We start from the raw sequence: 461,373 nt of genomic DNA on the forward strand, positions 1-461,373 counted from the left end.
AACCGGCCTCAGATTCATCTGGTGAATTCTCTGACCAGCGATGACGAGGGGGCGCCGTGAGGCAGAGTTTCAAGGCAGCCGTATTCCAGGCGGTACGTTGGTCCGGACTGACGCCAGCTCTCCGCAAGGTTTTTGCAGGCAGGGCCGCTATTCTGATGTTCCACGAGGTTCAGCGGGATTTCCGCTCAGAACTGATGACCGGAACGTCAGAGGACTTCTTTGAGTATTCGCTCAAGTGGCTGCGCCACGAGGGGTGGGAGATCGTCAGCCTCGAAACATGTCTTGAGCGGTTGGCAAATGATTCGCAGCCGCGCCGCTATGCTGTGGTTACCTTCGATGACGGTTATCGAGACAACGTTTCGACGGCGCTTCCGATCCTCGAGCGCAACAACGCCCCGTTCACGGTCTACGTTCCTACGGGCGCTCCGACGCGGACGCTGCAGTCATGGTGGCTCGGCTTGCGCGAAATTCTTCGCTCGCGAGACACCGTTACCATTGACGCGATGGACATTCGGTTTTCCTGTCCCGATCTGAATAGCAAGGCGTCGGCCATGAGCAAGGTAGCGAAGTGGGTTCACGAAGATTATAACCGGGCCGAATTGCTCGCCCCGACGTTCCGCAATGCGGGTGTATCTCTATCGGCCTTGAACGACGTTTATTTCCTGGATGAACGCGAGCTTCAAGGCTTGGCGCAGCATCCTCTCGCTTCAATTGGCGGCCACACGGATTCCCACCCGGCACTGGCGTGTCTGGATGCAGCCTCAGCGCGCGCCGAAATGGCGGGCAACCGCAGCTATCTGGAGAATTTGCTTCAGAATCCCGTCCGGCATTTCGCCTATCCTTACGGCACCCCCGGAGCGTGTGACACTCGGGAGGAACGTCTTGCGGAGGAAGTCGGTTTTTCGACCGCGGTGACCACGCGGCATGGGCAGGTGTCCGATCGCAAGCCAAATCCACTTGCACTGCCTCGTATCGGCGTGGGTGGACAATTCGACACAAAGCTTGCGTTCGAGGCCCGAATGAACGGTATCCAGTCGGCGATGCACGGACTGCTGGGTCTTAGCTAGTAATCTTACACTCTGGTGATGGCGGTGAGCCGCTCGTGCGTGAGGCACGAAATCAGATCGCTCGGGCTCTCAATCTATGAGGCGCTCCGCCAAGATCATCCGTAGCGGCGCCCGGCGTGTTTATGCGCGACCGGCAGCCCGTTCCATCCACTGGTGGAATCCGCTCCCTGGTGGGCAGGTTACGAAATTGTAGCCGATTCTCGGGTTCGTCTTGACCCTGTCCAGAAAGCCGAGTTCCTCGACCTTCGTAATTGCCCCGTTCATAGCGATGGAGAAGACCGGAAATCCTTCGGTCTCGAGCATGTACTTCGTGGTCGTGTGGCTCCGGTCGTTGCCGTGATCCTCGTAGATGATCAGCGTATCGCGCTTTAGCACTTCGCGCGCCCCTTTGAAGGCCGAGATTTCCGCACCCTCGACGTCAAGCTTGACGACGAGCCGATCACGGTCGGTCATCTGCAGTTGCCGTGCCAGCGAATCAAGCGTGATCGATACGACCGGTTCGACGTGCTTTGAGCGCATACCTTGCGACGTAACGATGTGTCGGGCGTCATGAGATCCGTCGTCGGAGAAGGACAATATCTGTCCGTCAGTCTCGAATAAGGCCTTGCGGCAGATCTCGAAGCGCCGATCGTTGGCGCTACGGTTCTGCTCGAGAATCGCGAGCGTTTGCCGCGAGGCCTCGACAGCTATTGCGCGCTTGCGACCCAGCATTTCCGACGTGACGAGAACGGACCAGTACCCGATGTTGGCGCCGCAATCGAAGAACGTGTAGTCGACATCCTTCAGTCGCAACAGAAGCATCGCTATGTCCGATTCGTAGGTACGATGGGGCTGACCGACAAAAAACGCATTCCAGTAGGCGTCGTCCAGCTCAAAGTACAAGCGGCTACCGTCCGCGAAATGGACGCAAGGCGTCTGGGAATGGATGAGCGGACGGACCGCTCGCATTGCGAGTCCGATTCCACGCCCCGTACTCCGCGCAACAATCGTGTGCAGAAGCTTCACCAGCCCGATCGAAATCGGGTTTCCCGACACTTCGTAATCGAATGTATCCTGGTCCATGAGGTACCGTCTCTCGCGCCCAATTCCGATTACAGCAGTCGCGTCCTCGTATGGCAACGAACGCATTCAACTATCTCCCCGAATCACGCACGTCGTGTCCCGACCGCCGCACGCGCGGCCGCAAGTCGAGAATGGTCGCGCCGGTTTCCGGCCGCACCGCGTCCATGAGCGGTTCGGATGGGCCTCGCCGCATTGTGCGCCTTGCTAGCGCAATGAGCGTCGTGGTGGCCGTGATATCGATCCCCTCCGCGGCGTACATGTAGGCCGCTGTCCATACCCTGGTTGCCACGCCTGCGCAGGAGCCAGCAACTGCCGCTCCTAGAGCCCCAAAGGCCCAGGTCGCGCTGATCATGGCCAGGAGTCCCACGGCCCAGGTTGTTACCACGATTTGCATCGCGGCCCGCTGGTGTCCGGTCATATTCAGTGCGATAGGGCCGATGCCGAAGTATGTCGAGATTAACAGGCCGATTGCCAAGACCATCAGGACGCTGTAGGCGCGGCTGAAGTCGGCTCCGAACGTCATCAGCGCGAGGTCGCCGGCGACCGCCAATGTTGCAACGCAGCCGAGGACAGCGACGAACGCAGCCAGTGATGCTCCTGATGTGATGCGTGTGATTTCCGCATGACGATTTTCATCGAACAAGCGTGCCATGAGGGGCGCTGCGGGTACGCAGAATGTTGCCAGAAAGAAATCAAGCAGGAACGCGATCCTCGTGGCAGCGTAGTAATATCCGCCGGCTTCCGGGCCGACCATGACCGAGACGATGATGACATCTATCGTGCCGCCCATCACGCTGGTGATGCTGGTTACCCAGAACGGTCCCGAAGTGGAAAGGATGTCGCCAATCCGGTCATTCGATCGCTTCACCGCCACGGTGAATACGTTATAGCCCTCTGCGAGACGTCGTAGGTAACCGTTCTGAGCGGGGATCAGCACGACCAGGATGCCGGTCGCAATCATCAGAACGTCTCCCGCCTGCAGCGGACGGCCAAACGTCGAGAAGAGAACGCCGCCCAACAGGATGATGAGCAACCGCCACAAAACATCCTTGGTCATAAGCGCGAGGTTGACGGAACCGAGCGCGCGCCCCAACGAGCCCTGCATTTCGATCAAAGCCAACGGCAAGATCAGCAGCACGCTCGTGCAGTATTGCCACCGTCCGAATATTCCATCGCGGCCGTGCGCAACGACGAACAGGAGGAGAGAGACCAGAGTCACGGCAATGCTGCCGAGACACGCCACCCGAACCTGCTTTGCAACAATCGAACCGATCTCTGGGAAACATTTCCGGACAGCGATGCTTGGTATTTCCCGCAGCACGCGAAACTGCTGGCCGAAGAGGCCGACCGTGGAGGCGACGACCGCGAATGTCATCAGCGACATGAGCGCCCCGTATTCCTCTATGGTCATCATCCGCGCAAAACTCACGCCGAAGAGGAAGGACACGGCGGCGCCCGAGCAGCGATAGACCATAGCCAGCCATGACTGCCGGAGGATATTGCTGAGCACGGTCACCGATCCGCCGGACGCCTGAAAAAAGCTCGTCATTGCGCATTCCAACGTTGGCTAACGCCACGCGACGCCCAGCGATTGTAATCGAGTTCTTCGCGGGCGGATGGTGGGTTGCGCACTGACTGAAGGTTCAAGAGCCAACTTTCCATCGTGTGGCGGATTGTCGCATGATAGAGGCCGAATGTAACTTCGTGGATGCGGAGGGCATTCGGCCCTTCCGGACTACCTAATCCGGTGGCCGTAACGAGAAACATGCTGCCTTCGTCGCGATGAAGGCGGTTCGCCGACGAGCATTGTTCGACGGGTGATGTCCGGGGCGTTTCAATCGAGCTTGCGGTATCGCGATCGGGAGCCAATTCATGCGACTATAAGTCAGGATTGGCCTCCTTGTAGGTGTGTTGTTTCTCGACCTTGAACGAACCATCGAAATGGGGCTTCACGCCATTCGCCTTGAGCCCCTGGACGACTCCAGTTCCTCCGGATGCGGTGGCTGCAGACCTGCGCGCGGGCGCGCGTTCCCGGTCCGACCTGTCGCGCAGCAATCCTATTCCAATCCCCAGAAGCATGCCGCCGAGGATCGCTGATCCAAGTATCAAACGGGCGTTCGGCGAACTGGCCGTGTAGGGATGAGACACTCCGGTGAGCAGACGAGCCTCGAACACCGGCGCGGATTGCTGTTGCATGGCGTCCATGTAACGCAGCATCCGGAGGAAATTGTCATAAGTTCTGGTGGCGGCGTCCGCCGTGGCTTCCAGTTCGCGGAGTTCGTCTTGCGTCGCTCCGGTCGATTGCGACGAGGGTGGACCTGCCCCGGCGGCGTTCGCGGGAGCCGCGACGCCATTCCTGGCCCTGTTGTAATCCGCTACTGCCTTTTTGGCAGTCGACGCCTGGTTGCTCAATTCGTTGACACGTTCCTTGACCCATTTCTCGTTTTGCAGACCCCATTTGTATTTCGCGTCCATTTGCGTCGTGATGTAGGTCTCTACGACGGTGTCCAGGACCTGCGCTGCCCGATCGGGATCGGCGGAGTTGAAGGCGAGATCGACTATGTAGGTGAGGCCGGCGCGCTTCACCGAGAGCTTGCGCGCGAATGCTTCCATCGCATCACGTGTGACGACGTCCGTGTCCGGCCTGCTCCATCCGAGCAGCCGGGACGTCGACCGACCGAGTCGGTGCAGGACGCCACCTGAGAATTCCGGATCCCCCGCCAAACCGAGCTTCGCGATCGCCGCGCGAGCGACGCTCTCGGACCTCAGGATTGCGACCTGACTCTCGACGGCCGTCGTTGCCGACGCCGTGTCGTTGGAAGAAGTCGTCTTGGCGTCGACGATGAGTTGCGCGGTTGCCGTAAACGTCGGAACTGCGACAACGAGATAGAGCAAGCCGACGCCAATCATCACGAAACACGTCAGCAGTATGAGCGAGAGGCGGCGGCGCAAAAAGGCGAGGCCCTCCGCCACGAATTCGGCCGGCGAACCAAATTCAGGCGGCATCGTGTCCTGAGGTGCCGAATTGTCAGTTCTGTGAGTTTGCAGCATTGTCTCGAACCTGCAGTTACTGGTGGCCTACCGAGGCCTCCGCCGATCAAACGGGAACGGGATCGACTGCAATGCCCTTGCGATCTTGCTGTACGGACTGCATGCAGCAATCGTCATCGCGCTAGAAGGCATTCCAATAGACCTTTCTGGAGAAGAAGGTCATGACGATGATCTTGAGATCGAGCAGGAACGACCAATTGTCGATATAATATAGGTCGTGCTCGATACGACGTTGCATCTTCTCCAAGGTGTCGGTTTCGCCACGATAGCCGTTGACCTGTGCCCAGCCGGTAATGCCGGGCTTGACGTTGTGACGGCGGGAGAATGACGAAATCAGCCGGGCGAAGCTCTCGTTCTGCGAGGTCGCGTGCGGACGAGGCCCGACGAGTGACATGTCGCCAACCAGCACGTTGAAGAGCTGTGGAAGCTCATCGATATTGGTGTGGCGCATGAAGCGTCCCAACCGGGTCACGCGTGGATCGTGTCTGGTCACCTGCTTGAAATTGTCGCCGTCCTCCGTCACGGTCATCGATCTGAATTTCAACACGCGAATAGTCTCGTTGTTGTAGCCGTGCCGGGTCTGACGAAATAGCACCGGCCCGGGGGAATCGAGCTTGATTGCGAGTGGAAGGATGACGAAGAGGGGACTGATGATGACAAGTCCGGCAATTGCGGCCGCGATGTCGAAGGCTCGTTTGATCGCCCGGTGGAACGGCGTCAGGGGAGACTGGAAGATGCGCATCGTCACCATGTTGCCGAACTGCGTGATGCGCGACACGGCCATGAGGTCGATTGCACCGACCGGGACGACGTGAACGTCGACCGGGAGCTCTGACAGGGCGCCGGCGAGCGCGAGGGCCGCCCGAACATCCGACTCCGAAGTCAGAATGACAATGTCATCCGCTCGCAGGGGCCGGCACTCTGCGATCAGTTCGCGGACATGGGATAGCACTTCGACCGCCCCGAAGTGCTCCGATGCCGAAGAGCCCTTGCGAAAGGTCGGCAACTCGAACGAGCGAATGGTCCGGATTCCGGTGGCGCTTACTCGTGCGGAAAAATCCAGGCAGTGGCTCGGTTCACCTATGAGGATGACGCGCCTGGCGTCGATCAGTCCGGATGCGATGGCAGGCTGCAGCAACGAGAAGCATATTGCCCGCGCGAAGAGCACCATGACGATAACGCTTGCCGCCTGGGCCATCACGGTCGCGCGCGAGTAGCCGTCCGAGATCTTGAGAAGAAATATCGTTGAGATGAAGAAGGAGAATACGAAGAAGACGGCGCTGACGCCGCTCCATAGGAAGATGTGGCGGGGCTGCGTCTGGATCCGCGAATACTGCCGGAGCCCAACGGATACGAGCAGTTGCAACGTGGCAATCAGAAGAGATTCCAGGATGTATTTGGGAGTGTCCGGATAGTCGAGGGCAAGGACCAGCCGATAATAGAGGACGGCAGCGGCAAAAGCCCCGACGGCTACGAGGAGGAACTCGGCGCCTGCCGCCAGCACCAGCAACGCGGCCAATCTATTCTTGCCAAGGTCAGCCGCAATTGTCTTGCGGCCAGCCACCGAATGCGCCGAACGCTCGGTAGGGGCCGGCGAATTGGTGAAAAACGCATAACTCACCGGTTACTCCCAAGCAGTCCGTCAAGCAGTCCGTCCCCCTGACAAAAACATAGCATTCGAGTCAGGAGGCGGATTGGCAATAAATGGGTAGCCGGGAGTAACTACGATGGTCAGTTGAGCCGAGGCGCTGCGGGATTAGATTGTCGATCAATCCGTGAGACCGAGCCATCGAGCACGCCATGCCGCACGCCAAGCTGCGTAATTTCCTCCGTCTTGACAACCGTCGCGGTCAACCAGGCCGTTGCGTCAGGTGGGGCCTGGTGGCTGTTGGCCTGACGATTTCCGCGCAGGCGAAAGCCGAATATCGAGTGAGCGTCGGAGATGTTCTGGAGGTCGCGGTGGCAGGCGTGCCGGAGCTGCGGCAGCGCGCGCCCGTCCAGGTCGATGGCAATATCTCGTTGCCACTGGTCGGGATGGTCCCGGTCGCCGGCCTGCCGTTGCAGGAGATTCGGGCCAAGGTCGGGGCCGCAATGACGAGCAAGGTCTTTCGACAGAGGACTGTGGACGGCCGCGAGGTCGTGGTCGTGATAGATGCAGATCAGGTCACGGCGATCGTTGCGGAGTACAGGCCTGTTTACGTCAACGGGGACGTGTCGAAGCCGGGAGAGTACCCTTATCGTCCGGCGAGCACCGCGCGCCAGCTCATCGCCATGGCGGGTGGCTACGACATCATGCATATCAGGATGAACAACCCGTATCTCGAGTCAGCCGACCTGAGAAGCGAGTATGGTTCGCTTTGGACAGAACTCGCCAAGGAACAGGCGCGTATGTGGCGCATCAAGAGCGAGCTCGGGGAGGGGACGCAGATCAATCCAAGCGCTTCTCTTGCCGACCTGCCCATAGCCCGGTCGGCGGTTTCGGAAATCGTCAATGCGGAAGCCGAATATCTGAAGACGAAGCAGAGCGACTATCAGCAGGAAAAGGCGTACTTGCAGCGCAGCGTTCGGCAGGGAGACGACGAGGTCCGCGTGCTGTCGGAGCAGCAAAAGAAAGATGAAGAAGGACTTCAGTCCGACGTCGAGGACCTTCAGAAGGCGACCGACCTGTTCGGCAAGGGATCGTTGATCAGCCCTCGCGTGACGGATGCGCGTCGCGCGGTTCTGCTGTCGGCAACCCGGAGGCTGCAGACCTCTGCGCAATTGCTCCAGGTCAAGAAACTGCAGGACGAGTACGCCAGACGGTTGGTCAAGCTCGACGATCAGCGGAAGCTTGATCTGTTCCGTGAGTTGCAAGAGACCAGCTTAAAGCTCAATCAGATTCGCGAGAAACTGCAGAGCGTCGGTGAGAAGCTTCAATACACTTCGATGGTTCGATCGCAGCTCGCACGGGGAGCCGGCAGTAAGCCGGATATTGCTATTATTAGAAAGAGCGAGAAAGGACCGGAACGGATTGTCGTGAACGAGGATGCCGAGTTGCAGCCGGGTGACACCATCGAGGTCTCGCTGCGATATCAGGATGGTCCCGAGGCGGCACCCCGAAAGCTGAGCAGTTCAAACGTTCCGGTCGTGATGGGCCGGACCGACGTGACCGCGGCAGACTCGCGGCGTGACAGCAGGTGACAAAGCCGGAAGCGGCAGAGTGATCGGGATTGGCACGTCGGGAAGACACGAGCAGCCACGGAGTTTGATGCCGCTTGTCCGTATATTTTTAGCCTATGCGACGGTGTCGCCGCTTAGGCATAGGCATAAGGTAATTCCGCTTGATCTGAACCTTGAATATTTTGTGACTTTTGCCGTTCTCGATCCGCTGTTCCGCTTCGCTGCGATCTGAACTTACAGAAGGGGCAACCTCCTTGTGCGGCTTCGTTGGCATCTTTGGATTTAAAGAATCGCTCGAGTCGGTGCGCGGCCGGGCGCTCGAGATGGCCAAGACGGTCAGGCACCGCGGGCCAGACTGGAGCGGCATTTATTCCAGCGACGGCGCAGTGCTCGCGCACGAGCGCCTTTCCATCGTCGACGTGGAGCACGGCGCTCAACCCCTTCTCGACGTGACCGCGGGTCGCGCTTTGGCCGTGAACGGAGAGATCTACAATCATGTCGGCCTGCGCGAGGCGCTGAAGCTGCCGCACGCATGGAAAACGAAGTCCGACTGCGAAATCATCCTGTATCTCTACGACGAGTACGGTCCTGCCGTGTGCAATATGCTGAGTGGCATTTTTGCATTTGCCCTCTTCGATGAGCGCAGTGGTGAGTTTTTCGTCGCCCGAGACCACATCGGCATTGTTCCGCTTTACGTCGGATGGGGCAGCGACGGCACGACTTACGTCGCGAGCGAAATGAAAGCTCTCGATGGCGTATGCGAGACGATCCGGGAGTTTCCTCCGGGACATCATTACAGCGCCAAGGCCGGAAAGTTCGTCAAATGGTATGATCCACAGTGGGCACATACTCTTCCAAGCAGGAAGGTGTCCCTGCAGGAGCTCCGAACGTCGCTCGAAGCTGCGGTCAAGCAGCAAATGATGTGCGATGTGCCTTACGGGGTGCTTATTTCCGGCGGGCTCGACTCTTCGCTTATCGCGGCGCTCGCGGCGCGCCACCGCTTCAAGCGGATCGAGTCGGGAGAAACCGAAGAGGCATGGTGGCCGAGGCTGCACTCGTTCTCCGTCGGCCTCGAAAACTCACCCGACATGAAGTATGCGCGAGACGTTGCGGCTCACATCGGAACGGTCCATCATGAGATTGTTTTTACCGTGCAGGAAGGGTTGGATGCACTGCCGGACGTGATCCGGCACCTGGAGACCTTTGACGTCACCACCATTCGTGCCGGCACGCCGATGTATCTCATGGCGCGCAAAATCAAATCAATGGGCATCAAAATGGTGTTGTCCGGAGAAGGCGCTGACGAGGTGTTCGGCGGCTATCTCTACTTCCACATGGCGCCGTCAGCAGAAGAATTCCACGACGAGACTGTCCGAAAGATCTTTGCGCTCAGCAAGTATGATTGCTGTCGCGCGAACAAGGCAATGGCGGCTTGGGGGGTCGAAGCCCGTGTGCCCTTCCTGGACAAGGAATTCCTGGACTACGCAATGTCGATAAACCCCGCCGAGAAAATGTGCCCTGGCGAGAAAATCGAGAAGGGCATATTGCGGGAAGCATTTACCGATCTGTTGCCGCCAGCGATCTTGTGGCGTCAAAAGGAGCAGTTTTCCGACGGGGTAGGGTACAGCTGGATTGAAAGCTTGAAGCATCAAGCCGAGAATAAAGTCTCGGATCAGATGCTCACAGAGGCGAGCAAGCGCTTTCCGCGACAAACGCCGACGTCCAAGGAAGGCTATTTCTACCGGACCATCTTTGACAGCATTTTCAACAACCCGACAGCCTGCCTGACTGTGCCCGTCGGTCCTTCGATCGCATGCTCCACGCCGACGGCGTTTCTCTGGTCTCAGCAATTTGCGAGCATGAATGACCCATCTGGAAGGGCCGTGAAAGGGATCCACGTTCAGGCCATTGATCATGTTCAAGCAGTTGGAAACCTCAGCAGTTCGAAGGCCCCATCGAGCGAACGGGTTGCAGCGGCGGAGTGAAATCCTCCTTCAAGCGAATCTCGGATTCCACACAGCGTCGCCCGGTGTTCGGCGGCAATGACGCCTGCCGGATTTCGTGGGTGAATCCGGCGCGCCGTATGCTGCGTCGGTCGCCGCGACCCGGCCCGGATGCCGAGACCATTCAAAGCCCGGCCCGCCGCGCGAAGCGCTGGCACTTGGCCTTTCTGCAAGCAACGCCAGAGCGACGTCCTCAACGCCGCGTCAGGATCATGACATCGACGCGACCACCTCAAGCATCACTTCGGTCGCGCCGCCGGCGATGGAGAGGACGCGCGCGTCGCGCGCGACGCGCTCGATCGCGCTCTCGCGCATGACGCCCATGGCGCCGTGGAACTGCACGCAATCATACGCAACCTCGTTGACGAGTTCGCCGCAGATGGCCTTCAACATCGAGATCTCGCGCAGGCAATCGTCATCGGCCGCCATGCGCCAAGCGGTGGCATAGAGAAACCCGCGGCTTGCCTCCACTTTCGCAGAAAGCATCGCGAGCCGCTGACGGATCGCCTGCATGTCCCAAAGGACGCCCCCGAATGCCCGGCGGGTTTTCACGTAGGTGAGGGTCATGTCGATCGCTGCCTCGGCCATCCCTGTCGCCATGGCGGCGAGGACAAGGCGCTCGTTCTGCAAGTTGCGCATGATTGAGTAGAAGCCTTGTCCCTCCGCGCCGAGCACGTTCTCGGCGGGGATGCGGCAGTCGTCGAAGACAAGTTCCGCCGTGTCGGAGGAGCGCAAGCCGAGCTTGTCCAGCTCGCGCGCGACGCTGAAGCCTGGCGTTCCCTTCTCGACGAGGAACATCGTGATCCCGTTGCTTCCGGCCGAGGGATCAGTCTTGGCCGCGACGCAGTAGAGATCCGCGTGGACACCGTTTGTGATGTAGAGCTTCGTGCCGTCGAGCACGTAGGAGCCGCCATCTCGCACCGCGCGCGTGCGGATGGCTTTCACGTCCGAGCCCGCATCCGGCTCCGTAATGGCGATCGCGGTGATCACCTCGCCGCTGATAATGCCCGGCATCCAGCGGGCCCGCTGGGCTTTGGTCCCGTCGTGAAAGACGTACGAGGAAGCCATGTCGGCATGGACGAGCATCGCGTCGGCGGCGCCGCCATAGGTCGAGCGCCCGAGCTCCTCGGCGAAGACCGTTGACGCGACAGCGTCCATTTCGGCGCCACCATACTCAGCCGGGTAGCGGATGCCGAAGAAACCGAGTTCGCCCATGCGGCGCAGGATCGAACGGGGAATGAACCCGTTCTCTTCCCAGTGATCCGCGCAGGGCTTGATTTCCTCCTTGACGAACCGGCGGACCTGGTCCCGCAAGAGCTCATACTCCGCCGCCATCCAGGGCAGCTCCGGCTCTCGTGCCGCCTTCCAAGCTTTGTCCATCATCTTCATCCGATCTGCTGTGAGCCTGACTCAAAGGCTCCTGTCCCACCCAAGACCAGGCGGAGACCTTCCGGCTAGAGTTCAACCTCCTCTCTCGGTCCCTCCGAGAGGGAAGGGGCATTGGAATCGGCCACCCAGCGCATTCCGTCGATAACTTCCGCCAGTTCGGCCAGTGTCGGGCGCTCAAAGAGGTTGCGAAGCTGCACGTCGACGCCGAAGATCTTTCGCATGCGCGACACCGCCCGCACCACCAGGAGCGACTCCCCGCCCAGCTCGAAGAAGTTGTCGTGGCGTCCGATCGACTCGAGCTTCAGGAGTTGACACCATAGCGCGGCCAGCGCCTTCTCGGTCTCTGTCGAGGGGGCGGCGAAGACCTGCGCCGGCTGGATGTTTTCCGCCGTCGGCTCGGGAAGCGATGAGCGGTCGATCTTGCCGTTGGGCGTGAGCGGCATCCGCTCGAGGCGAACGTAGTGCGTCGGAATCATGGACTCCAGGAGTTCTTCGGCGAGGTGCGCGCGCAGATCCGCCACGGTCAGAGGTTTTGACGCGACATAGTAGGCCACAAGTCGTGCGATGCCGTCTTCGGTCGTCGACGGTTCGCCACGGCCGATCTGGGCCGTTTCTTGTTTCGCTGCTTTCGTCATCGAGGTGACGACGGCGCATTCGTGAACGTCCGGGTGCTTGAGAAGCCGTGCTTCGATCTCGCCGAGCTCGATACGGGTGCCGCCGACCTTCACCTGATGATCGGCGCGGCCGAGAAATTCCAGGCGTCCGTCCGAGTTCCAGCGGGCGAGATCGCCCGTCTTGTAGAGCCGCAGCTTCGAGCGCCCATCTCGGGGATCGGCGACCGTGCGGAAGCGCTCGTCGGTCAGATCGGGGCGATTGAAATAACCTCTCGCGAGACCGTCGCCGGCAATGAACATCTCACCGATGATCCCGGGGCCGGTGGGCTGATATTCTTTGCTGAGGACGTAGATTCCCGCATTCGCGGCCGGAACGCCGATCGGCACCGATGCGGATTGATCCCGGTCGGTATCGAAGCGGTGAATCATGCAGCCCACCGTGGCTTCGGTTGGTCCATACTCGTTGTAGATCTCGATAGGATGGGGAATAGCGTTGGTGATATCGCGCGCCAGCGCGGCCTTGAAGTCCTCACCGCCCACGATGAATTTGCGCAGTCTTGTGGTCTCTAGATTGCGGTCGCGGATCATCGCGAGATGCGCCGGCGTCAGCTTGATGATGTCCACCGCATTGTCGTCGATCACCTTGAGCACGACCATGCTCTGCACTCCGGGATCACCAAGATAGACCACGATGCGGCCGCCGGTGATGAGTGGCGTAAAGAGCGTTGTGACGGTCAGGTCAAATGCGAGGGATGAGAAAAGCGGCCATGTGAGGCTTTCGCCGGAACTGTACACCCGGGCCGCCCACCAGATGTAGTTCATCAGGCTCCGGTGCTCGATCTCGACGCCCTTGGGAGTGCCGGTCGAGCCGGAGGTGAAGATGATATAGGCGGCGCCGTCCGGCGTGGCAGCGGACGGTCGGGCCGAGGCCGGCTGATTCGAGATCGACTCGAGATCGGCGTCGAGCACGAAAATGTCGGCAAGGTTCGCGGCAATGCCCGAACGCAGGCGCGACTGGGTGATCGCCACGGGCGCCCGCCCGTCGGTCCCGTTGGAAATGTCCTGCAGGATTGTTGTGATACGCCCCTTCGGCGTTGCCGCATCCACCGGCACATAGGCTGCGCCGGACTTCAGCACGCCCAGGATCGCAACGACGACTTCAATGGAGTGCTCCATGAAGACAACGGCGATCCGGCCCGGGCCGACGCCGGTCGAGCTCAAATACGCGGCCATCTGGTTGGAGCGTTCGTCGAGCTGCCGGTAGGTCAGCGTTGCATCGCCAAAGCGGATCGCTTCAGCGTCAGGACTACGCGTCGCCTGGTCGCGGAAGAGATCGATGATCGTCCTGTCCGACGGATAGCGTGCTGCCGTGGCGTTGTAATCGACAACCAGCGCCTGATGATCGGAATCTTTCAGCAGGGGAAGCGCTACGCCTTCCGGCGCGATAGGTAGGACTTCGTTCATGAAATACGCTCCCGTCGGGAAAACTTAAAAAGAGAATCACGTCAATCGTTCTGCTTCTGGGTTGCCTGGCGATAGAGGTTCGCAATGGCAGGTGCGTCAGGTTCCATCAGCATCGAGGCTTCGTTGCAGTCATCGGGCCCGAAGTAAAATTCGGCATGCGGCACTACCCGCAGCCATCGGTGTGGCGCGGCACCCGATCGCAGCCAGGCTTTGTTGGGAAGGATTATGCAAACCCGACCCGAATACGGAGTGGGAGTGTACCGCTGAAAGGCCGCGATCGCCGTGGATTTGAGCAGAGCCCTGCTCGCCAACACCGGGTCTGTCGCGACAGGCTCATTGCTCTTGCCAACGAGGGGTACGAGGGCGCGGACGTGCTCGCGCAGGCGACTGCCGAAATATCGGAGACGGGCGCCGAATGTCGGCAGCTTCGCTGTCTCATGCAGGAACGATTCCGCCTTGCCCCTGGCAATAAAATACAGCCGGCGCGGCCATTCCCCATAGGTGGTGGGGTGAAGCGGGCCAAACAGCGCAACGCATGAGACCTCGGACTCGCGTTGTCCCAGGATTTTCGCCAGTTCAAAAGCTGTTGGAGCGCCCGAGCAATAGCCGACGATGATGTACGGACCGGTCGGCTGATATTCGACGATCTGGCGGGCGAAGTACTCGGCGATATCTTCGACGCGGTCCATCGGCTCGCTCTGCCCATCGAAGCCAGGCGGTTGGAGGGCGTAGAACGGTTGATCGCCGCCCAGGTGCTTCGAGAGGTCCAGGAATGAGGACGGTGCCCCGACATGACCGGGTACGGCGTAAATGGGCGTGCGTGTGCCGCGAGACTGCAAGGGAACGATTGCAGACGGTTGCTTGGCCGCGGCCGTGGCCATGTTCAGAAACGCGATGATCTCGCCCTTCCGCCCCTGCAACTGATCGCGAAGCTCCGCCGTCAGCGCGCCGGCCGGGGCGTTGCAGCGCAGCCGGTCGCCATCCACCCAGACCTTGATGTCCTTGACCGCGAGGTCTGCGAGCAGCTCCGAAAACTGCATCACATGCGCTGACATCGGGCTTTTCATCGATGAAACTGACATTTCCTGTTCCGTGCGCCATCGCGGCAACTTCGACTCCGGATGACAGTTCATTTCCGGACGACCACGCTCCCAACATATCCAGGTTGCGGTACGAAGCTTCGGACAGCCCAATCCCGTTCATCCCAGGAAATCGGCTGTCCCAAGCCACACCCCAGCGCCTTGGAGACAGCCTCCAGCCGGGTCCAGCGCTGGAGGAAGCCTTCCAGCCGGTCTTCCGGATCAAGGGCGGCGTAGGACTCGTATTCGGAGGTGGAAAGGCAGAGCGCTGCGATCTCGTCCGCTTCGGGCACAGGGAGGATTGCCTCGATGTCCACGCCGACCTCTTGCCTGATCGAGAGGGCGATGACCGCTACTTCTCCAGATCGCGAGACGCTGAAGCGCAAGTCGCGGGCGGGCATGCGGCGGGAGAGGTGGGGTTTGCCCAGCCGTCCATATTCCAGCTCGATCTCCGAGGGTGAAATTTCCAATCTGGAAGCGAGGACCCGGCGCAGTTGCCCGCGGTTAACAATGAAGCGGCGGTGATCGCGCTCCAATCTCAATCCCGCGGCGCGCCGATGTTCTTCCTCGTTGAGGCAAGCGCTTAGCTCCCGGATGACGTCCTGCTCCACATGGAGCATGAATGCCAGGACCTCCAGACCATCATGCTCGAGAACCGGCATGATGATCCCGGGTCTCAGCTCAACTGCTTTGTCCAGAAAGCTCAAAGGGGCGGTGCCGGCTCCGCGAGCCCCGCGTTCAAGTCTGCGATAGCCTGGCCCGTCAAAGGAACGACTATTTTCCCACTCGCTCTGTTCACAGGCACCTGTGCGAAAAGCCATCACAACTTGCTTTCTATTAGCCTCGATCCGGAGTGCCGCCGGTAGGTTGCGAACGGTATTGCGATGGGCATTCGAGCGGACTGCTGATTGAAATTTTAATCGCGCACCGCCATGGCTCAATCGACCATCGTAATTACCCATTTTTTGCCAGTTCCCATCCGGTGCCCCGGATTGGACGGCTTGAGTTGAGTGACTCGGTGGCAAAGCGCCGGGTCCTTCCGCCCAAGCGCAAAGCGGGGAAAATTCCTAGGGGAATTGGACCGCTAGACCGTCAATGGATGCAGTCCAGGCGTCAGCGCCTGCCCCGGCCGGCAGTCAGAAGGTGGGGGGGGGGAGCACCGACATGGCCACCTCGCTGACCTGGACATTGGTTCTCGCCAAAGAGCCCAAACCGATCGGCTAGGAACCAGCGCCGAATACGGAATACAGAGCCGCGGTCTTTTTTGGAAGATTCGTGGCAATGGTCCGTAGTATCCGCTTGGCACTGCGGAGCTTGGCCTCGATGTGGCGCTCGGGACTGTCTCTGCCGACAGCGATCCACGTCATGGCCTGCTCCCGATTGGCCAGATGGGACTTGTGCCCGCCGCCACCGGCCAGGAAGTCGTAGCCGCTTTCCCCGCGTGCAATGCTGTCCTCGATAGCCAGCACATGGCTGACGAGCCCGGGCTTGAGCCGGCTATCGCTCTCATAGAGAAAGCCGCTCTGGTAGTTCAGGACACGGCCGTCGTGCACGAAATTGTACACGACCCCAATAGTCTCGTTCCCAACCAGCGTCCGTGAGATGCGAACGGCTCCCGTGGGGACTCCGCGCGCAATCAGCTCCTCGTGAAACGGACGGAAGCCGGGATTGGCGAAGGCTCCCCTGCGTCCCCATCGCGACCGATGAAAGTCGCCCAGCAATTCGAACGCGGCGAGGGCCTCCGTCGTCGTTTCCATGATCCGGAGTTCAACGGGGCCGCGTTCGGCATACAGCCGCATGGCGCGGTTCACGGCCTGGCGCGTGCTGCGGCCCAATGTGGCGCGATAATCCCCCCCGCGCTGGCGGACCGGGGCAAAATCAACCCACAATGCCGCATCAGCCTTCTTCACCTCGGTCACGAGCCCGGCCCGGCCTGCGGCGCGACTGGCGGTCGCCTCAAGGTCCGGATCAATTCCGGAGAGCACCAACTGGTCCGAGCGGCGCAAACGCGACGTCAACGCATTGAGACCTGCCGATATGATGGCATCGGATTGCTCTGCAAGAATACCGTTGTACTCGATGAACAATCGGTCGAAACGAGTATCTCCCGTTTCGTTGAGCAGCCAGCGTGTCCGCGCATGCGGCCCGAGACTCCACGCCCTCCGCCGGCAAATAATCGCCAGGCCAACGATCTTGCCTGATGACCGGGCCACGAGGACGTGTGGTCGCGCGCCATCCGGGATATGCCGTAGCCAAGTGCCGATCCAGAGCCAGGACAGGAAGAACGAGTGAGTCACTCGCGCTTCGAGCTCCTTCCATGAGGATTCAAGCCACGCAATGCTCTCCAGGGCATCCAGGCTGACATCGGTAACCGTCTCAGGCATGCTTTCCCGTTCCAACGCCAGAGGGCTGAATGCGCGACGTGACGGGAATACCGAAGGATCGAGTTGCAATGTTCGCGCAAGATCCGATGATGGATGGCTCGTCACGCGCGGATTTCCCTCTGGCAGGCACGTCCTGGTTGGGCGTCTCTGACCGTTGTCTCGGCGGAGGCCGATCACGGAAACTATATCCGGAATTCGATCGAGGTGCGGACCCTTTCTGATTACCCACGGTAGCTGCTTGTGCCAGTGCAGCAACTGTGCCGAGGTGAAGCTGTGATCGACCGGGTTCGAGGCGGGTGCAGCGCGGTCCGGCCTTCGGCGTCCGACGGCCTCGATCCTCGGCCCGCTCATCGGGGCGTGTCATGGCTGACGTCCGATTTCTCACGTGGCGCTCGATCCCGAGGCGAGTTTTTCAAATCTCCGCCGTAGGTGATCCACGAGCAGTTCCGCACCGATCAACAGGCAGCCCGGATGTCCGCCAGGCACCTGTATCAATTCCAGGTGAGAGGTGAGATGCCGCCACGCTCGGCCATCGTGGTCGGCGGCGTAAAAGGCCACCGGGATCTCGAGCGGCGCCGGACAATACCGCGCCATTGCGATTGAATGAGCGTCCCACAACGCCGTTGGAATTGCGACCTTGGCGATCGCAGGCTGTTTGTTCGCCGGGAGCTTCAGGTGTCGCTCCAGTCTCACCATTTGCTCGAAGGTCCAACGCAAGAGATAAGGCGAAACCAGCGGCTTCAGCAGCCCCAGGATCGCCCGTGGCATTGGACGGGCACTGACGGTCGGCGGGTCCACCATCGTAACCAAATCAACCGTGTGGCCGGCTGCCGTCAGCTGGCGGGCCACTTCGAATGCCACCATGGCGCCATTGCACTTGCCGCCCAGAAGAAAAGGACCGCGCGCTTGCCTTGCCAAGATGAACGGCAGGCGGTCGGCGGCCATCGCCTCGATCGAGCCCGGAATCGGCTCGCCATGAAGACCGTGGGGATTGATCGAGATGATCGGATAATCCGGCCCCAGAAGCTCTACCACCCGCCGAAGACTCGCGTGGCCGCTGACAAGGTCGCCGTTGAAGAAGTACAGCGGTGACCGCGTGCCAGGCCCATGGGGCTGGAAGAACGGCGTCGTCCACGTGTCCGTTGGTGCGGAAACCCTTGCGGCAAATTGCCGGACGGTTTCTGCCCCGAACATGATGGTTTCCGGCACGGGATAGCCGACGAGCCGCTCGACCTCGATCAGCATCTCCATCGCGAGAAGGGAGTCTCCGCCGCTGGCAAAAAAATCATCGTCAACGGTCACGGCCTCGTTCTTGAGCAGCCTGCGCCAGAGGGTCAGCAACTCGGCTTCCAAATTCAACGGCCCGTTCGCGACGGGCGCCGGCGTCGTCGCCTGGTGCCCCCGTGGCCGGTCGACCAGCTCGCGCAGACGTCGCCGCTGAACCTTTCCCGTCACCCCCTTCGGCAGATGGTCGAGCGTCAGAATGCGTCTCGGAATCTTGAACGAGGCCAGCTCGCGTTGCAGGAACAGGCGAAGCTCCGCAGCGCTCGCTTGCGCGCCGCGATGGGGGACGATGGCGACTGCGACGTCCTCGCCCAGGCGCGGATGCGAGATCGCGAAGGCCGCAGCTTCGGCGATTGCCGAATGTCGCAACAGCGCGGCTTCGATCTCGGCGGGAGAGATCTTCTCACCGCCGCGATTGATCAGCTCGCTGAGGCGGCCGTGCAGCGAAAGGAAGCCGTCCTCGTCGAGGCTGCCGATATCGCCGGTGCGAAACCAACCCTTCGTGAAAGCGGCTTGATTGAGTTCCGGCGCATCGAGATAGCCCGACGTCACGGTCGGTCCACGAATCCAGATCTCTCCGTGCTCGCCGGCTGCCAAGGGATGCCCATCCTCGTCAACGACAGTCACGATATCGGGCCAGGGTCTCCCGCATGTGCCCGGCCTGTTCGGACCGGGTGGAAGCTGGTTGGCGGCGATCTGCGCCGCCTCGCTGGAGCCGTAATGCTCCAGCACCGGCACCCCGAGAGCTTGTTGCAGGCCGTCCTGCACGGCCCTCGGGAGCGGCGCGCCGCCCGACATCGCGAACCGCAGAGTGTGTGCCGCCCGTGCATTCTCGAGGCTCTGCGCCTTGTCCAGCACCGTGGTGTGAAGCGTCGGGCCTGCCGAGTACCAGGTCGGCCGCAGGACATCGAACCACTCATCGAGTGCGACGACGGCACTGTTCGCCGGGATGGCGATGCTGCCTCCGGTCAGCAACGGCGTGAAGACCGTCACTTTGAGCCCATGGGAATAGTAGGGGGGCGACACGCTCAGGCATCGGTCCCGGGACGTGAGGCCGAACCAGGCCCGAAGGCGTTCGGCCGCCGCCAGCATATTGTCATGACTGAACGGAATGAGCTTCGGCTGCGCGGTCGTGCCCGACGTCTGCATAATGAAGGCGGGGGAGCGCGAATCCGGCTCAGCGTCGATGGCAGGGAAGCCGCCAACTTGCACGGCGATCTCGAGTCCAAGCTGGCCCTGTCCGACCGGAGCGGCTTCTATGACGGCAAGCGTTCTGCAGGCTGCGGCCTGGCGAGCTTCAGGGGCACTGCCCTGCAGCACAACGAGGGCGCTCAAGTTGAGCATGTCGAGACGCTGCTCGATTTCAGGCAGGGAGAGGCGTGGGTCGAGGGGCACCGCGACGCTACAGCAGGCGACTGCCACGATGGCGAGAATCGCCTCCGGGCCGTTCGGCATCAGGATCCCGATCCGGGTGTTGCAATCGAAGCCGGCCAGGCGCAGCCGCCGGCGGATTGCGTTCAACTGGCGTTCAAGACCGTTGTATGTCAGAGGCTCGAAAGCGCTCGAGACGATCGCCGGCTGGTTCGGAAACCGACTGGCAGTTCGAGCGACGACCTGGCCTATTGTGAGTCGGGGTTCCGACTCCCCATGGTCGCGAGCGTGGAAGCTCTCGGAACACATGGTGGCGCCAGGCGTCTCGTTGTCCAGAAGCATTCCGTCCTACCTTGAACAACGTAAGTCGGTTGGCAGGACCATAGCCCGGCGCTCCCGAAGATGCCTTGCTGTACAGCAAGTGAAGGCAGCAATTAAGGATTAGCCAATAGTCGGTGCGTCATCCTGCCATCCTGCCGATCGCGACCATTGCTGAGTGGTGGCGTAACCAGGCGGCGGCGCGACTTGAGCTTGCCGATGAGAGCAGTCGTCTGGCTTGCGCGGGATTGAGCAGGCCTCGAACAAGCCAGAAATTCTCGAAGACGCAGATGGCTCTCGCCGACTACGCGCCGCGATAGCCATTCGGGTTCTTCATCTGAAAATGCCAATGGTCGGCACACATCTGCGTCAGTGATCGCGTTGATGTCCAGCCCAACAGGTTCCTCGCGAGAGTTGGATCGGCATAGCAGATTGCGACGTCACCGATCCTGCGTTGGTCGATCACATACGGAACTGGCCGGCCACTCACTTCCTTGAATGTCCGGATCACGTCCATGACGCTACTGCCGCTTCCTGTCCCGAGATTGATCGTCAGAAGGCCGGGTTGTCTCAGTTGGCGCAGGGCGCTCAGATGTCCGGATGCAAGATCGACAACGTGAATGAAGTCACGGATCCCGGTGCCGTCCGGAGTATCATAGTCGTTTCCCCAAACATGCACCGTCGGACGTCGTCCGATCGCCACTTGTGCCACAATCGGCAACAGATTGTTCGGCACATCCAGGGGATCTTCTCCGATCAGTCCGCTTTCGTGGGCGCCAACCGGATTGAAGTAGCGCAAGATGGCGATCCGCCAATCCTTGTCGGACTCATGAAGATCCTTCAGTATTTCTTCGATGAAGTATTTTGTGCGGCCGTACGGATTGATCGGTGCGACAGGATGCTTCTCGTCCAGCGGCAGGTACGCGGGTGTCCCGTAAACGGTTGCGGATGAACTGAAGACCAGCGTCTTGACGGATGCTCGCGTCATGGCCGACACGAGCCGCATCGTTCCCACGACGTTGTTGTCGTAATAGGTGATGGGTTGAGCGCTGGACTCGCCCACCGCCTTGAGGCCGGCGAGATGAATGACCGCAGTCACGTCGTGGGCGCGCAGGATCTGGTAGATCGCCTCTTCATTGCGAATATCGGCATGCCGGAAAATGACCGATCGCCCGCAGATGGCTCGTATCCGTTCGAGAGAGGCGCTGTTGCTGTTGGAAAGATTGTCGACCGCGACGACATCGAGCCCGGCGTCGAGTAGGGCGACAGCGATGTGGGATCCGATATAGCCGGCACCGCCGGTCAACAAGATCATTTCCGCTTCCGTTTCGCGTCTGCGTGGTCAATGCTCGCCGCGCGCGGGAAATCATCCCGCGCGGTGATGCCGATGCGCCAGACCGGACGAGTCTCAGCTATTTCCGCAGTCGGATCGCCCCGTCGGCTTTTGAGCTCATGTCCTTGCGGGTATGGCCGTTGGTGAGGGAGACCTCGAAGTAGTTCTCCGCATGGTCGATCGCGCCAAGTGGCGCCGGCCGGCCCGCTCTCGCGATCTTGGGAATTTCCCGGCCAGGTGGGATGAGCCGCTCGGTCACGTCAACGATCTGATGCGCCGAACTGCTGTTTCTCGACCAAGCCGCAGATCGATGGTTCAATCCCCAGATTGCTGCCTGCGTTCTGTTTTGAACCCGAATCTTGCGAAGGATCGCCTTGATGTGAACCTTCACCGTGGCTTCGGCAATCTTGATCTTGCGCGCAATGCACTTGTTGGAATCGCCTTCAATCAGGCACTGCACAATTGAAACTTCCCGCGGCGAAAGTTGCTGAGCCAGCGTGTCATCTGCCGTTGCGACGGCATGATCGTCATCGTTGGGCACAGGGGTATCGTCCGCCTCGCGCTTCTCGGTATCGAGAGCGGACTCCAAAAATGCCGGCGGGAATACCGTCCCACCCATCATGACGAGTTCGATGGACTTGATGAACGCATCGCAGTTCATCACGTCGATGAAATATCCGGTGGCGCCGGCTCGGAATGCGGCAACCAGATCATTCAGATGAAAGTGATCCGCGACAACAGCGACACGTGCATCCGCGTGACGGCGCTTGAACGAGTCGATTTGCTCGACTGTCGGGCGAAAATCATCGCCACTATGAACGATGAGGAACAATGCCGGACTGGCAGCGGCTTTCTGAAGCGCCTCGTCGCTGGGCCAATCATCGGCGTCGTATATTGAGGTTAGGACGAAATTCTCCGAATTTAGAATTCTTGCAAGGCCTTCTTTGCGAAGACTATTTTCACCAACCAGCGCAATGGCAAAAGGATATCGTCGTCTCATGGAAACTCTCCCGGACGCTACAATGATACAAGCGGTTGAAGGGTTGAACCCGGTTCATTTTTGGTGGCCCGCCCAGCTGAAAAGAACGACGTAAAAACAAGCTTCCTCAGATTCGGTCGATAGAACAAACCTGGGACGAAAAGCGCTTAACCCACTCTCAAAATATTTAAGAATGTTAGATGCTAATCCCCAATATCCCTATATACCGTTGGTTATAGGCATTTGGGGCCGCCAAACTGACGAGGGTGGTCTCTCGGTCCTGGTCGACAGGCACTCGCTGAGGGTGCGTCGGATCGTCGCTGCGATTACGCGTTGTGAAATCATGTTTGTCGGCGCGCTCCAGGCGGTAGATTCACGGGACCAAGCGACAACAAAACCTTACTGAAATGTCTCATATTGGAGTAACTTATTAATGACATGGGCGCCGATCTGAACTGAGGGGGACTGAGGGTTGATCGGAAATGCATTTCAGTCGTGTAGTCATTGCCAGTAGATATCCAGTCGTTTTATTGGGTCTGAACTGCCTGCTCGAAGCAGAGCGTGATTTCAAAGTTGTTGCTCGCTGCAATGATATCGCGAACTGCTTCAAGGCAATACAGAGCCTCGCGCCCGACATCGCCATTTTGGACATGTCGATGCCTGACATTTCTGGGCAGGCCATGCTCGAGGTCGCAAACTCCGGGGCGCTTGGTGTGCGGCTCGTGTTTCTTGCCGCCTCGGTTGAGGATCGCGATCTCGCCATGCTCGCAGCAGCGGGAGCTTGCGGTGTTCTTCTGAGCGAGGAGGAGCCCGAAACGCTCTTGCAGACGTTGCGGCAAGTCGCCGACGGCCAGAAGACGTTGCCTCCGCCCTCGTACGAAGAAGCCATCCCTTATACGCAAACGACGATCCCGGAGAAATATCTTGCGGTGCTGACGGACCGCGAGCGTCAGATCATGCGTTTGGTGTCGGAGGGCCTTTCGAACAAGGAGATTGGCCGCCGTCTGAAGGTGGCCGACGGTACCATCAAGGTCCATCTGCACCACATCTTCCGCAAGCTCGAGATCAGCAACAGGACCGTCCTTGCTACGCTCGCCGTCTCATATTCCGGGCCGACCGGGTCTCCATCCGTCGAATAGCGGCGACGGACCGGCGTTTTTCATCGAGCTTCGTGCGCGATGATCATCCCCGCTAGGCCAACGGGCTGTCTGTCCGCCTGGAGATTGCGGAAAACGAGCGTCGCAAGGCAGTTGCGATGAAAACGCCTGCACAGCAGCCGGCGCCTTTGACGAGCATGTCCTTTACGTATCCATGTCTGTCGGGGAGCAGTCTTTGGATGAGCTCGAAGCCGACGACTATAGCGAGAAGGACGAGCAGGATTGGCAGCACGTGCTTCGGATAGGCGAGCGAAAAGGCGACCCCGATAATGAACAGAGCTGCAAAACGATCGATGTTCGCCGATATCAACGTGTGCGGACGGAATGCCAGCGGTGTATCGGTGACGATGAAGAGGCCTAGGATCAAACCCCAGGCCAAGCATCGGAATACGGTTTGCGTCATCCCTTGTGGTTCAGCAAGAGCGCAGTAACCTGGTTTCATCATTCGCATTCGCAACTACTCTTCAGGCGTGTCAGGCGTGGTCGTCTTAAAAAGATGGATCGTCGTTGCACGATGGGGGTCAAGCTCAATTGCCGATCACCATGGCGGGCTAGGTTTTGCCAAGCCACTGGCCAATGTCTCTGGATCCGATGACTCGTTTGGGCCGGTACGGGTTGATCGTTCCAGCTGAAAGTCTCTCGATGCGCTGGTCCTCCGCCAGTTTCCTTGTGAACTGCTTCGCATCCTGTTCGGATACGAATGTCGCAGTCCTTCGTGCGTGCCTGTCGGGCGGAGCATCGCGTTGATCAATGAAGGAGACGTACCAGATGTGCCTTGCTGTCATGCGGGACCTCCGAGGTCAGGTCTAGGCGCGAATACAAATTCGAGACACCAGGCGGTGATATCTGAAAGCTGATCGGCAGAAAGCTTCTTCTCCATTGTGGAGTCGTGATTGGTTTCTGCGAGCCAAAGCAGGCCGGCGATTGGTCCGTCCACAATGGACGGGAATTGCAGCTTTCGCGCAGCGTGTCGCCGGGGCTTTCAGAGTACTCCTCCAGGACATCAAGCTTGCACGCTTCGCTCCATCGCGAAGTTTTAAGATGGCCACGAGGCGCCGCAAGCGAGCGCTGCGTTCGCTGCTATTCATGCCGCAATGGAAAACTGAAGGACGAACAGTGACTGGCCGCCCGGCTCGGGGCTGTCGCTGATTTCGACATGCCAGCGAAGATGACGCAAGAATGGCTCCGTCACGTCGTGCTTGAGTATCTCGCCGCTCAGTTCAATCGCCGTCGTCCGTGCGGCGAAAATGTCGGGAAGATCCAGGCCGACATCATCGAGCACTGAATGGCCGCCGTGGATATGAAAAAAATACCGCGGCATTGATGTCTCCGGATGAGGCGAACATTCCGACGACTGCGACGAGCTCGACGCATCAAAGTGGTGTCATCGCACCACGGTGAGGCGGACGGCAAGCCGCTATTCTAGGAGGGCGGATCATCATTGTTGGGTACCCCGACGTGGACCTGCACGATGATCAGTTCGGAAGGTCGAGCGACGCATCGGGTCGAGAGAGGAGACCAGCCGAATTCGTGCCGGCTTGTCGGCACTGAGCCAGCGATTCGGCCGTCGTGATTTTGAGACAATGGCAAGCGGCCGGCAGGATGCCGAGAACGCCGCTCGTCACCGCGAATACAATCACGCCGTTGCAGAAGCAGAGGCAGGCGGACCAGCGGGAAACGGCTACGGACCACCGGACGCGCCGAGATCTCTCGGATGGTCAGGGAAGCATGCGGCAATACCTAACAGCCGAAGGTAACGAGCAGCATTTTCGCGACGGCCCCCGGTACTCGCCAAGCGCGCCGGCGATCAATTATTTGTGCGGTGCGGCAATATTGATATTGCATTGCAATAATAGCTGACTAACTCTGCTTCTCACGTGCCACTGAGGAGCCTTCCGTGATCAAGATTTCCCTCTCCACCCTTGCCGCCGCTCTCGCGATCGCAACCGCCGCGTCCGCTGCGGAGCTTCCGACCTATGAGGCCGCGGGCCTGCCGATCTCGGCGGTGCAGGCCGGCGTGATCGGCGCCGCCAATGCCCGCGAGCAAGCGCCGGTGGCGACGACGTCGGCGACGCCGCATCAGCTCAGCGTTCTGACGCCCCGCAACAAGATGACGACCGCGCGGGCCGCTGCCCGCACCGACCGCTCGGTCCACTGATCGGCATAGCCGTTCCCGGAAGGCCCGCGACGACGTCGCGGGTCTTCGGCGGGCCAATCCTCCTAGGCCAAAATAGATCGCGCCGCCGCCAGGTCGCGCTTGCCGGCGGGCGATACGCCTCACGCCGTTGGCGCGAACTCCCGCAGGTGGAGTTTGATTGCGACGTCGACCTCGTCCGGGTGATCGACCTGAGGCAGTCGCCGAGGTCGAGAAATGGTGGCCGATCGTCAAGTCGGCGAATATCAAGGCGGAATAGCTACAACGATGATTTTCGGCGTGATCGGCAGATGCGCGCCAAGGCATCCGCTGTCATGGCAGGGCGGGCAGCTTGCAGGCCCGGCACTGGAAATCGTCGCCGCGCTCGTCGGCGCGAACTTCGAATTCCTCCGAGACCCGAACAATTCGGTTGCGAAGCGGGGCGACCTCGGACAGCTCAGCGTGGCCCGTGCGTCGGCATTTCGGGCACCGCAGGATCTCAATCCAGCTGGAGTGGGTCATGGCGTGGTCTGCAATCGCTCGCGCAATGATAACCCCGTCTGGCGCGAAGAAAATTGATCCAGCTCAAAAACGCTGCCGCATCTCCTCCAATTCCGCACCTGTTCAAACGCCAAAGCGTTTCGAGGTTCCCGGGCGAGCGCTGTCCAAATCGGTGAAAACCCTGATCGCGTTAACCTTTGATTAACCATGCGGTCCGATTGTTAACCATTCGACAAGACAACCGAGTCAGGGGCGATGGACGCAACTCAACAGGTCGCACGTCAGCAGGTCCGCATGCGCGGCCGTTCCTACGTTGCGTTCGTTTTCTCGCCGGTCGTGCCGGTCGTGTCCTGGCTGGCCGAGATCGACGCGACGCTGGCCAAGTCGCCGGGCTTCTTCACCGGCAAGCCCATCGTGCTCGACCTCTCGGCGGTCGATCTCAGCCAGACCGCGATCGCGCATCTGATCGGCAGCCTCGGTGAGCGCAACATCCGCATCCTCGGCATCGAGGGCGTCGACGAATCGAAGCTCGGCGCCAACATGCCGCCGCTTCTGACCGGCGGCCGGGCCTGCGCGATCACCCATGTCGAGCCGCAGAAGCCGCAGGTGCAGGAAAAAAACAAGGACAAGGACAAGACCAAGTTGCCGTCGCTGCTGCTGGAGAGCCCGGTCCGTTCCGGCCAGTCGATCGTGTTCGCCGAGGGCGACGTCACCGTGCTCGGCTCGGTCGGCTCCGGCGCCGAGATCGTCGCCGGCGGCTCGATCCATGTCTACGGCACGCTGCGCGGCCGCGCGATGGCCGGCATCAACGGCAATTCGGCGGCCCGCATCTTCTGCCAGAGGATCGAGGCCGAGCTGCTCGCGATCGACGGCTACTACCAGACTGCGGAAGAAATCGCCGACAGCTTGCGCAACCGGCCCGCCCAGGCGTGGCTCGAGGGCGAGATGCTGCGCATCACACCATTGAACTGACCGACCACAAGGAGAGAGAGAATGGCCAAGGTATTGGTCGTGACGTCTGGAAAGGGCGGGGTCGGCAAAACGACCTCAACCGCCGCGCTCGGCGCGGCGCTCGCGCAAATGGGTCAGAACGTCGTCGTCATCGATTTCGACGTCGGCCTGCGCAACCTCGACCTCGTGATGGGCGCGGAGCGGCGGGTGGTGTTCGACCTCATCAATGTGGTGCAGGGCGTCGCCAAGCTGCCGCAGGCGCTGATCCGCGACAAGCGGCTGGAGAATCTCTGGCTGCTGCCGGCGTCGCAGACCCGCGACAAGGACGCGCTGAGCGAAGAGGGCGTCAAGCACGTGATCGCCGACCTCAAGACCAAGTTCGACTGGATCCTGTGCGACAGCCCGGCCGGCATCGAGCGCGGCGCGACGCTCGCGATGCGCTACGCCGACGAGGCCGTCATCGTCACCAATCCGGAAGTGTCGTCGGTCCGCGACTCCGACCGCATCATCGGCATGCTCGATTCCAAGACGGTCCGCGCCGAGCGCGGCGAGCGCGTCGAGAAGCATCTTCTGGTCACCCGCTATGATGCCGGCCGCGCGGCGCGCGGCGAGATGCTCTCGATCGACGATATCCTGGAGATCCTTGCGACTCCCTTGCTCGGCATCGTCCCGGAAAGCCAGGACGTGCTGCGCGCTTCCAATGTCGGCTGTCCGGTCACGCTGAACGCAGCAAGCAGCGCGCCGGCGCGGGCCTATACCGACGCGGTACGCCGCCTGATGGGCGAGGCGGTGGAGATGACCGTGCCGGTTCAACGCAAGGGGTTGATGGATCGGCTACTGCGACGGAGGGCGGCATGATGAACGTAATGCGGCTGTTCGGCGGCCGCGCCGCATCGGCGCCCGTCGCGCGGGAGCGGTTGCAGATCCTGCTTTCGCATGAGCGCGGCCGGACCGGCGCGCCAGATCTCCTGGAGACACTTCGCTCGGAAATCCTGAGCGTGGTTTCCAAGCATATCGACGTCGACCCCGACAAGGTCGTGGTCCGGATGGACCGTGGCAAGTTCGTCTCGATGCTCGAGGTCGACATCGAGGTTCCCAATGGCGTGCAACGATCAAAGATGGTGGCGGCCACATGACGGCAGACAGCGATAGTCACATTGCCTGGCAGCGCGCGCAGCTCAAGAAGCTGCGGGCGGCGTTGAGGGCGATCGAGGCCGATCAGCTCGGCAAGGCCAATTGCGGCCGCGCGACGCAGATGACGATCGACGAATTGCAGCGCAAGATCGGCGAGTCGGGCCGCTGCATCGCGGAGTACGAGCGCCGCACCCGTCGCCCGCTGGCGACGGATCTCGGCAGCCTCGCCAGCGTCAGCTGGACGCACTGGAACGCCAACATGCCGATGGCCAAGGCGCCGCGCCACCGCGCGTAGTGCGATAATTCTCCCGTCGTCATTGCGAGCCACCCGGTCGGCGCGAAGCGCCGCCGGATGACAGGCTCCGCGAAGCAATCCATTTTTCCGCATAGGCGGCTCGATGGATTGCTTCGTCGCTATCGCTCCTCGCAATGACGGGAAGAGACAGGCGACCTACAGCAAGAACGCCAGCGCGCTCTCGCAACTATCCTCGACTTTGAGGGTGAGCAGCTCGTCGGCGCGGGTGCGGCCGAGATTGACGGCGGCGATCGGCAGGCCGCGCTGCTCCGCCATCCGGACGAAGCGAAAGCCGGAATAGACCATCAGCGAGGAGCCGACCACCAGCACGGCGTCGGCCTGCTCGAGATGCGCCTGCGCCGACGCGACCGTATCGCGCGGCACGTTCTCGCCGAAGAACACCACATCGGGTTTCAGCACGCCGCCGCAGGCCTCGCAGGCCGGCACCACGAACGACGAAAAATCCTGCTCGAGATCGGCGTCGCCGTCGGGAGCGTCGGCGGCATCGAGCGTGAGCCAGGCGGGGTTTCGTCGCGCGAGCTCGTGCTGGAATTGTTCGCGCGGCATCGTCGCGCCGCAGCCGAGGCAGCGCACCACATCCAATCGGCCGTGCAGGTCGATCACCCGCTGGCTGCCGGCGGCCTGGTGCAGGCGGTCGACATTCTGGGTCAGCAGCAGCTCGCAGCGCCCTTGCTGTTCGAGCTTGGCCAGCGCGCGATGCGCGCCGTTCGGCGCGGCGCGGCCGAACCGCCGCCAGCCCACCATGCTGCGCGCCCAATAGCGCTGCCGCGTCGCCGCCTCGCCCAAGAACGCCTGGATGGTCACCGGGCGCGTCCGCTTCCAGTTGCCGTCGCTGTCGCGATAATCAGGAATGCCGGAATTGGTGCTGCAGCCCGCCCCGGTCAGGACAAACAGGCGCTGGTGGCCGGCGACGAAATCCTCGAGGGCGGGGTGTGGCATGGCAGCACATCTAGTGCGGCGCACGCATCTGCGCCAGATGTGGGGCCTGCCGCGAGCGGACCTTTCACGCCGCCTCTGCGTTGACGGCATGGCACCCGAGACGTGGTGCTGCGCGCGCCCGTTTGCCTGGCGCAATTGCCGACGGAGTGATCGATGCGGCCGGGATTCATTGTCGTCGTTTGCGGGCTGATGTCGCTGGCGCTGTCGCCGTCCCATGGTCAGGATGCGGGCGTGTCCGGCGAGCAAGCGTTCAACAATTCCTGCCGCACCTGCCACACGGTCAAGGACGGCGACAACCGCGTTGGCCCGAACCTGCACAATGTCGTCGGCCGCAAAGCCGGATCGGTTGCGAGCTTTCCTTATTCGGAGGCGATGAAATCATCCGACATCGTCTGGGATGAGAGCGCGCTGCTGCGCTTCATCGAGGATCCCGAGGGCGTGGTGTCGGGTAACGGCATGAAGCCGTATACCGGCGTGCGCTCGGCGGAAGATCGCGCCAAGATCGTGGCGTTCCTGAAATCTCCCGGCAAGTGACCGTTGGCGGTAGGCCGGTCTCACTTTGCCGGCACGACGAAGACCTGGCCGGGATAGATCAAATTGGGATTGCGGATCTGCTGCGAGTTAGCCCGATAGATCACGGCGTAGCGCTGTCCGGCGCCGAATGCGCGCTGGCTGATCCGCCACAGGCTGTCGCCGCGGGCGACGGTGGTCGTGGTGATCTTCGGCACGATCACGGCGGAGGGGGACTTCACATCGGATGCGGTGGTGGTTGCCGCCGCGGCGAGCTGCGGTTTGGCGATATCCGCACGGCCGGACGAGGTTGGCGATGCCGGGATCGATGCGGTCGTCATCGTGTCCGGAACGTTGAACGGCACCTCGGCCCGCGCGCGGACCTTGCCGGAAGTGGGGTCGACGTCGTCAAGCCGCACCTTATAGTTGCCGGCCGTCACGCCCTTGTTGATCGTGACCGAGAGATGCCCCGCCTCGTCGGCCGTCGCGGACGTGATCAAGCTGCCGTTGAGATAGAGCCGGACGGTCGCGCCGGGAGCTGCCTGACCGCTCACATGGAGCTTGCCGTCCGGTTCGGTCTCGACGGCCTCGATGGCCACTTTCCCAGCCGCCGGCGCCGTGGCCGCAGGTTGCGACAGCACGCGGACCGGTTTGTTCGGCGCCATCAGCGCCACCATCGGCCGCTCCCTCGTCGCAGCCTCGAGCGCCACCGCCACGCTTTGCTTGGAGGTCACCTGCTTGCCGTCGCGCGTCATGCGCAGGGTCAGGTCATAGTTTCCCGGCGGAAGCGGGCGCGGGACCATGACGAACTGGCCGGACTTGTCCACCACGACGCGATCGTGCACCTCGCCATCGCGCAGCAGTTCCACCGTCGTGCCCGGTAGCGCCCGGCCGGCGACAACGGTCTCGCCGGTCGGTTCGATGTTGACGACGTCGAACTCCGGCACCGCGTCGCCGCCTGGTGCCGGCGCCGGTCCTGTCAGCACGTCGGCCAGGGCCGCGGTCTCGGTTTGCGCCTTTGTCAGCGCGGTCTTGTCTTGGTCTCGCGTCGGAGCCGCTGGCGCGGATGGTGCCGTCGCCGTCAAAGGCGTGCTCCCGCCCAGGATTTGCTGGGTTTGGCGGATGCCGAAGACGAGCGCCGCCGTGCCGCCGGCGGCAAGTGCCAGCAACGGAATGACCAGTCGGATCGCCGTGGCGTTCATGATTGTCATCCGCGGATGATGTCCCCCGCGCATCCGCGCGCGACCCCCGCCCCCCGCGGGGATTTAGTGAGAGACTGCGCCGGTTTGCGCCGGCCATCAAGTCGGATGAAGGGATTACTTCTCTCGGGCAGGCCGGCCGATCTGGCGGCTCACGGCGCCCGGCCCGTGCCGGGATCACGTCAGGTTCAAAACTCCAGCGCCGCATTGTCCACCACCTCCTTCATGACGAAGAAGGTGCGGGTCTGCCGCACGCCGGGCAGCGCGATCAGCTGATCGCCATGGATGCGCTTGAAGTCGTCGACGTCGCCGGCGCGGATCTTGAGGAAGTAGTCGAAATCGCCGGCGACGAGATGGCAGTCGAGCACGCATTTGAGCTTCGCCACCGCCTGCTCGAAGCTCGCAAAGCTTTCCGGCGTCGAGCGGTCGAGCACGACGCCGACCATGACCAGCGTGCCCTTGCCGAGCTTGCGCGGCGCCACCATGGCGCGGACGCCGCTGAGATACCCCTCGTCGAACAGCGCCTGCGTCCGGCGATGGCAGGTGGCGGGGCTGACGCCTACCTGATCGGCCAGTTCGGCATTGCTGAGCCGGCCGTTCTTCTGCAGCAATCTCAACATCTTGAGGTCGATGCGGTCGAGTCGGGCGGACATGGAAGAATCTCTCACTATTGGTCGATTTCATGAGAGAAAATATACCATCGGGGCCAGATCCGGCAATCTTCGGCAATTGCGCGAGCTGAGTTAGAGAGCACCTTTCGCGCCAGGGGTGATAGCTGTGGCCGCCGTTTCAGACCACCAAAGAGGATGCCAGCATGCTGGAGAAGTTCGCGCGCTATCCACTCACCTTCGGGCCGACTGCCATCGAGAAGCTCGATCGGCTGTCAAAGCATCTCGGCGGCAAGGTCGAGCTCTATGCCAAGCGCGAGGATTGCAATTCCGGGCTCGCCTATGGCGGCAACAAGCTGCGCAAGCTCGAATACATTATCCCCGACGCGATCGCCTCCAATGCCGACACGCTGGTCTCGATCGGCGGCGTGCAGTCGAATCACACCCGCATGGTCGCGGCCGTCGCGGCCAAGATCGGCATGAAGTGCCGGCTGGTGCAGGAAAGCTGGGTGCCGCATGAGGACGCGGTCTATGATCGCGTCGGCAACATCCTGCTCTCGCGGGTGATGGGCGCCGATGTGCGGCTGGTCGACGAAGGCTTCGACATCGGCATCCGCAAGAGCTGGGAGCAGGCGATCGAGGAAGTGAAGGCGGCGGGCGGCAAGCCCTACGCGATTCCGGCCGGCGCCTCCGTGCACAAATTTGGCGGGCTCGGCTATGTCGGGTTCGCTGAGGAGGTGCGCGCGCAGGAGCGCCAGCTCGGCGTCAAGTTCGACTACATCATCGTCTGCACGGTGACCGGCTCGACCCATGCCGGCATGCTGGTCGGCTTCGCCGCCGATGGACGCGCGCGCAACGTGATCGGCATCGACGGTTCGTTCACCCCGGCGCAGACCAAGGCGCAGGTGCTGTCGATCGCGCAGAACACCGCAAAACTCGTCGAGCTCGGCCGCGATATCGTGGAGGATGATGTCGTGCTGATCGAGGACTACGCCTATCCCGCCTACGGCGTGCCGTCGGAGGAGACCAAGGAGGCGATCCGCCTCAGCGCGCGGCTCGAGGGCATGATCACCGACCCCGTCTATGAGGGCAAGTCGATGCAGGGCATGATCGATCTGGTCCAGAAGGGCTATTTCCCGGCCGGATCGAAGGTGCTCTACGCCCATCTCGGCGGCGCACCGGCGCTCAACGGCTACGCCTACGCGTTCAGGAACGGCTGAGGCGAGCGGCCTTCTGATTTCGTGGCTTCATCCGGGCTACGCATTCTTACCTCCCCTTGAAAAGGGGAGGTCGCTTTGCTCGCCAGAGCAAAGCGGGTGGGATCTGCTTTCTCCGCTTGCAGCATCGCCTGCGGCTGACCCCCATCCCGACCTTCCCCCTTTCAGGGGGGAAGGAGCTGGCGGCCTTCCGATTTCGTGGCTTCGTAGCCCGGATGAAGCGAAGCGCAATCCGGGTAGGTCTCTCGGCGGCACGAGATCCCCGGATTTCGTTCGGCTCCATCCGGGCTACGCATTCTTACCTCCCCTTGAAAAGGGGAGGTCGCTTTGCTCGCAGAGCAAAGCGGGTGGGGATCTGCTTTCTCCGCTTGCAGCATCGCCTGCGGCTGACCCCCATCCCGACCTTCCCCTTTTCGGGGGGAGGGAGCTGGCGGGCTTCCGATTTCGTGGCTCCATCCAGGCTACGTTCGATGTCCCACGTCAGGTCCTCGTCAGCTTCGCCCGGTAATTTCAATGGGCCGGGCGAGTTGGGAGACCATCGCGTGAGGATGATGAATGCGGCCGGCCGAGCCATCGCCGCGCTCGGCATTGGCATCGTCGCCGTGGGACATTGGGTCTGGACCTACCAGGGTCAGGGTGCCGCGCCGCACGCCCGCCTGCTGGCGATGAATCACGCCGTCGAGCTCTACGCCGGCATCTTCCTGATCGGCGTCGGCGTCCATGCCCTCGCATCCTGGTACTCGGTCAGCGAACCAGATCCGCCGGCGCGCTCCTCAGTTGGGGAGCCGCAGTAGCGTCCGCCTTGGCGGCAATGCTCCGGTTGAGGTGCTGTCCTGGTTAGGACACTCGGAGAGGTGAATTAGGACATCTGATGCCCGGTGGAATCTGGAAATGGGACACTGCCGCTGACTGACATACGCTAAAGCGCCCGCCGATCCGACGTGTAATGCTTTGAACATTATGTTCAGGACCGATTTAGATGGCGTCGAGTTCAGCCTCATAGGCTTGGCGGGGGTATCGCTCGTCGCGTTCATCATCAGCTTAGGCTGGCTTCTGATCGGCTGAACTGCCGTAGCTCATTGGAAACGTCAACTTGGCCTTAGCGCTCTCCCGGCGCTGGGGCCGTTTTCTAATTGGGACACTTCCAAAATCAACTTAGGACACGGGGCCTAAATGCGGACAGCACCCCGGTTGAGATGCTGTCCCAGTTAGGACATTCGCTTGGGGAAATCAGGACACTCATTCACATATGCAAATGCCCTTCCGTGCCATCGAGGTTCTAGCTCACGCGGGGGTGTCCATAATCTTTCCCTACCCCACGGGCGCTCCTCGGCCTCAGCCTCCCTGCCGGAGTGCTGGGGCCGTTTGCTTGAGTGCCGCATCGCATCTGCGATGAAACGCATGCTGACTTTCCTATGCAAATGCGGGAACAGACCTATTGGGCGCAGGGCCGAGTTCTCATGGGAATGACAATCCCTCTGGCCCCGGCGCTAGCTGCGTGCCGGGGCCGCTTTATTCTCAGCGGCGCGGCAAGGCGGCCTCAGCGTTCGTTCCAACGCGCTGGGGCCGTTTCCTTGAGGGCGTCACGGGAACAGTCTCGCTGGAAGGCTTGATTGATCGCCACTCTCTACGTAGCATCTCGGATTGGTGTGCCAGCATACGCGATTGGGCTGCGACGTTCCGGACAATGGCGCGCTCGGGAGCGAGTAGCTTCAAGGCCACATCATCACACTGCGCCGCCATCGCTCGCATCTCTTCCGACGTCATGCTGTCGTATTAGAGGGCGCTTCGACCGGGCTGCATTTGCCTATGTTTCAGCCCCAAGCTGGGGATTGTGCCGGAGATTCAGCCGCGAGCCTGCGGAGGATGGATCTCAACTACAGGAAGAGACGCGCCGCTCTCATTTGGCGTGACGGCAAACTCGGAAGCAGAAGTGCGCGAGCGATTTGAATCGAGCTTGCGCCGATGGATCGAGATCATAAACGGAGAGGCCGCCAACTGAGGCGGCCTTACTTAACGACGCCTTTGATATCGGACCTTCGCCGGAACAGTTTTATTTGTCCGATCAGCGGTCGGATCAGATATTTTAGAATTAGGCCGAGACCTATGATCGACACCAGGATTGGCCAGTAGGCCAAGATCGCAAGAACGGCCAACCATTCCGGGCTGCGCTGCTCCCGCCAATAATACACCGACGCCGCGATGACGTGAGCCACCAATAGCGCGGCCCAAATGGCTAGCGCGACGATGACGGGCTCATCGAATGTCAACGCTTCCCATGCGGCTTCACCCGGCCTTGAAGACGCACTTTCGCTTTCCATGGCTTGCTCGACCTCCCTCAGCTTCCAACCCCTGCGATGGCGGGCTTATTCCATTGGAATGAAGGGGACGGTAGCGGAGGCTGGAACTCCGTTCACCCACGGAGAACCCCGGTAATACTTCTGCCCTGTGGAGCCAGAACACTTGGCGGATTGCAAAAGCCAGAACATCTGGTATGCGACTCAGTAGTCCTACCGAGAACATCGGCCAAGCTACGGTTTCCGTTTGCTTAATCGGAATTAGGACACTCCAAAATCAACTTGGGGCACGGGGCTTTAAATACGGCGAGCACCCCGATTGACATAGGAACAAAATAGGAACATAGGTTCTGTAACCTGAGGGTGTGGCGATCGCCTCATCCGCGGCGGGCTTGCGCGGCCGCAGGACCAAAGACCAAGCCGCGCACCACTTGCGGATGAATTTCGCCGCCTCCTATGACGGGTTGTGGCTGGGGGAGTGCGCGTCATGAGAGTTGCGGTCTGGGCGGTCGTTGCGGCCGCGTGGCTGTTTGCGTCTGCAACTCCGTCGAACGCCCGCGGTCCCTACGGCTCGATCACGGTCGGCAACTGGAAGGGCGGTGCTTTCACCAACGACAAGAATGGCGCCTTCACCCATTGCTCGGCAGGCACCACGTATCAAAGCGGCATCTTCTTCATGGTGTCGATCGCCGAGAATGGCAGCTGGCGGCTCGGCTTTGCCCATGACAACTGGCGTCTGACGCCGGGCGAGGCCTTTCCGCTGGCGCTGACCTTCGACGGCCAGCCGGCGTTCAACGTCTACGGCATGCCGCTCGGCACCCAGCTCGTGAATGTCGAGATGCCGGTGAATTCCAGCCTGATCAACCAGTTCCGCAAGGCGCGCCAGATGACGGCATTCGCGCAGGGACAATTGTTTCAGTTCAACCTCAATCAGACCGCCCAACTGCTGCCGGCACTGCTCAACTGCGTCGTCTCGGTGAAGAAGAACGGCGTCTCCAATGCCGGCGAGTTCGCGGTCGCGGCAAAGCCTGCGGCTGCGCCGCCGCAGCAGGCTGCAGCACCCAACGCGCCGCCAGCGAAGCAGGCGAGATCGGGGACCGGCACCGGCTTTGTGGTCAGCAGCAGTGGCCACGTCGTCACCAATCACCATGTCGTCGGCGGCTGCAGCGAGATCACGGGCAACCTAAGCGGCGAGGCGCCGGTCAAGCTGCGCCTGGTGTCCGATGACGAGACCAATGATCTCGCGTTGCTGCAGGCGCCGACCCCGTTCAAGGATGTCGTCAGCCTCAGGCAAAACCCCATCCTGGTCGGCAACGGCGTCGTGGCGATCGGTTATCCCTATCACGGATTGCTGACATCCGATTTCACGGTCACCACGGGCATTGTCTCTTCGCTGAGTGGCATCCTCAACGATACCCGTCATCTGCAGATCAGCGCCGCCGTGCAGCCGGGCAACAGCGGCGGTCCGCTATTCGACCTCACCGGCGCGGTGGTCGGCGTGGTGGCTGCCAAGCTCGACGCGGTGAGGATGGCGCGGGCGACGGGGACCATCCCGGAGAACATCAATTTCGCGATCAAGACCGGCGCGCTGCGCGACTTCCTCGACAACAGCGCGGTGGCGTACCGGACCGCCGAGTGGCGCGAGGAGATGAAGAAGGAAACCGCCGAGATCGCCAAGAATGCGCGCGGCTACACGCTGCTGATCACCTGCACGGTGAACGAGCAGAGCGCGAACGCGAAGAAGGGCAATTGAGACCTCCGCTACGCCCTCTTCCCGTCCTTACGGCAGGGCGACTGCATCTGGCTACCGGCCACGCGTCTTTCCTTGCGACGTCCGGGCAGCCGCCGACTCCTTTGCATGGGGTTGTTTTCTATATTTTGGCAATGGGCGCCTGCGACGTACGAGCGGAGTATGCTCAACCGAGCCGCCGCAGCGTATGCACCGTGATCTCGGCCGGGCAGTTCAGCCGCACCGGCGCCAGGCTGGTGCCGGCACCGGCCGATGTGTAGCCGGCAAGCGCGCCGAAGCGCCAGGCGCCTCGGCCCATCCGGCGCGGCAGCCGCGCCTCCAGCTTGATCGCGATGCCGCCGGGCAGGCAGAGCTGGCCGCCATGGGTATGGCCGCTCAGCATCAGGTCGAAGCCGGCGGCCGCCGCCGCGCGGTAGGATTCCGGCGTATGTGCCAGCAGGATCGAGAACGCATCGCGCGGGATCGCCGCGGCAGCCTTTGCAATGTCGTCGGTCCGGTAGAAGTGCGCGTCGTCGATCCCGGCGAGGTGGATCGTCGCGCCATCGCGCGTGATCGGCTCCTGCTCATTGAACAGCATCCTGATGCCCATCGCCTCCAGCGCCGGCGTCATGCGGATGCTGTCATGATTGCCGAGGATGCCGTAGAGCGGCAGCTTGATCCGCGCGCACAGATCCCGCATCAACGCGAGGCTCGTTTCAAATGGCCCATACGTCTTGCCGCGGTAGTCGCCCGTGAGAACGCAGATATCGCAGGCGATGTCGCTCACGATGTCCATCAGATGCCGCATCGCGTCCTGGCTGATGTCGGCGTGGAGATCGCTGAGATGCAGCATGGTGAAGCCGTCGAAGGCCGCCGGCAGGCGCGCCGACGTCACCAGATTATGCCGCACCTCAACCTGGTCGGCGTTGCGCCGCGCGCGGCCGTGCAGGCCGGTCACCTTGAGCGCGGTCTCGATGATCCGCGGCGCCAGCTTCCAGTTCTCGACGTTGAACAGCAGCGTGCCCTGGCCGAACACCTGCTTCTCATGCGCGGCCTCGATCCCAAGCCGGCGCACGACGTGATCCGCGCCGATCCGCTCGACCAGTCCCTGCAATGCCGTGTCGGCCATCGTCCCCCGTGCGGTCCGCGATGCGAAGCGCGGACCGGCGCGACACTATCATGCGCAATCCCGGTGGGGATACCGCCGGCACTCAGACCACGGGAACCCGCTTCGCGGCGACCGCGGCCGGCGAGATCACCTCGATGTCGAGCGGCACCTGCCAGCGCTCGGTGAAACGCACCTGCGGCGGTGCATTGCCGTTGCGCCCGCCCTGCAGCACGAAGCCGTCGTAACCCGAGTTCATCACCTCATTGCACTTCTGCACATAGATCGGGAAGCCGCCGATATAGGGCATGAACACGCGGGGACGGCCCGGGATGTTGGCGCCGACATACCACGAGCTGCAGGTCGAGCGCAGCGAGACCGTGGAGACGTCGTTGACATGGGCGACCCAGGCGTCCTCGTCGTCGCGGACCGCCTCGATCGTGCCGGCGCCGATGTCGCGCATATGACTGATGCAATCCGCCAGCCAGTCGACATGCTGCTCGATCGCCTGGATCATGCTGGCGAGCACCGACGGGCTGCCGGGCCCGGTGATCATGAACAGGTTCGGAAAGCCCTCGGAGGCAAGACCGAGATAGGCGCGCGGGCCGGCGCGCCATTTCTCGGCCAGAGTCTGCCCGCCGCGGCCGGTGATCGCGATCTTGTCGAACGAGCCGGTCATGGCGGCAAAGCCGGTGGCGGAGACGATCGCATCGAACTTGTATTCGGTGCCGTCGACCACGATGCCCTCGGCCGTGAATCGCTCTATCGGCGTCGTCGACACGTCGACTAGTTTCACATGCGGCAGATTGTAGGTCTCGAAATAATTGGTGTCGACGCAGAGCCGCTTGCAGCCGAACACGTTTCGCGGGCACAGCAGCTCGGCGGTGGCGGGATCCTTGACGATGCCGCGGATCTTCTCGCGCGCGAAATCGGCGATGGTGTCGTTGGCGGCCTTCTCGAACAGGAGGTCGCCGAACGCGCCGAGGAAGGGCAGGCCGCCGCGCTGCCACGCTTCTTCGTATTGCTGCTCGCGCTCCTGCTCGCTCGCCTGCAAGGCGGGCTGAGCGTTGAACTGGAAATAGAAGCCGGTCGGGCGCGCACGGGCCTTGGCGCGCAGCTCCGGATAATGCGCCTTGGCTTCCCTCAGATATTCCGCCGACAGCCGCTCGTTCCACGCCGGCACCGACCAGGTCGCGGTGCGCTGGAACACGGTGAGCTCGGAGGCCTGCTGCGCGATGATCGGGATCGACTGGATTGCCGATGAGCCGGTGCCGATCACGCCGACGCGCAGGCCGCTGAAGTCGACACCCTCATGCGGCCATTCGCCGGTGTGATAGATCGGCCCGCGGAAATCCGCCATGCCTGGGAAGGCCGGCCGGTTCGGCGCCGACAGGCAGCCGACCGCCATGATGCAGAACTTTGCAGTGACCCTGTCGCCACGGTCGGTCTCGATCAGCCATGCGCCTGCCTGCTCGTCGAAGGTCGCCGCGGTGACGCGGGTGTCGAATACGATCTGGCCGCGCAGGTCGAAGCGATCGGCGACGTGATTGGCGTAAGCGAGAATTTCGGGCTGCGGAGAATATTTCTCCGACCAGCTCCAGTCCTGATCGAGTTCCTCGGAGAACGAGAAGGAATATTGCAGGCTCTCGACGTCGCAACGCGCGCCGGGATAGCGATTCCAGTACCAGGTGCCGCCGACGCCGCCGCCGGCTTCATAGACCCGCGCGGTGAAGCCGAGACCGCGCAGCCGATGCAGCATGTACATGCCGGCGAACCCGGCACCGATCACCACGGCATCGAACGTTCCGGTTTCGGCAGGGCGCGCAGTCTTGCGCGCGGTGCTCTCCTGAGCCATGGGCCGTCTCTTCCCTATATCGTTATGTCTTGTCCGCGCCTCGTTGGACGCGATGGGCAAAGATTAGGGCGAGGGCGGCGCTGCCCGCAAGCAAGCGTATTGCCGTCCAGCGAATAGCTCCTATGCTGTCTCTGGGAGAGGATGAGGATAAGCGGTGATCGGGTAGTTGTTCTGTCGTGACCGTTCATCTGCCCGCAAAGATCGAGGTCCCATGAAAGAAGGAAGAAGTAGAAGCTATCTTCGAGCGGGGCGATTTGGGGCCGATCGAAGACTATCTTGAGGCCGTCGCGACCGAGAAACAATTGCCTGCGGCCGCAGTCGGAATGTGCCTGATCAGAATGGAAGAAGCGGCCCCTGCGCTGCGCGCCATCGTCGCCCGGGCAGGGAACGGCGAGGAACTGTCCGACGATGAGGCCAGGCTGCTGTTCCGAGGTGTCTACATCCTCGGTGGAACTCGTGACACGGATGTTTGCCGCGACCTGCTGCGACTGCTGCGCAGACCCGAAAGCGAACTTGATGACCTGTTGGGTGACTGCCTGACCGAAAGCATGGCGCGCATTGTCGCGGGTGTCTTTGACGGGGATGTCGACGCCTTCTTGAGTCTGGTCGTGGATCAGTCCGTCGATCAATTTGCGCGCGAGCAGGTTCTCGGCGCGGCCACCTTCCTCACATGGAATGGGATGATCGGGCGGGAGCGCATGCAGCGCCTGCTCAAAGCATTCCACGAGCAAAACCTGGCGGATGACGAGAACCATGCCTGGTACGCGTGGCAACAGGCAATTGCCCTCCTGGGGCTGCGCGAGCTGGCGCCCTTGGCGTATCGCGCTTTCGATGACGGGCGTATACCCGATTGGATGACAGAGCGCCGCGAGTTCGACGAGATGCTTGTCGATGCCGAGCAGCGACCCGAGGAAATCGCACGATTCGAGGAAGTTGGCCTCGGCTATATCAAGGATGCGGTCCAGGAAATGGAAGGGACCGACTACGGCTACAACGAGACCTTCGACGATCTGGATGCCCCTTTGGGGACGATCTCGATACATTGTGGAGCCACACCGAACCCGTGAGGAATCCCTTGCGCCATGTCGGGCGCAACGACCCATGCCCGTGCGGCAGCGGCAAGAAATACAAGAAATGCTGTCTCGCTGACCAGCGTTGAACTGCGGCTCCCTCGGTCTCAGCGCCGGCCAAAGCGACTGTCGTCGCTTCGGCGTAGAGAGGACCGGTCACGCTCCTGTCGTCTTCACGATGCGGATCAGCTCGTCGCCGTAATGCTCGAGCTTCTTGTCGCCGATCCCTGCGATGTTGCGCAGCTCGCTGAGCGTGTCCGGTCGCATCGCGGCGATGCCGTCGATGGTGGAATCGTGCAGCACGACATAGGCCGGCACGCCGCGCTGGCGCGCCACGTCCGAGCGCCAGACGCGCAACGCCGCATGCAGCGCGGGATTTGCGACGCCACCCGGACTGTCGGCCGCGGGCACGAGCTCGCCGCGGCGCGACTTGCCGCGGACTGCGCGGTTGCGCGCGCCTTCCGGCTGCTCGCGCAGCATCACTGCGGTCTCGCCCTTCAGCACGCCGCGGGCGCTGTCGGTCAGAACAAGCGCGCCGAAGGCGTCGCTGTCAGCGCGCAGATGGCCCATCGCCACCAGCTGGCGCAGCACCGCGCGCCATTGCTTCTCGTTGAGCTCGCGGCCGATGCCGAACACCGACAGCTGGTCGTGGTTGAACTGCTTGACCCGTTCGGTGAGCCGCCCGACCAGCACGTCGATCAGGTGCATGGCGCCGAAACGTTGCCCGGTGCGGTAGGCGCAGGACAGCAGCTTTTGTGCGAGCACCTTGCCGTCGCGGACGCGCGGCGGCGTCAGGCAGTTGTCGCAATTGCCGCAGCTTTCTTCGCGGCTCTCGCCGAAATAGCCGAGCAGGCGCTGCCGGCGGCAATGCACCGTTTCAGCCAGCGCAACCAGTGCGTCGAGCTTGCCGACCGAGACGCGCTTGAAGGCGTCGGAGCCGGTCGATTCATCGATCATGCGACGCTGCTGCACGATGTCGGACAGGCCGTAGGCCATCCATGCCGCCGACGGCTTGCCGTCGCGGCCGGCACGCCCGGTCTCCTGGTAGTAGGCTTCGATGCTCTTCGGCAGATCGAGATGCGCGACGAAGCGCACATCGGGCTTGTCGATCCCCATGCCGAAGGCGATCGTGGCGACGATCACGAGGCCGTCCTCGTTGAGGAAGCGGTCCTGGTGCCGGGCGCGCACGCCGGCATCGAGCCCGGCATGATAGGGCAACGCCGGAATGCCGGCCTCGCTGAGCGCCGCCGCGACGTCCTCGACCTTGGCGCGGGACAGGCAATAGACCACGCCGGCGTCGCCGGCATGCCGCTCCTTGATGAAATTCTTCAGCTGCGTGGTCGCATTCTGCTTGTCGACGATCTCGTAGCGGATATTGGGCCGGTCGAAGCTCGCGACGAATTGCGGCGCGTCGGTAAGCTGCAGCCGCTCGGCGATCTCCCTTCGCGTCAGCGCGTCCGCAGTCGCGGTCAGCGCGATCCGCGGCACTTCGGGGAAGCGCTCGGCGAGTGCGGACAGGCCGATATATTCCGGGCGGAAATCATGGCCCCATTGCGAGACGCAATGCGCCTCGTCGATCGCAAACAGCGCGATCTGCGCCTGGCCGAGCAGATTGAGGCAGCGCGGCGTCAGCAGCCGCTCCGGCGCCACATAGAGCAGGTCGAGATCGCCGGCGAGCAGCCGCCGCTCGACCTCGGAGGCTTCCTCATAGGACAGCGTCGAGTTCAGCACCGCGGCGTTGACGCCGGCTTCGGTGAGGCCCGCGACCTGGTCGCGCATCAGCGCGATCAAGGGCGATACCACGATGCCGCAGCCGTCGCGCAGCAGCGACGGCAGCTGATAGCACAGCGACTTGCCGCCGCCGGTCGGCATCAGCACCAGGCAATTACCGCCATCGGTGACGTGGCGAATGATCTTTTCCTGCGCGCCGCGGAAGCCCGACAGGCCGAACACGGAACTGAGCACGGACAGCGCATCGCGAGACGGGGCGGAGGCGCGATCGAGGGCGGGCTGGGCGGTCATGATCCCTTGCGCGATCCCTTTGGGATTTTCCAGGATTCCTTGAGGTCAACAGGCGGTGATCGAGGTCTTCTGGCCGAACGATACCGGAATGAAAGGTGTTAATACACGTCCCAACAACAAACTCAATTCAGCATGACTGGTCAGCTGCGGATCATCACAGGCATTGCCGCGATCGTGCTGGTCGCGGGCGCGGCGGCAGCCTTTGCCGTCGCTTGGCGGCCGCAGATTGCCGCCATTGCGCCGCCGCGGGCCGATACCTTCGACCCTGATGTGGTCAAACGCGGCCGCGAACTCGCCGCGATCGGCAATTGCAGCACCTGCCATACCGTGCAGGGCGGCGCGACTTATGCCGGCGGGCTCCCGGTTCCAACGCCGTTCGGCATCGTCTTCTCATCCAACATCACGCCGGATGCCGAAACCGGCATCGGGCGCTGGCCGGAAGAGGCGTTCGTCCGCGCGATGCGCTCCGGCGTCGCCTGCGATGGCCAGCATCTCTATCCGACCTTTCCCTATGACCATTTCACCAACGTCTCGGATGCGGACGACCGGGCACTCTATGCGTTCCTGATGACGCGACAGCCGGTCCACGCGTCGCCGCCGGCGAATCAGCTTTCGTTTCCGTTGAACCATCGACCGCTGATTGCAGGGTGGAAGCTGCTGTATCTGCGCAGCGGCGATGCCCCTCAGGACTCGGCGAAGGGCGCGGAATGGAACCGCGGCGCCTATCTGGTGGAGGGGCTCGCGCATTGCGGCGCCTGCCACACGCCGCGCAACGCGCTCGGCGCCGAGCGGGTGAATGCGCAGTTCTCCGGTGGCGAGGTCGACAATTGGCACGCCTACGCGCTGAACGACACCTCGCACGCCCCGGTGCGGTGGACCGCCGACGCGCTGTATGCCTATCTGCGTCATGGTTGGCAGGCCGATCATGGCACCGCGCGCGGGCCGATGGCTGAAGTGGTCGGCAATCTGGCGACGGTGCCCGACAGCGACGTGCGGGCCATCGCCGTGTACATGGCCGATATCTCGGGCGCGCCGGCGCCGGATCGCAAACGGCCGGCCGACGTCATCGCGCAATCGTCTTCCGATGATGCGGCACAGACCCATGCGGCCGGCGCGGCGATCTATGCCGCGGCGTGTGCCTCCTGCCATGAGGGCAGCCGCGCGCTGCCCTATGGCGGCGTCAATCTCGCGCTCAGCACGGCGATCGCAAGCCCCGACCCGCGCAACCTCCTCAATATCGTGCTGTCGGGCGTTGGCGCCGTCGAAGGCGAGCGTAGCCCGATCATGCCGGGCTTCGCCGCCAGCATCGATGATGCGCAGATGGTCGCGCTCACGGCCTATCTGCGCGAGCGGTTCGGCAAGCGGCCGGCGTGGGCCAATCTCGACAAGGCGGTGCGCGATGCGCGCGCGGTGCAGGCGACGTCGTTTGCAGCGCGCGACACGCCAGCAGAATCCAGACAGCGAGGGAAGCCATGATGACATTCAAGGTCAATGGCAGGGATCATCAGGTCGATGCGGAGCCGGATACGCCGCTGCTCTATGTGCTGCGCAATGATCTGGCGCTCAATGCCGCCAAGTTCGGCTGCGGGCTCGGGCAATGCGGCTCCTGCACGGTGATCGTCGACGGCAAGGCGGTGCTGTCCTGCGTCACGCCGCTGGTCCTGGTCGAGGGCAAGCAGGTGACGACGCTCGAAGGGCTCGGCACCGTGGCCGCGCCGGCGCCGATCCAGCGCGCCTTCATGGAGGAGCAGGCGGCGCAGTGCGGCTACTGCATCGCCGGGATGATGATGCGCGCGCAGGCGCTGCTGATGCGCAACCCGAAGCCATCGGATGCGGAAATCCGTGCCGAGCTGGAGCCCAATCTCTGCCGCTGCGGCACCCATATGCGCATCCTGCGCGCGGTGCACCGCGCCGCCAGGTTGATGGATACGGCCGACGCCGCAAGCGACAGGAGCGTCCGATGACCGCGCCGGTGGTTCTCGATCGCCGCAGCGTGCTGGCCGGCGGCGGTGCGCTGATTGTCAGCTTCTCGCTGCGCGGCGCGATCGCACAGGAGCAGAAGCCGCAGAGCCCGGCGTTGCCGGGCAGCCTGGCGAAAGCGCCCAATCTGGATTCCTGGATCCGTATCGATGCCAATGGCCAGGTCACGGCCTTTACGGGCAAGGCCGAACTCGGCCAGGGATTCCGCACTGCGTTCCAGCAGATCGCGGCCGAGCAGCTCGATATTCCCTTCGATGCGCTGAAGGTGATCACCGCCGACACCAAACTCACGGCGAACGAGGGCTATACGTCCGGCAGCCATTCGATGCAGGACAGCGGCACGGCGATCCTGCATGCCGCAGCGCAGGCGCGCATGTTGCTGGTGGCCGAGGCGGCAAAGCGTCTTGGCTTGCCGCCCGACGGCTTGCGAACCGAGAATGCGGCCGTCGTTGCTCCCGATGGCCGGCGTTTGGGCTATGGCGAGCTTGTCGCCGCGGACATGTTGCACGTCCAGGCGCAACCGACATCGAGCCTGAAGGATCCGGCGAGCTTCAAGGTGATGGGCCAGCCGGTGCCGCGCGTCGACATTCCGGCCAAGGTCACGGGCGCCGCCGCCTATGTGCAGGACATGCGGCTTCCCGGCATGGTGCATGCGCGCGTGGTGCGCCCGCCGAGCTACGGCGCGCAGCTCGTGGAATGCGACACGGCCGCGATCGAGAAAATGCCCGGCGTGATTCAAATCGTGCGCGACGGCAACTTTCTGGCCGTGGTGGCGGAGAAGGAATTTTCGGCGGTCAAGGCCATGCAGGCGCTGGCCGCCGCGGCGAAGTGGCGGGAGAGCGCGAAGCTGCCGAACCAGCACGATCTGGCCAACGTGCTGACCACGCTGTCGTCGCAGGATTTCGCGATCTTCCAGCGTAGCGATCCCACGGTGAGCGGCGCGCGGTCGCTCGAAGCGACCTACACGCGGCCTTACCAGTCGCACGGCTCGATCGGGCCGTCCTGCGCGGTCGCGCAATTCGTCGATGGCGCGATGACGGTGTGGACGCACACGCAGGGCGTCTATCCCGACCGGCAGGCGATCGCCGAGATGCTCGGCATGACGCCCGCTAGCGTCCGCCTGATCCATATCGAAGGCTCCGGCTGCTACGGCCACAACGGCGCCGACGATGCCGCGGCCGACGCTGCGCTGATCGCCCGGGCGCTGCCCGGGCGCCCGATTCGGGTGCAGTGGATGCGCGAGCAGGAGCATGGCTGGGAGCCCTATGGCCCGGCGATGGTGACGAAATTGAGCGCGTCGCTGACGACCGACGGCAAGATCGCCGACTGGAATTTTGCGGTGTGGAGCAACACCCATTCGATGCGGCCGGGCGGCGCCGGCGCGCTGCTTGCGGCCCAGCACATGGCGCGATCATTCGCGGTGCCCGCACCAAAGCCGTTGCCGCTGCCGGAAGGCGGCGGCGATCGCAACGCGATCCCGATCTACAATTTTCCGAACGCGCATGTGATGCATCACTTCATCCCCGCGATGCCGCTGCGGATCTCCGCGATGCGCGCGCTCGGCGCCTATCACAACGTGTTCTCGACCGAGAGCTTCATGGATGAACTGGCCGGTCTCGCCGGCGCCGATCCGGTCGAGTTTCGCCTCAGGCATCTCGACGACCAGCGCGGCCGCGCGGTGGTCGAGAAGGCCGCGGGGGAGTTCGGCTGGACGCGCGGGCAGCAGCCGCCCCGAAATCACGGCTACGGCTTCGCGTTCGCGCGCTACAAGAATCTCGCCGCCTATTGCGCCATCGCGTCCGAGGTCGAGGTCGATCGAGAAACCGGGCGGGCCCGGCCGGTGCGCGCGGTCGCCGCCGTCGACGCCGGCCAGGTCGTCAATCCGGACGGCATCACCAACCAGATCGAGGGCGCGATCGTGCAGTCGACGAGCTGGACGCTCTATGAAAGTGTCACCTTCGATGAGACAAGGATCACCAGCATCGACTGGCAGACCTACCCGATCCTGCGCTTCAATGCGGTGCCCGACAGTATCGCCGTCCACATCATCAACCGCCCCGGCCAGCCGTTCCTCGGCAGCGGCGAGACCGGGCAGGGCCCAGCCGCCGCCTCGCTCGCCAATGCCATCGCGCACGCAACCGGCAAGCGGCTGCGCGACCTGCCGCTCAGCCGCAAGCGAATCAAGGACGCGATCGACGCGTAATGCGGTCAAGCCGTTGCAGCAGGGGGAGCTGGGGGCGGCGTCATCGGCTCGATCTTGTAGGTCTTCGGCATATTGATCGGCTTGTAGGCCGGATCCTTCTCCATGCGCTCCAACACCGAGGCATGGATGGTCGCGCCGTCCGCAATCGGCCGCGGCTCGCCGCGCGGCAGATAGAAGCCGAGCAAGGATTTCCGCTCCGGCCATTCCTTCCATTTGTCGCTCTTCGGAATCCATTCCAGGATTTCCCAGGCGGCGGTCAGCGAATTGTGCAGCGGGGCGGTCGCGCTCGGCGGCACATAGTCGTGCTTGTGCGGCGGCAACGGCATCCCCCAGGCGAGATGATCGATCAGCGCCTGATCCATGTGCAGCCCGGCTGCCTTGGCCTGCTCGAGCATCCAGATCAGCGGAAACTTCGACGGCCCGCTCTGGTCTTCCGGATAGCCGCCGCCGACGTCGGAGTGCACGCCGGCAAACCAGACCTGGCGGATGTCCTGCTCCACCTCCGTTGCCGGATCGAATGGATCCGAGCGAAATTTCTGCGGCTCGATCCAGCGATTGAGTCGGAACATGCGCCTGCGCTCGTCGATCGAGATCGCCTGGCGGAACCGTTTGACGCTGGAGTTGGTGCGGGTGAACAGCAGCGTCTGCAGGTCGAACAGGAAATTGTCCTGTCGCGGCACGATGATCGAGGCCACGGTGTCCCAGACTCCGACGAACTCGATGTCAATATTGCGGCCGCCGGCAATCTGGCTGAAGTGCCAAGCCTCCTTCAACGGAGCATAGTCGAACGTGCCGTCGGATTTCTGGGCGTCGGAGCTGGCTTTCTTGTAGGTGCCGAAGGCGTAGCTCGCGAGGTCGAGCTGGTCGACGGGCAGCAGGCCCATCACATGGACGAAGGCCGCGAGCACGCGCACCGTGTAGGCACCGCGGCTGAAGCCGAACATCCAGACCCGGTCACCGGGCTCCCAGGTTCGGCACAGGAACAGGTAGGCGCCGAGCGTGTCCTGGTCGAGACCGGCGCCGAAGGCCAGCCCGAACAGGCCGCGCATCTGCTGCTTGAAGCGGCCCCAGGCGTTTTGCAGGCCGATGGTGCCGAGGCCGGGATGATAATAGATCCGCTGCCGGTCATTCTTGTCGGCGACGCGGAACAGCTTCAGCACGTTGGAAATATTGTCACCGATCTCGTTGCCGGTGCCGTCGCAGCAAATCACAATATCCTTCGGCATCCGTTGCCCTCGCGGCCGCCGTGAAAATTCGCGGCCTCTATGTACGGCAGAATGTGGTGAAAATTCAATCTCCAATTGAAGACGTTCTGTGGCGGCGGCGTGACCGCCGGTGGTGCCGGGTAGCCGAAGCGCGAGCGCGCGTCGACGCTGCCTGCCGTTGGCTCTCGAATTGAATCTCGCCACGGCCGGCCAAGGCTGCACCGAGGAGCGCGTCACTTCGGCTCGCTGATGTCCGGCTATGACGGAGTTTCCGTGAGAGATCCATTGCAACACTTCGGAAAAGATGGAAATCTGCTCGTCGATCATTGCTATATGCGTCGACATTTTCTCCCTTTCAGGGACTCCGCGGTGCGCGCGATCATCTTTCCTGCGGCCTCCCGCAGCTTCCAAGACAACAACAGGAACAGGTCGGCATGAGCCCTCAAGCTCTCGTGACGGCCATTCTCTCAGGACTTGTGGTGGCGGCGTTCGGGCTGTTCTGGTGGGTCGGCAGCTATTCCCATCGCGTGTTCGCAAGCAGGTTCCGCACCCGCTTTCCGGAGAAGACGCTGAGCTACACCGGCGACCATCTCGGCGAGCTGGTGCAGTCCGATCTGCGGATGAAGTATGTCTTTCCGATCCTGTTTCCGCTTGATCTCATCGTCATGCTGGCGCTGGCGGGCGCGATGGGGGCGGCGTCATCGCACTGGCTCAGCCGGATCTACCCGTCCGCGGCGTGGCTCGGCCTGGTCGTGCCGGCGGTGTACCTGCTCAGCGACTTGATCGAGGATTGTCTCCTGGCATGGCTGCTGCTGCACGGCGACCCGCATGCGGCGGCGCGGTCTGTCTCGATCCTGAAGGCGATCACGACGATCAAGCTGGTCGGCATCTTCGCCTCGATCGCGCTGACATTGGCTGCGTTCGTCGGGTGGCTGTTCCACGGCGAGTCGCTTGCCATCTAAGCGCGGCCGGCGGCCTATTGATACGTGGCGACGATATCCGACACGGCGCGCTCGAGCTGCCGCGCGGTCGCGCATTGCCGCACCACGCTGCAGAAGGTCGCGTAGCGCGGCATCTCGGAATCGCCAAAGCCCCAGACCATGCGGCCTTCGGGGTTGAGCCAGACCAGCCGCTTGGAGCGCTCGCCGATACGGCGCAGGATGTCGCCGCGCGGATCGAGATTGTTGCTACGGGCATCGCCGAGCACGATCACCGTGGTCTGCGGCGTGATCGCGCTCATCCAATTGTCCTCGAAATCGGCGAAGGAATTGCCGTAGTCGGACGAGCCGAAGCCGACCTTGGACATGATCTCCTTCATCGCCTCTTCGGGCGATTTCGATTCCAGGATGTCGCTGACCTCGATCAGGTGGCCCGAGAAGGCGAACGAGCGGACGTCGTCCACCACCTCGTGCAGGCTGTGGATCAGGAGCAGGAAGAAGTCGGAGACGCGGGCGACCGAGCCCGAGACGTCGCACAGCGCGACGATCTTCGGCCGGTCGCGATGCTTGCGCTTCCAGGCGGTGAGGAAGGGGACGCCGCCCCAGGCCGCGTTGCGGCGCAGCGTGCGGCGGACATCGAGATGGCCGCGGCGCTGGCGCTTGCGCGGCTTGGAATAGCGCTCGCGCAGCCGGCGCGCGATCTGGCGGATCAGCGCGCGCATCTGCTCGAACTGCCGCGGCTCGATCCGCGCCAGCGGCGCGTTGCGCAGGATTTCGTTGCGCAGATTCTCCGCTTCCTCACGGCCGTAGAGCAGCAGGGCCTGCGAGACCGCATCGCGAACGGTGCCGCGCAGGCCGTTCAGCGCTTCCTGCAGCCGTTCGGCGAGCGCGGGATTGCGCGTGGTCTGCTCGTCGATGTCGTCGCGCAGGCGCTGGATCCCCATCGCATCGAGGATGCGGGTCTGGAAGATGCCGCGCTGGGTGAAGTAGCGGATGTCTGGCAGCGAGGCGGCGCCGGAGGCATTGGCGATCGCGCTCGAAATCGCGGAGCGATCTTGCGACAGCAGCATCTGCGCCAGCGGCCCCACATTCTCGCTGGCGGCGCCGCCCGACGCATCGCCATGCTCGTCGGCCGACGGGTTGGCGCCGGACTCGCTGCCGTCGTCGATCTTGTCCTGCTCGGCGCTCTCCTGCTGCGGCTCGGGCTGGCTGAAGAACAGGTCGAAGCATTCGCCGAGCGCGCGCTTCTCGTCCTGGGTCTTGGCCAGCGTCAGCAGGAAGGTGTCGCGCAGGATGTCGCGGTCGGCAAAGCCGACCTGGGCGACCGCCCGCATCGCATCGATGCTTTCGGCGGGCGAGACCCGGACCCCGGCTCCCCGCGCCGCACGAAAGAAGCGATGCAGGTTCTCGCGCATCTTGGTCTAGCTGAACACGCCCTGGCGCGACGCCTTGGCGATGAAGGACGAAATCTGCGGCGTCGCGGCCTCGATATCGGCCTCGTATTTCAGGAGCACGTTGAGCGTGTCCCTGACGATCTCGTGGTCGAGCTCGCTGGCCTGCAGCAGCACCAGCACGCGCGCCCAGTCGATCGCCTCGCTGACCGAGGGCAGCTTCTTCAGGTCCAGCGAGCGGATCTCGTGGATGAAGCCGACCATCTGCTTGCGCAGCGTCTGCGAGATGCCGGGCACCCGGCTCTCGACGATGCGCTCCTCCAGCTTCTGCTCGGGGAAGCCGATGTGCAGATGCAGGCAGCGCCGCTTCAAGGCGTCGCCAAGATCGCGCTCGCTGTTCGAGGTCAGGATTACTGTCGGCGGTGCCACCGCGGAGACGGTGCCGAGCTCGGGAATCGTGACCTGGAAGTCCGAGAGGATCTCCAGCAGCAGCGATTCGAATTCGGCATCCGACTTGTCGATCTCGTCGATCAGAAGCACGCAGCCGGCCGGCTGCTCCAGCGCCTGCAACAGCGGCCGCGGCTCGACGAATTCCTTGGAGAAGAACACGTCGCCGAAGGTGTGGAGCTGGTCGAGCGCAGCGGCCAGCGACTGCGCGCCGCCGAGCACCTCGCCGAGCTTGTCCTTCAGGATCTGGGTGTAGAGCAGCTGCTTGGCGTATTTCCACTCATACAGCGCCTTGGCCTCGTCGAGGCCCTCATAGCATTGCAGGCGGATCATCTTCATGCCGCGCCATGCGGCGATCGCCTTCGCCAGCTCGGTCTTGCCGACGCCGGCAGGGCCCTCGACCAGGATCGGCTTCTCGATCTGCTGCGACAGATAGACCGCGGTCGCGATCTGCCGGCTCGCAATATAGCCTTGCGCGGCGAGGCCGCTTTCCACGGCCTCGATCGAGGCGGTGGGCCTGGTGTCAGCCACGAGGATCAGCTCCGAATTTGCCTTGAACTCGGACCTGTTCTGCGCCCGTTGCGGGCAAAGCACAAGGCTCGTTTGGCCCGCAAAGGCATGGGGTTAGCGCATGGTTCCGGGGTATTTCCGCCAAGCGCAATACGGGCTACGCTTGTTAGCGTGTAGTTCGAACCTCCCCTTGAAAAGGGGAGGTCGCTTTGCTCGCCAGAGCAAAGCGGGTGGGGATCTACTCTCTCCATCAACGCCGGCGTCTGCGGCTGACCCCCATCCCGACCTTCCCCCTTTCAGGGGGAAGGAGAAGAATCTCGTAGCCCGGCTACCGTCAACCCGCGCAGCTCTTCACGAAATCCTTGCGCTGCGGGCCCGTGATCTTCTGGTCGATGGCCTGCTTCAGGCAGTCGAGACGCGCCTGCGCCATGCAGAGCTGCATCTGGTCGTGCCGCTCCTGGCCCTTCAGCGCCTTCGCCGAGCTCTGGCAGGCCGCGCGCTTCGCACCGGGCACGGGCGCCGCCGTCGACGCACTCTGTTGCGCGGGAGCTGCCACCGGCGCTGTTGTGGGGGCCGGCGTTGTCTGCGCGAGCGCTGCAACCGGGATCAGCAGCGAACCAGCCGAGACAAGGGCGACGACAAGAGATTTCATGGGAAAGTGCCTCCGCGAGGCATGATCCGGAGAAGTGGACGTCGGTTTTCCGGAACGTCATGCTCAGACCGGGAAAGGGGTCACGATGCGATCGCGCCGTGACCCGGGGGGAGGCCGACAATTAGAAGCCGCCGCGTGAATGCGGCATGAATGGGCGCGTAACCCGCTTCACCTCAGCGTGAGGCCGGTCGCGGCTTCAAGCTCGTCGATTGCCTGCGCGGCATTCGCGACCTTGATCGTGGTCATGCCCATCTCGCGCGCCGGCTTCAAATTGACGCCGAGATCGTCGAGATAGACGCAGTTCTTCGGGTTCACCTGCAGCGTCTCCACCATCATCTGGTAGATCCGCGGGTCGGGCTTGCGCAGGCCGATCTTTGCGGACTCGATGATGTGGTCGAACAGCGCCATCACCTCGGCGACATAGAGCGTGCGTCCGCTGCGGCTGCCGATCGCGTTCGCCGGCAGATTGTTGGTGATGCAGCCGGTCTTGAATTTCGCCTTGATGCGCTTCAGCGCCTCGACCATCTCGGGGCGCAGGTCGCCGGAGAGCAGCGGCAGCACGTCCTTGCCGCGCACCTCGGCGCCGAGCGCCTTCGATTCCGTGGCGAACAGCGCGTCGAATGCGTCGATATCGATCTCGGCGCGCTCGAACTTGGCCCAGGCGTTCTCGAGATGGTTGGCGGCGTTGGTGCGGCGGATGATGTCGATCGGCAGGCCGCGCTCGGTCTCATAGCGCGCGAACGCCTCGAACGGCGAGGTGGTCAACACGCCGCCGAAATCCCAGATCACTGCCTCGATCATGCTTTCCTGCCCAATGATGCGTTGCTTGAGGAGCGGCTAACACGGATCGCAGACCGGGACCAGCCCGATCCGGCGCTTGTTCGGTGCTCGTTCGGTGCTTGGCGACCCGCGCGGAGCGGGCTATTGCTTCGCCGATGAAGACATCCCGCCTGATCCTCGCCGTTCTCGTGTCGCTGGTCTGCCCTCCGGCTTTCGCCATCGTCGGCGGTGGCGCGCCGTCGACGGATGGCGTTGCGCGCTCCGTCGTCACCATCGTCGGCTCGCGCGGCAATTTCTGCACCGGCGCGCTGATCGCGCCGAAGGTCGTGCTGACCGCGGCGCATTGCGTGCAGCCCGGTGCCGATTACAAGATTGTCGAATATGGCGCGGACAGGCAGCCGAAGCTGCAGGACGTCAGGACGGTTGCGATCCATCCCGGCTTTCGGATGCAGGCGATGACCAATCATGTCGCGACCGCCGATGTCGCGCTGCTGCAACTGGCGGCGCCGGCCGCAGACAAGGCGCCGGCCGCGCTCGGCATGCCAAACGTTCCGATCCAGGTCGGCGGCCGCTTCACCATCGCAGGCGTCGGCGTCACCGTGCGCGGCGACGGCAAAAGCGGCGGCGCCACCCGCGTCGCCGGCCTGATCGCGAGCGGCAAGCCCGGCACGTTGCAGATCCGTCTCGTCGATCCGGTCGGGCAGGGCGTGCGCGACGGGCTCGGGGCCTGCACCGGCGATTCCGGCGCGCCGGTGTTCGAGGACAAGCAGGGCGGCCCCGCAATCGTCGGCGTGGTGAGCTGGTCGACAGGGCCGAACGGCGCCGCCGGCTGCGGCGGCATCACCGGCGTGACGCCGCTGACACTCTATCGCGACTGGGTAATGCAGACCGCGCGGCAGTGGGGTGCGAGCTTTTAGCGCGATGGCGGTCGAACCGCTGACGCGCTCAGAGTTCCGTCATCCTTCGAGGCTCGCTCCGCTCGCACCTCAGGATGACGGAACTGCGAGCGTGCGCCGAACCTAATGCCCCGCGGCCTTGTTCGCGGCGGCGTTGTTCAGCACGATCAGGCCGTCGACGGCGACGCCGAGCTTGCTGTTGATCAGGAACGGGTTGACGTCGATCGAGGCGATGCGGCCGTTGGCGTCCGCCATCAGATTGGCGAGCCCGACCAGCGCCTTCACCGCCGACGGCTCGTGCAGCGCGGGCTTGCCGCGGTAGCCCTTCATCTTGACCCCGGCCTTGGTCCTGGCGATCAGCTCCTTCGCCTCGGCGGCGTCGAGCGGCGCGCCGGCGAGGGCGACGTCCTTCATCAGCTCGATATCGACGCCGCCGGTGCCGAACAGCACGACGGGGCCCATCTCGGCGTCGAGCGAGGCGCCGACCACGAGCTCGAGGTCGGCCTTGACCTGCTGTGCGATCAGGATGCCCTCGAGCTTCGGCTTGCCCTTCAGCTTCTTCACCCGCGCGGTGATGTCGTTGAACGCCTTCTTCACCTCGGCCGCATTGGCGAGATTCAGCACCACGCCGCCGATATCGGATTTGTGCAGGATGTCGGGGCTGACCACCTTGGCGACCACCGGGAAGCCGATTTGCTTGGCGATCTTCACGGCCTCGGCCGCGGTCTGCGCGACCTCTTCCTTTGAGATCGGGATGCCGTAGGCCTTGAGCAGCTTCTTCGAGGCGACCTCGTCGAGCGCGGCGGCGCCGTTGGCGGCCTTCAGCGTCTTCTCCAGCACCGCGCGCGCCGATGCCTTCGAGCTCGAGGCGATATCGGGCACCTCCTTGCGCAGGCCGGCATATTCGATCAGCGACTTGATCGCGCCGACAGCGCGGTCGAGGCCCTGCATGACCGCGATATCGGGCAGCGACTTGCGCAGTCCCTTGGTGAATTCGGTGAAGCCGATCGACATCGCGCTGATATAGATCACCGGCTTGTTGGCCTGGCCTGCCATCTCGTTGACGATGCGCAAATTGCGCTCGCGCAGCTCGTGTGGCGCCTTCGGCAGCTCGGCATCGATGATGACGATATCGGTGTCGGGATCGTCGATCATGATCTTGATCGACTTCATGTAGACGGAGGGATCGACCACCGCGGCAAAGCCGGCGTCGAGCGGATTGCCGACGATGCTGCCGGGGCCGAGCATTTTTGCCAGCTGCTCCGAGGCGTTCGGACTCAACGGCGCAAAATTCAGGCCGGCGGAATAAAACGCGTCGATCAGAAGGCCACGCTTGCCGCCCGATAGCGATACCGCCGCGAGGCGATTGCCCTTCGGCGGATCGGCATGGACGAAGCACTCGGTGGTTTCGATCAGTTCATCCAGCCCACGCACCCGGATCACGCCTTCGCGGGTCGAGATCGCATCGAAGGTCTCGATCGAGCCGGCGAGCGCGCCGGTATGCGCCATCGCCGCGGCGCGGCCGCCTTCGGAGGCGCCGAGCTTGAGCGCGATCACCGGCTTGCCGGCGGCGCGCGCGGCCTTGCAGGCATCGCGGAATACCTTCGTGTTCCTGACGCCTTCGAGATAGACCACGATGACGCGGATGCTCGGATCGGCGGCGAAATAGCTCATCAGGTCCGGGGTCTCGAGGCCGGATTCATTGCCGGTCGTGACCATGTAGCCGACGCCGACGCCGCGATCCTCCAGCGCCTGGCGGATCGCCATCACGATCGCGCCGGATTGGCCGGCGATCGCCACCGCGCCCTGCTCCATGGTGACGATGCGGTCGTCGATATTGGTGAACAGGTTTTCGCCGGCGCTGAGATTGCCGAGGCAATTCGGACCGGTGACCGCAAGCCCGGTCTCCTTGATCGCCCGCTTCAGCTCGACCGCGAGCCGCTGGCTTTCCTCATCCTGCAGCTCGCTGAAGCCCGAGGTGACGATCGTCGCCGAGCGCGCGCCGGCCGCGGCCGCATCGCGGATCACCTGTACCGCAAACCGGGCCGGCACCAGAACCAGCACATGGTCGGGCTTTTCGGGAAGGCTGGCGAAGTCCTTGTAGCAGGTGACGCCCCAGATCGCTTCGCGCTTGGCGTTAATCGGATAGAGGCCGCCGGCGTAGCCGTATTTGACCAGATTGTTCCAGATCCGTTCGGCGTAATTGCCGGGCTTGTCGGTGGCGCCGACCAGCACGATGTTGCGCGGATGCAGCATCGCGTGGATGCTCTTGACGATATCGCTGGCGTCAGCGGGCGGCGCCCATTCGTGGGACACATGAGACGCGGTGCTTGCGAAAGCTTCCATGGAGCCTGCCCTTATCCTTGTTGTCTTTGTTTCCTCTGGCCACGGCGGATCACCGTGAGGCGCGCGATTTTTCATTGTTTTTATGGCGAGGGAAAGGGGGTAGCAACTCATGCTGGCGCAGGTCAGGGCACCGCGCGCAATATCCCGGCAGGCGCAAAATTGATTGCGTATCAGGAACCCGATCCGCGCGGGCGCGAATCCGTTTCGACCAAAGTCGCGTGCAACAGATAACGCTCGGGCCCCGATGTCAGCGCATCGAACGGCCAGCAGGTCGACAGCACCAGTTCACGACGGTCGGTGAGCGGATCAATCCCCGATTGATCGAAGCGGACCACCGAACTGCGATCGGCCCGATAGCGAAACATCTTGCCGTCGCTGCGCGTGACGTCGATCTCGTCACCGATTGTGACATCCCTGAGAAAGTGAAAATGCGTGTCGCGGTGCGCGGAATAGACCGCGACGCCCCGCTCGCCGGCATCGACGGTCTGTTCGACATGGCCGGGGCCGAACGCCAGCGCCTGGCCGCTGCTGCCGGCAAGCACGATCGCGGACGCGTGCAGGCGCTTCACCTCGATCCGTGCCACCGGCCACGTGTCGGCCCAGCTCCACGGCTTCACCGGCTGGCCGGTCGCGATGCTTTGTGTGAAGGCACGCTCCAGCAGCACCTGTGCGAGTAGCGCCTTGGCGTGGATATAGGCGCCCTGGCCGAACAGGATCAGGCCGATGAGGGCGAAGCCGAGGGATGGGATGAAGCGGGGCATTGTTGCGCCTGTTGCCGTCATTCCGGGATGGTCCGAAGGACCAGACCCGGAATCTCGAGATTCCGGGTTCGATGCTGCGCATCGCCCCGGAATGACATTGCGGGTTGGAAAAGAGTTGCGCGCGCGGCCCCTGGGGGACGGGTGGAAGGCCGCGCGCGCTCTTGAAGGAGGAGGTTGGGGGGCACCTCCTCCTTTCATCCGACGTCATTGGGGCGACGTCTGACGCCGGTTGAACACCAGCAGGAGAAGGCTGACCGTGAGCAGGATCACGCCCGCGATCATCTTCAGCTCCGCGTCGGTCGCGGTCTTCGGCAGTTGGATTGTGCCGGGACTTTGTGTGGCGACCGGTGACCGCTTCAGCGCAGCGAGCTGCACCTTGCTGTCGCCACCGTCGGCGCGCCGCTCGCCCGGCACGGCCGGCAGACTCGGACGCTCGCCGAACACCTTCGCAAAATCCCAGCCGGCGGGCAGGTTGAGCGGCAACTCGGAGAGCTTCAGCGGCTCGCCGTCTGGACGACTCGGCGTCTTGTCGACCGCGACAAGGCTGGTCAGCCGCGTGACGAGCTGATGCTCCAGCGCCAGCGTAAGGATGGTCTTGTCGGCGTCCTCGGGGCTGTCCTGCCGCGTGGTGCGCGCGACCTCAGCATCGGCGATCTTGCGGCGCGCCCACAGTTTCGACAGGCCCTTGCCTTCAGCGGCATTCGCGAGCGGCAGCGTCACGCTCCACGGGCGGTCGCCGATGCGACCCTTGATCTCGACCGAGCCGGCCAGCTTGTCGAGCTTGGCGGCCAGCACCAGCGGCTCGTCGCGATAGACGTCGGGCAATGCCGACGGCGTCAGGTCGGCCGCCGCCTCGGAGAATTTCGCGGAGAGGCTAGTCACCGCGGGATTTTCCAGCTTGGCGAACAGGCCGCGCATGCGCTCGTCGACCTGCTCGACCGAGCCGATATGGGTGAAGGTGCCGCGGCCGAGCTCGGCGGCCCGCGTCATCAGATAGGTGTTCGGCGCCGAGCCGATGCCGACCATGAACACCCGCGAGCGGCCACGCAGCGCGCTGATGGTCTCGAACAATTGCTGCTCGTTGCCGATGGCGCCGTCGGTCAGGAACACAACCTGGCGGACGTAATTGGCGTCGTCATGGTTGGTGTCGGACAACGCCGCGCGCATCGCCGGCACCATCTCGGTGCCGCCGCGGGCCTGCAGCGCGCTGACGAACGCCGTCGCGTTGCCGATATTGGCGCTGTTGGCCGCGACCGGCGACGGGAACAGCGTGTCCATGGTGTCGTCGAACCGGATCACGTTGAAGCGATCGGTCGGCTGCAGGCGGCCGAGCGCGTAAGTCAGGCTCGCCTTGGCCTGGATGATCGAAGTGCCGCCCATCGAGCCGGAATTATCGATCACGAAGATCACCTCGCGCGGCAACGGCTTCTGTTGCGTCTGCTCGACCGACGGCGGGGTGACGAAGGCCAGCAGATAGTCGGAATTGCCGACATGCTCGCGGAACAGCCCGACAGACGGCGCCTTCTCGGCGGCCGGCTTCCAGGTGAGCTCGAAATCACGATCGGCCGGCACCGGGCCTTCGGCGAGCTTGACGACGCGCGTGGTGCTGTCGGGGCTCTCGATCCTGACCTGGTGGAAATGGCTCTTCACTTCCCCGAGCGGGAAGCCGGCGTTCAGATGCACCGTGATGTTGGTCGGATTGACCGGCGCATTCTCTGCCGGATCGAGCACTTCGCGCGCAATGCGGTCGCGATCCGGCACGGGATCGGTTGACGTTGCGCCCCAGCCGTTGCCGTCGGCGCGGAGATCGACGCTCTGCACCACCGGGCGCGGATTGTAGCGCGGGCCGACCACCATCGGCACCCGCAGCGAGAACTCGTTGCCGTTCTGCTGCACCGACTCCTGATATTCGATCTGCACCAGCACGGTTTCGCCGGGGCCGATATTGGCGACCGAATTGGTGAAGATGTTGGGCCGCTCCTGCTCGGTGAGCGCGGCCTTCTGGCCGTTCTGCTTGGCCTGCTCGTAGATCGCGCGAGCCTGCTGCCGCTCCTTGATGTCGCCGACCACGACGCGGTCGCCGACCACCATCTTCAGCGTGTCGACCGCGCCGCCCGCCGGCAGCGGATAGACATAGGTCGCCTCCACCCAGTCCTTGGTCGGGTTGCGGAAGATCTGCGTGACGCGGGCGCGGACCGTCGGACCCGACACCGTGAGGTCGACGTCAATGCCGAGCCTGGTCGCGTCGGCATAGCCGTCGTCGGTCTTGAACAGCAGCGAGCCGGAACGCGCATCGCTCGGCCGCAGCACCGCCTGTCGCGGCAGCTCGGCCGACCACACCGGATCGAAGCTCACGAACAAGGCTGCAAAGCCGATCGCCAGCGCGGCCACACCTTCCACCAGAAAGAACAGCGCAATGCGCATCCTGCGCGACAGGCGGATCTGCGGGTTGCTCTCACATGCATCGTAAATCGTCATTTTCGTCACTCCCGAGCGAGGCTTTCGCTGCCTCGCGATCATGGAGAACGGCGGTTTTGGCGCGAGCAGAATGATCGGCAATGATTGGCCGCCGTCCGGCGCGGCCCGCCGCCGGCTGAGGCGGATTTGTGCGGTTTGGTGATGGATTGTCCGGTCTGCTAGACTGCGCGGAATCAAGGGGAACCGGGCAGGAATCTGGATGCCGACGCCTGACAAGCAGCTATCCGCCGAGCAGAGCCAGCAGGTCGCGGAGACCATCCGCGAGGAGATCGCGCGCCGCCGCATCTCGCGGCAGACGCTGGCCGAGCAGGCCAAGCTCAGCCTCTCGACCCTGGAGAAGGTGCTCGGCGGCCGCCGCCCGTTCACGCTGGCGACCACCGTGCGGCTGGAACAGGCGCTGGGTGTGTCCTTGCGCAAGCTGCCGGAGACGATCACGGTGGCCGCACCCGCCAATGGCGGGATCGCGCCCGACAGCCTCGGATCCTATTCCCGCCGCGCGGTGGCGCGGATCGAAGGGACCTACATCACGGTGCGGCCGTCGTTCGGCGAGCAGGGCGCACTCTACGCCTATCGGACGGAGATCACCTGGGACGAGGCGTCGTCATCGCTCGGCTTCCGCGAAGGCGAGCGGCAGGACGCCGACTATACGCAGTACGGCGAAGTCGCGGTGCCCAACGAATCCGGCTTCGTCTACCTCGTGACCAACAGGCACGGCCAGCATCGCGTGATCACGGTGTCGCGCCCGCGCAATTCCGGCGAGATGTACGGCATCATCACGACGCTGCTCGCCGGCCGCGGCTCACTGCTGACGCCGGTCGCCGCGCCGATCGCGTTCCTGCCGGTGAAGAACGTGCCCAAGCCCAGCCTCGGCCGGGTGTCGGCGGATGACGCGAACTACGCCGCCTATCGCGAGCATTTGCGTCGAACGATCGATGAGCCTTTCGCGATTTTCTTGCCGGGATGACAACGGCAGAGTTAGGTCCGTCATCCTTGTAAGTCAGGAGGCACTGGATCGGATAGAGTGTCCGGTGCGGTAACGGACGGGAGACCGCTTCATCCCAGGGCTTTGAAGCCCGGACCTCAGCGCGGCGCCCCGTCCGTTGTTCCATTGAACCCGAACAGTCGCGAGGGCCGCCTGGCGAGCCCGGTTGCGCAAGGATGGGTGCAGATGGACGCGATCTACGTTGGCATTGATGTGTCGAAGGACCGACTGGACGTGCATGTCCGTCCGAGCGGAGAAGCCTTTGCCGTGGCGCGTGACGGCAAAGGCCTGGAAGAGCTCGTTGCGCGCTTGCAGGCGATCTCGCCGGCGCTGATTGCGGTGGAGGCAACCGGCGGCTTCGAGACGATCGTTGCTGCGGCGCTGGCCGGCGCCCGGCTGCCGCTGGTGGTGGTCAACCCGGCCCAGATCCGGCACTTCGCGCAGGCGGTTGGCCAGCGCGCCAAGACGGACCCGATCGATGCGGCGGTCATCGCGCGGTTTGTCGAGGCGGTGCAGCCGGAGCCGCGTGCGATGCCGGATCAGGAAGCCCGGCTGCTGGCCGAACTGGTCAGCCGCCGACGGCAGATCATCGAGATGATCGTTGCCGAGCGTCAGCGCGAGAAGCGGGCCGAGAACGTCCGCGTCCGCAAGAGCCTTGCCCGCCATATCAAGGTCCTCGAGAAGGAGCTGCCGGAGATCGACAACGACATCGACACGCTGGTGCGCGGCTCGCCAGTCTGGCGCGCCAAGGAGGAGTTGCTGGTCAGCTTTCCTGGCGTGAGCAACACCCTCGCACGGACCTTCCTCGCCGAGGTGCCCGAGCTCGGCACGCTCAATCGGCGTCAGATTGCGAGCCTCGCCGGTCTTGCCCCGTTCACCCGCCAGTCGGGCCGCTGGAAGGGCAAGAGCATGATCGGCGGTGGAAGGGCCAAGCTGCGCGCCGGGCTCTACATGGCCGCCCTGTCGGCCAGCCGATACCATCCGCAGCTCAAGGTCTTCTACCGACGCCTGGTGACCGCTGGAAAGCCCAAGATGGTCGCCCTCATCGCCGTTGCACGCAAAGTCCTCACAACCCTCAACGCCATGCTCAGGGACCAAAAACCATGGCAATCCGCTTGACGAAGAACACAGTCGCTGAGGTGCGAGCCTTGCGGCGCGATTGCGCCGCTGGGCGAGCCTCGAAGGATGCACGGCCCGTATGCATCGACTCGGGAGCCGGGCCGTCGACCCTTCGAGACGCCGCTTCGCGGCTCCTCAGGGTGACGGTGAGAGTGCTCGCCGAAACGACGAAGCCGCCCCAAGGGGCGGCTTCGCGACATTATTGCTCGTGGTGCGCGTCGCGCTAGCCGCCGGTCTCGGCGCTGATGATGTCGCCGAACAGCTCCCACTGCCCGTTCTTGAACTGCATCATCTTGAGCTGCTCGACCGGCGCGAAGTCGGTTGCGTTGGTGTTGATCCTGATGCCGGGGATCAACGTGTCGGGCGTGAAGTCCTTGAGGCTGGCGGCCTGCTTCATCACGTTCTCACGCGTCAGGTTGTCGCCGGCCTGCTTCAGCACCTGCACCATGGTCTGCGCCGCGGCGTAGCCATAGACCAGATTGGCGTCGGCGAGGTTGGCGCCCGGCATGTACTTCTCGGCAAAGGCCATGAACTTCTTCATGCCCTCGTCATTCTTCCACTGCGGATCGGACGCGTCCTTCAGGTAGCCGGCCGAGAGCACGCCTTCGGAAGCTTCAAGCCCGGCGGGCTTCATGACCGCGCCGATCGAGATCGAGACGTCGGTCATCACCTGCATCGGCTTCCAGTTGAGCTCGGCGATCTTCTTGATCGCCTGCGCCGCGAATTTCGGCGTCGAGATGTTGACGAACACGTCGGCGCCGGTGTCCTTCAGTTTGACGATGTGGGAGTCGATCGACGGCTCGGTGGTCTCGTAGCTCTCTTCGGCGACGATCTTGACGCTCGACTTGTCGAGGATCTCCTTCAAGCCGACCAGGTAGTCCTTGCCGAAATCGTCATTGGCGTAGAAGATCGCGACCTTGGCATCTGGCTTGGCCTTCAGGATGTACTTGCCGAAGATCCGCGCCTCGACGCGATAGCTCGGCTGGAAACCCATGGTCCACGGGAAATCCTTCGGATCGTTCCACTTGCTGGCGCCGGTGGCGAGGAACAGCTGCGGCACCTTCTTGGCGTTGTGATACTTCTGCACCGCGGTCTGGGTCGGCGTGCCCAGCGCGTTGAACACCAGGAAGACCTCGTCGCTCTCGATCAGCTTGCGGATCTGCTCCACGGTCTTCGGCGGCGAGTAGCCGTCGTCATAGGAGATCCAGTTGATCTTGCGGCCGTTGATGCCGCCCTGGTCGTTGATCATCTTGAAATAGGCTTCTTCGGTCTTACCGATGATGCCGTAGGCGGAGGCGGGACCGCTATAGGCCTCGACATTGCCGATCTTGATCTCGGTGTCGGAGGCGCCGGTATCATACTTCTTTTGTGCAAAGGCGGCCTGGGTGGAGAGCAGGCAGAGCGCCGTGGCGGCTGCCAGCAGCGACAGTGTTGTTGTTTTCATAAAGGCAATTTCCTCGATTGATCTTGGTTGGGGACTTACGCAACGAACCCGCAGCCGGTCCCGGCAGACGGCAGCGGGGCAATCCTTGTCGCGGCGAATCCCGGAACGCGCGGCGCGCGTCTGGCTCACGCCGCGGTATCGGTTGGCTTCGGCCGGCTGAATTGTTGCCGGAGCGTCGGCTTATGAATTTTGCCTGTCGCGTTCCGCGGCAGGACCTCGATGAATTCGATCAGGCGCGGGCATTTGAACCGCGCCAGATTGGCCTGGCAATGCGCGTGGACCTCGGCCGGGGTCAGCGAATGGCCAGATTTCACGGCGATGATCGCCAAGCCGACTTCGCCCCATTGCTCGTCGGGGATGCCGATCACCGCGGCCTCGGCGACGGCGGCCAATTGATGCAGCACGCTCTCGACCTCGGCCGGATAGACGTTCTCGCCGCCCGAGATGTACATGTCCTTCCAGCGGTCGACGATGTAGTAGAAGCCTTCCTCGTCGATCCGCGTGGCGTCGCCGGTGTGCAGCCAGCCGTCGGTGAACGAGGAGGCGTTGGCGTCCGGCCTGTTCCAGTAGCCCGGCGTGATGTTCGGGCCCTTGACCCAGAGTTCGCCGAGCTCGCCGACCGCGGCGTCGCTGCCGTCGGGCCGCACGATGCGGACCTCGGTGTGCAGCACCGGCTTGCCGGACGAGCCGGCCTTGCGCGCGGCATCTTCGCGGTCGAGTACCATCACCGCCGGCGACGTCTCGGTCATGCCGTAGCCCTGCTGCAGCGCGACGCCGCGCGCCTCCCAGGTCTTGAGCAGCGGGACCGGCATCGGCGCGCCACCGACGCCGCCAATGACGAGGCGGCTGAAATCCGCCGTAGCGAAGGACGGGTGCTGCGCCATGAACTGGTAGATCGCGGGCACGCCGAAGAACACGTTGATGCCCTGCGCGGGATCGCCGATCAGCTTCAGCGCCTCGCCGGGATCGAAGGCGCGCATGATCTGCACGGTGCCGCCGGCATGCAGCACCGGGTTGGTGTAGCAATTCAGCCCGCCGGTGTGGAACAGCGGCAGCACCGTGAGCAGCACCGAGGCCGGCGAGATGTAGGCGGGGCCGCCGAGATTGACGCAATTCCAGAACGTCATCCCATGCGTGATGATCGCGCCCTTGGGCTGGCCCGTCGTCCCCGAGGTGTACATGATGGTCGAGATGTCATCGAGCATGACCTCCTCGAACCGCTCGAGCGGCGTGGCTGCCGCGATGCCGGCCTCATAGGCGCCGCCGGGGCCGAGCCTCACGGTCGCAGCGACATTGCAGAGCTTTGCCACCGCAAGCGCGGTCTCGGCGAGATCGTCGTCGTGGATCATCACCTTCGGCGCGGCGTCGCCGGTGATGTAGCGCAGCTCGGGAACGGTGAGGCGGGTGTTGAGCGGCAGGAAGATCGCGCCGATCCGGAAGCAGGCGAACTGCACCTCCAGCGTATCCGTCGTGTTCAGCGCCAGCACCGCGACGCGGTCGCCGCGGGCAACCTTCAGCCCATCGCGCAGCCAGGCCGCAAGCCGCGACACGCGGGCGTCGAGCTCCGCATAGCTGAAGCGGCGATCGCTGGCGAGATCGACAAGCGCCATCTTGTCCGGCGTGCGCCGGCGATGATGCGCGATCCAGTCGTAATAACGAACCGGCAAATTTCCCTCCTCCGGAACGGCAGTCTTGCGCCGCCTGTTCCTGGCTCAATTGATGCCATGAATTGGCAGTGGAGGGGGCGTATAAGGATACTGTCTTGCGTTTAGTGGCTGGCAAATCGCCGGACCGGGCGTCGGCACCGATGGCAGCCACTCGACGCAAGTGAACCGGGAGAAATCCGGACATCGTCGGAGAGAAGAATCAACGGAGCACGCGGATGGCAAACCCGTTCTACACCGGCGAGCATGAGGCCTTTCGCGAGGTGATGCGGCGCTTTATTGCCAGGGAAATCGAGCCTTATGCCCATCAATGGGACGAGGACGGCGAGTTTCCGCGCGAGCTCTATGCCAAGGCATCCGCGATCGGGCTGCTCGGCCTTGGCTTCCCGGAAGAGTATGGCGGGATCGCCGCCGACCAGTTCATGAAGATCGTGGCCTCGCAGGAGTTGGCGCGGGCCGGCGCCGGCGGCGTCTCCTCGAGCCTGATGAGCCACACCATCGGCTCGCCGCCGATCGCGCGCGCCGCGCGGCCCGAGGTCAAGGCGCGGGTGCTGCCGGACGTGCTCGCCGGCAAGAAGATCTCCGCGCTCGCGATCACCGAGCCGAGCGGCGGCTCCGATGTCGCGAACCTGCGCACCAGGGCGCGGCGCGACGGCGATCATTATGTCGTCTTCGGCGAGAAGACCTTCATCACCTCGGGCATGCGCGCCGACTATCTGACGGTCGCGGTGCGCACCGGCGGCGAAGGTCCCGGCGGCGTCAGCCTGCTGTTGATCGAAGGCAATACGCCCGGCCTGTCCCGCACCAAGCTGAAGAAGATGGGCTGGTGGGCGTCGGACACCGCGACGCTTCACTTCGACGAGTGCCGCGTGCCGGTCGAGAACCTGATCGGCGAAGAAGGCCAGGGCTTCAAGATTATCATGCAGAACTTCAACAGCGAGCGCATGGGCATGGCGGCGAGCTGCACTGCCTATGCGCGCGTCTGCCTCGACGAGGCGGTCGCCTATGCCAAGGAGCGCAAGACGTTCGGCAAGCCGATCGCCCAACACCAGGTGATCAGGCACAAGATCGTCGACATGGCGCAGAAGGTGGCGGCCTCGCAGGCGATGCTGGAGATGCTGGCATGGCGGCTCGGCCAGGGCGAAAGCCCGGTCGCCGAGATCTGCATGATGAAGAACCAGGCGACGCAGACCATGGCGCACTGCGCCTCCGAGGCGGTGCAGATCTTCGGCGGCGCCGGCTTCATGCGCGGCGTCAAGGTCGAGCGCATCTACCGCGAGGTCAAGGTCAACGCGATCGGCGGCGGCACCGAGGAGATCATGAAGGACCTCGCGAGCCGACAGATGGGATTGTGATCGCGTCAGGTGATGATGTGGTCGCGGCGAAAAGACGGATTGTGAACCCTCCCCCTGAAAGGGGAGGGCAGGGTGGGGGTCAAGCCGCGAGCCCGACTGGCAGTTGACCCCCACCCGGCCCGCTCGGCGTTGCCGAGCACGCCGACCTCCCCTTTCACGGGGAGGTGAGAAGGAAAGGTCATTCCGGGGCGCGCGCCAGCGCGAACCCGGAATCCAGAGGTAATGGATCGAGATTCCGGGTTCGATGCTTCGCATCGCCCCGGAATGACAAAGGATAGTTCGAGAACATGCTCTTCACCGCCGACCACGACGAACCGCGCCGCGCACTACAGAAGTTCATCGCGGCCGAGATCAATCCCCATGTCGACGAATGGGAGAAGGCCGACATCTTCCCGGCGCATGAGCTGTTCAAGAAGCTCGGCGATCTCGGCTTCCTCGGCCTCAACAAGCCGGTCGAGTTCGGCGGCCAGGGACTGGATTATTCCTACGCGCTGATGATGGCCGAGGAGTTGGGGGCCATCACCTGCGGCGGCGTGCCGATGGCGATCGGGGTGCAGACCGACATGGCGACGCCGGCGCTGGCGCGGTTCGGCTCCGACGAGGTACGGCGCGAATTCCTGGCGCCGGCGATTGCCGGCGATCAGGTCGCCTGCATCGGCGTCTCCGAGCCCGGTGCCGGCTCCGACGTCGCCTCGATCAAGACCAGTGCGCGCGCCGACGGCGACGACTACGTCATCAATGGCGGCAAGATGTGGATCACCAACGGCACCCAGGCCGACTGGATCTGCCTGCTCGCCAACACCAGCGACGGCCCGGTCCATCGCAACAAGTCGCTGATCTGCGTGCCGATGAAGACGAAGGGCGTGCAGATCGCGCGCAAGCTCGACAAGCTCGGCATGCGCTCCTCCGACACTGCACAGATCTTCTTCGACAATGTCCGGGTGCCGAAGCGCAACCGGATCGGCGAGGAGGGCCAGGGCTTCACCTACCAGATGATCCAGTTCCAGGAGGAACGGCTGTGGGGGGCGGCGGCCTGCCTGAAGGCCCATGAATTCATCATCAACGCGACCATCGACTACACTCGCAACCGCAAGGCGTTCGGCGGCTCGATCCTCGACAACCAGGTGGTGCACTTCAAGCTCGCGGAAATGCAGACCGAGGTCGAGCTGCTGCGCTCGCTGATCTATCGTGCCGGCGAGGCGCTGGTGGCCGGCGAGGAGGTGACCCGGCTCGCGACCATGGCCAAGCTGAAGGCTGGCCGGCTCGGCCGCGAGCTCACCGACGCCTGCCTGCAATATTGGGGCGGCATGGGTTTCACCAACGAGACGCCGGTCAGCCGCGCCTATCGCGACAGCCGCCTGACCTCAATCGGCGGCGGCGCCGACGAGGTCATGCTCATGGTATTGTGCAAGATGATGGGCACGCTGCCTGGCCTGAAGCAAAAGGGAAACGCCTGATGATCACGCTCTATCACTGCGACGCCGCGCGCTCGTTCCGTCCGCTGTGGATGCTGGAGGAGCTCGGGCTTGCCTATGAGCTGAAGATGCTGCCGTTCCCGCCGCGCGTGTTCGCCAAGGAATATCTCGGCATCAATCCGCTCGGCACCATCCCATTCATGATCGATGGCGAGACCAGAATGACGGAGTCCTCCGGCATCTGCCATTATCTCGGCACCAAATACGGCCCGACGCCGCTGATCGTCGGCGTCGACGAGCCGGCCTATGGCGCGTTCCTGAACTGGATGTATTTTTCCGACGCGACGCTGACCTTCCCGCAGACGCTGGTGCTCCGCTACAGCCAGCTTGAGCCGGAGGAGCGGCGCAACCCGCAGGTCTCGGGCGATTATGCAAAATGGTTCCTGGGCCGCCTGCGCGCGGTCGAGGCCGCCGCCGCGAAGTCGGAATTCCTCTGCGCGGAACGCTTCACGGCGGCCGACATTGCCAACGGTTATGCGCTCCGTCTCGCCAGCAATATCGGCCTCGCCAAGGATTTCGGGCCGAATGTCGCGGCCTATTGGGCGCGGCTGCAGCAGCGCGACGGTTACCAGCGCGCGGTCGCGGCGGAGCAAAAAGCCGGTCAGGAACAGAACGTTGCGCCGCGGGCGCGGCCGTAACTTCTCCGTCATTCCGGGACGATGCGTCAGCATCGAACCCGGAATCTCGAGATTCCACAATGCGCAACTGCGCATTGGGGCTCGCATCTTCGATGCGCCCCGGAATGACGACATTTCGCATCGGTGACAGCGTGCGAATTTGCGTTATGGTAGCTCCGCCGCAGCGGCCCAAAGAGCCGCGCGAGGAGGAACCGCCATGGACGCGATCGTGGACGCGAAGTGCCAGAGCTCCAGCCAGCAATCCGGTCACCGGATGCTGATCACGCCGGAACGGGTGTTCTATGCCGGGCTGCTCGGCCGCCCGCGCGAGCGCTGTCCCGGTGCATTCCATGTCTATGTCGCGATCCGCGACGGCTTGCATCTGTCAACCAGCGAAGGTCGCGAGTCGCATGGCGAGCTCGCGGTGACGATGCCGAACCTCCGCCACACCATCACCAGCGAATATCGCTCGGCGATCTGCGTCGCGATCGAGCCGGAAAGCGTGCCCGACGGCACGCTCGAAGCCGTCGCCCGCCGTCTGCAAGGATCGGACTCCCATCTGTTCGCCAATCGCATTCGCAACGCCTATGCGACGCTCGCCGACATGCAGCATCGCGATGCGATCGCGAATGCCGAGTTCGACACCATGTGCTTCGGCGACGCGCTGCCGCAGCGCGTGCTCGATCCGCGTGTCGTGCGCGCGATCGGCCGCATCGGGCAATTCTCCGGCGAGCCGGTGACTGCGGCGGGCTGCGCTGCGGAGGCCGGGCTATCGCCCTCGCGCTTCCTGCATCTGTTCAAGGAGGAGACCGGGATCTCGTTCCGCTCCTTCCGCGCCTGGAAGCGCGCGCGGCATTTGCTGCACTTCGCCAACCAGGACATCAACCTCGCGCATCTCGCGCAGGATATCGGCTATCCCGACTCGACGCATTTCAGCCATTCGATCCGCCGCTTCTATGGCCTGAAGCCGCGCGCGATTTTCTCCGGCTCGCGGGATCTCGCGATCTACCGCACCGGGCAGGCCGCCAGCGAACGCGCGCTGACTTAGTCGTCGTCCCGGCGAAAGCCGGGACCCATACCGCGTGATCTATCCGTGATGCGGGATGGAAGAGATCTCGCGAATCAATTGACGGCTGTGGTTATGGGTCCCGGCCTTCGCCGGGACGACACTTGAGTTGTCCTCCGCTCACAAATTCGCGCCCTGAATCACCTCGCCGAACCGCAGCCAGCCCGGACCTTCGATCCGTTGCAGCTGAAGCTGCTGCAGCGGGTGATGATTGGTCGGGCTGGTGTTGACGCGGATGCCGGGCAACAGCGTCGGGACCTCGATGTCCTTCAGGTTGTTGGCCTGCGCCATGATGTTGTCGCGGCTGAAATTGCCCTTGCATTGCTCGAGCACGATTTTCAGCACCTGCGCCACCGTGTAGGCGTAGAGGTTGTAGCCCTCTTTCGGATTGCCGTCGGGGAAGTACTTTTCCATGAAGGCGAGGAAGTTCTTCACGCCGGGATCATTGGCCCAGGCGGGGTCGGCGACGTCCTTGACATAGGCTGACGAGATCGTGCCTGCGACTTGTCGAGGCCGACAGGCGCGATAGTCGATGAGATCGAGGCGGCGCCGCTGGCGATGAAATGCATCGGCTTCCAGCCGAGCTCATAGATCTTGCGGATCGACTGCGCGCAGAACTTTGCCGTGGTGCCCGAGATCAGCATATCGGGATTGGCGCCGCGCAGCGCCACGATCTGGGAATCGATTGTGGGATCGGTCACCTCGTGCGAGGCAACCACGGCTGCGGTCGCGAACCGTTCGCCGAGCACATCCTTGGCCCCGGCGACGAAATCCTTGCCGAGGTCGTCGTTCTGATAGAGCACGGCGAATTTCGCGTTCTTGTTCTGGCTCAGTGCATATTTGACGAACACCTGCGCCTCGGTCCGCGCGCTCGGCGCAAAGCCCATGGTCCAGGGATAGGTCTTGTAGTCGCCCCATTTGTCGCCATTCACCGACAGGAACAGATGCGGCACCTTGGCGGCGTTGATGTATTTGACGACCGACGAGTTCGGCGCGGTGCCGAGCATGTTGAACAGAAAGGCGACATTGTCGCTTTCGATCAGTCGGCGCACCTGCTCGACCGTCTTCGCCGGGTTGAACGCATCGTCGTAGTAGATGTATTTGATCTGCCGGCCGGTGATGCCGCCCTGCTCGTTCAGCATCTTGAAATAGGCTTCCTGACAGCGCGCCTGCACGCCGAGCGCGGATACCGGGCCGCTGAGCGAAGTGGTGCTGCCGATCCTGATCTCGGTCGCGGTGACGCCCGGCGTGTCCTCGGCAAGTGAAGCTCGGACGCCTGCGACCGCGGCAAGTCCCGCGCCTGCCGCGCCGGTGAGCCATCTGCGCCGGTTGATCGAGACCATGACGTTCTCCCCGTGATGCCGGCTTGTTGCGCCGCTTCTGCTTGGCAGCAAGGTTAGGCGCGACGCGGGCGTCGCGTCTTGTGTTAACCGGCTGGCGACGGATTGTGTCGTGAGCGCATCCACTTAGCCAGTCAACGCAAGATGGCGCGAAGGCAAAGTTCTCATCATGGCGAAATCAGCAGCGCATGTGCGCCGCAAAAGCGGACAAGAGACCCATGAGCGACAAGGCCGTCATCACCTGCGCGCTGAACGGCGTGCTTACCGACCCGAAGCAGCACAACGTTCCGGTGACGCCGGAACAGATGGCGCGCGAGGCCAAGGCCGCGTTCAACGCCGGCGCCAGCATCATGCACATCCATCTGCGGCAGCAGGAGCCGAACAAGGGCCACCTGCCGTCATGGGATGTCGGCGTCAGCAAGGAGATCCAGCAGGCGATACGCGAGGCCTGCCCCGGCGTGATCATCAACCACACCACCGGCACCTCCGGCCCGAACTACCAGGGCGCGCTCGATTGCGTGCGCGAGACCAGGCCCGAGATCGCCGCCTGCAATGCCGGCTCGCTGAATTATCTCAAGGTGAAGGCCGACAACACCTGGGCCTGGCCGCCGATGATGTTCGATAACGCCGTCGAGAAGGTGCAGGATTATCTCGACGTGATGAAGGTGGCCGGCACCATTCCCGAATTCGAGTGCTTCGATGTCGGCATCGTGCGCTGCGTCGGCATGTACCGGCAGACCGGGATGTATTCCGGTCCGCTCGAATACAATTTCGTCATGGGCGTCGCCTCGGGCATGCCGGCCGATCCGGAGCTGTTACCGATCCTGTTGAGGCTGAAGGCGCCGGAGGCGCATTGGCAGGTCACCGCGATCGGCCGCGCCGAGATCTGGCCGCTGCATCAGCGCGCCGCCGATCTCGGCGGCCATCTGCGCAGCGGGCTCGAGGATACGTTCTATCTCGGCGATGGCACCAAGGTGACGTCGAACGGGCAACTCGTCGAAGGGCTCGCCGCCTGCGCGCGCCGCGCCGGCCGCGAGATTGCGAGCCCGGCGGAAGCGCGGCAGATTTTCGGTGTCAGGCACTAGGGCTACGCCAGCCGTCATTGCGAGCGCAGCGAAGCAATCCATCTTGCCGTTTGGAAAGTATGGATTGCTTCGTCGCTTCAGCGCAAAATTGCTTTGCCATTTTGTCGCGAGCTCCTCGCAATGACGAGGCAGGAGGACATACATGCACAATCTCGCAGGAACCAGCGGTGTCACCGGGCCGGGTCGTATCGGCCGGGTCGCGATCGGCGACCTGTTGAAGCGCGCCGCGCGGCGGTTTCCGGATCGCATCGCGCTGACCGACGGCAGCAGGCAGGTCACCTTCACCGAACTCGAGCGCGACGCCAATCGCTTCGCCAATCATCTGGTGCAGCGCGGGCTGAAGCCGGGCGAGAAGATCTCGACCATCTGCAACAACTCCGTCGAATTCGTCAAAGCGCTGTTTGGCATTCACCGCGCCGGGCTGGTCTGGGTGCCCATCAACACCATGCTCGGACCGGCTGATATGGACTACATCCTCGGCCATGCCGAGGTGCGTTTCGCCATCATCGATGACGCCCTTCATGCTCAGGCCGACCGCCGCGCCGCGCTGGAAGCGCGCGGCATGGAGATGATCGCGATCGATCTGACCGGCAATGCCGGCAAGACCGGATTGCAGGAGTTCAGCGGTCTGCTGGAGGGACAGTCGGATATCGAGCCTGACATCGAGATCAACGACCGCGATCTCGCGATGATCATCTATACGTCAGGCACGACCTCGCGGCCGAAGGGCGCGATGCATTGTCACCTCGCCGTGGTCATGGCGGTGATGAGCAACTGTATCGAGATGCAGCTCTCGCGCGATGACGGGATCACCGGACAGTTTCCGCTGTTCCACTGCGCCGGCCACGTGTTGCTGCTCAGCTATCTCTCGGTCGGCGGCCGCATGGCGCTGATGCGCGGCTTCGATCCGGTCGCGTGCATGGAGGCGATCGTGCGCGATAAGCTCACCGTGTTCGTCGGCCTGTCCTTGATGTATCAGGCGATCCTCGACCATCCGCGCCGGCGCGACTACGACCTGTCGGGCCTGCGCTGCTGCATCTACACCATGGCGCCGATGGGCAAGCCGCTGCTCGAGCGCGCGATCGCCGATCTCTGTCCGAACTTCGTGCTGTCCAGCGGCCAGACCGAGATGTATCCGGCGACGACGATGTCCCGCCCGGAGGTGCAGCTCGACCGCTACGGCAACTATTGGGGCGAATCGCTGATCGTCAACGAGACCGCGATTATGGACGACAATGGCAACCTGCTTCCGCGCGGCGAGATCGGCGAGCTGGTGCATCGCGGGCCCAACGTGATGATGGGCTACTACAAGGACCCCAAATCGACCGAAGAGGCGCGCAAGTTCGGTTGGCACCATACCGGCGATCTAGCCTTGATCGACGGCAATGGCGAGGTGCTGTTCCTTGACCGCAAGAAGGATATGATCAAGTCGGGCGGCGAGAACGTTGCCTCCGTCAAGATCGAGGAGACGTTGCTGGCGCATCCCGCCGTGCAGAACGCCGCCGTGGTCGGCCTGCCGCATCCGCAATGGGGCGAGGCGGTCTCCGCCTTCGTCAAGCTGAAGCCCGGCGCGGTGGCCGACGAGGCCGGTATCGAGGCGCATTGCAGAAAGCATCTCGGTGGCTTCCAGGTGCCGAAGCTGGTGCGTATCCTCGAGGAGATGCCGATGACCGCGACCGGCAAGCTGCGCAAGGTCGAGCTGCGGCAGCAATACAGTGGGCATTTTGTGGAGCGCGCCTAGTGGCCATCATCGAGAACACGATTTCCACCGGCAGCGCCGCCTTCCAGGGCAATCGCGACGGCATGCTGGCGCTGATCGCCCGGATGCGCGCCCTGGAGGAGCGGACGCGCGCAGCCTCCGCCGCGGCAAAGGACCGCTTCCACAAGCGCGGCCAGCTGTTGCCACGCGAGCGCGTCGCGCTGGTGCTCGATCCCGGCTCGCCCTTCCTCGAACTGTCGACGCTCGCCGGCTACATGTTTGACGTGGCGGATGTGGACAAGAGCGTGCCCGGCGGTGGACTGGTCGCCGGCATCGGCTTCGTCTCCGGCATCCGCTGCATGGTCAGCGCCAATGATGCCGGCATCGACGCGGGTGCATTGCAGCCTTACGGCCTCGACAAGACGCTGCGGGTGCAGGAACTCGCGCTGGAGAACAAGCTGCCCTATGTGCAGCTGGTCGAGAGCGCCGGCGCCAACCTGCTGCGCTACCGTGTCGAGGACTTCGTCCGTGGCGGCAACATCTTCCGCAACCTGGCGCGGCTGTCGGCGGCAGGGCTTCCCGTCGTTACCGTCACCCACGGCTCCTCGACCGCGGGCGGCGCCTACCAGACGGGCCTGTCCGACTACATCGTGATGGTGCGCGGCTGCACCCGCGCCTTCCTCGCCGGGCCGCCTCTGCTCAAGGCCGCCACCGGCGAGATCGCGACCGAGGAGGAGCTCGGCGGCGCCGAGATGCACACCCAGGTCTCGGGCCTTGGCGATTATCTCGCCGAGGACGACCGCGACGCGCTGCGCATTGCGCGCGACATCATGGCCAAGTTGCCTTGGGATCGGCCGGCACCGGCGCCGGCCGCGTTCAAACCGCCGCGTTACGACGCGGAGGAACTGCTCGGCATCATGCCGATGGACCACAAGCGTCCCGTCGACATACGCCAGGCAATCGCGCGCTTCATCGACGATTCCGACTTCACCGAGTTCGGCGCCAATTACGGTCCGGCGACGGTCTGCGGCCAAGCCCGCATCCAGGGCCAAGCGATCGGCATCATCACCAATAATGGCCCGCTCGACGTGCCCGGCGCCAACAAGGCGACGCACTTCATCCAGGCCTGCTGCCAGTCGCGCACGCCGATCCTCTACATGAACAACACCACCGGCTACATGGTGGGCAAGGCATATGAAGAGGCCGGCATGATCAAGCATGGCTCCAAGATGATCCAGGCGGTGACCTCGGCGACGGTGCCGCAGATCACGCTGTATTGCGGCGCCTCGTTCGGCGCCGGCAATTACGGCATGTGCGGCCGCGGTTTCCACCCGCGCTTCTGCTTCTCCTGGCCCAACGCCAAGACCGCCGTGATGGGCGGCGAGCAGGCCGCTGAAACCATGGCTATCGTCACCGAAGCCGCCGCCGCACGGCGCGGCAAGCCGATCGAGAAGGAGAAGCTGGACGCGATGAAGGCGCAGATCACCGGCGTGTTCGACAGCCAGATGGACGTGTTCTCGACCAGCGCCCGCGTGCTCGACGACGGCGTGATCGATCCGCGCGACACGCGGACGGTGCTGTCAGAGGTGCTTTCGATCTGCCGCGAGGCCGAGGCCCGCAGCCCGCAGCGCATGCAGTTCTCGGTGGCGCGGCCATGAGCGGGGCAATCGTGAAGCGGACGCCGTTCTTCAAGATCCTGATCGCCAATCGCGGCGAGATCGCGCTGCGCATCATGCGATCGGCACGGCGGCTCGGCCATGGCGTCGTCGCGGTCTATTCGGACCCCGACCGTGACGCGCTGCATGTGCGCGAGGCCGACCAGGCGGTGCGGATCGGCGAGGCGCTGCCGGCGCAATCCTATCTGAAGATCGACGCGATCATCGCCGCCGCCAAGGCGAGCGGCGCCGGCGCGGTGCATCCCGGCTATGGCTTCCTCGCCGAGAACGAGGATTTTGCGCAGGCCTGCCGCGATGCGGGTCTGGTGTTCATCGGTCCGTCGCCGGAAGCGATCCTTGCGATGGGCAACAAGGCCGGCGCCAAGGAGATCATGCAGAAGGCCGGCGTGCCCTGCGTGCCCGGCTATCAGGGCGCCGACCAGAGCGATGCCGTGATGCTGGCGGAAGCCAGGGCCATTGGTTTTCCGGTCATGATCAAGGCGGTCGCCGGCGGCGGCGGCCGCGGCATGCGGCTGGTCGAGGACGCGGCGGCATTTCCCGACGGGCTGCGCAGTGCGCGGTCGGAGGCGCAGGGCGCGTTCGGCGATCCGACCGTCATTCTGGAGCGCGCGATCGTCAATCCGCGCCACATCGAAATCCAGGTGTTCGGCGACCGCCATGGCAACGCCATCCATCTCGGCGAGCGCGATTGCTCGGTGCAGCGGCGGCACCAGAAGCTGGTCGAGGAGGCGCCGTCGCCGGCGGTGACGCCGGAGCTGCGCGCGCGGATGGGCGCGGTCGCGGTGCAGGCGGTCAAGGCGATCGGCTACGAGGGTGCGGGCACGCTGGAATTTTTGCTCGATCGCGCCGGAAATTTCTACTTCATGGAGATGAACACGCGGCTGCAGGTCGAGCATCCCGTCACCGAGGCGATCACCGGGCTCGATCTGGTCGAATTGCAGCTGCGTGTCGCCAGTGGCGCGCCGCTCGGCTTGACCCAGGAGGACATCAAGTTCTCCGGCCATGCCATCGAGGTCCGGCTCTGCTCGGAGGATGCCGCGCACGATTTCATGCCGCAATCCGGCACGATGGCGCGGTGGCAGATGCCTGATGGCATCCGCGTCGAGCACGCGCTGCAGTCCGGCTCGGAGATTCCGCCGTTCTACGATTCGATGATCGCCAAGGTCATCAGCCATGGCACGACCCGCGAGGAGGCGCGCGGCAAGCTGATCTGCGCCCTGGAGCAGGTCACGGCCTTCGGCGTCACCACCAACCAGGGTTTCCTGATCGACTGCCTGCGCCATCCGGTCTTTGCCAGGGGCGAGGCGACCACGGCCTTCATCGGCGACAACCGCGGCGCGCTGCTGGCGCCGCGGCCGGATCGCGGCAGCGACCTCGCGCTTGCGGCGCTGCTGCTCTACGTCACCAATCCGCACGCCCCGCCATGGCAGCGCGGCCGGTCGCTCGCAGCGACATTCCCGCTCGGCCTGCGGATCGATCTCGGCCACGGCGTGCAGGAGATCGAGGTTGTCCGCGAGCGCGACGGCAGCTACATCGCGACCCGCAACGGCGATCGCTTCAGCTTCGCGCTCGACGAGCTCAGTCAGGACAGCATCCGCTTCCACCACGATGGGGTGATGGAGCATGCCCAATTTCTGCGCGATGGCGACCGGCTCTATATCCTGCATCGCGGCGTCACGCTGTCGGTGCGCGATCTCACCCTCGCGCCGCCGGAGAGCGCGACGGCGGCCGGCGGTGACGGCAAGGTCCGCGCCGCCATGAACGGCCGGGTCGTCGCGGTGCTGGTGCAGCCGGGCGACAAGGTCGCGGCCGGCCAGCCGGTGATGACGCTCGAAGCGATGAAGATGGAGCATGTCCACACCGCCGGCGTCGCGGGCACGGTATCGTCGATCGATGTCGCCGAGGGCGAGCAGGTGACGACGGGGAAGATCGTGGTGGAGATCGAGGCCGCCGCATAACCGCCGTCGTCCCGGGCAAGCGGAGCGCGACCCGGGACCCATAACCACAGGACGTGGTGATTCAAAAAAGCTGGGGGCCACAGCGCGGCGCAACAGCGAACGTTTGTGGTTATGGGTCCCGGCCTTCGCCGGGACGACGATAGAATTATTCGCTCCGCCCCGTCCCGTCATTCAGCCAGCAGGCGACCCGATGCGCCGGGCCGGCCGGCTGCAGCGCCGGGCGTTCGGTCTTGCAGCGATCCATCGCGTAGCGGCAGCGGGTGTGGAAGGCGCAGCCTGAAGGCGGGTTGATCGGACTCGGGACATCGCCGTCGATCAGGGGAGCGGTGCGTTTGGCCTTGGGATCGGCGATCGGCACCGAGGCGAGCAGTGCCTGGGTGTAGGGATGGCGCGGATTGGCGAACAGCTCGTGCTTGTCGGCGATCTCGACAATGCGGCCGAGATACATCACCGCGACGCGGTGGCTGATATGGGCGACGACCGCCAGATCGTGCGCGATGAACAGGTATGAGAAATTCTGCTTGCGCTGCAGGTCGATCAGCAGATTGATCACCTGCGCCTGGATCGAGACGTCGAGCGCGGAGACCGGCTCGTCGCAGACGATCAGCCGCGGCCCGAGCGACAGCGCACGCGCGATGCAGATGCGCTGGCGCTGGCCGCCGGAGAACTGGTGCGGGAAATTCTTCATCTGGTCGGGCCGCAGGCCGACCTGCTGGAACAGTTCCGCGACGCGTTCCTGCTTCTTCGCGCCGGTCGCAAGACCATGCACAATGAGGGGCTCGCCGACGATGTCGCCGGCCGTCATGCGCGGATTGAGCGAGGCGAACGGATCCTGGAACACGATCTGCATCGAGCGCCGGTACGGCCGCAGCGCGGTCTTGCTGAGCGGCGCGATGTCCTCGCCATCCAGCTTGATGGCGCCGCTGGTCGGCTCGACCAGCCGCAGCACGGTGCGCGCCACCGTCGACTTGCCGCAGCCGGATTCGCCGACCAGCCCGAGCGTCTCGCCAGCGCCGAGCGCGAAGCTGACGCCGTCGACCGCATGCACGGTGCCGACCTGCCGGCGCAGCACACCGCCGCGCACCGCGTAGTGCTTGACGAGGTCGGTCACCTCGAGGAGCGGGCGCTGTTCGGTCATGACGCCTCCGCAATCTCGCCGGCGCGCCAGCACGCGGCCCAGTGATTGCTCTTGATCTCGTCGAGCGGCGGATATTCCTGACGGCAGCGGTCGACCGCCAGCTTGCAGCGCGGCGCGAAGGCGCAGCCGGGCGGCAGCTTGGTCAGCGACGGCACCATGCCGGGGATTTCGGTCAGCCGCGCATCGGTCTTCGCGCCGAGCGCGATCACCGCCGGCATCGAGGCCATCAGTCCGCGGGTGTAGGGATGCAGCGGCGTCTCGAACAAGGATTCAACCGTCGCTTCCTCGACCTTCTTGCCGGCATACATCACGATCACGCGCTGCGCGGTCTGCGCGACGACGCCGAGGTCGTGGGTGATCAGGATCAGCCCGGTGCCGAGCCGCTTTTGCAGATCGACGATCAGCGCCAGGATCTGCGCCTGGATGGTGACGTCGAGCGCCGTGGTCGGTTCGTCCGCGATCAGGAGCGCCGGCCGGCACGCCAGCGCCATCGCAATCATCGCGCGCTGGCGCATGCCGCCGGACAGCTGATGCGGATATTCCTGCGCGCGGCGCTCCGGCTCCGGAATCCGCACCAGCCGCAGCATGTCGACCGCCTGCTTCCAGGCCTCCTTGCTGCTGACCTTCTGGTGCAGCCGCACCGCCTCAATGATCTGGTCGCCGATCCGCATCACCGGATTGAGCGAGGTCATCGGCTCCTGGAAGATCATCGAGATGCGGTTGCCCCTGATGTCGCGCATCGCGGCATCGTCGAGCTTCAGCAGATCGGTACCCTCGAGTGTCACCGAGCCGCCGACGATGCGGCCGGGCGGATCGGGCACCAGACGCATGATCGAGAGCGCGCTGACGCTCTTGCCGCAGCCGGACTCGCCGACGATTGCCAGCGTCTCGCCGCGGCGGACCGAAAACGAGACATCGTCGACCGCGCGGAACAGGCCGGAGTTGGTGAAGAACACTGTTTGCAGGTTCTTCACGTCGAGAACCGTATCGAGCGTCTTGGCCTCGCTCATCAGCCGCGCTGCCTCGGATCGAGAATGTCGCGCAACGCGTCGCCGAACAGATTGGTGCCGAACACCGCAAGGCTGATCGCAATGCCGGGGAAGATCACCAGCCAAGGCGCGGTGCGGACATATTCGGCGGCGGATTCGGACAGCATGCGACCCCAGGACGGATAAGGCTCGGGGATGCCGAGGCCAAGGAACGACAGCGACGCTTCGGTCAGGATGGTCGAGCCGAGCTGCGCGGTCGCGAGCACGATCAGCGGCGCGATGGTGTTGGGCAGCACGTGGCGCAGCGCGATCCGCATCTCGCTCATGCCGATCGATTTGGCGGCCTCGACGAACGGCTGCTCGCGCAGCGCCAGCGTGTTGGCGCGGATCACGCGTGCGACCGTCGGGATCAGGGGAATTGCGATCGCCAGGATCACGTTCGGCAGCGAGGGACCGAGCGCCGCGGTCATGACGAGTGCCAGCACCAAGAGCGGAAGCGATTGCAGGATGTCGGTCACCCGCTGGAACACGAGGTCGACCCAGCCGGAGAGATAGCCGGAGGCGAGGCCCACGATCACGCCGAGCGTGGCGCCGAGCGTCGTCGAGCCGATGCCGACCGCAAGCGAGATCCGCGCACCATGGATGATGCGGCTCCAGACATCGCGGCCGAAGGAGTCGGTGCCGAACCAGTGCAGCGCGGACGGCGCAGCCAGCCGGTGCGCGGAATCGACGCTGAGCGGATCGTAGCGGCTGATGACGTTAGCGAAGATCGCGGTCAGCACGAACAGCAGCATGATGACGAGGCCGACCGTGCCGAGCACATGGCGCTGCGCGAGGAACGCAAACCGTCCCCAGCCACCGGTGGCGTTGGCCCCGGCACGTCGCAATTCGCTGTCGAAATTGATGGTTGCCACGCGCTCAGTCTCCAAACCGGATACGCGGGTCGATTGCCGCATAGAGCATGTCGACGATGAAGTTCACCACCACCACCACGACGGCGATGAACATCACGAGGTTCTGCACGATCGGATAGTCGCGCCAGCGCAGCGCCTCGACCAGGAAGCGGGCGATGCCGGGGATGTTGAACACGGTCTCGGTGACGATCAGGCCGCCGATCAGGAATGCGGCCTCGATGCCGATCACGGTGATGACCGGCAGCACCGCGTTCTTCAGGGCGTGGTGATAGTTCACGGAGGCCTCGGAGGCGCCCTTGGCGCGCGCGGTCCGGATATAGTCCTGGCGCAGGATCTCCAGCATCGAGGAGCGGGTGATGCGCATGGTGAGCGCCGCGCTGCGGAAGCCGACCGCCATCGCCGGCACGGCATAGATGGTCAGCGCCTCGAGCCAGGTTTTCGGGTTCGGATTGAAGATCGGCATGGTGCCGAACAGCGAGACCGAGGCCATCAAGATCAAGAGGCCGAGCCAGAATGACGGCAGCGACAGGCCGCTGAGGCTGACGACGCGCAGCGCATAATCGAGCCGTGAGCCCTGGTGGACGGCGCTGATGACACCGAGTGGAATGCCAATCGAGGCGGAGAACAGCAGCGCCAGCCCCGCCAGCCGCGCGGTGATGGGAATCCGCGGCAGGATTTCCTCCAGCGCCGGCTTCTCCGAGACGTAGGAATAGCCGAGATCGCCGTGCAGCAGGCCGCCGATCCAGTGCAGATACTGGATTACGATCGGTTGGCTGAGGCCAAGCTCGCGCTCGAGATTGGCCTTGTCGGCGGGGTCGACGAAGCCCGCGGCGTCGAACAGGATGTCGACGATGTTGCCGGGAACGACGCGCAGCAGCACGAAGATGATGACCGAGATCCCGAACAGGGTCACCAGCATCAGGAACAGCCGCCGCACGATATAGGCAAACACCCTGGCTCTCTCCTTGATCCCGCCTGTGTCTTGTCTTCCGACGCGCTTTCTTTGCGCGAATCGGTATCCACTTCGCCCGAAAACGCTATGCCTACTTGTCCAGCCAGACGTCTTCGTAACGATAGCCGTTATAGGAGCTGTTGGACATGATCGTGACATTCATCACGTAAGGCTGCCAGCAGGTGCCGGTGCGGGCATGGAAGATGATCGGACGCGCGACGTCTTCCTGCAGCTTCTTGTCGATCTCCCAGACCAGCTTCTTGCGCTTGTCGGTGTTGGTCTCTTCCGACTGCTGATCGAACAGCTTCTCGATCGCCTTGTTGCAATAGTTGGTGTAGTTCCGCTCCGAGCCGCAGGCATAGTTCTCGTAGAACGACTGATCGGGCTCGTCGACGGCATTGCCGGTGAGGTTGAGGCCGAGCGAATAGTCCTTGCGGGCGATCTTCGGGAACCATTGCGCGGTGTCGACGACGTCGAGTTCGGCGTCGATGTAGATGCTCTTGATCTGGTCGATCAGGATGATCGCGGGATCGCGATAGACCGCGATGTTGCGGGTCGAGACCTTGATCTGCAGGTGCTTGTCCGGGCCATAGCCCGCCTTCTGCATCAGCTTGCGGGCTTCCTCGCGGTTCTTCTCGATGTCGGGACCGTAGCCGGGGATCTGCTCCAGCATCTCCTTCGGCATCGCCCACAGCCCGTCCGGCGCCGGCTCCATGGTACCGCCGATGTCGCCCTGGCCTTCGAACATGATCTGGATGAACGCCTTGCGGTCGAGCGCCAGCGCCAGCGCGCGGCGGATGTCGAGATTGTCGAACGGCGGCGCGGTCGAATTGATGATGATGTTGGTGGAGACGTTGTTCGGTTCCACTACGCAGACCGCATTGGGCGCCTGCGACTTGACGTCCTTGAGCAGCGGGATCGAGACCTCGGTCGGGAACGTCATGTCGAACTTGCCGGAGACGAAGCCGAGGATCGCGGTCGAGCGGTTCGGGATGATGGTGAACTCGATACCGTCAAGATAAGGCAGGCCCTTCTTGAAGTAATCCGGGTTCTTGGTGAGCTTGATCGATTCGTTGGCCTTGAACTCGACGAACTTGAACGGGCCGGTGCCGACCGGCTTGGTGCGCATCTCGGCCGGCGACACATGGCAGGGATAGACCGGCGAGTAGCCCGAGGCGAGCAGCGACAGCAGCGCCGGTTGCGGCCGCTTCAGCTTGAACGACGCCTCATGGTCGCCGTTGGTCGTGACCTCTTCGACTTGCTCGTACCAGGACTTGCGCGGGTTCTGCCGGAACTTCTGCTGCGACTTGCCCATCAGCATGTCGAAGGTGCATTTGACGTCGGCGGCGGTGAACGGCTTGCCGTCGTGCCATTTCACGTCCTTGCGCAGCTTGAAGGTCAGCGTCTTGTTGTCGCCGCTCCAGGCCCAGCTTTCCGCAAGCTCGGGCCGGATCGTGCTGGTGCTGTTCTGGGCGATGTGCTGATCGAAGATGACGAGATTGTTGAAGATCGGCATGAACGGAACGTTCAGCGAATAGGTCGCGCCCTCGTGGATCGAGGCGCTGCCGGGGCTGTCGCGGTGATAGATCCTGAAGATGCCGCCCGGTTTCGGCTCGGCTGCGCGTGAAACGTCGCTGATGATCAGCACAGACAACACCGCGACGGCCAGCGCTTGCACGCTCCGCATGGTCCCCTCCCACATTTCGGTCTCAATGGCCGATTGGCATCGACGATACCACGGTGAGGCTGTCGGGCAACCAGCGAGGATCGCGCGGGGATTGGCAATTCGGATGACCCCACAACATTAAAATTTCCACGGATCGGGAATAATGGCTGTGATTGCGGGGAACCTGGGTTGTTTTGCTATGCAGCGGCGAATCTCCGTTTGAATTCGGTTGCCGACGCCGACGCGTGCGGCGTGAAGCGGCTGCAATGAGCGACAGTATGTCGCCGATGCTCGCTAAGCGGCGTCGAGGTCTGTCCCGTCATCCTGAGGAGCGCGAAGCGCGTCTCGAAGGATGCACGGCCCGAGCCGGTGGCCGATTCATCCTTCGAGGCTCGCTCCGCTCGCGCCTCAGGATGGCGGTTCAATAGGAACAACGCGATCACTCAGCCGCCTGCGGCGAGGGCAGGTGCATGTTGGCGACGCCATCGGCCTCGGTCGCCGAGATCGTGGTGCGAATCATCAGGCGGCCCTCATGCGCCGGCCAGGGGCGGCCGCGATGCATGGTGGCCCGGTTGTCCCACATCACGACGTCGCCCTGCTTCCATTGATGCAGATAGCTGACGCCGGGCACGGTCGCGGCTTCGGTCAATTGCTCGATCAGCGCCCTGCCGGCCTCGGCATCCATGCCCTCGACGCCATAGGCATGGGAGGCAAGATACAGCGCGCCGCGGCCGTTGACGGGATTGCGCCAGACCATCCGCCAGCACACCGGCGGCAACGCGTCGACTTCTTCAGTCGTTGCGAGGCCGGTGGCCACCTTGCTGCGCGAATGCGCGTAGGAGTGCCAGGCGAACCCGTTCTCCAGCCGACTTGCCGCGTCCTTGTCGAGCCGCTCGAAGGCAAGCCGCATCGAGACGAATTCGGTCTCGCCGCCATGTTCAGGAATGATGCGCGCCGACAGGATCGAGGTCAGCGCCGGCACGCGCTTGAAGGAGGAATCGGTGTGCCAGAGCTGGTTGGCCCTGGCGCGCAGCTGCTGCCGGTGATCGGATGGAACCACCTTGCCGTCGGGCCCGAAGGTCGAGAGGATCACGAAATGCGAGCCGGTGCCCATTGAGCCGACCTTGGTCACCTCGGGCGGACCGAACCGGCGCGAGAAGGCGAGCTGGATGTCGTCGCTGACCTCCTGGCCGCGGAACACCAGCACCGAATGTTCCTCGAACGCCGCGCGCACCGCCGCATAGGCGGCATCGCTGGCGGCAACGTCTGACAGCGTGACGCCGCGCAGCTCGGCACCGAATCCCGGACGCAGTGGGATCACTTCCATCGCAAGTCCTCCCTTTTCTTTGTTGTTGCGGCGAGGTTAGGGGAAAAGCCCGCGATCGGCAACGCGGCCCGCGGCGCCTCAACCCATTGCGATCAGATTGTGCCGCGTGCGCCGGTCGGCGACCTCGATGCGATGTGTGACGAAGGCGAACAGCGCCCAGCTGGAATGGAAGGCGACACCGGCCAGGATCACGATGGTTCCGGGAATCGGACCGATCGAAGCGCGGTCCCAGATCGCGCCCATCGTGGTCAGCGGCAGCGGGTGGATCGCCAGCTTGCCGTAATAGGCGATGGCCTGGATCGCGAAGATCCAGCCATAAGTCCGTCGCAGGCGCCGGCCGATCGCTCTGACATAGCTGATGTGATAGCTGGGGCGGCGGTAGTCGTTGGCGAGCAGTTCGGTCCAGGCTGCGTTCGGTGTGGGGCCCTCGCCGCGGATCATCGGCGCGTAGAAATCGGTTTCGAGCAACCGCGCCCGGGCGCGCCAGACGTTGAAATAGCGATAGCGCCGCGCCTCGAATAGCAGGAATACGGTCACCAGCAGTCCGACCAGGACCATCGGCAAGGGCGAGGCTTCCGCACTGCTGTAGGTCGCCGACAGCGCGATCCCGGTCGTGACCACCGCCCAGTTGGTCGAGCTGTCGAGACGGGTGCGCCAGACCGTGCTGCGATAGACCTCGCCACGATAGAGATGGGCGAGTGCACCGATCTCGGCGGCAGTGAATTCGAGCCTTCCGGCCTGCACCGGCTCCGGCTCGCGCGGCTGGGGCGATGGCATGGCGGCCTCCGGCGAAGCTGGCTTGCGATCCCGGAGCATAGCGCGAAATCCGCGCGACCGGCGAGTCCGTTGCGTCCGCTGGCTTGGATTGGCAGCATCAGTCTGGATGCCGCTCACACGATCCGCGAGGTCTTGTTGCCCCAATAGCGGTCACGCAGCAGGCGCTTGTAGAGTTTGCCGGTCGGCAGCCGCGGCAGCTCAGCCTCGAAATCCACCGAGCGCGGCACCTTCTGGCGCGACAGCGCGCCGGCGCAGAACGCGATCAGTTCCTCGGCGAGATCCGGCCCCGGCGCGATGCCGTCGACCGGCTGCACCACCGCCTTCACCTCCTCGCCGAGATCGACATTGGGCACGCCGAACACCGCGGCGTCGGCGACCTTGGGATGGGTGATCAGGAGGTTCTCGCATTCCTGCGGATAGATGTTCACACCGCCGGAGATGATCATGAAGGTGGCGCGGTCGGTGAGATAAAGGAAGTTGTCGTCGTCGACATAGCCGACGTCGCCGACCGTGCTCATGCTGCCGTCGGCCGAGCGCGCCTCGCCGGTCTTGGCGGGGTCGTTGAAATATTCGAATGGCGTGGCGGTCTTGAACCACACGGTGCCCGGCGTTCCCTTCGGGCAGGGCTGCATGTTCTCGTCGAGGATGTGCAGATCGCCGAGCAGGACCCTGCCGACGGTGCCGCGATGCGCGAGCCACTCCTCGCTGTTGCAGGCAGTGAAGCCGAGCCCCTCGGTCGCGCCGTAATATTCGTGGATGATGGGACCCCACCATTTGATCATGTCGTCCTTGACCAGCGCCGGGCAGGGCGCGGCGGCATGGATCGCGATCTCGAGGGTCGACAGATCGTAGCGGGCGCGGACCTCCTCGGGCAGTTTCAGCAGACGCGAGAACATGGTCGGCACCAGCTGGCTGTGGGTGATGCCCCATCTTTGCACCAGCTCGAGATAGCGCTCGGGATCAAAACTCTCCATGATGACGACCGTGCCGCCCATCCGGATGGTGAGATTGACCGCGGCTTGCGGCGCCGAGTGGTAGAGCGGCGCCGGCGAGAGGTAGACCATGCCTTCGCGGTAGTGCCAGAGCTTGGTCAGGAAATCGAACAGCGGCAGGTTCTGCGACGGCGGCTGCTCCGGCAGCGGCCGCACGATGCCCTTGGGCCGGCCGGTCGTGCCGGAGGAATACAGCATCGCGGTGCCGGCATATTCGTCCGCGATCGGCGTTGGCGGCAGGCCCGCGGTGGCCTCTCGCAGCCCGACAACGCGATCGTTCTCGCTTTCGCCGTCGACCACGATGCAGAGCTCGACCTGCGGACACTCCTTCAGCGCCTCGCACGCGATGTCGAACTTCAGCTTCGAGGTGATCAGGATCCGCGACTGGCTGTTGGTCAGGATGTAGGCGAGCTCGCCCGCGGTGAGGTAGGAGTTGACGCAGGTGAAGTAGAGCCCGGCGCGCTCGCCGGCGCCGCAGGCCTCGAGGTAGCGGTTGTTGTTCTCCATGAAAATCGAATAATGGTCGAGCCGCCGCAGCCCCTGCTTGCGGAACAGATGCGCGAGTCGGTTGGAGCGCGCCTCGAGCTCACGATAGGTGACGGTCTCGCCGGTCCCGGCCATGATGAAGGCGGGTTGCAGCGGGCGCAGGTAAGCATGCTTGCCGGTGTACATCGAACTCCAGATCCCCCTTGATCGTGCTTGTTCTCGTTTGACGCGTTTCCTTCACGCGAACCGGTACCCACTTCGCTCGAAAACGCTCTATGCAGCCATCTCCAGAATCTCGCGAACTTGGGATGGATCGTCGATCTTGCGCGGATTGCGCGGCACCCAGGGCGTTCGCATCGCTTGCGTTGCGATGCGGTCGAAATGCTCGGGGCCGACGCGCACCTCTTGCAGGCTGCGCGGCATGCCGAGGTCGCGGATGAAGCGGTCGAGCACGTCGCCGGCGTCCGCGCCCGCATGCCCCATTGCGGCCGCGACCAGCGCCTGCCGGTCGGCATTGTCGCGCTTGTTCCAGCGCATCACCGCGGGCAGCATCACGCACGAGGTGTAGCCGTGCGGCACGTCGAACTCGGCGCCGAGCACGTAGCCGATGCCGTGGCTCGCGCCCATCGGCACGCCCGAGGCGAGCGGGCCGGTGGAGAGCCAGGTGCCGATCTGGCAATCCATTCGCGCTGAAATATCCTTGGGGTCGGCTTTCACCCGCGGCAGGCCGGCTGCCAGCATCTCGAGCCCCTTCAGCGCCTGCGCGTCGCCATAAGGATGTGCCTCGCGCGAGCAGATGCCTTCGACGCAATGGTCGACGGCGCGGATGCCGGTCGACAGGAACAGCCATTCCGGCGTGTGCACCGACAGTTCCGGATCGAGGATGGTGGCGCGCGGCATCACCAGCGGATGGCGCAGCATCTCCTTCTGCCGCTTGGCCTCGTTGGTGACGCCGGCGATCGACGAGAACTCGCCGCCGGCGATGGTGGTCGGCACGCTGATCTGGCGCACGGTCGGCGGATTCATCGCGGGCGAGACGCCGCCATGGGTGCGGATCGTCTCGATGCCGTCGGACGTCGTGACGTTGTTGGCGAGGCAAAGCTGCACCGCCTTGGCGCCGTCGGTGATCGAGCCGCCGCCGATCGTGACGATCAAATCCGCTTTCGCGCCGCGCGCCTGCTCCGCCGCCGCGATGACCGCGGCGCGCGGCGTATGCGCCGGCATCTTGTCGAAGGTGCCGACGCAGCGGGGCCCAAGCGCCGCGCGAACCTTCTCGATCTCGTCGGTCTCGCGGTTCAGCGTGCTCGACACCATCAGAAAGGCGCGCTCGGCGCCCAGCCGGTCCAGTTGCTCGACGATGGCCTCACGCGCGGGCCGCCCGAACACGACCTCGTCCATGGCGCCGAATACGACACGGCCTCGATGCACGCGCCTGTCCTCCCTCAACACGGTCCGCCTTGCTGGCGGTCCTTTGCGGCGAGGTTAGCGGAGGAAATCGGGGCCGTCATCAGGGTCCTGCCGGTGGTTTGATACGGTCGCGCCGCCAATTCCGCCGTCGTCCCTGCGAAAGCAGGGACCCATAACCACAGGGTTGCGTTGTTGAAGTGAGCTGTGGCCCGAGCGCTGGCTAAACAATTGGCATCGGTGGTTATGGGTTCCGGGTCGCGCGGAGCCTGTCATCGGGCGGCGCTTCGCGCCGACCCGTTGGCTTGCCCGGGACGACATCGAATATGTGGCGCTCGCGTCAGTCATACATCCGCATCCTCGCGGCGCGCTGCATCCGAGTCTTGCGTTTACTTGCCTCCCACTGGAAGCAGAGGGCGCCCCGGAATGACGGTGAAAGCTTCAGGTCGAAATCGGATGACCGGCAGAAATCTTGACGGCAACATCGCGGCGTGTGTTACACCTCGAAAGCAACAGGGACGTGCGCATGACATCCACCGTCGATCTCGCCAAACTGCACATTGACGACTTCACGCCGCATCAGGATGCGGAGTTCGAGATGCAGGCGGCGGATCGCGCGGTGGCGCTGAAGCTCGCCAAGGTCGAGCCCGCGGGTAACAGCGGCCGGCCGGGCGGTGCGTTCTCGCTGCTGTTCGCGGCGCCAAAGGAAGCATGGCTGCCGCAGGCGATCTATCCGGTGCGGCATCCGGCGCTGGGCGTGATCGAGATTTTCCTGGTGCCGATCGGTCCGCTTGCGGACGGCAATGGCTATCAGGCGATCTTCACCTGATCGTCGTAACCTGCAGTCGCGCGCCAGCGCATTAGGTCGTAGACGCCCTTGTCTTCCTCGGTCGTGAAGCCGAGCCGGCGGTAGAGCCGCATCGCCGAGTTGAGCTTCTCGACATGGATCGAGACGTCCTTGCCGGCCGCCGCCGCCTCGTCCGTCGCATCGCGCAGCAGCGCCTCGCCATAGCCCTTGCCGCGATGCACCGGCATGAAGGCGATGTCGATAATGCGGTGCTGGCTCGGCCAGCGCTCGATATAGAAGCGGCCGATGTCCTCATCGCCATGTGTGATCACCAGCCAGTCGGCGTTCGGATAGTAGTGCCGGTAATGCGCATGCTGGGCGCGGAATTGCTGATCGAGAAAGGCCGCCTTGTCTGCCTCGCTCCACGGCACCGGCGCCAGCTCCTCGGCGCGGGTCGCGGCATAGAGCCGGCCGAGGAACGGCAGGTCGGCCTCCGTGAGGCGGCGAAAGCCGCAGCCGGCTTGCGCCGCACGCGCCCAGCCGAACGCGCACACGCCAGGTGAGAGAACGTCGCGCGTCAAAACGACCTCAGCTCCGCGGCGGGAAGACGCCCTGCAGCGAAATGCAGAAATTGAGCGTGAGATAGGGCATCAGATTGTTGTGCGGCAGACCGCCGCCGGCCGGTCCGATCATGCCGAAGTTCATTTGCACCAGCGCGGGCGTCGGAGTACCGGCGACATAGGCCGCGCCGTTGAGCGATCGCGCGATGCCCCGATTCGGCGCCGGTGCGGCCTGGTCGGCTTGCAAGTTGATCGCCATCATGTCGTGGGGGTGCGAGGCGAGCTCCGTTTGCAGCAGAGTTACCGTGTCGGAGCCGCCGTTCTCGCCGAGGTCGTAGAGCGAGAGGCCGGGTCCCTGTCCTGGCGCCAGTGGCGCGTTGCCCTGCATGTTGGGCAGCGCGAAGTTCGACGTGCCGTTGCCGCCATAGGTGACGCCGAGCAGCGAGAACAGCGCCGTATTCTGCGAGATCGGCAAGATCTGACCGTTGCAGAGAGCCCAGCCCCTGGGGGCGAAGTTGAACGGAAAGATGCGGATCTCGGCGACGAAGGGGTCAGCCATGGTGTCGCGCTCCTAGCTCTGGCTCGGGAAGATGCCGAACAGCGAAATAATGAAACCGACGCACAGGAAGGGCTGGATGTTGCTGTGCGGCTGGCTGCCGCCGGTCGGCCCGATCACCACCGGGCTCAGCGGCGTAGTCGGCGTTTGCTCCTTGTAGAGCAGCAGCGCACCGCTCATCTGGTCGAGCACGTTGCCTTGCGGGTTCGAGCTCGTGCCGGTGTTCTGCGATGCCATCATCGTGTGGCTATGTGCCGGGATCGTCTGCGTCGTCAGGGTGACTTGCTCGACGCCGCCGATTTCGCCCATCGTGAACGCGGTGCCCGCACTGAAACCAGTATGTACCGGCAGTCGGCCGCGAAGGTCTGGCAATCCAAAGGTCGACTGGCCGTCGCCGCCATAGGTGGTGCCGATCAGGTTGAACAGCGCGTCATTTTCGGAAATCGCCAGCAATCTGCCATCGCAGAACTGCCAGCCGGCCGGCGCGAAATTGCCGGCGAACATTTTGATTTCGCCGATAAACGGTTGTGGCATGAGAGGTCTCCGTCAATTCTGCGAAGGGAAGATACCCTGCAGCGCGATGCAGAAATTGATCGTCAGGAAAGGTTGCATGTTCTGATGCGCTTGGCTGCCGCCGACCGTGGAAATGCTGCCCGGCGTGAGCGCGGTCAGCGCCGCGGGCGCGGCGTACGCGTTGTTCAAGGCGCCGAGAACGTTGTTGGCCGGCACCAGAAGGGCGCCATTGGTGTTGGTGGCGTTCGCGACGTGAGTGTGCTGCGGCATTTCGCTAATCAAAAGCGTATGCGCCTGCTCGCCGCCGAGTTCACCGAGCACATGGCCGTTGCCGACATGCATCGGGGTGCGGCCCTGCAGATTGGGCAAGGCGAAGGTGGTTTGCCCGTTGCCGCCATAGACGGTACCGAGCAACGAAAACAGCGGCTGGTTCTGATTGATCGGAAGCACTTGCCCATTGCAAAAGGCCCAACCCTTGGGCGCAAAGCCGAACGACATCATGCGGATTTCGGAAAGAAACGGATCGGCCATAAGTCCCTCCGCGGAGACGTCGTAAGATTTGTGAAAAATACAAGACAATGATGCCGCGTCGACAACATGTGCACGATAGCGTGTTTTCCACGAAGTGCAACCTAAACGATTGTGTCCGCGTTGGCAATTTTGCTTCAATCACCGGTTGAATATGCGCTCCGCGAGTCGAGATCGTTAGTGTGGAGTTCGCGCCATCAAAGGGATGTCCGCGCGTGCATGCTGCGCGACGATCGGAGCTCTCCGCTCCGGGCAATTCGGATTCGATCGTCTTGGATAAACAACGCCTGCCGGAGCGATCCGGCAGGCGTTGCGGTTGATGCGGTGCCCGATCAGACGATCAGGTCATGATGCACCTGGGTGTGGGCGTGATTGTCGGTCGGCGTGCCGCCCATCGCAGCGAACATGGCCTCGTGGCCGGTCCACCACGGGGCTGCTGCATTGGAAACGCCGCTGAACAGATCGGACAGGGTCTGGGTGTTCGCGGCCAGGTCCACATGGCTTGTGTTGGTCTGCGACGGCGACTGGGTGAACGACGAGAAGTTGAAGCCGTCGCGGCTGGTCAGCTCGACCTGCGAAGACGTCGTGCCCTGCGTCGGCATGACGTGTGGGGCGGCTGTGCTGGCATCAGCAGCACTTGGCAGCCGGCGCTCGCCATCGGCCAGGTTGATGTACATCAAGTCGCCGGAGTGGCTCGGCGTCGTGTCGTCCGCCAGGCCGACGACGTGACCGAGTTCGTGCGCCACCGCGGTCAGAAGGTCGAGATGTCCGGCTGCCGCACTGGTCGGGTCCGCGAACAGGTCGGTCGCGGTCGCGGCATGGGCAAACTCGAAATTGTCCGATGGTGTCGGGTCGACGAACCAGCCGTGTCCGGCGGCGCTGGCATCGATCGTGACATGGCCGTTCGATTCCGCGCTGATGACGTCGCCGCCGAGGCTGGCGATGCTGAACGTGACCGCCTTCATGGTGGCGAGCTGGCTTGCCGTCGCACCGGCCGAGGCCCATTGTGCAATCGCCGCGGAGATGACGGAATTCAGTTCGGTCTGAGTGAGGTGGGTCTCGCCCGCCGTCGGCGAGGTCGCTTCGACGCCGCCTGAGACGGCCACCATGAACTGAGCGCCGCCGAAATAGCCGCCGCCTGCGGATTGCCCGGGGTCACCGATGGCCTGTGTGGCAACTGCCCCGTTTCCGGTTCCGGTCACCGTGTTGTTGCTCGCCACGTAGCTCGCAACCGCACCGAAATTATACGGCGTGCCGGAATAGTTGGGGCTGCCGATCAAGCCGGTTTTCGAAACGCCCTCCTGTTCGAGGAAGATGCCGGCGACCAGGCCGAGGCCCGTATTGCCGCCGAGATCGACGGTGTTCTTCAGCGCACCGGCGCCGCCGATCATGGCGTTCAGCAGATTGTTGTCGCCGCCGGCTCCGGTGTTTGAGCCGTTCTGCACATAGATGCCGGCAAATCCGTTCGTCGAATCGAGGGTGTCGATCGTGTTGCCCTGGATCACCGCGGTCATGTCGCCGGCAGCGCCGTTATGCAGCAACGTATAGATGCCGCCGACGACGCCGGAGATATGGTTGTTGGTGATGGTTGTGCTCGACGAGCCCGCGCCGTCCTCGAACACGCTGATGCCGTAACCCGTCGTGGAACCGCTGCCAGCCACGCCTTGCGTGCCGATCGTGTTGCCGCTGATCGTGCCGGTGTAGTGCGCGTCGGTGCCGGTGCCTTTGGTGACCGCGAGAGCCCCGCCCAGGGCGCCCTTGATGGTGTTGTTCGAGATATTGTAGGTCAGTGTCACGTCGTTGGCCGCGCCGCCGCCGCCGATCGTGATGCCGCCGCCGCCGCTGACGATGTTCTGGTTGGTGTTGCTGAAATTATTGCCCGTCATGACCAGGTCGGACGACACCGTGCCGAGCAAATTGAGCTGGAACATGTCGCTGCGCGCGGAGGTGACGGTCGAGTTCTGGACCGTGGCGTTGAACGTTCCGCCGGTTGCCTGGAACACGATCGCGTCGCCCGAAGCGTTTCCGGCCGCTGAATTGGTCGCGAAGGTCGAGCCGGTCACGGTGATGCGGTTCAGCGTCTGGCCGCCGTCGTTGAACACGTGCAGGGCATCAAAGGCTGCGCCGGTGAGGGTCGAGTTCGTGATCGACGCCGCACCGGACAGCCCGGTGAAGTAGACGTCGCCCTCGCCGATGCCGCCGACGCTGGTGCCGTTGGTGCCGGTCACCGTGGTGTTGCCGAGGGTAAAGCCGGTGACGTTGGTGCCGACGATGCCGTAGTTCTGGAAGTCGTGCATCGCCAGATAGGAGAGCTGAACGTCCTTGGTGTTGTTCAGATAGACGCCGGTGCCCTGCGTGGTGCTGCCGTCGGCGCCGGTCTTGTTAGCGATGGTGCCGCCGCTGCCCGCCGTCGAGCCGTCGCCGGTGATGTGCAGGCCGCCATTGCCGGCGGCCGTGCCGGTATTCGACAGGATGATGCCGTTGTTGGACCCGCCGCTCGAGGTGATGCTCTTGAGGATGAGGTTGGACGAGCCGATCTGGGTGTTCTCGACATCGAGCGCGGTGCCGGTGCCTGACGTGATGGAGTTGTTGGTGCCGGTCAGCGTGATGGTGCCGCCATGCGTGAAGCTGATGCCGGTGCCACTGGCAGTCTTGACCGTGATGTCGGACATCGTGACGGTGCCGACATTGAAGCCGTCGTCGCTGATGCCTATGCCGGTCGAGGCCGAGGTGTCGATGCTGACGCCGCTGATGCTGTGGCCCGAGGTGCCGAGCAGGTCGATGCCGTTGTCGGCGCCGGTCACCTTGATGACCGGATCGGTCCCGGTCGCGGTGTTCGCGGTCACCACGGCGCCGGTCACCGGATTGGTGAACGTCAGGGAGTGACTGCCGCCGACCAGGTTGACGCCATTGGCGAGGTTGATGCCGTTGGCCTCGGTATACGTGCCGGACCTCAGCACGACATAGTCGCCAGAGCCGGCCGGATTCGCCGCGTTGTAGGCGGCGATCGAGGTGTATGGATCGGCCGCGGTGCCGAGATTGGCGCTGTTGGCGAGAGCCGTGGGCGAGTTGTCGATATAGAACACCTGCGGCACGACGCCGACATGGAAGGTCTGGGCGCCCGACGTGAGCGGCCCGCCGGTGCCGGTGTTGCCGTTGTCGTTGATGTTCAGCGTGACGGTATCCGAGCCGGTGAAGCCGTCGTCGCTGTTGTAGGTCAGCGTCGCGAGCGCGGTGTTGACCTGCGCGACGGTGCCGGTCAGCGTCACTGTGTGGCTGCTGTTGTTGGTGAAGCTGGCGAGCCCGGCGGTATTGAAGGTCAGGTTCGCATGGCTTGAGGCTATCGTCGCCGTGACGTTGCCGCTGGCGGCATCGATGTCGGCGACCGAAAGCCCTGAAATCGCGAAATTGGTGTGCGAGAACGCCGTTCCGATCGAATTGTCCGCCGGCACCGACGCGGTGGGTCCATCGTCCACCGCGGTGACGCTTCCCGTCGTCGATCCTGTCCCGGTGTTATTGCCGCCATTCGCGGTGCCGCCGTCGTCGTGCACGGTCAGGCTGTAGGACCGCGCGGTGGTGTCGGGGTTTTCGCTGGTGTTGTTGAACTGGATCAGGTCCAGCGCCGCATTGTAGTGCGCGAGCGTGTCGGTACCGGTGAAACTGATCGTTTCGGTGCCCGCGGTGCTCGTGATCTCGAAGTGGATGCCGCCGATATCGCCGCTGTTGCCGGCGTGGCCTGCGATCGACAGAGCATCCGACGGCTTCAGATTGTTCAGCACGAAGGTCGCGTCGGTCAGATTGTTGCCTTCGGCGTCCGTGATCGTCAGGTTCGGCGTGATCGTGACCGGCGTCGAGTTCGCTGCCGGCGTGCCGTTCGGCGGCTCGGAGAAGCCGGTGATGGCACCGAAGCTCACGACCGGCGCATCGTTGACCGGGGTGACATGGATGGTCGAGGTCGAGGTGTTGCTGCTGTCGGTGCCGTCGGTGACCGTGAAGCTGACGGTGCGATCCGCCCCGGACGGGTTGTCGCTCGAGTTGAAATAGGTGATTGAATCGAGCGCGGCCTTGTAGTTGGCGACGCTGGAGGAGCCGGTCAGCGTCAGCACGCCGGTCGCGGAATTGTACGAGCCGGTGATGCCGTTCTGGTTGACGAAGCCCAGCACGTCCTGGCCGGCGGCGAAGCCGCCGGTGATCTGCACCGTCGCGCCGGTCAGGTTGGCGCTGTCGACGTCGGTCACGTTGACCGACGCATCGATCACGGTCGCGGCCTGGTTTTCGGTGTAGTTCAGGGTGCCGCCGGCGGACGTGACCGGCGGATCGTTGACCGGTGTGACGTTGATGGTGCCGGTGACCGGTGTGGAGGTCGCCGTGCCGTCGTTTGCGATGATCGTGACGGTGCGCGCCAGGCCCGACGGGTTGTCGCTGGTGTTCTGATATGTCACCGAGGCGAGCGCCGCCTGATAATCGGCGACGCTGGCGGTGCCTGTCAGCGTCAGCATGCCGGTTCCCGCATTGAACGAGCCGGTGATGCCGTTCTGGGACGTAAAGGCGAGGACGTCCTGACCGTTCGCGTAGTTGCCGGTGATCTGCACCGTCGCGCCGGTCAGCGTAGTGTTGTCGACGTCGGACACGATGATCGCCGGGTCGAACGCGGTCGCGGCCTGGTTCTCGGTGTAGTTGAGGGTGTGACCGGCGGTGACGACGGGCGGGTCGTTGACCGGGGTGACGTTGATGGTGTCGGTGACCGGTGAGCTGTCGAGCGTGCCGTCATTGGTCGTGATGGTAACGGTGCGCGCCAGCCCGGACGGATTGTCGCTGGTGTTGATGTAAGTCACCGACGCCAGCGCGGCCTGGTAGTTCGCGACGCTGGAGGAGCCGGTCAGCGTCAGCGTTCCGGTTGCGGCATTGAACGAGCCGGTGATGCCGTTCTGGTTGGTGAAGCCGAGGACATCCTGGCCGCTGATATAGTTGCCGGTGATCTGCACCGTCGCGGACACCAGATTGGCGTCGTCGCCGTCGGTGACCGTGATCGCCGAATCGATCACGGTCGCGGCCTGGTTCTCGGTGTAGTTCAGCGTGTGGCCGGCGGTGACGACCGGCGCCTGGTCGACCACGACGGCGATGGTGAAGGTCTGCTGGCTGTGCAGCGTGCCGTCGCTCGCATCGACCGTGACGTCATAGGACGGGTCGGCAATGTTGATCTTGCTGGGATCGGCGACCGTGATCTTGCCGGTGGTCGCATCGATGGTGAAGCCGCCGCCGGAGGTGTCGCCGACCAGCGAATAGGTCACGGCGGGGCCGTTGACGTCGGTCGAGGATGCCGTGACGCCGGTTCCCGCGCCGACCGGTGCATTGACCGCAACGCGGTTGGCGCCGGCGTCGGCATCGACCGGGGTCGACGGCGCGACGTCGGTGACGGCGATGGTGAAGGTCTGCGAGCTCGTGAGCAAACCATCGCTGGCTTGCGCGGTGACGGTGTAGGCGTGCCCGGCCGGGCCTTCATAGTCGATCTTGGAGCTGTCCGCGACGGTGATGACGCCCGTCGTCGCATTGATGGTGAAGCCGCCGCCGGAGGTGTCGCCGATCAGCGACCAGGTCACGGCCGGGCCGTTGACGTCGGTTGCCGCCGCGGTGATGCCAACGGTCGAGCCATTGGCAGCGCCTTCGGCGATCGAGTTGGTCCCGACGTCGGCATCGACCGGGGTCGACGGTGCGGCGTCATTGACGGCGATGGTAAAGCTCTGCGAGCTCGCCAGCGTGCCGTCGCTGGCCTGCGCGGTCACCGTGTAGGAATGGGTCGGCCCGCTGCTCTCGTAATCGATCTTGGTCGGGTCTGCGACGGTGATGACGCCGGTCGTCGGGTCGATGGTGAAGCCGCCGCCGGAGGTGTCACCGATCAGCGACCAGGTCACGGCCGGGCCGTTGACGTCGGTCGCGTGCGCGGTGATGCCGACCGCAGTGCCGGCGACCGCGCCTTCGACAACGCTGTTGGCGGCGGCATCGCCGTCGACCGGGGTCGATGGCGCAACATCCGCGATGTTGATGGTGAAGGTCTGCGAACTCGCCAGCGTGCCGTCGCTGGCTTGCGTGGTGACGGTGTAGCTGCCGCCCGAGCTTTCGAAATCGAGCTTGCTCGAATCGGCGACCGTGACGACGCCGGTTGCGGCATTGATGGTGAAGCCGCCGCCGGAGGTGTCGCCAATCAGCGAATAGGTCACGGCCGGACCGTTGATGTCGGTCGCCGACGCGGTGATGCCGACGGTCGAGCCGTTGGCTGCGCCTTCAATGACGGTGTTGGCGCCGGCGTCGGAGTCGACCGGGATCGATGGCGCGACGTCGGTGACGGCGATCGTAAAGGTTTGCGAGCTCGCCGTCGTGCCGTCGCTGGCCTGCGCGGTGACGGTGTAGGAATGGGTCGGACCGCTGCTCTCGTAATCGAGCTTGGTGCTATCCGCTACGGTGATGACGCCGGTTGTCGCGTCGATGGTGAAGCCGCCGCCGGAGGTGTCGCCGATCAGCGTATAGGTCACCGGCGGGCCGTTGACGTCGATCGACGACGCCGTGACACCGACGGTCGAGCCGTTGGCCGCGCCTTCGGCGATCGCATTGGCGCTGGCGTCGCTGTCGACCGGGGTCGACGGCGGGGCTTCGGTGACGGCGATGGTGAAGGTCTGCGAGGTCGCGAGGGTGCCGTCGCTGGCCTGCGCGGTGACGGTATAGGCGTGGCCGGGCGCGCTTTCGTAATCGAGCTTGCTCGGGTCGGCGACGGTGATGACGCCCGTTGTCGCGTTGATGGTGAAGCCGCCGCCGGAAGTGTCGCCGGTCAGCGAATAGGTCACCGCCGGGCCGTTGATGTCGGTCGAGGATGCGGTGACGCCGATCGTGGTGCCGACGGCCGCGCCTTCGACGACGGTATTGGCGGCAGCATTGCTGTCGACCGGGGCCGACGGCGCAACGTCGGTGACGTTGACGGTAAAGGTCTGCGTGCTGGTCTGCGTGCCGTCGCTGGCCTGCGCGGTGATCGTGTAGGCGTGGCCGGGCGCGGTTTCGAAATCGATCTTGGTGGGATCGGCGACGGTGACGACGCCGGTCGCGGCGTTGATGGTGAGGCCGTGGGCATCGCCGACCAGCGAATAGGTCACGGTGCCGCCATTGATGTCGGTGGCGTGCGCGGTGATGCCGACGGCGGTGCCGATGGCGGCGCCTTCGACCACTGTGTTGGTCGCGGCGTCAGAGTCGGTGGGAGCCGACGGCGGGGCGTCGGTCACGCCGATCGTGAAGGTTTGCGTCGTCGTGGTCGCGCCACTCGTCGCCTGCACCGTGATGGTGTAGGCGTGGCCCGGCGCGCTCTCGTAATCGAGCTTGTTCGGATCGGCGACGGTGACGACACCCGTCGTGGCATTGATGGTGAAGCCGCCGCCGGAGGTGTCGCCGGTCAGCGAATAGGTGGTTGCGGGGCCGTTCGGATCGACCGCGGAGGCGGTGATGCCGACCAGCGTATTGACGGCAGCGCCTTCGACGACGCTGTTGGCGGCGGCATTAATGTCGACCGGGGTGCTGACCGCCACGTCGTTGATGTTGATCGTGAAGCTCTGCGAGCTGACGCCGCCATGGCCGTCGCTGGCCTGGATCGTGATGGTGTAGGCGTGGCCCGGCGCGGTCTCGAAGTCGATCTTGGCGGAATTGGCGACGGTGACGATGCCGGTGGTGGGATCGATCTTGAAGCCGCCATTGGAGGAATCCGATGTCAGCGAGTAGGTGACGCCGGGGCCGTTGACGTCGGCCGACGACGCGGTGATGCCGACCGAGGTGTTGACCGCGGCGCCCTCGTTGACGGCGTTGGCGGTGGCGTTGCCGTCGGTCGGTGTCGAGGGCGGCGCATTGCTGACCGCGATCGTGAAGCTCTGCGACGAGACGAAGATACCGTCGGTGGCCTGCACATTGACGACGTAGCTGCCGCCGGAGCTCTCGAAATCGACCTTGGAGGGATCGGCAATCGACACCACGCCGGTATTCGGATCGACCTTGAAGCCGCCATGCGAGGAATCGGACGCCAGCGAATAGGTGACCGGAAGACCGATCAGGCTGGTGGATTGCGCGGTGATGCCGACCGATGTATTGGCTGCGGCGCCCTCAACGACCGTGTTGGCGCCGGCATTGGCGTCGGTCGGAGGCGACAGGAAGCCGGGCACCGGCGGCCACGGCGTGCCGGGAGGACAACCCAGGTAAAGATATTGCAGGCCATACGTATTGACGAACGCCTGCGCGGCCGGATCCAGAATGATATTGCCGCTCGGATCGAGATGAAGCTCGGGGCGGGTTAAACCACCGATTGTATAGGCAGGTATGGTCGTCATGAGCACTCCCGCGATCGGCGTGAAAGCCGATCAACTAACTACAATTTTTGGGGACGACGAGGTGTGAAGCAGTTCACACGTTGAGGTTGACCACTTGCGATCCGAGATCGCACCGGTCCGCTCGCAATATGCGGACACCGCGACGGTTGCGGAGTCCCGACATCAGCAAGTTCAAATGCGCTTGCCATTACGTAATCGCTTCCACTCACTCGCGCCGCGAGAAAAGCCCAATGAATGTTCGAGAAAAGCGCGGCGGCCAAGAAAATTTACCGGTTGGCAACCACGACCGTATTGTCGATGTTTCCGAGTGTCAATGTGTGTCCACGTGACACCGCGCCGTTAACCACGATTCGGCCATGCAGCGGGAGGTAGAGTATGGGAACTCGACCATTTTTAATCTTGTGCGACCCCCGGTGGTTTCTGCGCCGCAGGCGGAATTGTCGTTGTGTGACGAACATGTGTCGGTGATTCGCCTTGTGATTGATTCCCGGCAAGCCGTCTGTGATCTCTCCTCACCCGAAAGGCCAGTGAATCTGTCCCTTCCTGTCGTCACGGCTTCGCGATCACGTCGTAAGGCTTTCAGATTGCGCAACTATTCGCTTGATCCGGCGGCCATCTTGAACAGACTGGGGAGCGGCTACATCTGTGACGTCCGCTGCCGCGACATTGCGGTGGTCCATCCGCGTTGAATCACCGCAAGTTTAATTGCGACTTTCGTAGCCCTGCACTGATCCTTGGGGAGAGGGAATTGAGTTCGATTGACAGAACGGGGCGTGTGGCTCCGGTGACCGGCGTCGAGCGTCATTCGCTTCGCCGCCATGCCTCACGCGGCCTGTCGCTCAGGCCTTGGCTCGGCCTTGCGCCGATCGGGCTGCTGGCGGCGCTGGCGCTCGGCGGCTGCGACAACAAGAGCGCGCAATCGCAGGCCGCGCCTCCGCCGCCGCCCGTGACCGTCGCGCAGCCGGTCAAGCGCACGGTCACCGACTGGGACGAGTTCACCGGCCGCTTCGAGGCGATCGAGGAGGTTCAGGTCCGCGCCCGTGTCGGCGGCTTCGTCAACAGCGTCGAGTTCAAGGATGGTGCGATCGTCCACGCCGGCGATCTGCTCTACATCATCGACCCGCGGCCGTTCGAGGCTGTCGTGCTGCAGGCCGAAGGCCAACTCGCCGACGCGCGCGCCAAGGGGGAGCTTGCCAAGCGCGATCTCGAGCGCGGGCTGAACCTCGTGCAGACCAGCGCGGTCTCGGAGCAGGTCGTCGATCAGCGCCGCCAGGCGTTGCAGGCGGCGCGCGCTGCCGAGACACAGGCCGAAGGCACGCTGAAGGCCGCGCAGCTCAATGTCGAATTCACCCATGTGCTGGCGCCGATCACCGGCCGCGTCAGCCGGCATCTGGTGACTCCGGGCAATCTCGTGCAGGGCAGCGAGGGCGGCGCGACGCTGCTGACCTCGATCGTGTCGCTCGATCCGATCTACATCTATTTCGACGTCGACGAGGCGACCTATCAGCGCAACAGCAAGCTGTGGTTCGAAGGCAGGCGGCCGAGCTCGCGCGACACGGCGAACCCGGTGCAGATCGCGTTGACCGGCGAAACCAAGCCCTCGCATGAGGGCAAGATGGACTTCCTCGACAATCGGCTCGACGTCTCGACCGCGACCTTGCGCAGCCGCGCGGTCGTTCCGAACAAGGATCTGTCGGTTCTGCCCGGCCAGTTCGGCCGCGTCCGCATCATCGGCTCGTCGCCCTATGAGGCGCTGTTGATCCCGGACAGCGCGGTTGCCACCGACCAGTCGCGCAAGATCGTGTTCGTGGTCAAGGACGACAACACGGTGGAAGCAAGAGCAGTCACGCTCGGGCCGCTCGACGATGGCCTGCGCGTCGTCCGCGAAGGCCTCAAGGCGGAGGATCACGTGATCGTCGACGGCCTGCAGCGCGCCCGCGTCGGCGCCAAGGTGACGCCGAAGATGGCGCAGGCTCCGGCGGATTCCAAGCCCGCGGCAGGCGACAAGCCGGCGGCCGCTGACAAGCCCGCCGCAGGTGCCAAACCATGAATCTCGGCAGGCTCTCCATCAACCAGCCCATCCTCGCGATGGTGCTGTCGATCGTGCTGCTGATCGTCGGCGCGATCGCCTATCCGACGCTGCCGGTCTCAGAATATCCGCAAGTGGTGCCTCCGACCGTCGTCGTCACCACGCAATATCCGGGCGCCTCGGCGCAGACTGTGTCCGACACCGTCGCCGCGCCGATCGAGCAGGAGATCAACGGCGTCGAGGACATGCTGTATCTCTACAGCCAGGCGACGTCGAACGGCCAGCTCACCATCACCGCGACCTTCAAGCTCGGCACCGACCTCGACAAGGCCCAGGTGCTGGTGCAGAACCGCGTCGCGATCGCGCAGCCGCGGCTGCCCGAAGAGGTGCAGCGCAACGGCGTGACCACGCGCAAGAACTCGCCCGACATCCTGATGGTCGTGTTCATGCTGTCGCCCGACGACACGTTCGACCAGCTCTACATCTCCAACTACGCGCTGCTGCAGGTCCGCGACCAGCTGTTGCGGCTCGATGGCGTCGGCGACATCCAGATGTTCGGCGCGCGCGATTACTCGATGCGGCTGTGGCTCGATCCCGACCGGATCGCCAATCTCGGCCTGACCTCGACCGAGGTGCTGGCGGCGATCCGGGCGCAGAACCTGCAGATCGCCGGCGGCCAGATCGCCGAGCCGCCGATCGCCGATCGCGCATTCCAGCCGAACCTCGTCTTCACCGGCCGCCTCAAGGACATCAGGCAGTTCGAGGACATCGTGGTGAAAGCCGGCTCCGACGGCCGCACGGTACGTCTGCGCGACGTCGCCCGCGTCGAGCTCGGCGCGCTGTCCTACGCCACCAACAGCTTCCTGCTGCGCAAATCCGCGGTCGCCCTGCTGGTGACGCAACGGCCCGGATCGAACGCGCTCGCCACCGCCAAGAGCATCTCCGACACGATGGAGCGGATGAAGGCGAGTTTCCCGAAGGGGCTCGACTACAATATCGGCTACAACCCGACCGAATTCATCGCCCAATCGGTCCACGAGCTGATCAAGACGATCTACGAGGCCATGGCGCTCGTCGTCATCGTGGTGCTGGTGTTCCTGCAGGGATGGCGGCCTGCGATCATCCCGATCATCGCGATCCCGGTGTCGCTGGTCGGCACCTTCGCGGTGATGGCCGCGCTCGGCTTCTCGATCAATAATCTGACGCTGTTCGGCCTCGTGCTGGCGGTCGGCATCGTGGTCGACGACGCCATCGTGGTGGTCGAAAATGTCGAGCGGCATCTCGAGCACGGCATGAGCAGGCGCGACGCTGCGCTCAAGACCATGGAGGAGGTCGGCGGCGCGCTGGTCTCGATCGCGCTCGTGCTGTGCGCGGTGTTCGTGCCGACCGCCTTCCTCGGCGGCATTTCCGGGCAGTTCTTCCAGCAATTTGCGGTGACGATCGCGGTCGCGACCGCGATCTCCTGCTTCTGCTCGCTGACGCTGTCGCCGGCGCTGGCCTCGCAGATCCTGGTGCCGCATGAGGAGAAACGCCCGCCGGCACGCTGGAACATCATCGCGCGCGGCTGGGACAGCTTCACCGCGCTGTTCAATCGCGTGTTCGACCGGCTCGCCCACGGCTATGCATCGGTGGCCGACTTCGTGATCCGGCATACGGTGGTGATGCTCGCGCTCTACCTCGTACTGATCGGCAGCGCTGGCTGGCTGCTCGCGACCACCTCGCAGGGCTTCATTCCGGCGCAGGATCGCGGCTACGTCATCATCTCGGCGCAGCTGCCGGGCGCCGCGTCGCTGGCGCGGACCACCGCTGTCGTGCGCGAGATCGAGCGGATCGCGCTGGATACGCCGGGCATCGTTCGCGTCGCGGCTTTCGCCGGCTTCTCCGGTGCGACGCGCACGCAGCAGGGCAACGCCGCGGCGCTGTTCCCGGTATTCGACGAGCCGGAGGCGCGCCTGAAGAAGGGGCTGACGGCGAACGCGATCACGGCCGAATTGCGCAAGCGTCTCTCGGTGATCCAGGGCGCCTTCATCATCGTCATTCCGCCGCCGGCCGTGCCCGGTATCGGCACCGGTGGCGGCTTCACCATCCGTGTCCAGGATCGCCAGGGGCGCGGACCCGAACTGCTGGCATCCGCGACCGATGAACTGGTGACAGCCGCGCGCAAATCGCCGTCTCTCACGTCGGTGTTCTCGCCGTTCACCGCGAACACGCCGCAGCTGTTCGTCGACATTGATCGCGTCAAGGCGCAGAAGCTTGGGGTGCCGATCGCCAACATTAACGACACGATCCAGACCTATTTTGGTTCGACCTATGTCAACGACTTCAACCTGTTCGGCCGCACCTATCACGTTACCGCGCAAGCCGATCTGCCGTTCCGGAAAGACAGCCCCGATCTCGCAAGGCTGCGCACCCGCAACGTCGCCGGCGACATGGTGATGCTCGGCAGCATCGTGGACTTCAAGGACGTCTCGGGACCCGACCGCGTCGCGCGCTACAATCTGTACTCGGCGTCCGAACTGCAGGGTGAGCCGGCACCGGGCGTGAGCTCGACGACGGCGCTCAACACCATCAAGCAGCTCGCCGACCAGACATTGCCGAGCGGCTTTTCCTTCGAGTGGACCGACCTGTCCTATCAGCAGGTGACCGGTGGCAATGCCGGCCTCTACGTGTTTCCGATCTGCGTGCTGTTCGTCTATCTGGTGCTGGCCGCGCAATATGGCAGCTGGACGCTGCCGTTCGCGGTGATCCTGATCGTGCCGATGTGCCTGTTCGCGGCCACGATCGGCGTGCGCCTGATGGGCCAGGACATCAACATCCTGACCCAGATCGGCTTCGTGGTGCTGGTGGGGCTGGCCGCCAAGAACGCGATCCTGATCGTCGAGTTCGCACGCGACATCGAGCTCGAGGGGAGGTCGCGGCTGGACGCGGTGATCGAGGCTTGCCGGCTCCGTCTGCGGCCGATCCTGATGACCTCGTTCGCCTTCATCCTCGGCGTGCTGCCGCTGGTGGTGTCGACCGGTTCGGGCTCGGAGATGCGGCAGGCGGTCGGCGTTGCCGTGTTCTTCGGCATGCTCGGCGTCACCCTGTTCGGCCTGGTCTTCACGCCGATCTTCTACATGGTGGTGCGCAACCTCGCGGAAGGAAAGAACGAGGGCAAGCCGGCCGAGCCCAAGGCAACCGTGGCGGGCTGAGGGCGACACCCAACGTACCGCAGCAGCAAGTCCTTCCCCGTCATCCTGAGGAGCCTGCGAAGCAGGCGTCTCGAAGGATGCACGGCCACCGGCCGGGCCGTCGACCCTTCGAGACGCGCGTTCCGCGCTCCTCAGGGTGACGGGAAGCTAGCAAGTGCTGTCGACGCAGCCCATACTTTTGGCTGAGCGGAAAGAGATGGGCAGGCGTGGGGTTATAAAATAATGTCGCGCCGATTTTCCTGATAGAAACTGCTGGGAGAGCATAGAATGAAGTCCGGATTTTTGGCCGCGGTCGCGGCCTGCAGCCTGATGCTTGCGGCGCCGGCGATGGCCCAGGGCGTCAAGATCGGCATCCTGAATGATCAGTCCGGCGTCTATGCCGACTACGGCGGCAAATATTCGCTCGAAGCCGCGCGGATGGCGGTCGAGGATTTCGGCGGCGAGGTGCTGGGACAGAAGATCGAGATCGTTACCGCCGACCATCAGAACAAGCCGGATCTTGCGACCGCGATCGCGCGGCGCTGGTACGAGGTCGAGAACGTCGACATGATCACCGAGCTCACGACGTCGTCGGTCGCGCTCGCGGTGCAGGAGCTGTCGAAGGAAAAGAAGAAGATCGACATCGTGGTCGGCGCGGCGACCTCCCGTATCACCGGCGATGCCTGCACGCCCTACAGCTTCCACTGGGCCTATGACACCCGCGCGCTCGCCGTCGGAACCGGCGGTGCGCTGACGGAAGCCGGCGGCAACACGTGGTTCTTCCTGACCGCCGACTACGCCTTCGGCTACGCGCTGGAGAAGGACACCAGCGACATCGTCACCTCGAAGGGCGGCAAGGTGGTCGGCTCGGTCCGCGTGCCGCTCAATTCGTCGGACTTCTCGTCCTTCCTGCTGCAGGCGCAGAGCTCGAAGGCCAAGATCATCGGGCTCGCCAACGCCGGACTCGACACCACCAACTCGATCAAGCAGGCGGCCGAGTTCGGCATCGTGCGCGGCGGCCAGAAGCTTGCCGGCCTGTTGATGACGCTGTCGGAGGTGCACGGTCTCGGGCTCGAGGCGGCGCAGGGTCTCGTGCTCACCGAGGGCTTCTACTGGGACCACGACGACGCCTCGCGCGCCTTCAGCGAGCGCTTTTTCAAGCGCACCAGCCGGATGCCGAGCATGATCCATGCCGGCACCTATTCGGCGACGCTGAGCTATTTGAAGGCGGTGAAGGCCGCCGGCACCAAGGACAGCGAGGCGGTCGCCGCCAAGCTGAAGGAGCTGCCGGTCGATGACGCCTTCGCCAAGGGCAAGGTGCTCGCGAACGGCCGCATGGTGCACGACCTCTATCTGTTCGAGGTCAAGAAGCCCTCGGAGTCGAAGAAGCCGTGGGATTATTACAAGCAGATCGCCGTGGTGCCCGGCGACAAGGCCTTCTTCACCGCCAAGGAAAGCGGCTGCCCGCTGACCAAGTGAGGCGAATATCCACGGGTGGTGTCGTCCTGGCGAAAGCCAGGACCCATTACCCCGATTGGATGTTGTTGCACCACGCTGTGGCCATCAGATTGCCCATAACCACGCTCTGTGGTTATGGGTCCTGGCTTTCGCCAGGACGACGGTAGTGGTTATGGCGCGACCGCGCCTTCAATGCGCCAGCCGCCACACCGCGCCGCCGATCGCGCCGACCCAGAGGATGACGCAGGCGAGCGCCTGGATGGCGAAACCGGGGCTGCGTTTCGCCACCGCTTCGCGATAGCCGATGAAATAGACGATGCGGCCGATCACCCAGATCGCGCCGACCGCCGCCGCGGCGGCATCGCCGACATAGACCGCGAACAGCCAGAGCGACGGCAGGAAGATCGGCATCCATTCCAGCGTGTTCATCTGGATGCGGTAGATGCGCTCGAAATCCGGATTTCCCGTGATCGCCGGCAGCTTGACCCCGTAGACCGCGCGGGCGCGGGCGACCTGCAGCGCGAAGAAGAAGTGCAGCGCGGCCGCAAGGCAGGTGACGATGGCGGTGTAGTGGTACATGTCAGGCATTTCCTCTTTCCAATGGCCCCGATGTCATGACGGGACAGCGAAGCCCGGTGTGACATGCGGCCTCGCTTTACCTCTCTCCGCGCGCGGGGAGAGGTCGGAACGCATCGTCAGATGCGTTCCGGGTGAGGGGGACCTCGGCGAGACCAGCTGTCACCGAGTACGCGGAGACGGCCCCTCACCCCAACCCTCTTCCCGTAAGAACGGGGCGAGGGAGCACAGTTATGCCGCGGCCCCATTCGGACCAATTCCGTCACGTCCTAGTACCCCGTCATCTCAAGATAGCCGATTCCGGCGTGGCTGCCCGCAAAGCGGATCGGACCTTCCCAATAGGGGAAGCTGGTTCCCATCCAGGCCTTCGGATTGAGCGGCGTGGTCTCGATGGCGAGGCCGCGTGCGGGCAGGCTGACGCGCCATGACGTCGGCAGCTTGCGGCCGTCGATCTCGGTGATTGTGACAGGCACGATGCTGTTGCCGCTGGCGGCGATCTCGGCCGAGCGGCCGTCCGGCGTGATCCAGTTGCCGAACAAGTTTTCGCGGCCGTCCTTCTGGCGTAGCCGGTACAGCATCAGCTTCTCGTCGCCGGGCAGATGCAGCGAGAACCAGTCCCAGCCGGTCTGGTCGGCCGCCAATGGCTGGCTGCTCCATTCGCGATCCATCCAGGCCACGCCCGTGACGTCGATCGGTCTGTCGTCGATCACGATGCGGCCGGACGCCTTGTAGAACGGCTGGCTGTAGTAATAGGAGGCTTGCCCGCGATCCGACTTGCGGCTGTAGCCGCGGTCGCCCTGCAGCACCAGCGCGCGGTCGGCCTCGAGCCGCAGCGCGGTGCTGAAGTCGGCGGCGGAGGCCTTGAGCTCGAGCGGTGCGACGCGCTGAGCATCGAACGCGTCGCGCCCGCGCAGCTCCCAGGCGTCGATCCAGGCGCGGAACGGCGTGGCTTCGACAGCGGCCTGCCCGACGCCGCCGCGGGCAAAGGTCTCGCTGAAGCGGTGCGTGCCGGCGCTGGTCACGGCGGTGTGGCCCATCCAGAGCTGCTGATTGGCCCAGCCCTCGGTCGGCCCGCCTGCTTTCATCGCCTGGCGGAACAGCGTCCATTGCGCGCCATAGGCCGCGCCGCTCGTGTCGGACAGGTTGGCGGTCACGTACCACCATTCGATCCGGAATTCCGGATGCGGGCCGTGGTCCGCGGGGAATGTGAATGGCTTGCCCGGCGTGACGGCGGCAAATCCTTCCGCGGTCTCGCCGAGCCCGGCGAAGCCCTGCGCGAACGTCTTGCCGCCGAGCGCCAGCCCCAGCGCACCGCCGGCAAAGGCGCGACGGGTGATGGTGCCGCTAGCGCTCATTGACAAAGATCCTGATCAGGCTGGCCGGCTGCATGCGCGCTAGCCTCGCGACCGGAAGCGCCGCGGCACAGAATGCGGCGGCCAGCGCCACCGCGAGCAGCTCGATCAGCTGCAGCGGGAAAACGTGGAACGGCAGCCGCCAGCCGAACGCCTTGACGTTGACGATCGCAAGCAGGCACCACGCCACCAGCAGGCCGAGCGGCAGCGCGAACAGCGCGGTGATCAGCGCGACCGCCATGGTCTTCAACAGTTCGAGCGCGGCGAGCCGCCGCCGGGTCAGGCCGATCGCCCACAGCGGCGCCAGCTGCGGCAGCCGCGAATTGGCCAGCGTGAGCAGGCTGGTCAAAAGCGCAATGCCGGCGACGCCGAGCGTGAAGGCGTTGAGCGCGGCGGTCACCGAGAAGGTGCGGTTGAAGACCCGCTTCGATTCCGTTTTCATCCTGGCCTGGTCGGCGATGTTGCGATCATCGAGACCGAATTTCTCCTGTAGCGCGATGATCAGCGGTGCGATCTTGTCCGGTGCCACGCGGAGGCCCATCCGCGTCATTGGTGTCTGCGGGAAGCGCCGGGTCAGCGCGGCGAAGTTGACCGCGATCTGGCCCTTGGGGTTGCCGTAATCGGCATAGATGCCGACGATCTCGAGCGGCCAGTTGCCGCCGGGGGCGGGTACCTCGATATGATCGCCGATCGCCAGCTTCATCCGCCGCGACAGCTGCTCGCTGACGAGGCAGGTGTCGCCGGGCCGCAGCCGAACCCACGCATTCGCAGCGCTTTCGAGCAACGGCCAGCTGTCGCGATAGGTGGCGTGGTCGGGCAGGCCGAGCACCTCGATCGGCGCGCCGCCGAGCTGGGTGTCGGCGCGGCCGCCGGGCAGGATTGCCTCAACCTCGGGCCGATCGCGCAGCCAGGCCTTGATCTCCTTTGCCTGCTGATCGCTGGCGGCGCTGATGTAAACTTCGGCGGCGAGCCTTCCGTCGAGCCAGACCAGGAAGGTGCGGTTGAAACTTTCCACCATGGTGCCGACGCCGACATTGACCGCGAGCGCAAGCAGCAGCGCCATCAGCGCCAGCGACAGTCCCGACAATTGCTGGCGGCTGTCGGCCCAGAACCAGATGCCGACCGGCGCCCGCGCGCTGCGCTGCCCGAAGGCCAGCGCAATCTGCAGGACCATCGGCAGGATCAGCGCCGCGCCGAGCATCAGCGCGGCGAGCACGGCAAAGCCCGCGATCAGGGAATCGCCGAACCAGATCAGGCCCGCGGCGACCGCGAACACTGCGAGCGCGGCAGCACTTTGGATGATCAGCCAGCGCCGCTGCGCCTGCTGCCAGGCCTGCGGCTGCGCCGTCGCCAGCACCGGCATCCGGATCGCCTTGGCAAGGCTCGCGGCCGCCGCGGCGAGCGCGCCCAGAATGCTGATGGCGATGCCGGCGAACCACCAGACGGGTTTGAGCGAAAGCTGTCCGGGAATCTGCGCGCCATAGAGCCCGCGCAGCGAGGCCGCGACATTCGGCAGCAAGGCAGCCGCGATGAAGTAACCGCAGACGAGGCCGATGAGGCCGGCGACCAGCGCCAGCGACACCAGCTCGATCACCAGCACGGTGTTGAGCATCCGCGCCGAGACGCCGCAGGCGCGCAGTGTGCGCAGCATCGGCAGCCGCTGCTCGAAGGCGAGACCGATCGCGGAGTTGACGATGAACAGGCCGACGAAGAACGACAGCAGGCCGAACGCAGTGAGGTTGAGATGGAAGCTGTCGGTGAGGCGTTCGAGGTCGCTCTCCGCGCTCGGCTCGACCAGGCGGAGCTTGTCACCCGCCACGCTTTCGAGCGTTGCGTGCGGCGCTTTGGACCTGCCAACGAGGAGGCGCGAGACCTGGCCGGGCATTTTGAGGATGTCCTGCGCGATACCGATATCGACGATCAGCGCGCCGGGCGCGAGCTCGGCCTGTACGCGCAGCGGCGGCAAGCTCATGCCGTTGGCCTCTGGCCGCTCGCCTTCCTTGAGGCCGAGATCGCGCAGCGTTTCCGGGGCCACCAGCATTTCGCCCGGCGGCGTGACGAAGGATTGCAGGCTGCCGCGTCCGACCGTCGGCGCGTTGCCGACCTCGGGCGGCAGCGTCACCGGCTCGATGCCGAGCAGGCGGAAGCTGCGCCCGTCGATCTGGACCCGGCCCTCCAGCATCGGCGACACCGGCCAGCCGGCACGGCGCAGATCGACGAACAATGTTTGCGGGAAGGTCGCGCTGTCCCTGGCGACCAGCATTGCAGTCCGCGATCCGCCGAAGGTCGCGGCGGCGCGGTCATAGGCGATGCGCGCCTGCTGGTTCAGCGCCTGCACGCCGCTCCATAGCGCGGTGGCCGAGATCAGTCCGATCAAGAGCGTTGCGAGTTGCATCGGATGCCGCCGCCAGTGGCTGAGCAGCACCGCGAGGATCCACAGCGCGCGCCTCATGCGACGATCCCGGCGTGCAGGGTGACCTGGCGGTCGAGCGTCGCCGCGAGCCGCGCGCTATGCGTGACCATCAGGAAGCCGCAGCCGGTGCGGGTCACCAGATCGCGTGCCAGTGCCAGCACCTCGTCGGCGGTGTCCTCGTCGAGATTGCCGGTCGGCTCGTCGGCGAGCAGCAACAGCGGCTTTGGCGCCAGCGCGCGGCCGATCGCGACGCGCTGCTGCTGGCCGCCGGACAGTTGCTCGGGATAGCGCTTCAGCAGCTGCTTCAGCCCAAGGCGCTCGACCAGTTCGTCATGCCAGGCGGCGTCATGCCGTCCGGCGATGCGCGACTGAAACACGAGATTGTCCGCGACCGTCAGGCTCGGGATCAAATTGAACTGCTGGAACACGAGGCCGAGCCGGTTGCGGCGCAATTCGGCACGACCGGCGTCGCTGAGGTGGGAGACGACGGTGTCGGCGAGGGCGATCTCGCCGCTATCGGCGGCATCGAGCCCCGCGATCAGATGCAGCAGCGTGCTCTTGCCGCTGCCGGATTCGCCGGATAGCGCCACGCTCTCGCCGGTCGCAACGGCAAGGTCGACGCCGCGCAGCACAGCGACGTCTTCGCCGGCAGCGCGGTAACTCTTGGTCAGTCCGGTGACGCGAAGCACTGCGGCGGTCTGGTCAGATGAAGCGATGGCCGTGCCTCATTGCGGCTTCTGGTATTTCAGGACGAACTCGTCGATCGGCACCGGTGCCTTGAAGACGGGAATGTCCTTGGGGTCCTCCGCATGATGCAGGAAATCGCCCTCGGCCACCAGCTTGAAGCCCGCCGCCTCGATCTCCTGCTTCAAGGTGCTCTCCTCGATCCGGTGCAGCGTCTTGGCGACATTGGTGCCTTCGCCCGTCTTGGCGGAGTGATCCGCGATCACGAGGAAGCCGCCCGGCTTGAGCGCGGCGAACATCTTCTTGTTCATCGCGGCGCGGTCGACCGGCAGATAGGTGATGTCGTGATAGAAAAAGAAGAAGGTGATTATGTCGAGGTTTTTGACCTCGGGCGGGATCGGGTCGTCATAGTCGCGCACCACATGGACGACGTTCTTCATCGCCGGCGCCTTGGCGCGATTGTCGAACTTGTCCTTGACGAAGCGCTCGAGCACGGTCGCGGAATCCTGTGCGTAGACCTTGCCCGACGGGGCGACGGTGCGCGCCAACAGTTCGGTGCTGTAACCCGCGCTCGCCGCCATGTCGAGGATCGTCATACCGGGCTTGACGCCGGCAAAGGCGAGCATCTTGGCCGGCTGCCGGCGCTGGTCGACCTGACGATCCGCATCGCTGCGATCGGGTGCGGCGACGATCGCGGCGTAGTCGGGATTGGCGGCGTCTTCCGCGCGAACTTGAGGAGCGGCAAGCAGCGCGGCGGATACAAGTGCTGCGCAGGTGGCGGCACATAGGATCAATCTGTTCATGAAATAACCCCGGGCTTTTCGTTGGCCCTGAACATAGCAGTCGGGACATGACAGTTCACCGCTCCACTGGCGCGACCGACGCGATCGTGATCGGGCCGTTAGAAGCGCTCCGGGCGCACAACCCCGAGGAAATGCGGTGTTGCGTTGCACGGCGAGGCGTGGCTAGCATCGCCGGACGGGGCCGATTTACGAAGCCAAAACGAAACGACGGGGAGCCGGACATGACGACGCAAGCGACGCCCAAGAGGACGTCAGAGGGGCTGTCAAAGGGGACGCCGAAGGGCGCCTGGCAAATCACCTTCCTTCTATTCCTGTTCATGGTGGTGAACTTTGCCGACAAGATCGTGGTCGGGCTCGCCGGCGTGCCGATCAAGAAGGAAATGGGCCTCACCCAGGAGCAGTTCGGCGATCTCGGCTCGTCATTCTTCCTCTTGTTCTCGATCTCGGCGATCGTGGTCGGCTTCATCGTCAACCGCGTCGCCACTCGCTGGGTGCTGCTGATCCTGGCGGTGATCTGGTCGCTGGCGCAGTTTCCGATGGTCGGCACCGTCAGCTTCACGACGCTGGTGATCTGCCGCATCATCCTCGGCGCCGGCGAGGGGCCGGCGTTCTCGGTCGCGGCGCACGCGATCTACAAATGGTTTCCGGACGAGAAGCGTACGCTGCCGACCGCGATCCTGTCGCAGGGCTCCGCGTTCGGCGTGATCCTCGCGGTGCCCGCGCTGAACTGGGTCATCGTCAATCACAGCTGGCATCACGCCTTCGGCGCGCTCGGCATCGTTGGCCTGATCTGGGCGGTTGCCTGGTTCGCGCTCGGCAAGGAAGGGCCGCTGGTGTCGACGTCTGCCGTGGCGGCCGACGAGCCGCGGATTCCGTATTGGAAGCTTTTGACCTCGCGCACCTTCATCGGCTGCGTTGTGGCAACCTTCGGCGCCTATTGGGCGCTGTCGCTCGGGCTCACCTGGTTCACGTCCTTCATCATCGAGGGGCTCGGCTTCTCGCAGCACCAGGCCGGCTTCGTCTCGATCCTGCCCTGGATCTTCGGCGCGACGATCGTGCTGCTGACCGGCTGGATCTCGCAACTGATGCTGACGCGCGGCTTCACCACCCGCGGCGCGCGCGGCGTGCTCGGCTCGGTGCCGCTGATCGTCGGCGGCACCATTCTCGCGATGCTGCCCTATGCGCCGCCCGGCGGGATCATGATCGCGCTGCTGGTGATCGGCTCCGGCCTGTGTGGCTCGATCTATGTGGTGTGCCCGCCGATGCTCGGCGAGTTCACGCCGGTGTCGCAGCGCGGCGCGATCATCGCGATCTACGGCGCGCTCTACACGATCTCGGGCATCCTGGCGCCGATGGTGATGGGCAATGTGATCCAGCACGCGGCCACGCCGATGGCCGGCTACATGTCCGGCTTCACCATCAACGCGGCGATCATGGCCGGCTCCGGCCTGCTCGGATTGCTGCTGCTGTGGCCGAACAGCGAGCGGGCGCGCCTGACCGGCACGTCGCAGCCGGCAGGCACGATCAAAGGCGCGATGTCGCCGACGTAACGGGGGCGCGTGGCCTTCCACCCTCCCCTGGAGGGGGAGGGTCGGATCACATTGAGCGCAGCGAAATGTGAGACGGGGTGGGGTGATCTCTCAACACGGGCAGCATCCGTGTGGAGAGACTGTCACCCCACCCCGCTGTGCATTCCGCTTTGCTACATGCCCAGCGACCCTCCCCCTCCAGGGGAGGGTGACGCGGTGGCCGCAGTTCGCATCAATGTCGAGCTCTCTGTAGCCCTGATGCAGCGCAGCGAAATCCGGGGCTGCGCCATCTGCGGACAGAGCTGCCCCGGATTGCGCTTCGCTGCATCCGGGCTACGCGCCGGTCGCTGCGTCTCTCAATTCATCCCCTGTGCGCCGCGCACCAGTCTGCCCGGGCGTGCGCCGGTGGCCTTGCCCTCGCGCTGGGTCACGATGCCCGACACGATGGTGGCGTCATAGCCATCGACCTGCTGCAGGAGGCGGCGGCCGCCGACCGGCAGGTCGTAATGCACCTTCGGCGGGTGCAAATGCAGCCGGTCGTAATCGATGACGTTGACGTCGGCCTTGAAGCCAGGGGCGATCACGCCGCGATCATGCAGGCCGACCGACAGCGCCGTCTTGCGCGACTGTGCCGCGACCACGAACGGGATCGAGAGCTTCTCGCCGCGGCTGCGGTCGCGCGTCCAGTGCGTCAAGAGATAGGTCGGGAAGCTGGCATCGCAGATGATGCCGCAATGCGCGCCGCCGTCGGACAGGCCGGGCACGGCACTGGGCTCGCGCAGCATCTCATGCACGGCGTCGAGGTTGCCGTCGGCGTAATTCAGGAACGGCACATAGAGCATGCCGCGACCCTCGTCGGTCAGCATCGCGTCATAGGCAAGCTCTTCCGGCTGACGGCCCTGGCGCCGCGCCTGCGGCCCGAGCGCGTTTTCCGGCGGCTGCTCATAGTTCGGCGGATTACCCAAGAGATACATCTTGTCGTAGTTCGGCCGGAAGAACAGCGGATCGTCGGTCGCCGTCGCGCTCTCGCTCAGGATCGCCGCGCGCACCTCGGGTCGGCGCAGATGCGCGAGCCGCTCGGCCAGCGGCAATTTGGCGATCTCGCGGTAGCTCGGATGGGTCTGGAACGGGTTGCGCGACAATTCGAGCCCGAGCAGCAGCCCGACCGGCCGCGCCGCGATCTGGGTCGTGATCGACAGGCCGCGGGCGGCGGCTTCGTTGATGGTGTCCATGGTCTGCCGCCAACGCCGCGGCGCCTTGTCGGCCTGGGCGACCGAAAACGAGATCGGACACCTTGTGTTCTCGGCGACCCGCAGCATCATCGGCAGGTCTTCGTGCACGGTGCTCTGGTCGAGCACGAATTGCAGCACGCTGCGGCCGACGCCGTGCATCGCGCCGGCGATCGCGGTCAGTTCATCCTCGCCGGCTTTCAGCGTCGGCGTGTAGTCGCCAGTCGAGGTGCGGTGATTGAGCGTGCGCGAGGTCGAGAAACCCAGCGCGCCCGCCCGCACCGCGTCGCCGGCGAGCGCCGCCATCGCCTTGTTGTCCTCGACCGTCGCGGGATCGCGGCGCGCGCCGCGCTCGCCCATGACATAGACCCGCAGCGCGGCATGCGGCAGCTGTGCGCCGATGTCCATGTCGAAATTGCGCTTCGACAGCCACTCCATGTAGTCGGGGAAGCTCTCCCACGCCCAGGGAATGCCGGCGGAGAGCACCGGCTCCGGAATGTCTTCGACGCCTTCCATCAGCTGGATCAGCCTGACGTGGTCGCTCGGCCGGCACGGCGCGAAGCCGACGCCGCAATTGCCCATGATCGCCGTGGTGACGCCGTTCTGCGACGACGGCGTGATGTCATGGCTCCAGGTCACCTGGCCGTCGTAATGGGTGTGGACGTCGACGAAGCCGGGCGCCACCAGCTTGCCGCGGGCGTCGATCTCTTCCTTGCCCTTTGCCGAGACCTTGCCGACTTCGGTGATCTTGCCGCCCGTGATCGCGACATCGGCTTCATAGAGGTCGCCGCCCTTGCCGTCGGCGATGGCGCCGCCGCGGATCACGAGGTCTGGGGTCGAGGTCATGGCATTTCATCCCGAGGCTGTTTTTTGGTTGACGGCATCATGGGTCAGCCCCTGATGCTGTCAACCAGCGCCGATGAAGCTCTGGGATGCGCTGATGCTGATTTGCCAGCTGGGATCGAACGTTGCCGCCCGGCGGAAATTTGTTCCGCCGGGCAAATCGCCGCGAACCTAGCGCGCGCCGAAGAACGCTGTCTTCTGGGTCTCTTCGGCCTGCAGCCTGGCGCGGACGCGCATCAGGTCCTTCCAGCCGATATAGCCGACGAGGCGCTGGTCCTCGCGCGAGATCACAGGCAGATGCGAGACGTTGACCTGCATCAGGCGGTCGGCGAGCCGGTCGAGATATTCGTCGGGATAGGCGACGGTGATCTTGCTGCCGGCCAGCAGATGCCTGAGCGTCGCGGTGCGATGCTTGCCGGCGCGGCGCCAGCGCAGCACGGAGGGCGGGTCGATCACGCCGAGCACGTGATGGTTGGCGTCGACGACGGGAAAGCTGGGGTGACCGGTCTTCGGGTTGGTCAGGAAGGCGGCCGCGCCGTGCAGCGTCATGGTGTCGGCGACGGTCTCGACCGCCTTGGTCATGACGTCGCGCACGCGGGTCAGCGCGAACGGATCGACACGGTACTCGCGCACCAGATGATGGCCGCGCCGCGCCACCTTCTCGGTCAGGATCGAGCGCCGCATCAAAAGCACCGTGACGCCGTGCGCGGTGCCGCAGGCTGCGATCAGTGGCAGCAGCACATGGGTGTTGCCGGTCAGCTCGACCGCGAAGAAGGTCGCGGTCAGCGGCGAGCGCATCGTGCCGCCCATCGTCGCCGCCATCGCCAGCAGCGCCCAGAAGCCGGGGCTCGCTTCAGGCAGATAGCCGCTCAGCGCCGTTCCCATCGCGCCGCCCATGATGAGCAGCGGCGCCAGCACGCCGCCCGACGTGCCCGAGCCGAGCGCGACCGACCAGATCACGGCCTTCACCACGAGCAGCAGCAGCGCGGCCTTCAGCACCACATCGCCTTGCAACATCGACGCGAGGTTGTCGTAGCCGACGCCGAGCGCCTGCGGCTCGATCAGCCCGCCGAGGCCGACGACCAGGCCGCCGATCAGCGGCCACCACATCCAGTGGATCGGCAGCTTGAGGAAGATGTCCTCGCAGCCATAGACCAACTGGGTCAGCACGCCCGACAGCAGGCCGGAGAGGATCCCGATCAGCATCCAGGCGCCGAGCTGCAGCACCGAAATGTCGACGCCGCCGGTGAACGGAAACAGCGGCGCGGGCATGTGCAGGAAGGTGCGCCCGACCGCTGCCACCACGGCGCCGACGGTGACCGGAATGAAGCTGCGCGGCGTCCATTCGAACAGCAACAGTTCGACCGCGAGCATGATCGCGGCGATCGGCGTTCCGAACACGGTGGTCATGCCGGCGGCGGCGCCCGCCACCAGCAGGGTCTTGCGCTCGTTGTCGCTGACCGGGAGCATCTGCGCGATCAGCGAGCCGATCGCGCCGCCGGTCATGATGATCGGGCCCTCGGCGCCGAACGGGCCGCCGGTGCCGATCGACACCGCCGACGACAACGGCTTCAGGATCGCCACCTTGGGGTCGAGCCGGGAACGGCCGAGCAGGATGGCCTCGATGGCTTCCGGAATGCCGTGGCCGCGGATCTTCTCGCTGCCGAAACGCGCCATCAGCCCGATGATGAGCGAGCCCGCGACCGGCACCAGCACGGTCCAGAGCCCGAGCGGCGAATCCTGCAATTTCAGGTCGGCGAAGCTGAACTGGCCGAAATAGGCGATGTTGGTGGCAAGCTTGATCAGCTGCAGTAGTCCCGCCCCGGCCAGCACGCCTGCGGCGGAGACAAACACGGCGATCGCCGAGATCACCACGACGCGCGGATCGGTCGTGAAGTCGCTCAGGAGGTGGCTGGCCTTCTCGCCGATTTTGGCAGTGTTTGGGGCGGTGTTCGTGGCGGAGGTGCTCGATTTGGTGGAAATGACGCTCATTGGTGGCGTAAGGCTCGGGTGAAGTGGACGCGGCGTAATATCGCATTGCGATATAATTACAAGCGGGAGACATCGAATGGCAGCGTTGAAAGGACCGTCGAAATCGCCGAGGCAGGACCAGAAGCGGGTTCCCAGCCAGGGCGATTACGAAACGCTGTCGCAATTTCGCTATCTGATCCGCCGGTTTCTGGAGTTCAGCCAGGATGCCGCGAAGGCCGCGGGCCTGACGCCGCGGCAGCATCAGGCATTGCTGGCGATCCGGGGGTATCCGGGCGGCGGGCCGGTTGCGGTCGGCGATCTGGCCGAGCGGCTGCGGCTTCGTCACCACACCACGGTCGAACTGGTCGACCGGCTGTCCGAGGCCGGACTGGTCGAGCGCGTGCTCGATCCCGCCGACCAGCGGCGGGTGCTGCTGAAATTAACCGGCCTTGCGGCCGATCATCTCGCCGAATTGTCGGCGGTCCACCTCGATGAGCTGTCGCGGATCGAGCCGCTCCTGAAGCAGGTGCTGTCGCGACGGTCGGAATGACCGGGCCGCGTGCACGACGTTTCGCGTTTCAGGCGCGCGGGCTGGCGGTCTCGGCCTCGTATCCCGAAGCCTGCGGCTTGCGCTCGGTGACCAGAGCAAGCAGCACGGTCAGCACCATGAACACCACGGAGGCGCCGAACACCCAGTGCGGCATGTGCTGGTCCATGATCCAGCCGAACAGCAGCGGACTCACGATGCCGCCGAAGTTGAAGCCGGTGGAGACGATGCCGAAGGCGCGGCCGGCGGCGCCGGGCGGCGCCGCGTTGCGCACCATCATGTCGCGGGACGGCGCGATCACGCCGCCGAGAAATCCGGCAAACCCCATCGCCAGCGTGAGCGCCACCGGCGGCAGGTTGAGCAGCGCAATCAGCAGCACGAGGGCGGCATTGACCGCGAAGCAGCCCGCGGCAACCTGGCTGTGGCGATGGGTCCAGTCGGCGAGATAGCCGCCGGCGAGCACGCCGGCCGCGCTGGCGCCGAGGAACGCGGTCAGCGCGATATTGGCCGTCGAGAACGACGCGCCGTAGCCGCCCATCAATGCGACCACGCCGAAATTGTTGATGCCGGAGGTCGACAGGCTGAGCAGCGTGAAGAAGGCCGTCAGCACCATCAGCGCCGGCGTGATCACGCTCGCCTTCGGCGCGGCGTCGTCCTTTGACTTGTTCTTGTTGGCGCCGGCATCGGGAATGCCGAGCACGATCAGGAACAGCGCCACCAGCGGACCGACCGCACCGGCGACGATCAGCGCGCCGAGGCCGCCGATCGAGGCGACCAGTGCCGCCATGATCGCGGGCGCCACCGCGCCGCCGAGGAAGCCGGCAAAGGTGTGGATCGAGAAGGCTCGGCCCATCCGCGCCTCGTCCATATGGGCCGAGAGGATCGCGTAGTCGGCCGGATGATAGACGCTGTTGGCGAGGCCAAGCAGCACCGCGCAGACGATCAGCGACGTATAGCTGAGATGCAGGCCGAGCCCGATCAGCGCGCAACCGCCGACGGTCAGTCCGATGAGGAGGATCTTGCGCGCGCCGATATGGTCGGCGAGGTAGCCGATCGGCGCCTGGGTCAGCCCGGAGACCACCGCGAACACCGTCAGCGCCAGGCCGAGCTCGACATAGCCGACGCCGAGCTGCTGCTTCAGGAACGGGAACAGCATCGGCAGCACGAAGATATGGAAATGGCTGACCCAATGGGCGACCGAAATCCCCGTCAGCGTGCGCAGCGCACTGTCGGCTTTCGCTTGCTGCGGTGCGGCCAGAACGTCGACCATGTCGTCGAAAACCCCAGTTCCATAGCGTTTTCAAGCGAAGTGGGTACCGGTTCGCGTGAAGAAAACGCGTCAAACAAAATGCCCGGCAGGGCCCGCCGAAAATAGAGATTGGCCGCTAATTGTCCATGAACGCGGGCGCATGGCTGCCCCCGACGTGGGCGTGCCGGATCGACACATGCGGCATTAAATGCGGCGACAAAGCACGGCGGCGCGGTGATGATCGGCCATGATCGACCCCAAAAAGCAGCTCCGCGTGCTGGTGTCGGAGGGCTCCAGCACCTCCGGCCGCGAGGCGATCACGATCCTCGGGCTGGCCGGCCATCACGTCGAGGTTTGCGACCCCTCGCGCTGGTGCCTGGCGCGCTACTCGCGCTTTGTCCGCAAATACCACCATTGTCCGCCGCTTCGGTCGGATCCGGCCGGCTTCCTGCGCTTCGTCGAGCGCCTGTTGGCGTCGCGGCATTTCGATGTGCTGCTGCCGACCCATGAACAGGGATTTCTGTTCGCCCGCGCCGCGGCGGGGCTGGCCTCACGTACCGGCCTCGCGCTGCCGGATTTCGCCAGCTATCGCGCCGTGCACAGCAAGGCCGGCTTCAGCCGTCTGCTCGACCGGCTCGGCCTGCCGCAGCCGCCGACCCGGATCGTGAATTCGGCCGAGGAGCTGCGCGAGGCGGTGCGGTTTCCATCCGTGGTCAAGACGTCGGTCGGCACCGCCAGCCGCGGTGTCTGGTTCGTGCGCGACGCTGGTGATCTCAATCGCGCGCTCTACGACCTCGAATCCTCAGGCGATCTTGCCGGCGAGGTGCTGGCGCAGGATCTGGTCACCGGCACGGTCGAGAAGGCGCAGTCGGTGTTCTGCCACGGCACGCTTGTCGGCTTCCATGCCTACCGCCAGATTGCGGCCGGTGTCGGCGGCGGCGAGGCGATCAAGGAGAGCGTGAGCCGGCCGGCGATCCGCGCCGGCCTCGAGACCATCGGCGCGCATCTTGGTTGGCACGGTGCGCTCTCGGTCGACGTCATCATGCCGCTCGACAGCGCGACGCCGCTGCTGATCGACTGCAACCCGCGGTTGGTCGAGCCGATGAACGCCTTTCAGTCGGGCGTCGATCTGGTCGATTTGCTGCTGCGCGTCTCGCGCGGCGAGACTCCGGCGCAGCTGCCCGAGGGCCGCGCCGGCGTGCGGACGCATCTGGCGATGCAGGCGCTGCTCGGCAGTGCGTCGCGCGATGGTACGCGGCGTGACCTGATCCGGGAATGCGGCCGCATCGCCGCGGGCGAAGGGCACTATCGGGGAAGCAGCGAAGAGCTGACGCCGGTGCGGCTCGACTGGCTCAGCGCCGTGCCGCTTGCGATGACGACAGTGCTGCTGCTGGCATCACCGCAGATCGCCTCATCGCTGGCGCGCGGCGGCTTTGGCGCGCATCTGCTCGATCGCGGCAGCATCAAGGCGATCGAGAATGGCGATTTCCGCTAGTATCCCTCCAGCGCGAATTCACCGCACGATCTTGTCTGCGCGCTTCAAGAGCTCCGGTGAAATCTCGACGCCCACGGCCTGGGCCGCGTGGAGATTGAATATCAGCTCTCGCTTGGTGACGACGCCGACTGGCAGGTCGCCCGGCTTCGCGCCCTTGAAAATCTTGTCGGCGAATGTCGCAAACTCGCGCCATGTATCGGCGACGTTGGCCCCATAAGTAATCACCCCGCCGGCGTCCGCCTGGCCGCCGGGAAACATTGCCGGCAAGCGGTTCTTGATGGCCAGTTCACCGACTCGTTTTCGATTGCTCCAGGGCACCGGCACTTCCAGGACCAGCAGCGCCTCCGCGCGCTCCTTTGCCATCCCGGCAATCGCGGCCTCCAGATCGTCCGCACCCTTGACCTTCACGATTTGCGGCTCCAGCCCCAGCGCCTTGGCTGCGGCCTCGTTGGCGCGGTCAATCGGGGCGAGCCCGCGTTCATCCGCGCCGGGGATCGTTTGATCACTGAGAATCGCAACGCGCGTGATCCCGGGGAATGCCTCCTTCAGAAGCTTGAACTGGTCGCTGGCCTGCTGAGGATCGAGGTTGGTGAGGCCCGTGACGTTGCCTCCCGGTTTTTCCATCGAGGCGACAAGCTTCAACGCGACCGGATCGGTCACGATCGCAAAGATCACCGGGATCGTCGACGTGGCTTTCTGCGACGCCACCGACGCCGGGCCGCCGAGTGCGAGGATGACATCCACATTCGCACCGACCAGCTCCGAGGCGAGGCCCGGAAGGCGCTCGAGCTTCGATTCGGCAAATCGCGGTTCGATGACGATGTCGCGTCCTTCGAGATAGCCGCGGTCGGTGAAGTCGCTCAGAAGATTTTTCTTGATGGAATCGAAGAGCGGCGACGGGCCGCCGTTGACGAGGATTCCTACTTTTCTGGGAGCTTGTTGCGCATCGGACGGGTCGCACATCGACGCGATCATGCAGAAGACCGTGAGCACTGCCTTCGCAAATCTCATGGCACCGCCCCCAGCAAGGACCCAGCGTCCATGCGAAGCCTAGCACGGCAACCAATCCGGAAGGGTGGTCCGGTCCATGACCCGGCTGCGACCTAATGCCTGCTTGGCGAGGATGAGCCGGGCTCGGTAGCTCGCAAGCTACGCGGCCGCCGCGCCCGACTGCGCGTGGGATCGGTCGATTGATCTTTGCCGCGCCTCACAACGGCTCGTCATCATTGCCGTAGCGGTCGAGCTTCGGCGTCGCGATGTCGCCGTCCTCGTAATAGTCATCGTCCTGTAGCGCTGCGGGTGGCGGAGGCTTCTTCGACTTGTCGTCGGTCTTGTCTTTGGTCTTCGTGCCGCCCTTGGTCTGCTTCCCGGCCTTGGCCATGCGTTTCCCCTGCGCGGGTCAAATCAGCTGCCGGAACTCTACCCCAGTTTCCGTGCGTTTGTAATGTTCGGAGACGGTGCGGCGGGCACACCCACCCCACCGGATCACGCTCTAGAACGTCGCACCGGCCCTTACCATGTAGGTGCGGCCGGGCAGCGGATAGGCCGAGAAGCGGCCATCGGTGAACGTGCTCGCGATGGCGTAGTCGTAGTAGAGCGCGTTGAACAGGTTGTTTACGCTTAGCGACCAGAAGAAGCGGTCAACTTGCCCGCTCAGCTTGATATCGGCGGTGGCGTTGCCGGGAATCCGGCTCTGGGTGTTGGCCTGGTCGTTGTCCATGATGCGCGAACTCCAGGCCCGGACCGTGGCGTCGAACACCAGATAGTTCTGCCAGATATTCCAGGTGACGCCGAGATTGCCGGTGTAGCGCGACACCAGCGGCACGTCATTGCCGGTCCAGATGCCTTCGCGGAAGACGGCGCGGGTGATCGCCATGCCGCCGCGCAGGGTGACGCTGTCGCTGACCTTGAGCGCCGCGCTGGTTTCGGAGCCGTAGCGGCGGGTGGGGTCGAGGTTGGTGTTGAAGAACAGCACCGGGTTGAAATGGATCTCGTTCTCGAGATCCATCAGATAGACGCTGGTCTGGACCTGAAACAGGTTGGTCTTGACCCGGAAGCCGCCCTCGACGTCCTGCGATGTCTGGGTCTTGAGCTGGAAATTCTGCGGGATCGGGGCGAAGGTCAGCGGGTCGAATGACGGCCCTGATGCAACGCGCTCGTCAACATCGGGCGTGCGGAATGCGCGGGCCGCGCGGCCGAACACCGAGAAGGTGTCGGTCAGGCGATGCTCGACGCCGACATGCAGCGCGTATTGCGTCTCGTTGCTGTCGAGCGGCGCCGCCTGCGCATCGAACGCAAAGGGCGCATTCGGGTCGTAACGATCGCGCGCCGAGATGCTGGTATTCTGGACGCGCGCGCCGTAGGAGATGTCGGTCGTTGGCAACAGGCCCAGCGTATGTTGCCAATAGCCGGCCACGCTCTGCTGCTCGATATTGTAGATGTGGAACGGGTCGACGCCCTGATAAGCGCCGCGCGCCTCGCGGAATGTCGAATCGTAATAGTCGATGCCGGCCAGGATCGTCGACGGCATGCCCAGCATCACATTCTTGACGCTGAGCCGCGGCGTCAGCGACCAGGTCTGCAGCGCGGCATCGTTGTACGTCGAGGCGAAGCTGATGGTCGGCACCGTGCCGAAGAAGCCGCTCTGCGTCTCGCGCTGCCGCCAGCCGCCGTCGACGATGAGGTCGACGCCGTTCATCAGCGTCCTGGTGAAGCCGGCGGTGACGCTGGCGGTCTGCTGGTTGGCATAGTCGAACGGCGTCGCGGCGCCCCGGCGATCGGTGAGCAGTTCGTTGACGCCGATCGACGGATCGACCAGCCGTCCGCCAGGCAGGCCGAGCTTCTGGTCGCTGCCGGTGACGGTCAAGAAGGCGGTGAGATCAGGCGTCGTGTAGTTGATGTTGCCGACGGCGTTGCGCTGGTCGAGCGCATTGTTGACGCGGTAGCCGTCGGACTTGATGCCGTTGCCGTAGAACGAGGTGGACCACGGGCCGGAATTGAGTGCGGCGGAGACCGCGGCCATGCGGGTGTTGAACGAGCCAACTCCGGCCTCGGCCCGCATCGTCGTCGGCGGGCCGCCGACGCCGGTCTTGGTGATGATGTTGACGACGCCGCCCACCGCGTTGTCGCCGTAGAGCACCGCGCCGCTGTTGCCGCGCGTGATCTCGATGCGCTCGATCGAATCGAGCGGAATCGTGGTGAGGTCGAAGCCGGCCTTGTCGACGTCGTTGAGGCGGCGGCCGTTGAGCAGGAACAGGGTATTGTCGGTCGCGAACGCGCCGAAGCCGCGCAGGTCGACCGACGTCTTGGCGCCGTTCGGTCCGCCATAGGGCGTTTGCAGCTGCACGCCCGGCACCTGCGCGAGGATCTCGGGCAACGACTGCACCGGCGAATGGGCGATGTCATCGGCGGTGATCACGGCCGAGGAGGTGCCGACAATGCCGGCGAACTGGCGGCCGCCGGTGCCGCCCGTTCCGGTGGCCACACCGGTCCCTGTCGTGCCCGATCCGGCTCCGCTGCCTGTATTGTTGCCTTGCGAGGTGCCCGGCGCCGGGCGTCGCGGCGCCGGCGCTTCGCGAGCGGCCGGCCTGGCGCGCGTGACGTTCTGGTCGCCCGGCTTGGTGACTTCGATCGCCGGCAGCTGATCGGGAGCGGGTGCCTGCTGCGCCCGCGCTGCGGAGACAAGGAATGCCGGCGCGATCATCGTCGCCGGCGCGATCATCGTCGACGCGAGCAGAAGCGCGCGGCGCCGCCGATGGAAAGGGAAGGAGAACATAAGCAAGGCCTCGGCAACGTCAGTGGCACGTCACCGCGAACCAGTCTCACCATCGTGCTCACAGCATCAGGTGAAGCTCATGCCTGTACTCCCCGACCGGCAGCATCGCGTGTGACCACGGCTGACGGCAGGTCTCCTGGCTCGCGGGTCGTTACCCTTCGTCGCCTTCCCAGGACCGAGATTCCCAGTGGCCTGTGACGAAGGATTCACCGCATACAGTTGCGGGGGCAGCCGCGGCGTTGGGGAAGTTTCCCCGTACCGCATTCCCTTTTCATCTCATGAAAGAACCGTCATGTTCATCTAGGGTTCGGCCGGGCAGCAAAGTCAATCCGGCGGAAGTCGGGCAATGGCCGTGCGGCCACGGTTTTTGTCGAGTGTCGCTTGTCTGCCACGACGATCGCTGTAAGAGCATGGATCCGATGAGCGTGCAGGATTTTGCCTTGGCGGCCGAGGTCGCGGCGCGGCGCCGGTGGGGCGCCACCGCGGCGCTGCTCGCGCTCGTGGTCCTGCTGTGCGTGCTCTCGCTCGGCATCGGGCCGGTGCGGCTGTCGCCGCTCGCGGTCATCGAGGCGCTGTTCGGCGGCAGCAGCGATGTGGCGCAGGTGATCGTGCGCGAGATCCGCCTGCCGCGCACCATTCTGGCATTCGCGATCGGCGGTATTCTCGGGCTGTCCGGTGCGGCGCTGCAAGGGCTGCTGCGCAATCCGCTGGCCTCGCCGTCGCTGTTCGGCGCGCCGCAATCGGCCGCGTTCGGCGCGGTGCTGGTGATCGCGCTGGGCCTCGCCGATGTGCGCTCCTACGCGCTGCCGGTGGTGGCGATCATCGCCGCCTTCGGCTCGGTGTTCGCGCTGCTTGCGATCGCCGGCCGCAATGCCGGGCTGTTGATCCTGATCCTCGCGGGGCTCGCGATCTCGAGCTTTGCGGGGGCGGCGACCGCGCTGGTGATGAATCTCTCGAGCAATCCGTTCGTGGTGTTGGAGATCGCGTTCTGGCTGCTCGGCTCGCTGGAGGACCGCAGCTTCCAGCACGTGGCGCTGGCGCTGCCCTTCATCGTCGCAGGCGCCGCCATCCTGCTCAGCCAGGCGAGCGACTTTCGCGCGCTGACGCTCGGCGAGGAGGCGGCGCAGAGCCTTGGCGTCGACGTCGGGCGGTTGCGGCTTTTCGTGATCACGGGCGTGGCGCTCGGTGTCGGCGGCGCGGTTGCCGTGACAGGCACGATCGGTTTCATCGGCCTCGTCGCGCCTCATCTGATGCGTCCCGTGATCGGTCACGATCCGGCGCGGCTCTTGGTGCCGAGCGCGCTCACGGGTTCAGCGCTGTTGCTCGCCGCCGACATCGCGGTGCGCATCATTCCTTCAACCTCGGACATCAAGGTCGGCGTGCTGACCTCGATCATCGGCGTGCCGTTCTTCCTCTATCTGATCATGCGCGAGCGCCGCGCGCTCGGCGGAGGCGTGGCATGACGTTGCTCTCCGCCGCCGCGCTCAATGCCTCGCTCGGCAGCCGCAAGGTGCTGCACGATGTCTCGCTGTCGCTGCCGTCGGGCCATCTGGTCGCGCTGGTCGGCCCGAACGGCGCCGGCAAGACCACGCTGCTGCGTGCACTGGCCGGGCTGATTCCATCGGGCGGCGAGATCCGGATCGGCGGCGATCCGCTGGCGTCGCTGCCGCTGCGCGAGCGTGCGAAACGCTTTGCCTATCTGCCGCAGGGGCACATGGTGCACTGGCCGCTGCCGGCGCGCGACATCGTCGCGCTCGGCCGCTACCCGCACGGCGCGACCGATCCGGCACGGCTGTCGCAGACGGATATGGAGGCGGTGCTGCGGGCGATGCAGGCGGTCGACGTCACTGAATTCAGCGATCGCCGCGTCACCGAACTCTCCGGCGGCGAGCGCAGCCGCGTCGCGCTGGCCCGGGTGCTCGCGGTGGAGGCGCCGGTGATCCTCGCCGACGAGCCGACCGCCTCGCTCGATCCACGCCACCAGATCGACGTGATGCAGAAGCTGCGCAACGTCGCCGACACCGGCGTGCTGGTGATCGTGGTGACGCATGACCTGGGACTCGCCGCGCGCTTTGCCGATCATGTGCTGGTGCTCGCGGAGGGGCGGCTGGCAGCGCAAGGCGCGCCTGTCGAGGCACTGTCGCAGAGCGTCCTCGCCAGCGTGTTCCGGGTCAGCGCCTATCGCGCCGAATTTCAGCGCGAAGCCGTCATCGTGCCGTGGGCGGACGTCTGATGTGGTCACGGCCTCACCACAAGCTCAGTTCACCTCTCCCGCTTACGGGGGAGGTCGCTGCGCTCGACGAGCGCAGCGGGTGGGGGCTCTCTCCACGATATGGCTCGCGGCGAAACCCCCACCCCAACCCTCCCCCGCAAGCGGGAGAGGGGGCGCACCTTCAGCGTGGCAGCCATCTCGCTTCGCTTCATCTTGGTGCGGTGGTCGCGATACTGCTGTGGCTTATTTCCGCCGGCGCCGCGTTCGCCGCCGGACCGCGCATCGTCTCGATGAATGTCTGCAGTGACCAGCTCGTGCTGTCGCTGGCCGATCCGGACCAGATTATCGGCCTCAGCCGCTTCTCGCGAGATGACTGGCAATCCTGGGCCGCGGAGAAGGCGCGAAACTTTCCGCGCCTGTCCGGCGAGGCCGAGGACGTGCTGCTGCTCAAGCCCGACCTCGTCGTGGTCAGCCTGTTCGACAAGCGCGCGACCCGTGATCTGTTGAAGGCCCACGGGCTGCACGTCGTCGAATTCACGGTGCCGCGCACGCTGGACGAGGTGAAGAACCAGATCCGCGCGATGGGCGATGTGGTGCAGCATCCCGATCGCGCAGAGGCCGAGATCGCGCGCCTCGATGCGGCCACCGCCCGGGCGCGCGCGGCGGCGAGCGCGCATCACTACCGCGTGTTGCCGCTGGAGCGGCGTGGCTTTGTGCCCGGCGACGGCAGCCTGGTCAGCTCGCTGCTGGCGGCAACCGGTCTCTCCAACGCCGCCGGCGAACTCGGCGTCGGCGCAGGCGGGTTTGCTTCGCTGGAGGCGATTGTAAAACTGCGGCCGGATTTCATCCTGGTGTCGGAAGCCGGCGACCGCGCCGAGGATGACGGTCGCGCCTTCCTGCTGCATCCCGCGCTGGAGCGCTTCTATCCGCAAAGTAAGCGCATCGTGCTGCCGGAGCGGCTCACGGTGTGCGGCGGCGTGATGCTGGCGGATGCGCTGGATCGCCTGACGGAAGAGTTGCAGCGAGTGACGCAGTGACCTTCCAAACCCGTCATCCTGAGGAGCGGCGAAGCCGCGTCTCGAAGGATGCACGGCCCGGATACTTCCAGGAGTTCGCGGAAGGAGTGTGGCCGTCGCCCTTCGAGGCTCGCTTCGCTCGCACCTCAGGGTGACGGTGAGATATTTGCGAGCGGGCTAAAGGGTTATGAGACTATCCCATCACCACCGGCCCGCCGGCCTTCTTCCACGCATCGATGCCGCCATCGATATGCGCGGTGTTGGCCAGGCCCGCCTTCTTCGCGGCGGCCACCGCCATTGCCGAGCGCTCGCCGAAGGCGCAGAAGAACACGACGCGGCGGCCGGTTGCGGCCGCGACCTCGCGCAGCATGCCGCCGGGCTGCAGGGTGGCGCAAATCCCCGGATAGGGCGCGTGCAGCGCGCCCGCGAGCGTGCCGTGCTTGGCCCGCTCGGCGCTCTCGCGCAAATCGACCAGAAGGATATCGGGCCGGCCGAGGCTCGCGATGGCGTCGCGCGCGCTGAGGGAGAGGCCCTCCTTGGCGAGTTCATCCTGGTGCAGGCCGACATGCATGTTGGCGGGCACCACGACGTCCATCAGCTTCGGGTTCGGCAAATTGAGGTTGTTCATCAGCTCGACATAGTCGTCGATCGATTTGACCTGCAGCCGCGGATTGTAGCGCTTCTCCTCGCCGATGGTGGAGACGGTATCGCCCTTGTAGTCATGCGCGGGGAACACCATGGTCTCCTCGGGCAGCTTCAGCAGGCGGTTGAAGATCGAATCGTACTGCGCCCGCGCGCTGCCGTTCTGGAAATCGGTGCGGCCGGTGCCGCGGATCAGCAGCGTGTCGCCGGTGAAGACGCGGTCGCCCATCAGATAGCTGTAGGAATCGTCGGTGTGGCCGGGCGTGTACAGCGCCTCGAGGCAGAGGCCCTCGATCGTCACCTTGTCGCCGTCGGAGACGCGCATCGACACAACGTCGGCCTTGCTCTGCTCGCCCATGATGGTGATGCACTGGGTGCGGTCGCGCAGCTCGCCGAGGCCGGTGACGTGATCGGCGTGCAGGTGCGTATCGACGGCCTTGACCAGCCTGAGGTCGAGTTCCTGCAGCAGCTTGCAGTAGCGATCGGCCTTCTCCAGCACCGGATCGAGGATCAGTGCCTCGCCGCCGGCGCGGCTCGCGAGCAGATAGCTGTAGGTTCCGGATACGCTGTCGAAGAGCTGGCGAAAGATCATGACGGCTTACCTATTCTCCGGGCCGAGTCACATGGAGGATATTATTCCATAGATAGGGTCAGTTCAAAGCAAATCCATCCCCGCCCCAGCCGGATCTCGTCACCCTGAGGAGCGCGCTCTTGCGCGCGTCTCGAAGGGTGGACGGCCCGGGTCTTTCCGCGAATGGGACAAGGCATCTGGGCCGCGCATCCTTCGAGGCTCGCTCCGCTCGCGCCTCAGGATGACGGGATATGCATCGCGGTCGTGGAAGAGACGAAGTTACGGCCGCACGTAACTCCAGCCCTGCTCCCGCGGGCGCGCGTTCGCGCGACCCGTTGGCTCGCAATGACGACGGGGCCGTTACGGTCGGACCAGCGTGTATCCGTTCTCGGTGAGCAGCAAAATCTGCGCGACGCCGACCTGCACGGGGGTGGCGGCGGCGATGTAGTCCGGCCGCTTGCCGCTGTCGCGTTCGATCGTGTCGACAGTGTTGAGGCAGATGTCGACCCGCGCGCCCTGCGCGACTACGCTCTCGACCAGCTTGCGGTTCGGGTTGTCGGGCTTGAGCAGGTCGATGCCCGGGCCGAAGGCGACGATCTCGACCGCGACCTTGTCGGGATCGTAGTGCCTCATCAGATTGTTAGCGACGCTGATCACGAGGCCCTGCTTCCTCGGATCGTTGTCGGAGAGCTGCAGCACGACCTTGTGCTCGGCGAACGGCTTGTCCTGCAACGGCGCCAGCTGGGCGTGCACGAGCGGCGTCGCCAGCGCGAGCGCAGCAAGGCCGAATGCCGCGATCAGCGCGCGGCGCGTCATCCGTGCCTCGCGATGCCCGGGTTGTCCTCGACGCCTTTCAGCGTCACGCCGGGTTCGTCGCGGTTCGGCGGCCGGCCGGAGCGCAGATGCCTGGCGACGACATCCCAAATCGGCGCGCCGCTCTGCTGGTTGACCGAGGCCCAGCCTGCGACCTTGTAGTGCTTGCCGGCTTCGAGATGCTTGCCGTTGCCCAGCTTCAGCTCGGAAATGCGCTTGCCGACGGTCTCGGCCGGCGTGCAGGTGTAGGCGAGGCCACCGACGCGGACCATGTCGCCGCCCTGCTGATAATAGGGATCGATGTTGAACAGATTGTCGCAGACGTCTTCCAGCACATCCTTGATCTGGCTGCCCGTCATCTTGGCGACGTAGGTCTCCGGATAGGTGATCGCGGTTTCCGACAGCACGTCTTCCATGGTCAGCGGCTGGCCGGCGAGCGTGGTGATGCCCCAGCGGAAGCCCGGCGACAGCGCGATCTCGGCGTCGAGCTCGTTCAGCAGCGCATCGCAGATCAACTGGTCGACGGTGCCGGAGAAATTGCCGCGGCGGTAGAGCAGCCGGTCGGCCGAGGCCAGCTTGGTGTTCCATTCGTCGACATGCGGATCGCGCATCTTGTCGATCAGCGTCTGCATCGCAGGATCGGGCTTCAGCAATTCGGCGAACACCGGCAGCAGCCGGTAGCGGACGTTGGCGACCTTGCCCTTGGCAAGATCGAGATCGAGCACGCCGATGAATTTGCCGTTGGAGCCGGCATTGGTCACCAGCGTGACGCCGCCGGCATTGGTTACCGTGATCGGGATCGGGATCGCGTCGTGGGTGTGGCCGCCGAGAATGACGTCGATGCCCGTGACGCGGCTGGCGAGCTTGAGGTCGACGTCCATGCCGTTATGCGACAGCAGGATCACCGCCTCGACCTTGTCGTTGTCGCGATGGCCGTCGACAAGCTTCTGCAGCTCCTCGTCGCGGATGCCGAACTTCCAGTCCGGCGTGAAGCGCTTCGGATGGGCGATCGGCACGTAGGGGAAGGCCTGGCCGATGATAGCGACGCGATGGCCGCCGATCTCCTTGATGAAGGACGGCTTGAACACCCGCCCCGACGCCGGGTCGAACGCCTTGGCGTCGTTGAACGCGGCTTCCTCGGTCAGGAACACGTTCTGCGCCAGGAACTCGCCCTTGAAGCGCGAAAGGTTGTCGCGCAGCACCTGCTCGCCATAGGTGAATTCCCAGTGCCCGGTCATCGCCTCGATGCCGAGCAGATTGGCGGCTTCCACCATGTCCGCGCCGTTCATGGCGTTGGCGAGCGCCGAGCCCTGCCAGAGGTCGCCGCCGTCGAGCAGGATCGAACGCTTTTCGCCGACATCGGCGCGCAGCTTGTCGACCAGCGTCTTCAGGTGGGCGAAGCCGCCGAGCCGGCCGAAGCGGCCGGCGGCCTTCTCGAATTCGACGCAGGTGAAGGCATAGGCGTCGGCGCTGTCGGGCCGGATGCCGAAGCGGTCGAGGAAGGCCTTGCCGACGAGGTGCGGCGGCTGGCCGGCCATCGCGCCGACGCCGAGATTGACGCCGGGCTCGCGGAAGAACACCGGCTTCAGCTGCGCATGCGTGTCGGTCATGTGCAGGATGCGGGCGTTGCCGAACCGCTCGAGGTCGTAGACGCTGGCGGTGTCGGCGCTGCGCGCAAGGCGCGGCAGGCCGGCCGTCAGCGTTGCGGCGGCCGCAGCTTTCAGGAATTCCCGGCGGCGGATGATCATCATTCTCTCCGCGCGGCCCCTGGCCTGCGCGCTTTTAACGAACTTCCATGTCCTTCCAGCGTTCCTTTTCGCTGGTGGCCTGGAAGATCGAGGCCTTTGCCAGTGCCTCGGCTTCCTTGGCCTTGGCGACTGCGGTATCGAAATCACCAGCCTCACCGGCCTTTTTTGCGGCAGATAGTGTCGAGGCGGTGGTGGTCCACTGGTTGCGCAGGCTGCCTGCTTCCTTGTTGGCGGCTTCGGCGGCGGCGTAGGCGGCCTTGTAGTCGGCCTCGGAGGCGGCGAGGGCGCCGGTCGCGGTTGCGATCAGCAGGGCTGATGCTGCGAGGACAGCTTTGATGGCCACGCTCATGGCCGTGCTCCCGGACCCGAAATCGGCAGCCCGTTGCTGACATAGGACAAATAGTATTCGAGGTTGCGGTACTCGTCGTCCTGCGGATTGAGCGGCACGCCGCGGATCTGGCTGTTGCAGGTGGTGAAGCGGCGGCTGGTCGTCCCCATTCCGCTCCATTCCGAGCGGTAGATCGGCATCGCGTTCAGGATGCCGAGCGCCGGCGCCAGCACCTCGGCGCGGATCCGCTCGCCCGGGCTCTGGATGTGGCAGGTGGCGCAGGAGAAATTGAGCTGGCCGCGGCGGGTGTAGAAATATTCCTTGCCCTTCTGATAGGCCTCGAGCGCGCGCGGATCGTTCGGGATCTTGATGTCCATCGGCTTGCCGCGCGAGGTGAAGGCCATGTAGGCGGTGAGCGCCGCCATGTCGTCCTTCACATAGGAGAACGGCGCCTCGCCATTGGCCTCGCGGCAGCGGTTGAGTGCGAGCTCGAGCGTGACGACCTTGCCTTCCTTCTCGTCGAAATAGGGATAGTTCTGGCGGATACCGATGCCCTTGTTCGGGAAGCAGTCGGCGTAGGTCTTGCCGTTCTTGAACGGCGTTGCGAACATCTCCTTGCCGGCTTCGAGTGAGAACTCGTAGGGCGGAAACTGCTCCTTCTCCTCCCACTGCCGGTGCAGGTCCTCATTCATCGAATAGGGACCGTTGACGAAATCCTCCAGCTTCAGCTTGGGGAATTTGCTGGTGAAGAATTTCTGGAACGCGGCCTTGTCGGCGGCGGGATCGACGGTGTCGGCCGCGCGCGCGGCCGGCGCGAGCGCCAGCACGCCGAGCGCGAACGTCGCAATTAGATTTTTGTTTTGACGCGTTTTCTTCACGCGAACCGGCGTCCACTTCGCTCGAAAACGCTCTAGAGCACGGATTGCGAGGCGCCGCGTCATTGAATCTTTGCCGTGGCGGTGTCGGTCGCGCCCTTGTTGTCGACCCAGCTGACCTTCAGATCGTCGCCCTTCTTGCCGCCCTTGAAGGCGAACTTGACATAGGGGTCCTTGGAGACGCCGCCGCCCCAGTCGGCGACGAACACCGGCTTGCCGTCATATTCGAAGGTGAGCTGCTGGATGAAATGCGGCGGAATGATCTCGCCCTTGGCGTCCTTGACGAAGCCGGAATCCATCGGATGCTGGATCAGCGCCTGCACCTCGGTGGTGTCGCCGTTTGACGTGGCGCGCACGCGAATGCTCGATGCCATCTGATTATCCCTATTGTTTGCGCATGATCTTGTCGGAAAACCGGTTCCCACTTTTCCGGATCATGCGTACTCAGCCGCCGCAGCCGCCGACGGTGACCTTGATTTCCTTTTTGGCGCTGTAGAGCTTGCCGCCGGCCTCGACGATCGCGGTGACGTTGCTGGTCTTCGCCATCTTGATGCGGTTGGAGACGGTCGGCAGCGTGCCGGCCGGAATCCTGTATGACGCGACCAGCGAGATCGGATTCTCGCTCACCAGAAACGAGATCGAGGTGACGTCGGCCAGCGTCGTGGTGGCGGAGATCGGCACCACCGCGCCGTTCTCGGCGATTTCCGGCGCATCCATCTTGATCTTGTCCGACGGCTCGGCGGTCTTGCCATAGAGCGCCTTGATCGCGTCGGCCTCGTTCTTCTGCTTGAATGCGTCTTCGGGATATTTGTCGTTGGCGGCGGCGAGCGCCTGCGGCACGTCGAACGGAATGACCCCGAGGCCGATCAGCGCGGCGACGCCGGCGCCCTTCAGCACCATTCGGCGCGCCTTGAAAAATTCGCTGGTCGTGATGTTCATCGAAAAAAATCTCCTCAAGCGACGGTCGCGGCGTCACAGCGTCTGCAGGAAGTCCACCACCGCGTCGATTTCCTTCTCGCTCAAAATCCGGTTTCGGCCGAACGGCGGCATCACCGTCTGCGGATTGCGCTTGGTTTCGTCGGTCACGATCGCGATCAGCTCGTCACGGCTGTATTTGGCCTTCAGGCCGCTCAGCTCGGGGCCGATCGTGCCGGGCAGGTCGCCGCCCTTGATGACGTGGCAGGTCAGGCAATTGCCCTTGCCGCGGTCGAAGGCGAGCTTCTGTCCCTCGGCGGCGGACTGGGCCTGCGCGGGCGCGGCCATGGCGGTGCCTGCCAGCAGCGCCAGGACGAAGGCTGGCTTGGAGAAGGTGGCGATCAAGGACGTTTCCCGGGCTTCAATCTCGATGATCCCATCGCAATATAAAGAGTGGAAAGCACAAAGGCCATCGGCTGGCAACACGGAGAATAGGCGCGTTGCGACGGGGTTAATGCCACAGGGGCAGTCCGGCACTGGAGCGCATGTCCTGCGCCTTCCGCCTGTCACGTTTGTGCGGTTGAGATGCAGCGAGGCGTAGGGAGAAGCGCGGTGGCGGAATTCGTGGCGGAGTTTGGCAAGGACGGCCGGCCGGTCGAGGCGGACGGGCGGCTCGATGCGCCGGCGTTCCATCGCAACCATCAGCCGATCTGGGCAGTTCTGAAAGATCACTTCGCCGGCCAATCCGGCGACGTGCTGGAAGCCGGCAGCGGCACCGGCCAGCATGTCGTCTATTTCGCCGGTCAGACGCCCGACATCACCTGGTGGCCGAGCGACCTCCATGCGGCGCACCTGCGCAGCATCGAGGCCTGGCGCGCGCATGCCGCCCTTGCCAACATCCGGCCGCCGCAGCCGATCGATCTGTCCGACCCGGCCTGGTCGCCGGCGCCGCCGGACGGCAAAGGTCCGGACAAACTGCTCGCGATCTTCTGCGCCAATGTGATCCACATCGCGCCGTGGCGCGTCGCCGAGGGCCTGTTCGCCGGCGCCGCGCGGCACCTGCGCGCCGACGGCCGGCTGTTCCTCTACGGCCCGTTCAAGCGCGGCGGCAAGCACACCGCGCTCAGTAATGCCGTGTTCGACACGTCGCTGCGCGAGCGCGACGCGGAGTGGGGGGTGCGCGATATCGCCGATCTCGAGACGCTTGCGGAGCGCGTCGGGCTCAAGCTCGCCGGCAGCTTCGAGATGCCGGCCAACAACATGATTTTGGTCTTTGCCCGCAAGTAGCCGCGCTCAATCGTAAGCCAGGCACCAGCCTGGCCCGCGCAGCCAGCAACGTTCATCGGGGATCCCGGCGTCGCGATAGAGCCGCGTCACCTTCTGCCAGCCGCCGCGGGCGAAGGCTTCGGCGAGCGTTTTTTCGGACGTCTCGTCCCGGCCGCCGTCGCAGGGAATGATCGCGACCGGCGATATCCAGTCCGCTTGGTACTCTGCGCCCTCGCGCCGGATCCGGAACACGGCGCCGGATCGCGCCACCTGCTCCGGCGCGCCGCCCTTGAATCCCTCATCCGAGGTCAGCGGCAGGATCAGGCGGCCGCCGGCGGCGAGCCCGTCGAGCCATCGCGCGGCAGGCCGGGTGCAGCCGGCGTTGACATAGATCACGTCGGCGGACTCGAACGCGACCTGTGTGCCGTCGCCCTGGATGATCTCGACATTTGCGCAAGCGGCGAGATTGGCGCGAGCGTCTGCCGCAAGGTCCGGATCGTATTCGATGCCGGTCACGCGGCCGGACGGTCCGACCAGATGCGCGAGGATCGCGGTGTAGTACCCTGTGCCCGTGCCGATATGCACCACGTGCTCGCCGGCGGCGGCCGCGGCCTGGTGCATGAGATAGGCATGCAGCGACGGCTGGCCGTTGTTGAGACGCCGCTCGGGACGCAAGGCGACGAGATCGTTGGTGTAGAGATAGACCGGGTCGGCATCGGGCGTCGGCGCATAGTCGCGGCTCCACCAGCGCAGCATCATCCATGGTCCCGGGCCGACGAAGTCCTCGCGGCGGATGGCGGCGAAGGCCTCCGTCAGCCGCGGATTGATGGTGTTGGCGGCGGCCAGGATCTGCTTGGCATAGGCCGCGCGGACGATGCGGAGTTCGGCTTGCGGGTCCATTGCCGCTCGCTCCCACGATGTCGCGTGTTGTGTGATTTGACACACCCGAGGTGTGTGAAATAGCATACTGCGACGACGGAGGCCAGAATGAAGAGACGGCTTTATCCGGCCGTGCTGGAGCGCGGTCCGCGCGGCGCGTTCGGGGCGTGGTTTCCGGACTTTCCCGGCTGCGTCGCCGCGGGACGATCGCAGGAAGACGCGATCGAGCGCGCCGAGCAGACGCTGGCGCAGACCGTCGACGGCTGGGTCGAGCAGGGCAAGCCATTGCCGGAGCCGACCCCGATCGAGCGCATCGTGCCGCCGAAGGGCTCCGACGTCGCCGCCTTCTTCATGGTCGGCGTCGATCCGCCCGATCCGTCCGAGCGCGTCAACGTCTATTTGCCGAAGAGCCTGATCACACGGATCGACAAGCATGCCGCCGGACTCGGCATGAGCCGCTCGAGCTTTTTCGGTTTCGCCGCGACGCTTGCCCTTGAATGGCACGTTCACAAGCCGCACCTCGTCGGGCCGCGCTCCAAGGTGCACAAGACCGGCGCGCTGCGCGCCGAGAAGCGGCCGGGCAAGAAGCCAGCGCGGTAGGCGATCGATCATCGAGCGACAGCTCTCTCACCGTCACCCTGAGGAGGCCGCAGAGCGGCCGTCTCGAAGGGTCGACGGTCCGGCTGTTGGCCGTGCATCCTTCGAGACGCGCTACGCGCTCCTCAGGATGACGGTGCTGATAGAAGTGCCGGGCTGCTGTGACGTCACTCTGTGAGGGCAAGCGATGTCGTGTGCGCCTCCTGCATGGCGTACGTCCGTTTGCGCCGGTTGATCGGCTTCGACCCGCTCTCCATAGTGCGCCCGATTGGGGGCTCCCGCCGGGGCTTCGAGGCGGGACCACCGATGATTGACGTGACAGCTGCGGATGAGGCGAGCGACGACGCGCGGGCGCGCAGCAATGTGTGGCGGCTTGCGGCGGCGCAGGCGCTGACCGGCGCCAATTCGGCCGTGATCTTCGCCACCGGCTCGATCGTCGGCGCGACGCTGGCACCCGACGTCTCGCTCGCGACGGTGCCGCTCTCGATGTATGTGCTCGGGCTTGCCGCCGGCACGCTGCCGACCGGTGCGATCTCGCGCGCCTACGGACGACGCGTCGCCTTCATCATCGGCACCTTCTGCGGCATGCTCACCGGCGCGCTCGGCGCCTGGGCGATCCTGCATTCATCGTTCTGGCTGTTCTGCGGCGCGACCTTCCTCGGCGGGCTCTACGGCGCCGTCGCGCAGTCCTACCGATTTGCCGCGGCCGATGGCGCCAGTGTCGCGTTCCGGCCCAAGGCGGTGTCCTGGGTGATGGCCGGCGGCGTATTCGCCGGCGTGCTCGGGCCGCAGCTCGTGCAATGGACCATGGACATCTGGCCGCCGTATCTGTTCGCGTTCTCCTTCGTGATGCAGGCGCTGGTCGCACTGGTGGCGATGGCGGTGCTCTCAGGCGTCGACGCGCCGAAGCCTGCGGCTGCGGACCTGCATGGCGGCCGCCCGCTGCTCGAGATCGCCAGGCAGCCGCGCTTCATCGCCGCGGCGCTGTGCGGCGTGATCGCCTATCCGATGATGAATCTGGTGATGACCTCGGCGCCGCTCGCCATGAAGATGTGCGGGCTGTCGGTCAGCGATTCCAATTTCGGCATCCAGTGGCACATCGTTGCGATGTACGGCCCGAGCTTCTTCACGGGCTCGCTGATCGCGCGGTTCGGCGCGCCGGTTATCGTCGCGCTCGGGCTGGCGCTCGAGGCGGTCGCCGCGATGATCGGACTGTCAGGCGTCACCGCGCCGCACTTCTGGGCGACGCTGTTCGTGCTCGGGATCGGCTGGAATTTTGCGTTCGTTGGCGCTTCGGCGCTGGTGCTGGAAACGCACCGGCCGCAGGAGCGCAACAAGGTGCAGGCATTCAACGATTTCCTCGTGTTCGGCATGATGGCGATCGGTTCGTTCTCGTCGGGCCAACTGCTCGCGCATTACGGCTGGAATGCCGTCAACTGGGTGGTGTTCCCGCCTGTGCTGCTCGGCCTTGCCGTGCTCTGGCTCACTTCATTCGCCAAGCGACGCGCGAAATTGCGCGCGGTGGAAGAAATCCCGGATCCCAGCATCTAGGCATGATCCGGAAAAGTGTGGCGCGGTTTTCCGCAAGATCATGCCTAAAAGGGTCTCCTGCTGCCAATTGCTGACACTTCGATCAGCTTCGAAATGATCCGCTTGCAACGCTGTTCACATCATGGGATCGGGTTGGTCCGGCCATGACGATGTGAGAAGCAAGAGCAAGAAATGGACGCATCCTCAGCCACGCTGCCTGATGAATCCTCGCTTGGTTACGAGGGATGGCGCATCGTCGTCGTCTGCTTCCTGCTTGCGACCTTCGGCTGGGGATTGGGCTTCTACGGCCAGAGCGTCTATGTCGCCGAGCTGCAGCGGCTGCACGGATGGCCGGCATCGCTGATCTCGTCGGGCACGACCTTCTTCTACCTGTTCGGCGCCGCGCTGGTCGCCTTCGTCAGCGAGGCGATCAAGGCGTTCGGCGCGCGCAGCTGCCTGATCGCCGGCACCGTCGCGATGGCGATCGCGGCGGTTGCGATCGGCGAGGTGCGCGAGCCCTGGCAGCTCTATCTTGCCGATGCGCTGCTGGCGTTCGGCTGGGCCGGCACCAGCCTCGGCATCATCACCAACACGCTCGGCCTGTGGTTCGACAAAAAACGCGGCATGGCGATCAGCCTGGCGCTGAACGGCGCGAGCTTCGGCGGCATCGTCGGCGTGCCGCTGCTGGTGGCGGGGATCGGCGCTTTCGGCTTCTCCGGCGCGATGATCGCGGCCGCGGGGCTGCTGATCGTGGTGATGGTGCCTGTCATCCTGATCTTTGTCGGCCGGCCGCCGGCGCATCTGCACGCGGTCACGGCCGCCGCTGCCGACGCGCCGTCGGCGACGCAGGTGCGCAGCCGGGCGCTGCGCGACATCCGCTTCCTCTCGGTCTCGATTGCCTTCGCGCTGGTGCTGTTCGCCCAGGTCGGCTTCATCGTGCATCTGATCGCCTATCTCGATCAGGTGATCGGCCGCGAGCGCGCGACGGTGGCGATGGCGCTCTTGACCGCGATGGCCGTGGTCGGGCGCGTCTCGTTCTCCTTCGTGATCGACCGGCTCAACCAGCGGCTGGCATCGGCGCTGTCCTTTGTCAGCCAGGCGGTCGCGCTCGCCGTCATCATCAATGTGCACAATGACGTGGCGCAGATCGCGGCCTGCGCGCTGTTCGGCTTCTCGGTCGGCAATCTGATCACGCTGCCGGCGCTGATCGTGCAGCGCGAGTTCGATCCGCGTGCGTTCGGTGTGCTGGTCAGCCTGATCACCGCGATCAACCAGATCACCTACGCTTTCGGCCCCGGCGTGGTCGGGCTGCTGCGCGATCTCTCAGGCAGCTACACGCTGCCGTTCTACGGCTGCATTGGCCTGGAGCTGATCGCGGCGGCGACGATCATGGCGAAAGGAAAGTAGCTTTCCACCTCCCCTTGAAAAGGGGAGGTCGCTTTGCTCACAGAGCAAAGCGGGTGGGGATCTGCTCTCTCCGCTTGCAACATCGCCTGCGGCTGACCCCCATCCCGACCTTCCCCCTTTCAGGGGGAAGGGGAATAAAGACCTGTCCCCGGATGTCGCTTCGCTCATCCGGGCTACGTTCTACGACTTGCGGCGTGACTTCCGCGCCTTCTTCGGCTCGCTGATCTTGCCGGCCGCCGCGACTCGCAGCAGGCGGCGGAAGGTCGGGCATTCCATGTGGCTCGGCGCCGGGCAGACGGCGGCGTGGCGCAGGCCGTCGCGCATCGCGTTGAGCCTGCGGATGGTGCGGTCGAGCTCGTCGGCCTTGGCAGAAAGCATTTTCCGGTCGATGCGCGGTCTTCCATCGGGCGCGAACATCCTTGCGATCTCGTCGAGCGAGAAGCCGGAGGCGCGCCCGAGCGCGATCAGCGCCAGCCGGTCGAGCACGGCCGGATCGAACAGGCGGCGCAGCCCGCGCCGGCCATGAGAGGCGATCAGCCCTTTTTCCTCATAGAAGCGCAAGGTCGAGGCGCGAACGCCCGACAGTGCCGCCACCTCCGCGATATCGATGTCCCGCATAACCCTTGACCTCAAGTTCACTTGAACTGGCAGTATTCAGCCTATCGCTTGCCCGAGGCAGGCATCAAGAAGGACGAGAATCATGGGTGTCGCACCGCGAGCCGACGACGAGCAGGTCAAACTCTGGAACGGCGCCGCCGGCCGTGCCTGGGTCGAGACGCGCGCCGTGCTCGAAGGGATGTTCAGGCCGCTTGAAGAACTTCTCGTTCAGGCGGTGTCCGATGCCGCGGCCAGCCGCGTGCTCGATATCGGTTGCGGCACGGGCGCCACGACTTTCGCTGTGGCCCGCGTGCTCGGCCGGCAAGGGCATTGCACCGGCATCGACATTTCCGAGCCGATGATCGCGGCGGCGCGCGCCCGCGCGGAGCGGGAAGGGCGGCCGGTCAGCTTCATCTGCGCCGACGCGCAGACCTATCCGTTCGCGCCCGCGAGCTTCGACATGATCATCTCGCGTCTCGGCGTGATGTTCTTTGCCGATCCGGTGCGGGCTTTCGCCAATCTGCGCCGCGCCGCGCGGCCGGGTGCTGCGCTCCGCTTCATCGCCTGGCGCGGCGCCGCCGAGAACCCGTTCATGACGACGGCGGAACAGGCAGCGAAGCCGTTGCTGCCGGATCTTCCGGCGCGGCGTCCCGATGCGCCGGGGCAATTCGGCTTCGCCGACCGGAAGCGGGTCGAAACTATCCTGGAGGATAGCGGTTGGGACGCGATCGCGATCGATCCGATCGATGTCGCCCTCGGCTTTCCGGCATCGCAGCTGACCCGCTATGTGAGTTGGCTCGGCCCGGTCGGGACAATGCTGCAGGCGATGGAGGAGCCGCGCCGCACGCAAGTGATCGAGACCGTGCGCGGTGCCTTCGATCGTTACATCCACGGCAACGACGTTCGCTTCACCGCGGCGTGCTGGATGGTCGCGGCACGGGCGCCGGCGGGGACCGCGCATGGTTGAGGTCGTGGAGTTTGTGGCGAGCGCGGTGCTGATCGGGATCGGTGCGACCGTCGTGATGGACATCTGGGGGATGGTTCGAAAGCGCCTGCTTGGCATCCCGTCGCTGGACTATGCCCTGGTCGGCCGCTGGCTCGGCCATCTCGTATCCGCTCGCCTGCGCCACGACCGCATCGCCGCGTCACCGCAGGTCGCGGGCGAACGGGTCATCGGATGGACCGCGCATTATCTGATCGGGATCGGCTTTGCCGGCGTGCTGCTTGCGATCGTCGGCCTCGATTGGGCGCGGCAGCCCACCATCGCTCCGGCTCTGACGGTCGGGATCGCCAGCGTGGCCGCGCCGTTCCTGGTGATGCAGCCCGCGATGGGCGCCGGCATCGCCGCGAGCCGCACGCCCCATCCATGGGCGGCGCGGCTGCAGAGCCTCGTGACGCACACGGTGTTTGGGATTGGGCTTTATGCGGCCGGCTGGCTCGCGCACCCGTTCCTGAACCCGTAGCCCGGATGAAGCGAAGCGCAATCCGGGAACAGTATCACCCCACGGTGCCAACCCCGGATTTCGCGGAGCCTGTCATCGGGCGCGCGTTCGCGCGACCCGTTGGCTCCATCCGGGCTACGAAATTATCGCGTTGCGGAATTAGCCCGCTCGCTGCTTCAGCAAATCCTCAACGTCCAGCCGTCGCGTGAACATCGCGAGCTTGCCGTCCGCGCTGCGCGGCCATTCGGCCTCGGGGCGATCCCAATAGAGCTCGACGCCGTTCTCGTCGGGATCGCGCAGGTAAAGCGCCTGGCTGACGCCGTGGTCGCTGGCGCCGTCGAGCTCGATGCCGGCCGACAGCACCCGGTGCAGCGCATCGGCGAGCGCCGGGCGGGTGGGATAGAGGATGGCGGTGTGGAACAGGCCGGTGGTGCCCGGCGGCGGGGGATGGCCGCCCTTGCTTTCCCAGGTGTTGAGGCCGATGTGGTGGTGATAGCCGCCGGCCGAGATGAAGGCCGCGTCCGCGCCCAGCCGCTGCTGCAGCTCGAAGCCGAGCACGCCGCAATAGAAGCCGAGCGCGCGCTCGAGATCGGCCACCTTGAGGTGGACATGCCCGATCCGGGTGCCCGCGATGATGGGGGGATTCTCTGGCATGAGCGGACTCCGTTGACGTCAATGCCCCTGCCATCAGGGGCGAGGTTCGCCGCCTGATATAGTCCGGATTTGCCGACGCCGGAGCGATCGATCCGGAAACGCAGCGTTTCCGAAAGGCGCCACGGTCGCCGGGCCTAGCAGAGCTCCGACAACTCGCCGCCGGGCAGCTGGAACTCGAACGTGTTCAGCGTCATCGACACCATGGTGTAGTAGCCGCAGAGGCCGATCACCTCGACCAGGCCGCGTTGGCTCAGCACCTCGATCGCCTCGTCATACAGGGCCTTCGGCAGGCCGTGACCTTCGTGCAGCGCCTTGGCGACGTCGTAGATCACCCTGGCCTTGGGATCGTCGAAGCTCGGCGTCCGGCGCACGCGAATGTCCTCGATGATCTTCGGGTCGAGGCCGCCCTTCAGCGCGAGGCGCTTGTGAGCATACCACTCGTAATGCGCGGTCCAGTGCCGCGCGGTGACGAGGATCGCGATCTCGGACAGTTTTGGCGGGAAGATCGTGTCGAAGCGCAGCACCTCGCCGAGCCGCGTGGCATGCCGTGCCATCTCCGGGCTGTTCAGCCAGGCCATCATCGGCGCGGGTGGCGCACCGCGCTTGCCGGCGATCGACTCGTCGTAAGTTTCTTTCTGGGCGGCGTTCATTTCGCTAGGCGAAAGCAGCTTCAGCCGCATGTCCGTTTCCTTTTGTTTTTCAAGCGTTACCCCATCTCGGCGATACACCCGATCGCGCGAGGTGAGTAGCGACGCCAGAGCATGGCGCGGCCGCGAGGCATATTGAATTCGGCGGCTGCGTAGGTCTAAGGTCGAATCCAATTCGTCGAATTTGACTGGAAACGCACCATGGCCGACCTTGAGAAATTCCGCGCGGAGACCCGCGCCTGGCTGGAGCAGAATTGCCCGCCGGAGATGCGCAAACCGATGACCTCGGATGGCGACACCTTCTGGGGTGGCCGCAACACGAAATTCTCGTCCGAGGCGCAGCGCGTCTGGTTCGAGCGGATGCGCGACAAGGGCTGGACCGTGCCGCATTGGCCGAAGGAATATGGCGGCGGAGGCCTCGACGGCGAGGAGGCCAAGATCGTGCGCCAGGAGATGGCTGCGATCGGCGCGCGTCAGCCGCTGACCTCGTTCGGCATCTCGATGCTCGGACCGGCGCTGCTGAAATACGGCACCGAGGAGCAGAAGAAGGAGCATCTGCCGAAGATCACCGCGGGCCTGATCCGCTGGTGCCAGGGCTATTCCGAGCCGAATGCCGGCTCCGACCTCGCCTCGCTGCAGACCCGCGCGGTCGGCGACGGCGACGATTACATCATCAACGGCCAGAAGATTTGGACGTCCTATGCCAACTACGCCGACTGGATCTTCTGCCTGGTGCGCACCGATCCGGCGGCCAAGAAGCATGACGGCATCAGCTTCATCCTGTTCGACATGACCTCGAAGGGCGTGTCGACCAAGCCGATCCTGCTGATCTCGGGCTATTCGCCGTTCTGCGAAACCTTCTTCGACAATGTCCGCGTGCCGAAATCGCATGTCGTCGGCACCGTCAATCGCGGCTGGGATGTCGCGAAATATCTGCTGCAGCACGAGCGCGCGATGATCTCCGGCATGGGCGAGCGCGGCGTCGGCCGTCCGCTCGGCCAGATCGCCGCCGACTCGGTCGGCGCGGACGCGCAGGGCAAGCTCGACGATGCGCAGCTGCGCAGCCAGATCGCGAGCTTCGAGGTCGACGAGGCCGCGCTCGCCGCCGCCGCGGAGCGCGCGGTCGATCTCGCCAAGGCCGGGCAATCGCATCCGGCGTTCTCCTCGGCGATGAAATATTACGGCACCGAGCTCAACAAGCGCCGGTATGAGATCCTGATGTCGGCCGGCGGCATCGACGCGCTGGAATGGGAGAGCGATCGCTCCAAAGGCGGCGCCCGCCCGCGCGCCTGGCTGCGCACCAAGGCCAATTCGATCGAGGGCGGCACCTCCGAGGTGATGCTCGGCATCGTCGCCAAGCGCATCCTCGACCTGCCGGGTGCGTGACGTTTTTTGTCGTCATGGCCGGGCTTGACCCGGCCATCCACGTCTTTGTCGCGGTTAGCTCAAGACGTGGATGCCCGGCACGAGGCCGGGCATGACGATACCTTGAAATTCGACTGAACGAACAACATCAGAGTTACCGGATCCATCCAATGGCCCTCGTCCTCACCGAAGAACAATCCATGCTGCGCGACAGTGCGCGCGGCCTCATCAGCGACAAGGCGCCGGTGGCGCATCTGCGCGGTCTGCGCGATGCCAAGGATGCCACCGGCTTCTCGCGCGATCTCTGGAAGACATTTGCGGAGATGGGCTTCTCCGGCCTGCTGGTGCCGGACCGGTTCGGCGGCAGCGGGCTCGGCTGCGTCGAGGCCGGCATCGTCATGGAGGAGATCGGCCGCACCTTGATGCCGTCGCCGTTCCTCGCGACCTCGGTGCTCGCTGCCTCGGCGCTGTCGCGCGGCGGCAGCGAGGCGCAGAAGGCGCAGCATCTGCCGAAGATCGCCGACGGCTCGCTGCTGGCGGCGCTCGCGATCGATGAGGGCGCCAAGCATCGCCCGCTGCAAACGAAGTTGCAGGCCACGCGCTCCGGCAACGGCTTCAAGCTGTCGGGCGACAAGGCCTTCGTCGTCGACGGCCACACCGCCGATCTTCTGATCGTGGCGGCGCGCACGGCCGGCAGCGCCGGCGACAGGAACGGGCTGACGCTGTTCCTGGTCGATCCGAAGGCGAAGGGGCTCGCGGTCGAGCGCACCGCGATGGTCGATTCTCACAACGCGGCGCGCATCGTGTTCGACAATGTCGAGGTCGACGCCGACAGCGTGCTCGGCGAGGTCGATCAGGGCTTCGGGCTGCTCGAGGGCGTGCTCAATATCGGCCGCGGCGCGGTGGCGTCCGAAATGGTTGGCCTCTCCGACGAGGTGTTCGGCCGCACCGTGGCCTATCTGAAGGAGCGTAAGCAGTTCGGCAAGGCGATCGGCGAATTCCAGGCGCTGCAGCACCGTGCCGCCCAGCTCTACATCGATATTGAGATCACCCGCGCCGCGGTGTTGAAGGCGCTGCAGGCGCTCGACACGGACATCGACAAGGCCGCCACCGCGGTCGCGGTGGCAAAGGCCCGCGCCGGCACCACTGCGACGCTGGCCGTGCAGGAGGGCGTGCAGATGCATGGCGGCATGGGCATGACCGACCAGTTCGACATCGGCTTCTTCATGAAGCGCGCCCGCGTCTGCCAGGAGCTGTTCGGCGACAGCAATTTCCACACCGACCAGCTGGCGAGCGGCAAGGGCTACTGAGCCGCCGCATCGTCGTCGTCGCGCACACTGTCATCGCCCGGCTCGCCATCTTCGCTAAAGCTTCGGCGCACCTGAAAGCGAAAGCCTCGTCGAAGCCTTGGCGTAGACGGGACCGGGCGTTCCAGTATTCCCGAGACGTCGGCGCTTGAGCCGAGAAGCCGCGGCGTACTGGATCACCCGCATGCGCGGGTGATGACACCGAAGCCGTACAGCATACTCACTGTCGTCCCTGCGAAAGCAGGGACCCATAACCACGAATGGGTGACTGTCGCGCGCCGCTGGAACGACGAGTCCCATCTACAATATCCGCCGCGGCGTATGGGTCCCTGCTTTCGCAGGGACGACGGCGTTGTATGCGGTGGCGGCTGCGGCCTGGCCGCGCGCCGCTAGCGGATCGGCGGCGCGTACTGGACGCCGCCGGCATTCCAGAGTTGGTTCATGCCGCGCGGGATCTTCAGCTTGGAGTCGGCGCCGACGTTGCGGTCGTAGACCTCGCCGTAATTGCCGACATGGCGGATGATGCGCACCGCCCAGTCCTTGGTCAGACCGAGATCCTCGCCATAGGTGCCCTCGGTGCCGACCAGCCGCATCACCTCCGGCTTCTTCGACTTCAGCGCCTCGTCGATGTTCTTCGAGGTGATGCCGAGTTCTTCGGCGTTGATCATGGCGTATAGCGTCCACTTCACGATCATCATCCAGTCGTCGTCGCGCAAGCGCACCACCGGCGCCAGTGGCTCCTTGGAGATGATGTCGGCGAGGATCGTGTGGTCGCTCGGCTTGGCGAGGTTGAGCCGCAGCGCATAGAGCTGCGAGGCGTCCGACGTCAGCGTATCGCACTGGCCGGAGTTGTAGGCCTTCACAACGTCGTCCAGCTTGTCGAACTTCATCTCCGTGTACTTCATGTTGTTGGCACGGAAATAGTCGGCGAGATTGAGCTGCGTCGTGGTGTTGGCCTGCACGCAGACCTTGCTGCCGTTCAGGTCGAGCGCGGAATCGATGTTGCGCGAGCGCGGCAGCATGAAGCCCTGGCCGTCATAATAGGCGACCGCGGGGAAATAGAGGTCGTAATTGGTCTCGCGCGACATGCTCCAGGTGGAGTTGCGCGAGAGGATGTCGACCTTGCGGTTCTGCAGCTCCTTGAAGCGTTCGCTGGCGTCGAGCGGCACGAACTTCGCCTTCGACGGGTCGTCGAAGATCGCCGACGCGACCGCGCGGCAGAAGTCGACGTCGAAGCCGGTCCAGTTACCCTTGTCGTCCGGAATCGAGAAGCCCGGCAGGCCCTTGTTGACGCCGCACAGCACGTCGCCGCGACGGACGGTGCGCTTCAGCGTGCGGGTGTCGTAACGCTCATAGGTGATGGCGGCGGCCGCAACCAGCGCGGCGATCGCGAGCCCGATCGTCAGGCCGCCTCGAAATGTACGCATGGGTTCTCTCTCGCGAAGGATCGGGGGGAAAAGCGGGGCGGATATCGAAGGCGGGTAGAGATCAGAGTTCGGGCTTCTGCCGGATGATCACCTTGGTGCCGACCGGAACGCGGTTGTAGAGATCGGCGACGTCGTTGTTGACCAGGCGGAAGCAGCCGGAGGAAACGGCGGTGCCGATGGTGTCGGGCCGGTTGGTGCCGTGGATGCGGTAGACCGTGGTGCCGAGATACATCGCGCGTGCGCCGAGCGGATTGCCCGGGCCGCCCGCCATGAAGCGCGGCAGATAGGGCTGGCGCGCGATCATTTCCGGCGGCGGCACCCAGTCCGGCCACTCGGCCTTGCGGGTGATGCTCACCAGGCCCTGCCATTGAAAGCCTTCGCGGCCGACGCCGATACCGTAGCGGAGCGCGCGGCCATTACCCTGCACCAAATAAAGATGGCGCTCGGCGGTCGCGACGATGATGGTGCCCGGCGCCTCATTGGACCGGTAATACACGACCTGCTTCTGCCATTCCGGGTCGAGCTCGTAGCCGTCGTCAGCAACAAGGCCGGGCTCGTCGGCGTCCGGGCGGTTCTGGGCGAAGCCCTGCGACGTCGACAGCACGAGCGCGCCCGTCGCGATCAACATCCAGACCAGGTGACGAAACTTCGTCATTGAAAGCTCTCCTTGTTGGCACGCGGCCAAATGGTTGCTCCACCCGCAAATCAGGCAGCATCAAATCTCAGCGGCAGCTTGATGGCAAGCTTAGGGCGGCATCACAGGTATATCCCTGTAATGCTTCTGTTTTTTGTCATTGATTGTCGCGGCACGTTGCGCGGGCCGCCTCATTTCGGCGCGATCCAGAGTCGCAAGGCGAACGAGATCAGCGCCACGGTGCCGACGCCGCCGAGCCACAGCGCTGCGAACCACAGCAGGCGCTGGCCGAGCGGCCGCTGATTCGAGCCCTCGGGCATCAGTGGTATCCGTGGCCGGGGCGCACCTTGCCGCGGAACACCCAATAGGCCCAGGCGGTGTAACCGAGGATCAGCGGCACCAGGATCGAGACGCCGACCAGCATGAAGATCTGGCTGTTCGCCGGTGCCGCCGCCTGCCAGATCGTGATGCTCTGCGGCACGATATACGGATACATGCTGATGCCGAGCCCGGCATAGGACAAGGCGAACAGCGCCAGCGTCAGGAAGAACGGCTGGTGGTCGTTCTTGTCGCTCAGCGCGCGCAGCAGCAGCGCGGTGACGGCGGCGACCGCGATCGGCACCGGCGCGGTGAGGATGATGTTGGGCCAGGCGAACCAGCGCTGGGTGTATTGCACGCTGAGGAACGGGGTTGCGATGCTGACGGCGCCGATCGCGCACAGCATCGCGATCAACAACATCCAGCTCAGATGATAGGCGCGGTCGCGCAGCTCGCCCTCGGTCTTCATCACCAGCCAGGTCGCGCCGAGCAGCGCGTAGCCGATCACCAGCGCGACGCCGGTCAGGACGCTGAACGGCGTCAGCCAATCCCACCAGCCGCCGGCGTATTGGCGGCCCTCGACATGGATGCCCTGCAGGATGGCGCCGAGCGCGATCCCCTGCGCCAGTGTCGCAAGCAGCGAGCCGCCGGCGAAAGCGATATCCCATTTGTTGCGCGCCTTCTGGGTCCGCCAGCGGAATTCGAAGGCGACGCCGCGGAACACGAGGCCGAGCAGCATCGCGATCATCGGCGTGTAAAGCGCCGGCATCAGCACCGCATAGGCCAGCGGAAACGCTGCCATCATGCCGCCGCCGCCGAGCACCAGCCAGGTCTCGTTGCCGTCCCACACCGGCGCCACCGTGTTCATGATGACGTCGCGGTCGGTCTTTTGCGGAAACAGCGGAAACAGGATCCCGAGGCCGAGATCGAAGCCGTCCATCACGACATAGACGAACACGGCAAAGGCGATGATGAAGGCCCAGATCGTGGCGAGATCGATCATCGCGCGCCCTCCACGGCAGCACCTGCCGCCGGCGTGATGCCGGCGGCGCGGGCCGGAAGATCTTTCGTCGGGCCCTGCTCGCCGGGATGCGGCGGCTGCGCCATCAGCCGCAGGATGTAGATCACGCCCGCGGTGAACACGGCGAAATAGACGATGATGAAGGCGATCAGCGACGAGCCCACAGCGGGCGCCGCCAGCGGCGACGCCGAATCGGCGGTGCGCAGCAGCCCGTAGACCGTGAACGGTTGCCGCCCGGTCTCTGTGGTGATCCAGCCCGCGAGCACCGCGATGAAGCCGGCGGGGCCCATCAGGACCGCGAAGCGATGCAGCAGCGGCGACTGGTACATCATCCCCCGCCAGCGCATCAAAAGGCTGAGCAGGCCGAGCCCCATGATCAGGAAGCCGAGGCCGACCATGATGCGGAACGACCAGAAGGTGATCGGCACCGGCGGCCAGTTCTCGCGCGGCACGGTGTCGAGGCCGGCCAGCGGGGCGTCGAGCGAATGCTTCAGGATCAGCGACGACAGTTTCGGCACCTCGATCGCATACTTCACCTTCGCCTCACGCTGGTCGGGCCAGCCGAACAGGATCAGCGGCGCGCCGTCCTTGTGGCTCTGGTAATGGCCTTCCATCGCCATCACCTTGGCGGGCTGGTGCTCCAGCGTGTTGAGGCCGTGCTGGTCGCCGGCGAGGATCTGGATCGGCGCCACCAGGGTGGCCATCCACATCGCCATCGAGAACATCACGCGCGCTCCGGCCAGATGCTGGTCGCGGAGCAGATGCCAGGCGCCGACCGCGCCGACCACGAGCGAGGTGGTGAGGTACGCCGCAAGCACCATGTGCACCAGGCGATAGGGGAACGACGGATTGAAGATCACCTTGAGCCAGTCGGCGGCGACGAACTGGCCGTCGGCGTTCACGGCGTGGCCGGTCGGTGTCTGCATCCAGGAATTGGCCGACAGAATCCAGAACGCCGAGATCAGCGTGCCGATCGCGACCATCAACGTCGCCACGAAGTGCAGCTTGGGGCCGACGCGTTCGAGCCCGAACAGCATCACACCGAGGAAGCCGGCTTCCAGGAAGAATGCGGTCAGCACCTCATAGGCCATCATCGGGCCGATCACCGGCCCGGTCTTGTCGGCAAAGGACGACCAGTTGGTGCCGAACTGGTAGGACATCACGATGCCCGAGACCACGCCCATGCCGAACGCGACCGCGAAGATCTTCAGCCAGTAATTGAACAGGTTGATGTAGACCTCGCGCCTGGTGGCAAGCCACAGCGCTTCCAGCACCGCGAGATAGCTCGCAAGCCCGATCGAGAATGCGGGAAACACGATGTGGAACGACATCGTGAAAGCGAATTGCGCGCGGGCGAGTACGACCGCATCCCAGCCTTCGAACATTACGCACCATCCGTCGTCGACCTGGCGTGGACCTTACCACGTCAGCTGTGACGACAAAGAGGGCGGATTGTCCGACTAGAGCGGGTTGAGTTTTAGCTGGATCGGCTTGGCGCGGTCCCGGTTCACCTCTCCCCGTCGGGGAGAGGTGAGCTTTCGACGCCGTTCCAGCTCAACCTGATTTTCATCAGGCTTTAGCTATTGGCGTTGAGCAGCCGCGCGACGGTGCGGTCGATCTCGTCGTACTGTCCCTCGCCGGCGTGCTGGAACACGATCTTGCCGTTCTGGTCGATCACGTATTGCGCCGGCCAATACTGGTTGCGGTAGGCGTTCCAGGTCTGCGAATTGTTGTCCTGCGCCACCGGATAGAGGATGCCGTGCCGCTTCAGCGCCGCCTGCACGTTGGAGGCCGAATGCTCGAACGGGAATTCCGGCGTGTGGACACCGATCACGACGAGGCCGCGATCCCGGTACTTCGAATAGAGCTGGGTGACGTGCGGCAGCGTGTTGACGCAGTTGACGCAGCCATAGGTCCAGAAATCCACCAGCACGACCTTGCCGCGCAGGTCGGCGAGCCTGAGCGGCTGCGAATTGAACCAGTTGCTGATGCCGACGAATTCGGGCGCGGTCTGGCTCTGTCCGGTTGTCATGGCGATCGCCCGCGGCACTGGCTGTGCCGGCGCGTCTGACTCGGTGCAGAGGCCGGGAATGACGGCGCCGCCGAGGCCAAGGCCCGTAACCAGAGCGGATACGGCAATCGAGCGCAGGGACATCGATATCTCCTTTGGGCTTACAGGCCGATCTGGCCGTTGGGATAGAACTGGGTCAGCCACGCCACGATCAGCGTGTCGTATTGCAGGTAGGACAGCGCGGCGAATGCGACGATCACGACGCCGAAGCCCTGCTGCAGGCGCGGCGCGATCCGCGCCATGCTGCGCACGCGCGTGGTGACGGCCTGTCCGCCATAGGCAATCGCAAGCATCGGGATCGCGGCGCCGATCGCATAGGTGACGAGCTGCAGGCTCGCCCACGCGGTGTCCTTTGAGGTCGCGACGATGGTCAGGATCGAGCCGAGCACGGGGCCGGCGCACGGCGTCCACACCAGGCCGAGCGTAGAGCCGAGCACGAAGCCGCCGAACAGGCTTTGCGACGGCGCGGCCTGACCGAGCCCGCCCCCTTGTTTGAACGCGTTTTCTTGACGCGAACCGGTATCCACTTCGCTCGAAAACGCTTTGGTAGCGCCGCTGAGCCGGATCGACAGCCATTCGAACGGCGCCGGCCAGATCATCAGGAGGCCGAAGCCCGCGAGCAGCACGGCCGCGCCGGTCCGCAGCACGTTCGGATCGAAATCGAAGGCGCGCGTGATCGCGCTCAGCAGCAATGCCACCGCAGAGAATGACATCACGAAGCCGAGCGCGATCATCGCGGGCCGCGCCTTGCCGGTCTGGCCTATCGATACCCCGAGCAGGATCGGCAGCATCGGCAGGGTGCAAGGGGCGGCGACGGTGGCGACACCGGCAAGCAGGGCAAGGGCAAGGCTGAGCATCGTCATCCGTCCATCAGAGTCCCGGCGCGCCAGAGGGCCGTGCCGGGTACGCCTGATGTTCTTCGCGAGGACGGTTGGGCCGTTACGGCGGGCCGGTCGCGGGCCGCGTCACGTCTGTGTGAGGCGAGGCGCGCTCGGCTTCACGACGTCGCGCCAAATACAGAGCGACCCGGCTGGGGGGCATCCCGGCCGGGTCGTTGGAGGCTACTTGGGAGGTTAGAACGAAGATGTATCGAAACCGGTTCAGTGAATTGGGGTTGGGGTTGCGTCGTTGGATATAGGTATAGAGGTCGCGTTTTTCCGGGTGATGTCGTCGATTGTTTCAATTGTTTCGTCGCCTGATTTTTTCGGCTTCGTGGACAATTGCCCGGCTCGCGTGATCTCCCTTTAAGATGTTGAATTTACAATCCTTTATGCGGCGACGCTATCCACGCCGGCACCCCGCAGGAGGTCGGCGAGCTGCTTGCGGGCATAGAACATGCGGGTCTTCACCGTGCTCTGCGGGATCCCGATGATCTGCCCGGCCTCCTCGACCGACTTCTCATGGTAGTAGACCAGATTGATGATCTCGCGGTGAGCCGGCGACAGCTTGGCCACGCAGGCGCGGAGGATCTCGCTGGTGGTGGCGCGATCGAGCGAGGTTTCCGGCGTGTCGGCGCCGTCGGCGATCTCCAGCACGTCGTCCTGGTCGATGTCCTCATGCTTGCGCTGGCGCAGCGCGGTCAGCGCCTTGAAGCGGGCGATCGAGAGCAGCCAGGTCGAGACCTGCGAGCGGCCCTCGAATTGGGCCGCGGTGCGCCAGACGTCCAGGAACACCTGGCTCACGAGGTCCTCGGCCATCGTGGTGTCGCGCACCATGCGGAGCACGAAGCGGTAAACCCGGACGTTATGACGGGAATAGAGCGTGTGCATCGAGGTGCGGTTATTCTTGGCGATACGCGCGAGCAGCGTTTCATCCGAGGTCGCGCGAGCAGCGTCGATATGCTTCGTGGCTGCAGAGTTGATGGCGATGACGTTCGGCATGACAGGCTCCCAGTTCGCCGTTGGGCGGCGGTTCGTTGGGAGAATTGTTAGTTACGGCCCGTTTCCGGATGTCTGCGCGAAAAGCGGAAAATGGTTTCGTGAACGGGAGAATTGTTTCGTCGACGGCCCGACGACGAAACATTCGGGACCAAAAAGCCAATAATTTCAATGCGAGGAAAATTCGAACGGCCGGATTCCCGCCGTCGGAACGAATCCGGCTGTTATGACTTCTGGCACTGTCGGGGCTTATTCGGCCGCCTGCAGCGAGGGCGCCGCCTTTTTCGGGGCAATCCAGAATGCATCGGGCCGTTCGAACAGGAAATTGGCCCGCGCCGCCAGCGCCAGCCGCCAGATCACGAGCGAGCCGGCGACGCCGACCGCGGTCACGATCAGCGAGATCAGGCCGATGTCGTGGATGACGCCGAAGCGCAGCAGAAGGGTGCGTGATGCAGCCATCGGCAGGAAGAAGGCGAGATAGATCACGATCGAATGCTCGCCGCAGAAGCGCAGGAAGCCAAGCCAGTGCGCGCGCGCCAGCAGCGTGCCGGTCACGATGATCGCGCAGGCGCCGGCAAAGCCGAGTGCCAGCGAGACGACCGGCCATTCGCTCGCCTCGAGCGCAACCAGGCCGCCATTGATCAGCGCCCAGAGCCCAAGCCCGACCAGGGCAAGCGCGGGCCGTGCCCGCGCGCGGTCCGACAGCGCGAACACGTAATCGGCGAGGACATAGCCGGTGTAGAAGTAGACGAAGCGGGAGCAGAATTCGTCGATCACGGTCCAGCCGGTCGCGACATGCGCGGTCTCCAGCGCTGCCGCGATCAGCCAGATCACGAGCGGGTGGACGTTGCGCGCGAGCTTGGTGACGACGAAGAAGATCGGCAGCAGATAGATGAACCACAGCGTGCCGAACGGCTCGATGAAGGACTCGAGGTATTGCAGCCCAACCTGGGCCCAACCGGTCTCGGCGGCCAGCGACGGCGCCTTGAAGCCGAACTGGATCGTCACCCAGAGCACGTAGAAATAGGCGAAGTGCATCACCTTGCGGTCGAGATAGGTGCGCCAGTCGCGATCGATCACGACCGACAGGAACAGGCCCGAGATCAGGAAGAAGTCAGGCATCCGGAACGGCTTCGCGAACATCACGACGTAATGCATGAAGCCGGTCTGCTCGGCGGCCTTCTCGACCCCCAGCACCGAATGCATCATCACGACCATGATGATGCAGATGCCCTTGGCGTAGTCGACCCAGTCGACGCGTCCGCTCGCGCCTGGGGCGGAACGATCTGTCGCAGCGGCTGTGCCGTTCGTGGTCATCTTTGTCTCGTTCCGGCGTGATCGTGCCTATCATCGGCCCGATCGGTTGCTTTCTCCTTTATTGATACAAATGGTGTGCCACCAAACCGGACCTTTCCGCGGGTTTCCCGTAGCCGGCGAATGGTCTAAGAGGCCGTGGAATCCAAGAGAAGAGACCGTTTGTTAACCATGGGACGCACCGGCCCGAGCGCCGCTGCGATGATGAAAGTCCTTGCCGCGCCAATTCGATAGTCCGCTGCCGATCGACGCCGTGCTTGACGAACTCGATCGCACGCTCGAGGGCCACAACGCCGCGGTGCTGGTGGCGCCGCCGGGCGCCGGCAAGACCACGCGCGTGCCGTTGGCGTTGCTCGATGCACCCTGGGCGAGGGGCAAGAAGATCATCGTGCTGGAGCCGCGCCGCATCGCCGCGCGCGCCAGCGCGGAGCGGATGGCGAAGACGCTCGGCGAGCGTGCCGGCGAGACCGTCGGCTATCGCGTGCGCTTCGGTTCGAAGGTGTCGCGCGCGACGCGGATCGAGGTCGTCACCGAAGGCATCTTCTCGCGCCAGATCCTCGACGATCCCGAGCTCAACGGCGTCGCCGCGGTGCTGTTCGACGAATTCCATGAGCGCTCGCTCGATGCCGATCTCGGGCTGGCGCTGGCGCGCGACGCGCAGACCGGCCTGCGCGAGGACCTGCGGATCCTCGTGATGTCGGCAACGCTCGACGGTGCACGCGTCGGAAAACTGCTCGGCGACGCGCCGGTGGTCGAAAGCGAGGGGCGCGCCTTTCCGGTCGAGACCCGTTACGTCGGCCGCAAGGTCGACGCGCCGCTGGAGCGGCAGATGGCCGAGACGATCGCGACCGCGCTGCGCGCCGATGCCGGCTCGGTGCTTGCCTTCCTGCCGGGCGCCGCCGAGATCCGCCGCACCCAGACCTTCCTCACTGAGCGTGTGCACGACGCCTCTGTCGAGATCGTGCCGCTGTTCGGCGCGCTCGATGCCAGCGTGCAGGATCGCGCCATCGCGCCGGCGCCGAAGGGCACCCGCAAGGTGGTGCTGGCGACCTCGATCGCCGAGACCTCGCTGACCATCGAGGGCGTGCGCATTGTGGTCGATTCCGGCCTGGCGCGGGTGCCGCGCTACGAGCCCGACATCGCATTGACGCGGCTCGAGACCGTGCGGGCCTCGCGCGCCGCGGTGGATCAGCGGCGCGGCCGTGCCGGCCGCATCGAGCCCGGCGTCTGCTACCGGCTCTGGGACGAGCCGCAGACCGCGTCGCTGCCGGCCTACACCGCGCCTGAAATCCTCTCCGCCGATCTGTCCTCGCTGGTGCTCGACCTCGCGCAATGGGGCGTCAGCGATCCCGCGGGCCTTGCCTTCCTCGATCCGCCGCCGGGGCCGGCGCTGAAGGAGGCCAGATCGCTGCTGTCCGAGCTCGGGGCGCTCGACGGCGATGGTCGCATGACAGAGGAGGGACAGAGCCTGCGCGCGCTTGCGCTGCCGCCGCGGCTGGCGCGCATGATCGTGGATTCCGCCCGCTTCGGTATGGGCGAGGAGGCGGCCGAGATCGCCGCGGTTCTGACCGAGCGCGGGCTCGGCGGCGACAGTGTCGATCTCGACGTCAGGCTCGACCAGTTCCGCCGCGACCGTTCGCAGCGCGCATCGAGCGCCCGCAGCATGGCGGCGCGCTGGGCCGCGCAGGTGAAGTCGGCTGTCGGCGAAGCGAAGGATCTCTCCACCGGCGTCATGCTGGCCTTCGCATTCCCGGATCGGGTCGCCAGGAACCGCGGCAATGGCAGCTTCGTGCTGGCCAACGGCCGCGGCGCCGCCGTCGAACAGACCGCGGCGCTGGCGCGGCTGCCATATATCGCGGTTGCCGAATTGACCGGCACGGCGGCGAGCGGCCGCATCCTGCTGGCGGCGCCGATCACCCAGGAGGAGATCGAGCAGCGTTTCGCCGACCAGATCGAGAACGTGGAAGAGGTGACGTTCGACCGCGGCGCGATGGCGCTGCGCGCGCGGCGCCGGCGTTCGCTGCACGCGATCACGCTGTCGGAAGCACCGATGTCGCTGTCGCCCTCGGCCGAGACCGCGCGCGTCTTCGCCGACGGGCTCATCGCGGCCGGGCTCGACCGGTTGCCGTGGTCGAAGCACTCCAAGCAATGGCGCGACCGTGTCATGTTCCTGCGCAGGGCCGAGGACGAGAGCTGGCCCGATCTGTCCGACACCGCGCTCGCCGTGCGTGCCGACGACTGGCTGGTGCCGGCGCTCTACGACAAGACCGCGCTGAAGGACCTATCCGCCGGCGACCTGTCGGACGCGCTGATGGCGTTGCTGCCGTGGGAGTTGCGCGCGCGGCTCGATCGCGAGGCGCCGACGCATTTCGAGGCGCCGACCGGAACGCAGCTCGCGATCGATTACGAGGCCGAGCAGGGCCCGACCATCGCGGTGCGGCTGCAGGAGCTGTTCGGGCTCAACACCCATCCCTCGATCGCCAAGGGCGCGGTGCCGCTGGTGCTGGAACTGCTTTCGCCGGCACAGCGGCCGGTGCAGGTGACGCGCGACCTGCCCGGCTTCTGGCGCGGCAGTTACGCTGCGGTGCGTTCCGACCTGCGCGGCCGCTATCCGCGCCATCCCTGGCCGGAAGATCCCGCCAGCGCGATGCCGACCAGGCGCGTGAAACCGCGCGGCACGTGACGGGTCGCGAATCTCATGCATCGCCGTCATTGCGAGGAGCGATAGCGACGAAGCAATCCATCGTTCCGCGCATGCCGCACGATGGATTGCTTCGCTTCGCTCGCAATGACGGGCATAGACCCGCACCATCCGGGACGTAACGCTGGCGAGCGTCCGCAAACGGTGGTTAGATTTGCGCGCTGGGATGGGATCACGGGCTCGCAGTTTGGGGAGGTCACCGTGGAGATCAAGAATGCATCGCCGTCGCTGTACAACGAAGACCTGGCGCCGGCCAAGGAACGCAACTGGGGCGCCTTCAGCATCTTCAACGTCTGGACCTCGGACGTGCATAGCCTGTGGGGCTATTATCTCGCCGCCAGCCTGTTCCTGCTCTGCGGCAGCTTCGTCAATTTCATCCTCGCGATCGGTGTCGGCTCGCTGGTGATCTTCGTGCTGATGAGCCTGATCGGCAATGCCGGCGTGAAGACCGGCGTGCCCTATCCGGTGCTGGCGCGCGCCTCGTTCGGGGTCTGGGGCGCCAACATCCCGGCGCTGGTCCGCGCCGTCGTCGCCTGCTTCTGGTACGGGGCGCAGACCGCGGCGGCCTCGGGCGCGATCGTCGCGCTGCTGACGCGCATCGACAGCTTCAAGGCGTTCCACCAGTCCAGCCATATGCTCGGCCATTCCACGCTCGAGGTGATCTGCTTCGTCGTGATCTGGGCGCTGCAGCTCCTGATCATCCAGCGCGGCATGGAAACGGTGCGGCGCTTCCAGGACTGGGCGGGACCTGCGGTGTGGTTGATGATGCTGATCCTTGCGATCTATCTGTGCATCGCGGCCGGCGGCATCTCGCTCACCGCGCCGATCCCGCAGGACGTGCTGCTGGAGAAGACCAAGGAGGCCGGCGTACCCGGCGTGCCCGGCTCGTTCCCGGCGCTGTGCGCCGTCGCCGCGACCTGGATCACCTATTTCGCCGCGCTCTATCTCAACTTCTGCGACTTTTCGCGCTATGCGCCCGATGCAGCCGCGCTGCGCAAGGGCAATATCTGGGGCCTGCCGGTCAATCTGATCCTGTTCTCGCTGGTCGCCGGCGTCACCACGATCGCGGCGTTCAACGTCTATCACGAGGTGCTGCTGCATCCCGACCAGATTTCGGCGAAGTTCGACAGCTGGTTCCTGGCGCTGCTCGCGGCGGTCACCTTCGCGGTGGCGACGCTCGGCATCAACGTCGTCGCCAATTTCGTCTCGCCGGCGTTCGATTTCTCGAACGTGTTTCCGCGGCATATCGACTTCAAAAAGGGCGGCTACATCGCGGCGCTGATCGCGCTGGCGCTGTATCCGTTCGCGCCCTGGGAGGGCAGCGCCGCCTCGTTCGTCGGGCTGATCGGCGCGACGATGGGACCGATCTTCGGCGTCATGATGGTCGACTATTACCTGATCGCCAAAGGCCGTGTGAACGTGCCGGCGCTGTATCAGGAGAACGGCGAATATCGCTTTCAGAACGGCTGGAACGTCAGCGCGCTGATCGCCGCCGGCATCGGCGCGCTGTTCTCGTCGGTGCTGCCGAACTTCACCTCGATCCTGCCGGCGTGGTGGGCGGTCTATGGCTGGTTCTTCGGTGTCGGGATCGCGGGCGCGGTCTATTACGCGCTGCGCGTTGCGATGCCGAGCCCGGTCGTCAGGACGGCCTGAGAGACGGCCTGATAGACGGCCTGAGGGCCGGAAATTGCGGCCCTTGCGGGCGACCGACGTCATTCGGCCGCCCCTTGGGGCTCGCATTAACCCTTCGCTCATCCTTTTCGCCAAAATGGCAGGCTCGTGCCGCCGCCCTCGCTCGCGGCGGGGCGGGCGGCGTGGTGAAATTGCGTGGTCGGTTTTCCGAGTATGGTGTCATGCGTAACCTGATGATTTTCGCGGCCATCCTGATCGGGCTGGGCACCTTCATGGCTCAGATGGCCAGCAAGATGTCGCCCGCCGCCGCGACCACCACAAAGCAGACCATGGCCCCAGCCGTCACGGTGGCGCAGGCCAGCGCCCGCACGCTCAGTATTGCGCCCGATCCTCGCGGTCATTTCGCGACCGACGGCCGGATCGACGGCCAGCGCATCAACTTCATGGTCGACACCGGCGCCTCGGTGGTAGCCCTGAACGAAACGTCCGCGGCACGCTTCGGCCTGCGTCCGGTGCCGGGCGATTACACCTCGCGCGTCACCACTGCCAACGGCACCATCAAGGCCGCGCGCGCCCGCATCGCCATGATCGAGATCGGCGGCCTCACCGTGCGCGACGTCGATGCCCTGGTGCTGCCCGACGAGGCGCTGTCGGAAAACCTGCTCGGCCTGTCCTTCCTGTCGAAGCTGAAGCGCTTCGAATATGCCAACGGCAAATTGTTGCTGGAGCAGTAAGGCCGATTGGCATCAAAGCCTATCCAAGTCTTCCGCTGGATGTCTTCCTCCGTGATGCGCATCGTCTCCTCAGAACGGCAGAAATTCCGCCGAAACTGAGGAAGGCGGACACACAAGTCGCCGCGAGGGAATTCAGTGCGCTGCTTGTTCACATTTTGGGAATGAGAGCGTAGTCGAGTCGATCTTCGCGACGGCGCGGCATTTGCGCCAGACGTTCGCGGGTAACGTCAGACCTGAGGCGCTTTCGCAGAGCGTCGCGCCGATCTCCCGGCGTGCTCACTGTAAATCCCTACTGCACTCTCTGATATAGCCGGGCGGGTCGTCGACATTCGGGCAGCGCACGACCTGAACGCAAAAGACTTCATCACCGTGTTTGAATATCGAGACTTTTAAACGCTCGCCTCTCTCCGTCGGTTTCCCGATGATAGCTATGCCTAGGCCGGCATCGTCACCCGATAGCGACACCTCATCTTCCCCAAAAGGAAAAACGGATAAACACTCTCTCGGCACATCAATCCATTGCCCATTGTGTTCAATGCGCATCGACCGTTCCAAGCCTACCCCGAACCCTTTCTTTTCCGGGTTTCGGTCGCAAACTGCCTTGAGGGTGCGAAGTTCGATCTTCGCAAGATCCCCGCCTTGTTGATTTTTGAAAGTCAAAGTCACGACATCCGGCTTACACCAGGGGCCCGAGTTTGCCTTGCATACCGTTGAATTGGCGAGCAGAAGGCATAAGGCTCCGGCGAGCACGAACATTTTCATCGGCATGACTCAATATTTGTATCGATTCCAATCAGGCATTCTCGACCCCGTTGGCTTGCCGTGAAGCCAATACAGATAGCTCCCATCCCAAGATCCAACCCACGCTCGATAATCCGGAGTTTTCTGCGAATAAGCCTTCGCATTGTCTAGATCTCCATCACTCTCGTGCTGATCATCCCAGTGCATGTGCCCACGTGCCACCGCACCGCTGTCGCCAAACCCCACACCACCGCCCAGCGCTCCGTCTTGGAATCCGCGCGCTATCTGATCGTAGTAATATAGTCCGCCGCGCTTATGATTTTCCGCGCCCAGTTCCGGGATAAAACCCCTGCTCTTGGTCTCTTCCGGGTAATATTGGGCACCAAGGTCTATCATTTCCTTACGGGGAGCGTCCCATGCGCGCTCCGCGCTCTCGAAACCGATCCCCGCATTGCGGCTCGGAAAGTCGCCACCTTCGGCGCCGCCGAAGCGCTTGATGCCAGCGACGCCACCCGATCCGCTGGGGCTGTTGCCAGTCGCCGGCCCGTTGACGCCGGGCTGACCGGCTGCTGTCAACCGCACGGCCGTGCCTGTCCTTGCCTAGTGTGCTGTCGTGCGATTTCGCGGCAGCCACTTTCACGAACTTCGCATTCATAAAGCACACTAGAATCATAAGTTTGCTAGTGTCCTTATCGAATCCGAAGTTCGCTCCGAAGGTGCGGCAAATGATGCGAACTTCGGATTCGGGACACTGGCGCCACCCCTGCGGAAACCATGCTGGGTCGGAGCGATTAGCGGTCAAGCAGCTCGCAGGGCGCAACAGCGCGGCGTATTGCGCCGGCGTGCAAGTATTCGCCGACGCCAAATCTGCCTTAATTATTGGCCACAAGCCGTCAATCCTGCCTTCCGCTGCGGCGATGCATTCGCTAAAGCCAGCGGCATCGCTCCTCCGCATTTCCACGAGGCCATTTCTGATGTTTCCCAAGCCGAAACCCGCGCTGGTTCCGAACACCTACGCCTTCGAATCCGAGCCGATGGTGAAGCCGACCGGGTTTCGCGAGTACGACGCGCGCTGGCTGTTCAACAAGGAAATCAACCTGATGGGCGTGCAGGCGCTGGGCATGGGGCTCGGCGCGCTGATCGCGGAGCTCGGCGTCCGCCAGGAGATCGTCACCGGTCACGATTTCCGCGGCTATTCCGCCTCGATCAAATACGCGCTGATCTCGGGCCTGATGGCGGCGGGCTGCAAGGTGCATGACATCGGGCTCGCGGTGACGCCGATGGCCTACTTCGCGCAGTTCGATCTCGACGTGCCCTGCGTTGCCATGGTCACCGCCTCGCACAACGACAATGGCTGGACCGGCGTCAAGATGGGCGCCAACCGCCCGCTCACCTTCGGTCCCGACGAGATGTCACGGCTGAAGGCAATCGTGCTCAACGCCGAATTCAACAACACGGCCGGCGGCTCCTATCAATTCCACGAGAATTATCCGGCGCGCTACATCGCCGACCTCACCAGCCGGCCGAAGCTGAAGCGCAGGCTGAAGGTCGTCGCGGCCTGCGGCAACGGCACCGCGGGCGCGTTCGCGCCGCAGGTGCTGGAGGCGATCGGTTGCGATGTGATCCCGCTCGACACCGAGCTCGATCACACCTTCCCGAAATATAATCCGAACCCCGAAGACATGGAGATGCTGCACGCGATCCGCGATGCGGTGCTGGCGCACAAGGCCGATGTCGGCCTCGGCTTCGACGGCGATGGCGACCGCTGCGGCGTGGTCGACAACACCGGCGAGGAGATCTTTGCCGACAAGGTCGGCGTCATGCTGGCGCGCGACATGTCGGCGATCAACGCCAACGCGCAGTTCGTCGTCGACGTGAAGTCGACCGGGCTGTTCGTGACCGATCCCGTCTTGCAGAAGCAGGGCGCGAAGACGGTCTACTGGAAGACCGGCCATTCCTACATGAAGCGGCGCACCAATGAGCTGGGCGCGCTCGCCGGCTTCGAGAAGTCGGGCCACTTCTTCTTCAACAAGCCGTTCGGCCGCGGTTATGACGACGGCCTGGTGTCGGCGATCGCGATCTGCGAAATGCTCGACCGCGCCCCCGGCAAGTCGATGGCCGACCTGAAGAACGCGCTGCCGAAGACCTGGTCGTCGCCGACCATGTCGCCGCATTGCGCCGACGAGGCGAAATACGGCGTCGTCGACGCTGTGGTGAAGCACTTCGAGGCGTTGCAGCAGAACGGCGGGAAGGTCGCGGGCCAGAACATCCGCGACCTCGTCACCGTCAATGGCGTGCGTGTCACGGTCGAGGACGGCAGCTGGGGCCTGGTGCGCGCGTCCTCGAACAAGCCGGAGCTCGTGGTCGTGGTGGAAAGCCCGGTCAGCGAGCGGCGCATGCACGATATGTTCGAGGCGATGGATGCCGTGCTGCGCACGCATCCCGAGGTCGGCGAGTACAATCAGAAGATCTGAGGACGCGGCTCCTGGATCGTCATTGCCGGGCTTGACCCGGCAATCCATCTCGGAAAAGCTTTCTTGAAAATCGATGGACACGCGGGTCAAGCCCGCGTGCGACGGTCGGTGTCCGCAGCTTCACGCCGCCCGCAGCGAGGCCAGGAAGCGGTCCAGCTCGGTCTTCAGCCACTCCGATTGCGACGACAGGCCGTTGGCCGCATCGAGCAGTTGTGCGGTCGCGCTGCCGGCCTGCTCGGAGGCGCGGTTGACGTTGAGGATGCCCTTGTTGACGTCCCGCGTGCGATCGGCGGCCTGCTGCAAATTGCTGGAGATCTCGCGGGTCGCCGCGCCCTGCTGATCGACGGCGGCCGCGATCTCGCCGGAGACCTGGTCGATTTCCGCGATCGTGGTGCCGATGCTGCCGATCGCGCTGACGGCAGCACCCGTCGCGCTCTGGATGTCCTGGATCTGGGCTGAAATTTCCTCGGTCGCCCTGGCGGTCTGGTTAGCCAGTGCCTTGACCTCGCTCGCGACCACGGCAAATCCGCGGCCATGCTCGCCGGCGCGCGCCGCTTCGATGGTTGCGTTCAGGGCGAGCAGATTGGTCTGGCTGGCGATGCTCTGGATCAACGTCACCACCTCGCCGATCTTCTGCGTGCCGGCGGCTAGGCCTTCGACGACCCTGTTGGTGCGGCGTGCCTCGTCGGCGGCCTTGGCGGCGATCCGCGCCGAGCGCGTCACCTGCTCGGCGATGTTGTTGATCGACGCCGTCAGCTCTTCGGTCGCGGATGCGACGGTTTCCACGTTGCTCGAGGCCAGCGTCGATGCGGAGGCGGCGGCGGTGGCCTGGCGGATGGTTTCCGCGTTGCTGCCGTTCATCGTTGCCGACAGGTCCTGCATCGCGCCGGCCGCCACCGCGACGGCCTCGACGACCTCGCCGATCTTGCGCTCGAAGCCGGCGGCGAGCTCGCGCCGCGCGGCATCGCGATCGTGCTTGGCGCGTTCGGCCTCGATGCGCTCGGCATTGGCGCGCGCCTCGGCGGCACCGGCGGCCTCGGCCTCCGCCGCCTTCAGCGCCGACGTCCTGAACAGTTCGGCAAGCGTGTGCGCGAGCCAGATCAGCACGCCGGCCTCGATCAGCAGGATCACGGCGTGGAGAACGACGCGACCGAAATCGGCGCCGCCGGGATAGATCGCGGCCGGCAGGATGAAATTCAGCGTCAGGTGATGCAGGGCAACCGCCAAAGTGCCGGCGACGATCGGCCGATAGTCGCAATAGGCAACGAGACACGCCAGCGCGGCGAAGAAATACATGTGCATGTCGACCTGCCAGCGGTGGCCGGCGAACTGGTAGACCAGCATCGACACGCCGGCCATCAGGGCCACGGCAACGATCAGGCGGGTTGAAACGCCGTTCCCCGAGACGCGCCACGACACCGTCGCGGCGAGCGCCATCGCGACCATGAAGCCGGCCGGCATCAGCCAGTCGGTGTGCAGCGTCATGCCGACGATGATCGCGATCGGAACGTGCAGCCAGAGCACCACGAGCAGGATCTTGCTCGCCGTCTCGCGCAGGGCGGCCATTTCATCGCCTTCGAAGGTCATCCCCAACCCCCAGATCGTCATCCGCCGTGAAGCAGCCGGCGATCGCCTGCGGATCCATGGTCAGCAAGGCGCCGGCCTCGTACAGCCGGCCCAGCCCGCCATTGCGGTCAGGCCGCACCACCAGCAGGGCCGGGATCGCGGTCATCCGAACGATCGACGCATTGGCGGCTGCGGCGGCCAGCAGCGCGCGCTCGGCGCGCCACCATGGCGGAAAGGCCACGGCCACCACATCGCTGCCCGCACGCACCTTTAGCGACAGCGTTGCGACCGCGATCCAGCTCGCGATCAGCAATGCGGCCGCGCCCAGCCAGGCAGGCCGTCGTCTCGCTGAGATCTCCCCCGGCTCCATCGCAGCAGAATACCGCTGCCGGCGCTAACTTCAGGTAAATGCCGAACCGGCCAACTACCTGGGAGCGTATCGACCTATCGTGTGGGATGTACGGCGGCGCTTACGCCGCGGGCACCGGCAGCGCCGTCACCGACTTGATCTTCTCCATCGCGAAGCGCGAGGTGACATTCTTCAGCGGCACGGCACTGATCAGCTTCTTGTAGAACACGTCATAGGCCTGCATGTCCGCGACCACGACGCGCAGCATGTAGTCGACGTCGCCGGCCATCCGGTAGAACTCCATCACCTCTGGCATGGCGCTGACGGCGTCGGCGAATTTGCGCAGCCAGGCTTCCGAATGGTCGGCGCTCTCGACCGAGACGAACACCGAAATCCCGAGCCCGATCTTGTTCTGGTCGACCAGCGCCACGCGGCGCAGGATCACGCCGTCGGCCTCGAGCCGCTGGATGCGCTTCCAGCACGGCGTCGACGACAGTCCGACCCGGTCGCCGATCTCGGCGACGGAGAGCGACGCATCCTCCTGCAGCACGGTCAGAATCTTGCGATCGATCGCGTCGAGGCGGCGGCTGTTGTCATGAAGCTGAATGGCGACATCGGTCATAGAAGAAAGTTCCATATGAAGGTTCAATATCCCTCATATAGAGAAGAATCTTCCAAATCAAGCGATTCGTGGTGACTCAGGCCGGCTTGGCGTCGGCGTGCTGACCCAAAAATTCTTCAACTTCAGTACGTTGCGGTGCGGCATAAGCACCTCCGAAGCGGGTGCATTTCAGCGCTGCAGCGGCCGAGGCGAAGCGCAGCGCGTCCCGCAACGGCTGTTTCTCGGTGATGGCGAGGGCGAACGCCCCGTGGAAGACGTCGCCGGCCCCGAGCGTGTCGACGGTATGGACCGGGAAGGCCGGGGTTTCCTCCAGCTCGCCGTTCTCGTTGAGCCAGATCGTGCCCATCGGCCCGCGGGTGCCTGCCAGGAAGGAGGGGGTGAGCTTGGCGAGCTTGTGCAGCGCCTGGCCGTCGTCGGTGACGTCGGCGGTCTCCTGCAGCGGCTCGCTGGAGAACACCAGGTGGGAGGAGGCGGTGAGCAGCCCCTCCCGCATCGACATCGCGCGGTCGACGTCGACCACCACGGGAATGCCGCGCTTGACCGCCTCGGCGCAAAGCTCGGTGCAGAACGGCGCGCAGCGGCTCTCGGTCAGGATCGCCGCGCAATCCTCCAGCAAGAGCTCGGTCGGCGGCAGCTTGACCTTCCAGAGCTCCGGATCGCGGAAGGTGACGATGGTGCGCTCGCCGCTGTCGTCGATCATGATCGCCGAGATCGGGGTGACCAGGTTCGGCATGTGGATCAGATGATTGGTCTCGATGCCTTCCTGGGCGAGCTTGTCGAAGATGTAGCGGCTCGAGGTCTCCTGCGAATCGCCCATCGGTCCGCAGATCGAAGCGCGCCCGCCCAAGCGGACAATGCCGATGGCGGCGTTCAGCGCATTGCCGCCGCAGATCTCGTCGAAATGCGTCGCGTTCTCCTTGGAGCCGCGCGCCGGGACACTGACCCGAAAGGTCAGGTCGCGCACTGGCAGGCCGATGCAGAGGATGCGGGGCGGGACTTTCGGGGCGCCGTTCTGAAAATTCATGCGGGGATCCGTCGCAATGGTTCCGTTACTGCCAGAACTGTGTCCAGCTTTAATCGGCAGAACGATGTCCGGTTCCCGCTATTTGTCCAACGGGTTCTGGTGATGCACCCAGCGGCCGAGCAGATGATGGGCAATCGCGAACGGATGCGGGCCGGCGAGCCCGTCGGGATGCTGGCGCTTCAGCATCAGCGACGCCTCGGCATGGTCGAACCAGCGCGCATCTTCCAGCTCGGTGCGGTCGACCACGATGTCCTCGTTGGTCGCGCGCGCGGTGCAGCCGATCATCAGCGATGACGGATAGGGCCAAGGCTGCGTCATGTAGTAATTGACGTCGGTACAGCGGATGCCGGACTCCTCGAAAATCTCGCGCCGCACGGCGTCCTCGATGGTCTCGGCGGCTTCCACGAACCCCGCGAGGCAGGAATACATGCCGGGCATGAACTGCTTCTGCCGTCCCAGCAGCACCTTGTCGCCATACGTGACCAGCATGATCACGACCGGGTCGGTGCGCGGAAAGTGCTCGGCCTTGCAGCTCGGGCATTCGCGCTTCCAGCCGCCGTCCTTCATCGCCGTGCGGGTGCCGCAGTTCGCGCAGAAGCCGTGGCGCTGATGCCAGGTCACCATCGATTTCGCCATTGCGATGGCCGAGAGCTGCTCGGGCGGCACCACCCCCTGCATCGCCATGCCGCGCAATTCGGTGATGGCGACGTCGCTGCGTCCGACCAGCTTCTCGGCCGCCTGCGGCGCGATCCCCATGCCGAAGATCGGCGCGGCGTCGCGCAGCCCGAGGAAGATCGTGCCGGGATTGGCGCCGTAGCTGCGGGCTTCCTCCAGCGAAAGCAGTGCGCGGGCCCCGCCATCCTCCTGCTTCACGACCAGCGAGTCGCGATAGATCACATAGGCTCTAGCTTCGCGGTGGCCCTCCAGCGCGAACAGCTTCTCGTCATTGGTGCGCAGATGCGCGGCGCGGTCCAGCACGTGGGTGACGAAGGCCGGCTGGCCGAGCGGAAATGAATCGAATGCAGACATTGAATGTTTAACCCAACCAGATCTTGCGGCGAAGCGCGCTGATGAAATTCTGCACTTCCTCGGCGTCATGCGCCAGCGGCGGCATCACGCCCCAAACGGGACGCGGCCATGCAGCGTCGCTGGTGCGGCGCGCGATGATGTGGACGTGCAGCTGCGGGACGAGGTTGCCGAGCGCCGCGACATTCAGCTTGTCGCACTTGGTGACCTCTTTCAGGGCCCGCGAGACGCGGGTGATCTCGGTCATCAGCTGCGCCTGCTCGACCTCGTCGAGGTCGATGATCTCGACCGCACCATCGCGCCGCGGCACCAGCAGCAGCCACGGATAATGCGCATCCTTGATGACGAGCACCTTGCACAGCGGCAGGTCGCCGATGTCGATGGTGTCTTTCTTGAGCTGCGAATGCAGCGACCAGTTGGAGGCGAGCATGGAGGGCAAATAATGCCTTTCCGTGTTCCCAGACAAGTCCCACAAAGCCAGCCTTACAAAGCCGGGTCAGGCCGCTTGCTTTCCGGCGGTTTTGGCCCCAAATAGGGACCGGGAGATTGGCGGTGGACGAGCCACTCGCCAACCGGGTCAGGTCCGGAAGGAAGCAGCCCTAACGAGGTCCGGATCGGGTCGCTCGTCAGTCTCCTACCTGTTTTTCCGAGCGAATCGCGCTGGAACGGCGGTCTCCGCGCCCGGCGCTCGATTTCGGCTCCTATCCGCACGCCGGCTGAAGAGACAATTCCCAAGTTGCGGATCGATGCATGAATGACGCTGGCGACCCCTCCCATCCGTCCGACGGCGCAGGCAAGGCAAGCCTCGACGGCGGTTTTGATCTCGGCGGCGCGCCTGATACCACCAAGCCGTACCGCGTCCTCGCCCGCAAATACCGCCCCTCCAGCTTCGAGGACCTGATCGGCCAGGAGGCCATGGTGCGCACGGTCTCGAACGCGTTCGAGACCGGGCGAATTCCGCAGGCCTGGATCCTCACCGGCGTCCGCGGGGTCGGCAAGACCACCACCGCGCGCATCCTCGCCCGCGCCTTGAACTACGCCAAGCCGGACGGCTCGGTGCAGGGGCCGACCATCCACATGCCGGACCTCGGCATCCACTGCCAGGCGATCATGGAAAGCCGGCACATGGACGTGCTGGAGATGGACGCCGCCTCCCACACCGGCGTCGACGATGTCCGCCAGATCAATGACAGCGTGCGCTACGCGCCGGCCAGCGCACGCTACAAGGTCTACATCATCGACGAAGTCCACATGCTGTCGACGGCGGCCTTCAACGCCTTCCTGAAGACGCTGGAGGAGCCGCCGGAGCACGCCAAGTTCGTGTTCGCCACCACCGAAATCCGCAAGGTTCCGATCACGGTGCTGTCGCGCTGCCAGCGCTTCGACCTGCGCCGCGTCGAAGCCGACGTGCTGATGAAGCATCTCGGCAACATCGCGGCCAAGGAAGGCGTCGAGGTCGAGCCCGAGGCGCTCGGCATCATCGCGCGGGCGGCCGAGGGATCGGTGCGCGACTCGCTGTCGCTGTTCGACCAGGCGATCGCGCATGCCGCGGGCAATGTGAAGGCCGATGCGGTCAGGCAGATGCTCGGCCTCGCCGACCGCACCCGCGTCATCGACCTGTTTGATTCGCTGGCGCGCGGCGATATCGCCGCCGCCTTCGCCGAATTCCGCGCGCAATATGACGTCGGCGCCGATCCGGTCGTGGTGCTGTCCGACCTTGCCGAGTTCGTCAATTTCGTCACCCGCGTGAAGTTCGTGCCGGGGACGGCCGACAATGTCGCGTTCGGCGAGACCGAGCGGGTGCGGGCGCGTGAATTCGCCGCCAAGCTGTCGATGCGGGTGCTGTCGCGGATGTGGCAGATGCTGCTCAAGGGGATCGCCGAGGTGCAGACCGCGACGCGCCCGGCCGCTGCCGCCGAGATGGTGCTGGTGCGGATCGCCTATGTCGCCGACCTGCCGACGCCGGACGAGGCGATCCGGATGATCGAGCAGAATGGCGGCGGCGCTGCGCCCGCGACGTCGGGTTCCGCCGCGTCGTCACCGTCACGCGGCGCACCGAGCTCGGCGATGTCGGCCATGCCGTCGGCGCCGGTGCGCGCGCCGCAGGCCGCGCCGCGCGCCGATCTCGCCGCGCGTCCGCAGATGGCCGCGCCGGTCGCGGATGCCGCGCCGGCGCTGCGGATATCAAGCTTTCCGCAGTTGATCGCGCTCGCCGGCGAGAAGCGCGACATCATGATGAAGAGTGCGCTGGAGGCCGATGTGCGGCTGGTGCGCATCGAGGACGGCCAACTCGAGATCGCCCTCGAGCCGAAGGCGCAGCGCGCGCTGGTCACCGATCTGTCGCGCAAGCTCGAACTATGGACCGGGCGGCGCTGGACCGTGATCATCTCCAACGAGGCCGGCCAGCCCACGGTGCGCTCGCAGAACGAACTGGCGCGCAGCGAGCATCAGCGCACTGCGGAAGCCGATCCGCGCGTGCAGGAGGTGCTGGCGCGCTTCCCCGGCACCAAGGTGGTCGAGGTTCGCCGCCTTGCCGCCGAGGTTCCGGTTTCGGATGCCACCGGCGAAGACCCGATTGAAACTTCCGACAGCGACGACGATTGATATTTGGCTACAGGGACGCACGCATGGCTGATTTTCTCGGCATGATGAAGCAGGCAGCGCAGCTGCAATCCAAGATGCAGGAGATGCAGGAACAGCTCGGCAATGTCGAGGTCGAAGGCATCTCCGGCGGCGGCCTGGTCACGGTGCGCATGACCGCCAAGATGGAAGTGAAGGGCATCAAGATCGATCCTTCGCTGATGAAGCCGGAGGAACGCGAGGTGCTCGAGGATCTCCTGGTCACCGCGCATGGCGATGCCCGCCGCAAGGCCGAGACCGCGATGCAGGAGAAGATGATGGCGCTTACCGGCGGGCTCGGCCTGCCGCCGGGATTTGGTCCGACTTAAATGGCTGCAAGCGTCGCCGGCCCCGAGATTGAACGCCTGATCCAGTTGCTGGCGCGGCTGCCCGGGCTCGGGCCCCGTTCGGCGCGGCGCGCGGCGCTGCATCTGATCAAGAAGCGCGAAGCCCTGATGACGCCGCTGACCGCGGCGCTGCAGGTCGCGATCGACAAGATCCAGGTCTGCAAGACCTGCGGAAACATCGATACACAAAACCCCTGCACGGTGTGCACCGATCCGCGCCGCGATCCCTCGATCATCGTCGTGGTCGCGGACGTCGCCGACCTCTGGGCGCTGGAACGCGCCAATGCGACCAATGGCCGCTATCACGTGCTGGGCGCAACGCTGTCGCCGCTCGACGGCGTCGGTCCGCAGGATCTCACCATCGATCAGCTGGTGGCGCGCGCGCATGCGCCCGAGGTCAGCGAGATCATCCTGGCGCTCAATGCGACCGTCGATGGCCAGACCACCGCGCATTACATCACCGACCTGTTGGCGGAGGCCAATGTGCGGGTGACGCGGCTGGCGCATGGCGTGCCGGTCGGCGGAGAGCTTGATTACCTCGATGAAGGTACGCTATCGGCTGCGATGCGGCAGCGCACGCTCTTCTAGCGCGCGCTCGACAGTCGGACGTGGCGGCGTTTGCCGAGCGATCCGTCACAAGTCGAAAAGATCGCACTGAAACAAAATGATAGGGTGGGTGACGATTCGGGGACGGTCATCCACGCTCTGACGAATCAAGTACGGAACCACCGCAAATGACGACACACCGATTCGGCGTACGCTTGTTCGGCGTACGTTTGGGCTTTGCGCTTCTGGCGGCAACGTTCGCCGCGCCTTGCGCCATCGCGCAGCAGGCCGACGCCCCGCAGAAGCCCGGCAAGATGATCCACGCCGGCGACGTGCTGTCGGGAGAGCTCGGCGTCATGAAGGTGCGTGACGCCAAGAACCGCGGCAAGCGCGTCGCGACCTACCAGATCACCAGCGAGCCGCGCCGCCTGCCGCCGCCGAACGGTCTGTGCAATCTCGAGACCGGGCCGGAAACCTTCCAGCTCGTTCCAACCAACGACGCCCAGGCCGCGCAGCTCAAAAGCCTCTCCGGCAAGGAAATCTCGGTGAAGGTCGACGAGGTCGCCTGCGCCAAGGATGCCGGCGAGATGAGCGAAGCCATCGTCACCAAGTGGAGCGTGGTGGCGAAGTAGCTGCCTCAATTGCGGTGTCATCGTCCGGATGCGCCCGTAATGACACCGCGCTGTTTCTTGAGTTGCGACCCATCCTCATCGTCGTCCTGGCGAAGGCAAGGACCCATAACCACCGGCCTTGCTTGTCGGATGGATCGTGGCCCCGACATCGCGCAACAATTCGCATTTGGGGTAATGGGTCCGGCTTTCGCCAGGACGACGCGCGGAGAGAGTGGTTCCGCGGCTTCTCCGCTGAATTACGAACGCCTCTGGAATACTGGATCACCCGGTCAAGCCGGGCTACAGGCGACTAAACCCTGACCGGCCCCAGCTCATCGAAATGCCCGCGCCGCTGCAGCCAGGCGAGCAGGATCAGGCTCGGGATCGCGACCAGCACGCAGATCACGAAGAACACCTGCCAGCCGACGGCCTTGGCGACATAGCCCGCGCCCGACGACAGATAGGTGCGGCCGACCGCCGCGAGCGCCGTCAGCAGCGCATACTGGGTCGCGGTGTGCAGCGGGTTGCGGCACAGCGCCGACAGATAGGCGACGAAGATCACGGTGCCGATCGCGCTGGTGAAATTCTCCGCGGTGATCGCAAGCGCGAGCGCCCATTGATCGACGCCGACATGGGCGAGCCAGGAGAACGACAGGTTGGCGATCGCCTGCAGCACGCCGCCGATCCACAGGCTGGTCGCGAGCGAGTAGCGCCGCGCCACGAAGCCGCCGGCAAATCCGCCGATCAGGGTCGCGGCAAGGCCGACGCCCTTCACGATCGCCGCGTAATCGACCTTGGAAAAGCCGATGTCGATCACGAATGGCGCGGTCATGGTGCCTGAAAACGCGTCGGTGAACTTGAACAGCACCACAAAGGCGAGCGCCGCGAAGGCGTCCTTGCGGCTGAGGAACTCGGAGAACGCGCCGAGCGCCGCGTGCAGCACGCGTTCGGCCGCGTTTTGCGCATGCGTGGCGGCTTCCGCGCCTTTCGATTGGGCCGGCTCGGTCGCCGCGAGTGCGGTGACGATGCCGATCACGACCAGCGCGGCCATCACCACATAGCCCCACATCCACGCCGACAGGCGCACGAGGCCAGCGGACTCGAAGCCGCTGACGATGAACAGCGCGCCGGCGGTCGAGACCAGCATGCCGACGCGATAGGCCGCGACATAGGACGCCATGCCGGCGGCCTGCTCGCTTTCGGGCAGGCTTTCGACGCGGAAGGCATCGACCACGATGTCCTGCGTCGACGAGGCGGTTGCGACCAGCAGCGCGGCAAAGGCCGCGAACCATGGCGATCGCGCCGGATCGGCCATCGCCAGCACCAGGATCGCCGCGATCAAGAGCAGCTGCGAGAACAGCAGCCAGCCGCGGCGGCGGCCGAACATCTGCGTGAACAGCGGCACATGCAGCGCGTCGACCAGCGGCGCCCAGAGGAACTTCAGCGTGTAAGGCGTGCCGATCAGCGCCAGCAGCCCGATGGTGCCGAGATCGACCCCGGCCTCCTTCATCCAGACCTGCAGCGTCGAGCCCGACAGCGCCAGCGGCAGCCCCGAGGAGAAGCCCAGCAGCAGCACGATCAGCACCCGCGGCTGCAGGTACACCGCAAAACTGTCGCGCCATGAGGTGGCGGCGGGGGGATTCTTTTCCGATTGGGTCGCGGTCACTTCGGGCGCGGTCATGCCCCTCTGTTAGCAGATTCGACCGCGGCTGCCTTGGCTCCCTCTCCCCGCTCTATCGCGGGGAGAGGGTGGGGTGAGGGGCTTTCTCAGCGAATTATGACGGGTGCAATGTGCGGAAGCTCCCCCACCCGAAATTCGCGCGAAGCGCGAATTTCGACCTCTCCCCGCAAGCGGGGCGAGGTGACTTCGAGGCTACTCCCCCGCCTGCAGCTTGCGCGGGGCGGGGAACAGGTCGGACGTGCTGGGCTTGACGAAATGGGGGACCTCGATCGGAGTCTCGGACTTGCTGAAGTCGAGTTCCTCGATCCGGCCGGCGCGTTTCTCGATCTTGTCGGCGGAGATCAGGATCTGCCTGACGTCCTCGTTCACCTGGCCGAAATGGGTCTGCAGCTTGAGCACGCGATCGCGCAGGCGGCCGAGGTCGTCGCCGAGATGCATCACCTCGTTGCGGATCTGGTCGGCGGCGTCGCGAATGCGGGCGTCCTTAAGGATCTGCTGCATCACCTGGATCGCCAGCATCAAGAGCGACGGCGACACCAGCACGACGCGGGCGCGATAGGCCTTCTGGATCACGTCGTCGAAGCCGTCATGGATCTCGGCATAGACCGATTCCGACGGCACGAACATCAGCGCGGTGTCCTGGGTCTCGCCCGGGATCAGGTACTTCTCCGCGATGTCGCTGACATGCTTCAGCACGTCGGCGCGCAGCCGCTGGCTGGCGAATTTGCGCTCCTCGTCGCTGCGCGCATCGTGCAGCGCGGTCATGGCCTCGAGCGGGAATTTCGCGTCGATGCAGAGCGGGCGCTGGTCGGGCAGGAACACCACGCAGTCCGGCCGCTTGCCTGACGTCAGCGTGTACTGGAACTCGAACGAGCCCTTCGGCATGCCGTCCCGGACGATCGCCTCCATCCGCGCCTGGCCGAAGGCGCCGCGCGATTGCTTGTTGGCGAGCACGTCGCGCAGCGTCGTCACCTGGGTGGTGAGTTCGTTGAGGTTCTTGTGGGCGTGGTCGATGATGCCGAGCCGCTCATGCAGCACGCGCAGCGAATCCATCGTGTTGCGGGTCGATTGCTCCATCGACTGGCCGACCCGGTGGGTCACCGAATCGAGCCGCTCGTTGACTGCCCGGGCCATCTCGGCCTGGCGGCCGGCCAGCGCCTGCGCCATAGTATCAACCTTGGCATCGACCCGCCCGGAGGATTCGCTCTGGGCCCGCAGCATGTCGGCGAGGCGCTCCTCCAACTCTTCGGCGCGGATGGCCTGGGCCATTGCGAGTTCCGCGCCGCGCCGGCTGGCGCGTGCGATCACCACCGCAATGGCGAACAGCAGGATCAGCGCCAGCGCCCCAAGGCCGATCAATGCGTCGGAGACACGGACGGGAAGGTCGCCAATCGTGAGGAGAATCTCGTTCATGCCGGCAGTTGTAGCCGATTCGCGGCCAGGTGCGAACGAAGAGGGAACGCTTATGGTAAATGCATTCCTGATTTTCCGGGTTAATGCGGGGTGAAGAAACGTGGTTAAGGTTGTCCTAACGGGTTCCTGAGCGCATTGACCCCATGAAGTCAGCAGCTTAAATCGCCGCCATGGCATTAAGAGAAATTATCATCCTGCCGGACAAGCAGTTGCGGCTGGTGTCGAAACCGATCGAGAAGGTGACGCCGGAGATCCGCAAGCTGGCCGACGACATGCTCGAGACCATGTATGACGCGCCCGGCATTGGGCTGGCGGCGATCCAGGTCGCGCAGCCGCTGCGGCTGATCACCATGGACCTCGCCAAGCGCGACGAGAACGGCGAGACCACGGCGAAGCCGCGCGTCTTCATCAATCCGGAGATCATTGCGCGTTCGGAAGAGCTGTCGGTGTACGAAGAGGGCTGCCTGTCGATCCCCGAATATTACGAGGAGGTCGAGCGGCCGGCGCGGGTGCGCGTGCGATTCACCGATCTCGACGGCACGGTGCATGAGGAGGATGCGGAAGGGCTCTACGCCACCTGCATCCAGCACGAAATCGATCATCTCAACGGCGTGCTGTTCGTGGATTATCTGTCGAAACTGAAGCGCGACCGCGTCTTCAAGAAATTCGAGAAGGCCGCCAAGCGCGCGGCGGAGTAACGCCGCTTACTCTCGGAAGAAATCGATCGCATGCCTCTCCGCCTGATCTTCATGGGCACGCCCGATTTCGCGGTGCCGACGCTGCTGGAACTCGTAGCCCATGGCCATGAGGTCGTGGCGGTCTACACCCGCGCGCCGAAGCCGGGCGGGCGGCGCGGCCTGCAATTGCAGCCGACGCCGGTCGAGCAGGAGGCGCGCCGCCTCGGCATTCCCGTGCTGACGCCGAAGACCCTCAAGACCTCGGAAGCGCTCGAGGAATTTCGCGCCCATGACGCGGATGCCGCCGTCGTCGTCGCCTATGGCATGATCCTGCCGCAGGCCATTCTCGACGCGCCCAGGCTCGGCTGCTTCAACCTGCATGCGTCGCTCTTGCCGCGCTGGCGCGGCGCCGCGCCGATCAACCGCGCCATCATGGCTGGCGATGCCGAGAGCGGCGTGATGGTGATGAAGATCGATGTCGGCCTCGACACCGGCGACGTCGCGATGGCCGAGCGGCTGCCGATATCGGACAGCATGACAGCATCCGATCTGCACGACGCGCTGGCGCCGCTCGGTGCCGACCTGATGGTGCGCGCGATGGCGGCGCTCGGGCGCGGCGGCTTGCAACTGACGAAGCAGAGCGAGGACGGCGTCACCTATGCGGCCAAGATCGAGAAGGCCGAGGCGCGGATCGACTGGACACAGCCGGCGCATGCGGTGCTGCGGCACATTCACGGGCTCTCGCCGTTTCCCGGCGCCTGGTGCGAGCTCACCGGCGAAGGCGAGCCGGTGCGACTGAAGATCCTGCGCTGCGAGCAGGCGAAAGGCTCGGGCGCACCGGGCGATGTGCTCGACGACAATTTCGCGATCGCCTGCGGCGACGGCGCGATCCGGATCCTCGAACTGCAGCGCGCCGGCAAGGCGCCGATGAAGGCAGCGGATTTCCTGCGCGGCACGCCGTTGAAGCCCGGCGCAAAGGTGTCCTGAGATTGTCATGCGCGGGCTTGACCCGCGCATCCATCTCGAAAAGAAGCTTGTCCCGAAGACGATGGATTGCCGGGTCAAGCCCGGCAATGACGGCCAAACCAGATTGAATGATGCCCCGCTACAAGCTCACCATCGAATATGACGGCACGCCGTTCTCCGGCTGGCAGATCCAGGACACCGCGCCGACCGTGCAGGGCGCGCTGGAGGCGGCGGTCAAGGCGATCTGTGGCGAGGACGTGCGCGTCCATGGCGCCGGGCGTACCGATGCCGGCGTGCATGCGCGCGGCCAGGTCGCGCATTGCGACATCGCCAAGCATTTTCCGCCCGGCCGCTTTCGCGACGGGCTGAATGCGCATCTGCGGCCCAATCCGATCGGCGTGCTCGCGGCTGACATCGTGCCCGACGATTTCGAGGCGCGGTTCTCCGCGACCAGGCGGCACTATCTCTATCGCATCACCAACACGCGCGCGAACCTCGCGCTCGACATCGGCCGGGTCTGGCGCGTGCCGCGCGCGCTCGATGCTGACGCGATGCACGCCGCGGCGCAGCGCCTGCTCGGCAAGCACGATTTCACCACCTTCCGCGACACCGAGTGCCAGGCCAAGTCGCCGGAGAAGACGCTCGATCAGCTCGACGTCACGCGCGAGGGCGACGCCGTCAACATCGTGACGTCGGCGCGCTCGTTCCTGCACAGCCAGGTGCGCTCGATGGTGGGCTCACTGGTCTGGGTCGGCGAGGGTCGCTGGAGCGCCGACGATCTTGCCGGTGCGCTCGCCGCCGGCAACCGCGCCGCCTGCGGCCCCGTGGCGCCGCCGGACGGGCTCTACCTGATGCGGGTGGATTACTAGGCGGTGTGAATGATCTCGTAGGATGGGTGGAGCGAAGCGAAACCCATCATCTCGCCAGGAATGCGATGGGTATCGCTGTGCTCCACCCATCCTACGATCGTGAGCCTAGTACTGTATCTGGTGCAGGTGGATGACCAGTGGCCCCAATCCCTACTGTGCATGGGGTTGTTTTCGATATTTTTGTCCAGCCGCGTGGCTGGCCTTAAGCAAAATACCGGTCCAGCACGCCGCGATAGATCTTCGTCAGCTTCTCCAGATCGGCCACCGGCGTGCGCTCGTCGACCTGGTGCATGGTCTGGCCGACCAGGCCGAATTCGATCACCGGGCAATAGCTCGAGATGAAGCGCGCGTCCGAGGTGCCGCCGGAGGTCGATAGCTCCGGCCTGCGGCCGGTGACCTCCTCGATCGCGGCGACCGCGAGGTCGGTGAACGGGCCGGGCTGGGTGACGAACACGTTCGAGTTCGACGGTTGCCAATCGATATGGGCGCGGATCCGGTTGCCGCAGGCTTTCACCAGCCGCGCGTCGACCAGCTGCCGCAGGCTCTCCTGGGTGTGGTTGTCGTTGTAGCGGATGTTGAACTTCGCCCGTGCCTGGCCGGGGATCACGTTGCTCGCGGTGTTGCCGACATCGACGGTGGTGAATTCGAGGTTGCTGGCCTGGAACTGCGCGCTGCCGTGATCGAGCGGCTCGTCGCTCAGCGCCACGATCAGCCGCGAGATATCCGGCACCGGGTTCGAGGCGCGATGCGGATAGGCGACGTGGCCCTGCACGCCATCGACGACAAGCGTGCCGGACTGCGAGCCGCGCCGGCCGATCTTGATCATGTCGCCCAGCACTTCGACATTCGAAGGCTCGCCGAGCACGCAATGATCGAATGTCTCGCCACGCTCGGCGCACCATTTCAACAGCTTGACGGTGCCGTTGATCGAGACGTCTTCCTCGTCGCCGGTGATCAGGAAGGAGATCGAGCCGTTGCCATTCTCTTGTGGCTTGCCGCCATGGTCCTGCAGATATTGCAGCACCGCGGCGACGCTGCAGGCGATGCCGCCCTTCATGTCGACGGCGCCGCGGCCATAGAGATAACCGTCTTTCACTTCGCCGGAGAACGCGCCGAGCGTCCACGCGGCTTCATCGCCGGGCGGCACCACGTCGGTATGGCCGGCGAAGGTGATATGCGGCGCCGAAGAGCCGATGCGGGCATAGAGGTTGTCGACATCGGCGGTGCCGGGCTCGGAGAAGGTCACGCGGTGGACCTCGAAGCCGGCGGCTTTCAGCAGACTTTCGAGAACGCCAAGCGCGCCGGCGTCGGCCGGGGTGACGGAGGGGCAGCGAACGAGATCGCGGGTAATCGAGACGGCATCACTCATGCGCCTCGCTTAACACGTCACACGGCAGGGGGACCAGCTTTGTGCGGCACGATATCGAGCTCGCTCTGCTGATCCCAGCCGCGCGCGGAGCGCGACCCGCTGTCGCGGCCTTGCCGCACATGGGTTTTCCCGAGCGGGTTGGGGCCGTAGCGATTGGGGTAGCCGGTGCCGCGCAGAAAGGCGAGCTCGATGAAGCCCCAGATATAGAGCATGAAGACGATCAGGCCCGCGGCCATCACCCAATAGGATTCATCGGGGAGCCGGTCCGAGAACTGGCTCATGAGACCCGGGATCGCGAAGAACGGCACCATCCACCAGCCGCTCTTGTCGCGGTCGTGCAGTCGCTTGATCGAGACAGCGACATAGACCCAAACGAACAAGAACGTTCCGCAGGCCTTGACCAGCAATGCCGGCAATCCGGCCCAGCTCAGCGATCTGTAGCTGTCGGGGTCGAAGGCCCGGAAGATGTCGTCGACATTGAAGCTGAACCCGTTCTTGCCGCCGAGGCCGGCCGAGACCGCGAGTAAAGCCAGGAACATCATCCAGCAGACGATGATCAGCCCTGCGAGCCAGAATTTGGCCCGGTTGACGCGGCCCTTGAAGCCGAACAGGTAATTGGCCCAGTCCATGAAAATAAGCTCCGGGCTGCGGCAATTCTTCGCGGCCCGGAGATATGTCGTTTTGGAGAGGTGCTTGGTTCGAAATGTGATCCGTCACCCTGAGGAGCGCGTAGCGCGTCTCGAAGGGTGAACGGCCACGGTGGGGCCGTGCATCCTTCGAGGCTCGCTCTGCTCGCACCTCAGCTCTGCTCGCACCTCAGCGACTGTGTTCTTCGTCAAGCGGGTTGCCATGGTTTTTGGTCCCTGAGCATGGCGTTGAGGGTTGTGAGGACTTTGCGTGCAACGGCGATGAGGGCGACCATCTTGGGCTTTCCAGCGGTCACCAGGCGTCGGTAGAAGACCTTGAGCTGCGGATGGTATCGGCTGGCCGACAGGGCGGCCATGTAGAGCCCGGCGCGCAGCTTGGCCCTTCCACCGCCGATCATGCTCTTGCCCTTCCAGCGGCCCGACTGGCGGGTGAACGGGGCAAGACCGGCGAGGCTCGCAATCTGACGCCGATTGAGCGTGCCGAGCTCGGGCACCTCGGCGAGGAAGGTCCGTGCGAGGGTGTTGCTCACGCCAGGAAAGCTGACCAGCAACTCCTCCTTGGCGCGCCAGACTGGCGAGCCGCGCACCAGCGTGTCGATGTCGTTGTCGATCTCCGGCAGCTCCTTCTCGAGGACCTTGATATGGCGGGCAAGGCTCTTGCGGACGCGGACGTTCTCGGCCCGCTTCTCGCGCTGACGCTCGGCAACGATCATCTCGATGATCTGCCGTCGGCGGCTGACCAGTTCGGCCAGCAGCCGGGCTTCCTGATCCGGCATCGCACGCGGCTCCGGCTGCACCGCCTCGACAAACCGCGCGATGACCGCCGCATCGATCGGGTCCGTCTTGGCGCGCTGGCCAACCGCCTGCGCGAAGTGCCGGATCTGGGCCGGGTTGACCACCACCAGCGGCAGCCGGGCGCCGGCCAGCGCCGCAGCAACGATCGTCTCGAAGCCGCCGGTTGCCTCCACCGCAATCAGCGCCGGCGAGATCGCCTGCAAGCGCGCAACGAGCTCTTCCAGGCCTTTGCCGTCACGCGCCACGGCAAAGGCTTCTCCGCTCGGACGGACATGCACGTCCAGTCGGTCCTTCGACACATCAATGCCAACGTAGATCGCGTCCATCTGCACCCATCCTTGCGCAACCGGGCTCGCCAGGCGGCCCTCGCGACTGTTCGGGTTCAATGGAACAACGGACGGGGCGCCGCGCTGAGGTCCGGGCTTCAAAGCCCTGGGATGAAGCGGTCTCCCGTCCGTTACCGCACCGGACACTCTATCCGATCCAGTGCCTCCTGACTTACAAGGATGACGGTGACGGCGCGATTTCCGCGGCGCAGATCAGTCCCGCAGCAGCTCGTTGATGCTGGTCTTGGCGCGGGTGCGCTCGTCGACCCGCTTGACGATCACGGCGCAGGCGGTGGCAGGTCCCGGCTGGCCGTTCTTCAGCGGCTTGGCCGGCAGGGTGCCCGGCACCACGACGGCATATTCCGGGACCTCGCCGACGAAGATTTCGCCGGTCTCGCGGTCGACGATCTTGGTCGAGGCGCCGAGGAATACGCCCATCGACAGCACCGCGCCCTTGCGCACGATCACGCCCTCGGCGACCTCCGAGCGCGCGCCGATGAAGCAGTCGTCCTCGACGATCACCGGCTCGGCCTGCAGCGGCTCGAGCACGCCGCCGATGCCGACGCCGCCGGAGATGTGCACGCGCTTGCCGATCTGGGCGCAGGAGCCGACCGTCGACCAGGTGTCGATCATGGTGGCTTCATCGACATAGGCGCCGAGATTGACGAAGGAAGGCATCAGCACGACGTTGCGAGCGATGAAGGCCGAGCGGCGCACGATCGCGCCCGGCACGGCGCGGAAGCCGGCGTCGCGGAAACGGTTCTCGCCCCAGCCCTCGAACTTCGACGGCACCTTGTCCCACCACGATGCCTTGCCCGGGCCGCCCGCGATCTGGCCCATGTCGTTGAGGCGGAACGACAGCAGCACGGCCTTCTTCAGCCACTGGTTGACCTTCCACTTGCCGCTCGTCTCGCGCTCGGCGACGCGGGCTTCGCCCTTGTCGAGCAGCTCCAGCGCGTGATCGACCGCCTCGCGGACCTCGCCCTTGGTCGAGGTCGAAATGCCTTCGCGGGCGTCGAACGCGGTGTTGACGGTGGTTTCGAGGGCGGACAGCGACATCGGGACAATCCTTGGCGTATCGGGGATTATGACGGGATTTTGCGGGGCTTTTTCGGAATTTGGGGCCGCGGAGTCAAGGCAAACTCCTCCGTCGCCGAGTGGTCTCTTTTCCGTCGTCCCGGCCAAGCGAAGCGCGAGCCGGGACCCATAACCACGAATGCCCGTGTTGCGGCACGCTGCGGCCACGGCGCGTAGCAAGGCGCAGATTGGTGGTTATGGGTCCCGGCTTTCGCCGGGACGACGTGGGGAGAGGTCAGGGCTTTCCGTTCAGCCGCTGCAGGAAGCCGGTGAGATCGTCCGTGACATGGTCGACGTGGGCGGCGTCGCGGCCTTCGAGCTCCCAGGTCTCGCGCACCACCTCCTGGCTGCCGTCGGGCACGACCAGCACGGTGGTCATGCCGAGCTCATGCGGCACCACCAGGTTGCGCGCGAGGTCCTCGAACATCGCAGCCCTCGCCGGATCGACGTCGTGGAGCCTGAGGAACTTCTGGTAGGTCTGCGGCGCCGGCTTCGGCTCGAGATCGGCGGCGATGATGTCGAACACGCCGTCGAAATGGTTGCCGATGCCGAGCCGGTCCAGCACCGCATCGACATGGTCGACCGAGCCGTTGGTCAGGATCAGCTTGCGTCCCGGCAGCCTGGCGATCGCAGCCCCCATCGCGGGATTGGGTTGCAGCGGCGAGTGGTCGATCTTGTGCACATAAGCGAGATAGTCGTCGGCCTGCACGCCGTGCTCGGTCATCATGCCGCGCATCGTGGTGCCGTAGCGCAGGTAATAGTCCTTCTGCAGCCGCCGTGCTTCCTCGGGCGATATCTTCAGCCAGTTGCTGACGAACTCGCCGATCCGCGCATCGACCTGCTGCCACAGGTTGACGTGATGCGGGTACAGCGTGTTGTCGAGGTCGAACACCCAGGTCTCGACATGGCTGAAGCTGCGGGGAGTATTCATTGTGGCTCTCCACTTGTCGGCGTGAACGTCGTTCCGCCCTCCGCCGTCGTCCTGGCGAAAGCCAGGACCCATACCGCGGAATCTACCAATGTGGCACGGTGCTCGTCGTTCTTCGCCAAACGCAATCCTGTGGTTATGGGTCCTGACCTTCGCCAGGACGACAGTGATGTTTGCGGCGCCATTGTCTTCATCACGGTATCGCAAAGCGCAGCGTCTTGCCGCCGCTGGTCATGTCGACGGTGGTGAAGCCGAGCGCGGCGAGGCCGCGGGTGCTGCAGTCGCCCTGTTCGTTGATCTCGAACTTGCTTTCGCGGGTGCAGAGCTGGACCCCGCCGCCCCAGTTCAGCGGCTTGTCCTTGATGCGGATGGCCCGGTTGTCGTTGTCGACCGCTTCGGCAAACGAATAGATCTGCTTCGGCGTGCCTGATACGTCGGGATGCAGGCACTTGCCGGGGTCGATGCGATACCAGCCGCGGCTGGTCACCACCTTGCCGTCGTCGGTCGCGACCGCGGCCATCACCTTGTGCTGCGTGTCGTTGCACCAGGTTAGCCCCGATGCCGTCGGCTTCTGCACGGCATCGATCATGGTGGCGAAGAAATTCGGCGACTGCACGATGTCGCTGGCGAGCCCGCGGCTCTTCAGGAAGGCCGCCAGCGCACTCTGGGTCTTCGGCCCGTCGACGCCGTCGATCGGCGCGGCATCGTAGCCCGCGATCACCAGCAGGCGCTGGATGCCGGCGAGGCGCGCCTGCTCGTCGTCGTATTCGCTGTCTTCGGCGAGATAGGCGACCAGATGGCCGTCGTCGGTCTTCGTCGGCGTGATCTGGGTGAATTGCGCGGGCATCTGGCCGGAGCGGCATTGCCGCGCGGCGGCGATCACGAAATTGTCCTGCGCCACGCAGAGTGTGTCGGTGCCGTTCTGCGGGATCGGCGAAGCGCCATAGACGCCAAGCGCCCGCGCATTGAGCAGCACGCGGTCGGCGGTGAGCGCGCCCTGCACCACGACCCGGCAGGTCGCGGGATCGATGCGGAACCAGCCGCGTGTCGCGGTCGCGGCCTTGTCGTCGATGCCGATCGCGGCCTCGATCACATAGCTCATGCGGTTGCAGAGCTTGAGGTCGGCATGCGCCGGCGCCGACGAGAACAGGAACGACACCAGCGCGGCGGGCAGCGACATCGCGAGCCGCGCCGGCAGCGACCGGCGAGGAATCCTCGCCGTGTGTCCCGCGTCTGCCATTACTTGTGGATCAGCGTGCCGGTGCCCTGGTTGGTGAAGAGCTCGAGCAGCACCGCGTGCTGCGTCTTGCCGTCGATGATCACGACGCCCTGCACGCCCTGTTCGAGCGCGTAGATGCAGGTCTCGACCTTCGGGATCATGCCGCCGGAAATCGTGCCGTCGGCGATCAGCTTGCGGGCTTCCTTGATCGACAGGTCCGGAATCAGCTTCTTGGACTTGTCGAGCACGCCCGGCACGTCGGTCAGCAGCAGCAGGCGCTTGGCCTTCAGCGCGCCCGCGATCGCGCCGGCGAAGGTGTCGGCGTTGATGTTCAGGGTCTGGCCGTCCTGCGAGGTCGCCAGCGGCGCCAGCACCGGGATCAGCTCATAGCCGATCAGCTGATTGAGCAGCGTGAGGTCGACCTTTTCGGGGTCGCCGACGAAGCCGAGATCGATGGCCTTCTCGATGTTGGAATCCGGATCGACCATGGTGCGCGTCGTCTTCGACGCCTTCACCATGTTGCCGTCCTTGCCGGAGAGGCCCACGGCCTTGCCGCCCGCCTCGTTGATGTAGCCGACGATCTGCTTGTTGACCGAGCCCGCCAGCACCATCTCGACGATTTCGATGGTCGCGGCGTCGGTGATGCGCAGGCCCGCGGCGAATTCCGACTGGATGCCGAGGCGCTTCAGCATGGTCGCGATCTGCGGCCCACCGCCATGCACGACCACCGGATTGATCGCGGTCTGCTCGAGCAGCACGATGTCGCGCGCGAACGCCTTCGCGGTGTCCTCGGCGCCCATGGCATGGCCGCCATATTTGATGACGATGGTTTCCTCGTCATACTCCTGCATGTGCGGCAGCGCCTCGGACAGGATGCGGGCCTGATCGAGCGGGCTGATGTGCTGGTCGGTCATGAGGCTGGTCTCGTCGTCAGCGGAGGGGTGGCGCGGTTCTATCTGATTGGCGGGCAGGGCGCAAAGCGGTCTTGACCCTCTCCCCTTGTGGGAGAGGGTGGCTTCGATGCGACGGCATCGAAGCCGGGTGAGGGGTCTGTCTCCGCGGATAGAGACCCCTCATCCGGCGCGGATTGCATCCGCGCCACCTTCTCCCACAAGGGGAGAAGGAAGTATGGCGGTCATCACCGCTTCGGCCACACCGCCGCGACCGCCAGTGCCAGCCAGCTCAGGATCAACAGCGTTCCGCCGGTCGGGGCCGCCATCGGAAACAATCCATGTCCGGCATATTGGCGCAGCACGAGGTCGCCCGCGAACAATGACGCCGCGATGACGAACCCGGCCGCCGCCACGACTGCGACCTTCGCATGGATGATCGCGCGATCCGCGACCGCGATGGTCGCGACTACGGCGGGTGCATGGAACAGCAGCATCGAGGATGCCGCCGCCAGCCGCGTGGCATCAGGCAAATGGGCCGCGGCCGCCGCCAGCATCACGCCGCAGGCGCCCATGATGGCGGCAAGGCCGATCAGGAGGCGGGATGCGCCGCTCATCGGCGCCGTTCCTCGATCAGGCGCACCATGGCGGCACGCAGCTCTGGCATGCCGTCGCCGGTGCGCGACGAGGTCACCAGCACTTCGGGGAAGGCGGCGGGATGCTTTGCGAGTGTTGCTGTCGTGTCGGCGATGACGGTCTTGAGTTCGCCGGCCTTCACCTGATCGGCCTTGGTCAGCACGACCTGATAGCTGACCGCGGACTTGTCCAGCGTCTTCAGCACGTCGAGATCGACGTCCTTGATGCCGTGGCGCGCGTCGATCAGCACGTAGACCCGCGCCAGTGTCGCGCGCCCGAGCAGGAATTTGTGGATCAGCGCCGTCCACGACGCCACCTTGGTCTTGGGCGCCGAGGCGTAGCCGTAGCCGGGCATGTCGACCAGGCGGAAGCCCGCCTTCTCCGGCCCCTCGAAGAAGATCAGCTCCTGGGTGCGGCCGGGCGTGTGCGAGGTGCGCGCCAGGTTGCTGCGGCCGGTCAGTGCGTTGATCAGGCTCGACTTGCCGACATTGGAGCGGCCGGCAAACGCGACCTCGAGGCCGGCCATCGGCGGCAGCGTCTCGATCGAGGGTGAGGCCCAGATGAAGCGCCAGTCGCCGGCGAACAGTTTTCGGCCTTGCTCGATCAGCGCCGCATCGGGTTCGGTGCTCATGCGCGGCGCCCCACTCTCGTTCCGTCATTGCGAGGAGCGAAGCGACGAAGCAATCCATTTCTCCTCGTGTTGAGGCGTGGATTGCTTCGCTTCGCTCGCAATGACGGTGCTACCTAGGTCGTCTTCTTGGCGAACGTCGACTTCAGATTGTCGAACAGCTCCACCTTCACGCCATTCTTGCGCATGATGAAGCTCTGCTGCAGCACCGACAGCAGGTTGTTCCAGGCCCAGTAGATCACGAGACCCGCCGGGAAGCCTGCCAGCATGAAGGTGAAGATCAGCGGCATCCAGTCGAAGATCATCTTCTGGGTCGGATCCGGCGGCGCCGGATTGAGCTTCATCTGGACCCACATCGTGATGCCCATGATGATCGGCCAGATGCCCATCACCAGATAGGCGCCGAAATGCGGTCCGAGCAACGCGATCGGATCGAACGGAATGAGGCCGAACAGCGTGAACAGGTTGGTCGGATCGGGCGCCGAGAGGTCCTTGATCCAGCCGAAGAACGGCGCGTGCCGCATTTCGATGGTGATGAACAGCACCTTGTAGAGCGAGAAGAACACCGGAATCTGCAAGGCGACGGGAAGACAGCCCGCGATCGGGTTGATCTTCTCCTTCTTGTAGATCTCCATCATCTCCTGCTGCTGCTTCACGCGGTCATCAGGATAACGTTCCTTCAGCGCCTGCAGCTGCGGCTGCACCGACTTCATCTTCGCCATCGAGGCGTAGGACTTGTTGGCGAGCGGGAAGAACAACAGCTTCACGATCACGGTCACCAAGAGGATCGCGATGCCGAAATTGCCGACCAGGCGATAGAACCAGTCGAGCGCCAGGAACATCGGCTTGGTGATGAAGTAGAAATGGCCCCAGTCGATCAGGAGATCGAAATGGTTGAGGCCGAGCTGCTTGTTGTAGCCGCCGAAGCCGACCAGCGGGAAGTTGAGGCCGACCGTGGCGGCCTCCTTCGCGCCGGCGAACAGTCGCCCGTTGGCAACGCCGGTGCCGCCGATCGGAATGGTCTGCGCGCCGAGCATGTAGTCGGTCTGGTAGCGCTTGTCGCCGGTGGTGAAGCGGGCGCTTTCGAGCGTTGCGGTGGTCTCCGGCAGCAGTGCCGTGGCCCAGTATTTGTCGGTGATGCCGAGCCAGCCGTCGGTGACCTTCGTGAACACGATGCCGCGCGAATTTCCGCCGGTCGAGGTCTTGGCCTCGTCGATGTTCTTGTAGCTGAATTCCTGCAGGCCGTGTTCGCCGAGATAGCCGATCGGGCCTTCGTGCAGAATCGCGTAGCCGGAGACCGGCGGCTTACCGCCGCGCGAGATCAACCCGAACGGATACAGCGTCACCGGCGCGCTGCCTTGATTGATGACCTCGTCCTTGATGCTGAAGAGGTAGCGATCGTCGATCGAGATGGTGCGGCGGAAGGTCAGGCCCTGGCCGTTCTCGTATTTCAGAATCACCGGGGTGCCCGGCGACAGGCTGTTCGATCCCTCCTGCTGCCAGACGGTTTCGGCGTTCGGCGTCTTCACCGATGAGCCGTTGGCGGTCAGCCACAGGAACTCGGCATAATAAGGCTCGGCCGTGCCCGACGGCGAGAGCAGCACGACGGCCGGCGATTTCGGATCGACCGTCTCGCGGAACTGAACCAGCGCTAGGTCGTCGATCCGGGCACCCTTCAGCGCGATGCTGCCGGTGACGCGCGGGGTCTCGATCTTGATGCGCGGGCCGGAGGCAAGCACCGTCTCGCGGCTCGCGACCGGAGCGTCAGCCGCAGGCGCGCCGGGAGCCGGAGAGGGGGTCGCCGAGGTACCCGGAGCGGCGCCAGGAGTAGCGCCCGGGGTCGCCTGCGGCGCCGGCTTCTGCACCTCCGCCTGGCGCTGCGCTTCGCGCTGCTTCTCCATCTGCGGCACATTGTAGAAGTATTGCCAGGCGATCAGGACGAGGCCGGACAGAATGACGGCAAGGATCGTGTTGCGGTTGTCGGACATCTCTTAGGGTCTCGTCATTCCATTCGGATTGGGCGCGCTCTTGTTACCCGCCTTGTTGGTACCCGTCTTGTTATTACCCGTGTTGGGCGCAGGCCGGTCGAGGCGGCGCAGCGCCGACCGCAGGTCGTCAAGCATGGTCGCAAAGTCGCGGGTCAGCGCGTCACGACGGCCCACTAGCACATAATCATGGTGCGGCCGCATGAATACGGCGTCGACCTGCCTCATCACTTCGCGAAGCCGACGGCGGATGCGGTTGCGCTCGGTCGCGGTGCCGTTCTTCTTGGTGACGGTATAGCCGACGCGGATCGGGCCCTGGTCGTCGCGGCGGCGGCCCTGCAGCACAAAAGCTGTGGTATTCGCCCGTGCGCCATTGGCAACGGCGAGGAAATCCGCCCGCTGCCTCAGCCGATCCATAATGGGTATCTCCGGAGAGGAGACGTCCGGGCTCAGGCGCTCAGGCGCTTGCGGCCACGCGCGCGGCGCGCAGCGAGGACCTTACGGCCGCCGGCCGTGGCGAGACGGGCGCGGAAGCCGTGACGGCGCTTGCGCACCAGTTTGCTGGGTTGATAAGTCCGCTTCACGGGTAATTCTCCGCTGACCGGGCAATTTGCCGTTGTATTGAGATGGAGTCCGGTGATGCTGGCGGGCCCAAACGAGCCGTTGACGGCCCCAAAGAGCCGCCCCCGGGTCAAGAACCGGGCCATCGCGGACAGTTGGCGCGGCTTATAAGGGAGCGCCCTGTTTTCGTCAATGTCACAGGACGTCGCAAAAAGGCTTCTTCGAAACGTCGTAATTGGGGCGAATATATCTGATTTCGCGGGGTATTTGACGGTATGGAGACGCTTTGGGGCGTTCGGGGAACCGTCCACATTAGCGATCCGTAATTTGACCGGCTTGGGGGCCGGGCCGCATCTTCTGACCCCTAAGCCAAACAAGGCCTTATCTTGTGGCTCTAACTGACGATCAGGCGACCGCGCAGAAGCAGCGGCCCAAGCCGTCCCCCCGGCTCGGGCTGTCGGGCAAGCTTTTGCTGCTGACGATTCCCCTGGTGATGATCGCCGGGCTCCTGATCTACGTCCCGGCCATCGCCAACTTCCGGATGAACCGGCTCAATGACCGCCTGGCCGCCGCCAATACCGCGGCGCTGGTGCTCGATGCCGCGCCGTCCGGCCTGGTGCCGGATTCGCTGGCGCGGCAGATCCTGACCAGCATCGGCGCCCGTGCGGTCGCCATCAAATTGGGACAGCAGCGCCGGCTGCTCGCCAGCGCCGATCTGCCGGCGGCGATCGACCATGACGTCGACATGCGGACCATGACGGTGTGGTCGGCGATCGTCGATGCCTTCGAGATCATGCTGGAGCATGGCGACCAGACCATCCGCGTGGTCGGACCCGCGCCGGGCCAGGCGCAATTCATCGAGGTCGTGATCGACGAGAAGCCGCTGCGGCAGGCGATGTACCGCTTTTCGCGCAACGTCCTGGTCGTCGCGCTGTTGATTGCCGGCCTGACCGCCGGTCTGGTCTATCTGGCGCTGCATTATTTGTTCGTGCGCCCGATGCGGCGGCTGACCGCGAGCCTGGTCGGCTTCCATGAGAATCCGGAGAGTTCGGCGCGAATCATCGTGCCGAGCCAGCGCGGCGATGAGATCGGCGTTGCCGAGCGCGAGCTGTCGGACATGCAGCGCGACCTCGTCTCGATGTTGCATCAGAAGAGCCGGCTTGCCGCGCTTGGGCTCGCCGTCTCCAAGATCAACCACGATTTGCGCAATCTGCTGGCGTCCTCGCAATTGCTGTCGGACCAGCTCGCCAGCGTGCCCGACCCGCGGGTGCAACGCTTTGCGCCGAAATTGTTGCGCTCGCTGGAGCGCGCCATCGCCTTCTGCCAGTCGACGCTGTCTTATGGCCGCGCGCAGGAGGCGGCGCCTGATCGCCGCGTCATCATGGTGGAGCCCGCGGTCGCCGAGGTGCGGGAGTCGGCCGGGCTCGCCACCGATGTCTCGATCACCTGGATCAGCGCGATTGAGCGCGGCCTGACCATCGACGCCGACCCGGACCAGCTTTTCCGCGTGCTGCTCAATCTGGTGCGCAACGCGGCGCAGGCGTTGGAAACCCGGCCCGCAGGTGACGGCGGCGCGCAGCAGATCCGCATCACCGGCCGCCGCGAGGGGACGGTTGCGATCATTGAGGTCTCCGACACCGGTCCGGGCGTTCCGACCAAGGCGCGCGAGCATCTGTTCGAGGCATTCCAGACCTCCGGCCGCCCCGGCGGCAGCGGACTCGGCCTTGCCATTGCCGCCGAGCTGATCCGGGCTCACGGCGGCCACATCCATCTGGTCGAGGGCACGATCGGCGCCACCTTCCGGATTTCGATCCCGGATCGTCCGGTGGAACTGCTGTCGGTCCGCAGCGAGCGGGCGAGGGCCTGAGGCCGTTCCGGTATTCCCGGGCGGCTAAAACTGCAGCCGAAATTGACGTTTCCAGACCTTGCCAACCGGACCCGGAGCCTGTAGCTAGAGCGCTCTTTCGCGACGTTCCGGGGCTCCCGGAGCCATGAGGGCTCAAGCCCACCCGCGAAAATGCGCCCGTAGCTCAGCTGGATAGAGCATCAGACTACGAATCTGAGGGTCGGACGTTCGAATCGTTCCGGGCGCGCCATTTTACGACAGGGCACGGTACCACGCCCTTCCCGCGGTGGCGCCCGCGTCACGAATGATTCCGGCGTCGTGCGGCTCGCCAGGGCGTGAGCCGCGGAATCCAGCGCGGGACGTTGGCCCGGAAATCCTCGTACTCCGTTCCGAACATACGAACGAGCGCCGGCTCCTCGTACCCCACGACAAACGCGTGGAAGGCGAGCCACACCAACACACCGTACCCAAGAAGGCGCTGGTCGCCGAACAAGACCGCTTGGCCCAGAATGACGGCGACAAGGGCAACGTAAATAGGATTGCGCACATAGCGATAGAGACCCGTCACCACGAGGTTCTGCGTCGGTGCGATCGGCGCCGGCGTGCCCAATCCTTGCAGCGCAAAGCGTGCAAACGAGTCGACAAGCCCGGGTAGACCGGCGACGATCAACAGGATCCCGACGGCGCGCGTCGCGTCGAGATCGAAGAAGGGCGGCCGAAACTCCCAACGCGTAATCCACCAGGGAACGAGCCCCGCCACCGAGCTGGGCGCAACCGCAAAGAAGAGGGCAGAGCCCAATACCGCGATCGTTTTCGGCATGGCACCTCCTTCCCGTCCTGTCGCAAGGCGGTCGGCAAAATTGAACCGTTGCATCATAGCGCCACGGCGAACACGTAGTGCCCATCTTCATCGGCCATGGCGCGCCATTCACGCAAGTTCCCATTGGTTCGGGCAGCTGATGCGTGCTCGTCTTCAGTAGAACATCCCCAGACACTTCTGGATCGATTGCGTTCCACTGCACTCACACAGCCCGTGGTCGCAGTTGGAGGGCGCTGTGGGTAAGAGCCCGGTAAACCGACGCGCGGCCAATCTTGAGCGCCTTCGCGATAGCGGACGCTTCCATGCCTTCAGCTTTGAGCGCCTTCACTTTGGCGGTGTCGATGGACGCTTTGTGGCCTTGGTAGACCCCGCGTGCCTCGGCCTCCGCGATACTCTCAAGCTGCCGCTCTTTGCGGCGGTTGGTCTCGAACTCGGTGAACACACCGAGCATGTCCAGGAAGCACTTGCCCGCTGCTGTGCTGGTGTCGATGGGTTGCTCTGTATAGCCCCTCAGGGATGCACCACGCGCCTTCACGGTGCGCACAGTGTCCTGCGGGCGGGCGCGGGGTTCGCTTCAGCCGTCGCCGCACCGGATCGGGGGCCGGCCCGGAAAAATGCGCCCGCGCGGGCCAGAATCGGGCCGAAGGCGAGGGCCGCCCCGTAAAAACCCTGCTTGCCCCCGCCGGAGCGTTGAGAAAAAATAAGCTTTTTTAGCTTATAGGCACAGAAATGTTTTTATTCTTATTGTCTGTCCTTTTGAGCCGGCGAGTCATCCCTCATGCAGAGTGACATCGCAAACGCCGTATTTTATGCGGCCGTGTTTCTGGGCATCGTCTACACCAGTCGCATCCTGGAAAAAAGATGGCCGATTGCGGACGTTCCCTACGCCGAGTTTCGCGATGATTGGCTCGCGGTGATCGTGAGCCTCGGGTTGTCGTCCATGCTCGCTCCGATCGCGGCGATCACCGCGGGCAAAATTGCGAGCTATACCGGTCTCGGTTGGATCAAGCTGCCGACCGACGGTTACTGGTGGTACGTCTCACTCGCGATCATCGTGGTTGCATTCGATCTCTACAAGTACACGTATCATCGCCTTCAACATGCGATCCCCTTTCTATGGGCGATGCACTCCTTCCATCACAGCGCGAACGGCGTCACGTTCATTACCGGCGGCCGGCATTTCTGGCTGGAGAGGGTGTTGTCCGACGCCTTTCTTCCGATCATGGCGATCCTGTTCCGCATCCCGCCGGACATGGTGATCGCGGTGGGATTTATCTTCTTCATGCCCGATGCGTGTGCTCATCTCAACGTCCGCATTCCGCTCGGTCGGTATGTGACATGGATCAACAATCCGCAATGGCACCGGATCCATCATTCGGTCCTTCCCGAGCACAGGGACAAAAATTTCGCTGCCTGCTTTCCGTTTCTCGACATTCTGTTCGGCACGGCCTGGATACCGAAGCCGGGCGAATATCCTGCAACCGGCCTCGTGCCTGCCGAGCGCGTGGACATCATCAATAGTGTGATCTGGCCAATCCGGCATCTTCGGCATTACTGGCATCGGGAGTCTCGGAATGAATTGGGTTAAGGGTCTTTTGGTGCTCCTCGCGCTGCTGCTGGGTTACGCCGACCTTGAGTCGACGAATGTGATCCTGAGTCTCGGATTGGGTGAGTTGAACCCGTTCATGCATCTGGCGCAAACGTGGTTCGGTGTATGGTGGCTGGTACCCAAGCTTGGCTTGACGTTCGTGGTCACGTGGCTGCTTTGGCGGAGCAACAACGTTTACAACATCGCTCTCGTCGTCGCGTTCTGCTCCACGCCTGTTCTGAACAATCTCGTCATCATCGCGGGCACGAACTGAATCAATCCCTTCGCCGGTTGCCGCGACCGGCGACGTCAGGAGGATCAGCGATGTCGGACAGGTTCGTTGTCGCCTGCATGGTCTGCTGTGCCCTGATCCTGGGGGCTACGGGGGCGACCGTGCACGCGCAGACGCCGTCGAACTGCAAGGAGCCGCAGACCGGCACCAGCCGCGTCCCGATGCTGTCGCCGCCGCTGGCCAATGTGGTGACGGGCACGGGTCGGCTGCAATTCTACTCGGCGCCGAATCTGCACTGTCCGATCCGCGGCGTGTTCGTCATTCCGAATGACGCACTGATCGCGTATGCGCAAACCAGGGATGGCTGGTCGTCGGTGATGTATCTCAATCCGGGGACGGGCAACGACGTCTCGGGTTGGGTGAGATCGGCGAGACTGAAGGTGACCGGAACCGTCGGACCGAAATAGCGTTCGACCAGGATCGCAGCAGGCGGGCGGCTACCCGCACCGCACCTGCTTGAGCGAGGCCTGCACGAATGCGCTGCGTGCGGCGAGCCGGCCGTGAAGCACGTCCGTTGCGGCGATCAATGAATCGCTGCGTACATGATCTTCTCCTCGGTGGCTTCGAGAGCGGAGAATTCCTCGACCACCTTGCCCTGGCGCGAGACCAGGATGCGGTCGGACAGCGCCATGATCTCGGGCAGATAGGACGAGATCACCACCACCGCCTTGCCCTCGTCGGCGAGCTGGTTGATCAGCTCGTGGATCTCGACGATGGCGCCGACGTCGACACCGCGGGTCGGTTCGTCGAAGATGATCAGCTCGGGCTGCTGCACCAGCGATTTGGCGATCACCACCTTCTGCTGGTTGCCGCCTGACAGCTCGACCACCTTGGCCTCGTCGCCGATGGCGCGAACCTTGAGGCGCTGGGTCCAGGTCTTGCCGACCGAATTGGTCTCGCGCCGCGACAACATCATGCGGCCCCCGGGAAACTTCGAAAGCAGGCCGAGATAGATGTTGCGGGCGATCGAGGCGGTTTCGAAGAAGCCCTCGACCTTGCGATCCTCGGTCACATAGGCGATGCCGGCCTTGACCGCCGGCGCCGGAACCCGGTAGCGCACCGGCTTGTCGTGCAGCATGATTTCGCCGCCGTGGAAGAAGTCGCGCTTCAACACGCCGGAGACGATCTTGAAGGTCTCGGTGCGGCCCGCGCCGACCAGGCCGAACACGCCGGTGATCTGCCCGGCAAACACCGACAGCGAATTGTTCTTCACCATCGGCGCCATCTTGAGGTTCTGCACCGTGAGCACGCGCGCACCGGCCGGCCGGACGCTGGTCTTCCGCGCGCCATACAGCGTGTTGGAGAGGTCGCGCCCGACCATCGCCTGCACGATCGCCGCCCGGTCGAATTTCGCGGCGTCGTCGGTGATCACATGCTTGCCGTCGCGCAGCACGGTAATGCGGTCGGCGAGCAGCAGAGCCTCTTCCAGCGCGTGCGAGATGAAGATGATCGAGACGCCGCGCTTCCTGAGATCACGGACCAGGTCGAAGAAGTATTTCTTCTCTTCCGGCGTCAGCGACGCGGTCGGCTCGTCGAAGATGATGACCTTGGCCTTGTGCAGGACCGCGCGCGCGATCTCCACCATCTGCTTCTTGGCGGCGCCGAGCCCGCTCACGGTCGCGGTCGGCGTCACGTCGAAATTCAGCGATTGCAGGAACTGCTGGGCGGCGATGTAGATGCCGCGCAGCCGGTTGTAGAATCTCTCCTGCCCGAGGAACAGGTTTTGTGCGACCGTCATGGTCGGCACCAGGCTGTTCTCCTGGAACACCATGGCGATGCCGAGATTGCGCGCCTCCAGCGGCGTCCGCGGCGCGACCTCCGCGCCATCGACACTCATGCCGCCGGACGTCAAGGTCACGACGCCGGCCATCACCTTGGTCAGCGTCGACTTGCCGGCGCCGTTCTCGCCGACCAGCGCGTGAATCTCGCCGCGGCGCAGATCGAAGTCGACGCCCTCGATGGCGGGGACGCCGGCGTAAAGCTTGGTGGCCTTGCGCAGGGACAACACGGTGTCGCTCATGAGCCTGTCTCCTCGGCGAGCCCGGCGAGGGGCAGTTTCAGCACTCGGCCCGGTCCCTTGGCGATCAGCACAAGGTCGCCGCCCAGCTCGATCGCGGCGACGATGCCGTGATTGACGCCGTCGACCCGGCTGTGCAGCGAATACTTTGGCTTGCCGTCCTCGGTCAGCCGGATGACGAGGCCATAGGAGCGCGGCGGTGCCCAAGGCTTGATGACGCCCATCGTCTTGATGTGGGCGCCCTGCATCGGCTCCTTGAACGAGAAGCCCGAGCGCAGTCGCGGCGCCACCCAATAGGCCGGGTCGATCTCGGCCATCATACGGCGCCGGTAGGCCGGCTCGCGCAGCACGAACTCGATCAGCTGGGTGCGCGCGGTGAATGCGGTGAGCCAATAGCCGCCGCCCGCGGCCTTCGACAGCCGCGACGGATAGACGGGCAGGTGGCCGAGCACGACCTGCGGCGGCCTTCCGTTCGAGACGAGGACGAGGCGATGCCGCCAGCTCTCGCTGACCAGCACGCCATCGCCGCGCGCACAGGCGCCGAAGGCGTAGCCGAGCTTCGACGCCAGCGGCTGCACCGACCTGGCCCTGGGGTCGAGCCGGAACACGCGGCCGCTCCGGTTCAGCTCCATCAGGTCGCGCGCCCAATCATCGATGCCGCAGCTCGCCGAGCCGTCGGTTGCGATCAGGGTGCCGTCGCCGGCCTGCGTCAGCGCGTTGATCGCGTTGAAGACGGCGTCGTTGAACGTCACGCTCGGCTCGCCCGACGAGGGATCGGCGTAGAGCCGCACCTCGCGGCCGCCGAGCGCGACCGCGATGCCGCCGCCGGTGAGCGCGCAGAGCGCCGAGATGGGCTGCTCGAAGCTGCGCAGCTCGGTCGCCGCGCCGCCGTCGAGGCGCAGCAGACGCCGGCCGTCGGCGACATAGAGGTTGCGGCCATCGGTTGCGAGATCCTCGGCCGTCTCGCATTCCAGCAGGGTGGTCGCAGATTCCAGTTTCTGGTTCGGCTTGAGTGCGCCGTCGAACGACGGCACGGTGATGGTGGCCTCGCCACGGCCGAGAAAGCGGTTGGCGAATTCCCTGACGGCCGCGATCACGACAGCTTCCCCCAGCGCTTGTCATACTGTACGAAGTTCGGGTCCGCGTTCTCCAGCTTGTAGCGGCCGATCCGGTTGTTCATGATGCCGCCGAGATAGAGATAGCCGCGATGCTCGCGCATCGAGGTGATCATCGGATGGTTCTCGCCGCGCAGGTCCCAGAACGATTCGAGGATCTTGCCCTGCTCGTTGAACTTGACGACGCAACCGGTGTTGATGTTCGGGAACAGCCATTCATCGACCGGGACGCGCTTGGCCATGCGGCGGCGGAAGCCCGGCATCTTCCAGGCAAGGTCGAGCGAGGGACTGCGCATGCCGACCAGCGCCAGCCAGTAATTGCCGTCGGAGGCGAGGTTGATGTTGTCGGGGTAGCCCGGCAGATTGTCCATCACCACCTCGACCTGACCCTTCTTCGGCCCCGCGAACCACAGCCGCTTGATCGAGCAGCCGAAGGTTTCGGCGAACAGGATCGACTGGCCATCGCTGGCGACGCAGATGCCGTTGGGGAATTTGAGGCCGCGCAGCGCCGTATGCGTGGCGCCGGTCTTGGTGTCGTAGCAGATGATGCGGCCGTTGCCGCGCGCCTCGAGGCCGTCGATCGGCCATTCGTCCATCTCGTAGCGCACGGTGGCTTCCGAGAAGAAGATCAGGCCGTCGTCGGTGATGTCGAGGTCGTCGGCCAGCCGCAGGCGGCTGTCGTCGTTCACCGAATGCATGCTGCGGTTGGTCTCGTCGGTCGCCTTCTCCACGGTGCCGTCGGGCGTGATGCGGTAAAGGCCCATGCCGCCGATACAGACATAGAGATTGTCTTGCCGGTCGAACGCCATGCCGAGCGGCTGACCGCCGATATGGGCGAACACCTCCATCCGCTGATAATCGGGCGCATGGAAGCGGATGATGTCGCCATGGCGCGAGCCGGCGTAGAGATTGTTGTTGCGATCGAGGATCACGTCCTCCGGCGCCTCGATGCGGCCGAGGCCGATCAATTCGACGTCACGCAGCTTGTCGTTCTGCTCGAACGGGCCACCCTGGCCGATCTCGGTGGCCGGCGGCGGCGGCAGCGCATGATAGGTCGGCGCGACATAGACCTTGCTGATGATGCGGGTGCGGTTCTTCTGCCAGCGGATGTCGACCATCGCTGCGACCAGCAGGATGCCCGCCAGCGCCATGCGGTTGATGCCGCCCCGCGCATTGAGCGTGGTCAGGCCGTTGGTGATCAAGAGCACGATCAGCACGCCGACCAGCGATTTTGCGACCGAGCCCTTGCCGCCGCCGAGCGTGATGCCGCCCAGCACGGTCGCGGTCAGCACGATCACCTCGAGGCCGACGCCGATGTCGCCGCCGACGGTGCCGAGCCGGGCCGCGAAGAACAGCGCTGCGATGCTGGTCAGCACGCCGCTTGCGACATAGCACAGCGCGATGGTGCGCCGGACCGGGATGCCGGAATTATAGGCCGAGCGGCGCGAGCCGCCGATCGCGGTGATGTGCCAGCCCGGGCGCAGCCGGGTCATGAAGATGTGGCCGAAGATCGCGATCGCGATGTAGACCAAGGCGACGCTCGGAATGCCGAACACGTCGCCGCCGCCGATGAAATTCCAGGACGGGATGTCGGGGAAGGCCGCGGCGATCGAATTGGAGTAGCGTTGGATCAAGAGATCGAACGCCGAGCGGTAGATGATCAGGGTGATCAGCGTGGTGATGAAGGCGCGCAGCCTTAAGTAGCCGATCAGCACGCCGTTGACGGCGCCGAGCAGTGCACCGCAGGCGAGGGTGGCGACCACTACCGCGGGAACCGGCCAGTTCAGCACGTCGAGCAGATAGAGCGCGCAGAAATCCGTCAGCGCGAAGATCGAGCCGACCGACAGATCGATGCCGCCGACGATGACGACCAGCGCCATGCCGAGGCCGATGAAGCCGATTTCGCCGGCCTGCCGCGCGGTGTCGGCAAGGCTCGACGGCGACAGGAAGTGATCGATGGAACGGCTGAGCGCGAAGCCGACGATCAAAAGCAGGATCACCGGAATTGCGGTCTCGGTCCAACGTTTGGACAGGATCTCGCCGAGGAGATGATCCGGCCAGTAGCGGTAACGCAGGCTCGTCAGGGTGTCGCGCATCGGCATTCCAGCAAGGCGTTCGATTTGGGAAGATCGACGTCCCGGGCGAGGCGGCCCGGGACGTCGAGCGGGAATGGCCGGACTATTTTTTCAGGTCACTCAGATTCCAGCACGCGGTCTGGCTGTCCGCGTTCTCCTTGGTGATCGGAATCAGCGTCGTGTATTCCGAACCCTTGATCGAGCCGGCCTTGGCGCCCGACGACAGCAGCCATTTGATCGTGCCGGCCATCTGCGCGGCCTGGGTCGGCACGTCGTAGCTCATGTTGAGATCGAACGCGCCGGACTTCACCAGTTCGCAAGCGCCCTTGCGCTCGCCGCCGCCGGAGGTCGCGACGAACACCTTGCCGGTCAGGCCGGCTTCCTTCACCGCGGCGGCGGTGCCGATGTCCATGCCGTCCCAGAAGCCGACGATGCCGCAAAGATCAGGATTCTGCTTCAGCACGGTCTGGGTGATCGCCTTGGCCTTCGCGGCATCCCAGTCGGCCGCCTGGCTCGAGACCACCTTGATCTCCGGATGCTTGGCGAGCACGTTCTCGACGCCCTTGAGCGTGTAGGCGCTGGCGGCCGCCGAGAGCGCGCCCTGCACGATGGCGATCTTGTTCGACTTGCCTTGGCAGGCCTTCACCACGGCTTCGGTGTCCCGCTCGCCGATCTCGATCCAGTTGGCGCCGACAAAGGCCGACGAGCGATAGGCCGACCCCATGTTGATCTGGATGACGTAGATGCCTTCGTTCTCGGCACGCTGCAGCAACTTGGCGTAGGTCTGCACGTCCGGATTGTGGATCACCATCACGGCCGGCTTCTCCGAGATCAGCGAGGTCACCGCCTGCGCGCCGGCATTGGTGTTCCAGTTGGGATCGCGGATCTCGAACTTCACGCCGAAGGGCTCGAGCTCCTTCTTCATGCCGGCGTACCAGCCTTCGGTGAGGTCGAAGTTCATGGCGACCGGAACGTAGGCCACCGTCTTGCCGGCGAGGGCTTCCCTGAACGGCTTCTGGAACGGCTCGTCCAGCCCCTGCTGGGCCAGAGCCGGGGCGGCGATGGCGGCAAGCCCGAGCGCTGCGGCGATCACCTTTGCAGTCCTGACAGCGTACTTCATTGCTTCCTCCTTGGTCGTGATTGAATGTTCTTGTGGCTTGGTTCAGATGTCGCCCTGCTGTGCCGTTTCTTCGTTGCGCGGATTCAGGAATGAATCCGTGATGACGGCGAGCAGCAGGACGACACCCTTGACGAGATTCTGTCCGGCGTAGGAAATGTCCATGATGGTCATGCCGTTCAGCATGGTGCCGATCAGCAGCGTGCCGATGATGACGTTGAGCACGCCGCCGCGGCCGCCCGACAGGCCGATGCCGCCGAGCACGACGACGAGGATGACGTCGTAGATCAGGGTCGAATTGAAGATGCGGGTCGGCATCGAGTTGACCGATGCCGCCATCACGAGGCCCGCGAAGCAGCCGATCAGCGCCGCGACGACGTATTGCAGCACGATGATCGGGCGCGAGGGGATGCCGGTGACGCGGGCGGCGTAGGGATTATCGCCGATCGCGTAGATATAGGCGCCCCAGCGCGTCTGGCGCAGCAGGAACGCGACCACGACGCAGGCGATCGCGAACATCACGATCGAGGTCGGAATGCCGAGGATGGTGCCTTGTCCGAGCCGCTCGAAGCCCTTCATGCCGTCGCTCCACTGCACGACGTCGAGCTGAAACAGCGCGGCCTGCCCGAGGCCGGCGAGCAGCAGGCCGGTCGCCAGCGTCGCAAACAGCGAAGGAACCTCGGCATAGGCGATCAGCCAGCCATTGACCAGACCGAACGCGATCGTGAGCAGCACGGCCGTCGCGAGCGCGGCCGGCAGCGAGTGGCCGTTCTGCACCATCTGCAGCACGAGCCCCGGCGGCACCGCGAGGGCTGCGATCAGGGAGATGTCGATGCCGCGCCCGATCACGACGATCGCCATCGCAAGCCCGAGGATGCCGAGCACCGCGACGTTCTGCAGCAGCGTCAGCATGTTCTCCGGCGTCAGGAAGCCGCGCAGGAAGATCGAGAACGCCAGGAACAGCACGGCAAAGACGGCGAAGACGATCTCCTGTTGATTGAACCGCAATCGCCTCATTGCCTCGTCCTTCCTTGCGTCTATAGGTGCGCCGTCTGCCTGGATCTGGTGCGAGAGCCGGTCGCGACGCGGCCGGGCCGCGTCCTGGCTGCGACCGCGGCGTCGACGAATGCGCCGACGGTGTTGATGTAGGCCTCGATCGAGGTGCCGCGTCTGCGGTACTTGGCGCGTTTGACGTACCAGTCCTGCAGCAGCGGCTTGATCAGCGAGGCCGTCAGCGTGACCTGGTCGATCGCGAAGACACCGCTGGCGACGCCCTGCTTGAGGACGCCGGCGATGATCTTCTCGGTCATCACCTCCATCTCGATGGCGCGCTGGCGCTCCGCCGGCGGAAACGACTTCGCTTCCATGAAGCAGAACACGAACCAGGGCTGCATCGCCTCGCTCATGCGGACATGGGTCGCGATAATCCAGTGCAGATGCTTGCGCGCATCCTGCTTCACGTCGGCGGGCGGCGAGTTGAGGACCTCCGCCACCGTTTCGGCGACCTCGCCGAGGATCATCGACAGCAACGTCGGCTTGCTGTCGAAGTAGGTGTAGAGGCCGCCCATGCTGAGGCCGGAGGCCTCCGCGAGCTGGCGCAGCGTGGTGGCGTGAAAGCCGTGCTTGTTGGAAAGCGTGAGCGTGGCGCCGATGATGCGCGTGAGATTCGGAACGGCGAGATGGGTTTTCTGGACCCGGATGGAATCCCGATGACGTTCGAGGATGCGTGCGCAAAGCACGTCCATCGCGAACGCATTCGCCGTCCCCGGTCGCTGACGCGCGAGACCCACGTTGCCTCCCTGGCTATGCTCCCGGACCATTTCATTTTGTTGCTGGTCCGGGCCGGGCTTTACGCCCTTGCGTAATTCCTAGCCCACGAAACGGCGCCCGGAAAAGGGGGATGATGAAATTTTCTGAGAGAGCGCTCGCTCGTTTTTTGGTCCGCGGCCGTGTTGCCGAGCCTGGGCGCGGCGGCGCTCTGGCCATCGTCGGGAACTTTTCTCGCTGAAAGCACAGCACAAATTCCCGGTGCACTGGTCGACCAGCACGCCGGTTAGACGGCCGTCACATTTTCGATCATGGGCGTGTGGGAAACTCAAGAGCGCAACGGCTTGCTGATTCGATGCGAAAATCTGACGTGACGTGCCCCCATTGCCAGGCCGGCTATCGCCGGATCGAACTGACGTCGAAAGGCGGCGCCGCGGGTGAGTTTCGCTGCCTGGTGTGCGACCACATCATCGAGCTGATGGATGGTTCGACCGATGTCGCCTTTCGGCTGACCGTGCAGCCGGGCAAGACGTCCTACGCCTACTAGCGTTTTCGGTTCGCGTGAAGGACACGTGCTCAAACACAGGGTAGCAGCGCCGGTCGGTGGCGCCATGCTCAACGCTGCTGCGGCAGGTTGACCTCGCTCCTTCGCGCCTCCTGGCTGCGGCGCTCGGCTTCGCCGCCCGATCGGGACAGCATACCGATCGCTACCATCGCTGCGGCAAAGCCGGCGGCGGCACCGACGCCGAGTGCCCAGCGCGGGCCGAGGTGATCGGCGACCCAGCCGACGATCGGTGCGCCGATCGGCGTGCCGCCGAGCGCAACGCCGAGCCGCAGCGCCATCACCCGTCCGCGCATCGCGGGCTCAGTCGAGAGCTGCATCAGCGCGTTCGAGGTGTTGGTGACGGTCAGCGCGGCGACGCCGATCACGACCAGCGCCGCGGCGAACAGCCAATAGCTCGGCGCCAATGCGGCGAGCGTGCAGCCCAGCCCGAAGATCGCGGCGCCCAGCATCAGCGAGCCGAAGCGCGGCTCCTCACGGCTCGCGGCAAGCAGCGCGCCCGACATCGTTCCGAGCGCCATTATCGACGACAGCAGGCCGAAGCCGCGCGCATCGGTGTGGAACACGCCAACCGCCATGGTGGAGATGAAGATCGGAAAGTTCAGTCCGAAGGTCCCGATCAGAAACAGCATGATCAGCGTCGCCCTAAGATCGGGCCGCGACCAGACATAGTGGAAGCCCTGCATCACGCTGCCCTTGGTGCGATGGGCGCGCGCGTTCGGGCGCAACTCGGAGGTGCGCAGCAGGGTCAGCGAGGTCAGCACCGCCAGGAACGATGCGCCGTTGAACAGGAATGCCCAGCCGGTGCCGACGGAGGCGATGATGAGGCCGGCGACGGCCGGGCCGATCATGCGCGCGGCGTTGAACGAGGTCGAGTTCAGCGCGATCGCATTCGACAGATTGGTATCGCTGACCAGCTCGGCGACGAAGGTCTGCCGCACCGGGGCATCGAGCGCCGCCGCGCAGCCGAACAGGAACGCGAAGGTGTAGACGTGCCAGAGCTGCACCAGCCCGGTGACGGTGAGAATGCCGAGGATGAGTGCCAGCGCGCCCATCGTCGCCTGGGTCGCCATCAGCAGCTTGCGCTGGTTGAAATGATCGGCGGCAAAGCCGGTCCACGGCATCAATAATAGTTGTGGCCCGAATTGCAGCGCCATCACGATGCCGACGGCGGACGCGCTGTGATTTGTCAGCTGGGTGAGAACCAGCCAGTCCTGCGCCGCGCGCTGCATCCAGGTGCCGATGTTGGACACCAGCGCGCCGGCCGCCCAGACCCGGTAGTTGAAGCTCGCGAGCGATCGAAATACGCGTCTCATGTTCTCTGAGGTTCATTCCCGCCGTGAAACCGCCCGAACCGCCGCGCCAGGAACAGGCCAATCAGAAGACCGCCGAGCCCGAGCGCTGCGACGTCGCTGGTGGTTCGCAAGCCGAAGTCGCCGACGCGGCAGACCAAGAGATATCCGGCCGCGAGGTTGAAGAAGCCCCACACGATGTTGACGGTCGACGAGGACAGGCCTTCGCCGGGCGGCTTGGCGAACGGGCTCTGGAACGCTTCGCCCATCATGCCGGCGACGACGTGGGGGATCGCATTGGTGAGAAAGGCGCCGCCGAAGAAATAGGCGACAAGATCAAGCCAGTTCATGCGCGTTGGTCCTTTCAACGAGATCGATGATCGCCTGCGTCGAGCCGGTTTCGCCGAGTCGCGGGAACACGTGCTCGATGCTGTAGGCATGCGCGTGCGGCCGCGCATCGGTCATGGCGTCGATCGCGAGCGTGACGTTGAAGCCCGCTTCATAGGCCTGTCTCGCCGTCGATTCGACGCCGCCGGCGGTGGCGACGCCGGCGATCACGACTTGCGTGACGCCATGCGCTCTCAGCAGGCTTTCGAGGTCGGTGCTGGCAAATGCGCCTCGCGTTCGCTTGGTCACGACGATGTCGCCGGGCTGTCGGTCGAGCTCCGGAATGAGGTCGGTCCATCCGTCGGGAAGCGGGCCGCCAAATGGATTTCCAATTGGATTTCCAATTAGATTTCCATGGCGCGGCGCCTGCTCGGTTCGTCCCGGCGAGCTGCCGTCGACATTGACCAGCGCGACCGGCAGACCGTGCAGTCGGAACGCAGCGCCAAGCGCGGCGGCGCGAGCCACGATGTCGCCGATCGGATGGGCGAAGGGCCAGCCCATGAGGCCGCTTTGTAGATCGATGACGATCAATGCGGTGATCGGATCGAGCGTCGTCAGGGCCATGGTCGTTACCTTTCTCGCAAGCTGTCGCGGCGCAGCCGGCCTCAATCCTCGACCAGCCGCTTCAGCAAGCCGACGGCGGCGGCGAGTTCGTCCTGCTCCCGCGCCGACAGCCGCGCGGCGATGGTGCGCGACAGCCAGTCCTGCCGTGCGGCGCGTCCGGTGCGCAGCCGCTCGCGGCAGCTATCGGTGAGCGACATGATGGTCTGCCGGCCGTCGTCCGGATCCGGCGCGCCGCGGACCAAGCCCGCAGCCTCGAGCGCCGATATCGCCGAGCTCATCGACTGCGGACGCATGCCCTCCGATCGCGCCAGGCTGGACACGGTCGCAGGGCCGTCCTTTTCGAGGCGAAGCAGCACCGCGACCTGGGAAGGCGGGAGGTCCTCGCGCTGACCCTGCTCGCGAAGCCGCCGCTTCAGCCTTCCAATCAACAGGCGAAGATCTTCGGCCAGCGCGGATGTGCGCGCCGAGCCGGGGCGGGCCGGTACATTGCTCATGCCGGATCGGATAGCATATATGAAGGTAAACTGTAAAGATCATCTTCGCAGTTTATCTGCATACGTGTCCTGCTACAGCCAACCGGCTGGTCTGACGCCACTCGCGGCCGGAATCGGCGCGGCACGCGAGAGCGTCCGCGCGCATGGTACGCTGGCCAAGCCTCTGCGAAGAAATGAAATGGACGGTGAGGGCTTCGAGCGCCTCAGCGCAATGGCGCGCGCTTACTCGGGCGCAGCGTCGCTGCTTGCCGCGGCCTCGTACATCTCGCGCGCGCGCCTGGTCACGGCCGCATAGCGCGCAGTCGCGCTGAGGCTCATCAGGCCGGCGCGCACCAGTCCGAGAATGGCGCGTCGGGAGTGGAATGGTCCGGTCTTGCTCGCGGCATATCCGCGCGGATAGAGCTGCAGGCGACCGGCGAGCGCTTCCTGCAACGCCATCTTCTGGGTCGCGCTCAGGCGCCGGCGCCGCGCGGGCTTGCTTGCTTCCGCCAGCATGCGCAGCTCGATGCCCGACGGTTTCCGTGGTGCGCCCTTCATTGTCAGCTCACATTCCGGCCGACTGGCGCGACCTTTCGCGAGGCCCGGCGCCCGGCCGGCATCGCCATGGACGCCGGCATGTGGCACATCATGGCTTGCGCTGTTGCTCATTCGTGAGACAGAACCGCATTTCGAGCAGCCGCGGCATCTGACGAAGGTCAGGACCGGTTGTGACGAAAGTCATATTCGTTTGCGACCGCTGCCGGCTTACGCCAGAGTGGGCTGCTCGCTGAGCTGATGGGCAACGCATGATCGATCTGAGCGCGGATTTGCTTGCGGCCGCAGAAGCCGACGTCATCGGGCTCGCCGTCATCGGCGCCGATCGAAGCATGCAGCGGAAGATCGGCCGGCTGGTCGAGTGGCTTCCCGCAACCGGCGTCGATTGCTGCGAGTGCATGTTGCTGGTCGGCATGGAAGCCGAGCTGACGGCGCTTGCCAGCGGCCGGCGGGACATGATCGCGTTGGCCGGTGTGCGTGGCGCGTCGCCTGACATCACGCAGCCGATGACGGCGGTCGTGCTGTGGAACGGCGCGCGGTCGCATTACTTCGTCATCGCCATGCCGGATTTTGCCGGCCGTCAGGTCGAAACGCTGCTCGGCAGCGAGCGTCGCGCCCGGCGCCTGATGGAGCAGCAACTCGAGGCGGCGAGCGCGGAGGTGCGCTTTGCCTCGCTGGCGCGGACGCGGCTGCGGCTGGCGCGCGATCTGCACGATACGCTGGTGCACTCGATCGTGGCGCTGCTGACCCAGATCCGGCTGATCCGGCATTATTTGTCGGCCGATCCCGCCCGTGTGGCGGACAGCCTCGCGACAGCTGAAGATGCGGCCGCGAGCGGCCTGAACCGCGCCCGCGAAGCCATCGATCGCCTGCGTACGCCCGACGATCTGAAGCTTGATCCCGACGTCGAGGGGCTGCTCAGCGACTTCGCCGCGCGCAGCGGTGTCAGGGTGTCGATCCAGATCGACGAAGCGGCGCGCCCCGGCTTGCGCGATTGCGGCTTGACGGTTCAGCGCATCCTCAGCGAGGCACTGCGCAACGTTCAGACGCATGCACAGGCACGCCGCGTCTCCTTTCACGCCTTCGACGAACCGGCCGCGGTCGGCCACAAGCTGATTGTCGAGATCCGCGATGACGGCCGCGGCTTCGATCTCGCGGTCCCGACTCCAGGACATTTCGGATTGATTGGCATGGCCGAATTTGCTGAACTTGTCGGCGGCAGCTGTGCGGTGGAGAGCGCGCCCGGGCAGGGAACGCTGGTCCGGATCTCGCTCCCCGTGGCGGTGCCGCCGGCAGCGTCTGCCGGCGTGCTGGCCGATTGAATTCGTTGCCGCGCATGCAACACGTTTTCGAGAGGATGACGGAAAGCCCGTGAGCAGAATTGAGAAGATACGGGTGCTGATCGCCGAGGATCAGACGCTGATCAGGGAAGGTATCGCGACGCTGCTCGCCCAGCAGAACGACGATTTCGAGATCCTTCCCGGCGCGGCCGATGGCGAGCAGGCCATCGAATTCGCGCGGCGCTATCGGCCGGACGTCATCCTGATGGATCTGCAGATGCCGCGGGTCGACGGCATCGCCGCGACCCAGCGGATTCTCCGCGAATTGCCGCAGACGCATATCGTGGTGCTGACGACGTTCGAGACCAACGACCTGATCTTCGAAGCGGTGAGCGCAGGCGCCAAGGCGTATCTCTTGAAGGACGCCAGGATGGAGGAGATCGCCTCGACGATCCGCGCGGTCATCAACGGCCAGTCCGGGCTTTCGCCCGGCGTCGCCGCGCGCATCCTCGACGAGTTCAAGCGGCTGCGCGGCCCGCGCGTCTCGGCGAAGCTGCCGGTTCGCGACGGGCTGACGGCGCGGGAGAATGAAATTCTTACGCTGATCGTCGAGGGCAAGAGCAACACCGAGATCGGCGAGCAACTGCATTTGGCGGAAGGAACCGTGAAGAACTATGTCAGCACGATTCTGGAGAAATGCCAGGTCAAGAACCGTACAGAACTCGCAATAAAGGCAATAACTTACTAGAAATAATTGGCCGCGATCGCACAACCACGCGGTTGATCCGGCTGAGATTGCTCGCCTTTCTCTGGGCCGCGCCCGCAAAATTGGCTATAGGGTTGTTTCGGATTTGCTTTTTGACACCGCAGGTCCGGATTGCGCGGCTATGAGTAAGCGGGAAATGACCATGAAGGGTATCGAGCGCCAGACCAAAGGTACGGACGGACCGGCGGACGCTCCGGCTGCCGGCAACGGCGCGGACGCGGCGGCGCATGGCATGGCGGCGATCGATCAGGTTCGCGACCTGCTGTTCGGCGGCGCGCAACGTTCGCTCGAGACCAACCTCTCGGGTCTGCGCGAGGAGATGCAGGCATCGCTCAAGCAGATGCAGGCGGACTTCACCAACGAACTCACCGCGCTTGCTGCGCGGCTTTCCGACCTCGAGCGGGATACCGAGCAGAAGCGGCTCGACTCGCTGAAGGATGTCGGCGCGGCGATCACCCAGCTCGGCTCGGTCATCAGCGGATTGGGATCCGGCCGCACGGGCAAATAGCATGGCAGCTGCTGCCGGCCAGAACCGCGAGATCGAGCAGCTCAAGACATTGCTGTTTCAGCCCGAGGCGACGCGCCTGACGTCGCTGGAGGCCGACCTCGACTCGCTGCAGCGCTATGTCGGCAACGCCGACCGCCTGGAGACGGCAACCGCGGGCATCCTGGTCGAGGCGCTGGAGCGCGCCGAGGTCAACCGGCCGCGCGAGCTCGCCAGCGCGATTGCGCCGGTCGTGGTCTCTGCGATCCGCAGCGAGATCAAGAACTCGCGCGAGCAGATGATCGAGGCGCTCTATCCGATCGTCGGCCGGCTGGTCAGCGCCGCGGTGGCGAATTCGTTCAGGGAGCTGGTTGCCTCGCTCGAGCAGCGCATCAATGCGTTGACCTCGGCGCAATTGTGGGTCGGCCGCGTCAAGTCGCTGGTGACGGGACGCCCGATCAGCGAATTCGTGCTCGCCGATCAGCCGCCGCAGATCAACCGGCTCCTGATCATCGAACGCGGCAATGGCCGCCTGATCGCGGACTGGAAACGCGATGCGACTGCCGACGAACGCGCCGACCTGCTCAGCGCGATGGTCGCGGCGATTCTGGAATTCTCCGTGCAGGCGCTCGCCGGCGAAGGCAATCTGCAGACGCTCGATTTCGGCGGACGGCAGCTCGCGCTGCGCGCCTCGCCCCGCTTCATCCTGGCGGCGGAGTGCCTGGGACCGCTGCGCCCCGCCGACAACGCCAGGATCAACTCGCTGTTTTTCGATGCGATCGAGCGCATCGACCGCGGCGCGGATTGCGACGGGCCGATGCTGGCGTCGCTGGCAGCCGCGATCGAGACCGACGATACGCCGCGGCGGATCGCGAGCCGGCGCGGCAAGGTGATCCTGTTCGCCTTGCTCGCGGCATTGGCCGCGCTGCTGCTCTGGCTTGCCGCGACATCGGTGACGCGCGGCCTGTTGGAGCGGCGGACCCAGGCGGCGCTGGAACAGCTCGCCGCAAAGCAGCCGTTGCTGGCCTCGTTCCCGCTGCGGCTCGACTTCGATCACGGCAGCCGAAGCGTGGCCGTTTCAGGCATCGAGCCGAGCCAGCTGGAAACCGCGCCGTTGATCGATGCGCTCGCCGCGGCCGCGGCACCGTACAAGATCGTCAACCACATCGGTCTGGTGTCCGCACCGGAACAAGTCGCGGCATCGCAGGCCGGCATCGCGGGCCTGCAGCAGAGCCTGACACGCCTGCAGGCGAGCCTCGACCAGATGCGTGAGGCGATCGGTACGCAGGCGAAGTCGGCCGACCAGAAATATGCCGCTCTCACCGAGCAATATGACAAGCTCGGCGAGCAGTATGTCAAATTGGCCGAGCAATATTCGAAGCTGCAAGCCGTCGCCGACGGTCCGGCGGCGCGGCTCGACCGCTTCATCGCCACCACCGCGATCTTCTTCGCGAACAATTCAGACGAAGTCCTCGACAGCGACCAGGCCGAGCAGCAGCTGCGCGAGCTCGCCGGACTGTTGGCGAACAACGATCTCAGGCTGCGGATCGTCGGCTATGCCGATCAGAGCGGCACGGAAGGCACCAACCGGACGCTGGCGCGCAAGCGGGCCGAGCAGGTCCAGCGCAGGCTGACTGCGCTCGGGGTCGATCCGTCGCGGCTGATTTTGGTTTCGCGTGCGGCGACGATGCCGATCACCGACCGGGTCGACGCCACCGTCGGCGGTAATCGCCGCGTGGCGTTCGAGACGGTCTATCGAGGCGAAGTGGCCCGCTGATGCTCACCGCGAAAGTCATGCTGCTCGGCGACATGGGGGTCGGCAAGACGTCGATCCTCTATCGGCTGATCTACAACCGGTTCGAGGGCCAGTACAAATCGACGCTGGGCGTCGAGATCCTGAGCCACGACGTGGCGCCGGCGGATGGCAGCGATCCGATGCGCCTCGTGCTGTGGGACACCGACGGCGATTTCGGCACGCAGATCTTCGACACCGTCTATGTCACCGGCGCATCCGCCGCCATCATCGTGTCCGACGTCACGCGGCCGCAGACGGTGACCCGCATGGTCGAACTGGTCCGCGGCTTCGAGGAGCGATTCCCCGGCCGGCCCTACCGGGCGCTGCTGAACAAGATCGACCTGCCGGAAGCCGCGGGCAGCGCGGGCGCGATTGCCGGGCTTGCGAAGTCGAGCGTCAAATCGGTCAGCGCCAAGACCGGCGTCGGCATTGCCGAGAGCTTTGTCGAACTCGCCCAGACCATCCGCCGCCGCCAGCTCTAGTTAGCGACAACGCGCACACGTCTGTGTCAGCCGTCCCGACTTCTCGGGGCTGGCGAATCGGGCCGGGACGGCTGACTTCATCGCACGTGGGGCGTACGATGAAAGGCTCTCGCGCGGCCGCAGAAAGCCGCACGCTTTTCCCGCCGACAGCACCACGCCGTCCCACACTCCGATAGTGACGATGGTCATCTTCCGCTCGGCCAATGGCCTGCCTATCGTCCGCCCCGTCACTGGAAACAGCCACGGGACGAACGGTGTCTCGGGCGCACGGAGCGAGAGATCATGAGCATTTTTGGAAGCATCATGGGTGCAATCTTCGGCCACGGCGCCCAGGCCAAAACCGCTGAGAGCACAACGACGGCTGCGCCCGGCGCAGCGCCATCGACGTCGACGTCTGCATCTGCTGCGCCCGGCACGGCGGCGGCACAAACCGTCGACGTCGCCGCGATCGTCGACAAGGCGGCCGCGGCGACTGGCGAGAAGCTCGACTGGCGCAGCTCGATCGTCGACCTGATGAAGGCGCTCGGTCTCGAAAGCAGCCTTGCGGCGCGCAAGGAACTCGCGAAGGAGCTGCACTACACCGGCGACACCAGCAACACCGCCACCATGAATGTCTGGCTGCATCAGCAGGTGATGGCGAAGCTCGCCGCCAATGGCGGCAAGCTGCCGGACGACATCAAGACCTGACGTCCCGCCTCGAGCCGTGCGCGGCGCTCGCGCCCGCGCGGTTCCGAACGATGTGTATTGCGTGAGGAGCAGTTGCGATGACCTCATCTCATCCTGCCATCCTGAACAGGCCGCGCGCTGGTGTGGTGCGGTCCGCCGCATTGGTCGGCGCGGCACTCGGATCCGTCGCGCTGGCGCTCGGCATCGATGTCGCCATCGCCCGCGCGGATAATTCCGGCGACGAGCCGCGGCCGGAAAATTCGAATGTGCAGCGCGCCGCGCAGAACCCGCCGCCGGCGCGGGTCATCCTGCCGGCCCCGTGGGAGCAGGCCGCGCCTGCGCAGCCGGTCGCGGCACCTGCGGAGCCGGCCGATCGCAAATAATCTTTCGCCCCCTTGGAGCGGCCGGCGATCCAGTCGCCGGCCGTGCCACGGCATTGATTTGGAAAACAGGAGATCACATGCTGAAGGAATTCAGGGAATTCGCCATGAAGGGCAACGTCGTCGATCTCGCCGTCGGCGTGATCATCGGCGCGGCATTCGGCGCGATCGTCTCGTCGATGGTGGCCGATATCATCATGCCGATCATCGGCGCGGTCAGCGGCGGGCTCGACTTCTCCAACTATTTCACCGCGCTGTCGAAGTCGGTGACCGCGACCAACCTGGCCGATGCCAAGAAGCAGGGCGCGGTGCTGGCCTGGGGCAGCTTCCTGACGCTGACGCTCAACTTCCTGATCGTCGCCTTCGTGCTGTTCATCGTGGTCCGCCTCATGAACCAGCTCAAGCGCGAAGCGCCCGCGGCGCCGGCCGAACCGCCGAAGCCGACCAAGGATCAGGAGCTGCTCACCGAGATCCGCGATCTCCTCAAGTCGCGCGCGTAACGAGCGGCGCTTGCGTCCCTGCGTACAGCCCCCAGCTCTGGAGCCTCACCATGCCAGATCAGGTCAAGCTGCCCCGAAAATTGTCGCAAGAGCCCGGCGGTGCAGAGCCGCTACGGCCGAGCCACCGGCGGGTCATCGAGGAACTCGATCGCTGGGCCAACAGTCCCGGCCTGCAGCCTCCGAGCGATGAAGAAAAGCCGAACGACGACAAGCGCTAGGCGGCCATGACCTCGCATGGCCGGATCGCGGCCGTTTCGGTCAAGCCCGCCGGGCCGTCGCGATCAGCGCGGTCGACGGAATCGCGAAGCTGTCGCCGATCCGCCTGTGCTCGATCTCGGCGCGGAAGGCGTGCGCGACTGTGGCGCTCTGGTCCGTATCGAGCCCGCTCCAATGCGGCATGAACTCGAACAATTTGTCGACGTCACCGGGATTGGCGACATTGAGCTTGAAGTCGTGGGTGATCTCGGTGACGACAGGATCGGAGAAGCCGGCGGCGATGAGCGCAGCGGCGAGGCGGCCGGGGTCGGCGAGCTCGGCGAGGCCCGTGCAGGGCATCGGCGTGACATTGTCGGGATAGAGCCGCCGGATGATCTGCGAGAGCAAGAGATGCACGGCGGCGCCATCGGCGCTCTTCCAGACCGCAATCGCCGCTGATCCGCCTGATCGCGTCACCCGCGCCATCTCGCTGAGGCCGGTGCGCCAGTCCGGAAACAGCATCACGCCGAATACCGATACCGCCGCGTCGAAGGCGGCATCCGGTAGATCGAGCGCCTGGCCGTCCATCTGCCGCGCCTCGATATTCGCCACACCATGCGCGCGGACACGCGCCACCATGCCGGCGGAGAAATCGATCGCGGTGACCTCGGCTCCGGTGCGGGCGGCGGCAAGTGCCGCGGCGCCCGTGCCGGTGGCGACGTCGATCACCCTGGATGACGGGTCGATCGGAAGCGTTGCGACCGCGGCGTCGGCGAACAATGTCGTGAACGGCTGCGACTGCGCCTCATAGGCGGCGACCATTTTGTCCCAGTGCGCGGGATCGTTGTACGGCAGAGGTTTCGCGTGCTCACTTGACTGCATGAATCTGGTCCTCGAGATTTTGCTTGTGTTTGGCGAGCCGGCGCTTGAAATCCTTCGCGAGCGCTTCGAGCGTCACCGCGCCGAGCCGCTTCAGGAACAGCGCCTCGACCTCGCGAAACGTGTCTCCGAGCGCGTCGTTGACCGCCTGTTCGACCAGGCAGCCGGGATTTTCCGAGCGATGGCTCATCGCGACGATCGTGGGCGCGCCGACCGCGCGATAGATGTCCGCGAGCGTGATGTCGGCGGGATCGCGCGCCAGCGTCCAGCCGCCGCCGTGGCCCTTCTCCGAATGCACCAGACCCTGCTCGCGCAGCCCCGCCATCACGCGGCGCACCACCACCGGGTTGGTGGCCATCGCCTGCGCAAGTTGCTCCGACGTGACCGGCTCGCCGGCCCCGATCATGTGGAGCAGGCCGTGCAGGACGCTGGACAGGCGGCTATCGCGGATCATGTAACTTCTTATGTTACATGATGGACCGGGCGTCAAGAGGGGCGATGGCGGACATTGCCGCTCCTGGTCGCCCTCTTACCTCCCCTTGAAAAGGGGAGGTCGCTTTGCTCGACAGAGCAAAGCGGGTGGGGATCAGCTTTATCGGCGGGCAGCGTCGTCTGCGGCTGACCCCATCCCGACCTTCCCCCTTTCAGGGGGAAGGAGAAGAGATCAAGGACCTGCACCTGGGCTTTGATTGTTCAACCGAGATTCGCGTGCCGGATTTCGCGGCGTCGCCCGTTTAATCCGCATCGGGGTCGTTGGCAGGGGCGGTATCGTGGGCAGCGTGGCGGTCGATCGGATGTTGCGGGATGCGGTGGCGCACTATGGCGCGGGCCGCGCGGCGGAGGCCGGCACGCTGTGCGGCGACATCCTCACCGCCGATCCCGACCATGTTCCGGCGCTGCATCTGTCCGCCGTCGTCGCCTTCGTGACCGATCGTGCCGCGGAAGGCGCGATGCTGCTGAACCGGGTGTTCAACCTCGATCCGGATCATGCACCGGCCTTCGCCACGCTCGGCGATGCGCTCGCCGTGAAGGGCGAGCACGAAGGTGCGGTGGCGGCGTTCGAGCGCGGCGTGATGCTGCGGCCGCAGGATGCCGGCCTGTACATCAAGCTCGGCGTCGCATTTTGCGATCTGTCGCGCTTCGACGAGGCCGAGACCGCGTTCCGGCGCGCGATTGCGCTCGATGGTGGGCTGACGCGGGCGCGGTTCAACCTCGCTGTCGCGCTGGCCGGGCAGCAGCGGCCGGTCGCGGCGGAACAGGCCTATCGCGAGGTGATCGCGCGCGATCCGGTCTACCGCGGCGTCTGGCTCAACCTCGGCAATGTGCTGAGCGATCAGAAAAGGCACGAAGCGGCCGCCACGGCCTATCGCCGCGGACTTGCCACGGATCCCGACAATGCCGGACTGCATTGCGGCCTTGGCGCGGCGCTCTATCGCCGGGGCTTGCTGGAGGATGCAATCCTGCACTACCGCCGCGCGATCACACTCGAGCCCGGCAACATTGCGCCGCAGCGCCTGCTGGCCATGGTGCTGCACGAGGCCGGCGAGCGCGAGGAGGCTGTCCGCATCTATCGCCAGGTCTCGGCCCGCGACCCGTCCGATCATGTCATCCTCAACAATCTCGGCGCCTGCCTGTTCGAGCTCGGACAGGTCGACGACGCCATCGCCTGCGTGGAGCTCGCACTGGCGCTGAGGCCGGACTACGCCGCCGCGCACACCAATCTCGGGATCATCTTCGAGGCGCAGAATCTGGTCGAGGCCGCGGTCGCCGCGCATCGGCGCGCCATCGAGCTCGAGCCGCTCTATGCCAAGGGTCACGCCAACCTCGCGGTTGCGCTGCGCAATGCCGGCGAGATCGATGCGGCGCTGATGGCCTCGCGCCGGGCGATTGCACTCGATCCCGAGCAGCCGCTCGCGCACTACAATCACGCGCATTTCCTCCTGATGAACGGCGAGTTCGAGGAAGGCTTTGAGGAGTATCAGTGGCGCCGCAAGACCAGGATGCTCAGCGACGGCGATCCCGTGTTCGACGAGCCGGAATGGCAGGGCGATCCGCTCGCCGGACGCACGCTGCTGCTGTTTGCCGAATATGGACTCGGCGACGCCATCAATTTCGTCCGCTATGTGCCGATGCTGGCGGGCAAAGGCGGCCGGATCATTCTGCAGGTGCAGCCGGGGCTGGTCGCGCTGCTGCGGCCGATGCTGCCCGATGTCGCGGTGTTCGCGCGCGGCGAGCCGCTGCCGCCGTTCGATCTGCAACTGCCGCTGCTGAGCCTGCCGCGGATCTTCCGCACCACCGTCGAGACCATTCCTGCAGCGATATCCTATCTGCAGGCGGATGCCGTCAAGCTCGCGCGTTGGCGCGAGGCGCTCGCCGGCGTGACCGCGCTGAAGGTCGGCGTGGTCTGGACCGGCAATCCCAGGCACAAGGGTGACCGCCAGCGCTCGCTGCCGGCGGACGCCGTGCTGCCGCGGCTGGTCACATCGGGCGTGCAGCTCTACAGCCTGCAGAAGGAGCCGCGGCCGGACGATGCTCCGGTGCTGCTGCGTCTTGGTGCAGACGTTGTCGACCTCGCCCCGACGCTCGGCGATTTCGCCGACACCGCGGCAGCCTGCTGCGCGCTCGATCTCGTCATCGCCGTCGACACCTCGGTGGCGCATCTCGCCGGCGCGCTCGGCCGCCCGGTCTGGATGTTGTGTCCCTATGCGCTCGACTGGCGCTGGCTGCGCGAGCGCGCCGACACGCCCTGGTATCCGACCATGCGGCTGTTCCGCCAGGACAAGCCGCAGGCCTGGGATCGCGTGCTGGCCCGCGTGTCGGAAGAGCTTGCGCGCGTTGCGGCCGGCGAACGGGAGTTGCTGTTGCCGGCAGCGGCGAAGTGATCGGCCATCACCCCGCACTCATCCCCTGCGCGCCGCCGAGCAGCTTGGCGTTGAGCCGGCCGCCGTCGAACAGCATTTCGTTCACCGCGCCGTCGACGTCAGAGGAGGTGACCTCGCGGCCACCGTCCCTGACGATGCTGGCCTGGGCGAGACGGCGCATCAGCTCCTTGATGAAGGCGGCGCTGACGCCTTCGGTGCGTCGCACGGCGTCGTCGATGACGGGCTGTTCCAGCGGCAGGCCCTTGCCGTAGAGCCGGATCAGCTTGCCGCGTCCGGTCTCGTCGGGTAGCGGCACCTCGATCGCCTGGTCAATGCGGCCGGGCCGGCCGGCCAGCGCGCTCTCCAGCTCTTCGGGACGGTTGGAGGTCAGCACGAACAGGATGTCGCAATCCTCCTTCAGGCCGTCCATCTCGTTGAGCAGCTTGTTGAGCAGGGATTCCTCGCACGGCCCGCCCATGTCCTCGCGGTCGCGCGCGATCAGATCGACATCCTCGATCACCACCATGGTCGGCTGCAGCAGCCGCGCGAGGTTCATATAGGCGCCGAGCAGCCCGACCTGCTCGGCGGTGATGATCAGCGTGGTGTGATCCGGCAGATTGGTGGCGAGATAGCGAATGGTGTGGGTCTTGCCGGTGCCGGGCGGGCCGTAGAGCAGGATGCCCTTGCGGGTCGACTGGCCGAGCTCGCGCAGCCGATCGCGGCTTTCGACAAAGCCGAGCACGTTGCGATCGAGCAGCCGCAGCGTCCGGTCCGGCAGGATCACGTCATCGCGAGCGACCGTCGGCAGGCGATGCACGGTCAAGCCACGCGAACGTCCGCGATAATTGGCGCCATCCTCCAGCGACAGGATCTTGCCGCGATAGGATCGCGCCGCATGCACGGCGGCTTCCAGTTCGGCGAAAGTGCGCTGCACGAAAGCATTGCCGGTCGCCCCGGCGGGCAACGCTAGCTCGATTCGCAGCGACGGCTCGTGATCATATTCGCGATGGAAGGTCAGTAGCACGGCGTAGCGCAGTTCGCCGGTTCGGCACAGCCATAGTCCATTGGCGAGGCATTTCACCGGCTCGGCCTCGCCGATATCGACATCGCGATATTGCGGCGGCGCGATCGCCGGCGCATTGCGGCCGGCCTTCATCAGCGCCGCGAAGTCCAGCGTCTCGTAGCGATATTCTTCATGGATGCCGAAGAAGTGGATTGGATCGGTGAATAGCTTGTCGATTGCGACCTGAACGTCGGCGCGCATGTGGCCCGGAAACTGTCGCGCCCGTGTCACGATCAGGTTGCGTGGCACGCCGGCGAAATGCCAGTCGAGCGCAACGTAAGCGGATCGAAACGTCTCGCCCGGCAATTCTTCCGAGCTGCGCCGTGCAGCGAGCAGGCAGTCGCTGCACAGCGACGCAGTCGTACCGGAGATCAGAATCTCCGTCACGGCCCTCGGGGCTTCGCAGAGATCGCAGGGGCGGCTGGCGTCGGCCGACTCGGTGGTGATCATCAACGGCTGGCCGTTGGAGCGGATCAGCCACTTCGCCGAGTTGAAGATTGCCCGTGCCACCGGTCCCGGATAGGGACCGCACGGAATGGCGCCCTTGGCCTCGATTAAGGCAGCGGAGGCGATGGCTTCCTGCTCTGATTTCCCAAACACCGTACGCAACAAATCCTGCACGAATTCCAGCGGGGTTTCATCGTCGTCGTGAATGAAGAGCCGCACCGGACCGTCGTCGCTAAACACGTCGTGCATGAGACCCCCGAAACGCAATTGGGAACAAAAGAACAAAGTAAGAACATCACTCCTGCGCGTCAAGCGAAAGATTCTGCGGTCTCACCCCTGACGTGTAGTGAGCCGGCCGGGAACGCGCACTGGAAGTGTAAACGCGGCTCAACGCCTGTGACGATTGTGTTGCGGCAAATGCCAAGAGATGGCCGTCACAGCGGCAAACTTCCGACACACCATCGGGGCGAAAAGGAGTATCCGACATGGCGCGAGCGCGAGAGCAGATTCTTCCCAAGGGTTTGCGGTCGCGCAGTTATTTTATGAGGCCCTCGTGTCGCACAAACTTCGCCTTGCGCTGCTTCTCGTCTTCACCTTGTTCGTCTCTCCCGCGCTCGCGCAGCCGGCCGCCAAGCCGGCGCCGCAGCAACCCGCTACCGGCGACGCGCTGACGCCCGAGCAGGCGAAACGTGCGCTCGACACGCTGCAGGACGACAAGAAGCGCGGCGAGATCATCAACACGCTGCGCGCCATCGCCAATGCCTCGCCGCAGGCGGCGGCCCAGCCGGCGCCTGCGCCCGAGCAGCATTCGCCGATCCCGCTCACCGCCGACAGCCTCGGCGCACAGCTGTTGCTGATGGTGTCCGAGCAGGTCGGCGAGATGTCGCGCGAGGTCGCCGACGTCGCGCGCACGCTGACGCATTTCCCGGCGTTCTATTACTGGTTCGTGCGCACCGCCAATGATCCGGTCGCCTACGGCCTCTTGATCGACATCGCCTGGAAGCTGGCGCTGGTGTTCGGCTGCGCGCTCGCCGCCGAATGGGTTGTGTTCCGCCTGATCAAGCGGCCGGTCGCGTTCCTGGAAGCGCGGCTGCCGCAGACCGCGCGCGTGCCAGTGCAGACGCTCGCCAGCGTCGATCCGCCGTCGTCGGTTGCCGACGTCACGCCGGCGCCCGAGTTGCAGCGGCGTCGGCTCAGCCTGGCGCGGGCCTGGCAGTCGCTGGTCCGGCTGCCCTTCGTGCTTGGACGCCTGCTGCTCGAATTGCTGCCGGTCGTCGTGTTCGGCGGCATCGCCACCGCGCTGCTCGGCACCGAGATCGGCGATCAGTCGACCACGCGGCTCGTGATCCTTGCCGTCGTCAACGCCTATGTGTTCTCGCGCGTCTTGATCTGCGCGGTGCGCGCGCTGGCAGGGCCGTTCGGCCTGTTCCGCGTCCGTGCCGAGACCGCGGCCTATATCGAGATCTGGGCCCGGCGCATCGTCGCCGTCGGCGTCTCGGGCATCGCCTTTGCCAATGTCGCGCTCCTGCTCGGGCTGCATCGCGCCGGCTATGCCGCGCTGATCCGGCTCGTGATGCTGGTCGTGCATCTGTTCGTCGTCGTCATCATCCTGCAGTGCCGCCGCCAGGTCGCCGACGCCATCCGCGCGCCGGCCGATCGCACCGGGCTTGCGGCGCGGACGCGCAACCGGCTCGCGGCGCTCTGGCATGTGCTGGCGATCGCGCTCGACCTCGCGCTGTGGGCGGTGTGGGCGCTCAACATCCGCAACGGCTATTCGCTGCTGCTGCAATATTTCGTCGGCACCGTCGCGGTGCTCCTGGTTACCCGCCTCGTCACCATGGTGGTGCTGAGCCTGATCGATCGCGGCTTCCGCATCAGCCCGGAGTTGATCCAGCGCTTCCCGGGACTCGAGACCCGCGCCAACCGCTATCTGCCGCTGCTGCGCAAGGTGGTCACGGCGGTGATCGCCTTCATTGGCTTCGTCGCCCTGCTCGAGGTCTGGGGCGTCGATGCCATCGTCTGGTTCTATGGCGGCCAGATCGGAAGCCGCCTGATCTCGGCGCTGGTGACGATCGGCATTGCCGCGCTGGCCGCGGCCGTGATCTGGGAAGTCGCCAATGCGCTGATGGATCGGCAGATCGACACCCTGTCGCGCGACGGGCATTACGCCCGCGCCGCGCGCTTGCGCACCTTTCAGCCGATGCTGCGCACCGCGCTGTTCTGCATGATCGTCGCGGTGGTCGGCCTCACGGCGCTCAGCGAGATCGGCGTCAATGTCGCGCCGCTGCTGGCCGGCGCCGGCATCGTCGGCATCGCGATCGGCTTCGGTTCGCAGAAGCTGGTGCAGGACCTGATCACCGGGCTGTTCCTCCTGATCGAGAACACCGTGCAAGTCGGCGACAACGTCACGGTGTCGGGCCTCTCGGGCGTGGTCGAGAACGTCTCGATCCGTACCATGCGGCTGCGCGCCGGCGACGGCTCGGTGCACGTGGTGCCGTTCAGCGCGGTGACGACGATCACCAACTCCAGCCGCGGCGCCGGCAATGCCGCGGTCAGCGTCAACGTGTCCTACAAGGAGGACACCGACCGCGCCGGTGAGGTGCTGAAGGACATCGTCGCCCAAATGCGCCAGGAGACGGCGTATCGCGCATTCATTCGAGGCGACCTCGAATTGTGGGGCGTCGACAAGGTCGACGGCTCGGTCGTGACCATCGTCGGCCAGATCCGCTGCACCGATAGCGGCCGCTGGGCGGTGCAACGCGAGTTCAACCGCCGCATGAAACGGCGCTTCCAGGAGGAGGGCATCGAGATCGCCTCGATGGGCCAGACCATCCTGATGCAGCTTCCTCCACCCTCCGAGCCCGATACCAACGCCCAGCCGCGCCGCGCGGCGGGCTGATCCGGCGCTCCGCTTCACCTCGCCCCGCTTGCGGGGAGAGGTCGAATTCGAGCGAAGCTCGAATTCGGGTGAGGGGGAGTCTCCGCGAGAGTATCTGCTTCCGTGTGTGCGAAGGCAGCCCGAGCCAACCAGCGGGGATGCTTGCCGGCGCGTCTCACGATTGCGACACGTCTCGCGACGGTGAGACGCCGCCAGCCTTGCCAAGCCCGCAGACCGGCGCGCAGCCGGCCGAAATCCGGCCGTTCCCACCCATTCCCTGCGACTTCCTCCGCTGGCACAGCGCTTGCTGATCGTCATGCAATGCGCGGCAAGACGCATTGCATGACTGAACCCAACGCGAAGGAAGGAAACGCACATGGAGCTTGGCTATTTCACCATGCCCTCGCACCCGCCGGAGTGCGGCTTGAAGGAGGGCCACGACTGGGACCTGCAGACGCTGCGCTGGCTCGACGAGCTCGGCTACCAGGAGGCCTGGATCGGCGAGCATCACACCGCACCCTGGGAGCCGCATCCGTCGCCCGACCTGCTGGTGGCGCAGGCGCTGTTGCAGACCAAGAATCTGCGCATCGGGCCCGGCGGCTTCCTGCTGCCGTATCATCATCCCGCCGAACTCGCGAACCGCGTTGCGATGCTCGATCATCTCTCGAACGGGCGCCTCAACTTCGGCGTCGCGGCCTCGGGCCTGCCCAGCGACTGGGCGATGTTCAATGTCGACGGCATGTCGGGCCAGAATCGCGACATGACCCGCGAGGCGCTCGAGATCATCCTGAAGATGTGGTCCGAGCCGGGACCCTGGACGCACAAGGGCAAGTACTGGACAGTGAGCAAGCCGGACACGATGTTCGACTTCCTCAAGCCGCACATCAAGCCGTTGCAAGGGCCGCACCCGCCGATCGGCGTCGCCGGCCTGTCGAAGAATTCGGACACCTTGAAGCTCGCCGGCGAGCGCGGCTTCATCCCGATGAGCCTCAACCTCAACCCGGCCTATGTCGGCAGCCACTGGGACTCGGTCGAAGCCGGCGCGGCCAAGACCGGCCGCAAGCCGAGCCGCAAGGACTGGCGGCTGGTGCGTGAGGTGTTCGTGGCGGATACCGATGAGGAGGCGTGGAAGCTGTCGACCGGCGACATGATGGGCCGGATGATGAGCGAGTACTTCCTGCCGCTGCTCGGCCATTTCGGCTTCAAGGACTATCTGAAGCACGCGCCCGACGTGCCCGACAGCGACGTCACCGTCGAATATTGCGCGCGCCGGAATTGGATCGTCGGCTCGCCCGCGACGGTCACCGAGAAGATCGAGAAGATCTACCGGGAGGTCGGCGGCTTCGGCGTCCTCTGTGTGTTCGGCTTCGACTACAAGCACAAACCGGAAGCCTGGCGGCACTCGCTGGACCTGCTCAAGAACGAGGTGATGCCGCGGCTCAAGCATCTCGGCGCCGAGTTCGAGAAGGCTGCATGACAGCTGCGCGGGGTGCGGGGCTTGCCTCGCACCCCGCCTCGCATATCTTGAACGAAGTGTTTTTACCGAAGCATGATCCGGAGGATCATGCTCAAACAGGGTTTGCGGCATGACGGTCGACGCACAGAGTTTCAAGCAGGCGATGCGCCATTGCGCGGGCGCCGTCGCGCTGGTGACGGTCGGCTCCGAGACCGGGCAGCGCACCGGCCTGACCGTAACCTCGGCCTGCTCGCTGTCGGACAATCCGCCCTCGGTGCTGGTCTGCGTTAACCGTAACGCCAGCGCGCATCAGCGCATCCGCGAGGAGCGCCATTTCGTCATCAACTTCCTGAACGAGGACCACGCGCTGCTGGCGCTGACCTTCTCCGGACAGAAGGGCATCAACGGCGACGACCGTTTTGCGTTTGGGCGCTGGACCACCGGCGCCACCGGCGCCCCGGTGCTGGAGGATGCCGTCGCGGCGTTCGACTGCGTGCTGGCGCAGGAGCTCGAGACCAAGACCCATTCGATCTTCATCGGCGAGGTCCAGCACGTCCGCGCTGCGACCACGGTCGACCCGCTGATCTATCTGCGCTCTGGCTTCCAGAGCGTGCGCAACATCCATGATCCGGTCGAACTCGGCGACCTCGACGCGCGACGTGTGAGCTGGAACGAATTTTCCTGAAATGTACTGACATCTGCAAGAAGGCGGACGGGTCCAGGTGCCCGATCCTCTCTCAATCGTTTGAGAGCTGTCGGGCTGCGTCGCCTTGGAGGCGCAATGCTGACGGCCCGCCTCACGCCGCGTTTGACGGCGCTGGCCCGGCCATGCGACAGCTGGCCGAGCCAACGCTCATGTGAGGCGTCGCTGTCCTTGCCGTGGTCCCGCGGACGCTGCGCTGCTATGACCCCGGCGTTCTCACGACCAGTTTGATGTTCAGAAGATTGACCCCCTTGAAGGGGTTCGGCGCGCTTTCGATCGTTCCTGTGCCCGTCGCATTCGCATAGGCGCCCGTGCCCGAGAGGATCGTATATTCGCCGTTTGATTTTCCGTCCTTGATCGCGCCGGTGTAACGCGCCGTGATCGCGCCTTCCTCGAACGTGTAGGTGCTGTAACCGTAATAGGAGCCCGAGCCCTTCAGCATGTCTCCCGAATGGACGAATTCCTTCACCCCGATATGGCCATCACTGAAGATGGCGACACCAAAGAATTTGCCGGAAACGACCGTCTGCCCTTCGACGTTCGCTGCCTCGATGACCTTGACGTCGACAGGCTTGGTGACGAGCTTGAACTCGAGCACTTTCTCACCCGCCACGGCGGTCGACGCCGCAACGACGATTGCCACGCTGGAAACGAAAAAGGTGATAAAATTCCGCATAGACTCCTCCTGCGTTTGCTGAAATCAAATCAAGGAGTGCACAGCGGGCTATACGTCATGCCCAGCATTTGCGTTGCAGCACGAAAGAGAGCCCGCGGTTATATCCCGGCAGCGGCCGAAGCTTTCGGTACCCCAGCACGCTGGCTGGAACGCACGCATTAGTCTACGCGACGGTAGGAGGTTCAGCAAGCGTAGCCACCAACGGCTCGTGCGCATCAGACGACAGACTCCGCGACATCAGAACAGCCGCGGCGTGCTATAGTGTGGTTGCGTGCGAGAGAGCGACAGAAGAGGTCGCGCGACGTACCCATGACGATTGCCGCCGGCAAATCCGGCAAGCATGTCTCAAGAAACTTCGTCACCGACAAGGAGTATCACCATGAAGATCGTTGTGATCGGCGGTACCGGACTGATCGGCTCAAAGACCGTTGCCATTCTGCGCCAGCGCGGCCATGACGTCGTCGCCGCCTCGCCGAAAAACGGCATCAATGCGATCACCGGCGAGGGGCTGAAGGAGGCGCTGGCCGGCGCGGCCGTCGTGATCGACCTCGCCAATTCGCCCTCATTCGAGGACAAGGCGGTGATGGAATTCTTCGAGACTTCCGGCCGCAACCTGCTGGCGGCGGAGAAGCCGGCCGGCGTCAGGCACCATGTCGCGTTGTCGATCGTCGGTACCGACCGCACGCCCGAGAACGGCTACTTCCGCGCCAAGGTGGCGCAGGAGAAACTGATCGAGGCGTCCGGGATTGCCTACACCATCATCCGCGCGACCCAGTTCATGGAATTCGTCGGCGCGATCGCCGATGCGGGCGCAGTCGGAAATACGGTCAGGCTCTCGCCCGGCCTGTTCCAGCCGATCGCGGCGGAGGATGTTTCTGCGCTAGTCGCCGATATCGCGCTCGAGCCGCCGCGCAACGGCATTGTCGAGATCGCAGGTCCCGACCGCGCGCCGTTCAACGAGATCGTGGCGCGCTACCTGAAGGCAAAAGGTGACCCGCGCGAGGTGGTGAAAGACCCTGACGCGCTTTACTGGGGCGGACGGGTCGAGCAACACTCGCTGGTGCCGCTCGGCGAGGCGCGCCTCGGCCGCATCGATCTGAACGAATGGCTGCGCCGCGCGCGGCCGGCCGCCTGACGGTATCAGCTATTTGAGCCACACCAGCAGCGGGACGGGCGCGCGTCCTTCGCAGGACAGCGTGCCCTCGTAATTGCGCGTCTTGCGCGCGCTGTAGGTGCAGGCCGCGCCGTCCAGCACCAACTCGGCGGTGACCTGCGAATCCGCGCCCGTGATTTGCAGCTTGATTTCTCCGGCGCGTTCGTCCGGCCCGTCTTGCGTGCAGATGCCCACATGCTTCATCTTGAGCGGTCCGGAGAACTGCCTCGGCGCGCCCGGCGCACTTTCGGTGAGATGTCCGGTCAGCTCCCATTCGCCGAGCGCGCCGGCCTGGCCGAGGATCTCCATCGCGCCAACCGGTGGCACCTGGCAAAGCGATAGCGCAACGGCGCCGAGCAGCGCCGCGCCACCGTTGCGCCATGTCGCCAGCCGCATCACAGCTTGCTTCCGGTCGTCTGGCGCAATTCGATCAGCTCCGGCCGCGACAGATCGGCATCCGCGGTGAGCCGGGCGATCTGATCAGCGCATTCCCGGATCTTGGCCTGATCGCCGGCCGCCTTGGCGCTCTTGATCATGCCGAGATAAGTCGCCAGCCGGTTGGGCTCCTTCTTGAGCACGGCTTCATAGGCGGCGAGCGCGTCGGCGGCCATGCCGCGATCGAGCAGCATCGCCGCGTAGAGCTCGCGCGCCGGCGCCAGCGGTCCCGGGGTGACGGGATGCTTCTCGGTCTTGTCTTCCGCCTCCGCGGCGGCATTCATCGCGCTGAGCGCATCGTCGTACTTGCCTTCCGCGTACAGCACCCAGGCGCTCGCGATCTGCTGCTGGATGTCGACGATGTTGGACCAGTAGGCGTCCTTGGCGTCCTTCAACTTGTCGCGCAGCTCGATCAGCTTGGCGACATCGGCTTTGGCGGCGGCGGGGTCACCGGAGCGCGCGGCGCCGACCGCGCGGGCGAAATAGGTGATGGCATCCGCATAGGCGTATTTGGTGGGATGCACTTCAAGCGCGGCGGCACCCTTCCAGTCACCGCGTTCGAAGACATAGCGGGCCTGGCTTGCCGCCACCGCGAAGGGGCCTGCGAACCGGTCGAGCTTGAACTGGAGCTTGCCGAGCTCGTCGATCACAGCACGTGCCTCCTTGTCCTGGCCGAGCTGGAGATAGGCATAGACCAGATAGTCCATCGCGTGCGCCTGGTCCTGCTGTTCGCCGTCTTGCTTGGCGATGCGCGCGGATTCCTTGTTCGAGGCGATCGACTCCTTCCAGTAGCCGACGCGCGTGAAGATGTGCGACGGCATGTGCTGGGCATGCGGCGCGTGTTCGGCGATCTTGGCGTAGCGCATCGCCGCGGGGAGGCCCTTCTCCGCGAGCGCCGGGTAGTCGTAGAGATGGATCAGATAATGGGCGATGCCGGGGTGCTCGGGCTGGCGCTTGAAGATCGGTTCGAGCAGCGCCGCGCCTTTCAGCTGGTTGGCATAGGTCTTGTCGCCCGGCGACGCCGCGACGTTGAGCGTGATCGCATAGGCGATCTGCGCCTCGTCATCGTCGGCATAATGCGTCGCGACCTGCTCTTCGGCGGCGAGGAATCGCTGCACGCGGGTTCGGTGATCGACCTTGTCGTAGTCGACATACATCGCCGCGATCGCATCGATGTATTCCCGCTCGCGCGGGGTGCCGGCATTCAGCGCCTGGCCTTTTTTCGCAGCTTCAAGGCCGAGCGGAAGGTTTTCCGGCGGCGGCGGCGCGTGCGGATTGTAGAGATAGCTGAGCGCGATCCCCCAATAGGCGATGGCGCATTGCGGGTCGGCCTCCAGCACCTCCTCGAAGGTGCGCCGCGACGCGCTGTACCAGAACGAATGCTGATACAGCATGGCGCGATCGAACAGCTCCTGCGCTTCAGGCTTGCAGGATGTCACGAAATGGACTTTGCCCAATCGTTGCTCGGTGGAATCCGAGGCGGCAGGCTGCGAAATGGTCGCGGCAATGAGGCCAACGACCACAGCGAGGGGAAACCGTGTCATGGGACCCGCTCCGTGGCGTTGAAGGCGAAAACCGTACGATATCACCTTTCCCGCACCGCCGGAACAGCAGGGGCCGTTCTGCTCTAGCTGTCCAGCGCGATCCCTAACGCCTTGATCTTCCGGTACAACGTCGCGCGGCTGAGCCCGAGCGCCTTGGCTGCGTTCGTCACTCTTCCGTCATTGGCGCGCAATGCATCGACGATCGCGGCGCGCTCGCTCGCGGTGTGATCGGCCTCCGCGCCACGTGCGCTGAACGGCGGCAGATCGAGATCGGCCTCGGTGATGACGCCGTCCTCCGCGGTGGCGCCGGCGAGCCGCAGCACATGGCGAAGCTGGCGCATGTTGCCGGGGAACGGATAGGCCATCAGCTGCGCCCAGGCGTCGGCCGCGATGCGGCAGTGCGGCGCTTCCTCGTCGGCGATCTGCGCGATGACGTCCTTGCGGTCGGCGCGCTCGCGCAACGCGGGCAGGCGGATCTCCATGCCGCGCAGCCGGTAGTACAGATCGGAGCGGAAGCTGCCGTCCTCCGCCATCCGCGCCAGATCACGGTGCGTGGCGCTGATCAGGCGGATGTCGACCGCGACAGGTTTCAGCGCGCCGAGTGGCCAGACCTCGCGGTTTTCCAGCACGCGCAGCAGCCGGGTCTGCAGCGAAAGCGGCATGTCGCCGATCTCGTCGAGGAACAGCGTGCCGCCAGAGGCTTGCACGATCAGCCCCTTCGATCCCTCGCGCCGCGCGCCGGTGAAGGCGCCGGCCTCGTAGCCAAACAGCTCGGCGTCGATCAGGCTCTCCGGCATCGCCGCGCAGTTTAGCGCGACATAGTTGCGGCCGGCGCGGTTGCTCGCCGTATGGATGGCGCGCGCGAACACGTCCTTGCCGGCGCCGGTCTCGCCATGCAGCAGGATCGGCAGGTCGAGATTGCCGACCGTCATCAGCCGCTTCACGCCCTTGATCAGCACGGGATCGCGGCCCGCCAGCCGGTACAGGCCGGAAAACTGTCCGGCCGGCTTTTCGCGCGGCGGCGTGGATGGTGGACGCGGCGAACGCGCCCGCACCGGCGGCGCCAGATGGGCGCGGCCCCACGGCGTGCCGTCGGCGCGGCGCAGCGCGACCTGCTCGTCCGCGGCACGCGTCGCGCGATCGTCCAGTTGAACGAGATGCGACAGGTCGATGCCGTCCTCGATCATCGCATCGGTCAGCCCGAACGCTGCGCGCGCGGTGCGGCAGGCGCCGACGACACGGCGGTCGTCGTCATAGGCCAGCATGCCGTGCCCGTCGCCGGGCAGCATCGCGATCCAGGAGGCGCGGTAGCGCCGGCGGAAGAACGACTGCTCGATCCGCCGCGTCGCCTCCGTGGTGACGGCGAGCGCCAGTTCATGCGCGCTGCGGCCGAGATCGCTGCGGCACGAGGTGATGTTGACGGCGCCGGCGAGCCGCCCGGCATGATCGAACAGCGGCGACACCGCGCAGGTGAACATGTGCCACTGCTCGCGGAAATGCTCGTCGCCATGGACCAGGATCGGCCGCTGCTCGGCGAGCGCGGTGCCGAGCCCGTTGGTGCCCTCGAACGTCTCGGCGAAGTTCGAGCCGGTGTAGATCTTCCACTCCAGGAACATCCGCGCGTAGTCGCCCCCGGGCAGCCGGCTCACCAGCATGGTGGCGTTGGGATCGGCGAGATTGACGCAGTAGCCGGAATCGTGGAGCACGCGGGCGAGGTCCTCGAGCTCGGGGATCGCGACCTGGATCAAATCCTCCATCGGCTCGGCGATGTGCCGGACCTCGGCCTCGGTCAGGGTCTGCGGCGGCCCACGCCGGGCCGGGTCGAGGTTGTGATTGACCAGGCAGCGCCGCCAGGACGCGGCGATCCGCGTCTCGGTGTCGACGCCGGCCACCTGGTTGGCCGCCGACAAAACACGGGCGACGTGATTTGAGGCCGAAAGATTGGCCATCCAGAGGTCTCCACCCCTAATTTTCCGCGAAGTCTGGCAGTCCGCGGCCGAATGTCAATTGGCCGACGGGGTCGCGGGACTCTAACCTCCCCTTGCAAAGGGGAGGTCGCTTTGCTCGGCAGAGCTAAGCGGGTGGGGATCTGCACTCTCGGCTTGCAGCGTCGCCCGGGGCTGACCCCCATCCCGACCTTTCCCCTTTAGGGGGAAGGAGAAGGCGGACCGCAGCCCGGGTGGAGCCAACGGGCTACGGGGATGACTTCACCTCGCCGGCGGTGAAGAGCACGAACGAACGCCCTACCGCCTTGTACGTGCCGTCGAACGCAAACTGCGCGCCTGCCGGCTGTTCCGGCGCGTTGGTGTCGAGCAGCAGCGACCAGCGCGGTCCGGCTGACGTCGGCGGCAGCTTGAAGTCGACCTCGCCCTCGTAGCTGTTGAGGATGACAAGCACAGTGTCGTCCTCGCCCTCACGCGCGATCGCGGTCTTGCGCGCGCGGCCGTCGAGCACGACGCCGAAACATTTGATCCAGCCGGTGCTCCAGTCGGCCTGCGTCATCTCGGCGCCTGTCGTGCCGATCCAGACCACGTCGCGGATCTCGAGCTGCGGATCGCGATCGCCGGAGAGGAAGCGGCTGCGGCGCAGGATCGGGTAGTCGCGCCGCAGCTTGATCATCCGCTTGGTGAAGGCGAGCAGCTTCCCGCCGTCGTCGGAAAAATTCCAGTCGAACCACGAGATGTCGTTGTCCTGGCAGTACGCATTGTTGTTGCCGCGCTGGGTGCGGCCGAACTCGTCGCCGCCGAGCAGCATCGGCGTGCCCTGCGAGGCCAGCAGCGTCGCCAGCATGTTGCGCTTCTGCCGTTCGCGCAAAGTGCGGATATCCGGATTGGCGGTCGGGCCCTCGGCGCCGCAATTCCAGGAGTGGTTGTCCGACGAGCCGTCATTGTTGTGCTCGCCGTTGGCCTCGTTGTGCTTGTTGTTGTAGCTCGCCCAGTCGTTCAGCGTGAACCCGTCATGGGCGGTGATGAAGTTGACGCTGGCCCAGGTGCGGCGGCCCTCGCGGTTGAACACGTCGTGCGAGCCGAGCAGCCGCGGTGCCAGGCTGCCTGGCGCCGCCTCGCCGCGCCAGAAATCGCGCACAACGTTGCGGTATTTGTCGTTCCACTCCGCCCAGCCCGCCGGGAAGCCGCCGACCTGGTAGCCGCCGGGGCCGCAATCCCAGGGTTCGGCGATCAGCTTGACGGTCGCGAGAAGCGGGTCCTGGTTCATCGCCTTGAGGAAGCCGGACTGCTCGTCGAAGCCGTAAACCTCACGTGCCAGGATGGTGCCGAGATCGAAGCGGAAGCCGTCGACATGCATGTGGCCGGCCCAGTAGCGCAGGCTGTCCATCACCATCTGGATCACCCGCGGATGCGACAGGTTCACCGTGTTGCCGGTGCCGGTGTCGTTGATGTAGTAGCGCCGCTTGTCCGGCAGCAGCCGGTAATAGCTCGCATTGTCGATGCCCTTGAACGACAGCGTCGGGCCGCGCTCATTGCCTTCGGCGGTGTGGTTGTAGACGACGTCGAGAATGACTTCGAGGCCGGCGCCATGCAGCCGCGACACCATCTCCTTGAATTCGCGCAGGCTGTTCGGCACGTCGGCGGCGTAGCGCGGATCCGGCGCGAAGAAGCCGATGGTGTTGTAGCCCCAGTAATTGGTGAGGTGCTTGTCGAGCAGGTTGCTGTCGTTGATGAAGGAATGCACCGGCAGCAGCTCGACCGAGGTGATGCCGAGCGCCTTGAGATGATCGATCGCGGCATTCGAGCCGAAGCCGGCATAGGTGCCGCGCAAATGTTCGTTGACGCCCGGGTGCTGCTTGGTGAACCCCTTGACGTGGGTCTCGTAGACCACGGTCTCGTCCCAATGCACGTCCTGCCGCTGCGCCTCCTGGACCCAGTCGAAATTGGGATCGACCACCACGCATTTCGGCATGAACGGCGCGCTATCGCGCTCGTCGAAGGTGAGGTCGTCGCCGCTCTCCATCTTGTAGCCGAACACCGCCGGATTCCAGGTCAGGCTGCCGGCATGGGCGCAGGCGTAGGGATCGAGCAGCAGCTTGTTCGGGTTGAAGCGGTGGCCGCCGTCCGGCTGGTAGGGACCGTAGACGCGGTAGCCGTAGAACGTCCCCGGCTGCACGCCATTGATGAAGCCGTGAAACACCTGGTCGGTATATTCGGGCAGCTCGAAGCGATGCGTCTCGCGCTCGCCGTCGAACAGGCAGACCTCGACCTTGGTGGCGTTGGCGGAAAACACCGCGAAATTGGTGCCGTGGCCGCTCCAGTGGGCGCCCAGCGGGTAGGGCAGCCCTTCCTCAATGACGAAATCGGACATCGGTCCCCCAAGGCTTGGAAGCCATCAATGCAACCTGCAACAAACGCCGCCGCGCGGAAAACGTTGCATTGGCTAGTTTAGCGGCAGTTACGCTTGGTTCGTATGACGCGGGCGGAACGAGATGCAAGGCTCGGCAAGAGATGTCGCGAGAATGCGGACGTATGACTCTTTGTCACAATCTCGATGTCGTCCCGGGCAAGCGCAGCGCGACCCGGGACCCATAACCACGAAAGCAAATTGGCATGCAAAGCTGGAGCCACAGCGTGCTTCGACAACACAACCCTGTGGGTATGGGTCCCGGCCCCCCGTGCGCAATTGCGCACACGACAGCGGCGGGCTTGTTGAGTGCAATGCTAAATCAGCCGCATGCCCTTGAAGCTGGTATGCCCGTTCTTGCCGACGATGATGTGATCATGCACGGCGATCCCGAGCGGCTTGGCGATGTCGACGATCGCTTTCGTCATCTGGATGTCGGCCTGCGACGGCGTCGGGTCGCCGGACGGATGGTTGTGCAACACTCTGCTCGTCTCGAGTAAGGTATTGAAAATAAGCCAATTTATGGAAACGATAGATCCGCAAGGGAGCTGCAATTGGGAGCGGCTTCGCGTGTTCGTACGTGATCTTCACGCTCCTTCACCCTTATCCACGTTGAGTCCCTTTGATGCTCGGCACGTCACCGTATTCTTTTGATCCCAAGCATCAAGTTCATTCGTTGGATACAAAACAGCCTTGCCAATCTTGACGAAGGTCGGACCGATCTTCATCGCTCGCCAATTCCGAAGGGTATCCATCGCGACATTCGGGGCGCTGGTCGCCGCATGTTTCGAATTGTGTGCGAGGCCGCAGATCATGCCGTCGAGCTTCCCGTCAAACATCCAGTCCAGGGACTGACCGTGACTGGTCAGAAACTCTATGGCAGCTTCGCGCAATTCGTCATTGTCCGAGTCGTCCGCCGCTGATTTCCGAAAGTACTCTAGCGCTCGCTCGGCGGCGACCTCGTCGATTTTCCAGCCCTTTCGCACATAACGTGTGCACAGCAAGTCACACGATTTCCTCGGCGCGCGCCAGCATCGCACTCAGGCGAGTGAGCTTGTCGGATTGATTGCCCGCCAGGGCTGGCGCAGGTACGGAGGCGACGGCAGCCGCGGTCGATACGAACATGTTCATAAGCGTCCTCCGGTTGAAACAGCGCCTCCAGCGCCGGGCTTACAAGTCGGCTCGACGGGGGCCGGTTCGATCGGCGCACGCGAGGTCTCACATGCATCTGAGGGACCGGTTTGAGTAGCTGAAGGTGCACAGAATTGAACGGCGCCGGAGGCCACTGGTGGGTTGGGTGGTGCCGATCTAAAGGGATTCCTTTGAGTGACATTGTTGGCGAAGGGGGCGAACGCAGGTTCAGGCTGGCCCTTTCACCTCCCTTCGCGGCATCACAAACGCAGAGCGGGTGTGGTCGAGAAGTAGCTCCAGCGACTTCAGAGCTGGCGATGTAAGCGACCCGCCGCGATTGCTTCGCAGTGGCCGACGAGACCCACCACAACGAACTGGCGGCGATCAATGCCCTGTTTGGAACTCCATACGTCGAGATTTCAAAAGGGCCGAAAGCCGAGGAAATCGTGAGAGAGCGGCGTAGGCCTGATGGTACCTAGTACGGTCCGCCAGACGGACAACCTCAGAACACGCGCCTGAGCGGTGTTCTGATGCTAATGCGCATTGATCCATAGAATTTCGCGAGGAAGGCCGGCTTGCGCATTTCCAATCCTTGGGCGACCAAGCCGCTTCCTGAACTCGGACTCGGCTCGGCGGAGTTCGTTTCGCATCGGCGATGAAACGTACGAGCGGAGGAATGGCAAAGCCATGCATGAACTTCTCAACCTGCAGGCTAATTGGCCGGAGGAGTTAAGGCGGGGCGCCTTGCTTAATGAGGACCGCCAGCTTACAGGCCGTTGAAACTGCAATATAATTATCTGGATCTCCCGCGGCATTTGGATCTGCAACAACTTGCATTGCTAGCGAGCTCGATACGATCGAAACTGGCCCAATAGCGACATTGCGTGGCAGTTGCGTTGGCCGAAGCTGTGAATTCTTGGCGTCATCTTTGCCTACGTTGTAATCCCGGCCTCTTCGCCATTCTCATCGATGACAAGTATATTTATCTCGAAGAGACAATGTATGGGCCACTATCGGATCGCAAGAGGAGCTTGTCCGTCCGACTCTTGGATGCCTACAAGGCTCTAATATCGCTCGACAACATGACGCGTTCGCTTTAGCGGGCAGAACTCGGCTTATGGCGGCGTTCGGTGACCGCAGCGAGGGCGAGCGGGTTCGCGGCGCGATAGAGGACATGAAGCAACCGCGTTCCCGTCCGGGCGCTAGAACAGCACGCCGGCAAGATGCTGCAACTTGCGTCGCCGATCGACGAAACGGGATTTGCTCCGGTCGCGCCGTTCATCGTAAATGAATGACGCTCGGTTGACATATCTGAGAGAGAAGCCGCGAGTTGGCTTCCGAGGTCATTGTGATACCTCAGATCAGATCCCTTTACGGATTTTCGAGCGATCGCTCTTCCACTTCTGCTAGCATTGTATTACGATGCTACTTTTACAGCATTGCAGCGAATGCCTGCTACTCGCGAACTAAAGGCCACCATGAGTCTCTGACACAAATTTCGTCGCCTGGTTCGCTGTAGTGACGCTGAATGCTGCCATAATGGCTGAATTTTTCTAGCGAGCGAACATGTCCGCGACCCGACCAATTCTCATAACGGTCCATGGGATTCGAACGTTTGGCGAATGGCAAGAGCGGCTTAAGAGCCTCGTTCAGGACGCAAATCCGAACATCGACGTCAAATCGTACCGTTACGGCTACTTTAGCGTTATCGCCTTCCTGATTCCAATTTTTCGCTGGCTGGCTGTCCGATCTTTCCGCAACCGGCTTCGTGAGATTATCCGGGAAAATCCAGGAAGTCCGATCACGATTGTTTGCCACTCTTTCGGAACGCACCTTGTGGCTCACGCCCTCTGCGGCATCAAGCCTGACGAATTACCTATTATCCCAGCGCTGATCCTTTCTGGAAGCGTCCTTCGATCCAATTTCAACTGGCGTCGCTTGCGTGCGACAGGAAAGCTGAAGTTGGTGGTCAATGATTGCGGAACGAACGACGGAATTCTAGTGCTGAGCCAAATGCTGGTACTGTTAACTGGTATGGCCGGACGGGTCGGCTTCTACGGATTCACCGACGACTTCATTGTCAACAGGTACTTCGCGGGCGGTCACAGCCATTACTTCCGCCCTGTCGGGAACGATCCGGATTCGTTTATGCGCGAATGGTGGGTGCCCATCGTCGCTCTCGCTCAAGCTCCGAAGCCGGCGGGCGCGCTATCGCTAGGCGGGACTCTGCAAGGCGTTTTACACGCATTCATGCGGATTTCCGATCCATTGAAGGGTGGCCTGTATCTTGGACTGATCGCCATTTTGGTTTTCTTCGGATACGTTCAACCGCGACGTGAGACGGCGCTTGAAGAGGGACGGCGCCAATATCAGGCCGCCGCCGGACAAGTGGGTAGCGACCGGCTCGTGTCAGATGCCGTGGCGTCCCTCGCTCGTCTGATCAATGCAGGGACATTCACTACCGAAAGGGACGTGGCCCGAATATCCGATGTCGCGAGGTTCGGCTTGCAACGCCTGCTCACCGCGAACGAGGTTCTTGCTACAGTTCCGGCGGGAAGCATCTTCCGGTGGTCCGGCGGAATCTACTTCAAGGCGGATAGGGTTCTGCGGCTCGACGTTCCGCCGCCGCTCTTTCAGTTTCGAAACTCCGACGCTGGAGTATCGGTCCTTATCACCGAGAAAGTAGTTGAGGTCGTTGACCAGGAGCGGAAGGAACGTCAGATCGAGTTCATCGTGTTTGATCTGAAGCTTGCCACGGTTCTGATGCGCGTTCCTATCAACCATGATGGTCGCGCGAGCCGAGAATTTGTCGTGCGACCCTTGCGTGCCGACCGGAACCGTATTCTCATCGAATTTGCCGTGAGGGAGATCGAAGGAGACGACAGTACGACATATTATGTAGGTATTGACCTTGCGCGTCGAACAGCCCGGACAACGGCGATAAGGGAGGATATTGATCTTCGCTTTCATTCGAACTGCCAGAACTTGGCATGGTTCGATGATGAAGATGACGATGCAAAAAAGACAATCTCAATTGCACCACTGAGCTACCTGTTCGAGGATGCTATCGAGAGACGCACGGCGCCGCGACATGAGGATACGTCGAAATTCTATTCTGATGATCTACACGAGGACTGCGGAACTACTCTAGAGGTTCTCGGAATATCCAGGCTGCAATTCCCTCGATCGGTTCCCGAGCAGAAACTGTTCCAGATAGTGCAAGCGCCGACAACGGAGAATGAGGCAGCCGACGATACCTGCACGCCCGACCGCAATCTGGGTACCGATACGCGGGTAGTAAAAGACATGACGGCGCTCGACTTGACGTCCATGAGCCTCATCAATGGGACGAGCACGTCGCTTGAGCAGGCTAAGTCAGACATCCAAGATATGGGATGCCCTCAAATATTCTCCGGAAGCAAAGGGAAGCGATATTTAGCGACAGCTATCGCAGTCGGACAATGGATGTACGGTCGGGTGATCTGTGAGATGATAGACGAGCGGCGGGTCGGTAGATGCGGGATTTACCCGTTTGCGTCCGAAGGTGGGGGCAGCATATGGAAGTCTGCTGCAGGAGATCTCGCAGTTCTCGGCGACGCGAGGACTGAGACGAATCCAGGCGGGTTTACAATCGTAGAGCTTGCGAGCGGCACGCAGCTCGCGCCCAATGACATTCCACCTGGAAATGTTTTTGCCGCCGCGGTCGATAGCGAACGACACGCGGTGATGGTGATCTCCGACGTGGAAGGATATCCGGGTGCCGCAGAGGTGTCCGCCTATCGCCTCGAAGCCGATAAGGTGAAATTGACTGGTCGGCGCACGTTTGACGCGCCCTATGACGGCGTGCTCACTCACGAACGCGCTTCGGCCAACAAGAATGATGCGACTCGGCCCAGGTTGGTGCTCACGGGCGGCGCGTTCGTCCTCTCCATGATGCCGGACACGCTAATCGCCCTCGACGTTCCAAAGCCGACGAGTTGGTTTGATCAGACCGCCGGGACGATCTCGGCCTGGTTTGTAAAACGCCAGGTGCTCCCGGATGCGTCGATCCCTCTTCGGTGGAGCGTACAGCAGCTAGACCTAGGCGATACAGTTGCTGAGCTGACGGCGCGATCTGGAAGCCGAATATTAACTGCGCAAGTCGGTAGCAAGATTCGGCTTTACTCAGCACTAGACGGCGAAGCATTGACACCGCGTATCGATCTGGCTCAATTGAATCCGAGTTGCGTAGGCCGGTTGCTGTCAACCGTAATCGAAGCGGATGAAGGTCTGACGTTCACCCTCGAAGGCTGCCGCGTACAGCGTGCTGCACCAGCGGCGGCCGAACGTGTTCCGCATCTGGTCTCTAACCTCGAGCACTATTTTGAGATCGATGGAGTGAAGTCGAACGAATAGGATTTTGCGGAGGAGCCACTGCCTCATGCATTGCAATTATGGGCAGACAGAGCGCGCTGATGGCCCACGGTGTAGTGCAAAGTCTGAACTCGAAACAGGAATTCGGTTTGGCTGTGCTGGCGGCGCTTAGACGCATCAAGGCGGATCCTGCTAGTTCGTACGCGGCCAAGAATGGGATGCTTTTGCAGCGCTTCGCTTGCACGTGCCAGATAGCTTATTCATTCTCAAGAACAAAAGCGTAGGTCGCAAGCGTAGATGCGCTTTGCCTCGATTGAGTTCGGGCACGCCACTGCGCCTTTGGTCCATACCTCGTGCTCTCGTCGCCGACGGTCGGACTGCACCTTCAAACAGGAATTATAACGGGCGATTGACTTCAGAAGGGCCCCCCACGTCGGACCGCCATAGTCACGGTTGTCCGGTTTCAGGCGAAGCGCATTGACTTCTGCCTCGGATTCGGGCCGTACCTGCACGGTTTCTCCCAAGGCGCCTGACGGACGCGGCTGTCCGGCCTCAAGATTGATCTGGTCGATGAGCGCACCGAGAGGGTCGTTCTGCGACCAGTTGCGCAGTTTGAAGTTCTCGACACGCTGCAGGGCCTCGACGATCGTTCGTCGTAACCACTGATGCCGGTTGTCTTCAATGTCGATCGGCCTGCTCAACGCCATGTGGCTCTGAGTGATTGGCTCCTGCTCGAAGCATCCGGCAGTATGGGTATAGATGCGCTCGACGACAGCCAACTTGAGTGCCGGGATCTCTGCGACGGTTTCGTACGCGCACGAGACGATAAAGGGTTTGCCCTGGCGCGCCTTGATCACCGAGCCCCAGTCTGTCTGCAACCCCGCCAGGAGATGATTGTGCCCCTCCAGCGTTTGCAGGTCCGTAATCTGGTGCCAGCCCGCGCCATACCATTGGGCGACGTATTCACCCCAGCAAACTTTGCGCAAGATGGCCGGGAGCCAACAACCCCAGACATTGACGAAGTCGGCGAGCGGCGCACCTTCAGAAGGTGACCCGAGAAGGCCCACGCCCACGATCCGGTCGAGACGCGCCTGCTCGCCGTTCAATTGGAGACGGACAATGGCACGTCTTAGAACAATGCCGCCCATGCTATGGGCCACGAATAGGACGTTGTTGTATTCGTCCAAAATTCGGAGGAACTCCGGATTGCGTGCGAGCGACTCACCGATTTCGGTCGCAGAAATCATTGCGGGTGCCGCATCCATGTAGCTAACCGTATACAAGTCGATATCGCCGAGCGTCCGGCCGCCGGGCAGGGCTGCCGCGTGGTCTCGCTCGAAAATCGTGAACCAGCTTAGTGGTGGCTTTCCTTTCACCGTTCGCTTCCTAGGCTCGTAGCGCTGGCATTCGAAGGTTCGTTCGGCGGCATCGGCACTTGCGACGTTGCTTTCGAAGGTCGAGCAAGGACCGCCTCCAAGTCCATGCACGAATACCAAAGCGGCATCCGAGCCTTGAGAATGCTTGCGAATGGTTTCGACCCCGATCGCGGCCGCGGAGTCTATCGAGGCCAGGAGAAGCAAAAAGACCAAGAACCCTATTCGCGGCATCGGGTGCGTCCTGCGGCTCTGGGAGACTTGACCATCAACGTGACGGGCTTCTCGCCGCGGAGCACTAATTCGACGCAGCCGCGCGCGCTCATGTCGATGAACTCGAAGGAACCAGCCTTGTACGAAATGACTTCCGGTTTTTCGGCCTGAAACCGGGCAAGAATCATCTTGGGGTTACTGGCAAGGTAGTCCACCAGCGCGGCTGCCACCGCGTCGCTCGTCTGGCCGGACACGGCTGGCCCCAACAAGATCAGTAGGCTGACGAGCAGTGGTTCTGGCTCGAGCTTGTTCGGATCGATGGCGAGATAGGCGGCGGCTGTCTCAAAGGGTGTTGGCCCGGGAGGCAATTTGATGTCGCTGCTCTTCACTTTATCTTCAAGCAACTCGACGCGGAGAAATGCCATGTCGCTCGTCTTGATCGGCAGGTTGCCGCTGCGCACGCGATCCAGAAACTGACGCTGCGGTGCTCCGGCTCGATTCGGATCAGAGACCTTTTCCTCATTGCTGCGCGCAGCATCGAACCAGCGAAGCTGGCAGGCGCCGCCGCCCGGTTCGATGATCCGGCAAGTCCCTCGTGGCGCGAACGATGCGATCGACCGAACCTCGCGGCACGCACACTGGCACTGCGGCTCTGGGCTGGTTCGGCATTGCTCGTCTTGCGCGCGGAGCGAAACAATTGATGAGCAAAACAGAACTGGAAAAACGAGCGCGAGAATTCGTAGCCGTCCCATTCGCCTTCCCCCGGATCTCCGACGAGAGCCGGCCAGTCCTGCCCGACCGACGGCATCGCGGTAGTTGTGGACTTTATCATGCACGCCCTCTGCTGAACACAAGCTTATCGTATTTCCGGAGCCTACGGGCGCTACGAGTGGACCGAGGGCAGCCGGTCTACGGGACGCTATGCAACCAGAGGCGCCGTGTCACGCACTGGCGCTAGCGTGTAGCTGACATCGGTAATAGCGTCGCCATCCCATTCCTGGCCGATTTCGTTGGTTTGATCACATCGGCATCACGTATGACATGCAACTCGTTTCTTTGCATCAGCGCGATACATCGCGGAATGACCATATGCATTCGCCGATGGATCCCGATAGAAGATCAAATCTCCGGCGGCGAGTTGAGAAAGCTTGTTCGCAGTTTGCGTGTGATTTGCCTTTTCGAGTATTGTTTCGACCAATCCGTCCTCGGTCAGTGTGCTGAACAATCGACGGGCGCTGATGACCCCATAGATCGCGGACGGGAAATCCCGGCGTATCGGCAGTCCGCCGCCGGCCTCGTTTGCCTCATGTCCAAGGCAGCATGAGAGAAAGTGGGCGCAATCATCGACATTGTCGATCTCCGTCCCGCCGGGTCGGCGCGCCGTTTCGTTAGTGTCAGTGCGGACGAAGATGGTCCCGTTCGGAACCTTAACGTAAGGAGTTGCTTCGCTAACGCCGATGTATCCATCAGAGCATGACTTCGTCCAATACTTGCGGGCGTACGCGAGCGCCTTGGTACGATCGTATGTCATTTTACCTGGTCGTGTCCCCAGTGATGGTGTAGCTCGGTAGAGCAAAGCCGCCCGCACGCGCGCCCTCAAATAGCGCCGTAGCGGGCGGGCGGCTTTGCGGTGGTCACCGGCGATTCGCCGGTAGGATCGGGTTGCGACACGCCAACGCAACCGAGGAACCACCGATGACCGACGATATGATGAACCTGCGCACGCTCGTGGAGAAGACCCCTGATGCCGATCTGTTGCGCGAGATGATCGGCTTTGCCGCCCAGCGTCTGATGGAGCTGGAGGTCGAAGGCCAGACCGGGGCGGCCTATGGCGAGAAGAACCCCGAGCGTCTGGCCCAGCGCAACGGCTACCGCGACCGGATCTGGGAGACCCGCGCCGGCGCGGTCGAACTGCGCATCCCCAAGCTGCGCAAGGGCTCGTACTTCCCGGGCTTCCTGGAGCCGCGCCGCATGGCCGAGAAGGCGCTCACCGCCGTGGTGCAGGAAGCCTACGTGCAGGGCGTCTCGACCCGCTCGGTGGACGATCTGCTGCAGGCGATGGGCATGAGCGGCATCTCCAAAAGCCAGGTGAGTCGGCTGTGCGGCGAGATCGACGACAAGGTGAAGGCGTTCCTCGCCCGTCCGATCGAGGGCGACTGGCCGTATCTGTAGATCGACGCCACCTACGTGAAGGTGCGCCAGCAGGGTCGCATCGTGTCGGTCGCGGTGATTGTCGCGGTCGGCGTCAACAGTGACGGCCGGCGCGAGGTGCTCGGCATGGATATTGGTCCCTCCGAAGCCGAGACGTTCTGGACGGCATTCCTGCGCAAGCTCGCTCGCCGCGGCCTGCGCGGTGTCAAGCTCGTCGTCTCCGACGCCCACGAGGGCATCAAGGCCACCGTGGCCAAGGTGCTCAACGCCACTTGGCAGCGTTGCCGCGTCCACTTCATGCGCAACACGCTGGCGCATGCCGGCAAGAGCGGGCGGCGCGTCGTCTCCGCCTTCATTGCCACCGCGTTTGCCCAGGACGACGCCGAGGCCGCACGAGCGCAGTGGCGAAAGGTTGCCGACCAGCTCCGCCCCAAGTTGCCCAAACTTGCTGGCTTCCTCGACGAGGCCGAGACCGATGTGCTCGCCTACATGACCTTCCCGCCCCAGCATCGAACCAAGCTGCATTCCACCAACCCGATCGAGCGCCTCAACGGCGAGATCAAGCGGCGGACCGGGGTGGTCGGCATCTTCCCCAACGAGGACGCCATCGTTCGCCTCATCGGCGCGATCCTGCTCGACAGAACGACGAATGGGCCGTTCAGCGCGCCCGCTACATGACGCTGGAAACCATCGCGCCGTTGAGCGATGATCCAACCGTCAGCCTTCCGGCGATGGCCAGCTGACCTGCCCGGCTCTTGCCGGTGAACGCGGTGACCCGCCGCCAGCTACACCACGCCCGGGGACACGATCGATGAGTGGGCGACGACTACGTTCACCATCACCGAAGCCGGTCTCGCGCCATCAAGCGGATTGCGGTGCGCGAGCCCGCACACGAACGAAAAGTGGACGTATCTGGTGCGGTCGTCGCGCTGCGCGGACGAGAAGCCAGTAAGTTGTTGATCCTCTTGGTGGGCCCGGCAGGACTCGAACCTGCGACCAGACCGTTATGAGCGATCGGCTCTAACCATTGAGCTACAGGCCCCCGCTGCGGGCGACCGCTGAAAGACGGTCGGCAACGGTGCGGCGCTCGTTTACAAGGGGGCCGGCGTTCTGGCAATGCCAATTCAAAGAACGGCTGATTGAGTCACCGACCTTAGCGTTGAACAGAACCAGTCGACTGACAAACTGCGGCAAATTTTGCACGTCTTAGCAAGCCGATCATCGTAGCGAAACGGCGTCCTTCTAGGTTCTGCCGGTGCAGGCGACGTATGAAAAGCTCGGCCCCGGCACGCCGAAGGTGAAGCAAGGACTAACCATTCCTCCCGTACAGCTCGGGAGGTCGGCGGCAGTCGAATCTGCGTTCCTTGGCGTTGAAAACCGCTTTCGCTAATCTCGAGGATCCTTGCCGCCTGCGATGTGCGAGCGTCGCATCTCTTTGAGGGATTGGCATGTACGCATATTGCTCCCAGTCGAATGTATCTTCGTCAATCCTGCCCGTGTGTGGTGAGCAACTGTCGTAACGACCGCTGTCGCTGTCGCTGCCGCTTCGATCGTCGTTCGAGATCGGTTTCACGCTACGCACCGGAGCTGTAAATGGACTTCCGCCATTTTTGGGGCGGCGGATAGCTCTTGGACAAAGCTAACGACTGATGGCGGTGGCACGCGAGATTCGAATCCGCCCGTATGCTGAAGGAAGAGAGAAGCTGATTCGATAAAGTCGCATCGCAGATCGGACGCCTTGCAGCAATCCGCGTAGCGCCGCCTTTCCGAGCCGCAACCGCAAAGCTCGTCATCTCGGCACTCCCGTTGACGGTAATAGGCGTCCGCATTCGGGTCTGCACCTATGAGACCATATTGCTTTCCTGGCCAACGCCCGATGACCTCTAGATGCAGATGCCGCAGCGCCCACACACTATAGAGATCAAGTAGCGTCGTAAGATCGCAGCCTTCGGACCACGCCCCCTCATTCGGTGAAAAAGCGCAGATCGACCCGTCCCGGAAATTCGTGTGGCGCGGACCAATCCAGCGTGAGTGCCCCGCGGCGTCGGTCCAGAAGCCCCATGCGCGAGGACCCGGACCCGATTTGTACGGAAGAGCTATGAGAAACGTGGCCTCCCGCGGCAAGCCCGGAATAACCGAGCTCTTAGCGAGAAGCCACATTCCGTCGTCATCCAAGAAAGTCTGCAGAGTGGGGTAGGCCTCAGCAAGGCGCTTCATTTGCTCTTCATAGCAGGCACGCAGGACGTCGCCGCCGAGCCGTGGTGAGGTACCGGCCGCCCATGGTCCAATGGCCGCCCCTTGCCGTCGGGCGGTCCTTTTCCGTGATCGGGCCGAGGATCTTCTCGCACTTTGTCGTTCATTTCCATTCTCCTGAGTTTCGGTGGCTACCGGGGACAGCTCGTCCACGGTGATCAGGCCATAGACGTGGACTCGAAGCGGTCGCTGCTGGTCCAATGCAGTTCCGACCTCACGCAACAAGGCCCGGACGTCCTCTCCCAGGGAGGCTTCACCCCGAATCGGAAATGTGCGAGTCTGTGTCACCCGCACAGCCTGCGCCCGAATGGACGGGCGTGTCAAGCCGTGCCATTCGCACAGAGAAAGCATGCCCTCATTCGAAGAAAAGCTGATTCGAGCCATAAGACGGAAACGTGAGGCTGAAGGACTAAGCATCCGAGCACTGTCAGCAGCCATAGGCGTCAGTTTCTCGACCCTCGCGAGAATCGAACGTGGGGAAGGGCTGCCAGATAACAACTCCAAGATTCGGCTTATGGAGTGGCTTGGTCCTGATGCCGAGGACGCCGGACTTGGGTTTGATAAAGTCGCATTCGTACACTTCCGAGCAGGCAAGAACGTTCGCTCGTCAACCGTCCGCACGTTGTTGAAGGCAGCTGAATGCCTGCGCCAAACTCTAGCGACTGGCGCCCATTGGTCTGGACATCAGGACGTTGATGACAACGCAACTTCTCCGAGCGTGTCGCTGTCGAAAGAAGAGCTTGAGCAAGCCGCTGAGAAATTCAGAGTGGATCTTGGGCTCTCGCAGGATGAGCCAATCGATAGTCTGCGCATCGAAGTGGACGGGATACAGGTTATCCCTGTTGGGAAGACGAACTGCCTTGATGCCCAAACGGTGAAGAACCTACGGGGAATTGCAGGCGGCGAATGGTCTGCAATGACTATTCCGCTGGATGCCGATAATGATAATTGGGTCGTGCTTTTGAATGACAGTCACACCATCGAGCGCCAACGCGTAACTCTATTGGAGGAGTATTGGCACATCCTTCTTGGCCACAAGCTCACGAAGATTGCCCGCGTAGCCGAATCATATGGCAGAACCTTCGACAAGGCGGAGGAGCACGACGCCTATTATTTGGCCTCGGCAGTACTGCTCCCAAAGACGGCACTTATCGACGCTGTTAGCAAGAAACGCTCTTCGGATGAGGTCGCGCAGTCATTTGGTACATCGACCGAATTAGTCGAGTATCGAGTAAAGCGGCTCGGTCTTTGGCGTGAGCATGTCGGTAAGCAGATCAAGTTGTCTCACGACTAGCCGGATCTGCTACTGATCGAACGTCCATGCCCCAAAGCTAGCCCGCGTCCAGTCCTTTCGACACGCTACAAATCACAAGATTTCTGCGGTCCCATGCGTCAAGCTCGTCAATCGGGTATAACACGGCTTTCCCGATTTTTATGTATGCAGGCCCTGTTCGCATCGCGCGCCAATTTCGCAGCGTGCCCACAGTGACCTCGCCACGGTAACGTGCAGACACTTCCTCGGCGGTAAGGAATTTGGCGTCTGTCATTCGTCTTCTCCATCACTCCACCGCACGAGGCGTCACTGTCGAGATCGCTGTGATGTTGACACCCAGAATGATAGAAGAAAACGACAATCTCGATGGCCCCGCGTAGCTTGCGTCGAGCGCGGACGAGTTGTCGCGTCGACCATCGTTGATACTCGCAGGATAGCGTGACGGAGCGTAGCAAAAATACTTGCTCCTCTCGGCCGCTGGTCCATGATGTATCGAAGGTGCGAGCGGCATCCTCGGCGGACCTGAAAGGGAAATCGCTCGAGAAGCCTCCTCCGCGGAAGCGGCTAGAAGGGCGGAAAATACGCCGATCCTGACGTCCTGAAATCCGACATTGCGTTTTAGAGGGGAAGGCCTTCCCCTGCGCCCGAGCCTGTGGTCTCGGCCGACCCCTTCTGCGAGGAGAGCCCCGCAACGCCCCCTTTAGAGTGAGAGGGCGGACCGGCTTCGCCGTGACGGGTTGAAGTTCGGAGGGGAGGCCTCCGGCGCCTGTCGTGGAGATGACCCATGACCCAAGTCGAAGTTCTGAGCGCTGCCCGCGACCGCGTCGGCGGCTACAAGGTGGACGTGACCCGCGGCGAACGCGTCAGCCGCGTATCGTCGGAATGGTTCTCGCGGCCCGCGGATGAGCGTTATCTATCCCTGTCGGACCTTTATGCCGCGGTACGTGGGCGGGCTGAGCGAAGCCGGATCCGAACGGTCGAGAGTGCTGCGATCCGGGTTGAGGCGAGCCGGGACGATGCCGAGCGCCTGGCTCTGCTGCTGCCCGGTTCCGACACGCCGATCGCGCCGACTCACTGGAGCTTCGGCCAGCTTGCCAGCCTGGTCGGAGCGCCGGCGACTTACCTTCGTCAGCTTCCGGCGCCGCTCGCTGGCATCAACCTGCAATTCGGCCTCAGCTCTCATCGGGCCGAGCAGGTCAAGACGCTCGAGATTGAAGATGGTCGCGTCGAGCTTCGCGCCGCTACGGGTCCCGAATATGGCCGTATATTCGACCACGAACTTGTGGCGGCCGTTCAGCGTATCGCCGGCAATGGCACGGGCGACACGCGCTGGAAGATCCCGGGCGTGCTTGACTGGTCGACTGGCGTCTACAACCCGAGCGCCGACATCACCCAGGACACGACGACGCTCTATGCGTCCGATCGCGATGTTTTCCTGTTCCTGGTCGACGACCTCAACCCCATCGAGGCCGGCCGGCTTCCCGACGGTTCGCCGGACCTCTACTTCCGCGGCTTCTACTGCTGGAATTCCGAGGTGGGCGCGAAGACGCTCGGCATGGCGAGCTTCTATCTCCGGGCCGTCTGCCAGAACCGTAATCTCTGGGGCGTCGAGGATTTCGAGGAGATCACCATCCGCCACTCCAAATACGCCGCCTCACGCTTTGCACACGAGGCGGCGCCGGCGCTGGCCAGCTTTGCCAACTCTTCACCGATGCCCTTCGTCAACGGCATCAAGGCCGCACGGGAAAAGATCGTCGCCCGCACCGACGACGACCGCAGCGAGTTCCTGCGCAAGCGCGGCTTCTCGAAGACAGAGACAGCGAACATCATCGAACGGGTGTTATCCGAGGAGGGGCGCAAGCCTGAAAGCGTGTTCGATTTCGTGCAAGGCATCACAGCGGTTGCGCGGGGCAAGACCCATCAGGACGCACGGCTCGATATGGAGGCGCGCGCCAAGAAGCTGCTCGACCGCGTAGCCTGAAACCCAGAAAGCCGGAGATGCGGAACGGCGTGTCTCCGGTTTCGTTGCTTTCCGTCTTTCCTAATTGCCGGTTTCGCAGCGCTGCCCTTGAGAGGAAGAGGACGGCGCTGCGCTTCGTGACGGCTTGGAGGCCCAGAGAGAGGCTTTGGGTCGGGCCGTCGCGGAGTATCACCCATGGCTACTGCCGTTCGGAAGATCACCCTGTCGTCCTCGCGCGACATTCCCTTCAACAAGCTGGTGCTTAGCCAGTCAAACGTCCGGCGTGTGAAGGCCGGCGTCTCCATCGAGGAGCTGGCCGAGGACATCGCCCGCCGTACCTTGCTCCAAAGCCTCAACGTCCGGCCGGTCCTCGACGTCGAAGGTGCCGAGACCGGCATGTTCGAGATCCCGGCCGGAGGACGTCGCTATCGGGCACTGCAGCTGCTGGTGAAGCAGAAGCGCCTGGCCAAGACTGCGCCGGTGCCTTGCGTCGTGCGCGATCCGGCGACCGACATTCTCGCCGAGGACGACTCGCTCGCCGAGAACATCCAGCGCGCGCCGCTGCACCCGCTCGACCAGTTCCGTGCCTTCCAGGCTCTGCGCGAGAAGGGGCAATCCGAGGAGGACATCGCTGCCGCCTTCTTCACGTCAGTCAACGTGGTGAAGCAGCGCCTGCGCCTCGCCTCGGTTTCGCCCGCGCTGCTCGACGTCTATGCTGAGGACGGCATGTCGCTCGAGCAGTTGATGGCGTTCACCGTCACCGCGGATCACGGCCGTCAAGAGCAGGTCTGGCAAGCTATCTCCGGCTCCTGGCAGAAGGAGCCCTACCAGATCCGCCGCACGTTGACGGAAAAGACGGTGCGTGCCTCCGACCGGCGGGCCGTGTTTGTCGGCCTCGACGTATACGAGGCGGCCGGGGGCGTGGTGCTGCGCGACCTGTTCCAGTCCGACGACGGCGGCTGGCTCGAGGACGTCGGTCTGCTCGACCGTCTGGTTACCGAGAAGTTGAAGGCGGAGGCGGAAACGATCGCCGCAGAAGGCTGGAAGTGGATCGAGGTCTCGATCGACTTCCCCTACGGCCACACGCGTGGCTTGCGCGAGCTGGACGGTGTATCCGCCGGTCTCACCGCCGACGAGCAGGCGACCATCGAGGCGCTTAAGGCCGAATTTGCCAGGCTCGAAGCCGAGCATGACGGTGCGGATGAGCTTCCCGACGAGGTTGACCACCGACTTGGCGAAATCGAGGCGGCTCTCGCCGCCTTTGACGATCGACCCATCAGCTATCAGCTTGCCGACGTCGCCCGCGCGGGTGTGTTCGTCGGTATCGACGCCGAAGGCACGCTCTTGGTTGATCGCGGTTACGTCCGGCCTGAGGACGAGCTGCCCGTGGCCGAGCCAGAGCAGGGCTGCGATGGCGAACCCGCCGCCGCGACCCTCGACGGCGCCGAACCATCAGCGCCGGGAGGCCAGCGCGCCGTCATCACCATCGGCGGGCAGGTCGCGGAGGCCGAGGACGAGGATGATGATTCGGTGAAGCCGCTACCGGACCGCCTGCTGACCGAGCTCACGGCGGAGCGGACTTTGGCGCTGCGCGACAGGCTGGCGATCACGCCTTCGGTCGCTTTCCAGGCGGTGCTGTACAAGTTCTGCCTCGACGTCTTCTCCCGCTATTCCTCCTATGGGACGGCGATGGAGGTCTCGGTGCGAAGCGCCAGCTTCCCGGTGCAGGCGCAAGGGCTGAAGGACACGCCAGCGGCCAAGGCGATCGACGCGCGCCATAAGACGTGGGAGGAGCGCCTGCCGAAAGACAAGGCCGATCTCTGGGACTGGCTCACCGGTCTGACGGGCGATGAGCAGGCGGCGCTCTTCGCGCACTGCGCCTCATTCGGCGTCAACGCGCTCTACGAGAAGGGCGATCGCTACGGCGGCGGCGCCACCCCGCACACCATTGAGCGGCGGATCACTGAGGCCGATCGCATCGCCCGGGCCGTCGACCTCGACATGGTGGTGTCCGGTTGGCGTCCGACCGTCGAAAACTATCTCGGCCGCGTGCCGAAGCGCCGCATCCTGGAGGCGGTGCGGGAGGGTACCGGCGAGCGGGCCGCGCAGCTCATCGATCATCTGAAGAAGGGCGACATGGCCAAGGAGGCTGAACGGCTCCTGGCCGAGACCGGCTGGTTGCCCGAGCCCCTCCGGGTGACCGGCGCCGACCAAGCGGTGACCGTCGACGCCGCGGAGCCAGAGAGCGATGGCGAGGCGCTGCCTGAATTCCTCGCCGGCGACGACGAGAGAACTCCGGCCGATGAAGCGGACGAGTCGCGCATGATCGCGGCCGAATAGCTCGAGCACGCGGGGCGGCTTCGGCCGCCCCGCCTCTTTTCATTGCCATTCACCCCAAAGCCTGGCTCGAGCCGGGCTTTTGCATTCTGGAGGCTCCCGTGCCCCTCTTCACCATCGAGACGACCTATCATTTGCCGGTCCGCCGGCAGCGAACCTACGACGCCGAAACGCTCGACCAAGCCTGCGGCCTTGCAATCGCCGACGAGGGCTGGGACGGCAATAAGTCGGACGTTGAAACGTCCGGCGAGACCTATGTTACCGGTGCCTGGGAAGGACGCGACGCCGCCTATGTCAGCCGCCCCCTGCCGTTCCCCTCACGTTTCGACGAGCAGGTCCAACGCAAGGCCAACCATTTCGAGTTGCTGCTCGGTCTGCTCAAGATACTCGCCGCCCCGGAGGGAGGCTCAGTGGGTGTCGAGCTTTGGCGCCGACGGGCGGACGCCGCCATCGCCAAGGCCGAGGCCATTCTCGCGGGCGAAGACGACCCGATCGAGGGAGCTGCGTCATGACGAAATACATCGTCACTGTCGTCGAAGCCGGGGCGAGCTACCTCGCGGAAGCGGTCGCCGCCGCTGACGACGGTCGGGCGTCGCCGTCTTAGCAATTCGGATACTGAGGAACGCTCTGTGCGTGGCGCGCCGCCCTCCGGTGGGGCGCCGTTTCTCATGTCGGGCACCGCCTTGATGCTGAGAGGGAGAGGACGGCCGGGACGGGTTTGGGCCGGTGCGGTCAGAGAGAGCGCCGATCGGTTCGCCCGTTCCCGCTCTCCTGAAGGCTTCCTCCATGACTGACCTTTCCCCGATCGCGGCCGACCAGCTCGCGCCGATCTCGCCTGTTCGCACTCCCGAGGGCGCCATAATCGCTGCGGCTGAACGGCTCCTCCCGCATCTCGAGCGCAGCCAACGCATCGACGCCGCAATCCTGCGCGCCGCGATGGAAGTGGCCTTCGGCGCGTCCGATGCGACGGGCGCCTGGGATTGGAAGACGGCCTATGATGCCTGTGAAGCCGCCACAGTCCTGTTCCTGCGCAAATACGGAAAGGCGCTCTTCCGCAAAGCTGATTCTGCGGGTTCACGACTTTCCGCTTTGGACAAGATCGCGGGACTTCTGCCGACCCACACGCGCCGCTCTGCCGAGGGCGAGGCCTTTCAGCAATTCTCGACGCCGATCCCGCTCGGCCTGGCGGCGCTGACCGCGGCCGCCATCACGGCAGCGGATCGCGTGCTGGAGCCGTCCGCAGGCACCGGGCTGCTTGCTATCCTCGCCGACGTTGCCGGCGGCGGGCTCGTGCTGAACGAACTGGCCGAGACCCGGGCCACCTTGCTCTCTTCCCTCTTTCCGGCCATTTCCGTCACGCGCTTCGACGCGGCCCAGATCGACGATCACCTCGACCCCACGGTGGTCCCAAGCGTCGTGTTGATGAACCCGCCGTTCTCGGCGATGGCGAATGTTTCCGGCCGCATGGCCGATACGGCGTGCCGTCACATCGCCTCGGCGCTGGCGCGTCTTGCCGATGGCGGCCGGCTGGTCACGATATCAGGCGCAAACTTCTCACCCGAAGCCTCAGCCTGGCGCGACGCCTTCAGCCGATTGCAGGAGCACGGCCGCGTGGTGTTCACCGCCGCGATCGCCGGTGCGGTCTATGCCAAGCACGGCACCACGATCGAGACGCGCCTCACCGTCATTGACAAGGTGCCTGCCGATGACCCGAGCGCGTTCCCGGCGTCGCCGGGAATGGCGCCCGACGTCGCGACACTGCTCCGCTGGATCGGCGAACAAGTTCCACCTCGCCTGAGCGTTGTATCAAGCGGCACGCTTCCCATATCAGTCTCGCCGGCGCCTCGCACCGTGCGCGGCTATCTGGCGCGGGCGGCCGGGCAGACGGACAAACCGTCGGTCGCCGATCCTGAAGCCGTCGACCTCGCCTACGAGACAGTCGATTGGACGCCGCCCGAAGGCGCGCGCCTCAGCGACGCCATCTATGAGGAGTACCGGCTCCAATCGATCCGGATCCCTGGCGCGCAGGCGCATCCGACCAAGCTGGTGCAGTCGGCCGCGATGGCCTCGGTCGCACCGCCGAAGCCGAGCTACAGACCCAGCCTGCCGGCGAACCTCGTTGGTGGCGGCGTCCTCTCAGACGCCCAGCTTGAAACGGTCATCTACGCCGGCGAGGCGCATGGCAACTATCTCGCCGGCGCCTGGACCGTTGACGAGACCTTCGACCTCGTCACGGCCGCCCGCGACGACGCACCGAACGCCGTCCGCTTCCGTCGCGGCTTCATGCTCGGTGACGGGACCGGCGCCGGCAAGGGTCGCCAGTCCGCCGGCATCATTCTCGACAACTGGCTGCAGGGCCGGCGCAAGGCGGTCTGGATCTCGAAGTCCGACAAGCTGCTCGAGGACGCGCAGCGCGACTGGTCGGCGCTCGGCATGGAGCGTCTACTGGTCACCCCGCTCTCGCGCTTCCCTCAAGGGCGCGACATCCGGTTGGCCGAAGGCGTCCTATTTTTAACCTACGCTACGCTGCGGTCCGACGACCGCGGCGAGAAGCTTTCGCGCGTCCGGCAGATTGTTCAATGGTTGGGCTCCGACTTCGACGGCGTCATCATTTTCGACGAGAGCCATGCCATGCAGAATGCCGGTGGCGGCAAGGGCGAGCGGGGCGATGTCGCCGCCTCGCAACAGGGGCGTGCCGGCTTGCGCCTGCAGCATGCGCTGCCCAATGCCCGCGTCGTCTATGTCTCGGCGACCGGCGCCACCACGGTCCACAATCTCGCCTACGCCCAACGCCTCGGCCTGTGGGGCGGTGAGGATTTTCCGTTTGCCACCCGCGCCGAGTTCGTCGAAGCGATCGAAGAGGGCGGCGTCGCGGCGATGGAGGTGCTCTCCCGCGATCTTCGTTCACTCGGCCTCTACACCGCCCGCTCGCTTTCCTACGACGGCGTCGAATACGAGCTGGTCGAGCACCAGCTCACCGACGAGCAGCGGCGCATCTACGACGCCTACGCCGGCGCCTTCAGCATCATCCACAATCACCTCGACGCGGCGATGCAGGCCGCCAACATCACCGGCGAGACCGGGACGCTCAATCGACAGGCGAAGTCAGCCGCGCGCTCGGCTTTCGAGTCCGCGAAGCAGCGCTTCTTTGGCCATCTGCTCACCAGCATGAAGACGCCGACCCTGGTTCGCCTCATCGAGCGGGACCTGGCCGAGGGCCATGCCGCGGTGATCCAGATCGTGTCGACCGGCGAGGCGCTGATGGAGCGGCGGCTCGCCGAGATTCCACCTGAGGAATGGAACGACGTGCGGGTCGACATCACGCCGCGTGAGTACGTGCTCGACTACCTCGCCCATTCCTTCCCGGTGCAACTCTATGAGCCCTTCACCGACGCCGAGGGCAATCTCTCCTCCCGGCCCGTTTTCCGCGACGGCCAGCCCGTGGAGAGCCGTGAGGCCGTCGCTCGCCGCAATGAACTGATCGAGCGGCTCGCTTCGCTTCCGCCTGTTGCCGGCGCGCTCGACCAGATCGTGCAGCGTTTCGGCACGGACCTGGTGGCGGAAGTGACCGGACGTTCGCGGCGCGTTGTGCGCAGGGGTGACCGGCTTGCCGTCGAGAACCGGGCGGCCTCCGCCAATCTCGCAGAGACCGCCGCGTTCATGGACGACTTGAAGCAAGTGCTTGTCTTCTCGGAGGCTGGCGGCACGGGCCGCAGCTATCACGCCGAACTCTCGGCGCGGAATCGCCGGCTTCGCGTCCATTATCTGCTCGAGCCGGGCTGGAAGGCCGATGCCGCGATCCAGGGGCTTGGTCGAACGAACCGCACCAACCAGGCGCAGCCGCCGCTGTTCTGCCCCATTGCGACCGACGTCAAGGCGGAGAAACGCTTCCTTTCGACCATTGCCCGCCGGCTCGATACGCTGGGTGCCATCACGCGCGGCCAGCGCCAGACCGGCGGCCAGGGTCTATTCCGGCCCGAGGACAATCTCGAGAGCCACTACGCCCGGGATGCGCTGCGCCAGCTCTATCTGCTGCTCGCGCGCGGCAAGGTAGAAGGCTGCTCGCTCCAGACCTTCGAGGATGCCACGGGCCTGAGGCTCACGGACGAAAACGGCATCAAGGACGAGCTGCCACCGATCACGACGTTCCTGAATCGCCTGCTCGCGCTCACCATCGACCTACAAGGTCTGCTGTTCACGGCCTTCGAGCAGCTCCTCAACGCCAAGGTCGAGGGCGCCATCGCCAGCGGTGTCTACGACGTCGGCCTCGAGACGCTGCAGGCCGAGAGCTTCGTCGTCACCGATCGGCGCCCGATCTACACGCACCCTTCGACCGGCGCCGAAACCCGGCTGCTCACGATCACCGAACGCCGGTGCAATCATCCCATGACGCTTGATCAAGCGCTCGATTATCTCGCCGATCCTCAGGCGGTGCTGCTGGTCAACGAGCGCTCGGGCCGTGCCGCCGTGCAGATTCCGGCGCCAAGCTTCATGCTCGATGACGGCGAGATCGAATGCCGCGTGCGGCTGATCCGCCCCATGGAGCACCATCACGCTTCGATAAAGATGATGGACGAGAGCCACTGGCAGCCTGCCGATCGCGAGACGTTCGCCGCAGCCTGGAACGGAGAAGTCGTCGACGTCCCCGGGTTTGCTGAGAGCACCCTCCACATCGTCTCGGGTTTGTTGTTGCCGATCTGGAAGCGGCTGCCGAACGAGTTGACCCGGATCTATCGGCTCCAGACCGACGAGGGCGAACGCATCATCGGTCGCAGGGTCTCGCCAGCCTGGGCGGCGAACGCTTGCGCTACTGCTACCTGCAGCTTGACGCCACACGAAGCCTTCTCGGCGCTGATGGAGGGGCGCACCATCCTTGACCTCGCCGAGGACCTGCAGCTCCGTCGTGTCCGCGTCATGGGCGCCTCTCGCATCGAGCTGTCCGGCTTCACCGATGCAATGCGTGAGCGGCTGCGCGCCTACGGCCTCTTCGGCGAGATCATCTCGTGGAAGCTGCGCATGTTTGTCCCCACAGATGCGACTGGCGCTGCGGTGTTGGCGAAGGTGCTCGACCACTATCCGGTGGCGCGCATCGGTGAGCGGGGGGCAGCCTGATGGCCCGCGAGAACGCCTCCGAACTGGCCCGTCGTCTCGCGCGTGAGGCCGAGGCGGTGTGTCGCCATTACCTGTCCAACGGGCGGCGCCAGGGCCGCTACTGGACAGTGGGCGACGTCCGCAATACGCCCGGCCGGTCGATGTTCGTCCGGCTCAGCGGACCGGAATCCGGTCGCGGCGCCGCTGGGCATTGGCGGGATGCTGCCTCGGCCGAACATGGCGATCTCCTCGACGTGATCCGCGAAAGCTGCGGTTACACCAGCTTTCGCGACGTCGCCAATGAGGCACGACGCTTTCTGAGTCTGCCGCGTCCAGAACCGGAGCTCGAGCCAAATCACCTCCGATCGAAAAAATCGCCCGCGCCCCTCGGATCGCCGGAGGCGGCGCGGCGGCTCTTCGGCATGTCGCAGTCGATCGTGGGCACACTCGCAGAAGAGTATCTCCGCAATCGCGGCATTACGGCTTTGCACGAAACCGGAGGTCTGCGTTTTCACCCACGTTGCTACTACAGGCCCGACGACCACAGCGCGACTGAGACGTGGCCGGCGATGATCGCCGCCGTCACTGATCTGGACGGCCACCTGACCGGCGCGCATCGTACCTGGCTTGACCCCGGAGGCTTCAGCGAGACGACGCTCGGCAAGGCGCGGATCGACACCCCGAAACGGGCGATGGGCGACCTGCTTGGTCACGCGGTTCGATTTGGTGTAGCGGGTGAAGTCATGGCGGCCGGCGAGGGCATCGAGACGATGCTGTCGCTCCGCAGCATTCTGCCGACAATGCCGATGGTCGCAGCCCTCTCGGCCGCGCATCTCTCCGCTATCCTTCTCCCGGACAGGCTCCGCCGGCTCTACATCGCCCGCGATGACGATCCTGCCGGTGACGGCGCCATGGCAACCTTAATCGATCGGGCGCAGGAGACTGGGATCGAGGCAATCGTGATCTCGCCACGGCTTGGCGACTTCAACGAGGATCTTCGCCTGCTCGGATTTGACGCCCTTCAGGCCGCAAGCCGCGTGCAGATCGCGGTGCAGGATGTTGCGCGCTTTATGGAGCTGGCGGCATAGCCGGAACGGAGATGAGGTGCGACGCAGCCGCTTCGTTATCGCGAGGCCGGTGGTCCTGCTTCCCCTCAGTGCCGGAGAGGACCGCTCCACGGCCTTCTGAGAGGGCGATCGGGCGGCAAGCGGCCCGGACCGGCAACCTTGTGGACCGACTATTTTCCGTCGGCGGCTGAGCCGCCTTTACATCGCGAGGCAAAATAGTCGGCCCCCTTCGGTCCTCCGCTAACGCTCCGGCCCTCCGCTGCGCTGCGGGTGCAAGTCCGTTCCGCTCGCCGCCTTCGTCGCCATGAAGGCCGCGATGGGCGCGGTCGACCCGACGAGAGGAAAGCCGCAATGACCACCAACCGAGGCGACGATTTCGAGCCGCACCACGGCTCATCTCCGACCGATCAAGTCCTCCAGGAACTTCAGCTCCATGGCTACCGTCCCTTCCACGATGAGCCCGATCCCCGGTGGCTCCCTGAGGCGCGAGTCCTCACCGGCAGCATCGCCGACATCTTCGATGCCCTCGTGGTGGCGCTGTCCGATACCCGTCTTGAGCCCGACCTCGAAGACCTGCTCTGGTCGACAGTGAACGTCTTCCATCGTGCCATCGACAGGATCGAGCGCGAGCTCGACGACAACGAACTGGCGCAGCAGCGGTCGCAGCGGGAGCAGGATGGTAGCGAGATCAAATCCGTCGAGCTGGAACGACTGACAGCGGAGGGGCAGACGCTGATCGAGCGACGCAACGCCTTCGAGCTGATGCGCGACCGGGCCGCCGATGAGTTCGAACGCCACACCCATTCCGCATGGCGACCGCGCAACGGGTCGAAGGTCAACCACCGCAATCTGACCTCCGCGATGATTGACAGCCGCGACTTCCTGGTCGCGAAGAAGCGCGCCGACCATCAGGTGCTCATGCCGTCCGGACCGAAAGTCGCGCTGACTGGTGGTCTCGACTTCAACGATCACCGGTTGATCTGGGCCAAACTTGACCAGGTGCACGCCAAGCATGCGGACATGGTGTTGCTGCACGGCGGATCGCCCAAGGGCGCCGAGCTGATCGCCGCCAAGTGGGCCGACAACCGCAAGGTCCCGCAGATCGCCTTCAGGCCCGACTGGACGAAGCATGCCAAGGCCGCTCCGTTCAAACGCAATGATGCGATGCTCAACGAGCTGCCGATCGGGGTGATACATTTCCCGGGCACGGGAATCCAGGACAATCTCGCCGACAAGGCGAAGAAGCTCGGCATCCCAGTCTGGAGGTTCGGCGGCGCATAGCGCCGCTCTCGCCGCAATGCGTAGTGACTTGAGAGCGGAAAGGCGGATCGCCGGCTTTCCGCAAACCCACTTTTCAGTCCGGCTCACCCGTTACGGCGATCCGTGCCGCACGGGCATAGTGCGCCAACTCCGCATCGTTCTCGATCAGATCGTCGAGCAGCGCCTTCATGTCGCTCTGGTCAGACACCGATTGAAGCGGCCCCGGCTGCCGCTCGATCGCCAGCACCGCAATGGCAAGCGCCTTCTTCACCAGATGCAGGTCGCGCCCCGTGAATTCCGCCATGGCGCCTCACTCCATCATGACACTTCGCAATGCACTTTAGCCGATCAGCCAACGGCCGGTAGGGGCGACGATTTCCCGAGCGCCCTTGCAGCAGGCTGCGAGGCACGGCTCCTGCCGGCGGGCGCCACCCCGCGTCTATCAGCGCTGATCCTTGGTCGGACCGAGAGGCCTGACGCCATCAACCCGCAGGGGGTCGGCTTACGCGTGAGCGTGCCGCCGCTCCGTCTTCGTCTGCGCGGTGATTGCGGCCCTCGGCCCGACACATCGGGCGCCTGTCGCGCGGGGTTGGTCCCCGCCTCAGTACAGGAGCCGGATCAATGTCTCAAGCCCTCGCCTTCGCTAACGGCTGGAATCTCGCCACCACCCTCATGGTCTGCGTCGTCGTCTTCCAGTCGGGCACAGGCGCCTACGGCGTCATGCCATCCGGTGAGTACGATGGCGATCCCGCCGCCATCGTTCACGAATTCGACCCCTTCCAACCATGAAGGGTGCATCGCTACGCGAGTTGGACTGCGGAAGGCTAGCGGGATTTTCGTTCCCGCTGGCGCCTGTCTGCAGCTATACTCATTCTCGCGCCGTGGTGGTGGTGGAAGGCGCGACCGTCAGACCTTTATCTCACGGAGCCCACCGCCATGATTATCCTCGGACCACTGCTCGTTATCCTCGGCATCGGCTTCCTCGGCTGGCTGCTCTTCACGCTTGCTATCTTCGCACTGCCCGTCTTCGTCGGCTTGACGATCGGCATCTGGAGCTTCCACACGGGGGCCGGCATATTCGGCGGCATCGCAGTGGGCCTCGCGGCGGGCGGCGCAACCTTCGGCGTCGGCCAACTTGCGCTCGCCTTCGTGACACGGACCTGGCTCCGGCTCCTGATCATCATCCTCTATGTCGCGCCCGCCACCGTCGCCAGTTACAACGCCACGCATGGAATCGCCCAGATGGCGATGCCTTCACCCACCTGGCAAACGATTTTCTCGGCCATCGGGGCCATTGCCGTCAGCATCACGGCCTTCGTCCGCTTCACCGGAATGGCCGCAGGCGGACCAGCAAGACAGCGCTTGGCGCAGGGTTGACGTCAGCACGCCGACTGGGGCGACCCCCGGACCAGACATCCAGAATGCACGCGGCCTTCATCATCGAACCTGGGCTATGAGCGGCCCAGCGCCGAGGCTTGGCCCATCATTGCAAGGTGGGTCGGCTTGTGGCGGTCGTTGGAGTGTGGATAGGATTCCATCAAATACGAGAAGGGGCGAATACGTGACCGAGGATCGCGACGCGCTGCTCGCCTTTTTGCCAAGAACGTCGCTGTTTTGGACGAAGAAGACGTCGCTAAGCCCTGAGGCTCAACCAAGACATCGGGCGAGAGGTGCCCGTAAAGAAAGGCCGGGGCACTAGCCCCGACTTCAATTCGTTGTGCATTCGACTTGCTGGTAATCCTAGTTTACACCTGCCCCTGGAACGATGACCGGTCCAGCCGTACCCTAAATCTCTGTCCCGCTCAGTGAACATTCTCCGGCGAATCCGCATCGACCCGGTCGCCTTCGATCGAAGTGGACGGCTTTCCGTCGACGCCGACAGGCACTGCGCCGCGTAACGTGATCCGATAGAGCTGTCGGTCGAAGTCGAGGCTGAAGATGTCGCGCGGCGCAAGGTGAAATGTCGTCCGATTGTCCCAGAACGCGATGCTGTTGGGATGCCAGCGGAAGCGAACGGTAAATTCCAGGCGCGAGACGTTGCTCGAATAGCAACTCGAGGAGATGCTGGCTCTCCCGCGGGCTGACGCTGGAAATCGTCTTAAGAAAGCTTGGGCTGACAAACAGCACTCGCTCTCCTGTTTCTGGAATCACCCGAACGAGCGGATGCTCGCTTACGGGCGGCCGTCGCTTGTTTTTCTCGATGAAATCTGCGGTCGCGGTCTGGCCTATTGCTGATTAACGGGAGCCAAGCGAGTTGCGTCGGCGCCGCGTGCGTCAATACTGATCGGGACAGGACCGTGTGCGGTGTCGCCACTGGGATAGCTTCTCGTGCCCCGCTGCCTGCGTGATCACGTGAGCGAGTTCGAAGACTGGGATCAGCTTCAATTTAATCCACCATACAAGACCAGCGACAAGGTCTTCGGAAACGCTTCTCCGCCGGAAGATCTCTGTAAAGGCTGCAATCTGGTGAGAGCTGATTTTCACGGCTTCGAAGTCTGTTTCTCCTATTATTTATCATGGCTTTTCGCTTGGCGTGGCCGGTCCCCAGGCAAAGCCGGAAGCTGTAGGAACTTAGCCGCGCAGAAGCGCGGCCATTGCTCGCGAATGCGGCCCCGGTTGATGGGCCGCCTAAAGGTGGCAGCTACGCAAGCATGGTGATCGAAGCGAGCATAGTCTTTCCTAACTGTCACCCGCCGCTCAAGTGCGGCGAGCTGGTTGATATCCGACGGAACAGGTGGATTTGCTTTCCATAGCTCGCGTATGTCATCGACTATGAAATCCACCAGCGACACAGTGCGCCGTCACTCTTCCGTAGGTGCTCACAAGTTGGCGATCGGAAAATATGCCCGCCCGATCAAACCCTAACCCGGCAGATTTCCGCGCATGTTGACAGATGCGTTTATGATCGGCGCGCAACCTTTGTACGGAACGTGCCGATCTGTGTGCGTATGCAACGATGTTCTGTCACATCGGCCAGAGGCACATCGCCTCAACCGAAATGGCCCGTATCAGCAGAAGCGCAGACGTAGGAACGCTCATGGCGTTTCGAGTTTCCACAGCCGATGCTTTGGTGCGCCTGAACTCGATCCCTGTCCGCCAGAGCCAGCCAACCCAGCCGCCGTTTCAAGCATCGACGAATTTCAAGGTTTCACCACGTTAGCGCTCGCCAATATGCTCTCGGAGCTCAGAAAGTACCGCGTCGGATTTACGATTGCCCATCAGTATCTCCACCAGTTGGCACTGGAGGTCAGGCACGCCGTTTTCGGCAACGTGGGTACTTTATGTCTTTCCGGGTAGGTCCCGAGGATGCTTCGTATGTTGTTAGAGAATTCCAGTCCGTCTTTTGACGAGGCACCTAATCTAGGGCTCGTGAATCATAAAGTATTTACGAGTAACGCGCCTGTAGCTACTCTGCATTGAATCTTCCGAATCTAACAAGCGAGAGGCGATGTAGATGATAGACGCAAGAGTTTGGACGGAGGGCAAGACCGACGCCCAACACATAGCCAGCGCATGTCACGCGCTGAGCTTTCCGTTCAAATTGGAGTATCCCGTTTCATACGATATGGGCGACGATCAGCTCCTGAAACAATGCATTGCGCTGTCGCGGTCTCCCCAGCTGATTCCCAATATATTTATCTTCGATAGGGACAATGCCGACGTCGTCGCAAAGATTTCCGACGGAGCCTCGCCATTCAAGTCGTGGGGCAATAACGTCTATTCCTTCGCGATACCTCAGCCTCCCCACCGAAGTGATCTGGATGGCGCGTGCATAGAGTTGTACTTTACTGATGATGAGCTCGCGCTACGCGACGAACATGGGAGACGTCTCTTTTTATCGTCGGAGTTTAATGCGGCCAGCGGCAGACATCTTTCAAATACCGAGTTAAGTGTCGCAAACAAAGGAAAGATCGGCGGGAACTCCCGCACAAAACGGATTATTGACGCGGACGTGTACGATGCCAGTCACAACAATGTTGCTTTATCTAAGGCGGACTTTGCAACACTAGTTTGCAGTAAGGCCGGCGAATTTGCTCGCGTTCAATACACTTATTTTCCAGAGATACTGTCAATCCTACGTAGCGTGCTCACAAATGATGACACGGATCTGCTATTTGGCGGACGGGAGGAGTTCTACAACGAGCTAGATAATCTACCGAACCTGGAGGCATTCGCTTCTGTGCTCGATGCGGCTATCCGAGTGTCGAAGTTGGTGTGTATGACCTTCGCCGGCATTACCCTTCGGATATATGACCCTCTTGCAGTTAGTGGACTGACGATTGATCAGAGGCGACTGAGGCCGGTAAGGCAGATTGTTATAGAAAATTTTGCGGCCCCATCATTGTCGGTTCTCGCTAGAGCCGCACGCGGCTGCTATCACATAGTCGACGAGCGGGCGCCGGAGTATCTTCAATCGATCAGGTCGGCGTTTGCTGAAAATCCCACCCTTGGTGCTATCGGTGATCTGCTGGATGATGCCGAACGAGTGCTCCCGCCAGACGGACGCAAAGGTCGTACAATCGTAAAGAGAAATACTAAGCGGCAGGTCCTTGACTACATTTTCCCGGAGTTGGCGAAATACGAAGGTCGCCTCAGCGAAATTCGTTCTTCCGAGTCCGATGTCCTCGATCATGCGGACGTCGCTACATGGAAGCGCGCCATATCAATGCTGATTGAACTCTTCTCGCCGTTGAAGGTTCTCGCGTTTCGTGAGGGAAACATTGATCGCCTCCAGGCAGATAGCGATAAGTTCATCGTTCGACTTACATCTTACAGCCGCGGTTACACTGAAACCAAGGAAGAAGAGAGAGACTACGCGGATCTGAACGCAGATCGGCTTCATACTCTAGATGTAAATGGGTCGCCATCGGATAGCCTGCCATGGCTCGATGCATACCCGTTCCTATCAATAAAGAGTAAGCGCATCCTCTATTACACGCGCACGCGCGCGTTGGGTTATCAATACGCATCAGTCTTTGGAGATTACGCCCACGTCTTCCCGACGAAACGGCGCTTCAGTCACGCCGCGTTGGACGGTTCGATTGCTTCCGATCGTCAGATGTTGTTTTGGACAAGAGTAGCTCCTGCAATGAGCAATGCAGGAGTGCGTGCGAACATCCCGGCCCACGATCCCACCGACTTCGTTGGGCGCAAACAGCAGATATCTACCATCATCGATGAGATTATCCAGATTCCGAACGAGAATGGCATTCTGCATGGACCTGGAGGCGTCGGAAAAACTGCGCTACTTATTGAGTTGTCGCGCAAGATCTTCGACGAAGGCCTCCCAACGAAAGCCCCGTTTAAGAACATTATTTGGGTTTCGGCCAAACGTGACTATTACGATCCCACATTGGACACCATAGAAGAGGGCGCTCAGCAATTTAAGACGCTAGATCAGATCTTCGTAGCGATTCTTGATTTTCACGGTTTCGAGGAACCAGAACAATACACTCGTGCGGAACAGCGTTGGCTCGTACTTGAGCTACTTGAAGAGCAAAAAACGCTTCTTATTCTCGACAATTTTGAGACCATAACGAGTGCGGCTCAGGAAGAAATAATTCGCTTCTTCGGGACTGAAGTTAAGCGTTATCTGATCGATAAGCCTGATAACTCTAAGGTGCTTCTCACCTCGAGAGAGGTGGTCCCATCCGGCTTTCATCAAATTCAGCTGAAAGGTCTCGACAAGCGCGAGTCTAGTATGCTGATGCCGCTGCTATATCAACCCTATGCCAGGTCCGGGCAGCCTCAGCTGACGGAGGCTCAACGTGGGCAGATGTATGAATCAACCAAAGGCATCCCACTACTGATGAAGCATTGCTATGGGCAAGTGTATGAGTACAACATGGCAGTCGATGCTGTGTTGAAGAATCTAGTTGTTGCAGGAAATAAGGTCGTCGAGTTCAGCTTTGCGGAGCTATTCAAAACGCTTAGGCAGGATCCGCTACAGCGGAAAATCATCATTCTGTTAGAGATAATCAATAGGCCAGTGTTGTCACGGCATATCAGTGACATTCTATCAGTTGATCAATTCAGCGTCGATTCGCGCCTCGGCAAACTGCTAAACTTTCAATGCATAGTTCGTTCTTCGTCAGAGACGTATGAGAAATATTCGGTAAACCCTGACGTTCGATTGCTCGCAGCGCGATTGGTTCACGAGTCAATTGAGCTGGCTGATTCAATTAGGCGCGATATCGCCAAGCTCGCGGGCGAAAAGCGCATGGATTACAGCAAGGAGGAGCTCGATGCCGTTGTTGTGTTCCAGCAGTACATCGCGGATGGACACTTGGCTCAGGCAGACGATTTTATGAGGGAGCGGCTGCGGCAAAAGCCGGAATCGATCCTGTATAATCTGCACTACGCAAGATTTCTTAGGGAGCAAAAACGACAAGTTGCCGAAGCTATCGCCCGGCTTGATTCTGTTCGGCAAAGCAGCGGAAATGATCCAGAGGTTCTGCGACTTCTGATGCTTTACAATATCGCTCTTGAGCCGGCAAATTTTGACGAAGCTCATGTTTTCGCCAAGGAACTTGAGAAGTATCCGCTGCCGGATGACGAGCTAGCAGTTGATATCGCGGAGTTCTATACGGAGTGGGCAACTACTCTAAAACTAAAAATTGAACTCGATCCGATCAAGGAGATGTTGAGGCAGCAGAAGTACAAAGAGCTATCTGATCACGCAATCAAGCTTCTCCGAAGTCAGCAGCGCGCTGCGTCGCATCGGTACTATTATTTGCTTGCCCAGAGCTACTTTAACAAGTGGGACTACGAATTAGCGAAATCTAATATCGACCGAGCTCTGGAAGAGCTTCCGGAGGGCTCGTATCTTAGCACGCCTTACGAACGACTTCGGACGGAAGTTATCAAGAAGGCGCGTCAGTACGGCCGTCGGCAAACTGCCTAGGTGCAAGATTCGTAGCATCAGACAATGGGCAACAACTCTTCTTCGGGCATTGATTACCGCTCTCGAGTAAGACCGTACGTCCGCTTCTTCCGGTGAGGTGGCTCGCCCTACACTGCGCGTCCGAGGGTTGCTTGGGCGTGCCGAGCCGATCCTCGTCACAGGAGGACGAGCCGTGGCAGATTATAGGGAAGCATTTGTCGGAATCGATTTGGCCAAGCTGAGAAATGCCGTCGCGATTGCGGATGCTGGCTGGGAGGGGGAGGTTCGGTTCTTCGGTGAGGTCGATGCTTCCACCACCAACATGCGCCGCGTCATAGGGCGGATTGCCAACCTATTTGACCGCGTCCACTTCTGTTACGAAGCCGGCCCAACTGGCTTGGTCTTTATCGCCTGATCCGGTCACTCGGTCACGAATGCACGGTGGTGGCGCCGTCGCTGATCCCAAGGAAGCCGGGTGATCGTGTGAAGACCAACCACCGGGTCGCCGTTTCTCTAGCCCGGCTTCTGCGCGCCGGAGAGCTAACGGCTGTGTGGGTTCCCGATGAAGGTCACGAAGCGATGCGCGATCTCGTTCGCGCCGAAGTGGATCACGCTGAATGGCGTAACAAGGCGCGTGAAAGGGCGCGCGTGCACCTCGCTGAGCACGGCGTCGCGTTGCGGATGTGGCGTGAAGGTTCACAGATCCAGTTCATCGATCATGTATTGACGCCTCGCTTTCAGAGTGAGCAGGCAACCGTCTGTCTTGACGCGGGAAGCAGTTGTGCTGGAAAGCGGTTGCGCGCGGCAAGACGCCGACCAGGTCATGTCGACGATCGGTACCTAGGCCGCCTTCAGCTTGGGAAAGAGATCTTGCGGGAGCAGGGTAAGCGGCAAGCTGAGGCCGTCAGGCGGCGTGGTTCCATGGCATAAGCGCGTCGAGTTCGCTGCTCGGCCAACCGTTGGCGATACGCTGAAGCGTTACGGCGAGCCAGGCGAACGGATCGATGTTGTTCATCTTCGCCGTCTGCAGCAGTGTTGCGATAGTCGCCCAGGTTCGTCCGCCGCCGTCGCTGCCAGCGAAGAGGCTATTCTTTCTCGTAATTGTTTGTGGCCTGATGGCGCGTTCGACGATGTTGGAGTGTGTGCCTTGACAAGGCGCACTGTTCTCCCTGGTGGAAGTCCAGGCCGGCAAACTCTCGCTCCAGCCGGAAGTACTCGGAGCGGGTCAGGAGGCAACGAATGGCCTGAAGCACTCTGAGAAAAGGCCCCTTTTGGGGGCCATCGGTCCGCGCGGGCCGCAACTTGCGAGTGAACACTGAGCAGGCTCCGAAAGCGTCATCGTGGGAGCCGACCCGCCATTCTAACGGGGAAGGCCGGTGTCCTGGGGGTAGCGAGCGAGAAAAGCACCCCAGGATCCCACCGGAGTAGTGGTGGCAGCACGCGCGGGACATGGACAGTGGGCAACAAGGGAAGTCTGCCGTCGAGGAAGGATGACGAATCCGGACAACGACGAACCCGTGAGGGCCAGCGTCGGCGGCGGCAGATGGCGGATGGGTCCGTACTACCTACGACACCGGGTAACGCCGGAAGAGGGAAGGGGCCCTGACTTGTCTCAAGCGAGAACGAAGCAGAGAACACGGCGATTGACGATGAGTCTAGAAACACCGGATATACGCGCTCAGAAGCTACAGAGCTCGCTACAGGCGAAAGCTAAGACCGAACCGACATACCGCTTTTACTCTCTGTGGGACAAAATCTGCCGACCGGATGTCATGGAAGAAGCTTACCAAAGGTGCCGTGAAAACGACGGCGCTCCCGGGGTGGACGGCATAACATTCGAACAGATCGAAGCAGCGGGACGACAGCAGTGGTTGGAAAGTGTCAGACAGGAGCTGAAGGACGGCACCTACCGCCCCAAGCCCCTTCTGAGAGTATGGATACCAAAGAGCAATGGCGGACGCCGACCACTCGGAATTCCTTGCATTCATGACAGACTCGTTATGATGGCAACGGTCTTAGTGATCGGTCCCATCTTCGACGCGGACCTGCTGGACAACCAGTACGGATTCCGTCCGAAGCTAGACGCCAAGATGGCCGTGCGCCGCGTGTTCTGGCACATCAAGGACCGGGGACGCCGCGAGGTAGTCGATGCAGATCTACGCGACTACTTCACGTCGATTCCACACGGGCCGCTGATGCGATGCCTGACGCGGCGGATCGCCGACGGACGACTTCTCTCGACCATCAAAAGCTGGTTGACGGCTCCAGTGGTCGAACGGAGCGGAAGACGGACGATACAGACGGCAGATGCACGAAAGTTTAAGAAAGGGACCCCGCAAGGCTCTCCTCTGAGTCCGTTGCTGGCGAACATTTACTTCCGACGCTTTCTGCTGGCTTGGCGCGACCACGGACACCAGGAACAACTCGATGCCTACGTCGTCAACTATGCCGACGATCTCGTGATCTGCTGCCGCCCCGGGCAAGCCGAGACGGCGATGGAGCGAATGACGGTACTGATGAATAGGCTGGGGTTGGAGGTGAACGAGACCAAGACCCGCATCGCTCAATTGCCGAAAGAGCGGTTCACGTTCCTAGGCTACACGATCGGGCGGTTCTACGGAAAGGGCGGACAAGCCTTCATCGGCACGCGTCCGTCCAAGAAAGCGGTCTTGAGATTGCTCCGACGAATCCACGAACGCACGACGCCACAGTGGTACCCGGACACACCGGAGAACACCGTCATCGTTATCAGCCGCCTTCTTCGCGGCTGGTGCGGTTACTTTGACCAAGGGCCTGTAATGAAGACGTATGACTTCATCAGGCAATACGTCGATCGGCGTCTGCGACACTGGTTGATACGACGAGCAGGAAGGCGTGGCAGGGGCTTCAAAGAGTATCCGCAGGATTACCTGTACGATACGCTCAAACTCTACCGCGTCCCGACTCGTCGTACTGACCGATCGAGCGCGAAGGTCTGATGAGACAAGTGAAAGCCGGGTGCGGGAAATCTGCATGCCCGGTTTGACGAGCGACGACTGGAAACGGAACTATGGTGCGAACTGCGACACCGGCGACGGCGAAAGCCGCCGGAAACAGTAAAGCCTCGCGACCTACGGTCACCGCGCCAGTCGTCGACTCTACCGAGCTCGATGCGGCCGTCGGCCAGGAAGCGCTCGAAGATGGCGCGGCGCGAGACGGCATAGCGGATCGCCTCGGCCAGTTTTGATTTGCCGGAGATCCGCCGCAAGGTCTGCTGCCAGAGGTCGAAGAGATCTGCGACGATCGCCGCGGAGGCTTGCTGGCGCGCGGCGACGCGTGCGTCGGGGCTTTGACCGCGCACGGTCTTCTCGACCTGCCAAAGCTTCGCCATCCGCTCGACCGTCGCCGTTGCCGCTTCCGAGCTCCCTGCAACATGCAGCTCGTAGAACTTGCGCCTGCTGTGTGACCAGCAGCCGGCCAAGGTGACGCCATCATTGCCGCGATCGAATCGCGCGAGCTTGTTATAGGCGGCGTAGCCATCCACCTGCAGGATGCCGCGATAACCATTGAGGTGCCGGACCGCGCATTCGCCGGAGCGGCTGTCTTCGAAGCGATAAGCCACCATCGGGGGACCGTCGCGGCCAAACGTTCGGTCATCCCTGGCATAGGCCCATAAGTAGGCCGTTTTCGTCGATCCGGAGCCCGGAGCGAGCGTCGGCAAAGTGGTTTCGTCGGCAAAGACCCGTTCGGCCTTCTTGACCTCGCTGAAGATGTAGTCGGCCAGGATCTCCAGCTCGAAGCCGAGCTTGCCCATCCATTGCGCCATCAGCTGGCGGTCGAGCTCGACCTGATCGCGGGCGTAGATCGCCTCCTGCCGGTAGAGCGGCAGGCCGTCGGCATATTTGGCGACGGCGATCTGGGCCAGAAGCGCTTCCGTCGGAATGCCTCCTTCGATGATATGGGCCGGGGCCGGCGCCTGGATCACGCCGTCCGCGTTCTTGAACGCATACTTGGGACGGCGCGTGACGATCACACGGAACCTTACCGGCACCACATCCAGGCGCTCCGACACGTCCTCGCCGATCAGCACCTTCTGCTTGCCGGCATGCTCAGCCAGCTCTTCCGGCTCAATGACGGTTTCGATCCGTTCCAGATGGGGCGCAAAGCCCTTGCGCCGACGCGGTGCACGCTTGCCGTCCGCTTGCGCACGGCCCTTGCTGACCTGGGCCTTGATGGCGGCGATGCCGGTCTCGATCTCCTCGAAGACGAAGGCCTGCTGTTCGACGTCGCCGTTCGCAGAGCCGAGCTTTTCCGATCGTCGGCCGAACCGGGCGCGGTCGAAGGCCTTCAGGATCTGCGTCAACCGCTCGATGCGCGCATCGGCATCGGCGTTGCGGGCCTTGAGATCGGCGACTTCGCTCGCCAGAGCATCGGCGCGGGCCGCTTTCTCGGCCATGGCAAGCACCATGGCCTTCAGCGTCTCCACGTCATTCGGGAGGCTGAGATCGGGCGGCGTCATTGAGCCGACCAGAGCACATTTTGCCCCGGTTCTCTTGCCCTTTCAGGCCGCTGATTCACTTCGCCGCGGTGCTTTTACCCAACAATCTCCGGCGGCTTGACCGCCGCGGTCCGGACCCGCTTCCAGTCCATCCCATCGACCAGGGCCATCAACTGCGCAGCATTCAGCTGCACCCGATGATGTCCGATCCGCGGCCAGCAGAACCTCGCCTTCTCAAGACGTTTTAGATAGAGGCATACGCCAGAGCCATCCACCCCACGATCTTGATTCGGTCGGCTCTTTTGGCCCGAAACACGTAAAGCGCACCGTCGAACGGATCTGAGCCGGCATCGCGTACCAGCGCAACAAGCCCATCGATACCCTTGCGGAAGTCGACTGGATGGCTGGCCAGGAACACCTTCACGCCGGAGGGGATCATGCCGAACGTACCGCCCGGATCACCCTCTGCAGCTGCGCTTCGTCGACATCCACGCCGGCGCGCACGATCACCTCGCCAACGGCAATTTCGATCGCCGCGCCTGCCTAGATACCACCACGCCTTCGCAACTCGAGTGTCGCCCGCGATAATGTCGTTCCGCCCGAGCATCACGGCGCCACGCGAATAGCTGGGAGGGGTGAATGCCGATCCTGCGGGCGATCGCCGAGACGCTCGCGCCAGGCTCCAGCGCCTCTGTCACGACTTGGGCCTTGAACTCGTCCGACCAGTGTCGACGAAGCTGCCGCGGCGCTCCCTCAAGACGGTCGGCGACCGCTTCGATCATATGGAAGGTTCTAGTTCCAGAACTAGGCGCAGACATAGAAGCTCACATCGGCTCACAAACTCAGCAGCCGATAGCCGATCGCTTACCCACTCCGCCAGACGGGGTCTCTTTGCCGCTTACGGAGCAGGATCAGGCCAAGCAGGTTGAGGGGAACAGCTTCATCCAGCTTTCGACTGACGCCGTCAACGACATCTGCCGGGTACGGTTCGGCGTCTATGACGAAATGCCGGCATTGTGGATCAATGGGTGTAGCGGTGCGCCAGCAAACCGTTACGCGATCTCGGCGGTGGCGCGCGGCACCCTCCGACGAATGCCTAGGTCGACGTGGACATGGTTGTCTGTCTCCGAGTCCCACGGACATCGCCCGCCACCGAAGGACCGAAGGGGTGCCGCGTGCAAGTGAAGATACGCCGGCGCTCTTCTGAGAACAGGTCTCCGGTGGAATGACCGATGCCGCGCGAGGCCGCGGAGCGTCTTCCGTTCTCTCAGTGTGGTGCAGACGGGCGACCTTCGGTGCGGCAACTACATTGTCGATTGACAGATCCAGGCCCAAACGCGACTCCCATCTTGTTGCCGCCGCCAAACTTCCATGCGCGGAGAGCCGGTGCAGGATTTGGGCCCGCCTGTAGAAGGGGCACCCTCGCGTCTTTTTGGGCGCAATGTGGCTTTCGAAGACAGTCGGAGGCGGGTTTCAGACATGAAGTACGCTTGTATTCTGACAGAGTGCGCACGTGGCGCAGGCCACAGGGAATTGCCTGTTTCGGCACGGTGATTGCTCGCCCGGCCGCTGACATTGTCTGAGCCGCCACGCGCGGTTGGATTTGTCGATGCAGAGCCCGGCGAGTGACCGCGCCCGGACCCGCGGGGCAAGTCTTGGCGATGGGCTGATAACGTCACATCGAGTGAGGTAGACTGGATCACGCAGCCAGAGCGCTCGCCTCCTCGTCTTTCAAGCGACACTCAGCGCAGCGCAAGCGTCGCGGCTCGACCGGTTGTCGCAGGAGGCAGATAAGTGGCGAATGTTGTGAGCGATCGACCAAATAGCGGCGGATCACAGATACGGCCGGCGCCACTCGTGAGCGGGGCGTGGGGCTGAGGGGTGGTCGCGGAAGCGGAAATCTGCGCCTGTCAGCACAGAGGGCCAATCACGACTGAATTCGCTCGCCGGACTTTGCGGGACGTCAGGATCGCCACGTTCTCCTTGATGTCAGCTCTGTTTCGGATCGCGCGCACGAAGCGGCCTCTTCGATGGATGGATCTGGCCGAAGGCCGGCTAAGAAGCCTCGATCGCCTATGGCGCAACAGCGGCGTCACAACTTTCATCCCCTGCCGGCTGCGCCGTCATTCCTCGCGAAACAAGAAAGTTCCTCCTTTGCTGTCGAGCCCCTGCGGGGTGCGCCGTCGATCGCCTCCGGCCTGTCGATCATCATCGAGGCCGCAAGGGCGGGCTCGGAAAACAGAGATCAAGGAGAACTACCATGGCGACCATCGGCACCTTCAAGAAGACCGGCAACAACGAGTTCAACGGCGAAATCGTCACCCTCTCGCTTCAGGCCAGGAATGTCCGGATCGTCCCCGAAACCAGCCGCTCGGGCGACAACGCCCCCAGCCACCGGATTTATGTCGGCCGTGTGGAGATCGGGGCCGCCTGGTCCAAGCGCTCCAATGAGGGCCGCGATTATCTGGGTCTCAAGCTCGACGATCCGAGCTTCACCGCTCCGATATTCGCCAACCTCTTCGCCGACGAGGAAGGTGAGGGCTTCAGCCTGATCTGGTCTCGCCCCAGCCGTCGCAACGGCGACTGACCCGATCCACAATGCCTCGCCCGGCTGGTCCGGGCGGGGCATTACCTTGCTCAGGAGCCGGCCGATCAGCGACCGCGGACCCGTCCCGCTTTGATCGGTCGACTTCGATTAGCCTCCAATACGCCATCTACGATGTCCTCCCAGTCGGGACAGATTGCGACCAAACGATCCAGCACCGTAGGATCCCGTTCGATCTGGCCGAGCGCCTGAGCGCGCCACTGATCGTTGAAACTTATGCTCATCAGCCCCAGACATTCGACGACCGAACTGTCGGGCTGCAAGTGCTCCAACGTGGCTGTCACTATGCCACTCCATTGTTGAATCAGACGCCGGCGTTGAGGAGCGGACCTCGTCTCCAACTTCTCTTCGAGGAGATCAATCAGCGCGAGGAAGCGAATTGGCCAAGGCTGAGGCTTGAGCTCCGCGACGTAGGCGTCCACGACGTCGCGGATGTCGGCTGGGAAGTGTTCGTATAGGGTCATAAAGCCTACTGTTCCATCTCGCGAACTACGCCCTTCGGTCCCTGGACCGGAGCAAGCGTTGTTGGAGACAGAGCAGATTTGCGCGGAGCCGCCTATCCACTTGTGCGTGATGCAACGCAGGAGTTGATTTGCAATGTGCCAGGGCTGCGACGCAACACAAACACACCTTGTTATCGACTACGGTGAGGATGAACCGCCGTTCGTTTGATCAGGACGGTTGCCTCGACGTTCAGTGCCTCCGCGATTTGGCCGAGAACGCTCACGCTGGCAGACACGTCGGCGCGCTCGATTGCGCCGACGTAACGGGCGCTCAATCCGGCGCGGTCGGCCAATTCTTCCTGCGTCATCTGCTTCGCATGACGTAATCGACGCAGATTGATCGCCATGACCTCCTTGAGATCCATGGCGATAAAGGAACCTCGATCGGAACGATCGTTCTAGGAACGATCGTTCCGATTCGTGCGGCGCCGTGCTATTCATAGCGTCGAACGTCGGTGCGTGAGGTTTCGCGAAATCGTACCAGCTTTGTGAACTCGTTCCGGATTTCACGAACTGAATTCACGGATAACGGGCTAAGATTTTGGAAAATAGTCAGATGTATCCGGGCCTTGGACCATTAAGCACGAGAACTGTAGCAGCCGGAAGTTGGAGAATACTCAGTACACAATCCTCGCACCTTTTTGGATCAGTTCACAAACCTGGAACGAACTCTGTGCGTCAAATCCTTGTCCGGGCCAGGATCCTGTGGCGGGCTGATTCACGTTGCACACGGACATCGAACCGAGGCCTTGTTTGCCGCTTCCGGGAGCGCCGTGATGCGGCCCGCGCATCGCGGCGCGACAAAACGTCTTCGGATGTTTTCGTATTCTGAGAAAGTTTCGCAGTACATGGAACTGTGAAACAGAGTGCTTCGACCGGAGGGGGGATGATCGTAATGGACGAGATGGCTTTCCAGGATCAGCCGCCGTTGACCGACCGCGTCAACGCCTATGATGAGCAACATCTTGCAACTTATCTTCGGCTGCTAATGGCTGAAGAAGCGGGCGCCGATTGGCGTGAGGTCGTCCAAGTGATCTTCGGTCTGAACCCTGCCCGAGACCCCGATCGTGCCAAAATTGTCCATGATAGCCACCTCGCTCGCGCCAGGTGGATGACGGAGGCAGGTTATCGGTATCTGTTGGAACCGCGGACGCAGTGAGCAGGCGCTTGCGCTCTCCAATTGCGTAAATTGCGATCACGCGTGATGCAACCTTTGGGTCTAGTTTTTCGGGCGGTCTTTCCGGATCGTGGCGTGTCCCTCGTTCGGGACGATAGAACAAGAAACGAGAGGAAAGATCATGCCCACCCAACACTGGCGCTCGCCGGAGACCGTCGAACGCCTGACTCGCCTTGAGCGCCCCGGCTTCGCCCTCGAATTCCTCCGCCGCAATGCTGACTACCGCCGCGACTTCGCCCACACGCAGCGCCAGATCGCGCGCGACGGTGGTGATGCCGAGACCGTCCGAGCTAGTTTCGCACGACGATGGGGGTTGCGGTTTCGCCCATGATCCCGCCTCTCCGGTTGGGCTCGAACCAACCATTTGGCTCCCCGAGGTATCACCTGGAACCGTGATCCTGGAACCCGCGCCGTCGGGCTTCAAAATCATACATTCGATCGATCGCAATGCATTCAGACTGCCGCTCGTCGAGCGGACGGATGCTGACGGTCGCGAACTGGTGATTGCGGACGGATCGGGTGAACTTCATGTCCGCTTGCAAGACCACCAGGCCGCGCGACGTCCTGCTGTGCTTCTGCCGCTTGACAGCATGGCCGTGCTGCGGCTCGACGTCGCGCTATACTTCGTGCGTCATCTTGGCGGCCAGCGTCTGGGTCTTCTTCCAGCGGCTTTGCGGCTGACACCCTTTAAGAAGCGGCGATTGATTCAGCTCCTTCACGCCTTCGACGTTCACGAATCTGGGGGCAGTCCCCGAGACGTGGCAGCGGAGGTGCTCGCCTCCGACCACGCCCAACGTCGTTCGGTCGAGTGGAAGGATTCGCATGCCCGCCGTGCAGCGAACCGCCTCATCCATGATTCGCGCGCCTTGGTCGAGCGGGGCTATCTGAAGCTCCTGCGCGGCGTCTGACGCGCTTGTCGATCCCTCCGAGCAGGCCCCGCCATCACGACCGCCCGTTTGCACCAGCGGATTCGCGGCTAACGTCTTTGTTCGCCTTGTTGCGAACGTTGGGGGACACATACCCGCGTCGATTTTCGTCCACCCCTGTCGCCTGAACTCTCCGCCACTCTGGCCCCGACATGCCGCGCGTTGGCTGCGGCGCTTTCAGGCAAGACGGAGATCTCCCATGCTCGACAAGCCCGCGCAGCTTACCACGCGCTACGTGCGCACCCCCGAGGCCGCGCGCCTTCTCGGCATCTCGCCGCGCACGCTGGAGAAATACCGCTGCCATGGCAATGGCCCGACCTTCCGCAAGCTCGGCGGCCGGGTCGTCTACGCCGTCGGCGATCTCGATGCCTGGGCCGATCAGGCCGCCTGCAGCTCAACGTCGGATCCGCGCTACGTCGAAGCCCGCGCCGCCGGCCACGCACACCGCTAAAGGTAGCACTCGCCCATGTCGTCGCGCCGCGCCATCACGCCCAGCGAGCGAAGCAAGCTCGAGCCGTTCGTCGTCGCTACCGGCGACGCCAGCCCGCGCGATCAGCGCGACCTGATGGAGCGACCGTTCTTTTCACTCGCGAAGGCCAAGCGGACGACGCCGATCCTTTATGAAGCCGGCGACATTCGCGTCGAGGTCTATGCGGTTCCCGAGCACGGCATGGCAACCATTTGGGATGCCGACGTGCTGATTTGGGCGGCGAGCCAGATTGTCGAGGCCGAGAACCTCGGTCTCAAGACCTCGCGCTTCCTGCGCTTCACGCCCTACCAGATTCTGACCGCAGTCGGCCGGCAGACCGGGGCCCGCGACTACAAGCTCTTGAAGGGAGCGTTGGCCCGCCTGCAGGCGACCGTCATCCGCACCAGCATCCGCCAGGACGAGCATTGGCGGCGGCACCAATTCTCCTGGATCAACGAATGGGAGGAGTGCGCAAGGCGCGACGGTCGCGTGGAAGGCATGGAATTTGTCCTCCCTGACTGGTTCTATCGCGGCGTCATCGATCGCTCACTCGTTCTCACGATCGATCCTGCTTACTTCCGATTGACAGGCGGAATTGAACGCTGGCTTTACCGCGTCGCTCGCAAGCATGCCGGCCGCCAGCCGAGAGGCTGGCTCTTCGAGATCGCACACCTTCACGCGAAATCCGGCAGTCTGGTGCGAGTGTCCGATTTCGCGCTGCAGATCCGACGCATCGCAGCTCGGCAGCCGTTGCCAGGCTATTGCCTTCACATCGAGCGCGAGAGGCTGCGCGAACTGCTGCGTATTGTGCCTGCCAAACTATCCACTGCTCCTGTGGATGGTGCTGTGGAAGCGCTCGGGACTTCGCACGCAAACCGTAACGGGATTCCGCACGCAGCCCTATCGGGACTTCGCACGCGTGAACCCCAACTAACGCTATGGCCGGAAACCGTAATTCCGGGCCTTAACTTAGAATCTAACCTAGAATCTAACTGTTGTTGTAGGCCCGCGCGCCCTGCCGAAAACACCGACACGACGACGTTGCTGTCGGTTTCCCCGCAAACCGGCGACTGGAGGCGGTAGATGAGCAATCTGCCTCTCAACTCGGAGACTGGTTTTCCCTTAATCGTAGACTGGCGCAACGGCGAGTCTCCGTTTTGGTTTCGGCCGACGGCATGGCCAGGGACTATACTGCGCAGCATTCGATCGGTGACGTGGGCCGTGATCTCGACGCCGAAGCGTCGAGCAGTTTCGTTGACGACGCGGTTCGTTCACAATCGCGAACCATTACGCGGCGCTGCGGCGCTCCAGTTGACCAGCTGTCGGTGGCCCCAGAAACCGAGAACGGGGGCCCAAATGAGTAGAATGATCCTCACTCATGCGACTGTAGTCCTTCTTCATGCGATTGGTGGTCCCGCATTGTGCGGCCGGCGCGTCGCTTCAATCGTAGACCGGCGCAACGGTAAGTCTCATCTTCACAAAAACCTTGCGTCGACGCGACGGACCGCGCTTGCGCGGCATGCGTCATGCGACGTGGATGCTGATCTTCACTCCGAACCGCGGCGCTTCATTCTGCGCTCAGTTGGTGCGCCAGCGTGGTCTCTCTGGCGGCGATTTGGCGATCCACTCAGTGAACTCCATCACCTGAGGCTCACTGAGGTGCCGCTACCTCGGACGTTCGAGTGCAGCTTCGAGACCACCTGCAGCGCTGTGCCTCCGCTCTGCGCGTGTCGGTTTCCCGCAAAAGTTGGACGGAGCCGACAAATGATTGAATGGCTCCTTAAATTGTGGACGCGTGTCCCGTTAAACGTTCAAAGCGATTTCCCTTTAATCGTCGACATGCCCGTCGGTGCGACTTCATCGACGCGGGAGGCTGACACGACGGTGGACCCATGGTCCATACTCGCGCGGCAGGCTCGAGGCGACCTCCAGGGTGACCTCCCTCGGTTCCCGTTATTCGTAGACTGGTGCAACGGTCAGCCTCCGTTTCGGCTTCCGCCGACAACGCGGCCGCCGGTCAAGCGCACCTCCAACAGCCCCGCGCATCAACCGCCACTGCTTTTCAACCGTAAGAGGGGAAGCAAGCGATGATCGTCGCGCTGCTCAATCAGAAGGGCGGCGTCGGCAGGACGACGCTCGCTCTTCACCTCGCCGGCGAATGGGCGCTGCGCGGGCGGCGTGTGACTGTGATCGATGCCGATCCGCAGGGCTCGGCATTGGACTGGTCGAAGCAGCGAGCGCGGGAGAACGGCTCACGGCTGTTTGGCGTCGTTGGCCTCGCGCGTGACACGCTCCATCGTGAGGCGCCGGAGATCGCCCGCACTGCCGATTATGTCGTCATTGACGGACCGCCGCGCGCCGCTGGATTGATGCGCTCAGCACTCTTGGCGGCTGACCTGGTGCTGATCCCCGTGCAGCCGTCGCCGCTCGACGGCTGGGCCTCGGCGGAGATGTTGTCTCTGCTGCGCGAGGCCCGCATCTATCGTCCACAGCTCACCGCGCGCTTTGTGCTCAACCGCTGCGACGCACGCTCGGTCATCGCCCGCGAAACGACTAAGGCGCTTGCCGATCACGAGCCGCCGGCGCTCGTCAGCACCATCGGCCAGCGCGTCGTCTTCGCGGACGCCGCGCAGTCCGGCCGGCTCGTCTTCGAGCTTGCCGAAGAGAGCGCTGCCGCCCGCGAGATTGCTGCGCTCGCCGCCGAAGTCGCGAGGACCGCACCATGAGCAAGCGCCCCACCAAGCGCGGTTTCGCGTCCCGACCTGGCGATGCTGAGCGCTGGATCAAGGCCCGCGACGCGCCGCCACATCGCATGGATGACGCAACGGCCTTCACCGCGCGGCTGACGATCGATGTCACGCCGGCGCTGCGGGGCCGCATCAAGGTCGTTGCGTTCCAGCGCGGCGTCACCGTCGCCGACATGCTGCGCGAATTGCTGGCGCGAGAGTTCCCCACTGACACACCGGAGAGCCGTCATGAACGACAATGAGGCCTTGCCGCCACGTGCCGTGCCGTCAACGCATCGACGCGGTGTTGCGCTCACCCATGTCGAGCTAACCTGGATCGAGAAGCGGATCGAGCACTGGCTGCGCTTCGGACGTCGCGCCGAGGAGAAGATCCTCGACCGTCGCCACAGCATATTAAGTTTTGCGCCCGGCAGCATCTTTGGCTTCGTGCGCTGGGCATCGAACGACTACGGCACTGTCATCTCGCGCATGGACATCGTGCGCGCCATGGAGGTCGGCAAGCCCTGTCAGACGCTGCCCTTCGTGCGGCCCGGCGGCGAGATCCTGCTGCGTGTCGACAGCTGGCCGAAAGTCGAGTGTGTGTTGCAGGCGATCGACGCCATCGAGGCGCTCAACATCGATCCGGCCGACGTCGCGCCCGAATACTGGCGGCACCTCCACAACCGCCTCACCGCCGGTCATGAGCCGCGCGCGTACACCCGCGCGCAGCATGCGGCCTGGCTCAAGCGCCGGAGCGTCACGCCATGACCCGCTTCGGCTATCTCATGCTGACGTACATCGCGATGCTGCTCGCCGGCGGCCTCGCGTTCTTTCATCCGACGCCGCGGCTGATCTGGAACGCCACCGCGAGCACGCCGACAGGGTTTTACGCGCTGCATACGGTTGGAGAGCTGCACGCCCTGGAGCTGGTCGTGGTGCAGCTACCAGAGCCGATCGCGAGCTTCCTAGCTGATGGCGGCTTTCTTCCGAAAGGTGTGCCGCTGCTGAAGCATGTGATGGCGCTGCCCGGGCAGACCGTGTGCCGGTCCGACGACGCCGTCACCGTCGATCACGTCGATGTCGGCGCCGCACACGATCGCGACCATCTCGGCCGTCCACTACCGCGCTGGAGCGGTTGCAACACCCTGCAGCCGGGCGAGGTCTTCCTCATGAACCCGACCGTTCCGGACAGCCTGGACGGACGCTACTTCGGCTCGCTCCCCGACACCTCAATCGTAGCGCGCGCGATCCCGCTTTGGACCGACGAGGCCGGCGACGGCCGCTTCGTCTGGCGCGCCGCCACCGATTGACCCGCTTCCCAACCCGCCAACCAAGGAGGTTTCCCATGGTACAAATCGGTCAGTTCACCCGCGAGAAATCCGGCTTCACCGGACGCATTCAAACGCTCTTTTTCGAGCGGATTCTCGCCCTCACCCCTGTCGAATCCTCGGACGCCGAGAATGCGCCGGATTACCGCATCCGTCTCGGAGATGCCGAGGGCCCAGAGATCGGCGCAGGCTGGAAGCGTACCGGCGAGAAGGCCGGCGATTACGTTTCGCTCATCATCGACGACCCGACGCTGCCGCGGCCAATCCGCGCCAATCTCTTCCGGTCGGGCGACGACAAATCGGCCTGGACGCTGAACTGGAATCGTCTGCCCCAGCGCGCCGAGCGGGACTGATTGCATGCAGGGTCCTGTCACGCGTGCCGATAACCATGCGCATCAAAGCTCCATCTCTTGGTTCGGGGAAAAGCCGTCTCATCCTTTCGTCCCGCTCGAGCGTCAGTCGGCCGTCGCGCACAGCGGCGGTCAAGGGCGGTCGCAGGCCGCCGCACCGCGCACACCCTTGACGGAGGCGAGCGCCATGGCTTGCTCACGTCATGGCGGAGACACAGCGGGTTTCGCCCTTCTTCTGCTCGCCGGCCTGCTGGCGATCGGCGGGCCGTCGCTGGCGGTGTCCGCACAGGCCGCGCCCGCCCAACGTCAACCGACCAGCGAGCGCTATGCCGCCCATGTGGCGGAAGCTGCGCGGCGCTTCGGCATCCCGGCGGCATGGATTCGCGCCGTCATGCGGATCGAGAGTCATGGCGAGCCGCGCGCGGTTTCACCGAAAGGCGCTCTCGGCTTGATGCAACTCATGCCCAAGACCTGGGCGGACATGCGCGCTCGCTATGGTCTCGGACGTGATCCCTTCGATCCACATGACAACATCCTCGCTGGTGCAGCCTTCCTTCGCGAGCTGCACGACCGCTACGGCTCGCCGGGCTTTCTTGTGGCCTTCAATGCAGGTCCCGGCCGCTACGAGGATTTTCGCGATAGACATCGTCCACTTCCCGCCGAGACGACGGCCTATGTCGCGGCCATCGTCCCTTTTGTCGATGCGGAGAGGAGGCCAGAGCCTCTCCTCCTAGCGGCCTCCTCTCGTTCATCCTGGACGTGGGCGCCGCTCTTTTTCGGCCACACTGACGTGCTGTCCGCTGCCTCGCCAGCAACGCCCAACCGACCGGCGGACGACAAGCCGGCTGCCGTTCCAGTGCACGATCTCTCGGCGATTGCGCCGCAGTCGGAAGGCCTGTTCGTCGCGCTCTCGATAACGGGACGATCGCAATGACTGTACGACGTCGCGAAAATAATGGAACCGATCGATGCGCGCCGGTATGCACCCATGCTGCGGAAATCTCGACCATCATCGCGCATTGGGGGCTCGCCACCGCCATCCGATGCGAATTCGTGCTCGGGCGTGTCTTAGCGCGGACCTGCGAACAAGAAAGAGCAGGCGAGGGAGACGAGCAAGCAACGACCGAACGAGGGCGAGATAAAAGGCCGCAATGTGCAGCTCGGTCGGTTGGTTGTTTGTGCTTCCATTTTTCCTTGATCCCGCAATGTGTGGCTTCGGCGCGCAATGTGCGCCGCACTATCAACTCATTGCAGGGATTTGGCGTTTCGCACATTGCCGAGGCTAGCAATGGCTGAAGAGAGCGACTTCCAGCCTCGACCTGGCCGCATTCGTTCTTCGCGCGCCCAGCGAGCCAAGCCCTTCATCGCCCAGGCACTTGCCGCCGCTCAGCGCGCCGGCGGCGGCATTTCGCGAGCCGGCTATCTCGTGAGCCACCGTCATTCGCGCTTCGGGCGTGGTCGGGTCGCCAGCGTGCGGGCAAACCGCCTCCTTACCGGCCGCTCGCGTCTGGTGACCATCAAGACCCGCGTTGTCAGGCATAGGGCGCGGTCCGGGCCGCTGGCCGCCCACCTCGGCTATCTCCGGCGCGAGGGCGTCACCCGGGACGGGGAGAAGGCCCACCTGTTCGGCCCCGACACGGAGGATGCCGATCCCAAGGCCTTTGCCGAGCGCTGTCAGGATGATCGCCACCATTTCCGCTTCATCGTTTCGCCAGAAGACGCGCCCGATATGGCCGACCTCAAGGGTTTTACCCGCGAGTTGGTCGGCCAGATGGAGAAGGATCTTGGCACAAAGCTCGACTGGGTGGGCGTCGATCACTGGAACACCCAGCACCCGCACGTCCACATCATCGTGCGCGGCGTCGCAAAGGACGGCCAGGACCTCGTCATCTCCCGCGACTACATCAAGGAGGGGATGCGCGCCCGCGCCCAAAACCTCGTCACCGAGGACCTCGGACTGCGCTCCGATTTCGACATCCGCCGCTCGCTGGAGCGCCAGGTCGAAGCCGAACGCTGGACCCAGCTCGATCGTCAGCTTGTTCGCGACGCAGACCGGCACGGCGTCATCGACCTCGCGCCCGATGCGACGCAGCAGCCCGATCAGTTCCATGCGTTGAAGGTCGGCCGGCTGCAGCGCTTGGAGACGCTAGGCCTCGCTCATCAGCTCGGACCCGGCCAATGGGTCATGGACGAGGTCGCCGAGACGACTTTGCGCGAGCTCGGTGAACGCGGCGACATCATCAAACGAATCCACCGCAGCCTGACCGAGCGCGGCATCGAGCGCGGCACCGCGAGCTACGTGTTGGCAGGCGAAAGCCTCGACGTTCCCATCATCGGACGGCTCGTCGATCGTGGCCTCGACGACGAACTCAAGGGGACCGCCTATGCCGTGGTCGACGGCGTCGATGGCCGCACCCACCACATCAGGCTGCCCGATCTCGACGCCGCCGGCGATAGCGCGCCGGGTGCGATCGTCGAGCTCCGCAAATTCGATGACGCGCAAGGGCGGCGTCGAGTCGCGCTCGCTGTCCGTTCCGATCTCTCGATTGAAGCGCAGGTGACCGCGAGCGGCGCGACATGGCTCGACCGGCAGGCGGTCGCACGCGATCCGGTGGCACTTGGCCAGGCCGGCTTCGGTGCCGAGGTCCGCGACGCCATGCAACGGCGGGCCGAGCAGCTCATCGAGCAGGGTTTTGCAGAGCGCCAGGCACGCGGCCTCGTCTTTTCTCACGACCTGATCGCCACGCTGCGCCGCCGGGAGCTGGAGGCTCTCGGCAAGCAACTCGCCGCCGAGACCGGCCAGCCCTTCAATCCGTCGGCCCCCGGCGAATATGTCGCCGGCACCTATCGGCAGCGCTTCGCGCTCGCCTCCGGCCGCTTCGCGCTGCTCGACGACGGGCTGGGCTTCCAGCTCGTGCCCTGGACGCCCTCACTCGAAAAGCAGCTTGGTCGGCATGTCTCCGGTGTCGCTCGTGCCGATGGCGGCATCGATTGGGGTTTTGGGCGTAACCGGGGGCTCGGCCTGTGAGCGATCCCTCCAATCACCGACGTCAGGAAAGGACAGCCGCCATGTCCGCGACGAAGATTCTCTGGGGGCAGGTCATCACGGTCTTCGCGATTGTCCTGCTGACGATCTGGGCCGCGACGGAGTGGACCGCCTGGCGGCTTGGCTTCCAGCCGCAGCTCGGGCAGCCCTGGTTCGAGCTCCTCCATTTTCCGTTCTATCTTCCGCCGGCCTTCTTCTGGTGGTGGTACGCCTACGATGCCTATGCGCCCTCGATCTTCACCGAGGGCGCCTACATCGCGGCATCCGGCGGCATCATCGCCGCAGCGGTTGCGATCGGCATGTCGGTCTGGCGCGCCCGCGAAGCAGAGCACGCTGAAACCTATGGCTCCGCGCGATGGGCTGTGGCCAAGGAGATTGAACAGGCGGGATTGCTCGGACCTGACGGCGTCGTGCTCGGCCGGTTCGAGGGCGCCTATCTTCGCCATGATGGACCGGAGCATGTCCTGTGCTTCGCTCCCACGAGATCGGGCAAGGGCGTCGGCCTCGTCATCCCTTCGCTGTTGACCTGGCCGGGCTCGGCGATCGTCCACGACATCAAGGGGGAGAACTGGCAACTCACCGCCGGATTCCGCGTCCGTCACGGCCGTGTCCTTCTGTTTGATCCAACCAACGCGAAATCGTCGGCCTATAACCCGCTGCTCGAGGTTCGGCGCGGCGAGTGGGAGGTGCGTGACGTCCAGAACATCGCCGACATCCTGGTGGACCCGGAAGGCAGCCTCGAGAAGCGGAACCATTGGGAGAAAACCAGCCACGCACTGCTGGTCGGCGCGATTCTCCACGTCCTCTATGCCGAGGAGGATAAGACGCTCGCCGGCGTCGCTGCCTTCCTGTCCGATCCGAAGCGGCCGATCGAGACGACGCTCGCCGCGATGATGCGGACGGCGCATCTCGGCGAGGCCGGCGTCCATCCCGTTGTGGCGTCCGCCGCGCGCGAGTTGCTGAACAAGTCCGGCAACGAACGCTCCGGCGTCCTGAGTACCGCCATGTCGTTCCTGGGACTCTATCGGGATCCGGTCGTGGCGGAGGTGACTCGGTGCTGCGACTGGCGAATCACCGACATCGTCGGCGGAGAGAGAGCGACCACACTTTACCTTGTTGTGCCGCCATCGGACATCAACCGCACCAAACCGCTGATCCGCCTCATCCTCAACCAGATAGGCCGCCGCTTAACCGAGGATCTGCAGGCGAAGGCCGGCCGGCGCCGGCTCCTCCTGATGCTCGACGAATTCCCGGCGCTCGGCCGACTCGACTTCTTCGAGTCCGCGCTGGCCTTCATGGCCGGCTACGGCATCAAGAGCTTCCTGATCGCCCAGTCGCTGAACCAGATCGAGAAAGCCTATGGGCCCAACAACTCGATCCTCGATAACTGTCACGTCCGGGTCAGCTTCGCGACCAATGACGAAAGGACCGCGAAGCGGGTGAGCGACGCCCTTGGGATGGCGACCGAAATGAAAGCGATGAAGAACTATGCCGGCAGCCGGCTGGCACCTTGGCTCGGCCACCTCATGGTGTCGCGGTCGGAGACCGCCCGCCCGCTGCTCACCCCCGGCGAGATGATGCAGCTCCCGCCATCAGATGAGATCGTCATGATGTCGGGCCTCCATCCGATCCGCGCCAAGAAGGCGCGCTATTACGAGGACGGCCGCTTTCAAGAGCGCATCATGGCACCGCCGGCGCTGATCAAAGCCAACAACAGGCGGCCGGACGAATGGAGTTCACGGCCATTGCCGCCGCGCCCATCGGCATTGGCGGCGCAGACCGCCGAACAGGCGGATGACGAAGACCCAAAGACCGCGGATCGCCAGCGTCATCCGGAACTGGATCAAGATATGATGGATAAGAAGGAGCCGGTCAACAACGAGTTCGCGGCCGACCTTGCCGATGAGTTCGACGAAGATGCCCCACGGATCAGGCGCATGAACGACATGATGCAGGGCGTCGCCCGCCAGGCATCACTCGATCCCGGCGACGATCTCGGATTGTGAGGCAGGCATGACCGCACCAAAGAAGAAAGCCCAGATGTCGGTCTATCTCGATCCGGACGTCATGAAGACGCTGTCGGCCTATGCCGCCCGGCGCGAGCAACCGCTGTCGCTTATCGCCGAAGCCGCGATCGCGTCCTTTCTGTCGCCGGACGCTGACGAGCGGCGGGAGGCCGCTCTTGCCAAGCGCCTCGACCAGATCGACCGCCGGATCGCGCGGCTTGAGCGGGATGTCGGGATTTCGGTCGAGACCATTGCTCTCTTCATCCGCTTCTGGCTCACGACAACACCGCCGCTCCCCGAACCGGCTGCAAAGGCGGCGCGGGCACAGGCCGGAGCGCGTTATGACAATTTCGTTGCGGCGCTCGGCCGCCGGCTCAGTCAAGGACCGAAGCTGCGAGAGGAAATCCCGGACGATATTCGCGGGGGCGAGCCGACGTGAGGGATAGCCGTCTAGTCGTCCAATGATCGCTCACCGCTTGGCTGGAGATCCCGTGAGCAAATCTAGTCCGTTACGCCCCACCAAGCAGACCTGAATGAGGGATGTTGCCAGTTCGCTTGAGGGCCAGTAGGCGACATCGCCGGGATGCCACCACCATACCGGATTTGATGAATGAGCAATCGCTCCAGTCGGATTTTGTGGCGAAAGGAGCGCACGGCTTGTCGCGCCAGCGTTCACCCCTACCGACAGGCCTATCTTGCGTTCGATTCCTAAGGTTGTAGATATCAACTTTGCTAAATTCATGGTAGCGTTATAGAATTGATATAAATTGCTCGCGGCGCGGGTGCCCAGCAACTCACGTCATTTCTCAAAGGCATAAAACGCAAAGAGGAGATTTCCATGGGGAGCGTATCTCGCAAGAATGGCGATTTTTCACTACGCGCCTATCGCGGCGACGCAAAAACACTTCTCGCATTTAATTTCGCGAGCAAAGCCGCAACGAAGAACCTCGCTGGCTTCACGATCGCATGCCAGCCGAAAGGCGGAGCGCCCTACTATATTCACAACCAGTTGCGCTTCGAGAAGCCGGCGGATCACGCCCAGGTAGCCAGCGAACCAGCGGACTCGAGCATCAACGCGCCAATTCACAAGTTTCGTTGGGTGCATGTACCCGGACAGGTCCATCAAGGACTTCAGCCGTTCTTCGGCGACTACACGTACACGGTGACGCCACGATTCTTCGACGACAAACGCTCGCTCCAGCCGCTCGAACCGACTCTAAGCGCGTCGGTAGACATCGAAGTCAACGAATTCGTCAAAGGCAATCTGACGCTCGGATTTGCCCGCGGTTACACGCAATCTCAAGCTTTCGACAATCATTTCGGCAAAGACACGAAGATCCAGCCGGACGGCAGGGCGCTACAATTTGATACGTCGCAGATCGCAGGCAAGAATGCGCAAGGAGAGGAGTTTAGTTATCAGCAGGCCTACGAATGGCTTGGCTTCACGGCGCGCGAAAAGATCTTCGCCGTGCTCGACGAAGTGCTGTCCAATAAGAACCTCTTGATCGACGTTTTCGCATACGATCTGAACGAGCCGGATATGGTCGACATCCTGCTGAAGTTGGCAAAGCAAGGCCGCATCCGCATTATTCTCGACAACGCCGCACTCCACCATAAAGGCAAGCCGAAGAAGAAATCATCAGCAGCTGCGAAGAAATCCAAGAAGCCGAAAGCTCCGCCGCTGGAGGATGCTTTCGAGAAGGCCTTCGTGACGGCCGCCGGCAAGAAGCAGTTGCTCAAGCGTGGCAAGTTCAAGCGCTACGCTCACGACAAGGTTTTCGTCGTCTACAAGAAGGGGGCGAGAGCCAACAAACCGATCAAGGTAATGACCGGATCGACCAACTTCTCAGTAACCGGCATCTACGTCAACTCCAACCACATCTTGATATATGATGATCCGGAGGTCGCCGCCTGGTATGCCGGCGTTTTCGCTGAGGCGTGGAAAGACAACGTAAAAGGACCGGCTTTCGAGAAGAGCACATGGTCAAATCAGACCTTCAGCACAAAAGACAAGCGCACGCCAAAAACCGATATTACCTTTGCGCCACATGATCAGGAACATGCGAGCGCGGTGCTTAAAGTCATCGTCGATCGCATCGACCAAGAGAGCAAACAGAAGAAAGGTGAAGGCAGCGTGCTCTTTGCGGTGATGGCGATCTCATCCCCGCCACGAAAGAACAAAAAGACCGGCAAGGTCAGTAAGTCCGCGCCGAACCCGGTCTACGATGCGCTGAAAGGCATTCATTCCAACGACAAGGTGTTCAGCTTTGGTATTTCCGACAGTCCCGGCGGGACCTGGCTTTATCCGCTAGGCAAGAAAACCGGCGTCTTGGTCACCGGCAAGCCCGTCAATACCCAGTTGCCGCCGCCTTTCAGCCAGGTACCCAACATCCTCGGGGTCGGTCATCAAATTCACCACAAGTTTGTAGTGTGCGGTTTCAGAGGAGACGACCCGGTAGTGTTCTGCGGCTCATCGAACCTCGCGCTCGGCGGTGAAGAAGCCAATGGCGATAACCTGCTTGCGATCTACGATGGCGATGTCGCGACCGTCTTTGTAATCGAAGCGTTATTGCTCGTGGATCATTTCAACTTCCTGGACAGTACAGCGAAAGGTCCGAAATCCAAGCAAGGACCGAAGGCGAAGAAGCAGGCCGATATGCAGGAAATGGCTGTCGATGCCGGCTGGTTTCTATCGACCAGTGATGGTTGGGCAGCGAAATATTACGATCCGAAAGATTTGCATTCGATAGATCGAGAGTTGTTCGCCTAAACTGACGAGTGTGCGCTCGATCTGGTCAGGTTTCCTGCGTTGTAGATTGAAATCCCGCTATAATTGGCAACCTGACTTGGCAGGCCACACTCATACCTGGTGAAGCATTCCGAATGGCAATTATTTCACGTCATCCTCGGCTAGCTAGCTTGATGCCGGACGGACATTCGTCAGGGCGATCGAAAGAGATTATTGCTCCAACGACGCACCGCGTCGTCAAGCCAATAGGCCTCGTTCTGACTGCCGAGCACCTAACTCGCCCTTCACTCCGTATTTTGCCGTACACATCCCGCGATTGTACCAGATCACCGTAGGTCACGGTCATTGTTCAGGTTCTTGAGTCGAGCACCGACCGCGATTGTGATGTAATGTTCCGACTATTTCTGGTATGTGATTAGTTCCGAGCAGAAAAAGGGAAAGCGATGAACAAAGGCGTTCAAGAGGATACCTCCGGCTCTTCGGTTACAAGGCTTGCTTTGCCGAATGGGCGATCAGTAGCGGTGCGTGTGAGACCTTTGGATGTTGAGGCCGTGGCCGGGGGGGCCAGTAAGGTCAGCTTTGGCGACAGCTTGAATTTTTCAGATTTGGCGGAAACGATCGGTGGAATGTCTGAGGCGTTGACTGCAGTTTTGGAGCGGTCTCGTCCGACCAAGGCTAAAGTCAGCTTTGGAGTCGAGGTGACGGGTAAAGCCGGCAAGTTGCTCGCTCTTTTGGTTGACGCTGAAGGCAAGGGTACCCTCAATGTAACGTTGGAATGGACCCGGCCCGACGGTGAGAAATCTCAGGGCGGAGACAACAGCGATGGCGAGCCTTCATGAGATTTTGCGCCAATCTGTCGCCAGAATTGATCTAGCAGGAGAATTTTCTGGCACGGGCTTTTTTGTCGAACCGGGCCGACTCATCACGTGCGCGCACGTGACACAGCGCAGCGGCGAACTTCATGACGAGGTGCTTGTTTGTTGGATGGGTCGGGAGTTTCCCGCCCGCGTTCTTTCAAGATACCCACCGCTCGCCGCAGACGACCCGAGTATCAAATTCTGGCCCTATCCGGATCTCGCCATCATCGAGCTTGTTCATCCGCTCAAGACGGACCGTGGCGAAGTCGCACCGCCGGTCCATCATCCCTGTGTCGGCCTGGACCTTTCGGAGCCAACGTTCATCCCCACGGCGGACCGTATCTTTACCTTTGGTTTCACCAAAGGCGAGCATCAGGAGCACATCGTCGCCGAGACGCCGGCGACACTTGAAATGGAAGGGCTATTTTACGAGGCGGGTGGGACGTACCTCAAGTTGAAGGGCGGCCAAGTCCTCGACGGCATGAGCGGCGGTCCAGTTCTCAACTTACGAACCGGTGGCGTATGTGGTGTCACCGAATCTCGGCGCGGCGCTGGCTCAGCTGGCGGGTTTGTTGTGCCGCTTTTCGCCTGTCGAGAATGGCTGACCGAGTCCATATCGTCCAACATGACCGTCCACGCGAGCGACAGAACGTGGGAAATCGCACGCAGTTCGAGTCTCGGCCTGCGAGCAACGCTGATCATCCATCCACATGTCCACATGGCGGGAGGAGCGTTGTGCTGCAGAGAAGCCGAACTTCACAATTTGGAAGAGTGGTTGGCAAACGCGGACCAGCGTATCTTTTCTATCGTGGCACCGGGTGGCCAGGGAAAAAGTGCACTTGCCTGGACATTTTTTGACGCATTGCGTGCTCAAACCGAGTCATCATTCAAAGGGCTGTTCTGGTACAGTTTCAGCGTCGGCGGCGACCACCATTCGGCGCTTGCTCGCCTTCGAGATGCCATCAGCGCTGCGAAGCCAAACGTCGCAGGCTTAACCTTGCGCCAAGCCTCCCCTGCGGTGGTCGTACTAGATGGCCTCGAAGTTCTTTTGGGAGGAAACGGGCAACTTACCGATCTCTTGAATCCTCCAGAGCGGACGATGGCGGACCCGCTCATCGAGTCCTTGATCAGGGAAATTCTAGACTTGCCTGACGTCCGCGTGGTGGTGACAAGTCGTATCCCGCCCATCTTTCTCGATGAGCCAAATCTAGCAACCCAGCGGGTGGACTTAATGCTGCGTCCCCTTGTGATCCATGGCTCCAATGCGATCTGGAAAAACTTGGGGGTCGACACCACGAATGACGACAGCGCGACCGCCACCGCGTTCTTGCGCGGCAGCCCACTACTCATCAGGCTGGCGGCCCGTCAGATATTGGCGCGCGGCGGCATGAAGCTGTGGTTGGATGAGAACCGTCACTTCTTCCAAGGTTTAGCGCAGGACAGCCGCTATCAGGCGGCGGTCTCCGCCCATCTGTTCGCTTCGCTCTCCAAAAACGCCGCCACTGCTCTCGCCGTTCTCGCTGCATCCTCACAGCGTCTTGCCGGATCCGAATGGTTGTCGGCGCTTACAAAGACGCCGGGTCTTTTCGAGGATCTCGACGAGCGACAATTTCGTCGTATCATAAGAGAAATCATCGATTTGCGGTTGGCTGCGCCGAGTGAGGACTCCAATTTTGAGATGCATGATCTGACGGCTGAGTTATTCCTCGGGTCGTTACCTGAATCATTGCGCGACGCGGCCTTTGGAGCCATTGACCGCATCCATGGGCATCAACTAATCGCTCCCGGCTTTGGACAATTGTCGGCGATATACGATCAGTCCGTTATCGACACCGCGTCGCTCGAGGCGCTTCGAAATCAAATGGGCTATTTCGAAAGCCTCCTGCGCCGAGGAGCGTTAGATGACGCCGAGTACGTCCTCGCCAATGAGTTGAGTGCGCCCCTTCGTTTTAGGTTGGGCGAATTACGCGTCCTCAGGTCCTTGCTTGCGCGCCTTCGAGCGGCGTACTTGGAACGAGGTGGAGACTTGGCAAGGGCGCCCGCTCGCTCGGATTCCGCAGAGTTGTGCCTGCTCGACGGTCGGGCGGATGAGGCGCTCATTCTCCTCGGCAACGAAGGACCGGCAAGCACCATTCGGGCATGTGCGCTGTTCGCCGTCGGCCGTCTCGATGACGGCTATCGAGAGGCCCAAGCAACTGTCTTCGATTCGATCAGTAAGCTCGCTATAGTGGAAAGCCGTGACTACACGTCGCTTCAACTCCTGGCCGACAAAATGTCTATGGATAGGGGCTCGGCGATCGTCGAACACGGGTTCGCGCTGCGCACCTTAGCGCTCGGGCTGCTCGAGGCTGGATACCCCCGAACTGCCTTGCTTCATATATGCGCGGCGATTCGGGCAGTACTTGGATCGGCACAACCTGGCATACTCAGCATGATTCTTGAAATGCTCGGTCGGATTTTGCTCCAACTCAATCATTACGAGACGGCAGCTAAGGCATGCGCGCTCGCGACAGAGGCCGCTCAAGAAATGATGGTCGCGGAACACTTGTTGGCGGCAGAGATTCTTCATCTCGAACTTCAAATGGCAACGGGGGCACTCAAGGATCTTGGCGACCGAGCGGCCGATAGGCTTGCATTTGCGCTATCGCACGGCTTCGGGAATCTCGGAGCCCGATGCCTATCTATCTTAGAGCGAGTCGAGCCGAGGCATGACCGTACGATCGCGCGCACTGCACGCGCGCAGCTTACGGTCAGGTCAGTTCCGCCGTCTAATCGAGAGCACTTTGCTCGCTTGCAGGACGAACTCGTCATCTTGATCGCCAAGCGAAAGTCGGGACACTGGATCGAGAATGACTGGCTAGCAGATCAACTCTGGACCGAGCCTACTTTGTCCGAGTTGATCGGCGACACGGCGAAGCAACATTTCGAGATGACGACTGACATTAAGCTCTTTCTCTTCTCCCAGGTGCACTCCGAGACGGGTGATAGCCGATCGCCTTCGAACGTCTCAGACGAACTTGCTCGCGCCTGGAAAACACTCGAACTAAGTGAACGAGCAGCCGTGCCGCTTGCGGTCGTTCAGCGGGGCTACTCCGGTTATATAGCCACTGAACTCGTGTTCGACCGGCTCCTCGCCGGCCTTCGCTACCATCCGCGGGACAGGCATCTTCGTTCTACGCTCGTAGATCTTGCTCGCGACGAAAGGCGCGCAACTCGCTTGCTGGAGATTCTCGGCGGCCTTGCGCAAGAGCAAGTCGATAGCGCAGCAATCTGTACCGACATGGCGACGCTCTATCGACGTCGCGGTGCCCTCGATTGGTCATTGATCATGAGTAGCGAAGGCCATCGGGCGGGCATGCTCACACGAAATTTCTTGGAAGAGCAGATTTTTCTTTCGAACGTTCTACGGTTCGGCCTCGACGTCATCGCTGCAGGATATCCACCCGAAGTGGCGAAGAACGCTGTCGAAGAAGGCTTGTGCTACGGTCCCTTAATGGATGGCAGCCTTGGTCCGGTCCAAGGACCGATTATCAAATTGTTGGGTTCGAAAGCGACAGCCGCTGAATATGCTGGTCCGGAGTTGACAGGACGTTCTATCTACGACGGCGTTGCGTATGCTTTCCGCCGAGATTTAGATCCGGGATCGGCTCCGTGGTGGATTTTTCGGATCTTTCAGGCAACTTTTTCCGCGACGCTTGAACAACAAGACATCTCGTTTGACACATGGGATGGACTGGAAACTGCCCTCGGTCAGCTCGATCGAGAAATCCTGTCGCTGGGGAATGACCACGTCGAGTTGACAAACCGTCTCCGTAAGGAAATGGCGCGAGCGCAAGAGCATGCGCTTTCGAGGAGGGCGACCTGACACGCAGCCTCAAGGCCAGTGAAAGCGGAAAGTCAATCGTCGCGACGTTCTAAAGCTCGCCATCAAACCGGTATCGCGGGCGGACGGCGAACGGAGGTGTCCGTGGTTTGTAGGTAAACTCGCGCCGGCGGAGGTTCGAACTCTCCGGAGTGGGTACGTTACGAGGACAGAAGCGCCGAAGTCCGCTCTGGGTCAACAGGGTCGCTTTCACAACTCGGCGCTCTCTTCCGATCTAGCCTAAACAGCAGACGTTGGAGTCGAATTTCCGACTAAGGCGGGGGCTGCGCGACTAGGCCTGATTGACGCAAGCTATTGCAGAGATCATGGGTTGATCAGCAAGCTTTCGATTCAGCAAGTTGTTTTTCTCTGCTCTACGCTGGCCCCCTACGACGCCTGAATACTTGTTGAACTAACCCGTTTCCTGCCTTTTCTATCCATCCCCGTCGCCGATCGCTTGTTGCGATTGGCGCTCGACGGGGGACGATGGTGGCGGGCACTCTACTGCATTCGGAAGCGTTCTCGCGTGGCGCGCGCATGCTGCGCACCGCGCTGGGTCCGGCGATCGCCACCTTCCTCGAAGACCCGGCGATCGTCGAGGTGATGCTCAATCCGGATGGTCGCCTTTGGATCGACCGGCTGTCCGGCGGGCTGGAGGATAGCGGACGAACGATGTCCGCCGCTGACGGCGAGCGGATCGTGCGCCTCGTCGCGCACCATGTCGGCGCGGAGGTGCATGCCGAGAGGCCGCGCGTCTCGGCGGAGCTTCCCGAGACGGGGGAGAGGTTCGAGGGGCTGCTGCCGCCCGTCGTGGCGGCGCCGGCCTTCGCGATCCGCAAGCCTGCGGTCGCTGTCTTCACCCTGGATGACTACGCGGCGGCCGGCATCATGACGGCGGGACAAGCGGGTGTGCTCCGCGAAGCCGTCGCCGCCCGCAAGAACATCCTGGTGGCCGGCGGCACCTCGACCGGCAAGACCACGCTGACGAACGCTCTGCTGGCCGAGATCGCCGGCACCACCGATCGCGTGGTCCTGATCGAGGATACGCGTGAGCTGCAATGCCGTGCTCCGAATTTGGTCGCGCTGCGCACCAAGGATGGCGTGGCGTCCCTTTCTGATCTGGTTCGGTCCTCGCTCCGCCTGCGCCCCGACCGCATTCCCATCGGGGAGGTGCGGGGCAGCGAAGCCTTGGAACTGCTCAAAGCCTGGGGCACGGGCCACCCCGGCGGGATCGGAACGATTCACGCCGGCACGGCGCTGGGCGCACTTCGTCGCCTTGAGCAGCTCATCCAGGAAGCCGTTCTCGCCGTTCCCAAGGCACTGATCGCCGAGACCATCGATCTCGTCGCTGTGCTGCGCGGCCGCGGCAGCGAACGCCGCCTTGCCGAACTTGCTCTCGTTGCCGGCCTCGATCCCGCCACCGGCGATTACCGCGTCCAGTCGGCCGAGGCGGGCGGCCAATCCTCCTTTGCCAAGGACCCATCATGATCCAGTTCTCTCCCCTGATCCGTCGCGTGCGAATCCGCTTCACCGGGCTCGCAGCGATTGCCCTCATCTCCGTCGCGTTTGCGCCAGCGGCCTACGCCTCCGGCTCCTCGATGCCGTGGGAGACGCCGCTCAATCAGATCCTGGAGTCGGTGCAAGGCCCGGTCGCGAAGATCATGTCGGTCATCATCATCACCGTGACCGGCCTGACGCTCGCGTTCGGCGATACCTCTGGTGGCTTCCGCCGGCTGATCCAGATCGTCTTCGGCCTGTCGATCGCCTTCGCCGCATCGAGCTTTTTCCTGACCTTCTTCAGCTTCTCCGGCGGAGCCTTGGTGTGATGGCTGGGATCGTCGATCCAGAAGTGCCGGGCTTCTTTGCGCCGGTCCATCGCGCGCTCACCGACCCCATCCTGATGGGCGGCGCGCCCCGCACGGTTGCGATCGCCAACGGCACGTTGGCGGCGGCAATCGCGCTCGGCCTCCATCTCTGGATTCCCGGAGCGCTGATTTGGGCAGTGGGCCATGCAGCGGCGGTCTGGGCGGCCAAGCGTGATCCGCAGTTCGTGGACGTCGTGCGACGTCACCTCCGCTATCCCTCCTATCTCGGCGAGTGAGGTTTCCATGCTGAACCTCGCCGAATACCGCAACCGGCCCCAAAGTCTCGCAGACTTCCTGCCCTGGGCCGCTTTGGTCGCAAAGGGCGTCGTCCTCAACAAGGACGGCGCGTTCCAGCGCACGGCGCGCTTCCGCGGTCCGGACCTCGACAGCGCGACGCCTGCCGAGCTCGTCGGCGTGACGGCCCGCCTCAACAACGCGCTGCGCCGTCTCGGCTCAGGCTGGGCGATCTTCGTCGAGGCCCAGCGTATCGCCGCCCAGACGTATCCGCACAACATCTTTCCAGACGCCGCATCAGCGCTGGTCGATCTGGAGCGGAGGGACGCATTCGAAGAAGCGGGCGCGCATTTCGAGAGCCGCTATTTCCTGACCTTCGTCTGGCTCCCGCCGGCCGAGGAGGCCTCGCGCATCGAGGGCTGGCTCTATGAAGGCCTCGCTCAGAGCGGCGTCGATCCTCATGAGCTGCTGCGCGGCTTCGTCGATCGGACCAACCGCGTCCTGCAACTGGTCGAAGGGTTCATGCCCGAGGTGGCGTGGCTCGATGACGGCGAGACGCTGACCTACCTGCATTCGACCATCTCGACACGGCAACAGCGCGTCCGCGTTCCCGAGACGCCGATGCATCTCGACGCGTTGCTAGTGGACGAGCCGCTCGCCGGCGGCCTCGAGCCGCGCCTCGGAAGCCACCACCTTCGCACGCTCACCGTGGTCGGGTTCCCAACCGCGACACATCCCGGAATCCTCGACGAGCTGAACCGGCTTGCCTTCCCCTACCGCTGGTCGACGCGCGCACTCCTGCTCGACAAGACCGAGGCGGTGAAGCTGCTGACCAAGATCCGCCGACAGTGGTTTGCCAAGCGCAAGTCGATCGCCGCCATCGTGAAGGAGGTGATGACCAACGAGGCCTCGACCTTGGTCGACAGCGATGCGGCCAACAAGGCCGCCGATGCCGACCTCGCCTTGCAGGAACTGGGCACGGACGACGTCGGCCAGGCCTATGTCACCGCGACCGTCACCGTCTGGGACGAGGACCCAGGTGTTGCCACCGAGAAGCTTCGCCTCGTCGAGAAGGTGATCCAGGGGCGCGACTTCACCTGCATGGTGGAAGGGGTCAACTCGCTCGAAGCCTGGCTCGGCTCGCTGCCGGGGCATGCCTACGCCAACGTCCGCCAGCCGCCGCTCTCGACCTTGAACCTGGCTCACCTGATTCCGCTGTCGGCGGTCTGGGCCGGGCCAGACCGGGATGAGCATTTCCGCAGCGCCCCGCTCTTTTTTGGCAAGACCGAAGGCTCGACGCCGTTCCGCTTCTCTCTGCATGTCGGCGACGTCGGCCACACCCTGATTGTAGGCCCGACCGGCGCCGGCAAGTCCGTCCTGCTGGCGCTAATGGCGATCCAGTTCCGGCGCTACCGGAAGAGTCAGATCTTCGCGTTCGATTTCGGCGGTTCGATCCGCACAGCGGCACTTGCGATGGGCGGCGACTGGCACGACCTCGGCGGAAGCCTCTCGAACAGCGCTGAAGACTCCGTCTCGCTTCAACCACTGGCGCGCATCGGAGATGCGGCGGAGCGCGCTTGGGCGGCCGAATGGGTGACCGCGATCCTCGCCAAGGAAGGCGTCACCATCGATCCGACCGTGAAGGAGCATGTCTGGTCGGCGTTGACGTCACTGGCATCCTCGCCCGTCGAGGAACGTACGATCACTGGCCTTACGGTTCTGTTGCAATCGACCGCGCTCAAGCAGGCGCTGCAACCTTATTGCGTCGGCGGCTCCTCCGGCCGCCTGCTCGACGCGGAGGCCGAACAGCTCGGCTTTGCTTCGGTGCAGGCGTTCGAGACCGAGGGCTTGATTGGCGCTGGAGCTGCGCCTGCCGTCCTCACCTACCTCTTCCATCGCATCGAAGGACGGCTCGATGGCCGGCCGACCCTTCTCATCATCGACGAGGGTTGGCTCGTGCTCGACGATCCGGCCTTCGCGCAACAGCTCAGGGAGTGGCTGAAGACGCTACGGAAGAAGAACGCCTCCGTCGTCTTCGCCACCCAATCGCTCTCCGACATCGACGGCAGCAACATTGCGCCGGCGATCGTCGAGAGCTGCCCGACGCGCATCTTCCTGCCGAACGAGCGCGCGATCGAACCGCAGATCACCGCCATCTACCAGCGGTTCGGCCTGAACGATCGCCAAATCGAGATCATCGCGCGGGCGACGCCGAAGCGGGACTATTACTGCCAGTCCCGGCGCGGCAATCGGCTCTTTGAGCTCGGCCTCGGCCCCGTCGCGCTCGCCTTCTGCGCTGCGTCCTCCAAGGCCGACCATGCCGCCATCGAACGGCTGCTCGCCGAGCACGGCCGAGACGACTTCACGCCCGCCTGGCTCGCCGATCACGAGCTGCTCTGGGCCGCCGATCTCATCCCTGACCTGACAAACCTGGAGGTGCAATCATGACCGCCCACATGACACGGCGCGTTGGCTCGGCCGCTGCGACCGCTCTCGCGCTCGCTCTATCGATCTCGTCGCCTTTGACGACACCAGCGTCCGCGCAGTGGATCGTCTACGACCCCACCAACTTCAGCCAGAACGTGCTGACCGCGGCGCGCGAGCTGCAGCAGATCAACAATCAGATTCAGATGCTAACCAATCAAGCCCAGAGCCTGGTGAACCAAGGCAAAAACCTCGCCAGCCTGCCGTTGTCGACGCTGGCTCAGCTTCAGTCACAGGTCGCCCGGACCCAGTCGCTGCTGAGCCAGGCCCAGAACATCGCTTTCAACGTCGAGCGCATCCAGACGGCGTACTCCAGCACATATGGCACGGCGGCGGCCACGGGCTCCAATGCGACAATGTTTGCCGCGGCTCAAACCCGCTGGCAGAACTCGGTGGGCGCCTTCGAAGACTCACTGAAGGTGCAAGCCGGCGTCGTCGGCAATATCTCGACCAACTCCAGCGCAATGAGCTCGCTGGTTACCGCCAGCCAGTCGGCAAGTGGCGCTCTGCAGGCCGCTCAGGCCGGTAACCAGCTCCTGGCCCTGCATTCCCAGCAGCTTTCCGATCTTGTCGCGGTTCTTGCCGCTAAGGGGAGGGCGGACGCGCTGGAGCAGGCGCGTGTGACCGCGACCGAATCCCAAGGCCAGCAGCAATACAAGATCTTCTCGACACGCAGCGGCTATCAGCCCGGCAACGTCACCATGTTCAGCGGCAACTGAGGCACCGACTATGGAGCGCTCGGATATCCTTCGCGCAGGCGCGATGATCATCGTGTTCGTGATTTTCCTTGGCACGCTGCACGTCATCCATCGGCGTCCGGCTGAGCAGCCAGTATCCGACGCTCCCTCTGCCTCCACTCCCGATGACCTCTCGGCCGAGCTGCTCCGCTGCGCCGAGCTTGGACCCCAGGATGCCGAAGATCCGCACTGCCAGGCGGTTTGGAAGGAGAACCGCGCGCGCTTCTTCGGCAGGCCGGCGCGGCCACGTCTGCCGCAAGCCGCGCCGGCCACTCAGCCGATGACGGCTGTTCCAAAGGGAGAGAAGCCGTGAACAACGTCGGCGTTATCGACACCTTCCTCAATACGTTCACGACCTACATTGATTCGGGTTTCGGCCTGATCAAGGGCGAGGTCACGTATCTGTCGTCGACGTTGATCGTCATCGACATCACGCTCGCCGGCCTGTTCTGGGCCTGGGGCGCAGATGAGGACATCCTGCAGCGGCTGGTGAAGAAGACCCTCTACATCGGCTTCTTCGCCTTCATCATCACCAACTTCACCAAGCTCTCATCCATCATCTTCAATAGCTTCGCAGGCCTCGGCCTGAAGGCCGGCGGCTCGTCGATCTCGACCGCGGATTTCCTTCGTCCCGGCAGGCTCGCACAGGTTGGGCTCGACGCTGGGCAGCCCCTGCTGGACGCAGCAAGCCAGATGATGGGCTTCACTAGCTTCTTTGCGAACTTCGTCCAGATTGCCGTTCTGATGGTGTCCTGGCTCTTGGTGCTGATCGCCTTTTTCATTCTGGCTGTGCAGCTGTTCGTCACGCTGATCGAGTTTAAGCTGACGACGCTTGCCGGCTTCATCCTCATTCCCTTCGCGCTCTTCAACAAGACGGCCTTTCTCGCGGAGAAGGTGCTCGGCAATGTCGTTGCCTCCGGCGTGAAGGTCATGGTGCTCGCCGTCATCGTCGGCATCGGCACCGGGCTCTTCTCCCAGTTTACCACCACCTATGCCGGCGGCCAGCCGACCATCGAGCAGGCGCTCTCTGTCGTGCTGGCAGCGATCGCCATGCTCGGCCTCGGCATCTTCGGTCCCGGCATCGCGACCGGTCTTGTCTCGGGGGCGCCGCAGCTTGGCGCGGGCGCTGCCGTCGGTGCGGGTCTGGCTGTTGCGGGTACAGCGATGGTCGGCGGCGCGGCGCTCGGTTTGGCCGGAAGGGGAGCGATGGCAGCTAGCTCCGGTGCCGCGGCTGCCGCGCGTGGTGGTGCGGCGATGGCGGGCGGTGTGTCCTCGGCCTACAGCCTCGCCTCAGCCGGTCGGTCCGTCGCTGGCGGCGTTGCGTCCGGTCTCGGCGGCGCGGGCCGCGCGGCGGCCGGCGCCGTCGCCGCTCCCGCCAGGCGCGCCGCTTCGCAAGCGGCAGGGGCAATGAGGGAGAGCTTCACCTCCGGTGCCCGTGCCGGCATCGCCAACACAGGCGGCTCCTCGACCATGGGGACCATTGGGAGTGGCGAGGCCGCGAACGATGGACCTGCATCTGAAGCAGCGAGCGAGAGCGGCCCGCCCGCCTGGGCCCAGCGCGTCAAGCGCAATCAGACCGTCATTCACGGCGCGCAGACCGCCGCGCAAGCCCTCAAATCCGGCGACAGCCACGGTGGCGGTCATTCCGTCGACCTCTCGGGAGGAGAATAATCAATGTCAGTCTTTCGGCGATCGTCCGTCCGCTACGGCCGTACACCCGAACCCGAAACCCCCTACCAGCGCGCAGCCCAGGTTTGGGACGAACGCATCGGCTCCGCGCGCGTGCAGGCGAAGAACTGGCGGCTCATGGCCTTTGGTTCGTTGATCCTCTCGTGCGGCCTCGCCGGCGGGATCGTCTGGCAATCCACGCACGGCACCGTCGTTCCCTGGGTGGTGCAGGTCGACAAGCTCGGCGAGGCGCAAGCCGTGGCGCCCGCGACCACCGACTACAGGCCAAACGACCCGCAGATTGCCTGGTATCTCGCCCACTTCATCCAGATCGTGCGCTCGCTTCCGGCCGACCCGATCATCGTGCGGCACAACTGGCTGCAAGCTTATGATTTCACGACCACGGCCGGCGCGGCGGCGCTGAACGACTACGCCCGCGCCAATGACCCCTTCGCCAATCTCGGCAAGCAGCAGGTCGCCATCGACGTCTCCAGCGTCATTCGCGCCTCGCCCGACAGTTTTCGCGTGGCCTGGGTCGAGCACCGCTATCAAGACGGGGCGCTCGCCGGCACCACCCGTTGGACCGCGATTCTCACCATCGCAATTCAGCCGCCCACCGACGCTGATCGGCTGCGCAAGAATCCGCTCGGCATCTACGTCAACGCCATCAACTGGTCAAAGGAGCTGGGACAATGAACCCGCCGATTTTATCGAAAGCCGGCGGTTCGGCTTCGCGTTTCTTCATCGTTCACCAAAGCCGGAAAGACAGCGATACGTGCTTTCGTAGATCCGGCTTTGCACCTTTGCTGATGGTCGCGTTGGCGCTTGGCGGCTGCGCGCATAATTTCATCCCGCCCGACATTAACTACGATAGCGCCGAACCTGCGACACTCACCGTCGATCCGCCACCTCCCGTCAAGATCGTGGAGCTACCAAAACCGCTGCCGCTGCCCGGGCAATTGAAACCGCTCGCCGCCGGCAAACACGTCCCGGAAGCCGCTGACCCGAAGGTTCGCGTCAAACAGGCCAACGCCGCGGCACGCGTGCAGCCGGTCCGTAACGGCTTCATCAACGCGGTACAGGTCTATCCCTTCTCCAGCGGAGCTCTCTACCAGGTCTATACGGCGCCCGGCCAGATCACCGACGTGGCTCTTCAGGAGGGCGAGCGACTCGTTGGCTCCGGACCGGTGGCCGCCGGCGACACCTTGCGCTGGATCATCGGCGATACCGAGAGCGGAGCGGGCGCGACCAGGAAGATCCACATCCTGGTCAAGCCGACTCGGCCGGAATTGGTCACTAATCTCGTGATCAACACCGATCGGCGGACCTATCTCCTCGAGCTCCGCTCGACGGAGAAGACCTACATGGCCTCGGTTTCCTGGCAGTATCCCGAGGATCAACTGATAGCACTTCGGCGGCAGAATGCGGCGGCTGAAACCGCGGCCCCCATCGCGGCCGGCGTCGATCTTGCCTCAATCAACTTCCGCTACGCGATCGAGGGCGATGATCCGGCCTGGCGTCCGCTGCGCGCCTTTGACGACGGCAACAAGGTCTACATCGAATTCCCCAGCGGTATCGCGCAAGGCGAAATGCCGCCGCTGTTCGTCATCGGTCCGGCCGGCGGTTCCGAACTAGTGAACTACCGAGCGAACCGCAATTACTACGTCGTCGACCGTCTGTTCGCCGCCGCCGAATTGCGTCTTGGCGACAAGGACAGCGAACGGCGCGTGCGTATTGTCCGCACCGACGGAAGGCCGCGCTCATGGCGATAGGCAGCGAAGATGAACTTCAGAGCGACATCCCGCCCGTCGCGCCGCCAGACCTTCGGCTCCGAGGCGAGCGGCCCCGTGTTACACGGCTCTCGCGCAAGGTCCTTATCGGCCTCGGCGCGGTGTCCGCCCTCGTAGTCGCGGGAGCGCTTGGTTACGCCCTGCAGCCCGGCAACAAGCCGCAGAGCGGGCAAGAATTGCTCAGCACCCAGAATCGGCCTTCGGCCGAGGGCCTCGCCGGGTTGCCAAAGGACTATACCGGCCTGCCGCGCCAGGCGCCTCCGCTCGGGCCACCACTGCCTGGCGATCTCGGCAAGCCGATCCTCAACGCAGGCGCCGCACCGAACGCCGTGATCCCTGGAACGACGCCTGATCCGGAGACACAGCACAGGGCCCAGGAAGTTGAGGCGGCGCGGGTCAGCCGTCTCTTTGCCCAAACCCTTCAGCAACCGCAAAGCGTCGGCCAACCAATCCCGAATGCCTCCGCTGGCGCCACGCCGACCCCGGCTGCGACACCACCCGTCGATGCCGGATCCGCCCAGAACATGCAGGACCGCAAGACGGCCTTCCTCAATGCTGCGACGGACAAGCGCACCGTCAGTCTGGACCGGCTCGAAACCAAGGCCTCACCTTACGTCGTGCAGGCCGGCACCGTGATTCCGGCTGCACTTATCACGGGCATTCGGTCAGATCTGCCCGGTCAAGTCACCGCCCAGGTGACCGAGGCGGTCTATGATAGCCCGTCCGGCAAATATCTTCTGATCCCCCAGGGCGCGAAGCTGATTGGCCAATACGACAGCTCCGTCGCGTTCGGCCAGAGCCGAATCCTCCTGGTCTGGACCCGCATCATCATGCCCGACGGCAACTCGATGGTGCTGGAGCGCCAGCCTGGTGCAGACACTGGTGGATATGCCGGACTCGAGGATGAGGTCGACAACCACTGGGGCATGCTGTTCAAGGCCGCCGTCCTCTCGACCCTGCTCAGCGTCGGAGCCGAGGCGGGCACGAGCCAGGACGAGAACAACCTAGTTCAGGCGATTCGCAGTGGCGCGTCCAACAGCATCAGCCAGACCGGACAGCAAATCGTGCAACGCCAGCTCAACATCCAGCCGACGCTGACCATCCGGCCGGGTTTCCCGGTGCGGGTCATCGTTACGCGGGATTTGGTGTTGGCTCCGTACGGCAAGGGAGGAACGCCATGACGAAGCTCAAGCTTGGGCCGCTTGAAGACGACAAGCCGGTCAAGCTCACGATCGAACTGCCGGCGGTGGTCTATAGGGATCTCAAAGCTTACGCTGAAATACTGATGCGTAGCGGAGGTGCGACGACGCCGACTGAGCCTGCCAAATTAGTAGCGCCGATGATCGAGCGTTTCATGGCAACCGACCGCGCCTTTGCCAAGGCACGACGAAACGCTGCTCAGTCTGCACTTGGTTCAGTGGAGAGATCCGGATAGCGCTCACGAAGCAGGTCGAGAAACGGACGCACTAATGGATTACCGTTGGGCTGCCGCCAATAGACGCGGAAGCTCAGCCGCGTCGGCCCCTCGGCATCATGCACCTCCCGGAAGGTGACACCCGGATAGACTGCGCCAGTCGCACTTTCCAGTGCGAGCAGAATACCCCAGTCCACGCCTACCAAGGAAAGAAGCCGGTCGAGCCCCACGTCATGGCGATGCAGCTTACAAGGATCGGAAAATCCTAATTTGCTGATGAGAAGCTTGAAGAGTTCCGGTCCCGGGCCACGCTGTGACATCAAAAGCGGTTCGCGCCTCAGTTCGCCCCAGTGAACTACGTCACGGCCTGTCAGCGGATGGTTCGCGGGGAGGGCGGCAACGACACGCTCGCTCCAGAGCAACAATGATCTGCCACCCCAATTCGGACTGGGCTCGGCCACGACGGCGACATCAATAGCAGAGCTGGCGAGGTCCGAGATCAAATGCTCGCTCGCTCCGTCGACAAATTGTCTATCGACATCGGGAAAGCGGTGCCGGTGCTCAAGGAGAGTGGCCCGGAGATTGCCGGCTGACAGGGAGGTGTGGATGCCGATGGTCAACCGACCACTCTCGCCACGCGAGCGGGTCTTGAGGCGAGCGGTCATTGCTTCCGCTTCGCCTATGACGCGCCGGGCATCCTTGAGGAATTCTTGACCTTCCATGGTTGGTCGCGTGCCACCGTTAGTGCGCTCGAAGAGCTTGCTGCCCAACGTGTGTTCGAGACTTCGCAGGCAGCGACTGAGCGTTGACTGCTTGATTCTGAGCGTGTCTGCTGCTTGACGCAGGCTTCGATGCTGGGACGCAGCGATCGCCCAGCGTAGATCTCGAAATTCCACAGGCACTGGCCGAAACCCTATGGCAAGCTCTGCGTGACCAAACGTCATCTTGAATGCGTCACTCCATTTGTTTGCTCGCCTTCAGCATCCTCCAATTCAGCCCTGAATTGGTCACCGAATGCCTCCATGAAGTTGTGTCGGTCGGCTTACCAAACAAATCGAAGATAACTACGATGTGTGCCAAGAATTGTGACTATTTTTAGTTGTGCAGGATGGCTCGCGCGTGGCCGTTGCTTGGCCAGATGACGCGCCGCTATCTCCGCGCCTTTACGTGCTCAGCACATATCATATTTGGGATTACGAAGGATCGCTCCAGTCGAGGTAAACGCAGCTGCTCATGGCCAATCCACTGCGCACAAATGTTTGAGAGAGTTGACGCTTTGTAACCTCTAAGCGCTCCTCTTACGGTGGCGACAGCGCCCGTCCAATGCATATCGCGGACCTGCGTCCGTGCTATTGGTCATCACTCACCCCCATGCCGCGAACGCGCTCCGATTGTGATCCGAGCCCGACGAGCGCCGGGAGTTCCTTACGTCATCCATCGAAGAATCGGAACACTTCATCAAACTATTCGATGAATGTTTGGTCGATGCTAGAACTGGCTCCCTGATCGAGGACGTAATTATCGGATAGGTGATAGCGAAAACCGAGAGTGAACCGTACTGCTGAGTGACAGAAATGCGCGCGAACGAAGGACTGCTCCAATCGCTTTCATCGTCGCCTCCTAATTATTAGATCGTGATTTACGTTCTCGTTTTCGCCTTGTTGATCTAACCCGGTAACTGAATTCACCGCGCTCGACGCCCCGCTGATCAGGCCAACGGCTAGCCGGACAGAGCGCCGCGTTCCACCGCCGAGGTTGCCGGTTCGAGTCCGGCGGCCACTACCACTTTGAAGAACTGGCCGAGCGGCAAGGCACCTTCATTGCTAAAAAGGCATGACCTTCGGGGCTGGCGAGTTCGACTCTCGCGCTCTCCGCCATTTTGTATGTTCTGACAAATTGCCGCCGTTCGTGCCTCCCCCCGGAGGAAAGTTCGCGTTGGTTTTTGCAATTAGGTCAAACGGTTGACGGAACTTCGGCGTGACTTCGCCGCGCTTCCATGAGCAGTTCGAGAGTACGATTTTCAGCAAACGGCGCTTTTCGTCCGCAGATTCATTTTCGAACAGTATTTTCGCGTCTTTTGCGAGTTCGAGAATTAAAACACCCGGATCGACGTAGGAGCGGTCTGCGGAGCGATGCACGTCAATCTCACGGGCGTACCGATCTTGCTCGGCGCGCCACTTCGCAACTTGGGTGTCGAAGAGAGCGGCATCGATATGGCCATCGAGCTTGTCCGCATACATCGCATGTAGGCGATTTTCGATCCGGTCATGCTCCGCCTGGAGCCGCTCCATAGCTTCCCGGTGGGCCTTCTGCTGGTCGGCGTGGCTTAGAAGGAGCGACTGCCGGACCCAATCAAATACCGCGTCCGCCATTCCAATCTGATCGATGGCATCGGCCAGCTTTTCCTGCAGCACTTCCTCGCGAACATACTTTTCCGGGCATTTTCCTTTGAAGCCGGTGCAGTGATAATAGACGTAGCGCTCGCTGCTGCCGCCGAGGCCGACCCGACGTTTGTGAAGAAGGAAGATGGGTTTCTTGCCCGGCTGCGGGCCGTCAAGCGCATCACGGAAGAAGATCAAACGTCATGGTGGTGATGCTGGACATTTTTCTGTTTTGCTTCGAAGGCGCGATCCTCATGATCAAGCTGTTCGGCGCCGACATGTATGCCGAACTTGCCGCGGCCGAAGAACTCGTGCACCGAAACGAATTGGTGCAGGAATTGGCGATAGTTCTCAACGTAGACAGCACAAGCCCGGATGACGTTGCGGCCGAGCCTCCGCCTGAAACCGCCGCACCGGCCGAAGTGCCCACGATCGAGGGGGACACATCGGCGTCGGTGGCGGAAGCCGCGACGCCATCCGAACAAGCAACACCGTCGGAGAGCGAGCCCACGATCAAACGCGACCGTGGCCGGCCACGTGGGGCGAAGAACAGGCCGCGGCCACCGGAGCCCCCGTCCGCGGTTCCGGTTTGATGCAAGGTTTGGTTGAGGCTTTAAGAGGAAATGTGGTCTAGCTCTTCGTCGGTGCCGAAAACGCGCTGCGCCTCAGGTATGAGCGCGAGTTCGCGGCCCGGTGCCGTGGATTCCTCCCGAAGACGAGCGGCGCGCTGATTGAGAATGGCTGTCGCGAGCTTGGCAAGCTTTCCGAGCCGCAACTTGACCACGTCTTCGGCAAGCTCGGCGACGCCGGTTATCACGATCTCGAGCGCTTCCTTGGTGCCAGAAATCCTAGATGCGTGCATGTGCCGCTCGTATTGATAGACGAGTTCCTTGATCTCGTCCTCCAACTCCGCCGCACTCCAGTTCTCCGCCACGATCTTCCGGACCCAACGCCGCAGGCTACGGACCAGGTGCTGCGTGCGCTCTTCCTGACGGAAACCGAGGACGTCCTCCCAGGGCGCGCGAATATCGAGCTGCGGAAGCTCCTTGAGCACAACGCACCACACCGGATGCGACCGCTTGGCGGGTGGGAGGTTTTCATATTGCCGCCCCACGATCGCGACATTCTCGCACCCCGCGGCGCGGAGCATCGCGACGTTGCGGCGCATGAGCAGGTTCTCGTAAAGCATCTTGCGCGTCTTGATCTTCGGATCGTTCCAGCCGACGCGGGATCGCGGATGCCAGCCGTTCTGGGCATCGAAGTCGCCGATATCGGGCTGGCCGATATATTTCATGTCGCCGGGCTCTTCATCACCCCAGGGGTTGCCGACGCGGATCAGGCGCCGGTGCAGCGCGGCCGCCGCGCCGGTCGTATGCGCCGCGATGAAAGCCTCGCCGGAATCATAACCGAGTTCTTTCGGCGTAAAGAGCAATCGTTGCTCGGCAAGATAACGTAAGGTGGCTGTTTCCGCGTTCTCGGCGTACCCGCCCACCAGCTCACACGTCACGTCCAGATCGTGGGTGAGGTAGATCCGATCGAAGAGAAGCGCGACCCTTTTTGCCACGCTTTCGAGAGGCCATGCCGCGTCGCCGTGCTCGGTGTCGGGAAACCAATCCAGGCTATAGGCGAGGTTCGGCGATATCACGCCCACGCGCAGCGTCTTGAGATCGGTGGCTGCGTTACCGGCGGTCATTTTTTGGCGAGCCGCTGAAGGGCCTTGGCTTCGGCATTGGTGAGCCGCAACAATACCTGCGGCGGATGAAAGCGGTCCCGGATTTCCCGGAGTTCTTCAATCGTGATCGGGCCGACCCGCTTGGCGGCCGCCAGCAGGATTGCGACCGCCTCTTGCGCGCCGTGAAAATATTCCATGAAGGAGGCATGGTCGAGGCCGGCACCCTGTCGATGTTTCTGCCAGATCGTGCGCGGATGCGCGCGGTTGACGTCGGTGATGGTGGCGACCCCGACCACGGCCGCCGTGGGTCGGGTCGCGTAAATCCAGAGCCGCGTGCCATTGGCGAGTTCAGGTATCCGGCGCCGCAATTCAATGGTCTTGGTCCCGTCCAGGATCGCATCCGCATAACCGGGATGGATTGAAATGATTGCGTCGCTTGCGTCAGGCACTTGACCATCCACGATCGAGAATCGCTGCCAACGGGGCATTGGGCAGCGGGGTTGTTGTTTGAAGATTCGACGATCCGGCGGCGCCGAGTTGCCTGAGTGTATCGAGTGCGACGGGATTCGGGAATCGAATTAGGCTGTCAAACGACGTCGCCAGCACGTCGGACGACGTCGTCAAGGGCTCCAGATCCTCCACCACGGCCCGTTGCAGAAGCTCATCGGAAACGCGCTCCTTGGGCACAATGGTCGCATCCACGATCCGGCCGCCTGCCACAATGGCGCCACGGCCCCCGGAGCGCTTGGACTCGTAGAAAAGGATCGGGACGCCGGGCCGCATCAGCGGGGCGGTGCGCGGGCTATTGAAATAGGTGCGAAGCCCGACAAAGGCTGCATTGGGGCGGCCGAACATGTAGAGTTGATCGGCCGTGCCGAGCAGGTCGTCGGCAAATGACTTTGCGATGGGCACAATGACGCCATCCCGCCCCGGCCAGGCGATCAAGGTCGGCGCAAGCGCCGCTTCGAGCGCCGCCAGTTGAACCGTGACATTGCTTCCATCCGGGCCGCGCACGGAAAGGCCGGATTCAACCGTGGCGGCCGTTGGCACGGCTTCGGGGAGGGCAAGTCCGGTTCGACGGCGTGTCTGCCGTGCGATGGCGGTCCAGGTGGTGGGGGTAAGAGGCCGTCCTAATGCGACCTTGATCAAGATGTCGGAGTTGGCCGCGGGCAAAAAGCCGCGCAGCTTGGCGGCCCGGTTGACGGTCGACTGTCCTGGGATGGCCCGAAGCTCAATCGTGATTGGGCCAGAATGGCAGGATTCACGGATTGCTTCGTCGAGGAGATGCTCGGCGAAGGTCTCGCAGGACACATGATCGGGGCGCACATGAACCAGCATGCGGGCAGGCGCATCGACGCTCGCCGGTGCCCGGTAAATCCCCACAGCGACGATGTCCCCATCCTCGAAGATTCCGTGCGCGCTTGCCCGCTGCAAGGCAGCCGCCGAGGGAAGATATTCGGCGACCAGCGCATCGCCGACGTTCTGCGAGGCAAGATAGGCTTTTGCTTCAGCGGTCGTGGCAGCCTTGGTTTCGCACTTGGTCCCCTTGAGCGGGCCATGCTCTCGGTTCGGTTCGTCCGCCGGCAATAGCTCCACGAACTCGTCCAGCCCTGCGATATCAACGCCAATGAGCTTGAGCAGATCGTCGCGGGCGTTCAGCAGGGCCTTGTCGCTGGTGATGTAACCGGACGCCCGTATCAGGGCCGCTTCGGCAAGGTGCCGCGCATCGCTGAGCGCCTGACGCGTCCCGGCTTGCGCGTGGTTCGCATCAACGAACACGGTCTTGTGGATCGCGGCTGCCAGCGGCGCCACGTCTTCCTTCGGGAAGGCCGGCAGCTTGGGCAGTTGCCGCGCAAGTTTCAGGGGCGCGTCGTTTGATGGGTCTCTCGAGGTGCGTTCGAGCTCGACGATGAATTCCGGTGCGACCGCCAGGCGAACCAGATGCGCAAGCCCCGCTCCAAAAAGACGGTTGGCGATGGCCGACCTCGCCCGTTCTTTGATCAGATCGAACAGGACGTTGAGATCGATGATGTACAAGGGCGCCTCAAAGGCACTGCGCGGGCGAAGGCCGAGATTCACGGCGCCGTGACCCGAGACGGCTGGCGGGGCCATCAACGTGAAAAAATTCGCCGTATCGAGCTCCCGTGAACGGAGCGCGATCTTGCGCTGCCGGGCCTGGCCGCCGTCGCGAATATGCCGGGCAACGAAACCGCGACTTTCGTAGAAGGCTTGGGCATCCGCGAGGTCGGAGGCGACTGCCGCGGTTACCGCAATATAACCGCGGCTCTCTAGGTGCGAGACGAGCCCGCCGACCAGCGCCGAGGCAACACCGCTGCGCCGGTGCTCGGGACTGACCGCGACAGCCTGTATGCGCGCATTGGGGAAGACGCCGCTGAACAAAATGAACCCGGCAAAGTGCGACGTGCCGTTCTCGCGCGCCACCATCGCCCATAGTCGCTTCTGTGCGATGGCATCGCGATATGCCGCCTCCGGCAAGAACCCGAGCGCTTCCTTTGCACTGTCGGCCAGGGCACGAATGGCTGCGAGATACTGCAATAATGCGGATGGATCGGTCTCCGTGCGATAAACAAAGCGAGACGTCGGCTTCTGCGCTATACCATCATGGCTCATCAGCAATTACTCGGGCGGCAATAAGGTCATCGGGCAGGTCTATGCGCTGCATCTTCTGCAAATCTGACTCAACCAGAAGTAGGAGTATAGAGCATATTATTCCAGAATCCCTCGGAAATATCGAACATGTCCTACCTCGCGGGGTGGTCTGCGATACCTGCAACAACTATTTCGCGCGCAAAGTGGAAGGGCCCTTGCTGGCGACATCCTGGTTTCGCCATGCCCGTTCCCGGCAATGGGTCCCGAACAAGCGTGGCCTGATCCCACCCATGGGCGGCCTTGTGCCGGAAGCCCGCATGAACGCTGATGTGTGGCTGGATGGGGACAGCCTCACCCTCGGAGGACGCAACGAAAGGGAGCATCGCGCTCTCGCCGAGGCCATCCAAACGGGCCGCGTCCGGTCGGTTTTTATCCCGATCATCGAGGCAATCGACCAGCGCCTGATGTCCCGCTTTTTGGCGAAGGTCGCCCTTGAGGTTCTTGTCGAGCGCGTTATCCGCGTCCAAGGCTGGAACGAAGAAATCGTGGATAAGGCGGCTCTCGATCCGCTTCGGCATTTCGCCCGGATCGGCGACCGCCCGGAGAAATGGCCGTTCTCCCGCCGCCGGATTTATCACGAGGAAGATGTGCAGCATGAGGGCGACGCCGGTTATCAGGTCCTCCATGAATTTACGATCCTGTGCGAGCCGTTGCTCGAGCCCGGCCACCTCGAACTCTATGCCGTTGTGTGCATCTTTGGGGAGGAGTTTGCGATCAATATGGGAGAGCCGGAGATCGCCAGTTATGAACGCTGGCTAAAGGCGCATGATGGAAAGAGCCCGCTCTACACCTCCGACACCTTGCCGGTGCCTCCGGTGTTCGGCTGATGCGTAACGCTGCAACTCTTTGGGCAAGGCTCCAACGAAGGCGTTCAGGATGAGCGGGAATGATCAAGGCGACATGCTGTCCGGTATCAGCGACGTTTCCCTGATGAAATTCTTGCTGGAGGACCTCCACGATGACCTCCTGGGCAAGGTGCAGCGCTTTCGCTACCTGCACGATCTCGGCGAACAAAATGGCCGTCGCACCATGTTGTTCGGCGGTCACGTCACGCATAACGCCTGGATTGAGGCCCGCTCTTCGTTCGTCCACGGGAACTACGTGGCGACGGTTCTACTTTGCCAGAGCCTCATCGAGAATTTGTTGGCCGCGTTCCTGCATGGAGGGCTGCTGGACGAGTTGCCGCCACGCATCCAATTTGACGAGACGCTGAAGCGCTGCAAGGCCGCCGGCATTCTCACCGACGAGGAGGTGAAAGAGCTGAAAGAACTTGTCGCCCTTCGGAACCCGCTGACGCACTTCAGGAACGTCGACGATGATCGAAACCTTGACCGGCGCTCGATCGCGACCGGTCGATACACGAGCGACATCCTGAGCAAGGACGCGTGGTGTGCCATCACGCTTGCATCCCGCATGATGGGAAAGCCGCAGTTTCGTCTCTACGACCATCCAGATAGCCTTCGTACGAAGAGCTAAATCCGTTGTCAGTCGCCGCCGCTGCGTTTGCGTGTTTCGAGAGCAGCGCGGCGCATTTCTTCCCGTCGGTCCGGGCGTTCCTTCAGCAGATCGTTAAAGATTGCGCCGCGGAAGCACACGACCGCGACCTGCTCGATATCGGTGATCGGATCATGACCGTACGTCGCAAGATACTGTTGGTACTCATCCGATTCGTGAACGTCCGGTGCGCGGCCATGAATCACGCTGCCGCGGAGCTTCAATAGCAGTCGCCGTCGCTCCTTATCAAAGTCCGTGCCACAATAGCGACTCGTGCCCTCGATCACGGATTGGGTCGCTCGGCCGGGTTTCGGGTCGCTGAAAATGGAATCCAACGCCATGAACATCAACGGGAAGCTTTCGTGCTAAGGCAACGGCCACGCGCGATAGAAGTATTCGAGCGCGCGGCAATGTTTGACGTCGGCCTTGTCTTCCGAGACGATCTTCTGCGCCAGTAGGGTCAGCCAAGGATGATCGCCAGCCTGAACCGTAGCATCATGCATCAGTGGCACCCCGCGTGACGAGAGCGTGCAGCGGCCGCCGAAGTTGTGCCGCCCGCTGAATAGCTTGCGTTCATAGCGCGGCAGGGTAAGCGCGAGCGCGCCGAGGATAGTGGCCTTCCGCCGTTCGGCCAGCTCGACCGTGGGCGCACGTACACCAAGCCAGGAACTGACCTGCTCCTTTCCATGCCCTTCCATGAACGGAGGGAATTTGTCCGGAGAAAGCTTGTTACCTGGATGAAATCCAAGCCGTTCATGAGTAATCGCGGCAGGTTGCAGGAAGCAAAAAGCTGCCGATTCAAAAATCCTGTTCAACGCGAACGGGTACCAACGGGTAAAGCGTGAGTTCAGTCGATGGGGTGAACATTGGGGACCCGGCCAGGAGCCCCGCCATCACATTCTTGGTCTGCCACGAAACAAACTGGGCGAAGTTGCCGGGCACCTCCGCAAACATCACCTCGTTACCAAAGGGCCAGAAATTCTCAACGATGAAGCTGGTGAGCATCCTCTGGATGTCTTGCACCGCCATTTGCCGCAGATGCGCCGGCCCGTTGGCCCGTACAAACAGCGCCGCTGCCAAAATGGCTTGACGGTCGTAGAAAATCTCGATGCCCAAACGGCGCTCGAAAATAGCAGCGCCAATCGGTCGGTAGAAGAACGCAGACCGCAGCCCGTAGGTGCCCGGCCGTTTCGAGATCGACGCGAGCAGGCGTTCGACCGCCTCGCGGCTTATCGCTTCGGTTAGTGCCGTCGCTTGGCTTTCATCCATGTAGGTTATTGTTTGTGATTCATGTCGGGTTGAAAAGGGCGTGTCCTTTGGCGACGGTATGTGTTGCCGCTGCCTCCGGAAGCTCACCTGGCCGAGCCGAGGACGTGCGGAGGCACACCCATTTTGTATTTGATCGGACAGGCGGGGTTTCGCTCTCCTTCCGGGATCACGGTCATCTCCATCAGACCGGGGATCGCCGCGTGATCGACCGCCCACATGACCAGAACGTCTTCGGCAAGGACGAAAAGATTGTGGACACCGATCCGCATGTCCTCGACGATGAAAAGCGGCCCGTACTCGGTCGTGCCGCCCTCGTCGCGTCGCCAGTCGGGCGCCGCGAGCATGCCGTCCGGCTCGAAGTGAAAGTTCTGGATGACGAGATCGTCATTGTGCCCGCCGGGAGGCTCCACCGCGTTCCGCATCCGGACAAAGGGCTCAATGCAGGCGGGAAGCTGTTTCAGGTAACGGATATGATCGGGCTGCGCCTGGAAGTTCGCCTCGGCATACTCGATCACGGACGGGCGCGGCTTTTTCTGCATCGTCCATTCGCTGGCTTCCTCGAAGCTGGTCCCGAACAGAAGGTTGAAGACCTGAAGCAGATCGCGCAGTAAGTTCTTCGCCTCATAGAGATAGTTTCGGCATTCTTCCTCGAGCTGCATGACTTGGGGCAACGGCACGAAAACGGCGTTCTTGCCGCGCGGCCTGTACGAGGCCGCCAATTTCTCCGTTTCCGTGCAAAGCTTTTCTTTGATTTGCGAGAGGCGTAGCAGCTTCGGCGTGAGCTCGTTCAGATAAAGGCTCTGGATCCTCTCGGCCTTCTCCTTCGCGATCGCGCAGTTCTGCAAGATCTCGAAATTCTGCAGGGTGAGGCGCGCGACGATAGGTCAGTCACTCCCTGATCGAGCTTCTGGCGACGATAAAAGGCAACATGCGCGGGCCTCTTCGTGCTTTTACGCCTTATAGCAGAGGCTTTTCGGCGCGTCCGCTTCCGCGGAGCAGGCTTTCGTGAACCGGGCCGCGAAGGCGTCCCGGCCATCCGGCTTCAATCCTTCGCGCAAGGGGTTCGGTGAGCGGCAAGCCGCTCGCGTTCATCTGTTGAGTCGCTAAGGGCTGCCGGCCCTTGCGCGGGCAAGGCATCCAGACGCTCGCGCCGCCTCCCCACGTATCCCGCAAGGGCGGGGCCTTCGTGCGGACCCTCGGCGCTCCGCGTCCGGAGCCTCCTTGCCCTTGCTACCTCCGGATTTCGTCAACGGGCAGGGGTGCAGCAGCCGCTGCACCCACAAAGCAAGGAGGCGAAGATGACACTACTTACCGATAGACAGCGCGAGCGGATGCTCGCGAACGGTTGCGCTCGCGAAGCCGACCTTTTGACCGGCGATGAAACCACCGACTTCGTGCCCGTCGTGAAACTGTTCTGCCCGTGGGGCGCGGCGACATGGCTGCTCAGCGAGCTCGATCCCGAAAACCCGGATATCGCGTTTGGGCTTTGCGACCTCGGCGTAGGCTGCCCCGAGCTTGGAAACGTCAGCCTCAGTGAGTTGGAAAGCATTCGCTCTCCCGGTGGGCTTGGCGTCGAACGCGATCTCCACTTTTACGCCGATAAGACGCTTTTCGCATACGCCGACGAAGCCAAGCGCCTCGGGCACATCAACGTGCGAGGGAGGTGAGCATGCGACATTCCCTGACACGCCGCGATGTCTATCAAACGATCACGAATCAGATCATCGCCGAACTGGAACGCGGCGTTCGTCCGTGGATCAAACCGTGGAGCGCCAGTCCCGAAAGACTCGTTCGATGGACAGATTCCGATCCGTAGGGTCGCTCCGGTCAGCCCGCCATGGGTGCTGCGGAGGCGTGTGGTTCGCGCGAGCTCTCGGACGATTTCAATCAGGGACCCAACCTTACCTTTGGGGAAAATCCGCGGGTCAAGGGCGGCGTCGACGCGCTAGGTGGCCTTGGGCTGGGCGCCCTGGGCGGCCTCGCAACGATCGGGGAACGCCTGTTCGATGGCTTTCTTGGCGCCAGTCCCACACCGAAGCGGCAATCCGACGCGCCTCTATCGAAGTCCTCAGAATCTCCGAAGCCGGAGAACCCGTTTGTTCGAGTCGCTGAGGCCGCCGGGACGGAGGCCGAGCGGGAAGCAGAGCACCAGCGCGACCGACAGTATTGCGACGATCGCGCGCGAGGGCGATGGGATTGAACGTGGATTTGGGCCAAGAGGGGCGCCGCTCAAATCCCATGAAAATCGCGAGCCCCGAGGACCGCGGAAGGGGATGGTTCAAGGAGGCCAAGGCATCCGGCGTGGGCGCCGCAGACATTCCGCGGCCTGGTCTGATCTTTTTCGCCACTATGCGGCGAAACTGGCCGCGGTTGAATGCTGTGTCTCGTCCGGGGAACGACAGGCCGCGATTCAAGCAAGCTTGCAGGAGAGAAATGCCGCCCTCGAGGCGCTGGCAAGGGAGCGTCTGTTCCATCGACCGGATTCGGGTCACATCGCGCGAGCCGCTGCTTCAATGATGATTCGCTTTCTCGTCGGCGTTCCTTTCCTTAGGGCGCCCGGACAAGACTTCAACGGGGGTGGTGACATTGATGACACATAATTGCGGATAGCGTTGACGGGCGAGGGGCACGACTGCCCGAGAGCCGTGCGCGACGACAACTATACCGCGATCGAGGTGCTCTTCGACTGACCGCAGGAGTCCCGTAGAAGCGCCCATGCGCTTGTCAATGCAGGGCGAACTTTACCAACGCTCACTAACGTTGGAATTCCTCAACACCGATAGATTCGTGATCCTCGCCGATGGAAGGAGGCCTGGTGATGATCCGGCGGACGAAATGAAAACAGGGATCGGACTGCAACTGTGCGCGAGCAAAATCGATCAGCGTGTCCTCGCCCGCACCGCTGGGGTCGAGATCAGGTGGTCGCACGCAGAGGTCATGAGCTTGCACCGCCTCCTTGAGGAGGGGCCGGCTCCTCAAGGCGAATTGCGACCGCACGACAAAATCCGCGCTGGAATGTTCCTGAACAAAGAGGGACAGAGCATCGACGCTGTAGTCTTCGGAGAGCATCGGCGCGAAGACCGCTTCCAGCGTTTTCTTCACGTCGAGTCGGCCTTCGGTGGGAACGCGATCGGTCAGGGGTATGTGGAAGCGGTAGCGATCGAAGACGTAAGGATAGCCCCATCGCACGAGATGGGTGGTCTCAATCTCGTCGAGGGGCTGCGTAAACACCGCTGAAATTCGTCCTGACTCAGGGATGCCCGGAAGCGATCGAATTCCTCGACGATGTGCGAGGCAAAGCCGAGCAGAGTGGGGATCGGATTCGCAGGAACCAGTGCGAAGAAGCCGCCCACTAGATCGATCTTCAAGGGGCCGATCGGGCATGGAAGCCAAGCCCCCACTAACGTGCGGAGCGCACGCTCCAAATCCTCGACCGAACATCCCTCCCTTAGCTGGAACGGCGGCTTGAACGTCGCGTGGAAGCCATACGGCTTGCCGCGGTGGTCGGGGTGCCGCTACCAGGCCCGCGGCCCCGAGTTCAACCTGAGCCCTGGACGAGCCTCCAGCAAACGCATCGCGTCCGAGCCAAGCTCTCGCCGTCACCGTCAGCGGGTGTTCCGGTGCCGGCGTGTAGCAGATCGCGTAGCGGGGCGAGGAGAATTCGGGCATTACGCGACAGGCTCCGCCGCTGTAGCATTGCGCCGAGACTTGTGAACAGACGACTGGTCCACCTCGAACAAACGGTCGGCCACAGCCTCGCGCACCTCCTCATCATGGAAAATGCCGACGATGGCAGCCTCCCTCGCCTTAGCCTCGTTGATCAACTCGACCACGCTCCGGCGGTTGGCAGCGTCGAGCGAGGCTGTCGGTTCATCGAGAAGTAGGACTGGGTAGTCGACCATGAAGCCGCGCGCGATGTTGACGCGCTGCTGCTCGCCCCCCGAGAAGGTAGCGGGCGCCAGCGACCAGAGCCGCTTGGGGATGTTGAGGCGAGCGAGCAGCGCCTTCGCCTTCGCATGTGCTTCATCCGCCGGAATGCCAATGGTGATTGCTGGTTCGGTGACGATGTCGATGGTGGCGACGCGAGGGATGACGCGGAGAAATTGGCTGACATAGCCGACCGTGCGGCGCCTTACTTCCACCACTTCCCAGGGCTCGGCGCTGACGAGGTCGATCGATTCGTCGCCGTGTTGCACGACGATGTGGCCGGCGTCGGGCTTGTAGTTGGCATACAGCGAGCGTAGCAACGTCGACTTGCCGGCCCCGGAGGGGCCGTGCAGGCAGACGCACTCTCCCGCGCGGACCTCGAGTGAGATGTCGTCGAAGACGGCGATCTCTGCGCCGCCCTGGGTATGAAGTGCGAAGGTCTTGGAAAGGCCGTCAACGCTGACGAGGATGGTCATGACCGGTTCCCTTCCTTAGACCTGCAGCACGGAGGAGACGAGCAATTGCGTATAGGGGTGGTGAGGATCATCGAGCACTTGGTCGGTGAGTCCCTCCTCGATTACGCGGCCGCGCTGCATCACCATCAACCGGTCGGCGAGCAGACGCGCCACGCCGATATCGTGGGTGACGACAACAACGGCAATGCCAAGTTCGCGGACGAGGCCGCGCAGCAGATCAAGGAGCTTTGCCTGGACGGACACATCGAGGCCGCCGGTCGGCTCGTCCATCAGCACAAGGCGTGGGTGGGTAGCGAGCCCCCGGGCGATCTGAAGCCGCTGTTGCATGCCGCCGGAGAAGATCTCGGGCAGGTCGTCGATGCGCCGCTCCTCGATATCGACCTTCTCAAGCCATTCCAGCGCTGTCGCGCGTAAGGAGCCGTAGTGGCGGCCGCCGGCGGCCATCAGAGGCTCGGCGATATTGCCGCCGGCGCTGATATCGAGGCGCAATCCGTCCCGCGGGTTCTGATGAATGAGTGAGACCGTCGTCGGCAAGAATTGCTCACGCGAGGCTTCGTCCATCGTCCAGAGATCGACGATATGATCACCGGAGGCGATTAGCACGTTGCCCTCATCCGGCCAGATGCGGCCCGCAAGGCAGCGGAGCAGTGTTGACTTGCCCGAGCCGCTCTCTCCGACGATACCGAGAACCTCGCCCTGACGCAGCGAGAACGATACCGCGCTGCAAGCTGGAACGCGCCCGAAGCTCTTGGAGAGACGCGCTACCCGTAGGATTTCCCTCGCTCTCGGTCTCATGTGTTAGTCCTTTCGCCGAGCCGCTCGGCGCAATAAGCGGTATCCGAGCAGACAAAGGCCCGCCTACCGCCATCGTCGAGGAGGATTTCGTCGAGATAGCTGTCCTGCGCGCCGCAAACCGAACAACACGCCTCAAAGCGCTGCACCGTGAAGGGGTAGTCGGCGAAATCGAGGCTTTTGACCTCGGTGAAAGGCGGGATGGCATGGATACGCCGCTCCCGGCCGGCGCCGAAGAGGGCGAGCGCCCGGCTGCGGTGAAGCTTTGGATTATCGAATTTCGGGATCGGCGATGGCGAAGCAAGATAACGCCCGTTGACCACGACCGGATAATCGCTCGACATGGCGATGTGGCCAAGCCGAGAAATATCCTCGTAGAGACGCACGTACATTACGCCGTAGCGCGCAAAGGCATGGATCTTCCGCGCAACCGCTTCCTCCGTAATAAAGCGGCGCAAAGGCTCTGGCTGCGGTTGCTGGAAGACGATGATCTGATCTTCGGAAAGTGCCCGCTCGGGAATCCGGTGGCGGGTCTGGATGATCGTCGCCTCGCCGGTGCGCTCAGTCGTGGCGACAGCGGAGACCTCGGCAAAGAACCGCCGTATGGAGACGGCATTAGTAGTGTCATCGGCGCCCTGGTCAATCACCTTCAGCCGGTCGTCCCGGCCGAGAAGACTTGCCGTCACCTGGAGGCCGCCGGTGCCCCAGCCGGGGGGAAGCGGCATCTCGCGGCTACCGAACGGCACTTGGTAGCCGGGAACGGCCACCGCCTTAAGGATCGCCCGCCGGATCATCCGTTTCGTCATCTCATCGAGATAGGCGAAGCTGTAGACGTCGTCGTCGTCAAATGCGAGGTCAGTCTCCACCCTGCGCCTCCGTGATCGGGGCCAACCCGGCGACGGGTTTGAGGCCGGGGTCTGCATGCCGTTCCGCGTAGTCCGCCCGCATCTGGCCGAGCAACTGCAGCTCGGCCTGAAAATCGACGTAGTGGGGCAGCTTCAGGTGCTGCACCAAGCCAGAGGCCGCAACGCTGTCGGAATGGGAGAGGACGAATTCGTCATCCTGTGCCGGGTAAGCGACCGGCTCGCCCAGTTCGGCTGATCGCAGCGCCCGGTCGAGCATCGCCATCGAGATCGCCTTGCGTTCGCCATGGCCGAACACGAGGCCATAGCCCCGCGTATAACGTGGGGGCAGCGAGCCGTCGCAGGTGGTCAGATGTACTGTCTGGCATTCGGTCAGACGGATGGCGCCGATGCCGACCGATATGTTGAGTTCGGGGATGGGTAGGACAACCGTCACGTCACCGTAGCGCAGTTCGGCGATGAAGGGATGGCTGCGCCCATAGCCGCGCATGGTCGAATAGCAGAGCCCCATCAGGAAGCCCTCGTCCCCGCGTGCGAGAGCTTGCAGGCGCTCATCCCGTCTAGACGGAAACACCACGGGGTCGCGGGTGATGTCAGCGACCTTTCCTTCTTCATCCGGCCGGGCGTCTTCGACGATCTCGGCCCGAGCAAGCACGCCACATTCTCTCGTCAAGGCCGCTGCATCGGGGACGGAAGCTCGGGTGCCGCCGTCTTTTTTCTCCGCTCTCTCGCCGTCGAGATCGGACAGATCGTCACTTCCCGCTTCTCCCATCAGGGCAACATCGAGGATACGGTGTGTATAGTCGTAGGTCGGCCCGAGGAGCTGGCCGCCCGGCACGTCCTTGTGGGTCGTCGCGATCCGCCGGCGCACCACCATTGCCGACGTGTCAACGGGTTTGGCATGCCCGAAACGGGTGAGCGTTGTCCGGAAGGCGCGCAAGAGGTAGATCGCCTCAGTGAGATCGCCCTCGGACTGCTTGATCGCCAGCGCCGCCAACCCCGGATCGTAGAGCGAGCCCTCGCTCATCACGCGGTCAACAGCGAGCGACAATTGCTCGCGGATCTGGTCGACGCTTAGATCGGCAATCGCCGGGTTGCCGCGCCGGCGCTTGGCAAGGAGACGGTGCGAGGCGGCAATGGCGGCTTCACCGCCCTTGATCGAGGTGATCATGGGGCCTCAACCTTTGTGGAACGCGGGAGGCCGACGACGATGCGTTCGTCGGTGAGGAAGACGTCGACGCCGAGCGGATAGCGCGCGGCGTTCTCATGCCAGGCCTGCCAGAACCAGTCCGGCAGGCCGCGGGGTGCGAGGCTTGCGGTGGTCTCGATCCCAGGCCCAGAGAGGCGGACGGCGGGCCCGCCAGTGAGTGCGGGCAACTGGAGGACCAGCGTTGTGGACCGGTCGGGGTAGGCAGCCTCGCCGGGATGGAATTCAGTGAGCCCCGACAGCAGGCCGGCATCACCGATCAGGGCGATGGCTGCGGCCCTCGGATCGGCAATTTGCGGCGCGTTAGTATGAAAGTGAAGGTAGCGCCGGACCGGCTCAGTCGACAGTGCCGGGTCAAGCCAGATCGGGCAGTCGGCGTCGGCGAGCGTCAGAGCGATGGCGGCGAGCGGCCCACCCATCGGCGCCGGCGGCTGCGCAGGGTCGGGAAGAGAAACGGGGGTGCCGGGTCGTGAGAGTGCCTTCAGGAGTCGGCGGAAGGCCGACTGCGAGTCGTGAACGGGATCGCGGAAGGCGGGCGGTATCAGATCAGCCGTCATTCGCCGTTAGCCTCCCGCCCCAGCATGAAGAAATCGACCTTGCTCTGTTGAGCCTCGCGCCGGACCGCTTCCTCCTCTACGCGCACGCAACGCCTGAGCGCGGCAATGATCGCGGTGATCGTGCCAGTCCCTTTGACTTGGTCGCGTTGAATCAGCCCGTCGAATAGCGCAGCAAGTGCAGCGTGGCGCTTGTTGCGACCGAGCACATAGGCGATGCCGATCTCGCCCGTCTCGATCTGAACTGTGCAACGCGTGACCGTTGCCTCTCCAACATTGAAGACCGCGCCAGTGCGCCCAACCGCTCCCTGGAGCATGACGGCGCCATATTCCGGCCGGCGGATCCATTGAAACTTAGGACGGACGATCGCCGCCCAGTGTCGCTCCAGTTCGGAGAGCGGCGCCTTGGCGAGCAAGGTTATCCAATCCTGACGGTTGCATTGATCGCCTGGAGCGATGTGCGTCGGGGACATATCCACTTCTACTCAACCCGCTTCAAAGTACCTGCCGGCCGGCCGTCCAAACCGCGCGAACAATCGGGCCGGCCCGGTCAGCCACGCGGACGAGATCGGCACGCTTGCCCGTCGCGATCTCGCCACGATCGGTGAGCCCGAATGCCTCTGCCGGGCGCAAGCTTCCAAGCGCCACCGCCTCCGCAAGAGTCGGCCCGTCGGACTGACCTGCCAGGTGCCAGATCGCGCGTAAGATGCTCGCGGGAATATAATCGGAGCTGATGATGTCGATGAGCCCGTTCTGCGCCAACTCTCTCACCGATACATTGCCGATGTGGGAGCGTCCTACGACAAGGTTGGGACCGCCGACGATAATCGTCATGCCGGCGGCGCGGGCGGCCTTTGCGGCCTCCAACGTGATCGGGAATTCGGAGATCGCGAGGCCATACGTCACCGCTTCCGCGATCTGAGCGGCCGTGGTGTCGTCATGGCTTGCGAAGGGCAGCCCTCGTGCACGACAGTGCGCCACCAAGCGACGTCTATTATCTTCGGTGCAGTCCGCGGTGCTGGCCACGGCGGTGATCGCCGCCTCGATTTCCACCTCAGGCGTATTCTTCCGCCGTTCAAGATAGCGGAAGCGGTTTGGATCCCGGCGTGGGCTATCATCCATGATTGTCACGAATCGAAGTTCGGGATGATCGGCATGGGCGAGGAAGAGGTCTACAAGTTTGGGCTCTCGGGCATCGCAGCGAAGATGGAGCAGGTGGTCGGCCCTGAGCAGCCTGTGCCGGCGTGCCTCGCCGAGGCCCTCCAGCATTATCGGCAACAGTCGCCGCCGCTCTGGATTACCCATCGCCCCGACAATGAGGGAATCGAACACGGTCGTGGTGCCGGCGGCGCAGAGCTGGATGTCGTGGGCGACCGCAGCGGCGAGGGGATCCCACGTCACGCCGGCGCGGGGCAGAATCTGCTTTTCGAAGTGGTCGGTGTGAACGTCGATCAAGCCGGGCAACAGGTGGTCGCCGTCAATATCGAGCGCGCCCGAGGCGGTCGTCATGCCGGTAGAGATGTCGGCAATCATTCCATCGACAATCTGAACCGTTCCGTTGAAACACTCCGATCGGCTCACGATCTTCGCATTCGTCAACACAACTTCGCCAAATTGAATGGCGTTTTGTCGCGTTGGAGTTGGAAAATTTGCCGATTGACCCATCGGAGGGCGCCTCTTTCCTCTTTGAACCTGCTTGGGTTCTATCAGCTATCAATGAAGCGACGAGAGACGGCTCAATGACAAATCATGTCACTTTGGCGGACTTGTACCCTTGTCTTCAAATGGAGCGGCTATGCCCGTGATAATCTAGGTTAGCCACGAAGCGGGCTGCGAGGGCTGAACATGCGAGATCCGACACCATCCGCGAATGGCGAGATGCTGCAACAGCGGCGGGGCGCGACCTCACGCTGGCGCCTGATCCAGCGGGCGATTGAACAAGAGATCAGCGCAGGGACATGGAGGCCTGGCGCCCGGTTGCCAACGGAACTCGAGCTCGCCGCCCGTTTCGAGGTCCACCGCAAGACGATTCGTCACGCGCTCTCCTCTCTGAGAGAGCGCAATCTCTTGAGAATCGAGCAAGGGCGCGGGGCCTTCGTCAAGGAACGGCTGGTGCGGCATCACATCGATCCGACGTCGCGCCTCAGTACTACTTTGCGCGATATCCATCGGATCGGCGAAAGGCGCGTTCTCGGTTTCAGCCGGGTTCGGCTGAAAGGAACCTCGGTCGCGACCTCAGGCTCGACCGCAACCATTTCGCCCGCAAGGTGGACACGATCACGATTGTGGACGGCCTCGCCATCGCCGTCGCATCCAGCTATTTTCCCTTGCCGCGCTTCGAACGCATTGAGCAAATCATCGTGGAAACCGGCAGTTTCACGGAGGCCTGGCGCAGATTCGGCGTGACAACCTACAAGCGCCACGAAACCAGGATTTCGGCAATCGCACTCTCCAAGGCCGATTCGGCGTCGCTCGGACTGCCACACCGCCAGCCAATGATCCTGGTAACCAACGTCAATGTCGACGCCGCTGGCGTTCCCATCGTGCTGTCAAGGGTGCGCGTCGCTCCCCAGCACATGGAATTGGCGGTCAACTTCGACTAGCTCGTCTCGTCCGTCTCACCCCTCTATCAGGGCAGAGTTGCGACGCGCCGAGCTCTCTCCCCGGACGGTGCCAACATGGTACGGACCGTACCATCCTGGCCGAAGCGGTGGTAAAGGTCATATCTTTGCCTGCATCCGGCTTGTGAACGCACTCTAGCTCGCCCTAGATCGGTCCGCTCTAGGTCCGTCGAAATGGGTATGATTGGCGCAATGATCCTGGTTCTGTCAGCGCGGCTTCATCCTCGCCCGGTACAGATCCCTAGAGGCGCCTCGGCGAGAGGAGGGCCGAAACTCGCCCGGAAAGACTTTGGCAGATGAGTGACATCCACCTCCATCACATCACCAAATCCTTCGGTCCCACGCCCGTGCTTCGCGGCGTTTCGCTCGCGATCGAAGATGGGGAGTTTGTGACGCTGCTGGGCCCGTCGGGGTGCGGTAAGTCAACGCTTCTCAGAATTCTGGCAGGGTTGGAAGTGCAGGATAGCGGCTCGGTGAAAATCGGCGAGCGCACGGTCGATGGCGTGCGGCCGAAGCTTCGTGATGTCGCCATGGTGTTCCAGTCCTACGCGCTTTATCCTCACATGACGGTCTCTGCCAATATGGCCCTGCCGCTCCGCATGCGGCGATTGAGCGCCCTGCAAAGGTTGCCGATCCTGGGACGGGTCTTACCAAGCACCCGGCGCGTTGCTGCCGAAATCGAGGCGGAAGTCATCCGCACAGCCGAGGCGCTTGGCATCGGCCATCTACTTTCCCGAAAGCCCGGCCAGCTCTCCGGCGGCCAGCGTCAGCGCGTCGCCGTAGGGCGCGCCATGGTCCGCCATCCTGCCGTCTTCCTCATGGACGAGCCGCTAAGTAATCTTGACGCCAAACTCCGGGTCCAGATGCGCGCCGAGATCAAAGACATCCATCGCCGGCTCGGCGTCACCTTCATCTACGTCACCCATGATCAGGCCGAGGCTATGACACTTTCTGATCGGGTCGCAGTGATGCTCGATGGTGAATTGATCCAGATCGCCCCACCTCAGGTGATTTACTCCGACCCCGACGACCGCCGCGTCGCCGAATTCGTCGGAAGCCCCAAGATCAATCTTCTTAATGCCGTAGTACGCGAGCGTGGCTCGGTCGATGCCGCCGGCACCACCTTCCATCTTCTCTCCGATGCTTCGCCTGGCGAGGCGCTCGCGCTCGGCATCCGTCCGGAAGCCTTCCACATATCCGAGTGCAGCGGAGCCAACACTCTGACAGGAGCAGTCCGGCTCATCGAGCACATGGGCTCCGACCTTTTCGTCCACCTCGACCTTGCCGCCCTCGATCAGCCGCTTATCGTCCGGCTCGCCAGCGAGCGCGCGCCTCACATCGCGCTAGGCCAAACGCTGCATGTGTCTGTCAATCCCGACCGCATTCTGGTCTTTGGCGAGGACGGCAAGAGGCTGAAGCCAAGCGAATCGGCACAGATACGCAAAGTCACCCCGATCCGGCAGTTCGCCTTGTGAGTGCACTCGGTTCCACTCAGTCAGCGGAGGCGCTGCGCGATCCGACTCAGGTCGCTCTCCGCCGTCGCCGTCTCGCCGAGTGCGCGGCGGCCTACGCGCTCGCCGGCCCGACGGTCCTGCTGCTTTTCGTGCTGTTCTTCCTGCCCGTGATTGTCGTGTTCGTCATCGCGCTAACCGATTGGCAGTTCGGTGCGCGCACGCTGGACTTCGTCGGAATTGCGAACTTCCGCGAAGCATTCGCCGATCAAGGATTTCGCACCTCACTGCTCAACAGCGTGTTCTACGTTCTCGTCGTGGTGCCAGGTACCGTGATCCTTGGCCTTGCCATTGCCGTGCTAATAGAGAGTGGACGGTCGCTCCGCGCCTTCTACCGCGCCGTCCACTTCCTGCCCTTCATGGCGACGCTGACCGCCATGGCGATCGCATGGGAGGCGCTGCTCCATCCTACCATCGGGCTCGTCAACCAGACCTTCTCGGCGCTGGGGCTACCCACTGCGAACTGGCTCCGCGACGAAGCGACCGCCTTGCCGGTACTTGCCGTCATAGGTATCTGGCAGAACCTTGGCTTCGCTATGGTCCTCTTCCTCGCCGGCCTCAAATCGATTCCCCACGATCTTTACGAGGCCGCCGAGATTGACGGCGCAGACCGCTGGCTGGATCGCCTTCGCACCGTCACCTTGCCAATGCTCGGTCCCGTCTCGATGTTCGTCATCGTCGTAGTGGCGCTTCGCGCCTTCCAAGCCTTCGACACCGTCAAGGTGTTGACCCAAGGTGGACCGGGGCACGCATCTGATGTGCTGCTCTACACGCTATACCGTGAGAGCTTCGAATATCTCCGCACCGGCTACGGGGCAGCTGTCGCGGTGGTCTTCCTTGTCATTGTCGTGGCGTTGACGCTCATTCAAGCGCGTGTATTGGATAAGAAGGTACACTACCAATGAGCGTCCGCCTGTCGGCTCCCTCCGCGATCATGCGCCACGCCGTGTTGCTGATCACGGCCTCCCTTATCCTCCTACCCTTCGTCTGGATGATTAGCCTTTCGCTGAAGCCGCCGGGCGAGATCTTCCGCGAACACTTCTCGTTTCTCCCCGAGCAATGGTACGCGCTGCAGAACTACAGCAAGGCGCTCACCTCCGCGCCGCTGCCGCGCTACATGGGCAATGGCGTCCTGGTCTGTGCGGCGATCCTGACATTGCAGATCCTGACCTGTGCCCCTTGCGCCTATGCGCTCGCCAAGCTTCGGTTTCCCGGCCGCGATGTCCTCTTCAGTCTGGTGCTGATTGGGCTTCTCCTTCCACACCAGGTGTTGTCGTTGCCGCTGTTTATCCTTTGCTATGAGCTTGGCATCCTGAATACCTACGCCGCGCTGATCTTTCCTTACGTGGTCTCGCCATTTGGCATCTTCCTCTTTCGACAGGCGTTCAAAACCATTCCCGACGATGTGGTGCACGCCGCTCGACTCGATGGGCTCTCGGAATGGACCATCGTGTGGAAGGTGATGCTGCCGATGGCACTCCCTGCGATGATTGCCTTCTCGATCTTCTCCGTCGTCGGTCACTGGAACGATCTGTTCTGGCCGCTCATCGCGGTGCGCTCGGAGAGTCTGATGCCGCCGCCGCTCGGGATTATTGCGTTCGCAAATCAGGAGGCCGGCAACGACTACGGCCCCCTTATGGCCGCTTCGACAATCGTCGTGCTCCCCCTCGTCCTCGCTTTCCTTGCTGCCCAGAAATGGTTCGTCGAGGGAATGACAGGAGGAGCGGTCAAGTGAACAGAGCCATTTTCAGGAAAGGATGGGGAATGAACGGTGCATCTACCCAATCGATTGGAACGTCTGTTGCCAGTTTCTGGTCAACCCCGCCCAAACTAGGGAAGTTTCGGGTGATCGGACATCGAGGGGCCCCAGAATACGTGCTCGAGAATACCGCGGCGTCTTTTCGCCACGCGCTCGACTCGGGCGCGGATGCGGTAGAGACCGACTTACACCTGACCGCCGACGGGACCATAGTCTGCCTTCATGATGGCGACCTGCTACGTGTCGCTGGCTTTCCAGACGCTATCGCCGACATTGACATCGCGCAGGCACGGCGGCTCTTTCCGGCGCTGCTCACCTTCAACGACTTTCTGGAGATGACGCGCGGCAAGCCGATCATCGTGGACTTGAAGCAGGCTACCGCAGCCGAGGTGGACATCTACGTTGGAAGTTGCCAAGCCCTCGGGGCCATCAACCGCATCCTCTTCACCGCCTATACAACCGTGATCGCAGACGCCATCCGGCGCCGGTCAGCATCTGCGTCCATCGGCGCCTTCTTTCCGAACGGCGGCGCCGGCCTGGATGTCGCCCTTTCCATTGGCGCCAGTTGGATCCGTGTGCTACCCGCAGATTATGATCGTCCCACAATCGATGCTATCCGTCGGGCCGGTCTTGGAACTATTGCGGTCGCCTCGCCACGATCGAGCTTCCAAACTGCGACCGACATCGAGGCGCTCGTGGCAATCGCGCGCCTTGGGATTGACGGCGTCCTCACAGACCGGCCGGACCTCGCCCGGGATCAGCGCCTTACATCGGTTGGCGTACCAGTTTGATCGCGCAGCGGCTGGACGTCCCCGGACACTTGGCGCAGACTTCGCGGCGCCCGGATACCCAAGATCAACCGATGAATGTCGACGATCACGATCGACCATCATCCCTCTACGCCAGGCGCGGCGCAACCTCGCTGTGGCGGATCGTGGTCGAGGCCATCCGCAAGGACATCACCGGCGGGACGTACAAGCCCGGCGAACGCCTACCTACCGAAACTGAGTTAGCGGTGAAGTTCGGCGTTCACCGCAACACTGTGCGGCGCGCCTTCGCAGTGCTCAAAGAGCGCGATTATGTGCGCATTGAGCAGGGTCGGGGGACTTTCGTCAAGGAACGCATCGTCCGCCACCGCTTGGGCCCGAAGACCCGGTTGACCACCTCTCTGCGCGACATGGACCGGCTCGGCGAGCGCCGCTTCGTGCATTCCGCGCGGATCCGAGTTGACAAGGAGCTGGCGCGCGACCTTCGCTTGCCTCAAGGGCAGTTCGCGCGCAGGGTCGATACGTTGAGCGTGATCGACAACGTGGCCGCCTCGGTTGCATCGAGCTATTTTCCGCTGCCTCGCTTTGAGGGAATCGAGGCGCTTATCGAACAAACTGGCAGTTTTACCGAATCCTGGAAGCAGTTCGGCGTTCTCGACTATTGTCGTTTCGAGACGCGGATTTCCGCCGGTTCACTCTCGCAGGCCGATTCCCTTCTGCTGGCGCTACCGCGTCGGCAACCTGTAATCCTGATTACCAATATCAATGTGGATGGCGAGGGCGTTCCGATTGTGGTCACAAGGTCTCGATTGGCTCCACAACACATGGAACTAGTTATTCGCTTCAGCGAGTGAGGCCTAGGCCGGTGCGTGTTTCTTCTGAAGGTACGTTTGTCAAAATCGTCTGGAAATTGTCAGTGCGCTTTAAGCGAACCGACATCGGCACATCAGAGGCCGGGTACATCTTCGAAATCAAAAGGGACGCTGCTGCTTCCAGAATGGGAAGATCGGACCCGCGTTTTCCTGGAGGGATCTTATGATAAGAGCTGCCTGCGTCAGCGCAATTTTATTGAGCCTGCTGGGTCCCGCCGCCGTTCATGCGGAGACAGTACTGGCTGTCTCTTACGCGCTGCCGAGCAGCTACAAGACGACGCAGGAGCAAATTGCGAGGCGCTTTGAGGCCGAGCATGCCGGCGTTCGAATCGACTTACGCGCGCCGCTTGCAACCTATGACGACGTCGTCAACGAACTGCTTAAATCTCGTCTCACCGGCGGGGCACCTGACATTGCATTCGTCGGTATGAACCATATCGACTTGGTCGCCGAACGTGGTCTCGCCCAGCCGTTGGACCGCTTCGTTCCCAACCAGGGCGGATGGGAAGCGTTCGGCTATTATTCGCCGATCCTGTCGCTCGGCGCCGTCGCCGGGCGCCAGTACGGCGTGCCCTTCGCGATCTCGCTTCCGGTGCTGCATGTAAATGTCGATCTCGTGCGCCGCGCCGGCGGGTCCATGGAGGCTTTCCCCTCCAGCTGGGAGGGCGTCGCCGAGCTCGGGCGGAAGATCTCGACGCTCGATCCCAAGCTTACCGGCTTCACCTTCCAGTATGATTCCTGGGGTAACTGGACTCTCCAAGCTCTTATTCGCGGCGCCGGCGGACGAATGGACGCGACGAGCGGCTGCGGCATCGGCTTCGATAGTCCCGACGGGCGGTGGGCGCTCGAAACGCTTCAGTTGTTTCATGACAAAGGCGTACCGGCGATGTCGTGGCAGCAGGTGCTGCAGGCCTTCTCCTCCGGCACGATCGGCATTTCTGCCGCCTCCGGCGCTACGACCGTGCGCAACGAGGCAGAAATCAAGACGGCCTTCGAATATCGGACGCTGCCGTTTCCGATAACGTCAGCCAATGGGAAACTGCCTGCCGGCGGATCCATGGTCGTCGTCACCACCTCAGATTTGGAAAAGCAGAATCTGGCTTGGGACTACGTCAAGTTCGCCACCGGACCGGCAGCTCAGACCATCATGGCAGAGAATACTGGCTATCTTCCAGTCAGCCAGCGCGCAGTCGATGATCCTGCGTTTCTCGGGTCCTTCTACAAAAGCCATCCAAATCAGGCGACGGCCCTCGCTCAGATGGGGAAGCTGACTCGCTGGTATATGTGGCCGGGCCCGAACGGGCTGAAGGTCCCTTCAGTCATCCAGGAGCATGTGGACGCGATCATCACCGGCAAGGCGGGCGCCGGAGAAACCATGCCGAAACTGGGTGCCGCCGTCACCGCGTTGTTGCCGCCCTGCAAGGCAGCCAAGTGAACGGGTCAGCTCGAGCCCAGAGTGCATCACGCAAGCCAACCACGATGACAGTTCGATATGACTATCTCCGGGTCAACAGCACCCGTCTCCTCTGTGCCTTCGCCGGCGAAGATTGCGCCCGGACGATCATCGTTGTCCATGGTGGGCGGGGCTCGTCGGAGCACGGGGCGGATTTTGCGGCCTTACGTCCACTCGCCGATAGCTTTCGCATCGTCGCCTATGACCAGCGCGGTTGCGGCCGCTCGGAACTTGCCGAACCAATCACGTTCGACCAGCTGGTAGATGATTTGGAGGCGTTACGAAAACTTGTTTCCGGCGATCGGCCGGTTGCTGTGGCGGGATTTTCCTTCGGCGGTATGGTCGCTCTTACACATATCCTCAAATATCCCCAAGGCGTGTCGCATCTTGTGCTCATCGGAACGGCGGCAAGCCACCATTTTAAGGCGCGCGCCTTGGAAGGATTCGACCGCCGGGCGGCACTAGCGCCGATGGCGACCCGTCAGATGGCCGAGAAGCGGTTCGGGATAGGGATGGTGGACGACATTGAATTTCGTCTGATCCAGTTCGCCATGGGCTCCCTCGACGACACGCGATGGACACCCGACGTCGCGCTGGAAGCGGCCCGAACCATGCCGCTTAACGCCGAGGTTCATACCCGCCTTTACCAAGGAGAGCGCTACGACCTGCGAAGCCGGTTGCGTGAAATCAAGGTTCCGAGCCTAATCATTTGCGGCGCGGAGGATTGGATCTGCCCCCAGGAATTTTCCGTTGCTCTGGCCCAAGGCATACCCGATTCCCGCCTGGTGATTGTGCCCGATTGCAGCCACTCGGTCCACCGACAGAGGCCGGACCTCGTCACCGACGAAATTCGCAGGTGGATATCCCGATCGGGACGGTGCTCACAGGAAGAGAAAAATCTCGATTGTGCATAAGCGGCTCTCTTCATAAGCGCCAAAATGCTCAAGCATAGCGATATCAGAAAGGGCCCCAGTCTAATCTCAACTTCAACGCCCGATGCGTAGTCTGCCGTGTGTGGTGAAAGCCGTGCCATGCTGCAACTGGAAGTGTCAGATCCGACCTCCTGTTCGTAATCGCGCTCAATGAGCCGGTGCATCTTGGCAGCCTCGATCAGTTCACGCGGTCAAATGTTGCGCCAGCAGCGTTGAAAGTATCTTCGCCCTTCCATGCGTATCGTGCGCAGCGCTATCCGATCGTCTATCCACCTCCTATCGAGCCATTTCTCGCTTCCTCCGCACGAGAGGAATCGACTCCTTCATCGAACGAGCCGGAAGACTCTCCAAATCCTGCACTTCTATCCTGAATGATCGTCGATTCTACCGAATATGCGGTTCTCACAAGTGGACTTGATTCTAATCGCCCTGACGCGTCTGCGACGGACGATCCTCAATAGCAACGTCTACGTGGTCATCGAGAGGCACGGCCATCGCGGTCTCAAGAATCTAAGTGACCCGCAAGGGATGAAAATCGGAATTCGCTTTGAGGCGTTGCGTACGACCGCGTTGGTACGTTTGTCAAAGTGGTCTGAAAAATGTCGTTGCCGCTTAGGCGAACCGACATCGCCATATCAGATGCGGGGATCATCTTCGCAGCCAAGTCGGGCAGTTGCTTCCAGCAATGAACGTCCGGCCCGGAGATGCCAATGAGGATGATATCTTGCGTTGATGCGATTCCAGCTTCCCTGCTGGGAGCGGCCCTGCTTGTTGCAGCACCACGCTCCTTTCCCAGGGCTTGAGCATGCCGATCCATTCGAGTGGGACGCCTAGCTCAGTTATCCAAGATTGCGTATTTATGGAGACTTCCGTGCTAAAGCGAGTGATCGGACTAACACCTGCCTGCCTTGAATCTGATTTTCCGCGATCGCGGCGGCCCGACAAGTTCATGACATCGCGATGGACCGCGACTGGCGCTTTCGCTGGTTGCGTGCCGTTGCATTTGGGTTCGGTCGCCGTCTGTTTGGTAAGCTCGGCAACTCAGTGGAATACTGTGCGATTGCTTTCAGTGATGAACAGAGGGTCGGTGAAATACGAGAACCGTTATGCTGTGAGCGTACTTCCATGCAAGCCTGCGAAAAGAAAATGGCCAACTTCCTTTGCCGCGTTTCTGACCGCATTTGGGATCGGCGGAATGACGTCTGCGTACGCCGCCGATGCGACCATACCGAGTAGCAACGGATCGGCCGCTTCGCCGACGTTGCAAGTCCAAACAAATGCATCGGTTGACCCCGCATCTCTCGCCATAAAGGGATTGAACATCGGGCTCCCGGGCTTCAAAGATACGATTGATCCGGACGTTGGGGGCGCTCGATCCGAGCTTGCGAAAGCTGGCATCGGCTACATAGGCATGACCCTAAACAACTTTTACGACAATACCCTGCCTCACGCGTTTGCGCCCACGCACGCTCAACAACTGTACAATGGGCAGAATTTCACGGCGAGCTCCCAAAACTTCATGTTCGTCACATACGATCTCAGTCGATTCGGGATTCCTGATGGTCAGATCGCTGTTGCCGCTGGGGATAGTCAGTACACGTGGAATGCCGGTGGCCCTAGCCGCTTCGGGCTCACTATGGCGACCTACTATCAGACATTCCTGGATCGGACGTTCGAATTAAAACTAGGTTATGTCCACAACGGGTGGGAATTTGCTGGCACTAGTGTGGGCGGAAGTCTTGCCTCAAGTGTCTTCGGGCCAGCAGGCAGTATCGTTTACCAGGGAGGGGTAAACAATGCGAACGTACCTACCCCAGGTGTGATCTTCAAATACAATATCAATGATCATTTTTATGATAAAGCGACTGTGCAACGCTCCATCAGTCCTGACGGCCAGGTTGCTGAGGTCAATGCTAATCCGAATGCTGTGAATTGGGCGGTCCCGAACGCTGGCATCCTTTATCTCAACGAATTTGGCTACAAACGCGACGCAGCACCAAATGTAGCCCAAATGTGGATACGGGCTGGCGCCGCGTACAACACGAGCAATTACAACAATAAGGAGTTTCCCGGAATCAGAACGGAAGGAAATAGCTTCTACTACTTTCTGGCCGATCGGCAACTTTGGCAGAGTGTTCCTGTCAAGGGCTCCGCTGGCCGTGGCATCTACGCCGGATTTTCAGTCATGTACGCGCCGCCAGAGCTTAATACCATCAGCGAATATTATGAGGGCAGGCTGTACGGCAAGGGTCTATTCAATAGTCGCCCAGACGATTTGATATCCTTGGTGTTAACCGATACCGTCTTCAGCAACTACTCAGTCTATCAAGCTCTGCTCAAGAACCAGCTAACCCACACCGACAGCAAAGCTGTAACGGTTAGTTACAACGCTCACCTTGCACCAGGCATCTATGGCAGCTTGGGCCTGAGTTATATAGATCACCCCACCAGCGTCACCTACACTACCAAAACTGGCAGCGCTCTGAATGCTTTGGCCGCGTTGAACGTCTTTTGGTAGCTGCTTTATTTGCCGCGATTCAGGATTGCTAGTTCCGGCGCGGTGAGACGGGGACCGAACGCTCGTGCCGGCTGAAAAGATATGTCTGTCAAATTGGTCTGGCAATTGTCAGGGCGGCTTAAACGAACCGACATCGGCGCATCAGATGTCGGGCTCATCTTCGAGACCAAGAGGGGCGCCGTTCTGACTGAATTCCGATCGGTTGCAAAGTTCTTCGAAAGGGATGCAAATGAATAGACGCGAGTTCTGTGAATTCATCGCTGCGGTCGCTAGCTCTGGCCTGCTTGGCGCCGCCTTCAATGGTGCAGCTCTGGCGGCATCACCTCTCGACGGCGAAGCCTCCTGGGCGACAAACGCAAATTATCCGAACAATCGCGCCCCGCTGGGCCGAAGCCGTTATGTCAAACTGCCGCTCGGCGCGGTCCGTCCAACGGGGTGGCTCCTCGACCAGCTGAACTTGCAGGCGCGCGGTATCACCCGTGATCTTCCCGAACTGTGGGATATCGCTGGGCAATCTGGATGGAAAGGCGATACGGGTAAGAATGTCAGGGACGGCGTGTTCGACACCAACGCTCGTTTCGTCCCGCGTTGGCTTGAGGGTTTGACGATGCTCGCCGGTGTCCTTCATGACGACGAGCTTAAAGCCGTCGGCAAGCCCTATATGGACCACGCGCTTTCAGTCAAAGACCTCACCAGCGTGACGCCGAGCGTCATCGCGTGGTCCTGGTTGGCCAGAGTGATGCCGGAATATCATGAGTTGACCGGCGATCAGCGAGCCATCCAGATCGTTCGCCGCTTCCTAGATTATGCGGATAGTGTGCGTGAGCCCGAGAACCTCGCCGTATTCAGCTCAAAATGGTCCGGCGCGCTGCTGAGCTCGGGCATCTGGTACTATAACCAGACCGGCGATGTGGATGTGCTTGCCTTGCTGCAACGTTGCACGAAGCGTTGTATCGATGACTTCGTAAACTACTTCAGGAACTTTCCGAAGGATCCCAAGGCCTTTGCGGAGATGTGTGTCTTCGTCCCGCATTATTGTGATGCCAAGGGCAAGGCTGGTGAACCTGCCTATGAAGGCCCGACGCCAATTGGCCGTCACGGTTTCACTGCAGTGATGGCTCTCAACTTCCCCGCGTTCCACTCGCTCATTTCCGGTGATCGGAGTGAAAGAGAAAGTGTCGTCCAAGGAATGGCCAATCTCGATCAAGCCTACGGTCAGGTAGGAGGCAGATGGGGAGCCGATGGATGGTTCGTAAGCACAGACCCAATCGTTGGGACGGAGACGTGTGCTGTAGGGCAGTCATTCTTCTCTCTTGAAAATATCCTGGCGGTCATGGGTAATGTGGAGGTCGCCGATCGTATCGAGCAGTTGATGTTCAACGCTTTCCCTGGCGCTTGTACGGCCGATATGTGGGCCCGTCAGTTCTACCAGCAGTCGAACCAGGTCCTGGTGTCGGTCGCCAAGCGTCCATGGAATTCGCCGGGGACTGATGCAGCGAATATCTACGGATTCAAGCCCTGTTATCCTGGGCCGTTGGCCGACATTCATGCACCTTGGCCACGCTATGTAGCCTCCATGTGGATGGCCACCGAAGACAATGGTTTGGCGGCGATGAGCTATGGCCCCTGCCGCATTAATGCCAAGGTCGGAAATGGCGTGCCGATCGAACTCATCGTCGAGACCGATTATCCCTTCTCAGACCAAGTGCGTGTGACCGTTCGCTGCAAGGAATCGGTCCGCTTCCCACTTCACTTCAGGATTCCTACGTGGTCGAGTCAAGCCGAGGTGTCCGTTCCGGGCAAAGCGACCCCGTGGCGACCGCAGAGTGGCTCCATTCTTAAGGTGGAGCGCGAGTGGAGGGACGGCGACGCCGTCACGTTGAACTTCAATTTTAAGGTTCGCACGGAAACGCGTCATAACAACGCCGTGGCAGTTGCTTGGGGGCCGCTCTATTTTGTCCTTCGGATTGGGGAGGCCTTCGAGAAAATTCTGGCGCTGACCGCCTATCGAACGGATGAGCCGCCGGTTTCGGCGCCGCCCGGCTGTGTCGACTGGCATATAGCGCCGACCACCGATTGGAATTACGCGCTCTCGATCGATAGAAACAACCCACAGTGCGAGATGATCTTCAATAAGATCAGTGCAATGCCGTTTGCTCAAAAGGGAGAGCCAGTTCGGGCGCCTAGCTCGACCGAATATCTTCCCTGGCAGCACGATGTCCCGATGCTTCTTAAAATGAAAGCAAAGCTAGTCCCTCAATGGGGCATGAACGGGGCCAATGCTGCGCCGGTGCCCATGAGTCCGGTCAAGACCAACCAACCGGAGACGGTGGTTGAACTCATTCCCTACGGCTGCTCGAGACTCCGTATCGCGGAATTCCCAACGATCTGAACGATCGCTACCGATCCGCCGACGGGCAAGATGGAGCCGCCGCCAAGCAACAGACTGCTGCCCGCGAGCGCCCGCCATCGATCTAGACGCGCCCCGCCTTTTTTCGAGGAATCCAAGCGCAAGAGGCCGGCCTAACCAGCTCGGCACTTGATTGCTCACTCCGGACATCCTCATTCAACTAACATTAGGGACATGGAAATGGCCACAAACAAAATACGGTCATTTGGAGTCGCGATCGTTGTCGCTTTATCTGTGTCACGGCTCACGGCCGCATCCCTTAAGGTACATGCTTCACACGCGACCGAAGCCGTGACGGTAGAGTGGCTGTCCGAGCCCGGCCAGTGGACGACCGGCGGGCGCGACTGGCGTCAAAGCTACTACTCTCCGCTCAAACAGATTAACAAAGATAATGTAGCCAAGCTTGGACACGCTTGGTCGAGTGACATCGAAGGCTCCTCGAAGCTGGAGGCCACGCCAATAGTTGTGGACGGCGTCATGTACGTCAGCAGCATCTCAGGCATGGTTTATGCGCTTAACGCGGGGACAGGCGAACAACTTTGGCGATTTGACCCCGGCCTGGCAAGTTTTGCAGCTTTATACTCGAAAGCTTGCTGCGGTCCTGTGAATCGCGGCGTCGCCTTCTGGAAGGGCCGAGTGTATGTGGCGGCGTTCGACGGAACGTTATATGCCCTCGACGCGAAGACAGGAGGCACCATCTGGAAGGCCGATACAATCACCGACAGATCTCGCGCTTACACGAGCACAGGTGCGCCCTACATCGCCGGCGATCTAGTAGTCATCGGAAACGCTGGCGCGGAATTGGATGCACGAGGCTATATAAGCGCTTACGATATTCAAACAGGCAAGATGGCCTGGCGGTTTTTCACGGTCCCGGGCAATCCACACTACGGCTTCGAGCATCCGGAGCTCAAGATGGCCGCCAAAACTTGGGATAAAGACAGTCGTTGGGACGTCGGGCTTGGTGGCACAGCTTTCGATGGTATGGCTTACGATCCAGAGCTCGATCTTCTATATGTGGGGACGGGAAATGGCGGCCCCTGGCCTCGGACCATCCGCAGCCCACGAGGCGGCGACAATCTATTTCTCTCCTCCATATTGGCCATCAATCCGAAAAACGGTCGTCTCAAGTGGTACTATCAGACGACACCCGGCGACAGTTGGGACTACACCGCCACCCAAAAAATGATCCTCGCAGACATTCGCCTTCGCGGGAGGGTTCGCAAGGTGATCATGCAGGCTCCCAAGAATGGATTTTTCTACATTTTGGATCGTGGCACGGGCGAACTTCTGTCCGCGGCGCCATACTTGAGAAAGCTTACCTGGGCCTCCAGAGTCAATATGAAAACGGGGCGCCCAATCGAGAGCGAGCAGGCTCGATACTGGAAGTCTCCGCGTCTCATTTTCCCGAATCCTGGCGGCGGACACAATTGGCAGCCAATGGCATTTAATCGTGATACCGGCTTTGTATACATCCCAGTGAGAGAGATGGGCGACGTATTTGCGCTACCTACCGAACCGTTTTCCTACAACAAATCTCACTTAAATTATCATGTCGATAGGGGCTATCCCGATGCGAATGGTCATTTTGAAGTCTTCTGTAAGAGCGCCAAGTTCTGCCCCGGACGCGAGGAAGTTCTCAAAGGGCAACCCGAAATCTTACCTCAATCCTTTTTGCGTGCGATGGATCCCGTAAGCGGCAAGATCGAATGGGAGGTGGAAACCACCCAAAAGACCCTAGAAAAGAAATACGTTGGCTATCCCGGCGGTGTAATTTCCACGGCGGGTGATCTAATTTTTGAAGGCTATGGGGACGGAACGTTCGACGTGCGAAATGCTCGCAATGGGGCACTTCTAAAAAGTATATCCGTAGAGAACCCGATCGGCGCGGCACCAATGACTTACATGGTCGGCGACGTTCAATATGTGGCGTTCCTCGCAGGCGACCGTAGCGACGGCGCGAAGTCGCGAATTGTCGCGCTACGGCTCGACGGGAATGCTGTCCCCCCGCCAACCCAGCCTCAGATCGCCGCTCAGGTAGAATCGCGCGCATCGTTGTCCGAGCGAGTGACGCAAGTTACCGACGCGAAGCTGGTGAATGCTGGTCGCCAACTTTTCGAACAAAACTGCGCAATCTGTCATGTTCGCGGTAACGCTCCGAACCTGCTCCCATTGCAAGACGCGACGCAGCACCAATTCTTCGATATCGTTCTCGGCGGAGTTCGCGCCAACAAGGGAATGGGTAATTTCAGCACTATACTGTCTGGGGACGATGCAACGGCTATACGCACCTATTTGATCAACACCAGCCAAGACAAGGATCATTAGTCGCGAAGGTAGTAGGCAAGCAGCCAGACTACAGAATACTTTCTGCGCCAGGCGCATTGAAATCAGCGCGCTGTCTTCATTTCTGGCCATCCGACTGTCGCCGCCGGGCATCACGGCAGGATTGTTCCGCCAGCGCGGCGGGCCGCACGGGCTTGAGCAAAAACTGCCTGTGAGCATTCGGATAATCCCCGGTCATCGACGGGGGTTCGAGGTTAGCGGCGATGACGAAGTCGGCCTGCCCGGCTCCGTAGGAGGCCATGACACTGGCTTCATCAAGATGACGCGGACCCGCCGGCTCGATCAGCACCCAAGCTTTGGCCAGATCAGTACAGTTCTCAAATCCGAGCGTTGCCACCGCGGCTGCGTTAGCGCCGGCATATACCCCGCCGTTCACCCACTGTACACCAAATCCTTCCACGGCTGTCTCACTTCCGGGATATGGCCCGAAGAGCCATGGTAAGCCGAGAGCTCGTGTCTCGAGCACATAGAGCAGGCCCGGCGAGCGACCGGAGAGATCGACCACCGGCGTACCGATTTCAAGGCCGGCTGCACGAGCCTGGGCTCTCGCCGTGGCCAGATAGTCGTGGAAGGGTTCAGAGAGTACCAAGTTTCCACCACCGGGCAGGCGCGTGACAGCGGCATAAGTGCGCAGATCTTTCGTCTGACGGTGCGGTTTGAGGATGCCAGCATTGACCACTGATGCAGTGAACAATTGTGCCAACACCGTTAGAGGTAGCAGGGTGGCGGCGCTGCGTCCGTCTTGCGCAAGAGGGCTCAGGAAAGCAACGACTGCGAGCATCCAGAACAAGGCGGCAAACGAACCGATGATCCAGTAATTGACAGCTGAGCCCAGTGCGGACAGGTGCGGCAGAATCAAAAAGATCAGCGCTAGAGCGATGCTGGTCGGAGCTTGGCTGCGCAGAACCATTCCGGCCCGATAAAACGTCGCGCCAAGGCACGTGAAGGCCGCCACCAGGAACAAGGTCGAGGGATTGATACCGATCGGATCGATTCCCAGCAGCGCGATCGCTATGGTTAAGATCAACACCGCAGCGAGAGCCAGCGATGGGATCAACTTGTGCGTAGACCCCATGAGAATGCTGAGCAGAACGGCAGTCGCCGCGACCACAGCGATAGCGAGTTGTGAGCGACTAGTGGCGAGCCAGTCGATCCTAAACATTTGAGACACCTCGTGCCCGCTGCCCAGCAGCACTTCGATCTTGGCGCTGTTGACCATACGGCTCACCAGCCCGCCGATGCCGCCGTCGATCAAGTACGCGGTAGTTATCAGTAGAGCGAGAGCGACCAGCGCCGAGCCAACCACGGGCAGCAGCGACTTTCGGCGCAAAATGACATAAAGCGCAACGACCAGCGCAATGGCCGTAGCGGTAGTCGGCTTAGCCATGAAGCAGCACCAGCCACCAACGCCGACCAGGACCCATCCCAAGACTTGGCGTATGCGTCCTGGCCGATCGGCGAGCAGCAGACCGATCATCACTATCAAGACCGATTGAATGTTCAGTATGAAGTAGTTGGGGGTCAGCAGCCAGAGGTGAAAGGCGACCAATGCCAGGCTGGCGATCCCCGCCGATAGCACCACCGCATGCGGGCAGCCCACTGTCCAGAAGCGCCGGATCATCAGAAAGCTGAGAATCCAGCTCAGTGCCATGATGAGCGTGACGTTCGCCATGCGAAGCATTGCGATGTCGCCACCCGCCCACTGATATGGCCAGTGATAGACGAAGCCGAAAAGGGACGGCGGACTATTGATTGCGTAGGCGAATGGGTTCGCGATGGAGTTGAGGTAGAGACCATCGACCATGATTCCGAGACCGTACCTGCTATAGTACAGCAGTCGAGCAAAGAGGATGGCCGTGGTTACGGTGGACAGAGCTAGCAAACTCCCGTCGAGCAAGACTGACAACGTTCTTCCGTTGGCAACGTGGTTATCTCTTGGCATGCGCTCCTTCCTGCCTACTTGTGCGGGAGGCCCATTTCGATAGGTAGCAGCTCCCGAGGAGCTCTTAACTGACCCCAGCCCCGCAATCTCCTCCAAGAATTGATAGAGTCCACTACGGTATGCTCAGCGACAAACGCTTACGGCAGCGTTGAATTTCGCGAGCAGCTGGTCGAATGCGGCTTCAAGGCGGTCATTCCGAACTGTGGCAAATCACAACGAGGAGCAACCGCTGTCGCGCAGCTACATCGCCTCGGTCTACGTCGCCGCATATATTCACGGCAGAACCCCGAGGTCCGCCACGCCCCCCACCGTCGCCCGTCGCCATCGCGAGATCAGGCAGATCCTCAACCATGTCCCGTCAGCTCGAATTCACGTCACTCTCAACGCATGCGACAGCCCCTCAGTTCGAGCTCGATTATTCCTGTCTTGCGCGCTGTCGCAAGGTTATTGAGGAGACAAACGTATCAATGGAATGCCGCCCAAGGAACAATCTGGAATGCCTCAAATGGCGACTATAACGACGGCAACAATCGAAGCGATGGCAATCGCGCTGATACGGTCTCTCAGTGCAAAGACAATAGGGTCGTCGTCCATTTGACGGCGGTTCGCGATCATGAGCGCCCTGCCTATCCAATAGAGAAGAATTGGACAGATGAGCCATAGTGCCTTCGGATGTCGGTACAGCATCTGCACGTCTGGTGATGCAACATAGAGTGCCAAAATCGTGATGGCATTCAAGCCAGATGCAGCAGCTAAAGCAGCAATGATGTCAGCGTCTCTGCCCCTGTAGTCACGATCTGAACGATCTGGGAGGCCGCGGTCGAGTCTCGTCGACAGTTCAACGTAGCGCTTGATTAGCGCGAGCGCTGTGAAAAGGAACATAGAGAACATGAAAAGCCACTGCGAAATTTGAATCTCAGCTGCCACGCCACCCGCAACAACGCGTGTCGCGTAGAGCATTGCCAGCACCACGACGTCCACAAGCATCTTTCGCTTCAAATAGAGAGAATAAGCACTCGTTAGAACAAAATAGCCTGTCAATACGCCGACAAACTCAAGTGAGATTGTGGTCGACACCATCAGAGAAAATATGAGGAGCGCCGGAACGATAAGCAAGCCGGTCCGCAGTTGCAGACGACCACTCGCAAAGGGTCGAGCACGCTTGCTAGGATGGGCGCGATCAGATTTAAGATCTAGCAGATCGTTGAGAATGTAGACGGCCGACGCGCAAGCACAAAAAGCAAGAAAGGCGATAACATCTGTAATGATCTTAGCCAACGTAAATTGATGCGAGGTCGCCGATGGCACAAAGACAAGAAGATTCTTGACATATTGGTGGACCCGAAGGGCCTCAAACCATGCCCTGCTCGCATTCCTGTGATCTAATGCGACGTAGTTACTCTTGAGCGCCACGAGCCGACGCTTTACTGAACCGAAAAGGCCGACCACGTAGGCCCTATCGGCAATCTCCCACACTGGTAGATCTGCGGGAGCGTTGCCAATGTAATCAAAGCCGTTCTTACCGAAGGCAGCCGTGAGTGTCTCGGCCTTCAAAGATCCTGACAAACGCGTATTTGCGTCAGAAGCAAACCAGCCATCAAAGATGCCAAAGTGATCTGCGATGGCCTTAGTGTGCTTCGCGTTGGCCGCGGTAGCCAGGTAAACCTTCCTGCCCCGCTCCTTGGCTGCCTGGATTAACTCCACAACGCAGGTGTTGTACGGGAGAGTCGCATAATCCAGTTCGGATACCTGGGCCAAATGATTCTCTGCGGCCGCTTTGCCGTTGGCCAGAGCCCGGACGGCTGCAAAATTCGCGGGAAGCCCAAGAGGTAAGACGTTCAAAAAAGACTCATACAACACATCCGTGAGCAGCAAGGATCCATCTAGATCTACCACCAAAGGCTTTTCGCAAGACAACTCCGTATCAGCCAGTGTAGGATCATCACTGGTGCGCCGCATGCCCCGGAGGACTGTTGGCAAGACGTCGCCCAGTCGGGCCGGATTGCCGATAAAGGCGATGTAGCCCTCACGATCGACGACAAAGCAAGTAGGAATTCGGAGGGAAGAGCTGGCGTCCATCCAGAGCTTGTTCATTTCGCCTGTGTAGTCGAGCGCGATCCGATAGTTCAGATTCGGGAAGTTTTTGGTCAACCATGCGTCCAACTTGCTTCGAACCTCGTCCGGCGTTGACGCGCATTCACTAGCTGCGACTCCGACGATCTCAAGTCCGCTATCTTTATACCTCTCTTGTAGCTGGATCAGGTTGGGTATTGCTGCCGCGCATGCCCCGCACCAAGCGGCCCAAAATTCGATGATGTACACCTTCCCCGGCTGGAAGCTCGTGAGGAGCGGGCCGCGCAGCCAGCTCCCCGCTTCAATCGGAGGAACGATGGACGCCACACGCCACACCATGTTGCTCTCCAAACTAATGCGAAGCGGCGCACGACATTGCGCGCGGGCCCGCTCTCTCTCTCTCTCTTTCTCTCTTTCAGAAACGCAGGCAGAGCGTTTCAGCGGAAGGAGAGCATCGCTCGTCTTCGTCTGAGTGCACTTAACCCAACTCAGTGTTGGTACATCTCAATAGCAACGGCTGTGCCAGTGAGTTTTGCGCGCGTTAAGCGCCTGATGACACTTGAAGGCTTCCTCCAGCCGCCCGACAGTTGTAGTGAACCTGACGAACTTTGTGCGGATGTTAGGAGTTCAACTCCGATCACGTGCGTCCCGCTGAGCATACTTTGGTGTTTGCTCGTCGTAGCGCATCAGGATCCAGCGACGCTGCTGATCGGAAGTCAGATCACCGTCAACTACCAACATGGGTGTTTGATTTTGAGGACAGAAGCATGCCACCCGTCAACTGGTGGAGGGGTGGGCTAGTCAAAACGCCCGCGTAGAATTCGACATGCAATATGAGCCGAGGTTCGTACTCGCTGGCGGACCTGATCGATCACTCACCCTTCCACTGCAGAAGGGCGAAACGTTCAGGCCTGTCCCAGTCTTGACGTCGTCCTCGCGACGAAAGCGCATGAGCGCATCTTGGATTCGACCGAACTGCCGGTGCGTGTTGACACCGGGAGCGACCTCGCGATCCTCAAGACGGCGTGTCTGTTGGTGCGTAACCTGCGTGAGTGCAGCGATGCCAACATCGGCTCGATTGCAGCTGCTTTCCGAAGATGAAATCGTGGCATTTCTTTATCGATATCGACGGCTGCGGGGAGTGAGGAATAGCGGTGGCTGTGGCGCATTAGATCGATGTTGGTGCGGCAATCAGGATCCAAGAGCCTTCTCCGACAAGGTCCTGTCCGGCTGAAGGAGGGCTCGATGTTGGTCGCCGTTCTCGGAGCCGGGATCATGGGTGCGTCGATTGCAATTCACCTTGCCAGAAATGAAGTGACCGTGCTGTTGTTTGATGACGCCGGCGCCGGCTCCGGAGCGACCCGTCCAAGTTTCGATTGCCTAGATTTCTTTACGGGGGCAACTTCGGACGACATGCGGTTTAGGTCCGAAGCCCTTCACTACCAAGCGCTATGTGCAGGTCAGATTGGTTTGGCGGATGCCGTTCGAAAAACGGGAACGCTGCGTTGGTCAACCAAGTTGAGGCAAAACAGAAAGCTAATACAGGCGGCTAGAATGGCCGAAGCGCTAGGAAGGACGGTAGAGTACTTATCACGAAACGATGCATTAATCCTCGAGCCCAATTTGAGTATTGTGGGGTGTCCAGAAGTTATCGTAAGGGTGCCGCAAGAGGGATGGCTCGATTCTGTTCGTTTCACAAAGCGCTTGATCGACATTGCCGTCGACACGAGGCTCACCCACTGCATCTTTGAAAAATGCAAAAGAATGGAGCCTCTCAACCATGGCGTCGAGCTGTGGACCGATCGAACCTCCTATTTTGTCGATGCAGTTGTCCTGGCCGGCAGTGGCGGAATCAGCCTCCTTCTTGAGGAATTCGCGTGCGCGCCGCTCGCCAACGAAATGCTCGAGGTTCTTACGCTTCTACGGTATATCGGTCCGCCCATCAAACATGTTGTCTTCGCTAATCATACTCATTTCCGGGCAAATGAGCACTCTCTCGTCATCCGCAACGCATTTGACCGCGCGGGCATCCGAGATCCCGGCGTCGCGATTAGAGCTGCAGGAGAGAGTGTCTCGTCGGTAAGGCGCGAACTCAAAGAAGTCCGATTTGAAGACTTCTTTTCCGTGCAGATAGGGAGTCGTCCCGTTTCCGAAGACGGCTACCCGATCGTCGGCCGACTGCCTGGTTTACCGCGGATGTTCGTGGCCGTTACGCAGGCAGGTATCACGCTTGCCCCATATATCGCGCTGCTGCTCTCCAAAGAAATCGCGGAGGACGCTTCGTGTAAGGCGCTGGACCCATTTCGACCCGATCGTTTCATCTGGTGATATGCCAGTATTCGTGGCGGCTAGGTGGAAATCGAGCCTTTCACCGCGCCACAACGTAAACAAACCGTATCTGCCCCGGAACTATACAGGCAGCATTGCAGGATCTATTAAGCGCCCAGCTTTAACAACGAGCTCGACTTCGCCGAGTGCCGCGATGTTGGATATAGGGTTAGCATCGAGAACGACGAGATCGGCCACTCTTTCCGCAGCAATGATTCCCACCTGATCATCAATACCTAATAGCATGGCGGCGTTCCGGGTAATGGCTTCGATGCACTGCATCGGGGTCACACGCCATTCCTGCATCGTCCTGCATTCATCGAGCAAGCTGCCTAAACTATCCGAACCAAAAGCAAGCGTCACGCCTGCCTCAAGGGCATGTCGAAAGCCTACTTGGTGTTGCTCCACGATCTTGGCGCTGTCACGCATGATGCCTTGACCTCGGCCCCAGTCATTTCGCAATTCTTTATAGCCACTAAGGGTGGGCACCAGTCCCACACCTCTTTTAGCCATTTTCCTTGCGGTGGAAGCGCTGAGGAATACGCCGTGTTCGATGGTGTCAGCTCCGGCATCGACCGCGTTCGCGATCGCTTCGTCGCAGAGCGCGTGTGCCATGCATCTGCGGCCATGATGGTGCGCAAGGTCGAAAGCGGCCCGCATGGTTGCAACATCCATGTTGACCGTACTCAATGGCTTACCTTCGGCGAGGCCCCATTCGATGCTGGCCATACACTTGATGAAATCAGCGCCGCGCTTAATCATCGCTCCGGCGGCTTTCTTTGCCTCAAGAGGAGTGTCCACCTCGACAAAGATCTCGTGCGCGTAGCCCGCCGTTTCGGTAAGGCCTTGAGCGACGGCGAGAATGCGCGGCGTGACGACACCGGATCGCGCAATCGCGGACTTGAGCGTCAGCGACAATCCCCTAGGGGCGCCTGCGTCGCGAACTGTTGTTATGCCCTCTCGTAAGTTGACAAGTGCGTTTTGGATGCCGCGCGTGATCATTAGCGCATCGTCGACAGCCGCCCGATCCGTGCGCGAGCCCCGAAGCCGTTTTGTTGTTAGGTGGTCGTGAGCATTGATGAATCCCGGCAAAAGATACTTCCCAGTCAGATCTATAACGTTCGCTTCGGCCCGATCGGCTAGGTCACCTGCAGAGCCGACAGCAAGGATGCGATCGGCCTCCACAACGACCTCGGCATTCGCAATTGGCCTGCCTCCACGTCCATCGATTAATGTTGCGCCACTCAATACCAAACGCATTCTTATCCTCACCGTCCACAGACGGGACAGCTGCCCTACACCCTAGGCGCGACATGCTGTGATGATCTCGGCCTCGTAGGGCATTTCAACAAGTGCATTGCTGTCGCGGTGCTGTTCGAAGAGCGTGTCGAGGGTCGCAAAGATCACATCCTCCCCCTCGTGTCTGATCGCCTTCTGCACGATTGTGAATGACCGCGCACGATGCTGAAACGTCTCGCGATCGATCAGCCCAGTAAAAACGAAAGTGTCTCGCCTCACGTCCATCAGGTCGGCTTCGGCTCCTAACTCGACGGCAATATCAATCTCCGAGTAGCCGCCCTCAGGTCTGGAGTGCCGATGCCGCCGGTAACCGGGAAGTGCGGCCTCGATGACCGAGAGAAAGCCATCCGCAAAGGCATTGCCCTTGTCGTAAGGCTCATACTGAACGATCGCGAAGACGCCCGCAGGCGCCAGGACACGCTGCGCCTCCCGATAGAACGCCGAGCGATTGAAACGATGCACTGCGCTTGCAGCTGTCACCAATTGAGCAGAACCGTCTGCGGCTAGCAGATGTTCCGCGACCCCATCTGCGTAGTGCACGATCACGTCGGTTGTCGTCTGAGTTTCAGCATGCCGCCGCATATCTTCATTCGGCTCAACCGCGACGATTTGGAAGCTCGAGCCGAAAACCGCGGCGAGACTGCGCGTGAACAGCCCGGTCCCGGCGCCGACCTCGATGATGTGACCACTCCTGCAATCACGGAGCATGAACCTCAGTTGTTCTGCAATGCGCCGTGGGTACTCTGGACGAAACCGATAAAAATGGCCGAGACCATCAAAATCGTCCCAGGGCCTGTCAATCTGGCTCGACGTAGGTTGACGCGTTGCCGTGCCTCGCATGGACATGTTATTCTCTCCAAGACGCTAGGCGTCGGTCAATCGGTACTTGTTGTACTCTGCAGCGACGATTGTGAGGGCCCTCTCGAGGATTGAGTCGTCCGATGGGTTGCCGAGGCCGAACCGAATCGCTCGGGGCGGCTTCGCCTCGCCGATCACGAAGCCATCGCTTGTCGAAACGAGCACACCAGCTTGTTCAAGCCTCGTAGCTAGATCGGTACTCGTAACGTCCGGCGGCGCGGGCACCCAGACATGGAGACCCCCGTCCCCGAGCCGGTGATTGATCTTTGTCAGGTGTTGGCGGACTAAAGTATGCCGCGCGACCGTTGCACTGCGAACAGCGTCGAGAATCGTTCCGATCGATCCAGTCTCAATCAATTCTGTGGCGAGTGCAGCGCTGAGCGGCGCCGTCATCCAGAAGGTGGCCCGCACTCCCGGCCAAAAGAGGGCCGCCGCCGCCTCCGTTGATGGGGCAACGACATAGGCCACCTTCATTCCCGGCGCGACACTCTTGGCTAAGCCGAGCAGATACCAAGAAAGTTCTGGCGCAAGGGCAGAAAGCGGCGGTGGCGCATTTCTGGGAATAAGGCTGTAGATGTCATCCTCGATGATAGAGACGCCGAACTCTCTGGCAATCGCGACGACTTCCTTGCGTCGTTCCACGGACATGGTGACGGTGGTCGGGTTTTGAAGCGTGGCGAGAGGGTAAAACGCTTTCGGACGATGCGTCTGGCACACCGTTCGAAATGCGTCCGGGATCATGCCGTCGTCATCCATTCGGACCGGCGCCAGCCTTACACCGTAACGAGCTGCAAAACCTTTGATCGGCGGATAGGTTAGCTCGTCAACCGCCAGCGTCCCGCCTGCGCCGACGAGGCCGGGAATGAGCATGTTCAGAGTACTTTGGGTACTGCTTGTCAGAACAATACGCGCTTCGTCGGGTCGGTAACCCAGGCGCGAGGCGCAGAATTCAGCGCCGGCTCGCCGGTCGGGTTCGGTTCCGCACCAACGATGATGTCCGATAATTTCGCTGAGAGCCCCCTTTTCCAGAATGTTGCTCGTTGCGGTGCTGAGGACCGGATCAAAGACATGTGCTACTGGCGGCGGCGGATTTAACCTAAGTGCGATCGGCTTTTTAAGACGTTCGTCAAACTGGGTCTGAAGTGGGGCTTTCACGGCAGGTGCTGCTGCAAACGCATTATTCATTAGGGACCTCCTAGACGATTCGCTTCCATAAAAGTGATGGCCATTAGAGCCAACGACACTGTAATCGCTGCGGCCGTGGCGATCGGAACGCCTAGGCCTCGGATTGCCGGGACCTTCACGAAGTCGGATACATGGAGGACCGCAAGGACTGAAAAAAGGAGGGCCAACGCCGTTTCGAACGTCCCTCCGGACATTAACGGTCGGAGCAACAACATCACGGCAAGTAATGGAGTATCATACGAAACTGGAATCCCGATAAAACGAGCGTCAGCCGTTAGGCCGACGTTCTCGAAATAGCTCAGCCTAATCGCACCCGACAAAACCAGGAGCAGACTGGCGAAAAACGACAGCGCCGAACCTCGACCAACAAGCATAATGATGGCGGCCGGGAACAAGATGCCATGAATGAAGTCGGCAAAGCCATCGAAGCTCTTGCCGAATTCCGCTACGCCTGGACGGCGAAGATGGCTGGTCTTGCGGGCAACATGCCCGTCCCAATGATCCAGAAACCAAGTCCAGAGCATCGCCGCAACGCCGAGCTCTATCTTGCCATTGAAGGCCAGAAACAGCCCGATGACTGCAAACAGATAGGCGACAGCCGTGATGGCATTTGCATAGTCATGCAGATACCCAAGCATCACGTTGCTCCTCCTGCTCTCAGCGAGTGGGAAGTTGTAATGCGAAGCGCACGGCCCATCGGCAATGCGGAAATCTCTCCGCCAGCGCAGATCTTGGTACCGTCGGGAATCAGCAAGTATCCTGTAATCCGCATTTCAAGACCTTCTGGTGAGGTTCAGGTCGCTGCCTGCCTCATCTTCAGGCTGTTCAATGTCTCGACGACGCGTCTCAATCCCGACTCCATCAGGTCCGGTGGAGCACCGAAGGAGAGACGCAGGCCGTTCACGTCGCCAAACGTTGTGCCGGCGACGCATGCCACATCGGCTTCGTCTAGGAGCAATCGTGCAATATCGTCGGCGGATCGTACGCAACTGTTAGCCGGCAGACCAGCGACAAGTCTGCTGAGATCCAGATAGAAGAAGAATGAGCCGTTTGCGCCCGGCGTGGCCACGTCGTGCAGACCAGACAGAATGAGAAGACCAGAGTTGCGAGCCAGGGACAGGCGCTGATGCATCGTCCGTTCAAAGCTACCGTCACCGAATTGAAGGTGATGCAGGATCGCGTGCTGCGCGATCACATTCGGATTTGATGTCGTGTGGCTTTGCAGCTTCCTGGCCGCGGAAACGATCTCCGGAGGGGCTAAGAAATAGCCTAGACGCCAACCGGTGATCGCCAATTCCTTGGAGAAGGCGTTGACCAGAATCGTGCGTGAACGCACGCCGGGATGAGCCATGACGATCGACTCATGGCGCGCGCCGGTGAATACGAAGCTGGAGTAGCATTCGTCCGAAACGATCCAGAGCTGGTAGTTGATTGCGAGATCGCCGATGGCCTGGAGAGTTGTTCGATCATAGATTGCGCCGGTCGGATTGTTCGGCGAGTTGATTATAATAGCCTTGGTGCGAGGCGTGACGGCGGCGCGGATTGCAGTGATCTCTGGGACATATGTCGGAGGACGAGCCTCAACGAACACGGGCTTTGCACCGGCCAGAAGAACCTGAGACGGGAATGTCGGCCAACAGGGGCGAATGATGATGACTTCGTCAGCTGGATCGAACACGGCCAGGGCAGCGTCGAGCAGTCCTTGCTTCGCACCCGCAGTGATAGCGATCTCATCCTTATTCCAGTCGACTCCAGTTTCCGCCGACATTTTTTCGGCGATAGCCTTGCGAAGCGACGGTAGCCCAATGGAATCGGTATAGCGGTTCGTCCCGGCGTTGATGGCGGCAATCGCTCCTTCGCGCACAGATGATGGTGGCTCGATGATGACTTCGCCGGCGGCCAGGTCAATTACCCGACGGCCTGCTGCGGCAGCCATCGCGGTGGCCTCACGGGCGGCGGCAGTCCCCGAACCTGGAACCAAAGATATCCGCTGCGCCAACATGCCAGTCAACTCCGGAGCTGATTGTGGAGCTTGTGAAGGTGCTCGGAACCGTTTGGCCGCCGCTAAGCTATCTGCGTCTCTCTTATCCGTCTGGGCGAACTCGTCGAATGCCGAAGCAGATCTGAGTGAGCAGTGTTGTAAGCGGCCAGGCAGCGCATCGGCCAGGTTCCTTAGTTAGCACAGATCCTGGTTGATGTTGCGTGCCGAATTCCGAAGGTGTGACTTGCTCAGACGTTCGTAGAGAATGATTGCCATGTGTCGGTTCCTTCGATCAACTGTTAACGTCGGTAGTTGACCGGAGCGCCAATTTTGTAAGTCCCTATTGGATTGATGCAGGGGCTTGTTTGCTAACGATCGACGTGATCGTCCTGGCATCATATCTAGGCGTTCTCCCGAGGATGCACGCATCGTCGAGCGCTAATCGGGTGAGGTGTTTCACTTGTGAACTCTGAGAGATCCGCGTCGCTGGCGCGGCCAAGTTCTCACCGAAGATGCACCGAGCAAAGGGCATCCCGCGTTACATCGTGTCGTTCGTGATCTATGTCAACTGATGTTGCCGTTGGCACATAAGGTGCTGTCGGATCTCTGACACATGTCGCGAGTGCTTCGATACGCTTAACACGCAATCAATCGACTACCCTCTCAAGCCCATGGTTCTACGGGAATCTGCCCGAGCGACATGACTGGTATGACGCTTGCTATCTCTCAGCTCAGGTTCTGGCAGCTTCTGGCGGATTCGGGTTACCATGAGACTTTGATCATACCTTCGCTCGCGGACCCCTGAAAACAACTGGTGTCCGAAATCGACTGGTATGGGCGTCGGTGCCGTGCCGGGAGAGCGGCCGCTGCCATCCAACGGCAGGAGGCCTATGGTGGCTCTGAATGCTCATGAAGAGGTGGTTATGAATATCCCCGTAACTTGGCAGCTCTTTGATGGCTGCGCGGTCGGCTACGATGAGTATAGACCTGGGTATCCTGAGGGCGTCTTTGGCATTCTCTCACGCTATCATGTGGCACCTGGGCCGATCCGCTCAGCTGTAGATGTTGGCGCTGGAACGGGCATCTTCAGTCGGCAGCTCATACAAGCGGTGCCAAGCATCGAGAAGTTGACCTGCATTGACGCGAACTCAGATATGGCAGCTATTGCCAAAGAGCGTTCGGCCAGCTTTGGTGGACTCGACGTGCAGGTGGGGTTTGCCGAGAAACTTCCACTGCCGGATCGTTCATGCGACCTTGTAGCAGCAGCAACATCTGCCAACTGGTTCGATAGGCCGCTGTTCTACCAAGAGGCTGCCCGGGTGCTGAAGCCGTCTGGAACGTTGCTGCTGCTGCAGAACAACCACCGGTACCGGGAGAGCGCATTCCTGGATAATTTCTACAGTTTTCAAGAGCGCCATATCCCTGAATATCGTCGTGGGCAGTATTCGGATTCCTTGGGAGGCTACGGGAAAGCTGATTTTGAGACGGAACTTCGTTCGCATTCGGATCTAATAGCGGTAGAGCGACATAACGTAGAATGGCGTCAGACGGTTAGCGCCAATCAGTTTCGGGGCTACTGTTATTCCATGTCGCATATAAAAAAGGCGATCGACCGGTCTGGCGCTGCCGTGATCGCGCGGGAGATCGATGCGCTTCTGGAGCGTCACCAAGACTCGTCAGGCGATGTGGCGGTTGAATGGCTCACCGACATAGTCTTGTGTAGAGCTAGGCCTTAGAGGAGCCGACTGAGCGCCAAGCTCCGTCTAGAATCTCTCTGTGCGCAGTCTTCGAAGAAGTTCGATGCGTTGCCCAGCGGCTTGGCCACGTCATGAGCTGTGGAATTGTGGTATCGGTGACAATACAGAGCGACATCACGGCTTGTCGGCCGGTTTTCGCGATTGGCGCGGCGCTTATTAGAAATTGGGCCGCAACAGGAGCCTCACGCATGAAAGCTAGCGCCGTCGTCACCTACCAACCGCCGCATCCAGGCTCTTTCTCCGTCCGCAATCTGACATTGAGCTGAACGTGTCGTAGCTGAATAATTGTGCCTGGAGACGGAAATCCTAATCTTGGAGAAATGCGGCATGAGTAACTCGGCCATGATTGGTAATGTCATTCCGCCTGCGGACGTCGTCAAACGCGCAGCGCGCATCGGCGCTGAAATCCGAAACATCAAGCTGTCGGGCGATTTGCCGGACCAGACGATAGCTGCGATCAATAGCGTGCTGCTTGAGCGGAAAGTCATCTTCTTCCGCGACCAAGATCATCTCGACGACACGCAGCAGGAGCGCTTTGCTCTTCGTTTGGGAAAGCTTGTGCCGCATCCGACGCTCGGTGCCACCGACGGAACGGGATCTATTCTCGAGCTTGATTCTGCCCGCGGCGGTGGCCGGGCCGACATCTGGCACACCGATATGACCTTCGTCGATGCCTACCCCAAGATTTCGGTGCTGCGAGGAGTTGTGATCCCACCATTTGGCGGCGATACGGTTTGGTCAAACACCGCGGCCGCTTATCTCGACCTGCCGCCGCCGCTGCAGCGGCTTGCCAACGAGCTCTGGGCCGTTCATAGCAACGCCTACGACTATGCCGTAAAGACCCGCGCCAGCGAGGCCGACAAGAAGTATCATGACGAGGTCTTCACGCGAACGATCTATGAAACCGAGCATCCCGTTGTGCGTGTTCACCCCGAGACAGGCGAGCGCACGCTGGTGCTAGGCGATTCGGTGCTGCGTTTTGTTGATATCCCGAAATACGATGGCCAGAGGCTGTTCGATCTCTTCCAGTCGCATATCGCGGCGCCCGAAAACACCATGCGCTGGAACTGGAAGGAGGGCGATGTCGCGATCTGGGACAACCGCGCTACGCAACATTATCCGGTCAATGATTACGGCGAGCAGCATCGTGTCGTTCGTCGCGCGACCATTGATGGCGACGTGCCTGTCAGCGTCGATGGCCGACACAGCGTGATGCGCATCAAGGCAACCAGGCAGCCGCCCGCGAGAGTCGCCTAGCTGGCGCGCCTCAACGGCGCGTCCCCAACCGGCGACTGATCGGCGGCTTTGACTGCAACTGTGATGACAGCGATACCAATTTGGAGCGGATTGCGTCAGGAGCGGTGTGCTCACATGTAGATGCAGTCGCCATATGCGACGTGCTCTTCGGCTGAGGGAAGTGATCGGAGCCTGATTCCAGCCACGTTGGCGACGTTCCAGAACAAGGCCGCTAAGGGCATTTTACGAATGCGGCAAACTGCAGAGTCCGCAGCGGGGACGATGCATGTTGTTGAACCATCACGACGCCGTCAATCCGCTCCGTTGAGTGTTGCTCTGCTTAGCCTGGAGGTGAGATGCATCTGATCAAGACAATTTCGTCTCAGCGCTTGTCGATGCTTAAAAGGCTCGCGGTCGCGCCCTTCAAGTCGACAACGGCGATGTCGGCAGAGAGTTTGCCGAAGCTCCCGAGCGGGTCGGCGGCCGCGATCTTCACCGACAAGGTCTATTGGGGTGCCGTACGCGGGCTTTATGCTGTGACGCCGGAAGTGGTCAATCTTGAGAATGGGTATTGGGGCATCATGGCCGAGCCGGTGCGGCGTGAGTTCATTCGTCAAACCGATATGGTCAACTACGAGAATACCTACTACGTGCGGCATCGCTCGGCAGCGGATTTCGAAGGCGTGCGCACCAACGTGGCGGCAGCCGTGGGTGCTGCGGTCGAGGAGATCGCGCTCACGCGTGGTGCGACCGAGGCGCTGCAGCTTCTCATCGGCGGCTACAACAGGTTGAAGCCCGGCGACGCCGTGCTCTACGCCGATCTCGACTACGATTCGATGCAGTATGCGATGAACGCGCTCAAGGCGCGCCGCGGCGTCGACGTCGTCAAGTTCAACGTGCCGGAGCCTGCGACCCGGCAGGGCGTGCTGGACGCCTACGCCCGCGCGTTCGAGGTAACCCCGAAGGCGCGGGTCCTGCTGCTCACCCATGTCAGCAATCGGACGGGCCTCGTCATGCCAGTTGCCGAGATTGTCCGCATGGCGAAGGCCAGGAGCATCGATACCATCGTCGACGCGGCCCATTCGTGGGGGCAGCTTGATTTCAAGATACGCGAGCTCGAGGCGGATTTCGTAGGTTTCAATTTGCACAAGTGGATCGGGGCGCCCCTTGGGGTAGGCTTCTTCTACATTAGGAAGGATCGCCTTGCCGACATCGACCGCGACATGGGCGATGAAGACTTTCCCGAGACCGACATCCGCTCGCGGGTGCACACCGGCACGGTCAATTTCGCCACGATACTTACGGTGCCTACGGCCCTCGCACTCCACCAGGAGATCGGCGCGCCCGCGAAGCAGGCGCGCCTGCGTTATCTGCGCGACTATTGGGTGCACCGTGTCCGGGCGTTCAAGGACATCGATATCCTAACGCCGGACGAGTCCGGCCTTTACGGCGCGATTACGTCATTCCGCGTTGCCGGCAAGACGAGCAAGGCCGACAACGACGCCATGGTGGCGAAACTCAGGGACAGCTACAGGGTTCTCACCGTGCGCCGTGCGGGTGTGGCCAAGGGACAATGCATCCGCGTGACGCCAGCGCTTTATACGAACGAGGCGGATCTCGACCGGCTAGTCGATGCACTCGCAGTCGTAACCGGCTCGAAGGCCGGCTGAGGCGCGTTGGTCCTTGAATAGGGCTGCCGTGTCATGGCCGGGAGAAGCTCGGCGAGGCTGGAACGACGGGGACATTGTCTTGATCGGACATCTTGAGGCATATTTCATGGGATCTGCCGATAGGCGCGGCCTCACGTTCGATGAAGCAGACTTGATGGTTTCTGCATGAGCCAATTGTTGGCGTCGTACTTTCCACCGGTAGATGCAATCGTTTTCGCGTCGTCCCCCGAGGATCGGCGAAGCCGGCCGCCTTGAGATATCTCCGCGATAGCTCCGTTCCTTGATGGAGCGTTCACGGCGACGGAGAGGGGACATCTCGACGTCAGGAGCGGCGCCGCGCTTGCCCAGAAGTAGGTCGACTTCGTGGAGACGCCGCTCCGACCATCCGCTGCGGCCGCCGAGGGTCTCGGGGTGCCGCCTGCGATGACCAGCAAGCGTGTCATGCATCTGGGGGAGCACCTTTCGACGCGCCTTCTCAATCGCTAGGAGTGGTACCCCTGATCCTTTGCAGGTAAGCGCGGTGCCCCTCGTTTTGTTCCGGAGGTGCAGCTGTGGCTCGTTTGCACTAGCCGCCGATCTGGAAGGGCATTAGGAAACCATCGTCAGCGAGGGGCGATGAGCGGCGCAGGTTATCAAGTGTATTCAAGAAACGGCGACGGTGCCATTGGGGTTGTCGTTTCCTCCGCAAAGCAAGCTCTCGCCAAGGCCAATGAACTCGCCGAATCTGGGAACGAGGTCCTGATCAAGGACCTTGCCGGCCGGGTCCTCGACACGGCGACGATCGTTGAACTCGCCGCGCGCGAATAGATTACTTGTCGCGGCGTCGGTTGGCTCGGCGGCTACGGGACGAAACTATTCGTCCCGCCTTTTGCAAGAACGGCCTTAAGTTCAACGGATCCTTTCTAGCCGTTTGTGAAGCGGAAAAAACGACGCGATCAATGCCGAGGGCGATCTGCGAAGCAGCGCATCGGCCGAGCGCTCGGCTCATGGCCAAGAAGAGCGAACAGCAACAGGCAGCGGGTCTGGTGTTTCGAACTCGAGATTTGTTTTGTTAGGTACGGCACCGGCACCGTCGCATAAAGCCGATTGAGCGTGCAGATCCAGCTCGGTGGCTTCTGGACGGAAACGGACCACTTGGCTTCGTGCCGCCCGGCGGGGTCGGCCGCCTCGCTTAAAGTAAGGTTCGACATCGTATCCGCGAGCTTGAGCAGACATGCGAGCATATTGTTCTGGCGCGCATTCGGGATGTCCGGCTCTCCGAGCGGCCAACCGGCTAAAGCGGAACGCGCTCTCTCTGCCGCCTTTAAGAGATTTGAATTAGCGATGAACTGGATCGCATGCCCGAAGGAGCCGTCTCCGTAGGCGTTTTCGTTCACGAAGCAGATGAAGTGCAGGCGTTCGCACGCCTCGGCTGCGCCCTTCAGCATGGTCTTGTCATCGGAAACGTACCGATCAACGCGTTCCTTCACAGCTGTCGGCAGTCCGGGCGCGAGGCCTAGACCGAGGTAGCCGCTGGCGCCGGGTTTGCTCGCGGCAGGGTAGTCGTGCGACACCCAGCCGGTTGCTGAGGCTTCCATCCAGACCTTGTCGTCGGAAGAAGGTGAACTGGACGAAAGGGTCACGACCCGCGAGCTTGAGGACGCCGTCCACGAACCCGGCATCAGGTTGGCGAAGATGCCGAGCACCTGGATGACAGGGAGTTTTGGTCCGTTCGGCGACAATCTGACGTGCAGCGGAATGACGATCTGCGGCGAAGGCGCAGGGTCTCGGCGTCGACGCGAAATTCGCTGGTCGGCAGGGCTACGACGGCCGTGCTCCGCCTGGCGTCGAACAAGCCACGCGACCTTGTGGTCGGCGTCAGGCGCCTCCGGCGAACGCGGGAAGGGTTAGGAGCGACGCCATACACACGGCGATGAGCGCGAAAGACCTTGTCACTGTTGGAGGGACATTCGTGATGCAGGCTACGTCCCCAGGAGCATAAGCAAAAATCATAGTCTTTCTGTTGCCTATTCTGGTTTATGGTGTGTATCGCAATTGAGAGACATAAGAAGTACAACGACTTGGATATGCGACATGAGCGAAAACGCGGCCCAAACCGGATCCGTCATTTACCCGCAGGTGGCCCGCGCCCTGGCGAAGCTCGGTCGTGACATTTCGCTTGCTCGGCGCCGGAGGCGGATCGCGGCGGAGGATTTCGCCCAACAAATGGGAGTGTCGCAAGCCACACTTCACCGGCTTGAGCGTGGCGATCCCGGCATTGCACTGAACACCCTCACCATGGCCATATTCGTCCTTGGACGCCTCAACGCGGTGAGCGAACTCGCTGACCCGATGAAGGACGATGTCGGCATGATGCTGACCCGGCAGGAAGCTCCTCGTCGCGTGCAGCGGGTCAACGCCGCCCGGTCGGAGCCCAAGACAAAGGCCGACGAAAGCCCGAGAAAGTCGAAAATTGACGACAACGGCTATGTAGGATTCTGATGCCTACGCGGAACATTTGTCCGACTTGGTGCCGCCGGCATTCCTGTCGGCGAATTGATGGTCGACGCAGAACCGGGCGGACGGGAGACTTCAGCGTTCACCTACGATCCCAGCTGGATTGCGCGTGCAGAGGCCTTCGCAATATAGGTCAGCCGCTTGCCGCTGATGCCCCCTCAAAGCTTTTGCGGCGCGATCCTGATCGTCAACGCCCAGCGCAACGCGATTGTTGTAGCGGAAATCGAGTTCCGACAGGTAGCGGTGCAGGTGCTTCTCTTTGCAGTGCTGGTAGACGCCCTTCATGCCTGCGCTCGAAGATCGAGTAGAAGCCCTCGACCGTGTTGGTGGTGATGACGTCACCGGCGGAATTGTCTGACGCTTGAATCTTGCGAGAGCGGTTACACGCGAATCGAACGTAGCGCGGCAGGGCCTAAGCGGCGGTGAGACGATCGCGCAGTTCAACAACGAAGGGTGAATTGGCATACATCAGATGAACCTCTTCCTTGGCCCGGGTAAACCGCCGCAGCACCACTTCGCGCACATCTCCAAGTATCTCATGAGACGACTCCCGCGAGGATAGAGCGCGTTCTGGCGGCATCCCGCACTGCGTCACCGATCCACGCCGCTGGGTACAAGATAGCGACGTCTCCCATTCTCAAGTCTGGAATCCGCTTTTGCACCTCGGGCAACACGGTCGAGAATAGATGAGAGGCCTGCGCCTGAAGAGACCCACGCAGGGGATGAAAAAAGATGGTGCCCTGCTTCGCGCCGTAGGACCGCGCAAAAGCCTAAGCAAGCTAAAGGCTTGGCCTAATGATCCTGCCGCGCCGTCGTCGCGTGCGCTGATGGACCCGGTGAGCTGTTCCCTAATAGTTGGGTTATAGCCAGTGGTTCGACGACACGAGCGACTGGCATGCTTGGTGCATGAAACCTCGTGCGCTTGTGGCCTGGAATATTCGTCGGATCCGCGTGGATCGCGGCATCTCGCAAGAAAAATTGGCTTATCAGGCCGGGATTGATCGCTCCTACATGTCTAGCCTCGAGCGGCAATCGACAAACCCGACAATTGATCTGCTTGACCGCATCGCTAAAACGCTGGACGTTCATTTGTCCGAATTCTTTGTTCGGCCAGCCAAACGTGCGAAGGCTCCCAAGATATTGCCGAAAGGCCGTAAGCCCGCACGACCACCTCGTCCGCAGGAATAACTACGACATCGGTACTGTGCCTTTCTACGTGCCGCAATTGCGCAAGGAACTACTCTTGTGATGCACTCACCCCGAGCTGAGGAACGACCACAAAATTTGATCCCTTTGCGAGCACCATGCCAGGCACCATCAACCTTGAGCGTGCCTTGCCTGACCCGATAAAGACGCGGTCTTTTTTGATCAGCCTTTCGTCGACGAGAACGATCCAGTCGAGGGGAAAGGCCTATTACCGTGATACTCCCATATTCCATTTGGGTGGTTCCCAGCACGTAGGCGAGCGGTGCAACCGACAGCTTGCGTCTTCACGCTGCGGCGCATGGCCGGCGACGATTTCTGTGCATCGTACGGCATCGATCGAGAAGATGGCGCCAACTCAGATTTGGCTCGGTAATACGCCGTGCAAGGGAGGCCTTTAGCGGTGGCGATCTCTCCGTAGAGATAAGCGGCTCGCGCTTCGCCCGCCAGCCAGAGTCTCGGAAAGCGCGATGCCGTTGGATTTAGATCAAATGGAAGCCTTCCGGGCCATGCAGGTGCTGCTCCCACATCGGTGTCAATGGTGTTGGTTCAACGTGGGTAATGCCACCCAAGCCGAACCAATGAGCCTGCGAGGAGTCTGCCGGTTGGATAGAGTGACGTTTTCTCCGACCATGGCTGAAGCACTTGGTTGGCGCGTCAGAGTATCAGCTTGGAAGATGAACTGATCAGCGCTAAGCAAACTAGCTGCCGGTGCAGCAGAGGATTGGTTCGTATGCTCGTTGCCTGCCGATGGAATAACGCGCTGCCCTGTTCTCTGAAGTTAAACTGATCATGGGCGACTGGTACCGAGCCACAAGCGGGTGCGGTCCGAAGGGTAACGATCCCTCGCTCTAAGGCAGCTTATCTTGAGCAACCTTGGCCGCACGTTCGATCTCTTTTTGCTTTTCCTCTTCGCGCTTCTGAGCAGCCTGGGCTTTTCTGAAGGTTGCAACTCGCTTGATAATCGTAAGCAACTCCTCGGTGTTCTTGACGCTTGGTTCGATAAGAAACAGCGGACAGTGCCGCTCCTTATCCACCGGAAATCCCACGACGCATGGCGCATCGAAGAACTCTATCCGCAACTTTTGTATATCACTGGGCTTATCGAGCCCATCGGGCTCAAGCCGAAGCCAGTAATCATCAATTTCGTCCTTGTCGTCGGTGAGCGAGGAACGATCAGAACACGACATCCGACGGCAATCCGAGCTACACACATCTTGCATTTCGGATAGAAGTTGATCCGCAATCGGCATCAGCAGAAATTCTTGCACTTGTTCCGGCATCTCATCACCTTTTCCACGAAAGATGGAATCAGCAATGAGTTGGGCAACATCTTGGGCCGGCAACGTATCCAACGCGACCAAAATAAGATAGGCGAACGCTCGGCTGATAGGCTTTGGATCGACCCCTCCTTTGGAGCTGCGCATAAGCAGGTAGGAGACATTTACCAATCCGATCTGTAGGACCGACATGAGTGATGTCGTGCTGAGGATGGCCCCCCAGGGCCGGTGGGTGATATTCCCGTTCGCAAATTCATTAGCAACCGCCGCGAACAGCCCCATTCCCGTCACTTCAGTCTCACGGCGAACTTCCCAAAGGTCAGCCAGAGCCTTCGGCGTCACGAATTCCAACTTGTTCCAGAATCGGCTCTCCATAGCCTGAAAGCGGCCCTGCGGACTCAGCGCCTCTGAAAACAACCTCAGAACGACGTCAGGGTGACGCGAAAGATATCGTTCAAGCTGGCTATGATCCCATAGCTTGACCTTCGGGCGAGGATGTTTGGCTTGCCATTCCTTGACCCAATCCCGTGTCGGGTTTGAAAATTGAGTGTTGGTGGCGATGACAACGTAATCGAGGTACTCGGTCGCGAGAGCATTATTGACGGCGGATTTCACCTCGCTGGATTCGACCGTACCAGCGCGGCCCTTGCACTCGATCCACCATTTTTGCGACTCAATCTCGCCGTCGGCAGCCGGTGCGTAGAAATGCGCTTCCAGATCGCGTCCACCATCGGCCGCGCCATCGCCGCTGCCTCCCGTGCGCCATTCGAGATCCTTGGCACCCATGGCGTCCAGAAGCCAATAGACGCATTCCTCAAGGTCGCGCCGCTTCAAACTCTCGAATGGAATGGAAGCCGGTAGTACCCATTCTTTATTGGCTTTATCGGACATGCCCCGCCCCGAGACGCAAATACTCTACTGGCGGCCAGACTAATTGGCCGACACGAGCCGGGCAAGGATCGGTTGCCCCTGGATCGGAAGCCTCGCACAGCACGTGTCGCTAACTCCTGGCGCTAATGTGGTCGCGATTGATCGGCCTTACATGTCAAGTCTCGAGCGGCAGTCGAAAAAACCGAAAATTGACCCGGTTGACGGCATCGCCAATACCGGGGCGTTCAGTTGTCCGAATTCTTCGCTCGGCCGTCCGAACGACAGAAATGCGCCAACGCCCATCAAGTCCGCGAACCAATCGAGCCCACAGCGTCCGGCAGCGCTACCGATCGAGCGGAAAGGGGGCCGATCCCATCAACCGTTTCCAGTTGCACCGAAGACAATCGTTGTGGCGGCGCTCCATATCTTTATCTGAGAGTTTATCCCGGAGGCCGTCCATATCGGCCTCAAGAAAGCTACGGGCCTATAACGCTACAGGAATGGTCGGCTTTCAGTTATTTTCGGCTTCATCCTAGTTGCCTTTCGGAACTTCATTCGTGTTCGATCCGGACGGCAATATCGGTTGATTCACTCAGGCAGCCAAAGTCGTTGTCGATTGCGGGCAGGCGAGGAGATGGGCAGGGTTGGCCGATACGATCGGGTGTCGCATCAGAAAAATCTATCTGCCAGAGCGATGAATAAAAGAACGAACTGCTAATTCGAGGGGGCGGCCACGGCCGCTCCTACAGTTTACTTTTTTCGCATGATCCAGCGTGTTCGGCGCAGGTCCTGATGCTGCCATGAACTGATGCAACTTGTGCTTGAGCCCCGTGGAGAGATTACTATGGCAAAGCCCCCTCGAATCGTCCTTACCCCGTTCTTTCGCCCGCGCGATGAAGACACTGAGGAGCAACAGATATATGTGGCGGGATTCCTCGATGAGGGGGACGAGGCGTGGGGTACGCTGATCCCACTGGAGGCGGAGATGGTCGAGCAAGCCGTTATGGGCCACCATACATTCGGGGTTTGGTGCAACTCCGACGGCCGCATCCAACCGCAGCCCAGCAGCGACGGGCTATTTGAACACCTTCTCGAGAAAGGTCAATTGAAAGAAACGCCTCTCGACGAACTGGTTGCCGAGGCTATCGAAGACGGCAGGAATGAACCCAATAATGAGATCCTCGGCAAGTTCGAGACCCTGCATGAACGGCTGGTGCGCGCCGCCAGCGCAGTCGCTGACGAGATTGCACGGCGCAGGCGATGAAATCAAGGCGCGTGAGCACCGAGTGAAAGAGGATCATGGCTACCTTTGGATACATAGCCGAGCGAAGGATGTTCCTGCCATAGCGGAATACGCATGATGGCCCAATCCTCATCGGATTGATCACGCTCGTGGCGTACTCCCGCCGGCATTCGATGACCAAATAACACTCTTTCGCTTGCGTGTAGCGAGTTCGGAGCCGCATTGTTCAACCTGCGACTCTCCGGTCGTTTGCGCTCAGAGCCACCGGACCAGCACCGCAATCGAGGTCCTCTGAGGTGTGATCGCCCGGTGCTGGCGTTGAAGACCTATCTCTCAATTGTCTGCGACGTGGTCGCGGTTGACCTTAGACGAGGCGACCATCTCACTCCAGAATCCGTCGCCCGCAGGCGACGCATGACGCGCGCTGGACAACTCGACGTTCAACCTCTTTCGACCGCCTGGCGACGGCGAAGGCGGACACGAGGTTCGCTTTGCCTGAACGACAGCGGCCGGAGCGTTCCGATGATTGAAAGTGCCTGATGTCGGCGCTCGGCCTCGTCGGCTGATTTTGTAGCGATCTAGGACGGTTCTCCCGCATCGGTCGCGAAGGCCATTTAGGATTCATTTACCCATTCCAATGTAAAAAAATGTGCGTTCTGCGTGTTATGCGGGCTTTGTGCCCTAGCGGAGGTTCCGATGAGTCCCAACGAACCATCTTGGAAAATGCTGACGGCTCTCTTGGCGGTAATCACCTTGTCCACCGCCCTATTCTACGCGGGACTGCCACCCGCAATCGCAGTCATGCCCTGCTTTCTTCTCGATATGCTGATGCGGGGACGACTGCAGTGGTGAGCCTGGCCGAGCTGAACCTCCGACACACCGCAAAGAGAGCTCGTCGACGCTACCGGCCAGCGGAGATTATGCGCGCTCCCCGGATCCTCATCGTCGACGACGAGGAGGAGGATGCGAAGCGCGTGGCGGTCGCATTGAGGGATCCGGATTCGAGCATCGGGGAGCTGGGGTGCGAAATCATCGAAGTCAAGGACGTGGCGAGCGCCCGCGAATATCTTGAGCGGGACGACGTCGACCTCTACGTCTTGGATCTGGACGTCGCGGAAAGATACGGAGAGCTCTCGCACAAGGAAATCGGAAGGGCGTTCGTAGAGTCGGTGGTCGACAACACGAACGCGGGCATCATCGTCTGCTCGGGCCTTCCGATCGACGACGAAGCGCGTCCGCTGATCGAATACGGCGCGGACGACTACGTGGAGAAGTCCCATGGTTTCTCGACGGTCGCACCGCGCGCGATGTCGGTCTGGCGAAGGGTGCACACCGAACGGCGATCGAAACAATCTCACTCCGGCAGGAAGTTCCTCATAGGAGATTGGATGTTCACGATCGGCGATCGCACGATCAAGAATCTTTCCGGCGCGACGAAAAGACTTTCGATCACCGAGCATATCCTCTTGCGCCATCTGTGCGTCGTGGAGGACCACGCGATCGACGGCGAAGTGTTCAACATCGAAGTTCTTCGTAGGGAAAAAGGTGACAAGCAGGTCCGAATGGACGTCTTCATTCCACGACTGAGGGAGAAATTGGACGACAGCATAGATCTGTCTTCCCAAGGACGAACCGGGGTCTATAGGCTTTTGGGGGTCCAGGAAGTAAGCGCGTTCTAGTCGTAGCTGGTGCGGTCCCACTTGGCCGCCGGATATGCGGGCCCAAGAAGCCACGATTGTCGACATCCCTATTCGACGGTCTGCGATTGCCTGATTTTACAGGTATGTGGGTCGTGAAGGACGGCTAATTTGAGGCGCGTGCCTAAATCCAGTTGCTGGGGTCACAAGAGGTCTACCAGCACGACGGCAGCGACGCTGATTTGCGCCGGTTTTTCTACGAGAACGCTCTGGGCCGGTTGCCTCGTTTGGAAGCCGCGCGTCATCACCTTGATTGTGCGCGTAAGAGTCGGCGCGGGCTCAATTTTCACGGCCGGCGTTTGGGGCTGAGCTCCGCCAGAAAGATTGTTCCGACATCCACGGCCCGCTGGGCGCTCTTCGGATCGACATCAACGCCATGCGCTGCTTCATTCATAACGCGGAGAGAATCGAGAAACTGTTGCATGCTGGCCGGTGCTAGCCCACGGCGCTGTAGCTCTCGGAGCATGATGCCAAGGCTAGTCGGCCGCGATGGAGAAAAGCCGTTCGCGGTCGCGAAATCGCGTAGCGCGCGCTCGATCTCGATCCGCAGCTTGACGATGGACATGAGCGGAAACTCGCGGGCGAATTCCTCGACGGTTGGCAGATCTTGCTGAAGCTGGGGTGGCAGGGCTGGCGAGAGTTGATAGTGGGCGACACCCATCGGCTTGCTGGTGTCACGCAAGGCATACTCGACGATGACCTCGTTCCGGCCCTTGCAGAGAATGATGCCGATCGTCGGTTGGTCATCCTTGTGCCGAAGCTGGTCATCGACCGCTGACAGGTAGAAGTTCATCTTTCCCGCGAATTCAGGCTTGAAGTCCTCGATCTTTAGCTCGACCACCACGAAGCAGCGTAGCCGCAAATGATAAAAGAGCATGTCGAGATAGTAGTCCTGGCCGCCGACCTCGAGATGGTATTGGCTGCCGACGAAGGCGAAGCCCTTGCCGAGTTCGAGGATGAGCGAGCGGAGGTGCTCGATCAACCCGCGTTCGAGGTCGCGCTCCAGCATCTCAGGGCCGAGCGAGAGAAAGTCAAAAGTGTAGGGGTCCTTGAGGATCTGCTGGGCAAGCTCCGACTGCTCCGCCTGCAAGGTCCGCGAGAAGTTCGTCAGCGCGCTGCCTTGACGGGCGAACAGATTGCTGTCGATCTGATGGAGGAGGACGTTTCGACTCCATCCGTGTTCAATGGCCTGGCGAGCGTACCAAGCGCGTTCCTCGGGCCTCTTGATGGCGTCGAGAAGTCGAACGTTATGGCCCCAGGGTAATAGTGCAACAACCTGTTGCACAAATTCGCCGTCCGGCCAAGCCTCCGCAAAGGCCCGCATATACTTGAGATTTCGGGAGGATAGACCTGTCATCTCGGGGAAGGCGCGGCCAAGGTCGTCGGCGAGGCGATCGATGACCTTGGCGCCCCAACCTTCTTTCTCCTGCCGGATGAGAATGTCGCGGCCGACCGTCCAGTACAGCAGGATCAATTCGCGGTTCACCGATAGGCCGGCACGATGCCTCGCCTCGGCAATCTTCGTCTTGAGATCGCCGACCAATGCCGAGTAGCTCTGCGCGTCGATCTCGGTCGCCGGTCTCGCGCCTTTTCGCGGAGCCGTGGGTTTGGACGGGCGCTTGGTCATGCCGCCGCCTTCAGGCGCTTCTTGGTAAGCATCGCGCGCACGAACTTGTCCCACTTTGCCACACCGGCACGCTTCTCAGGCATGTAATGCCAGCGGTCGTAGTTCTTGGAGCTGACGTCTTGCAGCGCATGATTTTGCAGACGATCTCGAATCTCTTTTGACACACCGGCCTTGCCGGCCAGAGTCTTGAAGGTTCGCCGGAGGTCCCGGTTTGTTGCATAGGGGATCACGCCTCGGTCCCGCTGCCGCCAAACGAAGCTATAGAGCGTACCGTGGCTCACGGGCTTGGATGGATCCTTCGCTGAGGGAAAGAACCAGCCGTACTTGTTTGGCTTGATCGACGCAATCAGTTCGGCGGCGATCGACGGCACTGGAACGGCATGCGGCTGAAGGTTCTTGGTCTTGGACCAGTCTATGATCCTCTCCGGCGCGTCCCATTGATCGACATGCAGGCGCGCGATTTCCTCGACGCGTTGACCAGTCAGCATGATGAGCTGCACTGCACGAGGATAGGAGGGATGAACCGGCGTATCGGGGCATTCTAGCCAGCGAAAGAGTCGCACGAACTCTTCCTCGTTGAGCCAGCGCATGCCCTGGACCTTGGGTTCGGTCGGAATTTCCGAGGCCGGATTGTATGGGATACGGAAACGGCGCGGGGATGTGTTCCGATAATCGTTGTCGGATTTCATTCCCCAACTATAGGCCGCGTGGATGTAACATCGCACGTGGTCGGCCATTGAGCGGGCGCCACGCTCGTAAATCGGTCGGATAAGCTCGACGATCTCGTCAGACTCGATCTCGCGCGCGAGGCGGTGGCGCCCGAGCGTGTCGGCGATCTTGTTGAGGCCTTTCTCTGTCTCCTTCCAGGACGGCTTGCCGGCGGCCTTGAGCGACGCGACATAGCCCTCGAACAAGTCGGCGACCGTGCCGGGGCGGGTGTCTGTTGCGATCTTGATGCTCCGGCCTTTCTGGATCACGTCGGCATAGTCGCGCTTGAAGATCTCGCGCGCCTGAGCCAAGGACGTCGACGGATAGGCGCCTAGCTTCTTTTTGGTGCGTTTGCCGTCGCGCCATTGCTGCGCCATCCAGTCGGCGGTCACACGCTTCGGCATCGGCTTGAGGACGAGGACGAGACGGCCGGTGCCGCGGCCCTCACCATCTGCGAGGTTTTCTTGTTTCCGGCTGAGTTCGACGCGCTTCAGCGCATGTCGGATCGCGGTGTCGGTCAGGCTTGGCATTTCTTCTGTTCCGCAACTGGGATCGGTCGGGGAGAAACGGGGATCGTTTGCTGGGAGCGGAAGGCCGTTCTCTATCCCTCTAACCGCTCCCAATTTGCCATAGCCACCGCCAGTACGCAATGCGAGGGGACGCCTAATTTTATAGGTGTTTCAGAGGAATTGAGTGTGATCAAGCGTGATCGAAAAGGGGCTAGTGGGGTGGTTGTGCACCAGGATCAGCGCGGTGGCGGACAATTCCAGCGCGCGCTTGATCACCTCGCGCGGATAGACCGGGGTGTGATCGACGGTGCCGGTCTGCTGCACCTCGTCGGCGATCAGCTGGTTGCGCTTGTCGAGGAACAGGAGGCGGAACTGCTCCTTGTCGGCGAACGCCATGCCGGTGCGGCAATAGTCGATGACGTCGTTCCAGGACGACAGCGCGACGTTGCGCCTGATCTCGCCCTAGGCGATCCGGCCGGCGGCGGCGGCGAGCAGTTTGAGCTGGTTGATCGAGGCATCCTTGACGCCCTCGACCTCGCGCAGCCGCGCCACCGGCGCGTGCACCACCTCGGCGAACGAGCCGAACTTCTTCAGCAGCGCCTTGGCCAACGGCTTGGTGTCGCGGCGCGGGATCGCGGCGAACAGCGCCATTTCCAATAGCTCGTAGTCGGTCAGCGCGTCGGGACCGGCCGCATAGAAGCGCTCGCGCAGCCGTTCGCGATGGCCGTGATAATGCGGCGTCTCGTCGGGCTGATCGGGGCTGTCACTGGCTTTGGCGGGCATCGGCCACAACCATGCCGTGCTTGCGGCGATTTGCAAGAGCCGATGCAACTGCCCGGTTTGCCACGACGCTTCGGGCGAATTACCGTCGGCCGCAACGGTTCGAGAGCAAAGAGGGGGAGGGCCGCGTGACATCATTCAAGGTGATCCGCTCGCGCGCCGAGAAGCGCAAGGGCGGGCCGAAGGCGCTGGAGAAGCTGCTGCGGCCGCCGGCGGGCGCCAAGGCGCTGGCAAAGCTCGGCGACGACCGCGTGCTGGCCGAGATGACGAGGCGCGTGTTCTGCGCCGGCTTTGCCTGGAGCGTGATCGACGCCAAATGGCCGGGCTTCGAGGAGGCGTTCCTCGGCTTTCAGCCCGCCAAGCTCGCCTTCAAGCCCGACGAATTCTGGGAGAAGCTCGTCAGCGACGCCAGGATCGTGCGCAACGGCGCCAAGATCATGTCGGTGCGCGACAACGGCCGCTTCGTGCAGGAGATCGCGCGCGAGCATGGCAGCTTCGGCAAATTCCTTAGCGCCTGGCCGTCATCGGATGAGGTCGGACTGCTGGAGCTATTGGCGAAGCGCGGCAGCCGGCTCGGCGGCAACACCGGACAGATGCTGCTGCGCTTCCTCGGTTGGGACGGCTTCGTCACCTCGCGCGACGTCGTCGCCTGCCTGCGCGATGCCGGCCTCGATATCGCCGAGGAGGTCAAGTCGAAGCGCGATCTCGCCAAGGTGCAGGCGCAGTTCAACGCCTGGGCGGAGGAGACCGGGCTGTCCTATCTGCATCTGTCGCGGATCTGCGCGATGTCGATCGGAGAGAACCATACGCCCGAGGAGATCATCGAGCGCACGCGCAGCAACTTCTGACGAGGACGGCTACAGCTGAACCCGACTACACCTGAACCCACGGCTTCTCGCCATGGCGCTCGGACAGCGTGAAGATCTCGACGCCGTCGGCGGTGACGCCGACCGAGTGCTCGAACTGCGCCGACAGCGAGCGGTCGCGGGTCACCGCGGTCCAGCCGTCGGACAGGATCTTCACATGCGGCTTGCCGAGATTGATCATCGGCTCGATGGTGAAGAACATACCGGGCTTCAAGGGCGCGCCTTCTCCGGGGCGGCCGATATGGATGATGTTCGGCTCGTCGTGAAACAGGCGGCCGAGGCCGTGGCCGCAGAAGTCGCGCACCACGCTCATGCCCTGCGGTTCGACATAGCTCTGGATCGCGTGGCCGATATCGCCGGTGGTGGCGCCGGGCTTCACCGAGGCGATGCCGCGCATCATCGCCTCATAGGTCACCTCGATCAGCCGCTCGGCCTTCCGCGCGATGGCGCCGATCGCATACATGCGGCTGGAGTCGCCGTACCAGCCGTCGACGATGAAGGTGACGTCGACATTGACGATGTCGCCTTCCTTCAGCGGGCGGTCACCCGGCATGCCGTGGCAGACCACGTGATTGATCGAAGTGCAGGTCGAGTAGCGATAGCCGCGATACATCAGCGTCGCCGGATAGGCGCCGTGATCGAAGGCGAACTTGCGAACGAACTCGTCGATGACCGAAGTCGGGATGCCCGGCTTGACGATGTCGGTGAGCGCATCGAGGCATTTCGACACCAGGGCGCCCGCCTTGCGCATGCCGGCAAAGCCGCTCGGTCCGTGCAGCTTGATCTGGCCGGTCTTGCGAAGCGAGGTGTCGGTGGCGTCGATATAGCTCATGGGCGGGCTGTTTCTGCGGGCAAGGGGCTGATTTCAGGCCCTAATTTAATGATCGGCGCGCCCGGCGCAAGCCAAGGTTGGGCATGGGGACATGTCCAAACGGCTTGATTTTCAGGCCATATCCGGAACAGCGGCCACCGCTGCGGCGAAAAGACCGCGCGCAAGCGCTAATTGGAGACCTCGACCACGCTCTCGACCGGCAGCGCGCCGCCGCGGATGCGGAGTTCCCGCACCGGGTAGGGCACCCTGATCCCCTCCTGCTTGAAGGCGTCCCACAGCGACAGCATGACGTCGCTCTTCACATTGTCCATGCCGTCGGGGTCGGCGATCCAGAAGGTCAGGGAGAATTTCATCCCGGCCTCGGCGAACTCGGTCAGGATGCAGTTCGGCGTCCGGCCCTTGGTGGCGCGCGGATGGGCCGCCGCGGTCGTGATCGCGAGCTTGCAGACCTGCCGCGGATTGGCGCCGTAGTTGGTGGAGAAGGCGATCTTCACCAGCGTGTTCTTGTCGGTATAGGTCCAGTTGGTGACCTTCTGCGTCACCAGGTCCTCGTTCGGGATCAGGAACTCGCGGCCGTCGCCGGCGGCGACCGAGATGTAGCGGGTCTTCATCGCGCTGATCCGGCCCGAATTGTCGCCGATCGTGACGAGATCGCCGGGCTTCACCGATTTGTCGACCAACAGGATCAGGCCGCTGATGAAATTGGCGACGATCTTCTGCAGGCCGAGACCGATGCCGACGCCGGCCGCGCCGGTGAACACCGCGAGCGCTGAGAGGTTGATGCCGACCGCGCCGAGCGCGATCACGATCGCCGTCACCATCAATCCGATGCGGATGATCTTGACCAGCAGCACCTGGATCGACGGCGTCAGATCGGTGGCGCGGTTGATCCGGCTCTCGGCGAAATTGCCGGCGAGGTTGGTCAGCCACAGCGCCACGATCAGGAGCGCGCCGGCCTTGATCAGCAGCAGCGGGGAAAGGCGGAGGCCGCCGACCACGACCGCATACGCATCCAGCGTGTCGGCCGCCCAATCGAGCTGGCCGATGATGCTGAGCGCGGCGACCACCCAGGCCGCGATCGAGACTGTTTTCACGATGAAGGCGTTATCGATCACCGAGGTGACGAGGCGGATCACCAGCCAGGCCAGCGCCAGCTTGGCGGAGACCGCGATCAGATAGCTGCGGCTCGGCCAGGTCGCGTGCCACATCACGATGCGGGAGATGATCATCAGGACCGCGAACACGGCGGTGGAAGCGCTCTTCACCATCACGCGGGCGAAGTGCCGGAGCGGCAGCGGCCAGCGCATCGCCAGCGACGACATGTCGACCCGCGCATGAATGGCGGTATCGGCGGCGTAGGCGAGGCCCGCGGCGGCGAGGATGATGCCGAATTGCAGATAGAACCAGGGCGAGGCGACCTCGGCGCCGACCGAGCGCGCCGCCATTTGGATCGATTCGAGGACGTCCTTCCAGTTCATGTCCATCGGCAAAATCTCAACTCGAAGCGCGGGTCAGCCAAATGTGATTCGAATGCGCAGGCAGAATCCCACAAAGGCGCGCACGCGACCATCGATACAACACAGTGTCGGGGCGACCTAGGGCTGATGAGACCGGGCACATTGCCGCTCATGTCAGAAATCGGTTGGCGTCCCAGTGTGGCGACGATAAGGATGCAATTGCAAGTATTTGAGACCTCCGAAGGCGCATGGCATCCCTCGACTCCGTCAGTATAGCGATCCTGCTCGGTGCGGTGCTGGTGATGGCCGGCATCCTGTCGAGCCTGCTGGCCTTGCGGTTCGGCGCCCCCTTGCTGCTGGTGTTCTTGCTGGTCGGCATGCTGGCGGGCGATTCCGGCCCCGGCCGGCTGCAGTTCGACGACGTCCGCACCACCTATCTGGTCGGCTCGGTGGCGCTGGCGCTGATCCTGTTCGACGGCGGATTGAAGACGCGGTTCGCCAGCATCCGCACCGTGCTGGCGCCCTCGATGATGCTGGCGACCGCCGGCGTGCTGTTGACCGCGCTGATCACGGCGCCGGTCGCCCGCTTTGTGCTCGACCTCAACTGGACCGAGTCGCTGTTGGTCGGCGCCGTCGTGGCGTCGACCGACGCGGCTGCCGTGTTCCTGCTGGTGCACACCCAGGGTCTGCGGCTGCGGCCGCGCGTCGGCGCGACGCTGGAGGCGGAATCCGGCACCAACGATCCGTTCGCGATCTTTCTCACCTTGATGCTGGTCGAGTTCATCTCGATCGGCCAGAGCTCGGCCTCGCACATCGCGCTGGAGTTCATCCAGGAGGCCGTGTTCGGCGCCATCATCGGGGTGATCGGCGGCCGGCTGGTGGTGATCGCGCTGAACTATGTGGCGTTGCCGCAGGGCCTGCATGCGCCGTTCGTCACCACAGCGGCACTGGTGATCTTCGGCGGCTCGCAGATCGTGCACGCCTCGGGATTCCTCGCGGTCTATCTCGCCGGTATCATCATCGGCAACCGGCCGACCCGCGCGCATAATTCGGTGGTGACGTTCCTCGACGCCGCGACCTGGCTGGCGCAGATCGTGATGTTCGTGCTGCTCGGCCTCCTGGTCTCGCCGCATCGCCTGCTCTCCAGCGCCGGCGGCGCCGTGCTGGTGGCGTTCGCGCTGATGCTGGTGGCGCGGCCGCTGGCGGTCCTGATCTGCCTCGCACCGTTCAAGTTCAACTGGCGGGAGAAGGTCTTCATCGCCTGGACCGGCCTGCGCGGCGCGGTGGCGATCTTCCTCGCTTCGATCCCGATGCTGGTCGGCCTCTCGAAGGCCTATCTCTATTTCGACGTCGCCTTCGTCGTCGTCATCATCTCGCTGCTGTTGCAGGGCTGGACGCTGGCGCCGGCGGCGCGGCGGCTGCATGTCGCGCTGCCGCGCGCCGAACGCGGCCCGCGCCGCGTCGAGCTCGATTTGCCCGGCCAGCTCGAGCAGCAGCTGGTCGGCTATCCGGTGCGGCCGAAGAGCCTGTATTTCCGCCGCGGGCTGATCCCGTCCTGGTCGAAGCCGACGCTGGTAATCCGCGACGAGCGGATCCTGACGCCGACCGAGGCCGATCCGGTCGCGCCCGGCGACTACATCTATTTGCTGGCGCCGCCGGAGCGCGCCGAGGCGCTCGACCGCTTCTTCGTCGACATGGCGCCGTCGAGCGCGCCCGATCCGCATCTGCTCGGCGACTTCATGGTGTCGGCGGAGCATACGCTCGGCGAGCTCGCCGAGATCTACGGCGTCAAGGTCGACGAGCACCAGGCCAAGCTGACGCTCGCCGACTATTTCGACGTCAATCTCGACCGCGCGCCGAAGGAAGGGGCCGAACTGGCGCTCGACGAGATCGTGCTGGTGGCGCGCAGCATCAGCGGCGGCCGCGTCAACGTCGTCGGCCTGCGCCTGCCGGAGGAAGAGGAGAAGGTCGCGCCGCAAACGCGGATGCAGATCGTCAAGCGCAAGCTCGCCGACATCTGGGCGTCGGTGGCGGGGGTCTGAGCCGCGCCGTTACGTCTTGCGCAGGAAGTTCGAATCCGGCGCGAACTTCTTGATCATGTCGGACAGCCCATCGTCGGCCGGCGGACCGGACGAGCCCTTGGACGCCGCGTCTGGCTTGGTCTCGCCCTTGATCTTCTGGCCGGAAATCTCGGCCAGCGCCGCGAGCAGCGTTTCGTCGAGATTATCGGCCGCTGTCTTCGCAGGTGGTGTCGTCGCAGCTGGCGTGTTGGCGGGCGCAGCGGGAGCCGGCGGAGGCGGCGTCGGTGGAGTGGGCGCGACCGCACGGATTTCGGGCTCGCGCCTCGCCGGCGGCGCTGACTCCCTTGCCGGCTTGGACGCATCTTTGGGGGCGTCCGCGCGCCGGGCGGCGGCCTCGCTGACGGCGGCGATCAACGATGCTTCGAGGGCGGCGGGCGTATCGGCCGGCATGGGCGGCGGTGCAGCCGGCATCGGCGGCGGTGTGACCGGCACCGGCGGCGGCCCGGCGGGCTTCGCGTCCCGGGTGGCGCGACCGAACAGCGGTTCCCGCTGGCTCGCCGCCTGCGGTCGGCTGTCGGTGGCCTTGCCCGGCTCCTTTCCAGGCTCCTTGGCAGGCTTGAAGAGACCCGCGCGTTCGGCGGCCATCTTGGCGGAAGCCTCCTCGACCGTGGCGAGCAGGGACGCTTCGAGCGCGTTTGCGCGATTGCTTGGCGAAGTCGCCGGCTTGGCGGCAGGAATGATCACCGGCTTTGGCTGCGGCGGGGGCGGCAGCGGCGGCGGCCGAGATGCTTCGACTGGTGCGGGCGGCGGCGGGATCGGCTGACCGTCCCCGGCGCGCGCGATGATGCCGTCGACGATCGCCGCCAGGCGGCCCTTATCAGGGGCGGCCAGATAGCTCGCCGCCAGCTCATCGACATATTGCGGGCCGTAATCGGCGAGCACATTGGCGATCTGGGCGAGATCAGGATCGCTGTCGACAAGCCGGCGCCAGGCCTCGCGGTCGTAAGTCTCCCGGTCGTAGGCTGCGCCCATCTTGTCGGGCCAGGCCACCCGGCGCGGCTGGCGCTGCCCGGTATCCTGGGCTGCGATCGGGTCGAGGGTCGGCGGCTGCAGTCCGTCGCTGAGGCGCGGTGGGGTAAATCCCGAGGCGCCGGCCGGCACGGCGGCATCGGCCGGACGCCGGCGCCGCTCGTCGACCTGCAGCGCGATCAGGCCGACGCCCATCAGCAGGAAGCCGAGCGCGGCCCACGAAATCGTGGCGCACAGCAGCCCGCCGATCAGCAGCAACACCCAGCCAGTCAGTCGCACAAATTCACCCTTCCCCATGCCCGATCGGACGTCCCGACGCGGGCCTAGCAGACAAGATAGGCTATCTTATGCCGACTTTCGGAAAAACGGCTAGCTATGCGCCCGCCGTCAGCACCTTGACACCGCCGAACGCGGTCACCTGGCCGCCGCGCAGCATCACGATCTGGGTGGCCAGCTGGCGCAGCTCGGCCGCGTCGTGGCTGACATAGACCATCGGGACGCCGGCCTCGTCGCGCAGCCGGACCAGATAGGGCAGGATCTCGAGCTTGCGGCTTTCGTCGAGCGCGCCCAGCGGCTCGTCGAGCAGCAGCAGCCGCGGCTTGGACAGTAGCGCCCGGCCGAGCGCGACGCGCTGGCGCTCGCCGCCGGAGAGCTTTCCGGGACGGCGGTCGAGCAGGGCGCCGATGTCGAGCAGGTCGACGACGCGCCGGTGTTGGGCGGGATCTTCGGTGAGGCCGTTCATGCGGCGGCCGTAGTCGAGGTTCTGGCGGACATCGAGATGCGGAAACAGCCGCGCGTCCTGGAACACGTAACCGATGCGGCGGCGCCAGCTCGGGACGTGGATGCCGGTCCCGGTATCGTCGACGGTCTCGCCGTCGATCACGATGGTGCCGCGGTCGGGACGCAACAGTCCCGCGATGGTGTTGATCAGCGAGGTCTTGCCGGAGCCGGACGCGCCGAACAGACCGGTGACGCGGCCCTCGCTGCTGAACGAGGCTGCAAGCGAGAACTCGCCGAGCTGCTTGGTGATGTCGACGCGCAGCATGGCTATTGCCCGTGCAGGCGCGCGGTGGCGCGACGCGCGAACACTTCAGCCGCGACCAGTGCGCCGACCGCGAGCACGATCGAGATGATCACGAGCCGCGCGGCGGCGGGGTCGCCATCCGGCGTCTGGATCAGCGAATAGATCGCCGACGAAATGGTCTGGGTCTCGCCGGGAATGTTGGAGACGAAGGTGATGGTCGCGCCGAACTCGCCGATCGCCTTGGCAAAACCGAGCACCATGCCGGCCAGCACGCCGGGCAGCGCCAGCGGCAGCGTCACGGTTGCGAACACCCGCCACGGCGCGGCGCCGAGTGTCTCGGCCGCCTGCTCGAGGCGGCGGTCGACCGCTTCGATCGAGAGACGGATCGGCCGCACCAGAAGCGGAAACGACATCACGCCGCAGGCGAGCGCCGCGCCGGTCCAGCGGAATGCGAACACGATGCCGAGATGGTCGGCCAGCCAGCCGCCGACCAGGCCGCGCTTGCCGAAGGTCAACAGCAGCAAATAGCCGGTGACGACGGGCGGCAGCACCAGCGGCAGATGCACGGCGGCATCGAGCAGCGACTTGCCCCAGAAATCGCGCCGCGCCAGCAGCCAGGCGAGCGCTACCCCGAACGGGGTCGCCACCAGTGTTGCGATGACGGCGACCCGCAGCGACAGCAGGATCGCCGTCCATTCGGTCGGCGAGATCTCAAACACGCTTAGGTCGTCGGGCTGATCAGGAACTTGAAGCCGTATTTCTCGAGGATCGTCTTCGCCGCGGACGAGCGCAGGAAGGCAAGGTACGCGGCGGTCTCCGGCTTCGCGGTCGTGGTCGCCGCGACCGGATAGATGATGGCCGGATGGGTGTCGGCCGGGAAGGTGCCGACGATCTTGACGCCCGGTTCGACCTTGGCGTCGGTCGAATAGACGATGCCGAGCACGGCTTCGCCGCGCGCCACCAGCGTCAGCGCCGCGCGCACGCTCTCGGCCATCGCGAATTTCGGCTCCGCCGCCTGCCAGGCGCCGAGCTTTTCCAGCGCGGCCTTGGCGTATTTGCCGACCGGCACCGCCTTGACGTCGCCGGTCGCGATCCTGCCGTCGCCGGCGAGCTTGGCGAGATCGAAGCCGGGTCCGATGTTGACCTTGTCGATCTTGGAATCCTTCGGCGCGATCAGCACGATCGAGTTGCCGAGCAGGTTTACCCGCGTCGCTTCATTGATGTTCTTCTGCTTGATCGCATAGTCCATCCAGTCGGTGTCGGCGGAGACGAACACGTCGGCCGGCGCACCCTGCTCGATCTGCTTGGCAAGCGCCGAGCTCGCGGCATAGCTGGCGGTGATCTTGACGCCGGTCTTAGCGGTATAGGCTGCATCGATGTCGTCGAGCGCGTTCTTCATCGAGGCGGCGGCAAACACGGTGAGCGTCTTGTCCTCCGCTCTCGCGGGCGAATGCAGCGCGCCGAGCAGGATGACGAAGGCGGTGAAAAGTCCGGCAAGCCTTGAAATTGAAAGTCGTGACATGGAAAGCGCTCCGTGCGAGTTCGCGCGCGAACGATCGCGCGCAAATCAGGCGTTGGGTTGGGGTCTGGCCTGCGACGGACGGAAGCGCTGTTCCGCTGGTCCCCGATGGACTTACGGTCCTCAGGGATATCGCACTGCAAACATAGCAGGCTGGGGCTTACGGTAAAGGCGACCGTTTGTCTAACCGCCCGTCCTATTCATCCGCCGGCTGGATCGCGATCGACAGCGAGCTCTCTTTCGAGCCGCTGACCTGGAGCACGAAGGGGCTGGCGGCGAGGTCGTATTTCACGGTCTTGCGGATACCGTCGCAATCGGTCGCGCCGCTGAACGCCTTGGGTTTCAGGAAATGCCCGTCCTGCACCAGGTCGACCCAGGCCCCGGCAGACAGGCTGACGGTATAGAGCCCGGCCCTCGGCGCGGCCTTGAAGCTGGTGAAGCCGGCGAAGGTACCTTCCTTCGGCGCGCGCTCCGGCGGGGTCGGCAATTTGGCGTCGCCGGGGGCCACCAGCGCCAGCGTGATCGCGGTCGCCGGCAGCGCCGTCTGCTCGCTTCCCGATACGACCCTGGCACGATCGGACGCGGTCAGCGCGGCGCGCGCACGGTCGATCGACCATTTGAACTTGTCACAGCCGCTCGGCTCCTCCGCCGCGAAAGCGGAAGTCGAGACGAGCACGAGCGATGCGGCGAGGAGCGATTTGCGCATGTCTGGTCCATTCATGATGACGGATAAACAGATCAGCCGCCCCGATCCATCGCCCGAACGCGCTTACGGCGCGACGGCACGGGATCATATCGCAGTTCGAGCCGGCCGGCATAGCCGCCTGACGAAGATGTTATTGCCCTGGCAGCTGCTGTTTGGCGTCGGGGGCGTTCAGCACCGTCCTGCAGTCAGCCGGCATCTGCGCCAGCGTCATCGGCGGGCGGGGTTTCGGCGGCTTCGGCGGAGGCTTCGGATGCAGCACCGAATCCTTGAACCAGAAGGCGAGATCGGACGGCTTGCAGCCTTCGCCCTCCGCTTGCGGCTTCTGTCCCTCGCAGCCAGGGCTGCCGGGCGGACATCGCATGCGAATGTGGAAGTGGTAGTCGTGGCCCCACCACGGCCGTATCTTCGACAGCCAGCCGCGATCGCCCGTGGCCTCGCGGCACAGCGCCTTCTTGATCGCGGGATTGACGAAGATGCGCTGCACCGCCGGCTCCCGCGCCGCGTCGCGGATGACGAGTACGTGGCCCGGCGTGAAGACGCGCGGATCGATGTCGAGCCGGTCGTCGCGCACCATCATCACCGCCGACATCTCCTCGCGGTCCTCGCGCGACAATTTGCGATCGGGCATCGGCGTCAGCCAGATGTCGGCGTCGAGTCCGATCTGGTGGCTGGCATGACCGGACAGCGCGGGGCCGCCGCGCGGCTGGCCGATATCGCCGACCAGGATGCCCGGCCAGCCGGCGTCCTTGTGCGCGTTGGCCGCAAGCCGCTTCAGCAGCGCGATCATGTTTGGGTGACCCCAGTAGCGGTTGCGCGACAAGCGCATCACTTGCCAGGTCTCGCCGTTGAGCGGCATCTGCGCGGCGCCGGCGAGACAACCCTTGGTGTAGCCGCCGATCGACCGGGTCGGCAACGCCGCCGGCAGCACCTTGCGCGCGAACAGCTGCTTCGCCCCGATCTTTGGATCGTTGGGGTTGGCGAGCGGCGGCAGCGGCTGTGGATTGAGCGAGCCCCTGTCCTGCGCCCGCGCGGAGATGGTGCAGGCGACGAGGGCTAAGATCAGGAGTGGGAACAGACGCAGGCGGGGTGTCATTCGGATCACTCTGTCGGCGCAAGGCTAGCATGGATTCGGAGCAGGCGGACCGCGCTTTCATCCCATTCGCTTGATCGCCCACAGGGTGGATTAAGATTACCCGCGGCTTCCAGGCTCCGAAGTGAGCCACGCCACTTTACAAGCGCACGTTGTGGGCGACATCATGTCCGCAATAATTTCAGGGTAGGCGTTATTGTGACAAGCGTATCGTGCGTACGGCTGGCGTTTGCCGCCGCGATTGCCGCGCCGATCTTGGCGCTCTCGCCGGCGCGGGCCGACGTCGTCGTTCACATCGATAAATCATCGCAGCGCATGGCGGTCAGCGTCGACGGTGCGAGACGCTACAACTGGCCGGTGTCGACCGGCCGCCGCGGCTATGGCACGCCGAGTGGGGTGTTCCGTCCGCAGATGCTGGCGCGCCGCTGGTACTCGAAGAAGTACTATAACTCGCCGATGCCGCACTCGATCTTCTTCCACCGCGGCTTTGCCATCCATGGAACATACGAACTCACGCGCCTTGGCGGGCCGGCCTCGCATGGCTGCGTGCGCCTGCATCCCTCGCACGCCGCAATGCTCTATGGGCTGGTCGAGCGCAACGGCCGCGGCGGCACGCGCATCGAAATCACCAACTAAGGTATGATCCGGCAAAATCCGAAGGTTGAGGCGCACCGCGCTTTAACCGCGCGATAACCTGCGGCACGCTGACGAACATTGATGCGCTTGAAGCGTCTTCGGCGCATTCATTGTGCAATCGCGCGCCGGTTTACGCTTCCTTCACCAAGCGCCGGCGCTTCCATGCTGTGAATCTGTGCCGTGCGCCGCCGGTACGCCGGAAGCAAACTCGCGCCCGGCGTGAATTCGCCTGCAAAGCAGGCATGCAAGGGCTTCTCAGGCAGCGCAGCTACTCGCCAAGAGATACCAATTTTTCAGAGACTTATCGCAGATATATCGCCGAACTGGAATGCGCGTGGGGCGTGCGATACCGATGATGCGGCCGAAGAAAAACACCAAGAAACCGAACCAGGCCAAACTGTCCCGTCCTCGGGGCCATCGTCCCACACCGATGCCGAAAGTGTCGGGCAGATCGCGCCGCCCCGCGGTCGAGATCGGCGAACTGGTGCGCCAGCGCGCGCAGGCCGAGGCCGCGATCGCCGAGGCGCGCAAATCCAACGCGCGGCTGCGTGAGGCGATCGACATCCTGCCGCAGGGCATCGTGTTCCTGGATCCGGAAGGCCGCTACACGCTCTGGAACAAGAAATACTCGGAAATCTACAAGCGCAGCTCCGACCTGTTCGAGCACGGCGCGCGTCTCGAAGACACCATCCGCATCGGCGTCGCGCGCGGCGATTATCCGGAGGCCGCCGGCCGCGAGGAAGAGTGGATCGCCGAACGGCTCAAGAAGATGTACCAGCCGGGCGAACGGCACGAGCAGGTGCTGGCCGACGGCCGCGTGGTGCTGATCGAGGAGCGGCTGACCTCGGACGGCGGCATCGTCGGCTTGCGCGTCGACATCACCGAACTGAAGCAGCGCGAGGCCTCGTTCCGCCTGCTGTTCGACGGCAATCCGGTGCCGATGATCCTGTGCGCCCTCGACGGCGAGCGGATCCTCGCCGTCAACGACGCTGCGATCGCGCATTACGGCTACGTCCGCGCCGAATTCGAGCGGATGACGATCAGGAGCCTGCAGGCGTTCGACGCCGAGCTGCCTTGGGCGGCGGGCCGCAGCAGCGACGAGCAGGCGGCGCGGACCTGGAAGCATGTGCGCGCCGACGGCACGCTGATCGACCTTGCGATCTATTCGCGCCAGCTGATGCATGGCGACCAGCCGGCGATGCTGCTCGCGCTGATGGACATCACCGAGCGCAAGCGCGCCGAGGCGCGGCTCGCCTTCATGGCCCAGCACGACAGCCTGACTGGCCTGCCCAACCGCAATCTGCTGCGCCAGCAGATGGACGAGATGCTGCAGCACACCCGCCGCTCGACCGACAAGGTCGCGGTGTTGATGCTGGGTCTCGACAATTTCAAGGCGGTCAACGAGACGCTCGGTCACGGCATCGGCGACAAGCTGCTGCGCGCGGTCGCCAAGCGCCTGCGCTCGACGCTGCGCGAGGAAGATGCGTTGGCCCGCCTCAACTCCGATGAGTTCACCATCGTGCAGGGCGGCGTGATGCGGCCCGAGGACGCGGTGCTGCTGGCGCGGCGGATTTTGGACGCGATCGGCGAGCCCTATCTGCTCGAGGGGCATTCGGTGGTGATCGGCGCCAGCATCGGGATCGCGATGTCGCCCGGCGACGGCGAGGATTCCGAAAAGCTCCTGAAGAGCGCCGACATGGCCTTGTCGCGCGCCAAGAGCGAATTCCGCGGCACCTTCTCCTTCTTCGAGGCGGAGATGGACGCGCGCGCCCAAAGCCGCCGCAAGATCGAGATCGACCTGCGCGATGCGATCCAGAACGAAGGCCTGCGGCCCTATTACCAGCCGCTGGTCGATCTTGCGACCGGACGCATCACCGGTTTCGAGGCGCTGGTGCGCTGGCCGCATCCGGAGCGCGGCATGATCTCGCCGGGCGAGTTCATCCCGGTGGCCGAGGAGACCGGGCTGATCAATCCGCTGGGCGCGCTGATGCTGCATCGCGCCTGCATGGACGCGGCGCAATGGCCGGATGACGTGCGCGTCGCGGTCAACCTGTCGCCGCTGCAATTCCGTTCCGGCAATCTGCTGGCGCTGGTCACCGACGCGCTGCGGCAATCCGGCCTGCCGGCGCGGCGGCTTGAGCTCGAGATCACCGAGACGCTGCTGCTCGAGAAGAGCAGCCAGGTGCTGGCGACGCTGCATGCGCTCCGCGCGCTCGGGGTTCGGATGTCGATGGACGATTTCGGCACCGGCTATTCCAGCCTCAGCTATCTGCGCAGCTTCCCGTTCGACAAGATCAAGATCGACCAGTCGTTCGTGCGCGACCTCGGCGCGAATCCCGACGCGCAGGCGATCGTGCGTTCGATCGTCAGCCTCGGCATCGGGCTCGGCGTCACCATCACCGCCGAGGGCGTCGAGACCGAAGCGGAGTTGAGCCGCCTGCGCGCCGAAGGCTGCCACGAGGGCCAGGGCTTTCTGTTCAGCCGCGCGCGGCCGAACGCCGAGGTCATCAGCCTGCTGAAGGCGCAGCGCGTCGCCGCGGCGCTGGTGGCGTAGAAAGGCTGTACCCTCCACGTCATTGCGAGCGGAGCGAAGCAATCCATCTATCCTCACGGGCGGTCAGATGGATTGCTTCGTCGCTTCGCTCCTCGCAATGACGGAGGTTACGTCCTGCTGCCTGCCGTCCGCTTCTTCAAATGATAAGTCAACGCCAGCGCCACGCAGTGGCGCAGCGCGGGCTCCGGCAGCTTGCCCGCGACATCGAGCAGGATCGCGCGGTTGCCGCTGTAGCTGAGCTCGGGATAGAGCTCGCGAAAGATCTCGACCAGATTGGTCTGGCAGTGAAAGTAGACCGCGACCTGGTCGGCGGCCGGTTTGACCTGATCGATGCGGACCGTGCTGCCGCTGCCGGTCTCCGGCGTCAGGTAGCTCGGCTGGCCCCATTTCAAGGTCTCTTCCAGCGCGCCGACGCCCTTGGTTGCCTTCGCGGTCTCGAAGATCAGGCGCCGCAGCGCCAGCAGCTTGGCCTTGACCGGGGCAGGGTAGGCGTCGAACAGCGCATCTGCCGGTTTCGCGTGCGGCCGTCGCGCCGCGTTGCTGGTCGATGTTGCCGGCTTGCGCATGGTGGGCTCCGCAAGGAGGACGTATCCACGTCTATCTACCACAGCGCCTTGAAGGTCATATAGACCGCCATCAACGAGACAAAGACGATCATCGCGCTGCGTAACCGCGCGCGGTCGATGCGATTGGCGGCGCGGGCGCCGAGATCGGTGCCGGCCAGCAGGCCGACGATCACGCCCGCCAGCACCGGCCAGGACGCCAGCGAGCCCTCGCGCCAATAGATCCAGGCCGAGGGGATCGTGGTCGGGATCAGCGACATCACGAGGCTGGCCATCTGCGCCTGATGCTGCGGCACGCCGAGCACGGCGCTTAAGCCCACCACGGTCGCCAGTCCGCCGCCGATGCCGAGAAAGCCCGACGACAGGCCCGCCAGCAGCCCGACAATGAGTAGCGCCGGCCAGGATATGTCGCGCGCGGTGCCTTTGTCGTCGTGCTTCGCCTGGTCGCGTCCGCCGCGCAGGATCAGCATCGCGTCGAGCACGACGAGATAGGCCACATAGGCCCAGCGCAACGCGGACTCAGTGACATGGTTGGCGGCAAGTGCGCCGGCCGCACCGCCGGCGACGAAGCCGAATGTCAGCAGCGCGATCCAGCGCAATGGTGTGCGGTTGCCGCTCTGCCAATAGCGCCGGATCCCGGTGAGGCTGGTCGGCGGCACCTGCGCGACCAGCGAGATGCCTTGCGCGACGTGCTGCCCGGCGCCGAGCGGCAGCACCGAGAACACGACCAGTCCGCCGCCGGGGCTGACGCCGAGCAGCCCGGCGGTCAGACCGCCGGCGAGGCCCGTGCCGATGCCGGCGAGGAGGTCGTGGACGATCACCGCATCCCCCGTCAGCGCTTGGCGGCAAGGCCGACAAGGAAGATGTCGAAGGCGTGCATCGCCTCCGCGGTCGAGACGGTTTCGCCCCACAGCCGTTGCAGCACGATGCCCTGGAACATCGCCACCATTGCCCGCGCCGCGCCGCGCGGCTGCACGCCGCGGTCGATCGCGCCGCTCTTCTGGCCGCGCCGCAGCAGGTCCACGATCAGGGCGATCGGCTGGCGGATTCCGCTCGTCACCTGGTCGCGGACCACGTCGTCGCGCAGCGCCTCCGCCCAGAGCTGCAACGCGACGCGGCGGGCGCGCAGGCCTTCTTCCTTCTGCAGGTCGCCGAGAAAGGCGCGGGCGATCGACCGCAGGCTCTGCAACACATCGTCCGATGGATCCTTGAGCGCCAGCAGCGCGCTGTCGCGGCCATGGCGGCTTTCGCCGATCGCCTGGATCAGCTCTTCCTTGCCGGTGAAATGCCCGTAGATGCAGCCGGCACTGAGCCCGGACTGCTTGATCACGTCCTGGATCGTGGTCTGGTGAAATCCCTGGCGGGCAAAGCAGATCTCCGCGGCCTGCAGAATCTCCTCGCGGCGGATCGCGAGCGTCTCGGGTTTCACCTTCGGCATAGTCGGGTCCTTGTCAGGTCGCGGCCAGCTAATGCGGCGGGCTTGACGATCATTCGCCGCCATTATAAAGAACGAATATTCGTTTTGTAAAGAGGGGACATCGGCATGATCGGCTTTGCAAAGCTTCTCTGGCATCCGGGCGCGGCTGAGATCGCTCACGTCGAGCTGCCGTCGACCGGCGCGCGCATCGCGTTCCTGCTCGCGTCGTTCGCGATCGTGCTGCTGTTCGAGGCCGCGTTTCCGCTGTTCAGCTATGGCCGCAGCGACCGGCTGCGCAATATCAGCCGCAACGCCGCCATCACCGTGATCTTTGTCGGCGTGAACCTTTTGCTCAGCCCGCTATCGCCGCTGGCCGCGCAATGGACGCTGGATGCGAAATTCGGCCTGTCGCACTGGCTCGGCCTGTCACCCCTGAACCAGCTCCTGCTCGGCATCATCGGGCTCGACCTGTTCGCCTATTTCGCCCACGTCTCCATGCACAAGCTCGGCTGGATGTGGCGCTTCCATCGCATGCACCACGCCGATCGCTTCGTCGACGTCACCACGGCCTTCCGCGAGCATCCCGGCGAGACGATGTGGCGGATCGGCTGGCACATCGCCGGCGTGGTCGTGTTCGGAACGCCGGCCTGGGTGCTGGTCAGCTATCTGACGCTGTCGGCGCTGAACGCCCAATTCGAGCACGCCAATATCCGCCTGCCCGAGCGGCTCGACCGCTGGCTGCGGCTCGTGTTCGTGACGCCGAACATGCACAAGATGCATCATTCGCGTCATCAGCCGGAGACCGACAGCAATTATTCGAACCTGCTCTCGATCTGGGACCGACTCGGCGGCACCTATAATCGTGGTCCGCGCTTCGCGGAGCTGCGCTACGGCCTCGACGGCTTTGACGATCCGGAGAAGCAGTCGCTGCGCGGACTGCTGAAGATGCCGTTCATGCGCGACTGGGGGCGGGTCGACGCTCGGCCGGACGACAAGTCCGACCGGTCCGCTCCGCCGCCCGTGCTGCCCTGGCCATGACTTGAAGCCCGGCGCCGCGCCGCTCAGGCGGCGTTGCGCAGTCCGGCGAGGAAGGTGTCGACGCTATGCGACAGCGCGGCGGCGTGATCGCCGAGCTGGCCGGACGTATCCAGCACATTGCCGGTGAGGGCCCGCGACTGGCCGGCGGCCTCGCTCGCGCCCGCGATATTGGCGGAGACCTCGACGGTCCCGGTGGACGCCTGCTGCACGCTGCGGGCAATCTCCCGCGTCGCCGAGTCCTGCTGCTCGACGGCCGCCGCGATCGCGGTGGCGATACCTGAGATCTCGCGGATGGTGCCGCTGATGTCGCCGATCGCGCTGACGCAGTTGCCGGTGGCGGACTGGATCGCCCCGACCTGGCCGGCGATCTCCTCGGTTGCCTTCGCGGTCTGGCTCGCCAGGTCCTTCACCTCGGCGGCGACCACGGCAAAGCCGCGGCCGGCCTCGCCGGCGCGTGCGGCCTCGATGGTGGCGTTGAGCGCCAGCAGATTGGTTTGGCTGGCGATCGCGCTGATCAGGCGCAGCACGTCGCCGATCTTCTCTGCCGATGCGGCGAGGCTCGTGACCATCTCGGTGGTCTCCATGGCCTTGGTCACGGCGCTGTCGGCGACGCGGCTGGAATGGGTGACCTGGCGGCCGATCTCTGTGATCGAGGACGCCAGCTCCTCGGTTGCGGCTGCGACCGCATTGACGCTGGCGGATGCTTCCTCGGACGCGGCGGCTGCCGCCGAGGTCCGTTCGGAGGCGCCGTTGACGCTGGCGGTGATCTCGTTGGCGACGCGCTGCATGTCGCCCGAGGACCGTGCGACGGCGGCGACCATGCCCTTGACGTCGGCTTCGAAACGATCGGCCATCTGCCGCTGCAAGGCCTGCTTGTCGGCCTCCGCCTTCACCTTGTCGGCCTCCTGCGCCTCGCGCAGCGAGGAGGTTTCGACCATGCTGCGGCGGAACACATCGACCGCCTTCGCCATCGTGCCGAGCTCGTCGCGGCGCTCGCTGCCGGGTATCGTGACGCTGGTGTCGCCGCTGGACAGGCGGTTCATGACCGCGGTGATCGCGGTGAGCGGCCGCGACAGGCCACGGCCGAGCAGGAACGCGAGCAGCACGGCGGCTGCCATGATCGCGATCACGCCGAGGATAAGATTGCGCTGCGCGCTCGCGGCGGCGGCTTCATAGTCGCTGGTGTCCTTGACGATCTCGAGCACGGCGACCGGTTCGCCGGCGTAGTTCTTGATCTGGCCGAGATAGAGCTCGACCGCATGGCCGTCGAGAACAGCGTCACGCAGCAGGGCCGCACCGTTCATCACGCGCTTGAGCTCGTCCTGGGTCGCGACCACGGTGTCGCCGAAAGTCGAGGACAGCCGCTTGAAGCTCTGGCCGTCGAAGGAATGCACCGCGAGGTCGATGCCGAAGCGCTTCTTGGCGCGGTCGACGAATTCCTTGCCGAAGGCGGCGCCGACGTCGACATTGGCCAGCGTCTTGCCCTCGTGCATGATCGGGGTCATGCCGAAGATCGAAAGCGCTTCGCGGCCGGGCTCGACGCCGACGATCGGCTTGCCGGTCTTGTTCGATTCCACCACCGTGGTGCGCCGCGTCGAGGCGTCATCGCCAAATGTCTTCGGCGCATGGACCCGGTAGAAGCTGGTCGCCGGGGGCTGCCAGAACGAGATCAGCGGGATGCCCTGCGCCTTCATCGACGCCCAGGAGGCGCCGAGCAGCTTTCCGAGGCCGTCGCGGTCGCCCTTGGCGATGGCATCTTCGACCGGCGGCAAGGCGGCGATGACCGCCGAGACCGCAAGCGCGGCGCGCCCCTCGTAGTCGATCGCCGCAATCACGCTGTCATATTGCAGCTTGAGCTGCTGGTCGAGCGCAAGCCGCGTCAGCGCCCGCTGCTGGCTGATGGAGAAGCCGCCGAGGATGGCGCAGGCGACTGCGACAGTCAGCGAAATCGCCAGAATCAGGCGGGCGGCAATCGATCGAAGCGTGAACATGGGACCAGCGAAACTCCAGGCATTAGCGCCGTCCGCAAAGTCGCAGAAAAAGCTTAACAACCGGATGTTGCGCCGCCGGTATTCGTGCCGCGACCATGGCCGCCGGTGCTACTTTCGTACTGTCCGGCTAGCGGGAGAGGGAGCGCAGCGTCCTAGCGGATTTACGAGTCTACGCCTTGGTTCAATCTGACTTCATCGCGCGGTCGGCGGTGCCGAGAGATTGCCCGCGAGGATCGCCTTGCCGGCGTCCTCATACTGGGTGTCGCGGGCCTGGATCTGCTGCGCGATCGCGTGCATGTCGCGAAACCGCCGCTCGAACGGATTCCTGGCGAACACCGCCGTTGCCCCCGCCATGTGATAGGCGATGTCGACCACGGCGGCGGACTGGTGGATGGTCCAGGTCGAGGCGATGCGGATCGCGACGCGATGCGCCTCGGTGATCGGATCGCCGCGGACGAGATCGCTCCAGACGTCGTGGGCCGTCGCGTACAGATAGGCGCGCGCGGCGCGCAGGCTCGCCTCGGTGCGGCCGATCTGGCCCTGCACGGCGTTGTTGTCGCGCATCGCCTTGAGGCCTTGCGGGGTCTTGCCGCGGGCAAGCTCGGTCGCCGCATCCAGCATGGCGCGCGCGACGCCGAGCGAGGTGGCGGCAAAGCCCATGCTGAACACCATGTTGGTGGAGAGCTTGTAGAGCGGCCCCGGCTCCCGGCACGCGGCGGGATCGTCGCGCAGCGCGGCGAATTTTTCCGGAATGAAGAGGTTGTCGACCGAGTAGGAATCGGTGCCGGTGCCTTTCAGGCCGATCACGTCCCAGACGTCGTACATCACGGCCTGCGACATCGGGAACAGGATGGTGCGGATCTCCGGCGAACCGTCGGCCTTCTTGCGCGGTGAGCCGTCGGCTTCGACGACGCGGACATGGGCGCCGAGCCAGCTCGCCTGCCGCGAGCCCGAGGCGAAATCCCAGCGCGCGCTGGCGCGATAGCCGCCGGGCTCGGCACGGACCTCATGGGCGATCGCGCCCCAGGCGAGAATGCCGGGCGCGGTGTTGAAGATCTCGTGGGCCGCGTCGGGCTCGAGATAGGCCGCGGTCATGGCGCAGACGCTGCACTGGCCGAGGCACCACGCCGTGGATGCATCGGCCTTGGCGATCTCCTCCTGCATCTGCATGAAGGCGTCCAGCGTCGCCTCGGCGCCGCCGAAGCGCTTCGGCAGCAGCGCGCGATAGAGCCCGTTCTCGACGAGGGCCGCGGTGACCGATGGCGTCAGCCGCCGTGTCCGTTCGATCTCGTCGGCTTCACTCGTGATCAGCGGCGCCAGCGCGCGCGCCCGCTCGACAAGGTCGAATCCCTGCGGCTTGTTCATGCGTGTCCTCGGCGCCTTCTGTCATTCTTGTTGGGCGGGTACGTAATGGTGACGCATCCGGGAAAGGAGGGCAAGGCGGGGGAGCGCCGATGCAGATCAGCTATCCATCACCGGCGCGCGCGCGAACGACGCAGCCGCGCTCAGGCGGCGGCGCGGCCGAGATCGAGCGACGGCTGGCGCTTGGTCGAAAAACTCAACGCCACCGCAACCGCGGCAAGGCCGATCGCGAAGGAACCGGCGTGCAGCCACGTATAGCCGTGGAACGTGTCGAACACGTAGCCGCCAGCCCACGGCCCGAGCGCCATGCCGAGGCTCGCGAAGGCCGACACCGCGCCGAACACCGTGCCCATGATGCGCGCGCCGAAGAACTCGCGCACCAGCACGGCGTAGAGCGGCATCACCCCGCCATAGGCGAGGCCGAACACGACAGACAGCGCGTAGAATTCGCCGAGCTGCGCGATCGCGAGATAGGTCGCGATCGACAGCGCCTGCACGAGGAGGCCGCCGACCAGCACCGGCTTGGCGCCGAGCCGGTCGGCGAGCACGCCGAGCAGCAGCCGGCCGCCGAGCCCGGAGAAGCCGGCGAGGCTGTAGACCGTGACCGCGGTGAGCGGCGCGATGCCGCAGACCATGGCGTAGGACACCATGTGAAAGATCGGCCCGGAATGCGCCGCGCAGCAGGCGAAATGCGCCAGCGCCAGCGTGATGAATTGCGGCGTGCGCAGCGCCTGCGCCGCGGTCCATTCGGTTTGCGGCGCGTTCGCGGCGGTCGGGATGGCGACGTCCGTTCCCTGCGGCGCCGGGCGCACCAGGAACGACGCGGGGATCAACAGCGCCCATGCGGCGATGCCGATGACGAGCATCGCAAAGCGCCAGTCATAGGCCGTGATCAGCCAGCTTGCCGACGGCGCGACGGTCAGCGGCGATACGCCCATGCCGGCCGACACCAGCGCGACCGCGAGGCTGCGATGCTTGTCGATCCAGGCGCTGGCGAGCGCCATCATCGGCGCATAGAAGCTGCCGGCCGCGATCCCGATCAGCACGCCGAAGCAGAGCTGGAATTGCCACAGGCTCTGCGCCTGGCTCGCCGTCACGAGGCCAAGCCCGAGCAGCAGGCTGCCCGCCAGCACCACGATGCGGGTGCCGAAGCGGTCGGACAGCGCGCCCCAGGCGAACGCCGCAAAACCCATGCAGAGGAAATCCAGCGTCGCCGCCGCCGAGATGCCGGCGCGCGACCAGCCCATCGCATCCGAGATCGGCTGCAGGAACACCGCGAGCGACAGCATGGTGCCGAAGCCGACGCAGGTCATCAGCGCGCCCGCGCCGACGACGACCCAGCCATAATCGAATCGAGCGGCCTTGCTCATGCGTTTCCCCGGCGCCGTTGTTTGTTGTGGTGCGCGCAGGGAGGATGCTGGCCTATCTGAGGTCCAGGGGCAACATGACGGGCAACATGCCTCTCATTCCGGGATCAGCGGATTGTGCGTTGCATGCGCAAGATGTCGCAGCGACGCTAGCCGCACTGCCAGGCCCGCCCGATCGGCGTCCAGGTCCAGCACGGGCCAAAACTGCCGCCATTGTAGCGGCCGCGGTAAAATCCGGGACGGCCGAAATAGTACCAGTCCCCGCCATACCAATATTGCGGCGAATAGTCCGGGTAGCCGCGGGCGGCGCCGCGCGGGCCCAACACCGGAATGGTTTGGTTCGGCGGCTGCCGGTAGCCGGGCAGGAAGCCATAGCCGTGCCAGCGGGTGCTGCCATGCCGCTTTTTCGAGGAGGCGGCCGAGCTCAGGTCCGGCTGCAGCAAGGCGAGGATGACGATGAGGAGGGACAGGATGCGCAACATGATCGCAGTCTAGTCGGAGCGCGATGCAGTGGCGATTCAAATCATGGTGCGTTTTGTTGCTGGGACAAGAATGCGCAACAGTCGCGCCGGTGGCGCCGCCTCAGCTGTCCACCTTGAGCGCGGCGATGAAGGCTTCCTGCGGAATGTCGACCTTGCCGAACTGCCGCATCTTCTTCTTGCCTTCCTTCTGCTTCTCCAGAAGCTTGCGCTTGCGCGTGATGTCGCCGCCGTAGCACTTCGCGGTGACGTCCTTGCGCAGCGCGCGGACGGTTTCGCGCGCGATCACCTTGCCGCCGATCGCCGCCTGGATCGGGATCTGGAACATGTGCGGCGGAATCAGCTCCTTCATCTTCTCGACCATGGCGCGGCCGCGGCCTTCGGCGCGGGTGCGATGCACCAGCATCGACAGCGCGTCGACCGGTTCGGCGTTGACCAGGATCTGCATCTTGACCAGGTCGGCCGGCTTGTAGTCGGTCAGATGATAGTCGAACGAGGCGTAGCCCTTGGAGACCGACTTCAGGCGGTCGTAGAAGTCGAACACCACCTCGTTGAGCGGCAGGTCGTATTTCACCATCGCGCGGGAGCCGACATAAGTGAGCTCCTTCTGCGAGCCGCGGCGGTCCTGGCACAGCTTCAAGACGCTGCCGAGATATTCGTCGGGCGTGAGGATCGTCGCCTCGATCCACGGCTCCTCGATCTCGGCGATCTTGACCACGTCGGGCATGTCGACCGGATTGTGGATCTCGAGCTCGGTGCCGTCGGTCAGCTTCATCTTGTAGATCACGCTCGGCGCGGTCGCGATCAGATTGAGGTCGAATTCGCGCGACAGCCGCTCCTGGATGATTTCCAGATGCAGCAGGCCGAGGAAGCCGCAGCGGAAGCCGAAGCCGAGCGCGGCGGAGGTTTCCATCTCGTAGGAGAAGCTTGCGTCGTTGAGCCGCAGCTTGCCCATCGCCGCACGGAGCGTTTCGAAGTCGTTGGCATCGACCGGGAACAGGCCGCAGAACACGACCGGAATCGCCGGCTTGAAGCCCGGCAGCATCTCGCTGATCGGCTTTTTGTCATCGGTGATGGTGTCGCCGACGCGGGTGTCGGCGACTTCCTTGATCGCCGCGGTGATGAAGCCGATCTCGCCGGGGCCGAGCTCCTCGACCTGCTCCATCTTCGGCGTGAAGAAGCCGACGCGCTCGATGTCGTAGGCCGCGCCGGTGCCCATCATGCGGATGCGGCTCCCCTTCTTCATCACACCGTCGACGACGCGGATCAGCACGACCACGCCGAGATAGACGTCGTACCAGCTGTCGACCAGCAGCGCCTTCAGGGTCGCGTCGCGGTCGCCCTTCGGCGGCGGCAGGCGGGTCACGATGGCTTCCAGCACATCGGGCACGCCGACGCCGGTCTTGGCCGAGATCATCACGGCGTCGGACGCATCGATGCCGATCACGTCCTCGATCTGCTGCTTGACCTTCTCGGGCTCGGCTGCCGGCAGGTCGACCTTGTTGAGGACCGGCACGATCTCGTGATTGTTGTCGAGCGCCTGATAGACATTGGCGAGCGTCTGCGCCTCGACGCCCTGGCTGGCGTCGACCACGAGCAGGGAACCCTCGCAGGCCGCCAGTGACCGCGAGACCTCGTAGGCGAAGTCGACATGGCCGGGCGTGTCCATCAGGTTGAAGATGTAATTCTTGCCGTCCTTGGCGCGGTAGTTCAGCCGGACGGTCTGCGCCTTGATGGTGATGCCGCGCTCGCGCTCGATATCCATCGAATCGAGCACCTGCTCCTTGCCCGCCATTTCACGATCCGACAGGCCGCCGGTCATCTGGATCAGGCGGTCAGCAAGGGTCGATTTGCCATGGTCGATATGGGCGACGATGGAGAAGTTGCGGATGTTCGAAATCGGGGCAGTTGTCATGGGCGCGGGATAGCATCCGCACCCCCGCGCGGGCAACCAAATTGCGGTATTTTGCAGCGGTGTGACGGCGAATCACGGCGCCGTTTCCGGTTGGGTTGCCGTGACCGATTCCCGGGCATGTTCCTGCCAGGTTCGGCGGCCCGAAAATCGTCTTTCGCGTCGCCGACACCGGGCGGGCGAGCATGCACGGCTACGCCGCCGCCATCGACCTCAACCTGGAAGTTTGCGCTGACCGGCTGTGGGCCGGCAAGGGCAAGAGCATCCCCTATGAGAACCGGATGCCGCGCGAGATCGTCGACATCTTCGAGCGTCACGGCTTCATCTGGGGCGGCAAGTGGGGTCACTACGATACCGTGCATCGAGTACCGGCCGGAGCTTCCCGGAAAGTGAAGCCGCTTGCTGGAGGCGTTCTCACGCCAAGCTGATTTCACTGGCCACAAAAACGCGCTAAAGCGCGCTGAAATGCGGATGAGCACTCATCGCGCTTCCGCTTCCATTCGGGCATGATCCTTCCGGGAAACCGCTTTCCACTTTTCCGGGGCATGCCTCAGGCACAGGCCATGTCGACCGCCTCCACGCTCCCCGCCGCCCGGCGCACCAACCGCAAGCTGACGATCCGGCGGATCGCCGCCTGGATCGCCTCGCGCGCCGCCGATCCCAGGACCAGCCTGTGGTTCGTGATCGGCTTCGCGCTGGTTCATGCGGTGCTGTGGACGCTGATCCTGGTCAAGCTCAAGGCCGCGCAGGACATCCATATGGATGTTGCGGAAGCCTATGCCTGGGGCCAGCGCTTCCTGCTCGGCTATGGCAAGCATCCGCCGCTGTCGGGCTGGATCGCCGGGGTCTGGTTCAGGATTTTTCCCGTCACCAACTGGTCGACCTATGCGCTTGCGATGACGACGGTCAGCTTCGCGCTGGTGGTGTGCTGGCTGATCGCGCTGCGCGTCGTCGATCGCCGCCGCGCGTTTTTCATGGTGGTGATGCTCGCGCTCTACCCGATCTTCAATTTCAAGGGCTTCAAATACAACGCCGATCTCGCGCAGCTGGTGCCGCTGCCGCTGCTGGTGCTGGCCTATCTGAACGCGTTCGAGAAGCGCAGCTTCAAGTCGGGTCTCTGGCTCGGCTTTGCCGGCATGCTGGCGCTGATGACCAAGTACTGGGTGGTGACGATGATCGGCGCCGTCGGGCTGGCCGCGCTGATCCATCCGCAACGGACGCAATTCCTGCGCTCGCCGGCGCCATGGGTTGCGATCGGCACGATGGCGGTGGCGATGATTCCGCATCTGGTGTGGCTGGAGGAGGTGGACTTCGTGCCGTTCACCTATGCCGGGGACGTCTACGCGCTGTCGAGCCGCGCACTCAACGTCCAGCTCGTGATCGGCTATGTCGTGCACAATGTCGGGCTGCTCGCGATTCCCGTCGTGCTGGGCCTGGTGGCGCTGCTGCTGGGCTCGGTGCCGTGGCGGCCGTCGGACGTGCTGGCGCGGATCTGGTCGCGCGGACCCAATCCGGCCGTCAACCTTCCGCAGGCGCTCAACGTCTGGATCATCCAGCTGATCGTCGCGATCGGTCCGCCGCTGGGCGCGCTGGCGTTCACCGTCTATATCAAGACCGATTGGGGCATCCCGCTGTTCTTCCTGGTGCCGCTGGCGCTGGTCGCGATCCCCTCGCTTCGCTTCCCGCGCATGGCGCTGTTCTCGATCACCGCGATCTGGTTCGTGGCCACGGTCGCCACGCTGATCGCTGCCCCCAGCATCGCCACGCAGGAGATCGCGTCCAACCATATCGGTGGCTCGACCTATGCCGCGCGCTCCGAGCTCGCGCGCGAACTCACCCAGACCTGGCAGGACAGATTCCATTCGCGCTGGGCCGTGGTCGTCGCGCGGTCCGATATCGGCGAGCCGATGACGTTCTACAGTCCGGATCATCCGGCATCGCTGGTGCCGGGCGAAGCCTGGTCGTCGGGGCTGACCTCGCTCGACGAAGCCAAGCGCCTCGGCTTCATCGGCGTCTGCGACACCACCGATCCGGTGTTCCTGAAGCCCTGCGAGGCGTGGATGGCGGAGCACGCCAAGGATGCCGAGCCGCTGGTGATGACCACCATGCGCTTCTTCAACGGCCATCCCGGTCCGTCGACGGTGTGGAAGGTCTATCTGGTGCCGCCGGCGAAGTAGCCATTCCCGGCATCAGTGCCGCTTCCGTCATCCTGAGGTGCGAGCTCTTGCGAGCCTCGAAGGATGAATCGGCCACCGCCCGGGCCGTGCATCCTTCGAGGCTCGCTCCGCTCGCGCCTCAGGATGACGGTGATAGGCTTTCGCTAGGCGTAGCCGGTCGGGCCCGTTCCTACGTGCCTTCCTCGTTGAACTTGCTGGCGACGAGTTCGGCGATGGCGTCGAGCGCCTGTTGCGCTTCCTCGCCCTTTGCTGAGACCACGACCGTGGTGCCGGGCCCGGCGGCGAGCATCATCAGGCCCATGATCGAGGTGCCGCCGACGGTCTCGGTGCCGCGGGTGACCCAGATCTCGGCGTTGAAGCGCTCGACCAGCTGGACGAACTTGGCCGATGCCCGCGCATGCAGGCCGCGCTTGTTGACGATCAGGAGCTCACGGGAAATGGCGCCCGCTGGCACGCCCGGGCCGATCTGATTTCCGCCCGGAGCCTCGTCGCTCATTTGCCTGCGAGAACGCGGCTGGCGATGGTGACGTATTTGCGGCCGGCTTCCTGGGCCATCGCGATCGCGTCGGGCAGCGAACGCTCCTCGCGGACCTTGGCAAGCTTGACCAGCATGGGAAGGTTGATGCCTGCGAGCACTTCCACCTTCGGGCGGCTCATGCAGGAGATCGCAAGGTTGGACGGCGTGCCGCCAAACATGTCGGTGAGAATCGCAACGCCGTCGCCGCTATCGACGCGGTTCACCGCCTCGATGATGTCGCTTCGACAGAGATCGGAATCGTCCTCGGCCCCGATCGTAATCGCTTCAATTTGTTTCTGCGGACCCATGACGTGTTCGAGCGCCGCTCTGAACTCGTCGGCAAGGCGCCCATGGGTCACCAGCACTAGACCAATCATCGGAAACTCCTCGCGGGCGCCCTTTGGTGCACCGCACGAACGCGCCACTTTGACCATCCAGAGGCCCTGCGCAAGAGGGCATCTTGGCTAGTCTCCCGGTTCCTGGCGGTAGAGAGGGGAGGCTGCGCCGGCAAAATCCGACGCGATAGTGGATGTGATATGGTTACCAATTCCCTTCCCACAATTGGCCGCAAGATTACGGGAACATGAACTTTCAGGTTGTCGTCAGCGCAGCGACAACCAGCGGCAGGGGTTGGAAGCCGATGCCGACGGGAATTCGCGGTATTGAAGCACCATTAAGGCGAACCGTGAGCGTCTCGGGTGGCGGCAGCCGCTCGGCGTCGTCAGCGGCGAGGTCGACGATCAGCCCCACGATGGCTTCATCTGCGAACGGACAATGGCGGATTCCGAGGCCTCGGATCTCGATCAGGCCAGCCAATTGCTGGACCGGACGAACCCACAATTGTTCGCCGGCTGTGTCGAGATGGACACGGTCATCCCCCACCAAAATGGCCGGCGGAAGCGTTCCGGTGCGCCCGGCGAGAATCAGCTCGAAGGCCAGACGCGACTTGCCGGCGCCCGACGGGCCGCGGATCAGCACCGCACGCTCGCCGACCAGAACGGCGGATGCGTGCACGCTTGAATTGTCGCTCATAGTGTCGGCAGCCTGACCACGAAGCGTGCGCCGGCGATGGTGGGCTTGCCGTCTGCGTCCGCAGGGCCAGCGCGGTTCTCGGCCCAGATGCGTCCGCCATGTGCTTCGATGATCTGCTTGGAGATCGAAAGCCCGAGGCCGGAGTTCTGGCCAAAGCCCTGGTGCGGCCGGTCGGTGTAGAAGCGCTCGAATATCCGTTCCAGCGCGTCCTCGCCGATGCCCGGCCCGTCATCGTCGACCACGATCTCGACCTCGCCGCGGCTGCGGCGGCAGACGATGCGCACCTTGTCGCCCGGCTTGGAGAATGATTGCGCGTTCGACAGCAGGTTGGAGATCACCTGGCCGAGTCGTGAATCATGGCCGGGCACCGACAGCGTATCGGTCGGTCCGCGGCCCTCGAAGCGGGCTTCGACGGCGACGTCGTGGCCGAGCCTGGTCTCGTTGGCGACGCCGGTCAGCGTCGTCAGCAGCCGCCGCAGATCGACCGGCGCCATGTCCTGGCGCTGCAATTCGGCATCGAGCCGGCTGGCGTCGGAGATGTCGGAGATCAGGCGGTCGAGCCGCCTGACGTCATGCTCGATCACGGCGAGCAGCCGCGCGCGACTGTTCTCGTTGCGCGCCAAAGGCAGCGTCTCGACCGCGGAGCGCAGCGAGGTCAGCGGGTTCTTCAGCTCATGGGCGACGTCGGCGGCGAACATCTCGATCGCCTCGATGCGGCTGTAGAGCGCATTGGTCATGTCGCGCAGCGCGCCGGAGAGATGGCCGATCTCGTCGCGGCGCCCGGTGAAGTCGGGAATCTCGACGCGGGTCTGGATGCGGTGGCGGACGCGCTCGGCGCCGTCGGCGAGCCGCCGCACCGGGCCCGCGATCGTGCTCGCCAACAGCAGCGACAGCATGATCATGACGGCGGAGGCGACGCCGCCGATCTTGAGGATGGCGAGGCGCTCGGACATCACCAGCTGGTCGATGTCGTCGCCCTGGGTGGTCAGCATCAATGCGCCGCGCACGGCGCGGAAATGCTGCACCGGGACGGCAACCGACACGATGATCGCGCCGCGCTCGGTGACGCGCACCGCGCTGCCCTTCATGCCCTCGAGCGATTGCGCGACTTCGGAATAACCCTTGCCGCCTTCGGGACCGAGCTCGCGATAGATCGGCAGGTCGCCGCGGTTGAGCCAGGTCTTGATCGTGGCCTTGGTCTTTTCATAGAGCGACGGCTTCTCCGACGGCGGCGGCAGCTCCATGCGCAGCACGTCACCCCGCGCGAACAGATTGCGGCTGTCGAGGATCAGCCCGCCGTCGCGGTCGAAGATGCGGGCCCGCGTCTTGGTCGGCGCGATCAGGCGGCGCAGGACCGGCGCGACCCGCTCGGGATTGATCGGGAAATCTGCCGATTCGTCCGGCTGGCCATAACTTTCGCCGGGCTTGAGGTCGAGCAGCCGGTCGGGATCGATGGTGACGGTATTGCCCTCGACGGTCGCCGAGGCCGCGATCGCCTCCGAGATGATCTCGGCATAGACCAGGAGGCTCTGGGTGCGGGCCTCGATCAGGCCGGCACGGAATTGCGACAGATAGAGGATGCTGGCGACCAGCGCGACGAGGCCGGCAAGGTTGAGCGAGACGATGCGGCGCGTCAGGCTCGAGAACGACAGCGCGAAGAAGAACTGACCGGCGCGGCGCAGCCAGCCGAGCGGACGGCGCCAGCCCTTGTCCTGCGCCACGTCTTCGGCAACGGCGTCCTGATCGAGGAGCTGTGACGCGTCCTCGGTATTCAGGCCTTGCTCGAGCTGCGTTCGATCAAGCACTGGCAAAGCTGCCGGTTGGTATGGATGTCGTCCCGCGAAGCAATCGTTCGCCCGAGCTTACCCCAGCCGTGCGGAGCCTGTCAGTTAACAAGCCGCCCGGGAAGCGCAGATCAGGCTTCCTTGAAGCGATAGCCGACGCCGTACAGCGTCTCGATCATCTCGAAGTCGTCGTCGACCACCTTGAATTTCTTGCGCAGCCGCTTGATGTGGCTGTCAATGGTACGGTCGTCGACATAGACCTGGTCGTCATAGGCCGCGTCCATCAGCGCGTTGCGGCTCTTCACGACGCCGGGGCGGGTGGCGAGCGCCTGCAGGATCAGGAATTCGGTCACGGTGAGTGTCACCGGCTCGTTCTTCCAGGTGCAGGTGTGGCGCTCCGGATCCATCCGCAGCAGGCCGCGGTCGAGCGCGCGGGCGTCCGGCTCCTTCGGCGCGGCGGTCGGATCCTTCGGCTGGCCGCGGCGGAGCACGGCCTTGACCCGTTCGACCAGCAGGCGCTGCGAGAACGGCTTGCGGATGAAATCGTCGGCGCCCATTTTCAGGCCGAACAATTCGTCGATCTCCTCATCCTTCGAGGTGAGGAAGATCACCGGCAGGTCGGACTTCTGGCGCAGCCGGCGCAGCGTTTCCATGCCGTCCATGCGCGGCATCTTGATATCGAGGATCGCGAGATCGGGCGGCGACGTGCGAAACCCATCCAGCGCCGACGCACCGTCCGTGTAGGTCATGATGCGATAGCCTTCGGCTTCGAGCGCGATCGAAACCGAAGTGAGAATGTTGCGGTCGTCGTCGACCAGGGCGATTGTGGGCATGTGCTGCTTTCACAATGAGAGTGGCTTAGACGGCGGGCACTCTGGCGACGCGCCGTAGAATTGGGCTTCGAACGCGGTCAACGAGCAATGCAAGCTGGGCTGAAGTGTGACCGAGTTCCGCAAAAATCCGCTTCTGCGACCCACGCGATGGGTCCCCATATAGCACCCTTAGACCATGAGAAAAGGCCCTTTTTTCATAGGGAACCCGCCCGATTCGCCCCCAAAATGACCCGATAGGCCCATGCAACCGACCGCCGACTTCGATCCTGCCCACCTTGCCCGCTCGCTGCTCCGCCGCAGCCGCCAGGGCGCCCTCGCCACGTTGATGGCCGGCACCGGCGATCCCTATTGCTCGCTGGTCAATCTGGCCAGCCATCCCGACGGCTCGCCGATCCTGCTGATTTCCCGCCTGGCGCTGCATACCAAGAACATCCTGGCCGATGGCAGGGTGTCGCTGATGCTGGACGAGCGCGCCGAGGGCGATCCGCTGGAGGGTGCCCGGATCATGCTGGCGGGGAGGGCGGAAGAGGTCGCGGAGGCCGGGCGGGAACTCGTCCGCCGGCGCTACCTCGGCGCCCATCCGTCAGCGGAAGCCTTTGTGGAATTTAAGGATTTTTCGTTCTTCCGGATCAACCCGAGCGGTGCCCATCTGGTCGCCGGGTTCGGCCGCATCGTGGACCTCAAACCCCCACAATTCCTGACCGATCTCGGGGGAGCCGAGGAGCTGCTCGAAGCCGAGCCCGGCGCGGTGGCGCATATGAACGAGGATCACCGCGAGGCCATGAATCTTTACGCGACGCGGCTGCTCGGTGCGGAAAGTGCCGAATGGCTCTGCACCGGCTGCGATCCTGATGGCATGGACATGCAGGCCGGCCGCGACACGCTGCGGCTGGATTTTCCCGAGCGCGTCACCACCGGCACCGAGCTGCGCAAGATGCTGGTGCGGCTCGCCGGCGAGGCGCGCGCCAAGGAATAGGAAGCGATCAAAGAAAACCACCTGTCCGCACGGCGGCGCTGCGGCCGTGGCGAGGCATGGTGTCGCATGGCCGCGGCGGCGCGATTGCGCGGTCGCCGAGGCGAGCTGTCCTCCAACCGCGCGTCGCTTCCAGTCTGCGCGGATTTGACAGCGCGATCATTTCGCACGGGCGTGTCATGTCATCGCCCGGTGGCTCGATGTGCATGCAAGAATGTCTGGCGCGGCTGCATCGGAAAATCAGCCGGATCGCGATGTCGACCGCGATGACGCGCGCGTGCGCCGCGCTGATTGCGTTATCATCGATCGCCGGGGTCAGCGATCGTCTCGCCGCCGAACGCGACGCACTGCGGAACATTCATCGCAGTTGAGCATTGATACAATCGGGCTTCGACGAAGGCGTGTTGAGCGCAATCGAAACTGCTCGTCAGCAGCTCTCACCTGCAGCTCAATGCCGATCAGGTGGTGCCGCGTGCAACACGATCGTGGTCATGCTCGGCTCTGCAGCGCTGCGTCAATGCGCGGCGGCTCATCTCAACGATACATCCTCAGCGCGAAATGCATACCCGGCATTCTCCGCGCCGTTCGCCTCGATCGGCGAAGGCGCTGCCCGCCGGCTGGCACTTTTTGTGCATCGCAAAGCTCCGTGCGCGGCGGGAAAGGCGACGAAACGTCGCTCGACTGCCGGCAAAACAACGAGAAAACGAAAGCAAGACGAAAGGGTTTCGCGCTGCGGTATTTGCGCCAGATGATGTGCCTGCCTTGGAATCAGCCAAAAGCCGTTCGATTGGCTTGGCAAGCCCGGCGATCCCCACTATTAGGTCGCCGGACCGAAGCCGAGAGGCTATATTCTGATCACGGTCACCGCGGCGGGGCGCGACTAGCGACATTCGCGCGAACAAGGATACGCGGGTTCGAGGAGGTTCTTCGTGCAAGAGACGGGCGTGCATAACGGTGCCTTCGGCGCCGACAAATTCGGCTTAAAAAATCTCAAGGGCGTGCATTGGAATTATGGCGCGCCTCAGCTTTACGAGCATTCGCTGCGTAATGGCGAAGCGGTGCTGTCGGCCGATGGCGCGCTTTGCGCGGATACCGGTGAGTTCACCGGCCGCAGTCCGAAGGACAAGTTCACGGTCCGCGACGGCCTGACCGACAAGAGCATGTGGTGGGCCGGCAACCAGTCGATCACCTCGGAGCAGTTCGCCGCGCTCCATGCCGACTTCCTCAAGCATGCCGAAGGCATGACGCTGTTCGCGCAGGATCTCTACGGCGGCGCCGATCCGAAGCATCGCATCAAGACCCGCGTCTTCACCGAGCTTGCCTGGCACTCGCTGTTCATCCGCACGCTGCTCATTCGTCCCGAGGCGTCGGAGCTTGCGAGCTTCGTGCCCGAACTCACGATCATCGACCTGCCGAGCTTCCGCGCCGATCCGAAGCGCCACGGCTGCAAGTCGGAGAACGTCGTCGCGATCGATTTCGCCCGCAAGATCGTCCTGATCGGCGGCTCGCAATATGCCGGCGAGATGAAGAAGAGCGTGTTCACCACGCTGAACTTCTATCTGCCCGAGAAGGGCGTGATGCCGATGCACTGCTCGGCCAATGTCGGCGCCGACGGCGACACCGCGATCTTCTTCGGCCTGTCCGGCACCGGCAAGACCACGCTCTCGGCCGATCCGAAGCGCACGCTGATCGGCGATGATGAGCATGGCTGGAGCGAGGACGGCGTCTTCAATTTCGAAGGCGGCTGCTACGCCAAGTGCATCAAGCTGTCCGGCGAAGCCGAGCCGGAAATCTACGCCGCCAGCAAGCGCTTCGGCGCGGTGCTGGAAAACGTCGTGCTCGGCGCCAACGATCGCGTGCCCGATTTCGACGACGGCTCGAAGACCGAGAACACCCGCTCGGCCTATCCGCTCGATTTCATCCCGAACGCCTCGCGCACCGGCTGCGCGCCGCATCCGAAGAACGTCGTGATGCTCGCGGCCGACGCCTTCGGCGTGATGCCGCCGATCGCCAAGCTGACGCCGGCGCAGGCGATGTATCACTTCCTGTCCGGCTACACCGCGAAGGTCGCCGGCACCGAGCGCGGGCTCGGCAACGAGCCGCAGCCGGAATTCTCCACCTGCTTCGGTTCGCCGTTCCTGCCGCGCGATCCGTCGGTCTACGGCAACATGCTGCGCGAGCTGATCGCAAAGCACAATGTCGATTGCTGGCTGGTCAACACCGGCTGGACCGGCGGCAAGTTCGGCACCGGCCGCCGCATGCCGATCAAGGTGACCCGCGCGCTGCTCACCGCGGCGCTGAACGGCTCGCTCCGCAACGCCGACTTCCGCACCGACAAGTATTTCGGCTTCGCAGTGCCGACCTCGCTGCCGGGTGTCGAGCCGCACATCCTCGATCCGATCAAGACCTGGGCCGACAAGGTCGAGTTCGACAAGACCGCGCGTGCGCTGGTCGGCATGTTCCAGAAGAACTTTGCGAAGTTCGAAGCGCAGGTCGACGCCGAAGTCCGCGCCGCCGCACCGGAAGTGAAGCTGGCGGCGGAGTAAGCCGCGCAAGCGATACGCGATTTGAAAAGGCGGCCCTCGTGGCCGCCTTTTTGTTTTGATGCTTTGTTACGCAGCGCGCAACGCTATCTCCCCCGTCATCCTGAGGTGCGAGCTCTTGCGAGCCTCGAAGGATGCACGGCCACAGTCGGGCCGTCGACCCTTCGAGACGCGCGCAAGTGCGCGCTCCTCAGGGTGACGGGGAGGAGCTGGAGCGTCCTACACTACTCCCCCATCTCCGGCAGCACCGCGTTGCTCGGCGTCTGCCGGTCGGTGATCTGCAGGCCGAACAGGCTGCCGATCAATTCGACCGCGACGCGCGCGGTGCGGCCGCGCTCGTCGAGGAAGGGATTGAGCTCGACGATGTCGAGCGAGCGCACCAGCCCGGAATCGTGCAGCAGCTCCATGATGAGATGGGCTTCGCGATAGGTCGCGCCGCCGGGCACCGTGGTGCCGACGCCGGGCGCCACCGCCGGATCGAGGAAGTCGACATCGAACGAGACATGCAGCACGCCGTTCTTCGCCCGGACGCGTTCGATGACGCGGCGCGTGAGCACGGCGACGCCGAACTCGTCGATCTGGCGCATGTCCGCGATCGACACATTACGCTGCCGCAGCAGCTTGCGCTCCAGCGGATCGACCGAGCGCGTGCCGATCAGGTCGAGCTGATCGGGCGGGATCGAGGCGCGCGGCAGCCCGCCGAGCAAATCGTCGAGACCAGGCTCGCCGCACAGGAAAGCGGCCGACATGCCGTGCATGTTGCCGGTGATGGTGGTGGCCGGCGTGTTGTAGTCGGCATGGGCGTCGACCCACAGCGCAAACAGCGGCCGGCCCTTCTCCTGCCAGTAGCGTGCGACGCCGTTGATCGACCCCATCGACAATGAATGATCGCCGCCCATGAAGATCGGGATCGCGCCGGAATGCGCCAGCCAATAGGCGCGCTCGGAGAGCGCACGGGTCCAGGTCTTCACTTCGTCATAGAACCTGGTGTTGGCCGGCACCGGGCCGTCGGCGACGACCTGGGGGATCGCAAGGTTGCCGTGGTCGTCGACCTGGAAGTCGAGCTGCTCGAGCAGGCGCGCGATGCCCGCGGTGCGCAGCGCATCCGGTCCCATCAGCGGGCCGGCCTGCGATGCACCGATCTCGATGGGAACGCCAAGCAGGGCGATGCGCGAGGGCTTTGAAGTGTCGGCTTCGGACATGCAGCAGTGCTCCCAAAGGTGTGGAACAGAAGCGACGTGCCAATGTTCCCTCAACCCTTGAAATAGGCAATGCGGTCGTAACAGACCAATGTGGATAGTTGCGGGCGCGCCCGGGTTGATTCTTGGTTGAATGAGTCAGGCCACAGACTCGCTTCGCCTCTCCCGCTTGCGGGGTCGAGACGAGCGAAGCTCGCTCTTAGGCCGACACGCGAAGCGTGGCGGGTGGGGGCTCTCCCCGATATGATTCGTGGAGAGAGCCCCCACCCCAGCCCTCCCCCGCAAGCGGGAGAGGGGGCGCACCGCCTTTGCATCGCCAGTTCAACCTAACTTCTTCACGCGCTACGCCTTGAAATAAGCGATCTGCGTCGTGGTCGCGAGCAGCCGGCCGGAGGGCGACCACAATTCGCCGTGCTGATCGCCGTAGCTCTTGTGGAAGGTCTTGGCGTCGGCTGTGGCGAGCACGCGGGTGATATCCTCCGCGTCGAGGTCGGCTGCATCGGCGTGGAAATAGGTCGTCAGCGACACGGTGCCGAACGGCACCAGCTCGTGCCTTGCGTGGAAGACGCGGCCGAAGAACGCGTCCGACATCGACATCAGCGACAGTGCATCGAGCTTGCGCGGCACACGGTCGGCGATCCAGAGCTTTGAATAGGGGCTCGACGGCTGCTTCGCGCCGCCGCCATCGGCGAACTTCGGCTCGCCCTCGGCGAAGCGGAAATCGTACTGGTTGGCCCAGGTCATCTTGAGCTTTGGAAAGGACCGCAGCTGTTCGAACGGCACGGCGCCCGGAAACCCGGCCGGCTGGTGCGACCAGGACGGGCGGCGCTCGGCGAACACGGCGGTTGCCAGCGTCGCGACCTCGCCGCCGCCCTGCGTCATCTCGACCGACCAGTGCTGGCTCGAGCGGTTGGCCTTGACCAGGCGGACATCGAGATCGAACGCGCCCTCGGCGACCGGCGCGCAGTAGTTGACCGTCAGCGCCAGCGGATCGCCCGCGCGCTGCGGGTGCTGCATCAGCGCGCGCAGGATGGTCGCGGCCGTGCAGCCGCCGAACGGGCCGACGAACGCCCAGTAATCGGGACTGGTCCGTCCCTGCCAGCGGCTGTCGCCGGCAGTCACGGCGGTGGCTTCATCGAAAAGGTGCGGGGTCTTGGTGAGCATGCGGATCTTTCAATATCGACTGGCGCTTCCGTATCGCCATACGCAATGACGAGCAATGACGCCCATCATGCAATATCGCGGACGATCGCGCTGATTTCAATGACGTCAGGCGTAATCGATTCCCGCGTCCCGGGATTATCCCTTCGCCTCGCGCTGGTTGCCGAGCTGCGGCGAGGCGCCCGGATGCACCGGCACGTGCCAGATGTCCTCGGCATACTCGCGGATGGTGCGGTCGGAGGAGAACCAGGCCATGCGCGCCACATTGAGGATCGAGGCGCGGGTCCATGCCGGCGCCACCATCCAGCGGGCGTCGATGCCGCGCTGCGCGTCGTAGTAGGAATCGAAATCGGCCGAGACCATGTAGTGGTCGAGGTAGCGCAGCGCGTGCCCGATCGATGCGAAGCGTGCGGGATCGCCGGGCGAGAACTCGCCGCTCTCGATGGCGCGGATCGCGCGCTCCAGCCGTGGCGATTTGCGGATCGCGTCGCTGGCGTCCAATCCCTGCTTGCGGCGGACCATGACGTCGCCGGCCTCGAGGCCGAAGATCGCGATGTTCTCCTCGCCGACATTGTCGCGGATCTCGATATTGGCGCCGTCGAGCGTGCCGATCGTCAGTGCGCCGTTCAGCGCGAGCTTCATGTTGCCGGTGCCGGAGGCTTCCATGCCGGCGGTCGAGATTTGCTCGGAGAGATCGGCGGCCGGAATGATCACCTCGGCGAGGCTGACATTGTAGTCGGCGAGGAAGGCGACCTTCAGCCTGCCGCCGAGCGAAGCGTCGTTGTTGACGACCTCGGCGACGTCGTTGATCAGCTTGATGATCAGCTTGGCGTAGCGGTAGCTCGCCGCCGCCTTGCCGGCGAAGATTTTCACGCGCGGCACCCAGTCGCGCCGCGGCTCGTCCTTCATCGCGTGATACAGCGCGATCGTCTCCAGGATGTTGAGCAGCTGCCGCTTGTATTCGTGGATGCGCTTGATCTGCACGTCGAACAGCGCCGACGGGTCGACCTTGATGTGGTTGCGCTCGCCGATCAGCCGCGCCAGCGCCAGCTTGTTGTGATGCTTGACGTCGCGGAAGCGCCGCTGGAATTCCAGATCGCTCGAATGGGTCTCGAGCCGCTCGAGCAGCGAGAAGTCGTCGAGCACGGCCTCGCCGCAGGTTTCGCGCAGCAGCGCGGTCAGCCGCGGATTGGCCAGCATCAGCCAGCGGCGGAAGGTGATGCCGTTGGTCTTGTTGGTGATGCGCGACGGATAGAGATGATGCAGGTCGTGGAACACGGTCTCCTTCATCAGGTCGGAATGCATCGCAGAGACGCCGTTGATGCGGTGCGAGCCGACGAAGGCGAGCTGGCCCATCCGCACGCGGCGGCCGCTGCGCTCGTCGATCAGCGATACCGAGGCGCGGTATTCGATGTCGCCGGGGAAGCGCTCTTCGGCGAGCGCGAGATGGGCCACGTTGATGCGGTAGATGATCTCGAGATGCCGCGGCAGCAGCCGCTCGAACAATTCGACCGGCCAGGTCTCGAGCGCCTCGGGCAGCAGCGTATGGTTGGTGTAGGACAGGGTCGCGACCGTGATCTTCCAGGCCTCGTCCCAGCGGAAATTGTGCAGGTCGACCAGGATTCGCATCAGCTCGGTGACCGCAAGGCTCGGATGGGTATCGTTGAGCTGCACGGCCGCCTTCTGCGCAAGATTGCGCAGGCCGCCGTCGGAGGCGAGATGCCGCTTGACGAGATCCTGCAGGGAGGCCGAGACGAAGAAATATTCCTGGCGCAGCCGGAGCTCGCGGCCTGCCGCGCTCTCGTCGTTCGGATAGAGGAATTTGCAGATCGCTTCCGCGCGCGCCTGCTCGGCGCTGGCCGAGACGTAGTCGCCGGTGTTGAAGACGTCGAGCTCGAGCGGGTCGGGCGCATGCGCCGACCACAGGCGGAGCGCGTTGACGTGCTGGCCGCGCCAGCCGACGATCGGCGTGTCGTAGGCCATGGCCTCGACGGTTTCCGCCGGGTGCCAGGTGGCGCGGTCGCGGCCGCGATCGTCGACATGCTCGACATGGCCGCCGAAGTGAACGTTGTACACCACCTCCGGCCGCTGGAATTCCCAGGGATTGCCGAAGGCGAGCCACTCGTCGGGATATTCCTGCTGCCAGCCATGGTTCATGATCTGGCGGAACAGCCCGAAATCGTAGCGGATGCCGTAGCCGGTCGCGGGGATCGCCAGCGTCGCCATGCTCTCCATGAAGCAGGCCGCAAGCCGGCCGAGGCCGCCATTGCCGAGCGCCGCATCCGGCTCGCATTTGCGCAGGTCCGAGAGATCGACGCCGAGGTCGCCGAGCGCCGCCTCGAACAGCGGCAGCAGTCCCATATTGTTGAGCGCGTCGGTGAACAGGCGCCCGATCAGGAACTCGAGCGAGAGATAATAGACGCGCTTGGCGCCGGCGTCGTAGCTCTGCTTCTCGGCCGTCAGCCAGTGGTGCACGATGCGGTCGCGCAGCGTCAGCGCCGCGGCCTTGTACCAGTCGCGTCTGGTCGCAACGGTGGCGTCCTTGCCGATCGCAAGCCGGAGCTTGGCCAGGATCGCGCTCTTGATCTCGGTCAGCGCCAGCTCGTCGATCGGCTGGTTCAATGCCGGGTAGTTTGTCTGTTCCTGCAACGCGCCCAATCCCTGCCGTTCAACCGGAACATGATGCGATGATGCGCATCATGACCCCATCTCATTGGTGGAGCATGGTTCCCCGGAAATCCCGGTTCCGCGGCCTTCCGATTACGCTCCAGCGCAATGATACCCGCCTTGCATGGCAATCGAAACCGTCAGGGACGATGCCATACACAGCGCTGCCGTGATTTTATGCAAGGACCGGGCCGCTTCGGGAACCTTCCGGACCAGCCGTCATGGGTGCTACGATGGCGCTGCAGAAGCCGGGGTTTCGCGACAATTGACCGGAGGATGCGTGATGAGACTCTTGATCGAGATCGCGGCCGCGGCGTTGCTCGTGGTGTGCATCACGGCGACCAGCGCAGCCGATGCGGCGGGCAGACCGGGCCGCAGCGCCGACGGCCTGAGTTGCGGCTTCAGCGTGGCGCAGAACGCATCGCCCGCCGCGCGCTGTACCGCCATCAAGCGGCAATGCGGCGGCAAGTTCTACGCAAATGCCTGCGGCGACAAGCTGCTCTCGGCAGCGAATTGAGCGGCCGCGCAACGCGCTTTCACGCGGGATCCGAAACACCGTGGTGATACGGATTTCCAAGGCTTAACGGGTTCTTTACATACACAGCTGTCGCCCGTGGGGCGGGCACATTTTTCAGCTCCGACGCATTTCATTCCGAAGCCATTTTTCAACGGGCCGCTGACCTGGTCAGCGGCCCGAATGGCTTTTGGGGGCGCTGTGTCAGCTTTTTCATGAGGCGAGGGCAGTCACCGCAATTCGTCGCCCCGGCGAAGGCCGGGGCCCATAACCACAGCCGTCAGAGAAGATGGGACAGGTCGCCCCACTCCGGATTGTCTTTCTCGATCAGGCGAATCTTCCAGTCGCGGCGCCATTCCTTCAGCGCTTTTTCCCGTGCGATCGCTTCCTGCGGTGTGGCGTAGACCTCCACGTAAACCAGTCGCGTGACGCCGTATTTCTTGACGAACTGTGAGCCGTGTCCAGAGCGGTGAAGCGTAAGCCGATTGCAAAGATCGTTGCTGACGCCGACGTAGAGTGTCCCATGGGGGCGGCTCGCGAGAATGTAGACGTAATAGACTGCGGCATTCATTTCGGGGCACCGATCACGTGAGATGTCCGATAGCGGTGGTTATGGGCCCCGGCCTTCGCCGGGGCGACGTCTACTGATAGCATCAGAACGAATTAAGAACACTTTAGCAAGTCTTTGATATATCATTGTGATTCGGCGGCTGCGCCGACACAATATCTATGGTCTTTCAGTCTCTGCGAGGACTACATGTCCACCATCGCCTTCGATCAATTCGCCCTGACCCGGATTGCCGATTTCGCGCGGTCGCTGTCGCGGCTGCACCAGGCCTCGCGGCGCCAGCCGATCGACGACGACCAGCTCGATCGCGAGTTCAACGCGGTCTGCATGTCGATCTGGGGCTACACCACGGACGATTTCAGCGACGAGCTGTTCTCGGACGAGGATCACGCCTGGCTCGACTCGCTCGATGAAGCGCATGCGCGGATCTTCGCCGGCGAGCAGGGTTATGATCTCGTCGACGATCACGGCATGCTGACGGACTGGTGGGGCTATTGCTGGATGATCCTCGCCGAGAAGCGCGGCATCCTCAATCCGGAGAACCGCGCGGCCGCGCGGGCCGCGATCGAGGAGAAATACATGGCCGCGCCGAACGTAATCGGCGTGATCGTGGCGCGGTAGCAGTCTTCGTCATTGCGAGCGTTAGCGAAGCAATCCATCGTCCCCAGCGGAAGCATGGATTGCTTCGTCGCTTCAGCGCAAAATTGCTTCGCAATTTTGTCGCGAGCTCCTCGCAATGACGGCTCGCGCCGTCAGTTCGCTTCGGCCCGCTTCGCGGGCTTTGCGGCGTTGCCCTTCGGCACAACAGCCGACGGCGCGACATCGCTTCTGGTTTCCGGCAGCGGCGCGTCGCCCGCGATCTCGGCGCTGACAGGGGCGACCTTCATTTCGCCGAGCCGCGCGCGGACCGCCGAGGTCAATCCGGGATAGGAGGCGACCGGCGTGAAGTCGAACGACTGCTCGTTGCCGACGCGGATGCCGGTGTAGGCGACGAGGCCGTCGGTGGTCGCGATCACGTCGCCGGCGCGCAGCGAGGCATCGAGCGCGAGGTCGACCGGCGCGAGCCCCGCCGGGTCGCGGCCGTTGCAGGTGCAGTCGGCGCGCAACGCCTTGCGATAGGCGAAGGCATTCTCGCTGTCGGCGTAGCGTTCGCCGGCGGTCGATGCGGCGCTGTCGATATGGCTGCCGTAATAGACCTTGGTCGCGCTCGCCGGACAGAACGCCTGGCAGAGCTGCGCCGGCGTGGCGTTGCCGCGCATCGTCAGCGGAAAATATTTGCCGTCGCAGCTGCGCACGCAATACGCCGGTCCGGAACCGGCCACCCGCGGCGCCGAAATGGGGGCGGACGGTTGCCGTTCAGCCTGCTGGTTGAGGCCGAACGGATCGGCGAAGAAATTGGCCTGCGGCGGCGCCTGCCGGCTCTGCTGCTTCTGGGAACCGCCGAAGAAGAAGTCGAACAGCCCTTCGGCCGAGACAGGCGCGGGCGCCACCAGGACGGAACCCGCAAAGGCTGCGGCGGCCAGTATCACGCGGCGCCGCATGCGCCGATCACTCAACTCTGTACGCAACGCCAACTCCACCCGACGCGCCACGGCGACAAGCTGCCCTGGCGGCTTCACCATAGTGCGGGATGGTAAACGAGCGATTGATTTGGGGTGACGGCGTCACACGAAGGCGAGGTCACGCGAACCGCCCCCTTCACCTCGCCCCGCTTGCGGGGAGAGGGAGGTCAGCCCTTCAGGAACTCGCCCGCCTTGTACAGCGCGCGGAACGGCAAGCCGGCTTCGGCAAACGTCTCGGTCGCGCCTTCCTCGCGGTCGACCATGGTGAAGACCAGCGCGATCTCGCCGCCGGCCTCGCGCACGGCTTCCACCGCCTTCAGCGCCGAGCCGCCCGTCGTGGTGACGTCCTCGACGATCACGATCCGCTTGCCCGCAAGACTCTCACCCTTGGCCAGCCCTTCGACGGAAAGCTTCGCGCCGTGCTCCTTTGGCTTCTTGCGCACGAAGAACGCCGCGATCGGGTGGCCCTTCAGCCAGGACAGTTGCGCGATGGCGCCGGCGAGCGGCACCGCGCCCATCTCGAGCCCGCCGACGAAATCGAGCTTGTCGTCCTTCAGCGCTTCATAGGTGAGCTCGGCGAGCAGCGCCGCGCCCTCGGGATCGAGCATCGTCGGCTTCAGGTTGAAATAGAAGTCGCTCTTGCGGCCCGACGCCAGCGTGATCTCGCCGCGGCCGAACGAACGCTTGCGGATGATCTCGGCGAGGCGGGCGCGGGAGGCTGATTTGGACAAAGACTTTTTCCCTTGAGGGTTTGAGGCGGGCGGCAATCTATCCACGCTTACCGGCACATTCCAGCGTGGAAATTCCGCCGTCAACAGTGCCCAAGCCGCGATTTCCGCGGGCGTGCTTTCCGGAAAGCGCGGTTGTGCGGCCGTTCCGTTCCCCGTAAGCAGGCGCCAAACACTCGGCCAAACACTTGCCCAAACACTTGCACGGGAAGCGGAAATGACCATCGAGCTGCACACCTGGAACACCCCCAACGGCCGCAAGATCTCGGTGGCGCTGGAGGAAATGGGGCTGCCCTACAAGGTGATCCCGGTGAACATCAGCAAGGGCGAGCAGATGGCGCCCGCTTTCCTCGCGATCAGTCCGAACAACAAGATCCCCGCGATCGTCGATCCGGATGGGCCGGGCGGCAAGCCGGTCAGCATCTTCGAGTCCGGCGCGATCCTGCTCTATCTCGGCGAGAAGACCGGCAAGTTCCTGCCGAAGCCGCTGGCGGAGCGGATCCCGGTCTATGAGTGGCTGATGTGGCAGATGGGCGGCTTCGGCCCGATGCCGGGCCAGGTGCACCATTTCATCGCGCTGGAGAACGAGCAGGACCGCGCCTACGGCCTGAAGCGCTACATGGCCGAGACGCGGCGACTCTACGGCGTGCTCGATCGCCGGCTTGATGGGCGCGAATTCGTCGCCGGCGATCTCTCGGTCGCCGATTTCGCCATCCTCGGCTGGGCCTGGCGCCATCCGCGCCACAAGGTCGACCTGGCCGACTTCCCCAACGTCAAGCGCTGGTACGAGACGCTGATGGCCCGTCCGGCGACGAAGCGGGGAATGGAAGCAAAGCTGGATTGAGGGGCAGTCCGCGCCTTCTTCCTTCTCCCCTTGTGGGAGAAGGTGGCGCGAAGCGCCGGATGAGGGGTTGTCTCCGCGAGTGAATTCGTGGAGAGAGACCCCTCACCCGGCTTCGATGCGAAGCATCGAAGCCACCCTCTCCCACAGGGGGAGAGGGTACTCGCTAGGCCCGCCGCGCCTCGAGCGCCATCTTCATCGCCAGCCCCGCCAGTACCGTGCCCATCAGCCAGCGCTGCACCAGGAGCCAGGTCGGGCGGGTGCCGAGGAACACCGCGATCGAACCGGCGGCCAGCGCGATCATCGCGTTGACGCTGACGCTGATCACGATCTGGATCGAGCCGAGCGCGAGCGACTGCGTCAGCACGCTGCCGCCGGCGGGATCGATGAACTGCGGCAGCAGCGCCAGATAAAGCATCGCGATCTTCGGGTTCAGAAGATTGGTGACGAAGCCCATCGCGAACAATTTGCGCGGACCGTCGACCTTCAGCGCCTTGACCTGGAACGGCGAGCGGCCGCCGGGCCTCACGGCCTGCCAAGCCAGCCAGAGCAGATAGCCGGCGCCGGCAAAGCGCAGCGCGTCATAGGCGTAGGGAATCGCAAACAGCAGTGCGGTGATGCCGAACGCCGCGCACAGCATGTAGAACACGAATCCGAGCGCCACGCCTCCGAGCGAGACGATGCCGGCCGCGGGCCCCTGCGTGATCGAGCGCGAGATCAGATAGATCATGTTCGGTCCCGGCGTCAGCACCATGCCAAGGCAGATGAGCGCAAAGCCGAGCAAAGCGGATGTGTGGGGCATGACGGGTCTCGCGAGGGATGCGCGCACTTCTAGCGTGTCGTCCGTCGCGCGGCCATCTCGGAATTGCTCTCGGAGCAATGTCGCGGCGGCGGCGGTGCGCTCCCTCGCCCCGCTCTCTTGTCCGCCGAAGCCCTTCCTCGGGCGAAGGCGGATGCGGGGTCGAGACGAGCGAAGCTCGCTCTTGGAGGGTTGGGGTGAGGGGTTCTCTCAACGTGCAAGGACCGAGGTGAGACCTGTACCCCCTCACCCGGATCGCAAGAGCGATCCGACCTCTCCCGGCAAGCGGGGAGAGGTGAGGAAGCGCTAATGCGCCTCGTCCCAATTGTTCGCGGCGCGGGCGTCGACCTGCAGCGGCAGCGACAGGATCACCGCCGGGAACGGTGCGTCCTGCATCACCTTCTGCACCACCGGCAGCGTCGCCGCGACCTCGTCGTCGGGCACCTCGAAGATCAGTTCGTCATGCACCTGCAAGAGCATCTGCGCCGAGAGCTTCTTCTCGGTGAGCGCGTCCTCGACGCGGATCATGGCGCGGCGGATGATGTCGGCCGCGGTGCCCTGCAGGCGCGCGTTGATGGCGGCGCGTTCGTTGAAGGCGCGCACCGAGGCGTTGGAGGCCTTGATGTCGGGGTAGTAGCACTTGCGCCCGAACAGCGTCGTCACATAGCCGTTGCGGCGGCAGAAATCCTTGGTCTCGTCCATATAGGCGCGGATGCCCGGGAAGCGCTCGAAGTATTTCTTGATGTAGGCCGAGGCCTCCTCGCGCGCGATGCCGAGCTGGTTGGCGAGGCCGAACGCCGAGATGCCGTAGATGATGCCGAAATTGATCGCCTTGGCGCGGCGGCGCACCTCGCTCGGCATGTCCTTGATCGGCACGCCGAACATTTCGGAGGCGGTCATGGCGTGAATGTCGAGCCCGTCGCGGAATGCCTGGCGCAGCACCGGCACGTCGGCGATCTCGGCGAGCAGCCGCAACTCGATCTGTGAGTAGTCGGCCGACACCAGCTTGTGGCCCGGCGTCGCGATGAAGGCGCGGCGGATCTTGCGGCCGTCCTCGGTGCGAACAGGGATGTTCTGCAGATTTGGCTCGTTCGACGACAGCCGGCCCGTGGTGGTCGCGGCCAGCGCGTAGGTGGTGTGGACGCGATGGGTCTGCGGATTGACGTAGGTCGGCAGCGCGTCGGTATAGGTCGATTTCAGCTTCGAGACCTGGCGCCACTCCAGGATTTTCTTCGGGAATTCGTGGCCTTGCTCGGCGAGCTCGTCGAGCACCTGCGCGGTGGTCGACCACGCGCCGGTCTTGGTCTTGCTGCCGCCGGGCAATCCCATCTTGCCGAAGATGATGTCGCCGATCTGCTTCGGGCTGCCGACATTGACCGGCTCGCCGGCGATCTCCTGGATCTCGGCCTCGACGCGTGCTGCGGTCTGGGCGAAATCGCCCGACAGCCGCGACAGCACCTGGCGATCGATCGAGATGCCGCGCCGCTCCATCCGCGCCAGCACCGAGACCAGCGGCCGTTCCAGCGTCTCGTACACCGTCGTCATCCGCTCGGCGACGAGACGCGGCTTCAGCACCCGCCACAGCCGCAGGATCACGTCGGCGCTTTCGGCCGCATATTCGCTGGCCTTGTCGATCGTGACCTGATCGAAGGTCAGCTTGCCCTTGCCGCTGCCGACGAGGCCGCCGTAGTTAACGACGGCGTGCCCGAACCAGCGCTCGGCAAGCGCCTCCAGCGCATGCGAGCCGCGGCCCGCATCGAGCGCGTAGGACATCAGCTGCGCATCGTCGATGTTGCGCAGCGTGATTCCGTGCTGCGCCAGCATCACCGAGGTGAACTTGACGTCGAAGCCGACCTTCTGGATGCCGACGGACTCCAGCAGCGGCTTCAGCGCCGCCAGCGCCTCGGCCGTCTTGATCTGGCCGGGTGCGAGGCCGGCATCGAACAGGCCCGCGCCACCGCCGGCCTGCCTGTGGCTGAGCGGGACGTAACACGCATCGTTTGGCGCCAGCGCCAGCGCAAGGCCGGCGAGCTCGCCCTGCATCGGGTCGATCGATTCCGACATCGCCTCGATCGCGACATAGCCGGTGTCGGGCACGCGGGCGATGAAGGCGTTGAGCTGATCGAGGCTGCCGATCGCCTGATACGTCTTGCGGTCGAAGCCAATTTTCCGGATCGCCTCGCCACGGGCCTCGGCCAGCGTCGCCGGCGTGCCCTTCAGGTTTGAATTCTTGTCGTCACGCGCACCGGTCGGCTTGGCTTTCGGCAGCGGTGCCGCAGATGTCGGGGCGTCTCCGGGCGCCGGCGTCACATCGGATGGCGGCAATGGCGAGAACACGCTCGCGCCGCTCTTGTTGCCGGGATCAGCATCGACATTGGCCGGGTCGATCTGCGCGTAGTCGGCGACGCGGCGGGTGAGGGTGGTGAACTCCATCGCCTTGAGGAAGGCGATCAGCCGGCGCGAGTCGGGCTCGTTCACGGCGAGGTCGTCGAGCGGCACTTCGAGCTCGACCTTGTCGTCGAGCAGCACCAGCTGGCGCGAGATGCGCGCCTTCTCGGCGTTCTCCAGCAGCGCCTCGCGCCGCTTCGGCTGCTTGATCTCGCCGGCGCGGAACAGCAGCTGATCGAGATCGCCATATTCGATGATCAGCTGCGCGGCGGTCTTGATGCCGATGCCGGGCACGCCGGGCACGTTGTCGGTGGAATCGCCGGCCAGCGCCTGCACCTCGACCACCTTCTCCGGCGGCACGCCGAATTTCTCGATCACCTCGTCGCGGCCGATGCGGCGATCCTTCATCGTGTCGTACATCACGACCTTGTCGTTGACGAGCTGCATCAGATCCTTGTCCGATGACACGATCGTCGTGGTCGCGCCGCGCTCGCTGGCGAGCCGCGCATAGGTCGCGATCAGATCGTCGGCCTCGAAACCGACCTGCTCGAGGCAGGGCAGTTCGAAGGCGCGCACCGCCTCGCGGATCAGCGCGAATTGCGGGATCAAATCGTCGGGCGCCGGAGGCCGGTGCGCCTTGTAGTCGGGGTAGAGCTTGTTGCGGAACGTGATCTCCGACTTGTCGAACACGATCGCCAGATGCGTCGGCCGGTTGTCCTCGGGCATGTCGCGGAGCAGCTTCCACAGCATGTTGCAGAAGCCGAGCACGGCGTTGACCTGCAGCCCGTCGGATTTGCGGTTCAGCGGCGGCAGCGCGTGGTAGGCGCGGAAGATGTAGGACGAGCCGTCGACCAGGAAGACATGGTCGCCCTTCGCCGTGGCCTTGGCGGCAACGGGCTTGGGGTCGGTCTTCGATGCGGGCTTGGCGGGGGCTTTGGAGGCTGTTTTCGGCATGGCCGAAACTTAGGGATTTTTGCGCGGATTGACAGCCTTTGTGTCGCTGAATCCGCCCGTGCCACACAACGATTTGTCGTCCTGGCGAAAGCCAGGACCCATTACCCCAAATGATCGTTGTTTGAACCCGCTGTGGGTGCAGCCTACCCAACCCGGGCAGTCGTGGTTATGGGTCCTGGCTTTCGCCAGGACGACATTGAGAGGCGGGACGGCCTTCGCAGCGCTACGCCTTGTCGCCAGTCGGCGAGAACAGGTAGCCGCCGCCGCGGATGGTCCGGATCACCGACGGCTTGGTCGGGTCGAATTCGATCTTGCGGCGGATGCGCATGATGCGCAGGTCGACGGCGCGGTCGAAGGCTTCCGCGTCACGCGCATTGGCGAGTTCCAGCAGCCGCTCGCGCGACAGCACCCGCTTCGGGTTGGCCGCGAACACCTTCAGGAGGCCGAATTCGGACGCCGTCAACGGATGCTCGTTGCCCTCGTCGTCGCGCAGCGCCTGGGCCTCGAGATCGAGCCATTTGGTACCGAACCGAACCAGCTGCTCCTTTTCGGCCTTCGCGCTCGCCGGTTCCGGCGCGGCCGCTTTCGCCGGCCCGCTTCGCCGCAGCACCGAGCGGATGCGCGCCATCAGCTCGCGCAATTCGCAGGGCTTTGCCACGTAGTCGTCGGCGCCGAGCTCCAGCCCAACCACGCGGTCGATCGGGCTGGCAGTAGCTGTCAGCATGATGACGGGGACGTTGATCTTGCTCTTGAGGTCGCGAATGATCGACAGCCCGTCTTCCTCGGGCATGTTGAGGTCCAGCACCACGAGATCGGGCGTGCAGCCCTCGATCTCCTTGCGCAGGCTCTTGCCGCCGTCGCACAGCGTCACGCCGAAGCCGTGCATCTTGAGGTAATCGCCGACCATTTCGCGGGCGGGCGCCTCATCGTCCACGATGAAGATATGCGGGTTCTGGCTCATGATGTCTCTGTCGCCGGCAGTGTAACCGTAAAGGTCGACCCCTGTCCGGGGCCCGGGCTCTGCGCGGTCACATGGCCGCCATGCATGTCGATGATGCGCTTGACGATGGAAAGGCCGAGCCCGGTCGAGCTTTCGCCCGCGGTCGGCTTGGCCGACAGCCGCTGGAACCGGCCGAACAGCCGGCCGAGATCCTCCGGGCTGAGGCCGGGGCCCTGGTCGGCGATCCGGATCACGGTGTCGTCGCCCTCATGGCTGACCGTGACCGTGATCTTGCCGCCGATCGGCGAATACTTGATGGCGTTGCTGACGAGGTTGTCGATCGCCTCGCGGATCCGGTCGGCGTCGCACATCGTGACGAACTGCTGCGGCCCCGAGACCGAGATGCTCTGCTGCTTGTTGACGGCCGAGGGCAAATTCGCCTCGGTGACCTCGTTGACGAGGGCCGCGACGTCGACCGGCTCGCGGCGGATGGTGATGTCGAAGGCATCGGCCATCGCGTCCGAGATCAGATGGTCGACCATCGAGGTCAGCCGCTTGGTCGCGTCCCTTATGTGCTCGACCTGCGACGTGACGTTTTCCTTCGGCGAGCCGGCGCCGATCAGCTCGGTCAGCATCTCGGTGCGGCCGAGGATCACGCCGAGCGGGTTCTTCAGATCGTGAGCGACGGTGCCGAGGATCTCGTTCTTGAAGCCGTTGGCGCGCTGCAGCCGCAGCCACTGCGCCGAGAGCCGCCGGTTGGCCTGCATCAGCGCGCGGGTGCGCTGCGCGACGCGGTCCTCGAGCTGGGTGTTGGCCTCGTGCAGCTGCTGGTAGAGGATCACATTGTCGAACGCGATCGACAGCCGGCTCGAGAAGATCTCGACCAGCGCACGGTCGGTGTCGGAGAGCTGGCGCTCGGCCTGCAGCAGCACCACGACCTCGCGGCCGCTGCCGGTGCGCGAATAGAGCACGCTGCGGTGGTCGGCGAACTCGTTCTTGCGGCGCTGGAATGCTTCCTCCACCATGTGCCGCAGATCCGGATCGAGCGCCTTTGACGAGGTGGTGCCGATGAAGCGGCTGTAGCAGCCCGAGCAGGCCAGCACCGAGAAATCGGCCGCCGCCGAATTGCCGTCGTCGCGCAGCACCAGAATGCCGGCGCAGTCGACGTTGAGCAGCGAGGCGAGCTGGGTCAGCACGCCCTCGGCCAGCCGCTGCATCGACTTGAAATCGTACAGCGTCGAGGCCGCGTCGATGATGATCTCGAGCCCGCGCCGTGTCTGCACCATGCGCTCGAGCTGCTGGTAGCTGCGCAGCGCGGCCGTCAGCGACGTGAACAGCTTGTCGGCGGTGAGCTCGGTCTTCGCCTTGTAGTCGTTGATGTCGTATTGCACGATGACGCGCCGTTCCGGCGCCTGGCCGGGCTGGCCGGTGCGCAGGATGATGCGCACGGTCTCGTTCTTGATCTCGTTGCGGATGAACTCGACGAGCTCGAGGCCGGCGACGTCGGTCTCCATGATGACGTCGAGCAGCACGGCTGCGATGTCGGGGTTGTCCCGCATCAGCGTGCGGCCTTCGGCCGCAGAGTAGGCGGAGAGGATCTCCAGCGTCGAACCGTTCAGGTTGTAGTCGCTCAGCGCGAAGCGGGTGCCTTCATGGACGGCGTGATCGTCGTCGATAACGGCGATCTTCCATTTGCGGGCCGACGAGTCCTCCTGGGGGCTCTCGGTATCGTCGATCAGTTGGAGGACATCGTCCTGTTCGGCCATTGACTGGTTCCGTCGGCTGCTGCGTCAGCGATCGTGGGCTCGCCCTTGGCAGCCCCCTTGGCGATCCTGGGCATGATAATGCGAAAAGTGGTGCCTTGTCCTACCCTTGACTCCAGCATCATGCGTCCACCGAGCTGCTGGGTGACGAGGTTATAGACGATGTGGAGGCCAAGGCCCGTACCACCTTCGTTGCGGCGCGTCGTAAAGAACGGGTCGAACGCCTGCCGCTGCACGTCCGGCGTCATGCCAGCCCCGTCGTCTGCGAAGATGATCTCAACATCGTCGGCGCCGCGCCCGCGCGCCGAGATGGTGATGGTGCCGGAGCGGCCATCGGCAAAGGCATGATTGACGGCGTTGAGGAAAAGATTGGTTAAGATCTGCCCATAGGCGCCGGGATAGCCGTCGATCAGCAGTCCCTCGGGCACATCGACCGACAGCGCGATCGCGGCCTTCTTCAGCACTGGCCGCAGGCTCGCCACGATCTGGTCGGTGGATTCGCTCAAGGCGAACTGGCGGCGTTCGGCATGCGAGCGGTCGACGGCAACCTGCTTGAACGACTGGATCAGCTCGCCGGCGCGCGTCAGGTTCGAGACCAGTTGCTGCGATGCATCACGCGAGGCGCGCACGAACTCGTCGAGCCTGGAGCGGCGCAGCGGCTCGGTCTTCAAATCGTTCTCGAACATCTCGCTGCGGCGGGCGAAGCTCGAGGCCACCGTCAGGCTGATGCCGATCGGGTTGTTGACCTCGTGGGCGACGCCGGCAACGAGGCCGCCGAGCGCGGCGAGGCGTTCGGCATCGATCAGGTTCTGCTGCGCGGTGTTGAGCTCGAGCAGCGCGCTTTCGGCCTCCTCCTTGGCGGTGCGCAGCTCGTCCTCGGTCTTGCGCTTGGCGATCGCGTTTTCGCGGAACACTTCGACCGCACGGGCCATGGCGCCGACCTCGTCCTTGGCCGAGGTGCCCTGCACCGGCCGGTCGAGGTCCCCCGAGGTGATAGTGCGCATCGCGGCCATGATCTGCGCCAGCGGCAGGCGGATCGACAGCGCGATCATGACGCCGGCCGACATGATTACGCCGAGGAAGATCACGGCGATCGACAGCACCCGGCGCGAGATCGAGGTCAGCGTCTTGTCAAACGTCTCCTGCGCCTTCTGCTCGCGCTGGCGCATCTTCACCGAGAGATCGTCGATCGCGCCGATCGCATCCGCCTGGCTGGCGTCGATCGAGTTGCGCAGCAGATCGGTGCGGTTGGTGAGCTGCTCGCTGAGCTTGCCGAGCCCGTCGCGCAGCTCGGCGGTCTTGACCTTCAGCCGCGCCAGCGCCATGCGCTGCAGATCGTTTTCGGCCAGATCGGTCATGACGGGAATCGTCCGCTCGATCGTATCGATGTTGCGGCGGGCTTCCTCGGCCGACGAGGAGGCAAGCGAGAGGTAGTAGGCGTTGGCGGCGACCAGCAGCGAGGTGAACGCTTCGCGCGACTTGCCGAGCGCGGGCCAGATCAGTGCATCGCGATGGCCGGTCGCGCCCTCGATGATCGAATAGAGTCCGGCCATGTCCTTGGTCGGCGACAGCACCTGCTCGTCATAGGTCTTGCTGATCCTGGTCTGCACGGTGCGCAGTTCGCCGAAGCCGTCGAGGAAGCGGCTGGTGACGCGCTCCAGCTGCTCGACCGAGCCTGACAGCATCGGGTCGGTCGAGGCCCGGTTGGTCAGCGTGCCGAGCACGGCCTCGCGGAGCAGCAGGATTTCGGCGAACAGGTCCGGGCTCGGCTGATTGATGTAGCGATGGATCAGGTTCTGCAGACGGCTGGTCTCGCTTTCGAGCTTGGCCAGGATCTTGTCGGATTCCCGCACCTGGCGGACATCCTCCCAGGCCGAGCCGAGCACCTTCGAGCCGTTCCAGATCAGCACCGCCAGCACGATCACGACCGCGGAGTTGAGCAGGGCGATCGAAAGGATGCGCCAGCGGATCGGGACCGCACGCAGCAACTGGACGATGCGGAAACGGCCCTGCGGCCCGAAGGCCGCCCGCCGTCGCTTCGTCCCGTCCTGCTCTGGTGCGTCCAAGATCCGGTTACTCCATGTTGCGGATGCGTTCGATCAGCGCTGATATCGCAGGATCGCGCTCGGCCTCGGCGTAGATGCCGGCCATTGCAGCTTCGAACGGCTTGCGGTCGATGTCGGTCACGACCTTGACGCCGGCGAGCTCCGCCTGCCTGCGCGAGCGCTCCTCGAGCTCGCGCCATCTCTCGCGCATGTAGGCGCTGGAGCGTTGCGCGGCCTCGCGGAAGATCGCCTGCTCCTCCGGCGAGAGGCTGGCCCAGGCCTTTTGCGACATCAGCAGCACGTCCGGACTGAAAGTGTGCCGGGTCAGCGTGTAGTAGCCGGCATATTTGTAGTGACCGGTGGTGACGAAGGACGCCCAATTGTTCTCGGCGCCGTCGATCAGCCCGGTGGCGAATCCGGTCAGCACCTGGCCGTAGGGCATCTGGACCGGCTGGGCGCCGAGCGCACGCACCATGTCCGACATCCGTTCGGATTGCTGCACGCGCACCCGCAGTCCCTTGAGGTCGTCGAGCGAACGCACCGGGCGTACGCTGTTATAGATCGAGCGGGCGCCGGAATCGTAGAAGGCCAGCCCGACGAAGCCGTGATCCCCGAGACTGCTCAGGATCTCGCTGCCGATCGGTCCATCCAGCACGGTTTGCAGGTGTTCGGGCGATCGAAACAGGAACGGCATTGCCAGCACGTTGACCGACGGCACCATTGTCCCGATCAGCGCGACATTGGTCCGGTTCAAATCGATGGCGCCGGCCCGGGTCTGCTCCAGCGTCTCCTTCTCCTCACCGAGCTGGCGGGAATGGAAGACCACGATGCGGTGCCGGCCGGCGGTGCGTTCGGCGATCAGGCGGTCCATGTAATTCAGCGCCTGGACGGTCGGATAGTCCTCATTCTGGGTATCGGCGGTCCGGAATTCGCGCGCGAAAGCGCTCGCCGGGACCGCTGCCCATGACAGCGCGACGGCAAGCATCGTTATCCGCGAAAGGCCGGCGCGGCGGTACACAGGCTACTATTCCCCTTGTGAATTGTGTCCAGGGCGGGAAGAAAAGGTTCAACGCATTTTTAGCAGAATGGCGCTGGTTCGCCATCGGCCAAACGTTAAATCCGCGGTGCAACCTGCGGTGTAGGTTGAATCTGCGGTTGTAGCGCCTTATGAGGGCGTGTTGGCATCCGGGAACGGCTCGTCGTGAAGTTCGCTTTGAAGCTCCTGTACCTCGTCGTCGCGGCTCTTCTGCTTGTGTCGCCGGCGCGGGCGGCCACCGAGATCATGTGGTGGCACGCGATGTCGGGCGAGCTCGGCAAGCAGCTCGAGAAGCTTGCCGCCGATTTCAACGCCTCGCAATCCGACTACCGGATCGTGCCCGCCTACAAGGGCAACTATACCGAGACCGTTACCGCGGCGATCTTCGCCTTCCGATCGCGCAGCCAGCCGGCGATCGTTCAGGTCAACGAGATCGCGACCGCAACCATGATGGCGGCCCGCGGCGCGATCTATCCGGTGTTCGAGCTGATGCGCGATCAATCCGAGGCATTCGCGCCGTCGGCCTATCTGCCCGCGGTGGCCGGCTACTATGCCGATGTCGACGGCAACATGCTCTCGTTCCCCTTCAATGCCTCGACGCCGATCCTCTACTACAACAAGGATATGTTCCGCTCCGCCGGGCTCGATCCGAGCGTGCCGCCGAGAACCTGGCCGGAGCTCGGCGTCGTGGCCAAGCGGCTGCGCGCGGCGGGCGCGATGTGCGGCCTGACCACGTCGTGGCCGTCCTGGATCAATGTCGAGAATTTCTCCGCCTTCCACAATCTGCCGATCGCGACCAAGGCCAACGGGTTTTCCGGGCTCGACGCCCAGCTGATCTTCAACAATCCGCTGGTGGTGCGCCACATCGCGCAGCTCGCGCAATGGCAGGCTGACAAGACCTTCGACTATAGCGGCCGCGGGCAGGCGGCCGAGCCGCGCTTCCAGAAAGGGGAGTGCGGCATCTTCATCGGCTCGTCGGGCACGCGCGCCGACATCAAGGCCAATTCCAAATTCGAGGTCGGCTACGGCATGATGCCGTACGAACCCGACGTGCAGGGCGCGCCGCAGAACTCGATCATCGGCGGCGCGACGCTGTGGGTGCTGCGCGACCGGCCGCGCGCCGAATATGCCGGCGTGGCGAAGTTCTTCGCCTATCTGTCGCGGCCGGAGGTGCAGGCCACCTGGCACCAGAACACGGGCTACCTGCCGATCACCCGCGCCGCATTCGATCTGACCCGCGCGCAGGGTTTCTACGATCGCAATCCCGGCGCCTCGATCTCGATCGAGGAGGTGACGCTGAAGCCGCCGACCGACAATTCGAAGGGCATCCGCCTCGGCTCGTTCGTCCTGATCCGCGACGTGATCGAGGAGGAGCTCGAGCAGGTGTTCGCCGGCAAGCGGTCGGCGCAAGCCGCGATGGACAACGCCGTCGAGCGCGGCAACCGCCTCTTGCGCCAGTTCGAGCGCGCCAATCCGGACCGGTGAGGGGGCATCCAGACTGCCCAACTGTTTCTCCGTCATCCTGAGAGGATGTGAATGTATCGCTCGCAAGCGGCGCCACACACTCAGGGTCGTCCTGGCGAAAGCCAGGACCCATTACCCCGGCTGCTCATCGTTGCGCGAGGCTAGGGCCGCGATCCCGCTTACAATCAAATTCGGTGGTTATGGGTCCTGGCTTCCGCCAGGACGACAGCGTTGAGAGGCCGCGCGCGAATGCATCTTCCGCTCCTCACCGGCTACGACAGCTACCGTGCCTGGCGCAGCGACACGTCGCGCTGGCTGCCGGTGGCGCGCGATATTGCCGACGGCCACGGGCTGTCGTGCGTCGCGCCGCATGTGTTCTCGACCGGCACTAACCTCGTCGTCGGGCTGGACGATAACCTGATCCTCAAGCTCTTCCCGCCGTTTCTGCGCCCGCAATTCGTGTCCGAGCGCGGCGCGGTTGCCGAGTTGCGCGGATGGCTCGGCATTCCGATTCCCGACCTTGTCGCGGAGGGCGAGCGTGACGGCTGGCCGTACCTCGTCATCACCCGCCTGTCTGGCACCGTCGGCTCGGAGGTCTGGCCATCGTTGTCGGAAGCCGAGCGCGAGCGCGTGCTCGCCGAGATCGGGGCCGTGATTGCGGAGGTGCAGCGCGTGCCGCCCGGCAGCCTGCGCGCGCTCGAGCCGCGCTGGGAGGCCTTCATGCGCGGGCAGATCGCGCAGTGCCGGGCGCGGCACGAGCGGCTCGGCCTGCCGGCGAAATTCCTCGCCGGGCTCGATGATCTGCTGCGTGACGCCGCTGAGTTGATCCCGATGAACGCGCCGCCGGTGATCCTGACCGGCGAATACATCCCGGAGAACTTTCTGCTCGGGCGCCGGGCCGACGGCTGGCACGTCGCCGGCCTGTTCGACTTCGGCGACGTCCGGACCGGATGGGGCGAGTACGACCTGCTCGGTCCCAGCGCCTTCATGGCCGCCGGGCATCCGCGCCGGGTGCGCAGCCTGTTCGACGGCTTCGGCATCCCGCGCACTGATGTGACGTTCACGCTGAAGCGGCGGCTGATGGCGCTGCTGATGCTGCACTCTGCCAGCGATCCGCTCCGGCACATCTGCATCGACGGCTGGCCGGACCGGGTCGATGACTTCGTGCAATTGCAGGAGCTGATCTGGCCGGATTAGCGCTCTTCAGCGCGCGACCTCCATTGCCGGCCACAAAGCGAGCAGGAGTCATTTCATGCTCATCTATTGAGCATATAGCCCGTCTTTGTATGCAATTGGCGATCTGAGAGCTTGCCCGACCGGGATACCGGTCGACGTTTTACCTCGCTCCGGCAAGGCATTAGCAGGACATAAGGTTTCATTAAGGGTTGGCACAATCCTTGCGATCTGAGTTCCAAGGCCGTTTCCCAAGGCGTTGGAGCATCACATGAAGCGTCGCGACTTCCTCAAATCGGTGTCCGGACTGGCAGCGGGCGCCTTGGCGCCGACCGCGCCCGCGATCTGGTCGCCGGCCAAGGCTGATGCGCGCTCCGAGACGCTGCTGATCGTCTCCGAAGGCGGCCCCAACAATCTCGATATCCACGGCGTCGGCACCAACGTGCCGGGCTACGAGGTGTCTTGGAATTGCTACGACCGGCTGATCAGCCACGAGATGAAGAGCGGTCCGGGCGGCGTGCCCTATTACGATCGCGACAAGTTCAAGCCCGAACTCGCCGAGGACTTCAACATCGGCGACATGTCGGTCACCTTCAAGCTGCGCAAGAACGCCAAATTCCATGACGGCACGCCGGTGACGGCGAAGGACGTCAAATGGTCGCTCGACCGTGCCGTCTCGGTCGGCGGCTTTCCGACCTTCCAGATGAGCGCGGGCTCGCTGACCAAGCCCGAGCAGTTCGTCATCGTCGACGACACCACGGTGCGCGTCGACTTCCTGAAGAAGGACAAGCTGACGATCCCCGACCTCGCTGTGATCGTGCCCTGCGTCGTCAACTCCGAGCTGGTGAAGAAGAACGCCAGCGAGAAGGATCCGTGGGGCCTCGAATTCACCAAGCAGCAGACCGCGGGCTCCGGCGCCTACAAGGTGACAAAATGGACCGCCGGCACCGAAGTCGTCATGGAGCGCAACGACGAGTGGGTCTGCGGTCCGATGCCGAAGATCAAGCGCGTGATCTGGCGCATGGTGCCGCAGGCCGGCAACCGCCGCGCGCTGCTCGAGCGCGGCGACGCCGACATCTCCTACGAGCTGCCGTTCAAGGATTTCCAGGAGATGAAGGCGAACGGCAAGCTCAACGTGGTCTCGCTGCCGTTCTCCAACGGCATCCAGTATATCGGCATGAACGTGACCAAGCCGCCGTTCGACAATCCCAAGGTACGGCAGGCGATGGCCTACGCGATGCCGTATCAGAAGATCATGGATGCGGTGCTGTTCGGTCTCGCCAACCCGATGTTCGGCGCGGCCAAGGACAAGCCGACCGAGGTCGCCTGGCCGCAGCCGACCAAGTATTTCACCGACATGGAGAAGGCCAAGGCGCTGCTCACTGAAGCCGGCTACGCCAACGGCTTCGAGACCACGATCTCGTTCGACCTGAACTTCGCCGGGGTCAACGAGCCGCTCTGCGTGCTGGTGCAGGAGAGCCTCGCGCAGCTCGGCATCAAGACCACGATCAACAAGGTGCCCGGCGCCAACTGGCGCACCGAGCTCACCAAGAAGGAAATGCCGCTGTTCACCAACGTGTTCTCGGGCTGGCTCGATTATCCCGAGTACTTCTTCTACTGGTGCTATCACGGCAACAATTCGATCTTCAACACGATGAGCTACAAATCGCCCGAGATGGACAAGCTCATCGACGGCGCGCGCATCGCCGCCGCGAATGGCGACACCGCCGCCTACGACGCCGACGTCAAGGGCTTCGTCGATCTCGCCTTCGCCGACATCCCGCGCATCCCGCTCTATCAGCCCTTCGTCAATGTCGCGATGCAGAAGAACGTGACAGGCTACCAATACTGGTTCCACCGCCGCCTCGACTATCGCGCGATGGCGAAGGGGTGAGGCGCTCATGCTTGCGATGATCGGCAAGCGGCTGCTGTTCGCGATCCCCTCGCTGATCGGGGTCGTGATCGTGACGTTCCTTTTGACGCGCGCGCTGCCGGGCGATCCCGCGGCGTACTTTGCTGGCCCCGCGGCCACCAAGGAGGCGGTCGACCAGATCCGGAAGAAGCTCGGCTTCGACAAGCCGCTGATCGAGCAGTTCGTGCGCTACACCACCGATCTCGCCCACGGCGATCTCGGCACGTCGCTCACCACGGGCCAGCCGGTGGCGGCCGAGCTGCGCAATCGCCTGCCGGCGTCGGCCGAGCTCACTCTGCTCGGCCTCGTCGTCGCCATCGTGATCGCGATCCCGCTCGGCGTGCTGGCGGCGACGCGGCCGGGCTCCTGGATCGACCATCTCTGCCGCGTCACCACCACGGCCGGCGTGTCGCTGCCGGTGTTCTTCACCGGGCTCGTGCTGGTCTATCTGTTTTATTTCCGGCTCGGCTGGTCGCCGGCGCCGCTCGGCCGGCTCGACGTGTTCGCTAGCGCGCCGCCGACGGTCACCGGCTTCTATCTCATCGACACACTGATCGCGCGGGACTTCGAGGCGTTTCGTTCCGCGCTCAGCCAATTGATCCTGCCGGCGGTGACGCTCGCGATCTTCTCGCTGGCGCCGATTGCGCGGATGACGCGCGCCTCGATGCTGGCGGTGCTGGCGTCCGACTTCGTCCGCACCGCGCGCGCCAGTGGCCTGTCGCCCGGCAAGGTGATCGTCACTTACGCCTTCCGCAACGCGATGCTGCCGGTCATCACCACGCTCAGCATGGTGTTCTCGTTCCTGTTGGGCGCCAATGTGCTGGTGGAGAAGGTGTTCGCCTGGCCCGGCATCGGCTCCTACGCGGTCGAGGCGCTGATCGCATCCGACTTCGCGCCGGTGCAGGGCTTCGTGCTGACCATGGCGGTCATGTACGTGCTGCTCAATCTGGTGATCGACATCCTCTACGGCGTGATCGATCCCCGCGTCAGGCTGGAGGGCTAGAGCATGAGCACCGTAGCTCCAACCGTCGAACCCGCAGGACCCGCCCGCACGTCGGGGCTTGCCGCGGCGTTGGAACAGACCCGCTACGTCTTGAGCGAAAACAAGGTCACCGGCTTCGCCTTCGCGCTGCTGGTCCTGATCCTGTTTGCCGCGTTGTTCGGGCCGTACGTCGTAGCGTACGACCCGCTCGCCTCCGACACCGCGGCTGCATTGAAGCCGCCGTCCGCCGCGCACTGGTTCGGCACCGATCAGCTCGGCCGCGACATCTTCAGCCGCGTCATCGTCGCAACGCGGCTCGACACCTTCATCGCGGTCGCCTCCGTTGTGCTGGTGTTCCTGATGGGCGGGCTGGCCGGCATCGCCGCCGGCTATTTCGGCGGTTGGACCGACCGCATCGTCGGCCGCATCGCCGACACCATCTTGGCGTTTCCGCTGTTCGTGCTGGCGATGGGCATCGTCGCGGCGCTCGGCAACACCGTGCAGAACATCATCATCGCGACCGCGATCGTGAACTTCCCGCTCTACGCCCGCGTCGCACGCGCAGAAGCAAACGTCCGCCGCAATGCCGGCTTCGTGCAGGCGGCGCGGCTGTCCGGCAACGGCGAGTACCGCATCCTGCTCGGGCACATCCTGCCCAACATCATGCCGATCATGATCGTGCAGATGTCGCTGACCATGGGCTATGCGATCCTCAACGCCGCGGGCCTGTCCTTCATTGGGCTCGGCGTCCGGCCGCCGACCGCGGAGTGGGGCATCATGGTCGCCGAGGGCGCGGGCTTCATGGTGTCGGGCGAGTGGTGGATCGCGCTGTTCCCGGGCCTGGCGCTGATGATCGCGGTGTTCTGCTTCAACCTGCTCGGCGACGGCCTGCGCGACATCGTCGACCCGCAGCGGAGGACGTGATGTCAGTCTCAGTGCGGTGCCATGTTACTGCTTCGCTGCTTTGCATGGGGTTGTTTTGCGGATTTTTGGATGACGCACCCCATGAGGGGAGGTGCGCATGACCGCCCAGCCGCTGCTCGACGTCAGCGACCTCACGGTCGAGTTCACCACCCGCCGCGGCATCGTCAAGGCGGTGCAGCACGTCAACATATCGGTCGGCAAGGGTGAGACCGTCGGCATCGTCGGCGAGTCCGGCTCCGGCAAGTCGGTGACCTCCTATGCCGTGATGCGTATCCTCGATCGCGCCGGCCGGATCGCCGAGGGCTCGGTGATGTTCTCCGGCATCGACGTCAAGTCGGCCTCGGAGAGCCAGATGCGCGATCTGCGCGGCCGCGAAGTCTCGATGATCTTCCAGAACCCACGCGCGGCGCTCAATCCGATCCGCAAGGTCGGGCACCAGATCGAGGATGTGCTGCGCCAGCATGTGCAGCAGGCGCAGGTCACCGATCGCGGCGAGAAGGCGATCGAGGCGCTGGAGCAGGTCAAGATCGCGCGCGCACGCGAGCGCTACCACGCCTATCCGTTCGAGCTGTCCGGCGGCATGTGCCAGCGCGTCGTCATCGCGCTGGCGCTGGCCTGCAATCCGCAGCTTCTGATTGCCGACGAGCCGACCACCGGGCTCGACGTCACCACCCAGAAGGCGGTGATGGACCTGATCGTCGAGCTGACCCGGCGCCGGGCGATGTCGACGATCCTGATCACGCATGATCTCGGCCTCGCCGCCGCCTATTGCGACCGCGTCGTGGTGATGGAGAAGGGCCGTGTGGTCGAGACCGCTGTCTCGGCCGACATCTTCGCCGCGCCTCGGCACGCCTACACACGGAAGCTGATGCGCGCGACGCCGCGGCTCGGGGTGTCGCTGCGGGATCTGTTGCCGGAGGAGGATTCGCTTGCCTCTCCCCGCGTGCGGGGGGAGGCCGACACGCTCGGCAGCGCACTCGCGCGCCAGAGCGTGGCGGGTGAGGGGGACTCTCCACGGGCCGTGCCTGCGGATGCGGCCCCTCACCCCAACCCTCTCCCCGTAAAGAACGGGGAGAGGGGGCGGGTGGAGCCCCTCCTGTCAGTCGAAAAGCTCGTCAAGGAATACCCGCGCCAGGGCGTGGGCGGGATGCTGGCAAAGTTGTTCGGGCGCCAGCCGCCGGTCGAGGAGGAGACCTTCCGTGCGGTTGACGGCATCAGCTTCTCGATCGATCATGGCGAGAGCGTCGGGCTGGTCGGCGAATCCGGTTGCGGCAAGTCGACGACGTCGATGATGGTGATGCGGCTGCTGGATCAGACCTCCGGCCGCATCATGTTCGACGGCGAGGACATCGACGGGATCACGCCGCAATCCTTCGCGCGATCGCCGCGGCGCAGCCAGATCCAGATGGTGTTCCAGGATCCGACCGACAGCCTCAACCCGCGCTTCACCGCGGCGCGCGCGATCGCGGATCCGATCATGCAGCTCGGCGACATCCGCGGGCGCGACGCGCTCCGCACCCGCTGCGAGGAGCTCGCGCGGCTGGTCGGCCTGCCGGTCAATCTGTTGGACCGCTTCCCGCACCAGCTCTCCGGCGGCCAGAAGGCCCGCGTCGGCATCGCACGCGCCATCGCGCTGCACCCGAAGCTCGTCATCCTCGACGAGCCGACCGCGGCACTTGATGTCTCGGTGCAGGCGGTGGTGCTCAATTTGCTGCAGGACCTCAAGCAGTCGATGGGCATGAGCTATTTGTTCGTGTCGCACGACCTCAACGTCGTGCGCCTGCTGTGCGATCGCGTCATCGTGATGCGCGCCGGTCGCATCGTGGAGCAGGGCACCTCCGAACACGTCTTGGGCAATCCGCAGGATGCCTATACAAGGGAGCTGCTGACGGCGATCCCGCATCCGCCGCTGCCGGTGTCTTGACGCATGATCCGGAAAAGTGGGGACCGGTTTTCCTCGCGACAAACGCGGAACGCGTTTGCGCGGAGATCATGCGCAAAATCGTTATTGGGAGCGAAATGACTGATCATCTCGACGACTATATGAACGCCGTCGCGCGCGCGATAGCGTTGCCGCTGGAGGACGCCTGGCGTCCGGCGGTGCGCGCCAATCTCGACGTCTCGCTGCGGCTGGCGCGGCTGGTCGATGACTTCCCGCTGCCCGACGACGTCGTGTCGGCCGCCGTCTATTCGACCTGAGATCGCGATGTCCGAAACTCCCGCTTCCATGTCGGCCGCCGAGATCGCGCAAGCGGTATCGAGCCGCAAGATCACGGCTCTTGCCGCGATCGAGGCTGCGCTCGCGCGGATCGCAGCGCATGACAAGGTCCTCAATGCCTTCACCGACGTCACCGCCGATCGCGCGCGTGCCAGGGCCAGCGCGGTCGATGCCGCGATCGCCGCCGGTCAACCGGTCGGCCCGCTCGCCGGCGTTCCGTTCGCGGTGAAGAACCTGTTCGATGTGCAGGGTCTTCCGACCCGCGCCGGCTCGAAGATCAACCGCGACCTGCCGCCGTCGCCGCGTGATGCGACGCTGATCGAGCGGATGGAGGCGGCCGGTGCGGTGCTGGTCGGCGCGCTCAACATGGGTGAATACGCCTACGACTTCACCGGCGAGAACGTGCATGACGGCCCGTCGCGCAACCCGCACGATCCGGCGCGGATGACCGGCGGCTCCTCCGGCGGCTCGGGCAGCGCCGTCGGCGGCGCGCTGGTGCCGATCGCGCTCGGCTCCGATACCAACGGCTCGATCCGCGTGCCGTCGTCATTCTGCGGCACGTTCGGTTTGAAGCCGACCTACGGCCGGCTGTCGCGCGCGCGGTCCTATCCGTTCGTCGCCAGCCTCGATCATCTCGGCCCGCTGGCGCGCAGTGTGAAGGACCTCGCGCTCGCCTATGACGCCATGCAGGGACCAGATGCCGATGATCCGGCCTGCATTGTGCAGTCGGTCGAGCCGACCGTGCCGTTGCTTGCCAATGATATCGGCGGGCTGCGGGTTGCGATCGCTGGCGGCTATTTCCAGCAGAACCTGTTTCCGGAGGCGGCAGAGGCGGTCGCGCGCGTCGCGAAGGCGCTCGGTGCCACGCGGACCGTGGAGCTTCCCGAAGCGGCGCGCGCCCGTGCCGCGGCCTACATCATCACGACCACCGAGGGTGCCGCGCTGCATCTCGATCGCCTGCGCAAGCGTCCCAACGATTTCGATCCGGCAGTGCGCGACCGTCTCATTGCGGGCGCAATGATCCCGGCGGTCTATGTCGACAAGGCGCAGAAATTCCGCCGCTGGTATCGCGCCAGGGTGCTGGAGCTGTTCCAGTCGGTCGACGTGATCCTGGCGCCGGCGACGCCGTGCACCGCGCCGAAGATCGGCCAGGCCAGTTTCACGCTCGACGGCGTCGAGCTTCCGGTGCGCGCCAATATCGGCATCCACACCCAGCCGATCTCCTTCATCGGCCTGCCGGTGGTCGCCGTGCCGGTGCCGCTTGAGCCGATGCCGATCGGCGTGCAGATCATCGCGGCGTCCTGGCGCGAGGACGTCGCGCTGCGGGTCGCCTACGCGCTGGAACAGATGGGCGTTGCGGCCGCGTCGGCGCCGAGAGGGATCGGCGGATGATCCGGAAAAGCGGGAACCGGTTTTCTCCCTCGCGACAAACGCGAAGCGTTTGCGCGGAAATCATGCGCAACTAAGAGGAAGCCATGGATATCGATCTTCCCGACGTCGTCGCCGAGGTCGCCGCGCAGTTCCAGCGATATGAGAGAGCGCTGGTCTCGAACGATGTCGCGGTGCTCGACGAGCTGTTCCGCGACGACCGCCGGACGCTGCGTTACGGCATTGGCGAGAACCTCTATGGCTATGCCGAGATCATGGCGTTTCGCGCGGGACGCTCGCCGGTCGGGCTGATGCGCAAGATCGAGCGGACCGTGATCACGACCTATGGCCGCGACACCGCGATCGCCTCGACGCTGTTCTACCGGGACACCGCACCGGGCAGGGTGGGGCGGCAGATGCAGACCTGGATTCGTTTCTCTGAGGGCTGGAGAATCGTCGCGGCCCATGTCAGCGTCATCGATGAACCCAAAGGTGCTTGAAGGGCGCTTGAGGATGAGCCTGGAAGATCTGCCGCAGGGCGCAGAATCCGAGATGACGGTGCGCCGCATCGACCGTCCGTCGTCGCTGGTCGACAAGGTCACCCGCGCCGAGGAATTGCGGCTGCAACTCGCCGACGAGATCGTGCGCGGCACGCTGCCGCCGGGGGCCGGGCTCGATGAGACCGACCTTGCGCGGCGCTTCAACGTCTCGCGCACCCCGGTGCGCGAAGCGCTGCGGCAGCTTGCCGCCAGCGGCCTGATCGATGCCCGCGCGCATCGCGGCGCCGTGGTGGCGCGGCCCTCGCTTGAACGGCTCACCGGCATGTTCGAGGCGATGGCCGAGCTGGAAGCGATCTGCGCCGGCCTCGCTGCCGAGCGAATGACGGCGGCGGAGCGCCACGCGCTGGAAGCGATCCACGAGGAGTTGCGGGTGCTGAGCTACACCGGCAATCCCGAGCGGTTCCACGAGGTCAATGAGCGCTTCCACAACGCGATCTATGCCGGCTCGCAGAACGCCTATATCGCCGAGATCACGCTGGCGACGCGGGTGCGCGTGCAGCCGTTCCGCCGCGCCCAGTTCCGCAACCTCGGGCGTTTGGCAAAATCCCACGCCGAGCACGACCGCGTCGTCGTCGCTATCATGCGCGGCGACAAGACAGGCGCCGCCGCGGCGATGCGCGCCCATATCGAGCAGGTGCGCGGGGAATACGAGACCTACGCGGTGTCGGTGTAGCTTCTTCTTACCTCGCCCCGAGAGAGCGGGGCGAGGGAGCGCACCGCCGGAGCGGCTAGGCTTTCGCCCTCTCCGCCATGAACGCGCGCCAGCCGCCATAGGATGAAATATCCTTCGCGCCGTTGATCGCGGCGGGCTCGACAATGAAGCCCTTGGCCTGCCGGCCGTCGGCGAGCCTGATCGTGCCGATCGACAGCGGCGGCGGAATCGCGGCGACGAATTTTCCGAATGCTGCCGGTGACATCGCCCACAGCTCGAGCTTGATCGATGCGCCGGCACCGGCCTCGATGCGCAGCATGCCGGGCTTCGGCGGCGTGGTGTCGAGTGCGTAGAGCCTGTAGTCCGGCGCGGTGACCGCTTCTTCCAGCAGGCGCGCATCGAGCGTCGTCAACTCGTGGTTCAGCGCCATGCCGGAGAGATGTGCGCCGACCACCGCGATGGTGATGTCGTCGGAGCCGGCCTGCGTCGGTGTGGCGGTGAGCGGCGGCTGCGGAAGTGAATTGGCGCCGAGCGCCAGTCCGGTGTCGGCGTGAAACACGCGGCCGATGCCGGCAAGCTGGGCGTCGCGGCCGGCGGGGGCGAGCAGCGTGATGCCGAACGGCGCGCCGTCGGGCCGCATCGCTGCCGGCAGCGCCAGGCCGCACATGTCGAGCAGGTTGACGAAATTGGTGTAGGTGCCGAGCCGCGAGTTCAGCTCGATTGGATTGGCGAGCACGTCAGCGGTGGAATAGACGGTCGGGGCGGTCGGCAACACGATCGCATCAAGCGATGCGAGGCTGCGCTCGGCGACGCGGCGCAGTGCCTCGAGGCGGTACAGCGCCGAGAAGGTGTCGGCAGCGGTGGGGCGCGATCCGCCGACGGTGATCTCGCGCGTCACCGGATGAACCGCCTCGGGCGACGACGCGAGCAGGTCGCGGATGACTAGATAGCGTTCCGCCACCCACGGACCCTCATAAAGCAACCGCGCGGTCTCGAAGAACGGCGCGAGGTCGAACGCGACGAGATCGGCGCCAAGCGCCTGCCAGCGCTTGCACGCCTCGCCATAGGCCTTCTCGGCCTCATGATCGCCGAAGAATTTCAACTGGCCGGTTTGGGGAATGCCGAGCTTCAGCTTGGCCGGAAAGCTCGCCAGCGGGGCCAGCGCCCGGTCGCGCGAATACGGATCGGACTGATCGGGCCCGGACATGACGGCGAGCGCGGCCAGCGCGTCGTCGACGGTGAGCGAGAAGATCGAGACGCAGTCGAGCGTGCGGCAGGCCGGCACGACGCCGGTGGTCGAGATCAGCCCGAGGCTCGGCTTGAGCCCGACGATGTTGTTGAGCATCGCCGGGACGCGGCCGCTGCCCGCGGTGTCGGTGCCGAGCGCAAGCGGCACGAGGCCCGCTGAGACCGCGACCGCGGAGCCCGAGCTCGATCCGCCCGGCACCAGATCGCCGCGCACCGGGTTCCTGGGAATGCCGTAGGGCGAGCGCACGCCGACCAGACCGGTGGCGAACTGGTCGAGATTGGTCTTGCCGATGATGATGGCGCCGGCCGCACGCAGTCTGGCGACGGCCGTAGAGTCCTGTGCGGGCAGATACGAGAACGCCGGGCAGGCGGCGGTGGTCGGCAGGCCCGCGACATCGATATTGTCCTTCACCGCGACCGGCACGCCGTAAAGCGGCAACGTCGGATCGGCGAGCCGCTCGGCCTCGGCAAGCGCATCCTTCTCATCGCGCAGGCTGATGAAGATGGCGGGATCGTTGTGCTCGCGGATGCGCTGGTAGCTGCGCGCCACGGTTTGGGCCGGCGTCATGGTCCCGGCGCGGTGCGCGGCGACGATCGCGGCGACAGTTTCAGTCACGTGCTTGGCCTCATTCGTGTGCGGGGAGGCGTCGGATGCCATCCGCAAGGGAATTGCAGCCTGATCGAAGCAAGCAATGTGCCATTGTGTACAATTCACCTGCGTCCGTCGCGCGGCGGATTATTGCACAATATCAGTTGCTTGAAGCGCTCGTCGGGAATGGGCTCGGGCCGGCTTGAGAGAGTATCTGCCCAATTTGTAGGCAGGTCTGGTCAAGCCGAAATCTCGTCGCGAGGTCAGGTGAAACAGGCGAGGATCTGCAGCAGTTGTTTGCGGTTTTCCTTGCCGATCTTCTCCGCGACATGCCGCTCATGCTCGGCGGCGAGCCGCTTGAACTGCGCCAGCGCGGTCTTGCCGCGCGCCGTCAGATGCAGCGCGTGGGTGCGGCGGTCGGTCGCGGAGGGGACGCGGCTGACGAAGTCGCGGTCTTCCAGGCTGTCGAGCAGATGCACCAGCCGCGCGCGCTCGATCCCGAGCCGCTTTGTCACCGCCATCTGGCTGAGGCCCGGATTGGCCCCGATCACGGTCATCACCGAATACTGGGTTGGGCGGATATCGACCGTCGCCAGCGTCTTGATGAAGTCCTGAAAGATCCAGAGCTGGAAGCGGCGCACCGCATAGCCGGCGTGACCGACCAGCGCGTCGAGGCCGATGTTGTCGCCGGCGTCGCCGTTGGGCGCCCCGCCATTTGCTCCATGCGACCGGGGGCGGCGGATCGCCGCTGCCGTTCCTGCCGCCTTGCGCGATGTCTTTTGCTGGCTCGCCATGAGCTCAGGCTAGCGCGCCCAAGGCGAGAGGGAAAGATTGTTGTTGACGACAACAATTGATGTCCGCAACATTATCACCAAAGAGCCCGGCCGGGACCGCGGCGCCGCACCATGTTGCGGCGCGATCCCGCAAAGACACGGGCGAGGAGGAAACCATGACGATGGCCGCCGCCAGCGGAGACAATCCGAGCAGCCTGTTTGCGACGCCCGCGATCGTTGCGGTCAGCCGCGACGACGGCAGCATCCTGGTCCGCTCCACCACGCCGCTGAAGCAGGGCGCCCGCTGCGTCGGCGACTGGTTGGAGCATTGGGCGAGGCAGGCGCCGGATCGCATCTTTCTCGGCGAGCGCGCCAATGCCGAGGCGCCCTGGAGCACCGTCAGCTATCGCGACGCGCTCGGCATCGTGCGGCGGGCCGCATCGTGGGTGCTGGCGCAAGGGCTGAGCATTGAACGTCCGCTCGTTATCCTCTCCGACAACGGCATCGATCACGCGTTGTTTGCGCTCGCCGCGCAGCATGTCGGGGTGCCCTCGGCCGCGATCTCGCCGGCCTATTCGCTGATGTCCCGGGATTTCGACAAGCTGAAGAGCATGATCAGCCTTCTCGACCCCGGCGCGATCTACGTCACGAGCACAAGGCCGTTCGCGGCGGCGTTTGCCGCAATCAAGTCGCTGCATCGCGCAACCATCGTCAGCGGCAATCCCGACGCATTGCCGTTCCGCACCGTCGCTGCCACGCCGGAAGCGCCCGGGGTCGCCAAGGCGTTCGCGGCGGTGACGCCGGACACGATCGCAAAATTCCTGTTCACCTCGGGCTCGACGGGCACGCCGAAGGCCGTGATCAACACCCAGCGCATGCTGACCTCGAGCCAGCAGGCCAAGGCGCAGACCTGGACGTTCCTGGAGCAAGCGGGCGAGGAACTGGTGATCCTGGACTGGCTGCCCTGGAGCCACACCTTCGGCGCCAACCACAATTTCAATCTGGTGCTGCGCAACGGCGGCACGCTCTATATCGACGGCGGCAAGCCGGCGCCCGGCCTGTTCGCGACCTCTCTGGCCAACCTGCGCAGCGTGGTGCCGACGGTCTATTTCAACGTGCCGCGCGGCTTCGACATGCTGATCGCGGCGCTGCGCACCGACGACGAACTGCGCAGAAAATTCTTCGAGGGCACCAAATTCGCCTTCTATGCCGGCGCGGCGCTGCCGCAGAATCTGTGGGACGCGCTGGAGGAATTGTCGCTGTGGACTGTTGGCCGCCGGCTGCCGATGGTGTCGGCTTGGGGTTCGACCGAGACCTCGCCGCTCGCGACCGATTGCCACTTCCTGGCCAAACGCTCCGGCAATATCGGCGTGCCGATTCCCGGCACCGAGCTCAAGCTGGTGCCGTCGGGCGACAAGCTCGAGGTCCGCGTGCGCGGGCCCAACGTCACGCCGGGCTACTGGAAGGCGCCCGAACTGACCGCTGAGGCCTTTGATGACGAGGGCTTTTACAAGATCGGCGACGCCGTCACCTTCGCAGATCCCGCACGGCCTGAACTTGGCCTGTTCTTCGACGGCCGCGTGGCGGAGGATTTCAAGCTCAATTCCGGCACCTGGGTCAGCGTCGGCACCTTGCGCGTCGCCGGCATCGCGGCGCTGGCGCCGCTCGCGCAGGACATCGTCGTCACCGGCCATGGCCGCGACGAGGTGCGCTTCCTGGTGTTTCCGAACCTCGCCGCCTGCCGTTCGCTGGCAAGGCTGCCCGAGAGCGCCGATGCGAGCGAGGTGATCGGTCATCCGGCGGTCCGTTCCGCGATCGGGCAGGGGCTGGCACGGCTCAAGGCGCAAGGCGGCCATTCCTCCGGCCATGCCACCCGCGCGCTGCTGCTGGCCGAGCCTGCCTCGGTCGACGGCGGGGAGATCACCGACAAGGGCTACATCAACCAGCGCGCCGTGCTGACGCGCCGCGCCGCAGCAGTGGCGGTATTGGAGGACGACGGGTCGGGTCAGGCAATCGCCTGCGGGGACGTGTGAGGCGATTTGTGCCTCTGACGCGCCAGCGGCGCGCCGCGTAGACTGCCGTCGTCCCTGCCTAGTGCGCAATTGCGCACGGGAGCAGGGACCCATACTCCGCGGCCGAAATTGTGAACAAAGTTCGTCGTTCCGCCGACATGCGATAATCAGCATTTGTGGTTATGGGTCACGGCTCGGAGGCCGGGACGACACCGCGTTTGTGGCACGGATCATCCAGGTTTCAGCTGTCCAACCCGCCAGGTCCCCGCTGCTTCCACTTGCCGCGCTGCACGCGGCTGCGTTTTTAGTTGCCATAGCAACTAAGCTGTGCGAGTTTCCGCACCCATAGGGACAGGGCCGGTCAACGGCCACGCGTTTGGGAGGAGAATGTTGCGCAGCACGGCGCCAACGGCACGCATGGAAGATCGGGCGAAGACTGTGGGGGCGCAGCGCGGCGCCCATGGCACGGCTGCGCCGTCAGGTCGTGCCTTGCCCGGTCACGGCGCCGAGATTCTCGTGCAGCCGGCGCAGCAGCTCGATCAGCACCTCGCGCTCGTCCTTCTTCAGGCACGCCAGCAGCCGCCGCTCGCGCTCCAGCGCCGCGACGATGACCTTGTCGTGGACGGCGCGGCCGCGCGCGGTCAGCGTGATCGAATGGGTGCGGCCGTCATCCGGCGCGGTGCGGATGGTCAGCAGGCCGCGCTTTTGCAGCGCCGCGAGGTTGCGGCTGACCGGTCCCTTGTCGAAGCCGATCACCTGGCAGATCCGGGAGGCGGGAATCCCCGGCTCGATCGCCAGTTGCGAGATGATTCGCCACTCGGTGACGTTGACGCCGAAATTCTTCTGGTAAAACGCGGTGGCGCTGTTCGACAGCTTGTTGCCGATGAAGGTGATGAACGCCGGCACATAGCGATCAAGGTCCAGCAGCGGGCCGTCACTGGCGTCTGCGGGATCGGCCGGTCTCGGCCGGCGGGGCTTTCGGGGGAGGGGCTGGCTGCTCATCTCTCAAATCATCGCTGCGAAACTGTCCGGGAGCAATAGATATGCGGCCCGTGTTGACAAGATCAAACCTCGGGAGGTCCCGATGACTGCAACAGAAGCTGCGTCCGTCCCGCATCTCGACGTCGATCCGTTCGCGCTCGAGTTCTTCGCCGATCCATTCCCGACCCATGAGCGGCTGCGCGAGGCCGGGCCGGTGGTTTATCTCGACAAGTGGAATGTCTACGGCGTGGCGCGCTACGCCGAGGTTCATGCGGTGCTGAACGACCCCGCGACCTTCTGCTCCAGCCGCGGCGTCGGCCTCAGCGACTTTTCCAAGGAGAAGCCGTGGCGGCCGGCGAGCCTGATCCTGGAGGCCGACCCGCCCGCCCATACCCGGACCCGCGCCGTGCTGAGCACGGTGTTGTCGGCGACCGTGATGAAGCAGCTTCGCGGGCAATTTGCCGCCGCCGCGGAGGCCCGCCTCGATGCGCTGCTGGAGAAGCGCAGGTTCGACGCGATCGCGGACCTTGCGGAAGCCTATCCGTTGTCGATCTTCCCGGATGCGCTCGGCCTGAGGCCGGAGGGCCGCGAGCATCTGCTGCCCTACGCCAGTCTGGTGTTCAATGCCTTCGGCCCGCCGAACGAGCTCCGCAAGGAGGCGATCGAGCGCTCGGCGCCGCATCAGGCCTATGTTGCCGAGCAATGCCAGCGCGACAATCTCACCCCTGATGGCATCGGCGCCTGCATTCACGCCCATGTCGATACCGGAGCCATTACCGCGACCGAAGCGCCGCTGCTGGTGCGCTCGCTGCTGTCGGCCGGTCTCGACACGACCGTCAACGGCATCGGCGCCGCCGTCTACTGCCTCGCCCGCTTCCCCGACCAGTTCCAGAGGTTGCGCGCCGATCCGACGCTGGCGCGCAACGCCTTCGAGGAAGCTGTGCGGTTCGAAAGTCCGGTGCAGACTTTCTTCCGCACCACGACGCGCGACGTCGAGCTCAGTGGAGCCAGCATTCCTGAAGGCGAGAAGGTGCTGATGTTCCTGGCCGCGGCCAATCGTGATCCGCGCCGCTGGGAAGCGCCCGATAGCTACGACATCACCCGTCGTACGTCGGGCCACGTCGGCTACGGTTCGGGCATCCATATGTGTGTCGGCCAGCTCGTCGCCCGTCTCGAAGGCGAGGTGATGATGGCGGCGCTGGCCCGTCGTGTCGCCAGGATCGACATCACCGGCGAGCCGAAGCGCCTTTTCAACAACACGCTGCGTGGGCTCAGCAGCCTGCCGGTCGAGATCACGCCGGCCTGACGAGATATCGGAGCTGGCTGAGGAGCGAGGCAAGGGAGGAGACTATGAGGGGCTTCGGGGTTGGGCGATTTAGGATTGGACTTGCGCTGGCATTGGCCTGCGCCGCGGGCAGCGCACGGGCGGAGATTTCCGGCGACGTGGTCCGCGTCGGCGTGCTCAACGACATTTCGGGCATCTTCCAGGACACCAACGGCATGGGTTCGGTGGAAGCCGCGCGCATGGCCGCGGAAGATTTCAACGGCGGCGGCAAGGGCATCAAGGTCGAGATCGTCTATGCCGATCACCAGAATAAGGCCGATGTGGGCTCTGCGATCGCGCGCAAATGGCTCGATGTCGAAGGCGTCGATGCCATCGTCGACGTGCCGAACTCGGCGGTCGGGCTCGCCATCAACACCATCCTGCGCGATAGCCGGATGACGTTCCTGGCGTCGTCGACCGCAAGCTCCGATCTCACCGGCAAGGCCTGCTCGCCGAACACCATTCAATGGGTCAACGACGCCTGGGCCACCGGCAACACCACCGCAGCCGCGATGATGCAGCGCGGCGGCAAGGACTGGTATTTCGTGACCGTCGATTATGCGCTCGGCAAAGGCATTGAGGCTGAAGCGACGAACTACATCGAGAAGCACGGCGGCAAGGTTTTGGGCTCGAGCAAGCATCCGCTCGGCACGTCGGACTTCGCGTCGTTCCTGCTGCAGGCGCAGAACTCGAAAGCAAAAGTGATCGGGCTCGCCAATGCCGGCGGCGACACCATCAATGCGGTGAAGCAGGCGGCCGAGTTCGGCATCCAGCAGGGCGGCCAGACCATGGTGGCGTTCCTGCTGTTCGTGAACGACATCCACGGCATGGGCCTGAAGGTCGCGCAGGGCCTGCAGCTGCTGGAAGCCTTCTACTGGGACATGAACGACGACACCCGCGCGTTCGCAAAGCGCTTCGCCGCCCGTCCCGGCATGAACGGCAAGATGCCGAGCGGCAACCAGGCCGGCGTTTACGCCTCGACGCTCGCCTACCTCAACGCGGTTGCCGCCACCGGCAGCGACGACGCCAAGGCGGTGGTGCCGCAGATGAAGACCTTCAAGGGCAAGGACAAGCTGTTCGGCGACACCACGATCCGCCAGGACGGTCGCGTCGTCCACCCGATGTATCTGTTCGAGGTGAAGAAGCCCGAGGAGTCGAAGTACCCCTACGACTACTACAAGCTGATCGCGACCATCTCGGCCGATCAGGCGTTCCGCCCGCTGGCCGATGGCGGCTGCTCGCTGGTGAAGTGAGCTTTTCGCCGCGAATGCTGCTGCGCTCCCTCTCCCCTTGTGGGAGAGGGCTGGGGTGAGGGGTATCTCTCCACACGGCGTACGGACCGGAGAGACCGCAACCCCTCACCCGGATCGCATTGCGCTCTGCTTCATGCGATCCGGCCTCTCCCACAAGGGGAGAGGCAGACCGAATGTGGGATGCGCTGTTCGTGAACTCGCTACGCCGCCTTCGAACCCGCCACCTTGACCCGCGCCAGCATCTCGGCCGCCGTCATCACATGTGCGGTTGAGAACGCGAGGATCGTCAGCGTGGCGCGGTGTACTTCGTCGGCGGACAGCGCGCCCTGGCCGACATCGGGATAGTCGAACGTGCCGGTCGCGTCCGACAGGAAGACGACCTTGTAATTGTGGAACATGGCGTCGCGCGCGGTGGCATGGCAGCAGTTCTCGGTCGTGGTCCCCGAGATGATCACCGTGGTGATGCCCCATTCGCGCAGGATGAGGTCGAGATCGGTGGCGAAGAACGCGCTGTAGCGGTGCTTCTTGATGACGTGCTCGCCGGGGGCGGGCGCGAGGTCGTTGAAGATCTCGACGCCCTCGGTGCCGTCGACCAGCGACGACCGGTCGGCGATCGGCGAATAGAGATCGTCATAGAGCCCCATGTCGCTGCCGTCGCGGCGATGCACATGCGCGGTGTAGACGACGCGGATGCCCTTGTCGCGGCAGGCCTTCAGGGTCTGCGCCAGCCGCGGCACCATGGCGGCGGCCTGGGCCGAACGCAGCTTGGCGCCCTCGGCCACGAAATCGTTCTGCATGTCGACCACGATCATGACGGTGCGGGCGGGATCGATGATTTCGCATTGGTAGCCCATGTGGGGTCTCCTCCTGGTGAGAGACAATTTCTACGCCGGTTCCCGCGATCGTTCTTGGCTGCGCCGGCCAGTCGCTGGTCTCTGCTTGCCAGAAGGGAGGGCTGGACGCAGAATATCCCGCTGCCGGGTTGGGCGGGAGCAAGGTCCGATGCAGACCCCAGATCACACAGTCGTCGCGCAAACGCTTGTTGCGCCGGGTGACGGTTTCGACCGCTGGCATCACGTCACCTGCCGCGAATTCTCGCTGACCGAATGCCGCCGCGTCGCCGACGAGGCGTTCCAGGCATCGATCTCGATCCGCCGTCTCGGCCCGCTTGCGATCAACGACATCTGGTCTTCGACGCCGGCCGCCGACCGCATCCGGGTGATGCGCAGTGCGAGCGACGTCCGCAGGGATCCGCGCGACTATTTCATGCTGTGGCTCACGCTGCGCGGCGAGGTCAGCTTCGCCCAGGGCGGCCGCGACGTGCGCATGCGCCGGGGCGATCTGATGCTGCATGACCAGGCGCAGCCGTTCACGCTGGAATTCGCCCCGAGCGCGCGCGCGATCATGGTGTCGATCCCGCGGCCGCTGCTGCTCGCGCGCCTGCCGGATGCGCAGCGCCTGACGGCGCGGCGGGTCGGCAACGCGTCGAAAGTGGGAGCGCTGGCGGGATCGCTGATCCGCAGGCTGACGCGGCTCGATGACGCGGCCGGACCTGCGGCGATACGGCTTGGCGCGGCGGCGCTCGATATTTTCGCAACCACGCTGCAGACCGAGCTGACCGACGACGGGCCCCAGCGCGGCGACGAAAGGCTGGCGCGGGTCAAGGCCTACATGCTGGCCAATCTCGACGATCCCGGGCTCGACCTCGATGCGATCGCCACCGCACAGAACATGGCGCCGCGCACGCTCAATCGCCTGTTCGCGCGCGAAGGCACGACGCCGATCCGCTGGCTGTGGCAGCAGCGCCTCGCCGGCGCCTATCAGGCGCTGGCGGAGCGGCGCTTCAGCCATGTTACCGATGTCGCGCTGAGCTTCGGCTTCAGCGACGTCTCGCATTTCAGCCGCGCCTTCAAGGCCGCGTTCGGCCGCTCGCCGCATCAGGTGATGGGGTGAGAATGCGTACAGCGCTGAGAGGCTAAGACAGCTTGTTATCCGTCATCCTGAGGTGCGAGCCTTGCGGCGCAATTGCGCCGCTGGGCGAGCCTCGAAGGATGTACGGCCACTAGCGGGGCCGTCGATCCTTCGAGACGCGCGTGCCGCGCTCCTCCAGCGACAAAGGCGGAGCCTTTGCGCGGGGATGACGGATAACAGGTTAGCGTAGTGCCGAGTACCTACTGCGCGACCTTGCTGCTGCCTTGTGTGATCAGCCGCGCGGCGCGCTGGTCGCGGGTGTGGATCCAGAGCCAGTTCATCGCCACCGCAATCCGATGCCGCACGCCGATCAGGAAGTAGATGTGGGCGAGGCCCCAAATCCACCATGCCAGAGAGCCGCGCAGCTTGAGCCAGCCGAAATCGATCACCGCTTTCTTCTTGCCGATCTGGGCGAGGCTGCCGGCATGCTTGTAGCGGAATGGCGGCAGCGTCTTGCCGTCGAGCCGGGCCTTGATCAGCGCGGCGACATAGCGCCCCTCCTGCTTGGCGGCCGGCGCGATGCCGGGCACCGGATTGCCGTCGGGGTCCTTGATCGTGACGGTGTCGCCGACGGCGAAGACATCGGGATGGCCCGGCACGGTCAGATCCGGCTCGACCTGCAGCCGATGGGCGCGATCGGCCGGCGCGTTCAGCCATTCGGCGGCGCGCGAGGCGCGCACGCCGGCGGCCCAGACGATGGTGCGCGCCTCCAGCCTCTTGCCGCCGAACACGACGCCGTCGGCCGAGCATTCGGTGACCGGCTCGCCCAGCATCACCTCGACGCCGAGCCTTTCCAGCGACGCTTGCGCATAGGCCGAGAGATCGTCGGGGAAGCCGGCCAGCACGCGCGGGCCGGCCTCGATCAGCACCACGCGCGCCTTGCGCGTGTCGATGTGACGGAAGTCTTGCGGCAGCGTGTCCTTGGCGAGGTCGGCGATGGTGCCGGCCATCTCGACGCCGGTCGGGCCGGCGCCGATGATGACGAAGGTCAGCAGCGCCGCGCGCTTGTCCGGATCGGTCTCGCGCTCGGCGCGCTCGAAGGCGACCAGGATGCGCCGCCGCAGCGTGGTGGCGTCCTCCAGCGTCTTCAGGCCCGGCGCGAACGGCTCCCATTCGTCGTGGCCGAAATAGGCGTGGCGGGCGCCGGTGGCGAGGACCAGCGTGTCGTAGGGAATGCTGCCTCCGTCGTCGAGCTGGACGCATTTCGCTGCGGCGTCGACGCCACAGACATTGGCGAACAGCGTCGTCACCTCGGGCCGGTCGCGCAAGAGATAGCGGATCGGCCAGGCGATCTCGCTGGTGGCAAGCGAAGCGGTCGCGACCTGATAGAGCAGCGGCTGGAACAGATGGTGGTTGCGGCGGTCGATCAGCGTGATCTCGACCGGCGCCCCTCTGAGACAGAAAGCGGCTTCCAGGCCGCCGAAGCCGGCGCCGACGATCACCACGCGATGAGGTTTGGCCGGCGCTTGCGTCATCTGATGTCGCTCTCGGTTTCGAACGGCTTCGCCGTTTGATTATGTATTCATTCGCAGCCCCATTCCAACACGAAATGCCCGATCGCCCGATAGCAAAACCCAATCGCCGCAAGCCTCACGCATCCTGCGGCGCGGCGGCGGCCACGGCTCGCCGCCGCATCGGCAGGAACAGTCCCGCGACCGCGCCGCCGAATGACAGCGTTGCGGCAAGGCTCATCGCCGACGCGAATCCGTTTGCGAAATGACCGGATGAATCGGCCGCGCCATTGGCGGAGAAGCTCGCCACCAGCGCCGCGATACCGAACATGCCGCCGAGGAAGCGGCCCATGTTGAAGACGCCCGACGCCTTGCCCATCTCGCTGACGGCGACCGCACCCAGCACCGCGTTCTGCGCGGCCGGCATCGCCATCGACACGCCGACGCCGGCAAGCACCAGCGGCGCGACCAGCGCCGAATAGGGCACTGCGGGGCTCACGATCTCGCTGATCCAGCCGAGCCCGATCGCCTGCATCAGGAGGCCGGTGACGACCAGCGTGCGCTCGCCGAACCGGTTGACCGCGGCGCCGGCGATCGGAGCGGTGACGAACAGCGTCGCCGTCCACGGCAGCAAGCGAAGCCCGGCACCGAAGGCGTCGAAGCCGAGCGCGATCTGCAGGAACTGCGGCAGCAGGAACAGCACGCCATACATCGCGGCGTAGAACAGCGCGCTTGCGGCCATGCCCGATGCAAACGGCCGTGCCGCGAACAGCCGCATCGGCACCATCGGGTTTGTGGCACGCAGCTCCCACAGCACGAACGTCGCCGCCAGCGCGACGCCGGCGATCAGTGCGCCCGTCACTTCCGCGCTGGCCCAGCCGACGCCGTTGCCGCGCAGCAGGCCCCAGACCAGCGCCAGCGCCGCGAGCGCGACCAGCGTGAGGCCGGTGATGTCGAGCGGCGCAGTCGGCCCGAAACTTTCGCGCAGGCGCGTGATCACGAGGGCGATCGCGATCAGGCCGACCGGCAAGTTGATCCAGAAGATCCAGCGCCAGCCGAGATGTTCGGTGATGAAGCCGCCGATCGCGGGACCGATGATCAACGCGCATCCGGTGATGCCGCTGAAAATGCCGAGCGCGCGGGCGCGCTCCTCCCGGCCGAACGCGCCGCTCAGGATCGCCATCGCCAGCGGCATCACCAGCGCCGCGCCCGCGCCCTGCAGGGCGCGCGCGGCGATCAGGGCCGCGGCGTTGCCAGCCAGCGCGCAGGCCGCGGACGCCACGACGAACAGGCCGATCCCGGCCGCGAACATCCTGCGCCGCCCGAACCGGTCGCCGAGCGCCGCGCCGGTCAGGAGCAGCACCGCGAAGGTCAGGTTGAAGGCGTTGACGGTCCATTGCAGCGTCTCCACGGCGCTGCCGAAATCGGCGCGGATGGTGGCGAAGGCCGTGGTCATGATCATGGCGTCGAGCGCCATCATGAAGGATGCCAGCGCGGTGAGGCCGAGCACCCAGCGCTGTTCGGCGCGCTCTCGAGGGGTCTGCATGGTCGTTCTCCGTTGCCGCGCCGCGTGGTTGCGGCGCGCTTCGCCGGCAAGGACGAACCGGAACAGGCAAAGGATGCGGCCGAAGTTTATTTTTGCCGGACCGCATCCTTTGGCGGTTCGCAAACGTCCTTGGGTCTGAGGCGGCCGGTTCAGGCCGCAGAACCAGGCCAAGGAGGCTGCGATGAGACGGACCCTGATCAGGTACAAGGCGAAGCCGGAGATGGCGGAGAAGAATGCCGCGCTGGTGTCGGCCGTGTTCGCCGAGCTGAAGGCAGCGAGGCCGGACGGCGTGCGCTATCTGACCCTGCGGCTGGAGGACGATACCTTCATCCACATGGTCGAGACCGCGGCCGAAGACGGCTCGAGCCCGATCCCGAAACTGGCCGCGTTCCAGGCGTTCCAGGACGGCATCCGCGATCGTTGCGCCGAGCCGCCGCTGGTTCGCAGTGCGGTGATTGTCGGGAATTATCGTATGCTGGATGAGCCGTGAACCGGCGGGCAGTGCACCGATCTGGCGGAGCCATCATGACGTCACCACACCAAGCGCCGGCCGCGACCGACGTCGACGCGCTGTTGGCGGCGATGCGGCCGAGGCTGCATCGCTACTGCGCCCGCATGGTCGGATCCGTCATCGACGGCGAGGATGTGCTGCAGGACGCGCTGATCAAGGCGGTGGAAGCCTTCGGGTCCGCCGCGCCGATCCAGAACCCGCAAGCCTGGCTGTTCCGGATCGCGCACAACACCGCACTCGATTTCCTCAGGCGGCGCAACCGCCAGGAAGCGCTCCACGCGCCGGAGGAGGTGGACATGATGGCCGGAGAGCTCGATGATTTGGACCGCCGCGAGATCGCCGCGACCAGCCTGCGCACCTTCATGCGCCTGCCGGTGGCGCAGCGTTCCAGCGTGATCCTGATGGATGTGCTCGGATGCTCCCTGCAGGAGATCTGCGGCATCATGGATTTCAGCCTGCCCGCGGTGAAAGCCGCGCTGCACCGTGGACGCACGCAGCTGCGCGAGTTTGCCGCCGAGCCGGACGACGCGCCGCGGCCCGGCCTGTCGCCGGCCGATCGCGTCAGGCTCAACGCCTATGTCAGCCATTTCAACGCCCGCGACTTCGACGCCATCCGCGCCATGATCGCTGATGACATCAGGCTCGAGCTCGTCAACCGGACGCGGCTGAACGGCAAGGCCGAGGTGTCGCGCTACTTCGGCAATTATTCGAAGATCGACGACTGGCATCTGGTGACCGGACAGGTCGAGGGACGCCCCGCGATCCTGGTGTTCGATCCGACCGCTCTGGACGCGCCGCCGCGATCGTTCATGCTGCTCGACTGGTCGGCCGACAAGGTCGCGACGATCAGGGATTTCCGCCACGCGTCCTATGCGATCGACGGCGCCGAATGGGCGGTGGATCAAGGCTGACCGCCGATCAGCGCTTGGCGCAGTGACCACGCCACAAACTCGGTGTCGTCCCGGCCGCAGAGCCGGGACCCATAACCACGAATGCGAATTGGTGGGCGATGCTGGGGCCACAGCTCGCTTCGACAATGCAGAGCCGTGGTTATGGGTCCCTGCTTTCGCAGGGACGAAAATAGGGAGGGAGCCGCTACCGCGTCTTGCCGCCGAACTCGCCATTGGCGATCCGCGCGACGCGGCTGCCGCCTGCGGCCGGCGTACTGCGTCTTTCGAACAGGCCATCGCCGCCGGTCTCGCGCGGCGATGGCGGGGCTTCTTCGTAATAGCCGCCGCTCCGCCAGGCCAGCAGGACGATGTTCATTGCGCCATTGACGGCGGCGCCGACCACCGTTTCGGTGTGCTGATAGGTCAGCGCATATTCGGGAAATCGTCCGGCAATGGCCCTGTCGAGCACGAGGAGGGCGATCCATGCCGCCATCACGCAGACCGGATCCCAGCCCATGTCGCGCACCCGCATCGATTGCAGCATGAAGCAGATGACGAGCATGCCGTAGAAGGCAATGACCAGCACGGGGTTGCTCGATGCCTGCGCCAGCAGCACGTCCATACTGCCGCTCGCCGGTGCGTTGCCGGTGACGCCATAGACCAGCATCATAAAGCCGAGGCCCACCACGAAGGTGCAGAAGAAGAAAGCCAGTCGGCCCATCCGGGCATTGAAGCCGAAGATGTAATTCAGCATGTGACGCACCCCTTTGGCGGCAGCGTCGGCCAGGGATGCTTTCCGGACCATGAAGCCCGCAGGCGCTTGCCGGCCCGTGGTTTCCGGGTGCTTTACCGGATCGTTAAAGCCTGCTGCAGTGCCGGCGCGGGTCGTTGCAGACGGCCGGTGCCTGCGACAATCGTTGCCCACGCAACCGGCATTATATTTCTTGCCATGGTCGATTTAGAAGAATTATGATGCAAGGTGCTGGGGTATGCGCCGAAGGTTCTAAGTCAGCGCCGTCGGTTCATGCTTGCTGCAGACTTGCGATATCGCGCACAAAATACGTCACAGAACGACGCGCGCAAAGCGTGACCCCCGGGCCCTCGTGATCGAGGCTGGTGGGATCTTTGGTTGAGGAGGGGAGTGAATATGAAAAAGGCATTTTGGCTGGCAGGCGCCATGGCTCTGGCGCTGGCGCAGCCCGCGATGGCGGCTGACAGCGTCAAGATCGGCTTCGTTTCGACCTTCAGCGGTCCGACCGCCGTGATCGGCAACGACATGCGCAATTCCTTCGAGCTCGCGCTCGACCATCTCGGCCGCAAGATCGACGGCAAGCCGGTCGAGGTGATCTACGAGGACGACCAGCAGAAGCCGGATGTCGGCAAGCAGAAGACCGAGAAGCTGGTGCAGTCCGACAAGGTCGACTTCATCGTCGGCTATATCTGGTCGAACGTGCTGCTGGCGTCGCTGAAGACCGCGGTCGATTCCAAGACCTTCCTGATCTCGGCCAATGCCGGTCCGTCGCAGCTCGCCGGCGAACTGTGCTCGCCTTACGTGTTCTCGACCTCCTGGCAGAACGACCAGACCCCGCAGGCGGTCGGCACCTACATGAACCAGAAGGGCGTCAAGTCGGTGTTCCTGATCGGCCCGAACTACGCCGCGGGGAAGGACATGCTGGCCGGCGTCAAGAGCACGTTCAAGGGCCAGGTCGTCGGCGAGGAATATACGGTATGGCCGAGCCAGCTCGACTTCTCCGCCGAGCTCACCAAGGCGAAGAACTCGAAGGCCGAGTCGATCTTCGTGTTCTATCCGGGCGCGGCCGGCGTGCAGTTCCTGAACCAGTATGCGCAGGCCGGCATCAAGCAGCAGATCCCGCTCTACACTGCGTTCACCATCGACGAATTGTCGCTGCCGTTGCAGAAGGACAATGCGCTCGGCGTTCCCGGCGCGCAGCAATGGGTCAACGACCTGCCCAACGAGGAGAACAAGAAGTTCGTCGCCGACTACCGCAAGAAGTATCCCGGCCTGCGGCCGACCTTCTACGGCGCACAGTCCTACGACGCTGCCAACCTCATCAACAGCGCCGTGGTCGCGGTGAAGGGCGACCTGACGAAGAAGGACGCGATGAAGGCCGAGATGGAGAAGGTGAACTTCAAATCGGTGCGCGGACCGTTCAAGTACGGCAACAACCACATTCCGATCCAGAACTTCTATCTGCAGGACGTGGTCAAGGACGCCGAGGGCCAGCTCTCGCTGAAGACGGTCGCGACCATCGTCAAGGACGACCAGGATCGCTTCCACGACAAGTGTCCGATGAAGTGATTGTCGGGCGTCTTTTTGGCGCGCGGCTTGCTTTGGGTTTACCTCGCCCCGCGTGCGGGGAGAGGCATAGGCCGCCTCCGGCGGCCGTCGCAAACGATAACGCCGAAGCGAAGCTTCGGCTGTGGCATAGCGCCGGGTGAGGGGGACTCTCCACGAACCCGGTCTGCGGAGCTGCCCCTCACCCCAACCCTCTCCCCGCGAAGAGCGGGGCGAGGGAGTTCACGTGGCGGCGGCGCATGCGCGCTGCCGCTGTTTCATTTAATGGTGACGTAACCTCACGATGTATCTCGTCGTCGAACAACTGTTGAACGGCCTGCAATTCGGTCTCCTGCTGTTCCTGCTGGCGGCCGGGCTGACGCTGGTGTTCGGCATCATGGACTTCGTCAATCTGGCGCACGGCTCGCTCTACATGATGGGCGCCTATTTCGCGGCGACCTTCGTGGCCTGGACCGGCAGTTTTGTCCTTGGCGCGCTGATGGCGTTAGGGGCCACCTTACTGCTCGGCATCGTGCTGGAATATGTCGCGCTTAGGCATCTCTATGGCCGCGACCATCTCGACCAGGTGCTGGCGACGTTCGGTCTGATCCTGTTCTTCAACGACGCCGTCCGGCTGATCTGGGGCCCGGCGGGCCTCGCGCTGCCGCTGCCGGCCTGGCTCACCGTGCCGGTGCAGATCATTCCCGGCGTTTACTATCCGGCCTATCGCCTCATGATCATCGTGGTCGCGCTGGCGGTCGCAGCAATGCTCTATCTCGTCGTGATGCGCACCCGCATCGGCATGCTGATCCGCGCCGGCGCCTCCAACCGCGAGATGATCGGGGCGCTCGGCATCAACATCAAGCTGCTGTTCACGCTGGTGTTCGGCCTTGGCGCGGCGCTCGCAGGGCTCGCCGGGCTGATGCAGGCGCCGATCCTCACCGTGCAGATCGGCATGGGCGAGAACATCCTGATCCTGGCTTTCGTCATCATCGTGATCGGCGGCATCGGCTCGATCCGCGGCGCGTTCATGGCCGCGATCTTCGTCGGCATCATCGACACGATGGGCCGCGCCTTCCTGCCCGATCTGCTGCGCAAGGTGCTGAGCGGGGCGGCGGCGTCCACCGCGGCGCCGGCGCTGTCCTCGATGCTGATCTACCTCCTGATGGCCATCATCCTTGTGCTGCGGCCCGAGGGGCTGTTCCCGGCGGCCAAACGATGATGCGAAAGCTCAACGTCTCCAATGCTGTCGCGGCGCTGATGTGTGCCGCGCTGATCCTGCTGCCGCTCTATTCGGCGGTCACGGGCAATATCTTCATCCTCACGCTGTTCACCCGCATCGTGATCTTCGCGCTCGCCGCCGCGAGCCTCAATCTGATCATGGGCTATGGCGGCATGATGAGCTTTGGCCACGCCGCCTATCTCGGTATCGGCGGCTATGCCGTCGGCATCCTCGCCGCCGAGGGCATCGGCTCCGGCTTCATCCAGTGGCCGGTGGCGCTCGTCGTCTCGGCGCTGTTTGCGCTGCTGATCGGCGCCCTGTCACTGCGCACTCGCGGCGTCTATTTCATCATGATCACGCTGGCCTTTGCGCAGATGGCCTACTACATCGCCTCCGCGCTGTCGCGCTACGGCGGTGACGACGGGCTCACCGTCTACAAGCGCAGCGATTTCGCCGGCCTGATCAACCTGTCGGATCGCAACCAGTTCTATTACCTCTGCCTGGCCTGCCTGTTCGGCGGCCTCTATCTGATCTGGCGCATCGTCAATTCGCGTTTCGGCCTCGTGGTGCAGGGCGTCCGCTCCAACGAGCAGCGCATGCAGGCGATCGGCTTCCATGCCAACCGCTACCGCCTGGTCTGCTTCGTGATATCAGGCACGATCTGTGGCCTCGCCGGCGCGCTGCTTGCCAACAACACCGATTTCGTCAGCCCCGCCGTGATGTACTGGACCCGCTCCGGCGATCTCATGGTGATGGTGATCCTCGGCGGCATGGGCTCGCTGTTCGGTCCCGTCATCGGCGCGATCGTCTATCTCCTGCTCGAGGAACTGCTATCGCAGTTCACCGAATATTCCGGGCTGATCCTGGGCCCGGTGCTGCTCCTGATCGTGCTGTTCGCGCGCGGCGGCATCATGGGCCTGCTCGGGAGGATGCGCCGTGGTTGATTCCTTGCCTGATCCCTTGCTCCGCGTCGACAATCTGGTCCGCCGCTTCGGCGGCATCACCGCGACCGACAACCTCTCGATGGAGGTGGTGCCAGGTGAGCTGCACGCCATCATCGGTCCCAACGGCGCCGGCAAGACCACGCTGATAAGCCAGCTCACCGGGCAGGTGATGCCGAACTCCGGCACCATCCGCTTCGCCGGCCGCGACGTCACGAACCTGCCGTCCTACAAGCGCAGCCGGCTCGGGCTGGCGCGCTCGTTCCAGATCACCTCGCTGCTGAAGGATTTCTCCGCGATCGACAATGTCGCGCTGGCGGCGCAGGCGCATGACGGCCACTCGTTCCGCTTCTGGGGCAATGCGCGCAAGGAGCGGCATCTGCGCGAGTCCGCGCGCGCGGCGCTGGAGCGGGTCGGCCTCGGCACGCGCGCCGATATCGTGGTGTCGCAATTGAGCCATGGCGAGCAGCGCGAGCTCGAGCTCGCGGTCGCGCTCGCCACCAGGCCGCAGCTCTTGCTGCTGGACGAGCCGATGGCCGGGCTCGGCGTCACCGAATCGGCGCGGATGGTCGCGCTGCTGAAGGAGCTGCGCAAGGAAGTCACCATCGTGCTGGTGGAGCACGACATGGAGGCGGTGTTCGCGCTCGCCGACCGCATCACGGTCCTGGTCTATGGCCGCGTCATCGCCTGCGACGTGCCGGACGCGATCCGCAAGCACGACGAGGTCAAGCGCGCCTATCTCGGCGAACAGCATGCGGTGACGCGCCATGGCTGAGACCAAGATGACTGAAACCCTGCTTGAAGTGGATGGCATCGAGACCTGCTACGGGCTGAGCCAGGTGCTGTTCGGCCTGTCGCTCCAGATCAAGTCGGGCGAGATGGTCGCGCTGATGGGCCGCAACGGCATGGGCAAGACCACGACGATCCGCTCTATCATGGGCCTGACGCCCGCGCGGTCAGGCGCCATCCGCTTCGCCGGCGAGGCGGTGCGCGGCCTGCCGTCGTACAAGATCGCGAAGCTCGGCATCGGCCTGGTGCCGGAAGGCCGCCAGATCTTCCCGAACCTGACGGTGCGCGAAAATCTCGTCGCCGCGTCAGGCAATCGCCTCAGTGCCTCCGACCCGTGGACCATCGACAAGATCCATGCGCTGTTTCCGCGGCTCGCCGAACGCACGAACAATATGGGCGTCACGCTGTCCGGCGGTGAGCAGCAGATGCTCGCGATCGGCCGCGCGCTGATGACCAATCCGAAATTGCTGATCCTCGACGAGGCGACCGAGGGTCTTGCGCCCTTGATCCGCGACGAGATCTGGAGCTGCCTGTCGATGCTGAAGGAGCGCGGGCAGTCGGTGCTGGTGATCGACAAGAACGTCGGAAACCTCGCCCGCATCGCCGACCGCCATTACATCATCGAGCGCGGCCGCACCGTGTGGAGCGGCACCAGCGGGGAGCTGATCGCCGAGCCGGATCTGCAGCACAAGTATCTCGGGATTTGAGCAGCAAGCATTGCCGTATCGCCGTCATCCTGAGGAGCCTGCGTAGCAGGCGTCTCGAAGGATCGATGGCCCGGCTGGTGGCCGTGCATCCTTCGAGACGCGCGGAGCCTGTCATCGGGCCGCGCTTCGCGCGGACCCGTTGGCGCTCCTCAGGATGACGGATCAGAGAGGCGGGCTCCCGCGGCTTACCGTGAAGAGCCTCGCAGCAGTCGTTTCGCTGCGTCGGCCGCTGCTGCGGCATAGGTGCGATCGCCATGCACCAGCATCAGGGAGATCGCGCCCTCGGACAGCAGCCAGATCTCGCGCGCACGGCGGTGAGCGTCGCGGACACCGGCGCGCTTCAGCAGCGCGCCGAGATGGGTTTCGAGCAAGGCCTTGTGCCGGCGCGCAATCGCGCGTGCGGGATGGCCAGGGAGATCGGCCAGCTCGATGACCAGCCTGGTGAATCCCGAGCCGGCCCATCGCGGCCTGTCCGCCCAGACCGCGAGGTCGCGGAACAGGCCGTCGATGATCGCCGCCGGCGAGCCGGACAGCTTGTCGCCGAACGTCGCGAACGCGGCCAAGGCCAGTTCGTTCTGGGCTTCAAGCACGAAGGCGAGCAGCTGATCCTTGCTTTGAAAATGATTGTAGAGCGTGCGCTTCGTAACCCTCGTCGCCGATGCGATTTCGTCCATGCTGACGCGGCTGTATCCGCGCTGGCGAAACAGCACGTATGCGGCAGCAAGGATGCGCTGTCGTGTCGGTTCTGCAGATCGCGCCATGCAGTCACCTCTTAAATATACCGGGTAGTGAATTTACATCGGTTGAAAAACCAATTGGAATGGCTTCCGGGATTTTTCGACCCGCGCCAGTCAGCTTCCTCGCGCTGCGAAAGGCATTGCCATGCCCGATTCATTGACGCTCAGAGAGATCAAAGCTCGTCCGGTGGTGCTGAAGCTGAAGCGGCCCGTGGTCGCGCGCATTGCCACGCTGTCGGAGTGGCCGCTCGTTCTCGTCGATCTGGTGACGGAGGAGGGCATTGTCGGGCGAAGCTATCTCGAGCCTTACATCGTGAAATCGCTGCGATATCTGGTTCCGGCGTTGCTTGATCTCGGCGAATTGCTCAGAGGTCGGAGCGTGGCGCCTGTCGAGCTATTCGAGGCGGCGCGCAAATCGCTTCACTTCGTCGGCTATGAGGGATTGTCCATGATCGCCGCGTCGGGCCTCGACATGGCCGCGTGGGACGCATTGGCGAAAGCCGCAAACAAGCCGCTGTGCGTGCTGCTGGGTGCGACCGTCGGCGCCGTGAGATCCTACAACAGCAACGGCCTTTGGCTGAAGGAGCCGGCCGCTGTCGCAGCCGAGGCTTTGGAATTGCGCGACGAAGGAGGGTTCTCAGCCCTGAAATTGCGCCTCGGCAGGAGCGATCCGCGCGAGGATCTGGCGACCCTCGACGCCGTTCGAAAAGCAGTCGGGGATCGCATGCATTTGATGGTGGACTACAACCAGGGGCTAAATCTCGCCGAAGCCATCGAGCGGTGCCATACGATCGATGACTATGGCCTCGACTGGATCGAAGAGCCTGTCGTTTACGACAATCTCGACGGGCACGCGCAACTGGCGGCGGAGCTGAAGACGCCGATCCAGATCGGCGAGAACTTCTATGGTCCGAGGGAGATGCATAAGGCGATTGCGAAAAAGGCTTGCGACCTGGTGATGCCGGATTTCATGCGCATCGGCGGAGTGACGGGCTGGATGCGCGCGGCTGCGATCGCCGGCGCCGCGGGCATCCCCATCTCAACGCATCTTTATCCGGAAGTCGCCGCTCACGTCATGCGCGCGACGGAGACCGCTCACTGGTTGGAATGGCAGGACTGGGCCGATCCGATTCTCGAACGGCCATATGAAATCAAGGATGGTCTCTTGCATATTCCCGACACGCCGGGTGTCGGCTTGGAATGGAACGAAGCGGCCGTTGCGGCCCATCTCGCACGTCTCTAGAGCATGCGGAGCTCTTGCGCCGACGCTTCCGTCAAAACATCTCGAAATATTCGCGGTGCTCCCAGTCCGACACCTCGGCCTGGAAGCGTTCGATCTCCGCGTTCTTGATGAAGACGTAATAGTCCACGAATTCCGGCCCGAGCGCCTGGCGGAAGAACGGATCGTCGTTGAGCGCGAACACGGCCTCGCGCAGCGACTTCGGCAACAGCGCGGCCTTGGCCTCGTAGGGCGTGTCGGCCGACGGGCCGGGGTCGAGCTTGCGGTCGACGCCGTCGAGGCCGGAGAGGATCTGGCTTGCCATGTAGAGATAGGGATTGGCGGCGGGTTCGCCGATCCGGTTCTCCAGTCGGGTTGCCGGATCGCCGGCGCCGCCGAGCACGCGGATCATCACGCCGCGGTTGTCGCGGCCCCAGATCGCGCGGTCCGGCGCCAGCGAATAGGAGCGGTAGCGCTTGTAGCCGTTGATGGTCGGTGTCGTGAACACGGTCGAGGCCCGGGCGTGCTCGATCAGGCCGGCGAGCCAGGCGCGGCCGAGCGCGCTGAGCGGCTCGCCGGTCTCCTTGGCCATGAAGACGTTCTCGCCATTGGCGCGCGACACCAGCGACTGGTGCAGGTGCCAGCCGCTCGCGAACACGTTCGGCAGCTTCGGCCGGCACATGAAAGTCGCGTGATAGCCGTGGCGGCGCGCGATCTGTTTCACCGCCGAACGAAACAGCACCATGGTGTCGGCCGGCGCGAGCCCGACGGTCGGCGCGAAGGTGAATTCGCACTGGCTCGGGCCGAACTCGACCTCGACCGAGCGCAACGGCAGGTCGAGCGCGATGATGTCGCGGCGGATGATCTCGAGCGCCGGCTCCATCAGGTCGTAGCGCTGCTCGGTGAGGTATTGATAGCCGTGCGACAGCAGGCTGACCGACGGCGGCCGTCCGGGCTGGCCGGCATCCTCCGGCGCCATGTGGGCGTCGTCGAGCTTGAACAGGTGGAATTCGACCTCGAGGCCGGCGACGAAATCGTAGCCGCGGCCGGCGAGCTGATCGAGTACCTTGCGATAGAGGTTGCGGGTCGCGAACGGCACCGGCCGGCCGTCGCTGAAATGGAGGTCGCAGAGCAGCCAGCCGGTGTTGTCAGCCCAGGGCAGCACGCGGAACGTGGTGGGATCGGCGACCATCAGCACGTCGGCCGCGCCCTCCATCTCCTTCATGCCGAAGCCGCCGCCTGATGTGAACACCGGAAACACCGTCTTGTGCGAGGTGTCCTTGGCGAGCATCGTCGTGGTGATGGAGCAGCCGCCCTCCAGCGAGCGCACCGCCTCGCTGGCGATCAGCGTCTTGCCGCGCAGGATGCCGTGCTGGTCGGGGAACGACAGGCGGATGACTTCGAGGTTCTTCTCCTCGACGATGCGGCGGAGGCGGTTCGCGGCCTCCTTCTGCTCATCCGACCACAGGCCGTGACGCTCGACGAAGCTCAAGGCGTTACTCCTCCGTCTCGGCACTCGTCATTGCGAGCGAAGCGAAGCAATCCATCGGGCCGAATATACGGAAGCATGGATTGCTTCGTCGCTTCGCTCCTCGCAATGACGACAAGTATTGAGCGCATGATTATTCCGCCGCCGTCAGATGATGCACCTTGCCGGCGATCTCGCGCGGCACGGGGGCGGCCCACGGTGCGCCGCGGCGGCGCTTGACGTCGACTTCCATCCAGTAGAGCTCCCAGCCCAGCGTCGGTCCGATGCCGTCCATCGTGGCCGGGCCCTGGATGCTGCGCGCGGAGGCGTCGTCGAGGAACAGCATCGGCTTCTCGCCGCCGGAGACCTTCTCGATCTCTTGTCGCAGCAGGCGGCGGTACTGCACGATCGCCTTGTCGCTCTGGCCGAGATGCTCGTTGGTGCGGTCCTGGATCGCCCCCATCGACTCCACCGCCCACTGGTCATGCACGTTGATGTCGGTGCCCATGCCGGTATAGGTCTCGGTCGCCTGCTCGTTCGGATCGAAGCCGTAATCGTTGCTCTTGTTCTTGCGCGACTTGTAGTCGGGCAGTGTATAGAGCTCGAGCCGCTGGTCGCGCATCTTCTGCTTGTCGACCGGCGCCGCGTAGCTGGTGAAGATCGCATACCAGTAGCAATTCTCGTCATCGACCGGCACGTGCCACTGCGTGATCGTCATCTCGGTCGACATCGGGATGACGAAGCCGTGCGGGAATAGCTGGTTGGTGACGCGTACATGGGTGCGCTCCGCGTCGAGCTCGCGCAGCGCGATCAGGCGCAGGCCGTATTCGGTGTGCTCGACATTGATGATCGGCCGGTCATATTCGCGCAGGATCTTGGTCATCGGCATGTCGCTTCCGGCCGAAGCGCCGCGGAATTGCTTGCCGTAGGCCGCCGAGGTGTCCTCGTCCTCGAAGAAGCGATGCAGAAAGGAGGCGTGCGCCGGATCGATGCCGACCTCGAGCGCCTGCAGCCAGTTGCAGTTCATGTGGCCCTTGAACGCAAACGTATGGCTTCCGGGCGCAACGAAGCAGTCGAGCTCCGGAAAGGCGGGCGGGGCGCCTTCGCCGAGCCAGGCCCACAGGATGCCGCTCTTCTCGACCACGGGATAGGAGCGCTGCCTGATGCCCTTGCAGAGCTGCGAACCGGCCGGCTCCGCCGGCGTCTCGATGCACTGGCCTGATGTGTCGAACAGCCAGCCGTGGAAGGCGCAGCGCAGCCCGCCATTCTCCAGCCGGCCGAAGGCGAGATCGGCGCCGCGATGCGCGCAGTGGCGATCGATCAGCCCATAGCTTCCGTCCTCGCCGCGGAACAGCACCAGGTTCTCGCCGAGCAGCCGCACCGGTCGTACCGGGCGCGGTCCTTCCAGCTCGTCGACCAGCGCCGCGGGCTGCCAGTAGCTCCGCATCAGCTTGCCGCACGGGTCCTTGCGGCCGGTGCGGGTGATCAGATCGTTCGCTTCCTGGCTCATCATGGCGCCGTCTCCCGGATTTGGATTTGTTCGCCTATTGAACGAATGTGCGAATTATGCCATGTCTGTTTCGGACAGCAAGCGCAATTTTTGAACCGTTCAAAGCCAAAGCCCAACCTGAAAACGCCATGCCCAAGCTGAAGCGGACCGACCAGGACGAGCGCGCCACCGACTTCGTCGAGGCGCTCGATCGCGGCCTGCGCCTGCTGCAGGTGTTCGGCACCGTGTCGGGTCCGGCGACGCTGAGCGACCTCGCGCGCGCCGCCGACCTGCCGCGCGCCACCGCGCGCCGCATCCTGTTCACGCTCGCGCATGGCGGTTTCGTCGCCACCGAGGGCAAGCTGTTCACGCTGACGCCGCATGTGCTGACGCTGGCGGGCTCGTTCCTGCAATCCAACCAGGTGGTGACGGTGCTGCAGCCGGTGCTCGATCGCATTGCGACCGCAGCCCAGGAGATTGCCTCACTCGCACTGCTCGACGGCGACGACGTCGTGTTCGTGGCGCGCTCGAGCCCGACCCGGGTGTTCTCCGCCGGTCTCGACATCGGCTACCGGCTGCCGGCGTTCTGCACCTCGGTCGGTCGCGCGATGCTCGGCCGGCTCACTGATGCCGAACTCGCGACGCGGCTGAAGGCGATGCGCCGCGATCCGGTGACGCCGCAGACCACGACCGATCCGAAGAGGCTGCTCGCCACCATCATCGCCGATCGCGCGCAGGGCTATTCCCTGGTCGACCGCGAGGCCGAGCCGCATTTCCGCTCGATCTCGGTGCCGGTGCACCGCTACGACGGCACCATCGTCGCCGCGATCAACATGGGCGCGCATGTCGATCGCGTGCCGATGCAGGAATTGATCGACCGCTTCCTGCCGCTGCTGCGGGATGGTGCTGATGATGTGAAGAGCCGGCTGCTCTAAGGTAGTCCAACTTCGCTGACGATTTTCGTCATTGCGAGGAGCGATAGCGACGAAGCAATCCATGCATCCACGCGCGCGGAGAGATGGATTGCTTCGCTTCGCTCGCAATGACGGGGATAGTGTTTCTTTTTGTGCTGTGAGATTACAGCGCCACGCTGCGCAGTCCGAAGCTGCGCGCCTCGTTCTGCAGTACCGGCCGCACGGAATCGATCAGCCGCGCGGCGGCGGCGTCGACCGAAAGCCCGGCAGTGTCGACCACCGCCGATGCGCGGGCGTAGAGCGGCTCGCGGCTGACCAGGATGTTGCGCAATTCCGCCATCGCCGAGCGGTCGTCGGCCATCGGGCGCAGATCGCCCTGGCGGCGGACGCGGGCCATGTGCTCTTCCGGCTCGGCCTTCAGCCAGATCGTGTAGAACGACGACAGGATCAGGTCGAAGGTCAACGCCTCGGAGACGATGCCGCCGCCGGTCGCCAGCACCATCAATTCCTTCCGCGCCAACAGCTGCGTCAGCGCGGCCTGCTCCATGCGGCGGAAGCCTTCCTGGCCGTACAGCGCGATGATTTCGGCAACCGAGAGGCCGTTCTGCGCCTCGATCTCCTTGTTGAGCTCGACAAAGCTCCAGCCGATCTTCTTCGCCAGCATCCGCCCGAGCGTGGTCTTGCCGGCGCCGCGCAGGCCGATCAGCGCGATGCCGGAGAAGGAGGCGCGGCGTGGCGCCAGCGGGCTGCTGCCGGCGAGCATGTCCTTGGCCTGCGCGATCTGGTTCGGCGACGCCTTGCGGAGTAGATCGCGGATCACGGCCCAGTCTGGCACCGGCTCGCTGGACGGGATCAGGTCCTCGAGATGCGCGCCCATTGCGCCAGCGACACGGCGCAGCAGCACGATCGAGACATTGCCTTTGCCGCTTTCGAGCTGGGCGATGTAGCGTTCGGAAATGCCGGAAACCTTGGCGAGCACCTTGCGCGACATGCCGCGCAGGGCGCGCATCGTGCGCACGCGCTGGCCGAGCTGTTCAAGGAAGTCGGTTTCCGGGTCGTTGGCTGCGGTCATGATCCCTGTGCGACGCGCGGTCCTGACTGAATCAGACCGAGGTTCTAGGAAACATAGTGCCGATAAGGATTGACAGCAAGCCAACGTGGTGGCTTTGTATGAATTATAATTCTTAAATTCACAGGAGAGGGAAGCGTGGCACGTCCGGGTCCGAGGAGCGGAGCATGACTTACAACGCGGTCTCCTGGCTGCTCGACCGCAACGTCGACGAAGGCCGCGGCGACAAGGTCGTGTTCGACGATACGGTGTCGCAAATCACCTATGGCCAATTGCAGCAGCAGACCCGCCGCGTCGGCAACATGCTGCGCCGGCTCGGCGTCCGCCGCGAGGAGCGGGTCGCCATGATCATGCTGGACACTGTCGATTTCCCGATCGTGTTCCTGGGCGCGATCCGCGCCGGCGTGGTGCCGGTGCCGCTCAACACGCTGCTGACCGGGGAGCAGTATGCCTACATCCTCGGTGATTGCCGCGCCCGCGTGCTGTTCGTGTCGGAAGCGCTGCTGCCGGTCGTGAAGGACATCATCGCGCGGATGCCCGACCTCGAGCATGTCGTGGTCTCCGGCAAGGATGCGCATGGCCACAAGAAGCTGTCCGATGAGATCGCGCGCGAGAGCGACGTGTTCGCCACCGCGCCGACCCATGCCGACGAGCCGGCATTCTGGCTCTATTCGTCGGGCTCGACCGGCATGCCGAAGGGCGTGCGCCATCTGCATTCCAATCTCGCGGCGACCGCGGAGACCTACGCCAAGCAGGTGCTCGGGATCCGCGAGGATGATGTCGGCCTGTCGGCGGCAAAGCTGTTCTTCGCCTACGGGCTCGGCAATGCGCTGACCTTCCCGATGTCGGTTGGCGCCTCGACGGTGCTGAATTCGGAGCGGCCGACGCCGGCGGTGATGTTCGCGCTGATGAACAAATATCACCCGAGCATCTTCTTCGGCGTGCCGACCCTGTTTGCGGCGATGCTGAACGACGAGGCGACCAAGGCGCAGTCCGGCGGCAACCGTTTGCGCGTCTGCACCTCGGCCGGCGAGGCGCTGCCGGAATCGGTCGGCAATGCGTGGCGCGCGCGGTTCGGCGTCGACATCCTCGACGGCGTCGGCTCGACCGAGCTGTTGCACATCTTCCTGTCGAACGCGCCCGGCGACATCAAATACGGCTCGTCCGGCCGTCCGGTGCCCGGCTACAAGGTGCGGCTGGTCAACGAGATCGGCGCCGACGTCGCGGACGGCGAGGTCGGCGAGCTCTTGGTCGATGCGCCCTCGGCCGGCGAGAGCTACTGGAATCAGCGCGCCAAGAGCCGCGCCACCTTCGAGGGCGCCTGGACCCGCACCGGCGACAAATACACGCGCGATGCCGACGGCCGTTACACCTTCTGCGGCCGCGCCGACGACATGTTCAAGGTCTCGGGCATCTGGGTCTCGCCATTCGAGGTGGAGAGCGCGCTGATCACCCATCCCGCGGTGCTGGAGGCGGCGGTCGTGCCGGAGGCCGATCCGGAAGGCCTGCTCAAGCCGAAGGCCTATGTGGTGTTGCGGCCCGACAGTTCAGCCGCCGGCCTGCACGAGGCGCTGAAGGAGCACGTCAAGCAGAAGATCGGCCCGTGGAAATATCCGCGCTGGATCGACGTCGTCGACAATCTGCCGAAGACGGCGACCGGAAAGATCCAGCGGTTCAAATTGCGGGAACACGAGCACTAGCTCCCCGCGTCGTCCCGGCCTAGTGCGCAATTGCGCACGGGAGCCGGGACCCATACGCCGTGGCGTTCGTTTTGAAAGACGCTGCTCGACGGCCTTTGCGCAACAACTAACGCCTGTGGTTATAGGTCCCGGCTTTCGCCGGGACGACGATGAGGAAGGCCTACCATGACAAACTTGAAACCCTCCGGCTTCCTCAGCATCGACGGCGCCGAGCTCGAATACCGCATGATCGGTCCCTCGCCGGACGCGGCGCCGACCATCGTGATGCTTCATGAAGGCCTCGGCAGCGTCGGGCTGTGGGGCGACTTTCCCGAGAAGCTGCAGGCGGCGACCGGCGCCGGCGTGTTCGTCTATTCGCGCGCGGGTTATGGCGCCTCGTCGCCGGCGAAGCTGCCGCGTCCGGTCGACTACATGCATCGCGAGGCACTCGACGTGCTGCCGAAATTGCTCGACCGGATCGGCTTCCGCCGCGGCTTGCTGCTCGGTCATTCCGACGGCGCGTCGATTGCCGCGATCTATGCCGGCGCGCATCAGGATCATCGCCTGCATGGCCTCGCGCTGCTGGCGCCGCACTTCATCGTCGAGGACATCTCGGTGAAGTCGATCGCCGAGATCAAGACGGCGTACGAGACCACCAATCTGAAGGAGAAGCTGGCGCGCTGGCACAAGGACGTCGACAACGCCTTCCATGGCTGGAACGGCGCCTGGCTCGATCCGGCATTCCGCGACTGGGATATCTCCGACTATCTCGCCTATATCCGCGTGCCGGTGCTGATCGTGCAGGGCGCGGCCGACCAGTACGGCACCATACGCCAGGTCGAGATCGCCCAGGAGGAGTGCTACTGCCCGGTCGATGTCACGGCCATCGATGGTGCCGGCCATTCGCCGCATCGCGAGGCGCCCGCGGTGACGCTCGAGGCGGTCGCCGAATTCGCCAAAGCGGCGCTGCGCGACGACCCGGCACTGGCGGCCTGACGGCACTGGCGGCCTGACCTTTGGTGCCGGTGCCAGGTCATTGGCCGAGCGAGTGAATTTCGTGAACATGAAACAAAATGCATGTTTTTGCGTTTTGAACTAGACCAGATCGAAAACATGCATTATTGTGCATGAAGACCTCGACGACGAATGTTCAAACGAACAACAGCAAGACAACAGATAAGGGTGGCCCATGGCTGGTGACGATCGCGTCCTTGCAGGCGGGGCGAAGTACATCGACTTCCAGACCGATCCGTCGCGCTACCGGCACTGGAAGCTCGACGTTGCGGGCGATGTCGCGACGCTGACCATGGACGTCGACGAGAACGCTGGCCTGTTCGAAGGCTACCAGCTCAAGCTGAATTCCTACGATCTCGGCGTCGACATCGAGCTTGCGGACGCCGTGCAGCGGCTGCGCTTCGAGCATCCCGAGGTCAAGGTGGTGGTGATGCGCTCGGGCAAGAACCGGGTGTTCTGCGCCGGCGCCAACATCCGCATGCTGGCGGGCTCGACCCATGCCCACAAGGTCAACTTCTGCAAATTCACCAACGAGACCCGCAACGGCCTGGAAGACTCCAGCGAGAACTCCGGCCAGAGCTTCATCACCGTCGTCAACGGCACCGCGGCCGGCGGCGGCTATGAGCTGGCGCTCGCGACCGACCACATCATGATGGCCGACGACGGCGCCGCCGCCGTCGCGCTGCCGGAAGTGCCGCTGCTCGCGGTGCTGCCGGGCACCGGCGGGCTCACGCGCGTCGTCGACAAGCGCAAGGTGCGCCGCGACCATGCCGATTTCTTCTGCACCATCGAGGAAGGCATCAAGGGCAAGCGCGCCGTTTCCTGGCGCCTGGTCGACGAGATCGCGCCGAACTCCAAGCTCGAGGGCAAGCTGGCCGAGCGCGTCAAGGAATTCGCCGCGAAGTCGAAGCGCAACGGCGCCGGCAAAGGCATCGCGCTTGCGCCGCTGACGCGCACCATCGACGACAGCGCGATCCGCTACGGTTTCGTCAGCGTCGACATCGATCGCGCCGCGCGCATCGCCACCATCTCGATCAAGGCGCCGGAAACCACGGCGCCCGCCGACATCGACGGCATGATCGCGCAGGGAGCTGCGTTCTGGCCGCTGCAGGTCGCCCGCGAGCTTGATGACGCGATCCTGCATCTGCGCATCAACGAGCTCGAGATCGCGATGCTGGTGTTCAAGAGCCACGGCGACCGCGGCAATGTCGTGTCCTATGACGCGTTCCTGGAGGCCAACAAGGCGCACTGGCTGGTCAACGAGGTCAGGCACTACTGGAAGCGCGTGCTCAAGCGCATCGACGTCACCTCGCGCACGCTGGTGACGCTGGTCGAGCCCGGCTCCTGCTTCGTCGGCACGCTGGCCGAGCTCGTGTTCGCCGCCGACCGCTCCTACATGCTGATCGGCCAGAAGCAGGGCGACAACCGCCCGCCGCCGGCGATCGAGCTGACGGCGATGAATTTCGGGCCCTATCCGATGAGCCACGGCCTGACCCGGCTGCAATCGCGCTTCCAGGCTGATCCGTCGGATCTGGAGCGCGCGCAAGGCTCGATCGGCAAGGCGCTCGACGCGGAGGAGGCCGAGGAACTCGGTCTCGTCACCTTCGCGCTCGACGACATCGACTGGGACGACGAGGTCCGTGTGTTCTTCGAGGAACGCACCTCGTTCTCGCCCGACGGTCTCACCGGCATGGAAGCCAATCTGCGCTTCGTCGGCCCGGAGACCATGGAATCGAAGATCTTCTCGCGCCTCACGGCGTGGCAGAACTGGATCTTCCAGCGGCCGAACGCGGTCGGTGAGGACGGCGCACTGCGCCGCTACGGCACCGGCCAGAAGGCGCAATTCGACATGACGAGGGTTTAGGAATTTTCGCCGTCATCCTGAGGTGCGAGCCTTGCGGCGCAGTTGCGCCGCCGGGCGAGCCTCGAAGGATGATTGGAGGCAAGACCGCCAGACAAGCATCCTTCGAGACGCGCTACGCGCTCCTCAGGATGACGGCGGAGCAAGATGCGAGCCAGGATGAAAAGGAGGCTGCCATGAACATGAACATCATGAACGTCGATTACTCGACCAAGATTCCGAACAATGTGAATCTCGCCGAGGACCGCCAGGTGCTCAAGGCGCTGGAAGGCTGGCACCCCGGCTACATGGACTGGTGGAGCGACATGGGGCCGGACGGCTTCCAGGAATCGCTGGTCTATCTGCGCACCGCCTATTCGGTCGATCCGCGCGGCTGGGCCAAGTTCGACTACGTGCGGATGCCCGAATATCGCTGGGGCATCTTGCTCGCGCCGCAGGAAGAGAACCGCGTCATTCCGTTTGGCGAGGACTATGGCAAGCCGGCCTGGCAGGAAGTCCCCGGCGAGCACCGCGCGATGCTGCGCCGCCTGATCGTGATCCAGGGCGACACCGAGCCGGCCTCGGTCGAGCAGCAGCGCCATCTCGGCAAGACCGCGCCCTCGCTCTACGACATGCGCAACCTGTTCCAGGTCAATGTCGAGGAAGGCCGCCATCTCTGGGCGATGGTCTACCTCTTGCAGAAGTATTTCGGCCGCGACGGCCGCGAGGAGGCGGATGATTTGTTGCGCCGCCGCTCGGGCGACGCGGATAGCCCGCGCATGCTAGGGGCCTTCAACGAGGCGACGCCGGATTGGCTGTCGTTCTTCATGTTCACCTACTTCACCGACCGCGACGGCAAGATGCAGCTGCACTCGCTGGCGCAGTCGGGCTTCGATCCGCTGTCGCGCACCTGCCGCTTCATGCTGACCGAAGAAGCCCACCACATGTTCGTCGGCGAGACCGGCATCACCCGCGTTGTGCAGCGCACCTGCGATGCGATGAAGGAAGCCGGCATCACCGATCCGAACGACGTCGCCAAGATCCGCGCGCTTGGCGTGATCGACCTGCCTACCATCCAGAAGAAGCTGAACCTGCACTATTCGCTGTCGCTCGACCTGTTCGGCTCGGAAGTGTCGACCAACGCGGCCAATGCCTTCAACGCCGGCATCAAGGGCCGCTACAAGGAAACCACGATCGACGACGATCACCAACTCAAGAGCTCGACCTATCCGGTCATGAAGATGGTGGACGGCCAGATCAAGATGGTCGACGAGCCGGCGCTGACCGCGCTCAACATGCGGCTGCGCGACGACTACACGCAGGATTGCGTCAAGGGCATGCTGCGCTGGAACAAGGTGATCTCGACCGCCGGCATCGACTACAAGCTCGCGGTGCCAAACACCGCCTTCCACCGCCAGATCGGCGAGTTCAAGGACGTCCATGCGACGCCCGATGGCCTCTTGATCGACGACGCCACCTGGGCCAAGCGCAAGAACGACTGGCTGCCGTCGACCGCAGACGGCGACTTCATCGCCTCGCTGATGAAGCCGGTGACCGAACCCGGCCAGTTCGCCTCCTGGATCTCGCCGCCCAAGGTCGGCATCGACAACAAGCCCGGCGACTTCGAATATGTGAGGATCGAGAGCTGAGGGCCATCTAGCAGTTCCTCTCCTCCCGGAGGGGCCGAAGAGGGGTAAGCCGAGAAGGTCCTGGCTTGCCCCTTTTCTTTTTGCTCCCTTTGGAGACGGGCGATCACCCAGCGCGCAACGATGGGGACAGACGCCACCGCGAACTGGCTGCGCTCCCTCTCCCGCTTGCGGGAGAGGGCTGGGGTGGGGGCCCTCTCCACGAGTCATTTCGTTGAGAGAACCCCCACCCGCATCGCATCTTCGATGCGATGCGACCTCCCCCGCAAGCGGGAGAGGTGCCGCCAGTCTGCAGTGAAATCACTTTTGTCTGACGTCCTCGCCCGCTTAGCCCGCGATCTCCAGCCCCGCGGTCGCGTAGACCACGCCGCCATCGACCGCGACAGTGTTGCCCACGACATAGTCGCCGGCGCGCGAGGCGAGGTAGATCGCGGTACCCGCCATATCCTCGTCGCTGCCGACGCGCTTCGCCGGCACGCGCTTGGCGACTTCGTCGGCGTGGTCGCGCGCGGCGCGATTCATGTCCGACTTGAAGGCGCCCGGTGCGATCGCGGTGACGTTGATGTTGTCCTTGATCAGGCGGGTCGCCATGCGGCGCGTCAGATGGATCACCGCCGCCTTGCTGGCGGCATAGGAATAGGTCTCCATCGGGTTGACGAAAATGCCGTCGATCGAGGCGATGTTGATCACCTTGCCCGGCTTGTCGTGCGTCGCCGCCGCACGCAGCGGCTTGGCCAGCGCCTTGGTCAGGAAGAAGATCGACTTGACGTTGAGGTTCATCACCTTGTCCCAGCCGCTCTCCGGAAATTCGTCGAAATCCGCGCCCCATGCCGCGCCGGCATTGTTGACGAGGATGTCGAGCTTCGGCTCGCGCTTGATGATTTCGCCCGCGAGCTTCTCGCAGCCCTCGACGGTCGAGATGTCGATCGGCAGCGCGATGCATTCGCCGTCATAGGCGGCGGACAGCTCCTGGGCGGTCGCCTCGCAGGGACCTGCCTTGCGCGCGGTGATATAGACCCTGGCGGCACCCTGCGCGAGGAAGCCGGCCGCGATCATCTTGCCGATGCCGCGCGATCCCCCGGTCACCAGTGCGACGCGGCCCTTCAGCGAGAACAGATCCTTGAACATGCGCTCCTCCATTGCGTTGCCAGTGGTTCTGGGCGCGCCCGAGGAACGAGTCAAGGAGAGGGAAGGGATCGGTAGCCCGGATGCAGCGGAGCGAAATCCGGGAAAATGCTATCCGCGGATGCGACGGCCCCGGATTACGCTTCGCTGCATCCGGGCTACGAAGAGTAGGTTACGCCGCGTCGATGCGGCGAAAGCCGTTCCACACTGCGGTGGCGGCGCCTGATGTCAGCACCGGCAGCAGGCGCGCGTCCTGGTAATTGCCGTTCAGCGAGACACGCTGCAAGGCGGTCAGATGGTCGGCGCTTTCGGGAAACAGCATGCCCGGCCGCGTTGTCACCGCGGTCCGAAAGCCGATCGACCGCGCGAGGGCGAATTCACGCTGCCCGGCGGCGATCCGATCGCCATAGGGATAAGCGAGATGCAATGCCGGCCGCTGCAGCGCATCCTCGATCCGCGCCCGGCTGGTAGCGAGCTCGAACGATGCGATGGTCTCGCTCTGCTTGGCGAGATTGCAATGGGTGATGGTGTGCGCGCCGATCGTCACCAGCGGATCCTCCGCGAAGCCGCGCAACTCGTCCCAGGACATGCAGAGCTCGCGCGCGATGCCGGTCTCGTCGACGCCGTGACGGGCGCACAGCGCTGATATCTCGGCCTGCATTGCCTGCTCGCCGGGCAGTGAACGCAGCCAGTCGTGGATGCGGCCGAAGGCAGTACGCTTGGCCTGCGCTGTCGCGGTGTCGATCCGCGTCATGGTGCCGTCGATCGGCACCTCGATCGCGGACGCCGCCGCGATCACCCGCTCCAGCGCGATCCACCACAATCTGCCGCAGCCCTCGGCGAAATCGCTCGCGACATAGACGGTGAACGGGGCGCCGAACTCGCGCATCACAGGCAGCGCGAAATCGCGGTTGTCGCGATAGCCGTCGTCGAAGGTAAAGCAGGCGAAGCGCCGTGCGAAATTCCGTTCGGCGAGACGGCGATGCGCCTCGTCGATGCTGATCACGTCGACGTCGAGCGCGCGCAGATGCGTCAGCATCGCGCGCAGGAAGTCCGGCGTGACCTCGAGATGATGGTTCGGCTGGAACGCGTCGCCGCGCCGCGGGCGGACGTGGTGCAGCATGAAGATGGCGCCGACGCCGGCGAAGATCGGCCGCAGCAGGATATGCGCACCCGAGAAATACAACGCCTCCATGCCGGCACGGATCACGGTGTTGCGGAGTTGTTTCATGTGGGCGCGGGCCGGCCGATTTGCATTCCGCGGCAAACTTAGCGAAAGACCACTGAAGAAACTGTTATCCCGGTCCGACATGGCGCCCCCGCCATGGCGCGTCATTTGGGGTTTGACAGTCAGCCAAGGGTTTGTTTTCTCTCTGGTTCCCGACCCCGCAGGACGCTGAATGCACGGACTTTTCAAGTGGAGTAGCAAGTGGTGGCCGGGGGTGATTCCACTGGTCGTGCTTTGGGGTATTGCGGCCTGGACGAGCACCGCAACGGTCGAAGCGGACCTTGCCGCGCGCTCTAATGCCGCACTGAAGGACACCGTTCTCGACAAGCGCCGCATCAGCGTCGACGGCCGCGACGTGACGTTCGCGGCCAACGCCTTCTCCGAAGACGGCCGCCTCAGCGCGGTGGCGTCG

The 461,373-nt window shown here is 63.6% G+C and carries 394 protein-coding genes, 3 tRNA genes, 1 other RNA gene, 11 pseudogenes and 1 riboswitch (1 of these 410 cut by a window edge); of the genes and pseudogenes, 195 read left to right on the forward strand and 214 right to left on the reverse strand.

What is annotated here, in order from left to right; translation table 11 throughout:
* Positions 1-56 precede the first annotated feature (56 nt).
* Positions 57-1,067, forward strand: a complete 1,011-nt coding sequence (locus QA635_RS02855; RefSeq protein WP_283066755.1) for a polysaccharide deacetylase family protein — start codon at positions 57-59, stop codon at positions 1,065-1,067.
* A 120-nt stretch (positions 1,068-1,187) separates the two neighbouring features.
* Here the strand turns inward: QA635_RS02855 and QA635_RS02860 are convergent, their stop codons facing one another.
* The 4 genes from QA635_RS02860 to QA635_RS02875 all read right to left on the reverse strand — a co-directional run bounded on the left by QA635_RS02860 (position 1,188) and on the right by QA635_RS02875 (position 6,801).
* Positions 1,188-2,129 carry an FkbM family methyltransferase gene (locus tag QA635_RS02860; protein ID WP_283066756.1) on the reverse strand — a complete coding sequence of 314 codons (942 nt, stop codon included), beginning with the start codon at positions 2,127-2,129 and terminating at the stop codon, positions 1,188-1,190.
* Positions 2,130-2,199: 70 nt separating this feature from the next.
* Positions 2,200-3,678 carry a lipopolysaccharide biosynthesis protein gene (locus QA635_RS02865; RefSeq protein ID WP_283066758.1) on the reverse strand — a complete coding sequence of 493 codons (1,479 nt, stop codon included), beginning with the start codon at positions 3,676-3,678 and terminating at the stop codon, positions 2,200-2,202.
* Between the two features lie 329 nt (positions 3,679-4,007).
* Complete coding sequence (locus QA635_RS02870) at positions 4,008-5,135, reverse strand: Wzz/FepE/Etk N-terminal domain-containing protein (protein WP_283066761.1); 1,128 nt, start codon at positions 5,133-5,135, stop codon at positions 4,008-4,010.
* Between the two features lie 166 nt (positions 5,136-5,301).
* Entirely contained in the window at positions 5,302-6,801 is a 1,500-nt protein-coding gene (locus QA635_RS02875) for an undecaprenyl-phosphate glucose phosphotransferase (RefSeq protein WP_283066763.1), read from the reverse strand.
* Between the two features lie 179 nt (positions 6,802-6,980).
* Here QA635_RS02875 and QA635_RS02880 point away from each other — a divergent pair, with 179 nt between their 5' ends.
* Entirely contained in the window at positions 6,981-8,360 is a 1,380-nt protein-coding gene (locus QA635_RS02880; protein WP_283066766.1) for a polysaccharide biosynthesis/export family protein, read from the forward strand.
* Positions 8,361-8,641: 281 nt separating this feature from the next.
* Positions 8,642-10,324 (forward strand): asparagine synthase B, encoded by a 1,683-nt coding sequence (gene asnB, locus QA635_RS02885; RefSeq protein ID WP_283072169.1) that lies wholly within the window; start codon positions 8,642-8,644, stop codon positions 10,322-10,324.
* Between the two features lie 228 nt (positions 10,325-10,552).
* Here asnB and QA635_RS02890 read toward each other — a convergent pair whose 3' ends face one another.
* The 8 genes from QA635_RS02890 to QA635_RS02925 form a co-directional block, all read right to left on the reverse strand.
* Complete coding sequence (locus QA635_RS02890) at positions 10,553-11,731, reverse strand: acyl-CoA dehydrogenase family protein (protein ID WP_283066768.1); 1,179 nt, start codon at positions 11,729-11,731, stop codon at positions 10,553-10,555.
* 65 nt (positions 11,732-11,796) lie between these two features.
* Positions 11,797-13,809 carry a non-ribosomal peptide synthetase gene (locus QA635_RS02895; RefSeq protein ID WP_283066770.1) on the reverse strand — a complete coding sequence of 671 codons (2,013 nt, stop codon included), beginning with the start codon at positions 13,807-13,809 and terminating at the stop codon, positions 11,797-11,799.
* Between the two features lie 41 nt (positions 13,810-13,850).
* Positions 13,851-14,891, reverse strand: a complete 1,041-nt coding sequence (locus QA635_RS02900) for a thioesterase domain-containing protein (protein WP_283066773.1) — start codon at positions 14,889-14,891, stop codon at positions 13,851-13,853.
* Positions 14,892-14,938: 47 nt separating this feature from the next.
* Complete coding sequence (locus QA635_RS02905; RefSeq protein WP_283066775.1) at positions 14,939-15,850, reverse strand: 4'-phosphopantetheinyl transferase family protein; 912 nt, start codon at positions 15,848-15,850, stop codon at positions 14,939-14,941.
* 258 nt (positions 15,851-16,108) lie between these two features.
* Entirely contained in the window at positions 16,109-17,272 is a 1,164-nt protein-coding gene (locus tag QA635_RS02910) for a GNAT family N-acetyltransferase (RefSeq protein ID WP_283066777.1), read from the reverse strand.
* 381 nt (positions 17,273-17,653) lie between these two features.
* Complete coding sequence (locus tag QA635_RS02915) at positions 17,654-20,269, reverse strand: AMP-binding protein (protein ID WP_283066779.1); 2,616 nt, start codon at positions 20,267-20,269, stop codon at positions 17,654-17,656.
* 280 nt (positions 20,270-20,549) lie between these two features.
* On the reverse strand, positions 20,550-21,560 hold the full coding sequence (galE, locus tag QA635_RS02920; protein WP_283066781.1) for a UDP-glucose 4-epimerase GalE: 1,011 nt from the start codon (positions 21,558-21,560) through the stop codon (positions 20,550-20,552).
* Between the two features lie 97 nt (positions 21,561-21,657).
* Complete coding sequence (locus QA635_RS02925) at positions 21,658-22,578, reverse strand: LuxR C-terminal-related transcriptional regulator (RefSeq protein WP_283066783.1); 921 nt, start codon at positions 22,576-22,578, stop codon at positions 21,658-21,660.
* A 461-nt stretch (positions 22,579-23,039) separates the two neighbouring features.
* Here QA635_RS02925 and QA635_RS02930 point away from each other — a divergent pair, with 461 nt between their 5' ends.
* Positions 23,040-23,696: a LuxR C-terminal-related transcriptional regulator gene (locus QA635_RS02930; protein WP_283066785.1), complete on the forward strand. Its 657-nt coding sequence runs from the start codon at positions 23,040-23,042 to the stop codon at positions 23,694-23,696.
* A gap of 52 nt (positions 23,697-23,748) precedes the next feature.
* Here QA635_RS02930 and QA635_RS02935 read toward each other — a convergent pair whose 3' ends face one another.
* Positions 23,749-24,165 (reverse strand): VanZ family protein, encoded by a 417-nt coding sequence (locus QA635_RS02935; protein ID WP_283066787.1) that lies wholly within the window; start codon positions 24,163-24,165, stop codon positions 23,749-23,751.
* A 633-nt stretch (positions 24,166-24,798) separates the two neighbouring features.
* Positions 24,799-25,035 carry a DUF6894 family protein gene (locus QA635_RS02940; RefSeq protein WP_028335246.1) on the reverse strand — a complete coding sequence of 79 codons (237 nt, stop codon included), beginning with the start codon at positions 25,033-25,035 and terminating at the stop codon, positions 24,799-24,801.
* Between the two features lie 576 nt (positions 25,036-25,611).
* On the opposite strand from QA635_RS02940, the gene QA635_RS02945 reads away from it, so the two are divergent.
* The 6 genes from QA635_RS02945 to QA635_RS02970 all read left to right on the forward strand — a co-directional run bounded on the left by QA635_RS02945 (position 25,612) and on the right by QA635_RS02970 (position 28,729).
* Positions 25,612-25,872, forward strand: coding sequence for a hypothetical protein (locus QA635_RS02945; protein WP_076834843.1), 261 nt, complete (start codon positions 25,612-25,614; stop codon positions 25,870-25,872).
* 213 nt (positions 25,873-26,085) lie between these two features.
* Positions 26,086-26,427, forward strand: coding sequence for a hypothetical protein (locus QA635_RS02950; RefSeq protein WP_283066792.1), 342 nt, complete (start codon positions 26,086-26,088; stop codon positions 26,425-26,427).
* Between the two features lie 177 nt (positions 26,428-26,604).
* Positions 26,605-27,321 carry a septum site-determining protein MinC gene (minC, locus tag QA635_RS02955; protein ID WP_028335249.1) on the forward strand — a complete coding sequence of 239 codons (717 nt, stop codon included), beginning with the start codon at positions 26,605-26,607 and terminating at the stop codon, positions 27,319-27,321.
* Positions 27,322-27,342: 21 nt separating this feature from the next.
* The gene (gene minD / locus QA635_RS02960; protein ID WP_057021178.1) at positions 27,343-28,158 is read left to right on the forward strand and encodes a septum site-determining protein MinD; all 816 of its coding nucleotides are present in this window, start codon (positions 27,343-27,345) and stop codon (positions 28,156-28,158) included.
* The gene (minE, locus tag QA635_RS02965; RefSeq protein WP_026192121.1) at positions 28,158-28,436 is read left to right on the forward strand and encodes a cell division topological specificity factor MinE; all 279 of its coding nucleotides are present in this window, start codon (positions 28,158-28,160) and stop codon (positions 28,434-28,436) included. The genes minD and minE overlap by 1 nt, the downstream gene beginning before the upstream one ends.
* Positions 28,433-28,729 (forward strand): hypothetical protein, encoded by a 297-nt coding sequence (locus tag QA635_RS02970; RefSeq protein ID WP_057021179.1) that lies wholly within the window; start codon positions 28,433-28,435, stop codon positions 28,727-28,729. The genes minE and QA635_RS02970 overlap by 4 nt, the downstream gene beginning before the upstream one ends.
* Positions 28,730-28,885: 156 nt before the next feature.
* On the opposite strand, the gene QA635_RS02975 is transcribed toward QA635_RS02970, so the two are convergent.
* Entirely contained in the window at positions 28,886-29,689 is an 804-nt protein-coding gene (locus QA635_RS02975) for an NAD-dependent protein deacetylase (protein WP_283066796.1), read from the reverse strand.
* 153 nt (positions 29,690-29,842) lie between these two features.
* Here QA635_RS02975 and QA635_RS02980 point away from each other — a divergent pair, with 153 nt between their 5' ends.
* On the forward strand, positions 29,843-30,223 hold the full coding sequence (locus tag QA635_RS02980; RefSeq protein ID WP_283066799.1) for a c-type cytochrome: 381 nt from the start codon (positions 29,843-29,845) through the stop codon (positions 30,221-30,223).
* 20 nt (positions 30,224-30,243) lie between these two features.
* Here the strand turns inward: QA635_RS02980 and QA635_RS02985 are convergent, their stop codons facing one another.
* Together QA635_RS02985 and QA635_RS02990 are read right to left on the reverse strand one after the other, a co-directional pair.
* Positions 30,244-31,401, reverse strand: coding sequence for an Ig-like domain-containing protein (locus tag QA635_RS02985; RefSeq protein ID WP_283066801.1), 1,158 nt, complete (start codon positions 31,399-31,401; stop codon positions 30,244-30,246).
* A gap of 185 nt (positions 31,402-31,586) precedes the next feature.
* Positions 31,587-32,051, reverse strand: coding sequence for an Lrp/AsnC family transcriptional regulator (locus QA635_RS02990; protein WP_057021181.1), 465 nt, complete (start codon positions 32,049-32,051; stop codon positions 31,587-31,589).
* A 161-nt stretch (positions 32,052-32,212) separates the two neighbouring features.
* Between QA635_RS02990 and QA635_RS02995 the strand changes: the two genes are divergently transcribed.
* Positions 32,213-33,226, forward strand: coding sequence for a 1-aminocyclopropane-1-carboxylate deaminase (locus tag QA635_RS02995; RefSeq protein WP_057021182.1), 1,014 nt, complete (start codon positions 32,213-32,215; stop codon positions 33,224-33,226).
* Between the two features lie 545 nt (positions 33,227-33,771).
* Positions 33,772-34,017 (forward strand): hypothetical protein, encoded by a 246-nt coding sequence (locus tag QA635_RS03000; protein WP_283072175.1) that lies wholly within the window; start codon positions 33,772-33,774, stop codon positions 34,015-34,017.
* Between the two features lie 1,215 nt (positions 34,018-35,232).
* On the opposite strand, the gene QA635_RS03005 is transcribed toward QA635_RS03000, so the two are convergent.
* Positions 35,233-35,544 carry a hypothetical protein gene (locus tag QA635_RS03005; RefSeq protein WP_283066806.1) on the reverse strand — a complete coding sequence of 104 codons (312 nt, stop codon included), beginning with the start codon at positions 35,542-35,544 and terminating at the stop codon, positions 35,233-35,235.
* Between the two features lie 463 nt (positions 35,545-36,007).
* Here QA635_RS03005 and QA635_RS03010 point away from each other — a divergent pair, with 463 nt between their 5' ends.
* On the forward strand, positions 36,008-37,273 hold the full coding sequence (locus QA635_RS03010; protein ID WP_283066808.1) for a S1C family serine protease: 1,266 nt from the start codon (positions 36,008-36,010) through the stop codon (positions 37,271-37,273).
* 163 nt (positions 37,274-37,436) lie between these two features.
* Here the strand turns inward: QA635_RS03010 and QA635_RS03015 are convergent, their stop codons facing one another.
* Together QA635_RS03015 and QA635_RS03020 are read right to left on the reverse strand one after the other, a co-directional pair.
* Positions 37,437-38,378, reverse strand: coding sequence for a metallophosphoesterase (locus QA635_RS03015; RefSeq protein ID WP_283066810.1), 942 nt, complete (start codon positions 38,376-38,378; stop codon positions 37,437-37,439).
* A gap of 82 nt (positions 38,379-38,460) precedes the next feature.
* A complete protein-coding gene (locus QA635_RS03020) occupies positions 38,461-40,209 on the reverse strand; it encodes a flavin-containing monooxygenase (RefSeq protein WP_283066812.1) in 1,749 nt (582 codons plus the stop codon).
* Between the two features lie 254 nt (positions 40,210-40,463).
* Here QA635_RS03020 and QA635_RS03025 point away from each other — a divergent pair, with 254 nt between their 5' ends.
* Both QA635_RS03025 and QA635_RS41645 read left to right on the forward strand, forming a co-directional pair.
* Entirely contained in the window at positions 40,464-41,276 is an 813-nt protein-coding gene (locus QA635_RS03025; protein ID WP_283066814.1) for a DUF1186 domain-containing protein, read from the forward strand.
* The gene (locus tag QA635_RS41645) at positions 41,273-41,368 is read left to right on the forward strand and encodes an SEC-C metal-binding domain-containing protein (RefSeq protein WP_482151236.1); all 96 of its coding nucleotides are present in this window, start codon (positions 41,273-41,275) and stop codon (positions 41,366-41,368) included. Before QA635_RS03025 ends, QA635_RS41645 begins: the two co-directional genes overlap by 4 nt.
* Positions 41,369-41,435: 67 nt before the next feature.
* On the opposite strand, the gene recQ is transcribed toward QA635_RS41645, so the two are convergent.
* Complete coding sequence (gene recQ, locus QA635_RS03030) at positions 41,436-43,301, reverse strand: DNA helicase RecQ (protein ID WP_283066816.1); 1,866 nt, start codon at positions 43,299-43,301, stop codon at positions 41,436-41,438.
* A gap of 132 nt (positions 43,302-43,433) precedes the next feature.
* Between recQ and QA635_RS03035 the strand changes: the two genes are divergently transcribed.
* The 3 genes from QA635_RS03035 to QA635_RS03045 are packed head-to-tail and all read left to right on the forward strand — an operon-like array spanning position 43,434 to position 47,484.
* The gene (locus QA635_RS03035) at positions 43,434-44,777 is read left to right on the forward strand and encodes a cytochrome c (protein WP_283066818.1); all 1,344 of its coding nucleotides are present in this window, start codon (positions 43,434-43,436) and stop codon (positions 44,775-44,777) included.
* Positions 44,774-45,265, forward strand: coding sequence for a (2Fe-2S)-binding protein (locus tag QA635_RS03040; protein WP_283066819.1), 492 nt, complete (start codon positions 44,774-44,776; stop codon positions 45,263-45,265). Before QA635_RS03035 ends, QA635_RS03040 begins: the two co-directional genes overlap by 4 nt.
* A complete protein-coding gene (locus QA635_RS03045; protein ID WP_283066821.1) occupies positions 45,262-47,484 on the forward strand; it encodes a xanthine dehydrogenase family protein molybdopterin-binding subunit in 2,223 nt (740 codons plus the stop codon). The genes QA635_RS03040 and QA635_RS03045 overlap by 4 nt, the downstream gene beginning before the upstream one ends.
* Positions 47,485-47,489: 5 nt before the next feature.
* On the opposite strand, the gene QA635_RS03050 is transcribed toward QA635_RS03045, so the two are convergent.
* On the reverse strand, positions 47,490-48,710 hold the full coding sequence (locus tag QA635_RS03050) for a DUF2235 domain-containing protein (protein WP_283066823.1): 1,221 nt from the start codon (positions 48,708-48,710) through the stop codon (positions 47,490-47,492).
* 413 nt (positions 48,711-49,123) lie between these two features.
* Here QA635_RS03050 and QA635_RS03055 point away from each other — a divergent pair, with 413 nt between their 5' ends.
* Positions 49,124-49,651 carry a hypothetical protein gene (locus QA635_RS03055; RefSeq protein ID WP_283066825.1) on the forward strand — a complete coding sequence of 176 codons (528 nt, stop codon included), beginning with the start codon at positions 49,124-49,126 and terminating at the stop codon, positions 49,649-49,651.
* Positions 49,652-49,665: 14 nt separating this feature from the next.
* Here QA635_RS03055 and QA635_RS03060 read toward each other — a convergent pair whose 3' ends face one another.
* The 4 genes from QA635_RS03060 to QA635_RS03075 all read right to left on the reverse strand — a co-directional run bounded on the left by QA635_RS03060 (position 49,666) and on the right by QA635_RS03075 (position 53,428).
* Positions 49,666-51,042: a vWA domain-containing protein gene (locus tag QA635_RS03060; protein ID WP_283066827.1), complete on the reverse strand. Its 1,377-nt coding sequence runs from the start codon at positions 51,040-51,042 to the stop codon at positions 49,666-49,668.
* A gap of 6 nt (positions 51,043-51,048) precedes the next feature.
* Positions 51,049-51,996, reverse strand: coding sequence for an AAA family ATPase (locus QA635_RS03065; RefSeq protein ID WP_225162050.1), 948 nt, complete (start codon positions 51,994-51,996; stop codon positions 51,049-51,051).
* Between the two features lie 313 nt (positions 51,997-52,309).
* Positions 52,310-52,627: a hypothetical protein gene (locus QA635_RS03070; RefSeq protein WP_283066830.1), complete on the reverse strand. Its 318-nt coding sequence runs from the start codon at positions 52,625-52,627 to the stop codon at positions 52,310-52,312.
* A gap of 168 nt (positions 52,628-52,795) precedes the next feature.
* Complete coding sequence (locus QA635_RS03075; protein ID WP_283066832.1) at positions 52,796-53,428, reverse strand: HAD-IA family hydrolase; 633 nt, start codon at positions 53,426-53,428, stop codon at positions 52,796-52,798.
* Positions 53,429-53,562: 134 nt separating this feature from the next.
* On the opposite strand from QA635_RS03075, the gene QA635_RS03080 reads away from it, so the two are divergent.
* Positions 53,563-54,324 (forward strand): S1 family peptidase, encoded by a 762-nt coding sequence (locus tag QA635_RS03080; RefSeq protein ID WP_283066834.1) that lies wholly within the window; start codon positions 53,563-53,565, stop codon positions 54,322-54,324.
* Between the two features lie 102 nt (positions 54,325-54,426).
* Here QA635_RS03080 and QA635_RS03085 read toward each other — a convergent pair whose 3' ends face one another.
* The 3 genes from QA635_RS03085 to QA635_RS03095 all read right to left on the reverse strand — a co-directional run bounded on the left by QA635_RS03085 (position 54,427) and on the right by QA635_RS03095 (position 59,888).
* A complete protein-coding gene (locus tag QA635_RS03085; protein WP_283066835.1) occupies positions 54,427-56,649 on the reverse strand; it encodes an acetate--CoA ligase family protein in 2,223 nt (740 codons plus the stop codon).
* Positions 56,650-56,819: 170 nt separating this feature from the next.
* A complete protein-coding gene (locus QA635_RS03090; protein WP_283066837.1) occupies positions 56,820-57,410 on the reverse strand; it encodes a class GN sortase in 591 nt (196 codons plus the stop codon).
* 204 nt (positions 57,411-57,614) lie between these two features.
* The gene (locus QA635_RS03095; RefSeq protein WP_283066839.1) at positions 57,615-59,888 is read right to left on the reverse strand and encodes a marine proteobacterial sortase target protein; all 2,274 of its coding nucleotides are present in this window, start codon (positions 59,886-59,888) and stop codon (positions 57,615-57,617) included.
* Positions 59,889-60,087: 199 nt separating this feature from the next.
* Between QA635_RS03095 and QA635_RS03100 the strand changes: the two genes are divergently transcribed.
* Together QA635_RS03100 and QA635_RS03105 are read left to right on the forward strand one after the other, a co-directional pair.
* Positions 60,088-60,852, forward strand: coding sequence for a helix-turn-helix domain-containing protein (locus tag QA635_RS03100; protein WP_076834862.1), 765 nt, complete (start codon positions 60,088-60,090; stop codon positions 60,850-60,852).
* A gap of 204 nt (positions 60,853-61,056) precedes the next feature.
* Positions 61,057-61,989 (forward strand): IS110 family RNA-guided transposase, encoded by a 933-nt coding sequence (locus QA635_RS03105; protein WP_283064566.1) that lies wholly within the window; start codon positions 61,057-61,059, stop codon positions 61,987-61,989.
* 223 nt (positions 61,990-62,212) lie between these two features.
* Here QA635_RS03105 and QA635_RS03110 read toward each other — a convergent pair whose 3' ends face one another.
* Together QA635_RS03110 and QA635_RS03115 are read right to left on the reverse strand one after the other, a co-directional pair.
* On the reverse strand, positions 62,213-63,433 hold the full coding sequence (locus QA635_RS03110) for an ABC transporter substrate-binding protein (RefSeq protein WP_283066841.1): 1,221 nt from the start codon (positions 63,431-63,433) through the stop codon (positions 62,213-62,215).
* Between the two features lie 125 nt (positions 63,434-63,558).
* Positions 63,559-65,100: an acyl-CoA synthetase gene (locus QA635_RS03115; protein WP_283066843.1), complete on the reverse strand. Its 1,542-nt coding sequence runs from the start codon at positions 65,098-65,100 to the stop codon at positions 63,559-63,561.
* A 215-nt stretch (positions 65,101-65,315) separates the two neighbouring features.
* Between QA635_RS03115 and QA635_RS03120 the strand changes: the two genes are divergently transcribed.
* From QA635_RS03120 to QA635_RS03135, 4 genes are all read left to right on the forward strand, one after another.
* Positions 65,316-66,452 carry an acyl-CoA dehydrogenase family protein gene (locus QA635_RS03120; RefSeq protein WP_283066844.1) on the forward strand — a complete coding sequence of 379 codons (1,137 nt, stop codon included), beginning with the start codon at positions 65,316-65,318 and terminating at the stop codon, positions 66,450-66,452.
* A gap of 287 nt (positions 66,453-66,739) precedes the next feature.
* A complete protein-coding gene (locus QA635_RS03125) occupies positions 66,740-67,909 on the forward strand; it encodes an acyl-CoA dehydrogenase family protein (RefSeq protein ID WP_283066845.1) in 1,170 nt (389 codons plus the stop codon).
* Positions 67,909-68,565 carry a glutathione S-transferase family protein gene (locus tag QA635_RS03130; RefSeq protein ID WP_283066846.1) on the forward strand — a complete coding sequence of 219 codons (657 nt, stop codon included), beginning with the start codon at positions 67,909-67,911 and terminating at the stop codon, positions 68,563-68,565. Before QA635_RS03125 ends, QA635_RS03130 begins: the two co-directional genes overlap by 1 nt.
* A 196-nt stretch (positions 68,566-68,761) precedes the next feature.
* Positions 68,762-69,592: a helix-turn-helix domain-containing protein gene (locus QA635_RS03135; RefSeq protein WP_283066847.1), complete on the forward strand. Its 831-nt coding sequence runs from the start codon at positions 68,762-68,764 to the stop codon at positions 69,590-69,592.
* 138 nt (positions 69,593-69,730) lie between these two features.
* On the opposite strand, the gene QA635_RS03140 is transcribed toward QA635_RS03135, so the two are convergent.
* Both QA635_RS03140 and QA635_RS03145 read right to left on the reverse strand, forming a co-directional pair.
* A complete protein-coding gene (locus tag QA635_RS03140) occupies positions 69,731-70,045 on the reverse strand; it encodes a type 1 periplasmic-binding domain-containing protein (protein WP_283066848.1) in 315 nt (104 codons plus the stop codon).
* Positions 70,042-70,953: an ABC transporter substrate-binding protein gene (locus QA635_RS03145; protein ID WP_283066850.1), complete on the reverse strand. Its 912-nt coding sequence runs from the start codon at positions 70,951-70,953 to the stop codon at positions 70,042-70,044. The genes QA635_RS03140 and QA635_RS03145 overlap by 4 nt, the downstream gene beginning before the upstream one ends.
* Positions 70,954-71,168: 215 nt before the next feature.
* On the opposite strand from QA635_RS03145, the gene QA635_RS03150 reads away from it, so the two are divergent.
* The 4 genes from QA635_RS03150 (at position 71,169) to QA635_RS03165 (ending at position 77,368) form a co-directional block, all read left to right on the forward strand.
* Positions 71,169-72,035, forward strand: coding sequence for a beta-keto acid cleavage family enzyme (locus QA635_RS03150; RefSeq protein WP_283066852.1), 867 nt, complete (start codon positions 71,169-71,171; stop codon positions 72,033-72,035).
* Positions 72,036-72,177: 142 nt separating this feature from the next.
* Positions 72,178-73,776 (forward strand): AMP-binding protein, encoded by a 1,599-nt coding sequence (locus QA635_RS03155; protein ID WP_283066854.1) that lies wholly within the window; start codon positions 72,178-72,180, stop codon positions 73,774-73,776.
* Positions 73,776-75,392, forward strand: a complete 1,617-nt coding sequence (locus QA635_RS03160) for an acyl-CoA carboxylase subunit beta (protein ID WP_283066856.1) — start codon at positions 73,776-73,778, stop codon at positions 75,390-75,392. The genes QA635_RS03155 and QA635_RS03160 overlap by 1 nt, the downstream gene beginning before the upstream one ends.
* Positions 75,389-77,368: an acetyl/propionyl/methylcrotonyl-CoA carboxylase subunit alpha gene (locus QA635_RS03165; protein ID WP_283066858.1), complete on the forward strand. Its 1,980-nt coding sequence runs from the start codon at positions 75,389-75,391 to the stop codon at positions 77,366-77,368. Before QA635_RS03160 ends, QA635_RS03165 begins: the two co-directional genes overlap by 4 nt.
* Before the next feature lie 145 nt (positions 77,369-77,513).
* Here QA635_RS03165 and QA635_RS03170 read toward each other — a convergent pair whose 3' ends face one another.
* The 9 genes from QA635_RS03170 to QA635_RS03210 all read right to left on the reverse strand — a co-directional run bounded on the left by QA635_RS03170 (position 77,514) and on the right by QA635_RS03210 (position 88,037).
* On the reverse strand, positions 77,514-78,506 hold the full coding sequence (locus QA635_RS03170; RefSeq protein ID WP_283066860.1) for an ABC transporter ATP-binding protein: 993 nt from the start codon (positions 78,504-78,506) through the stop codon (positions 77,514-77,516).
* Positions 78,503-79,516 (reverse strand): ABC transporter ATP-binding protein, encoded by a 1,014-nt coding sequence (locus QA635_RS03175; protein ID WP_283066862.1) that lies wholly within the window; start codon positions 79,514-79,516, stop codon positions 78,503-78,505. Before QA635_RS03175 ends, QA635_RS03170 begins: the two co-directional genes overlap by 4 nt.
* Positions 79,516-80,409, reverse strand: a complete 894-nt coding sequence (locus tag QA635_RS03180) for an ABC transporter permease (RefSeq protein WP_016848340.1) — start codon at positions 80,407-80,409, stop codon at positions 79,516-79,518. The genes QA635_RS03175 and QA635_RS03180 overlap by 1 nt, the downstream gene beginning before the upstream one ends.
* A 4-nt stretch (positions 80,410-80,413) precedes the next feature.
* Positions 80,414-81,361 carry an ABC transporter permease gene (locus QA635_RS03185; protein ID WP_028335293.1) on the reverse strand — a complete coding sequence of 316 codons (948 nt, stop codon included), beginning with the start codon at positions 81,359-81,361 and terminating at the stop codon, positions 80,414-80,416.
* Between the two features lie 91 nt (positions 81,362-81,452).
* Entirely contained in the window at positions 81,453-83,048 is a 1,596-nt protein-coding gene (locus QA635_RS03190) for an ABC transporter substrate-binding protein (protein ID WP_283066867.1), read from the reverse strand.
* Positions 83,049-83,466: 418 nt separating this feature from the next.
* Complete coding sequence (locus tag QA635_RS03195) at positions 83,467-84,354, reverse strand: TauD/TfdA dioxygenase family protein (RefSeq protein ID WP_283066869.1); 888 nt, start codon at positions 84,352-84,354, stop codon at positions 83,467-83,469.
* Positions 84,355-84,432: 78 nt separating this feature from the next.
* Positions 84,433-85,131, reverse strand: coding sequence for a DUF2270 domain-containing protein (locus QA635_RS03200; protein WP_425249124.1), 699 nt, complete (start codon positions 85,129-85,131; stop codon positions 84,433-84,435).
* Positions 85,132-85,244: 113 nt separating this feature from the next.
* Positions 85,245-86,795 (reverse strand): AMP-binding protein, encoded by a 1,551-nt coding sequence (locus tag QA635_RS03205; RefSeq protein ID WP_283066871.1) that lies wholly within the window; start codon positions 86,793-86,795, stop codon positions 85,245-85,247.
* Between the two features lie 87 nt (positions 86,796-86,882).
* A complete protein-coding gene (locus tag QA635_RS03210) occupies positions 86,883-88,037 on the reverse strand; it encodes an iron-containing alcohol dehydrogenase (RefSeq protein WP_283066873.1) in 1,155 nt (384 codons plus the stop codon).
* Between the two features lie 502 nt (positions 88,038-88,539).
* On the opposite strand from QA635_RS03210, the gene QA635_RS03215 reads away from it, so the two are divergent.
* Complete coding sequence (locus QA635_RS03215; RefSeq protein ID WP_283066875.1) at positions 88,540-88,842, forward strand: DUF6916 family protein; 303 nt, start codon at positions 88,540-88,542, stop codon at positions 88,840-88,842.
* Here QA635_RS03215 and QA635_RS03220 read toward each other — a convergent pair.
* The 5 genes from QA635_RS03220 to QA635_RS03240 all read right to left on the reverse strand — a co-directional run bounded on the left by QA635_RS03220 (position 88,824) and on the right by QA635_RS03240 (position 99,314).
* Positions 88,824-89,381, reverse strand: a complete 558-nt coding sequence (locus QA635_RS03220; protein WP_283066877.1) for a GNAT family N-acetyltransferase — start codon at positions 89,379-89,381, stop codon at positions 88,824-88,826. The genes QA635_RS03215 and QA635_RS03220 overlap by 19 nt on opposite strands.
* A gap of 7 nt (positions 89,382-89,388) precedes the next feature.
* Entirely contained in the window at positions 89,389-89,919 is a 531-nt protein-coding gene (locus QA635_RS03225; protein ID WP_283066878.1) for a phage tail protein, read from the reverse strand.
* Positions 89,920-89,931: 12 nt separating this feature from the next.
* Positions 89,932-90,450, reverse strand: a complete 519-nt coding sequence (locus QA635_RS03230) for a phage tail protein (RefSeq protein ID WP_283066880.1) — start codon at positions 90,448-90,450, stop codon at positions 89,932-89,934.
* A 12-nt stretch (positions 90,451-90,462) separates the two neighbouring features.
* A complete protein-coding gene (locus tag QA635_RS03235) occupies positions 90,463-90,960 on the reverse strand; it encodes a phage tail protein (protein ID WP_283066881.1) in 498 nt (165 codons plus the stop codon).
* 329 nt (positions 90,961-91,289) lie between these two features.
* Positions 91,290-99,314: a cadherin domain-containing protein gene (locus tag QA635_RS03240; RefSeq protein ID WP_283066882.1), complete on the reverse strand. Its 8,025-nt coding sequence runs from the start codon at positions 99,312-99,314 to the stop codon at positions 91,290-91,292.
* 832 nt (positions 99,315-100,146) lie between these two features.
* On the opposite strand from QA635_RS03240, the gene QA635_RS03245 reads away from it, so the two are divergent.
* The 3 genes from QA635_RS03245 to QA635_RS03255 all read left to right on the forward strand — a co-directional run bounded on the left by QA635_RS03245 (position 100,147) and on the right by QA635_RS03255 (position 105,992).
* Positions 100,147-101,364, forward strand: a complete 1,218-nt coding sequence (locus QA635_RS03245) for an efflux RND transporter periplasmic adaptor subunit (RefSeq protein ID WP_225643246.1) — start codon at positions 100,147-100,149, stop codon at positions 101,362-101,364.
* Positions 101,361-104,534: an efflux RND transporter permease subunit gene (locus QA635_RS03250; protein ID WP_283066883.1), complete on the forward strand. Its 3,174-nt coding sequence runs from the start codon at positions 101,361-101,363 to the stop codon at positions 104,532-104,534. The genes QA635_RS03245 and QA635_RS03250 overlap by 4 nt, the downstream gene beginning before the upstream one ends.
* 267 nt (positions 104,535-104,801) lie before the next feature.
* On the forward strand, positions 104,802-105,992 hold the full coding sequence (locus tag QA635_RS03255; RefSeq protein ID WP_057021219.1) for an ABC transporter substrate-binding protein: 1,191 nt from the start codon (positions 104,802-104,804) through the stop codon (positions 105,990-105,992).
* Between the two features lie 168 nt (positions 105,993-106,160).
* Here the strand turns inward: QA635_RS03255 and QA635_RS03260 are convergent, their stop codons facing one another.
* The 5 genes from QA635_RS03260 to QA635_RS03280 all read right to left on the reverse strand — a co-directional run bounded on the left by QA635_RS03260 (position 106,161) and on the right by QA635_RS03280 (position 111,799).
* Positions 106,161-106,550, reverse strand: a complete 390-nt coding sequence (locus tag QA635_RS03260; protein WP_283072182.1) for an MAPEG family protein — start codon at positions 106,548-106,550, stop codon at positions 106,161-106,163.
* A gap of 266 nt (positions 106,551-106,816) precedes the next feature.
* Positions 106,817-107,902 carry a lipocalin-like domain-containing protein gene (locus QA635_RS03265; RefSeq protein WP_283066885.1) on the reverse strand — a complete coding sequence of 362 codons (1,086 nt, stop codon included), beginning with the start codon at positions 107,900-107,902 and terminating at the stop codon, positions 106,817-106,819.
* A complete protein-coding gene (locus QA635_RS03270; RefSeq protein ID WP_283066886.1) occupies positions 107,892-110,351 on the reverse strand; it encodes an ABC transporter permease in 2,460 nt (819 codons plus the stop codon). The genes QA635_RS03265 and QA635_RS03270 overlap by 11 nt, the downstream gene beginning before the upstream one ends.
* Positions 110,348-111,001: an ABC transporter ATP-binding protein gene (locus QA635_RS03275; protein WP_283066887.1), complete on the reverse strand. Its 654-nt coding sequence runs from the start codon at positions 110,999-111,001 to the stop codon at positions 110,348-110,350. Before QA635_RS03275 ends, QA635_RS03270 begins: the two co-directional genes overlap by 4 nt.
* Before the next feature lie 36 nt (positions 111,002-111,037).
* Positions 111,038-111,799, reverse strand: coding sequence for a class I SAM-dependent methyltransferase (locus tag QA635_RS03280; RefSeq protein WP_283066888.1), 762 nt, complete (start codon positions 111,797-111,799; stop codon positions 111,038-111,040).
* 221 nt (positions 111,800-112,020) lie between these two features.
* Here QA635_RS03280 and QA635_RS03285 point away from each other — a divergent pair, with 221 nt between their 5' ends.
* Positions 112,021-113,349: an MFS transporter gene (locus tag QA635_RS03285; RefSeq protein ID WP_283066890.1), complete on the forward strand. Its 1,329-nt coding sequence runs from the start codon at positions 112,021-112,023 to the stop codon at positions 113,347-113,349.
* A gap of 335 nt (positions 113,350-113,684) precedes the next feature.
* Here QA635_RS03285 and QA635_RS03290 read toward each other — a convergent pair whose 3' ends face one another.
* Positions 113,685-115,403, reverse strand: a complete 1,719-nt coding sequence (locus QA635_RS03290; RefSeq protein ID WP_283066892.1) for an N-acyl-D-amino-acid deacylase family protein — start codon at positions 115,401-115,403, stop codon at positions 113,685-113,687.
* Between the two features lie 168 nt (positions 115,404-115,571).
* Entirely contained in the window at positions 115,572-117,392 is a 1,821-nt protein-coding gene (locus tag QA635_RS03295; protein WP_283066894.1) for a chloride channel protein, read from the reverse strand.
* Positions 117,393-117,468: 76 nt separating this feature from the next.
* Between QA635_RS03295 and QA635_RS03300 the strand changes: the two genes are divergently transcribed.
* Entirely contained in the window at positions 117,469-117,921 is a 453-nt protein-coding gene (locus QA635_RS03300; RefSeq protein WP_092078941.1) for a MarR family winged helix-turn-helix transcriptional regulator, read from the forward strand.
* 28 nt (positions 117,922-117,949) lie between these two features.
* On the opposite strand, the gene QA635_RS03305 is transcribed toward QA635_RS03300, so the two are convergent.
* Complete coding sequence (locus QA635_RS03305) at positions 117,950-119,188, reverse strand: MFS transporter (protein WP_283066895.1); 1,239 nt, start codon at positions 119,186-119,188, stop codon at positions 117,950-117,952.
* 226 nt (positions 119,189-119,414) lie between these two features.
* On the opposite strand from QA635_RS03305, the gene QA635_RS03310 reads away from it, so the two are divergent.
* A complete protein-coding gene (locus tag QA635_RS03310) occupies positions 119,415-120,662 on the forward strand; it encodes an ATP-grasp domain-containing protein (RefSeq protein WP_283066896.1) in 1,248 nt (415 codons plus the stop codon).
* Positions 120,663-120,680: 18 nt separating this feature from the next.
* Here the strand turns inward: QA635_RS03310 and QA635_RS03315 are convergent, their stop codons facing one another.
* The 3 genes from QA635_RS03315 to QA635_RS03325 all read right to left on the reverse strand — a co-directional run bounded on the left by QA635_RS03315 (position 120,681) and on the right by QA635_RS03325 (position 124,437).
* Positions 120,681-121,673, reverse strand: coding sequence for an ABC transporter substrate-binding protein (locus QA635_RS03315; protein ID WP_283066898.1), 993 nt, complete (start codon positions 121,671-121,673; stop codon positions 120,681-120,683).
* Between the two features lie 196 nt (positions 121,674-121,869).
* On the reverse strand, positions 121,870-122,043 hold the full coding sequence (locus QA635_RS03320) for a hypothetical protein (protein ID WP_283066899.1): 174 nt from the start codon (positions 122,041-122,043) through the stop codon (positions 121,870-121,872).
* A gap of 111 nt (positions 122,044-122,154) precedes the next feature.
* Positions 122,155-124,437 carry a TonB-dependent receptor gene (locus QA635_RS03325; RefSeq protein WP_283066900.1) on the reverse strand — a complete coding sequence of 761 codons (2,283 nt, stop codon included), beginning with the start codon at positions 124,435-124,437 and terminating at the stop codon, positions 122,155-122,157.
* 109 nt (positions 124,438-124,546) lie between these two features.
* A riboswitch (cobalamin riboswitch) is annotated at positions 124,547-124,744 on the reverse strand.
* 112 nt (positions 124,745-124,856) lie between these two features.
* Here QA635_RS03325 and QA635_RS03330 point away from each other — a divergent pair.
* The 3 genes from QA635_RS03330 to QA635_RS03340 all read left to right on the forward strand — a co-directional run bounded on the left by QA635_RS03330 (position 124,857) and on the right by QA635_RS03340 (position 127,686).
* Entirely contained in the window at positions 124,857-125,900 is a 1,044-nt protein-coding gene (locus QA635_RS03330; RefSeq protein ID WP_283066901.1) for a FecCD family ABC transporter permease, read from the forward strand.
* The gene (locus tag QA635_RS03335) at positions 125,897-126,670 is read left to right on the forward strand and encodes an ABC transporter ATP-binding protein (RefSeq protein WP_283066902.1); all 774 of its coding nucleotides are present in this window, start codon (positions 125,897-125,899) and stop codon (positions 126,668-126,670) included. The genes QA635_RS03330 and QA635_RS03335 overlap by 4 nt, the downstream gene beginning before the upstream one ends.
* Positions 126,671-126,870: 200 nt before the next feature.
* Entirely contained in the window at positions 126,871-127,686 is an 816-nt protein-coding gene (locus tag QA635_RS03340) for an ABC transporter substrate-binding protein (RefSeq protein WP_283066903.1), read from the forward strand.
* Between the two features lie 172 nt (positions 127,687-127,858).
* Here the strand turns inward: QA635_RS03340 and QA635_RS03345 are convergent, their stop codons facing one another.
* The 8 genes from QA635_RS03345 to soxX all read right to left on the reverse strand — a co-directional run bounded on the left by QA635_RS03345 (position 127,859) and on the right by soxX (position 133,905).
* A complete protein-coding gene (locus tag QA635_RS03345) occupies positions 127,859-128,899 on the reverse strand; it encodes an MBL fold metallo-hydrolase (protein WP_253588628.1) in 1,041 nt (346 codons plus the stop codon).
* Positions 128,900-129,238: 339 nt separating this feature from the next.
* Positions 129,239-129,694 carry a DsrE family protein gene (locus QA635_RS03350; RefSeq protein WP_283066905.1) on the reverse strand — a complete coding sequence of 152 codons (456 nt, stop codon included), beginning with the start codon at positions 129,692-129,694 and terminating at the stop codon, positions 129,239-129,241.
* The gene (gene soxB, locus QA635_RS03355; protein ID WP_283071460.1) at positions 129,691-131,439 is read right to left on the reverse strand and encodes a thiosulfohydrolase SoxB; all 1,749 of its coding nucleotides are present in this window, start codon (positions 131,437-131,439) and stop codon (positions 129,691-129,693) included. Before soxB ends, QA635_RS03350 begins: the two co-directional genes overlap by 4 nt.
* A gap of 34 nt (positions 131,440-131,473) precedes the next feature.
* Positions 131,474-131,788: a hypothetical protein gene (locus tag QA635_RS03360; RefSeq protein ID WP_283066906.1), complete on the reverse strand. Its 315-nt coding sequence runs from the start codon at positions 131,786-131,788 to the stop codon at positions 131,474-131,476.
* Positions 131,785-132,708, reverse strand: coding sequence for a sulfur oxidation c-type cytochrome SoxA (gene soxA, locus QA635_RS03365; RefSeq protein ID WP_425249125.1), 924 nt, complete (start codon positions 132,706-132,708; stop codon positions 131,785-131,787). Before soxA ends, QA635_RS03360 begins: the two co-directional genes overlap by 4 nt.
* Positions 132,705-133,016, reverse strand: coding sequence for a thiosulfate oxidation carrier complex protein SoxZ (gene soxZ / locus QA635_RS03370; RefSeq protein ID WP_057021236.1), 312 nt, complete (start codon positions 133,014-133,016; stop codon positions 132,705-132,707). Before soxZ ends, soxA begins: the two co-directional genes overlap by 4 nt.
* Before the next feature lie 70 nt (positions 133,017-133,086).
* Complete coding sequence (soxY, locus tag QA635_RS03375) at positions 133,087-133,581, reverse strand: thiosulfate oxidation carrier protein SoxY (RefSeq protein ID WP_057021237.1); 495 nt, start codon at positions 133,579-133,581, stop codon at positions 133,087-133,089.
* Positions 133,582-133,614: 33 nt separating this feature from the next.
* A complete protein-coding gene (gene soxX / locus QA635_RS03380) occupies positions 133,615-133,905 on the reverse strand; it encodes a sulfur oxidation c-type cytochrome SoxX (protein ID WP_051448082.1) in 291 nt (96 codons plus the stop codon).
* Between the two features lie 264 nt (positions 133,906-134,169).
* Here soxX and QA635_RS03385 point away from each other — a divergent pair, with 264 nt between their 5' ends.
* On the forward strand, positions 134,170-134,844 hold the full coding sequence (locus tag QA635_RS03385) for a DUF938 domain-containing protein (RefSeq protein WP_283066909.1): 675 nt from the start codon (positions 134,170-134,172) through the stop codon (positions 134,842-134,844).
* A gap of 6 nt (positions 134,845-134,850) precedes the next feature.
* On the opposite strand, the gene QA635_RS03390 is transcribed toward QA635_RS03385, so the two are convergent.
* Positions 134,851-135,723, reverse strand: a complete 873-nt coding sequence (locus QA635_RS03390; RefSeq protein ID WP_283066910.1) for a protein-L-isoaspartate O-methyltransferase family protein — start codon at positions 135,721-135,723, stop codon at positions 134,851-134,853.
* An 87-nt stretch (positions 135,724-135,810) separates the two neighbouring features.
* Here QA635_RS03390 and QA635_RS03395 point away from each other — a divergent pair, with 87 nt between their 5' ends.
* From QA635_RS03395 to QA635_RS03405, 3 genes are all read left to right on the forward strand, one after another.
* Positions 135,811-136,302, forward strand: a complete 492-nt coding sequence (locus tag QA635_RS03395) for a type II toxin-antitoxin system HicB family antitoxin (protein WP_225162000.1) — start codon at positions 135,811-135,813, stop codon at positions 136,300-136,302.
* Positions 136,303-136,605: 303 nt separating this feature from the next.
* Positions 136,606-137,850 (forward strand): MFS transporter, encoded by a 1,245-nt coding sequence (locus QA635_RS03400; protein ID WP_283066914.1) that lies wholly within the window; start codon positions 136,606-136,608, stop codon positions 137,848-137,850.
* A gap of 171 nt (positions 137,851-138,021) precedes the next feature.
* Complete coding sequence (locus QA635_RS03405) at positions 138,022-139,236, forward strand: MFS transporter (RefSeq protein WP_283066916.1); 1,215 nt, start codon at positions 138,022-138,024, stop codon at positions 139,234-139,236.
* Positions 139,237-139,416: 180 nt separating this feature from the next.
* Here the strand turns inward: QA635_RS03405 and QA635_RS03410 are convergent, their stop codons facing one another.
* Entirely contained in the window at positions 139,417-139,854 is a 438-nt protein-coding gene (locus tag QA635_RS03410; RefSeq protein WP_283066917.1) for a helix-turn-helix domain-containing protein, read from the reverse strand.
* An 82-nt stretch (positions 139,855-139,936) separates the two neighbouring features.
* Between QA635_RS03410 and QA635_RS03415 the strand changes: the two genes are divergently transcribed.
* Positions 139,937-140,800 (forward strand): class I SAM-dependent methyltransferase, encoded by an 864-nt coding sequence (locus QA635_RS03415; RefSeq protein ID WP_283066919.1) that lies wholly within the window; start codon positions 139,937-139,939, stop codon positions 140,798-140,800.
* Positions 140,793-141,296, forward strand: coding sequence for a DUF2938 domain-containing protein (locus QA635_RS03420; protein ID WP_283066921.1), 504 nt, complete (start codon positions 140,793-140,795; stop codon positions 141,294-141,296). The genes QA635_RS03415 and QA635_RS03420 overlap by 8 nt, the downstream gene beginning before the upstream one ends.
* Before the next feature lie 138 nt (positions 141,297-141,434).
* Here QA635_RS03420 and QA635_RS03425 read toward each other — a convergent pair whose 3' ends face one another.
* Positions 141,435-141,929: a VOC family protein gene (locus QA635_RS03425; protein WP_283066923.1), complete on the reverse strand. Its 495-nt coding sequence runs from the start codon at positions 141,927-141,929 to the stop codon at positions 141,435-141,437.
* A gap of 134 nt (positions 141,930-142,063) precedes the next feature.
* Entirely contained in the window at positions 142,064-142,609 is a 546-nt protein-coding gene (locus tag QA635_RS03430) for a carboxymuconolactone decarboxylase family protein (RefSeq protein WP_283066925.1), read from the reverse strand.
* Between the two features lie 168 nt (positions 142,610-142,777).
* Here QA635_RS03430 and QA635_RS03435 point away from each other — a divergent pair, with 168 nt between their 5' ends.
* Both QA635_RS03435 and QA635_RS03440 read left to right on the forward strand, forming a co-directional pair.
* Positions 142,778-143,962 (forward strand): acyl-CoA dehydrogenase family protein, encoded by a 1,185-nt coding sequence (locus tag QA635_RS03435; protein ID WP_092078867.1) that lies wholly within the window; start codon positions 142,778-142,780, stop codon positions 143,960-143,962.
* A gap of 149 nt (positions 143,963-144,111) precedes the next feature.
* The gene (locus QA635_RS03440; protein WP_283066929.1) at positions 144,112-145,251 is read left to right on the forward strand and encodes an acyl-CoA dehydrogenase family protein; all 1,140 of its coding nucleotides are present in this window, start codon (positions 144,112-144,114) and stop codon (positions 145,249-145,251) included.
* 386 nt (positions 145,252-145,637) lie between these two features.
* Here the strand turns inward: QA635_RS03440 and QA635_RS03445 are convergent, their stop codons facing one another.
* From QA635_RS03445 to QA635_RS03485, 9 genes are all read right to left on the reverse strand, one after another.
* Positions 145,638-146,675, reverse strand: a complete 1,038-nt coding sequence (locus tag QA635_RS03445) for an amino acid ABC transporter substrate-binding protein (RefSeq protein WP_283066931.1) — start codon at positions 146,673-146,675, stop codon at positions 145,638-145,640.
* Positions 146,676-146,736: 61 nt separating this feature from the next.
* Positions 146,737-147,330 carry a L,D-transpeptidase gene (locus QA635_RS03450; protein WP_253606232.1) on the reverse strand — a complete coding sequence of 198 codons (594 nt, stop codon included), beginning with the start codon at positions 147,328-147,330 and terminating at the stop codon, positions 146,737-146,739.
* A gap of 170 nt (positions 147,331-147,500) precedes the next feature.
* The gene (locus QA635_RS03455; RefSeq protein WP_156436394.1) at positions 147,501-147,629 is read right to left on the reverse strand and encodes a DUF2474 domain-containing protein; all 129 of its coding nucleotides are present in this window, start codon (positions 147,627-147,629) and stop codon (positions 147,501-147,503) included.
* Positions 147,629-148,630 carry a cytochrome d ubiquinol oxidase subunit II gene (gene cydB, locus QA635_RS03460; RefSeq protein WP_283066935.1) on the reverse strand — a complete coding sequence of 334 codons (1,002 nt, stop codon included), beginning with the start codon at positions 148,628-148,630 and terminating at the stop codon, positions 147,629-147,631. Before cydB ends, QA635_RS03455 begins: the two co-directional genes overlap by 1 nt.
* A complete protein-coding gene (locus tag QA635_RS03465; protein ID WP_283066937.1) occupies positions 148,627-150,033 on the reverse strand; it encodes a cytochrome ubiquinol oxidase subunit I in 1,407 nt (468 codons plus the stop codon). Before QA635_RS03465 ends, cydB begins: the two co-directional genes overlap by 4 nt.
* 191 nt (positions 150,034-150,224) lie before the next feature.
* Positions 150,225-150,803, reverse strand: coding sequence for a thioredoxin family protein (locus tag QA635_RS03470; RefSeq protein ID WP_283066939.1), 579 nt, complete (start codon positions 150,801-150,803; stop codon positions 150,225-150,227).
* A gap of 17 nt (positions 150,804-150,820) precedes the next feature.
* Positions 150,821-151,576 (reverse strand): cytochrome c biogenesis CcdA family protein, encoded by a 756-nt coding sequence (locus QA635_RS03475; RefSeq protein WP_341850432.1) that lies wholly within the window; start codon positions 151,574-151,576, stop codon positions 150,821-150,823.
* A gap of 411 nt (positions 151,577-151,987) precedes the next feature.
* A complete protein-coding gene (locus QA635_RS03480) occupies positions 151,988-152,599 on the reverse strand; it encodes a sigma-70 family RNA polymerase sigma factor (protein ID WP_057018990.1) in 612 nt (203 codons plus the stop codon).
* A 246-nt stretch (positions 152,600-152,845) separates the two neighbouring features.
* On the reverse strand, positions 152,846-153,913 hold the full coding sequence (locus tag QA635_RS03485) for an acyltransferase family protein (RefSeq protein WP_283066944.1): 1,068 nt from the start codon (positions 153,911-153,913) through the stop codon (positions 152,846-152,848).
* A gap of 211 nt (positions 153,914-154,124) precedes the next feature.
* Between QA635_RS03485 and hrpB the strand changes: the two genes are divergently transcribed.
* The 3 genes from hrpB (at position 154,125) to QA635_RS03500 (ending at position 158,977) form a co-directional block, all read left to right on the forward strand.
* Positions 154,125-156,593, forward strand: coding sequence for an ATP-dependent helicase HrpB (hrpB, locus tag QA635_RS03490; RefSeq protein ID WP_283066946.1), 2,469 nt, complete (start codon positions 154,125-154,127; stop codon positions 156,591-156,593).
* A 219-nt stretch (positions 156,594-156,812) separates the two neighbouring features.
* Complete coding sequence (locus QA635_RS03495) at positions 156,813-158,264, forward strand: NCS1 family nucleobase:cation symporter-1 (RefSeq protein WP_283066948.1); 1,452 nt, start codon at positions 156,813-156,815, stop codon at positions 158,262-158,264.
* 212 nt (positions 158,265-158,476) lie between these two features.
* A complete protein-coding gene (locus QA635_RS03500; protein WP_076834957.1) occupies positions 158,477-158,977 on the forward strand; it encodes a TIGR02281 family clan AA aspartic protease in 501 nt (166 codons plus the stop codon).
* A gap of 276 nt (positions 158,978-159,253) precedes the next feature.
* Here the strand turns inward: QA635_RS03500 and QA635_RS03505 are convergent, their stop codons facing one another.
* Positions 159,254-159,739 (reverse strand): hypothetical protein, encoded by a 486-nt coding sequence (locus QA635_RS03505; RefSeq protein ID WP_283066950.1) that lies wholly within the window; start codon positions 159,737-159,739, stop codon positions 159,254-159,256.
* 9 nt (positions 159,740-159,748) lie between these two features.
* Positions 159,749-160,300, reverse strand: coding sequence for a hypothetical protein (locus tag QA635_RS03510; RefSeq protein ID WP_283066952.1), 552 nt, complete (start codon positions 160,298-160,300; stop codon positions 159,749-159,751).
* Between the two features lie 392 nt (positions 160,301-160,692).
* Between QA635_RS03510 and QA635_RS03515 the strand changes: the two genes are divergently transcribed.
* The gene (locus QA635_RS03515; RefSeq protein ID WP_283066954.1) at positions 160,693-162,192 is read left to right on the forward strand and encodes a phosphomannomutase/phosphoglucomutase; all 1,500 of its coding nucleotides are present in this window, start codon (positions 160,693-160,695) and stop codon (positions 162,190-162,192) included.
* A gap of 120 nt (positions 162,193-162,312) precedes the next feature.
* Here the strand turns inward: QA635_RS03515 and QA635_RS03520 are convergent, their stop codons facing one another.
* The 6 genes from QA635_RS03520 to QA635_RS03545 all read right to left on the reverse strand — a co-directional run bounded on the left by QA635_RS03520 (position 162,313) and on the right by QA635_RS03545 (position 167,209).
* Complete coding sequence (locus tag QA635_RS03520; RefSeq protein ID WP_283066956.1) at positions 162,313-163,779, reverse strand: methyl-accepting chemotaxis protein; 1,467 nt, start codon at positions 163,777-163,779, stop codon at positions 162,313-162,315.
* Positions 163,760-164,071, reverse strand: coding sequence for a hypothetical protein (locus QA635_RS03525; RefSeq protein WP_229161883.1), 312 nt, complete (start codon positions 164,069-164,071; stop codon positions 163,760-163,762). The genes QA635_RS03520 and QA635_RS03525 overlap by 20 nt, the downstream gene beginning before the upstream one ends.
* 157 nt (positions 164,072-164,228) lie before the next feature.
* Positions 164,229-164,729 (reverse strand): Lrp/AsnC family transcriptional regulator, encoded by a 501-nt coding sequence (locus tag QA635_RS03530; protein ID WP_016848075.1) that lies wholly within the window; start codon positions 164,727-164,729, stop codon positions 164,229-164,231.
* A gap of 76 nt (positions 164,730-164,805) precedes the next feature.
* On the reverse strand, positions 164,806-165,753 hold the full coding sequence (locus QA635_RS03535) for a sugar kinase (RefSeq protein ID WP_038385636.1): 948 nt from the start codon (positions 165,751-165,753) through the stop codon (positions 164,806-164,808).
* Positions 165,754-165,831: 78 nt separating this feature from the next.
* Entirely contained in the window at positions 165,832-166,782 is a 951-nt protein-coding gene (gene nudC, locus QA635_RS03540) for an NAD(+) diphosphatase (RefSeq protein ID WP_283066964.1), read from the reverse strand.
* Between the two features lie 7 nt (positions 166,783-166,789).
* A complete protein-coding gene (locus QA635_RS03545; protein ID WP_283071462.1) occupies positions 166,790-167,209 on the reverse strand; it encodes an HIT domain-containing protein in 420 nt (139 codons plus the stop codon).
* Positions 167,210-167,320: 111 nt separating this feature from the next.
* On the opposite strand from QA635_RS03545, the gene ffs reads away from it, so the two are divergent.
* From ffs to QA635_RS03570, 5 genes are all read left to right on the forward strand, one after another.
* Positions 167,321-167,417: signal recognition particle sRNA small type (gene ffs, locus QA635_RS03550), an RNA gene on the forward strand.
* Positions 167,418-167,529: 112 nt separating this feature from the next.
* A complete protein-coding gene (locus QA635_RS03555; RefSeq protein ID WP_283066966.1) occupies positions 167,530-169,383 on the forward strand; it encodes a DNA polymerase III subunit gamma/tau in 1,854 nt (617 codons plus the stop codon).
* Between the two features lie 23 nt (positions 169,384-169,406).
* Entirely contained in the window at positions 169,407-169,727 is a 321-nt protein-coding gene (locus QA635_RS03560; RefSeq protein WP_028335943.1) for a YbaB/EbfC family nucleoid-associated protein, read from the forward strand.
* Complete coding sequence (recR, locus tag QA635_RS03565; protein WP_279711302.1) at positions 169,728-170,333, forward strand: recombination mediator RecR; 606 nt, start codon at positions 169,728-169,730, stop codon at positions 170,331-170,333.
* Positions 170,334-170,479: 146 nt separating this feature from the next.
* Complete coding sequence (locus QA635_RS03570) at positions 170,480-170,923, forward strand: hypothetical protein (RefSeq protein WP_425249126.1); 444 nt, start codon at positions 170,480-170,482, stop codon at positions 170,921-170,923.
* A 289-nt stretch (positions 170,924-171,212) separates the two neighbouring features.
* Here QA635_RS03570 and QA635_RS03575 read toward each other — a convergent pair whose 3' ends face one another.
* Both QA635_RS03575 and QA635_RS03580 read right to left on the reverse strand, forming a co-directional pair.
* A complete protein-coding gene (locus QA635_RS03575; RefSeq protein ID WP_283066973.1) occupies positions 171,213-172,583 on the reverse strand; it encodes an AmpG family muropeptide MFS transporter in 1,371 nt (456 codons plus the stop codon).
* A gap of 192 nt (positions 172,584-172,775) precedes the next feature.
* Positions 172,776-173,996 carry a DNA recombination protein RmuC gene (locus tag QA635_RS03580; RefSeq protein WP_283066975.1) on the reverse strand — a complete coding sequence of 407 codons (1,221 nt, stop codon included), beginning with the start codon at positions 173,994-173,996 and terminating at the stop codon, positions 172,776-172,778.
* A 170-nt stretch (positions 173,997-174,166) separates the two neighbouring features.
* On the opposite strand from QA635_RS03580, the gene def reads away from it, so the two are divergent.
* From def to truA, 3 genes are all read left to right on the forward strand, one after another.
* Positions 174,167-174,694: a peptide deformylase gene (gene def, locus QA635_RS03585; protein ID WP_038385628.1), complete on the forward strand. Its 528-nt coding sequence runs from the start codon at positions 174,167-174,169 to the stop codon at positions 174,692-174,694.
* 30 nt (positions 174,695-174,724) lie between these two features.
* Entirely contained in the window at positions 174,725-175,660 is a 936-nt protein-coding gene (fmt, locus tag QA635_RS03590) for a methionyl-tRNA formyltransferase (protein WP_283066977.1), read from the forward strand.
* A 110-nt stretch (positions 175,661-175,770) separates the two neighbouring features.
* A complete protein-coding gene (gene truA, locus QA635_RS03595) occupies positions 175,771-176,508 on the forward strand; it encodes a tRNA pseudouridine(38-40) synthase TruA (RefSeq protein ID WP_283071465.1) in 738 nt (245 codons plus the stop codon).
* Between the two features lie 202 nt (positions 176,509-176,710).
* On the opposite strand, the gene dapE is transcribed toward truA, so the two are convergent.
* From dapE to rpmH, 12 genes are all read right to left on the reverse strand, one after another.
* Positions 176,711-177,877: a succinyl-diaminopimelate desuccinylase gene (gene dapE, locus QA635_RS03600; protein WP_283066979.1), complete on the reverse strand. Its 1,167-nt coding sequence runs from the start codon at positions 177,875-177,877 to the stop codon at positions 176,711-176,713.
* A 17-nt stretch (positions 177,878-177,894) separates the two neighbouring features.
* Positions 177,895-178,506 (reverse strand): DUF805 domain-containing protein, encoded by a 612-nt coding sequence (locus tag QA635_RS03605; protein WP_283066981.1) that lies wholly within the window; start codon positions 178,504-178,506, stop codon positions 177,895-177,897.
* A 206-nt stretch (positions 178,507-178,712) separates the two neighbouring features.
* Positions 178,713-179,645, reverse strand: a complete 933-nt coding sequence (locus QA635_RS03610) for an IS110 family RNA-guided transposase (RefSeq protein ID WP_283062735.1) — start codon at positions 179,643-179,645, stop codon at positions 178,713-178,715.
* A 213-nt stretch (positions 179,646-179,858) separates the two neighbouring features.
* A complete protein-coding gene (dapD, locus tag QA635_RS03615) occupies positions 179,859-180,704 on the reverse strand; it encodes a 2,3,4,5-tetrahydropyridine-2,6-dicarboxylate N-succinyltransferase (RefSeq protein ID WP_028335932.1) in 846 nt (281 codons plus the stop codon).
* 253 nt (positions 180,705-180,957) lie between these two features.
* A complete protein-coding gene (locus tag QA635_RS03620) occupies positions 180,958-181,653 on the reverse strand; it encodes a pyrimidine 5'-nucleotidase (RefSeq protein ID WP_283066984.1) in 696 nt (231 codons plus the stop codon).
* A gap of 190 nt (positions 181,654-181,843) precedes the next feature.
* The gene (locus tag QA635_RS03625) at positions 181,844-182,830 is read right to left on the reverse strand and encodes a DUF1036 domain-containing protein (RefSeq protein ID WP_283071466.1); all 987 of its coding nucleotides are present in this window, start codon (positions 182,828-182,830) and stop codon (positions 181,844-181,846) included.
* A gap of 59 nt (positions 182,831-182,889) precedes the next feature.
* Positions 182,890-183,783, reverse strand: coding sequence for an acetylglutamate kinase (gene argB / locus QA635_RS03630; protein ID WP_016848093.1), 894 nt, complete (start codon positions 183,781-183,783; stop codon positions 182,890-182,892).
* A gap of 224 nt (positions 183,784-184,007) precedes the next feature.
* The gene (locus QA635_RS03635) at positions 184,008-184,376 is read right to left on the reverse strand and encodes a DUF423 domain-containing protein (protein ID WP_283066987.1); all 369 of its coding nucleotides are present in this window, start codon (positions 184,374-184,376) and stop codon (positions 184,008-184,010) included.
* Complete coding sequence (gene yihA, locus QA635_RS03640) at positions 184,373-185,026, reverse strand: ribosome biogenesis GTP-binding protein YihA/YsxC (RefSeq protein WP_283066989.1); 654 nt, start codon at positions 185,024-185,026, stop codon at positions 184,373-184,375. The genes QA635_RS03635 and yihA overlap by 4 nt, the downstream gene beginning before the upstream one ends.
* A 113-nt stretch (positions 185,027-185,139) precedes the next feature.
* On the reverse strand, positions 185,140-187,011 hold the full coding sequence (gene yidC, locus QA635_RS03645; protein WP_283066991.1) for a membrane protein insertase YidC: 1,872 nt from the start codon (positions 187,009-187,011) through the stop codon (positions 185,140-185,142).
* A 3-nt stretch (positions 187,012-187,014) separates the two neighbouring features.
* Positions 187,015-187,425 (reverse strand): ribonuclease P protein component, encoded by a 411-nt coding sequence (rnpA, locus tag QA635_RS03650; RefSeq protein WP_057018968.1) that lies wholly within the window; start codon positions 187,423-187,425, stop codon positions 187,015-187,017.
* A gap of 32 nt (positions 187,426-187,457) precedes the next feature.
* Positions 187,458-187,592 carry a 50S ribosomal protein L34 gene (gene rpmH / locus QA635_RS03655; protein WP_008542748.1) on the reverse strand — a complete coding sequence of 45 codons (135 nt, stop codon included), beginning with the start codon at positions 187,590-187,592 and terminating at the stop codon, positions 187,458-187,460.
* Between the two features lie 365 nt (positions 187,593-187,957).
* Between rpmH and QA635_RS03660 the strand changes: the two genes are divergently transcribed.
* Together QA635_RS03660 and QA635_RS03665 are read left to right on the forward strand one after the other, a co-directional pair.
* Positions 187,958-189,436, forward strand: a complete 1,479-nt coding sequence (locus tag QA635_RS03660; RefSeq protein ID WP_057018967.1) for a sensor histidine kinase — start codon at positions 187,958-187,960, stop codon at positions 189,434-189,436.
* A gap of 152 nt (positions 189,437-189,588) precedes the next feature.
* Positions 189,589-189,665 (forward strand) — tRNA-Arg (locus QA635_RS03665).
* A gap of 48 nt (positions 189,666-189,713) precedes the next feature.
* Here QA635_RS03665 and QA635_RS03670 read toward each other — a convergent pair.
* Both QA635_RS03670 and QA635_RS03675 read right to left on the reverse strand, forming a co-directional pair.
* The gene (locus QA635_RS03670; RefSeq protein ID WP_225161512.1) at positions 189,714-190,235 is read right to left on the reverse strand and encodes a methyltransferase family protein; all 522 of its coding nucleotides are present in this window, start codon (positions 190,233-190,235) and stop codon (positions 189,714-189,716) included.
* Positions 190,236-190,437: 202 nt separating this feature from the next.
* Positions 190,438-190,788, reverse strand: a pseudogene (locus QA635_RS03675) (recombinase family protein); the annotation flags it as partial.
* Positions 190,789-191,013: 225 nt separating this feature from the next.
* Between QA635_RS03675 and QA635_RS03680 the strand changes: the two are divergent.
* Genes QA635_RS03680 through QA635_RS03690 form a run of 3 tightly spaced genes read left to right on the forward strand, consistent with a single transcriptional unit; the run spans position 191,014 to position 192,522 of the window.
* A complete protein-coding gene (locus QA635_RS03680; RefSeq protein WP_225161513.1) occupies positions 191,014-191,823 on the forward strand; it encodes a sterol desaturase family protein in 810 nt (269 codons plus the stop codon).
* Positions 191,810-192,097, forward strand: coding sequence for a DUF5658 family protein (locus tag QA635_RS03685; RefSeq protein WP_225161514.1), 288 nt, complete (start codon positions 191,810-191,812; stop codon positions 192,095-192,097). The genes QA635_RS03680 and QA635_RS03685 overlap by 14 nt, the downstream gene beginning before the upstream one ends.
* A gap of 50 nt (positions 192,098-192,147) precedes the next feature.
* Positions 192,148-192,522 carry a hypothetical protein gene (locus QA635_RS03690; RefSeq protein WP_283066996.1) on the forward strand — a complete coding sequence of 125 codons (375 nt, stop codon included), beginning with the start codon at positions 192,148-192,150 and terminating at the stop codon, positions 192,520-192,522.
* 116 nt (positions 192,523-192,638) lie between these two features.
* Here QA635_RS03690 and QA635_RS03695 read toward each other — a convergent pair whose 3' ends face one another.
* From QA635_RS03695 to QA635_RS03720, 6 genes are all read right to left on the reverse strand, one after another.
* Positions 192,639-194,135 (reverse strand): sugar ABC transporter ATP-binding protein, encoded by a 1,497-nt coding sequence (locus tag QA635_RS03695; protein WP_283066998.1) that lies wholly within the window; start codon positions 194,133-194,135, stop codon positions 192,639-192,641.
* Positions 194,132-195,229: an SMP-30/gluconolactonase/LRE family protein gene (locus QA635_RS03700; protein ID WP_283066999.1), complete on the reverse strand. Its 1,098-nt coding sequence runs from the start codon at positions 195,227-195,229 to the stop codon at positions 194,132-194,134. Before QA635_RS03700 ends, QA635_RS03695 begins: the two co-directional genes overlap by 4 nt.
* On the reverse strand, positions 195,226-197,349 hold the full coding sequence (locus tag QA635_RS03705; protein WP_253606279.1) for an ABC transporter permease: 2,124 nt from the start codon (positions 197,347-197,349) through the stop codon (positions 195,226-195,228). The genes QA635_RS03700 and QA635_RS03705 overlap by 4 nt, the downstream gene beginning before the upstream one ends.
* A gap of 76 nt (positions 197,350-197,425) precedes the next feature.
* Complete coding sequence (locus QA635_RS03710) at positions 197,426-198,442, reverse strand: sugar ABC transporter substrate-binding protein (RefSeq protein WP_028340412.1); 1,017 nt, start codon at positions 198,440-198,442, stop codon at positions 197,426-197,428.
* Positions 198,443-198,484: 42 nt separating this feature from the next.
* Entirely contained in the window at positions 198,485-199,456 is a 972-nt protein-coding gene (locus QA635_RS03715; RefSeq protein WP_283067001.1) for an ABC transporter permease, read from the reverse strand.
* Between the two features lie 20 nt (positions 199,457-199,476).
* Positions 199,477-200,184 carry a TetR/AcrR family transcriptional regulator gene (locus tag QA635_RS03720; protein ID WP_176936742.1) on the reverse strand — a complete coding sequence of 236 codons (708 nt, stop codon included), beginning with the start codon at positions 200,182-200,184 and terminating at the stop codon, positions 199,477-199,479.
* Between the two features lie 392 nt (positions 200,185-200,576).
* Between QA635_RS03720 and QA635_RS03725 the strand changes: the two genes are divergently transcribed.
* On the forward strand, positions 200,577-200,753 hold the full coding sequence (locus QA635_RS03725; RefSeq protein WP_253606281.1) for an MJ0042-type zinc finger domain-containing protein: 177 nt from the start codon (positions 200,577-200,579) through the stop codon (positions 200,751-200,753).
* A gap of 68 nt (positions 200,754-200,821) precedes the next feature.
* Here the strand turns inward: QA635_RS03725 and QA635_RS03730 are convergent, their stop codons facing one another.
* The 5 genes from QA635_RS03730 to QA635_RS03750 all read right to left on the reverse strand — a co-directional run bounded on the left by QA635_RS03730 (position 200,822) and on the right by QA635_RS03750 (position 204,042).
* Positions 200,822-202,084 (reverse strand): MFS transporter, encoded by a 1,263-nt coding sequence (locus QA635_RS03730; protein ID WP_283067004.1) that lies wholly within the window; start codon positions 202,082-202,084, stop codon positions 200,822-200,824.
* Positions 202,081-202,410 carry a hypothetical protein gene (locus QA635_RS03735; RefSeq protein ID WP_283067006.1) on the reverse strand — a complete coding sequence of 110 codons (330 nt, stop codon included), beginning with the start codon at positions 202,408-202,410 and terminating at the stop codon, positions 202,081-202,083. Before QA635_RS03735 ends, QA635_RS03730 begins: the two co-directional genes overlap by 4 nt.
* A complete protein-coding gene (locus tag QA635_RS03740) occupies positions 202,397-203,011 on the reverse strand; it encodes an isochorismatase family protein (RefSeq protein ID WP_283067008.1) in 615 nt (204 codons plus the stop codon). The genes QA635_RS03735 and QA635_RS03740 overlap by 14 nt, the downstream gene beginning before the upstream one ends.
* Positions 203,012-203,052: 41 nt before the next feature.
* Positions 203,053-203,505, reverse strand: a complete 453-nt coding sequence (locus tag QA635_RS03745) for a MarR family winged helix-turn-helix transcriptional regulator (RefSeq protein WP_057018938.1) — start codon at positions 203,503-203,505, stop codon at positions 203,053-203,055.
* Between the two features lie 222 nt (positions 203,506-203,727).
* Positions 203,728-204,042: a hypothetical protein gene (locus QA635_RS03750; RefSeq protein ID WP_225161524.1), complete on the reverse strand. Its 315-nt coding sequence runs from the start codon at positions 204,040-204,042 to the stop codon at positions 203,728-203,730.
* Positions 204,043-204,290: 248 nt separating this feature from the next.
* Between QA635_RS03750 and QA635_RS03755 the strand changes: the two genes are divergently transcribed.
* The 9 genes from QA635_RS03755 (at position 204,291) to QA635_RS03795 (ending at position 210,610) form a co-directional block, all read left to right on the forward strand.
* On the forward strand, positions 204,291-205,361 hold the full coding sequence (locus tag QA635_RS03755) for a sensor histidine kinase (protein ID WP_283067011.1): 1,071 nt from the start codon (positions 204,291-204,293) through the stop codon (positions 205,359-205,361).
* Positions 205,362-205,410: 49 nt separating this feature from the next.
* Positions 205,411-206,067, forward strand: coding sequence for a response regulator transcription factor (locus tag QA635_RS03760; RefSeq protein WP_028335911.1), 657 nt, complete (start codon positions 205,411-205,413; stop codon positions 206,065-206,067).
* Between the two features lie 160 nt (positions 206,068-206,227).
* On the forward strand, positions 206,228-206,593 hold the full coding sequence (locus QA635_RS03765; protein ID WP_283067014.1) for a hypothetical protein: 366 nt from the start codon (positions 206,228-206,230) through the stop codon (positions 206,591-206,593).
* A 1-nt stretch (position 206,594) separates the two neighbouring features.
* Positions 206,595-208,346 carry an OmpA family protein gene (locus tag QA635_RS03770; RefSeq protein ID WP_283067016.1) on the forward strand — a complete coding sequence of 584 codons (1,752 nt, stop codon included), beginning with the start codon at positions 206,595-206,597 and terminating at the stop codon, positions 208,344-208,346.
* Complete coding sequence (locus QA635_RS03775; RefSeq protein ID WP_057018933.1) at positions 208,346-208,846, forward strand: GTP-binding protein; 501 nt, start codon at positions 208,346-208,348, stop codon at positions 208,844-208,846. The genes QA635_RS03770 and QA635_RS03775 overlap by 1 nt, the downstream gene beginning before the upstream one ends.
* Before the next feature lie 282 nt (positions 208,847-209,128).
* The gene (locus QA635_RS03780) at positions 209,129-209,533 is read left to right on the forward strand and encodes a DUF3597 domain-containing protein (RefSeq protein ID WP_225647149.1); all 405 of its coding nucleotides are present in this window, start codon (positions 209,129-209,131) and stop codon (positions 209,531-209,533) included.
* Between the two features lie 77 nt (positions 209,534-209,610).
* Positions 209,611-209,895: a hypothetical protein gene (locus QA635_RS03785; protein ID WP_283067019.1), complete on the forward strand. Its 285-nt coding sequence runs from the start codon at positions 209,611-209,613 to the stop codon at positions 209,893-209,895.
* Between the two features lie 77 nt (positions 209,896-209,972).
* The gene (gene mscL / locus QA635_RS03790; RefSeq protein ID WP_225647147.1) at positions 209,973-210,392 is read left to right on the forward strand and encodes a large conductance mechanosensitive channel protein MscL; all 420 of its coding nucleotides are present in this window, start codon (positions 209,973-209,975) and stop codon (positions 210,390-210,392) included.
* A gap of 50 nt (positions 210,393-210,442) precedes the next feature.
* Positions 210,443-210,610, forward strand: coding sequence for a hypothetical protein (locus tag QA635_RS03795; protein WP_283067023.1), 168 nt, complete (start codon positions 210,443-210,445; stop codon positions 210,608-210,610).
* A gap of 40 nt (positions 210,611-210,650) precedes the next feature.
* On the opposite strand, the gene QA635_RS03800 is transcribed toward QA635_RS03795, so the two are convergent.
* Complete coding sequence (locus QA635_RS03800; protein WP_283067025.1) at positions 210,651-211,469, reverse strand: class I SAM-dependent methyltransferase; 819 nt, start codon at positions 211,467-211,469, stop codon at positions 210,651-210,653.
* Entirely contained in the window at positions 211,456-211,920 is a 465-nt protein-coding gene (locus QA635_RS03805) for an Rrf2 family transcriptional regulator (RefSeq protein WP_283067027.1), read from the reverse strand. The genes QA635_RS03800 and QA635_RS03805 overlap by 14 nt, the downstream gene beginning before the upstream one ends.
* A gap of 104 nt (positions 211,921-212,024) precedes the next feature.
* On the opposite strand from QA635_RS03805, the gene QA635_RS03810 reads away from it, so the two are divergent.
* Together QA635_RS03810 and QA635_RS03815 are read left to right on the forward strand one after the other, a co-directional pair.
* Complete coding sequence (locus QA635_RS03810; RefSeq protein ID WP_283067029.1) at positions 212,025-212,204, forward strand: hypothetical protein; 180 nt, start codon at positions 212,025-212,027, stop codon at positions 212,202-212,204.
* A gap of 56 nt (positions 212,205-212,260) precedes the next feature.
* Positions 212,261-214,348 carry a tetratricopeptide repeat protein gene (locus QA635_RS03815; RefSeq protein WP_283071467.1) on the forward strand — a complete coding sequence of 696 codons (2,088 nt, stop codon included), beginning with the start codon at positions 212,261-212,263 and terminating at the stop codon, positions 214,346-214,348.
* A 7-nt stretch (positions 214,349-214,355) separates the two neighbouring features.
* Here the strand turns inward: QA635_RS03815 and QA635_RS03820 are convergent, their stop codons facing one another.
* Positions 214,356-216,086, reverse strand: coding sequence for an ATP-dependent Clp protease adaptor ClpS (locus QA635_RS03820; RefSeq protein ID WP_283067031.1), 1,731 nt, complete (start codon positions 216,084-216,086; stop codon positions 214,356-214,358).
* A gap of 304 nt (positions 216,087-216,390) precedes the next feature.
* On the opposite strand from QA635_RS03820, the gene QA635_RS03825 reads away from it, so the two are divergent.
* The 3 genes from QA635_RS03825 to QA635_RS03835 all read left to right on the forward strand — a co-directional run bounded on the left by QA635_RS03825 (position 216,391) and on the right by QA635_RS03835 (position 220,856).
* Entirely contained in the window at positions 216,391-218,736 is a 2,346-nt protein-coding gene (locus QA635_RS03825) for a mechanosensitive ion channel family protein (protein WP_176936730.1), read from the forward strand.
* Between the two features lie 355 nt (positions 218,737-219,091).
* The gene (locus QA635_RS03830; RefSeq protein ID WP_018269514.1) at positions 219,092-220,192 is read left to right on the forward strand and encodes an LLM class flavin-dependent oxidoreductase; all 1,101 of its coding nucleotides are present in this window, start codon (positions 219,092-219,094) and stop codon (positions 220,190-220,192) included.
* A 109-nt stretch (positions 220,193-220,301) separates the two neighbouring features.
* Positions 220,302-220,856 carry a flavin reductase family protein gene (locus QA635_RS03835; protein WP_283067034.1) on the forward strand — a complete coding sequence of 185 codons (555 nt, stop codon included), beginning with the start codon at positions 220,302-220,304 and terminating at the stop codon, positions 220,854-220,856.
* 217 nt (positions 220,857-221,073) lie between these two features.
* Here QA635_RS03835 and QA635_RS03840 read toward each other — a convergent pair whose 3' ends face one another.
* Complete coding sequence (locus QA635_RS03840; RefSeq protein WP_283067035.1) at positions 221,074-221,550, reverse strand: hypothetical protein; 477 nt, start codon at positions 221,548-221,550, stop codon at positions 221,074-221,076.
* A 379-nt stretch (positions 221,551-221,929) separates the two neighbouring features.
* Here QA635_RS03840 and QA635_RS03845 point away from each other — a divergent pair, with 379 nt between their 5' ends.
* The gene (locus tag QA635_RS03845; protein WP_283067038.1) at positions 221,930-222,685 is read left to right on the forward strand and encodes an SDR family oxidoreductase; all 756 of its coding nucleotides are present in this window, start codon (positions 221,930-221,932) and stop codon (positions 222,683-222,685) included.
* 9 nt (positions 222,686-222,694) lie between these two features.
* Here QA635_RS03845 and QA635_RS03850 read toward each other — a convergent pair whose 3' ends face one another.
* The 7 genes and pseudogenes from QA635_RS03850 to QA635_RS03880 form a co-directional block, all read right to left on the reverse strand.
* Positions 222,695-223,099: a hypothetical protein gene (locus QA635_RS03850; RefSeq protein WP_283071468.1), complete on the reverse strand. Its 405-nt coding sequence runs from the start codon at positions 223,097-223,099 to the stop codon at positions 222,695-222,697.
* A complete protein-coding gene (locus tag QA635_RS03855; protein ID WP_283067040.1) occupies positions 223,099-224,682 on the reverse strand; it encodes a hypothetical protein in 1,584 nt (527 codons plus the stop codon). Before QA635_RS03855 ends, QA635_RS03850 begins: the two co-directional genes overlap by 1 nt.
* A gap of 83 nt (positions 224,683-224,765) precedes the next feature.
* Positions 224,766-226,631 (reverse strand): sigma-54-dependent Fis family transcriptional regulator, encoded by a 1,866-nt coding sequence (locus QA635_RS03860; protein ID WP_283067041.1) that lies wholly within the window; start codon positions 226,629-226,631, stop codon positions 224,766-224,768.
* Between the two features lie 244 nt (positions 226,632-226,875).
* The gene (glgX, locus tag QA635_RS03865; RefSeq protein WP_283067044.1) at positions 226,876-228,999 is read right to left on the reverse strand and encodes a glycogen debranching protein GlgX; all 2,124 of its coding nucleotides are present in this window, start codon (positions 228,997-228,999) and stop codon (positions 226,876-226,878) included.
* A gap of 353 nt (positions 229,000-229,352) precedes the next feature.
* Positions 229,353-229,517 (reverse strand): annotated as a pseudogene (locus QA635_RS03870) (JAB domain-containing protein); the annotation flags it as partial.
* 105 nt (positions 229,518-229,622) lie between these two features.
* Complete coding sequence (locus tag QA635_RS03875) at positions 229,623-229,850, reverse strand: DNA-binding protein (RefSeq protein WP_283071469.1); 228 nt, start codon at positions 229,848-229,850, stop codon at positions 229,623-229,625.
* A 190-nt stretch (positions 229,851-230,040) separates the two neighbouring features.
* Positions 230,041-230,166, reverse strand: a complete 126-nt coding sequence (locus QA635_RS03880; protein WP_276326189.1) for a hypothetical protein — start codon at positions 230,164-230,166, stop codon at positions 230,041-230,043.
* A gap of 1,566 nt (positions 230,167-231,732) precedes the next feature.
* On the opposite strand from QA635_RS03880, the gene QA635_RS03885 reads away from it, so the two are divergent.
* A complete protein-coding gene (locus QA635_RS03885) occupies positions 231,733-234,561 on the forward strand; it encodes an RBBP9/YdeN family alpha/beta hydrolase (protein ID WP_283067049.1) in 2,829 nt (942 codons plus the stop codon).
* Positions 234,562-234,785: 224 nt separating this feature from the next.
* Here QA635_RS03885 and QA635_RS03890 read toward each other — a convergent pair whose 3' ends face one another.
* The 3 genes from QA635_RS03890 to QA635_RS03900 all read right to left on the reverse strand — a co-directional run bounded on the left by QA635_RS03890 (position 234,786) and on the right by QA635_RS03900 (position 237,636).
* Positions 234,786-236,108, reverse strand: a complete 1,323-nt coding sequence (locus QA635_RS03890) for a lipase family protein (RefSeq protein ID WP_283067050.1) — start codon at positions 236,106-236,108, stop codon at positions 234,786-234,788.
* A gap of 5 nt (positions 236,109-236,113) precedes the next feature.
* Complete coding sequence (locus QA635_RS03895) at positions 236,114-236,857, reverse strand: hypothetical protein (protein WP_283067052.1); 744 nt, start codon at positions 236,855-236,857, stop codon at positions 236,114-236,116.
* Between the two features lie 278 nt (positions 236,858-237,135).
* Positions 237,136-237,636, reverse strand: coding sequence for an amidase domain-containing protein (locus QA635_RS03900; protein ID WP_283067054.1), 501 nt, complete (start codon positions 237,634-237,636; stop codon positions 237,136-237,138).
* 164 nt (positions 237,637-237,800) lie between these two features.
* On the opposite strand from QA635_RS03900, the pseudogene QA635_RS03905 reads away from it, so the two are divergent.
* Positions 237,801-238,999, forward strand: a pseudogene (locus tag QA635_RS03905) (IS256 family transposase).
* Between the two features lie 223 nt (positions 239,000-239,222).
* Here QA635_RS03905 and QA635_RS03910 read toward each other — a convergent pair.
* Positions 239,223-239,298 (reverse strand) — tRNA-Ile (locus QA635_RS03910).
* A 1,560-nt stretch (positions 239,299-240,858) separates the two neighbouring features.
* Between QA635_RS03910 and QA635_RS03915 the strand changes: the two genes are divergently transcribed.
* Positions 240,859-241,803, forward strand: coding sequence for an XRE family transcriptional regulator (locus QA635_RS03915; RefSeq protein WP_283067055.1), 945 nt, complete (start codon positions 240,859-240,861; stop codon positions 241,801-241,803).
* A 37-nt stretch (positions 241,804-241,840) separates the two neighbouring features.
* On the opposite strand, the gene QA635_RS03920 is transcribed toward QA635_RS03915, so the two are convergent.
* Positions 241,841-242,056: a helix-turn-helix transcriptional regulator gene (locus QA635_RS03920; RefSeq protein ID WP_080586093.1), complete on the reverse strand. Its 216-nt coding sequence runs from the start codon at positions 242,054-242,056 to the stop codon at positions 241,841-241,843.
* Between the two features lie 510 nt (positions 242,057-242,566).
* On the opposite strand from QA635_RS03920, the gene QA635_RS03925 reads away from it, so the two are divergent.
* The 6 genes from QA635_RS03925 (at position 242,567) to QA635_RS03950 (ending at position 253,518) form a co-directional block, all read left to right on the forward strand.
* Positions 242,567-243,763, forward strand: coding sequence for a DUF932 domain-containing protein (locus QA635_RS03925; protein WP_283067058.1), 1,197 nt, complete (start codon positions 242,567-242,569; stop codon positions 243,761-243,763).
* Between the two features lie 174 nt (positions 243,764-243,937).
* Positions 243,938-246,082 (forward strand): ParB/RepB/Spo0J family partition protein, encoded by a 2,145-nt coding sequence (locus QA635_RS03930; protein ID WP_283067060.1) that lies wholly within the window; start codon positions 243,938-243,940, stop codon positions 246,080-246,082.
* A 98-nt stretch (positions 246,083-246,180) separates the two neighbouring features.
* A complete protein-coding gene (locus tag QA635_RS03935) occupies positions 246,181-246,591 on the forward strand; it encodes a hypothetical protein (protein ID WP_283067062.1) in 411 nt (136 codons plus the stop codon).
* Between the two features lie 274 nt (positions 246,592-246,865).
* A complete protein-coding gene (locus QA635_RS03940) occupies positions 246,866-251,191 on the forward strand; it encodes a strawberry notch family protein (protein ID WP_283067064.1) in 4,326 nt (1,441 codons plus the stop codon).
* Complete coding sequence (locus QA635_RS03945; RefSeq protein WP_283067066.1) at positions 251,191-252,258, forward strand: DUF7146 domain-containing protein; 1,068 nt, start codon at positions 251,191-251,193, stop codon at positions 252,256-252,258. The genes QA635_RS03940 and QA635_RS03945 overlap by 1 nt, the downstream gene beginning before the upstream one ends.
* A gap of 330 nt (positions 252,259-252,588) precedes the next feature.
* Positions 252,589-253,518 carry a DUF2493 domain-containing protein gene (locus tag QA635_RS03950; RefSeq protein ID WP_283067068.1) on the forward strand — a complete coding sequence of 310 codons (930 nt, stop codon included), beginning with the start codon at positions 252,589-252,591 and terminating at the stop codon, positions 253,516-253,518.
* Between the two features lie 73 nt (positions 253,519-253,591).
* On the opposite strand, the gene QA635_RS03955 is transcribed toward QA635_RS03950, so the two are convergent.
* Entirely contained in the window at positions 253,592-253,801 is a 210-nt protein-coding gene (locus QA635_RS03955; RefSeq protein WP_038378294.1) for a hypothetical protein, read from the reverse strand.
* A gap of 317 nt (positions 253,802-254,118) precedes the next feature.
* On the opposite strand from QA635_RS03955, the gene QA635_RS03960 reads away from it, so the two are divergent.
* Entirely contained in the window at positions 254,119-254,286 is a 168-nt protein-coding gene (locus QA635_RS03960) for a hypothetical protein (protein WP_018268905.1), read from the forward strand.
* 147 nt (positions 254,287-254,433) lie between these two features.
* Positions 254,434-254,874: a hypothetical protein gene (locus QA635_RS03965; RefSeq protein WP_283067072.1), complete on the forward strand. Its 441-nt coding sequence runs from the start codon at positions 254,434-254,436 to the stop codon at positions 254,872-254,874.
* Between the two features lie 425 nt (positions 254,875-255,299).
* Here the strand turns inward: QA635_RS03965 and QA635_RS41650 are convergent, their stop codons facing one another.
* Entirely contained in the window at positions 255,300-255,617 is a 318-nt protein-coding gene (locus QA635_RS41650; RefSeq protein WP_425249127.1) for a TauD/TfdA family dioxygenase, read from the reverse strand.
* A 1,334-nt stretch (positions 255,618-256,951) separates the two neighbouring features.
* Between QA635_RS41650 and QA635_RS03970 the strand changes: the two genes are divergently transcribed.
* Together QA635_RS03970 and QA635_RS03975 are read left to right on the forward strand one after the other, a co-directional pair.
* Positions 256,952-260,401 carry a hypothetical protein gene (locus QA635_RS03970; RefSeq protein WP_283067073.1) on the forward strand — a complete coding sequence of 1,150 codons (3,450 nt, stop codon included), beginning with the start codon at positions 256,952-256,954 and terminating at the stop codon, positions 260,399-260,401.
* 172 nt (positions 260,402-260,573) lie between these two features.
* Positions 260,574-260,984 (forward strand): annotated as a pseudogene (locus QA635_RS03975) (IS110 family transposase); the annotation flags it as partial.
* Positions 260,985-261,284: 300 nt separating this feature from the next.
* Here QA635_RS03975 and QA635_RS03980 read toward each other — a convergent pair.
* A pseudogene (locus QA635_RS03980) lies at positions 261,285-261,518 on the reverse strand (transposase domain-containing protein); the annotation flags it as partial.
* Between the two features lie 634 nt (positions 261,519-262,152).
* Between QA635_RS03980 and ltrA the strand changes: the two are divergent.
* A complete protein-coding gene (gene ltrA / locus QA635_RS03985; RefSeq protein WP_283067074.1) occupies positions 262,153-263,358 on the forward strand; it encodes a group II intron reverse transcriptase/maturase in 1,206 nt (401 codons plus the stop codon).
* Between the two features lie 164 nt (positions 263,359-263,522).
* Here ltrA and tnpC read toward each other — a convergent pair.
* From tnpC to QA635_RS41665, 3 genes and pseudogenes are all read right to left on the reverse strand, one after another.
* Positions 263,523-264,878, reverse strand: a pseudogene (gene tnpC / locus QA635_RS03990) (IS66 family transposase); the annotation flags it as partial.
* Between the two features lie 74 nt (positions 264,879-264,952).
* A pseudogene (gene tnpB, locus QA635_RS41660) lies at positions 264,953-265,464 on the reverse strand (IS66 family insertion sequence element accessory protein TnpB).
* The gene (locus QA635_RS41665) at positions 265,364-265,675 is read right to left on the reverse strand and encodes a transposase (RefSeq protein WP_425249128.1); all 312 of its coding nucleotides are present in this window, start codon (positions 265,673-265,675) and stop codon (positions 265,364-265,366) included. The pseudogene tnpB and the gene QA635_RS41665 overlap by 101 nt, the downstream one beginning before the upstream one ends.
* Positions 265,676-267,117: 1,442 nt before the next feature.
* Here QA635_RS41665 and QA635_RS04005 point away from each other — a divergent pair.
* Entirely contained in the window at positions 267,118-267,444 is a 327-nt protein-coding gene (locus QA635_RS04005) for a DUF736 domain-containing protein (protein WP_038378292.1), read from the forward strand.
* A 65-nt stretch (positions 267,445-267,509) separates the two neighbouring features.
* Here the strand turns inward: QA635_RS04005 and QA635_RS04010 are convergent, their stop codons facing one another.
* A complete protein-coding gene (locus QA635_RS04010) occupies positions 267,510-267,926 on the reverse strand; it encodes a hypothetical protein (RefSeq protein ID WP_283067078.1) in 417 nt (138 codons plus the stop codon).
* Between the two features lie 170 nt (positions 267,927-268,096).
* Positions 268,097-268,330: a helix-turn-helix domain-containing protein gene (locus QA635_RS04015; protein WP_283067079.1), complete on the reverse strand. Its 234-nt coding sequence runs from the start codon at positions 268,328-268,330 to the stop codon at positions 268,097-268,099.
* Positions 268,331-268,860: 530 nt separating this feature from the next.
* Here QA635_RS04015 and QA635_RS04020 point away from each other — a divergent pair.
* The 28 genes from QA635_RS04020 to QA635_RS04155 all read left to right on the forward strand — a co-directional run bounded on the left by QA635_RS04020 (position 268,861) and on the right by QA635_RS04155 (position 297,674).
* Positions 268,861-269,124, forward strand: coding sequence for a DNA -binding domain-containing protein (locus tag QA635_RS04020; protein WP_283067081.1), 264 nt, complete (start codon positions 268,861-268,863; stop codon positions 269,122-269,124).
* Between the two features lie 139 nt (positions 269,125-269,263).
* Positions 269,264-269,473, forward strand: coding sequence for a transcriptional regulator domain-containing protein (locus QA635_RS04025; protein WP_283067083.1), 210 nt, complete (start codon positions 269,264-269,266; stop codon positions 269,471-269,473).
* A 61-nt stretch (positions 269,474-269,534) separates the two neighbouring features.
* Complete coding sequence (locus tag QA635_RS04030) at positions 269,535-270,050, forward strand: DUF2285 domain-containing protein (RefSeq protein WP_283067085.1); 516 nt, start codon at positions 269,535-269,537, stop codon at positions 270,048-270,050.
* A 217-nt stretch (positions 270,051-270,267) separates the two neighbouring features.
* The gene (locus QA635_RS04035; RefSeq protein WP_283067087.1) at positions 270,268-270,519 is read left to right on the forward strand and encodes a helix-turn-helix transcriptional regulator; all 252 of its coding nucleotides are present in this window, start codon (positions 270,268-270,270) and stop codon (positions 270,517-270,519) included.
* A 15-nt stretch (positions 270,520-270,534) separates the two neighbouring features.
* Positions 270,535-271,620: a replication initiator protein A gene (locus QA635_RS04040; RefSeq protein ID WP_283067089.1), complete on the forward strand. Its 1,086-nt coding sequence runs from the start codon at positions 270,535-270,537 to the stop codon at positions 271,618-271,620.
* 1,004 nt (positions 271,621-272,624) lie between these two features.
* Entirely contained in the window at positions 272,625-273,263 is a 639-nt protein-coding gene (gene parA / locus QA635_RS04045; RefSeq protein ID WP_283067091.1) for a ParA family partition ATPase, read from the forward strand.
* On the forward strand, positions 273,260-273,526 hold the full coding sequence (locus QA635_RS04050; protein ID WP_283067093.1) for a hypothetical protein: 267 nt from the start codon (positions 273,260-273,262) through the stop codon (positions 273,524-273,526). Before parA ends, QA635_RS04050 begins: the two co-directional genes overlap by 4 nt.
* Entirely contained in the window at positions 273,513-274,031 is a 519-nt protein-coding gene (locus tag QA635_RS04055) for a DUF2840 domain-containing protein (RefSeq protein WP_283067094.1), read from the forward strand. Before QA635_RS04050 ends, QA635_RS04055 begins: the two co-directional genes overlap by 14 nt.
* Positions 274,028-274,573: a S26 family signal peptidase gene (locus tag QA635_RS04060; RefSeq protein ID WP_283067095.1), complete on the forward strand. Its 546-nt coding sequence runs from the start codon at positions 274,028-274,030 to the stop codon at positions 274,571-274,573. Before QA635_RS04055 ends, QA635_RS04060 begins: the two co-directional genes overlap by 4 nt.
* A gap of 35 nt (positions 274,574-274,608) precedes the next feature.
* Positions 274,609-274,944 (forward strand): DUF736 domain-containing protein, encoded by a 336-nt coding sequence (locus tag QA635_RS04065; protein WP_283067096.1) that lies wholly within the window; start codon positions 274,609-274,611, stop codon positions 274,942-274,944.
* Positions 274,945-274,948: 4 nt separating this feature from the next.
* On the forward strand, positions 274,949-275,875 hold the full coding sequence (locus QA635_RS04070; RefSeq protein ID WP_283067098.1) for a lytic transglycosylase domain-containing protein: 927 nt from the start codon (positions 274,949-274,951) through the stop codon (positions 275,873-275,875).
* A gap of 354 nt (positions 275,876-276,229) precedes the next feature.
* Positions 276,230-277,969: a relaxase/mobilization nuclease domain-containing protein gene (locus tag QA635_RS04075; protein ID WP_283067100.1), complete on the forward strand. Its 1,740-nt coding sequence runs from the start codon at positions 276,230-276,232 to the stop codon at positions 277,967-277,969.
* Positions 277,970-278,010: 41 nt separating this feature from the next.
* Positions 278,011-279,993 (forward strand): conjugal transfer protein TraG, encoded by a 1,983-nt coding sequence (locus QA635_RS04080; RefSeq protein ID WP_283067101.1) that lies wholly within the window; start codon positions 278,011-278,013, stop codon positions 279,991-279,993.
* Positions 279,994-280,000: 7 nt separating this feature from the next.
* Positions 280,001-280,432, forward strand: coding sequence for a CopG family transcriptional regulator (locus tag QA635_RS04085; RefSeq protein WP_283067103.1), 432 nt, complete (start codon positions 280,001-280,003; stop codon positions 280,430-280,432).
* A 399-nt stretch (positions 280,433-280,831) separates the two neighbouring features.
* Positions 280,832-282,763, forward strand: coding sequence for a phospholipase D-like domain-containing protein (locus QA635_RS04090; RefSeq protein ID WP_283067105.1), 1,932 nt, complete (start codon positions 280,832-280,834; stop codon positions 282,761-282,763).
* Positions 282,764-283,185: 422 nt separating this feature from the next.
* On the forward strand, positions 283,186-283,581 hold the full coding sequence (locus tag QA635_RS04095) for a CU044_2847 family protein (protein WP_283067107.1): 396 nt from the start codon (positions 283,186-283,188) through the stop codon (positions 283,579-283,581).
* Positions 283,565-287,464, forward strand: a complete 3,900-nt coding sequence (locus QA635_RS04100) for a trypsin-like peptidase domain-containing protein (RefSeq protein WP_283067109.1) — start codon at positions 283,565-283,567, stop codon at positions 287,462-287,464. Before QA635_RS04095 ends, QA635_RS04100 begins: the two co-directional genes overlap by 17 nt.
* Before the next feature lie 483 nt (positions 287,465-287,947).
* Positions 287,948-288,949: a P-type conjugative transfer ATPase TrbB gene (gene trbB / locus QA635_RS04105; RefSeq protein WP_283067110.1), complete on the forward strand. Its 1,002-nt coding sequence runs from the start codon at positions 287,948-287,950 to the stop codon at positions 288,947-288,949.
* Positions 288,946-289,287 carry a TrbC/VirB2 family type IV secretion system protein gene (locus QA635_RS04110; RefSeq protein WP_283067112.1) on the forward strand — a complete coding sequence of 114 codons (342 nt, stop codon included), beginning with the start codon at positions 288,946-288,948 and terminating at the stop codon, positions 289,285-289,287. Before trbB ends, QA635_RS04110 begins: the two co-directional genes overlap by 4 nt.
* Positions 289,287-289,562: a VirB3 family type IV secretion system protein gene (locus QA635_RS04115; RefSeq protein ID WP_018457219.1), complete on the forward strand. Its 276-nt coding sequence runs from the start codon at positions 289,287-289,289 to the stop codon at positions 289,560-289,562. Before QA635_RS04110 ends, QA635_RS04115 begins: the two co-directional genes overlap by 1 nt.
* Positions 289,563-289,569: 7 nt before the next feature.
* Positions 289,570-292,008, forward strand: coding sequence for a conjugal transfer protein TrbE (gene trbE / locus QA635_RS04120; RefSeq protein WP_283067116.1), 2,439 nt, complete (start codon positions 289,570-289,572; stop codon positions 292,006-292,008).
* Positions 292,005-292,763, forward strand: a complete 759-nt coding sequence (gene trbJ, locus QA635_RS04125) for a P-type conjugative transfer protein TrbJ (RefSeq protein WP_283067118.1) — start codon at positions 292,005-292,007, stop codon at positions 292,761-292,763. Before trbE ends, trbJ begins: the two co-directional genes overlap by 4 nt.
* Positions 292,764-292,806: 43 nt before the next feature.
* A complete protein-coding gene (trbK-alt, locus tag QA635_RS04130; protein WP_249163293.1) occupies positions 292,807-293,094 on the forward strand; it encodes a putative entry exclusion protein TrbK-alt in 288 nt (95 codons plus the stop codon).
* Positions 293,091-294,452, forward strand: coding sequence for a P-type conjugative transfer protein TrbL (gene trbL / locus QA635_RS04135; protein WP_283067122.1), 1,362 nt, complete (start codon positions 293,091-293,093; stop codon positions 294,450-294,452). The genes trbK-alt and trbL overlap by 4 nt, the downstream gene beginning before the upstream one ends.
* Before the next feature lie 3 nt (positions 294,453-294,455).
* Positions 294,456-295,145 (forward strand): conjugal transfer protein TrbF, encoded by a 690-nt coding sequence (trbF, locus tag QA635_RS04140; RefSeq protein WP_283067124.1) that lies wholly within the window; start codon positions 294,456-294,458, stop codon positions 295,143-295,145.
* Positions 295,142-296,221, forward strand: coding sequence for a P-type conjugative transfer protein TrbG (trbG, locus tag QA635_RS04145; protein WP_283067126.1), 1,080 nt, complete (start codon positions 295,142-295,144; stop codon positions 296,219-296,221). The genes trbF and trbG overlap by 4 nt, the downstream gene beginning before the upstream one ends.
* Positions 296,212-297,420, forward strand: coding sequence for a TraB/TrbI/VirB10 family type IV secretion system protein (locus tag QA635_RS04150; protein ID WP_283067127.1), 1,209 nt, complete (start codon positions 296,212-296,214; stop codon positions 297,418-297,420). The genes trbG and QA635_RS04150 overlap by 10 nt, the downstream gene beginning before the upstream one ends.
* Positions 297,417-297,674, forward strand: a complete 258-nt coding sequence (locus tag QA635_RS04155) for a DUF2274 domain-containing protein (RefSeq protein ID WP_283067129.1) — start codon at positions 297,417-297,419, stop codon at positions 297,672-297,674. The genes QA635_RS04150 and QA635_RS04155 overlap by 4 nt, the downstream gene beginning before the upstream one ends.
* Here the strand turns inward: QA635_RS04155 and QA635_RS04160 are convergent.
* On the reverse strand, positions 297,638-298,597 hold the full coding sequence (locus tag QA635_RS04160) for a LysR family transcriptional regulator (protein WP_283067131.1): 960 nt from the start codon (positions 298,595-298,597) through the stop codon (positions 297,638-297,640). The two genes, QA635_RS04155 and QA635_RS04160, sit on opposite strands and share 37 nt — an antisense overlap.
* Positions 298,598-299,442: 845 nt before the next feature.
* Here QA635_RS04160 and QA635_RS04165 point away from each other — a divergent pair.
* Positions 299,443-299,530: transfer RNA gene (locus QA635_RS04165), tRNA-OTHER, on the forward strand.
* Positions 299,531-300,237: 707 nt separating this feature from the next.
* Positions 300,238-300,627, forward strand: a complete 390-nt coding sequence (locus QA635_RS04170; protein ID WP_283067133.1) for a hypothetical protein — start codon at positions 300,238-300,240, stop codon at positions 300,625-300,627.
* 20 nt (positions 300,628-300,647) lie between these two features.
* On the opposite strand, the gene QA635_RS04175 is transcribed toward QA635_RS04170, so the two are convergent.
* Genes QA635_RS04175 through QA635_RS04185 form a run of 3 tightly spaced genes read right to left on the reverse strand, consistent with a single transcriptional unit; the run spans position 300,648 to position 304,337 of the window.
* Entirely contained in the window at positions 300,648-301,727 is a 1,080-nt protein-coding gene (locus tag QA635_RS04175; protein ID WP_283067135.1) for a hypothetical protein, read from the reverse strand.
* Complete coding sequence (locus tag QA635_RS04180) at positions 301,724-302,155, reverse strand: ASCH domain-containing protein (RefSeq protein ID WP_283067137.1); 432 nt, start codon at positions 302,153-302,155, stop codon at positions 301,724-301,726. Before QA635_RS04180 ends, QA635_RS04175 begins: the two co-directional genes overlap by 4 nt.
* A complete protein-coding gene (locus tag QA635_RS04185; RefSeq protein WP_283067139.1) occupies positions 302,148-304,337 on the reverse strand; it encodes a GNAT family N-acetyltransferase in 2,190 nt (729 codons plus the stop codon). The genes QA635_RS04180 and QA635_RS04185 overlap by 8 nt, the downstream gene beginning before the upstream one ends.
* A gap of 41 nt (positions 304,338-304,378) precedes the next feature.
* Here QA635_RS04185 and QA635_RS41670 point away from each other — a divergent pair.
* From QA635_RS41670 to QA635_RS04195, 3 genes and pseudogenes are all read left to right on the forward strand, one after another.
* Positions 304,379-304,474, forward strand: a pseudogene (locus tag QA635_RS41670) (HNH endonuclease); the annotation flags it as partial.
* A 57-nt stretch (positions 304,475-304,531) separates the two neighbouring features.
* Entirely contained in the window at positions 304,532-305,203 is a 672-nt protein-coding gene (locus tag QA635_RS04190) for a hypothetical protein (RefSeq protein ID WP_283067141.1), read from the forward strand.
* A gap of 49 nt (positions 305,204-305,252) precedes the next feature.
* Entirely contained in the window at positions 305,253-305,852 is a 600-nt protein-coding gene (locus QA635_RS04195) for a hypothetical protein (RefSeq protein ID WP_283067143.1), read from the forward strand.
* Positions 305,853-305,860: 8 nt separating this feature from the next.
* Here QA635_RS04195 and QA635_RS04200 read toward each other — a convergent pair whose 3' ends face one another.
* The 4 genes from QA635_RS04200 to QA635_RS04215 all read right to left on the reverse strand — a co-directional run bounded on the left by QA635_RS04200 (position 305,861) and on the right by QA635_RS04215 (position 307,984).
* A complete protein-coding gene (locus QA635_RS04200; protein WP_283067144.1) occupies positions 305,861-306,220 on the reverse strand; it encodes a hypothetical protein in 360 nt (119 codons plus the stop codon).
* A 15-nt stretch (positions 306,221-306,235) separates the two neighbouring features.
* The gene (locus tag QA635_RS04205) at positions 306,236-306,685 is read right to left on the reverse strand and encodes a hypothetical protein (RefSeq protein WP_283067146.1); all 450 of its coding nucleotides are present in this window, start codon (positions 306,683-306,685) and stop codon (positions 306,236-306,238) included.
* Positions 306,669-307,139, reverse strand: coding sequence for a hypothetical protein (locus QA635_RS04210; protein ID WP_283067147.1), 471 nt, complete (start codon positions 307,137-307,139; stop codon positions 306,669-306,671). The genes QA635_RS04205 and QA635_RS04210 overlap by 17 nt, the downstream gene beginning before the upstream one ends.
* Before the next feature lie 83 nt (positions 307,140-307,222).
* Entirely contained in the window at positions 307,223-307,984 is a 762-nt protein-coding gene (locus QA635_RS04215) for a hypothetical protein (RefSeq protein ID WP_283067149.1), read from the reverse strand.
* Positions 307,985-308,437: 453 nt separating this feature from the next.
* Here QA635_RS04215 and QA635_RS04220 point away from each other — a divergent pair, with 453 nt between their 5' ends.
* Together QA635_RS04220 and QA635_RS04225 are read left to right on the forward strand one after the other, a co-directional pair.
* Entirely contained in the window at positions 308,438-308,806 is a 369-nt protein-coding gene (locus QA635_RS04220) for a DUF2958 domain-containing protein (protein WP_283067151.1), read from the forward strand.
* Positions 308,807-308,808: 2 nt separating this feature from the next.
* Positions 308,809-308,955 (forward strand): ArdC-like ssDNA-binding domain-containing protein, encoded by a 147-nt coding sequence (locus QA635_RS04225; RefSeq protein ID WP_283067153.1) that lies wholly within the window; start codon positions 308,809-308,811, stop codon positions 308,953-308,955.
* A gap of 938 nt (positions 308,956-309,893) precedes the next feature.
* Here QA635_RS04225 and QA635_RS04230 read toward each other — a convergent pair.
* From QA635_RS04230 to QA635_RS04265, 9 genes are all read right to left on the reverse strand, one after another.
* Positions 309,894-310,370: a DUF1045 domain-containing protein gene (locus tag QA635_RS04230; protein WP_283067155.1), complete on the reverse strand. Its 477-nt coding sequence runs from the start codon at positions 310,368-310,370 to the stop codon at positions 309,894-309,896.
* Positions 310,274-310,564 (reverse strand): DUF1045 domain-containing protein, encoded by a 291-nt coding sequence (locus tag QA635_RS41675; protein ID WP_425249129.1) that lies wholly within the window; start codon positions 310,562-310,564, stop codon positions 310,274-310,276. Before QA635_RS41675 ends, QA635_RS04230 begins: the two co-directional genes overlap by 97 nt.
* Before the next feature lie 243 nt (positions 310,565-310,807).
* Complete coding sequence (gene phnL / locus QA635_RS04235) at positions 310,808-311,542, reverse strand: phosphonate C-P lyase system protein PhnL (protein WP_283067157.1); 735 nt, start codon at positions 311,540-311,542, stop codon at positions 310,808-310,810.
* 15 nt (positions 311,543-311,557) lie between these two features.
* Positions 311,558-312,337, reverse strand: coding sequence for a phosphonate C-P lyase system protein PhnK (gene phnK / locus QA635_RS04240; RefSeq protein WP_283067159.1), 780 nt, complete (start codon positions 312,335-312,337; stop codon positions 311,558-311,560).
* Complete coding sequence (locus QA635_RS04245; protein ID WP_283071470.1) at positions 312,334-313,140, reverse strand: alpha-D-ribose 1-methylphosphonate 5-phosphate C-P-lyase PhnJ; 807 nt, start codon at positions 313,138-313,140, stop codon at positions 312,334-312,336. Before QA635_RS04245 ends, phnK begins: the two co-directional genes overlap by 4 nt.
* 49 nt (positions 313,141-313,189) lie before the next feature.
* Positions 313,190-314,368: a carbon-phosphorus lyase complex subunit gene (locus QA635_RS04250; protein WP_283067161.1), complete on the reverse strand. Its 1,179-nt coding sequence runs from the start codon at positions 314,366-314,368 to the stop codon at positions 313,190-313,192.
* A complete protein-coding gene (gene phnH, locus QA635_RS04255; protein WP_283067163.1) occupies positions 314,365-314,961 on the reverse strand; it encodes a phosphonate C-P lyase system protein PhnH in 597 nt (198 codons plus the stop codon). The genes QA635_RS04250 and phnH overlap by 4 nt, the downstream gene beginning before the upstream one ends.
* Positions 314,958-315,374 (reverse strand): phosphonate C-P lyase system protein PhnG, encoded by a 417-nt coding sequence (gene phnG, locus QA635_RS04260; protein WP_283067165.1) that lies wholly within the window; start codon positions 315,372-315,374, stop codon positions 314,958-314,960. The genes phnH and phnG overlap by 4 nt, the downstream gene beginning before the upstream one ends.
* Before the next feature lie 79 nt (positions 315,375-315,453).
* On the reverse strand, positions 315,454-316,623 hold the full coding sequence (locus QA635_RS04265) for an alpha-D-ribose 1-methylphosphonate 5-triphosphate diphosphatase (protein ID WP_283067167.1): 1,170 nt from the start codon (positions 316,621-316,623) through the stop codon (positions 315,454-315,456).
* A 213-nt stretch (positions 316,624-316,836) separates the two neighbouring features.
* On the opposite strand from QA635_RS04265, the pseudogene QA635_RS41680 reads away from it, so the two are divergent.
* The 12 genes and pseudogenes from QA635_RS41680 to QA635_RS04320 all read left to right on the forward strand — a co-directional run.
* Positions 316,837-316,998, forward strand: a pseudogene (locus tag QA635_RS41680) (GntR family transcriptional regulator); the annotation flags it as partial.
* Positions 316,999-317,225: 227 nt separating this feature from the next.
* Entirely contained in the window at positions 317,226-317,561 is a 336-nt protein-coding gene (locus tag QA635_RS04270; protein WP_283067169.1) for a UTRA domain-containing protein, read from the forward strand.
* A 314-nt stretch (positions 317,562-317,875) separates the two neighbouring features.
* The gene (locus QA635_RS04275) at positions 317,876-319,054 is read left to right on the forward strand and encodes an ABC transporter ATP-binding protein (RefSeq protein WP_283067170.1); all 1,179 of its coding nucleotides are present in this window, start codon (positions 317,876-317,878) and stop codon (positions 319,052-319,054) included.
* Positions 319,051-319,995, forward strand: coding sequence for a carbohydrate ABC transporter permease (locus tag QA635_RS04280; RefSeq protein ID WP_283067172.1), 945 nt, complete (start codon positions 319,051-319,053; stop codon positions 319,993-319,995). The genes QA635_RS04275 and QA635_RS04280 overlap by 4 nt, the downstream gene beginning before the upstream one ends.
* Entirely contained in the window at positions 319,992-320,825 is an 834-nt protein-coding gene (locus QA635_RS04285) for a carbohydrate ABC transporter permease (RefSeq protein WP_283067173.1), read from the forward strand. Before QA635_RS04280 ends, QA635_RS04285 begins: the two co-directional genes overlap by 4 nt.
* Positions 320,826-320,854: 29 nt before the next feature.
* Positions 320,855-321,640 (forward strand): glycerophosphodiester phosphodiesterase, encoded by a 786-nt coding sequence (locus tag QA635_RS04290; protein WP_283067175.1) that lies wholly within the window; start codon positions 320,855-320,857, stop codon positions 321,638-321,640.
* 71 nt (positions 321,641-321,711) lie between these two features.
* Positions 321,712-322,470 (forward strand): phosphonate metabolism transcriptional regulator PhnF, encoded by a 759-nt coding sequence (gene phnF, locus QA635_RS04295; protein ID WP_283067177.1) that lies wholly within the window; start codon positions 321,712-321,714, stop codon positions 322,468-322,470.
* 181 nt (positions 322,471-322,651) lie between these two features.
* A complete protein-coding gene (locus QA635_RS04300) occupies positions 322,652-323,923 on the forward strand; it encodes an extracellular solute-binding protein (RefSeq protein WP_283067179.1) in 1,272 nt (423 codons plus the stop codon).
* 44 nt (positions 323,924-323,967) lie between these two features.
* Positions 323,968-324,855, forward strand: a complete 888-nt coding sequence (locus tag QA635_RS04305; protein ID WP_283067181.1) for an alpha/beta fold hydrolase — start codon at positions 323,968-323,970, stop codon at positions 324,853-324,855.
* A gap of 1,105 nt (positions 324,856-325,960) precedes the next feature.
* A complete protein-coding gene (locus QA635_RS04310; RefSeq protein ID WP_283067183.1) occupies positions 325,961-327,391 on the forward strand; it encodes a carbohydrate porin in 1,431 nt (476 codons plus the stop codon).
* Positions 327,392-327,620: 229 nt separating this feature from the next.
* Entirely contained in the window at positions 327,621-329,783 is a 2,163-nt protein-coding gene (locus tag QA635_RS04315) for a glycoside hydrolase family protein (RefSeq protein WP_283067185.1), read from the forward strand.
* A 198-nt stretch (positions 329,784-329,981) separates the two neighbouring features.
* Positions 329,982-332,129, forward strand: a complete 2,148-nt coding sequence (locus QA635_RS04320; protein ID WP_283067188.1) for a PQQ-dependent dehydrogenase, methanol/ethanol family — start codon at positions 329,982-329,984, stop codon at positions 332,127-332,129.
* Between the two features lie 76 nt (positions 332,130-332,205).
* Here the strand turns inward: QA635_RS04320 and QA635_RS04325 are convergent, their stop codons facing one another.
* Both QA635_RS04325 and QA635_RS04330 read right to left on the reverse strand, forming a co-directional pair.
* The gene (locus tag QA635_RS04325; RefSeq protein ID WP_283067189.1) at positions 332,206-334,089 is read right to left on the reverse strand and encodes a hypothetical protein; all 1,884 of its coding nucleotides are present in this window, start codon (positions 334,087-334,089) and stop codon (positions 332,206-332,208) included.
* A 501-nt stretch (positions 334,090-334,590) separates the two neighbouring features.
* A complete protein-coding gene (locus tag QA635_RS04330) occupies positions 334,591-336,501 on the reverse strand; it encodes a UbiA family prenyltransferase (protein ID WP_283067191.1) in 1,911 nt (636 codons plus the stop codon).
* Positions 336,502-337,122: 621 nt separating this feature from the next.
* On the opposite strand from QA635_RS04330, the gene QA635_RS04335 reads away from it, so the two are divergent.
* Together QA635_RS04335 and QA635_RS04340 are read left to right on the forward strand one after the other, a co-directional pair.
* Positions 337,123-337,263 (forward strand): hypothetical protein, encoded by a 141-nt coding sequence (locus QA635_RS04335; protein WP_283067192.1) that lies wholly within the window; start codon positions 337,123-337,125, stop codon positions 337,261-337,263.
* A gap of 144 nt (positions 337,264-337,407) precedes the next feature.
* Positions 337,408-338,490 (forward strand): NAD(P)/FAD-dependent oxidoreductase, encoded by a 1,083-nt coding sequence (locus tag QA635_RS04340; protein WP_283067194.1) that lies wholly within the window; start codon positions 337,408-337,410, stop codon positions 338,488-338,490.
* 81 nt (positions 338,491-338,571) lie between these two features.
* Here QA635_RS04340 and QA635_RS04345 read toward each other — a convergent pair whose 3' ends face one another.
* From QA635_RS04345 to QA635_RS04365, 5 genes are all read right to left on the reverse strand, one after another.
* Positions 338,572-339,750: an amidohydrolase family protein gene (locus tag QA635_RS04345; RefSeq protein ID WP_283067196.1), complete on the reverse strand. Its 1,179-nt coding sequence runs from the start codon at positions 339,748-339,750 to the stop codon at positions 338,572-338,574.
* Positions 339,751-339,792: 42 nt separating this feature from the next.
* Positions 339,793-340,635 (reverse strand): class I SAM-dependent methyltransferase, encoded by an 843-nt coding sequence (locus QA635_RS04350; RefSeq protein WP_283067197.1) that lies wholly within the window; start codon positions 340,633-340,635, stop codon positions 339,793-339,795.
* 18 nt (positions 340,636-340,653) lie between these two features.
* Positions 340,654-341,832, reverse strand: a complete 1,179-nt coding sequence (locus tag QA635_RS04355; protein WP_283067198.1) for an aminotransferase-like domain-containing protein — start codon at positions 341,830-341,832, stop codon at positions 340,654-340,656.
* The gene (locus QA635_RS04360) at positions 341,832-342,470 is read right to left on the reverse strand and encodes a CDP-alcohol phosphatidyltransferase family protein (protein WP_283067200.1); all 639 of its coding nucleotides are present in this window, start codon (positions 342,468-342,470) and stop codon (positions 341,832-341,834) included. The genes QA635_RS04355 and QA635_RS04360 overlap by 1 nt, the downstream gene beginning before the upstream one ends.
* A 155-nt stretch (positions 342,471-342,625) precedes the next feature.
* A complete protein-coding gene (locus QA635_RS04365; protein WP_283067202.1) occupies positions 342,626-343,834 on the reverse strand; it encodes a pyridoxal phosphate-dependent aminotransferase in 1,209 nt (402 codons plus the stop codon).
* 869 nt (positions 343,835-344,703) lie between these two features.
* On the opposite strand from QA635_RS04365, the gene QA635_RS04370 reads away from it, so the two are divergent.
* From QA635_RS04370 to QA635_RS04390, 4 genes are all read left to right on the forward strand, one after another.
* Positions 344,704-345,549, forward strand: coding sequence for a class I SAM-dependent methyltransferase (locus tag QA635_RS04370; RefSeq protein WP_283067204.1), 846 nt, complete (start codon positions 344,704-344,706; stop codon positions 345,547-345,549).
* 348 nt (positions 345,550-345,897) lie between these two features.
* Positions 345,898-346,827, forward strand: a complete 930-nt coding sequence (locus QA635_RS04375; protein ID WP_283067206.1) for a TauD/TfdA dioxygenase family protein — start codon at positions 345,898-345,900, stop codon at positions 346,825-346,827.
* Between the two features lie 515 nt (positions 346,828-347,342).
* A complete protein-coding gene (locus QA635_RS04380; RefSeq protein WP_283067207.1) occupies positions 347,343-348,476 on the forward strand; it encodes an aminotransferase class V-fold PLP-dependent enzyme in 1,134 nt (377 codons plus the stop codon).
* Positions 348,477-349,091: 615 nt separating this feature from the next.
* On the forward strand, positions 349,092-349,283 hold the full coding sequence (locus tag QA635_RS04390) for a hypothetical protein (protein ID WP_283067209.1): 192 nt from the start codon (positions 349,092-349,094) through the stop codon (positions 349,281-349,283).
* A 128-nt stretch (positions 349,284-349,411) separates the two neighbouring features.
* On the opposite strand, the gene QA635_RS41685 is transcribed toward QA635_RS04390, so the two are convergent.
* Positions 349,412-350,197, reverse strand: coding sequence for a hypothetical protein (locus tag QA635_RS41685; RefSeq protein WP_425249130.1), 786 nt, complete (start codon positions 350,195-350,197; stop codon positions 349,412-349,414).
* A gap of 352 nt (positions 350,198-350,549) precedes the next feature.
* Here QA635_RS41685 and QA635_RS04400 point away from each other — a divergent pair, with 352 nt between their 5' ends.
* The gene (locus QA635_RS04400; protein ID WP_283067211.1) at positions 350,550-350,957 is read left to right on the forward strand and encodes an XRE family transcriptional regulator; all 408 of its coding nucleotides are present in this window, start codon (positions 350,550-350,552) and stop codon (positions 350,955-350,957) included.
* 101 nt (positions 350,958-351,058) lie between these two features.
* On the opposite strand, the pseudogene QA635_RS04405 reads toward QA635_RS04400, so the two are convergent.
* A pseudogene (locus QA635_RS04405) lies at positions 351,059-351,318 on the reverse strand (transposase); the annotation flags it as partial.
* A 560-nt stretch (positions 351,319-351,878) separates the two neighbouring features.
* Here QA635_RS04405 and QA635_RS04410 point away from each other — a divergent pair.
* Positions 351,879-352,160 (forward strand): helix-turn-helix domain-containing protein, encoded by a 282-nt coding sequence (locus QA635_RS04410; RefSeq protein WP_283067213.1) that lies wholly within the window; start codon positions 351,879-351,881, stop codon positions 352,158-352,160.
* A gap of 866 nt (positions 352,161-353,026) precedes the next feature.
* On the opposite strand, the gene QA635_RS04415 is transcribed toward QA635_RS04410, so the two are convergent.
* Positions 353,027-354,346: a restriction endonuclease gene (locus tag QA635_RS04415; protein WP_283067215.1), complete on the reverse strand. Its 1,320-nt coding sequence runs from the start codon at positions 354,344-354,346 to the stop codon at positions 353,027-353,029.
* An 823-nt stretch (positions 354,347-355,169) separates the two neighbouring features.
* Here QA635_RS04415 and QA635_RS04420 point away from each other — a divergent pair.
* Both QA635_RS04420 and QA635_RS04425 read left to right on the forward strand, forming a co-directional pair.
* The gene (locus QA635_RS04420) at positions 355,170-355,589 is read left to right on the forward strand and encodes a hypothetical protein (RefSeq protein WP_283067216.1); all 420 of its coding nucleotides are present in this window, start codon (positions 355,170-355,172) and stop codon (positions 355,587-355,589) included.
* Positions 355,590-356,413: 824 nt separating this feature from the next.
* The gene (locus tag QA635_RS04425) at positions 356,414-357,247 is read left to right on the forward strand and encodes a response regulator transcription factor (protein WP_283067217.1); all 834 of its coding nucleotides are present in this window, start codon (positions 356,414-356,416) and stop codon (positions 357,245-357,247) included.
* A 304-nt stretch (positions 357,248-357,551) separates the two neighbouring features.
* On the opposite strand, the gene QA635_RS04430 is transcribed toward QA635_RS04425, so the two are convergent.
* From QA635_RS04430 to QA635_RS04440, 3 genes and pseudogenes are all read right to left on the reverse strand, one after another.
* On the reverse strand, positions 357,552-358,892 hold the full coding sequence (locus tag QA635_RS04430; protein ID WP_283067219.1) for a PDDEXK nuclease domain-containing protein: 1,341 nt from the start codon (positions 358,890-358,892) through the stop codon (positions 357,552-357,554).
* Positions 358,889-360,130, reverse strand: coding sequence for a tyrosine-type recombinase/integrase (locus QA635_RS04435; RefSeq protein WP_283067221.1), 1,242 nt, complete (start codon positions 360,128-360,130; stop codon positions 358,889-358,891). Before QA635_RS04435 ends, QA635_RS04430 begins: the two co-directional genes overlap by 4 nt.
* 150 nt (positions 360,131-360,280) lie before the next feature.
* Positions 360,281-360,892: pseudogene (locus tag QA635_RS04440) on the reverse strand (JAB domain-containing protein).
* Positions 360,893-361,017: 125 nt separating this feature from the next.
* Here QA635_RS04440 and QA635_RS04445 point away from each other — a divergent pair.
* Positions 361,018-361,737: a DNA-3-methyladenine glycosylase I gene (locus QA635_RS04445; protein ID WP_283067223.1), complete on the forward strand. Its 720-nt coding sequence runs from the start codon at positions 361,018-361,020 to the stop codon at positions 361,735-361,737.
* A 25-nt stretch (positions 361,738-361,762) separates the two neighbouring features.
* Here the strand turns inward: QA635_RS04445 and map are convergent, their stop codons facing one another.
* A complete protein-coding gene (map, locus tag QA635_RS04450; RefSeq protein ID WP_225163670.1) occupies positions 361,763-362,587 on the reverse strand; it encodes a type I methionyl aminopeptidase in 825 nt (274 codons plus the stop codon).
* 167 nt (positions 362,588-362,754) lie between these two features.
* Positions 362,755-364,071 (reverse strand): mechanosensitive ion channel family protein, encoded by a 1,317-nt coding sequence (locus tag QA635_RS04455; RefSeq protein WP_283067226.1) that lies wholly within the window; start codon positions 364,069-364,071, stop codon positions 362,755-362,757.
* A 221-nt stretch (positions 364,072-364,292) separates the two neighbouring features.
* Between QA635_RS04455 and QA635_RS04460 the strand changes: the two genes are divergently transcribed.
* The gene (locus tag QA635_RS04460) at positions 364,293-366,086 is read left to right on the forward strand and encodes a potassium/proton antiporter (protein ID WP_283067228.1); all 1,794 of its coding nucleotides are present in this window, start codon (positions 364,293-364,295) and stop codon (positions 366,084-366,086) included.
* Between the two features lie 9 nt (positions 366,087-366,095).
* On the opposite strand, the gene QA635_RS04465 is transcribed toward QA635_RS04460, so the two are convergent.
* From QA635_RS04465 to mepA, 6 genes are all read right to left on the reverse strand, one after another.
* Entirely contained in the window at positions 366,096-367,373 is a 1,278-nt protein-coding gene (locus QA635_RS04465; protein ID WP_283067230.1) for a hypothetical protein, read from the reverse strand.
* Between the two features lie 94 nt (positions 367,374-367,467).
* Positions 367,468-368,139 (reverse strand): molybdenum ABC transporter ATP-binding protein, encoded by a 672-nt coding sequence (gene modC, locus QA635_RS04470; protein ID WP_283067232.1) that lies wholly within the window; start codon positions 368,137-368,139, stop codon positions 367,468-367,470.
* Positions 368,140-368,141: 2 nt separating this feature from the next.
* A complete protein-coding gene (gene modB, locus QA635_RS04475) occupies positions 368,142-368,837 on the reverse strand; it encodes a molybdate ABC transporter permease subunit (RefSeq protein ID WP_057019516.1) in 696 nt (231 codons plus the stop codon).
* A 2-nt stretch (positions 368,838-368,839) separates the two neighbouring features.
* Positions 368,840-369,625, reverse strand: a complete 786-nt coding sequence (gene modA, locus QA635_RS04480) for a molybdate ABC transporter substrate-binding protein (RefSeq protein WP_283071471.1) — start codon at positions 369,623-369,625, stop codon at positions 368,840-368,842.
* 208 nt (positions 369,626-369,833) lie between these two features.
* A complete protein-coding gene (locus QA635_RS04485; RefSeq protein ID WP_283067235.1) occupies positions 369,834-370,343 on the reverse strand; it encodes a hypothetical protein in 510 nt (169 codons plus the stop codon).
* A gap of 130 nt (positions 370,344-370,473) precedes the next feature.
* Positions 370,474-371,436 (reverse strand): penicillin-insensitive murein endopeptidase, encoded by a 963-nt coding sequence (mepA, locus tag QA635_RS04490; RefSeq protein WP_283067237.1) that lies wholly within the window; start codon positions 371,434-371,436, stop codon positions 370,474-370,476.
* Positions 371,437-371,631: 195 nt separating this feature from the next.
* Between mepA and QA635_RS04495 the strand changes: the two genes are divergently transcribed.
* Positions 371,632-372,069, forward strand: a complete 438-nt coding sequence (locus QA635_RS04495) for a L,D-transpeptidase (RefSeq protein WP_225163662.1) — start codon at positions 371,632-371,634, stop codon at positions 372,067-372,069.
* Between the two features lie 355 nt (positions 372,070-372,424).
* Positions 372,425-374,623, forward strand: coding sequence for a putative bifunctional diguanylate cyclase/phosphodiesterase (locus QA635_RS04500; RefSeq protein ID WP_425249173.1), 2,199 nt, complete (start codon positions 372,425-372,427; stop codon positions 374,621-374,623).
* Between the two features lie 107 nt (positions 374,624-374,730).
* On the opposite strand, the gene QA635_RS04505 is transcribed toward QA635_RS04500, so the two are convergent.
* The 3 genes from QA635_RS04505 to QA635_RS04515 are packed head-to-tail and all read right to left on the reverse strand — an operon-like array spanning position 374,731 to position 376,624.
* Positions 374,731-375,189, reverse strand: coding sequence for a DUF1801 domain-containing protein (locus QA635_RS04505; RefSeq protein WP_283067241.1), 459 nt, complete (start codon positions 375,187-375,189; stop codon positions 374,731-374,733).
* A 35-nt stretch (positions 375,190-375,224) separates the two neighbouring features.
* Positions 375,225-376,007: a sulfite exporter TauE/SafE family protein gene (locus QA635_RS04510; RefSeq protein WP_283067246.1), complete on the reverse strand. Its 783-nt coding sequence runs from the start codon at positions 376,005-376,007 to the stop codon at positions 375,225-375,227.
* Between the two features lie 11 nt (positions 376,008-376,018).
* Positions 376,019-376,624, reverse strand: coding sequence for a TetR/AcrR family transcriptional regulator (locus QA635_RS04515; RefSeq protein ID WP_283067248.1), 606 nt, complete (start codon positions 376,622-376,624; stop codon positions 376,019-376,021).
* A 105-nt stretch (positions 376,625-376,729) separates the two neighbouring features.
* Here QA635_RS04515 and QA635_RS04520 point away from each other — a divergent pair, with 105 nt between their 5' ends.
* Positions 376,730-377,641, forward strand: coding sequence for a sterol desaturase family protein (locus tag QA635_RS04520; protein WP_283067250.1), 912 nt, complete (start codon positions 376,730-376,732; stop codon positions 377,639-377,641).
* Positions 377,642-377,664: 23 nt separating this feature from the next.
* Here the strand turns inward: QA635_RS04520 and QA635_RS04525 are convergent, their stop codons facing one another.
* From QA635_RS04525 to lepA, 5 genes are all read right to left on the reverse strand, one after another.
* Positions 377,665-379,632, reverse strand: a complete 1,968-nt coding sequence (locus tag QA635_RS04525) for a methyl-accepting chemotaxis protein (protein WP_283067252.1) — start codon at positions 379,630-379,632, stop codon at positions 377,665-377,667.
* A gap of 192 nt (positions 379,633-379,824) precedes the next feature.
* On the reverse strand, positions 379,825-380,997 hold the full coding sequence (locus QA635_RS04530; RefSeq protein WP_283067254.1) for an acyl-CoA dehydrogenase family protein: 1,173 nt from the start codon (positions 380,995-380,997) through the stop codon (positions 379,825-379,827).
* Positions 380,998-381,137: 140 nt separating this feature from the next.
* Positions 381,138-382,364 carry an MFS transporter gene (locus QA635_RS04535; RefSeq protein ID WP_283067256.1) on the reverse strand — a complete coding sequence of 409 codons (1,227 nt, stop codon included), beginning with the start codon at positions 382,362-382,364 and terminating at the stop codon, positions 381,138-381,140.
* Between the two features lie 146 nt (positions 382,365-382,510).
* Positions 382,511-382,843 (reverse strand): hypothetical protein, encoded by a 333-nt coding sequence (locus QA635_RS04540; protein ID WP_283067258.1) that lies wholly within the window; start codon positions 382,841-382,843, stop codon positions 382,511-382,513.
* Between the two features lie 100 nt (positions 382,844-382,943).
* Positions 382,944-384,755: a translation elongation factor 4 gene (gene lepA / locus QA635_RS04545; RefSeq protein WP_283067261.1), complete on the reverse strand. Its 1,812-nt coding sequence runs from the start codon at positions 384,753-384,755 to the stop codon at positions 382,944-382,946.
* Between the two features lie 182 nt (positions 384,756-384,937).
* On the opposite strand from lepA, the gene QA635_RS04550 reads away from it, so the two are divergent.
* Positions 384,938-385,180, forward strand: coding sequence for a M15 family metallopeptidase (locus QA635_RS04550; protein WP_283067263.1), 243 nt, complete (start codon positions 384,938-384,940; stop codon positions 385,178-385,180).
* Between the two features lie 135 nt (positions 385,181-385,315).
* Positions 385,316-386,929 (forward strand): glycosyltransferase family 39 protein, encoded by a 1,614-nt coding sequence (locus QA635_RS04555; RefSeq protein ID WP_283067265.1) that lies wholly within the window; start codon positions 385,316-385,318, stop codon positions 386,927-386,929.
* Positions 386,930-387,098: 169 nt separating this feature from the next.
* Here the strand turns inward: QA635_RS04555 and QA635_RS04560 are convergent, their stop codons facing one another.
* The 5 genes from QA635_RS04560 to QA635_RS04580 form a co-directional block, all read right to left on the reverse strand.
* On the reverse strand, positions 387,099-387,425 hold the full coding sequence (locus QA635_RS04560) for an HPr family phosphocarrier protein (protein WP_038385014.1): 327 nt from the start codon (positions 387,423-387,425) through the stop codon (positions 387,099-387,101).
* Positions 387,422-387,823 (reverse strand): PTS sugar transporter subunit IIA, encoded by a 402-nt coding sequence (locus tag QA635_RS04565; protein WP_021076632.1) that lies wholly within the window; start codon positions 387,821-387,823, stop codon positions 387,422-387,424. The genes QA635_RS04560 and QA635_RS04565 overlap by 4 nt, the downstream gene beginning before the upstream one ends.
* A gap of 214 nt (positions 387,824-388,037) precedes the next feature.
* Positions 388,038-388,478: an HPr kinase/phosphorylase gene (locus QA635_RS04570; protein WP_283067282.1), complete on the reverse strand. Its 441-nt coding sequence runs from the start codon at positions 388,476-388,478 to the stop codon at positions 388,038-388,040.
* Entirely contained in the window at positions 388,475-390,283 is a 1,809-nt protein-coding gene (locus QA635_RS04575) for a sensor histidine kinase (protein ID WP_283067284.1), read from the reverse strand. The genes QA635_RS04570 and QA635_RS04575 overlap by 4 nt, the downstream gene beginning before the upstream one ends.
* 110 nt (positions 390,284-390,393) lie before the next feature.
* Positions 390,394-391,095 carry a response regulator transcription factor gene (locus tag QA635_RS04580; RefSeq protein ID WP_016843287.1) on the reverse strand — a complete coding sequence of 234 codons (702 nt, stop codon included), beginning with the start codon at positions 391,093-391,095 and terminating at the stop codon, positions 390,394-390,396.
* A gap of 241 nt (positions 391,096-391,336) precedes the next feature.
* Here QA635_RS04580 and QA635_RS04585 point away from each other — a divergent pair, with 241 nt between their 5' ends.
* From QA635_RS04585 to QA635_RS04595, 3 genes are all read left to right on the forward strand, one after another.
* Positions 391,337-392,071: a HugZ family pyridoxamine 5'-phosphate oxidase gene (locus QA635_RS04585; protein WP_283067287.1), complete on the forward strand. Its 735-nt coding sequence runs from the start codon at positions 391,337-391,339 to the stop codon at positions 392,069-392,071.
* 176 nt (positions 392,072-392,247) lie between these two features.
* On the forward strand, positions 392,248-392,439 hold the full coding sequence (locus tag QA635_RS04590; protein WP_283067289.1) for a hypothetical protein: 192 nt from the start codon (positions 392,248-392,250) through the stop codon (positions 392,437-392,439).
* 558 nt (positions 392,440-392,997) lie between these two features.
* Positions 392,998-394,614: a phosphoenolpyruvate carboxykinase gene (locus tag QA635_RS04595; protein WP_283067291.1), complete on the forward strand. Its 1,617-nt coding sequence runs from the start codon at positions 392,998-393,000 to the stop codon at positions 394,612-394,614.
* A 221-nt stretch (positions 394,615-394,835) separates the two neighbouring features.
* Here the strand turns inward: QA635_RS04595 and rocF are convergent, their stop codons facing one another.
* The 3 genes from rocF to QA635_RS04610 all read right to left on the reverse strand — a co-directional run bounded on the left by rocF (position 394,836) and on the right by QA635_RS04610 (position 399,629).
* A complete protein-coding gene (gene rocF / locus QA635_RS04600) occupies positions 394,836-395,813 on the reverse strand; it encodes an arginase (protein WP_018269556.1) in 978 nt (325 codons plus the stop codon).
* Positions 395,814-396,152: 339 nt separating this feature from the next.
* Positions 396,153-396,974, reverse strand: a complete 822-nt coding sequence (locus QA635_RS04605) for an acyl-CoA thioesterase (RefSeq protein WP_283067294.1) — start codon at positions 396,972-396,974, stop codon at positions 396,153-396,155.
* Between the two features lie 135 nt (positions 396,975-397,109).
* Complete coding sequence (locus QA635_RS04610; RefSeq protein ID WP_425249131.1) at positions 397,110-399,629, reverse strand: glycogen/starch/alpha-glucan phosphorylase; 2,520 nt, start codon at positions 399,627-399,629, stop codon at positions 397,110-397,112.
* Between the two features lie 292 nt (positions 399,630-399,921).
* On the opposite strand from QA635_RS04610, the gene QA635_RS04615 reads away from it, so the two are divergent.
* The gene (locus QA635_RS04615) at positions 399,922-400,155 is read left to right on the forward strand and encodes a hypothetical protein (RefSeq protein ID WP_283067298.1); all 234 of its coding nucleotides are present in this window, start codon (positions 399,922-399,924) and stop codon (positions 400,153-400,155) included.
* A 277-nt stretch (positions 400,156-400,432) separates the two neighbouring features.
* Here QA635_RS04615 and QA635_RS04620 read toward each other — a convergent pair whose 3' ends face one another.
* Positions 400,433-400,723, reverse strand: coding sequence for a GIY-YIG nuclease family protein (locus QA635_RS04620; protein WP_283067299.1), 291 nt, complete (start codon positions 400,721-400,723; stop codon positions 400,433-400,435).
* 186 nt (positions 400,724-400,909) lie between these two features.
* On the opposite strand from QA635_RS04620, the gene QA635_RS04625 reads away from it, so the two are divergent.
* Positions 400,910-401,341: a hypothetical protein gene (locus QA635_RS04625; RefSeq protein ID WP_016843277.1), complete on the forward strand. Its 432-nt coding sequence runs from the start codon at positions 400,910-400,912 to the stop codon at positions 401,339-401,341.
* 131 nt (positions 401,342-401,472) lie between these two features.
* Here QA635_RS04625 and QA635_RS04630 read toward each other — a convergent pair whose 3' ends face one another.
* Together QA635_RS04630 and pyrE are read right to left on the reverse strand one after the other, a co-directional pair.
* Positions 401,473-402,261 carry a DUF2865 domain-containing protein gene (locus QA635_RS04630; protein ID WP_283067301.1) on the reverse strand — a complete coding sequence of 263 codons (789 nt, stop codon included), beginning with the start codon at positions 402,259-402,261 and terminating at the stop codon, positions 401,473-401,475.
* Between the two features lie 188 nt (positions 402,262-402,449).
* Entirely contained in the window at positions 402,450-403,013 is a 564-nt protein-coding gene (pyrE, locus tag QA635_RS04635; RefSeq protein ID WP_028333809.1) for an orotate phosphoribosyltransferase, read from the reverse strand.
* Positions 403,014-403,227: 214 nt separating this feature from the next.
* On the opposite strand from pyrE, the gene QA635_RS04640 reads away from it, so the two are divergent.
* Positions 403,228-403,854, forward strand: a complete 627-nt coding sequence (locus tag QA635_RS04640) for a glutathione S-transferase family protein (protein WP_283067305.1) — start codon at positions 403,228-403,230, stop codon at positions 403,852-403,854.
* A gap of 163 nt (positions 403,855-404,017) precedes the next feature.
* Here the strand turns inward: QA635_RS04640 and QA635_RS04645 are convergent, their stop codons facing one another.
* From QA635_RS04645 to QA635_RS04670, 6 genes are all read right to left on the reverse strand, one after another.
* The gene (locus QA635_RS04645; RefSeq protein WP_028333807.1) at positions 404,018-404,653 is read right to left on the reverse strand and encodes a LysE family translocator; all 636 of its coding nucleotides are present in this window, start codon (positions 404,651-404,653) and stop codon (positions 404,018-404,020) included.
* 303 nt (positions 404,654-404,956) lie between these two features.
* Complete coding sequence (polA, locus tag QA635_RS04650) at positions 404,957-407,992, reverse strand: DNA polymerase I (RefSeq protein WP_283067308.1); 3,036 nt, start codon at positions 407,990-407,992, stop codon at positions 404,957-404,959.
* 223 nt (positions 407,993-408,215) lie between these two features.
* Complete coding sequence (locus QA635_RS04655) at positions 408,216-408,953, reverse strand: response regulator (protein WP_028333805.1); 738 nt, start codon at positions 408,951-408,953, stop codon at positions 408,216-408,218.
* A complete protein-coding gene (locus tag QA635_RS04660) occupies positions 408,950-410,698 on the reverse strand; it encodes an ATP-binding response regulator (RefSeq protein ID WP_092078609.1) in 1,749 nt (582 codons plus the stop codon). Before QA635_RS04660 ends, QA635_RS04655 begins: the two co-directional genes overlap by 4 nt.
* Positions 410,668-412,665, reverse strand: a complete 1,998-nt coding sequence (locus tag QA635_RS04665) for a sensor histidine kinase (RefSeq protein WP_283071472.1) — start codon at positions 412,663-412,665, stop codon at positions 410,668-410,670. Before QA635_RS04665 ends, QA635_RS04660 begins: the two co-directional genes overlap by 31 nt.
* Before the next feature lie 103 nt (positions 412,666-412,768).
* Positions 412,769-413,725 (reverse strand): TRAP transporter substrate-binding protein, encoded by a 957-nt coding sequence (locus QA635_RS04670; protein ID WP_283067312.1) that lies wholly within the window; start codon positions 413,723-413,725, stop codon positions 412,769-412,771.
* Between the two features lie 297 nt (positions 413,726-414,022).
* Between QA635_RS04670 and ugpB the strand changes: the two genes are divergently transcribed.
* From ugpB to QA635_RS04720, 10 genes are all read left to right on the forward strand, one after another.
* Positions 414,023-415,261: a sn-glycerol-3-phosphate ABC transporter substrate-binding protein UgpB gene (gene ugpB / locus QA635_RS04675; protein WP_229189698.1), complete on the forward strand. Its 1,239-nt coding sequence runs from the start codon at positions 414,023-414,025 to the stop codon at positions 415,259-415,261.
* A gap of 228 nt (positions 415,262-415,489) precedes the next feature.
* Positions 415,490-416,437 carry an aminoglycoside phosphotransferase family protein gene (locus QA635_RS04680; RefSeq protein WP_283067313.1) on the forward strand — a complete coding sequence of 316 codons (948 nt, stop codon included), beginning with the start codon at positions 415,490-415,492 and terminating at the stop codon, positions 416,435-416,437.
* A 247-nt stretch (positions 416,438-416,684) separates the two neighbouring features.
* Positions 416,685-418,307 carry an ABC transporter substrate-binding protein gene (locus QA635_RS04685; RefSeq protein WP_283067315.1) on the forward strand — a complete coding sequence of 541 codons (1,623 nt, stop codon included), beginning with the start codon at positions 416,685-416,687 and terminating at the stop codon, positions 418,305-418,307.
* A gap of 7 nt (positions 418,308-418,314) precedes the next feature.
* On the forward strand, positions 418,315-419,328 hold the full coding sequence (locus QA635_RS04690; protein WP_283067317.1) for an ABC transporter permease: 1,014 nt from the start codon (positions 418,315-418,317) through the stop codon (positions 419,326-419,328).
* 3 nt (positions 419,329-419,331) lie between these two features.
* The gene (locus QA635_RS04695) at positions 419,332-420,231 is read left to right on the forward strand and encodes an ABC transporter permease (protein ID WP_283067318.1); all 900 of its coding nucleotides are present in this window, start codon (positions 419,332-419,334) and stop codon (positions 420,229-420,231) included.
* A 97-nt stretch (positions 420,232-420,328) separates the two neighbouring features.
* A complete protein-coding gene (locus tag QA635_RS04700) occupies positions 420,329-422,155 on the forward strand; it encodes a dipeptide ABC transporter ATP-binding protein (protein WP_283067320.1) in 1,827 nt (608 codons plus the stop codon).
* 95 nt (positions 422,156-422,250) lie between these two features.
* Complete coding sequence (locus QA635_RS04705) at positions 422,251-422,430, forward strand: DUF4089 domain-containing protein (protein ID WP_283067321.1); 180 nt, start codon at positions 422,251-422,253, stop codon at positions 422,428-422,430.
* A gap of 7 nt (positions 422,431-422,437) precedes the next feature.
* Positions 422,438-423,841: an AtzE family amidohydrolase gene (locus QA635_RS04710; RefSeq protein WP_283067322.1), complete on the forward strand. Its 1,404-nt coding sequence runs from the start codon at positions 422,438-422,440 to the stop codon at positions 423,839-423,841.
* An 83-nt stretch (positions 423,842-423,924) separates the two neighbouring features.
* Positions 423,925-424,317 carry an oxalurate catabolism protein HpxZ gene (gene hpxZ / locus QA635_RS04715; RefSeq protein WP_283067323.1) on the forward strand — a complete coding sequence of 131 codons (393 nt, stop codon included), beginning with the start codon at positions 423,925-423,927 and terminating at the stop codon, positions 424,315-424,317.
* Positions 424,318-424,330: 13 nt separating this feature from the next.
* A complete protein-coding gene (locus QA635_RS04720; RefSeq protein WP_057019483.1) occupies positions 424,331-425,050 on the forward strand; it encodes a GntR family transcriptional regulator in 720 nt (239 codons plus the stop codon).
* Positions 425,051-425,105: 55 nt separating this feature from the next.
* Here QA635_RS04720 and atzF read toward each other — a convergent pair whose 3' ends face one another.
* Both atzF and QA635_RS04730 read right to left on the reverse strand, forming a co-directional pair.
* Positions 425,106-426,935: an allophanate hydrolase gene (atzF, locus tag QA635_RS04725; RefSeq protein ID WP_283071473.1), complete on the reverse strand. Its 1,830-nt coding sequence runs from the start codon at positions 426,933-426,935 to the stop codon at positions 425,106-425,108.
* 194 nt (positions 426,936-427,129) lie between these two features.
* Complete coding sequence (locus tag QA635_RS04730; protein WP_283067326.1) at positions 427,130-427,660, reverse strand: MarR family winged helix-turn-helix transcriptional regulator; 531 nt, start codon at positions 427,658-427,660, stop codon at positions 427,130-427,132.
* 161 nt (positions 427,661-427,821) lie between these two features.
* On the opposite strand from QA635_RS04730, the gene QA635_RS04735 reads away from it, so the two are divergent.
* A complete protein-coding gene (locus QA635_RS04735; RefSeq protein ID WP_283071474.1) occupies positions 427,822-429,672 on the forward strand; it encodes a feruloyl-CoA synthase in 1,851 nt (616 codons plus the stop codon).
* 456 nt (positions 429,673-430,128) lie between these two features.
* On the opposite strand, the gene QA635_RS04740 is transcribed toward QA635_RS04735, so the two are convergent.
* Positions 430,129-430,653 carry a MarR family winged helix-turn-helix transcriptional regulator gene (locus QA635_RS04740; protein ID WP_082653966.1) on the reverse strand — a complete coding sequence of 175 codons (525 nt, stop codon included), beginning with the start codon at positions 430,651-430,653 and terminating at the stop codon, positions 430,129-430,131.
* A gap of 82 nt (positions 430,654-430,735) precedes the next feature.
* Here QA635_RS04740 and QA635_RS04745 point away from each other — a divergent pair, with 82 nt between their 5' ends.
* Positions 430,736-431,938, forward strand: a complete 1,203-nt coding sequence (locus QA635_RS04745; protein ID WP_283067328.1) for a cytochrome P450 — start codon at positions 430,736-430,738, stop codon at positions 431,936-431,938.
* A gap of 44 nt (positions 431,939-431,982) precedes the next feature.
* Positions 431,983-433,209, forward strand: coding sequence for an ABC transporter substrate-binding protein (locus QA635_RS04750; protein WP_283067330.1), 1,227 nt, complete (start codon positions 431,983-431,985; stop codon positions 433,207-433,209).
* A 200-nt stretch (positions 433,210-433,409) separates the two neighbouring features.
* Here QA635_RS04750 and QA635_RS04755 read toward each other — a convergent pair whose 3' ends face one another.
* Entirely contained in the window at positions 433,410-434,063 is a 654-nt protein-coding gene (locus tag QA635_RS04755) for an isochorismatase family protein (protein ID WP_283067332.1), read from the reverse strand.
* 148 nt (positions 434,064-434,211) lie between these two features.
* On the opposite strand from QA635_RS04755, the gene QA635_RS04760 reads away from it, so the two are divergent.
* Positions 434,212-435,162: an AraC-like ligand-binding domain-containing protein gene (locus QA635_RS04760; RefSeq protein WP_283067334.1), complete on the forward strand. Its 951-nt coding sequence runs from the start codon at positions 434,212-434,214 to the stop codon at positions 435,160-435,162.
* 218 nt (positions 435,163-435,380) lie between these two features.
* Here the strand turns inward: QA635_RS04760 and QA635_RS04765 are convergent, their stop codons facing one another.
* Both QA635_RS04765 and QA635_RS04770 read right to left on the reverse strand, forming a co-directional pair.
* Positions 435,381-436,655: an NAD(P)/FAD-dependent oxidoreductase gene (locus tag QA635_RS04765; protein WP_283067336.1), complete on the reverse strand. Its 1,275-nt coding sequence runs from the start codon at positions 436,653-436,655 to the stop codon at positions 435,381-435,383.
* A gap of 115 nt (positions 436,656-436,770) precedes the next feature.
* Complete coding sequence (locus QA635_RS04770) at positions 436,771-438,177, reverse strand: DHA2 family efflux MFS transporter permease subunit (RefSeq protein ID WP_283067338.1); 1,407 nt, start codon at positions 438,175-438,177, stop codon at positions 436,771-436,773.
* 181 nt (positions 438,178-438,358) lie between these two features.
* On the opposite strand from QA635_RS04770, the gene QA635_RS04775 reads away from it, so the two are divergent.
* Positions 438,359-438,667: a hypothetical protein gene (locus QA635_RS04775; RefSeq protein ID WP_028333780.1), complete on the forward strand. Its 309-nt coding sequence runs from the start codon at positions 438,359-438,361 to the stop codon at positions 438,665-438,667.
* Positions 438,668-438,702: 35 nt separating this feature from the next.
* Complete coding sequence (locus QA635_RS04780; protein ID WP_283067341.1) at positions 438,703-439,599, forward strand: sigma-70 family RNA polymerase sigma factor; 897 nt, start codon at positions 438,703-438,705, stop codon at positions 439,597-439,599.
* Between the two features lie 184 nt (positions 439,600-439,783).
* Here QA635_RS04780 and QA635_RS04785 read toward each other — a convergent pair whose 3' ends face one another.
* Positions 439,784-440,332, reverse strand: coding sequence for a DUF805 domain-containing protein (locus QA635_RS04785; RefSeq protein ID WP_283067343.1), 549 nt, complete (start codon positions 440,330-440,332; stop codon positions 439,784-439,786).
* 393 nt (positions 440,333-440,725) lie between these two features.
* Here QA635_RS04785 and QA635_RS04790 point away from each other — a divergent pair, with 393 nt between their 5' ends.
* The 5 genes from QA635_RS04790 (at position 440,726) to QA635_RS04810 (ending at position 445,533) form a co-directional block, all read left to right on the forward strand.
* Positions 440,726-441,898 (forward strand): ABC transporter substrate-binding protein, encoded by a 1,173-nt coding sequence (locus tag QA635_RS04790; RefSeq protein WP_050386773.1) that lies wholly within the window; start codon positions 440,726-440,728, stop codon positions 441,896-441,898.
* A 280-nt stretch (positions 441,899-442,178) separates the two neighbouring features.
* Positions 442,179-443,096 carry a branched-chain amino acid ABC transporter permease gene (locus tag QA635_RS04795; RefSeq protein ID WP_018269575.1) on the forward strand — a complete coding sequence of 306 codons (918 nt, stop codon included), beginning with the start codon at positions 442,179-442,181 and terminating at the stop codon, positions 443,094-443,096.
* A complete protein-coding gene (locus tag QA635_RS04800) occupies positions 443,093-444,040 on the forward strand; it encodes a branched-chain amino acid ABC transporter permease (protein ID WP_425249132.1) in 948 nt (315 codons plus the stop codon). The genes QA635_RS04795 and QA635_RS04800 overlap by 4 nt, the downstream gene beginning before the upstream one ends.
* Before the next feature lie 4 nt (positions 444,041-444,044).
* On the forward strand, positions 444,045-444,812 hold the full coding sequence (locus QA635_RS04805) for an ABC transporter ATP-binding protein (RefSeq protein ID WP_225163423.1): 768 nt from the start codon (positions 444,045-444,047) through the stop codon (positions 444,810-444,812).
* Positions 444,805-445,533, forward strand: coding sequence for an ABC transporter ATP-binding protein (locus tag QA635_RS04810; protein WP_283067347.1), 729 nt, complete (start codon positions 444,805-444,807; stop codon positions 445,531-445,533). Before QA635_RS04805 ends, QA635_RS04810 begins: the two co-directional genes overlap by 8 nt.
* 185 nt (positions 445,534-445,718) lie before the next feature.
* Here QA635_RS04810 and QA635_RS04815 read toward each other — a convergent pair whose 3' ends face one another.
* Positions 445,719-446,294: a TetR/AcrR family transcriptional regulator gene (locus QA635_RS04815; RefSeq protein ID WP_283067349.1), complete on the reverse strand. Its 576-nt coding sequence runs from the start codon at positions 446,292-446,294 to the stop codon at positions 445,719-445,721.
* A 121-nt stretch (positions 446,295-446,415) separates the two neighbouring features.
* Here QA635_RS04815 and QA635_RS04820 point away from each other — a divergent pair, with 121 nt between their 5' ends.
* On the forward strand, positions 446,416-447,513 hold the full coding sequence (locus QA635_RS04820; protein ID WP_283067351.1) for an enolase C-terminal domain-like protein: 1,098 nt from the start codon (positions 446,416-446,418) through the stop codon (positions 447,511-447,513).
* A gap of 31 nt (positions 447,514-447,544) precedes the next feature.
* Here the strand turns inward: QA635_RS04820 and QA635_RS04825 are convergent, their stop codons facing one another.
* Positions 447,545-448,981 carry a glutamine synthetase family protein gene (locus QA635_RS04825; RefSeq protein ID WP_283067353.1) on the reverse strand — a complete coding sequence of 479 codons (1,437 nt, stop codon included), beginning with the start codon at positions 448,979-448,981 and terminating at the stop codon, positions 447,545-447,547.
* Between the two features lie 130 nt (positions 448,982-449,111).
* Positions 449,112-450,470, reverse strand: a complete 1,359-nt coding sequence (locus QA635_RS04830; RefSeq protein ID WP_283067355.1) for an aromatic ring-hydroxylating dioxygenase subunit alpha — start codon at positions 450,468-450,470, stop codon at positions 449,112-449,114.
* A 125-nt stretch (positions 450,471-450,595) separates the two neighbouring features.
* On the opposite strand from QA635_RS04830, the gene QA635_RS04835 reads away from it, so the two are divergent.
* Positions 450,596-451,381, forward strand: coding sequence for an IclR family transcriptional regulator domain-containing protein (locus tag QA635_RS04835; protein ID WP_283067374.1), 786 nt, complete (start codon positions 450,596-450,598; stop codon positions 451,379-451,381).
* Positions 451,382-451,523: 142 nt separating this feature from the next.
* Here QA635_RS04835 and QA635_RS04840 read toward each other — a convergent pair whose 3' ends face one another.
* On the reverse strand, positions 451,524-452,432 hold the full coding sequence (locus QA635_RS04840) for a helix-turn-helix transcriptional regulator (RefSeq protein ID WP_016841102.1): 909 nt from the start codon (positions 452,430-452,432) through the stop codon (positions 451,524-451,526).
* Positions 452,433-452,596: 164 nt separating this feature from the next.
* Between QA635_RS04840 and QA635_RS04845 the strand changes: the two genes are divergently transcribed.
* The 4 genes from QA635_RS04845 to boxB all read left to right on the forward strand — a co-directional run bounded on the left by QA635_RS04845 (position 452,597) and on the right by boxB (position 458,611).
* Positions 452,597-454,129 carry a benzoate-CoA ligase family protein gene (locus tag QA635_RS04845; RefSeq protein WP_283067377.1) on the forward strand — a complete coding sequence of 511 codons (1,533 nt, stop codon included), beginning with the start codon at positions 452,597-452,599 and terminating at the stop codon, positions 454,127-454,129.
* 165 nt (positions 454,130-454,294) lie between these two features.
* On the forward strand, positions 454,295-455,104 hold the full coding sequence (locus QA635_RS04850) for an alpha/beta fold hydrolase (protein ID WP_283067379.1): 810 nt from the start codon (positions 454,295-454,297) through the stop codon (positions 455,102-455,104).
* Between the two features lie 193 nt (positions 455,105-455,297).
* A complete protein-coding gene (boxC, locus tag QA635_RS04855; protein WP_253606406.1) occupies positions 455,298-456,986 on the forward strand; it encodes a 2,3-epoxybenzoyl-CoA dihydrolase in 1,689 nt (562 codons plus the stop codon).
* A 173-nt stretch (positions 456,987-457,159) separates the two neighbouring features.
* Positions 457,160-458,611, forward strand: a complete 1,452-nt coding sequence (gene boxB / locus QA635_RS04860) for a benzoyl-CoA 2,3-epoxidase subunit BoxB (protein ID WP_283067383.1) — start codon at positions 457,160-457,162, stop codon at positions 458,609-458,611.
* A 324-nt stretch (positions 458,612-458,935) separates the two neighbouring features.
* Here boxB and QA635_RS04865 read toward each other — a convergent pair whose 3' ends face one another.
* On the reverse strand, positions 458,936-459,736 hold the full coding sequence (locus tag QA635_RS04865; protein WP_283067386.1) for an SDR family NAD(P)-dependent oxidoreductase: 801 nt from the start codon (positions 459,734-459,736) through the stop codon (positions 458,936-458,938).
* 169 nt (positions 459,737-459,905) lie between these two features.
* Positions 459,906-460,964, reverse strand: a complete 1,059-nt coding sequence (locus QA635_RS04870) for a polysaccharide deacetylase family protein (protein ID WP_141339768.1) — start codon at positions 460,962-460,964, stop codon at positions 459,906-459,908.
* Positions 460,965-461,133: 169 nt separating this feature from the next.
* On the opposite strand from QA635_RS04870, the gene QA635_RS04875 reads away from it, so the two are divergent.
* Positions 461,134-461,373 carry the 5' end (the start) of an OmpA family protein gene (locus QA635_RS04875; protein WP_283067389.1) on the forward strand. 1,155 nt of this gene lie beyond the right edge of the window, so only the first 240 of its 1,395 coding nucleotides appear in the window; it begins with the start codon at positions 461,134-461,136; its stop codon lies beyond the right edge, outside the window.

Source organism: Bradyrhizobium brasilense, assembly GCF_029714345.1.
GTDB lineage: Bacteria > Pseudomonadota > Alphaproteobacteria > Rhizobiales > Xanthobacteraceae > Bradyrhizobium > Bradyrhizobium australafricanum.

Bases quoted from the DNA above. Each gene is read 5' to 3' on its own strand.
- QA635_RS02860 (WP_283066756.1), bottom strand. From the start codon at position 2,129: ATGGACCAGGATACATTCGATTACGAAGTGTCGGGAAACCCGATTTCG.
- QA635_RS02865 (WP_283066758.1), bottom strand. From the start codon at position 3,678: ATGACGAGCTTTTTTCAGGCGTCCGGCGGATCGGTGACCGTGCTCAGC.
- QA635_RS02870 (WP_283066761.1), bottom strand. From the start codon at position 5,135: ATGCCGCCTGAATTTGGTTCGCCGGCCGAATTCGTGGCGGAGGGCCTC.
- QA635_RS02880 (WP_283066766.1), top strand. From the start codon at position 6,981: ATGCCGCACGCCAAGCTGCGTAATTTCCTCCGTCTTGACAACCGTCGC.
- QA635_RS02890 (WP_283066768.1), bottom strand. From the start codon at position 11,731: ATGAAGATGATGGACAAAGCTTGGAAGGCGGCACGAGAGCCGGAGCTG.
- QA635_RS02895 (WP_283066770.1), bottom strand. From the start codon at position 13,809: ATGAACGAAGTCCTACCTATCGCGCCGGAAGGCGTAGCGCTTCCCCTG.
- QA635_RS02900 (WP_283066773.1), bottom strand. From the start codon at position 14,891: ATGTCAGTTTCATCGATGAAAAGCCCGATGTCAGCGCATGTGATGCAG.
- QA635_RS02905 (WP_283066775.1), bottom strand. From the start codon at position 15,850: ATGGGTAATTACGATGGTCGATTGAGCCATGGCGGTGCGCGATTAAAA.
- QA635_RS02910 (WP_283066777.1), bottom strand. From the start codon at position 17,272: ATGCCTGAGACGGTTACCGATGTCAGCCTGGATGCCCTGGAGAGCATT.
- QA635_RS02915 (WP_283066779.1), bottom strand. From the start codon at position 20,269: ATGCTTCTGGACAACGAGACGCCTGGCGCCACCATGTGTTCCGAGAGC.
- galE (WP_283066781.1), bottom strand. From the start codon at position 21,560: ATGATCTTGTTGACCGGCGGTGCCGGCTATATCGGATCCCACATCGCT.
- QA635_RS02925 (WP_283066783.1), bottom strand. From the start codon at position 22,578: ATGAGACGACGATATCCTTTTGCCATTGCGCTGGTTGGTGAAAATAGT.
- QA635_RS02930 (WP_283066785.1), top strand. From the start codon at position 23,040: ATGCATTTCAGTCGTGTAGTCATTGCCAGTAGATATCCAGTCGTTTTA.
- QA635_RS02935 (WP_283066787.1), bottom strand. From the start codon at position 24,165: ATGCGAATGATGAAACCAGGTTACTGCGCTCTTGCTGAACCACAAGGG.
- QA635_RS02940 (WP_028335246.1), bottom strand. From the start codon at position 25,035: ATGCCGCGGTATTTTTTTCATATCCACGGCGGCCATTCAGTGCTCGAT.
- QA635_RS02950 (WP_283066792.1), top strand. From the start codon at position 26,086: ATGGTGGCCGATCGTCAAGTCGGCGAATATCAAGGCGGAATAGCTACA.
- minC (WP_028335249.1), top strand. From the start codon at position 26,605: ATGGACGCAACTCAACAGGTCGCACGTCAGCAGGTCCGCATGCGCGGC.
- minD (WP_057021178.1), top strand. From the start codon at position 27,343: ATGGCCAAGGTATTGGTCGTGACGTCTGGAAAGGGCGGGGTCGGCAAA.
- minE (WP_026192121.1), top strand. From the start codon at position 28,158: ATGAACGTAATGCGGCTGTTCGGCGGCCGCGCCGCATCGGCGCCCGTC.
- QA635_RS02970 (WP_057021179.1), top strand. From the start codon at position 28,433: ATGACGGCAGACAGCGATAGTCACATTGCCTGGCAGCGCGCGCAGCTC.
- QA635_RS02975 (WP_283066796.1), bottom strand. From the start codon at position 29,689: ATGCCACACCCCGCCCTCGAGGATTTCGTCGCCGGCCACCAGCGCCTG.
- QA635_RS02980 (WP_283066799.1), top strand. From the start codon at position 29,843: ATGCGGCCGGGATTCATTGTCGTCGTTTGCGGGCTGATGTCGCTGGCG.
- QA635_RS02985 (WP_283066801.1), bottom strand. From the start codon at position 31,401: ATGAACGCCACGGCGATCCGACTGGTCATTCCGTTGCTGGCACTTGCC.
- QA635_RS02990 (WP_057021181.1), bottom strand. From the start codon at position 32,051: ATGTCCGCCCGACTCGACCGCATCGACCTCAAGATGTTGAGATTGCTG.
- QA635_RS02995 (WP_057021182.1), top strand. From the start codon at position 32,213: ATGCTGGAGAAGTTCGCGCGCTATCCACTCACCTTCGGGCCGACTGCC.
- QA635_RS03000 (WP_283072175.1), top strand. From the start codon at position 33,772: ATGATGAATGCGGCCGGCCGAGCCATCGCCGCGCTCGGCATTGGCATC.
- QA635_RS03005 (WP_283066806.1), bottom strand. From the start codon at position 35,544: ATGGAAAGCGAAAGTGCGTCTTCAAGGCCGGGTGAAGCCGCATGGGAA.
- QA635_RS03010 (WP_283066808.1), top strand. From the start codon at position 36,008: ATGAGAGTTGCGGTCTGGGCGGTCGTTGCGGCCGCGTGGCTGTTTGCG.
- QA635_RS03015 (WP_283066810.1), bottom strand. From the start codon at position 38,378: ATGGCCGACACGGCATTGCAGGGACTGGTCGAGCGGATCGGCGCGGAT.
- QA635_RS03020 (WP_283066812.1), bottom strand. From the start codon at position 40,209: ATGGCTCAGGAGAGCACCGCGCGCAAGACTGCGCGCCCTGCCGAAACC.
- recQ (WP_283066816.1), bottom strand. From the start codon at position 43,301: ATGACCGCCCAGCCCGCCCTCGATCGCGCCTCCGCCCCGTCTCGCGAT.
- QA635_RS03035 (WP_283066818.1), top strand. From the start codon at position 43,434: ATGACTGGTCAGCTGCGGATCATCACAGGCATTGCCGCGATCGTGCTG.
- QA635_RS03040 (WP_283066819.1), top strand. From the start codon at position 44,774: ATGATGACATTCAAGGTCAATGGCAGGGATCATCAGGTCGATGCGGAG.
- QA635_RS03045 (WP_283066821.1), top strand. From the start codon at position 45,262: ATGACCGCGCCGGTGGTTCTCGATCGCCGCAGCGTGCTGGCCGGCGGC.
- QA635_RS03050 (WP_283066823.1), bottom strand. From the start codon at position 48,710: ATGCCGAAGGATATTGTGATTTGCTGCGACGGCACCGGCAACGAGATC.
- QA635_RS03055 (WP_283066825.1), top strand. From the start codon at position 49,124: ATGAGCCCTCAAGCTCTCGTGACGGCCATTCTCTCAGGACTTGTGGTG.
- QA635_RS03060 (WP_283066827.1), bottom strand. From the start codon at position 51,042: ATGCGCGAGAACCTGCATCGCTTCTTTCGTGCGGCGCGGGGAGCCGGG.
- QA635_RS03070 (WP_283066830.1), bottom strand. From the start codon at position 52,627: ATGAAATCTCTTGTCGTCGCCCTTGTCTCGGCTGGTTCGCTGCTGATC.
- QA635_RS03075 (WP_283066832.1), bottom strand. From the start codon at position 53,428: ATGATCGAGGCAGTGATCTGGGATTTCGGCGGCGTGTTGACCACCTCG.
- QA635_RS03080 (WP_283066834.1), top strand. From the start codon at position 53,563: ATGAAGACATCCCGCCTGATCCTCGCCGTTCTCGTGTCGCTGGTCTGC.
- QA635_RS03085 (WP_283066835.1), bottom strand. From the start codon at position 56,649: ATGGAAGCTTTCGCAAGCACCGCGTCTCATGTGTCCCACGAATGGGCG.
- QA635_RS03090 (WP_283066837.1), bottom strand. From the start codon at position 57,410: ATGCCCCGCTTCATCCCATCCCTCGGCTTCGCCCTCATCGGCCTGATC.
- QA635_RS03095 (WP_283066839.1), bottom strand. From the start codon at position 59,888: ATGACGATTTACGATGCATGTGAGAGCAACCCGCAGATCCGCCTGTCG.
- QA635_RS03100 (WP_076834862.1), top strand. From the start codon at position 60,088: ATGCCGACGCCTGACAAGCAGCTATCCGCCGAGCAGAGCCAGCAGGTC.
- QA635_RS03105 (WP_283064566.1), top strand. From the start codon at position 61,057: ATGGACGCGATCTACGTTGGCATTGATGTGTCGAAGGACCGACTGGAC.
- QA635_RS03110 (WP_283066841.1), bottom strand. From the start codon at position 63,433: ATGAAAACAACAACACTGTCGCTGCTGGCAGCCGCCACGGCGCTCTGC.
- QA635_RS03120 (WP_283066844.1), top strand. From the start codon at position 65,316: ATGGCAAACCCGTTCTACACCGGCGAGCATGAGGCCTTTCGCGAGGTG.
- QA635_RS03125 (WP_283066845.1), top strand. From the start codon at position 66,740: ATGCTCTTCACCGCCGACCACGACGAACCGCGCCGCGCACTACAGAAG.
- QA635_RS03130 (WP_283066846.1), top strand. From the start codon at position 67,909: ATGATCACGCTCTATCACTGCGACGCCGCGCGCTCGTTCCGTCCGCTG.
- QA635_RS03135 (WP_283066847.1), top strand. From the start codon at position 68,762: ATGGACGCGATCGTGGACGCGAAGTGCCAGAGCTCCAGCCAGCAATCC.
- QA635_RS03145 (WP_283066850.1), bottom strand. From the start codon at position 70,953: ATGGTCTCGATCAACCGGCGCAGATGGCTCACCGGCGCGGCAGGCGCG.
- QA635_RS03150 (WP_283066852.1), top strand. From the start codon at position 71,169: ATGAGCGACAAGGCCGTCATCACCTGCGCGCTGAACGGCGTGCTTACC.
- QA635_RS03155 (WP_283066854.1), top strand. From the start codon at position 72,178: ATGCACAATCTCGCAGGAACCAGCGGTGTCACCGGGCCGGGTCGTATC.
- QA635_RS03165 (WP_283066858.1), top strand. From the start codon at position 75,389: ATGAGCGGGGCAATCGTGAAGCGGACGCCGTTCTTCAAGATCCTGATC.
- QA635_RS03170 (WP_283066860.1), bottom strand. From the start codon at position 78,506: ATGACCGAACAGCGCCCGCTCCTCGAGGTGACCGACCTCGTCAAGCAC.
- QA635_RS03175 (WP_283066862.1), bottom strand. From the start codon at position 79,516: ATGAGCGAGGCCAAGACGCTCGATACGGTTCTCGACGTGAAGAACCTG.
- QA635_RS03190 (WP_283066867.1), bottom strand. From the start codon at position 83,048: ATGCGGAGCGTGCAAGCGCTGGCCGTCGCGGTGTTGTCTGTGCTGATC.
- QA635_RS03195 (WP_283066869.1), bottom strand. From the start codon at position 84,354: ATGGAAGTGATCCCACTGCGTCCGGGATTCGGTGCCGAGCTGCGCGGC.
- QA635_RS03200 (WP_425249124.1), bottom strand. From the start codon at position 85,131: ATGCCATCGCCCCAGCCGCGCGAGCCGGAGCCGGTGCAGGCCGGAAGG.
- QA635_RS03205 (WP_283066871.1), bottom strand. From the start codon at position 86,795: ATGTACACCGGCAAGCATGCTTACCTGCGCCCGCTGCAACCCGCCTTC.
- QA635_RS03215 (WP_283066875.1), top strand. From the start codon at position 88,540: ATGACATCCACCGTCGATCTCGCCAAACTGCACATTGACGACTTCACG.
- QA635_RS03225 (WP_283066878.1), bottom strand. From the start codon at position 89,919: ATGGCTGACCCCTTCGTCGCCGAGATCCGCATCTTTCCGTTCAACTTC.
- QA635_RS03230 (WP_283066880.1), bottom strand. From the start codon at position 90,450: ATGCCACAACCGTTTATCGGCGAAATCAAAATGTTCGCCGGCAATTTC.
- QA635_RS03235 (WP_283066881.1), bottom strand. From the start codon at position 90,960: ATGGCCGATCCGTTTCTTTCCGAAATCCGCATGATGTCGTTCGGCTTT.
- QA635_RS03240 (WP_283066882.1), bottom strand. From the start codon at position 99,314: ATGACGACCATACCTGCCTATACAATCGGTGGTTTAACCCGCCCCGAG.
- QA635_RS03250 (WP_283066883.1), top strand. From the start codon at position 101,361: ATGAATCTCGGCAGGCTCTCCATCAACCAGCCCATCCTCGCGATGGTG.
- QA635_RS03255 (WP_057021219.1), top strand. From the start codon at position 104,802: ATGAAGTCCGGATTTTTGGCCGCGGTCGCGGCCTGCAGCCTGATGCTT.
- QA635_RS03260 (WP_283072182.1), bottom strand. From the start codon at position 106,550: ATGTACCACTACACCGCCATCGTCACCTGCCTTGCGGCCGCGCTGCAC.
- QA635_RS03265 (WP_283066885.1), bottom strand. From the start codon at position 107,902: ATGAGCGCTAGCGGCACCATCACCCGTCGCGCCTTTGCCGGCGGTGCG.
- QA635_RS03270 (WP_283066886.1), bottom strand. From the start codon at position 110,351: ATGAGGCGCGCGCTGTGGATCCTCGCGGTGCTGCTCAGCCACTGGCGG.
- QA635_RS03280 (WP_283066888.1), bottom strand. From the start codon at position 111,799: ATGAACAGATTGATCCTATGTGCCGCCACCTGCGCAGCACTTGTATCC.
- QA635_RS03285 (WP_283066890.1), top strand. From the start codon at position 112,021: ATGACGACGCAAGCGACGCCCAAGAGGACGTCAGAGGGGCTGTCAAAG.
- QA635_RS03290 (WP_283066892.1), bottom strand. From the start codon at position 115,403: ATGACCTCGACCCCAGACCTCGTGATCCGCGGCGGCGCCATCGCCGAC.
- QA635_RS03295 (WP_283066894.1), bottom strand. From the start codon at position 117,392: ATGAGCGTCATTTCCACCAAATCGAGCACCTCCGCCACGAACACCGCC.
- QA635_RS03300 (WP_092078941.1), top strand. From the start codon at position 117,469: ATGGCAGCGTTGAAAGGACCGTCGAAATCGCCGAGGCAGGACCAGAAG.
- QA635_RS03305 (WP_283066895.1), bottom strand. From the start codon at position 119,188: ATGGTCGACGTTCTGGCCGCACCGCAGCAAGCGAAAGCCGACAGTGCG.
- QA635_RS03310 (WP_283066896.1), top strand. From the start codon at position 119,415: ATGATCGACCCCAAAAAGCAGCTCCGCGTGCTGGTGTCGGAGGGCTCC.
- QA635_RS03315 (WP_283066898.1), bottom strand. From the start codon at position 121,673: ATGAGATTTGCGAAGGCAGTGCTCACGGTCTTCTGCATGATCGCGTCG.
- QA635_RS03320 (WP_283066899.1), bottom strand. From the start codon at position 122,043: ATGGCCAAGGCCGGGAAGCAGACCAAGGGCGGCACGAAGACCAAAGAC.
- QA635_RS03325 (WP_283066900.1), bottom strand. From the start codon at position 124,437: ATGTTCTCCTTCCCTTTCCATCGGCGGCGCCGCGCGCTTCTGCTCGCG.
- QA635_RS03330 (WP_283066901.1), top strand. From the start codon at position 124,857: ATGAGCGTGCAGGATTTTGCCTTGGCGGCCGAGGTCGCGGCGCGGCGC.
- QA635_RS03335 (WP_283066902.1), top strand. From the start codon at position 125,897: ATGACGTTGCTCTCCGCCGCCGCGCTCAATGCCTCGCTCGGCAGCCGC.
- QA635_RS03345 (WP_253588628.1), bottom strand. From the start codon at position 128,899: ATGATCTTTCGCCAGCTCTTCGACAGCGTATCCGGAACCTACAGCTAT.
- QA635_RS03350 (WP_283066905.1), bottom strand. From the start codon at position 129,694: ATGACGCGCCGCGCGCTGATCGCGGCATTCGGCCTTGCTGCGCTCGCG.
- soxB (WP_283071460.1), bottom strand. From the start codon at position 131,439: ATGATCATCCGCCGCCGGGAATTCCTGAAAGCTGCGGCCGCCGCAACG.
- QA635_RS03360 (WP_283066906.1), bottom strand. From the start codon at position 131,788: ATGAGCGTGGCCATCAAAGCTGTCCTCGCAGCATCAGCCCTGCTGATC.
- soxA (WP_425249125.1), bottom strand. From the start codon at position 132,708: ATGACGCGGCGCCTCGCAATCCGTGCTCTAGAGCGTTTTCGAGCGAAG.
- soxZ (WP_057021236.1), bottom strand. From the start codon at position 133,016: ATGGCATCGAGCATTCGCGTGCGCGCCACGTCAAACGGCGACACCACC.
- soxY (WP_057021237.1), bottom strand. From the start codon at position 133,581: ATGAACATCACGACCAGCGAATTTTTCAAGGCGCGCCGAATGGTGCTG.
- soxX (WP_051448082.1), bottom strand. From the start codon at position 133,905: ATGGCCGCGCCCGCGCAGGCCCAGTCCGCCGCCGAGGGACAGAAGCTC.
- QA635_RS03390 (WP_283066910.1), bottom strand. From the start codon at position 135,723: ATGGACCCGCAAGCCGAACTCCGCATCGTCCGCGCGGCCTATGCCAAG.
- QA635_RS03395 (WP_225162000.1), top strand. From the start codon at position 135,811: ATGAAGAGACGGCTTTATCCGGCCGTGCTGGAGCGCGGTCCGCGCGGC.
- QA635_RS03400 (WP_283066914.1), top strand. From the start codon at position 136,606: ATGATTGACGTGACAGCTGCGGATGAGGCGAGCGACGACGCGCGGGCG.
- QA635_RS03405 (WP_283066916.1), top strand. From the start codon at position 138,022: ATGGACGCATCCTCAGCCACGCTGCCTGATGAATCCTCGCTTGGTTAC.
- QA635_RS03410 (WP_283066917.1), bottom strand. From the start codon at position 139,854: ATGCGGGACATCGATATCGCGGAGGTGGCGGCACTGTCGGGCGTTCGC.
- QA635_RS03415 (WP_283066919.1), top strand. From the start codon at position 139,937: ATGGGTGTCGCACCGCGAGCCGACGACGAGCAGGTCAAACTCTGGAAC.
- QA635_RS03420 (WP_283066921.1), top strand. From the start codon at position 140,793: ATGGTTGAGGTCGTGGAGTTTGTGGCGAGCGCGGTGCTGATCGGGATC.
- QA635_RS03425 (WP_283066923.1), bottom strand. From the start codon at position 141,929: ATGCCAGAGAATCCCCCCATCATCGCGGGCACCCGGATCGGGCATGTC.
- QA635_RS03430 (WP_283066925.1), bottom strand. From the start codon at position 142,609: ATGCGGCTGAAGCTGCTTTCGCCTAGCGAAATGAACGCCGCCCAGAAA.
- QA635_RS03435 (WP_092078867.1), top strand. From the start codon at position 142,778: ATGGCCGACCTTGAGAAATTCCGCGCGGAGACCCGCGCCTGGCTGGAG.
- QA635_RS03440 (WP_283066929.1), top strand. From the start codon at position 144,112: ATGGCCCTCGTCCTCACCGAAGAACAATCCATGCTGCGCGACAGTGCG.
- QA635_RS03445 (WP_283066931.1), bottom strand. From the start codon at position 146,675: ATGCGTACATTTCGAGGCGGCCTGACGATCGGGCTCGCGATCGCCGCG.
- QA635_RS03450 (WP_253606232.1), bottom strand. From the start codon at position 147,330: ATGACGAAGTTTCGTCACCTGGTCTGGATGTTGATCGCGACGGGCGCG.
- QA635_RS03455 (WP_156436394.1), bottom strand. From the start codon at position 147,629: ATGCCCGAGGGCTCGAATCAGCGGCCGCTCGGCCAGCGCCTGCTGTGG.
- cydB (WP_283066935.1), bottom strand. From the start codon at position 148,630: ATGATCGATCTCGCCACGATCTGGGCCTTCATCATCGCCTTTGCCGTG.
- QA635_RS03465 (WP_283066937.1), bottom strand. From the start codon at position 150,033: ATGTTCGAAGGCTGGGATGCGGTCGTACTCGCCCGCGCGCAATTCGCT.
- QA635_RS03470 (WP_283066939.1), bottom strand. From the start codon at position 150,803: ATGTCCCTGCGCTCGATTGCCGTATCCGCTCTGGTTACGGGCCTTGGC.
- QA635_RS03475 (WP_341850432.1), bottom strand. From the start codon at position 151,576: ATGCTCAGCCTTGCCCTTGCCCTGCTTGCCGGTGTCGCCACCGTCGCC.
- QA635_RS03480 (WP_057018990.1), bottom strand. From the start codon at position 152,599: ATGCCGAACGTCATCGCCATCAACTCTGCAGCCACGAAGCATATCGAC.
- QA635_RS03485 (WP_283066944.1), bottom strand. From the start codon at position 153,913: ATGACCACGAACGGCACAGCCGCTGCGACAGATCGTTCCGCCCCAGGC.
- QA635_RS03500 (WP_076834957.1), top strand. From the start codon at position 158,477: ATGATTTTCGCGGCCATCCTGATCGGGCTGGGCACCTTCATGGCTCAG.
- QA635_RS03505 (WP_283066950.1), bottom strand. From the start codon at position 159,739: ATGAAAATGTTCGTGCTCGCCGGAGCCTTATGCCTTCTGCTCGCCAAT.
- QA635_RS03515 (WP_283066954.1), top strand. From the start codon at position 160,693: ATGTTTCCCAAGCCGAAACCCGCGCTGGTTCCGAACACCTACGCCTTC.
- QA635_RS03520 (WP_283066956.1), bottom strand. From the start codon at position 163,779: ATGACCTTCGAAGGCGATGAAATGGCCGCCCTGCGCGAGACGGCGAGC.
- QA635_RS03530 (WP_016848075.1), bottom strand. From the start codon at position 164,729: ATGACCGATGTCGCCATTCAGCTTCATGACAACAGCCGCCGCCTCGAC.
- QA635_RS03535 (WP_038385636.1), bottom strand. From the start codon at position 165,753: ATGAATTTTCAGAACGGCGCCCCGAAAGTCCCGCCCCGCATCCTCTGC.
- nudC (WP_283066964.1), bottom strand. From the start codon at position 166,782: ATGTCTGCATTCGATTCATTTCCGCTCGGCCAGCCGGCCTTCGTCACC.
- QA635_RS03545 (WP_283071462.1), bottom strand. From the start codon at position 167,209: ATGCTCGCCTCCAACTGGTCGCTGCATTCGCAGCTCAAGAAAGACACC.
- QA635_RS03555 (WP_283066966.1), top strand. From the start codon at position 167,530: ATGAATGACGCTGGCGACCCCTCCCATCCGTCCGACGGCGCAGGCAAG.
- QA635_RS03560 (WP_028335943.1), top strand. From the start codon at position 169,407: ATGGCTGATTTTCTCGGCATGATGAAGCAGGCAGCGCAGCTGCAATCC.
- recR (WP_279711302.1), top strand. From the start codon at position 169,728: ATGGCTGCAAGCGTCGCCGGCCCCGAGATTGAACGCCTGATCCAGTTG.
- QA635_RS03570 (WP_425249126.1), top strand. From the start codon at position 170,480: ATGACGACACACCGATTCGGCGTACGCTTGTTCGGCGTACGTTTGGGC.
- QA635_RS03575 (WP_283066973.1), bottom strand. From the start codon at position 172,583: ATGACCGCGCCCGAAGTGACCGCGACCCAATCGGAAAAGAATCCCCCC.
- QA635_RS03580 (WP_283066975.1), bottom strand. From the start codon at position 173,996: ATGAACGAGATTCTCCTCACGATTGGCGACCTTCCCGTCCGTGTCTCC.
- def (WP_038385628.1), top strand. From the start codon at position 174,167: ATGGCATTAAGAGAAATTATCATCCTGCCGGACAAGCAGTTGCGGCTG.
- fmt (WP_283066977.1), top strand. From the start codon at position 174,725: ATGCCTCTCCGCCTGATCTTCATGGGCACGCCCGATTTCGCGGTGCCG.
- truA (WP_283071465.1), top strand. From the start codon at position 175,771: ATGCCCCGCTACAAGCTCACCATCGAATATGACGGCACGCCGTTCTCC.
- dapE (WP_283066979.1), bottom strand. From the start codon at position 177,877: ATGAGTGATGCCGTCTCGATTACCCGCGATCTCGTTCGCTGCCCCTCC.
- QA635_RS03605 (WP_283066981.1), bottom strand. From the start codon at position 178,506: ATGGACTGGGCCAATTACCTGTTCGGCTTCAAGGGCCGCGTCAACCGG.
- QA635_RS03610 (WP_283062735.1), bottom strand. From the start codon at position 179,645: ATGGACGCGATCTACGTTGGCATTGATGTGTCGAAGGACCGACTGGAC.
- dapD (WP_028335932.1), bottom strand. From the start codon at position 180,704: ATGTCGCTGTCCGCCCTCGAAACCACCGTCAACACCGCGTTCGACGCC.
- QA635_RS03620 (WP_283066984.1), bottom strand. From the start codon at position 181,653: ATGAATACTCCCCGCAGCTTCAGCCATGTCGAGACCTGGGTGTTCGAC.
- QA635_RS03625 (WP_283071466.1), bottom strand. From the start codon at position 182,830: ATGTCGCTGCCCGCCGCGCTGGTGTCGTTCCTGTTCTCGTCGGCGCCG.
- argB (WP_016848093.1), bottom strand. From the start codon at position 183,783: ATGACCGACCAGCACATCAGCCCGCTCGATCAGGCCCGCATCCTGTCC.
- QA635_RS03635 (WP_283066987.1), bottom strand. From the start codon at position 184,376: ATGAGCGGCGCATCCCGCCTCCTGATCGGCCTTGCCGCCATCATGGGC.
- yihA (WP_283066989.1), bottom strand. From the start codon at position 185,026: ATGAGCACCGAACCCGATGCGGCGCTGATCGAGCAAGGCCGAAAACTG.
- yidC (WP_283066991.1), bottom strand. From the start codon at position 187,011: ATGTCCGACAACCGCAACACGATCCTTGCCGTCATTCTGTCCGGCCTC.
- rnpA (WP_057018968.1), bottom strand. From the start codon at position 187,425: ATGGATCGGCTGAGGCAGCGGGCGGATTTCCTCGCCGTTGCCAATGGC.
- QA635_RS03670 (WP_225161512.1), bottom strand. From the start codon at position 190,235: ATGCCGAAAACGATCGCGGTATTGGGCTCTGCCCTCTTCTTTGCGGTT.
- QA635_RS03680 (WP_225161513.1), top strand. From the start codon at position 191,014: ATGCAGAGTGACATCGCAAACGCCGTATTTTATGCGGCCGTGTTTCTG.
- QA635_RS03685 (WP_225161514.1), top strand. From the start codon at position 191,810: ATGAATTGGGTTAAGGGTCTTTTGGTGCTCCTCGCGCTGCTGCTGGGT.
- QA635_RS03690 (WP_283066996.1), top strand. From the start codon at position 192,148: ATGTCGGACAGGTTCGTTGTCGCCTGCATGGTCTGCTGTGCCCTGATC.
- QA635_RS03695 (WP_283066998.1), bottom strand. From the start codon at position 194,135: ATGAGCGACACCGTGTTGTCCCTGCGCAAGGCCACCAAGCTTTACGCC.
- QA635_RS03705 (WP_253606279.1), bottom strand. From the start codon at position 197,349: ATGCCGATGCGCGACACCCTGACGAGCCTGCGTTACCGCTACTGGCCG.
- QA635_RS03710 (WP_028340412.1), bottom strand. From the start codon at position 198,442: ATGAAGTACGCTGTCAGGACTGCAAAGGTGATCGCCGCAGCGCTCGGG.
- QA635_RS03715 (WP_283067001.1), bottom strand. From the start codon at position 199,456: ATGAGGCGATTGCGGTTCAATCAACAGGAGATCGTCTTCGCCGTCTTT.
- QA635_RS03720 (WP_176936742.1), bottom strand. From the start codon at position 200,184: ATGGACGTGCTTTGCGCACGCATCCTCGAACGTCATCGGGATTCCATC.
- QA635_RS03730 (WP_283067004.1), bottom strand. From the start codon at position 202,084: ATGAGACGCGTATTTCGATCGCTCGCGAGCTTCAACTACCGGGTCTGG.
- QA635_RS03735 (WP_283067006.1), bottom strand. From the start codon at position 202,410: ATGAACTGGCTTGATCTTGTCGCCTATTTCTTCGGCGGCGCCTTTCTC.
- QA635_RS03740 (WP_283067008.1), bottom strand. From the start codon at position 203,011: ATGGCCCTGACGACGCTCGATCCGATCACCGCATTGATCGTCATCGAT.
- QA635_RS03745 (WP_057018938.1), bottom strand. From the start codon at position 203,505: ATGAGCAATGTACCGGCCCGCCCCGGCTCGGCGCGCACATCCGCGCTG.
- QA635_RS03750 (WP_225161524.1), bottom strand. From the start codon at position 204,042: ATGAAGGGCGCACCACGGAAACCGTCGGGCATCGAGCTGCGCATGCTG.
- QA635_RS03755 (WP_283067011.1), top strand. From the start codon at position 204,291: ATGATCGATCTGAGCGCGGATTTGCTTGCGGCCGCAGAAGCCGACGTC.
- QA635_RS03765 (WP_283067014.1), top strand. From the start codon at position 206,228: ATGAAGGGTATCGAGCGCCAGACCAAAGGTACGGACGGACCGGCGGAC.
- QA635_RS03770 (WP_283067016.1), top strand. From the start codon at position 206,595: ATGGCAGCTGCTGCCGGCCAGAACCGCGAGATCGAGCAGCTCAAGACA.
- QA635_RS03775 (WP_057018933.1), top strand. From the start codon at position 208,346: ATGCTCACCGCGAAAGTCATGCTGCTCGGCGACATGGGGGTCGGCAAG.
- QA635_RS03780 (WP_225647149.1), top strand. From the start codon at position 209,129: ATGAGCATTTTTGGAAGCATCATGGGTGCAATCTTCGGCCACGGCGCC.
- QA635_RS03785 (WP_283067019.1), top strand. From the start codon at position 209,611: ATGACCTCATCTCATCCTGCCATCCTGAACAGGCCGCGCGCTGGTGTG.
- mscL (WP_225647147.1), top strand. From the start codon at position 209,973: ATGCTGAAGGAATTCAGGGAATTCGCCATGAAGGGCAACGTCGTCGAT.
- QA635_RS03795 (WP_283067023.1), top strand. From the start codon at position 210,443: ATGCCAGATCAGGTCAAGCTGCCCCGAAAATTGTCGCAAGAGCCCGGC.
- QA635_RS03800 (WP_283067025.1), bottom strand. From the start codon at position 211,469: ATGCAGTCAAGTGAGCACGCGAAACCTCTGCCGTACAACGATCCCGCG.
- QA635_RS03805 (WP_283067027.1), bottom strand. From the start codon at position 211,920: ATGATCCGCGATAGCCGCCTGTCCAGCGTCCTGCACGGCCTGCTCCAC.
- QA635_RS03815 (WP_283071467.1), top strand. From the start codon at position 212,261: ATGTTGCGGGATGCGGTGGCGCACTATGGCGCGGGCCGCGCGGCGGAG.
- QA635_RS03820 (WP_283067031.1), bottom strand. From the start codon at position 216,086: ATGCACGACGTGTTTAGCGACGACGGTCCGGTGCGGCTCTTCATTCAC.
- QA635_RS03830 (WP_018269514.1), top strand. From the start codon at position 219,092: ATGGAGCTTGGCTATTTCACCATGCCCTCGCACCCGCCGGAGTGCGGC.
- QA635_RS03835 (WP_283067034.1), top strand. From the start codon at position 220,302: ATGACGGTCGACGCACAGAGTTTCAAGCAGGCGATGCGCCATTGCGCG.
- QA635_RS03840 (WP_283067035.1), bottom strand. From the start codon at position 221,550: ATGCGGAATTTTATCACCTTTTTCGTTTCCAGCGTGGCAATCGTCGTT.
- QA635_RS03845 (WP_283067038.1), top strand. From the start codon at position 221,930: ATGAAGATCGTTGTGATCGGCGGTACCGGACTGATCGGCTCAAAGACC.
- QA635_RS03850 (WP_283071468.1), bottom strand. From the start codon at position 223,099: ATGCGGCTGGCGACATGGCGCAACGGTGGCGCGGCGCTGCTCGGCGCC.
- QA635_RS03855 (WP_283067040.1), bottom strand. From the start codon at position 224,682: ATGACACGGTTTCCCCTCGCTGTGGTCGTTGGCCTCATTGCCGCGACC.
- QA635_RS03860 (WP_283067041.1), bottom strand. From the start codon at position 226,631: ATGGCCAATCTTTCGGCCTCAAATCACGTCGCCCGTGTTTTGTCGGCG.
- glgX (WP_283067044.1), bottom strand. From the start codon at position 228,999: ATGTCCGATTTCGTCATTGAGGAAGGGCTGCCCTACCCGCTGGGCGCC.
- QA635_RS03875 (WP_283071469.1), bottom strand. From the start codon at position 229,850: ATGATCTGCGGCCTCGCACACAATTCGAAACATGCGGCGACCAGCGCC.
- QA635_RS03880 (WP_276326189.1), bottom strand. From the start codon at position 230,166: ATGAACATGTTCGTATCGACCGCGGCTGCCGTCGCCTCCGTACCTGCG.
- QA635_RS03885 (WP_283067049.1), top strand. From the start codon at position 231,733: ATGTCCGCGACCCGACCAATTCTCATAACGGTCCATGGGATTCGAACG.
- QA635_RS03895 (WP_283067052.1), bottom strand. From the start codon at position 236,857: ATGGGACGGCTACGAATTCTCGCGCTCGTTTTTCCAGTTCTGTTTTGC.
- QA635_RS03900 (WP_283067054.1), bottom strand. From the start codon at position 237,636: ATGACATACGATCGTACCAAGGCGCTCGCGTACGCCCGCAAGTATTGG.
- QA635_RS03915 (WP_283067055.1), top strand. From the start codon at position 240,859: ATGCCCTCATTCGAAGAAAAGCTGATTCGAGCCATAAGACGGAAACGT.
- QA635_RS03920 (WP_080586093.1), bottom strand. From the start codon at position 242,056: ATGACAGACGCCAAATTCCTTACCGCCGAGGAAGTGTCTGCACGTTAC.
- QA635_RS03925 (WP_283067058.1), top strand. From the start codon at position 242,567: ATGACCCAAGTCGAAGTTCTGAGCGCTGCCCGCGACCGCGTCGGCGGC.
- QA635_RS03930 (WP_283067060.1), top strand. From the start codon at position 243,938: ATGGCTACTGCCGTTCGGAAGATCACCCTGTCGTCCTCGCGCGACATT.
- QA635_RS03940 (WP_283067064.1), top strand. From the start codon at position 246,866: ATGACTGACCTTTCCCCGATCGCGGCCGACCAGCTCGCGCCGATCTCG.
- QA635_RS03945 (WP_283067066.1), top strand. From the start codon at position 251,191: ATGGCCCGCGAGAACGCCTCCGAACTGGCCCGTCGTCTCGCGCGTGAG.
- QA635_RS03950 (WP_283067068.1), top strand. From the start codon at position 252,589: ATGACCACCAACCGAGGCGACGATTTCGAGCCGCACCACGGCTCATCT.
- QA635_RS03955 (WP_038378294.1), bottom strand. From the start codon at position 253,801: ATGGCGGAATTCACGGGGCGCGACCTGCATCTGGTGAAGAAGGCGCTT.
- QA635_RS03960 (WP_018268905.1), top strand. From the start codon at position 254,119: ATGTCTCAAGCCCTCGCCTTCGCTAACGGCTGGAATCTCGCCACCACC.
- QA635_RS03965 (WP_283067072.1), top strand. From the start codon at position 254,434: ATGATTATCCTCGGACCACTGCTCGTTATCCTCGGCATCGGCTTCCTC.
- QA635_RS03970 (WP_283067073.1), top strand. From the start codon at position 256,952: ATGATAGACGCAAGAGTTTGGACGGAGGGCAAGACCGACGCCCAACAC.
- ltrA (WP_283067074.1), top strand. From the start codon at position 262,153: ATGGAAGAAGCTTACCAAAGGTGCCGTGAAAACGACGGCGCTCCCGGG.
- QA635_RS41665 (WP_425249128.1), bottom strand. From the start codon at position 265,675: ATGTCTGCGCCTAGTTCTGGAACTAGAACCTTCCATATGATCGAAGCG.
- QA635_RS04005 (WP_038378292.1), top strand. From the start codon at position 267,118: ATGGCGACCATCGGCACCTTCAAGAAGACCGGCAACAACGAGTTCAAC.
- QA635_RS04010 (WP_283067078.1), bottom strand. From the start codon at position 267,926: ATGACCCTATACGAACACTTCCCAGCCGACATCCGCGACGTCGTGGAC.
- QA635_RS04015 (WP_283067079.1), bottom strand. From the start codon at position 268,330: ATGGATCTCAAGGAGGTCATGGCGATCAATCTGCGTCGATTACGTCAT.
- QA635_RS04020 (WP_283067081.1), top strand. From the start codon at position 268,861: ATGGACGAGATGGCTTTCCAGGATCAGCCGCCGTTGACCGACCGCGTC.
- QA635_RS04025 (WP_283067083.1), top strand. From the start codon at position 269,264: ATGCCCACCCAACACTGGCGCTCGCCGGAGACCGTCGAACGCCTGACT.
- QA635_RS04035 (WP_283067087.1), top strand. From the start codon at position 270,268: ATGCTCGACAAGCCCGCGCAGCTTACCACGCGCTACGTGCGCACCCCC.
- QA635_RS04040 (WP_283067089.1), top strand. From the start codon at position 270,535: ATGTCGTCGCGCCGCGCCATCACGCCCAGCGAGCGAAGCAAGCTCGAG.
- parA (WP_283067091.1), top strand. From the start codon at position 272,625: ATGATCGTCGCGCTGCTCAATCAGAAGGGCGGCGTCGGCAGGACGACG.
- QA635_RS04050 (WP_283067093.1), top strand. From the start codon at position 273,260: ATGAGCAAGCGCCCCACCAAGCGCGGTTTCGCGTCCCGACCTGGCGAT.
- QA635_RS04055 (WP_283067094.1), top strand. From the start codon at position 273,513: ATGAACGACAATGAGGCCTTGCCGCCACGTGCCGTGCCGTCAACGCAT.
- QA635_RS04060 (WP_283067095.1), top strand. From the start codon at position 274,028: ATGACCCGCTTCGGCTATCTCATGCTGACGTACATCGCGATGCTGCTC.
- QA635_RS04065 (WP_283067096.1), top strand. From the start codon at position 274,609: ATGGTACAAATCGGTCAGTTCACCCGCGAGAAATCCGGCTTCACCGGA.
- QA635_RS04070 (WP_283067098.1), top strand. From the start codon at position 274,949: ATGCAGGGTCCTGTCACGCGTGCCGATAACCATGCGCATCAAAGCTCC.
- QA635_RS04075 (WP_283067100.1), top strand. From the start codon at position 276,230: ATGGCTGAAGAGAGCGACTTCCAGCCTCGACCTGGCCGCATTCGTTCT.
- QA635_RS04080 (WP_283067101.1), top strand. From the start codon at position 278,011: ATGTCCGCGACGAAGATTCTCTGGGGGCAGGTCATCACGGTCTTCGCG.
- QA635_RS04085 (WP_283067103.1), top strand. From the start codon at position 280,001: ATGACCGCACCAAAGAAGAAAGCCCAGATGTCGGTCTATCTCGATCCG.
- QA635_RS04090 (WP_283067105.1), top strand. From the start codon at position 280,832: ATGGGGAGCGTATCTCGCAAGAATGGCGATTTTTCACTACGCGCCTAT.
- QA635_RS04095 (WP_283067107.1), top strand. From the start codon at position 283,186: ATGAACAAAGGCGTTCAAGAGGATACCTCCGGCTCTTCGGTTACAAGG.
- QA635_RS04100 (WP_283067109.1), top strand. From the start codon at position 283,565: ATGGCGAGCCTTCATGAGATTTTGCGCCAATCTGTCGCCAGAATTGAT.
- trbB (WP_283067110.1), top strand. From the start codon at position 287,948: ATGGTGGCGGGCACTCTACTGCATTCGGAAGCGTTCTCGCGTGGCGCG.
- QA635_RS04110 (WP_283067112.1), top strand. From the start codon at position 288,946: ATGATCCAGTTCTCTCCCCTGATCCGTCGCGTGCGAATCCGCTTCACC.
- QA635_RS04115 (WP_018457219.1), top strand. From the start codon at position 289,287: ATGGCTGGGATCGTCGATCCAGAAGTGCCGGGCTTCTTTGCGCCGGTC.
- trbE (WP_283067116.1), top strand. From the start codon at position 289,570: ATGCTGAACCTCGCCGAATACCGCAACCGGCCCCAAAGTCTCGCAGAC.
- trbJ (WP_283067118.1), top strand. From the start codon at position 292,005: ATGACCGCCCACATGACACGGCGCGTTGGCTCGGCCGCTGCGACCGCT.
- trbK-alt (WP_249163293.1), top strand. From the start codon at position 292,807: ATGATCATCGTGTTCGTGATTTTCCTTGGCACGCTGCACGTCATCCAT.
- trbF (WP_283067124.1), top strand. From the start codon at position 294,456: ATGTCAGTCTTTCGGCGATCGTCCGTCCGCTACGGCCGTACACCCGAA.
- trbG (WP_283067126.1), top strand. From the start codon at position 295,142: ATGAACCCGCCGATTTTATCGAAAGCCGGCGGTTCGGCTTCGCGTTTC.
- QA635_RS04150 (WP_283067127.1), top strand. From the start codon at position 296,212: ATGGCGATAGGCAGCGAAGATGAACTTCAGAGCGACATCCCGCCCGTC.
- QA635_RS04155 (WP_283067129.1), top strand. From the start codon at position 297,417: ATGACGAAGCTCAAGCTTGGGCCGCTTGAAGACGACAAGCCGGTCAAG.
- QA635_RS04160 (WP_283067131.1), bottom strand. From the start codon at position 298,597: ATGACGTTTGGTCACGCAGAGCTTGCCATAGGGTTTCGGCCAGTGCCT.
- QA635_RS04170 (WP_283067133.1), top strand. From the start codon at position 300,238: ATGGTGGTGATGCTGGACATTTTTCTGTTTTGCTTCGAAGGCGCGATC.
- QA635_RS04175 (WP_283067135.1), bottom strand. From the start codon at position 301,727: ATGACCGCCGGTAACGCAGCCACCGATCTCAAGACGCTGCGCGTGGGC.
- QA635_RS04185 (WP_283067139.1), bottom strand. From the start codon at position 304,337: ATGAGCCATGATGGTATAGCGCAGAAGCCGACGTCTCGCTTTGTTTAT.
- QA635_RS04195 (WP_283067143.1), top strand. From the start codon at position 305,253: ATGAGCGGGAATGATCAAGGCGACATGCTGTCCGGTATCAGCGACGTT.
- QA635_RS04210 (WP_283067147.1), bottom strand. From the start codon at position 307,139: ATGGATGAAAGCCAAGCGACGGCACTAACCGAAGCGATAAGCCGCGAG.
- QA635_RS04220 (WP_283067151.1), top strand. From the start codon at position 308,438: ATGACACTACTTACCGATAGACAGCGCGAGCGGATGCTCGCGAACGGT.
- QA635_RS04225 (WP_283067153.1), top strand. From the start codon at position 308,809: ATGCGACATTCCCTGACACGCCGCGATGTCTATCAAACGATCACGAAT.
- phnL (WP_283067157.1), bottom strand. From the start codon at position 311,542: ATGACCATCCTCGTCAGCGTTGACGGCCTTTCCAAGACCTTCGCACTT.
- phnK (WP_283067159.1), bottom strand. From the start codon at position 312,337: ATGAGACCGAGAGCGAGGGAAATCCTACGGGTAGCGCGTCTCTCCAAG.
- QA635_RS04245 (WP_283071470.1), bottom strand. From the start codon at position 313,140: ATGACGAAACGGATGATCCGGCGGGCGATCCTTAAGGCGGTGGCCGTT.
- QA635_RS04250 (WP_283067161.1), bottom strand. From the start codon at position 314,368: ATGATCACCTCGATCAAGGGCGGTGAAGCCGCCATTGCCGCCTCGCAC.
- phnH (WP_283067163.1), bottom strand. From the start codon at position 314,961: ATGACGGCTGATCTGATACCGCCCGCCTTCCGCGATCCCGTTCACGAC.
- QA635_RS04265 (WP_283067167.1), bottom strand. From the start codon at position 316,623: ATGGGTCAATCGGCAAATTTTCCAACTCCAACGCGACAAAACGCCATT.
- QA635_RS04275 (WP_283067170.1), top strand. From the start codon at position 317,876: ATGAGTGACATCCACCTCCATCACATCACCAAATCCTTCGGTCCCACG.
- QA635_RS04285 (WP_283067173.1), top strand. From the start codon at position 319,992: ATGAGCGTCCGCCTGTCGGCTCCCTCCGCGATCATGCGCCACGCCGTG.
- QA635_RS04290 (WP_283067175.1), top strand. From the start codon at position 320,855: ATGAACGGTGCATCTACCCAATCGATTGGAACGTCTGTTGCCAGTTTC.
- phnF (WP_283067177.1), top strand. From the start codon at position 321,712: ATGAATGTCGACGATCACGATCGACCATCATCCCTCTACGCCAGGCGC.
- QA635_RS04300 (WP_283067179.1), top strand. From the start codon at position 322,652: ATGATAAGAGCTGCCTGCGTCAGCGCAATTTTATTGAGCCTGCTGGGT.
- QA635_RS04305 (WP_283067181.1), top strand. From the start codon at position 323,968: ATGACAGTTCGATATGACTATCTCCGGGTCAACAGCACCCGTCTCCTC.
- QA635_RS04315 (WP_283067185.1), top strand. From the start codon at position 327,621: ATGAATAGACGCGAGTTCTGTGAATTCATCGCTGCGGTCGCTAGCTCT.
- QA635_RS04320 (WP_283067188.1), top strand. From the start codon at position 329,982: ATGGCCACAAACAAAATACGGTCATTTGGAGTCGCGATCGTTGTCGCT.
- QA635_RS04325 (WP_283067189.1), bottom strand. From the start codon at position 334,089: ATGCCAAGAGATAACCACGTTGCCAACGGAAGAACGTTGTCAGTCTTG.
- QA635_RS04330 (WP_283067191.1), bottom strand. From the start codon at position 336,501: ATGGTGTGGCGTGTGGCGTCCATCGTTCCTCCGATTGAAGCGGGGAGC.
- QA635_RS04340 (WP_283067194.1), top strand. From the start codon at position 337,408: ATGTTGGTCGCCGTTCTCGGAGCCGGGATCATGGGTGCGTCGATTGCA.
- QA635_RS04345 (WP_283067196.1), bottom strand. From the start codon at position 339,750: ATGCGTTTGGTATTGAGTGGCGCAACATTAATCGATGGACGTGGAGGC.
- QA635_RS04350 (WP_283067197.1), bottom strand. From the start codon at position 340,635: ATGTCCATGCGAGGCACGGCAACGCGTCAACCTACGTCGAGCCAGATT.
- QA635_RS04355 (WP_283067198.1), bottom strand. From the start codon at position 341,832: ATGAATAATGCGTTTGCAGCAGCACCTGCCGTGAAAGCCCCACTTCAG.
- QA635_RS04360 (WP_283067200.1), bottom strand. From the start codon at position 342,470: ATGCTTGGGTATCTGCATGACTATGCAAATGCCATCACGGCTGTCGCC.
- QA635_RS04365 (WP_283067202.1), bottom strand. From the start codon at position 343,834: ATGTTGGCGCAGCGGATATCTTTGGTTCCAGGTTCGGGGACTGCCGCC.
- QA635_RS04370 (WP_283067204.1), top strand. From the start codon at position 344,704: ATGGTGGCTCTGAATGCTCATGAAGAGGTGGTTATGAATATCCCCGTA.
- QA635_RS04375 (WP_283067206.1), top strand. From the start codon at position 345,898: ATGAGTAACTCGGCCATGATTGGTAATGTCATTCCGCCTGCGGACGTC.
- QA635_RS04390 (WP_283067209.1), top strand. From the start codon at position 349,092: ATGAGCGGCGCAGGTTATCAAGTGTATTCAAGAAACGGCGACGGTGCC.
- QA635_RS04400 (WP_283067211.1), top strand. From the start codon at position 350,550: ATGAGCGAAAACGCGGCCCAAACCGGATCCGTCATTTACCCGCAGGTG.
- QA635_RS04410 (WP_283067213.1), top strand. From the start codon at position 351,879: ATGAAACCTCGTGCGCTTGTGGCCTGGAATATTCGTCGGATCCGCGTG.
- QA635_RS04415 (WP_283067215.1), bottom strand. From the start codon at position 354,346: ATGTCCGATAAAGCCAATAAAGAATGGGTACTACCGGCTTCCATTCCA.
- QA635_RS04420 (WP_283067216.1), top strand. From the start codon at position 355,170: ATGGCAAAGCCCCCTCGAATCGTCCTTACCCCGTTCTTTCGCCCGCGC.
- QA635_RS04430 (WP_283067219.1), bottom strand. From the start codon at position 358,892: ATGACCAAGCGCCCGTCCAAACCCACGGCTCCGCGAAAAGGCGCGAGA.
- QA635_RS04435 (WP_283067221.1), bottom strand. From the start codon at position 360,130: ATGCCAAGCCTGACCGACACCGCGATCCGACATGCGCTGAAGCGCGTC.
- map (WP_225163670.1), bottom strand. From the start codon at position 362,587: ATGAGCTATATCGACGCCACCGACACCTCGCTTCGCAAGACCGGCCAG.
- QA635_RS04455 (WP_283067226.1), bottom strand. From the start codon at position 364,071: ATGGACATGAACTGGAAGGACGTCCTCGAATCGATCCAAATGGCGGCG.
- QA635_RS04460 (WP_283067228.1), top strand. From the start codon at position 364,293: ATGGCATCCCTCGACTCCGTCAGTATAGCGATCCTGCTCGGTGCGGTG.
- modC (WP_283067232.1), bottom strand. From the start codon at position 368,139: ATGCTGCGCGTCGACATCACCAAGCAGCTCGGCGAGTTCTCGCTTGCA.
- QA635_RS04485 (WP_283067235.1), bottom strand. From the start codon at position 370,343: ATGCGCAAATCGCTCCTCGCCGCATCGCTCGTGCTCGTCTCGACTTCC.
- mepA (WP_283067237.1), bottom strand. From the start codon at position 371,436: ATGACACCCCGCCTGCGTCTGTTCCCACTCCTGATCTTAGCCCTCGTC.
- QA635_RS04500 (WP_425249173.1), top strand. From the start codon at position 372,425: ATGCGGCCGAAGAAAAACACCAAGAAACCGAACCAGGCCAAACTGTCC.
- QA635_RS04505 (WP_283067241.1), bottom strand. From the start codon at position 375,189: ATGCGCAAGCCGGCAACATCGACCAGCAACGCGGCGCGACGGCCGCAC.
- QA635_RS04515 (WP_283067248.1), bottom strand. From the start codon at position 376,624: ATGCCGAAGGTGAAACCCGAGACGCTCGCGATCCGCCGCGAGGAGATT.
- QA635_RS04520 (WP_283067250.1), top strand. From the start codon at position 376,730: ATGATCGGCTTTGCAAAGCTTCTCTGGCATCCGGGCGCGGCTGAGATC.
- QA635_RS04525 (WP_283067252.1), bottom strand. From the start codon at position 379,632: ATGTTCACGCTTCGATCGATTGCCGCCCGCCTGATTCTGGCGATTTCG.
- QA635_RS04530 (WP_283067254.1), bottom strand. From the start codon at position 380,997: ATGAACAAGCCGCAGGGATTCGACCTTGTCGAGCGGGCGCGCGCGCTG.
- QA635_RS04535 (WP_283067256.1), bottom strand. From the start codon at position 382,364: ATGAGCAAGGCCGCTCGATTCGATTATGGCTGGGTCGTCGTCGGCGCG.
- QA635_RS04540 (WP_283067258.1), bottom strand. From the start codon at position 382,843: ATGTTGCGCATCCTGTCCCTCCTCATCGTCATCCTCGCCTTGCTGCAG.
- lepA (WP_283067261.1), bottom strand. From the start codon at position 384,755: ATGACAACTGCCCCGATTTCGAACATCCGCAACTTCTCCATCGTCGCC.
- QA635_RS04550 (WP_283067263.1), top strand. From the start codon at position 384,938: ATGCACGGCTACGCCGCCGCCATCGACCTCAACCTGGAAGTTTGCGCT.
- QA635_RS04555 (WP_283067265.1), top strand. From the start codon at position 385,316: ATGTCGACCGCCTCCACGCTCCCCGCCGCCCGGCGCACCAACCGCAAG.
- QA635_RS04560 (WP_038385014.1), bottom strand. From the start codon at position 387,425: ATGAGCGACGAGGCTCCGGGCGGAAATCAGATCGGCCCGGGCGTGCCA.
- QA635_RS04565 (WP_021076632.1), bottom strand. From the start codon at position 387,823: ATGATTGGTCTAGTGCTGGTGACCCATGGGCGCCTTGCCGACGAGTTC.
- QA635_RS04570 (WP_283067282.1), bottom strand. From the start codon at position 388,478: ATGAGCGACAATTCAAGCGTGCACGCATCCGCCGTTCTGGTCGGCGAG.
- QA635_RS04580 (WP_016843287.1), bottom strand. From the start codon at position 391,095: ATGCCCACAATCGCCCTGGTCGACGACGACCGCAACATTCTCACTTCG.
- QA635_RS04585 (WP_283067287.1), top strand. From the start codon at position 391,337: ATGCAACCGACCGCCGACTTCGATCCTGCCCACCTTGCCCGCTCGCTG.
- QA635_RS04590 (WP_283067289.1), top strand. From the start codon at position 392,248: ATGTCATCGCCCGGTGGCTCGATGTGCATGCAAGAATGTCTGGCGCGG.
- rocF (WP_018269556.1), bottom strand. From the start codon at position 395,813: ATGTCCGAAGCCGACACTTCAAAGCCCTCGCGCATCGCCCTGCTTGGC.
- QA635_RS04605 (WP_283067294.1), bottom strand. From the start codon at position 396,974: ATGCTCACCAAGACCCCGCACCTTTTCGATGAAGCCACCGCCGTGACT.
- QA635_RS04615 (WP_283067298.1), top strand. From the start codon at position 399,922: ATGAGACTCTTGATCGAGATCGCGGCCGCGGCGTTGCTCGTGGTGTGC.
- QA635_RS04620 (WP_283067299.1), bottom strand. From the start codon at position 400,723: ATGAATGCCGCAGTCTATTACGTCTACATTCTCGCGAGCCGCCCCCAT.
- QA635_RS04625 (WP_016843277.1), top strand. From the start codon at position 400,910: ATGTCCACCATCGCCTTCGATCAATTCGCCCTGACCCGGATTGCCGAT.
- QA635_RS04630 (WP_283067301.1), bottom strand. From the start codon at position 402,261: ATGCGGCGCCGCGTGATACTGGCCGCCGCAGCCTTTGCGGGTTCCGTC.
- QA635_RS04640 (WP_283067305.1), top strand. From the start codon at position 403,228: ATGACCATCGAGCTGCACACCTGGAACACCCCCAACGGCCGCAAGATC.
- QA635_RS04645 (WP_028333807.1), bottom strand. From the start codon at position 404,653: ATGCCCCACACATCCGCTTTGCTCGGCTTTGCGCTCATCTGCCTTGGC.
- polA (WP_283067308.1), bottom strand. From the start codon at position 407,992: ATGCCGAAAACAGCCTCCAAAGCCCCCGCCAAGCCCGCATCGAAGACC.
- QA635_RS04655 (WP_028333805.1), bottom strand. From the start codon at position 408,953: ATGAGCCAGAACCCGCATATCTTCATCGTGGACGATGAGGCGCCCGCC.
- QA635_RS04660 (WP_092078609.1), bottom strand. From the start codon at position 410,698: ATGGCCGAACAGGACGATGTCCTCCAACTGATCGACGATACCGAGAGC.
- QA635_RS04670 (WP_283067312.1), bottom strand. From the start codon at position 413,725: ATGCTTGCCGTCGCGCTGTCATGGGCAGCGGTCCCGGCGAGCGCTTTC.
- ugpB (WP_229189698.1), top strand. From the start codon at position 414,023: ATGTGGTGGCACGCGATGTCGGGCGAGCTCGGCAAGCAGCTCGAGAAG.
- QA635_RS04680 (WP_283067313.1), top strand. From the start codon at position 415,490: ATGCATCTTCCGCTCCTCACCGGCTACGACAGCTACCGTGCCTGGCGC.
- QA635_RS04685 (WP_283067315.1), top strand. From the start codon at position 416,685: ATGAAGCGTCGCGACTTCCTCAAATCGGTGTCCGGACTGGCAGCGGGC.
- QA635_RS04690 (WP_283067317.1), top strand. From the start codon at position 418,315: ATGCTTGCGATGATCGGCAAGCGGCTGCTGTTCGCGATCCCCTCGCTG.
- QA635_RS04695 (WP_283067318.1), top strand. From the start codon at position 419,332: ATGAGCACCGTAGCTCCAACCGTCGAACCCGCAGGACCCGCCCGCACG.
- QA635_RS04700 (WP_283067320.1), top strand. From the start codon at position 420,329: ATGACCGCCCAGCCGCTGCTCGACGTCAGCGACCTCACGGTCGAGTTC.
- QA635_RS04705 (WP_283067321.1), top strand. From the start codon at position 422,251: ATGACTGATCATCTCGACGACTATATGAACGCCGTCGCGCGCGCGATA.
- QA635_RS04710 (WP_283067322.1), top strand. From the start codon at position 422,438: ATGTCCGAAACTCCCGCTTCCATGTCGGCCGCCGAGATCGCGCAAGCG.
- hpxZ (WP_283067323.1), top strand. From the start codon at position 423,925: ATGGATATCGATCTTCCCGACGTCGTCGCCGAGGTCGCCGCGCAGTTC.
- QA635_RS04720 (WP_057019483.1), top strand. From the start codon at position 424,331: ATGAGCCTGGAAGATCTGCCGCAGGGCGCAGAATCCGAGATGACGGTG.
- atzF (WP_283071473.1), bottom strand. From the start codon at position 426,935: ATGGCATCCGACGCCTCCCCGCACACGAATGAGGCCAAGCACGTGACT.
- QA635_RS04730 (WP_283067326.1), bottom strand. From the start codon at position 427,660: ATGGCGAGCCAGCAAAAGACATCGCGCAAGGCGGCAGGAACGGCAGCG.
- QA635_RS04735 (WP_283071474.1), top strand. From the start codon at position 427,822: ATGGCCGCCGCCAGCGGAGACAATCCGAGCAGCCTGTTTGCGACGCCC.
- QA635_RS04740 (WP_082653966.1), bottom strand. From the start codon at position 430,653: ATGAGCAGCCAGCCCCTCCCCCGAAAGCCCCGCCGGCCGAGACCGGCC.
- QA635_RS04745 (WP_283067328.1), top strand. From the start codon at position 430,736: ATGACTGCAACAGAAGCTGCGTCCGTCCCGCATCTCGACGTCGATCCG.
- QA635_RS04750 (WP_283067330.1), top strand. From the start codon at position 431,983: ATGAGGGGCTTCGGGGTTGGGCGATTTAGGATTGGACTTGCGCTGGCA.
- QA635_RS04755 (WP_283067332.1), bottom strand. From the start codon at position 434,063: ATGGGCTACCAATGCGAAATCATCGATCCCGCCCGCACCGTCATGATC.
- QA635_RS04760 (WP_283067334.1), top strand. From the start codon at position 434,212: ATGCAGACCCCAGATCACACAGTCGTCGCGCAAACGCTTGTTGCGCCG.
- QA635_RS04765 (WP_283067336.1), bottom strand. From the start codon at position 436,655: ATGACGCAAGCGCCGGCCAAACCTCATCGCGTGGTGATCGTCGGCGCC.
- QA635_RS04770 (WP_283067338.1), bottom strand. From the start codon at position 438,177: ATGCAGACCCCTCGAGAGCGCGCCGAACAGCGCTGGGTGCTCGGCCTC.
- QA635_RS04775 (WP_028333780.1), top strand. From the start codon at position 438,359: ATGAGACGGACCCTGATCAGGTACAAGGCGAAGCCGGAGATGGCGGAG.
- QA635_RS04780 (WP_283067341.1), top strand. From the start codon at position 438,703: ATGACGTCACCACACCAAGCGCCGGCCGCGACCGACGTCGACGCGCTG.
- QA635_RS04785 (WP_283067343.1), bottom strand. From the start codon at position 440,332: ATGCTGAATTACATCTTCGGCTTCAATGCCCGGATGGGCCGACTGGCT.
- QA635_RS04790 (WP_050386773.1), top strand. From the start codon at position 440,726: ATGAAAAAGGCATTTTGGCTGGCAGGCGCCATGGCTCTGGCGCTGGCG.
- QA635_RS04795 (WP_018269575.1), top strand. From the start codon at position 442,179: ATGTATCTCGTCGTCGAACAACTGTTGAACGGCCTGCAATTCGGTCTC.
- QA635_RS04800 (WP_425249132.1), top strand. From the start codon at position 443,093: ATGATGCGAAAGCTCAACGTCTCCAATGCTGTCGCGGCGCTGATGTGT.
- QA635_RS04810 (WP_283067347.1), top strand. From the start codon at position 444,805: ATGGCTGAGACCAAGATGACTGAAACCCTGCTTGAAGTGGATGGCATC.
- QA635_RS04815 (WP_283067349.1), bottom strand. From the start codon at position 446,294: ATGGCGCGATCTGCAGAACCGACACGACAGCGCATCCTTGCTGCCGCA.
- QA635_RS04820 (WP_283067351.1), top strand. From the start codon at position 446,416: ATGCCCGATTCATTGACGCTCAGAGAGATCAAAGCTCGTCCGGTGGTG.
- QA635_RS04830 (WP_283067355.1), bottom strand. From the start codon at position 450,470: ATGATGAGCCAGGAAGCGAACGATCTGATCACCCGCACCGGCCGCAAG.
- QA635_RS04835 (WP_283067374.1), top strand. From the start codon at position 450,596: ATGCCCAAGCTGAAGCGGACCGACCAGGACGAGCGCGCCACCGACTTC.
- QA635_RS04840 (WP_016841102.1), bottom strand. From the start codon at position 452,432: ATGACCGCAGCCAACGACCCGGAAACCGACTTCCTTGAACAGCTCGGC.
- QA635_RS04845 (WP_283067377.1), top strand. From the start codon at position 452,597: ATGACTTACAACGCGGTCTCCTGGCTGCTCGACCGCAACGTCGACGAA.
- QA635_RS04850 (WP_283067379.1), top strand. From the start codon at position 454,295: ATGACAAACTTGAAACCCTCCGGCTTCCTCAGCATCGACGGCGCCGAG.
- boxC (WP_253606406.1), top strand. From the start codon at position 455,298: ATGGCTGGTGACGATCGCGTCCTTGCAGGCGGGGCGAAGTACATCGAC.
- boxB (WP_283067383.1), top strand. From the start codon at position 457,160: ATGAACATGAACATCATGAACGTCGATTACTCGACCAAGATTCCGAAC.
- QA635_RS04865 (WP_283067386.1), bottom strand. From the start codon at position 459,736: ATGTTCAAGGATCTGTTCTCGCTGAAGGGCCGCGTCGCACTGGTGACC.
- QA635_RS04870 (WP_141339768.1), bottom strand. From the start codon at position 460,964: ATGAAACAACTCCGCAACACCGTGATCCGTGCCGGCATGGAGGCGTTG.